We start from the raw sequence: 408,697 nt of genomic DNA on the forward strand, positions 1-408,697 counted from the left end.
GGGCACATAGAGCTTGTCGCCCTTGGCGTATTCGATGGTGAGGAACTCGCCATCCATGCCGCCCACGTCCATCGAGGCCAGGCCCTGGTAGCGGCCCACGCCGTGATCCACGTGCACGATCGGTGCGCCGATGGTGAGCTCGGTGAGGTCGCGGATGATGCTTTCCGGATCGCGCGCGGTGCCACGGCGGCGCTTGCGGTCGCGCTCGCTGCGCACCCGCTCGCCGTAGAGCTCGCGCTCGGTGAGCACGGCGAGCGCGGGCTTGGTCAGCGCAAAGCCCTGTTCCAGCGGCGCGATGGTGATCGCGAACTTGACTCCCTCCCCTGCTTGCAGGGGAGGGTTGGGGAGGAGAAAAGCGCCCCAGCCCTCGATGACTTCGGGTTTCAATCCCGCTGCTGCCAGCGTCTCGATCAGCGCCTCGCGTCGCCCCGCCGAATCTGCGGCGATCAGCACGCGGCCGGGATAGCTGGACAGGAAATGCCGCAGCGACGTGCCGGGCTCCTCGCCCTTGCGATTGAGCGGCAGCTCCGGCGCCGGCTGGGTGCCGGTGTCGACGGCATGCTCGTGGCCGGCCTCGACCACTTCCACCCGCAGCCGCTTGTTGAGCTGTTCGCGCAGCTTTTCCGGCGGCAGGTAGAGCTCGGCCGGTGGCAGCACCGGGCGCTCGATGTCGTGCGCGCGCTGGTCGTAGCGTTCGGCGGTCTGCGTCCAGAACTGCTCGGCCGCTTCGCCGGCGCCTTCGCCCAGCACGAACAGCGCGTCGTCGGCGACGTAGTCGAACAGCGTGGCGGTTTGTTTGAAGAATAAAGGCAGGTAGTACTCGATGCCGCCGGGCGTGACGCCTTCCTTCATGTCCTGGTACAGCGGGCAGCGGCGCACGTCGATCGGGAAGCGTTCGCGCAGGTTGCCCCGAAATTCCTTCGCCGCTTCGTCGGTCAGCGGAAACTCGCGTGCCGGCAGCAGCTCGACCTTGTCCACCTGCTGCTGCGAGCGCTGGGTTTCCGGATCGAAGCTGCGGATCGAATCCACTTCATCGTCGAACAGCTCGATGCGATACGGCTCAGCCGTGCCCATCGGGAAAACGTCGAGCAGGGCGCCGCGCACGGCGAAGTCACCGGGCTCGGCCACCTGGGGCACGTGACGGTAACCGGATGCCTCAAGCCGGCGCTGCTCGGCGGCCAGGTCGAACTTCTGGCCCCTGGACAGCACCAGTCCGGAACCGGTGATGTGCGAGCGCGGCGCAATCCGCTGCATCAGCGTGGCGATCGGCACCACCAGCACGCCGCGTTTCACGCTGGGCAACTGGTACAAGGTGGCGATGCGCTGCGAGACGATTTCCGGATGCGGACTGAACACGTCGTAGGGCAACGTTTCCCAGTCCGGGAAATGCAGCACCGGCAGGCCACCGGCGAAGATCTTCAGCTCCGATTCGAGCGCCTGGGCGCGCTGGGTGTCGCGGGTCACCGCCACCAGCAGGCCTTCGTGCGAACGCGCCGCTTCGGCAATCAGCAGCGCTCGGCCGGAGCCGTGGGGCGGCGTCCAGTAGCGGCGTTGCTTCGGGGTGGTCGGCAGGGGCGGGTGTTTGATCGGGCTGGTCATGGGGACGCGTGTGCAGGGCGCCGCCAGAAGTGCCGCGCCGGGGAAAGCGGGCAAGTGTAACGCGATGTGCCCGAGCGTCCGTGGAGCGGCGCTGATGTCTTGCTCCCCCCTGCAAGCAGGGGAGGGCCGGGATGGGGTATAGCCTTTCAGAGCTTCAGCGTGATCTGCGCCGTGCCCGGTTCGTCCGGCATCATCCGCTGGGTGAAGCCCAGCTCCCGGCACAGCTGCAGCATCGGCCGGTTCTCCAGCAGCACGTAACCCCACAGCTCGGCGAGGCCGCGGCGGCGGCAGTCGTCGACCAGCCGCTGCATCAGCAGGGCGCCCAAGCCGCGGCGGCTCCAGTCCTGTTCCACCAGCACCGAGAACTCGGCGCTGTCGGTGGCTTCGTCGACATAGATCCGCCCCACGCCGCGCATCTCGGCCGGCTGCTCGGATTCGTCCATCAGCACATAGGCGGTTTCGAGCGCGGGGTCGATGCGGCACAGGCGCTGGGCCATCGGTGCGGGCAGCTCGGACATCGCATGCAGGAAGCGGCGGCGAATGTCTTCCGGCGACAGCCGGGTGAAGCAACGCTGCATCGCGGCCACGTCGCCGGCCTCGATCGGGCGCAGCACCAGCTCCCGTCCATCCTGGGTATGCACCTGCTCACCCCGTAGGGACGGCGCCACGCGGGGACGGGCGAAGCGTTCGCTGCTGCGCGGCGGCAGTGCGGCGTAGCGGGTGGGGGCGGCGAAGTCGATGGCAGGGATCATGGCAGCTCCATACTTTTGCGTATTGTGTGCACCGCAGCATGAATTTGCAATGACGGGCGCTGCGGTGGGCTGTCACATGGTTCCGCGCCATGGCATCGACCGGCCTGCGGATGGTGCAGCACGGGAGATGCAGACAGAAACGCCGTGGCCCCGCACAATGCGGGTCGGAATTCCCCGGAGCGATGGCATGGCCCGCAAACCCGTCCGCGGCCTCACGGCGGCCCAGCTGCAAGCGCTCTGCGGCCAGTGGCCAGGGGTCACCCGTGATACCAAATGGGGTGTCGACATGGTGTTCAGCGTGGGTGGCAAGATGTTTGCGGTGATGCCGTCCGATGGCAGCGAGGGCGGGCGGCTGTCGTTCAAGGTGGGCGACGATCGTTTCCTCGCGCTCACCGATCAACCCGGCATCATTCCGGCGCCGTACCTGGCGCGGGCGCACTGGATATCGATCACCGAACCGCAGCGCTTCGCCACCGCCGAGCTGGCCGCGTACATCCTCGACGCGTACACCCTGGTCCGCGCGAAACTCACCAAAAAATTGCAGGCGGAGCTCGGGCCGCTGCCGACACTCAAGGCGGAAAAGGCATGAAACAGCATCTGGGCGCCCTGGCGCTGCTGGTCGCCGATTACGACGAAGCGATTGCCTGGTACACCCGCGCGCTGGGCTTCGAGCTGATCGAGGATACCGACATGGGCGGCGGCAAGCGCTGGGTATTGCTGGCGCCGCCGGGCTCGCACGAAACGCGCCTGCTGCTGGCGAAAGCGAACGGCGACGAACAGGTCTCGCGCATCGGCAACCAGACCGGTGGCCGCGTCTTCCTGCTGCTGCACACCGACGACTTCCAGCGCGACTGGCAGCGTATGCGCGCCGCCGGCGTGCACTTCCGCGAGGAACCGCGCCACGAGGCCTACGGCACGGTGGCGGTGTTTGAGGATCTGTACGGCAACGGCTGGGACCTGCTGCAGCTGGCATGATCATGCTGCCGGCAGGCAGGGAGTGGCGGCGCGGGTTTCCATCGGAGGGAAGGGGATGAGGTCTTGGGTGTTCTGGCCGGCGATCATCGCCGCATGCTTCGTGTCGATCAGCCTGAGCCAGGCCGAGCCGCACAACGTGGCCCAGGTGGCGGGCGCAGCCCTGGCCTGGATCGTTACCGTGAGCCTCGGCTGGACACGCTGGGTCGGCAGGTCCGCGACATGGCTTGGACAACTGGCTGCCGCGGCCGGGGCGCTCATCCTGGTCGCGCTCATCCACGACTGGCTGCCCAGGACCGACGTGTTCGTGATCTACCGGAGGAACTGCCCGCCCCGGATGGGTTCGTTCTGGCCACTGTGCTTCGCCTGGGTCGGCGGGGCCGGACTGCAGACGTTTGCCCTGTGGGGCAGGCGGCTGCCCCTGAGGGGCACGGGGGCTGCTCCGAGGTTGCGCGCCGTGGCGTGGTGGTCGCTGATGATCGCGTGGACGCTTGTCTGTGCCCTGGTGTTTGTACGCAACATCAATGCGGTGGCGCTCGGCGTGTCATTGCGCGGTGCTGCGGAGGTGCTGGGAATACTGTTGGGCGCGGGCGGCATTCTTGCCGGCCTCCTGTGGCTTTCGACGCGCTCCGAAAGCAAGGCGCGAAGGAAAGCCCTGGCCGACTACCAAGCGATCGGCGCGGCGACGCGGGCGGCACTGCTGGCCTTGATCGACAGCCACGCCCGCCGGGGCACGTTCAGGCTGCTGTATCGCATCGCCAGCGAAAAGGGCGATGCTCATTCGCTTGCCCGCGTAGGTGGCGAACCCCTGGCGGGGCCAGACGAGATGTGGCCCCTCGACGACGAGGGACAGCCCGGCAAATTCCTGCTCCAGTTGCCGCTTGCGGGCGTGGCGCACCCGGCCTGGAACGACCGATGGTTGACGATTTATCTGGGGCAGCACGAGTTGCTCGTCAGAAGTTATCCCGGTGCGGCGGACCTGGTTGTCACCGCTGCTCCCAACGGCGTGACGAAACTCGCCGCCCGGGCACTGGAACCGCTGGCCATGCCGATCATGGAATCCCTCGGTGACGACGATGAGCGGGGGCACGGCGCGCTGGATGGCGCATGGCTGCTGGAGACCGTTCCGGGGCTCGGGAAAAGGCTGTCCGCGCTGACCGCGCAGCCGCTGCGCGTGCTGTCGATGCTGCTGGACGGGGACGACGCCATAGCCGACTTCGCGGTGGAAAACGCCATCCTGGTGGGCGGCGAGCCCGAGTTGATCCAGGGGCCACACGAACCGCATTGCGAACTTTGCCAGGCGCCGATGCGGTTTCTTCTGCAGTTCTGCGACGTCACGGACAACGACGAGCTCGGTGACTGCGGCGTCGGCTACGTCTATGGCTGCGATGCCCACCCGGAGCATTGCCGGGCGTTCGTGGATTGCTACTGAGAAAGCCGCGGCGCCGACGGCAACAGCAGGGCTACCAGATCAGGTCGTCCGGCACTTCGAACTGCTTGTAATACTCGTCGTCGGTGTCGTTGCCGGCCGTCGTCTCCGTGCGGCCGTGGTCGAGCACGATCATCGCCGCGTCGCGTTCGCGGACCTTGTCGGCGGCCACGCGGGGCAGCAATTCGTAGCCCTCGCCGTGGCGCACGATCACCAGCGTGCCGGCGGCCAGCTGCGCGCGCAGCGGTTCGTTCACCAGCACGTCCCTGATCCGGTCGCCGTCGGTGAAGCGGTAGGCGATCTCGCCTTCGCGTTTCACCTTGTGCGCCTCGACGATCTGGCGCACCTGGGCGCGTGCCTCGTTGAGGCGCAACTGCGCATTGCGCTCGGCGGCGATGGCCCGGTCGCGCTCGGCCTTTTCCGCCTGCAGGCGCTGCGCCTCGAGCTGTTCGGCGCTGGCGGCTGCGGGCGCCTTGCCCTTGTGCTTCTTTGCCTGTTCGCGCACGACCTGCGCGGCCTTGGTCTTGTTGACCAGGCCGGCCTTGAGCAGTTGTTCCTGCAGCGGATTGCGCATGTTCGGGAGATCCCGGCTGTACTGGGCCGGCCATTGTAGACCGCGCGGACTGCCGCGCGGCCTGGCCGGATTCGGCGGCTGGCCGCGGACGGCGCCGGAGCCTGCTCGTCGCCACGCCGTCCGGCGCCTCGCCGCGCGTCCCGGATGCGCGCTGGCGGACGGCCGTTGCCGGCGGTCGGAACGGAGGCTTTACAGCGCGATATCCGGTGTGCATACTGTGTATATGAAGTATACACAGATCGACCCCGAACTGCTTCTGTCGACCAGCGACAGCACGCCGATGTACCAGCAGATCGTCAACCAGATCACCACCAAGGTGATGGCCGGCGACTGGCCGGCGGGCCAGCCGTTGCCGTCGATCCGCGAGTTGGCCAGCGCCAGCCGGGTCAGCGTGATCACGGTCAAGCGCGCCTACGCGGAACTGGGCCAGGCCGGGGTGATCGTGACGCGGCACGGCATGGGTTCGTTCGTGGCCGACTCGCCAAACCTGTCCCACAGCCTGCTGCAGGCCGAGTTCACCCAGCACTTCGAGGCCATGCGGGCCTGCGCTCGACGGCTGGGCCTGTCTGCCGAAGACATCCGCAAATTGCTTGACGACGAACAGGCCGACTGGTCTGCCGAACCCACCAGGGGATCAACACCATGAGCACCGCCTTCGCCCTGTCCGGGGTGACCAAACGCTACGAGAACTTTGCGCTGCGGGACATCGACCTCAGCATGCCCGAGGGGCAGGTGATGGGGCTGGTGGGCGTCAATGGCGCCGGCAAGACCACCTTGCTGCGCATCCTCGGCGGCCTTGCGCTGGCCGACGCGGGCACGGTCGAAGTGCTTGGCCACGACATGCCGACGCAGCAGGTGGCCGCGAAGGCGGACCTGGGATTCGCCACGGAAGACATGCGCCTGTTCAGGACCCGCACGCTGCGCTGGCACATGGATTTCGTGCGTTCGATCTACCCGGGCTGGGACGAGGTCTACGCGGCCGAGTTGCTGCGCCGTTTCGACCTGCGCGCGGAGCAGAAGCTGGCCGGCTTCTCGCACGGGCAGCGGGTCAAGGCGCTGCTGATGCTCAATTTCGCCCGCCGGCCAAAACTGCTGCTGCTCGACGAGCCCACCACGGGCCTGGACCCGGTCGCCCGCGACGAGGTGCTGGAGGCGCTCGCCGACGTATTGCGCGACGAGGCGCGCAGCGTGCTGTTCTCCTCGCACAACACCAAGGACATCGAGCAGATGGCCGACACCATCACCTTCGTCCACAACGGCACGCTGCTCGCCTCGCGGGACAAGGAATCCTTCCTCGACGACTGGCGCCGTGTCATCTGCCACGGGTCGTGGGTGCCGGACAAGGCCGCGTGGCCGGAGATCGCCGCGGTGCGCCAGAACGGCTCGATCGTGGAACTGAAGGTGCGCCAGTTCAGCGAGGGCCTGCTGCAGCGCATGCAGACGCAAGGCGCGGAAATCCGCAGCGCCGATCCGATGAACCTCGAAGACATCTTCGTTACCACCGTACGCGCCGGAGGTGCGGCATGAATCGTTCCCGACTCAACTGGCCGGTGATCAGGCTGCTGGTGGCCAAGGACTGGCAACTGTTCCAGAAGCAGCTGGCGGCGTGCGTGCTCGGCGGCATCGTGGCGTTGTGCCTGATCGGCATGGCCACCGGCTGGAGTTTCTACCTGGGCTCGCTGCTGCTGATCATCATGCTGGTGTGCACCTCGTGCTTCTCGATTTCGAATTCGCTGCTGGTCGAGCGCAAGGAGCACACGCTGGCCTTCGTGATGAGCCTGCCGGTGACGCCGCTGGATTACTACCTGTCGAAGCTGGTCGGCAACCTGGTCACCTTCCTCGTGCCGTTCCTGGCGATGCTGGCCGGAACCGTGCTGGTGATCCTGTACACGCCGCTGCCGGACGGGTTGGTCGTGCTGTCCTTGCTGATCTTCGGACACGTGTTGCTGGCTTATGCCGTGTCCCTGAGCGTGGCCATGGCGGTGGAGTCCGAGGGCTGGAACATCTTCGCGATGATCGGCAGCATGCTGCTGATCAATCCCCTGATCATGCTGTTGGGGCAGATCCCGGCGATCAATGATCACGTCAAGGCCGACACGATTTATTTCGCTCCCGTCGCGGTGGCGATCCTGCTGGCCCAGGCGACGCTGAGCGTGGTGGTGCTGGCGGCCACCGGCTGGGTGCACTGCCGGAAGAAATCCTTCTACTGAGCTGATCCACCGTTCCCGCTGAACGCAGTCCGCGCAGCGGGCGGAGTCGAAGTGCCTTCGCGTCCCTGGCCGTGCTGGAATCCGGCCAGGGAAAAGGCGGGGCGCAAGGCAAGAACCCTCTCGTGAGTCCGACAGATCCGTTCGGAGGTTTCGCCATGCACGACACCGTGCGTTTTCACTACATGGACAACCTGCGCGCGCTGGCGATGCTGGCCGGGGTGGTCTTCCACGCCGCGCTGGCCTACAGCCCGCTGCTGCACCCGTATTTCCCCACGGCCGACCGCGCGCAGTCGCCGGCCATCGACCTGGTCATCTGGTTGCTGCACCTGTTCCGCATGCCGCTGTTCTTCGTGGTCGCCGGCTTCTTCGCCGCGATGCTGCTGAACAAGCGCGGGATGGGTGGCCTGATTCTCAATCGGCTAAGGCGCATCGGGTTGCCGCTGGTGATCTTCTGCCCGCTGGTGATCGCCGCGATGAGCTACAGCACGCTGCATGCCGCGGCGTACGTGCAGAACCCGTCGCCGGTGCTGCTGATGATCCGGCAGTTCTCGCAGATGGCGAACCCGCCAGCGCTGCCGCCGGGCACCGGGCATCTGTGGTTCCTCTACTACCTGCTGTTTTTCTACGTGCTGACCTGGGTGGCCAGAAGCCTGGAGCTGGGCAAGCCGGGCAACTTCGTGCGCGGCCTGAATCCCGCGTGGCAACTGCTGCTGTTTCCGATGCTGCTGGTGCCGGCGCTGGCTTCGGTGAGCGCGCCGCATCCGGCACCGGAAAGCCTGTTTCCCCAGTTCTGGGCATTCGGCTTCTACGGGCCGTTCTTCGTTTTCGGCTACCTGCTGTCTGGCCACGAGGCGTTGATCGAACGGTTCCGTCGTTTCGCGCCGTGGCTGCTGCTGGCCAGCGTCGCGCTTTACGGTGCGTTCCTGTATCTGCTCAAGCGCCACGTGCCCACCGCCGCGGATCCGTCCGCCAGCCTACCCATCGCGATGATCGAGGCGTGCATCAGCGTCTGGATGACCTGCGTGTGCCTGGTCGCCGGCCGCTCACTGCTGAACCGCAGCAACCGCCTGTTGCGCTACCTGTCCGACGCGTCGTACTGGGTCTACATCGTCCATCTGCCGATCCTGTTCGTGATCCAGTACCGGCTGATGGACATGGCGTGGGGGTGGGGTGCGAAGTTCGCGATCTCCGTCGTTGCGACCTTCACGATCTGCCTGCTCAGCTACCACCTGCTGGTGCGCAAGACCGTGGTCGGCCGACTGCTCGGTGCCCGACTGCCGGTGGCGGGAACGGCCGCGGGGGCGTGACTGACGTCGACGCCGTTCGGGCGCAACCGGTCAATCCGCGTTGTCCGGCTCGAAGAAGCTCCAGCGTATGTCGGTGAATTCCGCCTTCATCGCGGCCTCGACGATGTTGATCGCGGCGATCAGTTCGGGGTTGCCGGCGGTGGGCTGCATACGCGCCTTCACCGCGACCATCACGTCGGGGCCCATCTGCAGGGTGATCAGGTTCAGCACGTCGGCGACTTCGGGGCGGTTTTTCAGAAAGCCCATCAGCTCGTCGCGGCGGCGGGGTTCCATGCCCTGGCCGATCAGCAGGGCCTTCACCTCGATCGCCACCAGCACCGCCACCACGATCAGCAGCAGGCCGATCGCGATGGTGCCGGCGGCGTCGAACATCAGGTTGCCGGTGAGCATGGTGGCGCCGACGGCGAGGGCGGCCAGGCACAGGCCGATGAGGGCGGCCAGGTCTTCGCCGAAGATCACCAGCAGTTCGCTGGAGCGGGTTTCGCGGAACCAGGTCCACAGGTTCTGCTCACCGCGCGCCTTGTTGACTTCCTGCAGACAGCCGCGCATCGAGATGCCTTCGACGACGATGCCGAACAGCAGCACGCCAAGCGCCAGCCACGGCCACTTCAGCGGCTCGGGATTCGTGAGTTTGTGCACGCCTTCGTAGATCGAAAACATGCCGCCCACGCTGAATAGCAGGATCGCGACCAGGAACGACCAGAAATACAGCGCGCGGCCCCAGCCCAGCGGGAATTCGTCCGACGGCGGCCGTTTGGCCTGGCGGATGCCGAGCAGCAGCAGGCCCTGGTTGCTGCAGTCGGCGAGCGAGTGCACGGCCTCGGCCATCATCGCGCCGGAGCCGGTGACGATGGCGGCGACGAGCTTGGCCACGAAGATGGCGAAGTTGGCACCCAGTGCGAGCAGGATGGCTTTGATCGGGTTGGCGTGGCCGGAAGACATGCGGCTTCAATCCATGGAATGAGGCTGCCCAGTTTACCGGTGGCGAAGAATTTTGCGGGGGTGAGTGATGACAGGCGATCAGTGGATGCCCACGCCCACGCCCAGACCGAAGCGGATGTTGTTGCGGCCCTTGTTCATTTCCTCGGCGGTCCAGACGTGCGAGTGCGTCACGCTGACCAGCGGGAACACGTAATCCGCTTCGCCGACCTTGCCGGCACGACTGCCGTTGAGCTTGCCGTCGACCGTCATCATCGCGCCGGCGGGATAGTCCAGCGGCTCCACGTAGCCCGGCATCACCGCGACGAAGCGGCCACTGCCGCTGTCGTTCGCCTTCGGCCTCTGCGAGGAGTCGAGCGGGTAGGCCAGCAGCTCGATCTCGCTGTGGTCGGCGAACACCTTGACCTGCACGATGCGGCCACCCCAGACCACCTCGTTGCCGCTGAACTTCTCGGGCGTCTGGGCCACTTCGAACGGTGCGGCGGTGACGGTGCCGGTGCTGGTCTTGTAGATCGGCGCCGGCGCGCAGGCGGCCAGCATCAGCAGGGCGGCGGGCATGGCGAGGCGGGTCAGCAGGGAAGCAGGACGGATGCGCATGGACGTGCTCCTGGAGGAAGCCGGATGGGTGGATGCACCGAGCTTAGCGGCGGCCCGGCGGCCGCGGTAGTCGCGAGGCGGGCAGCGGGCTGGGGACGTTCAGCTGGCTGCCGGCTTCGTCCAGCAGCCAATCGAGTTTCACTTCGGCCGGACGCTCCTGTGACAGCAGGCTGGCCAGCACGCGCAGTGGTTCGCGCAAGCTGTCGTCGAGGTTCCACGGCGCGTTGAGGATGACCATGCCCGAGCCGTTGAGGCGCAGCGGCGAATCGTCCGGGTGCACCAGCAATTCGGCGCGCAGGATGCGCTTGACGCCGCTGTGCTGCAGCTTGCGCAGGAACGGCTGCACCTGACTGCGCAGCTTGATCGGATACCACACCGCATACACGCCGGTGGGCCAGCGCAGCAGGGCGGTCTTCAACGCCTGCTCGATCAGCTTGTATTCGGCTTCCTGCGCCTCGTAGGGCGGATCGATCAGCACCAGGCCGCGCTTCTCCTTCGGCGGCAGCAGCGCCTTCAGCGCCTCGTAGCCGTCGCGCTGGTGCACGTGCACCTGGGGATTGCCGCGGAACAGGTCGCGCAGCTTGGACGCTTCCTCGGTGTGCAGTTCGCACAACTGGGCGCTGTCGTCCGGGCGCAGCAGGCGGGCGACCTGCAGCGGCGAACCGGGGTACTGCTTCAGTCCCTGCTCGTTGCCTTCGCCACCCAGGATGCTGGCGCGCCAGCGCTGCAGCAGCGCCGGCACCTTCTCGGCCGGATGCAGGCGGGAGATGCCGTCCTTGTGTTCGCCGGTCTTCTTCGCCTCGAAACCGTCCAGCGGATAGTTGCCGCTGCCGGCGTGGGTGTCGATGTAGCAGAACGGCGCGGGCTTGGCCTGCATCGCCTCGATCAGGGCGAACAGCACGGCGTGTTTCAGGACATCGGCGAAATTGCCGGCGTGATAGGCGTGGCGGTAATTCATGGCGGTCACGGCGGGCGGGGTGGCCGAGTATAGAGCGCCCGGCGCGATGTTCCCCGTGATCGACCGGGCAGTCCGGGCGGAGCCTGCTCCAGAGTTGAGCTCGTCCGCAGCAGTCCGTAAGCTGCCGCGATGAGTTTTCCCCGGCGCCAGCTGTCGCATTCCCGTCCCTGCCTTGCACTGGCCTGGCTGGCCTGGCTGCTCCTGCTGGTCAGCCCGCTGCAGGCTGCACCGATGGCGATGGCTGCCGGTGTTGCGCATGGTGGCCATGCGGCGATGGCGCAGCATGGCGAGCTTGCCGCCGATGCCGGGATGGCGGACGGCTGCTGTGCGGCGCAACCGCTTCCGGCGGGTGATGTCGCGCAGCACGCCTGTCACTGCGCCGCATGGTGCGGCAGCGCCTTGCCGGCATGGGCGCTGCCGATGCCCGATCACGTCGCCATGCAGACGCCGCGGGCGAGGCCGCGAAGCCCGTTCATGCCACACGGCGTGCACATGCGATTGCTGCGGCCACCCGCCGCCTGACTTTCCTGCGTGTCCCCAACCCTGGTGACGACTCGAGCTGTCGAGGCGAGCGTGCCGGGCAACCGTGACCGGCGTCGAGCGTCGACGCCGTGATGGAGAGTTCCATGAAACCTCTTTCTTCCCGCCCCGATCTGTCGCGGCGGCGTTTCGTGCAGGGCGTCGCGCTGGGCAGCGTGGCTGCCGGCGCGGGACTGCTGCGGCCTTCCGACGCCTGGGCGCTGAACAGTCCCGGGCAACCGGCGGTGTTGAGCGGCACCGACTTCGCGCTGGACATCGTCGAGCGAACCGTCAACTTCACCGGTGCGGCGCGGCCGGCGATCACCGTCAACGGCGGCGTGCCCGGTCCGCTGCTGCGCATGCGCGAAGGCAGCACGGTGAGCCTGCGCGTGAGCAACCGCCTGCGCGTGCCCACCTCGATCCACTGGCACGGCATCGTGCTGCCGTTCCGGATGGATGGCGTGCCCGGCCTCAGCTTCGACGGCATCGCGCCGGGCGAAACTTTCCTCTACCGCTTCCAGCTCCGTCAGAGCGGCACCTACTGGTATCACTCGCACTCGGGTTTCCAGGAACAGAACGCGCTGTACGGTCCGCTGGTGATCGAGCCGGCCGGCCCCGAGCGCCATCCGACCGACCGCGACTACGTGGTGATGCTCAACGACTGGACCGACGAGGACCCCGCGCGCATCTACGCCAAACTCAAGAAGCAGAGCGACTACTACAACTTCGCCCAGACGACTGCGGCGGATTTTTTCCGCGACGTGCGCGAGAAGGGATTGTCCCGCGCGCTGTCGATGCGCCGGATGTGGAACGAGATGCGCATGAACCCGACCGACCTGGGCGACGTCTCCGGTTACACCTACACCTACCTGATGAACGGAGCGGCCCCCGCGCAGAACTGGACCGGCCTGTTCCGGCCAGGCGAGAAGCTGCGCCTGCGCTTCATCAACGGCTCGGCGTCCACGTTCTTCGACGTGCGCATACCCGGACTGAAGATGACCGTGATCGCCGCCGACGGGCAGGACGTCGAACCCGTGCCGGTCGACGAGTTCCGCATCGCGGTGGCCGAAACCTATGACGTGATCGTCGAGCCCCGGGAGGAGCGCGCATACACGGTGTTTGCCCAGTCGATCGATCGCGGCGGTTACGCGCGCGGCACGCTGGCACCGCGTGTAGGAATGACGGCGGAACTGCCGCCGGTGGACCGGCGCGTGTGGCTGGACATGCGCGACATGATGGGCGCGATGCCGCACGCCGGGCACGGCGGTGGCCATGCCGCGATGCCCGGCATGGACTACGGCAACATGGATCATGGCAGCATGGATCACGCGGGGATGGATCACGGCAGCATGGCCACCGCACCTGCCGTGCACCACGCCCGCAGCGAATACGGCCCCGGCGTGGACATGCGCGTCGACACGCCGCGCAGCAACCTCGACGATCCGGGCATCGGCCTGCGCGACAATGGCCGCCAGGTGCTGACCTACGCCGACCTGCACACCGTCGGCGGTCCGATCGACGCACGCGAGCCCGGTCGCGAGATCGAACTGCACCTGACCGGCAACATGGAGCGCTTCATGTGGTCGTTCGACGGCATCCAGTACCCCGACGCCACACCCATCCATTTCAACACCGGCGAGCGCCTGCGCATCGTGCTGGTCAACGACACCATGATGAACCACCCGATCCACCTGCACGGCATGTGGAGCGAACTGGAAAGTCCCGACGGGCAGTTCCAGGTGCGCAAGCACACCGTCAACGTGCAACCCGCGCAGCGCATCAGCTACGCGGTGACCGCCGATGCGCCGGGCCGCTGGGCCTGGCACTGCCATCTGCTGTACCACATGGAGGCGGGGATGATGCGCGAGGTGGTGGTGTCATGACCATTCATCGTCGCGAACACTGGCTCATTCCATCGCACTCGGCATGGCTGATCGCGCTGTTGCTGGCGCTGCCGCCGGCGGTCGAGGCGCAGAGCGCACCCGCCACGTCGAGCAGCACGGCGCCCATGGCCATGTCGGCGATGCCCGGGATGGATCACGGCGAGATGCCGGGGATGGATCACCCTGCGGTGCCCATCGCTCCGGCGGCACCCGACATGCCGGCGCTGGAGCCGCCGCCGATGCCGGGCATGCCCATGGCGCCGATGCAGGGCGGCCGCCCGCCTGCGGACGCACGCAGCGGCGATTACTCCGACGGCATCGCCGCCAGCCCGATGCACGCGATGCCCGTGCACGGACGCGCAGCGTCCGGCCTGTTGCGGATCGATCAGCTGGAGGCTTTCCACGGTGGCGAAGGCAACGGCCAGCGCTGGGAGATCCGGGGCTGGTACGGCAGCGACAGCGACAAGCTGTGGCTGCGCAGCGAAGGCGTGCGCAGCGAAGGCAAGCTCGAGGACGGCGAACTGGAGCTGCTCTGGAACCACGCCACCAGCAGCTACTGGAGTCGCCAGCTGGGTGTCCGCCACGACATCGGCGACGGTCCGGCACGCAGCTGGATCGCCGTTGGCGTGCAGGGGCTCGCTCCGTACTGGTTCGAGCTGGAGGCCACCGGTTACGCAGGGGCCGGCGGGCGGACGGCCGCGCGCCTGCGCGTGGACTACGAGTTGCTGTTGACCCAGCGGCTGGTGCTGCAGCCGGAGCTGGAGGTGAACCTGTACGGCCGGCGCGATCCGCAGCGCCGCTTGGGTGAGGGCTTGTCCGACATCCAGTTCGGCCTGCGTTTGCGCTACGAGATCCGGCGGGAGTTTGCGCCCTATCTCGGAGTGAACTGGATACGTCGGGTCGGCGCGACCGCCGACTATGCACGCCACGACCAGCGGGCGGTGCGGGAGCGGCAATGGCTGGCCGGGGTACGGTTCTGGTTCTGAGATCGCGTATCGTCAGGGTGAGTCGACCCTTGTGGGCCGGTTGACGTATAACGGCATGGCACGCGTGGCGTGCCCTCGACGAACCCAACGGCAGGCGAGCTTGCAACTGATGCGACGGAGACGGACCTCACCGGGGTGGAGCCAGCGCTGCGTGCTGCTGCTGATGGCCGCGCTGCTGTCGCTGTTCGGCCTGTCCGCGTCGGCCCAGCAGCATTCGCTGACCACCTACGACCGCAAGTCGGGCCTGGAAAGCCAGGCCATCAACGTGCTGCTGCAGGACCGGCGCGGCTTCGTCTGGGCCGGCACCGAGATGGGCCTGTACCGCTTCGACGGCGGCAGCTTCGAGCGCATGGGTGCGGCGCAGGGCTTTGCCCGGGGCGAGTACGTCACCGCGATGGTGCAGAACCCGCGCATCGACCTGTTGTGGGTGGCCACCCAGTCCGGTCTGCGCGTCGGCGACGGCCTGCACTTCAGCAAGGTGGAGCCGGCGGGACAACCGCTGGTGGTCGACGTGGGCCGGCAGATGGTCGCGCTGGATGACGGACGGCTGCTGCTGGTGAAGAACGACCGGCTGATGGTGCTTTCCGGTGGTCGTGGCGGCCACGACTGGCAGTTGCGGCCGATGTTCGACGAGGCGCAGCTCGCCGCCGTGCCGCAGCTGCGCCGGATCACCGTGATCCACGCCACGCCCGGACGCCTGTGGATCGGTTGCGATGGCTCGTTGTGCAGTGTCGATGACGCGGGCAAGGTGACAGTGCACGGAGAGGCCGAGGGCGTGCCCCGCGACAGCTGGACGGGCCTGTTGCTGGACAGCCACGGCAGCCTGTGGCTGCGCGGCGTGCATCACCTGCGCACGCTGCCGGCGGGCGCCACCCGCTTCGTTCCGCGCGACCTGCCGGCGGGGGACATGGGCGTGGTGAGCGACAACGAAATCCTGGTGGAGGATGCGCAAGGGCACGTGCTGACGCCGACCAATCGCGGCCTGGCGCGCTGGGAGGGTGCGGGCTGGACCTTGATGGACAGCACCAACGGCCTGCCCGACATCGAGATCACCGCACTGCTGTTCGACCGCCAGGGCACGCTCTGGCTGGGAACCTACGGGCGCGGCATCTCGCGCTGGAACGGCTACGGACTGGTCGAGGGCTGGGGCCGCAGGCAGGGTTTCGACAGCGTGCCGAACTGGTCGATCCTGCGCTTCGATGCGCAGCACATCTGGTTCGCCAATGAGCTCGGCGGCAGCGTGCTGGCCGACGGCCAGACCCGCCTGCAGCCGTGGCCGATCCGCTTCGATCCGGCGCCGCGACAGATCCTCAGCCTTGCCCGCGCCAATGACGGCGCGATCTGGGCCGGCCTGTACGACCGCCGCGTGCTGCGCTACGACCCGGCCAGCCAACGCACCACGCTGGCGGCCGAACTGCCCGCATTCGTGAAGTTCCTGCATTTCGATCAGCAGGACCGGCTGTGGATCGCCACCGTCAACGGCATCTACCGCATCGATCACGTCGACGCGCCGGCCGTGCGCGTTCCGGCGACGCAGACCACCGACCAGCAGTGCTCGGACATCGCCGAGGCCGCCGACGGAACCTTGTGGTTTGCCTGCAACGCCGGACTGCTGCGCTTTGCCGGCGGGCAGTGGACGCGCATGGACACCGGCAGCACGAGCATCGCCTCGGGCTTCAGCGCGGTGGCGGTGGGCACCGATGGCAGCCTGTGGCTGGGCGCGAACGAGCCCGGGTTGTTCCACGCCGCGGTGAGCGGCAGCCGGCTGTCGCTCACGCGCATCGTCGACACCTGGCTGGACAACACCCTGGTGTACTTCGTGCGCCGCGACCATCGGGGCTGGATCTGGGTGGGCGGCAGCGGCGGCGTGGACGTGTACGACGGCGCGCGCTGGACGCACTTGTCGCAAGCCGATGGCCTGCTGTGGGACGAGACCAGCCAGAACGGATTCTTCGAGGATCGCGATGGCTCGATCTGGATCGCCACGGCGATCGGCGCCAGCCACATCCTGCAGCCGCAGGCCATGCTGGCCTATCAGCCCGGCAAGGTCCTGATCACCTCGGTGATGCAGGGATCGGCGCCGGTGAAGTCCGGCGACAGCATCCGTCTCGGCGGCCGGCACGCCGCGTTGACCGTGCACTACGCGCTGCTGGGGAAATCCTCGGGCGGACAGCCGCGTTATCGGTATCGACTGCAGGATTCGGAGTGGATCGAAACCGGCGCGAACGTGATCAATCTCGCCGGCCTGCCGTCCGGCGACTACCGCCTCGAGATCGAGGCGATCGACGACGACCACCGGACCGTCTCGCCGCCGGCCCAATTCGATTTCGGCGTGCCGCCGCCGTGGTGGCTGAGCTGGTGGGTCGGCCTGCTGGCGGTCTCGCTGCTGGCTTTGCTGATGGCGCTCAGCTGGCGCTGGCGTTCGCGCCGCCTGCGTCGGCACAACCGCCGGCTGGAAGCGATGGTCGCCGATCGCACTGTCGAGCTCACCGAGGAGAAGCGCGAGCTGGAACGGGCCCGCGCCGAGCTGTATCACCAGGCCACCCATGACAGCCTCACCGGCATGCACAACCGGCGGGCAATCCTCGACCAGCTGGCGGCGCTGCTGGAACCGGGCCAGCGTCCGCTGCCCGGGCTCGCCGTGGGGCTGATCGATGCGGATCACTTCAAGCGCATCAACGACACCCTGGGCCACCAGGCTGGCGACGCCGCGTTGCTGGCGATCGCCCGTCACCTGCAGTTGCACGTGCGCGGTGACGACCGGCTGGGACGCTACGGTGGCGAGGAGATCCTGCTGCTGTTGCCCGGCATCGATCGCCCGCATGCCGAGCAGCGCATGCGCGACATCCAGACGGCGGTGAGCGCGGTGCCGCACCACTGGAACGGGCATGCGTTTGCGGTGACGCTCAGCATCGGCATGGTCTGGATCGGCGCCGAGGCGACTTCGGTCGAGGACCTGATCCGGCGCGCCGATGCGGCGCTGTACCAGGCCAAGAGCGGCGGTCGCGATCGCGTCGTGGTCGAGGCAGCGGGTGCCGACTGACGGTCAGTCGATGATGTTGTGGCTTTCGGTGGTACCCAGCAGCTCGGCCTGTTCCGGCATGCGCCGGCGCCGATGCAGCAGCGGGTGCATGAACACCGCGGCCAGGATCACCGCCACGCCGGCGTAGAACCACTGATCCAGCTCGCGCTGCTCGCCCAGCAGCACGATCGCCAGCACGATCGCGTAGACCGGTTCCAGGTTGGTCACCATCTGCGTGCCGAACGCGCTCATGTGGCGCAACGCCACCAGCGCCAGCGCAAACGGCAGCAGGGTGCAGCCGAACGACAGCGCCAGCAACAGCAGCGCGTCATGCAGGCCCGGCAGCACGAAGGCCGGCCCGACGTGCGGCAGCAGTGGCGCCAGCAGGGCGAGGAACACGGTGCCGGTGCCCAGCTCGATGAAGGTCACCGTGAGCGGATCGCCATGTTCGACCAGGCGCTTGTTGAGTGAACCGAAGAACGCCACGAACAGCGCCGACAACACGCCCACGGCGATGCCCAGGCGCATGTCGTGGGGTACGCCGCCCACCACCATCACCACGCCCGGCACCACCGCCACGCCGATCAGCAGTTCGCGGGCATCGAACCTGCGTCGGGCGATCCATGGTTCGATGAAAGCCAGGAACACCGGGCCCAGCGCGATGCAGGTGGCACCGACCGAGGCGTTCGAAAGCTTGATCGCCGCGTAGAAACTCAGCCAGTGCAGCGACACCAGCACGCCGATGCCTGCGTACGCCCAGATCAGCCGCGCAGGCATCACACGCAAGCCGCGCCAGACCCGCGGCACCAGCAGCAGCGCCAGCGTGACCAGGGCCATCCGCCACAGCACCAGCGGCAGGGCCGGCAAGGTGATCAGCTTGCCCAGGATCGCGGTGAAGCCCCACAGCAACACGCAGAAGTGAATCTGCAGACGGGCCTGGCTGACGGGTTGCATGGGTATTCGCAGGGAAGGGCGGTGCGACATTCTAGCGTCCGCATCGGGGCAGGCGGATTCTCACAAGGCGCGTGCAATGACCGGTTTGGCCGGGCCTGTCGCTGCATCGTGGTTTGAGTTTGCCTGCGGCTGTGGCAGATTGCCCGGACTGTCCTGCGCCGGGGGAATCGCATGTCACGTAACCGTTGTGCCTGGATGGCGCTGTTGCTGCTGGGAGTGCTGCAGGTTCTCGCCGGATGCTCGAAGAAGCAGGAAGTCTCGCCGGCACCGATCAGCGGGGCAAAGTCGAAGGCCGGCGCGATGCTGGCGTATGAGCACGTGCTGCGGATCAGGCTGCCCGGCGCCGAGATCGCCGGTCGCCTGGCGGCGGCCCGGCAGGCCTGTGAGACGGCCCGCTTCGGCGCCTGCAATGTGTTGCGCATCGAGCAGGCCGAACACGATGCCGAACTTGTCGTGCGGATCGTTCCGGACGGCGTCGAGCCGATGGCGAAGCTGGCCGCGCAGGGCGGCACGGTCGGATTCCGGCAGACCACGGCGGAGGATCTCGCCGATGCCGTCAACGACAACCAGCGTCAGCGCGAACTGCTCGAGAAGCATGGACAGCACCTGGCGGATCTGGCGGCACGCAAGGACATCGCCGTTGCCGATCTGATTGCGCTCAGCCACGAGCAGGCTTCGGTAGAGAGCCAACTGCAATCGCTGCAGGCGGTGGCCGCCAACCAACAGCGCCGGCTGGATACCAATCGGCTCGAACTGCATTTCCGCGATGCCGGCACCTACTCGCGCAGCGGGCGTATCGGCGATGGTTTTTCCAGCCTGCTCGACGAAGCCACCGAGGGCGTGACCGATGCCCTGGGCTTGCTGGGCTATGGCCTGCCATTCCTGCTGCTGGCCTTCCCGCTGGCGCTGCTGTGGCGTCGGTTGTGGCGGCGGTTTACCCGCCGCGGATCAACGCAGGAGCGTTGACGAGGCGTCGCCTGGCCATTGGCGCCTGGCTGCCGCAGCGCTTACTTCTTCGCCGCCGGCTTGCCCGCTGGCATCATCTTGCCCGAGCTGCGCAACTGCTGCAGCACGGTGCGGCAGGTGTTCTCGCCGTCGTCGTCATGGCTGGGCGCGACCAGCGCGAGCAGGGCGGCAGCCGGCGCCGCGACCACGCTCAACGCCACCGCGCCGGCGCCGCGGGCGATCAGCGGGCCGGGATGCACGCCGACGTTGGGGTTCTTCAGCGTGCCGTTGACGTACAGCGGCGAGCGCAGCGAGAACACGCGGAAGCCCTTGGTGTGGGGCGTCACGTCCAGGTCGAGTTTCTCGCTGGCCAGGTTCACCGTGCCGGTCACGTTGATCACCGCGTCGTCGGTGTCGAACACGAACAGGCGCATGTCGAACAGTCCGTCGCTGGCGGCCATGTCGGTGGCCGCGCAGTTGATCTCCACGGTCTTGTCGCCGAACAGCTTGCCGATGACGATGTTGCCCACGTTGAGGCCGGCGGTTTCCAGCAGGTTCTTGCTGATCGCGCCGTCGTTCATCAGCAGCTTCAGTTCGCCGTCCGCGCTGCCGAGCAGGGCGGCGATGGAATTGCCCTGGGCGCTGAGGTCGGCGTCGCCGTTGATCTCGCCGAAGCTGGTGTGCATCGGCTCGAAGGTGGGAAACAATTGCTTGAGCTTGAGATGGCGCGCGTTGAGTTTCAGCAGGCCGCGCATCGGCGTGCGGCTGCCGTCCAGCGTGATGTTGCTGCGCACCTTGCCGCCGGCCACGCCGAAGCTGAGCGGGTCCAGGTAGAGCGCGCCGTTGTTCATCACCAGGTGGGTGGCCAGCGAGTCGATCGGCAGTGCCTCGCCATGCACGATGCGCTCGCTGCTGAAGCTCACGTCGGCGTCCATCGCCTGCCAGCGTTCGGTGCGGAACGGTGCGACCGGCAGCAGTTTGTCGGCCGGCTGGGCGGGGCGATCATCGGCGGGCGCGGCCTTCGAGCTGCCGCCGATCAGCGGCGCGAGGTCGGCGAACTGCAGCAGTTTCGAGTGCAGCTTGCCGGTGAGTTTGGGGCGCTTGCCGCCGGTGACGAACAACAGGTCGCCAGACAGGTCGCTGCCGCCGACCCGACCGCGGAAATCCTGGTAGTGATAGCGGCTGCCCTTGGAGTGCAACTCTGCACTGAGATGACCCTCGGTCGCGTACGGCGGGGTGTCCGGCAGGGTGACGCTGGTGAGCGGATACAGCTTGGCCATGCTGGAGCCGGAGAACCACAGCTGCACGTCCAGCGCGCCCAAGTGCAGCGGATCGGTCAGGGTGCCGACCAGCGCGATGTGCGTGTCGCCCAGGTTCACGTCGGCCTGCAGGGGGAACGGCCGACCGGCGTCCTGCAGGGCGAGCATGGCGCCGGTCTTGCCGCGGCCCTTCAGCGGATTGCCCTGGTAGCTGCCCTCGGCGGTCCAGCCGAACTGGTAGGTGATCGCGCTGTCTGGCCGGTGTTGCCTGTCGGCGGCTGCGTTGTTTGCGCTGTCCGGCAAAGCCTTGTTCGTGCTCTCGGGCAAAGCCTTGCCCACGGCCTTGCTGGCTTGCTCGCGGGCGTCAGCGGTCTGCTGCGCCACGATCTGGTCGTAGGGAATCGCTCCCTGCAGCGGTTCGATGGTGGCCTTGAGCCGGGTGCGACTCGGCGCGTCGTCCAGGCTCAGCTGGCCTCGGTCGAAGCCGACCGTGCCCACGTCCAGCGTCCAGCTCGACGGTTGGTCGTTCCGGGGAAAACTGAAGTCCCAGCTGGCGCGGCCCTGCTTGTCGCGCTCCAGGTCCACGCTGGGCTTCACGAGTTGCAGCGACGGCACCTCGATGCGATGGGCGATCAGCGGCAGCGGCGAAAGCCTGAAGCGCAGCGCCTGCAGTCGGGCGAACTGCGGTTGCTGTGCCCACGGGGGATTGGCGATGCTGATGTCGCGTGCGGTGAACTCGGGCCACGGCAGCAGCGAGGCCAGCCAGCTGCCGTTGCGGTCGCGCCGCCAGTCGACGGTGAGGTCGCCGTTGATCGCGAATGGCCGTCCGATCGCCTTGCTCACCTTGTCGCTGATGAACGGACGCATCCGGTTCCAGTCGAAGGTGGCGATCACCACGACCAGGATCAGCAGCACCGCCAGCACGACTCCCACGATCCATGCGAGGACTTTGCGGCTGCGCTTCATGCTGGTCTCCTGTCACGGGGTCGCGAAGTCCATGCATAGCCCCCCGCGTGACAAGATTTCGTGGTGAAGTCCCTGCTGGCGTCAGCGGGGATTCATCCCCGCAGCGGCCGCGGATGCGCCCGCCCGGTTCAGTGCACCGGTTTGGCGTCGCGCACCGGCACGGTGAGGCTGCACAGGCCGACCTTGCCCACCGGCTCGGGATAGAACGCATTGTGGCCCTGGCGGCTGGCATCGATCAGGGCCGCGAAGCTGGCGCTGTCGGTGCGCAGCACCTCGATCGCCGGGCGCTCCGGCGCCGGCATGTCGGCGGCCAGGCGCACCGACTCGATGCGGGTACGGCGGGCGGGATCGGCATAGAAGCCCATCGGCTCGGGCCCGCGCGGCAGGCCGGACAGCAGGGGCATGCCTTCCAGCACGCGGCCGGCGACGGCGAGGTTGTGATCCAGTTTGCGCGCCTGGCCGATCACCGCGTATAGCGAGCTGCCGCTGCCGCTGTCCGGCGCCACGTCGCGCGCCACGCCGACCGTGCCATAGCAATGCGCCACCCACTCCTTGCCGCTGGCCGGATCGCGGCCCACCGGGAAGCCCCCGCTGAAACCGACTTCGGGTGCGTAGACATCGCCATCCGGCAGTGGCGTCCACGGCTGCTTCGCAGCGATCGCGCGGCTGAACTCCGGCGGCAGGGTCTTGCTGGCCTTGCCCAGCGAACGGATCTTGTCCTTGTCGCCGTTCTCGTCATCGTTCGGATCGCCCCACTGGGTGACGAAGTTGTCCTGCACGCGGATGATCGCCAGCCCGTCGAAGTAATGCTGGCGCACCAGGGTGCGAATGTTCGCCGCATGCAGCGGGGTGAAATCCTGGGCCAGCTCGATCACCACGCGACCCGTCGGCAGCTGCATCACCAGCAGGTTCTGCGGATCGGGCCTGCGCCATTCGGCCGGCGCGGATTTCGCCAGGATTTCCTTGGTCGTCGGCGTGGGCTTGCCCTGCTCGGCGGCGAGGGCCGGCAACGCGGTCAGACTGCTGGCCAGCGCGAGACCGGCGATGAGATGGCGACGATGCATGGCATTCCCCTTGGGTGACCGATAGGCGAGGGCTGCAACTTAGCAGAGTGCCGCGACCAGTTGATCGCAGGCATGACTTCAGGCCCATGTACTAGTGTCAAGTTAATACTATGATTCACCTCAGTCTAAGCGGCAGTGCGGGTGAGCGGGATGGACGACAGCGTCAGCCAGTTGAAGAAGTTCCAGAAGGAGCTTTCCAGCGGCACCGTGTCGCTGGTGCTGCTGGCCGTGTTGGGGCAGTCGCGCCAGCCGATGTACGGCTACCAGATCGCCAAGCGGCTGGAAGAGGTGGGCGAGGGCGTGCTGGCCGGCAAGCAGAGCGCGCTGTATCCGGTGCTGCGCAATCTCGAAGCCGCCGGCCTGCTGGGCAGCGAAGTCGAGCCGTCCGTCAGCGGGCCGCCGCGCCGCTATTACCGCATCACCAAGCCGGGGCGCGAAGTCCTGCGCGAGTGGATCGCCGCGTGGAACGCCACCCGCGATTCCGTCGATAACGTCTTGCAAGGAGGGGTGTCATGAACGCGCCACGCAGCATCGCCGAGTATCTTGAACAACTGCGCGCCGCCCTGCGTGGCGCGGACCCCGCCCTGATCCAGGATGCGTTGTACGACGCCGAGGAACACCTGCGTTCGGAACTGGCCGAGCAACCCGAACGCGGCGAAGCGGCAATGCTGGAGCACGTGGTGGGCAGCTACGGCGCGCCGGACGAGGTGGCCGAGATCTATCGTGATCAGGAAATCCGCATCCAGCGCGCACTGCGTCCGCCGCCGCTGCCGAAGCGGCGTTCGCTGGCGGGGCGCTTCTTCGGCGTGGCGGCCGATCCGCGCACCTACGGCGCGCTGTTCTACATGCTGCTGTCGCTGGCCACGGGCATCTTCTACTTCACGTGGGCCGTCACCGGACTGTCGCTGTCGGCAGGTCTGTCGGTGCTGATCATCGGCTTGCCGTTCATCGTGCTGTTCTTCGGCAGCGTGCGCGTGCTGTCGCTGGTCGAGGGGCGCATCGTGGAGGCGATGCTGGGCATGCGCATGCCGCGGCGGCCGGTGTACCCCACCCAGGGCATGAGTCTGATGCGGCGCATCGGTCGCATGTTCACCGACGTGCACACCTGGACCACGCTCTGCTACATGTGGCTGATGCTGCCGCTTGGCATCGTGTATTTCACGCTCGCGGTGACCTTGCTCAGCGTATCCGTCGCCTTCATCGGCGCGCCGTTGGCGATGATGTTCCACAACGACTGGATGCCCGGGCTGTACGTGAACCACCAGGTTCTCGTGGACTGGGGCTTCGGCGCGCACGCGCCGGGTTGGGCCGACGCGATCGCGATGTGCGTGATCGGCATCGTGCTGCTGTTCGCCACCCTGCATCTGGCACGCGGCCTGGGCCGGCTGCACGGCTACATCGCCAAGCACATGCTGGTGCCGCGCACGGCCGACTGAACGCGCGAACTTCGCTCAGACCAGTTGCAGGTCGCGCGGCCGTGCCTGCGGGAAGACGCTCTGCAACTGCTTGTTCGACAGCTCCCAGGTTCGCGCCAGCAAGCCGCCGAGGACGTCGCGGTAGTTGTTGAGCACCGGGTAGTCGCGGTTCTGCAGCAGGCCGGCGGCGTTCACCGCCGCCTGTTCGCCGGCGATGCGGCCACCGTTGACCTTGCCGCCCAGCACCCAGTGCACGGTGCCGTGGCCATGGTCGGTGCCCTTGTCGCCATTCTCGCGGAAGGTGCGGCCGAACTCGGACAGCACCACCACGGTGGTGTTGTTCCATTCGTCACCAAGCGCCTCGGCATAGGCGGCCAGGCCTTCGCCCAGGTTGCGCAGGTTGTTGGCCAGGCCGCCGCTGACGCTGCCCTGGTTGACGTGGGTGTCCCAGCCGCCGACGTCGACGAAGCCGAGCCGGTACTGGTCGCGCATCAGGGTGGCGATGCGCCGTGTCTCGGTGGCGAAACTGCGGGCGCTGGGCGCGCCGCCGCTGGCCTTGACCATCTCGTTGCGCAAATCCTCGGAGATCGACGCCGGCAGCGCGAGCCCGTCGGCGGTGGCGGCAGCCAGCGGCGTGCCCTTGTACATGTTGCCGAGGATCGCCGACTGCCGCGCATTGAAGCGGGCCTTCGGACCGGCCTTCATCGAGATGTTGGGGATGTCCTTGCCGGCGCCCTGGAAACTCAGCGGCAGGTTTTTGGTGAAGGCGATCGCTGGCACGCCGCTGAGCTGGCCGGACAATCGCGCCAGGAAGCCCGAACGGAAACTGCCCCGGTGCGCGGTGGGCTGGCCCGACTCGATATTGTTCTGGGTCTCGAAGTGGCTGCGCGACAGGTCGTCGGTGCCGGCGAACGGCACAAAGGCGAGCTGCTTGCGCTGCCACAGCGGCAGCAGCGATTCGCGCAAGACCGGATTCAGTCCCCACTGCGCATCCAGCGCGATCGCGCTGGCGGGATTGGCGGGGTCCGGCCTGGCGATCGCCAGGGTGGGGCGTGATTCGTAATAGAAATCGCTGGCGTACGGCACCAGCAGGTTGTTGCAGTCGTAGCCGCCGCGCAGGAACACCAGCAGGAAACGCGGCGTGTTGGCTGGCGCGGCGAACAGGCTGCCGCTGAAGGACAGGGCGGGCAGGGCCGCCGCGGCGGAGACGGCGGCCAGCAGGAATTGACGACGGTTCATCATGGTTTTGCGGAAACCTCAGCGGTAATTGAAATCCGGCGACGACAGCAGGTAGGTATTCCATTCCGCTGCCGAAGCCGCCTTGCCCAGGGCCGCCCGGGTGGTTTGCGACAGACGCGGTTCGACCACGGCGCGGTAGAGCGGCGAGTCCAGCGCGGGCACGGCCGGGCGTGCCCGCGGCGTGGCCGGGTCCGGCTCGTCGGTGATGAACAGCTTGTTGCGGCCACTGCCGATCGCGCGGGCCACTTCGAATCGGGTCGCCATCTGGCCCGAGCCCGACCAGCTGGCGCTGTCCAGCGGCCAGCCGTCGGGCGTGACCCGGCCGAACACCGGCTCGCCCATCTGGTTGAGCCAGTTGACCAGCGGCTGCGCGTTGCTGATCGGCTGGCCGTCGTAGGCAAGCTTCATCGCGGAAACCAGGAAACGGGTGGGGTCCTTGAACTTCCTCGCCTCGCCGTCGGTCAGCTCCGGCGAATCGAACATCGTGCGCAGTACCGCGGCGATGTCGCCGTCGCTGCGCTGGAAGGTTTTCGCCATCGCTTCGATCAGGGCCGGTGGCGGCTGGTCGGCCACGAAATACTCGGCCAGCTGGCGCGAGACGAAACGGGCGCAGGCCGGCTGCCGGGTGATCAGGTCCACCGCCTGCTCGATCTCGCGATAGCCGCTGCCGCGGATGCGCTGGCCGAGCAGGATCTTGTCGCTGAAGTCGTGCCGGTCCGGATTGAACACGAACAGGCCGTCGCGCACGAAGCCTGGCCGCGTGCGGCCGAAGCGGCCGGCTCGGCGTGGTTCCGCCGGTGCGATGCCCGCGCCGGTAAGGATCAGCGCCAGTTGCTGCACGTCCTGCTGGGTGTAGCCGGAGCCGACGCCCAGAGCGTGCAGCTCCATCAGTTCGCGGGCGTAGTTCTCGTTGGTCTTGCCCTTCACGTTCTTCGCGTTGTCGAGGTATTCCAGCATCGCCGGGCTTTTCAGCGTGGCCAGCAGCAGGTCACGGAACTTGCCCAGTGCATGCGGCCGGATCAGGTGTTCCTCATAGTCGGCCGCGACCAGGCGCACGCGGCCCTTGGCGCCGTACACGCTGAAGTGGTTGAGCCAGAACCATACGACCTGCTCCTTCAACGGGTTGCTGCCGTAGATCGCATGCAGCAGTTCGGCCTGTTGCGCCTGCTGGACCAGTTCGCGAGCCTGCTTTTGCAGGTTCTTCTTCGCGGCGACCCTGGCGTCGCCCTCAGGCATCGACTTCAGCTGGCGCCGCGCTTCGGTCGCCTCGGCCAATAGCTCTTCCGGCGACGTGCTGATTGCGGGGTAGCTGGCGATCAGGTTGGCGATGGCCGGCGGCAGCGTGTCGTTGCGGCCGGCCAGTTGCGCATCGAGCCAGCGCTGGCGGCCGAGCTGGCGGTAGCTGGCCAGGCTGGCCGAGTCGATGCCGAAAGTTGCCCGCTGCAGCCATTGCACGTCGGACGGAGCCAGCGGTCGGCCCGCGGAGTCCGGCGCATGCGCCGAGGCGGCGACAGACAGCAGCAGGGCCGCGGTGAACGGGAGCAGACGGCGATGGAGCCTGCCGTGCCGAGCTTCAAACCGGGCGGTAGAGGGTTGCATGGCGGAACCTTGGCTGGGAGGCGCTGCGCGTCACGGCACCACAGAAGGCTTCAACGCCGCGCCCGCCCAACGGATGACACGGGCGTGGTTCCTGCCGTTCAGAACTCGTCCACGAACTCGATGCCGGCGGCCGCTTCCCCGGCCGCCTCCTCGGCGCGGGCGCGCACGTCGTCCGCGACGTCGTCGTCGGGCGTGTCCACTTCGATGCGATAGATGTGGCCCTCATTGTCGCTGACCGAGTCGCTGGAGCTGGAGTCGTCGCGCATCCCGGAGACCAGGTCGTCGATTTCCTCGACGTGCTCGATGCGGTCGAGGCCGTGCAGGGTCGCGATGACGGCATCGGCGTCGGCGCGGCTGCCGATCAGGCGGAAGCGGACCATGGGCATGGGATTCTCCTCGGGGCGGCGATGGAAGCTGGCGGCGATGCTGGCATCGGCAGCGCATGCAGAAAGTGATGCCGCATCCGGATCGGCGGGTCGGGCGGGATACCATGGACGCTGCCCACGTTTGCCCGGACCTCTGCATGACCAAGACCTACGACCGCGCCTATTTCGACAAGTGGTACCGCGACCCGCGACATTCCGTGGCGTCGGCGGCCGAACTGCGGCGCAAGGTGGCGATGGTGGTGGCGCAGGCCGAGTATTACCTGGGGCGTCCGATCCGCAACGTGCTCGACGTGGGCTGCGGCGAGGCGACCTGGCGCGCGCCGCTGCGCGCGTTGCGGCCGGGGATCACCTACCGCGGCCTGGACGCCAGCGAGTACGTGGTGGCGCGCTACGGCCGCAGCCGCAACATCGGCCTGGCCCGCTTCGGCCAGCTGGAATGCCTGCGCTTCGACGAGCGTTTCGACCTGGTCGTGTGCACCGACGTGCTGCACTACCTGAAGCCGGCGGAAATCCGCGCCGGCCTGCAAGGCATCGGCGAGATGCTCGAAGGCGTGGCCTTCCTCGAAGTGTTCACCAGTCGCGACGACGTGGCCGGCGACCACCAGGGTTTCGTCTCGCGCGCGCCGGCCTGGTACTTGCGGGAGTTCGGCGAAGTCGGCCTGCTGCCATGCGGCTCGCACTGCTATCTGGGGCCGCGGCTGGAACGGCACATCGCGGCGCTGGAGCGGGCGCAGTTGGCGGGGTGACGAGCAGGGAGCGGGGCTCCTCCCTCACTCCACCGTCTTGTCCTTGTACCGACATAAATCCCGAATCACGCAGTGCGGACAATCGGGCTTGCGCGCCTTGCACACGTAGCGGCCATGCAGGATCAGCCAGTGATGGGCGTCCTGCTTGAACTCCGCCGGCACCACTTTCTCCAGCTTGTCCTCGACCGCGCGCACGTCCTTGCCTGGCGCCAGGCCGGTACGGTTGGAGACGCGGAAGATGTGCGTGTCCACCGCGATGGTCGGCACGCCGAAGGCGGTGTTGAGCACCACGTTGGCGGTCTTGCGGCCCACGCCGGGCAGCGCTTCCAGCGCCTCGCGGGTGCGCGGCACCTCGCCGTCATGCTGCTCGATCAGCAGGCGGCACAGCGCAATCACGTTCTTCGCCTTGGCGTTGAACAGGCCGATGGTGCTGATGTAGCGCTTCAGCCCTTCCTCGCCCAGGGCCAGGATGGCTTGCGGCGTGTTCGCCACGGGGTAGAGTTTGCGGGTGGCCTTGTTGACGCCGACGTCGGTGGCCTGCGCCGACAACACCACCGCCACCAGCAGTTCGAACGGCGTGGTGTATGCCAGTTCGGTGGTGGGATGCGGGTCCAGTTCGCGCAACCGCGAGAACAGCTCGATCACCTCGGCGCGCTTCACGGTTTCGACTCCTGTTGCTTCGCCCTGGCACGGGCCAGCGCGGCCTGCACCGGGTTGACCGTTCCGGCCGCCGCTTCCACGGCAAGCTTGCGCGCCGCCAGTTCGGCCTCGCGTTCGGCGCGCTGGTGTTCGAGGCGCGATTCACGGCGCTGGAAGTGTTCGCGCGCCGCATCGGCATGGGCGACATCGATCTGCGCGGGCGGCATCGGTTCGAGCACGATGCAGTCGACCGGGCAGGCTGGCACGCACAGTTCGCAACCGGTGCAGTCGTCCGCCACCACGGTGTGCATCAGCTTCGAGGCGCCGATGATGGCGTCGACCGGGCAAGCCTGGATGCACTTGGTGCAGCCGATGCAGTCGGCCTCGACGATGCGCGCCAGCATGCGCGGATGTTCGATGCCGCAGTCGGAATCGAGTGGCAGTGCGGGGCGATCGAGCAGGGTGGCCAGTTTTTCGATGCCGGCGGTACCGCCTGGCGGGCACCGGTTGATCGGCGCCTGGTTGCGGGCGATCGCCTCCGCATACGGCCAGCAGCCGTGGTAGCCGCATTGCTCGCATTGGGTCTGCGGCAGCACGGCGTCGATGCGGTCGGCGAGAAGGGTGACGGGATCACTCATGCGCGATGGCGGGGCGGGCGATAATCGGCGCCCATTGTCCCGCAATTGCCGCCGGTTGGAGTGTTGCCATGAAATCGTCGTTTCTCGCCTCGTTGTTGCTTACCGCCGTGCTGGGTGCCGGTGGTGCGATCGTACTGACCCATGCCACCCCCGCGCAGGCGGCGTCGTCCGAAGTCCCGGGCGACACGGTGACCGTGTTCGTCGATGCCACCCTGGGTTTCCGCAAGAAGCACATGGCGAACCAGCTCACCAAGTCGCACGCCGACTACGCCGCGCGTGGCTACCGCTACGTGGACATGGCGCCGTACAACGAGAACGGCGACCTGGTCGGATTCTTCGTGACTTACACGAAGCAATAGCGGTTTTGGTCATTCGTTTGTAGGAGCGCACCCTGTGCGCTCCTACAATGGCGTGGTCGTGTCAGCGGACGGTGGCGCCGGGCTTAGCGCCCTGATCGGCGTCGAGCAGGAACAGGTCGCTGCCGCCGTCACCGGCGGACAGGATCATCCCTTCGGACAGGCCGAAGCGCATCTTGCGCGGCGCCAGGTTGGCGATGAACACCACGTTGCGGCCGACCAGCTTTTCCGGCTCGGCGTAGGCCGCGCGGATGCCGGAGAAGATCTGCCGCGTGCCCAGCGGGCCGGCGTCCAGTTCGAAGCGCAGCAGCTTGTCCGAGCCCTCGACGAATTCGCACGCGCTGACCTTGCCGATGCGCAGGTCGAGCCTGGCGAAGTCGTCGATGCCGATGGTGCCGGCGTCGGCGTTCTGCGACGCCGGATTCGGTGCGGCAGGCTTGGTGTCTTCGGTCATGGGCTTCTTCTTCGGGGTTTTGGGGGCTTCGGCAGGGGCGCCGAGTGAATCCTTCGACGATTCGATCATCGCCTCGATGAGCTTGGGATCGATGCGGCCCATCAGCGTCTCGAATGCTTCGATGGTGTGATTGTGCAGGCTGCTGCGGGCGTCGTCGAAGTCGACGATGGGTGCGGCCAGGAATTTCTCGGCAGCGCCGATCGTGGCCGGCAGGATCGGCTTCAGCATGCCGGCCAGCAGCCGGAACGCGCCCAGTGCAAACGAACAGACATGGTGCAGTGCTTCGCGCTGGGCCTCGTCCTTGGCCATCGCCCATGGCGCCTTGGCGGCGATGTGGCCGTTGACGATGTCGGCCATCAGCACGAAGCGGCGGGTGACTTCGGCGAACTCGCCGCTGTCGTAGAGTTCGGCGACGCCGTCGTAGTGCTCCAGCAGGCTGTTCCACAGGGCCGCTTCCTCGGCGCCGAACTGCGCGGCCAGGCGGCCGTCGAAGAACTTGTGGACGAAGCCGGCGGTGCGGCTGGCGATATTCACCCACTTGCCGACCAGGTGCGAATTGACCCGCTCTTCGAAGGCCTTCAGGTCGAGATCCACGTCGACCGGCGTCTCGTTGAGCATGCTGGCGAAGTAGTAGCGCAGGAACTCCGGATGCAGGCCCGAATCGAGATAGGTGCGCGCCTGGATGAAGGTGCCGCGCGACTTGGACATCTTCGCGCCGTTCACCGTCAGGTAGCCGTTCACGTGCAGCGCCGTGGGCGTGCGGAAGTTCGCGCCGTGCAGCATCGCGGGCCAGAACAGGCCGTGGAAGTTGATGATGTCCTTGCCGATGAAGTGATGCATCTCGGCGTTGCTGTCGGCGGCGAGGAAGTCGTCGAACTGCAGGTCGGTCCGGTCGCACAGCGCCTTGAAGCTGGCCAGGTAGCCGACCGGCGCGTCCAGCCACACGTAGAAGAACTTGCCCGGCGCGTCGGGGATCGGAAAGCCGAAATACGGCGCGTCGCGCGAGATGTCCCAGTCCTTCAGGCCGCCGTCCAGCCATTCGCGCAGCTTCGCGGCCACGCCGCTGTTGGCCACCGGTTTGCCGCCGGTGAATGCGCCGGCGAACCAGTCGCGCAGCAGGCCCTCGAACTTGCCCAGTTCGAAGAAGTAGTGCTCCGAGTCGCGCAGCACCGGGGTGGCGCCGGACATCACCGAATAGGGATTGATCAGGTCGGTCGGTGCGTAGGTGGCGCCGCAGTTCTCGCAGTTGTCGCCGTACTGGTCCGGTGTCTTGCAGACCGGGCAGGTGCCCTTGATGTAGCGGTCCGGCAGGAACATCTGCTTTTCCGGGTCGAACAGCTGCTGGATGCTGCGCCTGGCGATGCTGCCGGCGTCGCGCAGGCGCGTGTAGATCAGCGTCGCCAGTTCGCGGTTCTCGTCCGAATGGGTGGTGTGGTAGTGGTCGAACGCCACGCCGAAGGCGGCGAAGTCCGCCTCGTGGCCCTGGCGGATGCCTTCGATGTAGTTCTCCGGCGTCATGCCGGCCTTTTCTGCCGCCAGCATGATCGGCGTGCCGTGGGCGTCGTCGGCGCAGACATAGGCCACTTCGTTGCCGCTCATTCGCTGCGCTCGCACCCAGATGTCGGCCTGGATGTAGCCCAGCAGATGGCCCATGTGCAGCGGGCCATTGGCGTAGGGCAGGGCGTTGGTGACGAGCAGGCGACGACTCATGGTGGGCGGGCACTCCGGGATGACTGCGCATTATGCCATGCAGGTCCATCCCGATCGTGCGCCGACGCACGGGTCGCGGCGGGCCCGCCGTGCTCGTGGCGATGCCGGCGCGCGCCATCCGGTTGCCGGGACACGCATCGGTTGGCTTGCACGTTTTATCCTGTTCTTATACATTTGTGCACGTTTTGAACGCACTGGAAACCATCAGCGTGTCGAGAGAGTCCTTGCAGGCCGGGCAGCAGCGTCTGCCCGGCGCCATCCGCGCCACGCGCCTGATCTTCCTGGTGTCCGGTATCGGCATGGCCAGCTGGGCGCCGATGGTGCCGTACGTGAAGGCGCGGCTGGGGCTGGACGACGCGGCTCTGGGCCTGGTGCTGCTGGCTTTCGGCGGTGGCTCGATGCTGTCGATGCCGCTGGTCGGCGTGCTGACCCATCGTTACGGCAACCGCCGGGTGATCAGCGTGGCCGGGCTGCTGCTGTGCGTGGCGATTCCCGTGCTCGCGATCGTGCCGGATGTGCTGACGCTGGCCGTGACGCTGCTGTACTTCGGCGCGATGCTTGGCGCGGTGGATGTGGCGATGAATGCGCATGCGGTCGAGGTGGAGCGGCGCGACGGCCGCGCGTTGATGTCGGGCTTTCATGGGCTTTTCAGCGTCGGTGGCCTGGTCGGCGCCGCGCTGATGAGCGCCTTGCTGGCGCTCGGCCTGCCGCTGGTGGTCGGTGCCCTGGCGATCGCGCTGCTGCTGGTGCTGATCGTGCTCGGCCAACGCCGCAACCTGCTTGCCCGCGTGGGCGATGTGGCCAGGCAGACGGTGAAGTTCCGGCTGCCGCGCGGACTGGTGCTGCTGCTTGGCGTGTTGTGCTTCGTCAGTTTCCTGGCCGAGGGCGCCATGCTCGACTGGAGCGCGGTGCTGCTGCGTGACTTCCACGGCTTCTCCGCTGCATCCGCCGGCATCGGCTACGCGTGTTTCTCGGTGGCCATGGCTAGCGGTCGGCTGGTCGGCGACCGGGTCATCGCGCGGCTGGGTCCGGTGTGGACGGTGCGCGCCGGTGCCGGCGTGGCGGCGTTCGGGTTTCTTCTGGCTTCGATGGCGAACTGGCCGCCCGCTTCGTTGACCGGCTTCGTGCTGATCGGCTTGGGCGCTTCCAATATCGTGCCGCTGATGTTCAGTGCCGCGGGTCGCCTGTCGGGCCAGCCGCCGGCGATTTCGATCGCCACGGTGACTGCGCTGGGTTATGCCGGCCTGCTCAGCGGCCCGGCCTTGATCGGCTTCATGGCCCATGCCAGCAGTTTGCCGGCCGCGCTGGCCGTGGTCGCCGGCATGTTGATGCTGGTCGCCGCCTCGGCGCGGATCGTGCGGCGTTGAATGACAGCTACGCGAGGATGACGACATGAGCGAGCGCACGACCCGACCTGCCGTGCCGGACACGGTGATCTTCGATCTCGGCGGCGTCCTGATCGACTGGAACCCGCGTTATCTCTATCGCCACCTGTTCGATGACGAGTCATCGATGGAGCAATTCCTGGCCGAGGTTTGCGATGGTCAGTGGAACGAACAGCAGGATGCAGGGCGCAGCTGGGACGAAGCCATCCGGCTGCGGAGTGCGGAGTTTCCCGAACATGCGGCCCTGATCGCCGTCTACCGCACGCGCTGGGACGAGATGCTGCGAGGCCCGATGCACGACAGCGTGGCGATTCTCGAGGAACTGCGCGTGCGTGGCGTGCGCCTGTACGCCTTGACCAACTGGTCGCAGGAGACCTTTCCGCTGGCCTTCGAGCGCTATCCGTTCCTGCAGGCATTCGAGGGCATCGTGGTGTCCGGGCAGGAGCGGATGATCAAGCCCGATCCGGCGATCTTCCAGCTGCTGCTGAATCGTTACGGGATCGATCCGGGCCGTGCCGTGTATGTCGACGATGCCCCGCGCAATGTGGATGCGGCGGCGAAACTCGGCATGCATGCGCTGCAGTTCCGTGATGCCGCGGTGCTGCGTGGGGAACTGCTCGCGCTGGGACTGCTCGATGGCACGGCACCGGAGGTACGCGAGCATGGCTAAGGTGAATCCCGGCGAGATGCTGCCGCAGGAACGCCAGCAATGGATACTCGATCGACTGCGCCAGCGCGGTCGCGTGGTGGCGGTGGAGTTGGCGACGGAATTCGCGGTGTCCGAGGATTCGGTCAGGCGCGACCTGCGCGAACTGGCGACGCTGGGTCTGTGCAAGCGCGTCTACGGTGGTGCGTTGCCCATTTCCGCCACCGTCGCGCCGCTCAAGCAGCGACGACAGGAACATGCCGGCCGCAAGCTGGCGCTCGCCCGCAAGGCGGTGACCCTGGTGCGGCAGGGGCAGGTACTGCTGATCGACGCCGGTTCGACCAACGCAGCTATCGCCACCGCGCTGCCGCCGAATCTGGGGCTGACCGTGGTGACCAATGCACCGGATATCGCGCAGATCCTGCTCGAACGTGAAGGCTTCGACATCCTGCTGATCGGCGGTCGGGTCGATGCACGGATCGGCGCCGCCGTTGGCGCGCAGGCGGTGCAGGAAGTTCAGCGCGTGCGCGCCGACCTGTGTTTCCCCGGCGCCTGCGCGATAGATGCGAGCGGTGGGCTGTGGGGTTTCGACAGCGAGGAAACGTTGCTGAAGCGGGCGATGGTCGAGGCCAGTGGCGAGGTCGTCGTCGTCGCCACCAGCGACAAGCTCGGCACCGTGGCGACGCATCGCGTGGCTGCCATCGACGAGGTGCAGCACCTGGTGGTCGAACACGAGGTCGGTCGTGCGCTGCGCGCGACCTTCAGTGCCCGTGGCCTGACCGTGCATCGGGCCGACGCGCCAGCGTGAAGCAGGCTTGCTCGCCTAAAAGAAAAGCCTCATGCCAGGATCGCTGGCATGAGGCTTGGCGCAGGGCGGAGCGATTGAACTGCGTCAGTTCTGGCGTTCCCAGGTCTGGCTGCGGCCGACCCAGGAGAAGCCGATGTAACCGCGCACGTTGAGCTTCTGCCCGCCGTCGAGCATCGACAACTTCACCTTGTAGACCTTGCCGGATTTCGGGTCGAGGATCTTGCCGCCATCCCAGACGTCGTCGTTGCGGTGCACGCCCCACATGATGTTCATGCCTTCGACCGGCTTGTCCTTGCGTTCGCCGTCGCACTTGCGGCACATCGCCACGGCGCCGTCGCGGGTGATGTCTTCCGGGCTGCGGTTGAGCAGCTTGACGATGTGCGCCTGCAGTTCGCCGTTGTTGTCGGTGATCTCGACGATCGACTTGGCCTGGCCGGATTCGTCGTCGATGGTCTTCCAGGTTCCGACCGGTGTGTCATTGGCTGCCATTACGGTACCGGCGCCAAACAGCAGGCTGGCGGCGATGACCCAACGAAATGCGTGCTTCATGGTGTTCCTCCCGTACGAAAGCGTATGGATAGGAGACTGGCGAGGATGGGGAAGGCCGTCAAGCTGCATTGCGCAAATGCTTGCGGCACCCCGCGGCGCGCCGGCCACGGCCGGTTCGCGCTGATCTGGGTCAGCCGACCGATGCCAACGGGCTGGCATAATGGCGCCCCCGCATTCCCCCGAGCAGACATGACACAGGCGAACGAAGCCCTGGTCCGCCAGATCCTTGGCGACCTTATCGATACCCACACCGGCGCGTCGCTGGGCGAAGCCGTGCGCGCGGTGGGCGTGGACGGCGGCAAGGTCTCGGTGGACCTGCAACTGGGCTATCCGGCGGCTGGCGCCATCGACGTCATCGTCAGCCGGGTGCGCCAGACGCTGGAGGCCGATCCGGCGATCGAATCGGCCACCGTGTCGATCACCAGCCGCGTCCACGTGCACAAGGTGCAAGGCACGCTGGGGCCGCTGCCGAACGTGAAGAACATCATCGTGGTCGCCTCGGGCAAGGGCGGCGTGGGCAAATCGACAGTATCGGCGAACCTGGCGCTGGCGCTGCAGGCCGAGGGCGCCCGGGTCGGCGTGATGGACGCGGACATCTACGGCCCGAGCCAGCCGACCATGCTCGGCGTGCACGGCAAGCCGGCCTCGCCCGACGGCAAGAGCATCCTGCCGATGCAGGCGCATGGCATGCCGGTGATGTCGATCGGCTTCCTGGTGGAAGAGGACACGCCGATGATCTGGCGTGGTCCGATGGTCACCCAGGCGATGATGCAACTGCTCACCGATACGCGCTGGGAGCAGCTCGACTACCTGATCGTCGACCTGCCGCCGGGCACCGGCGATATCCAGCTCACGCTGTCGCAGAAGGTGCCGGTGGCCGGCGCGGTGATCGTCACCACGCCGCAGGACATCGCCCTGCTCGACGCGCGCAAGGCGCTCAAGATGTTCGAGAAGGTCGAGGTGCCGGTGCTGGGCGTGGTGGAGAACATGGCCACCCACGTCTGCTCGCATTGCGGCCACGAGGAAAACATCTTCGGCGAAGGCGGCGGCGAGCGCATGGCCAGCCAGTACGGCGCGGCCTATCTCGGTTCGCTGCCGCTGGACATCCGCATCCGCGAGCAGGCCGACAGCGGCAATCCCACCGTGGCGGCCATGCCCGATTCCGACCTCGCCATGCGCTATCGCGAAATCGCCCGCAACGCGGCGGGCCGCTTGTCGCGCCAGCCGCGCAACAAGTCGCTGGGCCTGGGCAAGATCGTGGTGCAGGGCGCACCCGCCGCATGAGGGTGGCGGCGCAGGTGTTGTGTCTTTCCGGCAGCCTGCGCCGCGTGTCGTCGAACACGGCGGCGCTTGAAGCGGCGTATCGATTGGCGCCATCGACGCTGGAGCTGCTGCTCTACAAGGGGCTCGGTGAACTGCCGCTGTTCAATCCCGATGCGGAGACCGATCCGCTGCCGTCCGCGGTCGCCGAATTGCGCGAAGCGGTGGACTCGGCCGATGCCTTGCTGATCGCCTGTCCCGAGTACGCGCACGGCGTGCCCGGTGCGTTCAAGAACCTGCTGGACTGGCTGGTCGGCAGCCCGGACTTCCCCGGCAAGCCAGTGTTGCTGCTGAACACTGCGGCGCGTGGTTCGTATCACGCGCAGGAGGCGCTGGCCGAGATCCTCACCACCATGTCCGCGCAACTGCTGGCGGCCCGGCCGGTGATGGTGGCCTTGCCTGGCGCCGGTTGCTCGGTGACGCAGGTGCTGGAAAATGCCGATCGCTGCGCCGAATTGCAGGTGGCGCTGCGGCTGTTGGTGGAAGCGTTGGCGGCGCATTGACGGGCTTCGGCTGGCGCCGCGATGCCCTGACCGTGTATTTTTGCCGACTGCGCCCCGGCCGTTCCGGGCTGCCAAGCCAACCAGCGGAGACAGTGTGAGCATCAAACCCGACAAGTGGATCCGCCGCATGGCCGAGAGTCACGGCATGATCGAGCCGTTCGAGCCGGGCCAGGTGAAGCTGCGCGACGGCAGCAAGCTGATTTCCTACGGCACGTCGAGCTATGGCTACGACGTGCGCTGCGCCCGCGAGTTCAAGATCTTCACCAACATCAACTCCACCATCGTCGACCCGAAGTCGTTCGATCCGACCAGCTTCGTCGACGTCGAGGCGGACGTGTGCATCATCCCGCCGAATTCGTTCGCGCTGGCGCGCACGGTGGAATACTTCCGCATCCCGCGCAAGGTGCTGACGATCTGCCTGGGCAAGAGCACGTATGCGCGCTGCGGCATCATCGTCAACGTGACGCCGCTGGAGCCGGAGTGGGAGGGCCACGTGACGCTGGAATTCTCCAACACCACGCCGCTGCCCGCAAAAATCTACGCCAACGAAGGCGTGGCGCAGATGCTGTTCCTCGAATCCGACGAGGAATGCGAAACCAGCTACAAGGACCGCGGCGGCAAGTACCAGGGCCAGCAGGGCGTGACCTTGCCGCGTACCTGAATGCCGTGACCGGACGGGCCCCCTGGGCACGTCAGTCGTCGCAGTCCGCGCTACACTTCCATCGATCCCGTCGTTTGATGGCTTCCATGTCCGATTGCTTCCAGGAGACCCGCATGATCCGTTTTTCCACGATGCTTAAGCGAGCTGCGGCCGCGCTCATGCTGGGCGGCGTGCTGGTGCTCGCCGGTTGCCACTCCGGCAGCACCAAAAGCGACGTCAGCACCGCTTCGATGAAGGGGCAGTTCGACGCCACCATCGAGTCCTACAAGGATGGCCAGTTCCTGCTGGATGGCGCCGTGCTCTCCGCACTCGACATGGGCAGCCACTTTGCCTATCTGAAGGATCAGGGGAAGCTGCCAAAAACCGTTCTGCTGCTGCCCAGCGACGATGCGAAGATCCGCAAGCGGCACCTGGAATACATGGCGCGCATGCAGATGGACTACGGCTTCACCGTGTTCTACGACAACAAGGGCACGCTGACCAAGATCAATCCGGTCGATACCAAGGCTCGTGAGCTGGAAGACCATCATGCACCGTCGGCTCTGCCCGACGAGCAGAAAGGCAAGTCGGCCAGCAGCGGCGGCTTCGATCCGGAGAATCAGCACTGATCGCATGCAGGTCGCCCGTGGCGGACGCGCAGTTGCATTGACGACGGCGAAGTTCGATCTGCGGCATGAACTCCATGAAGAAGGGCCGCAGCGCGCTGCGGCCCTTTCTTTTGACAGGCCGGGTCAGTTGGCGAGTGCGCCCTGCAGCGCGGCAATCAGCTGCTCGCGTTGCGCGGCGGCGTAGGCCATCGCGCTGCCATTTCCCCACACCGGCCCCGGCCAGGCGGCGTCACCGTCGCGACGCCCGACCACGTGCACATGCAGTTGCCGCACGATATTGCCCAGGGCACCCAGGTTGAGCTTGTCGAACGGTGCCGCGGCACGAAGCGCAGCACCAGCGCGGCCCACCTCCTGCCACAGCAGGGTCTGCTCGTGACTGCCGAGGTCGCCGACCTCGACCAGGCCGGTTCGACGTGGCACCAGGATCAGCCACGGATAGCGCGCGTCATTCATCAGCAAAACGTCGCACAAGGACAGTGAGGCCACCGGGCAGGTATCGGCTGCCAGTCGCGGGTCGAGGATGAAGCCCGCCTCGCTCATGCTGCGCCGGCCAGATGCTGGTCGAAGAAGGCCAGCGTGCGCTGCAGTGCGAGCCGGGCGCTGGCCTCGTGGTAGCTCGGGCTGCCATCGCGGTTGAACGCGTGATCGGCGGGGTAGGTGAAGGTGTCCATTTGCGGCAACGCCTCGCGATGTTTCGCCACCGCTTCGGGCGTGATGCTGTGGTCTTTCTCGCCGAAGTGGAACATCACCGGCGCCTTCGGTATTTCGTGCAGGAACGGCAGGTTGCGCGCGCCGTAATAGCTCACGGACGGCAGCCCCAGACGCAGTGCGGCGAGCAGCGCGACGGTGCCGCCCCAGCAATAGCCGACCGTGCCGATCCTGCCGGCCGAGCTGATCGATTCGGCGGCGCTGGCCACGTCCTCGAGCGCGCGCTCGAGCCCCAGTTCCGCCACCAGCTGTTTGCCGCGATTCGCGCCGACCATGTCATAGGGCAATTCGACGCCGCTTTCCAGCCGGTCGAAGAACGCGGGTGCGATCGCGGTATAGCCGTAGTCGGCGAAGCGGTCGGCCAGGTCACGGATGTGCGCGGTGACGCCGAAGATTTCCTGGATCACCACGATGCCGCCCTTCGGCGTGCCCGCCGGTTGGGCCAGGTAGGCGCCGATGCACTGCGTGCCGGAGGTGGGAATGTTGATGGACTGGCCCATGATGCGGCTCCTGCGGGGGAGTGACGATTCTAGGCATTGTGGGGAACGGGAAACAGGGAAACGGGGAACAACAGCAAACGCAAAAGCGGCGCGCTCTGCCGCTCCCCATTCCCCATTCCCGTATAATCGCCTGTTACCCCACAGCTTTTCACGGTAACCCGGCCATGTCCCAGGCTTCGCACAAGATCGGTTTCGTCAGCCTCGGCTGCCCCAAGGCGCTGGTCGATTCCGAGCGCATCCTTACCCAGTTGAAGGTCGAGGGTTACCAGATCGTGCCCAGCTACAACGAGGCCGACGCGGTGGTGGTGAATACCTGCGGCTTCATCGACGCGGCGGTGCAGGAGTCGCTGGATTCGATCGGCACGGCGCTCAACGAAAACGGCAAGGTCATCGTCACCGGTTGCCTGGGCAAGCGCGAGGCGCTGATCCGCGAGGCGTATCCGGACGTGCTGTCGGTCAGCGGCCCGCAGGACTACGCCAGCGTGATGACGGCGGTGCACAAGGCGCTGCCGCCGGTGCGCAACAAATTCATCGACATCGTGCCGGACACGGGCGTGAAGCTGACCCCGAAGCACTATGCCTACCTGAAGATTTCCGAAGGCTGCAATCACCGCTGCAGCTTCTGCATCATTCCCTCGATGCGCGGCAACCTGGTCTCGCGCCCGGTCGACGAGGTGCTGCTGGAGGCCGAGCGCCTGGTCAAGGGCGGCGTGAAGGAGTTGCTGGTGATCTCGCAGGACACCAGTGCCTACGGCGTGGACCTGAAATACGCCGAGCGCGAGTGGCGCGGCAAGGCGTATCGCACGCGCATGACCGAGCTGTGCGAAGGCCTGTCGGAACTTGGCGTCTGGGCACGCCTGCACTACGTCTATCCGTATCCGCACGTGGACGAGGTGATGCCGCTGATGGCCGCCGGCAAGCTGCTGCCGTACCTGGACATCCCGTTCCAGCACGCCAGCCCGCGCATCCTGAAACTGATGAAGCGCCCGGGCAACATCGACCGGACGCTGGAGCGCATCCAGAACTGGCGCAGGCAGGTACCGGACCTGACCATCCGCAGCACCTTCATCGTCGGCTTCCCCGGCGAGACCGAGGCGGAGTTCGAGGAGTTGCTGGACTTCCTGCGCGAGGCAGAGCTCGATCGCGTGGGGGCGTTCGCCTATTCGCCGGTCGATGGCGCGAAGGCGAACGAGCTGCCCGACCCGGTCTCCGAGGAGCTGAAGGAAGACCGGCTGGAACAGTTCATGGCGGTGCAGGCGGAAATCTCCGCGGCGAAACTGCAGCGCAAGATCGGCCGCACGATCAAGGTGCTGGTCGACGAGGCCGGCGCCGATGGTGCGGTGGCGCGTTCGGCCGCCGATGCGCCGGAGATCGACGGCAGCGTGCTGATCGCCGACGGCCAGGCGCTGCGTCCGGGCCAGTTCGTCGAGGTGGTGGTGGAGTCGGCCAGCGAGCACGACCTGCACGCACGGCTGGCCCATCCGCAGCTCAAGGTCGTCTAGTACCGCCATGCGCTACGTCGCGCCGGCTCGCGACTGCGTCGATCCGGCGGTGTTCGCGCGGATGCCACTGGCGGCCTGGCGCGAATGGGCCGATCTGCTCGAAGGCGCATGCTGGCCATCGATCGACGCGCTGAACCGATACTGGCCGCACGACAGCCGCCCGCGATTCGTGGCGCAGACATCCGCCTTGCTGGACGACGGCCTGCATTACGAACAGCGCATCGCCGAGCGTGGCCAGATCGCCACCCGTGAAGGCAACTGGCACGACCTTCTCAACGCGCTGGTCTGGCTTCGCCATGCCGGCCTGAAACAGGCGCTCAACGATCGCCAGGTTGTCGAGATCGCACGGATGGGGCCCAAGCGTCGTTCGCGCGCCCAATATGCGTTGACCCACTTCGACGAGGGCGGCGTCATGGTGGGCACCAGCGATCCCTCGCTGCTGGAGCTGTGGGATGCCCATGACTGGCACGGCCTGTTCTGGCGCAGGCGGCAGGCCTGGCTGGACGGAACGATCCGTCTGGAGTTGTTCGGTCATGCCCTGCTGGAGCTGGCGTTGAACCCGGGCAAGCTGCTGGTGGCCAAGGCGCTGGCGTTTCATGCCGACGCCGGGAGCGATCTGGCGGCGCCGTGCGCCACGGCCATCCGCTCTGGTCAGCTGTTGAATGATCCGCTCGAACTGCGGCCGCTGCCGTTGTCCGGACTGCCGGGCTGGGGTGAGTACAACGCCGATGAGGCCTTCCACCTGAGCACGCCCTGCTATCAGCCGCGTCGCGCGGGGCGCAATTATCCGCCGCCCTTCGTGGCGGGCCAGGCCTGAGCCCACGCCTTGCCCCGCCGGCCGATCACGACTATATACAGTGCATCGGGACACGGCTCGGGGAGTGCACGGCATTGGCCATCGCAAGCGCTTGGTGGTGCCATCGGCGGGGCAGACGCTGGTTCATGTCACTGGTCGTGGCGCTGGGCATGGCGCTGTTCGGCATCGGCCCTGCGGCGGCGGCGAAGGTTCCTGCTCCCGCGGAGACACCGATCCGTTTCGGCATCCTGCCGATCGGCAGCGCAGCCGAGTCCCTCGAGCAATGGCGTCCCCTGCTGGATGACGTCAGCAGGCGACTGCACCGCGAGGTGGTCACGGTCTCGGTGGGCAGTTATGCCAGCCTGTCCAGTGCGATCGCCGGACAGCGGGTCGACGTCGCGTTCCTGTCCGGCCGGCTGGCCGTCGAGGCGGTGACCCGGCAGAACATGCAGGTGTTCGCGCAGTTCCAGCGCAGCGACGGTGCGCGAGGCAACGTGGCCACCCTGGTGGTGCGCGACGACAGCCCGATCCGCAACCTCGGCGACCTGCTTGCCACGCCAGGTCAGGGCTGGCGTTACGCCCGCAGCGAGCACTTGTCGGTGACCGGCTACATCGCGCCCGAGGCCTATGTCTTCGCGCCGAAGGGACTCAACTCGGACACCTTTTTCGCCAGCGTGCGGGTGGGCGATCACCAGAGCAACCTGCTGGCCGTGGTCAACCGCGAGGCGGACGTGACCAGCAGCAACAACCCCGACATGGATCTGTTTCGCCGCAACTTTCCCCGCGAAGCGGCCCAGCTCAGGGTGATCTGGCGTTCGCAGCTGATTCCCTCCGGCGTGCTGGTGATCCGCGACGGCATGTCCCGGCGGTTGCGCCAGAAACTGACCGCGATCCTGCTCGACTACGGCAAGTCTCGCGGCGAGGCGGGCGAGCGGGAGCGCGCCGCGCTGGCGCGCATTCCGGATCTCGGCGGCTTCGTGGCGGTGGACAGTCGTGTGCTGACGCCGTTTGTCGACATGCAGTACACGCTGTTGCGGCAACAGGCCAGCCACGGTCAATGGGTCAGCCCGCAAGCCCTGCAGAATCGACTGGCGAAGATCGAGCAGGAACATCGGCAGGCCTTGCGGCTGCTGTCGCCGCATGGGGATGCAGACGGCAAATAGGCAGGCGGGCCATCCGGCTTGCCGTTCAGGCCCCGTCGTCGGCGTAACTCACGGCGACGATCGCGAACTCCGTGGGGCCACCGGGAAGCTCCGCCACGAATTCGTCCTCGATGCGCCGTTTCAGCACTGCCCGCGCCAGCGGCGAATCGATGCTGATGAAGCCACGCCGTGCATCGGTCTCGTCCGGGCCGACGATGCGGTAGCGGACGATCTCGCCGGTGTCGGTGTTCTCCAGCTCGATGTGCGCGCCAAAGAACACCGCGCGGCGATCGGCCGGTGCGCCTTCGGCCACCTTCAGCGCGGGAATGCGCTTGCTGAGATAGCGCGCCCGGCGATCGATTTCGCCGAGCTGCTTCTTGCGATAGGTGTACTCGGCATTCTCCGAGCGGTCACCCTCGGCTGCCGCCGCGGCCAGCGCCTTGACCACCTCCGGGCGGCGCACGTGCCACAGATGATCGAGTTCGGCCTTGAGCCGCTCGAAGCCCTCGCGGGTGATGATCGCGGTGGAGCCGGGTGAGGGTGGTCGCCAGCGGCTCACGCAGCAACGTTCCTCAACGCTTGCCGCCGAAGATGCCGCCCAGCACGCCGCGCAGGATCTGCCGGCCGAGCTGGCTGCCCGCGGTGCGCACCATCTGCTTGCCCATCGTCTCGATCATGCCCTGGCGGCGCTTGGTACCGAACAGGGCGTCGTGCACGGCGCCGCTCCAGCCGGGCTCCGCATCCTTGGCGGCATCCTTGGGTGCGTCGGCCGCCACGGTGGCAGCATCGGCGGCCTTGTCTTCGGCGCGCTTGGTGAGCATCTCCGCGGCCGATTCGCGATTGACGGTGGTGTCGTATTTCGCGCCCACCGGCGAGCGCTGGCGGATGGTGCCGCGCTCCGCGTCAGTGATCGCGCCGATGCGGCAGCACGGCGTGGTCACCAGCACCTGTTCCACCGGCGTAGGCACGCCGCCATTGGCCAGAGTGGAAGCCAGCGCTTCGCCCACGGCCAGTTTGGTGATGGCCTCGGTAACGTCGAGTTTGGGATTGACGACAAAAGTTTCCGCCGCGGCCTTGACCGCCTTCTGGTCGCGTGGTGTGAATGCGCGCAGGGCGTGCTGGATACGGTTGCCGAGCTGGCCGAGGATCACGCCGGGCACGTCGTCGGGATTCTGCGAGCAGAAGTACACGCCCACGCCCTTGGAGCGGATCAGCCGCACCACCTGTTCGACCCGTTGCAGCAACGCCGGCGAGGCGTCGTCGAACAACAGATGTGCCTCGTCGAAGAAGAACACCATCTTCGGCTGGTCGAGGTCGCCCACTTCGGGCAGCTGCTCGAACAGCTCGGACAGCAGCCACAGCAGGAAGGTCGAGTACAGCCGCGGCTTCATGATCAGCTGGTCGGCGGCCAGCACGTTGATGATGCCGCGGCCGCTCATGTCCTGGCGCATCAGGTCGGCCAGTTCCAGCGCCGGTTCGCCGAAGAACTGGTCGGCACCATCGCTTTCGAGTTTCAGCAGCGCGCGCTGGATCGCCGCGATGCTCTGCGTGCTGATCAGGCCGTACTGGGTGGACAGTGCCTTGGCGTTCTCGGCGGCGTAGCTGAGCAGGGCGCGCAGGTCGGCCAGGTCCAGCAGCAGCCAGCCCTGGTCGTCGGCGGCCTTGAACACCACTTCGAGCACGCCTTCCTGGGTGTCGTTCAATTCCAGCACGCGGCCGAGCAGGGTGGGGCCCATCTCGCTGACCGTGGCGCGCACCGGATGACCGAGCTTGCCGTAGATGTCCCAGAACACCACCGGGTTCGCCTGCGCTTTCCAGTCGGTGAGCTTGAGCCTGGCCAGCCGCGCCTTGAGTTTGTCGCCCGGCTCGCCGGCGGCCATCGCCAGGCCGGCCAGATCACCCTTGGCGTCGGCCAGGAAGCACGGCACGCCGAGACGCGAGAAGCCCTCGGCCAGGACCATCAGCGAGACGGATTTTCCGGTGCCGGTGGCGCCGGCGATCATGCCATGGCGGTTGCCGTAGTGCGGGTCCAGGTTGACGCTGGTGCTGTCGTTGCGGCCGATCAGGATCTCGGTCATGGCGTTCCATCCGGTGGTGTTTGCGTGATTGTAGCCAGAGCGTCGCGTGGCGGCGTGCGTTGAGTCGAGTCCCCGCGCCCGCTATGGTGGGCGTTTTCCGGGGGTGGTGTTTCTGATGTTGTCGTGTTCGGTGATGCGTTCCATCCGCCTGGCGTCGATCGCCGTGGCGGCCAGTCTTCTCGGTGCCTGTGCCAGCGGCCCGGCAAAACCTTCGGCCCAGGTCGGTGCGCTGTATGGCGAACTCGACGTCGCCAGCAAGGGTTACGAAACCGCCTTGCAGCAATCGCGCGAGGGCGACCTGCAGGCCTCGCAGGAGACCCTGACCCGGTCGCTGGATCGCCTGAAGGATGCATCGGCGCGCTGCGGGAATACTGCAGGCTGTGATCCGCAGCGCTTCTTCTCGACCTTTGATCACCTGCTGCGCCTGAAAGACGGCGATTTCGGCGGCGCGCAGGACCTGGACAGCGATGTCGATCCCGCGCAGGCGGCGCAGGCCATTGCCGGCAAGACCGGCGCGACCAGCCTGCCGCAGGCCCAGCGCAGCGTGACCTTGCTGCATGGCCAGAAGCTTTCGCAGCTGATCGCGATGAACGGCCCGGTCAAGGCCGCGCTGGAGATGTGGCTGACCCAGTGGCGGCCGCAATTGATGGACGCGTACGTCAACTATCAATACATGCGCTACCAGATGTGGCCGGCCTACGAGAAGGCGGACCTGCCCGAGGCGCTGCTGTTCGGCATCATGGCCAAGGAATCCGGCGGCAAGGTCCACGCGGTCTCGCGTTCGGGTGCGGCAGGCCCGTTGCAGTTCATGTACGCCACCGGCATGCGCTTCGGCCTGGTCAGCGACGACGGCTTCGACACCCGCTTCGATCCGGCGGCCTCGGCGCGTGCCAATGCCGAGTACATGAACGAGCAGCTGCGGATCTTCAACGACAACCTCGAACTGACCATCGCCGCCTACAACGGCGGCGAAGGCCGCATCCGGCGGCTGGTCGGCGACGACACCTCGGTGAGTTTCTACGATCCGCGGATCTACAACGAGCTGTCGCAGGAGACCCGCGACTACGTGCCCGCGGTGCTGGCCGCGGCCTGGCTGTTCCAGCATCCGGACAGCTATAACCTGCGCTTCCCCCGACTCGACGTCGTGCCCGGCACGATCACCCTGAAGCGGCCTGCGTCGCTGTCGGAGCTGACCGTCTGCCTCGGTTCGGCGGGTGGCATGAGCGACGGCTGGTTCCGCACGCTGCGCAACCTCAATCCCCGGCTCGATCCTCAGGTGAGCCAGCCGGCCGGCACCGTGTTGCAGTTGCCGAAAGTCCTGGAGCGGTCCTACGCCTCGCGTTGCGTCGAGGGTCCGTGGCCGATCCTGGCCAGCGACCTGCACAAGGCGGTCATCCCGGTGGTCGCCACACCGATGGCCAAGGCGCCGGCGAAGAGCCGGGGCACGAAGAACTATCGGGTGCGCCGCGGCGATACGCTGATCAGCATCGTGCGCAAGCTGCAGTGTTCGAGCGTGCAGGAGATTGCCGAGATGAATGGCATCCGCCACCAGCATCTGCGCATCGGTCAGCAGCTGAAGTTGCCGGTCTGTCGCTGAGGGGTTGTGATTTTTTCAACCTCGAAGTCCGGCCAGGGATGGCCGGACGCGGATCGGGCACGCAAGTGCCTGATTCGCGTGAGCGAGTCCGGGCGTGTACCGGACTCGCGATAGAAGAAAACCACAGGATCGTGGTTTTCTTCACAGGCGTTGAGCGGCGCGACCGGCAGCCGTTCAGGCGACGGCGGTCTGCTGCATCCAGCTGTCGACCGTGTTGCCCTGGCTCTGCGCTTCCTTCAGTTCGCGCAGCAGCTGCATCAGCTGGCGGTACTGCGGCTGCAGGCTCGCGTGGGGCGAGTTCTTGGTCTCGTGGTAGGCCACGGCCAGCCACAGCGCGATGCCGCGCATCGCGACTTCGGCATTGCCCGAACGGGCGCGCTCGTAGCCGGCTTCGGTGCCCTGGCCCCAGGGCAGGTAGCGCGCTTCGGGGGCGGTGCCGTGCAGGTGCGGGAAATCGCTGCGTGACGCCTGGCCGATTTCGCGCAGGGTGAGGGTGCTGAGGCGCTCATGGCTGCGCTTGGGCAGCGCCCGGACAATGCGTTCGATGTCGCGGAATTGGCGGCCAAGCTGGCGCGCGCGCATCATCACAAGGAATGGCGTCAATATTTGCATGAGATCCCCTCGGCGCTTGAATTCAACCGTGCCCCCTGCGCACGACTCCGACGCGGAGTGTAGCGGGTCAAACCGGTCAATTGCGCGCAGGACGTCACATACTGACGTGTCGCGTCAGGTCGGCCGGCCGCGCCGGCGACTTTCCGGCGGGGTCGACCCTCCGCCAGCCGGGCTGCTTCAGCCCGGGCGGTGGCCCAGCCGCTGGCCGACCTGCACCGCCTGCTGCGGCGCGAGCGGATCCAGCTCGGCCATGCCTTCGGGTAACAGCATGATCACGGTGGAACCCATGTTGAAGCGCGCCATCTCGGCGAAGCGCTCCAGGGTGATGTTCTGGCCGGCGAAGGACTTGCGCCTGATCGACGAGGCGTAGGGCGGAATCACCAAGCCGTCCCACACGGTGGCCACCGACGAGACCAGGATCGCGCCCACCATCACCACCACGAACGGCCCGTGCTCGCCATCGAAGTGGCAGACCAGCCGCTCGTTGCGGGCGAACAGGCGGGGGATTGCGGCCACCGCGAACGGTGCCACGCTGAAGATCCGGCCAGGCACATGCACGGTTTCGCGCAGCGTGCCCTGCAGCGGCATGTGCACCCGGTGGTAGTCGCGGGGCGACAGGTAGACGGTGACGAAGCGGCCGTTGTGGAAGGGGGCTGCCGCGGCCTCGTCGCCGCCGAGCAGTTCGGCGGCGGTGTATTCCTGCCTCTTGGCCTGGAAGATGCGCCCCTCGACGATGGCGCCGGACTGGCTGATGCGGCCGTCGGCAGGCGAGACCAGGGCGGCCGGATCGGCGTCGGCCCGGCGTGCGTCCGGGCGCAGCTTGCGGGTGAAGAACGCATTGAAGTGCTGGTAGGCCAGCGGATCGGGCTGCGCCGCCTCGGCCATGTTCACCTGGTAATTGCGCACGATGGTGGTGATCAGCCAGTTCTTCCACAGCGCGAAGGTCCAGCGCGTGGCCCAGTAGACCAGGCGCGACAGGAAGCGGTGGGGCAGGGCGTACTGGAGGAATACTTTGAAAGTCATCCGCCCAGTATAGAGGGATACCGGCGCCGTTCACCCCGGGCGCAGGTTTGCAGGTGGAACGATCGGCCACGCGTGGTGATGCCCTCGACTCCGCTGCGCTGCGCTCAGGGCGAGCGCTTGAGGTTGCTGCCGAGCCGAGCGCCAGCCGGCCCTGCTCCTGGCCGTATAATGCCCGGCCCCTCGCCGCACCCATGGATCGCCGTGACCGCCGAACTTGCCACCATCATCGACTTCATCCGTTATGGCGCCAGTCGCTTTTCGGCCGCCGGGCTGACCTTCGGCCACAGCCACGACAACCCGATCGACGAGGCCACCCACCTGGTGCTGGCCAGCCTGCACCTGCCGCCGGACATCCCGCCTGCCTACGGCGCGGGTCGGCTCACGGCCGAGGAGCGGGCGAACGTGCTGGCGCTGATCGAGCGTCGCGTGGGCGAGCGCCTGCCGGTGGCCTACCTGGTCGGCGAAACCTGGTTCGCCGGGCTGAAGTTCAAGAGCGACCGCCGCGCCCTGGTGCCGCGTTCGCCGATCGCCGAACTGATCGAGTCGGGCTTCGCGCCATGGCTGGACGAGCGCCACATCGAGCGGGCCCTGGACCTGTGCACCGGCTCGGGCTGCATCGGCATCGCGATGGCCGAGTACAACCCTGAGTGGCGGGTCGACATCGTCGACATCAGCGACGAGGCGCTGTCGCTGGCGCGCGAGAACATCGTGTTCCAGCACGTCGAGGACCGGGTCGAGGCGATCCGCTCCGACCTGTTCGCGGGCGTGGCGGGGCGTCAATACGACCTGATCGTGTCCAATCCGCCTTATGTCACCGAGGATGAGTACGCCGCGCTGCCGGGCGAATACGCGCACGAGCCGAAGCTGGGCCTCACCTCCGGCATCGACGGCCTGGACCTGTGCCTGCGCATGCTGGACGAGGCGGCCGACTACCTCACCGAGGACGGCCTGCTGATCGTCGAGGTGGGCGAGAGCGAGCACGCGCTGGCCGCGCTGCTGCCCGAAGTGCCGTTCATCTGGATCGAGTTCAAGGTCGGCCAGATGGGCGTGTTCGCGCTGGAGCGGCGCGATCTCGTCGAGCATGCCGACGCGATCAAGGCCGCGGCTGCCGCGCGCCGCCCGGGCTGAACGATGGAGCTGGTCACCGCGCGACTGCGGATCGATGCGCTGCGACCAGCCGACGCGCAAGCCCTGTTTGCCTGCCGCGCCGATCCGCGGGTGGCGCTTTATCAAGGCTGGTGCCCGGCCGATCTCGCCGCGGCCGGCGAGTTCATCGCGGCGCAGCCGGCGTCGCCTGCGCATGGCTGGTTCCAGAGCGCGATCCGCTTGCGCGAAGACGGCGCCCTGGTCGGCGACCTGGGCGTGTGCCTGCCCGAGGATCCGCGGGATTCGGTCGAGTTCGGCGTCAGCCTTGCCCCGGCCTGCCAGGGGCTTGGCTACGCCAGCGAGGCCGTGCGGGCGCTGCTGGCCTTCGTCTTCGGCGAGCTTGGCCGCCATCGCGTCCATGCCTCGGTCGATCCGCGCAATCTGGCCAGCATGGTCATGCTGCGGGCGCTGGGCATGCGCCAGGAGGCGCATCATCGCGAAAGCCTCTGGTTCAGGGGCGAATGGGTCGATGACGTGATTTTCGCCATGCTCGACCACGAGTGGCGCGCGCAGCAGGCAGGCGAGGCCCATCACGGTTAAGCTGTGCCGGTTTCCCTGTGGACGTCCAAACCCCGTGTCCAGCAACGCGTTCGGCAAACTGTTAACCGTCACCACCTTCGGCGAGAGCCACGGGCCGGCGATCGGCTGCGTGATCGACGGCTGCCCGCCGGGGCTGGCGATCGGCGCTGACGAATTTCGCACCGACCTCGATCGCCGCGCCACCGGCCGCAGCCGCTATACCTCGCAGCGGCACGAGGCGGACGAGGTGGAGATTCTTTCCGGCGTGTACCAGGGCAAGACCACCGGCACGCCGATCGCGCTGCTGATTCGCAACACCGACCAGCGCAGCAAGGACTACGGCGAGATCGAACAGACCTTCCGCCCCGGCCATGCCGACTACACCTACTGGCAGAAATACGGCATCCGCGACCCCCGCGGCGGAGGGCGGTCCTCGGCCCGCGAGACCACCATGCGGGTGGCCGCCGCGGTGATCGCCAAGAAGTGGCTGGCCGAGCGTCATGGCGTGCGCGTGCGCGGCCACCTGGCGCAGATCGGCGAGATCCGGCCCGCCGCCTTCGACTGGGATGCGGTGGAGCAGAACCCGTTCTTCTGGCCGGATGCGGCCCAGGTGCCGGCGCTGGAGGATTACATCAACGCGCTGCGCAAGTCCGGCGATTCGGTGGGTGCCCGCGTCGACGTGGTCGCCGATGGCGTGCCGCCGGGCTGGGGCGAACCGATCTACGGCAAGCTCGACGGCGACCTGGCCGGTGCGCTGATGTCGATCAACGCGGTCAAGGGCGTGGAGATCGGCGACGGTTTCGCCGCCGTCGCCCAGCGCGGCAGCGAGCATCGCGACGAGATGCATTTGGACGGCTTTACGTCCAATCATGCCGGCGGTATTCTCGGCGGCATCAGCAGCGGTCAGCCGGTCACCGCCTCGATCGTGCTGAAACCCACCTCCAGCATCCTGATTCCCGGCCACAGCCTGAACCTGGCCGGCGAACCGGTGGACGTGGTCACCAAGGGGCGACACGATCCCTGCGTCGGCATCCGCGCCACGCCCATCGCCGAAGCGATGATGGCGCTGGTGCTGATGGACCACGCGTTGCGCCACCGGGCGCAATGCGGCGACGTGGGTGCGGTCGCGCCGCGCATCGCCTGACCTTCAACCGCAGCATCCGGAATCACGCCGATGACCGACAAGCCGCGCGTCTGGGTTTCCCGGCCCACCTTTCCGGGGATCATTGCCCGGCTGGAGCCGCATTTCCAGGTGACCGTCGAGGCGGAGGAGCGCAAGTTCAGCCAGTCGGAACTGGCGGCTCGGCTGGCCGGCCAGGACGCGGTGATCGTCGGGCTCAAGGATCGCATCGGCGCGGCGGAGATCGGCGCGGCGGAGCGCCTGCGCATCGTGGCTAACCTGGGCGTGGGCTACGACAACATCGACCTGGACGCCATGAGCGCCGCCGGCATCGCGGTGTCGAACACCGCCGACGTGCTCAACGAAAGCGTGGCCGACTACACCTGGGCCTTGCTGTTGGGCGCCGCGCGCCGGATGGGCGCCGCCGAGCGCTGGCTGCGCGCCGGACACTGGCAGGCCACCGAATTCAAGGCCTGGCTTGGCAGCGACGTGCGCGGGCGCACGCTGGGCATCCTGGGCATGGGTCGCATCGGGCAGGCGATCGCGCGGCGCGCACTCGGGTTCGGCATGCCGGTGATCTACCACAACCGCACGCCCCTGCCCGAGGCGGACGAGCGGGGCTGCAACGCGCGTCATGTCGACAAGCAGCAACTGCTGCGCGAATCCGACTTCCTGGTGCTGGCGCTGCCGCTGACCACGCAGACCCGCCATGCCGTGGGCGCCGCCGAACTGGCGCAGATGAAGCCGACCGCGATGCTGATCAATATCGCCCGCGGCGGCATCGTCGACGACGCGGCGCTGGCCACGGCCTTGCGCGAACGCCGCCTGGCCGGTGCGGCGCTGGATGTTTTCGAGGGCGAGCCGAAGGTTCATCCGGGCCTGCTCACGCTCGACAACGTGGTGCTCAGCCCGCATATCGCCAGCGCCACCACCGAAACCCGCCGCGCGATGACCTCGGTGGCGGTGGACAATGTGCTGGCGATGTTCGGCCACGGTCCGCAGGCCGGGCGTCCGCCCAATATCCTCAACCCGAACGTGCTGTGAGCGGCACGGTCTTCCTATTCCGAGAGCAAGCCACCCCATGAGTCAGAAGAGCAGTTACAAGGTCGCCATGGTCGGCGCCACCGGTGCGGTCGGCGAGACCGTGCTGGCGATCCTCGCCGAGCGCGATTTCCCGGTCAGCGAGCTGGTGCCGCTGGCCAGCGAGCGTTCGGCCGGCGGCAAGGTCAGCTTCGCGGGCCGGGACATCACCGTGCAGTTGCTGGACACCTACGATTTCGAAGGCGTCGACATCGCGTTCTTCTCCGCGGGCGGCTCGGTCAGCCGCGAACACGCGCCGCGGGCGGCGGCAGCCGGTGCGGTGGTGATCGACAACACCTCCGAGTTCCGCTATCAGGACGACATCCCGCTGGTGATCAGCGAGGTCAACCCGCATGCGATCGCCCAGTACACCAGCCGCGGCATCATCGCCAACCCGAACTGCTCGACCATGCAGATGCTGGTGGCGCTGGCGCCGATCCATCGCGCGGTGCAGATCGAGCGGATCAACGTGGCCACCTACCAGTCGGTTTCCGGCGCTGGCCGCAGCGGGATGGAGGAGCTGGGGCGGGAAACCGCGGCCCTGTTGAACTTCCAAAGCGTGGAGCCGGGCAAGAAATTCCCGGCCCAGATCGCGTTCAATGTCATCCCGCAGATCGACGACTTCCAGCCCAACGGCTACACCAAGGAGGAAATGAAGCTGGTGTGGGAGACCCGCAAGATCCTGGAGGACGAGTCGATCCAGGTGAATCCGACCGCGGTGCGGGTACCGGTGTTCTATGGCCATTCCGAGGCCGTGCACATCGAGACCAGCGAAAAGATGACTGCCGAGCAGGCCCGCGAACTGCTGCGCCAGGCGCCGGGTGTGGTGCTGGTGGACGAGCGCAAGCCGGGTGGCTATCCGACCCCGGTGGGCGAGGCGGCCGGCGCGGACGGGGTCTTCGTGGGACGGGTGCGCGAAGACATCTCGCACGACCGCGGGCTGGACCTGTGGATCGTGTCGGACAATATCCGCAAGGGCGCGGCGCTCAATGCGGTACAGATCGCCGAGTTGTTGATCGAGGACTATCTCTGAAATGCGTTTGATCCAGGTATTTGCATTGGCTTGTTTTGTGTCGGCAGGGGCAGCCTGGGCGACAGCCCCGGCGCAGGCGCAGCCGGGAGCCGCTGCTGCCGCCCGGGACGGGGCGAGGGCGCAGCGGAAGGTGGCGCGCAGCGAGGCCGAGGTCAAGCGCCTGAAACGCGACGTGCAGCGCCGGGAATCGGACAGCAAACGGGCTGGCGAGCGCCTGCAGGAGCAGGACAAGACGATCGCCGAGCTGCAGAAGCAGCTGCAGGAATTGCAATCCGGCCAGTCCGGCGGGCAGCATTGAAAGGCGATGCCGGGGTGAGAACACACCGCAGCAATGTATCGCAAGTATTCGTCGCGCCTATTGTTGATTGGCCTTCATGTAACTAAAGTGGCACCTCGATTGGGGTCGTGGTCGTCAATCGCGGCAACGCCAACCTAGAGAGTTGCGTCAGGATCGTTCGGGGGAACACGCATGAATCGTTCGTTGAAATTGTCGGTGCTGATCGCGCTGGCGCTGGGCACCAGCCAGGTGATGGCCATGGATCTGGGTCAGATCCAGGTCAAGTCGGCGCTGGGCCAACCGCTGCTGGCTGAGATCCCGCTGCATTCGGACAATCCGGCGGAGCTGCAGAATCTCAGTGTCCAGCTGGCTTCCAGCGAGGAATTCGCACGCGCCGGCATCGTGGGCGGACGCACCTCGATCCCGCTGCACTTCAGCGTGGCCAACGCCGGCGGCGCCCATCCGGTGATCCGCATCACCAGCAGTACGCCGGTGGATGACCCCTTCCTCGACCTGCTGCTTGAGGTGAACGGCAAGGCGGGCAAGAGCGTGCGCGAGTACGCGATCCTGCTCGACCCGCCGAATGCCGCCGCGAAGGCCCCGGTGGCGGCGACTCCCGCGCCCGTCCGCCCTGCGTCGCACCCGAAGGCAGCTGCCGCACCCGTCGCCGCAGCGCCGAAGGCGACCGCGCCGGCCCCCGTGACAAGGCCGGCCGCGCCGGTGGCCAGCAACGGCCAGCTCGGTCCGGTCGAGCGCGGCCAGACCCTGTCCGGCATCGCGCGCAACGTGGCTCCGTCCGGGGTCGACGTGCAGCAGATGATGCTGGCGCTCAAGCAGGCCAACCCTGACGCGTTCTACCGCGACAACATCAATGCATTGAAGAGTGGCGTGGTGCTGCGCGTGCCGACCTCGGCCGAGGCGCAGGCGATGTCCATCGCCGCCGCTGCCGCCGAAGTCCGTCGCCAGAACAGCGACTGGCGCGCCGGCGTGCCGGGCAAGCCCACCATCGTGGCCGATGCCGCCACCAGCGGGTCGACCTCCAGTGCCTCCACCGGCGCTGCCGGCAACGGCGACCGGCTCGCACTGGTGCCGGCCAGGCAGGGCAGTGGTGCCGGAACCCAGGGCGCGGGCTCGAGCGACAAGTCCACCGCCAGCCTCCGCCAGGATCTGCTGCGGAGCCAGGAAAGCCTGGCCAGCCTGCAGCAGCAGAGTACGGACCTGAAGACCCGGCTGAAGGACTTGGGCGACATCAACAGCAAGAACGAACGACTGCTGTCGCTGAAGGACAACGAGATCGCCGAGCTGCAGGCCAAGCTGGCCGCCGCGAGGAAGAGCGCCGGCATGCCGGCGGTTGCCGCCAGTGCGGCCAGGGTGACGGCTGCTCCGGCACCCGCCGTGCCCGCGCCGGTTGCGAAGACCGAGCTTGAGGCGGCCCATGCCAGCACGGCCATGACGCCGGCTGCAACAAACACGCCCGCGCTGGCATCCACCGCGCCCAGTGCCCCGGTTTCCTCCGCCACCACGGTGACCACGCCGCTGGCGGACTCGGCTGCAGTCAAGCCGGTCGAACCGGTCAAGCCGGCAGTGACCAAGCCGGTCGCGCCGGCTCCTGCGCCGGTCGAGGAGCAGCCGTGGTACATGCAGACCTGGGCGTGGGCTGCCGGTGCCGGCGCGATCGTGCTGCTGATCCTGCTGGCGATGCTGGGCCGTCGCCGCAAGCCGGCTGCCGCGGCAGCCAAGTCGTCCACATCGCTGGCCGACCGTTTCGGATCCGTGCCCGGCGCTGCCGACCAGGATCTGCTGGGCGACGACGTCGACCAGGAAGAGTTGCTCGACCAGTTGGCCGAGCATCCGGATGACATCGGCCTGCACCTGGAACTGGTCACGCTGTATTACTCGCGCCGCGACGTCGATCATTTCGAGGCCGCCGCCGAGGCGATGCACGCCCACATCACCGACCCGCAGCAGGACGAGTGGCAGGACGTGCTGCACATGGGCGAGGACCTGGTGCCCGGCCACCCGCTGTTCGACCACCACGAAGCGTCCGCCGCGCCCGACGAGGCCGACGCACGCGGCGAGTTCAACATCGATGACTACGCGGACGCGAGCGACGCGCCCACGGTGGTGTCCTCGATGCCGCCGCTGCCCGGCGCCGGCCCGAAGAAGGTCAGCGAGTACAACTTCAACTTCGATCTGACCCATCCCGCGGCAGCGCCGCCAGCGCGCCCGGAAGCGGCGGCGGAAGACGTCACGGTGGTGGCGCCCCGCACTCCCGCGGCACCGGCGGAGCCGGCATCGGACTGGAATTTCGAGGAGGCCGAGCGCGCCCCGGCGAGCCACGACGATGGCCAGGATCTGGGCGAATTCAACGACGATCCGGTGGACACCAAGCTCGACCTGGCGCGTGCCTATGTCGACATGGGCGACGCCGAAGGCGCCCGCGCCATGTTGGGCGAGGTGATGAAGGAAGGCAGCCAGATGCAGCGTGACGTGGCCAAGCGGCTGCTGGACAGCCTGCACTGAGTTTCCTGCTTCGTCTGGATGATATCGGGCCGGCCTAGCCGGCCCGATGTCGTTTTGGCCTGCTAATCTTCGACGTTTCCCCCTCAGGTTCTGCACGATCCATGCGTATCGCTCTGGGCATCGAGTACGACGGCACCGACTTCTGCGGCTGGCAGCGGCTGAAGCAGGATGTCAGCGTGCAGGGCGCGCTGGAGCGCGCGCTGTCGATGGTGGCCGCGCATCCGGTCGAGGTCAGCTGCGCCGGTCGCACCGATGCGGGCGTGCATGGCCGCTGCCAGGTCGTGCATTTCGATACCGACGCCAGCCGCGACATGCGTGGCTGGGTGCTGGGCAGCTGCTCCAACCTGCCGAACAGCGTGGCCGTGCTGTGGGCGCAGCCGGTGCCGGACAGTTTTCACGCGCGTTACGCCGCGCGCAGCCGGCGCTACCGCTATCACCTGCTGAACCGGCCGGTGCGTGCGGCGCTGGATGCGCGCTATGTCACCTGGGAGCGCCTGCCGCTGGACGCCGAGCGCATGCACGTCGCTGCCCAGGCCCTGCTGGGCGAGCATGATTTCAGCGCATTCCGCGCCTTGTCCTGCCAGGCGGCGCACCCGCGGCGAAGCGTGCTGGCGGTGAGCGTGCGGCGCGAGGGCGAACAGCTGTTCGTTGAGATCGAGGCGAATGCCTTCCTGCATCACATGGTGCGCAACATCGTCGGCTCGCTGCTGCCGATCGGCCGCGGCGAACAGCCGGTCGAGTGGATGGGCGAACTGCTGGCCGGTCGTGACCGCCAGGTGGCCGGTCCCACGGCGCCGGCTTCGGGCTTGACCTTCATCGGTCCACGCTACGAGCGTCACTGGCATCTGCCGGACGAGGTCAGCCAGCCATGACCCGGATCAAGTGCTGCGGCATGACCCGGGTCGACGACGCCGTGCTCGCCGCACGGCTGGGTGTCGATGCGATCGGGCTGGTGTTCACCGCGCGCAGCCGACGCCAGGTCGGCCTGCGTCAGGCCCGCGACATCGTCGAGTCGCTGCCGCCTTTCGTGGCGACCGTGGCCTTGTTCATGGACGACGAGGTGAGCCTGGTGGAACAGGTGCTGGAGCAGGTGCGGCCAGCGCTGCTGCAGTTCCACGGAGAGGAAACCGACCCCTGGTGCGCGCAGTTTGGCCATCCATTCCTGAAGGCGCTGGCGATGGGCGAGGGCGCTGCCGGTCTGTCGCGCCGGCACGATTACCCGCATGCCGCCGGCCTGCTGCTGGATGGCCATGCCCGTGGCGAGGCCGGTGGCAGCGGCAAGACGTTCGACTGGTCGCTGCTGGCGGAAGTGCGCGAGAAGCCGCTGATCGTTGCTGGCGGGCTGGACCCGGGCAACGTGGCGGAGGCCGTGCGCATGGCGCGACCGTGGGCGGTGGACGTGGCCAGTGGCGTGGAATCCGCGCCCGGCATCAAGGACCCGGCGCGGCTGGAAGCCTTCGTTCGCGCGGTGCGCGCGGTCGACGCGGAGTAGGCCGCATGCCGACTGCGATCGAGGAATATGGCCAGCGCGGCCAGCCACTCGAACTGGACGATCTGGTCGGCGGCGAGCGGCCGCGGGTGATCCGCGGACTGTGTCGCGACTGGCCGCTGGTGGGCTGGGCGCGGCAATCGGATACAGCGTTCGCGCAAGGTCTTGCCGCATGGGACAACGGCAGTGACGTCGACGCCTTGCTGATGGCGCCGGCCGAGGGCGGCGTGGTCGGCTACAACAGCGCCTTCGACGGTTTCAACTATCAGCATCACCGGGTCTCGGTCACCCAGGTGCTGCAGCGGCTGGCCGCCTGCAGCCGACTGCCCGACCCGCCCGGTCTGGCCTTGCAGAGTGCCTTGATCGCCGAGTGCTTGCCGGGTTTTCTCGAACACCATGCACTGGCCTTCCTCGACCCGCAGATCCAGCCGCGCCTGTGGATCGGCAATCGCGTCACCACCCCGGCGCATTTCGACGAGTACGCCAACATCGCCTGCGTGGTCGGCGGCAGTCGGCGCTTTACCCTGTTTCCCACCGATCAGGTGCACAACCTCTACATCGGGCCGCTGGATTTCGCGCCCACCGGTGCGGCGATCAGCATGGCCCGGCTGGACCAGGTCGATGATCCGCGTTTCCCGCGCTTGCGCGACGCGCTGACCCATGCGCAGGTGGCCGAACTGCAGCCGGGCGACGCGATCTACATCCCGCCGCTGTGGTGGCATCACGTGGAGTCGTTGCAGCCGCTCAACGCGCTGGTGAATTACTGGTGGATTCCCGGCAGCGGCCGTGGCCGCGCCATGCCGACGGCACTGGATGGCCTGCTTCACGCCATCCTCAGCTTCAAGTCGCTGGACCCGGCCGATCGCGCGGCGTGGCGCACGCTGCTTGAGCATTACGTGTTCGGAGAAGAAGACCCCGCAGCACACATTCCCGCATCGGCGCGCGGCGTGCTGGGGCCGCTGACGCCAGCGCGGGCCGAGCAGCTGAAAGAGATGATCCGCCGCTATTTGTGACGTGTCGCCGCGGCTCAGCCGCCGGCCAGTTCCTGGCGCAGCCACCGGGCCAGTGCGACGGCGCGACGATCGCCGGAGCGCTGCGGCGTGGCCAGGATCCAGTGGCCCGTGGTGGGCTGGAATCCCCACGGCGCCAGCAGGCGCCCGGTCGCCAGATCGTCGGCCACCAGCGGCGCTGGTGCGATCGCCACGCCCAGCCCGGCGATGGCCGCTTCCAGCAGATGGTAGAGGTGCGGAAAACCCGCGCCGCCGGGCGGGCGCGAGGGCGGCAGATCCATGCCACGCAGCCAGTCCGGCCAGGCCTGCGGACGCGAGGTGGTGTGCAATACCGGCTCGTCGAGCAGGCAGCCGGGCGGCTGCCCCTGCAGTCGCGGCCAGCCGCCGTAGCGCGGGCTGACCACCGGGCCGATCCGTTCCGGCGCCAGCGTGTCGACCTGCCAGCCTGCGGGCCAGGGCGGCGCCGACAACAGCAGCAAGGCGTCCAGCCTGCCCAGTTCCGCCGTCGGCGATGACTCCTGTGCCGACAGATGCAGTCGCAACCCGGGCAGGTCGTGCGCCAGCCGATCCAGCCGCGGGATCAGCCAGCGCGCCAGCAGGCTGCTGGCGCAACCGAGCACGAACGGCGCCTGCGCGTTGTGCTCGCGCAGGGCGGCCCAGCTGTCGCGCAATTGCTCGAAGGCGAGGCCGGCGCCGGCGTGCAGTTGTTCGCCCGCAGCGGTCAGCACCAGTCCACGGCCCTGGCGTGAAAACAGCGGTCGGCCCAGCGCTTCGTCGAGCAGGCGCAGTTGCCGGCTGACCGCGCCATGGGTGACGTGCAGTTCCGCCGCGGCCCGGCCCACGCTGTGCAGTCGCGCCACCGCCTCGAAGGCGCGCAAGGCATTCAACGGTGGCAGTTCGCGCCCTGACATGATTGAGTTTTCCTGAGGTATGGAGGCGATCTTATCGCTTTTCCGCGCAGTCACGACTGCGATAATCTGCAGGACATTCCCGATCCGATGATCGGGATCTTCAGTTTTTCGCACAGGAATCCCGCCATGCCCCCGATCCAGGACTACCACCGCTGGCCCGACGAGCACGGTCGCTTCGGCGACTACGGTGGCAGTTATGTCGCCGAGACGCTGATGGCGCCGCTGGCCGAGCTGGCCGAGGCCTACGAGCGCCTGCGCCAGGATGCGGGCTTCCTCGCCGAACTGGACCGCGACCTGCAGCACTACGTGGGGCGGCCCAGTCCGGTCTATCACGCCGAGCGGCTGTCGCAGCATGTCGGGGGCGCACGCATCCTGCTCAAGCGCGAGGACCTGAACCACACCGGCGCGCACAAGATCAACAACACCGTCGGCCAGGCGCTGGTGGCCCGGCACATGGGCAAGCGGCGGATCATCGCCGAGACCGGGGCTGGCCAGCACGGCGTGGCCAGCGCCACCGTGGCCGCGCGCCTGGGCATGCAGTGCGTGGTCTACATGGGCGCGGTGGACATCGAGCGGCAGAAGATCAACGTCTACCGGATGAAGCTCCTTGGCGCCGAGGTGGTGCCGGTGACGTCCGGTTCGAAGACGCTGAAGGACGCTTTGAACGAGGCGATGCGCGACTGGGTCACCAACGTGGCCGACACCTTCTACATCATCGGCACGGTGGCCGGCCCGCATCCGTATCCGAAGATGGTGCGCGACTTCAACGCCATCGTGGGCCGCGAGGCGCGGGCCCAGGTGCTGGCGCAGTACGGCCGCCTGCCTGACGTGCTCACCGCCTGTGTGGGCGGCGGCTCGAATGCGATCGGCCTGTTCCACGCCTTCCTCAACGACGCCGGCGTGCGCATCGTCGGCGCCGAGGCGGCAGGCGAGGGCATCGCCACCGGTCACCACGCCGCTTCGCTGGCTGCGGGTCGCCCCGGCGTGCTGCACGGCAACCGCACCTATGTGCTGTGCGACGACAACGGCCAGATCACCGAGACGCACTCGATCTCGGCCGGACTCGACTATCCGGGCGTTGGCCCGGAGCACGCATTCCTGAAGGACGCCGGGCGCGCCGAGTATGTCGGCGTGACGGACGACGAAGCGATGGAGGCATTCCACCTGCTGGCCCGCACCGAAGGCATCCTGGCAGCGCTGGAATCCAGCCATGCGGTCGCCCAGGCGATGAAGCTGGCGCGCGAGCTGCCGAAGGACGGCATCGTGCTGTGCAACCTCTCCGGTCGTGGCGACAAGGACGTGCACACGATCGCCGCGCGCGAAGGAGTCGAGGTATGAGCCGCATCGATCGCCGCTTCGCCAAACTCAAGGCCGCCGGCCGCACCGGGCTGATCCCGTTCGTCACCGCCGGTGATCCCGCGCCCGGGCACATGGTTGCCCTGATGCATGCGCTGGTCGATGCCGGCGCCGACCTGATCGAACTGGGCGTGCCGTTCTCCGATCCGATGGCCGACGGTCCGGTGATCCAGCACGCCAGCGAGCGGGCGATCGCCCAAGGGGTCGGACTGAAGGAAGTGCTGGGTTGGGTCGGCGAGTTTCGCCGCCGCGATGCCGACACGCCGATCGTGCTGATGGGCTATCTGAATCCGGTCGAGATCCATGGCTACGCGCGCTTCGCGCAGGAGGCCGTGGCGGCCGGCGTCGATGGCGTGCTGCTGGTCGATTGCCCGTTGGAGGAATCGGCCGTGCTGCAGCCGCTGCGCGACGCCGGATTGCAGCAGATCCTGCTGGCCGCGCCCACCACCGCACCCTCGCGTATGGCGCAGCTGTGCGGTTCGGCCGAGGGTTTCCTGTACTATGTCTCGTTCGCCGGCATCACCGGTGCGGCACACTTGAGCACCGGCGATATCGCCGCACGCGTGGCGGACATCCGCACCCGGGCGAAGGCGCCGGTGGCGGTGGGCTTCGGCATCCGCGATGCGGCAAGCGCGAAGGCGATTGCCGGTTTCGCCGATGCGGTGGTGATCGGCAGTGCGCTGGTCGAGCGGTTGTCGGGTGCCACCGGCGCGGGGGAAATCACCGCCCGTGCGCAAGGTTTCCTGCAGCCGATCCGTGCGGCGCTGGATGCACACTGAAACGGTCGCCTGGCCGTTTCGGGTCAGGAACGTTTGAGGTGTTGCGATGAATTGGCTGCAGAAGATCATGAACCCGCGGACCCGTCCGCAGGGAACCAACGGCGGCAAGGGTTCGGTGCCCGAGGGTGTGTGGGAGAAGTGCGGTGGTTGCGGCACCGTGCTGTACAAGCCGGAACTGGAGCGCAACCTGATGGTGTGCCCCAAGTGCGGCCATCACCACTACATCAGCGCGCGGATGCGGCTGGACGCGCTGCTCGACGACGGCTCGGCGCAGGAACTGTGGGCCAGCCTCGAGCCCACCGATCCGCTGAAATTCCGCGACTCCAAGAAGTACCGCGACCGCATCACCTCGACCCAGAAGAAGACCGGCGAGAAGGACGCGATGGTCGCCATGAGCGGCAAGCTCAAGGGCCGGCCGCTGATGGCGGTGGCCTTCGAGTTCGCCTACATGGGTGGCTCGATGGGTTCGGTGGTGGGCGAGAAATTCGCCCGCGCCGCCGAGCGTGCGCTGGCGGACAAGAGCGCCCTGGTGTGCTTCTCCGCCACCGGCGGCGCGCGCATGCAGGAAGCGCTGTTCTCGCTGATGCAGATGGCCAAGACCTCGGCGGCACTGGCGCGCCTGCGCGATGCCGGCGTGCCCTACATCAGCGTGCTGACCAACCCCACCACCGGCGGCGTCTCCGCCAGCCTGGCGATGCTCGGTGACATCAACATCGGCGAGCCGAAGGCGCTGATCGGTTTCGCTGGTCCGCGGGTGATCGAGCAGACCGTGCGCGAGACCCTGCCGGAAGGTTTCCAGCGTTCGGAGTTCCTGCTCGACCACGGCGCGATCGACATGATCATCGACCGCCGCGAGATGCGCGACAAGCTGGCCGACCTGTTCGGCATCCTGACCCGGGCCGATCGCGCCGCCTGAGTCGAGGCATTCGGTTGGTCATGAGCGATGCCGCCTTCGGGCGGCATCGTCGTATCCGCCGCAGGGTTTTCCACAGCGGCTGTGGAAGTGTTGCGGCAAACCCTGTGGACAAGCGCGATTCCCCACTTGCCGATCAGTGACTTGCTACGCGCTGGTCACCCACTGTCCAGATCGCGGTGACCGGTTTCGCGCGTTCGCCGCATGGGTGCGGCGCAAGTTTTCCACAGTTGGTGTGGGTGTCTTCTGTACAAGCCTGTGGACAATCGTCGTTCGCCTTTTGCCGGCAGACACTTGGCTCACTTTGTCGATTTCTTGAGCGGTCGCGCGAAGTTCTCCACAGCGATTGTGGAGCGTGCCGGGTAAAGCCTGTGGACAAGTAGGCTATCTGTCTGAGCACAAAGGAACTCGCTACGGCGTGCGCAGAAGCTGCACAGCGAGCCGGCTCAGATCGTCATCGGCCACAGCCAGATCGATGCGCCACCAACGCCGCCGCCAAGCGCGATGGCGGCGAGCACGTCACTGGGATAGTGCAGCCCCAGGACCACTCGCGAAACTCCCACCAGCGTGGTGAAGCCCAGCAGCAAGGGTGTCAGCAGCGGATACCAGGCGAGTGCGACCACGGTGAAGCCCACGGCCTGCATGGTATGCCCGGAAGGGAAACTGAATTCATCCAGCGGCGGCATGCGGGCGATGACGCCGGGGCAGGCGCGGTAGGGGCGGGGTCGCCGGGTCCAGCGCTTCAGCACGCGGTACAGCAGCAGGGCCGTCAGGCCGGTGAGTGCCATGTGCAAGGCCGCGGACAGGCCGCGCTGACCACCAAGCATGGCCAGTGCAAGCATCAGCGTGTACCAGAACACGCCGTCGCCGAGCCGGCTGACGATGCCGAAGAGCATGCCCACCATGCGCCGTCCGCCCCAGTGGTTGGCGATTACGCAGACGCGGCCATCCAGTGCGAAACGCGGCCCGGGCAGGAGATCAGAAGTGGGCAGTGACCGCGGCGTGCTCATGCAGGTTCTCCTCGGCCATCTCGCGCAGCAGGGTTTCGAAATCGCGAATCACCGCTTCCGGTGAAAGTCCGGCCACGCTGGCGCGGGCAGCGCGGCCCATGTGGCGGATCAGGGCGGGGTTGCCGGCGAGCCGCACCGTGGCATCGATGAAACCCTGCGCATCGCCGGATTCGATGCCATAGCCGTTGATGCCGTGGTCGAGATGTTCGCGCGCCGCGCCTTGCGCATAGGCAACCACCGGCAGGCCGGCGGCGAGAGCCTCGATGATCACGTTGCCGAAGGTTTCGCTGAGGCTGGGGAACGGAAACAGGTCGGCGCTGGCCACGTGACGCGCCAGCGCCTCACCGCGCTGCATCCCGGCGAAGATGAAGTCCGGGTGCGCCGCCTGCAGTGCGGGCCGCGCCGGACCATCGCCGACCCAGACGTAGCGCGCCTGCGGCTGTCGCCGGCGGATCGCGCCGAAGGCCTCGATCGCCAGTTCGAGATTCTTTTCCGCCGCGATGCGTCCCACGTAAAGCACCACGGGTGTGGCGGCGTCGACGCCCCAGCTGGCGCGCAAGGCGTCGTCGCGCCGACCCGGATGGAAGAGCTGCGTGTCCACGGCGCGGCGCAGCACGCGTGCGTTGGTGATGCCCATGGTGCGCAACTCCCGTGCGAGTGTGTCGGTCGGCACCAGCGTGGCGGCGGTGCGCAGGTGAAAGCGGCGCAGGTAGCCGCGCAGCAGCGGCGCGAGCAAGCCCACGCCGTAGTGGCTGGCGTAGTGATCGAAGCGGGTGTGGAAACCACTGCACAGCGGAATATCCAGTTGCCTGGCGGCACGTGCCGCCGACCAGCCGAGCGGACCTTCGGTGGCGACATAGACCACGTCGGGCCGTTGCCATGTCCATTGCCGCTGCAACGCACGTCCGGCCGGCCAGCCGAAGCGCAAGCCCGGATAGCGGGGCAGGGAGGCGCCGCGCAGCTCGATCATGTCGATGCCGGGTTCAGCGCGGGATGGTTGTGGCTGGCGCGGCCGCACCAGCTGGATCTCATGCCCGCGGGCGGCGAGACCGCTGGCGAAGCCATGCACGGTCAGCGCGACACCGTTGATCTCGGGTGGATAGGTCTCACTGACAATCCCGATGCGCATGACCATGTCCGTGCCGGTTTGCCACAGCATCGCCGCGTGGCGTTGCGACGGCATGGCGGACGCATGACGTCGCGCTTACACTGAAGCCTGTTTTCTTCCGCTGGAGACCGACGATGAAACGCATCCTGCTTGCCCTGGCGCTGACGGGACTGACCGCCACCGCGATCGCCGCCGAGGCTCCCGGCCTGCCCACCACGGCCGCGCCGGCCGGTGCCGAGGTCTACATCATCTCGCCCGGCGATGGCGCCACCGTGGGTCAGGAAATCACCGTGCGTTTCGGCCTGAAGGGCATGGGCGTGGCACCGGCCGGCATCGGCAAGGAGCACACCGGCCACCACCATCTGCTGGTCGACGTGAAGGATCTGCCCGCCGCGGGCCAGCCGATCCCGGCCGACGCGAACCACATCCACTTCGGCGGCGGCCAGACCCAGACCACGCTGAAGCTCGCGCCGGGAACGCATACGCTGCAACTGGAGCTGGGCGACCAGCATCACGTGCCGTTCGAGCCGGCGCTGGTGTCGAAAAGGATCACGGTTCACGTGAAATGACCGGTTCTGCCCTCGTCGTTCCGTTCGGAGGTCGCCATGAAACAACTCTTGTTCGTTTTCGCCTTGAGTGCGCCGTGCGTTTCGATGGCTGCGGGTGTTCCGGCACAGACGCCCCCGGCGCAATCCGGGGCTGTCGCCAAGCCGGCCAAGTCGCCCAGCCACCGGCCCTTGATCGACGTGAAGTTCGTGCTGGTACGAGCTCCGCCGGAAGAGAACGACGCTCCGCAGCTTGATTTCGGCAACGACAAACCCGCCATCGTGCCCTTGCCGTCGTCAGGCTGGGACACCGTACCTCTAGGTGCGGATCGCACCAATCCCAATGCTTACTGGTGCCGCAACTGGGGGTGCCGCTCGCATTGAATGATGGGTGTGGTAGCCGACGCCAGCAGTCGTTGCGGTCGTTTACGATAGCCGCAGGATGGATCATGTACAGGGTCATGGCGGCGGATGACGGGTAGCGTGAAAGCGGCCGTCGGCTTGTTCGCGTTGATCGGCTAAAATCTGTCGTTCCGCGCCTTCCGAAGATATCCATGACCGTACGCACCCGCTTCGCCCCCAGCCCCACCGGTTTCCTGCACATCGGCGGTGCGCGCACTGCGCTGTATTGCTGGCTCGAATCGCGCCGTCGCGGCGGTGAATTCATCCTGCGCATCGAGGATACTGATCGCGAGCGGTCCACCGACGAGGCGGTTCAGGCGATTCTCGACGCCATGCACTGGCTGGATCTGGACGCCGACGAGGGCCCGTTCTACCAGACCCGGCGGCTGCAGCGTTACAAGGAAGTTGCCGACCAGCTGCTCGCTGCCGGTCACGCTTACTACGCTTACGAGAGCAAGGCCGAGATCGAGGCAATGCGCGAGGCCGCGATGGCGGCGGGCGAGAAGCCCCGCTACAACGGTCACTATCGCGACCGCAACGAGCCTTTCCGTGAAGATCCCAACCGGGTGATCCGCTTCCGCAATCCGCACGAGGGTTCGGTGGTGTTCGAGGACAAGGTGAAGGGCCGCATCGAGTGGGCCAACACCGAGCTGGACGATCTGGTGATCTTCCGCTCCGACGGCTGGCCGACTTACAACTTCGCCGTGGTGGTCGACGACATCGACATGGGCATCACCGAGGTGATCCGCGGCGACGACCACGTCAACAACACGCCCCGCCAGATCAACATCTACAAGGCGCTGGGCGCGCCGGTGCCGGAGTTCGCGCACCTGCCGATGATCCTGGACAAGGAAGGCAAGAAGCTGTCCAAGCGCACCAGCGCGGTCAGCGTGATGGACTATCGCGCCGACGGCTTCCTGCCGCACGCGATCCTCAACTACCTGGTGCGGCTGGGCTGGTCGCATGGCGACCAGGAAATCTTCTCGCGCGAGGAGATGATCGCGCTGTTCGACATCGGCGACTGCAACAAGGCCGCCTCGCGTTTCGACACCGAGAAACTGGCCTGGCTCAACCAGCATTATCTGAAGACCGACCAGCCGCAGTCGCTGGCAACCGAGTTCGAATGGCACCTGCAGCGCGCCGGCATCGATTTCAGCCAGGGTCCCGCGCCGGTCGACGTTATCGTGGCCTTGCGCGATCGGGTGCACACGCTGAAGGAGATGACAGAGCGCGCGGCGATCTGGTATGGCCCGATCACCGAGTGGGACGACAAGGCCGTCGCCAAGCACCTGAAGAACGACAGCGCGCCGGCCGTGCTGGAAGCGGCGAAGTCGCTGCTGGCCGAATGCGAATGGCAGCCCGGGCCGATCCATCAGGTGATCGAGCAGGTGGCGGCGCAGCTGGAACTGGGCATGGGCAAGATCGCCCAGCCGTTGCGGGTGGCGATCACCGGCACCCAGGTGTCGCCGTCGATCGATCAGACCTTGTACTTGGCCGGTCGCGCCGAAGCACTCAAGCGAATCGACGCCGCCATCGCGATGGCCCGCGGCTGATGCGACTTCCGTCGATGGCGCACTGAGCGCGGCATGGACGAATGGCTGGCCAGGGCCACCCAGGGCGTCGATCCCGACGCACCGGGCGCGTTCTGGCACGTCTTCTTCAACCTGTTGAATATGCTGCCGTGGGCAGCCATGTTCTGGTGGAACCTGTTGTTTGTCGCGGTGGGAGCTTTGCTGGGCTGGTGGCGCGGGCGATTGCTGGAAAGCATCGTCTGGGCCTGGGTGCTGGGGCCGATCGGCTGGATCGTGATCCTGCGCAAGCCCCGCCGGCTGCCACCGGCGAAGCCACCACCGCTGCCACAGGGCCGCCGTCCGGTACCGCGCAGGTAGCGGTGTATGATCCCCACGAGGTGACATCTTGAGCCACGACGCCGCCAGCAACCCGCATCCGCACCACGCGCATCACCACGATGATGCGAAGGGTTTCGTGCGCGCCGTGGAGCATGCCAGCGAAGAACGCGGCCTGCGCCTCACCCCGCTGCGCAAGGAAGTGCTGGAGCTGATCGCCGCCGCGCACAAGCCGGTGAAGGCCTACGACCTGCTCGACCAGTTGCGCGAGAAGCACGGCAATGCGGCGCCGCCCACCGTCTATCGCGCGCTCGACTTCCTGCTCGAGAACGGCTTCATCCACAAGCTGGAATCGATCAATGCCTTCGTTTCCTGCCATCACCCGGCCGAGGCGCACCAGGTACCGTTCCTGATCTGCGACATCTGCTCCAGCGCCCAGGAAGTCTGCGACGAGCGCGTGGCCGAACTGATCGAAGCACAGGCGAAGGCGCTGGGTTTCCGGCCGCAGGCGCAGACCCTGGAAGTGCACGGCACCTGCCGGAACTGCCGCAAGGGCTGAGGTGGGTCCACGGGGCTGGCGGGCCGTAGTGTTATAAAGTAACATGTTGCCACCGGACATGGAGTCGCCCCGTCGGGCGGCGCCGGGTCAATCGATGAATCCCGAGCAGTCGAACAAATCCCGCTGGTGGCACCTGGCTGATCGCGTTGGCGCGATGGCATCGTTCCTGTGCGCGATCCACTGTGCGCTGCTGCCGTTCGTGCTGGCCCTGCTGCCGCTGATCGGCATGGAATTCCTGGCCGACCATCGCTTCGAACGCATCTTCGTGTTGTGCGCCTGCGTGCTGGCATCGCTGGTGCTGGTGCGCGGCTATCGCAGGCACCGGCGCCGCCTGCCGCTGCGCCTGGCCGTGCCGGGACTGTCGCTGCTGCTGCTCGGCATCGCCTTCATCGACCTGGGCTCGCCGATCCTGCACAGCGTGCTGGTGACTTGCGGCGGCATGCTGCTGGCGGCGGCGCACTTCGTCAACCTGCGGCTGGACAGCCATCGTGATGGCGTCCACGTGCACGGTCCGCAGTGCGCGCATTGAGCCGCGGTGATTGTGTAACGGCCATGCCGATTCCTAGCATGCCCGCATGAATACGCCGCACCATCACCACCAGCCTCACGGCTGCGAACATGCCACGGGGCAGGCGCATGACGGCGCCCACGAGCACGTGGCGGGTGGAAGCAGCCGCAAACTGCTGCTGGCGCTGGTTCTGACCGGCATCATGATGATCGTCGAGGTGATCGGCGGCCTGTGGTCCGGTTCGCTGGCCCTGCTGGCCGATGCGGCACACATGATGGTCGACACGCTGGCCCTGTTGCTGGCCGTGGTCGGTGCGTGGATGGCCACCCGCCCGGCCGATGCCAGGCGCAGCTACGGTTATGGCCGGATGGAAGTGCTGGCGGGTTTCGTCAATGCGCTGAGCCAGTTCGTGCTGGTGGCGTGGATCGCGTGGGAGGCGGTGATGCGCCTGCGCCATCCGGGCCTGATCCTTTCCGGCGTGATGCTGGCGGTCGCCGTCGCCGGTCTGCTGGTCAATGCGCTGGTGCTGCGCACCCTGCACGGGCATGCGCATGACGACGTCAACCTCGCCGGCGCCAGCCTGCATGTGCTTGGCGACCTGCTCGGTTCGCTGGCGGCGGTGCTGGCGGCGCTGGCGATCCGCTGGTTCGGCTGGCTGTGGGCCGATCCGCTGCTGTCGCTGCTGGTCTCGCTGCTGATCCTGAACAGTGCGTGGCGCTTGCTGCGGAAGTCCGCGCACATCCTGCTGGAAGGCGTGCCCGACGGCCTGGACACGACCGAGATGGAAAGCTCGTTGCGCACGGCGGCGCCGGGCATCCGCGACATCCATCACCTGCACGTGTGGCAGCTTGCCTCGGGGTCACGCATGGCGACCGTGCATGCCGAACTGGACGAGCAGGCGGACGGCGCCCTGGTGCTGCAGTCGATCAAGCGCCTGCTGCTGGAGCGTTTCGAGGTCCGCCACGTGACCGTGCAGATCGATCCCGGGGCGTGTCCCGACCCGTCCGGGGACTGTGCGGGACATGCTCGTCGCTGACTATCCCGCCATGCCGGGACGCTGCTATGATGGCAGGCCGTTCATCCAATAAATCAAGGAGTTCCCATGGGTAAGGGCGATCGCAAGACCCGTCGCGGCAAGACCTACCGCGGCAGCTACGGCAATACCCGTGCACACGGCGCGCTGCCGGCCGTGGTCGGTGCCAAGCCGACCGTGACCAAGCCGGCTGCGGCCAAGAAGGCGGCGCCGAAGAAGAAGTCGGCCTGAGCCAGCTTCGCCCGGCATTGCTGCAAGAAAACCCCCGCCTTGGCGGGGGTTTTTGCTTTTGGGGAATCGGGAGTCGGTGTGAGACCGGCCGCTGGCTGAACCGCCAGGGCAGGGGTTCGACGAGGGTTTGCTGCATGGCCGCCTGCCATGTATGATGCGCTCCACTGTGTTAACGCGTTAGTACATTATGAAGCGTCGATCGCTCGATCCCGAATCCCCGCCAGGCTCCGCCGAGCAGAGTCTCTGCGAGGCCTTGCTGTCCCTGCGCAACAGCGAGGAGATGGGCGCCTTTCTCAGCGACCTGTGCACGCCGGCGGAACTTGAAGTGCTGGTCGATCGCTGGCGGGTAGTGCCGTACCTGCTCGAAGGCGTGCCTTACCGCGAGATCCACGAGCGCACCGCGGTCAGCATCACCACCATTGGCCGGGTCGCGCGCTACCTCACCCAGGGCAGCGGCGGCTATCTGGCCGCGGCGGCCCGGGCGGCAAGGAAACAGGCTCAGGCGGCAAGGAAGAAGGCATGAAGCCGCGCGATCGCCTGCGCATCGCGATGCAGAAATCCGGCCGGCTGACCGAACCGGCGCTGGACCTGCTGACCCGTTGCGGACTGACCTTCCGGCAAAGCCGCGACAAGCTGTTCTGCTTCGGCGAAGGCGAGCCGGTGGATCTGCTGCTGGTGCGGGATGACGATATCCCGGGGCTGATCGCCCAGGGCGTGTGCGACCTGGGCATCGTCGGGCGCAACGTGCTGGGCGAGTTCCAGCTCACCGCCGGGCGTGACGGCGAGCCGCTCGACGAATTGCGGCCGCTCGGTTTCGGCCGCTGCCGCCTGTCGATCGCGGTACCCCAGGACATGGCTTACGGGGAGCCGAAGGATCTGGCCGGCACCCGCATCGCCACCTCGTACCCCGGCCTGCTCGGCGAATGGCTGCGCAGCCGCGGCATCGATGCGGGCGTGGTGACCCTGGCCGGTTCGGTCGAGATCGCTCCCAAGCTGGGCACCGCCGACGCGATCTGCGACCTGGTGCAGAGCGGCGGCACCCTGGTGGCGAACCAGTTGCGCGAAACCGACGTGTTGCTGGAAAGCGAAGCGGTGCTGGCCGGCCCGCTGACCCTGCCGGTGGACGAACGCGGCGACATGCTGGAGCTGCTGCTGAAGCGGCTGGACGGCGTGATCCAGGTGCGCGAATCGCGCCTGTTGCTGCTGCAGACCTCGCGCCACACGCTGGACGCGGTGACCCGCCTGTTGCCCGGTGGCCCGCAGCCGACCCTGCTACCGGTGGCGGGCCAGCCCGACCAGCTGATGCTGCAGGCGCTGTGCGCCGGCGAGGTGAGCTGGCGGCAGCTGGAAGAGATCAAGAAGGCCGGCGCGCGCGAAATGTTCGTGCTGCCGGTGGAGAAGATGCTGGCATGAAGCGCATGGGCATGAAGAGCGAGCTGACATGAAGCGCCTCGACTGGAACGCACTGGATGAAGTCGCCCGTGGCGAGGCGCTGGCGCGGCCGGCGCAATCGCGTGCGGAAGCCTTGCGTCACGGCGTCGGGCAGATCATCGCTGCCGTGCGCGCGCGTGGCGATGCCGCGTTGCGCGAGTTCAGCGCGCAATACGATCGCTGCGCGCTGGACGCGATCGCCGTGGACGAGGCTGAGTTCGCCGTCGCCGAGGCCGCGCTCAATCCCGCGTTGAAGGCGGCGATTCGCGAGGCGGCCGGGCGCATCGAGCTGTTCCATCGCGCCAGCGCACTCCAGCCGGTGGCCGTCGACACCGCGCCGGGCGTGCGGGTGGAACGGATGCTGCGCCCGGTCGGCCGGGTCGGCCTGTACGTGCCGGCCGGCAGCGCGCCGCTGCCCTCGACCGCGCTGATGCTGGGCGTTCCGGCGCAGATCGCCGGATGTCGCGAGGTGGTGTTGTGTTCGCCGGCACGCGCCGACGGCCGTTGCGACGAGGCGGTGCTGTACGCGGCCCGGCTCACCGGCGTGCACAAGGTATTCAAGCTCGGTGGCGCCCAGGCGATCGCCGCGATGGCCTACGGTACCGACAGCGTGCCCCGATGCGACAAGCTGTTCGGGCCGGGCAATGCGTGGGTGACCGAGGCGAAGTTGCAGGTGTCGATCGATCCCGACGGTGCGGCGATCGACATGCCGGCCGGTCCGTCCGAGGTGCTGGTGATTGCCGACGCGGCGGCCAACCCGGCGTTCGTCGCCGCCGACCTGTTGTCGCAGGCCGAGCACGGGCCGGATTCGCAGGTGATCCTGCTCAGCCCGTCGGCCGATCTGCTGGCCAGGGCGGCGGCGGAAGTCGAGCGGCAATGCGCCGACTTGCCGCGCGCCGACATTGCGCGACAGGCGCTGGCGCAGAGCCGGCTGGTCCTGGTCGAATCGCTGGTGCAGGCGGTCGAGGTCAGCAACCGCTACGCACCCGAACACCTGATCCTGCAGGTCGCCGAGCCGCGCGAACTGCTCGAAGGCGTCGACAGCGCCGGCTCGATCTTCCTCGGCCAGTGGACGCCCGAGTCCGTCGGCGACTACTGCAGCGGCAGCAACCACGTGCTGCCCACGTACGGCCACGCGCGCAGCTACAGCGGCGTGTCGGTGGCCAGTTTCCAGAAGCAGATCAGCGTGCAGGAAGTGTCTGCCGACGGCCTGCGCCAGATCGGCCCGTGCACCGCGACGCTGGCGGCGGCCGAGCAACTGGAGGCGCACCGCCGCGCCGTGACCCTGCGACTGGAGGCCTTGGCATGAGCGTGCTCGAGCTGGCCCGGCCGGAGATCCGCGCGATGCAGCCGTATTCCTCGGCGCGCATGGAGGCCAGCGGCGGACAGGTTTTCCTCAACGCGAATGAATCGGCCTGGCCGCCGCCGGGCGACGATGGCCTGGGCTGCAATCGCTACCCGGAACCGCAGCCGGCGGCGCTGGTCGCGACCCTGGCCGCCCTGTACGGCGTGCGCCACGAGCAACTGCTGGTCGGCCGGGGCAGCGACGAAGCCATCGACCTGCTGATTCGCGGGTTCTGCCGTGCAGGCGAGGACGCGATCCTGATCCAGCCGCCCACTTTCGGCATGTACGGCGTCTGCGCCCGCATCCAGAACGCGGCAGTGATCGAGGTGGCGCTGGCGGATGACTTCACGCTGGACGTGGATGCGGTGCTCGCTGCCGTCACACCCGCGGTGAAGCTGATTTTCGTCTGCACGCCGAACAATCCCAGTGGCCAGTGCGTGCCACGCGAGGATGTCGAGCGTCTGCTGCAGCAGCTCGACGGGCGCGCCTTGCTGGTGGTGGACGAGGCGTACATCGAATTTGCCTTCGAGCGCAGCGTGGCCGATCTCATCGATCGTTACGAAGGCCTCGCCGTGCTGCGCACCTTGTCCAAGGCCTGGGCGCTGGCCGGTGCACGCATCGGCTGCCTGCTGGCCAATCCCGAAGTGATCGCGCTGCTGCGCCGGATCATGCCGCCATACCCGCTGCCGCTGCCGTGCGTGGCTGCCGCGATGGCGGCGCTTTCCGAAGCGGGGCAGGCGCAGGCGCGCGAACACCTGGCCGTGCTGCGCAACGAACACGAACGGGTGCGCGGCACGCTGGCCGCGCTGCCCTGCGTGCGCGGCGTGCTGCCGTCACAGGCGAACTTCCTCGCCGTGCGCTTCGACGACGCCGGCGCGATCTACCAGCGCCTGCTGGCCGCCGGTGTGGTGGTGCGCGACGTGCGGCGCTATCCGAAGCTGGGTGACGCCTTGCGCATCACCATCGGCACGCCGGCCGAGAACGACCGGATGCTCGCCGTCCTGGAGGGTGCGGCGACGCAAGGCCGGGATCTTTCCGGGGGAGCGGCATGAAGCAGACAAAGTTCCTCTTCGTCGACCGTGACGGCTGCCTGATCGAGGAGCCAGCCGACGAGCAGATCGACAGCTACGCGAAGCTGGCCTTGCTGCCGGGCGTGATCGCCGCGTTGCAGCGTTTCGTGGCCGCCGGCTACGAATTGGTGATGGTCACCAACCAGGATGGTCTGGGCACCGACAGTTTCCCCGAAGCCGATTTCAACGGGCCGCATGACTTGCTGCTGGGCATCCTCGCCTCGCAAGGCATCCGCTTCCGCGAGGTGCTGATCGACCGCAGTTTCCCGCACGAAGGCCTGGACACGCGCAAGCCCGGCATCGGCCTGGCCCGGCATTACCTGGCCGATGACAGCTGGAGCCGGGCCGCCTCGGCGATGGTTGGCGATCGCGAGACCGACCTGCAGTTCGCCGCCAATCTCGGCGTGCGCGGTTGTCGCGTGGGGCCGCTCGGAGTGAGCTGGGAAGCGCTGGCCCACGAACTGCTCGACGCGCCGCGTACCGCCACGGTGGTGCGCAACACGAAGGAAACCCGCATCACGGTCAGCGTGGATCTCGATCGCGTGGCCGAACCGAAGGCACATACCGGCCTGGGCTTCTTCGACCACATGCTGGAACAGATCGGCAAGCACGGCGGCTTCGCGCTGGAGCTGGCCTGCGCTGGCGACACCCACATTGACGAACACCACACCATTGAGGACTGCGCACTGGCGCTGGGCCAGGCGCTGAAGCAGGCGCTGGGCGACAAGCGCGGCATCGGCCGTTACGGCTTCACCCTGCCGATGGACGAAGCGCAAGCCAGCGCGGCGCTGGATCTGTCCGGCCGTCCCTATTTCGTGTTTGAAGGCAGTTTCCCCCGCGAGCGCGTGGGCGAGGTGCCGACCGAGCTGGTGCCGCATTTCTTCCGCTCGCTGTGCGAAACGCTGGGCGCAAACCTGCACCTGAGCGTGCGCGGCGACAACGCGCATCACATGGTCGAGGCCTGCTTCAAGGTGGTGGCGCGCAGCTTGCGCCAGGCGCTGCGCCGCGAAGGCAGCGAGCTGCCCAGCACCAAGGGTGCGCTGTAATGAGCGTGGTGCTGGTCGACGCGGGCGGCACCAATATCGGTTCGGTGCGCTATGCGTTGCAGCGGCTCGGCGTGGACGCCGCGCTGACTTCCGACGCGGCGACGATCCGCTCCGCCGACAAGGTGATCCTGCCCGGCGTCGGCGCGGCTGGCCCCGGCATGGCGCGGTTGCGCGAGCTGGGCCTGGTCGAGGTTTTGCGCGGGTTGACCCAGCCGGTGCTCGGCGTGTGCCTGGGCATGCAGTTGCTGTGCGCGCATTCGGAGGAGGGCGATACCGCATGCCTCGGGGTGATTCCCGCGCCGGTTCGACGCTTCGTCGAAGCGCCCGGCCTGCGCGTGCCGCACATGGGCTGGAACGCGTTGTCGATCCGGCGGAAACATCCGCTGCTGGCCGGGCTCGACGACGGCGAGCAGGCCTACTTCGTGCACAGCTACGCCGTGCCGACGGGGGAATGGACGCTGGCCGACAGTGATTACGGCGAGCCGTTCTCCGCAGTGATCGCCCGCGACAATTTCCACGGCATGCAATTCCACCCCGAGCGCTCCGCCGCCGTCGGCGCGAAGCTCCTGCAGAATTTCCTCGACCTATGAGTTTCGACATCATTCCCGCCATCGACCTGCGCGGCGGCCAGGTGGTGCGCCTGAAGCAGGGCGACTATGCGCAGCAGACGACTTACGCGGCCGATCCGCGCGAGCTGGCAAAGCGCTACGCGCAGGCCGGCGCAGCATGGCTGCACCTGGTCGACCTGGACGGTGCGCGCTCGGGCCGGCTCGACAATCTCGCGGTGATCGCGTCGATCGCTGCCGACGGCATGGCGATCCAGGCCGGCGGCGGCGCGCGCGAGGAAGCCGATCTGCAGCGACTGTTCGATGCCGGCGTGCAGCGCGTGGTGCTGGGCAGCGTGGCGATCCGCGATCCCGAACGCGTCGCCGGATGGCTGGCCAAATACGGCACGGAACGCCTGACCCTCGCGCTGGACACGCGCCATGTCGACGGACGCTGGGCGCTGCCCAGCGCGGGCTGGACCGAAGTCGAGGCGCGTACGCTGGACGAACTGGCGCCGTGGTATGCCGCCCGCGGTGCGCGCCACCTGCTGTGCACCGACATCGACCGCGACGGCATGCTGGCCGGTTTCAATCTCGATCTCTATCGCCATCTTGCCGAGTCCGTTCCGTCGCTGGCGGTGCAGGCTTCCGGCGGCGTGCGTTCGCTGGACGACATCCGCGCGGCGCGCGAAGCCGGCGCATGTGGCGTGATTCTCGGCCGCGCGCTGCTGGAAGGACGCTTCACGGTCGAGGAAGCACTCGCATGCTGAGTCGCCGCATCATCCCCTGCCTCGACGTGCGCGATGGCCAGGTGGTCAAGGGCGTGCGCTTCCGCGATCACGTGGTGATGGGTGAGATCGTGGATCTCGCGCTGCGCTATCGCGACGAAGGCGCCGACGAACTGGTGTTCTACGACATCACCGCCAGCCCCGAAGGGCGCAGCGTGGATCGCGGCTGGGTCGAGAAGGTTGCCCGCGTGATCGACATTCCGTTCTGCGTCGCCGGCGGCATCCGCTCGGTCGACGAGGCCCGCGCCGTGCTGCACGCGGGCGCCGACAAGATCTCGGTGAACTCGCCCGCGCTGGAACGCCCCGCGCTGATCGACGAACTGGCTGCCGCGTTCGGCGTGCAGTGTGTGGTGGTCGGCATCGACTCGTTGCGCGACGCCGATGGTGAATGGCGCGTGCGCCAGTACACCGGCGACCCCACGAAAACCCAGGCGCTGGCACGCCGCACGCTGGACTGGATGGTCGAGGCACAGCAGCGCGGTGCGGGCGAGATCGTGCTGAACTGCATGGGCAGCGACGGCGTGCGCGCGGGTTACGACCTCGAACAACTCTCCGTCGCCCGGGCAATCTGCCACGTGCCGCTGATCGCCTCCGGTGGCGCCGGCGCGCCGGAACATTTTCGCGATGCCTTCGTTGATGCCGACGTCGACGGCGCGCTGGCCGCCAGCGTGTTCCACTCCGGCGCCATCGCGATCCCCGCACTCAAGCACTACCTGCACGAATGTGGCGTAGTGGTGCGCCTGTGAGGAAGCAATGATGAGCGATAATACCGATACCAGCCGCCTCGACTGGGCCAAGGGCGATGGCCTGCTGCCGGCGATCGTGCAGCACTGGTTCACCGGCGAAGTGCTGATGCTGGGCTACATGACGGCCGCGGCGCTGGCCGAAACGCAGCGCAGCGGCCACGTCACCTTCCACAGCCGCAGCAAGCAGCGGCTGTGGACCAAGGGCGAAAGCTCGGGTCACGTGCTCGTGCTGAAATCCATCCGCATCGACTGCGACGCCGACACCTTGCTGATCCAGGCCGACCCACGCGGCCCCACCTGCCACACCGGCACCTCCAGCTGCTTCGGCGACAGCGCCGACGTGCGCCCGCCGCTGGGCTTTCTCGCCGAACTCGATGCATTGGTGGCGCAGAGGCACGCCGAGCGCCCCGAAGGCAGCTACACCACCAGGCTATTCGACGGCGGCATTCGCCGCATCGCGCAGAAGGTGGGCGAGGAGGGTGTCGAGACGGCGCTGGCCGCCGTGGCGCAGGGAGATGACGAGTTGCTGGGCGAAGCTGCGGACCTGGTGTTTCATCTCACCGTGGCGTTGCGGGCCCGCGGGTTATCACTGGCGGATATGGCGGACGTGCTTGCCAGGCGGCATCGGCAATCAACGTGATGCTGCGCCGGCCTCCCGGCTGGGTCGATATCGCTGCTGCAATCACCATGCACTCATGACTCGTTGAGTCCATGGATATCCGCAATGATGTCCTGCTTTCACGGTGGCAGGGCGTAGCGAGCATCGACAGGTTTCGTCGATCCGGTAGGATCATGACAGGGCGGCGACGCTGGCGGCCAGGGTCGGCTTGGCACGGTGCACCTCCAGTTCGATGCTGCAGAGGTCTAACGCCCGTATGCTGGTGGTCACGAAGTCGATGAATGCCCGGATCCGCTTGGGCAACTGCTGCCGGCTCAGGTAGCACAGGTAGTGCCCGCGGTCGTCAGGTGCGAGGTGTGCCAGACAGGCCACCAGTGTGCCGTCGCGCAGCGCTTCGCTCGCCTGGTATGCCGGCAGTTGGGCCAAGCCCTGGCCATCAAGCACCGCCCGCATGGCAAGTGACGAGTCATTGACAACGATGGCCCCGTTCGGTGTGATGCTGCGCTGCTGGCCGTCGATCTTGAAATCCCAGCTCTGCAGCCGGCCATTGGCAAGACGCTGGTTGATGCATGAGTGGGAGGCCACCTCATCGATCGAATGCGGCAAACCATGCTGGCGTGCGTACTTGGGCGACGCGCAGACATGCAGTTGCATCGGGATCAGTTGCTTGGCGATGATCTGGCTGTCGTCCAGACGGCCGTCACGGAAGGCGACATCGAAGCCGTCGCTTGCCAGGTCCACCATGCCATCCTCGAGCAGCAACTCAAGCGTCACCGCGGGGTAACGTGTGCGAAATTCGGCCATCAGCGGCGCGACAACCTTGCGGCCAAATCCGTGGGGAGCGCTGACCTTCAACCGTCCGCGCGGAGGGCCATCGCGCAGATCGCGCATCTCTTCGAGTGCCTGCAGGATTCGATCGACCCCGGGACGGCAGTTACGGTAGAACAGCTCGCCTTCGCGAGTGATCGATGTGGCGCGCGTGGTACGGCAGAACAGGCGGGTGCCGATCTGGCCCTCGAGCTTCTGCACGCTACGGCTCACCGCCGATCGGCCAATCCCCAGCCTGTCGGCAGCACGGGAAAAACTGCCTTCGTTGGCTACGGTGAGGAAGGCGATCACGCCGGCATAGCTGGCCGTAAGGCTGGATGCCAGGAGATCCTGGTGGTCGGATTCGGACAGCCACGGTGGCGACGGGATATTGGGCATGGCAAGACTCATTCTGGTCCGTGCGGTTGTGTCAGGCTGGCAGCAATGTCCCTTCTGCGATATCCCATGTCAGGTCAGTCGTCGGCCCCTCGATCCGGGGTGTGGGTCTTGATGTGGATGACTCGACGGCCGTAGCGCCGGGCATCGATCGAGAACGCGCCGGGGCCGATCAGCGCGATCGCCGCACAGCAGCCGACATGCCCGGCAAGGAGCAGTTGCTGAGTTGGACCGACCGCGGTCAGAACGACGGCAACACCCGAGCCGAGAAGCAGGGCGGCCCATGGTGTTGCCAGCCCGAGCAACAGGAGCAGGGCCACCAACGCGGCGGCCAGGTAAAGGATGCTGGTGTCGAGAAGGCCAATTGGCAGCATTGCCGCGATACCAAAAGCGACAAAGGCATAACCCGTGCGTACCAGCAGCAAGGCCAGCCCGGCGGCACCATCAGGGTAACGGCATGCGTAATTGCTCATGCCGCGAAGATATCGCCATATCGGTTGTTCGCGAGGCCCCTGTCGAGGGAGGTGTGATCCCCCCGATCGAGGGTAGGATATCCGTCGCCCATCAGGTGGATGGCAAGGCTGGCTCGCCGGGCGAGGCCGGGGATCGATCGAAGCGATGTGGCTATTCAAAACCTTTTTGTTCGCAGTCTTGGCCACGCTACCCCTGATGACGGCTGCGGAAGAGCCTCGCTCCCTTGCGCACTATTCTCACCAGCGCTGGATCGAGGGAAGCGAGGCGCCGGTACCCGTGCAGGCCATGGCGCAGGGAAGGGACGGCTTCCTTTGGCTTGCAACGGGCGAAGGGCTGTTCCGCTTCGACGGGATCCGCTTCGAACGGATCGAAGCGGAAGGCAGTGACCGGAAGAACGACCTGCCAAGCGCGCTGCTGGTGACGAAAAGCGGCGACGTCTGGACCAATTTCGAAACCTCGTACCGTTTCGGAGTCTATCGACTGGGCACGCTTCACATCCTGGATGGCCCACCTGCCCCGAGCCGGATCGTCGAGATGGTGGAAGGGTTAGATGGCTCGGTATGGGCGCTGACAGCGAATTTCAATGCGGAAGTGCTCCGTTACCGCGACGGGCGATGGAGAACGTTCAACGCGGCCGATGGTCTTCCGCTGAGCAATTCCGCGAACATGCTGGTGGCGGTCGATGGCGCGATCTGGATCGCATGCAGCGATGCAGTCGCGCGACTGGCACCGGGCGCCGAGCGGTTCGAGATCTATCGCCGGACGTCCCCAGCCATGCTGTCGCAGGACCCGGATGGGCGGATCTGGCTCACGGAGGGTGGCAAGAGTTATCCCATTACCGGACCGGGCGGGCAGGGCGCACCGGTATCGTTGCGCGCACCCTATCGCACTGGCGACGGAGATACCCGGGGAGCGCCGCTGTTCGACCGGGAAGGAAATCTCTGGATCGCGACCCGCCATAACGGCGTGCGGCGCTTCGCGGTGCCGGCAGCTACGCCCGGCGGTGGCGGCAATGAGCCCGAATCCTTCACCAGCCGGGACGGCTTGTCCTCGGATGTGACGAACCAGATTCTGGAGGACCGGGAGGGAAATGTATGGGTGGGAACCGAAGGTGGCCTCGACAAGTTCCGCCCCGCCACCCTGGTCGCCGAGCCGTCGCTCGGGTCTCCCGCGGTCTTTGGCGACAAACTGCTTGCTGCGTCCGATGGCAGCGTCTACATCGGCCAGGCGCGCACCGTCTATCGCGTCAAGCCCGGCGGAGTGCCCGAGCCGATCCTGCGCCATGTCGTGGAGCCCGAGAGTCTTTGCGAGGCCCCGGGCGGGGCGATCTGGATTGGTTTTTCGAAGCAGATCGTGGTGTGGGCCGACGGCGCTGTCCGCAAGACGATCGAACGCCCTGATCGGGACGCCAGTCACAACGTCATCTACGATTGTGCCTTTGATGGGAGCGGCGACTTCTGGATCTCCGCGGCCGGGGGAGGCGTGCACCGATACAGCAACGGCACATGGGAGGCAGTGCTGGCGCCAGGCGATCGTGCCGACTTCTATCCGACCTCCATGGTCCGAACGCCACAGGGAGGCGTCGTTGTCCAGACCGGAGACAGGCTGGTCTGGATCGATCATTCCGGCCGACACTTCACGCATCTCGACTTCGGGCTGGGCCCGATCAAGGTCCTCACGCTCTGCTCGAATGCAGACGATGTCCGTGCCGCCGGCGCCTTCGGACTGTCGCGGTTCCGCGCGGGGGAGGTTGAAACGCTCCGGGCGGAGCCGGTGTCGGCGAGGAGCCGCATCAACGGGATGGTGCGAACGGCGGAAGGTGATACCTGGCTCGCCTATCCCAAGTCGCTGGTCCGCTTTCGGTCCGGCGAGCTTGAGCGTGCATTCCGCGACGGGAAATTCCCGACGCCGCAGCTGTCGCTCGGCTTTGGCGACGGTCTGAGAAGCCGCCCGCATTCGCATTCTCAACGTTCCATGGTGCGCGGCGGCGATGGGCGCCTGTGGGTCGCGACGGAGACGGGGACGCTGTGGATGGACCCCGCTCACATTGTCCGCAACGAGCTGCCTCCGGGGGTTGCGATCAAGTCGATCACCGTCGATGGGCACATGCACCGGGATCCCGGAGGGCTGGAATTGCCTGCGGCGGCGGCCAATGTCCAGCTGGATTTCGCAGCGCTGAGCTTCGCCGATCCTGGCCGTGTCAGTGTGCGGTACAAGCTTGAGGGTTTTGACCAGGACTGGGTCGACCCCGATGCGCGACGGCAGGCGTTCTATACCAACCTGCCGCCCGGCAAATACACGTTCCGCGTCATCGCCGCCAACAACAACGGCGTCTGGAACAGGGCTGGCGCATCGCTGGACTTCGAGATACCGCCCACCTTCATCCAGTCGACGTGGTTTCTGTTGTTCTGCTCCGTGCTGGCAGTCTTCGTACTATGGGTCCTGTATCGGCTGCGAGTGGCCCAGATCAGCCGCCGTATCCATGGCACGCTGAATGAGCGGGTCAAGGAGCGCGAGCGCATTGCACGAGAGCTGCATGACACTCTGCTGCAGGGCGTCCAGGGATTGATGCTTCGTTTTCAGGCAACTGCGGACCGGATTGCCGGTGACGAAAAATCGCGGGTGCAACTCGAGATGGCGCTGGCGGCGGCCGACGACGTCGTGGTCGATGCCAGAAACCGCGTGCGGGACCTGCGTGGCGCGGAAGACCCGAGTGACCTATGCATGCTGATCGAGCAGCTTGTCGCTGACGTACCGTTCGATCCGCCCATCCCCGTTCGCATCGTGGTCGAAGGAAAGCCGCGGCTGCTGCATCCACTGGTCGCTGCGGAAATCAAGAGAATAGTGCGCGAGGCGCTTCTCAACATCGCCAATCACGCTGGTGCCTCGTCTGCCGAAGTCGCGATTGGCTTCGAGCGCCGACACCTGGCCATACGCACACGGGATGACGGCATCGGCATCTCCCCCGAGGTACTGGCGCTCGGACACCGCGACGGGCACTTCGGCATGATCGGCATGCGCGAACGCGCCGAGAAGATCGGGGGAGTCATGACGATCAGCAGCAGACGCGGCATGGGCTCCGAGATCACGCTCACCCTCCCGGCAAGACTGGCTTTCGTGAGGCGCAGGCCACACCATCTGGTCTGGCTGCCGTGGCCAAGGCGAAGGAACCCGATCGATGAGTGACCAGAAGATCCGAATTCTCGTTGTCGATGACCATCCCGTCCTGCGGGACGGGGTGGCAGCCATCCTGGAGAACCAGCTCGACATGGAGTTGGCGGGTGAGGCGCGCAACGGGGAAGAGGCGGTCGAGCGTTTTCGCGCGCTGCGCCCGGACGTGACGCTGATGGATCTGCAGATGCCTGGAATGAATGGCGTTGACGCGATCGCCGCGATCCGGGCCGAATGTCCTGGCGCCAGAATCATTGTGCTGACCACCTACAGCGGTGACGCGCAGGCAGTGCGCGCATTGAAGGCGGGTGCGGTCGGGTATCTGCTCAAGAACAGCCTGCGGGTCGAACTGATGGATGCAATTCGTGACGTCCATCGCGGCCAGCGCCGGGTGCAGCGCGACATTGCCGATGAGATTGCGCTGCATGTGGTCGACGAAGCGCTTACCGAACGTGAAACCTCGATCCTGCGGCTGGTGGCGATCGGAAAGGCGAACAAACAGGTGGCGTCGGAGCTTGGCTTGTCCGAAGAGACGATCAAGGGGCACCTGAAGAACATCTTCTCCAAGCTTGATGTCGCGGATCGTACGCATGCGGTCACGGTGGCGGCGCGACGGGGCATCATCGAGCTGTGAACTTCGGCCGCAATAGTCGGGGCATGATCCACCTGTGGCGTGTGAACAGCGTGGTGCTGGAGTACGCCGGGTCAGTCTGCAACCGCGCGCATCACCGTACGACGCGAGGGGACGTCGGCGCAGGGATGGGTGATCCGGCTGTTTCCAGCGCGTGCAGGAAGCCTCTCTGCCATTTGCCCGTGTCGTTCTCCCGCAATCGATTGATCAACACATGCCAGCGTTCCACGCGTTCACCGAGCGGCATGTCCGATGCAGTGACGATGGCATCGGCGACGTCGTCCAGGTCCAGCGGGTTGACGATCAGTGACTCCTTCATTTCGCAGGCGGCTCCTGCAAAGGCCGATAGCACAAGCACCCCGGGATTCTTCCCGTCCTGAGCGGCGACAAATTCCTTCGCCACCAGGTTCATGCCATCACGCAGTGGCGTTACCAGGGCAACGCGTGCCATGCGGTAGAAGCCGGCCAAGGTGTCGTGGGTGAAGTTGCGATTGACGTAACGCAAAGGCGTCCAGTCGGGTTCCGCATGGCTGCCGTTGAGGTGGCCCGCAATCTGTTCCAGCTGGCTGCGCAGTGTCTGGTATTCGGTCACTTCGCAACGCGAGAGGGGAGCTATCTGTAGAAAGGTCAGCTTGCCCTTCCGCGTGGGGTGGCGTTCCAGGTAGCGCTGGAAGCTCTGGAAGCGCTCAGGCAATCCCTTGGAGTAGTCCAGGCGGTCAACGCCGATGGCCAGTTGCCGCGGCATCACGCTCTTGCCGAGGGCGCGTACGACGGGTTTGCGGGTGGCCTCGGCGGCTTGATGGGCGATCAGCTCGGTATCGATGCCGATTGGAAAGGCACCAATGCGAAAGCCGTGGCCATCGGCGGCCCGCAATTCGGTGGGGCCAGCTTCTGCGCACCCGCCAAACAGTAGTGCATAGGTCCGGAAGCGCTCGACATCACCCTGGGTCTGGAAGCCCACCAGATCGCACGCGTGGAGAAGGCAGATCAGCCGGCGGTGATCCGGCAAGGCCTGGACCAGGTCAGCCGACGGCATCGGTACGTGCAAAAAGAAGCCGATCCTGCAGCCGATGCCCAACTCGCGGAGCATCGATGCCAGCGGAATCAGGTGGTAGTCGTGGATCCACAACGTGTCGTTGTCGCGCAGCAACGGTGCCAGCTTCCCGGCGAACATCCGGTTCACGCGCAAATAGCCGTCACGGCTTTTCCGATCGCAATCGACCAGGTCGACACGTGAGTGCAGCAACGGCCACAGCGTGCGATTGGAAAAGCCGTTGTAATAATCGTCATGATCGCGCTGGGAAAGGTTCGTGGTCACGAAGCGGATGTTCCCGGTGCGCTGATGATGGAGTTCACCGTTTGGCTCCGACGTGATCTTTCCGCTCCAGCCGAACCACACGCCACCTCGTGCATGCAGCGCAGCGAGCAGACAGATGGCCATTCCGCCGGCGCGATTCTCGCCGGGAAGGGCCACCCGATTGGAAACCACGACCAGACGGCTCATGAGGTTCTCGCTCGCGTGCAGAGAGGTGGTGGGTACATGGCAGCCCGCCGCGAGCGCGGGTCAGGCCGATTCCCTAAGCGACAAGGCCTGTTCCGGCGATGCTTGTTGACTGGCGATCGACAACTTCAGTGCGAAGTCGGTCCTGTTGCCGATGGCACGGAACGGTTCGCTCAGAAGCTGGCCAGGATCCACCGTCTCCACGCTGGTGTCCTTCAGGAGCCGCCGATAAAGGCCTTGCGGCGTCCAGGCCCAGTACGACCTGCCGAGCAGAAAGGCCATCAGCACCGCGCAGTTCGACCATCCGCGCAGCTGCGTGCCCCGGCCCGGAATTGCCTCCCGTACCTTGAGGACATGACCGGTTGCGCCCCAGCGCAGGAACCTGCCCGCTTCCTCGAACGTGAGGACGTTGACCATCAGGCGGGTCCACCATGGCTCAACCAGCAACCAGCTGTTGTCGTCGAGTTTGCGGATGGCGAACACGTGTTTGTGCTTCTTGTGGGCGAAACGATGCCACCACTGCGGATACAGGCCCGGGACAAAGCAGATCAGCCATTCGGCTGCCGGCAAAGTGACCGGCGAGCCGTTCTCATCGATGTCGATGGTGGGCTGGTTGATCGCATCGGTCACATCGTCGGGATCACGAACGTCGAAAGCTGCGAATGTCGGCCTCAGCGTCATCGCTTTCAAACTGTTGAGCAGTGGGAACATGTTTGGCTCCTTTCTCGATTCCGTGACAGGGCCATTCGACGAACCGGGGATGCAGCCCTGTTGAGATCACTTTAGGGTTGCGGCCGCGGCGTCGGAAGCCATGGACGTGTGTTCGCCGTGTTCCATGCGCGGAACCAATACCCAAGACGTGCATCGTGGCGAAGCTTCGTCATGACTACGGGAAGATGGCGCAGGGCCGATTGACGGACCGCGACAGGGTGCGGAACAATCAGGGCGATCCTCTTCGATGCGCCCTTCATGTCGCGATGAGTTGCCCGATCTCCTGCGCGACAAAGTCCGTGAGTAGCCTGACCCTGGAAGGCGTGAGCTTGCCGAAGGCGTGCAGTGACAGCAGCGGCAGCGAGGTCAGGCGCTGATTGCGCATGAGCTGGATCAGGTCGCCGCGATCGAGATCCGCCTGCACTGTGCACGTCATCAAATGGGCGACGCCCATACCGCTGAGCGCGGCTGCGCGCAATCCGAAACCCGTGTCCAGGCCGATGCGGCCCCGCGGCGTGATCGTGCTGCCGTCCGCGAACGTGAGCGGCAGTGTCCTGCCGGCAAGCAGGTAGCGGACAAATGGCAGTTCGCGCAGTTCCCGGATGGAGCGTGGCATGCCTGTCTTCCGCAGCAATGCCGGAGCTGCCACCAGCGACATCTCCAGCCGGGCGAGCGTCCGCATCTTCAGCTCGCTCTCCACGGTGGTGCCCACGCGGAACACCACGTCGTACCCCTCGCCGATCACGTCGACGTGGCGATCCGACAGTGCCAGGTCCAGTTCCAGCTGCGGATGCAGCGCCATGAACTTCGTGGTGATCGGCTCCATCAGCAGACGCCCGAGCTCGCTGGGCATGCTTACGCGCAGGCGACCATGGACGCCACCCCCGGAACGGATCGCATCGGCCGATTCCTCGATGTCGCGTACCGGTGACGCGACGCGATCAAAGAACGCCTGCCCATCCGGAGTGAGGCCAAGTGTGCGCGTCGATCGACGGAACAGCTGCGCGCCGAGTTCGGCTTCCAGCCGCCGGATCGCCTTCGAGATCGCCGACGGCGTGGTGCCCGTGTTGCGCGCCGCCGCGCTGAAGGAGCCGGCTTCCACCGCCCGCACGAACGCGACGAGGCCGGCCGACTGATTGAGCAGGCTGGACACTATGGCCTCCGTGGCACAGCTGATGTGCCGGATGCGGGACTGGTTGGTGGCGAGGACCGCCGCATATCTTGCCCACCATCAACTACACGGGACACGAGATGAATCGTCTGCAAGGCAAGACCGCCCTGATCACGGGTGGCAACAGCGGGATCGGCTTGGCGACGGCGGAACGGTTCGCCGCCGAAGGCGCACGGGTGATCGTGACCGCACGGCGGCAAAGTGTCCTCGACGCAGCAGTCCGGCGCATCGGGCACGGTGCGATCGGCATCCGCGGCGACGTCGCGGACATCGAACACCATGCCGCCTTGGCCGATGAACTCCGCGAGCGTTTCGGCGCACTCGACATCTACGTGGCGAACGCGGGCGTCAACACGATCACGCCCAGTGCGCAGGTGACGCCGGAGGAGTTCGACGCCCAGTTCAACGTCAATGCGCGCGGCGTGTTCTTCGGTGTCCAGCACGTCGCGCCGATCATCCGCGATGGCGGCAGCATCGTGTTGATCAGCTCGCTTGCCGCCACCAGGGCGCTCGATGGTCATGCCGTCTACGCCGGCTCGAAGGCCGCCATCCGGGCGTTTGCGCGCCATTGGGCGCTCGAGTTCAAGGCCAGGAGGATACGCGTCAACGTGCTCAGCCCGGGGCCGGTCGATACATCGATCCTGGAGAAGATGGGCATCCCCGAAGCCGATCGGCCCGGCTTCGTCAAGGCGATGGCCGGGATGATTCCGGCCGGCCGCTTCGGCGAAGCGGACGAGTTGGCACTGGCCGCCCTTTACCTGGCTTCGGACGAAAGCCGCTTCGTCAACGGCATCGAACTGCTGGTCGACGGCGGCATGTCGCTGAACTGATCCCACCCATCCCGAACACAAGGCAGGAAGAACATGACAACCACGCACAATCCGGAAATTCTCGATTTCATCGAACGACTGGCCGACACCGGAAGCCATTACCGCATGGAGGAAATGGAGCGCCTCTACCTGGACGATCTCGGTTTCCTCGTGCTCACTCCCCAAGGAAGCATCGCGCGTTTCTCGAAGGCGGAAATGCTTGGCGAGTTCAGGAGCCGTCGTGACGCCGGCGAACCGCCGTTGTCGACCGAGAAGCGCGTTCTGCACGTTGAGGAGCAGGGCGACGACGCGACCGCCGTGCTGTATCGGCGGATGAGCGATCAGGCCGACCCGGCCCTGTACGAGCTGCGCCTGCGCAAGGTTGATGGCACGTGGCTGGTCGCCGGGGAGACGGTCATGCCATGGCCGGACCTGGCCACGGCCCGGGGCTTCCTGCCGCCGCGCACGAAATAGGTCGGCAGGCTGGCGAGTGCGGGATCCGTACCTGCGGATTCCGCATTTTCCCGGTTGCCATCCGGCGTGATCCTGCAAGGCTTGGCGAGGTGCCATCTTCAGCCGGCTCAGGGATCGAGCGAAACCACGCAATCGATACCCGCGCGCGCCATCTTGGCGTACGGACAAAGGCGTTCGGTATGGCGCACCAGTTCGGCGGCCACGGTCCGATCGACACCGGGAAGGCGAATGCGGATGTCCGCCGACAGCATGAACATGCCGTCGACCGGGTCCCTGCCGAAGGCAACCCTGGCCACGACTTCGGCATCGGGAATGGCTACCTTGGCCCGTGCTGCAAGCAGGCTCAACGCGCCATGGAAGCAACCGGCGAAGGCCGCTGCGAACAGCTGTTCCGGATTGGTGCCGCCGCCTGAGCCACCCAGTTCTTCAGGCATGCGCAACTGTACGTCGAGCATGCCGTCGTCGGAACGCGCCACGCCCGACGCGCGCGCGTGCCTCGCCTCGCCGCCGTTGACGAAAACGGTACCGATATAGAGCGGCAGGAATTCCGTCCCGAAGTGCTTGTCGAGCAGGGAAACGGGAGGCGGTTGCGGCTTGGTCATGGATAAGGTTCGTCGTGCGTTGGAGATGTGCTGCGGGTGATGTGTCGTGCATGGATGACACGCTGCGCCGAATGGTTCGTCACGGGGAGCCGGCGTTACCGCGTACATGGTTCCGGGCAGTTCGCACCGCGTTGCCGCCGGAATCCTCATTGACGGATGCTCAGCGGGAAACTGCGCGAGCGGTCGCCGGGCCCTCGGCAGTTGCCAGGCGGTCGGCGAATGGCGAGCGGCTGAGCCAATCGTGGAAGTCCAGCACGCCGATGCGCGCTGGATCGGTGGGCAGCAGGGTGTCCGGTTCCAGCCTGGCGCCGAAATACAGGGCGGCGGGATCGGCAATCACATGTCGCGGATCGCCGATGATCGCCAGGAAGCGGCGGACCCATTCAGCCAGCGGCGCCTTGTCCGGCCCGGCGATCTCCACCACGTCGTTGCGTGGTGTGCCGCGTGCATAGTCACTCACCGCATCGGCCACGTCGTCGGAGGCGATCGGCTGCATCAGTCCGGTCGAAAGGTGAACCTCCCGATCGCCGGCGCCTTCATCGGCGATGCCGTTGAGGAACTCGAAGAACTGGGTGGAGCGGACGATGGTGTACGGCACGCCGCCCGCACGCACCAGCGCCTCCTGGGCCATCTTGGCGCGGATGTAGCCGCTGGCCGAGAACGCCGGCCGGTCGGTGCCCACTACCGACAAGGCCACGTGGTGTTGCACGCCGGTTGTCCGTTCCGCGGCGAACAGGTTGCGTCCCGATTTTTCGAAGAAGTCGAGCACGGCCCGATCCTCGAACGATGGTGAGTTGGCGAGATCGATCACCGTGTGCACGCCAGACATGGCTGCGTCGAGGCCTTCGCCGGTCACCGCGTTGACGCCGGACGACGGCGAGGCGGCGAACACTTCATGGCCGAGTTGGCGCAGCCGGTCCACCACCTTGCTTCCGATCAGGCCGGTGCCGCCGATGACGACGATTTTCATGATCCACCTCTTGCTGGTGACGGCGCCATCGGGCGCCTTGACGCCATCCTAGGTGCCGGTGCCGGCGGTCGATAGGTCACGCGCTGGCAGCAGCATGTTGCCCCGAGCGCAACAATCCACCGGATCACGACACCTTGCCGAGCGTCGATTCCGCATTCGTGTCAACAACGGATTTGTCGGTTTATTGGTGCGCCGCAATCAACACGGAGCGTCGGTTTCCGTGGCTACCGACGGGGTTGGTAGGCGCCTAGGCTGAAAGCCGTCACGCCATTGAGCGCGAGCGGGCCCTCAGCCGATCTGGGGACAGCATCACTCAACGAGGAACGCAACCATGACCCAACGTGTCGATTATCAAAAACAGGCGCCCGAGCTTTTCCATGGGCTGGTCGCCCTGAACATGCTGGTGAACAAATCCAGCATCGAGGAATCCATCTGCGACCTGGTCGATATCCGCGCATCGCAGATCAACGGCTGCGGCTTCTGCCTGGACATGCACATCAAGCAGGCCGTGATGCACGGCGAGCGGCCGCTGCGCCTGCATCATCTGGCGATCTGGCGCGAATCCACGCTGTTCTCGCCGCGCGAGCGCGCTGCGCTGGCCTGGACCGAGGCGCTCACCCAGTTGTCGCCGCAGGGCGTTTCCGACGAGGTCTACGAACGCGTGCGCACCCAGCTGTCGGAAAAGGAGATCACCGATCTCAGTTACGCGGTGATGGCCATCAATGCCTGGAACCGCATCAACGTGGCTTTCAGGAGCGTTCCCGGCTCGCTCGACAAGGCATTCGGCCTGGACAAGGCCGGCCTGGCTTGACCGACTCACAACGCGGCGATGATTCGTCCGTCGCCGCGGCCATCCACTGCAAGGAGACAACCATGCGAGCATTCAGGATTCTGGGGCTGTTGAGCCTCTTCGTAGCTGGCGCGGCTCTCGCGCATTCGCCGGCACCGGCGCACGGGCCGGCGCAACCACCAGCCGCCGAAGTCGCGGCATTGATGACCAAGGCGCTCTCCGACTATCCGGGCAAGGAGGCGCTGATGATCAGCGTCACCTATCCGCCGGGCGCGGTCGACCCGGTGCATCGTCACGATGCTCATGCCTTTCTCTATGTTCTTGAAGGCTCGATCGTGATGGGTCTGAAGGGCGGCAAGGAAGTCACCCTGACGCCCGGCCAGACGTTCTATGAAGGACCGAACGACATCCACACCATTGGCCGCAACGCCAGCCTCACCAAGCCGGCGAAGTTCCTGGTGGTGCTGCTGAAAAACCAGGACGAGGACGTGGTGCTGCCGGTCGATTGAGCAGGTCGCCCAGTGTTCATGACCTGCCCGGAGCCTGGCGAGGGCAGGTTTGGCGTGCTGCTGGGCCTGCGTACACGGCCACGCCGGGAGACTCCTGACAGTCTCCCGGCGTGGCCGTGTCGCGGGCGCGGGATGCAGCAGCACTGCGTCCCGCACGGCAACTCAGTTTCCTCCGCTCGCCCCGGGACGGTTCTGCGTATAGCTCAACGGCACGTAGACGTAGCCGCTGCCGTCTTCGGCTCGTGCGACGTGACCGAATGACGGGAATGACAGATGTGCCGCGCCGATCAGGTAGCCCTGTCTTGCCGCATCGGCGAACGCCGCCTCACGCACGCGTTCGGCCTCGCGGTTGTCGCTGTCCCAGACGATGCGCACGGACGGATCGCGGAACTGCATCACCGCCGAATGCACCACGTCGCCCCACAGGACCAGCTTCGCGCCCTTGCTCTCCACTGCGAAAAAACTGTGGCCAGGAGTGTGTCCCGGGCGGGGGATCGCGCGGACGCCGGGGGTGATCTGCGTCTCGCCGTCGAACAGCTGCAGCTTGCCCGCAGCGACATAAGGCTCGAACGTCTTGCGGGCAACGTCGAAGCTGACCCGGACGGCCGCCGACGCCCCGGATTCGTTCGCGTGATTCATCCAATAGTCGTACTCGGCCTTGTCGACGTGCAGGGTTGCGTTTGGAAACGCCCGTTGGCCGTTCTGCAGCAGGCCGCCGATGTGGTCGACGTGCATGTGAGTGATCACGACCTCATCGACCTGCTCGGGCGCATAGCCCGCAGCTCGCAAACCGGCGATGGTGTGTCCCAGGTCGGGACCATAGAACTTGCCGGCGCCCGCATCCACCAGCACCAGCCTGGTGCCGGTGTTGATGAGGAACTGGTTCATCGATGATTCAACCGGAAGCTTCTGAAAAGCCTTCCGGTACTGCGTCCTGATCGTGTCGGGGGAAGCGCCGATCAACAACTGGTCCATCGGGAAATCGATCGTGCCGTCACTCAGTGCAGTCACCTCGAAGTCGCCCAGCATCAGGCGGTAATAACCCGGTGCCTGGGCGCGCACCAGGGGTGCGGCGGATGCGGCGCCGGCGGTGAGCATCGGGCCGATGCCAAGGGCCAGCGCGCTGGCCAGCATGGTGCGGGCGAATCGATAGGTTGGGAACATCATGAATCCTCCGGGAAAGGGCAGTATTGGGTGAGTCGAAACGTTCAACGGACGTCTTTCGGGACGTTCCGGCGATGCGGTTTCGATGTGTTGACAACCGGCGTGCGCACGGCTGTTGCGACGAAGCGGAGAGAGGCAGCAGTTCACCGCGCCGTCTGTGGCGGCGCTCCCGCTTCCGGCGACAGGGACGGGCCGATGTGGAAGACCACGACGGCATCCATCGCAGGCTTTGGTGGCGAGTCCATCGCTGTCTCGAAATGCCTGCCCGGGCGATTTCCGGCAGGGTCTTCCAGGGTGCCGCGCACGGCCAGCCGATAGGTGCCGGCCTGCCATGGGGCGTCCGGGACAAACGTCCATGTGGTCTCGCCATCCTTCAGCGCCGCACGACCGTCCACGATGCGATTGTCGGCGGCGACGATCGTGACGTAGTCCGTGTCGCGGCCATCGATCGGAGCATCCAGCGCGACGACCAGCGGCTGGCGGGTCGCAACGCGGACCGGGGACAGTCGCCACGCCGATACCATCGGGCCGTTTGCGTCCGTCGATCCGACATGCCACCGCCGGACGGGACGTTCATCGAGGGTGAGGAGCACATCATCTCCCGTACTCAGGATCGGTCCCAGCTTTTCCCTCGCGACCAACCCGGTCTTTACCCGCCCCGGATGGAACAGAAGGGTCAGGATCCGGCCGTCCGGGGACCACAGTTCCTGCGGCAGGAACGGCTGCTGCAGCAGCGTTCCGTCGAGATGCGCCAGTCCGATCCTTGGCAGCACCGGCCCTTCGACCGGTGCTGCGAACTCGATCGACAGCCGCAGCAGGTTCGCAGGCACCTCGGCTGCGGACGGCCACACCTGGATGACGCGCGCTTCCGGGACCCCGGCATGGGCCAGCGGCAGTGCGAGCGCCAGCATGGCGACACCAGGCAGCGGGCGCATGGTTCTACTCCGGCGCCTTGATCAGGTCGGGCAGGCCTTCGTCCTTCAGCAGCATGTCCTGCCGCGGCTTGATGTTCCGTTGCTGGAACGTGTTGCCTTTGAAGCTGAAGTCGGGGAACGCGTACTCGGACACGTGGTCGGACATGCGGAAACTGAGGTCCTTGCCGATCGAAACGAGTTGCAGCAGGTCCTGCTGGAGATCGCGGCGGACCACGGCGAACGACTTGTCGTCGAGGTTGTCGATGCGCAACGCGCCGGCGAGCGGCGCTTCCATCACGTCGACGCCGCTGATCTGTCCGAACGGCACCTGGGTCTCGATGCCCGGGCGGACACGTGCCGCCTCCAGCTCCGCGACCGGAATGACGTTCGACACGCGGTTGAAGTTCACCAGCATGAGGAAGTTCTCGGTCTTGCCCCGTACGGTGATGGAATACGGGATCATCCCGGCCGGCGTGTTGCCATAGCCGAGCTCGGCGACCGTCTTGCCGCGCACGTGGGCACCATCCCTCAACGCGTCGAGCGGAATGATCACCAGCGGCGTACACGTATAGGCGGCTACCAGGTAGGGCTTGCCGCCCAACTTGGCGAAGCTCATTGCGCGGATCGGCGCGCGCGTCTCGAGCAGGTTGTGGCCGCCGTGGAAGATCTCCACGGACGTGATCGACTGCTTCGCGTCGAACGGGTAGCGCACCCGTCGCAGGGTGGAGGCGAAGTCCTGGTTCGAGAGGCCGGCGACGAAGAGTTCGCCGTTGCGCCATTTCATGTCGGTCACCGTGAAGCTGCGCTCAGGCGTCTGCTTCCAGAATTTCGCGTTGGAAGTGGGTGCGTCGCGCAGTGCCGCCGATGTTGACGGGGCGGCCTTCAGATCGAAGCGGCGAGCCTTTCCGTCGCTGGTCACCACGAACAGCGCCGGGGTCTTTTCGGCGCCGTAGCTGACGGCGACGTAGACCTCGGCCGTGCCCGGTCGAACTGCCATGTCCTCGACGGACACCCGGACCCCGCCGACCTGCCTCGAGAGCAGCGTCTCGAGGTCGAGGATGTTGAACGCGGTGCCGGCCGGTTGGCGGGGTGCTGGCGGAAGTTCGATCGCATGGACCTTCGCGGCCTTCCAGTCGGCGACGAAGAGAACGTTGTCGGGTCCGGCGGCGAGGCGGGAGATCGATTCGACGTTGGCCGCAAACGCGCTGGCGGGCAGGGCCAGAAGACAGGCGATGGCAATGAGCTGGGGACGCATGATGATTCCTCGATACGGTGGTGACGCGGGCTCGGAAAGCGCGACCGGGATTCACATCCGGACGCGAGCCGGGATCGGCTCTCCCGTAAGGTAGGGTCGGCGACACCGCGCCGCGGCGGTAGCCACGTGAGGCGAATCATCGTGATGATGACGGTGCACCAATGCGGCGCGATGCTGGCACGTCGCCGCAATGCATGGAATGAATGCGCAACTAGTGCCTCGGCGCCTCGCAGCGGAAGTTTTTCGCCTCGTCCGTGCTGCCGCTGCCAACATGGGCGGCTTCCTGCGGATAAGGGCAGACCGGGCGGGTGCGGTCGCTCGCGTTCGGCGGGTTGCTGACGACGATGCGCCGGGGCGCGTTGCCCGTCGCCACCCACTGGTCGATGGTGGCGATGGCATCGAACACGTAAGGGCCGTCGCCACCCCCGCAATGACCCATGCCGGGGATCATGAAAAGGCGGACGTTCGCTGCCTGCTTCGCTTCCAGGCGTGCGTTCACTGCCGTGTAAAAATGGACGCTCGTCATCGGCGGTACCAGCGGGTCCGACCAGCCGTGCGACATCAGCAGCTTGCGTCCGGCCGCGAAATACTCGTCGAGGCCGGTTGGCGAAACGTCGACGACGCGACCGTGCGCGGCAAGCGCGCGGGTGACGTCCCGGTCATAGTCGAAGGAACGAAAGTCCCACTGCGGGTCGTGGAAAACGAGGTCCCGGAAATAGCTGAGCACCGGCGCGATCGGGCCGGTGCCCGAGGCCTGGATCGAAAGCAGGCCTTCGCTGCCGGGCTCGAAGCCCGGAAAGATCGACGCGCCCGTGCGCGGATTGCGCGGACCCTGATAGATCGCGCGCAGGGCGGCGACCTGCGGCTTCGTCAGGCAGCGATCGGTGCCGTTGCCCGTGCGTCCGCATCGCAGCGACGCCAGGTCGAAGCGGCAATGGTCAGGCGCGGCAATGATGCCGTCGCTTACGCCGTCGTTGGCATCGCAGTCCGCCAGCACGGCCTGGTGCACGAAAGCAAACGTCGCGGGAGATATCCGGCTCGCGGCATCCTTCGACGTAGCCGAACTGGTCCACAGCGAACCCACCATGAGCCCGACGGTCGGATTTGCCGGCGCCATCGCCGAGATCCCGTCGTAGTCGTCCGGATAGCGCGAGGCTTCCATCAACGCCTGGCGGCCGCCGGTGGAACAGCTGGCGAACAGCGACCGGTCGACCGGTCTTCCGTAGAACGCCTGGATGATCGACTTGGCGGCAACGGTCATTTCATGGGGCCCGCGGTAACCGAAATCGATGAGCTTTTCCGGATGGCCGGCCGCGAAGCCGGCATCGAGGGAGCTGCCCTGGTGTCCGCTGTCGGTGGCCGCGGTGGCGTAGCCTTTCAGCAGCGGCTCGATCATCGAGGCGTAGGTGATCGAACCCGCCCATGCACCATTGCCGACCCCGACGAACTTGCCGCTCCAGCCGGAGGTCGGCATCCAGACTTCGAAGCGGATGTCGGAGTCGGCAGTGGGATGGCTGCTACCGGCCACGCGGCAGAACGAGGGCAGGTGCGAGTAATCGACAGGCTGTGACGCGGTGATCCCCGGGGCGTAGGCCGGCGGTGCGAACGCGCCGGACGCGACTACGCCGGCGAAGGTGATCCTGGTGTGGGGAATCCCGATGTCCTTGAGGCTGGCGCACTCGGCGGCGCTGGCCTTCGGCACGTGCAGCAGGGCTAATGCAGCAGCCATGACGAATCCGCATGCAAATCGGCGACGGTTCACGTTCGATCTCCTTCGAGGGGCTGGAAACCTTCCGGCAGCGGCTCCCGGTCACGGGAAGGCAGCCGGCTGGACTCGTGGCTGCGCCTGCCGCGCCATCGCTTGATTGGCATGTCCACCAGCTGCAGGCACAACGCCGCCATGGCGAATGAAAATAACGTCGTCGCCGTGAGGGTGATCCACCAGGGTTGCCGGTAGGCGTCGTTGAGCAAGACGGCCACCGGGAAGTGCCAGAGGTAGATGCCATAGGACAGCTTTCCGACGTAGACCATGGGCCTGGAGGCCAGGAATCCGCTGTTGTCATGCTCCGCCAGGTGGCAGATCAGCAGGAAGGCCGAAAGCTCAGCCAGGGTAAGCTCCAGCGTTACTGCCTCGATCGGAAGGTAATGAGGCAGCGACGGCATGATCGGGCAGGCGACGCAGAAGGCGAGCACGGCACAGGCGATCAGGGCTACCGGCCTCGACACGTGCAAGCCGGCCAGGGCGGCCATCGCACCGAGCACGATGCCGCTCATGCGTGTATCGAAGGAGAAATAAGCCTGGAGCCAGCCCCATGACAAGGCCGCGGCGTATCGCCAGGCGGTGATGCAGGCGAATGCCGCCAGCAGCCAGGCGAGCGGTCGTCGGGTTCGCAGCAGGAGTGGCAGCAGCAGCGGCCATAGCAGATAGAACTTCTCCTCGACGCCCAGCGACCAGGTGTGCCCGATCGTCTTTGTCGCCTGCCCCAGGACCAGCGCATAGTCCATGACGTAGAAGCTGGCAAACGCGGCGAGCAGCCAGCGGTGTTCGTTCGGCCACAGCACGGGGGCCACGACCACATAGGCAGCCACCATCAGCAGCAAGGTCGGGTACAACCTGAGCGCGCGCCTGGCGTAGAACGCGCCGGTCCGGATGCCGCCGTTGCGGTGCTCCGCCATGAGCAGCGAGGTGATGAGATAGCCGGACAGGACAAAGAACACGTCCACGCCGAGGTATCCGCCGCGGCCCCACGGCGCTCCGCAATGGAAGGAAACGACGGCAAGGATCGAAAGGGCTCGAACACCGTCGAGCGCGGGGCTGTATCGCATGGATGGATCCCGGCAGGAAGCAGGCGTCTGAGCGGCAAATACGGTAGGTGCTTGCTTTGCGCCAAGGCGGTCGCGAATGCCTTGGCCGGCCTTCTCAATGCCCGGGTGGGAGCCGATCCGGCACCGGCCGGGTCTTCTCGTGGCCGAAACGCGTGTAGAACCACAGGAATGCGAAGAAGCCGAAGTAGCCCAGCACCATCATGCGTCCGAAGGCGTTGTCCCAGGCGGTGACATCCGCGTGCGGGAACCACGCCTGGATGAGTTCGGCAGTCACGCCCGCGCCGCTCAACCCCAGGCCGAGGAACGAACAGACGAGCACAGCCAGGGCCACCCGGAAACCGCGGCCGCGGTAGCGCACGGAGTGAACCTTGCCACGGTCGATCCAAGGCAGCAACGGCAGCAGGATGATGGCGCCGAACATGCCAAGCACGCCCCAGAACGCCGTGCCGAGGAACGAGGGAATCATGCGCAGGATCGCGTAGAAGGGCGTGAAGTACCAGCTGGGCTTGATGTGCGCCGGCGTGGCCAGATTGTTGGCCGGAACGAAGTTGTCGTGTTCGAGAAACCATCCGCCCATGGTCGGCGCGAAGAACACGATGAAGGCCGCGACAATCAGGAAGAAAGACACGCTGAGGATGTCCTCCACCGTGTCGTAGGGGTGGAAGGGGATGGTATCGACCGGCACCTTCGCGCCCCAGCGGTTGCCCTTCGGTCCGTGCTTGACGTCGACGCCTTCCGGGTTGCTCGAACCCACCTCATGCAGCGCGGCGATGTGCAGCACCACCAGCAGCAGCAAAACGATCGGCACCGCGATGACATGCAGGGCGAAGAAGCGGTTGAGCGTGGCATCGCCTGGCAGGAAATCGCCCATGATCCACTGCACCAGCGAGTCGCCGATGTAGGGAACCGTGCCGAACAGCGAGATGATCACCTTGGCGCCCCAGAACGACATGTTGCCCCACGGCAGCACGTAACCCATGAAGGCCTCGGCCATCAACGCCAGGAAGATGATCGAGCCCAGCAGCCAGACCAGCTCGCGCGGCTTCTTGTACGAGCCGTACATGATGCCGCGGAACATGTGCAGGTACACGGTGATGAAGAACAGCGATGCTCCGGTGGAATGCATGTAGCGGATCAGCCAGCCCCATTCCACGTCGCGCATGATGTATTCGACCGAGTCGAACGCATGCGCCACGCTGGGGTTGTAGTTCATGGCCAGGAAGATGCCGGTCACGATCTGGTTGGCCAGCAGCACGATGTTCAACACGCCGAAGTAGTACCAGAGATTCAGGTTCCTCGGCACGTAGTACTCGCTCATGTGCTTGCGGTACAGGGACTGCAGGCCTGGCGCCCGCTCGTCGATCCAGTCGGTAGCACGGGTAATGAGGTTCATGGTGGTGATGCCTCTGTGGATATGGGCGGGTTGCCGGATCGGATGCGCGCGGCAGCGATCAGGCAGGCATCCGGTCCAGTGGCCGCCTGCGGGGAATGTGGTAGCGGGATATCCACGGCCGGGCCAGCTCGAAGGCGGCGCTCGCCGCCAGCACGTCGCCGTCACGGCCACGGCCGCCGATGAGCTGCATGCCGATCGGAACGTCATCCCAGTTCCCGGCGGGCACGAAGGCCACCGGGTGGCCGGTGAAGTTGGTGAGATAGCTCAATGCCCAGCCGATCAGGGGATCGACCGCTTCCGCCTCGACGTCGTCGGGTCCCAGAGTCTGGCCGCGTGCCGCGTTGCGTACTGGAAAGCTGCCGACGGTGGGTGCCAGTACCAGGTCGACGTCCTGAAACGTCGCTTCGAATGTTTGCCGGATGGACGCCCGCATGTCCGACGCGGCATGCATTTCGGCAAGCGACATGTCACGGGCACGTTCGATCCAGCGGCGCACGGGAGCCGGCAGCGGGTTGTCATCGCCGAGAAGATCGATGCCTGTTTGCGCGAGACCTTCGGCCGTTGCGAGCATGCGTGCGCCCATCAGCTGGCACCACATGGATGAAATCTCCTGCTGGGAATGGGGCAGGGCAAAGTCGATCACTTTTACGTGGGCGCCAAGGGTTTCGAAGACGATCGCTGCCTGCTTGACCAGCTCGGCGATTCTCGAGTCGACCGGAAAGATGCCCAGATCCATCGACAGGCCAATCCTCATGCCCGTGACGGGACGCCTCGTCTGCATGAGCCAATCTGTCGACGCGCCGCTTTCCGGTACGCTGGCCTGACCTGCGCGCGTGAGTGCGCCAAGTACCAGGGCGGCATCCTCGACGGTGCGGGCAACCAGGCTCTCATGGGTGTAGGGCGCCAGCTGCCCGGAGCCTTCTGCACCGGCGACGCCAACGATCAGGCCGCGCGACGGCTGAAAGCCATAGACGCCGCACCAGGCGGCTTCGATGCCGGCCGAACCGCCACCATCGTTCGCGCCGGCAACGGGCAGCAGGCCATCGGCAACCGCCGCCGCGCTACCGCCGGACGAACCGCCGCTGTTGAAGTCCGTGTCGAACGGGTTTCGTGTCGGGCCGAACAACTCGTTGTCGCAGGTGCCGCGAAAGCCAAGCGTCGGACTGTTGGTGGTGCCGATCATGATCGCACCGGCATGCTCCATCCGCGCCGGGTAGAGGCTGGTCGCTTCTGCAAGACGATCCCGGAGCATCGGTATGCCGCCGAGCGTGGCGGGCCAGCGAGGGTATTCGCCAAACAGATCCTTCATGGCCGTCGGCACGCCGGCAAGCGTGCCGATGTCCTCGCCGGATGCCATGCGCCGTTCGAGGTCCAGTGCGACCTGCCGCGCGTGCTCGAAATTGGTGTAGACCAGCGCGTTCAGCGAAGGATTGCGCGCCTCGATGCGCGCGATGGCCGCATCAATCACTTCGATCGGGCGCAACTCGCCGCTTCTTACCTGTCGCGCTGTTTCGGAAGCGGACAGCTCTCCCAGGTCGTGCTGATCCATCTCGCTACCCTCTCGCCAGACGTGGCACGACCTGGCCGCTATAAGTCGATATCCCGAAGTGCGAGACCTCGAGCAGAACGTGCGAGTGCGAAGGGTCCGGAGCGTAGTCCCCGGATCGGATCTCAATCGGATCCGGGCTGACGGCATGGAGGGTGGTCGCGGTCATGGGCAGGAGTCGGTAGATCGATGCGGTGTAGCGCAAATCCTGGATGCGATGGGCGAATGCCGCTAGCCTCGTCCGGGTGTCCGCCGTGTTGCCGAGCGGACAACAATCGCCCCGATGCAGCCGCGCCGTGAGTTCAGGTCACGCCTTCCAGCAAATCCCACAAGCCGTCTTCGTCACCCTCGGCCAGCAGGTCGTACGGAATCTTTCCGCCGGTGAGGCGCTGGGGCGCGCACATCCAGTGGGCTGCGCGCTGTCTGCTTCCGATGTATTCCCGGACTTCGCCCGCGAGCACCGGGTGACGCGCCTCAAGTGCCTCGAACGCGCTGGACACCAGGGCCTCGCGTTGCGCCGCCAGCCGGGCGAGTTCGCTGGCGACGTTGTCGAATTTCATGACGGATGAACGCATCGTACTGTTCCATGAGGTGGGCGGGATGGTGGGTGGCCACTTGCGCGCAATCAGTCGCGGCTACCTTCGCGAATCGATTGCAGAAACGCGATGAGTGCGTCGGTGCGGCCCAGCGCCACCAGCTGTTCTGCGGTGAGGTGTCCCAGTTCCGCGATCGGCGTCTGCCGATACCAGGCCATCATGGTGGGCGGGTCCGGTTCGATCCCGGCGGCTATCCGCAGCACGGCCAGTGCCGCCGGTATCAGGTGGAACAGGGTGCTGTAGCTGCAATCGCCTACCGGCGCTATCAGCTGGTCCGCCGGATCGGCGAGGTAGGCCGCATCGATCAGGGAGCTTAACGAAGGGACAGCCTGGCGACGCATCGAAGTGACTTGAGTCATGGTTACGAACTCCTGCAGAGAGCCGGGGGAATCCTGTCTTCGAAATTTTCCGGATGGGCGATCGAGGCGGCATGGCCGCGGCGGACAGCTTGTCGGAGTACCCGTGCCAGCGTTGCTGGCCCAAGTGAGCTTCTCGTTCATGGCGTCGTCGTGTGGCTGATTGGTACTCCGCGGGGACACCGCGCCAACGTGGGTTCGTCCCGTGCACGAACGGGTGGAAAGTGCACGACCCATTACAGCCGCCTCGACGAGCTGACACCCGTCATCTTCGTTGCCATGAAGAAGAAGCCACGCCATTCTCGACCGCGATCGGCAGTGGCGGTAGAGCTGCCAGGGGACGCGCAGTGTTGCCATGGCGGCAACAGGAAGCCGCGGCTTCCATGCCGGCACGCAGTCTTCATTCGAGCTTTCGAGTCGGCTTCGCGGGCCGCGGCGCCTGATCGTCGCAAGGGCGCAAGGGATCTCGGCCACGCGTCGCCCCACCGCGGTCATGCGGCGAAAAAGAAGGGCGTGCAATGCACGCCCTTCGCTGCTGGATTGGCGTGTGCCTCAGCCTTGGAGGCCTTCCTCGGCGAGCAGCGCCGCCTGCGTCCCTTTATCGGCATCCATGCGGGCCTTGAAGCGGGCGAGGCTGTGCAATCCTTCCATGTCCACACCCTTGGCAGCGGCCCAGCGCAGGACCACGAACAGGTAGGGATCGGCGACTGATCTTGTGCCGGTCAGCCAGTCGCGTCCTTCGAGCTGATCGTCCAGCCGCTGGAACAGCGATCGCAGGTGGACACGCGCGGTATCGCCGAGCACGTCCACGAGCGAGCGGTCGTCGATGAAGCGGCGCGGACTGAAGATGGGCTTGAACGCGCCATGCACATCGGAGTTCAGAAAGGCCAGCCAGCGCGAGACCTCGGCGCGGGAACGGGGGCTGCCGTCGCCGAACAGACCCGCCTGGGGATGCAGGTCCGCGAGATAGCCAAGGATCGCCGCGTTCTCGGTGAGCCTTAGATCGCCGTGCTCCAACAGCGGGACCATGCCACCCGGATTGATGGCGAGGTAATCGGCTGACTTGGTGTCGACGTAATCCATCCGCCTCGCCTCGTAGGAGGCGCCGACCCACTCAAGCACGATATGGTCGGCTAGCGAGCAGGCGCCGGGCATGTAATAGAGCTTCATGGTCTCGCTTCCGCTCCGACCAGTCCCGTCCGTTCCAGCCACGCCTGGAAGTTCAGCGTGCCGAGATGGGCGCCGGGACCGGGAAGCAAGGTGTCCTGTTGCAGCTCGGCGCCGAAATAAGGGGTGTGTTCATCCGCCACGACATCGCGCGGATCACCGATGACCTTCAGGAGCTGCTGCACCAGGCCGGAGAGAGGGAACGTTTCGGGGCCGGCAATTTCGACGGTGCCGTTGACCGGTGCGGAGACTGAGAGCTTGGCCACGGCCTTGGCCACGTCGTCGGAGGAGATGGGCTGGATCGAGGCTGTCGACAGATGGATAGACTCGCCAATCGCGCTGGCCTTGACGATGCCGTTGAGGAACTCGAAGAACTGGGTGGAGTGGATGATGGTATAGGGCACGCCGGACTCGCGGATGAGCTTTTCCTGCGCGATCTTGCCCCGAAAATAGCCGCTGGCGGCGAGCCGGTCGGTGCCGACCACCGACAGGGCGACGTGGTGCTTCACGCCAGCCTTGTGTTCGGCCGAGAACAGGTTGCGGCCGGAGGTTTCAAAAAAATCCAGTACGGCCTGATCCTCGAACGAAGGCGAATTGGCCACGTCGATGACGACGTCCGTGCCCGCCATTGCGGCGTCCAGCCCTTCGCCGGTGATCGTGTTGACACCGGTGGCGGGGGAGGCGGCGTTGACCTCGTGGCCGTGTTCGCGCAGGTGGGCGACAGTCTTGCTGCCGATGAGTCCGGTACCGCCGATAACAAGAATTTTCATGGTTGACCTCTGCTTGGTTGAGCTGCACAGCGAACGTTTCCGGTCGATGGCGCCGGCGATATCGCGCGGCAGATCCGAATCCTAGGTTTCGCATGGTTTCGCGGGTAGGTCCGTCGCTGGCCTCACGATGTTGTTTCTGGCGCACCAACGCGAGTGCCGGACCGCACCGGCGTGAGGCGTATCGCATTGGCGGACGCAGGCCTGATCGCCGACGCCGCAACCGCATTGTTGCCCGCCGTAAAACATGGTGGTCTGCCCTGGCCGGCTACCTGGGCGGTGCCGGCGTTCCTACCATGCATGCCGCCGCCCCGGATTCACGCCGTGTGGATCTTCAACGCGAACAAGCGGGCGCTCCTTCAAGGGCATCACTCATGAAAGCACCGACCTTTTCACGCGGGATGCGCAGGGCGTCGCGCGATCGGCTGGCCGCGGTGGCCGGGGTCGCCGCCGCGATCGAAGATCTGGCGATCATCATTGCGGACCGGAACGGCAGCATCATCGTGTGGAATCCCGGCGCCCAGCACCTGCTGGGCTACCACCCGTCGGAAATGATCGGCCGGACGATCGCCGACATCGAGCCGCCGGCAGGTGAGCCGGTCTGCATCGCCGCCGGCTGTTGCGCAATGGATCAGGCCGGGCCGATTGAGACCGAGCGCCGTTATCAGCACAAGAGCGGCCGGTCGATACGTTGTCGAAGCAGGCGCATGCCGCTGGGCGATGATGGTGCGCTGGCCTGGCTGGTGCGTGACGCGAACCCGAAGCACGAGCAGCGTCCGGCACTCGAACAACGTTTGCGCGAGCAGCAGGTGCAGCTGGACGACGCGCTGGCGGCGAACGCGGCACGGGATCGCTGCCTCGCGGTGATGTCGCACGAATTGAAGCAGCCACTCACGGCGCTTCTGTTGAACCTCGATCGACTGCTGGAGAGAACGGCGCGAATGGATGTCCAGGGTGCGCAAAGGGTGGCCCAGGCGATGCGCGATTCGATCCGCCGACAGGCGCGGATCATCGGGGATCTGCTCGATCTCTCGCGGATGCGCACGGGCAAGCTGGGACTGGAGCTTGCGATGGTGGACCTTGACGAGGTCGTCCGGGCGATTACCGCTGATGCAGCCATCGCGGCGCCGGATCGGAAGATCCACATGGAGGTCGATGCGTCGATTGAGCGCTGGTGCCTGGCCGATCCGGTGCGACTGGAACAGATGCTGTCGAACCTGCTGAGCAACGCGGTGAAATTCACTGGCACCGGTGGGCGCATCGGAGTGTGTGTCACCAGTGTCGACGGCTTTGCCAGGGTATCGGTCGCCGATGACGGTTGCGGCATCTCTCCGGAATTCCTGACGGACATCTTCCGGATGTATGGCCAGGAGCGACGCGTGGATACGTTCAACGATCCCGGCATGGGCATCGGTCTGGCGCTGGTGCAGGAACTGGCGGAGGCCCATGGCGGCAGGGTGGAGGCGCGCTCTAAAGGGGCGGGGCGTGGTGCGGACTTCACGATCTGGCTGCCGCTATTGAGTTCCGCGCCCCGGTCGTTGCCGGTCCAGACCGATACCACGACCGCGCCATTGCCCCTGTGCGCGTCTGCGCCGTGAGTGCCCGGGTCGTTTCGTCGTCGCGTTGTCCGCCGCTCGCGCCCGTAACGGCGCGAAAGTCGTGACTCGCATGGACTGATGACATGCGCAGGCGCCGGCCGCGCCGGATCGCAGCGCGGCAGACGCTTGCTGCCCGACGGGCATTTCGGACGAGGGCCGACCTTCAGTCCTGGCGATCCCGCCAGCTGGAGGTCGGCGTGTGCGTGACTCAGCTGCGGATGAAGGTCAGCAGGTCGCGATTGATCACGTCGGGATGAACGGCAAACATGCCATGCGGATAGCCCGGATAGATCTTCAGCGTGGCGTGCCTGAGCAGCTTGGCCGAGAGCGGTGCGGAGTCAGCGATCGGAACCACCTGGTCGTCGTCACCGTGCATCACCAGGGTGGGCACGTCGATTGCCTTGAGGTCGTCGGTGAAGTCGGTTTCGGAAAAGGCCTTGATGCCGTCGTAATGTGCCGTGGCACCACCTATCATGCCCTGGCGCCACCAGTTGTCGACGCAGCCCTGGATCGTCTTGGCGCCCGGACGGTTGAAGCCGTAGAACGGGCCCGAGGCCAGGTCGCGATAGAACTGCGAGCGATTGCTGGCCAGTGCGTCGCGCAGGTCGTCAAAAGCCTTTCGCGGCAGACCGCCAGGGTTGTTCGCCGTCTTCAGCATCAGCGGCGGCACGGCGTTCATCAGCACCAGTTTGGCCACGCGGCCAGCGCCGTGGCGGGCAACATAGCGTGCAGCTTCGCCGCCACCGGTGGAATGACCGATATGGACCGCATCGCGCAGGTCGAGGTGGTCAGCCACCGCGGCAGCGTCTGCCGCGTAGTGATCCATGTCGTGGCCGGTGGCGCCCTGCGACGATCGGCCATGACCGCGGCGGTCATGCGCCACGACGCGATAGCCGTTGTGGAGGAAGAACAGCATCTGCGTGTCCCAGTCGTCGCTGGACAAGGGCCATCCGTGATGAAACACGATGGGCTGGCCCGAGCCCCAGTCCTTGTAGAAGATTTCGGTGCCGTCTTTCGTGATGATCGAATTCATGTTCTGGCTTCTCTGTCGGGTGGGAGTGTGACCTGCCGCGGCCTGGGTGGCCGGCAGGATCGCGGGCAGGGAGGTCGCTGCGGCGGCAATCAGGCCGGCAGCCATCAGCTGTCGACGGCGGGGATCGGCAGGAGTCATGTCGTCTGGGTGATGCATCGGGTTGCTCGCTTTTGATGGAGTCGAAAGGAATCCACCCTCTCCTGGCGCCGTGACGACGCGGTTGCGGGAGGTGCCTTGGCCTGGTCGCATCGAACATCGAACATCGACACGTGCGACCAGACACGCGTCCAGCCTAGGCTTGCCGGCCCGGTGACTGTAGAGACACCCGGGTGCCCACCGTGTTGTCGAGCACACACCAATCCCCGGCGGGGAATTCGCGGAGCCGAGGCGTTGGCGCGCGTCGTCACGTCGACCAAGGGGCGGAGTGCGCCGCGCAGGGGTGCGTCAAGTATGCTGATTGATACGCTGCGTCGCGGCCCCCATCCTTGGGCGCAAGCCGATCCGTGGCATGTGGTCATCACGGAATGGCACCAGGCGAGCCGAAGACTGTCCCACGATGAAGAAGCCCTCCAACAAGCATTCCGGCTCGTCGTCGCCCGCACCCGGGGCGCCACCGGCGTGGACCGAGGTGCGCTGGGGTTTCGGTTCCTTCCTGGTATGGGAGGAACGACGCCATCTCGAATCATTCGGGCAGGCGATCAAGCTGGGGTCGCGTTCGTTCGACCTGCTGGTCCATCTGCTCAAGCGCGCTGGTGAAGTGGTCAGCAAGGACGAGCTCCTTTCTGCCGTCTGGGATACGGTCGTGGTCGACGAAGCCAGCGTGCGCGTCCACATGTCGCAACTTCGCAAGGCACTGGGAGAACCAGGCGAAAGCGACGAATGCAAGGAGTGGATATCCAACATCCCGCTGCGCGGGTACCGGTTCAATGGCCGCGTCCTGCGCGAGCTGATCGACACCTCGTCCGCGGTCATGGCACGGCCGCCGACCGTGTTGACCAAGTTGCCGCTGCGGATGAACGGACTCATCGGTCGCGAGAACGACGTGGCCCGGGTGCTCCAGGCACTGGACACCCATCGGCTGGTGACCCTCGTAGGCGCGGGAGGTATCGGCAAGACCAGCGTCGCAATACGCGTGGCGGAGCGTCGTCAGCAGTCGTGTGCCACGGAAATCGCCTTCGTCGACCTTGCGCCGCTGATCTCGCCGGAGCACGTACTTGGAGCGATGGCTCGGGCTCTGGGTGGCGCTGCCGACTTGCCTGACCCGGTACTGGCCATCACACAGAGCCTGACGGGGCGCAACGTGCTGGTGCTGATCGACAACTGCGAACAGGTGGTGGATTCCCTGGCATTGCCGATTACCCGCCTGCTGTCGGCCTTGCCCGGTTTGCGCATTCTTGCTACCAGTCGGGAGACGCTTCGACTGTCTGGCGAGTATGTCTATCGTCTGCCTCCGCTGGGCGTTCCCGAGTCCGACCATTTCCTGTTGGCGCAGGCCATGCAGTGGCCTTCGGTGGAGCTGTTGGTCGAGCTCTCCCAAGCTGCGGGTGCCGGCGCATTCATGGATTCGGACGGTCCTCTGCTGGCCAAGATTTCGCGACAGCTGGAAGGTGTGCCGCTGGCCATCGAGCTGGTGGCCGCGCGCATGGGCGTCCAGTCGGTCGGTGATCTCGCGCTGCGGCTCGAGGACCACATGCGGCTGCTTTCCATCGACAACCGGGCGGCCGCCACGCGGCATCAGTCGCTTTCGGCCGCGCTCGACTGGAGCATTGCCCTGTTGAGCGATGACGAGTTGAAGGTATTCCGCCGCCTGTCGGTTTTCAGGGGGCGCTTCGGCCTGCAGCCGGCACTTGGTGTCATCGCCGGAGACATGGGCCAGGAGGTCGCGTTCGATGCATTGATTTCGCTGGCGAACAAGTCACTGGTGTTCTTCGACAACAGCAATGCCACCTCGCCTTACCGCCTGCTGGATACGACCAGAAGCTACGCCGGCGCGCTGCTTGCGCAGAGCGACGAGCGCCCCGCATTGTTGCAGCGGCACGCGAAAGTCATGCTGGATCTGATGAATACCGCAACCACCGAACTGCCGGACCTGAGCGAGCAGGACTGGAGTGAGCGCTATGCCCATTACTTGGACGACGTGCGTGTCGCACTTGAGGTCTGCCTGACGGAACCGGCAGATGGGCGGACCGCCACGATGCTGGTGATGGCTTCGGCGGCCTTGTGGTTTCACGTTTCCCAGGTCGCCGAATTCCGCGACCGGATCGCGGCGGCGCTCCAGCTGATCGACCGACAACCCGAGCCGGATACGGAGATGGCCGCCTGGCTGGCGACCGAACTGGTGATCGCGATGCTGCACACGAACGAGCCGGGGGGCGATCTGGATGCGATGTGCGATCGGGCGCTCACCGGGGCGCTGACCGCCGGCGTGCGCGTGCTGGAACTGCAAGCGCGTTGGGGACGCTGTACCCACGACATGTTCAGTGGCGAGTATTCGTCCGCGTTGCGGGATTCCCGCAAGCTGCTTGCAGTGGCGGAAGCCTGGTCCGACCCGGCATCGCTCAATCTTGCCCATCGGGTGAGCGGGATGGCGAACCATTTCAGCGGCATGCTCGACGTTTCGATACGGCATTGCGAAGCATCGCTGCAGATGAGTGCGGAGGCAGGACGCTCACGCGCGAACATGGTCGGCGTGGATCCGACCGTTGCGGCGAAGGCCGTGCTGACCCGAACGTTGTGGATCAGGGGAGAAACGGCAAAGGCATTGGAGACGGCCTGCGATGCCGTCGATCGGGCGGAGTCGGCGGGTCACGCTGCGTCGCTGTGTGCCGCGCTCTATGGGGCTTGTCCCGTGGCCTTGTGGTCGGGCGAATACGAGCTTGCCAGCAAGTGGATCCACACGATGATCGACGTGGCTCGCCGCAAGGGGCTGGTGAGGTGGCTGCGGTACGCCGAGTCCTATCTGCAGGGCTTGCAGTTGGCCGTATCCGGCAATCCCGACATGCAAATTCGCCAGGTGTCTGAGCGACTCGCGACCTATGACGCGCCCAGCAAGGAAATGCTCGCCACCTTCTGCCCCGACTGGATTGATGATGACATGGTCGGGCGACTTGAGCGCGGCGAAGGCCTCTGGTGCGCGGCGGAGATCTGGCGCGGCATGGGTTTGCGCAGCGAACGGCAGGAAAAGATCAGCGAGGCCGAAGGTTTCTACCTGCGCGCGCTGGAAACCTCGCGGGGGCAGGGTGCCCGGGGCTGGGAGCTGCGAGCTGCCACCAGTCTGGCCAGACTGTGGGCTGGCGGTGGGATGTCGCAGCAGGCATTGCAACTGCTCGATGAAACCTCCCGAAGCATCGGCGCTGACGGCAACCCCACGGGAATCGTGCAGGTTCACGAGCTGCACGGGAAGATAGCCCGCGGCCTGCCGCCGCGTGGCGGACGTTGATAACAAGGTTTTACATGCATTAACTGGCTTCGACGAGCGGGGGCGAGCAGGGTGATCGGGTGATCCGTGTCGACAGATACGAAACACAGTCTTCTCTCAGCCGGGAACCGCCGTCATGATCTCTTCGCCACTCGTGGACCCGTCCGCCGACGCGCTGGCCGCCAGCTTCGCAACCACCTATGCCGGCGTCGTGGCCTTCATGGCCGTGGTCGCGGAAGGCAGCTTTGCCCGTGCGGCCGACCGCCTTGGCATCGGGCGTTCCGCGGTCAGTCGCAATGTCCAGAAACTGGAAGGCCAACTCAGTGTCCGGCTGTTCCATCGGACGACGCGCAGCACCACGCTCACCAGCGAAGGCGACAGGTTCCATGCCAGTTGCCATGCGGGGGTCGAGCAGATCGTGCAGGCCATCGAGGAAATGCGTGACCTTCGCCACGGCTCGCCTCGTGGACAGCTTCGCGTGGTGTCGCCCGGGGGCTTCGGTCGCCGGGTGGTGGCGCCACTGCTGGGCAGGTTTCAGGACGCCTGTCCCGAGGTTCTCGTCGATCTGGTCCTGGCGGACAAGCCGGTCGATTTCACGTCGGACCGGGTGGACGTCGCCTTTCGCGACGGGCGCCTGGAGGATGCGCAGATCATCGCCAGGCAGATCATCCCGATGCAGATCATGGTCTGTGCCTCGCCCGAATACCGGGAAATGCACGGCTTGCCCGCCACGCTGGACGAACTTTCAGGTCACCAGGGCATCAATTTGCGCACCGGCCTGGGTCGCATCGCCGAGTGGGAGTTCAAACTGGATGGCAAGGTGCAAAGATTCGTGCCGCAGGCCAGGCTGACGTACAACGACCCCGAACTGGTACTGCAGGCGGTGCTCGACGGCAAGGGCATCGCGCAGATGCCCGGTTACCTGGTCTGTGACTCGCTGGCATCCGGCGCCCTGGTTTCCTGCCTGATGCAGCATGCGCCCGATGACCGGGGCCACTACATCTGCTACCAGAGCCGACAGCACATGCCCACGCGGATGCGTGCGTTCATCGACTTCATGACACGGGAAATCCGGGCGGCTGATCTCCAGTGTGCGACGGAGCTGCCGGCGCGATCGCCTGAGACCGAGCGCGGGCGCCCCGCGCATGCAGGCAGCAGGGTCTCCGTTCTGGCCTGCTAGGCTGTGGGGCGCCATGACATCCGGACGGGAGAGCGAGACCGCCATGCAGAACCTGCTGCTGCAGACCACCATCGAGGGCGATCAGGATGACTGGAACATCGGGCGCTTCGGCCTTCTGAAAGCCTTCCTGGAGAGCGTTCGCGACGAAGCCGGGGCACCGGCGTTCCACGTGACCGCACGCAATCGTGGTCCAAGGGGCGAGCCGGACCCGGTGTTGTCGCGGCTCGACGAGTCGGACTTCCAGCAGTTGTGGCTGTTCGCCGTCGACGTGGGCGATGGCCTCACCGAGGAGGATTGCGCAGGCATTGGCAGGTTCCGCCGCAACGGCGGCGCGCTTCTGGTCACTCGCGATCACATGGATCTGGGTAGTTCCGTGTGCACCCTGGCCGGCGTCGGCGCAGCCCATCACTTTCACACACGCAACCTGGACCCCGATGCGAGCCGGCATTGCATCGACGACGGTGTCACGACCGATATCTCCTGGCCCAATTACCATTCGGGCGCCAACGGCGACTATCAGCAGGTACGTGCGGTGGGCGAGGTGCATCCGATTCTGCTTGATCCGGCCTCGGAAACGGGTGTGATCGGCTACCTGCCGTCCCATCCGCACGAAGGCGCGATCAGCGCGCCGCCGGATGATTCAAGCAGCCGCGTGATCCTGCAAGGTCGCAGCCAGGCCACGGGCCGGGTCTTCAATCTGGCCGTGGCCTTCGAGCGTTCAGTCGACGGCGGGCGGGCGCTTGCCGAGTCCACCTTTCATCACTTCGCCGATTACAACTGGGACATCGCCGCGGGTTGTCCATCGTTCGTATCCGAAGCACCTGGCGACGGGATGCAGCGCTTCCCGGCGGCGCTTCAATCCACCCAGCGATACGTCCGCAACATCGCACTGTGGCTTGCGGGCTGTTGACGACGCCAGGTGATCACATCGGGGTGCCTAGACGGTTCCATTGGTGCATTCGTGGAACCACGGCCGTCAGTGCCGCGGACCTACCGACCTCGGCAAGCGCTGCCTAGTATCGGGATGCACAAGCCGGGGATGCGGATCGCCGGCACACCAACCGGATACGGCAGCATGAGGCAGGCATGAAGATCATCGTCATCGGCGGACGAGGGCTGGTGGGAAGGAACATCGTCGACAGGCTGCAGGCAGCGGGTCACCAGGTATCGCCCGCTTCCCGCTCCACCGGTGTTGACCTGATCACCGGGCAAGGCCTGGTGGAGAGCCTGGCCGGTGCCGAGGTGGTCGTCGACGTCAGCAACTCGCCCACCTTCGACGATCTTGCCTCGTTCGATTTCTTCAAGACGGCCATCTTCAATCTGCTCGCCGCCGAGAAACGTGCGGGAGTGAAGCACCATGTTTCGCTTTCGGTAGTGGGCACCGGTCGCCTCGAGGCAAGCCCCTATCTTCGCGGAAAGGCGCTGCAGGAGCGGGCCGTGGCGGCGTCCGGGATGCCTTTCACCATTGTCCACGCAACCCAGTTCTTCGAGTTCCTGTTCGATATAGTCAATTACGCCATCCGCGGTCAGACCATCCATCTGTCGCCCGCCTTTATCGAGCCGGTGGCGTCGGATGACGTCGCGGCGACGATCGCGCGAGTCGCTGTCGGGCCCCCGCTAAACGGCTCGATCGAGGTTGCGGGCCCGCAACGGGGAAGGATGTCCGAACTGATCCAGCGCCTGATCGTCGACATGGAAGCACCCTACGATGTGCGCACCGACGTGCATGCAGCCTATTTCGGCGCCGTACTCGACGAATACGTCTTGCTTCCCGGCAAGGACGCCGAGCGCGGCGAACTGGATTTCGAGGCCTGGTTCAGGTGCTCGGAATATGCGCGCGCCGATTGGTGACGCCGTCGCGACGTCTGCACGGTGCCTCCGCCTCCTGGCCTCGCCTGTTCAGGGCATGGCACAAGCGACGCCACTGGCGGAGGCGATGGTCTCGCCTGGCTGCAGCGGGGCCAGCCACGCCTGATGCATGCCCTTGCTCCACCATTGCCAGTGATCGTCCACGTAGCGCGCGCCGCTGGCGGACACGGCGATGTGCAGGTGGTGGGTCCGGTCGTCGAAGGTGAGCGTCGCGGTATCGGTGTCGGGATAGACGGCTTGCACGGTGCGTCCGTCATCGCAGGCATAAGCCATCGGCTTGGCCATAGTGGACAAGGGCGCCGCGACGGGCGTGAACGGGCTCAACGCATAGGCGGACGGTTGGCCGCCGGCGCCGCACAGGCGGCCGGTGAACGCGGCGGAAATCCGCTGCTGGCCGAGCGCGAGCGTGAGCCGGGCCGGTGCTTCGCAATGGCCGTTGTCGTAGACGTCGCCCGACACCCAGCGCATGTCGCTGGTGACGACCGCGCCCGGCGCGAGCGTGATCGGGGAATGCGAGGCGGCATCCGGCCCGGTCGGAGTTTGCGCCACGATGTTCAGCGTCTGCCCGCCGGAATCCGCGAAGCTCGGCAGCGGGCGCGCAGGGATCGTGCAGGCGGCCGCGCCGGTGTTGCGCAGGACCAGCATCGTGCCCGAATGCGACATGCCGTTGAAACGCCCGCCAGCGGAATCGAGGGTGAGGGCGAGTTGCGACGGCGCGCAGGCAATGATCCGTGCATTGGCCGCGCCTGGCGGGGCCGCGTCGGCCTGGGTGGCGTCGGTTTGCGGCGGCTGTGAAGTACAGGCCATCAGCGTCAGCGCCAGGGCGGCGATCGGGAACGTACGCAACATCGCCCGGTCCGGCGTGGCTCCTGGCAGACGACGGCCTGCCTCGGCAGGAGTCCTGTTTGCAGTGGGTCTTTTCATTGCCGGGTTCCCTGGAAGACGGTCGACGACGTTAGCACCCGGATCGCGAAGCTCTTGTCAGAGCCTGGCGATCACTGTGTTACTTCCGGCACTCAAGGGACGATCTCGCTGCATCGACACTGCCGAGAGGACGCCGCAAGGCGAGGTGATGGATCGCGGGGGTCACATGACGAACGAAAACCGGCTGGCCCGCTGTGCGGGGCTGGTCTATCTGGTGGTGGTCGTGACCGGCTTCTTCAGCCTGGGCTATGTGCCGGGCAGGCTTGCTGCGCCAGGCGATCCGCTGGCCATGCTGGCCAATATCGTGGCGCACGAAGCCTTGTTCCGCGCGGGTATCGTCTCCTTCATGATCGAACAGGTGGCCTTCCTGCTGCTGCCGTTGTTGCTGTTTCGCCTGCTTCATCGCGTTCACCAGCGCGCGGCCGTCGCGATGGTCGTGCTGGCGGTCACGGCCGTGCCGATCGCCCTGATCGGGGTGATGCATCGACTCGATGCACTGTGGCTGTTGACCGATAGCCATGGCTTGCCGATAGAGACGATGACGCCGCTGGCATTGCTTGCCCTGAGGTCGTATGGCCACGCCATTTTCGTGGCCAGCCTGTTCTGGGGGCTGTGGCTGTTGCCGTTCGGCTATCTCGTGTGCACCAGCGGCATGCTGCCGCGCCTGGCTGGCTTGCTGCTGATGCTGGGCGGTATCGGCTACCTGGTGGACGTGTTTGCCGACTTGCTGCTGCCGGGATATGCAGACACGGCGTTTTCCAACTACGTCCACCTGCCGGCAGCCCTGGGCGAGATCGGCACCTGCCTGTGGCTGCTGCTGATGGGCGTGCGGGCAGGTGGTGCACAAGCTCATCCGAGGAGTGCGACATGAGCGCCACATCCCTGGTCGACATCAAGTTGCACGTGCGCTTCAAGCTGTCGGCGCTGTGGACGGCGCTGATGTTCTGCTACATCTACGGCGACTACTTCGGCCTCTACGTGCCGGGCAAGTTGCAGGGCATGCTGGGCGGGGAAGGGCCGGTCGGTCCGGTGAGCGAGGCGACCCTGGTCGGCACCGCCCTGCTGCTGGCCGTGCCGGGGCTGATGGTGTTCCTGTCGCTGCTGCTGCCGCCCCGGCTGTGCCGCTGGCTCAACATCGGGCTGGGCCTGTTCTATACGGCGATCATGCTGCTGACGATGCCGGGCGCGTGGTGGTTCTACATCGTGCTGGGCGTGATCGAGGTGGCGTTGTCGCTGCTGATCGCCGCCATGGCGTGGCGCTGGCCACGGAGTTGATGCGGCGGGCTAGGGCGTCGGGCGGCTGCCGGCCGCCGCCGGTGCCGCGGGTTCGAACGGTATCGCCGGCCCGGGCGTGATGCCCTTGCGCCACCGCGCCAGCTGATCGCGGATGCCGCTGCCGATATCGATCTGCGGTTCGGACGGGGTGAGGTTGTCCTGTTTTTCCCACGCGGCGATATCGTTGCGGGCCCGGGTGAATGCGTCGGCGAAGTTGTCGCTGTGGTTCAGCGCATCGACCAGCCAGGCCTTGCCGAAATAGGTGATGTCCGAGTCGCTGCCGCAGCCGAACGAGCTGCGATCGCTGCGGGCGGCGGTGAGCACCATCGTGCCGGGGCCGCGCAGTGGCGGCAGGAAGCCGCCGGAATAGCAGGCGTTGATCACCACGACCTTCCACTTGAACGGATGCAGGGCGAGGATGCCGGCGAGGTCGCTGGCGCCGATCGGGTCCAGCGGCAGCGGGTCCATGTCGACCAGCAATTGGTGATCCTCGCTGCCGTGGCTGGTCACGTAGAGCAGCAGGATGTCGTCGGGCTGCATCACCTTGCCCAGTCCGTCGAGCGCCATTTCCAGATTGCTCCAGCTGGCCAGCGGACGGGTGGACAAGGTGGCCGGGTTGTTCTCCAGCACCAGGCTGTGCGTGCCGGGCCCGAAGCGCCGGGTGAACAGCCGGGCGGCGTATTCGGCTTCGTTGCGGAACACGTCCTCGCCGCCGTCGCCGGCGAAGGTCAGCAGGTACAGGTTCGGCCTGCCGGGCGTGCGCGGGCCGAGTTCGGCCAGCGCCTGGCGCATCATCCGTGGTTGCGCGTAGAGCACCTGCTCCGGTGTCGGCGCCTGGTCGGGCCAGCGCTCGCCATCGTCGACCGTCATGTCCGGGTCCGCCACGTCCTGCGGCAGGATGGCCGAAGTAGCGGCTGCGGGAGTGGCGGCCGCATGCGGCGACGCGGCGGGTCGGCCTGACCACCACGCGTTCAGCAGCACGCCGGCGGCGAGTGCGAGCAGGATGGTCAGGGCGTTGCGCATGACAGACGTGCGTGCCCGGTCAGACGGCGATCGTGTCGAAATCGCGATGGACCGGGTGGCGCGGCGTGGCCGGCAGCGCCAGGGGTTCGCGCACCAGCCATGCGGTCTGGAAACATGCCTCGCGGGCGGCGTCGAGTTCCTCGACGATGTCGGACAGGAACAGCAGGTGCTGCGGCTGTTCGCCGACCGCCTCGGCGATGCGCCGGTACGACCCGGCTTCGCGCTTCGGTCCGGTTTCGGTATCGAAGTAGCCGGCGAACAGCGGGCCCAGGTCACCTGCCTCGCTGTACCTGAAGAACAGCTGTTGCGCCGGCACAGAGCCGGAGGAGTAGACGTACAGGCGCAGGCCGTCGGCGCGCCACTGGCGCAGGCGGGCGGCGACTTCCGGGTACATGTGGGCGCGGTAGTCGCCGGCCTCGTAGCCGTCCTTCCAGATCATGCCCTGCAGCGCCTTCAGGGCGGTGGACTTGCGGTCCTGGTCGATCCAGCCCAGCAGCAGTTCGATGATGTCCTGGCGACTGGCCTCGATCAGCCCGGCTTCGCGGGCGGCCTCGTGCAGCCAGTGCTGCACTTCGGGCCGGTCGCCGTGGGTTTCGACGAAGGCCGGCAGGCGTTTGTGCGCGTACGGGAACAGCACGTCGCGGACGAAGTCGATCGAGCTGGTGGTGCCCTCGATGTCGGTGACGATGGCGCGGATTTCGGTCATGGGTTCGGGATTCGGGATACGCGGGAGCAGGGTGTCGTCTGCGTGCGGGCTGGTTACTGTTTCGTCTGCATGCGGGGGAAGCCGGCGGCGATGTCGTCGCCGGTGAAGTTCGCCACCCAGCCTTCCTTGTTGGTGAACAGCCGGATCGCCACGAAGTACGGCGACTCGCTCATGTCGAACCAGTGGCGGGTGCCGTCGGGCACGCCGATCAGGTCGCCCTGTTCGCACAGGATGTCGTAGACCTTGCCGTCGACGTGCAGGGTGAACTGGCCGGAGCCGGCCACGAAGAAACGCACCTCGTCCTCGCTGTGGGTGTGTTCGCTGAGGAATTTCTGGCGCAGCGTGGCGCGGTCGGGGTGGTCGGGGGTGAGGCTGATCACGTCAACCGCCTGGTAGCCCTTCTCGCCCATCAGGCGGTCGATGTCGCCGCGGTAGGCGGCGATCACCTCGTCCTGGCTGGCGCCGGGCACGATCGGCTGGGTGGCGGCCCACTGTTCGAAGCGCACGCCGATCCTGCCCAGTTCGGCGGCGATGGCGGCGTGGTCGTCCAGCACGGTCAGCGGTGAATGCGGGCGGCTCTCGTCGAAGATGCGCAGTCGGCTCATGATGCCCTCAGCTGTTTCAGGTCCAGTTCGCAGGCCAGCAGGAACTCCAGCGCTTCCAGGTGGCGCCGGGTTTCGGCCATGTCGCGGCCCCAGGTGTAGATGCCGTGGCCGTCGATCAGGTAGGCATGCAGGGGCTTGCCTGCATTGAGCCAGGCATCGACCCGGACGACCAGTTCGGGCATGTGCTGGGTGTTGGGGAACACCGGGATTTCCAGCACGCTGTCATGGCTGTGATAGCCGCTGATGGCCTTCTGCAGCTCCCAGCCCTGCAGGCGGATCACGCCGTCATCGGCGTACAGGCGCGAGGCGACGCTCTGCGTGCGCGAATGCGTGTGCAGCACGGCCTGCATCTGCGGCCAGCGCCGGTAGATCTGGGTATGCAGCGCCGTTTCCGCGCTGGGACGCGCATCGGTGCCTACGGCGTCGCCGGCCAGGTCGATCAGCATGATGTCGTCGCGACCGAGCCGGCCCTTGTGCTTGCCCGACACCGTGATCGCCGCGTGTGCGTCATCGACGCGCATCGAGAAATTGCTGCTGGTCGCGGGCGTCCAGCCGAGCTCCGACAGTTCGCGCGCGGCTTCGACGATGGCGTCGGCACGCTGCTCGAACAGGCTGGCAGGTATCGTGGCCGGAAGTGTCTGGATCATGCGTTTTGGACGTCCAAATGGAGGCCGACTATACCACGCGGCCATTTTCGCCCTGGCTGTAATGAGAGCCATTCTCGCAAGTCAGGAAAAATTTGCCCACGGCGCGTAACATCGGCGCGAGTCCGGGGCAGGGTGCGCCGGATAGTTACGACGGAGGCTTGCCCATGTCGAAAGAACAAGATATCGAATCGCGTCGCCGATTCCTCAAGGTTGCCGCCGGGACCGCCGCTGCGGCCGTGGTCGTCGGCGGCCTGCCGCGCCTTGCGCGTGCGGCCGACCTGCCGCCGGTGACCGAGGCGGACCCGACCGCCAAGGCGCTGGGCTATGTCGAGGACGCCAGCAAGTCGACGAACGCGAAGTACAAGGCCGGCGACGACTGCGCCAACTGCCAGTTCTATACCGGTGGCGCGACCGGTCGTGGTCCGTGCCAGCTGTTCCCGGGCAAGTCGGTGAATGCCAAAGGCTGGTGCGTGTCGCACACGCCGAAGAAGGCCTGATCGCGCACATCAGCGGTCGCATCATCGCTCATGAAAAAAGCCGGCGAGAGCCGGCTTTTTTCATGAGCGCCCGCATGGAGCGAAAGCGCGAAGCGGATTCCGGACAAAAGTGCGGCTCGGACACGTCAGGCTGAGGAGCTACCCACCTGACAAGCCGAGCCGCGATCCGGGGCCCACTGCCAAGTGATCAACCCGCGGACTGGCGATGATACTCCCGACTTCGCCGAATGGGCGGCCAGCTCCTCGATTTCTCTTGAAAAGTTATCGTTAAATAAAGCAAAAACAATAAGTTGCAGCTCAACTTCTCAGAAAATTTATGAAACAGGCCTCGTGAGAGCAAGTTTTCCCGTAGTCATCATTTCGACGCAATTGATCGACATTTGGCGACATTTGGCGCCAATCGCCGACGTCAGCTTTCCGTGCTGGCCGCCGCTGCCGCCAGCCGCAAGGCGCTATGCCGGCGGCTGTACAGGAAGTAGATGGCGAAGCCGAGCAGGGTCCAGATCCCCAGGATGGCCCAGTTGAACCAGTCCAGGCTGAACAGCAAGGCGAAGCAGCTGGCCACGCCGGCCAGGCAGGTGAACCAGACCCACGGCACGCGGAACGTGCGCGGCAGATCGGGCAAGGTGTGACGCAGGATCAGCACGCCCGCGCACACCGCGGAGAAGGCGATCAGCGTACCCATCGAGGTGAGGTTGGCCAGCAGGTCCAGCGGGAACACCGCGGCGAGCAGGGCGATCATGGCGCCCGTGATCAGGGTGTTGATGTGCGGCGTGCGGTAGCGCGGATGCACCTTGGCGAACACCTTCGGCAACATGCCGTCGCGGGCCATGATCATGAAGATGCGTGGCTGCGCGATGATCATCACCAGGATCACCGAGGACAGGCCGATCATCGCGCCGATCTCCACCACCAGACGCAGCCAGCCCAGCTGCGGGATGGCGGCCACCGCGGTAACCACCGGCTCGGAGGTATCGAGCAGGGAGTAGGGCACCAGTCCGGTCAGCACCGCGGCCATGGCCAGGTACAGCACGGTGCAGATCACCAGCGAGACCAGGATGCCGAAGGGCAGGTCGCGCTGCGGATTCTTGCATTCCTGGGCCGCGGTCGAGGTTGCCTCGAAACCGATATAGGCGAAGAACACCATGGCTGCGCCGCGCATGATGCCGGACCAGCCGTACTTGCCGTCGCCCTGCGGTTCCGGAATGAACGGATGCCAGTTCTCCGGGTTCACGTAGCGGTAGCCGGCGACCACGACGATGACGATCAGGCCCACCTTGACCAGCACCATCAGCGCGTTGAGGCCCGACGACTCGCGGATGCCGATGTAGCACAGCCAGGTGAGCGCCATCACGATGGCGACCGCGGGCAGGTTGAACAGGTGGCCGGTGACCACCAGGCGCCCGTCGGTGAACGCCAGCGGCGCCTCGGTGAGCGCCACCGGCAGGTGCAAGCCCATGTGATCGAGCAGGCTGGTGAAATAGCCGGTCCAGCTGGCCGCCACGGCCGAGGCGGAGATGCCGTACTCGGCCACCATGTTCCAGCCGATGAACCACGCGGCCAGTTCGCCCAGCGAAGCGTAGGCGTACGAATAGGAGCTGCCGGAGATCGGGATCACCGTGGCGAATTCGGCGTAGCACAGCGCGCTGAAGCCGCTGCAGATCGCCGCGATGATGAAGGAGATCAGCACCGCCGGGCCGGCATGTTCCGCCGCGGCCGTGCCGGTGACCACGAAGATGCCGGTGCCGATGACGGCGCCGATGCCCAGCGCGGTGATGCCCCACGGACCGAGGGTGCGGCGCAGTCCCGGGCCGTGACCGTGGTCGTCATTGCTGAAATCGGTCTTGCGGGCGAGCAACTGCTTGAGCATGGGATTCGTCTTCGAAGGCGGACATCAGGCTCCGTCGACGGAACCCCTCAAACGCAGCGGCCGGCGTGGTGGGCGCCGGCCGCCGGGTGTCACTGCGCGCTCTGGCGCAATTTGCTGTTGCGGTAGCCGTAGAAGGCGTAGACCAGGAAGCCGATGACGATCCAGCCCACCAGCAGCGGCCAGCGTACCTTGAAGGCCTGCCAGAACAGGAACATGCAGGCGAAGGCACCCAGTGGGCAGACCAGCCACGGCAGCGGCACGCGGAACGCGCGCGGCAGTTCCGGACGAGTACGACGCAGCACCAGCACGCCGATGCATACGGTGGCAAAGGCGAGCAGGGTGCCCATGGACACCAGGTCACCGAGCACGTCCACCGGGAACAGGCCGGCCAGGAGGCAGGCGATCACACCCACCAGGATGGTGCCGATATACGGCGTGCGGTGCTTCGAATGCAGCTTGCCCAGCGCCTTGGGCAACAGTCCGTCGCGCGACATCGAATAGAAGATGCGCGGCTGGCCCATCAGCATCACCAGGATCACCGAGCTCAGGCCGGCCAGTGCGGCGAACACCACCAGGACCTTCAGCGAGCCCAGCAGGTAGCTGGAAGCAGAGCCGGGGGCGACATTGCCGAGCACATAGTTGATCGCGGTGGCGACCGGCTCGGGCGTGTTGAGCATGCGGAACGGCGTGGTGCCGGTCATGACTGCAGCCATCGCGATGTACAGCACGGTGCAGATCAGCAGCGAACCGAGGATGCCGATCGGCATGTCGCGCTGTGGATTCTTCGCTTCGCCGGCGGCGGTGGAAACCGCGTCGAAGCCGATGTAGGCAAAGAACACCAAAGTGGCGCCGCGATAGATGCCGCTCCAGCCGAACTTCGAACCGCCCTCGTTCGCCGGGATGAACGGATGCCACAGATCGGCATTGATGTAGTTGAACATCACGATCAGGAACAGCACGATCACGGTGACCTTGATCGCCACGATGATCGCGTTGACCGTGGCCGACTGGGTGATGCCCATGTAGCACAGCCAGCTGATCGCCCCGACGATGAGGATCGCCGGAAGGTTGATCAGCGCGCCAGTGAAAACCAGCTTGTGACCGCCTTCGGCGAAGGTGAGCGGCGCCGACGAGAGCGCTGCGGGCAGGGTGAAATTCACGCCCGTCATCGAGCTGAGCATTCGCAGCATCTCGCCGAAATAACCCGACCAGGCGACCGCCACGGTCGATGCAGCGAACAGGTATTCGAGCACCAGCGCCCAGCCGATGAACCAGGCCACCACTTCGCCGAGGGTCGCGTAGGAATAGGAATAGGCACTGCCGGACACTGGCAGCATCGCGGCGAACTCCGCGTAGCACATGCCGGCCAGACCGCAGGCAAACGCTGCGATCAGAAAGCTGAAAATGAGTGCGGGGCCGGCGAACTGCGCCGCCGCCGTGCCGGTGATGGCGAAGATGCCGGCGCCGATCACCGCGCCGATACCGAGCATCACCAGATGCCGAGCCGTCAGTACGCGCTTGAGAGTGACTTCGCCCTCGGCGCCGCCTTCGACGGGTTCGCCAGCGTCCACGTGAGGCATTGCCTCGATCGTGTGAGTGGCAAATAGACCTTTTATCATCAACTTCCCCTCAGGTGATTTTGCCCGCGTCCGCTCTGCGGCGGATGGATGAAACGGGTGGGCAATGGCGGGCCAACATAGCCCATGCGGCAAAGGTTGTACAAGCTTCACTCATGTTGCGGCGAAACATGCCGCGACCGGCTTTCAGGCAGTCATTCGACTCATCGCAGGACATTCATGCAGCAACCGATCATCATCATGTTCGAAGCTTTCCAGCGCTACCGTGACCAATGGCAGGGGGAGTCCGCGGTCGTCGCGCAGTTCGAAAGTTTTCTGCATGCGCACGCGCATGGATTCGAGCGGAGCAATGTCGCGGGCCACTTCACCGGCTCGGCCTGGCTGGTCAGCGGCGACGGCACACGCGTGCTGCTGATGCATCACCGCAAGCTGGACCGCTGGCTGCAGCCGGGTGGTCATGCCGATGGCGACACGGATCTTGCCCGGGTCGCCCTGCGCGAGGCGGAAGAGGAAACCGGCCTGACCGGTCTTCGCGTCGAAGGCGACATCTTCGACATTGATCGACACCGCATCCCCGCCCGCGCGAACGAGCCGGAACACTGGCATTACGACGTGCGCTACATGGTGCGCGCGGGGACCGACGAATCGTTTGTGGTCAATGCCGAATCGCATGCGCTGGCATGGCGACCGGTGGGCGAGGTGGCCGCTGACGAGACACTCGATGCTTCGCTGCGACGGATGGCGCGCAAGTGGCTGGAGCGGTAGCCCGCCCTACGCGTATTTTTCCGGCGCCGGATGGACCTGGCCGCATTCGCTGCAGGTGCGCGCATCGATCGAGCGATAGAAGCGTTCGAACACCGGCGGGAAATCACTCTCGATGCTGTCGAGGGTGAAATACTCCTCGTACAGCTTGTGGTTGCACTGCTCGCAGAACCACATCAGGCCATCCTTCTCGCCGGTCATGCGGCGACGCTCGATCACCAGCCCGATCGAGCCGGAGGCGCGGTTCGGTGAATGCGGCACGCGCGGGGGCAGGTAGAAGATTTCTCCGGCGCGCAGGGGGATGTCGCGGGCCACGCCGTCGTCCTGAACTTTCAGCGTGATCTCGCCTTCAAGCTGATAGAAGAATTCGGGACCTTCGTCGTAGTGGTAGTCGGTGCGCGCATTCGGGCCGCCCACGATCATGATGATGAAGTCGCCGTCGACGATGCACTTGTTGCCCACCGGCGGTTTCAGCAGGTGGCGGTGTTCGTCGATCCAGCGCTGCAGGTTGAGGGGCGGCAACAGGGCCATGCGCAATGCTCGCGGGGAACCAACTCGCACCATAGCGCCGCCATCGCCACAAAAGAAGCCGCCCGGGCGACCCGGGCGGCTTCTTTTTGTGGCGATCTCAACTTCGCTGTTACGGGATCAGCACCTTGTCGATCACGAAGATCTCGCCGTTGGACTGGGCGACGTCGGCGATCGTGATATTCGCGACATTGCCCTTGGCATCGGTGACGGTCCACTTGCCGTTCTTGCCGGCGACGGTGATCGAGTCGCCCTCGACCGTCTTCAGCATCGCCTTGCCGGCGTGGGCCTTGGCCAGCTTGGCCAGGTCGTGCGCGGTGTATTTGCCCGGCACCACGTGGTAGGTGAGGATATTAGTCAGCGTGGCCTTGTTTTCCGGCTTCAGCAGATTGTCCACGGTACCGGCGGGCAGGGCAGCGAACGCCTCGTTGGTGGGCGCGAACACGGTGAACGGACCCGTGCCTTCGAGCGTCTCGACCAGGCCGGCGGCCTTCACCGCGGCGACCAGGGTGGTGTGATCCTTCGAGTTCACCGCGTTCTCGATGATGTTCTTCGTGGGATACATGGCAGCGCCGCCAACCATCACGGTCTTCTGCATGCTCATCGACTCCATCTGGCCGGCCATCGCCATCGGCACCACGGCAGCGGTGGCCAGAGCCATGGAAAGGCCGATGGCCAGGGCACGCATGCGGGAAAGGGTCTTCATGAATGTTCTCCAGGTTTTCCGCTTCGCGGATTGGAAGCAACTGGAGATACGCAGCTTGCATCGGAACGGATGCACGAGATCCGCCTGGCATCCAGTGCAGGGTAGTCAGGCCAGCGACGCTCGGTTCAGACCTCGAGTGTGGCCAGGTCGCCTTTTTCTTCCAGCCACGCCTTGCGATCGCCAGCGCGTTTCTTGGCCAGCAGCATGTCCATCAGTTTCGACGTGCCGTCGTCGTCGCCGATGGTCAGCTGCACCAGCCGGCGCGTGTCCGGATGGATCGTCGATTCGCGCAGCTGCGGCGGATTCATCTCGCCCAGGCCCTTGAAGCGGGTTGTGCTGACAGCGCCCTTCATCTTCTCGCGCTCGATCCGCTGCAGCATCGCTTCCTTCTCGCCCTCGTCGAGACAGTAGAACACCTGCTTGCCCACGTCGACGCGGAACAGCGGCGGCATCGCCACGAACACGTGGCCTTCGCTGACCAGCCTCGGGAAGTGCCGCAGGAACAGCGCCGACAGCAGGGTGGCGATGTGCAGGCCATCGGAATCCGCGTCGGCCAGGATCACCACCTTGCCGTAGCGCAGGCCGGACAGGTCGTCCTTGCCCGGATCGCAGCCGATCGCCACCGCCAGGTTGTGCACTTCCTCGGACGCCAGTACCGAGGTCGATTCGACTTCCCAGGTGTTGAGGATCTTGCCGCGCAGCGGCAGGATCGCCTGGAACTCCTTGTCGCGCGCCTGCTTGGCGCTGCCGCCGGCCGAGTCGCCCTCGACCAGGAACAGTTCGGTGCGGGTGAGATCGGTGGCGGTGCAGTCGGCCAGCTTGCCGGGCAGTTGCGGGCCCTGGGTGATCTTCTTGCGCACGATCTGCTTGGCGGCTTTCAGTCGTGCGCTGGCTCGCTCGATCGCCAGTTGCGCGATGCGCTCGCCGGTACTCACGTTCTGGTTCAGCCACAGGCTGAAGGCATCGTGGATGACGTTCTCGATCATGCCTGCAGCCTGGCGCGAGGACAGCCGCTCCTTGGTCTGGCCGGCGAACTGCGGGTCCTGCAGCCGGGCGGACAGCACGAAGGCGATGCGCTCCCACACGTCTTCCGGCGCCAGCTTCACGCCGCGCGGCAACAGGTTGCGGATGTCGCAGAACTCGCGGATCGCGGTGGTCAGGCCGGTGCGCAAGCCGTTGACGTGGGTGCCGCCCTGGGCGGTGGGAATCAGGTTGACGTAGCTTTCCTGCACCAATTCGCCTTCGGCCAACCAGGCCAGCGCAACCTCCATGCCCTCGGTATCGCGCGCCATCTGGTGCACGAACAAGTCGTTCGGCAACACCTCGTTGCCGTCGAGTTCGCCACGCAGGTAGTCGCGCAGGCCATCTTCGTAATGCCACTCGATGACTTCACCGCTGGCCTCGTCGGTGAGCTTCATGTTGAGGCCGGCGCACAACACCGCCTTGGCGCGCAGCAAGTGCTTGAGCTTGCCCAGCGAAATCTTCGGTGAGTCGAAATATTTTGCTTCGGGCCAGAAGTGTAGGGTGGTGCCGGTGCGCTTCTTGCCGACCGTGCCGATCACTTCCAGCGGGCTGACCATGTCGCCATGTTCGAACGCCATCGCATACTCGGAGCCGTCGCGACGGATGTTCACTTCGACGCGGTCCGACAGCGCATTGACCACCGACACGCCAACGCCGTGCAGGCCGCCGGAGAAACTGTAGTTCTTGCCGCTGAATTTTCCGCCCGCGTGCAGCCGGGTCATGATCAGCTCGACGCCGGACACGCCTTCCTCCGGATGAATGTCCACCGGCATGCCGCGGCCGTCGTCGCTTACCGACACCGAGCCATCGGCGTGCAGCACCACCTCGATCGCACTGGCGTGGCCGGCCAGCGCCTCGTCCACCGAGTTGTCCACCACCTCCTGCACCAGGTGGTTTGGCCGGGTCGTGTCGGTATACATGCCAGGTCGGCGTTTGACCGGGTCCAGGCCGGACAGGACTTCAATATCGGCGGCGTTGTAGCGGCTGCTCATGCGTGTGTTTCGATTAAGACGAGACGACGAAGCATGGGGCGCGCGGGCGGGCAGGGTCAAGCCGATCGCGCTGAATCAGCGGTAGCCCTGCGCCTGTAGCGAGAACAGATGCGCGTAATGCCCGTCCTCGGCCATCAGCTGCACATGGTTGCCGCGTTCGATGATGCGGCCGTCCTGGATCACGATGATCTGGTCGGCCATGCGCACGGTGGAAAAGCGGTGCGAGATCAGGATCGCGATGCGGCCGCCGGAGAGTTCGCGGAAGTGTTCGAAGATGGTGGCTTCGGCTTGCGCGTCCATCGCGGCAGTGGGTTCGTCCAGCACGAGGATGTCGGCGCGCGAGCGCATGAAGGCGCGGGCCAGGGCGATCTTCTGCCACTGGCCGCCGGACAGCTCGCGGCCGTCGTTGAACCACTTGCCCAGCTGCGTATCGAAACCGGCCGGCAGGCTGTCGATGAAATCGCTGGCCATGCCCTTGTCGCTGGCCTCGCGCCAGCGCGTCTCGTCGTCGAAGTGGGTGACGTCGCCGGCGCCCACGTTCTCGCCCACGCGCATCTGGTAGCGGGCGAAGTCCTGGAAGATCACCCCGATGCGCTGCAGCAGCACGGCTTCGTCCCACTCGCGCAGGTCGGTGCCGTCGAGCAGGATGCGGCCGCTGTCGGGCGTGTACAGGCGCGTGAGCAGCTTGATCAGGGTAGTCTTGCCCGAGCCGTTCTGGCCGACCAGGGCCAGCGATTCGCCAGGGCGGATGTGCAGGTCGATATCGCGCAGCGCCGGCTCGCCGGCGCCGGGATAGGTGAAGCTGACCTGCTCGAAGCGGATGCCGTCGTCGGGCCTGGCACCGCGCTGCGCCATGCCGGTCGCCGGCGGCACCAGGGTTTCCAGGTACTCGTACAGCGTGGAGAGGTAGAGGTTGTCCTCGTACATGCCGCCGATCGCCGACAGCATCGCCGACACGGCCGACTGGCCCTGGCGGAACAGCGCCAGGTACATCGTCATCTGGCCCAGGGTGATGCGCGCCATCACCGTGCTGGCGGCGATCCACGCATAGGCGCCGTACAGCGCCAGCGTGCCCAGCAGGCCCAGCACGAAACCCCAGCTGTCGCGACGCACGGCGAGGTCGCGGTCGGCGCGGTACAGACTGTGGAAGATGTCGCGATAGCGCTGCAGCAGCAACGGGCCGAGGCCGAACAGCTTCACTTCCTTGGCGTGGTCCTCGCGCGCCAGCACCGTTTCCAGGTACAGCTGCATGCGCGTTTCGGGCGAACGCCAGCGGAACAGGCGGAACGCGTCGCCGGAGAACTTGGTCTCGGCGAAGAACGAGGGCAGGCCGGCCAGCAGCAGCACGGCCACCGCCCACGGCGAGAACTGGAACAGCAGGCTGCCGTAGCTGAGCAGCGAGATCGCGTTCTGGCCCAGTCCGAAAGTGCGCGTCACCAGCGACAACGGCCGGCTCGATGCCTCGCGCCGGGCGCGGGTGAGCTTGTCGTAGAACTCCGAATCCTCGAAGTGCGCCAGCTCCAGGGTCAGCGCCTTCTCCAGGATCATCACGTTGACGCGCTGGCCGAGCTGCGCGCGCAGCAGCGACTGGCACAGCGACAAACCGCGTTGCGCGCCGGCCAGCGCGGCCACCAGCAAGCCTTCCAGCGCCACCCATTCGAAGACGGATCGCAGCGGGGCGGTTCCGTGGGCAGCCCACGACGTGCTGGCGCGGACCACGGCGTCCACGATATGCGCACCCACGTAGGCAATGCCGGCCGGCAGCAGGCCGGCGACCAGGGTCAGCGCGGCCAGCGCGATGGTCAGCCCGCGGCTGGTGCTCCAGACCAGTTCCAGCGCGCGCCCGCTATAGCGGAACACGCCCAGAAAGCTGCGGGTGAGTTCCTTCGGTGGAGCAGGAGGGGCGGCATGAGGCGGCACGTGGGGAGGATATCGGAAGCGCGCGATGACGCGCGAAGCTTCCGAGATGGGGGCCGTGCCGCCTCAGGCAACCCGAGGCGGGAAGACATCGGCAATGCAGCGCCAGATCGATTCAATGCAGCTGGACTTCCACCAGATGTTGCGGAGCCTGGTAGAGCTCGGGAAACAGCTGCTGCAGGTGGGCGACCTTGGGCGCATCGTTGAACACGATGTACGGGTTGTTCGGATGCAGGTCGTAGTAGTGCTGGTGGTAAGCCTCGGCCGGATAGAAGGCCTTGAGCGGCACCACCTGGGTGACGATCGGTGCGCTGAACGCCTTGATGGAGGTCAGCTGGGCGATGTAGCCGGTGGCGATCTTCCGCTGCTCGTCGTTGGCGTAAAACACTACCGAGCGGTACTGCGTGCCGCTGTCGGGGCCTTGCCGGTTGAGCTCGGTGGGGTTGAGCGCGACGGAGAAGAACACCTGCAGCAACTGGCCGTAGCTGACCCGGGATGGATCGAATTCCACCTTCACCGATTCGGCGTGGCCGGTGTCGCCGTTGCCGACCTCTTCGTAATGCGCGGTATCGGCGTCGCCACCGGAATAGCCGGCGGTGACCCGCTGCACGCCCTTGATGCGTTCGAACACCGCCTCGATGCCCCAGAAGCAGCCGCCGGCGAACACGGCGACTTCGTTGTGCGCGGTCGAATGGGTGGAGTCGACGGCGGGAGCGGGCAGGCGTGCCAGCTCGCCGGCAACCGCCGTGGGCTGGCAGGCGGCGAGGCCGGTAAGCAGGATGGCGCCGAGAAACGGAAGCAGGCGAAACGCACGATGGCGGAACATGGGCAACCTCGCGGACGATGGGCATGCACAAGCACGGCATGCATGGATGTTTACGCGCAACGGACGGCAACGGATGCCTGCCGTTTCTGCGCGCTCACCTGATGATTCGCCGACCGCTCACCCACGGTTACATGCAGGCACGCGGCGCGCTGGCTACCATGGGCGGGGAATTCACCGGAGAATTGCATGTCCGACGCCATCAACTTGGATGCCTATCTGCGCCGAGTGGGCTGGGCTGGCCCGGTTGCGGCCGACCTTGCCACCCTGCGCGGGCTGGCGATGGTGCACGTGGCGACGATCACCTTCGCCAACCTCCATCCGCTGATGGGCTTGCCGGTGGCACTGGATCTGGTGACGTTGCAGCGCAAGCTGGTGGATGAAGGGCGCGGCGGTTACTGCTTCGAGCAGAACCTGCTGTTCGAGGCGGTGCTGCGCGAGATCGGCTTCGAGGTCAGCGGTCTGATCGCCCGCGTGCTGTGGAGGCATCCGGAGGATGCGGAAACGCCGCAGACCCACATGCTGCTGCACGTCGTGCTGGATGGGGAGGGGTGGCTGGTCGACGTCGGCTTCGGTGGCCATGTGCTCACCGGTGCGCTGCGATTGCAGAGCGATATCGAGCAAGCCACGGGCCACGAGCCGTTCCGGTTGCTGCAGCACGACGCCGAGTGGCGCATGCAGTCGCTGGCTCGTGGCGAGTGGCGCACGTTGTACCGCTTCGATCTGCGGCCGGTGCCGATGGTCGATTACGTGGTAGCCAACCACTACGTGTCGACACATTCCGCTTCACGCTTCGTGAGCAACCTGCTGCTCGGGCGGACCACGGCGGATCGACGGTTGAGCCTGCTCAATTACGAGTTCACCGAGCGGCGGATCGGCCACGAACCAACGCGCCAGCGCCTGCGTGACGTGGCCGAGCTGCGGGAGCTGATGGAGCGTGAATTCCTGCTGCGCATTCCCTCCGACGCGGACTTCAATCGCCGGCTGGAAGGTTTGCCGCGAGACTGATTCAACCGGGGCGGCGGGCCTGCGGACGGCCGTCGTCGTAGCCTTCCGGGTCGGCCAGCACGTGGATCTCCACGTCGTCGATGGTGGCCACCTGGCCTGCGTGGATCTTGCAGGTCTTGCGCAGCTCGACCTTGCCGTCCACCGATACCGCGCCGGTGGCCACGATCGCCTTGCCGGCGCCGCCGCTGTCGCACAGGCCGACCAGCTTGAGCAGCATGTTCAGCTCGACGTAGTCGCCTTCCAGTTCAAATTCGATGGTTTGCATGGTGTTCCGGATTGGTGGAATAGCTACGGTGAAGAATGTTCAAAAGCGCTGTCGGGCAGCGCCAGGAACGCGAACCAGGGACGATCGTGTTCCTCGCCGAAGGTGGCGGCATCGTCGAGCATGCCCAGCAGGATGTCGTAGTCGGCGCCGGCCGCTTCGCGCAATTCGTCGACGTGCTCGAACAGCAGCACGTAGCCCCACGACGGCATCCAGCCCAGGTCGCGCAGGCAGTCGGCCAGTGCGTCCCAGTTGTAGCCGAAGCTGGCGGGCAGCTGCAGCGACACGGCGAGGCGGCGCAGCAGTTCGTCCTTGTCGCGACAGCTGGCCAGGTCGGTGCGGCACACGCACAGGTCGTCGCGGGTGGCGGCGCGATCGAGCCGGTCGATGTCGTCGGCGCCGACGAAGTACACCCCGCTCTGGCTGGGCCGGGTCAGGTCCAGATCGAAACGCTGCGCGCTCATCGCGCCACCTCGAAGCGGCGGAAGCTGCGGTAGTGGTCGTCGGTGTAGTACCACTCCACCGGCGGCGTGCCGCCGGTGACGATGCGTCGTGCGCCGCGGGTGCGCGCGCCCGGCGTCTCCACCGTGTACTCGTGGTAGTAGCCGCGCGGCTGTTTTGGCAGCAGGCCTTCGTAGTTGCCGAACACGGCGCCGTCCTGGCTGTGTTCGAACGGACCGCCCCGGTTGATCCGCTGCACCATCTCGCGCGCCTGCGCCGGCAGCGAGGCGTCGCCAGACTGGGCTTGCGGCGCGCGCGTGGCAACCTCGCCGCCCGCATGGGTCGGGGTGGGTGCGATCGTGCGCGGCGTGCCGACGTGGCGGTTCCACATCGTCACCGCAAGGATGACGATCGCCAGCAGGATCAACGGTTTGAGTTGGCGCATGGGCTCGATGAGCGGCAGAAGGCGCCGCGAGCTTAGCAGGGGCCGGGGCGCTGCCGGCCGTGCCGGCTTCCTTCATCGCAGGAAATTACGCACACTCGGGCTTCCCTGGACGCAGCCTTTGCGCTGTCCGCCCGAATCCTGGAGTCTGGATGAGCACTACCCCCGACCACGCCACGGGCCGTTTGCCGCGGCAGATTGGCTACATCATCGGCAATGAAGGCTGCGAGCGCTTCTCGTTCTACGGGATGCGCAACATCCTCACGCCGTTCCTGATCACCACCTTGCTGCTGTACATGCCCGAGGGGCAGCGCATCCTGGCGGCGAAGGACATCTTCCATACCTTCGTGATCGGCGTGTACTTCTTCCCGTTGCTGGGCGGCTGGCTCAGCGACCGCTTCTTCGGCAAGTACAACACCGTGCTGTGGATGAGCCTGATCTACTGCGCGGGCCACGCCTGCCTGGCGATCTTCGAGCACAACCGGCTGGGCTTCTTCACCGGGCTGGCGCTGATCGCGCTGGGCGCGGGCGGCATCAAGCCGCTGGTAGCGTCGTTCGTGGGCGACCAGTTCGACCAGTCGAACAAGCACCTGGCGAAGATGGTGTTCGACGCGTTCTACTGGATCATCAACTTCGGCTCGTTCTTCGCGTCCTTGCTGATGCCGCTGTTCCTGCGCCACTACGGTGCGGCGGTGGCGTTCGGCATTCCCGGCGGCCTGATGTTCATCGCCACCGTGGTGTTCTGGCTGGGCCGCAGGCAGTACGTGATGGTGCCGCCGGGGCCACCCGACCGGGATGCGTTCTCGCGGGTGGTCCGCACCGCCTTGCTGGCGCAGCGGCCCGGCCAGGCGCGGCCCGGCTTGTGGGTCGCGGCGGCGGCCGTAGCGCTGGCGCTGGCCTCGTTCGCGCTGGTGCCGTCGCTGGGTTTCGTGATCTGCGCATGCATCGCGCTGGTGCTGCTGATCGGCGGCGTGGGCGGCGGCGCGTGGCTGCAGATGGATCGGGCGCGCGGCCTGCATCCGGATCACGCCGTCGATGGCGCACGCAACGTGCTGCGGGTGCTGGTGATCTTCGCGCTGACCACGCCGTTCTTCTCGCTGTTCGACCAGAAAGCCTCGACCTGGGTGGTGCAGGGTGGCGAGATGACCATGCCTTCATGGTTCGTGCCCGCGCAGATGCAGGCGCTGAATCCGCTGCTGGTGATGCTGCTGATCCCGTTCAACAACTTCGTGCTGTATCCGCTGTTGCGCCGGCTCGGTTACGAGCCCACCGCGCTGCGCCGGATGACGGCGGGCATCGCCTTCAGCGGCCTGGCCTGGATCGTGGTGGGCGGCCTGCAGGTGGTGATCGACGGTGGTGATCCGCTCTCCATCGTGTGGCAGGTGTTGCCGTATGCGCTGCTGACCTTCGGCGAGGTGCTGGTGTCGGCGACCGGCCTGGAGTTTGCCTACAGCCAGGCGCCGGCTTCGATGAAGGGCGTGGTGATGAGCTTCTGGAACCTCACCACCACGGTCGGCAACCTGTGGGTACTGCTGGCCAACGCGGCGGTGCGCAACGACACGGTAACCGGGTCGATCGCCACCAGCGGGCTCAGCATCACCGCCTTCCAGATGTTCTTCTTCGCGGCGTTCGCGCTGCTCGCCGCGCTGGCGTTCGGCCTGTATGCGCGGCGTTACTGCGAGGTGGATTACTACCGGCCGGCCTGACCTGCGGATTACGCCGCGGCATCGACGCGCTTTTGCAGCGCCATCGCGGCGGCCGGGTTGCGGTGCTTGGCGGCGCTGATGAAGAACACGAACACGTCGCGCGGCGAGGCCTTTTTCTGCAACGCCGCGACGTGCGGCAGTTCGGCGATGTCGTGGCCGGCGGCCCAGTCGCGCGCATGTCCGGCCCAGCGATCCAGCTCGGCGGGAGCGTAGCCGGCGGGGTGGTCGTCTTCGCTGCGCATCAGCCGGGCGTAGCTGAAATCACCGGTGAGGTCGGCCAGCGACGGGTACTTCGGCGAATCGGTGAACACGGTGGGGATGCGGTGGCTGCGCGCCAGTTCCACGTATGCGGCGTCGAGGAAGCTGGGGTGGCGCACTTCCAGCACGTGGCGCAGCGGCTGGCCGTCCAGTTCGCGGGGCAGGGTGTCGAGGAAGGCGGCCAGGTCGTCGGCGTCGAACGGCCGCGACGGCGACAACTGCCACAGGATCGGCCCCAGCCGATCGCCCATTTCCGCCAGGCCGCCATGGATGAAACCGCTGGCGCCCCTGGTCGCGTCGGCCAGGTGCCGGCTTTCCACCACGTAGCGCGGCGCCTTCAGCGAGAACACGAAACCTTCCGGCGTTTCCTTCGCCCACTTCGCGTAGGTGGCGGGCTTCTGCGCGCCGTAGAAGGTGCCGTTGATCTCGATCGCGCGCAGCTGGCGGCTGGCGTATTCCAGCTCGCGCCGCTGCACCAGCTTCGGCGGATAGAAGTTGTCGCGCCACGGCGCGTAGGTCCAGCCGCCGATGCCCACCCGGATCGCCGGGCCGTGATGAGTCCTGGCGGCAAACAGGTCGTTCATGGCGATGTCTCCGGCAACGGTTGGCGCAGGATTTCGGCGACGACGATGCACACCACCAGCCACGCCGCGCCCGCGGCATAGCCGGCCATCACGTCGCTGAAGTAATGCACCTGCAGCAGGATGCGACTGATCCCGATCATCCCGATCAGCAGCACGGCGGCGGCGATGATCGCGCGGTGGAAACGCGGCGTCAGCCGCAGCAGCACATAGGCCAGCATGCCGTAGAACACCATCGCGCCGAACGCGTGGCCGCTGGGGAAGCTCCAGCCCGGCTCGACGATGAAGCCGTGGTCATGCAGCGGCCGCACCCGCTGGAACACCGCCTTGAGCCCGCCGTTGATCGGCAGGATGCCGAACAGCGCGATGACCCACGCGCCGGCCAGTCGCCGATGCCTGCGCCACAGCAAGAACACGGCGATCACGGCGGACAGCGGCGCCACCCAGAGCAGGTCGCCCAGGTGGGTGAGCATGGCGATCGCGCGCAGCACCGGCGTCGGCAACTGCGCGCGCAGCTGTTCGGCCAGGCCGGTGTCGAAACCGGGCAGCCTGCCGCCGTGTTGTGCGTTGACCGCGAAGGCGATGGCCGTGAAGGCCAGGGCCAGCAGCAGCGCCAGCAGCAGGCCGACATGCCGGCGCAGCACCACCGCCGGCTCGCCCCGATGGCGCGCGCGGCGCTGCCAGCGCGCGTTGTGCTGCCAGGCCAGGTCGCCGGCCAGCAGGGCCAGCAGCAGCAACAGGGCCCACAGCGGCAGCGCGTGGGCCGCGATCCATTCCGGCATGGCATCCATCGTATGTGCGTTTCCGTGTCCGCTTTCGATCGCCCATGATCGGCGGTCACCGGCGCGGCGTCGAGCCGGGCGGGCCCGGCATGACTTCCAGCGCTGGCCTTGCGCCGGATTTGCCGCGATAGTTGGGCGATCACCACCGGCGGAGTCTTCGATGTCCCAGCGACCCCTTTCCCTGCGTCTGGCGCTTTGCTGCGCGCTGCTCGTTTCCGCCACGGCTGCCTCGGCGCAGTCGCCCGCCGCGCAGTCGCCGCCGCCGGTATCCACCGGCGACCGCGTGCGACCGATGCTGCCGGCGCAGCTGCAGGATTTCAGCGCCTACGTCGACAGTGCGCGCAAGACCTTCGACGTGCCCGGCATCGCGGTGGCCATCGTCAAGGACGGCAAGGTGGTGATGGAGCAGGGCTTCGGCCTGCGCGAGATCGGCAAGCCGGACCAGGTCGATGCCCGCACGCTGTTCGCGATCGCCTCCAATACCAAGGCGTTCACCGCGGCAGCGCTGCAGCAGCTGGCGGACGCGGGCAAGCTGAAGATGGACGACCGGGTGATCGATCACCTGCCGTGGTTCCGCATGTCCGATGCCTACGTGACGCACGAGATGCGCATCCGCGACCTGCTGGCGCATCGCAGCGGACTCAGCCTGGGCGCCGGCGACCTGCTGTACTGGCCGCCGACTTCGTACTCGACGAAGGAAGTCGTGCAGCGACTGGCCCACGTGCCAATCAAGAACGGCTTCCGCAGCGGCTACGCCTACGACAACATCCTGTTCGCGGTGGCGACCTTGGTGATCGAGGAAGCCTCCGGCCAGAGCTACGCCGACTACGTGCGCGAGCACCTGTTTCAGCCGGTCGGCATGGACGAGTCGCTGGTCGACATGACCTACCTGAAGCCGGGCATGGACGTGGCGATGGGCCACGCCAAGGCCGACTTCAAGGATCTCAAGCCGGTGCCGCCGATGGCGTGGCTGAACGATCCGGGCGCCGGCGGCATCTATTCCAGCGTGCACGACCTGGCCAAGTGGATGAACGTGCAGCTGGCCGGCGGCGTGTTGCCGGGCACGGGCAGCGACGGCAAGCCGCAGCGCCTGTTCTCCGACAAGGCGCACCAGGAAATGTGGAGCATGCTCACGCCGATCCGGGTCGGCAAGCCCTCGGTGCCCGCAATGGCGGCGCTGACGCCAAACTTCTCCGGCTACGGCGAAAGCTGGTTCCTGTCCGATTACCGGGGCCAGAAACTGGTCTGGCACACCGGCGGCTGGCCGGGCATGGTGTCGCGGGTGACCCTGGTGCCGGGGCAGAATCTGGGCGTGGTGGTGCTGACCAATGCCGAGTCCGGCGCCGCGTTCAACGCGGTGACCTATCGCGTGCTGGATGCGTATCTCAACGCGGACCAGAAGACCGACTGGGTGGCCGTGTACGACAGCGCGGTGAAGAAATCCGAGGCAAAGGCCGACGACAGCCTGGCCAAGCATGAGGCGGCGCGCGACAAGCACAGCAAGCCGTCGCTGGCGCTCGCCAGGTACGCGGGCACCTATCGCGACCCGTGGTATGGCGACGTCATCGTCAGCCGCGAAAACGGCAAGCTGCGACTGCGCTTCTCCAAGACCGCCCAACTGGTTGGCACCATGACGCCGTGGCAGCACGACACCTTCACCGTGCGCTGGGACGACCGCACGCTGAACGCCGATGCCTTCGTCAATTTCGACCTCGATGTGGACGGCCATATCACCGAAATGCGCATGCAGCCGATCTCGCCGCTGACCGATTTCAGCTTCGACTTCCAGGACCTGCGCATGGCGCCGGTCGACGGGAAGTCGGACGCCGACTGATGATGATCTGCGGCCGGGGCAATCGCGCCCCGGCTGATGCTTGGCAACCCGGGGGACATGGAAATGCGTGATTTGCGTGGCGTTGCGGCGATCGTGTTGGGCTGCGGCCTGTTCGCCGGCGTGGCGGTGGCGCGCACCGAGGCGCCGGTGGCGCACAGCCCGTTCCATGTCGAGTTGGGCGAAGCACTGACCCAGCCAGCGTCGGGTCGGTTGCTGTTGTTTGCGGTGGACGCCAAGGCTGCCACGGCAGCGGCCAAGGACGGCAAGGTCGAGCAAGTCGACGCCAGTCCGTTCGGCGCCACCCAGGCTTCGGTGGCCGCGCGCGAGGTCAGCCGGCTGATGCCGGGGCAGGGCGTGGACATCGACGCGGATCGCCTGGCGTTTCCCGCCGGCTGGTCACAGCTGCCGCCGGGCGACTATCTGGTGCAGGCCGTGCTGGACGTTAACCACGACTACAACTACGGCGGACGCGGCGCGGGCGACCTGGTCAGCGACGTGGTGCGCATGCATCTTCCGGCCAGCACCACGCCGACCCTGCAGCTGGCTCGCGTGCTGCCGGCGCATGCGGCGTGGACGCTGTCGCCGTCAACGCCCGAGGCGGTACGCAAGGCGCTGCCCGACGCACGCCGTCATGCCCGGTCGATTGATTTTGTCAGCCCTTCATTGAGCGCTTTCTGGGGCCGGTCGATCCACATGCGCGGCTGGGTCGTCTTGCCGCCGGGTTACGACACCAACGCGGCAGCGCGTTATCCGGTTGTCTACAGCACGCACGGTTTCGGCGGCAACGTCGATCGTTTCACCGGCAGCATAGCGACCGTGTGGCAGAGCATGAGCAGCGGACAGATGCCGCCGATGATCTGGGTGTTCCTGGACGAGTCCAGCGCCACCGGCACCCATGAGTTTGCCGACTCGGTCAACAACGGCCCGTGGGGACAGGCGCTGACCACCGAGCTGATTCCGCAGCTGGAATCGGTCTACCGGATGGACGGCAAGCCGAACGGCCGCTTCCTCAACGGCCACTCCTCCGGTGGCTGGGCCACCTTGTGGCTGCAAACCCGCTACCCGAAAGTTTTTGGCGGCACCTGGTCGACCTCACCTGATTCGAGCGACTTCCACGATTTCACCGGCGTGGATCTTTACGCGCCGAACGCGAACGTCTACCACCGCGCCGACGGCTCGGCCTATCCGCTGGTGCGCGACAAGGGCAAGGTGCTGGCCAGCTTCGAAGCCTTCGCCAAACTCGAACGCGTGCTCGGCGAATATGGCGGCCAGATGGCCTCGTTCGACTGGGTGTTCTCGCCGCGTGGCGCCGACGGCCGGCCGGTGCCGATGTTTGATCGCGACACCGGCGTGGTCGATCCGGCGGTGGTCGCCTACTGGCGCGACCATTACGACATCGCCCATCGGGTTCAGACGAACTGGCCGGCGCTCAAGCCAAATCTGGATGGCAAGATCCATCTGATTGTGGGTACCGCCGACACCTTCTATCTCGACGGTGCCGCGCACAAGCTCAAGGCCGTGCTGGATGGGCTGGGAGCGACATCGGACTTCCGTTTCCTTCCCGGCAAAACCCATTTCGACCTGTACGTCGTGGGCAAGGACCGCGTGGGGCTGCTCAAGCAGATCAGCTGGGAGATGTATGCGGTCGCGCGGCCGGATTCAAAATTGAAACCCGCTGCCGCGGCGCCCTGAAACGACATTGGCACGTCGATTGACCGAAGGTCGGCCAGGTGCCGGCCTTCGGTTTTTCAGGCCGCGGCGTCGAGGAGTGAGCAAGTGAAGGGCCGCGACCACTCACCCCTCTCCGTCGATGCTCTCGTCCAGCGGCGGCAGCGTGCGCACCAGCATGCTTTGCGGGCTGCTCATCGGCAGTTTCTCGCTGCGCAGGCGTTCGAGGATCTCGAACAGCAGATCGCTTTTCACGCCGCCGACCTCGCGCGGGCTGCCCACGTAGGCCACGCAGTTGAAGGTCATCGCGCCGGCGGTGACGTTTTCCAGCTGCACGTACGGCGCCGGCGTGGCCAGCGTACCGTGGTGGGCGCGCAGGATGCCCAGCACCAGTTCGCGCACCTTGCCCGCGTTGGTGTCCAGCGGCATCGGCAGCTTGATCTGCACGCGGCCCAGGGCGTTGGCCTGGGTGACGTTGCGCACGTTCTGGGTGATCAGCTGCGAGTTCGGCACGATCACGGTGGAGCGGTCCCACATCTGGATTTCGGTGGCGCGCACGTTGATGCGGCGGATGTCGCCCTCGACGTCGCTGCTCAGGCTGACCCAGTCGCCCACCTTCACCGGCCGCTCGACCAGCAGGATCAGCCCGGAGATGAAGTTCTGCACGATCGCCTGCAGGCCGAAGCCGATGCCCACCGACAGCGCGCTGACGATCCACGCAATGCTCTTGAGGTCCACCTGCAGCGCGGCCAGGGTCAGCACCACCACCAGCAGCCCGCCGAGATAGCCGAGCAGGGTGATGATGGATTCCTGCATGCCCCGATCCATCGCGGACTTGGGCAGCAACTGTTCGCGTAGCCAGCGCTTGAGCACGCGCAGCACCAGCACGCCGGCCAGCAGCACCAGCACGGCGGTGATGATGCTGGCCGGGTTGATCGCCAGCTCGCCCAGCTTCAGGTTGCCCAGGGTCTGCCGGGCGCTCACCAGCAGGTCGCCCGGACCGGCGCCGAACGGGGTGAGCACGGTGGCCAGCGCCACCAGCACCAGGCCCACGCGCACGATGCCCACCAGCAGCACGTTGGCCTGTTCCAGCTTGTGCGACGGCAGGGTCAGGCTGGCCTGCAACTGCTGGCCGCCCCGCCCGCGTGGCGACAGCAAGGTGTTGATCAGGTCAGTCAGCAGGTGGACCAGCAGGTAGGTGGTGGCAAAGATCAGGCCGACCCAGAGCATCTGCCTGGCCAGGAAGAAGGCCATCGCGATGAAGCCGGTGGCCACGCACAGCCAGCTGACCACCACGCCGAGCGAGGCCGCCGCAACCAGCAGGCTGCCCCACACGGGCCGCTGCGTGGCTTCGCTGTGATCCGTTTCGCCGCGGCTGCGGCGCAGGCGCCACAGTGCCGCGCCGATCAGACCGCTGATGACCAGGGCGAACAGTCCCCGGGTGGCCACGGTGGCGGGCAGGCTGGTGCCGATCGTGCGGGTGGTGCGCTCGACCATTCCGGCCAGCAGCGCTGCGGCGGCAAGCAGCCACGGAAACGGCTGCAGCCATTGCGCGGTGAGGTCCGACAGCGCGGGCAAACGCCAGGAAGGACGCCGTACCGACAGCAGGGCGCGACCCAGCCCGGTGATGAAGGCGGCCAGGCAGACCAGCCGCACCAGAGACGTCATCAGGTTTTGCGTGTCGTCGTCGAGAACGTCGTTCCAGTTCAGTCCCGTGTAGGCCAGCTGGGCGGCGAGCCCGGTCGTCAGCACGGCAGTCAGCGCCACCGCGGTGGCCATCGCGCTGCGCCGCAGGTGTCCGTCCGGCACATGGCGGGCGGCCAGCGCCAGCAGCAGGCGTTCCAGCACCCAGCGACCGCCGGCCAGCAGCAGCACGGCCGCGGCCAGGCACCACAGCAGCGGCTGCCGGTTCGGCGGTTGCCAGGCATCGTTGACTGCCGCGGCGAAGCGCGTGCCCAGGCGCTTCAGGCGCACCAGGTCATCGGGAAAGGTGCGCACGGGGCCGGCCCAGAACGCACGGCTGAATGGCGTGGGCGTGCGCGAGGCCAGCCGCGCCTGGAACTGGTCGTTGCGCAGGCCGGTGATCTGCGCGGCCAGCTGCATCGCGTTCTGGTTGAGCAGTTGCGACTGCTTGATCTGCGCGTCGAGGTCGGCCTGCGCCTTGTCCAGCTTCCGGCGTTGCGCGGCCACTTCCGGCGCTTCGGCCGGCGCTCCCTTCGCCGGCGCCGGACCCAGCACCGCCAGTTGGGCCTGCAAGGCGGTCATCTGCGGCGCGAGACTGGTGGTGAGCTGGCGCGACTGATCCTGCACGGCCAGCGCGGTGCTGCGCAGGTCGGCCAGCGGCGCATCGGGTGTGGGGTTCTTCAGTGCAAGCTTCACTTCGTCGAGCTGGCTGCCCAGCTGGTCCAGCGCCTGTGCCGGCGATACCGCCGCGGTATCGGGCGCGGCACTGTCCTGCGCATGCAGGGTGGCAGCACCGAAGATCAGCAGGAGGGATAAGGCGAGGCGAGGCAGTCTGGACATCCGCGCATGATCGGAGCGCGCCCGCGGGTGGTCAATCGCGGCGAGCCGGCAAGCGCTCGCCGGCGTGGCTGGCGTTCAGATTGGGCTGCACCGGGCTTCGACATTGCCCGCCCGTGAGCACGCCGCCGACTTGCCGCACAATACACACCCGCCAACATCCGGGTTCTCCATGATTTTTCGCTGGTTCGAGTCCCTCATCGACGCGTTCAAGGAACCCGTCGACGGCATGCCACCGCAGTCGGTGTGGCGCTTCTACGCGTTCTACCTGCGCCAGGTGTGGCCGGTGTTCGCCGTGGCGATCGTGCTGGGTTTCGTGGTGGCGATCATCGAGGTGTCGCTGTTCGGCTTCATCGGCAGCATCGTGGACATGGCCAGGGGCGCGCCGCCGGCGGATTTCTTCCGCCTGCACGGCAACGAACTGCTGTGGATGGGTTTCGTGGCGCTGATCGCGCGGCCGCTGGCGATTGGCACGCACGACCTGCTGGTGAACCAGGCCATCGTGCCCAGCCTGACCAACCGCATCCGCTGGCAGAACCACCGCTACGTGATCCGCCAGAGCCTGGGTTTCTTCCAGAACGATTTCGCCGGCCGCATCGCCAACCGCATCATGCAGACCGGCGGTGCGCTGCGCGAATCGGCGGTGCAGATCGTCGATGCGATCTGGTACGTCAGCATCTACACCGGCAGCGCCATCGTACTGTTCGCCCAAGCGGATTTCTGGCTGGCCGCACCGCTGTTCGCCTGGGTGTTCGCCTACGTGGGCCTGCTGGCGTTCTTCGTGCCGCGGCTGAAGCAGCGCTCGTGGAAGGCCTCGGAGGCGCGCTCGAAACTGATGGGGCGGATCGTGGACGGCTACAGCAACGTGCTGACGCTCAAGCTGTTCGCGCATACGCGCCGCGAGGAAGCCTACGTGGCCGAGGCGATGATGGATCAGACCGACAAGCTGCGCCGGATGACCCGCATCACCACCGCGCTGGACGCCAGTATCACCACCCTCAACGGCTTCCTGATCGTGGGCACGTCGGCGCTGGCGTTGTGGCTGTGGAGCGAGGGTCGGGTGACGGTGGGCGCGATTGCGCTGTCGACCGGGCTGGTGATCCGCATCAACAACATGTCCGGCTGGATCATGTGGGTGGTCAACGGCATCTTCGAGGATGTGGGCACGGTACAGGACGGCATCACCACCATCGCCCAGCCGCGCGCGGTGCAGGATCGCGACGACGCGGTGCCGCTGGCGGTGACCGACGGCGTGGTGCGCTTCGAGCAGATCCATTTCCACTACGGCAAGCAGGGCGGGGTCATCGCCGGGCTCGACCTGGACGTGCGCGCGGGCGAGAAGATCGGCGTGGTCGGGCCGTCCGGCGCTGGCAAGTCCACCCTGGTCAACGTGCTGCTGCGGCTGTATGACCTCGAGGCCGGGCGCATCCTGATCGACGGCCAGGACATCGCCCACGTCACCCAGGAAAGCCTGCGTTCGCAGATCGGCGTGGTCACCCAGGACACCTCGCTGCTGCACCGCTCGATCCGCGACAACCTGCTGTATGGACGTCCGGACGCCAGCGAGGCGCAGGTTGCCGAAGCGGTGCGCAAGGCCCGCGCCGACGAGTTCATTCCCACCTTGAGCGACGGCGAGGGCCGCCGCGGCTACGACGCCCTGGTCGGCGAGCGCGGCGTGAAGCTTTCGGGCGGCCAGCGCCAGCGCATCGCGATCGCCCGCGTGCTGCTGAAGGATGCGCCGATCCTGGTGCTGGACGAGGCCACCAGCGCACTCGACTCCGAGGCGGAAGCAGCGATCCAGGAAAGTCTCGACCTGCTGATGCAGGGCAAGACGGTGATCGCCATCGCCCATCGCCTGTCCACCATCGCGCGGATGGACCGGCTGGTGGTGCTGGACAAGGGGCAGGTCGTCGAAACCGGCACGCACGCCGAGCTGATCGCGCGCGAGGGTTTGTACGCGCGGCTGTGGCAGCGGCAGACCGGCGGTTTCGTGGCCGCGGAGGATGCGCCGGCCTAGCCGGTTGCGGCGGGCGTGAGTTGCGGACTCAACATGCTCCGCTGCTGCAGCAAGCGGGTTTGCCCGCCGTCGCCGCGCTTTCCAGTACCTCGGCCGCGGCCGCCAGTGCACGCGCCGCGGCGGCGCCCTTGCGTTCGCTGTAGCGGCTGACCAGGTAGTCGCTGCGCCCGCGCACCAGCAGGGTGAACTTGAACAGCTCCTCCATCACGTCCACCACGCGGTCGTAGAACGGTGACGGCTTCATGCGGCCGTCGGCGTCGAACTCCTGCCAGGCCTTGGCCACCGAGGACTGGTTCGGGATGGTCACCATGCGCATCCAGCGGCCCAGCACGCGCAGCGCATTCACCACGTTGAACGACTGCGATCCGCCGCTGACCTGCATCACCGCGAGCGTGCGCCCCTGCGTGGGCCGCACGCTGCCGTCTTCCAGCGGCAGCCAGTCGATCTGGTTCTTGAATACGCCGGTGATCGTGCCGTGCCGTTCGGGGCTGACCCAGACCTGGCCTTCGGACCACAGCGACAGCGCGCGCAATTCCTGCACCTTGGGGTGGCTGGCCGGCACGCTGTCCAGCATCGGCAATTCGTGCGGGTCGAACACCCGCGTCTCGGCGCCGAACTGGCGCAGGATGCGCTCGGCTTCCAGCGCCAGCTTGCGGCTGAACGATTGCGGGCGCAGCGAGCCGTACAGGATCAGGATGCGCGGCGGGTGGTCGGCATCGGCCGGCAAGGCCAGCTTGGCCAGGCTGGGCGTGTCCAGCGCTTCGGCGGCGATATGGGGCAGATCCTGGATCGGCACGGTGCGGTCCCTGTTGCCTTGGTTTTATGATTCTATCATTATGGAAATATGGAAACCAATCCGGAATCGCCGCCATGCATCCGTGTCGCGTCCTGTTCATCTGCACCGGCAACTCGGCCCGCAGCATCCTGTCCGAGGCCACTCTCAACCACTTGGGTGCGGGACGCTTTGCGGCGTTCAGCGCCGGCAGCCGGCCGACCGGGCGCGTCCATCCCCAGGCGATCGAGGAACTGAAAGCCCGGGGCATCGCCACCGAAGGACTCGCCAGCAAGTCGTGGGATCGCTTCACCGAGGCGGGCGCGCCGCCGCTGGACATCGTGATCACGGTTTGCGACAACGCGGCGAACGAGAGCTGCCCGGTGCTGTTCGGCGACTTCGTGAAGAGCCATTGGGGCCTGCCTGATCCAGCGGCCGCTCGGGAAGCGGACACCGCCGCGGCGTTCCGGCGTGCGCATGCGCTGATCGTGCGGCGGATTACCGCGCTGCTGCAGCTGCCGGTGGAAATGATGGGCCGCGATGAGCTGAAACAGACGCTTGACCGCATCGGCAGCCTCACCGGCGAGGAAGCCGGCGCATGAACCAGCCATCCGCAGCACTCGCTGCCGGCGCGGTTCCTGCGGACGGCGCCCGCATCGGTTTCTTCGAGCGCTGGCTCACGCTATGGGTCTTGCTGTGCATCGTCGCCGGCACGCTGCTGGGCCATCTGCTGCCTGGTAGCTTCGCGGCGCTGGGCGGCATGCAGATGGCCCGGGTGAACCTGCCGGTCGCGGGGCTGATCTGGCTGATGATCATCCCGATGCTGCTGAAGATCGACTTCGGCGCGCTGGGCGGCGTGCGCCGGCAGTGGAAGGGCATCGGCGTCACGCTGTTCGTCAACTGGGCGGTAAAACCCTTTTCGATGGCGCTGCTGGGTTGGATCTTCATCCGCCAACTGTTCGCCGGACAGCTGCCGGCGGCGCAGCTCGACTCCTATATCGCCGGCCTGATCCTGCTGGCCGCCGCGCCGTGCACGGCGATGGTGTTCGTGTGGAGCAACCTGTGCAACGGCGAGCCGGCGTTCACGCTGAGCCAGGTCGCGCTGAACGACGCCATCATGGTGGTGGCCTTCGCGCCGATCGTGGCGCTGCTGCTGGGCATCTCCTCGATCACGGTGCCGTGGAACACGCTGTTGCTGTCGGTGCTGCTGTACATCGTGGTGCCGGTGGCGCTCAGCATGCTGCTGCGGCGTCGGCTGCTGGCGCACGGCGGCAAGACGCGGTTGCAGCAACTGCTGCAGCGGCTGGGGCCGGTGTCGCTGGGCGCGCTGCTGGCCACCCTGGTGCTGCTGTTCGGTTTCCAGGGCCGGCAGATCCTCGCGCAGCCGGCGATCATCGCGCTGCTGGCGGTGCCGATCCTGATCCAGGTGTATTTCAACGCCGGCCTGGCGTACTGGCTCAATCGCCGCTTCGGCGTGCCGCATTGCGTGGCCGGTCCCTCGGCACTGATCGGCGCCAGCAACTTCTTCGAGCTGGCGGTGGCCACCGCGGTGGGCCTGTTCGGCGTGCATTCCGGCGCGGCGCTGGCGACCGTGGTGGGCGTGCTGATCGAGGTGCCGGTGATGCTGTCGGTGGTGCGCATCGTCAATCGCAGCAAACGCTGGTATGAAGCAGCCCGGGAGTAGCGTCATGCAGAACAAACAGGCCATCACCATCCTCGCCGCGCTCGCCCAGGAGTCGCGGCTCGCGGTCTATCGGCTGCTGATCGAACATGCGCCGGAAGGACTGGCGGCCAGCGCGATCGCGGAAAAGCTGGGCCTGCCCAACGCCACGCTGTCCTTCCACCTGAAGGAGCTGTCGCATGCGGGCCTGGTGAGCAGCCGGCAGAGCGGGCGCTTCATTTATTACGCGCCGGTGATCGAGGTGATGAACGACCTGATCGGCTATCTCACCGACCACTGCTGCAGCCAGTCCGGCGGCACGTGTTCCACCGCCGCCAAGTGCGCCCCGGGCAAGCGGCGGGCTGTTGCGGCCAGGCGTCGGCCAAACTCTGCCTGAGCCGCCTGGCACCGCTGCGATCAGTCCATCAGGTCCTGGATCGCCAGCCCCTGTTCGCGGCAGTAGCGTTCGTATTCCGCCAGCTGCGTGCTGGCCGACGCACGTCCGGTCACCACGCCGCCGGGGCCGAGGAATTCGACCGTACCCATCACGATCACCAGCGCCAGCATCGGCTCGTCGCCGACGATCTTCCACCAGTCGGTGTTGCCCGGCGGTTCGTAGACGTAATCGCCGGGACCGATCAGCTCGCCGGTGCACAGCTTGCGGGTGCCGCTGAGGTTGTACGCGTGGATCTCGCCGGTGTGGCGGTGCAGCGGCATCACCGTGCCCGGTTCCATCCGCAGCAGTTCGACGAAGCCGCGGTCGTCGGCGAAGAAGCGCAGCGGGCTGGACGACTTGCCGGGGCTGGAGGAGGGCACCCAATGCCGCGCGGCGGCGGTGCTGAAGCGGGCGGGCAGGTAGTCGTGCAGGCGGGTGGATGGCGTGGTCATGGGCGTGGCTCAGGCGGCGATGGCGGAAAGGTAGATGTCGAACGAGGCATCCACCGCGGCGCGGCCGCCGCCGATGATGTTGCGGCCCCAGGTGAAGCCGTAGACGTCCTCGAACGCGTAGCCGGCCAGGCGCGTCTGCATGCCGCGCACGGCCTCGGGCGGCATCGGCGTGAAGTTCGGATAGCTGTGCATGAACGAGACGTGGCGGCGGTTGCTCACCACGTGCGGCGCGTCGCCGGAGAACAGCGCGCCGCCGGGCCGCGGTCCGTCCTTCCAGTGCAGCACCGTGCTGCCGGGGAAATGGCCGCCGCTGCGGATCAGCGTCACCGCATCGGACAGGCGGTACGCGTCGCCGCGCCAGAGCTGCACGTTGGGCGAGGGCCGGCGTACCCAGTCGCGGTCCGCCTCGTGCAGCAGGATCGGCACGTTGCCGAGCGCCTCGCTCCACTCCAGCATCGAGGCGTAGAAATGCGGATGCGAGATCGCGATCAGGTCCACCCCGCCGCGCGCCTGCAACGCGGCGACGGCTTCGTCGGTAACCAGGCTCAGCGCTTCCCACAGGATGTTGCCCGCGTCGGTGGGCAGGTACAGCGCGCGCTGGTTGATCGCGAAATCCGGCGCCAGGCCGATGCCGAGCACGCCGGCTTCGTCCTGCATGCGCAGTGTGTGGGTGGCTTTCAGCGCCTCGTGCGTCGTCCACGTCTGGCCGTGTGCGCCGACGTACTGGCGCTCGTCCTCGCACACGGCGCAATGCGCGGGGGTGTTCGGGTACTGGGTGCCGCAGGTTTCGCAGATGGCTTTCGTCATGGTCTGGTCTCGCGTGGGGCGGGCGGTGCCCGTACGGTGCAGACTCTAGGCATAATCTGGACCCTTGGTTGATCCATTCGTGAGAGATTCGATGGAACCAGTTTTTCCGTTCACCGTGCTGCTGCCGCGCGGCGCCGGCACGCTCACGCAGGCGCTGCACCAGCAGTTGCGCGCGGCGATCCTCGATGGCCGCCTGCCGCCACACGCTGCACTGCCCGCCACGCGCAAGGTGGCCGAGGCGCTGGGCGTGGCGCGCAATACGGTGGTCGCCGCCTACGACCTGCTGATCGCCGAGGGCTATGTGGTGCCGCGCCAGGGCGCCCGGCCCCAAGTCGCCGAATTCGCGCGGCGCCGGTCGAGGCCAGCGCGTGCGGGCGTGGACGAATCGCGTTTTGCGCCGGCGTGGCGCACGCCGTTCCTGCAGCCGTCGCCCGCACGCAGCCTGCCCGAGCGAAACTTCCGCCTGGGTATTCCGGATCACCGGCATTTCCCGCACGAGGTCTGGCGTCGGCTGCTGGCGCAGACGCTGCGCAGGAGCGCGCGCGAACCGTTTGCCTATGCGCCGTCGCAAGGCATCCCTGCCTTGCGCGAGGCGATCGCGCAGCACGTCGCGTTTGCCCGCGCGGTGGCCTGCAGCGCCGACGACGTGATCGTCACCTCCGGCGCGCAGCAGGCGTTCGACCTGATCGCCCGCCTGCTGGTCACACCGGGACAGACGAAGGTGGCGGTGGAGGAGCCGGGTTACCCGCCGGTGCGCGCCGCGTTCGCCGCGGCCGGCGCGCAGCTGGTGCCGTTGCCGGTGGATGACGAGGGCCTGTGCGTCGAGCGCCTGCCCGAGGACGTGCGCATCATCAGCGTCACCCCGTCGCACCAGTCGCCCACCGGCGTGGCGATGTCGCTGCGCCGTCGCGCGGCCTTGCTCGATTTCGCGCGCCGCCATCACGCCGTCATCGTCGAAGACGACTACGACGGCGAGTTCCGCTTCGGTGGCCGCCCGCTGGATGCCCTGCAGACGCTGGATCGCGACGCGCAGGTGTTCTACGTCGGCACCTTCTCCAAGAGCATGTTCCCCTCGCTGCGCAAGGGTTTCGTGGTGGCGCCGGCGTGGGCGCGCAGCGGGCTGGTCACGGTCAAGCACTGCGTCGACTCGCATTGCGACGGCATCACCCAGGCCGCGCTGGCCGCCTTCATCCGCGACGGCCACCTGGCGCGGCATGTGCGCCACATGCGGCCGATCTACGCCGCGCGGCGCGAGGCTTTGCTCGACGGTCTGCAGCGCGGGCTCGGTGAATGGCTGCAGCCGATCCCCTCCGAAGCGGGTCTGCATCTGGCCGCGCGTCTGCGCGACCCGGCGCGGGCATCGAAGCTCATGCCGGTGGTGTTGCGTGCCGCCGCCGGGGCGGAAGCCACCGCCGACTACGCGATGACACGCGATGTCGAGCCGGCGGTGACCTTCGGCTATGGCGTGATCGACGCGGCGGACATTTCGGCGGCGCTGGCCGGCCTGCGCCGGTCGTTGCGAAAACTCTAGGGCGTCACGCGGTCACGCCCGGATCGGCGTGGCGCCAGCGCCGTCATCGTGCGGACGCAGCGGTCCTTCATCCTCGGGCGAAGGGCTGTGCTGCGCGGGCGGCACGGCAGGATCGGGAAGGTCCGGAGCCGGCCCGCCGCGACTGAGTTCGCCGCGCCAGCGCGGCAACGCGTCGGGATAGTGGGCCTGGATGAAGGCGATCAGGCCTTCGCGCACCAGGCAGCGAAGATCCCAGCCACGGCCGGAATCCGAGGTGCTGACCAGGGCGCGCAGCTGCATGGCGTGTTCGTCGGTGTCGGTCACCTGCAGGATGCAGACGCGGCGATCCCACAGTTCCGACTGGTCGCACAGCCGCGCCAGTTCCTCGCGCAGTGGCGCCAGCGGCGTGCGGTAGTCGAGCTTGAGATACACCGTGCCGATCAGTTGCGCGCTCTGCCGGGTCCAGTTCTGGAACGGGTTCTCGATGAACCAGTTCAGCGGCACCACCAGCCGTCGTTCGTCCCAGATGCGCACCACCACGTAGGTGCCGGTGATCTCCTCGATGCGGCCCCATTCGCCTTCGATGATCACCACGTCGTCGAGCCGGATCGGCTGGGTCAGGGCAATCTGCAGGCCAGCGATCAGGTTGCTCAGCACGGGTTTGGCGGCCAGTCCGATCGCTAGGCCCGCCACGCCGGCCGAGGCGAGCAGGCTGGTGCCGAGCTGGCGCACGCCGGGAATGGTCATCAGGATGATCGCGGCGCCCAGGATGATCACGATGACGTCGGCCGTGCGTCCGAGCACGCGCACCTGGGTCACCACGCGGCGCGCCCGCAGGTTGTCGGCCACGTCCATCGGATGGTTGCGGATCGCGGCATCCTCGAACGCGCCGATGCAGCGCACCACCAGCCACGTACACGCGCCCAGCAACGCGATCAGCGAGAGATGCTGCAGCAGGGTGAACAGCGGCGAGACGCTGGCGGGCCAGGTGCGCAGGCAGATCGCCAGCGCCAGCAGGGGCAGCACCCACTCCATCGGACCGCTGGCGCGGCGCAGGATGTCCGAAAGCACCGGTTGCCGCGTCGCCACGCGGTCCAGCGCGGCATGGGCCACGACGCGCACGAGCAGGGCAAGCACCAGGCCGGCCACCAGCGCCAGGCCAAGGCGTGCCCACGGATCAGCGGCCCAGGTCGAGAGGAAATCGCTCAGCATGGTGTCCAGCCTGCCGCTTTCGATGTGGAAGAAATGTCGGCTGGCGGATGTGCGTGGCGCATGCTCCACGAAGAAGGGCACCCTGCGGTGCCCTTCGTTCGTTGCCGAATCGCGAGTCGGATAGCTGGCACGCTCAGTTGGCGTGGAACGCCTGCTTGATGTCGCGCATCTGGTCATGGCCGTTGCGCACCGAAGTGTAGACATCGGCGATCACCGACAGCGTATGGGGCGAGATCTCGTCGTCCTTCATCGCGTCCTCGAATTTCGACTTGATGTGATCCTCGCCGCGTTCGACCTCGTCGACCACGGCCTTGTTGTCGGCCTTGGTGAGGCTGGTGCGCAGGTTGACGAACATCCGGTGCGCCGAGGCCAGCACGGTGCCGTCGTCCTCGGGTTTGCCGCCCAGCGAGCGCACGCAGTTCTGCAGGGCCGACGCCGCGGTGCGGCGCTCGCCGGAGCGCGCGCGGAACAGCGAGACCAGCGGTTCGCTTTTCGCATCCTTGGCCGCTTCGGCGTAGCCGTCGGCGCTGTCCAGCGTGGTCTCGATCAGGCTGTTGAGGGTCTTGATGTCGTGTTGGTTATTCATGAGTTCTCCTTGCGGATTCCGATGGGAACGATGGTGGCAGGGGAATCGCCGTGGACGAGTACACGGGAACGCAGGTGACGGAAGCGCCACGGCTTTGTTCAGACCCGTGGTTTGCGTTCATCTTGATGCGTCGTTGCGCGGCTGAGTGCGCGCCGGAGAAGGGCGCGTCTCGCTGCTTGACTCTGGACCTTGATCAAGGGTCTAGACTGTGTGCATGAACACAAAACTCACCTCCCTGACCATCGGTGCCGTCGCCAGGCGCGTCGGCGTGGCGATCGACACGATCCGTTATTACGAGCGCGAAGGCCTGCTGCCCGAACCCGAACGGCGTGCTTCCGGCTATCGCAGCTACGGCGAGGCCACGGTGGCGCAGCTGCGCTTCATCCGCCGCGCCAAGGATCTTGGCTTCACGCTGGAGGAGATCCGCGAACTGCTGGCGCTGTCGGCGGATCGCCAGCGCGGGGTGAAGGCGGTGAAACGGCGGGCGGAAAAGCGGCTGGCGGCGATCGAGCAGCGCATCGTCGAACTGCAGCGCGTGCGCGATGGACTGGCGCAACTGGTGGCCTCGTGTCCCGGACACGGCAAGCCGGAGGAGTGTCCGATCCTGCGCGCGCTGAACGACGAAGAGGTGTCGGCATGAACGCGCAGGCGTGCTGCCACGGCAGCGGCAAGGCGACCGACCCGGTCTGCGGCATGACGGTCGATCCGGCCACGTCGAAGCATCAGTCCATGCACGACGGGCAGGCCTTCCACTTCTGCTGCGGCGGCTGCAAGGCGAAGTTCGAGGCGGAGCCGGCGCGTTATCTGGCCGCACCTGCCGCCCACGATCATGACCACGCTGCGCACCGGGTGAAGGACCCGGTCTGCGGCATGAGCGTGGACCCGCACACCGCGAAACAGCGCGCCGAACACGACGGCCACCCGTACTACTTCTGCTCGGCGCGTTGCCGTGAGAAGTTCGTGGCCGACCCGGCCGCGTACCTGGGCGAGCGCCAGCCCGCGCCGGCTGCGCCTGCCGGCACGATCTACACCTGCCCGATGCATCCGGAAGTGCAGCAGGTCGGCCCCGGCGACTGCCCGAAGTGCGGCATGGCGCTGGAACCGATGATGCCTTCGCTGGACGACGACGACGGCGGCGAACTGCGGGCGATGACGCGGCGCTTCGGATGGCTGGTGGCGCTGACCTTGCCGGTGTTTGCGCTGGCGATGGGACCGCACCTGTTCGGCTGGCATCTGCCCGCGCGGTGGGCTGGCGTGGCCGGCTGGGTCGAGGCGGTGCTGGCCAGCGTCGTGGTGTTGTGGGGCGGCGCGCCGTTCTTCGGGCGCGGCTGGCGCTCGCTGAACCCGTGGTCGCCGAACATGTATACGCTGATCGCGCTGGGCACCGGCGTGGCGTGGCTGTACAGCGCGGTGGCGTTCCTGCTGCCCGGCATTTTTCCGGGCGGTTTCCGCGACATCCATGGCCGCGTCGCGGTGTATTTCGAGTCGGCGGCGGTGATCGTCAGCCTGGTCACCCTGGGCGATTTCTTGGACCTGCGCGCGCGGCGGCGCACCGGGGCGGCGCTGAAGGCGTTGCTGGGGCTGGCGCCGAAGACCGCGCGGCGGATCGCCGCCGACGGCAGCGAAAGCGATGTGCCACTCGACGAGGTGCGCGCCGGCGACGTGCTGCGCGTGCGCCCCGGCGAGAAGCTGCCAGTCGACGGCGTGGTGATCGACGGCGAGAGCCACGTCGACGAGTCGATGCTCACCGGCGAGCCGATGCCGGTGATCAAGGCGAAGGATGATCCGGTCACCGGCGGCACTGTGAACCAGGACGGCGCGCTGACCATGCGCGCCCGGAAGGTCGGCGGCGAAACCCTGCTGGCGCAGATCGTGGCGCTGGTGGCGCAGGCACAACGCAGCCGCGCGCCGCTGCAGCGCGTGGCCGACCGGGTCGCGGCGTGGTTCGTGCCCGCGGTGGTGGGGATCGCGTTGCTGGTTTTTGCCGCCTGGGCGATGGCCGGGCCGGAACCGCGCCTGACGCATGCGCTGATTGCCGCGGTGTCGGTGCTGATCATCGCCTGTCCCTGCGCGCTGGGCCTGGCCACGCCGATCTCGATCATGGTCGCCAGCGGTCGCGGCGCGCAGCATGGCGTGCTGTTCAAGGACGCCGGCGCGATCGAATCCCTGCGCGACATCGACACCCTGGTGGTGGACAAGACCGGCACCCTGACCGAAGGCAAGCCGGCGCTGACCGCGCTGGTGATCCTGGGCGAGCAGTCGCGCGAGCAATTGCTGGCGCTGGCTGCCGCACTGGAGCGGCCCAGCGAACATCCGCTGGCGCGGGCGATCGTCACGGCCGCCGATGCCGAAGGCGTGGCGGTGCTGGCGGCGACGGGGTTTCGTTCGTTGATCGGGCGCGGCGTCAGCGCGACGGTGGACGGCAGCACGGTGACGCTGGGCAATGCGAAGCTGATGGCCGAGTCGCGTGCTGCGGTCACCGACGATGCGAGCATCCGTGCCGAGCAACTGCGTGAACACGGCGCCACGGTGATGTTCCTCGCCGTCGACGGCACCCTCGCAGCGCTGCTGGCGGTGGCCGACCGGATCAAGCCGGACACGCCCGCCGCCATCGAGGCGCTGCACGCGGCCGGCCTGCGCATCGTGATGCTCACCGGCGACAACGCCACCACCGCGCAGTCGGTGGCGCGTGCGCTGGGCATCGACGAGGTGCATGCGGATGTCTCGCCGGCGGACAAGGCTGCGGTGGTGAACCGGCTCAAGGCCGAGGGCCGCCGCGTGGCGATGGCCGGTGACGGCATCAACGACGCGCCGGCGCTGGCCGCTTCCGACGTCGGCATCGCGATGGGCGGCGGCACCGACGTGGCGATGGAGAGCGCCTCGGTGACCCTGGTCAAGGGTGAGCTGGGCGCGATCGTGCGGGCGCGCAAGATGTCGCAGGCCACCGTGCGCAATATCCACCGGAACCTGTTTTTCGCCTTCGTCTACAACGCGGTGGGCGTGCCGCTGGCTGCCGGCGTGCTGTATCCGTGGTTCGGCATCACGCTGTCGCCGATGATCGCGGCGCTGGCGATGAGCCTCAGCTCGGTGTCGGTGGTCAGCAATGCCTTGCGGCTGCGGCGTGCGCCGCTGTGAGGCCTGCGTCGTGACGATTGTCACCGACGATGCTTGACGGTGGCGACTATGGCCGGCGGCGCGTCCGTTCGATCATGCTCCCGCACCACGGTGGTGCCGGAGAGCATCCATGAACGTCATTCACGAAACCCACGGCACGCTCGACAAATACCTGCCCCTGCTGCTCGGCCTGATGGCTGCGCTGTTCGTGGGCAGGGCGCTGAGGAAGACCCTGTGGAGCGCGTTCGCCCTGTACATGGCCTTGCACTACAGCGGCATTCATCCGTTTGGCTGAGCGCATGCCCTAGACTTCGTGCCTTCCGTTCGCGCATCGGCGCGGACGCTGCCACTCTCCAGCACAAAGTCACCGCATGAGCCGCACACTCGCCGAATGGCTGGCGTACCAGGAACGCGTCAACGTCCACAGCATCGAGCTGGGCCTCGAACGGGTACGCGAGGTGTGGTCGCGGATGGGCGCACCGGCACCGGCGCGGCAGGTGATCACCGTCGCCGGCACCAATGGCAAGGGCTCCACGGTGGCCTTGCTGGAGGCGATGCTGCGCGCCGCGGGCCACCGCGTGGGGGCATTCACCTCGCCGCACCTGCTGGCCTACAACGAGCGCGTGCGCATCGACGGGGCGGATGCCGACGACGCGGCGCTGATCGCCTCGTTCGAGCGGATCGAGGCTGCGCGCGGCAGCGTCCCGCTGACCTATTTCGAGTTCGGCACGCTGGCCGCGCTGGACCTGTTCGCGCGGGCCGAGCTCGACGTGGCCGTGCTGGAAGTGGGCCTGGGCGGGCGACTGGATGCGGTCAACATCATCGACGCCGACGCAGCGGTCATCACCACGGTCGACCTGGACCACATGGACTGGCTCGGGCCGGATCGCGACAGCATCGGTCGCGAGAAGGCCGGCATCGCGCGGGCCAGGCGACCGGCGATCGTGGGCGAGCTGGACCCGCCAGCGGGCCTGCTCGCCGCGCTGGACGCCTGCGGCGCCCGGGTCGAGCGCGCCGGCATCGATTTCAGCGTCGAGCGCCATGCCGACGGCTGGCGCTGGCGCCACCGCGACGGCAGCGCGATGGAGCTGCCCGATCCGGCCCTGTCCGCGCCGGTGCAGTACGCGAACGCGGCGGCGGCGATCGCCGCGCTGCACGCGCTGGGTGACGAGAGGCTCACGCCCAGCGCGTTCTTTGCCGCGATCAGCGTGGGCCTGCACGAGGTGCGGGTGCCGGCGCGACTGCAGCTGATCAGCGGCGAGATCCCGATCATGGTGGATGTCGGGCACAACCCGCAGGCGGCCCGCGCCCTGGCCGAATGGCTGGACGCGCAACCGGAGACCGCGGTGCGTGCCGTGTACGGTGCGCTGGCCGACAAGGATGCCGCGGGCGTGATCGCGGCGCTCGGCGACCGCGTCGATCATTGGCACCTGGCCGGGCTGGAGCGGGACAGCCCGCGCGGCATGAGCGTCGATGCGCTGGGCATCATCCTGCGGCAGACCCTGCCGCAGGCCTCGTGCACGGCGCACGCCGACGTGGCGGCGGCGTTGCAGGCGGCGCGTGCCGCCGCGAAAGCGGGCGACTGCATTCTCGCGTTTGGCTCGTTTTTCGTGGCCACTGCGGTGCTGGCTGAACACGCGGCCATGGCGGGCGGCGTCGACGCCGGATGACCGTTGCCCGCGGCAGGTATAATCGCCGTGTTGTGCACTGCCTTTGCCGTCCTGGAGCGATAACTTGAAAACACGCCTGCTGGGAGCCGCCGTCCTGATTGCCTTGGCGGTTCTGTTCGTGCCGATGTTCTTTTCCAGTACGCCGCCAGCCCCCGGTGGCGACCAGGCCGTCAACCTGGCGATTCCGCCGGCACCCGATCGCGACCTGCAGACCCGCACCATGAGCCTTGCGCCCGACGCCGCCAGTGCCTCGGGCACGGTGGCGCCACCGGCCGAAACCGTCACGCCCGGATCAGGTGACCGGCTGGCCACGGTGAACATCGGCTCCAGCCGTCCGCGCGACGTGGAGACCGATCCGCAGGCCGGCCAGGCGCCGCCGCCGACCACGGTGACCATCGGTTCGGGCGCGTCGCCCAGCCAGCCGGTGATTCCGCAGCGGGACAAGCCGACGGCAACGACCCCGCCGGTGGCTAGCAAGCCGCCTGCGTCCGTCGAACCGGCCAAGCCGGTGGCGGTCACCCCGAAGCCCGCGCCGACACCTGCCGCGGTCGGTCGTGGCAACTACACGCTCAACCTCAGTGCCTATGCCAGCGCCGCCGGCGCGGCCAGCCTCGAACGTCGCGTGCGCGCCCTGGGCTATCCGGTCAGCGGCCAGACGATCACCCAGGCGGGCAAGCCGCGCACCCTGGTCACCGCCGGCCCGTTCGAAACGCGTGCCGCGGCCGAGGCGGCCCGGCTGAAGATCACCCAGTCGATTCCCGGCGTGCCGGCGCGGCTGGAACAGGACGCCAGCCGCGACAGCGCGCCGGCCAGCGCACCCGTGGCCCACGAGTCCACCAGGGCCGGTGGCTGGGCGGTCCAGCTGGCGGCGGTCAGCGCCCAGGCCGACGCGATCGCGCTGCGCGACAAGCTGCGCGCGAACGGTTTCGACAGCTTCGTCGATTCGGTGCAGGCCAGCGGCAAGCAGTTGTGGCGCGTGCGGGCCGGCCCGCAGACCCAGCGCGGCGACGCGCAGCGCGTGCACGACCAGATCAAGGCGAAGCTGGGCATCGACGGCAACGTCGTCCCGGTGCCCTGAGTTCAGCGGCAAGCTGGCGAACCCATGAACTGGACCGACTACATCATCCTTGGCGTGCTGGCCCTGTCCGTCCTGGTTGGGCTGTGGCGCGGGCTGGTTTCCGAGGTGCTGGCGCTGGTGATCTGGATCGCCGCGTTCTGGGTGGCGTGGAGCTTCGGCCCGGCGGTGGCCCGACATTTCGAGCACGTGATCGAGCTGCCCTCGGCGCGGATCATCGTGGGTTACGGCCTGTGCTTCGTCGCCGTGCTGATCCTGGGCGCGCTGCTGCGTTTCGTGATCAGCCGGCTGGTCGAAAGCACCGGCCTGTCCGGCACCGACCGCCTGCTCGGCATGCTGTTCGGCCTGGTGCGGGGCGTGCTGCTGGTGACCCTGCTGGTATTCCTGATCGGCTTCACCGCGTTCACCCGCGATCCATGGTGGCAGCAGTCCGTGCTGCTGCCCCAGTTCCAGCACGTGGCGGTCTGGCTGGGCCAGCAGGTGCCGCCCGGCCTGCGCGATTACATCCACCCGCCGGCCGTGCTCGATCGCCTGTCCGGCTTGCCCGCGACCCTGCCTGCCTCCATATCCGGCGCGTCCCCCGCGCCAGCGGCGACCTCCATCCATCCGGCATCGCCGGCCGCAGCCAGCTCGGCTGCGCCGCCCCGGAATTTCTGAACACATCTCCCGAAGCAGGCAACAACCATGTGCGGAATCATCGGCATTGTCGGTACCACCGAAGTGGCATCGGCGCTTTATGACGGACTGACGGTGCTGCAACACCGCGGCCAGGACGCCGCCGGCATCGCCACCGTGGACGGCTCGCGGCTGCGCCTGCACAAGGGCAATGGCCTGGTCCGCGACGTGTTCGGCCAGAGCGCGATGGCGGACCTGCGCGGGCGCATCGGCATCGGTCACTGCCGTTACCCCACCGCCGGCTCCGAGGGTTCGGCCGAGGCGCAGCCGTTCTACGTGAATTCGCCCTACGGCATCGCGTTCGCGCACAACGGCAACCTGGTCAACACCGACGCACTGCGCCGCGAAATGTTCGAGGGCGATCGCCGCCACATCAACACCGAATCCGACTCCGAAGTGCTGCTGAACGTGCTGGCGCACGAGCTGCAGATCCAGGACCGCATGGCGTTGACCCCGGACCACATCTTCAAGGCGGTGGCCGGCGTGCATGCGCGGGCCCGCGGCGGCTATGCCTGCATCGCGTTGCTGCTGGGCTACGGCCTGATCGCGTTCCGCGACCCCAACGGCATCCGCCCGCTGGTGCTGGGCGAGCGGATCACCGGCGAAGGCCGTGAATACGCGGTGGCCTCGGAGTCGGTGGCGCTGGACATCCTGGGCTTCAAGCGCATCCGCGACGTGGCGCCGGGCGAGGCGGTGATCATCACCGACGACGGCCAGTTGCACAGTCGCCGCTGCGCCGAGGGCGCGACGCATACGCCATGCATCTTCGAATACGTGTACCTGGCGCGGCCCGACTCGATGATCGAGGACGTCTCGGTGTACAAGGCGCGCCTGCGCATGGGCGAGAAGCTGGCCGAGAAGATCCTGCGCCTGCGCCCGGACCACGGCATCGACGCGGTGATCCCGATCCCCGACACCGCGCGCACCGCCGCCAGCGCGCTGGCCGGCGCGCTGGGCGTGCCGTTCCGCGAGGGCTTCGTCAAGAACCGCTACATCGGCCGCACCTTCATCATGCCGGGGCAGGGCGAGCGGGTGAAATCGGTGCGCCGCAAGCTCAACGCGATCGACCTGGAGTTCCGCAAGAAGAACGTGCTGCTGGTGGACGACTCGATCGTGCGCGGCACCACCTCGAAGCAGATCATCCAGATGGCCCGCGACGCCGGCGCCAAAAACGTCTACTTCGCCTCCGCCGCGCCGCCGGTGCGTTACCCGAACGTCTACGGCATCGACATGCCGTCCACCTCGGAGCTGGTCGCCGCCGGGCATACCGAGCAGGAAGTGGAGCACGTGCTGGGCGCCGACTGGCTGATCTACCAGGACCTGAAGGACCTGATCTGGGCGGTGCAGGACGGCAACGAGAACCTGCAGCAGTTCGACACCTCCTGCTTCTCGGGCGAGTACGTCACCGGACTCGACCAGCGTTACCTGGAGCAGATCGAAATGCTGCGCTCGGACGACGCCAAGGCGGCACGGCGCGTCGTCTGAATCCGTGCCTCGTGACTGATCTCCACGCTGCTGCCAGGCGCTGCCTCGACGCCACCGACCCGGCCGAGAAGCTGCGCCTGACCCACGAAACCTGGCAGGCCTTTCTCGCCGGCGAGTTGCGTGCCGATCCCGACTCGCCGCCACCCGAGCCGATCGGCGCGCCCGGCCGCCCGGCGAAGCCGCGCCTGGTCAATGCACGGCAGGTGCCCCAGCGCGGGCTGGGCAGCGCCGAAGGGCGGGCCGCGCTGGTGCATGCGGTGGCGCACATCGAGTTCAACGCGATCAACCTGGCCTGGGACGCGGTCTACCGCTATCGCGACAAGCCGGCCGACTATTACCGCGACTGGGCCAGTTGCGCCCACGACGAGGCCCGGCACTTCGCCATGCTGTCGGCACGGCTGGCCGAGCTGGGCCATGCCTACGGCGACTTCGACGCGCACGACGGCCTGTGGGCGATGGCCGAGAAGACCGCCGCGCACGACACCGCCCGGATGGCGCTGGTGCCCCGCGTGCTGGAGGCGCGCGGACTGGATGTCACGCCGGGCATGATCGAGCGCCTGCGCAAGCTGGGCGACCAGCGCACGGTGGCGATCCTCGAGGTGATCCTGCGCGAGGAAGTGGCCCACGTCGCCGCCGGCACCCGCTGGTACCGGCACTGCTGCGAGCGCGACGGCGTCGATCCGATCGACACCTTCTTCGTCCTGCTGCGCGACTACATGGGCGCGACCCTGCGCGGCCCGTTCAACCGGCCGGCACGACTGGAGGCGGGCTTCCTGGAAGAGGAACTGGACCGCCTGGCGGCGCTGTCGCCGATGCCGGGCTGAGCGGGCCGGCGGCGAGGCCAAATAAAAAAGCCGGCGCAAGGCCGGCTTTTTTATCGAATTTTGGTCGGGGTGACAGGATTCGAACCTGCGACTTCTACGTCCCGAACGTAGCGCTCTACCAGGCTGAGCTACACCCCGTGGGAAGCCGCGTATCTTAATCGCGGATCGGGAGCTTGGCAACAGGTTTGCGCGATCCGGCTGGCGACGATGCTGGGGAAGGCTGCTGGCGTTCTGTTAATCTTGACGGCTGCCGTCGCGCGCCTTCGCGCGGCGGAATGTCCACCCCGTCAGTAGAGGATTCCATGGCGCTTACCCCGGCCCGCACCATGCCCGGCGTGCTCGAGCTGCTGCCGCTCGACCAGATCGCATTCCAGCGCATGCTCGACGTGATCCGCCGCAATTACGAGCGTTTCGGCTTCCTGGCCATCGAAACGCCGGTCATCGAGTTCTCCGACGTGCTGCTGACCAAGACCGGCGGCGAGACCGAGCGCCAGGTCTATTTCGTGCAGTCCACCGGCGCGCTCAACGCGGCCGGCAAGGTCGACGAAGGCATGCCGGAACTGGCGCTGCGCTTCGACCTCACTGTGCCGTTGGCGCGTTACGTGGCCGAGCACGAGCGTGACCTGAGCTTCCCGTTCCGTCGCTACCAGATGCAGAAGGTGTACCGCGGCGAGCGCGCCCAGCGCGGTCGCTTCCGCGAGTTCTACCAGTGCGACATCGACGTGATCGGCAAGGACTCGCTGTCGGTGCGTTACGACGCCGAGATTCCCGCGGTGATCCACAGCGTGTTCCGCGAGCTGGACATCGGTCCGTTCACCATCCACATGAACAACCGCAAGCTGATGCGTGGCTACTTCGAAAGCCTGGGCGTGCTCGACGCCGAGCAGCAGATGCTGGTGCTACGCGAGGTGGACAAGCTGGACAAGCGCGGCGCCGACTATGTGCGCGACACGCTGACCGGCGCAGCCTTCGGCCTCGCCGCCGAGGTGACGGCGAAGATCCTCGCCTTCGTGCAGGTGCGCTCCACCTCGCTGCAGGACGCGCTGGACAAGCTCGATGCGCTGGGCCCCGGCCCGGAGGCGATGGAGCAGGGCCGCGCCGAGCTGAAGGAAGTGCTGAACCTGATCCACGCGTTCGGCGTGCCCGAAAGCGCGTACGCGCTGAACCTGTCGATCGCCCGCGGCCTCGACTACTACACCGGCACGGTCTACGAAACGACATTGAACGACCACCCGCAGATCGGCTCGATCTGTTCCGGCGGGCGCTACGAGAACCTGGCCGGCCAGTACACCAAGTCGCACCTGCCCGGCGTGGGCATCTCGATCGGCCTGACCCGTTTGTACTGGCAGTTGCGCGACGCCGGCCTGATCGACACGGCCAAGAGCACGGTCGACGTGCTGGTGACCCAGATGGACGAAGCGCAGCTGCCCGCCTACCTGGCGCTGGCCGGCGAACTGCGTGGCGCCGGCATCGCCACCGAGGTGGTGCTGGAAGGCGGCAAGCTGGGCAAGCAGTTCAAGTACGCCGACCGCGCCGGCATCCGCTTCGTGATCGTGCTGGGCGAAGACGAAATCGCCAAGGGCATGGTCACGGTCAAGGACCTGCGCCGCGAGGACCAGTTCGAAGTGGCGCGCAGCGAGCTGATCAAGACGCTGCGCGTGGAGCTGGAGCAGGCCGCGGCGATGGGTTGATGGCGTTGCGGGTTGACTCAAAGCATCATCTTCCACAGCCGTCATTCCCGCGAAAGCGGGAATCCATTTTGACTTTGTCGCAACGCCAAGGTGGATTCCTGCTTTCGCGGGAATGACGGCAAAAGAGAACAAACTTCACGGAGACATGGATGACTCCCAGGCAACCGGCCGTCTACATCATGGCCAGCGGCGAACGCGGCACGCTCTACATCGGCGTGACGGGAAACCTCAGGCTGCGTGTGTGGGAACACCGGGACGGTGTGGTTGAAGGTTTCACCAGGCGTTACGGCGTGAAGCAGCTGGTGTGGTTTGAGTTCCATCCCGACTTTCCGTCGGCGATCACGCGCGAGACGCAGCTCAAGTGGTGGAATCGCGCGTGGAAGCTGGAGTTGGTTGAAGCAGGCAATCCGCAGTGGCGGGATCTCTGGGAAGATTTGCTGTAGCACGGGCGCTCATCGTTATGAGTGTCCGGTAACGGAAAGTATGGATTCCCGCCTTCGCGGGAATGACGCAACAAATGCGGAGCATTTTTCAGTGAGCAAAACGATTCTTCTCGACGGCAGCAGCCTGACGCGTGCGCAGCTGGTGGCGGTGGCGCGGCAGGGGGCCTCGGTGGCGCTGGATCAGGCGCAGCTCGCACGCGTGCAGCGCGCCGCGGATTTCCTTGCCGAAAAGGTCAGCTGCGGGGAGCCGACCTACGGCGTCACCACCGGCTTCGGCAGCAACGCCGACAAGCTGCTGGGCGCGCACCGCGTGCGCGACGAGCTGTCGGCCAGCCACGCCGGCGCGCCCGAGGGCACGCTGATGGAGGAACTGCAGCACAACCTGATCATCACCCACGCGGTATGTGTGGGTAAGCCCTTTGGCGAGGACGTGGTGCGGGCGATGTTGCTGATCCGCATCAACACCTTGATGCGCGGGCACTCGGGCATCCGCGTCAGCACGCTCGAAGCGTTGACCGCGATGCTCAATGCCGGCGTAGTGCCGGTGGTGCCGGAGAAGGGTTCGGTGGGCGCCAGCGGCGACCTGGCGCCGTTGTCGCACCTGGCGATCGTGCTGCTGGGCGGCGGCGAGGCGTTCCATCGCGGCGAGCGGATGAGCGGCGGCGAGGCGCTGAAGCGCGCCGGACTCCAGCCGATCCGCCTGTCGTTCAAGGAAGGCCTGGCGCTGAACAACGGCACCGCGCAGATGCTGGCCACCGGCGCGCTGGCGCTGGACACGCTGGAGGCCTTGCTGGACACGGCCGACGTGGCGGCGGCGATGACCCTCGACGCGTTCGCCGGCCGCAGCGGCGCGCTGCGCCCGGAAGTGCACGCCCTGCGCCCGCATCCGGGCCAGGTGGATGTGGCGGCGCGCGTGCGCGAGCGGCTGGCCGGCTCGACCCTGCTCGACATTCCGTATCACCTGGTGCCGCGCTTCAAGTCGTGGACCGCCGAGGCGTGGAGCGAACCGGACGACCAGGCGCTCAGCTTCGATATCGGCTGGGACTGGGTGCCGGCCAACCAGCGCCACGGTCGCGAGGCGTTCTACAGCCGCTTCCTGCCGTTCAAGGGCGGCAAGAAGCACCAGCCGCAGGATGCCTACAGCCTGCGCTGCATGCCGCAGGTGCATGGCGCGGTGCGCGATGCGTGGGCGCAGGCGTGCCGGGTGTTCGACATCGAGCTGAACTCGGTCACCGACAATCCGCTGATCTTCCCCGACAACGACGACGCGCAGTTCATCGAGGAGCAGGTGATCTCGGCCGGCCACTTCCACGGCATGCCGCTGGCGCTGGCGATGAGCTACGTGAAGGCGGCGATCCCGGTGCTGGCGTCGATCTCCGAACGTCGGCTCAACAAGCTGGTCGACCCGGCCACGAACGATGGTTTGCCGGCCTTCCTCACCGGCAACGAGGATGGCACCGATTCCGGTTTCATGATCGTGCAGTACACCGCGGCGGCGCTGGTCAACGACCTGGCCACCCGGGCGCATCCGGCCAGCGTGTATTCGGTGCCCACCAGCGCGAATGCCGAGGATCACGTCTCGATGGGCGCCAACGAGGCGCGCCACGTGCTGGAGATGATGGAGGACCTCGGCCACGTGCTGGCGCTGGAGCTGTACACCGCGGCGCAGGCGCTGGACTACCGTCAGGAGATGCTCAACGCGGCCCGCCGGCTGGCCACGCGCGGTGGCTGGCAGGCGCTGGCGGCGAAGATCGCCAACGCGCCGCGCGAAGACCAGCCGCACCACCCGCAGTTCGTCGCCGAGGTGCAGCAACTGGCCGGGGCACTGGCCGGCGCGGGCGACTTCCACGCCGGCGTCAGCGTGCGCGAAGCCCACGCGGTGCTGCGCGGGCAGATCGGTTTCATGCATCGCGACCGCGCGATGGACGGCGACATCCGCGCGGTCTGCGCACTCGTGCGGGACGGCGCGTTCCGCGCCGGCCACTGATTCGACTTTCCAGGAAATACATCTCATGAGCCTGATTCAGACCCCGGTGTCCTACGGCGAACTGATCGACAAGATCACCATCCTCGAAATCAAGTCGCGCCGCATTGCCGACGAGGCGAAACTGGCCAACGTGCGCAACGAGCTGGACCTGCTCAATGCCACCTGGGCCAACGATGCCGCCTCGCAAACCGACATCTCGGACGAGCGCGCCCGCCTGCTGGCGGTGAACGAGCTGCTGTGGGACATCGAGGACAGGATCCGCCTGAAGGAGCGAGCCCAGGCGTTCGACCAGGAGTTCATCGAACTGGCGCGCGCGGTGTATTTCCGCAACGACGAGCGGGCCGCGTTCAAGCGCGAGATCAACCTCAAGCTCGGCTCGCAGCTGGTCGAGGAAAAGTCGTACCAGGATTACCGCGCGGTCTGAGTCTCCGGCGTTTCAGCCGAGGCCGAGTTCCCGTGCCGCGGCCTCGTAGCGTTCGACCACGTCGCTGACGCTGATCAGGTCCATCACGCCGGGCTTCTCGATCTTGCTGCCCCAGGGAAGATCGCCGGCCGGCTTGCCCAGGTACTTGCGCGCCGCCTCGTCGTATTTGTTCACGCACCAGCGGCGGTCGGAGTACGGCCCGGAGCGATCCGGATTGCTCGCGGCATGCAGGCCCAGCACCTTCGTGCCCACCGCGTTGGCCATGTGCATCGGGCCGGAGTCGGGAGTCAGCAGCAGCTGCGCCCCGCCCAGCATCGCCAGCAGCTTCTTCAGCGTGTCCTTGCCGGTGAGGTCGAGCGGCTGGCGCCGGCAGGCCGCCAGCACCGCATCGGCCATCGCCCGTTCGCCGGCGGAAGGCCCGCCGATCAGCGCCACGCGCCAGCCCCGCGTGGCGGCATGATCCATGACCGCCGCGTAGCGCTCCGGCCGCCAGTTGCGCAGCGCGTGACTGGAGGTGGGGCTGACCAGCAGGGTAGGCACGTCGCCGGGCAGCTGTTCGGTGGCCCATGCATGCGCCTCGTCCGGAATCGGAATATCCCAGCGCACCCGGGTCTGCTTCAGGCCGAGCGGCTCGCAAAAGCTGCCGATCGCATCGAGCACGTGTTCGCCACTGCGCGCCGGGATGCGTTCGTTGATGACCAGCCCGTGCAGATCCTTCGAACGCGCGCGGTCATAGCCGACGCGGCGATCGGCGCTGATGCCCAGGCTCAGCAGGTTCGAGCGCATCGCCACCTGCATCTGCAGCAAGGCATCGAAGCGCTGTCCGCGCAGCGCCGCGTGCACCGCGCGCATGCCGGCCCAGCCGGCGGCCTTGTCGAAGGTGACGAACTCCACACCGGGCAGATCGCCGACCAGCTTGCGTTCGAGCTTGCCCACGACCCACGTCAGCGACGTGTTCGGCCATGCCTGCTGCAGGGTGCGCAGCAGCGGCACCACGTGGGTGACGTCGCCGATGGCGGAGGTGCGCAACAGGCAGATCGAAGAGGGTGTCGGGTTCGGGGTCATGGGGCCTGGGTTAGAATCGTGGGCATTCACCGGGCATGATGATGCAGGAACGAACCCACAACGATGCCGAAGGCGCGATTCTGTTCGACGCGACGGTGTCGTCACAAGTCGGGCATGAATGGTTCGCCGCGGATTACTGGGGCGAACGCGGTGCGTTGCGGACGCAGTCGGGTGGCCGCGGCGGCGTCGCGATCATCACCACGCCGATCGGCGAATGCGTGCTGCGGCATTATCGTCGCGGTGGCCTGGTGGCGGCGCTGATGGGCGATCGCTACCTGTGGACGGGCGCCGCGCGCACCCGTCCGTTTGCGGAATTCCGCGTGCTGGCCGAGATCGCCCGGCTGGAGTTGCCCGGCCCGGTCGTGGTGGCCGCGCGCTATCGCCGGCATGGCCTGTTCTACAGCGCCGACCTGATCACCCGCCGCATCGCCGACGCGCAGACCCTGGCCGAATGCCTGGCAAGCGGGCGGATGGACGGCGAACTGGCCGAAGAGGTCGGTGCGCTGGTGGCACGCTTTCACCGCGTCGGCGTCTGGCACGCCGATCTCAATGCGCACAATGTGCTGGTGACGCCGGAGCAGCTGTACCTGATCGACTTCGATCGCGGACGCATGCGCATTCCCGCCGAAAGCTGGCGAAAAGCCAATCTGCAACGCCTGCGCCGCTCGCTGCTCAAGCTTGGCGCCGCCGCCGCCGCGGGCGAGGCGGCGTTCGAGGAAACCCTGTGGCAACCCCTGCTGTACCGCTATGGGCGTACGCTCAATCCATGAACTGGCATCTGAACTTTCTCGGCGTCGGCGCGGCGCACGCGGCGGAGCTCGGCTCCTCCGCGGCGGTGCTCGAGCGCGATGGCGTGCCGCTGCTGCTGGTCGATTGCGGCCCCGATACGCTGGACCGCTACATGGCGACCTACGACGCGCTGCCGTCGGCCATCTTCATCACGCACACCCACATGGACCATGTCGCCGGACTGGAGCGACTGTTCATCAAGCTGTGGTTCGACGGGCACCTGCGCGGCACCACCCGCGTCTTCCTGCATGCCGGCCTGATGCCCTGGTTGCAGGCGCGCGTGGCTGACTACCCCGGCGTGCTGGCCGAAGGTGGCGTGAATTTCTGGGAAGCGTTCCGGCTGATCCCGTGCACGCGCGGCTTCTGGCTGGACGGCTTGTGGTTCGACGTGTTCGCCACCCGCCATCACGTGCCGGGAACCTCGTACGGACTCGCCCTGGACGGCTGCTTCGCCTATACCGGCGACACCCGGCCGATCCCCGAGGTGCTGGCGCGCCATGCCGGGGGCACGGGGCTGATCGCCCACGACTGCAGCCTGGTCGGCAACCCCTCGCACACCGGCATCGACGACATCGAACGCGAGTACCCCGCAGCGCTGCGTCGGCAGATGATCCTCTATCACTACGGCAGCGCTGCCGATGGTGAAGCGCTGGCTGCCCGTGGTTATCGTGTGGCTGCCACGGGCGAGCGTGTTGCGCTGGCGCCACCTTCTGCGCCTCGCGCTGATGCTGGCTGAGCGACCTGGTCGCTTGCCTGTATCCGAGCCTGCGGCTATCCTTCCGCTTCTTTGTCGGGCAACGCATGCTTGGCAGAGGCGGTTTCACCCATGCGGAGAGGTGTCCGAGTGGTTGAAGGAGCACGCCTGGAAAGTGTGTATAGGGTAAAACCTATCGCGGGTTCGAATCCCGCTCTCTCCGCCAGTGAGTGAAACCGTACGACGCAGGCTGAGGTTCGACAAATTCGTCTGGAACGAATTTGGACAGCCACAGGCTGGCCCCTCGCGGAGCGAGGGGTGAGGTCCAGGATGGGCCGAGCAATCCCGCTCTCTCCGCCAGAATCCGAGTAGTGCGACAGCCTTGACGGGCTGGCGCAACAGCAAAACAACCAAGCGATATCGCTTGACGTCCATGGTGGCCCCGTCGGTCCCCCCGCGACGATAGTTCGCAAACTCCGCCAGGTCCGGAAGGAAGCAACGGTAGCGAATGATTCGGGTGCCGGGGTGTGGCTGGCGGGGCCGCCGCCATTTCGGGCGTGCCGTTACTGACTTGGCCGCCCCGACTTGGCACAATCGGTCTTTGCCCCAACGTTGGTAGCCATGTCCTATCAAGTACTCGCCCGCAAGTGGCGTCCGCGCAAGTTCGCCGAACTGGTCGGGCAGGAACACGTGGTGCGTGCGCTGACCAACGCGCTTGATACCGGCCGCATGCACCACGCCTACCTGTTCACCGGCACCCGCGGCGTCGGCAAGACCACCATCGCGCGCATCTTCGCCAAGTCGCTGAACTGCGAGCGCGGCCAGTCGGCCGATCCGTGCGGCGAGTGCTCGGTGTGCACGGCGGTGGACGAAGGGCGCTTCGTCGATCTGCTGGAGATCGATGCGGCCAGCAACACCGGCGTGGACGACGTGCGCGAGGTGATCGAGAACGCCCAGTACGCACCGTCGCGCGGCCGCTTCAAGGTGTACCTGGTCGACGAGGTGCACATGCTGTCGAAGAACGCGTTCAACGCGTTGCTGAAGACGCTGGAAGAACCGCCGCCGCACGTGAAGTTCCTGCTTGCCACCACCGACCCGCAGAAGCTGCCGGTGACGGTGCTGTCGCGCTGCCTGAAGTTCAACCTGAAGCGGCTGCTGCCGGAGCAGATCTCCGGCCAGATGCGGCACATCCTGGGCGCCGAGAACATCAGCTACGACGACAGCGCGATCGGCGAGCTGGCACGCGCCGCCGACGGTTCGCTGCGCGATGGCCTGTCGTTGCTGGATCAGGCGATCGCCTATGGCGGCGGTGCGTTGCATGCCGACGACGTGCGCACGATGCTGGGCAGCGTGGCGCGGGGGCAGGTGCTGGGCGTGCTCGATGCGCTGGCCGCCGGCGATGGCGAGCGGCTGCTGGTCGAGTGCCGACAGATCGCGTCGTATTCGCCGGATTTCGGCGGCGTGCTGGACGATATCGCCAGTGTGCTGCATCGCCTGCAGCTGATCCAGCTGATTCCCGGCTATCGCCCCGACGAAGCCAGCGAGGACGACGGTGAGCTGTCGTCGCTGGCCGAACGGATCACGCCCGAAGACGTGCAGCTGTACTACCAGATTGCCACCTCGGGCCGGCGTGATCTCGCACTGGCACCGGATGCGCGCACCGGTTTCGAGATGGCCCTGTTGCGCATGCTGGCGTTTCGTCCCGGCGACGGCGCGCCGTCGGCGCGCGTCGAGCGACCGGCGAGCAATCAAGCCGCCGCACCGCGGCCGCCTGCGCCCGCGCCCGCGCGTGCTCCCGCCGCGTCGGTGCGTGCCGTGGAAGTTTCTGCTCCTCCGGTGGCCGCTGCGTCAGCGCCCGCGCCGGCGCCGGCTGTTCCCGTGACACGCGATGCCGATGGCCTGCCCGACTGGGAATCGCTGATCGAGCGCGCCGGCCTGCGTGGCCCGTTCAGCGTGCTGGCGCAGAACGCCATCCTGCGTGAACGCGACGGCCAGACCCTGGTGCTGGCCCTGCAACCGGCGCACATGAGCATGGCGGTCGAGCCGATGGTCAGCCAGATGGAGGAGCGCATCGGCAACGCGCTGGGCGAGCGCATCAAGCTGCGTTTCGTGAGCCAGAACCAGGCCGCCGGCGCGCAGACCCCCGCGGCTCGCGCCGCGCAGGCACGCAACAGCGCACAGGCCGCTGCCGAGCAGGCGATCGAGGACGATCCGCTGGTGCAGACGCTGAAGCGCGATTTCGGCGCACGCGTGGTGCCGCAATCCATCAAGCCCTTTGACAACGAATCCGGAGCCAGGTGATGAGAGGACAGATCGGTCAGCTGATGCAGCAGGCCCAGCGCATGCAGGAAGACATGAAGCGCGCGCAGGAGGAAATCGCCAAACTGGAAGTCACCGGCAGCGCCGGCGGCGGCCTGGTCAGCGTGGTGATGACCGGCGCCCACGAAGTCCGCCGCGTGCAGATCGACCGGCAGACCTTCGCCGACGATCCCGAGATGGCCGAAGACCTGGTCGCCGCCGCGATCAACGACGCGGTGAACAAGGTGGCCCAGGTCAGCAAGGACCGGCTCGGCGGCGTCACCGCCGGCATGAACCTGCCGGCCGGCTTCAAGATGCCGTTTTGAAGGCAGGAGTGAGTGGAGTGGAGTGAGAAGAGAGAGAAGGCACCAGCACTCGGCTCTTCGCTTTTTCTCTCACTCCTCACCCCTCTCCACTCACTTCTCAATCATCCATGACCTCAGGCTCCCCACTTCTCGCCGAACTGATCGAAGCGCTGCGCTGCCTGCCCGGGGTAGGCGGCAAGAGTGCGCAACGGATGGCCTTCCATCTGCTGGAGCGTGAGCGCGATCGCGGCTTGAAACTCGCGGCAGTGATGGAACAGGCGATGCAGCGCATCGGTCATTGCGAGCGCTGCCGCAATTTCAGCGAAGAGCCGTTGTGCGCGCTGTGCGCCAGCGCCACTCGTGACCGCCAGGTACTTTGCGTGGTGGAGTCGCCGACCGATCTGGCGGCGATCGAGCAGGCCACCGGTTTTCGCGGCCAGTATTTTGTGCTGATGGGTCGCCTGTCGCCGCTCGATGGCCTGGGGCCGGAAGAGCTGGGCCTGCTGCAGCTGAGCCAGCGCCTGGGCGAGGGCGAGGTCGAGGAACTGATCATCGCCACCAACCCCACCGTGGAAGGCGAGGCCACGGCGCATTACCTGGCCCGGCTGGCCCGCGCCGGCGGCGTGCGGCCGACCCGGCTGGCGCATGGCGTGCCGCTGGGCGGCGAACTGGAATACGTCGACCGCAGCACGCTGGCACACGCCTTCGGCGGCCGCCAGCTGCTGGACTGAAGCCTTGATCCGAGGGAGCCCGACATGAGCGACACGATTTTCAGCAAGATCATCCGGCGCGAGATACCGGCGGACATCGTTTACGAGGATGACGAGGTGCTGGCCTTCCGCGACCTCAATCCGCAGGCTGCGGTGCACGTGCTGTTCATTCCGAAGAAGCCGCTGGCCACGCTCAACGATGCGGTGGCGGACGATGCGGAACTGCTCGGCAAGCTGCTGCTGGCGGCGGCGAGCTACGCCAAGTCGGAGGGTTTTGCCGAGCAGGGCTATCGCACCGTGATCAATTGCAACGAGGATGGCGGCCAGACCGTGTTCCACCTGCACGTGCATCTGCTCGCCGGCCGCCGGCTGCACTGGCCGCCGGGCTGAGATGGGAGAAAAAAACGCCGGCTGCGAGCCGGCGTTTTTCTGGATGCTTATTTCTTCGGCGGCGGGGGCGGGCGCACCACGATCACCCGGCGCGGATAGAAACCGCCGTACGGATAACCGCCCCAATACGGACCGAAGCCGGGACCCCAGAACGGGTCATAAAAGCCGGGCGGATAGTTCACCACCACCGGCCGCTTCGGCCACAGGTAGACCACGTCGGCCTCCACCCGCGGGTAGGCGTAGTCGAACTCCCCGACCTTCTGCGACACCGTGCCGTGCAGGGTGCCGGTGACGGTCAGCTCGCGGCCGCGAACAAACACTTCCGGATCGTAGAAGCCATTGCGGCAGGCCACGAAGCGGCCGAGATTCTCGCCGTTGCTGCCGGCCGTGGGGCGCGCCTGGCTGTCGAGCGGGCGGGACAGCAGGTAGAAGCAGGTCTGCTGGGGACCCGGCTCGGTCTTGATGATTTCGCCGCCCCAGCGCACGTGCGTACCGCCGGCGCCGCCTTGCTGTGCGCTTGCGGTGGACACGTCGGCGTAGGTGCCTTCCAGCGGTTTCGGAATCGTCGCGCAGCCTGCCAGCAAGGCCAGGGCTGCGGCGAGCGTCAATGGGCGGTACAGGGACATGGGGATTTCTCCAAACGGGGGGCAGCGATGGCGGCCGTCGATTCGACGGCTATTTGACCACGCGGGCGATACGGAAATCCCGTACCGACCGGATGAAGCGGCGCAATGGTTCAGTTGGTGGTTCGGCATGGGCGTAGCGCAACTCAAGATAACTCCTCATCAGCTCGGCCAGTTCCTCGCGTCGACCAGGCAGCGCATCGGCAGCGCGGCGCAGGTAATCCTTCGGACCCTCGCCGCGCCGGCGCGCGATGCCCTTGCGCGCCAGCTTGCGTTCCAGCTCGCGCATGGCCCCGCGCAACGGGTCACGCGGCTGTCGTCGGCGCAAGGCCCAGACCAGGCCGATCGCGACAAACAGCGTGCTGCTGATCGCCAGCAGCCAGCCCAGTGTCGCGGTATCGACATCGCGAATGCCGAACGGCTGCAACAGGCCGCGCTGGCGCAAGGCGTCGAACCCGATAACGCCCTGATCCCACCAGCGGTTGACAATGTCCCAGCGGTTGCGCAACCCCTGCAGCCAGTCGGTGCGGTACCAGGCCAGCTGGTCGTCGGCCGCGGCGGCGGCACCTTGCGACACGCGTTCCGGGCGCACGGCGGCGGTGGGGTCGACGCGCACCCAGCCGCGACCGGGCAGCCACACTTCGCTCCAGGCGTGGGCGTCGGAATTGCGCACCAGCAGGTAATTGGCGGCCTTGTTCCAGTATCCGCCCTGATAGCCGGTGACCACCCGGGCTGGAATGCCGGCGGCCCGCATCAGCACGGTGAAGGACGAGGCGTAGTGTTCGCAGAAACCTTCGCGGGTGCCGAACAGGAAGTCGTCCATGGCGTTGCGCCCCAGCGGTGCCGGAGCCAGCGTGTAGCGAAAGCCGCCGTCGTGGAACAGCGCGAGCGCGGCGCGCACGATGGCGCCGTCGTCGCCGCCGTGACTCTGTCGCCACTCCCGTCCCAGCGCCAGCGCCCGCGGGTTGAATCCGTCGGGCAATTGCAGCCAGCGACGCCGATGCGGGCCCAGCTTCGGTTCCAGTCGATAACGCGTGGCCGAACTCAGGCTGTAGCGGAGCGTGTCGTTGACCGGCTTGTCGGCGACCACCACCCGGTCGGCCCGCATGCGGGCACCATCCGGCGGGTCGATCGGCACGTCCAGGGTGGGCAGCACGTTCTGGTGGCTGGCGACGAGGCTGACGTGATAGCTCGTGGCGCCGGCGACTTCCAGCTTCGACGGCGCCAGCGCGGCGAGGTCGCGGAACGTCCAGGTGAAGCCGTCGTAGCGGGCCATGACGTAGGCGCGGAAATAGCGCTGGGCGCGGGCCGGCGGGTCGCCATCGAAAGTCACCCGCATGGCTGGGCTGTCGTCCATCATCAGCTCGGCAAACTTGCCCGGCGACATGCTGTCGGCCAGGCCCGTGCTGGCCTGGTCGGGCGTGGGCGCGCCCCACAGCGGCGAGTCGAGTCGGGGAACCAGCAGGAAGGCCAGCAGCGCCAGCGGCAATGCCGCGCCGATCAACCCCAGGCCGGGCAGCAGCGAGCGCGGCAGGCTGTCCGTCGCCTGTGCGGGTTCCAGTGCCCGCAAGGTCGCCAGCGCAGGCAGCAGGCCGAGAGCGACGGCTACGGTGGCGACCATGCCCTGACCCGACAACAGCGCCGCCATCAGGGCGAAGCAGGCGAAGCTGATGCCGACCCGGGCGTCGCGGATGGTTTCGGTCTCCAGCAGCTTCAGCACCAGCAGGCCCACCGCCAGCGCGGTGCCGGGTTCCCGGCCGAAAACATTGCCGTACTGCAGGACCACCGCCAGTGTCAGCAAGGCCAGCATCGGCAGCTTCAGCCAGCGCGGCACGCGACCGGCGCGTTGTCGCCGTTGCCACCAGCGCCAGCCGAGCACCACGGCCAGCACCGCCACGAGCCACCACGGCATGTGCAGGGCATGCAGGCCGAGCACCATTGCCAGGGTCAGGCTGAGCAGGTCGAAAGCGCGGGCGTCGACGGGATGGACGGGCGCGGCGGCTCGCAGGCGGCTCATGGCAATTGCGCCAGCGCGTTCATGCAGCGCGCGTAGTGCAGCGGCCCGTTGCTGCTGGCGATCTCGTCGCCGGGCAGCCACAGGCTGTAGCTGCAGCGCTGCGCCTCCGCCTCGTCCACCCAGCGGGCGAGGCGGGCGATGCGCGCCTCGTTCTCCATGCCGCCAAGCTGGCGCCAGTCGAGCTGCCATTGCGGGCGGCTTTGCGGCTGTTCGAAATCCTTGACCAGCAGATTTTCGTGGCGCGCACTGCTTTTCCAGGCGATGTGGCGGCGCGGGTCGCCGACCCGGTAGTCACGCAAGGCGGCCAGTTCGTCGCCACGGTACAGCCGCATGTGGCGGGCATCACCCGCCGGCGCGCGGGGTGGCGGACCGGCATCCTCCGCGCGCGGCCACACCAGCACGGCCTGCTCCGGTCGCAGCCAGCTCCAGGCGCGGAACATGCCCAGCGGCCAGCTGCTCCATACCCGCATGCGCGGCATCGCCTGCCAGCCACGCTTTTCGGTGGCCAGGGAAAGTTGCACCGCGGTGCCGCTGCGACCATCGAGCGCGAAGGCGATGGTGCCGTCGGCAAGCTCCACGCGAATCGATTGGCGCGCACGGGCGGAGTCGAATTCCAGGGTGAGCGTGAGCGGGTCGCCGGCCACCGCGTGGCCGGGGCGGACATGTGCCAGGCGCAGGCCGTCGAGGTTGCTGAATGCCACCAGCATGCTCGCCGCACTGGCGGCGCCGAGCAGGCAGGTCAGCAGCAGGGCGGCGTTGTTGCTGTAGTTCAGCGCGCCGGCGAGCATCACCAGCAGCAGCACGGAGAAGCCCAGGCCGAAACCGGTCGGCACGATGTAGATGCGGCGCCGGTGCAGTTCGATCGGCAGGCTTTCCGGGCGGCGATAGCGGGTGAGTGCGGGCAGCCGGCCTTCGGCCCAGCGTTGCAGGCGTTGCATCACGCTGCGCATCAATCCACCGCGACCTCGGCCAGCAACTGCCGGGCCAGCGTGTCGCCATGGGCGCCACGTGCCGGCAGCAGGCGGTGGGCGGCCAACGGAACGAACAGCGCCTGCAGGTCTTCCGGCAGCACATGGTTGCGATGGTGGAGCAGGGCCCATGCCCGTGCCGCGCCCAGCAGGGCGAGGCCGGCGCGTGGCGACAGCCCCACCCGAATGTCGGCATGGCGGCGGCTGGCGCTCAGCAGGGCCTGCAGATAATCGAGCAGGGCATTGCTGGCGGTGATCGACTGCGACTGCCGATGCAGCTCGATCAGCGCCGCCGCATCCAGCTTCGGGCGCAACTGCGCCAGCAGGTCGCGCCGGTCGCTGCCGCCGAGCAGGGCCCGTTCGGCGGCGGCGTCGGGGTAGTCCAGCGACAAGCGCAGCATGAAGCGGTCGAGCTGGGAATCGGGCAACGGGAAGGTGCCGTTCAGATCCAGCGGGTTCTGCGTGGCAACCACGAAGAACGGCTGCGCCAGCGCGTGGGTCTGGCCGTCCACGGTGACCTGGCCTTCGGCCATCGCCTCCAGCAGGGCGCTTTGCGTTTTCGGACTGGCGCGGTTGATCTCGTCGGCCAGCAGCAGGCCGGTGAAAATCGGGCCGGGGTGGAAGCGGAACTGCGCCGTCTCGCGTTCGTAGACGCTGACCCCGAGGATGTCCGAAGGCAGCAGGTCGCTGGTGAACTGCACGCGCTGGAAGTCCAGCGCGAAGGTGGCGGCCAGTGCGTGCGCCAGGGTGGTCTTGCCCACGCCGGGCACGTCTTCCAGCAGCAGGTGGCCGCCGGCGATCAGGCAGGCGAAGGCCAGTTTCACCTGCCGCGGCTTGCCGAGCAGCACCAGGTTGACCTGGGCCATTGCGGCATCCAGTTGCTGCTGCAGGGATTCTTCGTGGGGCTGGGTCATGGCGGACATCGTGGCAGGGTTCTTCGCTGGCGTGGCGGGAGCCAGTGTAGCCGCCCCGCAGGGGTGTTCCGGGACGGCCTCAGGGCAGGACCACGCCGGCTTCGCGCAGCAGGCGCGCCAGTGCGATCAGGGGCAGGCCGATCAGTGCGCTGGGGTCGTGGTTGTCGATGGTTTCGAACAGGCTGATGCCGAGGCCTTCGCACTTGAAGCTGCCGGCACAATCCAGGGGTTGTTCGCGTTCCACGTAACGAAGGATTTCGTCGGCCTGCAGCGGGCGGAAGCGCACGCGGGTCAGGTCGACATGGATGTGTTGCCGATGCTGGCGGGTGTCGATCACGCACAGTGCGGTATGGAACACCACCTCGCGCCCCGAGCTGGCGGCAAGCTGCGCGCAGGCATTCTGCGGGTTGCCCGGCTTGTCCAGCAGCCGGTGGTCCAGCGTGGCGACCTGGTCCGAACCGATCACCAGCGAGTCCGGATGGAGCGCAGCCACGGCCTCGGCCTTCGCGATGGCCAGGCGCAAGGCGCGCGCCCTGGGGGCCTCGCCGGGCCAAGCCGCCTCGTCGGTTCCCGGCGCGGCCTGTTCGAACTGCGGCAGCAGCCGGCGCAGCAGTTCGGCACGGTAGCGCGAGGTCGAGGCCAATACGATGCGGGGTGAGGGGCCGGCCTGGATCATGTGTCCGATTCGCGCCGGATATGCTCGCGCATGGCGCTGTCGAGATCGGTCTGCGCCTGGTCGAGGGCCTTCAGCAGTGGTTGCAGGCGGCTGCGTGTATCGCGCATCGAGGTGGCGGCCTCATCCAGTTCCTGCTGGCTGGCATGCGGCGAGCGATCCCTGATCCACAGGCGCTGCTGCAGCAGGGCGCGCAGGCCGGCGTCGACCGCATGTCGGGCCTCCTGCTCGCTGGCGGCGGGCAGGTCCGGGTTCAGCGACATCACCGCATGCGCCTGTTGCAGGCCGGCGCGGCAGGTCTTCAGGTCGGCTTCCAGGCGATCGGCCAGGTCGAGCAGGTTGTTCAGGCTGCTGCCGCGCAGGTTCTGGCGCCGCCGCAGCAGCAGCGCGCTGGCGGCAAGGCCGACCAGCAGCACCAGCAGCGCGACGAGGCCCAGGGTGAGGTAGGAGTTCAAGGGCAGCGGCTCGGGCGACAGGGAGAGCAAGTCTGCCGCATCGGGGGCAAATCAGGCAAAATGCGCCGCCGGCCACCCATTTCGGGGGTCCGGGCGCCGCACCAGTTGACTTCAGGCCGCCTGGAACCTAACATTTCGCGATTATGTCCGTGACACTGCCAGAGTCCGTGGACGCTTGGCGCATGGTCTCGGCGCGGCGTTCGTTCGAGGGAACGCTTCCTGTTGCGTCCATGTCACGCCTGTGCGAGGCGTTGGCCGATACCGATGGATCGGTGCATTTCGAGCTGGATTTCGGGCGCGACGAGCTGGGCATCAGCTATGTCGACGTCCGCGCCACCGGATCGCTGAGCGTGACATGCCAGCGCACGCTGGAGCCGTTCGACTTGCCGGTGACGGTGGACACGCGGCTCGGCCTGATCAGACAGGAGCGCGAAGAGGCGGGATTGCCGCCCGATTGCGAGCCGCTGCTGGTGGCCGAGGATGGCCGGTTGAATCCGGTGGATGTGATAGAAGACGAATTGTTGTTGGCGCTGCCGCTAATTCCGATCAATCCGGACAGCAGCCTGCCCGACGAAGCGATCAGCCAGGAACCGGAGACCTCCGGCGAAGGGCAGTCAGAAAATCCGTTCGCGGTGTTGCGCGAACTGAAGAAGTAAACGCCGACCCGAGTCATCGGGTCATCAAGTCACAGATCATCAAGTTTCCGTTGGAGAACTACCATGGCAGTTGCCAAGAGCCGCCGTACCCCGTCCACCCGCGGCATGCGCCGCTCGCACGATTCGCTGAAGACCGTGCAGCTGTCGACCGATCCGACCAGTGGCGAGGTGCATCTGCGCCATCACGTCACCAAGGACGGTTACTACCGCGGCAAGAAGGTGATCGAGACCAAGGGTGCGGTGTCGGTCGAGGATTGATCTGCTTCGGGAGCCCCTCGGGGTTTCCGGACCTGATTGGCAAAACGGCGCGGTGACGCGCCGTTTTGCGTTGTTGGACAGTCGGATGCCGGGCGCGGCGGTTGCACTGGTGCCGCCCAAGGCGTTCAATCCCAAGTTTACGTTGATGGACAGCTGAATGGCCCAGATCTACTCCCGCATCATTGCCACCGGCAGCGCGCTGCCGGAGCGCGTGGTAACCAACGCCGACCTGGAAAAGATCGTCGAGACGAGTGACGAGTGGATCCGCAGCCGCACCGGCATCCGCCAGCGTCATATCGCTGCCGACGGCGAGACCACCGGCGACTTGGCCTTCCGTGCCGCGCAGCAGGCGCTGGAGGCGGCCGGCGTCAAGGCGTCCGAGCTTGACCTGATCATCCTGGGCACCACCACGCCGGACATCATCTTCCCGTCCACCGCCTGCCTGGTGCAGCATCGCCTGGGCGCCAACGGCTGCGCCGCGTTCGACGTCAATGCCGCGTGCTCGGGCTTCGTCTACGCGCTGGGCATCGCCGACAAGTTCATCAAGAGCGGACAGTCGAAGAAGGTCCTGGTGATCGGCGCGGAAACGCTGACCCGGATGGTCGACTGGACCGAGCGCGAGACCTGCGTGCTGTTCGGCGACGGCGCCGGCGCGGTGGTGCTGGAGGCGTCGAGCGAGCCGGGCATCCATGCCACCTGCCTGCATGCCGATGGCGGCCACAAGGAGCTGCTGTACAACCCGGTGGGTGTCTCCGTCGGTTTCAGGGATGAGCCCAACCACGGCGTGCGCATCCGCATGGCCGGTCGCGAAGTGTTCAAGGTCGCGGTGAAGACGTTGGACTCGCTGGTCGAGGAAACCCTCGCCGCCGCCGGCATGAACGAGTCGCAGATCGACTGGCTGATTCCGCACCAGGCCAACCTGCGCATCATCGAGGCGACCGCCAAGCGCCTCAACATGTCGATGGAGCGCGTCATCGTCACGGTCGACAAGCACGCGAACACGTCATCCGGCTCGGTGCCGCTGGCGCTGGATTACGCGGTGCGCTCGGGCAAGGTGCAGCGTGGCCAGAACCTGCTGCTGGAAGCCTTCGGCGGCGGTTTCACCTGGGCGTCCGCGCTGCTGCGTTACTGATCCGGCAAGCGTTTCCATGCCGGTCACGATGCCGCCCTCGGGCGGCATCGCCTTTTTCGGGTCGGCGGATTCGCGAAATACAGCTGCGTATGGCGGCCCATGCATGGCACCATGTTCGCTTTCGTCGACGGGATTCGCCCATCCATGAGTTCAACCGCTTCCTCGCTCGCTTTCGTCTTTCCCGGCCAGGGGTCGCAGTCGGTCGGCATGCTGGCCGAACTGGCCGCCGCACACGGTGAAGTCCGGGCCGCCTTCGACGAAGCTTCGCAAGGTGCCGGTGTCGATCTGTGGAGCCTGAGCGCCCAGGGTTCGGAAGATCAGCTCAACCGTACCGAGAACACCCAGCCCGCGCTGCTCGCGGCCAGCGTCGCGGTGTGGCGGGTGTGGCAGAAGCTGGGCGGCGCGCAGCCGGCCCGCCTGTCCGGTCACAGCCTGGGCGAGTACAGCGCGCTGGTCTGCGCCGGAGCGATCTCCCTGCATGACGCGGCCGCGCTGGTGGCCGAACGCGGCCGGCTGATGCAGGCCGCGGTGCCGGCGGGCGTCGGCGCGATGGCGGCGATCCTCGGCGGCGACGACGCGCAGATCGCGGCGGTGTGCGACGAGGTGGCGCAGGGCCAGGTGGTGGCGCCGGCGAATTTCAATTCGCCCGGCCAGCTGGTGATCGCCGGCAACGCCGAGGCGGTCGATCGCGCGCTGGCGCGACTGGCCGAGCTGGGCGTGAAGAAGGCGATCAAGCTGGCGGTATCGGTGCCGTCGCATTGCGCACTGATGCGCGGAGCGGCCGACAAGCTGGGCGAGCGGATGGCGACGGTCGACTGGAAGCTGCCCTCGGTGCCGGTCATCCAGAATGCCGAAGCGTGCAGCTACGGCAGCATCGAAGAGATTCGCGGGGCGTTGCAGCGCCAGCTGTACATGCCCGTGCGCTGGACCGAATGCGTGCAGGCGCTGGCTGCCGGTGGCGCCACGCGCATCGTCGAGTGCGGCCCGGGCAAGGTGCTGGCCGGCCTGATCAAGCGCATCGACAAGAGCATCGAGGCGCGTGCGATCGGCGCGCCGGCGGATCTCGATGCTGCACTCACCGAGTGGGCCTGACGGCCCCTCGATCATCGGATTTCCGAAGGAACGTTTTTCATGAGCAAACCACTGCAAGGTGAAATCGCGCTGGTCACCGGCGCCAGTCGCGGCATCGGCGCGGCGATCGCGGACGAGCTGGCGGCGATGGGCGCCACCGTCATCGGCACGGCCACCAGCGACGGCGGTGCCGCCGCCATCGGCGAGCGCATGGCCGCCCACGGCGGTCACGGCCGCAAGCTGGACGTCACCGACGGCGCGGCCGTCGAGGGCCTGGTCGAGGCGATCGCGAAGGAGTTCGGCACGGTCTCGATCCTGGTCAACAACGCGGGCATCACCCGCGACCAGTTGTTGATGCGCATGAAGGAAGAGGACTGGCAGGCGATCATCGACACCAACCTCACCTCGGTCTACCGCACCTCGAAGGCGGTGATGCGCGGCATGATGAAGGCGAAGAAGGGTCGCATCATCTCGATCGCCTCGGTGATCGGCCTCACCGGCAATCCGGGGCAGGCCAATTACGCGGCGGCCAAGGCGGGCATCATCGCGTTCTCCAAGTCGCTGGCCCGCGAGATCGGCAGCCGCGGCATCACCGTCAACGTGGTGGCGCCCGGCTTCATCGATACCGACATGACCCGGGCACTGCCCGAGGACGCCAAACAGGCGATGCTGGGGCAGATCGCGCTGGGGCGGTTGGGCGAGGCGAAGGACATCGCCAGCGCGGTGGGCTTCCTGGCCTCGCCGGCGGCCGCCTACATCACCGGAGAAACACTGCACGTCAACGGCGGCATGTACATGCCGTAGCGTGGGTTGACGCAGTTGTCGCCAGCAGCTTCGTTTTAGGCGACAATTGCGCTTTCGTGCCGGTCAGCGGGGGTCTCTTCCCCGTGATGCCGGCCCATCGTGGCAGCCTTGCGGTTTAGCCACTACAATGCGCCGGCCTTTTGCAGGCTTTGAGCCGGCACAGACAAATCAATTACTCCTTGAGAGGTATGGGCAACATGAGCACCATCGAAGAGCGCGTCAAGAAAATCGTCATCGAGCAGTTGGGCGTGAAGGAAGATGAAGTCACGGCGAACGCTTCGTTCGTTGACGACCTGGGCGCAGATTCGCTGGACACGGTGGAACTGGTGATGGCACTCGAAGAAGAATTCGAGACCGAAATTCCGGATGAAGATGCCGAGAAGATCACCACCGTGCAGCAGGCCGTCGATTACATCAAGGCCCACTCCAAGGATTGATCGGCAGTGAATTGACCGCCGTTGAGCGGATGGGCTCGCCTGGCGCGGGCCGGTTCGTTCACACGGCGGTACCGAAGGCTGCGCCATCTTGGCGCAGTTTTCGTTTCTGCATTTTGTAACGTCCGATCCCGTATGGTCGCCGGGGAATCCGGCGGCCCGGATGAATCGCGGATCGGACGAGTCAGGGCTTTACCTGCGCTGTCGGCAGCGGCAGATCCGCGCAATCACGTAAGGAAATCAGCATGAGCAAGCGACGTGTGGTAGTGACCGGCATGGGCATCATCTCGCCGGTCGGCAACGACATCGCCAGCGCCTGGGATCGCGTCGTCCAGGGCGTCAGCGGGATCGGCCCGGTCACGCATTTCGACACCTCCGCTTATTCCACGCGCATTGCCGGCCAGGTCAGCGGCTTCGATCCGGCTGACTGGATGGCGGCGAAAGACGTCAAGAAGATGGACCCGTTCATCCACTATGGCGTGGCTGCCGGCACCCAGGCCCTGCGCGATTCCGGGCTGGAAGTGACCGAGGCGAATGCGCCGCGCATCGGCGTGGCGGTGGGCGCCGGCATCGGCGGCCTGTACACGATCGAGGCGACCGCACTGGAGCTGGCCGCCAAGGGCCCGCGCCGCGTCTCGCCGTTCTACGTGCCCAGCTCGATCATCAACATGGTCTCGGGCCAGCTGTCGATCATGTTCGGCCTGAAGGGCCCGAACATCGCCTGCGTGACGGCGTGCACCACCGGCACCCACAACATCGGCCTGGCCGCGCGGATGATCCAGTACGGCGATGCCGACGCGATGATCGCCGGCGGCGCCGAGTTCGCCACCACCGGCACCGCGATGGCCGGCTTCTGCTCGGCCAAGGCGATGTCCACCCGCAACGACGAGCCGACCAGGGCCAGCCGTCCGTGGGACAAGGACCGCGACGGCTTCGTGCTGTCCGACGGTTCCGGCGTGCTGATGCTGGAAGAGTACGAACACGCCAAGGCCCGCGGCGCCCGCATCTACGCCGAGCTGGTCGGTTTCGGCATGAGTGGCGACGCGTACCACATGACCGCACCCAGCGAGGGCGGCGAAGGCGCGGCGCGCTGCATGCAGACGGCGCTGGACGATGCACGCCTGAACCCCGCCGAAGTGCAGTACGTCAATGCGCATGGCACCTCCACGCCGCTGGGCGACCTGGGCGAGGTGATGGCGGCGAAGAAGGTGTTCGGCGACCACGCCTACAAGCTGGCGATGAGCTCGACCAAGTCGACCACCGGCCACCTGCTGGGTGCGGCCGGCGGCGTCGAGGCGATCTTCACCATCCTGGCGCTGCGCGACCAGGTGCTGCCGCCCACGATCAACCTGGACAATCCCGGCGAAGGTTGCGATCTCGACTTCGTGCCGAACACCGCGCGCGAGGCGAAGTTCGACGTGGCGATCTCCAACTCGTTCGGCTTTGGCGGCACCAACGGCACGCTGGCCTTCCGTCGCGTCTGACGCGCCACGCGTGACCTGCCATCGCCGCATCCTGGCCGGCCGGCGCGACCTGCTCGCGCCGGCCGCTTCATTTCCCGCGCGCTATCCCTGCCTGCTGGAAAGCGTGGTGCATGGCACCGCGCAGTCGCGCTACGACATCCTGTTCGGATTTCCCGAAGACTCGCTGAGCCTGCACGCGGACGGGAGCCTGCGCGACCACGACGGACGGCCGCGGGAAGGGCGCTTCCTCGACGCGCTGGATGAGGCCTGGCGCGCCGCCCGCCTGCCGCCCGCGGACGACGACCTGCCGTTCCACGGCGGCTGGGTGCTGCTGCTGGCCTATGAACTGGCCGGCGAGATCGAGCCGGGGCTGCGCCTGCGTCCGCCCGCCGAGCTGCCTCTGGCGCTGGCGCTGCGCTGCCCGGCGGCGGTGATCGTCGACCATGCACGTGACTGCACGATCCTGGTCGCCGAGGCGGGGCGGGAGGATATTCTCGACCGGCTCGAAGCGGATCTTTGCGCGGAATCCTCGATCCCGCCGCTGGCCGGGCCGTGCGGTTGGGACGAGGACGCGCCGGAACATTTCCTCGATGGCGTGGCGCGCATCCACGAGCATCTCCATGCCGGCGACATCTTCCAGGTGAACCTGTCGCGCGCGTGGCGTGCCCGTTACGCGCAGCCGCCCACCGCGGCCTCGCTCTACGCGGTATTGCGCCGTGCCAACCCGGCGCCGTTTGCGGGCCTGCTGCAGCAGCCGGGCTGGGCGGTGGTGAGCTCGTCGCCGGAACGGCTGGTCGAAGTGCGCGGCGGCGTGGCGCAGACCCGGCCGATCGCCGGCACCCGTCCACGCGTGCCCGGTGACGACGATGCGGCGCGCATCCGCGAGCTCAGCGCGCATCCGAAGGAGCGCGCCGAACACGTGATGCTGATCGACCTGGAGCGCAACGACCTGGGTCGGGTCTGCGTGCCGGGCACGGTCGCGGTCGACGAGCTGATGGTGGTGGAGAGTTACGTCCACGTTCACCACATCGTCTCCAATGTACGCGGGCGACTGCGCAGCGAGGTGACGCCCGGCGAGGTGATTGCCGCGACCTTCCCGGGCGGCACCATCACCGGTTGTCCCAAGGTGCGCTGCATGGAAATCATCGCGGCGCTGGAAGACGCGCCACGCGGCGCCTATACCGGCGCGCTGGGTTATCTCGATCGCAACGGTGAGCTCGACTTGAACATCCTGATCCGCACGCTGACCCTGCTGGGCAACGAAGTGAGCCTGCGCGCCGGCGCCGGCATCGTGGCCGATTCGGTGGCAGCCAGCGAGCTGGCGGAAACCCGTGCCAAGGCGCGCGGGCTGCTGCGCGCGCTGGGAGTGCCGGACTGATGCCTGCGCGCATCCTGGTCGACGGCGCAGCGGCGCAGCAGGTTTCGGTGCTGGATCGTGGCCTGGCCTACGGTGACGGCCTGTTCGAAAGCATTCGCCTGGTCGGCGGCGTCGCGCCCCTGTGGTCGCGTCACATGCAACGACTGGCCGATGGCTGCGCGCGCCTGCGGATTCCCGCGGCCGACCCGCAGCAACTTTGGCGCGAGGCGTTGCAGGTCAGCGCCGGCATGCCGCAGTCGGTGGTCCGCCTCACGCTCAGCCGCGGCCAGGGTGAGCGCGGCTACGCGCTGCCGGTCCACGTGCAACCCACCCGCGTGGTGGCTGCATTCGCACCACCGCAAGTGGATCGGGACGTGTATGCGCAAGGCGTGCGCATGCGCGTCTGCGCCATCCGCCTGGCGGAACAGCCCCTGCTGGCCGGCATCAAGCATCTGAACCGGCTGGAGCAGGTCATGGCGCGGGCCGAGTGGGATGATCCGGCGATCGCCGAAGGCGTCCTGCTGGATAGCCACGAGCGGGTGATTTCGGCGACCATGGCCAATCTGTTTGCGGTGATCGATGGTCAGTTGCTGACGCCATCGCTGGACCGTTGCGGCGTGGCCGGGGTGGCGCGAGCCGAGGTGCTGGCGTGCTGTCCCGCGGCGCGAGTGGGTGACATGACGCTGGCGATGCTGCACGCGGCGGACGAGTTGTTCCTCAGTTCGAGCGTGCGCGGCGTCGTGCCGGTGCGTTCGCTCGATGGGCGCGACCATCGGCCCGGTGCACTCACGCGCCGGTTGCAGCAGCATTGGCAGGATCTGGGTTTCACGATGGAGCAGGCTGGATGAGTGACAAACGGGTGCGCGGCCGCGCATGGCTCAAGCTGCTGGTGCTCCTGTTGCTGGCGGCGGCCGGCGCCGTGTTCTATCTCGGCAACGCCTATACGCGGTTCAATTCGACGCCGCTGAACGTGGCGGCCGGCGGTGGCAGCATCGAGGTGGCCCGGGGTAGCAGCTTCAGGGACATCGTCGCCGACCTGCGCCGGCAGGGCCTGAGCACGGCCAACCCGCTGTACTGGCGGGCGCTGGCGGCGCAGATGCGAGTGGCCGGCAAGCTGCATGCCGGCGAGTACGCGCTCGAGCCGGGCATCACGCCGCGCCAGCTGCTGGCCAACATGGCGGCAGGCCGGGTGCTGCAGCGCAATTTCACCATCGTCGACGGCTGGACCTTCGCCGAGCTGCGCCAGGCGCTGGCCAGGGCGGAGAAGCTGCAGCACGACAGCGCGAACCTGGATGACGCCGCCCTGATGCAGAAGATCGGTGCGGGCGGCGAGGCGCCGGAAGGGCGTTTCCTGCCCGAGACCTATGCCTATGTGAAGGGCGACAGCGATCTGGACATCCTGCGCCGCGCACACGCCGCGATGGTGAAGACGCTGGATGAATTGTGGCCGGGCCGCGCGCCGGACCTGCCGCTGGCCACGCCGTACGAGGCGCTGATCCTGGCCTCGATCGTGGAGAAGGAAACCGGCCTTCCCGTCGAGCGGGCGCAGATCGCCGGGGTGTTCGTGCGGCGGCTGCAGAACCACATGCTGCTGCAGACCGACCCCAGCGTGATCTACGGCATGGGTGCGAACTACGCCGGCAATATCCGCAAGAGCGACCTGACTACCGACACGCCGTTCAACACCTATACCCGGGCCGGCCTGCCGCCGACGCCGATCGCCTTGCCCGGCAGGCCCGCGCTGGTCGCGGCCCTGCATCCGGCCGCCGGCGATGCGCTGTATTTCGTGGCGCGTGGCGATGGCGGCCATGTGTTTGCGCGCTCGCTGGAAGAACACAATCGCAATGTCGACTGCTACCAGCGGAAGCGTTGCCGATGATCGCGCGAGGGAAGTTCATCAGCCTCGAAGGCGGCGAGGGTGCGGGCAAGAGCACCTTGCTGGCTGGCCTGCGCGAACACCTCGAACGAAACGGCGTGTCGCTGGTGCAGACGCGCGAGCCCGGCGGAACCACCGTGGGCGAGGCCGTGCGTGCCATCGTGCTCGATCCGGCCCAGCGCGGCATGGCCGCGGAAACCGAACTGCTGCTGATGTTCGCCGCGCGTGCGCAACTGGTGCGCGAGGTGATCGAGCCGGCGCTGGCGGCGGGGCGCTGGGTGCTGTGTGACCGCTACGCCGATGCCAGCCATGCCTACCAGGGTGGCGGTCGCGGCCAGCCGACCGAACGCATCGCGGAGCTGGAACGCTGGGCCTGCATGGGCGTGCAGCCGGACCTGACCCTGCTGCTCGACCTGCCGGTGGCCACCGGGCGGGCGCGCGCCGCCGGACGCGGCGACGCCGACCGCATCGAAGTCGAGGCAGATGCCTTCTTCGAACGCGTGCGTGCCCGTTATCGCGAGCGTGCCGCGGCCGAACCCGAACGTTTCCGGACGCTCGACGCCGGCCAGTCGCCGGCCCAGGTGCTGGCTGCCGCCACGATGGCACTGGAAGACCTGCTGGCCGGGGCGCGGCCATGAGCGTGCTGCCCTGGCAGGTTCCGCACTGGGCGCGGCTGCAGGCAAGTCGCCAGCGCGGGGCACTGGCGCATGCGCTGCTGGTCTGTGGTGCTGCCGGGCTGGGCAAGCGCGCGTTCGTCCAGCATTTCATGCAGGGTCTGCTGTGCAGTGAGCCGGTGGACGGCGAGCCCTGCGGCCATTGCCGCAGCTGCCTGCTGATCGCCGCCGGTTCCCACCCGGACCTGGTCACCTTGAGTTTCGGGCTGCGCAAGGACGGCGTGCAGCGCAGCGAGATCGTGGTCGACCAGATCCGCGAACTGTCCGCGCGGCTGGCGATGAACAGCCAGTTCGGCGGCTGGCAGGTGGCGGTCATCGACCCAGCCGACGCGATGAACGCGGCTGCCGCCAATGCGCTGCTGAAGACGCTGGAGGAGCCGGCCGCGCAGACCATGCTGATCCTGCTGGCCGATGCGCCCTGGCGCCTGCCGCAGACGATTCGCAGTCGCTGCCAGCGGGTCGAGTTCCAGCTTCCGGCCGAAGCCGATGCGCTGGCCTGGCTGCAGGACGAAGGCGTGCGCCATCCCGCGGAGGCGCTGGCGGCGGCTGCCGGCAATCCCGGCCTGGCCCGGGCCTGGGCCGGCGAGGGCGCGCTGGAGCGCCGGCAGGAAGTGCGCAAGGACCTGGCGGCGCTGGCCGCCGGCCGGGGACAGCCCATCGAGGTCGTCAAGCGCTGGCTGGACAACGAGCCGGCGCAGCGGCTGTGGTTCGCCGCCCAGGCCACCGCGGACGAGATCCGCGCACGTTCATCAGCCAGCACCACCCCGTTGGCCAGCGCCATGGACGTCGAGGCGCTGGCGCACTGGTATGACGCGGTCAATCGTACCCGCGAGGCCCTGCGCGGACCGCTTCGTGGCGACCTGTTGCTGCTCGAACTGCTCGCGCAGTGGCGATGACCCCGGCTGGCGGCATCTCGCTGACGTCGGCGGCGATGGATGGCCTGCCGGAGTTTTCCGGGCAGACCCGGTTGCTGGTGATCGCGCCGCATCCAGATGACGAAACCATCGCCACCGGCCTGCTGATCCAGCGGGTGCGTGCGGCGGGCGGCGAGGTGCGCATCCTGCTGCTCACGGCCGGCGACAACAATCCCTGGCCGCAGCGCTGGCTGGAGCGACGCATCCGCATTGGCGCCGACGATCGCAAGCGCTGGGGCCAGCGCCGTCGTGGCGAGATGTTGCAGGCGCTGCAGCAGCTTGGCCTGGCTGATTCGAGCCTGCAGTCGCTGGGCTGGCCGGACATGGGACTGACCGAACTGCTGTTGCAGTCGTCCGAGGCCACCGTGGCGACGCTGGCGGCGGCCATCGATGCGTTTCGCCCCAGCCTGGTGCTGGCGCCGGCGCTGTCCGACCATCATCCGGATCATGGCTCGGCGCACGTGCTGGTGCGCCTGGCCCTGGCAGCGCAGGCCGACCCGCCGCCCCTGCTGGGCTATCTGGTGCACGGGGAGCGGGGCGACGAGTCCTTCGAAGTGGCCGGCAGCACCTTGCAGCTCGCCCGCAAGCTCGCTGCGCTGGAGGCGCATCGCAGCCAGATGGCACTCAGCGGCACGCGCATGCGGCATCTGGCTGGCCGGCCGGAGTGCTGGGCCTGGCCAGCCCCGCCACTGGCGGCCTTGCCCTGGCGGCCGCCAGCCTGGTTGAACCCGTGGCTGCGGCTCAGCGTGGTCAGTGCAGCGGGGGTGGAACGCTGGCGCTGGGCACAGGCCCCGCTGCAACGCGACGATGCCGGAAGCTGGCGCCTGTTGCCCTCTGCCGTGGCACGGCAGGCGCCGGTCTTCGCGCGCCTGACCCTGGCCTTGCCCACGCCGTGGATTTTCGATCACTGGGGCTGGTGCGAACTTTCCTGATCGGCTGCCCGTGCAGGACGGCTCTTGCGCGCCCCGGTTGACCGGGCTAGCTTGAGGCAGGGGGAAGATGACGGTGGCCTGGTCCGTCATCACGTCCGGTCACGCAATCCGGTGACGGCAATTCCAGTGGTTCCAGCAGCTGCCTGGAAGGGCAGACGTCATCGCAGCCGGTCCATCCGGCGGACATCCGAATGCACATATCGGAGCAGGACTCGACGCAGGTGGCAGCCGATGCCGCGTCAGGCGAGAGTTTCCATGCCGCGTTGTCCGAGATCGGGCAGCTGCTGGTGCGTGCGCTGGAGCCGGCAGTCCTGTACGAGGCGGTGATCGAGGTCCTGCAGCGCCGGATCGGCGCGCGGCTGGTGATGGTGGGCGAACTGGACCACCGCAGCGGTTGGCTGCAGCGCATCGCGCCCGCCGACGTGGCTGCCGGGATGGCCGACATCTACCCCGAGCGCATCCCGTTTTCGGCGGCGCAGCCCGCGTTCTGGCGCGGCGAGCCGCAACTCGAAGCCGACATCCGCCACAGCGAGGCCCTGCAGATGTTCCGGCCCGCCTACGCAAGGCACGAGGTGGGTGCCGCGCTGGCCGTGCCGGTGCTGAAGTTTGGCGAAGTCTGCGCAGCGCTGATGATACGGGCCGCGCACGCCGACTATTTCTCGCCGCGGATGATCGAGCTGCTGCAGCAGGCGGCGATCAGCATCGGGTTCGGTCTCGAAGCGCACGAGCAACGCACGCGCCTGCTGCTTTCGGTGCAGGACGAGGCGCGGCAGCGGCGTGCGCTGCGCCTGCTCAGTGAGATGATCAAGCTGGTCACCCACAGCGAAAGCGAACCGTCGCTGTTGTCCGGCGCCTGTCGCGTGCTGCGTGCCACCGGTGGTTACAGCGCTGCCTGGATCGGCCTGCTCGAAACCGGTGATCCAGGTCGCCTGCTGCAGCAGGCGCACGAAGGGCTGGACGCCGGCTTGCTGCAGGACCTCCAGTCGAGCCCGCTCGATCGCACGCCTGCGGGCGTCATGGTGGCCAGGGCGCTTGCACTGGGTCAGCCTCAGTCGAGCCATCGAGGCGCGGCGCAGTCCAGGTGTGCAGACGTGCAGTCGCTGCTGGCCTTGCCGCTGCGTGTGGCCGGGGCGATCGCCGGTTGCCTGGTCGTCGGCGCGGCCACTGCGGATGCCTTCGGCGACATCGAGATCCAGGCCTTCGCCGAGATGGCGGTGGAGCTGGGGCTGGGTATCCAGGTGCAGCGCGCCCAAACGGCCAGGCTGGCGGCGGAACAGGAACTGCGCTTCAACCTGCAGTATTTCCGCACGGTGCTGTCCACCCAGCATGCCGGCATCCTGGTGGTGTCCGAGGACGATCGCGTGGGGTTTGCCAACGAGGCCTTCTGCACCCTGTTCGGCCTGCCCGAATCGCCCGCCGAGCTGGAGGGCAGGGCGGCGGACTGGCTCTACGCACGACTGCTTTCAACTTATGCCGATCCGGCATCCGCCGAGCGGCGAATCGGCCAGATCCTGCAGCAGGACCTGCCCGTCAAGGGCGATGAAGTGACCATGGGCGACGGGCGCATCTTCCTGCGCGACTTCACCCCGGTGCGGGTCGGCGAGGTTGCCAGTGGACGCCTCTGGCATCACCGCGACATCACCCGGCAGAAGATGCACGAGGCACGTGTCGAGCGGCTGGCCTTCTATGACGTGGTGACCGGATTGCCGAACCGCCGCCTGCTGTTCGAGCTACTGGAACAGGCTCGTACCCGCGCCGGCACGCAAGGCAGCCTGCTGGCCGTGGGCGTGCTGGACCTGGATCGCTTCAAGAGCGTCAACGACACGATCGGCCATGGTGGCGGCGACCATGTGCTGGCGGAGGCCTCGGCGCGGGTCGTGGGCATGTTGCGCGAGGCGGACGTGCTGGCCCGCTTCGGCGGCGACGAGTTCGCCCTGGTCATCCCGGGGCTGGACAGCCGCGAGCAGCTCGACGTGATCAGCCGCTGCATCCTCCAGGTCCTGCGCGCGCCGTTCAACCTGATGGGCGAGCAACTGTACCTGTCGGCCAGCATCGGCTGGACCCTGTTTCCGCTGGACGAATCGGATGCCGAGGGCTTGGTGCGTCATGCCGACCTGGCGATGTACCAGGCCAAGGACGAGGGCAAGGATCGCGGCATGTTGTACGAGCCGGCGATGGAGCTCGAGCAGGTCCGCCTGCAGGCGATGCGCGAACGGATCGCGCAGGCCCTGCAGCAGGATCAGCTGCTGCTGCTGTTCCAGCCGATCGTCTATATCGACGGCCTGCCGGGCCTGCACGGCGTGGCCGGCATGGAAGCCCTGCTGCGACTGAGTGACAGCGATCCGCTGGTCGAGCCGGGCAATTTCATGCACGTGCTGGACGACCCGCAACTGGCTCGCCCGATCGGCCGCTACGTGCTGGAAGAGGCGCTGCGCTGCTGCCAGTCGTGGATCCGCGCGGGCGTTTCGATCCCGGTGTCGGTCAACATCAGTACCCGCCACCTGCTGCATCCGGCCTTCTTCACCGACATCGACGCCGTGCTGGAGAATTATCCCGACGTGATGGACGTGGGCTTCGGCATCGAGGTGACCGAGACCGGGCCGAGCATGGACCACGCCCGCGCCAAGGAGGTGATCGAGGAATGCCGCCGCCGCGGCATCCGCGTGGGCCTGGACGACTTCGGCACCGGCAGCGCCTCGCTGAGCCACATCCAGAAGCTCGACATCGAACACATCAAGCTGGACCAGAGCTTCGTGCGCGACATCATCAGCAACGACCGGAACATGGCGATCGCCGCGGGGGTGATCACCACGGCGCGCATGCTGGCCAAGGCGGTGATCGCCGAGGGCGTGGAAACCTCCGATCAGGGCGACCTGCTGGCCTCGCTCGGCTGCCATCAGTTGCAGGGCTTCTGGATATCCCGGCCCATGCCGGCCGCGCAGGTGCCGGGCTGGGTTGCCGGCTGGGTTCCGCCGGGGTCCTGGGGCAGCCTGGTGAACGAGCGCCAGTCGCTGCTGGCGAGCCAGCAGGGCATTGCGTGACGACGCCCGGTGGTATGCGCCGCTGACAGCCTCTAAGATCCGTCCCATCGACCGGAGGTGTCACACGTCCGGCAGGAGCCAAGCATGAAACCCATGGGCGCCCGGCAGGGCATCATCTCGCTGAAAATCAAGGATGCGGCGTCGCTGTACAACGCGTACATGCCGTTCCTCAAGCACGGCGGCCTGTTTGCCGCCACCGCGCAGTCCTATTCGCTGGGCGACGAGGTGGTCCTGCTGGTGACCCTGGCGGAGGAAACCGAGCGCATCTCGGTGGTCGGCAAGGTGGTCTGGGTCAGCCCGGTCGGTGCCCAGGGCAATCGCACTGCCGGCATCGGCATCCACTTCAACGAGTCGGGCGATGCGGAAGCCGCCCGCAGCCGGATCGAGAACATCCTGGCCGGCACCCTCAACTCCGAGCGCCCCACGCATACGATGTGATGCGTGGGCGTCGCCGCGTCCGTACTTTGTGACGGGCATGTGTGGTGCGGTTAGTCGGCACGCAATCAGCCGTCAAGGCTTGTTGTACCCCTTCGCACTGATACAATGGCGGGATTCGCGAAATCTTTTCGCGAGACGTCGGACGTCCATGGCAGCAACGCCTGCGGACGGGGCTGGAAAGCCCAGGGTCCCAGCGGCCTGCCGAATCGAAATCGCCGGACCGTGAGTTGCCCGATCACACCCACGGTCACTGATGCGCCCAACGGCGCGGAGGTAAGTTGCATCGTGCTTGCCGAATACTGGCCTGTCCTGTTGTTCATCGGCGTCGCTGCCGGCCTTGGCGTGGTGCTGCTGGCCATTGGCCTGCTGGCAGGCCCGCGTCGTCCCGAGGCGGAGAAGCTGGCGCCGTACGAGTGCGGCTTCGAGGCGTTCGAGGACGCCCGCATGCGCTTCGACGTGCGCTACTACCTGCTTGCCATCTTGTTCATCATCTTCGATCTGGAAATCGCCTTCCTGTTTCCGTGGGCGGTGGTCTTCCAGCAGCTCGGCGTGATCGCGCTGATCGAGATGGGCCTGTTCCTGCTGTTGCTGGTCATCGGTTTCGCCTACGTGTGGAAGAAGGGAGCACTCGAATGGGAGTGATGGATTCCGTCAGCCGGGTGATGCACAACCCGGAGCCGTTGAACCTGGTCGACGACATCCTGCTGCCCGCCGGCGACAATCCGGTGGTGCAGCGTGGCTTCGCCACCACCAGCATCGACGCGCTGATGAACTGGGCGCGCACCGGCTCGATGTGGCCGATGACGTTCGGCCTGGCCTGCTGCGCGGTGGAGATGATGCATGCCGGCATGTCGCGACTGGACCTGGACCGCTACGGCGTGATCTTCCGTCCCAGCCCGCGCCAGTCCGACGTGATGATCGTGGCCGGCACCCTGGTCAACAAGATGGCCCCGGCGCTGCGCAAGGTCTACGACCAGATGCCCGAGCCGAAGTGGGTGATCTCGATGGGCAGCTGCGCCAACGGCGGCGGCTATTACCACTACTCCTATTCCGTGGTGCGTGGTTGCGACCGCATCGTGCCGGTGGACATCTACGTGCCAGGCTGCCCGCCCACGGCCGAAGCGCTGATCCACGGCATCCTGCAGTTGCAGAAGAAGATCCGCCGCACCAGCACCATCGCGCGCTCTTGAGCGGCACATCCGAAGGCGCAGCCATGACCGATACCCCCAAGACCTCGCTGGCCACCCAGCTGATCGCGCGATTCGGCGACACGCTGAGCATCAGCACGGTTCGCAATGAAACCGTCGCCGAACTCGCAGCGGCCGACCTGATCGCCGTGGCCACCGCGCTGCGCGACGAGCCGGCGTTCCGCTTCAGCGAACTGATCGACCTGTGCGGCATCGACTATCTCGGCTACGGCCAGACCGAGTGGGATACTGATACCGTCTCCGGCACCGGCTTTTCCCGCGGTGTGGAAGGCGAAGCCCAGGGTCGCTTCGACTGGGCCGGACGTCCCCGCGGCGGAAGCCAGCCGCGCCGGTTCGCCGCGGTGATCCAGTTGCTCTCGCTCGAACACAACCGGCGCCTGCGACTGCGCGTGTTCTGCGCGGACGACAGCCTGCCGGTGGTGCCTTCGCTGACCCTGGTGTGGCCGGGCGTGAACTGGTTCGAGCGCGAGGCGTTCGACCTGTACGGCATCATCTTCGATGGCCATCCCGACCTGCGCCGCATCCTCACCGACTATGGCTTCGTCGGCCATCCGTTCCGCAAGGACTTCCCGCTGATCGGCAACGTCGAAGTGCGCTACGACCCGCTGCAGAAGCGGGTGATCTACGAGCCGGTGTCGATCGAACCGCGCGTGCTGGTTCCACGCACCATTCGCGACGATGCCGACCTGATGCAGGCCAAGGCCGAAGCCGCCGATCACTGGCGGGAGAATTGAGCATGCAAGAGATCCGCAACTACACGATGAATTTCGGCCCGCAGCATCCGGCCGCCCATGGCGTGCTGCGCCTGATCATGGAGATGGACGGCGAGACCATCGTCCGCGCCGATCCCCACGTGGGCCTGCTGCATCGCGGTACCGAAAAGCTCGCCGAGTCCAAGCCTTTCAACCAGTCGATCGGCTACATGGACCGGCTCGACTACGTGTCGATGATGTGCAACGAGCACGCCTACGTGCGCTCGATCGAGACCCTGCTGGGGATCGCGGCGCCGGAGCGTGCGCAGTACATCCGCACCATGTTCGACGAGATCACCCGCATCCTGAACCACCTGATGTGGATCGGCTCGAACGCGCTCGACCTGGGCGCGATGGCGGTGATCCTGTACGCGTTCCGCGAACGCGAGGAACTGATGGACGTCTACGAGGCGGTGTCGGGCGCGCGCATGCACGCCACGTACTATCGCCCCGGCGGCGTCTACCGCGACCTGCCCGAACAGATGTCGAAGTACCGCGAGTCGCCGTGGCACAAGGGTGCCGACCTGAAGCGCATCAACAGCTGGCGCGAAGGGTCGATGCTCGACTACCTCGAGGCGTTCACTGCCGACTTCCCGTCCAAGGTGGACGAGTACGAGGAACTGCTCACCACCAACCGCATCTGGAAACAGCGCACCGTCGGCATCGGCGTGATCAGCCCGGAACTGGCCCAGCAATGGGGCATGACCGGCGCGATGCTGCGCGGCTCGGGCGTCGAGTGGGACCTGCGCAAGAAGCAGCCGTACGCGAAGTACGCCGAGATGGACTTCGACATCCCGGTCGGCGTCAACGGCGACTGCTACGACCGTTACCTGGTGCGCGTGGAAGAGATGCGCCAGTCGAACCGGATCATCCGGCAGTGCGTGCAGTGGCTGAAGGCCAACCCCGGCCCGGTGATGGTGAAGAACTTCAAGGTCGCCCCGCCGTCGCGGGTCGAGATGAAGGAGGACATGGAAGCCATGATCCATCACTTCAAGCTGTTCACCGAAGGCTATTGCGTGCCGGCCGGCGAGACCTATTGCGCGGTCGAGGCGCCCAAGGGCGAGTTCGGCTGCTACCTGGTTTCCGACGGCGCCAACAAGCCGTTCCGCGTGCACCTGCGCGCACCGGGCTTCGCCCACCTGTCATCCATGGACACCATCGTGCGCGGCCACATGCTCGCCGACGTGGTGGCCATGATCGGTACCTATGACCTCGTGTTCGGCGAAGTGGATCGCTGAGCCGGCACGACGGAGAAACCCATGAAAGCCACCGGACATTTCGAGCAGGTCAGGAACGTCGACCCGTTCGCCGTACTCACCGAACACACCCGCCGGCACATCGATGCCTGGGCGGCCAAGTTCCCGCCGGACCGCAAGCGCTCGGCGCTGATCCAGGCGCTGTTTGGCGCGCAGGAGCAGAACCATGGCTACCTCACCGACGAGCTGATCACCGCGGTGGCCAAGTATCTCGAGCTGCCGGCGATCTGGGCGTACGAGGTGGCTAGCTTCTACTCGATGCTGGAAACCAGGCCGGTCGGCCGCAACAACGTGGCGATCTGCACCAACATCTCGTGCTGGCTCAACGGCGCGGAAGACCTGCTGCGCCACTGCGAGACCAAGCTCGGCATCAAGGCGGGCGAAAGCACGCCCGATGGCCGGATCTATCTGAAACTGGAAGAAGAATGCATCGCGGCGTGCGTCTACGCACCGGCGATGACGGTGAACGGTCATTACCATGAGCGCCTAACCGTCGAGAAGATCGACGCGATCCTCGATGGCCTGAGCATGGATGGCCCTGCGCACGGCCACGACGCCGAGGGGAACCACTGATGGCTGTCGGACCCGCACCCCAGGACCACCAGGTTGTCTACACCACGCTGCATTTCGACAAGCCGTGGTCGATGGAAAGCTACGAGAAGGTCGATGGCTACAAGGCGTGGAAGAAGATCCTCGCCGAGAAGCCCGACCCGGCCTCGCTGGTCGACGAGATCAAGAAGAGCAGCCTGCGCGGCCGTGGCGGCGCGGGCTTCCCGACCGGCCTGAAGTGGTCCTTCATGCCCAAGGGCGACATGCAGAAGTACATCCTGTGCAACTCGGACGAGTCCGAGCCGGGCACGGCGAAGGACCGCGACATCCTGCGTTACAACCCGCATGCGGTGATCGAGGGCCTGGCCATCGCCTGCTATTGCACCGGTTCCACCGTGGCCTACAACTACCTGCGCGGCGAATTCCATCACGAGCCCTACGAGCACATCGAGGAGGCGCTGAAGGAAGCCTACGCCGCCGGCCTGCTCGGCAAGAACGTGCAGGGCAGTGGCATCGACGTGGACATCTACAACGCGCTCGGCGCGGGCGCCTACATCTGCGGCGAAGAAACCGCGCTGATGGAATCGCTGGAAGGCAAGAAGGGCCAGCCGCGCTTCAAGCCGCCGTTCCCGGCCGGTTTCGGCCTGTATGGCAAGCCGACCACGATCAACAACACCGAGACCTATGCCTCGGTGCCGGCGATCCTGCGCAACGGCGCCGACTGGTTCCTCGACCTCGGCAAGCCGAACAATGGCGGCCCGAAGATCTTTTCCGTCTCCGGCCACGTCAACAACCCCGGCAATTTCGAGATCCGCCTGGGCACGCCGTTCTCCGAGCTGCTGGCGATGGCCGGCGGCGTGCGCAACGGCCACAAGCTCAAGGCGGTGATCCCCGGCGGCTCGTCGATGAAGGTGCTGCCGGCCGAGATCATGCTCGACAGCACGATGGACTACGACTGCCTGCAGAAGGCCGGTTCGGGCCTGGGTTCCGGCGCGGTAATCGTGATGGACGAGACCACCTGCATGGTCAGGGTCTGCCACCGCATCTCGCGTTTCTACAAGGCCGAGTCGTGTGGCCAGTGCACGCCGTGCCGCGAGGGCACCGGCTGGATGCACCGTGTGCTGACCCGCATCGTCGAGGGCAGGGGCACCGAGGAAGACCTGCATCGGCTGAAGGCGATCGCCGGCCAGATCGAGGGCCACACCATCTGCGCCTTCGGCGAAGCCGCCGCGTGGCCGGTGCAGGGCTTCCTGGCCCGCTTCTGGAATGAATTCGAATACTTCGTGCAGCACGGTCGCTCGATGGTCGAGGACAAGCTTGCACAAGCCAACTCTGGAGTTGCTGCATGAGTGCGCAGCCGACCGGCACCGCGCCGGACCTGATCAACATCGAGGTCGACGGCAAGCCGACGCAGATCCGCAAGGGCGCGATGATCATCGAGGCGGCCGACGCGATCGGCGTATCGATCCCGCGTTTCTGCTATCACCGCAAGCTGCCGATCGCCGCCAACTGCCGCATGTGCCTGGTCGACGTGGAGATGGGCGGCAAGCTGATGCCCAAGCCGCAGCCGGCGTGCGCCACTCCGGTGGCCGAAGGCATGAAGGTGATGACGCGCTCGGACAAGGCGCTGAAATTCCAGAAAGACGTGATGGAATTCCTGCTGATCAACCATCCGCTGGACTGCCCGGTCTGCGACCAGGGCGGCGAGTGCGAATTGCAGGACGTGGCGCTGGGTTATGGCCGCAGTGTGTCGCGCTACACCGAGCGCAAGCGCGCCGTGGCCGACGAGAACATCGGGCCGCTGGTCGCCACCGAGATGACCCGCTGCATTCACTGCACCCGCTGCGTGCGTTTCACCAGCGAGATCGCCGGCAGCTATGAGCTCGGCGGCATGGGGCGTACCGAAGACCTGCAGATCGGCACCTATATCGGCAAGACGATCGAGACCGAGCTGTCCGGCAACATCATCGATGTCTGCCCGGTCGGCGCGCTGACCAACAAGCCGTTCCAGTTCAAGGCACGTGCCTGGGAGCTGGTCGCCAAGCCGTCCGTCGGCTACCACGATGCACTGGGTTCCAACCTGTGGCTGCACGTGCGCCGTGGCGAGGTGCTGCGCACCGTGCCTCGCGACAACGAGGCGGTCAACGAGTGCTGGCTGTCCGATCGCGACCGCTACAGCCACCAGGGCATGTATGCCGACGACCGCATCGGCAAGCCGGAGATCAAGCGCAACGGCCAGTGGCAGGTGGTTGGCTGGGAAGAGGCGCTGGAATTTGCCGGCGAGGCACTGAAGAAGGCGCCGGGCAGCGAGCTGGGCATGCTGGTTCATCCGGCCAGCTCGAACGAGGAAGGCGATCTGCTGATGCGGCTGGCCCGCGGCCTGGGCAGCGCCCACGTCGATCATCGCCTGCGCCAGCTCGATTTCGCCGACAACGCCGTGGCGCGCCCGTTCGGCTTGCCGGTGGCGGAAGTCGGCCAGGTCCGCGCAGCGCTGCTGGTCGGTTCGGACCTGCGCCACGAGATGCCGCTGCTCAACCACCGCATCCACCAGGCGACCAAGAAGGGCGCCAGGATCTACGCGATCAATCCGGCGCGTTTCGATTTCAATTACAAGCTGGCCGGTGAGGCGATCGTTGCCCCGTCGGCCATGGTCGACGCCCTGATGACGCTGGCCAGGGCGGCAGTCGCCGCGGGCGCTTCGGCGCCGGCGGCGCTGGCCGACGCCATTGCTGCGGTAGCGGGCGACGACGCCGGCAACGACACGATCGCGGCGCTGAAGTCGGGCCCGGCGGTGGTGATCCTGGGCGAGGCCGCGGTAACCCATCCGCAGGCGTCCTGGTTGCGTGCCATCGCCCGTTTCATTGCCGACGCCACGGGCGCCGGCTACGACGAGTTGCCGGTGGGCGCCAATGCGGTGGGCCTGGCCCAGCTCGGCGTGGTGCCGGGCAATGGCGGGCTGGACGCGCAGGCGATGCTGGCGCAGCCGCGCAAGAGCTATGTGTTGTACGGTGTCGAGCCGCCGCACGATTTCGCCGATGGCGCAGCGGCCCTGAACGCCTTGCGCGCGGCCGAGCAGGTGGTGGCGTTCAGCGCCTACGCCAGCCCGGCGCTGCGCGAGGTGGCCGACGTGATCCTGCCGATCGCCTTGCTGCCGGAAAGCGAGGCCACCCTGGTCAACGTCGACGGCCTGGCCCAGGGCGTGGCGGCCGGCGCGAAGGCACCGGGGGAGGCCCGGCCGGGCTGGAAGGTGCTGCGTGCGCTGGGCGGCGCGCTGCAACTGGCCGGTTTCGAGTTCGACGATCTTGCCGGTCTGCGCGAAGGTATCGCCGGGCGGGCGGTCTCCGAACGCCAGGGTCTGGCGGCGCGCGTCACGACGGGCGGCCTGAGCCGTCTGGCGACCTGGCCGATCTATCGCATGGATGCCGTGCTGCGTCGTGCCACGGCGCTGAATGCGCATCCGCTCAATCGTGCCCCGGCGGCGCGCATGAATGCCGCCGAGGCGACCCGCCAGGGTCTTGCCGTCGGCGACACCGTACGTGTGGTCGAGGCCTCGTTGCCGCTGGTGATCGATGCCGCCGTGCCCGATGGCGCGGTCTGGATCGAGGCTGCGCATGACCTCACCGCCACGCTGCCGCCGTATGGCGCGTCCATCACCCTGAGCAAGGCTTAAGCAGATGCTTGATCAACTCATCCATCAGCTCGTCGTGCCGATCCTGTACATCCTGGCGATCGTGTTGCCGCTGGTGCTCGCGGTGGCGATGTTCGTCTACTGGGAGCGCAAGGTTCTCGGCTGGATGCACGTGCGCATGGGACCGAACAAGATCGGCCCGTTCGGCGTGCTGCAGGCCTTCGCCGACGTGGTGAAACTGCTGATCAAGGAAGTGATCCTGCCGACCAAGGCGAACCGCTTCCTCTACTACATGGCACCGATGATCGCGCTGGTGCCCGCGCTGGCGGTGTGGGCGGTGGTGCCGTTCAGCAGCTCGATGGTGCTGTCCAACGCGAACGCCGGCGTGCTGTACCTGCTGGCGATGACCTCGATGGGCGTGTACGGCATCATCATCGCCGGCTGGGCGTCCAACTCGCGCTATGCGTTGCTCGGCGCGATGCGTTCGGCCGCGCAGGTGATCTCCTATGAGCTGGCGATGGGCCTGTGCCTGGTCTGCGTGCTGGTGCTGGCCGGTTCGCTGAACCTCACCGAGATCGTCAACGCGCAGGCCGGCAGCAAGGGCATCTTCGACTGGTTCTGGCTGCCGCTGCTGCCGGTGTTCGTGATCTATTTCATCTCCGGCGTGGCCGAGACCAACCGCGCCCCGTTCGACGTGGCCGAGGGCGAGTCGGAGATCGTGGCCGGCTTCCACGTGGAGTACTCCGGTTCGGCGTTCGCGCTGTTCTTCCTGGCCGAATACGCCAGCATGATCCTGGTCAGCTTCCTGGCCGCGATCCTGTTCATGGGCGGCTGGCTGTCGCCGTTCCCGGCCTCGTGGGGCTTCATCGGACACGGCGGTTTTCCGTGGCTGCTGCTCAAGGCCTTCCTGTTCTCCTTCATGTTCCTGTGGTTCCGCGCCACCTTCCCGCGCTATCGCTATGACCAGATCATGCGGCTGGGCTGGAAGGTGTTCATTCCCATCGCCATCGCGTGGGTTTTCGTGGCGGGCCTGATGAAGTACTACGGCCTGGTCAGTATCGGCACGGGGGCCTGAGGATCCAATGAATCGCATTTCCGCCTATTTCAAGAGCCTGCTGCTGATCGAGCTGCTGCAGGGCATGGCGCTGACCATGCGCTACATGTTCAAGCCCAAGTACACGATGCGCTACCCGATGGAGCACATCCCCAAATCGAACCGCTTCCGCGGCCTGCACGCGCTGCGCCGCTACGCGAACGGCGAGGAACGCTGCATTGCCTGCAAGCTGTGCGAGGCGGTGTGCCCGGCGCTGGCGATCACCATCGACTCGGCGCCCCGCGAGAGCGACGGCCAGCGTCGCACCACCCGCTACGAGATCGACCTGTTCAAGTGCATCTTCTGCGGCTTCTGCGAGGAAAGCTGCCCGGTGGACTCGATCGTCGAGACCTCGATCCACGAGTACCACTTCGAGAACCGCGGCGAGAACGTGGTGGACAAGCAGAAGCTGCTTGCCATCGGCGACCGCTTCGAACAGCAGATCGCCGCCGACCGCGCACAAGACGCGGCGTACCGCTGAGGCCCACGATGAATCCCCAACTGCTTCAACTCATCTGCTTCTACGCCTTCGGCTTCGTCACCGTGGCCGCCGCGCTGTCGGTGATCACGCTGAAGAATTCGGTGCACGCGGTGCTGGCGCTGGTGCTGACCTTCTTCAGCGCCGCCTGCCTGTGGCTGCTGCTGGAGGCCGAGTTCCTCGCCCTGGCGCTGATCGTGGTCTACGTCGGCGCCGTGATGGTGCTGTTCCTGTTCGTGGTGATGATGCTCGACATCGACCAGGAGAAAATGCGCGAGGGCTTCGTGAAGTTCCTGCCGATCGGCCTGTTCGTGGCCGCGATCATGCTGGCGGAAATGCTGGGCCTGATCGGCGTGCGCGCGATGCAGGCGCACGTGATGGGCGCCGATCCGGCGGTGGCCGCCGGTGTGTCCAACACCGCCTGGCTGGGCCGCGCGCTGTACACGAGCTTCCTGCTGCCGTTCGAGATTGCGGCGCTGATCCTCACCGTGGGTATCGTGGCCGCCGTGGCGCTGACCCTGCGCGAGCGTCGTGACGCCCGCTACGAGTCGGCCAGCCAGCAGGTCAGGGCGGACCCGAACCGTCGCGTGCGCATCGTGAAGATGGCCGCTGTCCGTCCCGACGAATCGACCGAATCACAGGAGCCGCAGTCATGATCACGCTTGCGCACTACATCGTGCTGGGCGCGGTGCTGTTCTGCATCGCCGTCGCCGGCCTGTTCATCAACCGCAAGAACGTGATCGTGCTGCTGATGTCGATCGAGTTGATGCTGCTTGCCGTGAACATGAACTTCGTGGCGTTCTCGCGCTTCCTCGGCGACGTGTCGGGGCAGGTGTTCGTGTTCTTCATCCTCACCGTGGCCGCGGCAGAAGCTGCCATCGGCCTGGCGATCCTGGTGCTGCTGTTCCGTACGCGCAGCACGATCAATATCGCCGACATCGACAGCATGAAGGGTTGATCCGATGCAGCTTTCAACATCCATCCTGCTGACGATTGCGCTGGCGCCACTGGTCGGCTGCCTGCTGGCCGGCTTCTTCGCCCGCTTCATCGGCCGTGCCGGTTCGCACAGCGTGACCATCCTGGGTCTGCTGGTGTCCTGCGCACTGTCGTTCTACGTCCTGTACCAGCTCACCCTGGGCGGCGCGGCCGAGTACAACCAGAACCTCTACACCTGGTTCCAGATCGGTCCGTTCAATGCCAGCGTCGGCTTCATGGTCGACCGCCTGACCGCGATGATGCTGGTGGTGGTGAGCTTCGTGTCGCTGCTGGTGCATGTCTATACCATCGGCTACATGCGCGACGATCCGGGCTATACCCGCTTCTTCAGCTACATCTCGCTGTTCACCTTCTCGATGTTCATGCTGGTCATGAGCAACAACTTCATGCAGCTGTTCTTCGGCTGGGAAGCGGTGGGCCTGGTGTCGTACCTGCTGATCGGCTTCTGGTACAAGCGGCCGACCGCGATCTTCGCCAACCTCAAGGCGTTCCTGGTCAACCGCGTGGGCGATTTCGGCTTCCTGCTGGGTATCGCCGCGGTGCTGTATTTCCTGGGCACGCTGGATTACGCCACCGCGTTCAACGCGGCGCCGGGGCTGGTCGGCAAGACCCTGCAGATCACCGCGCACACGCATTGGGATGCGGCCACGGTGATCTGCATCTGCCTGTTCGTCGGCGCGATGGGCAAATCAGCCCAGGTGCCGCTGCACGTGTGGCTGCCCGATTCGATGGAAGGCCCGACCCCGATCTCCGCGCTGATCCATGCGGCGACCATGGTCACCGCCGGTATTTTCATGGTGGCGCGCATGTCGCCGCTGTTCGAGCTGTCGTCGACGGCGCTGAGCTTCGTGCTGGTGATGGGCGCGACCACGGCGCTGTTTACCGGCTTGATCGGCATCGTGCAGAACGACATCAAGCGGGTGATCGCGTACTCCACGCTGTCGCAGCTGGGCTACATGACGGTGGCGCTGGGCGTGTCGATGTATTCGGGCGCGGTGTTCCACCTGATGACCCACGCGTTCTTCAAGGCGCTGCTGTTCCTGGGCGCCGGCTCGGTGATCATCGCGATGCACCACGAGCAGGACATGCGCTACATGGGCGGCCTGCGCAAGTACATGCCGATCACCTGGATCACCATGTGGATCGGTTCGCTGGCGCTGGTGGCGATTCCGTTTACCTCGGGCTTCTACTCCAAGGACGCGATCATCGAGGCGGTCGGCGAGTCGCATCGCTGGGGCGCGCATTACGCCTACTTCTGCGTGATGGCCGCCGCACTGGTGACGGGGCTGTACACGTTCCGCCAGATGTACCTGACCTTCCACGGCAAGGAGCGCTTCACCGTGGCCGACCATCACGGTCATGGCCACGACGGGCATGACGATCATGGCCATCACGAGCCGGGCGTGCTGGCGCATGCGCCGCACGAGTCGCCGTGGGTGGTGACCCTGCCGTTGGTGTTGCTGGCGATTCCGTCGCTGCTGGTGGGCTTCTTCACGGTCGGCCCGATGCTGTTCGGCAACTGGTTCGGCAACGCGATCCACGTGGAGGAGGCCAACAACGTGCTGGCCGAACTCGGTCACGAGTTCCACGGCGCGGCGGCGATGGCCCTGCATGGCTTCACCCAGCTGCCGTTCCTGCTGGTGGTGATCGCGTTCGTGACGTGCACTTACATCTACCTGTTCAATCCCGCGCTGGCCGGCCGGATCAAGTCCGCGCTGAAGCCGCTGTGGACCGTGCTCGACCGCAAGTACTGGGTCGACAACGTGTACTTCGCGCTGTTCGCCCGCGGTGGCGTGATGCTGGGCCGGGTGTTCTGGAAGGCCGGCGAGACGGCAGTGATCGATGGCGCGATGGTCAATGGTTCGGTGGGCCTGGTGCACCGTATCGCTGCCACGACGCGCCGGCTGCAGTCGGGTTACCTCTATCACTACGCGTTCGCGATGATTCTCGGCCTGATCCTGCTGCTTGGCGGGTACTGGTTCATCGGCTCCGTGCCGGTCGGGCAATAAGGGAAACAGATCCATGTTCAATCATTTGCTCAGCCTGTTGATCTGGCTTCCCGTCATCGGCGCCATCCCGGTGCTGCTTGCCGGCTCGGCCCGTCCGAACCTGGCCCGCTGGCTGTCGCTGCTGGTGGCGGTGCTGACCTTCGTGGTCAGCCTGTTCCTGCTGGTGCAGTACGACCCCGCCGGCAATGCCATGCAACTGGTCGAAAGCCATCTGTGGATCGCCTCGTGGGGTGTCCATTACGGACTGGCGGTCGACGGCATCTCGGTGGCGCTGATCGTGATGACCACCTTCGTCGGTATCCTGGTGATCGTGGGCGCCTGGGAAGTCATCCAGGACAAGCCGCACCAGTACATGGCCGCGATGCTGATGCTGGAAGGCCTGCTGATCGGCGTGTTCTGCGCCACCGACGCGCTGCTGTTCTATGCGCTGTTCGAGGCCATCCTGATCCCGATGTTCATCCTGATCGGCATCTGGGGTGGTCCGCGCCGCGTGTACGCCACGCTGAAGTTCTTCATCTACACGTTCTTCGGCTCGGTCTTCATGCTGATCGCGCTGCTGTACCTGTACCAGAAGGCGCACACGTTCGACCTGGCCACGCTCGCGGCGCTGCCACTGACGTTCAATGAGCAGGCCTGGATCTTCTTCGCGTTCCTGATCGCGTTCGCGATCAAGGTACCGATGGTGCCGGTGCACACCTGGTTGCCGGACGCCCACGTCGAGGCGCCCACCGGCGGCTCGGTGGTGCTGGCGGCGGTGATGCTCAAGGTGGGCACGTACGGCATGTTGCGCTTCATCCTGCCGATCGTGCCGGACGCGGGCGCGCATTTCGCGTGGATCATCATCGTGCTGAGCCTGGTCGCGGTGGTCTACATCGGCTATGTCGCGCTGGTGCAGGAAGACATGAAGAAGCTGGTGGCGTATTCGTCCGTGGCGCACATGGGCTTCGTCACGCTGGGCATCTTCATCGCGTTCGCGCTGGTGCGCGAGCAGGGCAATACCGACATGGCGCTGCTCGGCATGCAGGGCGCGATGATCCAGATGATTTCGCACGGCTTCGTCTCCGGCGCCATGTTCACCTGCATCGGCGTGATGTACGACCGCCTGCATACCCGGGCGATCAAGGATTACGGCGGCGTGATCAACGTGATGCCGTGGTTCGGCTTCTTCTACGTGCTGTTTGCCATGGCCAACTGCGGCCTGCCGGGCACCAGCGGTTTCGTCGGCGAGTTCATGGTGATCCTGGCCAGCTTCAGCGCCAATCCGTGGATTGCGCTGTTTGCCGCCTTCACCCTGATCATCGGCGCGGGCTACACGCTGTGGCTGGTCAAGCGCGTGCTGTGGGGCGAGATCACCAACCCGCACGTGGCCGAGATGAAGGAAATCAACGGCCGCGAAACCTTCGTGCTGGCGTCCTTCGCCGCCGCCGTGCTGGCGCTGGGCATCTGGCCGCAGCCGCTGGTCCACCTGATGGATGGCTCGGTGGCGCAGCTGGTGCAGCAACTCGCCATTCACAAGATTTGATCGGGACCGAACATGCCAACACTGAATGACATCCTGATCCTGCTGCCGGAGTTCTACCTGGTCGCAGCGGCGTGCCTGCTGTTGCTGCTGGACGCCTTCATGAAGCCCGCGCAGCGCCCGCTGCTGCACTGGCTGTCGATCGCCGTGCTGCTGGTGGCGATCTACCTGGTGATCGCCGGTCAGCCCACGGAGGCGAGGAGCGCCTTCGGCGGCATGTTCCTGCGCGACGACGTGGCCGAGATCCTCAAGGTCTTCGCGCTGGCCACCACCGCGCTGGTCTTCGTCTACGCCCGCCCGTACCTGATCGACCGCAAGCTGCTGGGCGGCGAGTTCTACACGCTGATGCTTTTCGCGGTGATCGGCATCATGCTGCTGGTCTCGGCCGGCAACCTGGTCACGATCTATCTGGGACTGGAGCTGCTGTCGCTGTCGTCCTACGCGCTGGTGGCGCTGAACCGCGACGCGAAACTGCCGCCGGAGGCGGCGATCAAGTACTTCGTGCTGGGCGCACTGGCCTCGGGCATGCTGTTGTACGGCATGTCGATGGTCTACGGCGCTTCCGGCATGGGCGGCACGCCGTCCCTGGACCTGGCCCAGCTGCACAACGTGATGAGCTACACCACGGCGCCGACCCTGCTGCTGTTCGGCCTGATCTTCATGATCGTCGGCATCGGCTTCAAGCTGGGTGCGGCGCCGTTCCACATGTGGATTCCGGACGTCTACCAGGGCGCGCCCACGCCGGTCACCACCTTCATCGCCTCGGGTTCGAAGCTGGCCGCATTCGGCATGGCCTGGCGCCTGCTCGATGGCGGCATGGGCGACCTGTCGCAGCACTGGCAGCTGATGCTGGCGGTGCTGGCGGTGTTGTCGCTGGCGATCGGCAACCTGGTCGCCATCGTGCAGACCAACCTCAAGCGCATGTTGGCGTATTCGACCATCTCGCACATGGGCTACCTGCTGCTGGGCTTGGCGGCTGCCGGCCCGGAAGGCTATGCGGCGGCGATGTTCTACGCGATCTGCTATGCGCTGATGGGCGTGGCCGCGTTCGGCGTGATGCTGGCGATGAGCCGGGCAGGGTTCGAGTGCGAGGAAATCGCCGACCTGAAGGGCCTCAACCAGAAGTCGTCGTGGATGGCCTTCCTGATGCTGCTGGCGATGTTCTCGCTGGCCGGCGTGCCGCCGCTGTTCGGCTTCTGGGCCAAGGTGCTGGTGCTGGAAGCGGCGATCCACGCGGACATGCTGTGGCTGGCGATCGTCGGCATCGTGTTCGCGATCATCGGCCTCTACTACTACCTGCACGTGGTCAAGGTGATGTACTTCGACAAGCCGGCCGAAGGCAGCCAGTTGCAGGCGCAGGCGGACAAGCCGCTGCGCGTGGTGCTGTCGATCAATGCGCTGTCGCTGCTGGCGCTAGGCCTGTACTGGGGTCCGCTGCTGGGATGGTGCCGTCGTGCATTCGGTCTCTGAATCGCCGATGGATGCCATTGCTGAACGATTGAGGCTTGCAAGAAACCGGCCACCCCGGTAAACTCTTCGGACTCTGATGCGGGGTGGAGCAGTCTGGCAGCTCGTCGGGCTCATAACCCGAAGGTCGCAGGTTCGAATCCTGCCCCCGCTACCAGATCTTTCTTGATGCAAGAAAGCCTCCTCGTGAGGCTTTTTTGTTGGGCGCACGGATGCGTCGTGCCTGACGGCTCCGGCTGTCGAGCGCACCGGAAAGAGCTGCACGAGGAGGAACATCGGCGTGATAAGGAAATGGGCCGTTGGAGCCCATTTTTTGTTTCTGCCGTTCTGACGGAGTGAGTCGGGAAGACGACCATGGATACACAGGCACTGGCACAACGCTTCACCGAGGTACTGGCCGATCTGGGCCTGGAATGCCTTGGCGTGGAGTTCAATCCGTCGCATGGGCAGAGTACCCTTCGCGTCTACCTGGACCTGCTGGACAAGACGACCGGCGACGGCGAACGCCGCGAAGTGGGTATCGAGGATTGCGAATCCGCCAGTCGTGAATTGTCCGCCATGCTCGACGTGGAAGATCCGATTCCGGGCCATTACGTGCTGGAGGTTTCCTCGCCGGGTCTGGATCGTCCGCTGTTCACCGCGGAACAGTTTGCGCGGGTCGACGGACAGGAAGTGAAGTTGCTGCTGAAGGCGCCGCTGGAAGGGCGTCGCCGCTTGCGCGGCAAGCTGGTTTCGGTGGAAGGCGAGCACATCGTGCTGGAAGCCGAAGGCAAGACATTCGAATTCGATCACGCGCTGGTGGAAAGTGCGCGTGTGGTGCCGGACTGGGTGGCGCTCGGTTATGCGCCGCAGCCCAAGCGCGGCGGCAAGAAGCCGGCCGGTTGAGGCCAGTCGGAAACAAATTGAGAGTGCGGCCATGGACGGCCGCTTTTTGATCCTGGCGTTCAGGGATGAGCGCAAAAGTTAACCTTCGGGTGCCGTCGGCATCTATGGAGCAGCTGCAATGAGCAAAGAACTTTTGCTGGTCGTCGACGCGGTCGCCAATGAAAAGGGCGTGCCGGAAGAAGTGATTTTCGAGGCGATGGAGGCCGCGCTGGCCTCGGCCGCGAAGAAGCGCTATCCCGACGAGGAGCCTGATGTTCGGGTGTCGATCAATCACGACACCGGCGAGTACGAGACCTTTCGTCGCTGGGAAGTGATTGCCGACGATGGCGAGATGGAATCGCCGTCCTACCAGCTGCGCCTGATGGATGCGCTGGACGAGCGCGCCGATGCCCAGGTGGGTGAATACATCGAGCAGCAGGTCGAGAACGCCGAATTCGGCCGCATCGCGGCGCAGGCCGCCAAGCAGGTGATCGTGCAGCGCGTGCGCGAGGCCGAGCGCCAGCAGGTGGTCGATGCCTTCGCCGATCGCGTCGGCGAGCTGGTCACCGGCATCGTCAAGCGCGTCGAGCGCGGCAACATCTACCTCGACCTGGGCAGCAACGCCGAGGCGTTCATCCCGCGCGACAAGACGATTCCCCGTGAATCGGCCCGCGTCGGCGATCGCGTGCGCGGCTACCTTTACGAAGTGAAGTCCGAAGCCCGCGGCCCGCAGCTGTTTGTGTCGCGCGCGGCACCGGAATTCATGATCGAGCTGTTCAAGCTGGAAGTGCCGGAAGTCGGCCAGGGCCTGGTGGAGATCAAGGGCTGCGCCCGCGATCCGGGTGACCGCGCCAAGATCGCCGTGCTGGCCCACGACAGCCGCACCGATCCGATCGGCGCCTGCATCGGCATGCGTGGTTCGCGCGTGCAGGCGGTGTCGAACGACCTCAACGGCGAGCGCGTCGACATCATCCTGTGGCACGAGAACCAGGCGCAGTTCGTCATCAACGCGATGGCGCCGGCCGAAGTGCAGTCCATCATCATGGACGAGGAAAAGCACTCGATGGACATCGCGGTGGCCGAGGACAAGCTGTCCCAGGCGATCGGCCGTGGCGGCCAGAACGTGCGCCTGGCCAGCAAGCTGACCGGCTGGCAGCTCAACGTGATGACCCAGGACCAGGTCACCGCCAAGAGCGAATCCGAGCAGGAGGCTGCACGCACCCTGTTCATGGACAAGCTCGAAGTCGACCAGGAAATCGCGGTCATCCTGGTGCAGGAAGGTTTTTCCAGCATCGAGGAAATCGCCTACGTGCCCAGCGCCGAGCTGCTGGCGGTCGAGGGCTTCGACGAGGACATCGTCGAGGAACTGCGCGCCCGCGCCCGCGATGCGCTGCTGACCGAGGCACTGGCGGTGGAGGAGGGCGTGGAAGAGCATCAGCCTTCCGACGAGCTGCTGGCGCTCGACGGCATGGACGAGGCCACCGCTTATGCGCTGGCCGCGCGTGAAGTGGCCACGGTCGACGACCTGGCCGACCTGGCGGTGGATGACCTGATCGATATCGAAGGCATGGACGAGGATCGCGCGGCAGCGCTGATCATGGCTGCCCGGGCACCCATGATTGCGCGACTGGAGAAAGGCGGCTAACCGCGGACGGCAACACCCCGGATGGGTGTGCCGCGAAAGGCTTCTCGCAAGCCTTTCACCACGGATGGAGGTGGCGGTGGCGACAATGCCGCACAGACGATAAGCGCGGGAACGGCGGAGCAAAGAACACGATGTCGGACGTCACGATCAAACAACTCGCCCAGGTACTGGGCATGCCGGTCGACAAGCTGCTGACGCAGCTTGGCGAGGCGGGCATGAAATTCTCCGACCAGGAGCAGGTCATCAGCAGCACCGAGAAGGTGAAGCTGCTTGGCTTCCTGCGCCGCACGCATGGCAAGAGCGAGGCGGTGGCCGAGGTCGACGACAGCGCTCCTCGCCAGATCACCCTCAAGCGACGCACGGTCGGCGAGCTCAAGGTCGCCACGCCCGGCGGGCGCGGCGCCGCCGCCACGGCCAAGACGGTCAACGTCGAAGTGCGCGCCAAGCGCACCTACGTCAAGCGCAGCGTGATCGCCGAGGAAGCCAGCGCCGAGCCCGAGCGCGAGGATGCCGTGCGCAAGCTGCAGGAATCGCAGCAGCAGCGCGAGCAGGAAGAGCGCGAGCGCATCGAGGCCGAACAGCGTCGGCAGGCGGAAGCGCAGCAGCGTGCCCTGGACGATCAGCAGCGCAAGGCCGAACAGGAGCAGCGCGAGGCGGAAGCCGCTGCTCCCGAGGTCGAGCCTGTCACGTCCGGAAAGGTCGAGGCGGCAGCCGAGCCGGAATCCGCCCCCGAGGCGCCGTCCGCGGTGGCTGCGGCCGACGATGCGTCGGCCGTGCAGCGCATCGATCAGCGCGAGCTGGGCATGATCCTGCCGCGCATCCACGAGCCGCGCAAACGCGAAAAGCTGGTCAAGCCGGCCGCGGCACCTGCCGCGCCGGCCGCTGCCGCGGCAACGCCAGCCCGTGCCACGACGGCAGCAACGCCGGCGACGGCGGCCAGCGATGCCGCCCGCGGCAAACCCAAGCACTCGCGCGAGCGCGCCGAACTGCCTGGCAACAAGGAAGATCGCGAGGCGGGCAAGCGTTTTGCCGGTGGCCAGATGCATCTGAGCGAAGCCGACCGTGCCCGCCGTTCTTCCTCCAGCGGCAAGCGTGGCAAGCCTGGCCGCAGCGGCGGCCGCGAGATGTCGCGCAGCAGCGCGCCGAGCGGTCCGCACGGGTTCTCGCGTCCCACCGCACCGGTGGTGCGCGAAGTGGTCATCAGTGACAGCAACGTCGTCGCCGACCTGGCCCAGAAGATGGCGGTCAAGGGTTCCGAGGTGGTCAAGGCGCTGTTCAAGATGGGCGTGATGGCGACCATCAACCAGACCGTAGACCACGACACCGCCGTGCTGGTGGTCGAGGAGCTCGGCCACACGCCGGTCGCCGACAACCAGAACAACGCCGAGGAAACGCTGGCGGCGCACACCCAGAACGTCGAACTGGAAGGCGAGAAGATCACGCGCCCGCCGGTGGTCACGATCATGGGCCACGTCGACCACGGCAAGACCTCGCTGCTCGATTACATCCGCCGCACCAAGGTTGCCTCCGGCGAAGCCGGCGGCATCACCCAGCACATCGGCGCGTACCACGTGGAAACGTCGAAGGGCGTGATCACCTTCCTGGACACCCCCGGCCACGCGGCGTTCACCTCGATGCGTGCCCGTGGCGCGCAGTCGACCGACATCGTGATCCTGGTGGTGGCGGCCGATGACGGCGTGATGCCACAGACGGTGGAAGCGGTGAAGCATGCGCGCGCCGCCAAGGTGCCGCTGATCGTCGCGGTCAACAAGATGGACAAGGACGGCGCCAACCCCGACAACGTCAAGCAGGGCCTGGTGCAGTACGAAGTGGTGCCGGAAGACTGGGGCGGCGACGTCCAGTTCATCCCGGTGTCGGCCAAGACCGGTGCCGGCGTCGAGGATCTGCTCGATGCGATCTCGGTGCAGGCCGAGGTGATGGAATTGAAGGCCGTTGCCGATGGCCGCGCCTCCGGCGTGGTGATCGAGTCCAGCCTGGACCGCGGTCGTGGTCCGGTGGCGACCGTGCTGGTGCAGCAGGGCACGTTGCGCAAGGGCGACTTCGTGGTCTGCGGCGTCGAATACGGCCGCATGCGCGCGCTGATCGACGAAACCGGCAAGCAGGTGACCGAAGCCGGTCCGTCGATTCCGGTGCAGGTGCTGGGTCTGTCCGGCGTGCCGGAGACCGGTGACGATTTCGTCGCCGTCGAGGACGAGCGTCTGGCCCGCGAGGTCGCCGAGGAGCGTCAGCAGAAGCGCCGCGAGACGCGCATGGTCAGCAAGAGCAATCGGCTCGAGGACATCATCGCCAAGATGGGCCAGGGCGTGGAGCAGCAGACGCTCAACATCCTGGTCAAGGGCGACGTGCAGGGCTCGGTCGAAGCCTTGCGCGAGTCGCTGACCCAGATCGGCAACGATCGGGTGCGGGTCAACGTGGTGGCCTCCGGCGTGGGCGGCATCACCGAGTCCGACGCCACCCTGGCGGCCGCGTCCAAGGCGTTGATCATCGGTTTCAACGTCCGCGCCGACGCGTCGGCGCGCAAGGTGATCGAGACCAGCGGCCTGGACGTGCGCTACTTCTCGATCATCTACGACGTGATCGACCAGGTGACCCAGGCAGCCACCGGCCTGCTCGGCATGGAAGTGCGCGAGGACATCATCGGCACCGCCGAAGTCCGTGACGTGTTCCGCAGCTCCAAGTTCGGCGCGGTGGCCGGTTGCATGGTCACCGAAGGCACGGTCAAGCGCAGCAAGCCGATCCGCGTGCTGCGCGACAACGTGGTGATCTTCGAGGGCGAGCTGGAATCGCTGCGCCGCTTCAAGGAACTGGTCGACGAAGTGCGCAACGGCATGGAGTGCGGCATCGCCGTCAAGCAGTACAACGACGTCAAGCCGGGCGACCAGATCGAGTGCTTCGAGCGCACCGAGGTGGCACGCACGCTGTAAAGGCGAGGAGTGGGGGAAGAGGAGTGAGGAGTGAGAGAAAAACTCGGCTCCCATGCTCTTCTCTCGCTTCTCACTCCTCTCGACTCACTACTGGTTTTTCAAATGCCCTCCCGCGACTTCAAACGTACTGACCGCATCGGCGCCGAATTGCGTCGCGAGCTGGGCTTGCTGGTGCACGCGGCCGTGCGCGATCACGGCTTGCCGTCGGTCAGCGTGTCGGACGTGGAAATCACCCGTGACCTGGACTGGGCGACGGTGTGGGTCACCGCGATGCTGCCCGAGCAGGGTCTTCCGGCGGTGAAGGCGCTCAATGCCATCAGCCATGAGATCCGTCATTCGCTGGCACACAGCGGCATGCGCATGCGCCGGGTGCCGGAGCTGAAGTTCAAGTACGACGATTCGGTCGACAAGGGCGAGCGGATCGAGTCGCTGCTGCGCGAGCAGGCCCGCACCATCGCGCCGCCGGACAGCGACGCCAAGGACTGAGCGGTTGCAAGGATCGTCGCTGAATCCATGAGTCGCCAGTCCCGCATCCAGTTCCGTGACCTGCACGGGATCGTCCTGCTCGACAAGCCGCTGGGCCTGAGTTCCAACCAGGCGCTGCAGGCCGTGCGTCGCCTGCTGCGTGCGTCCAAGGGCGGTCACACCGGTGCGCTTGATCCGCTGGCCACCGGACTGTTGCCGCTGTGTTTCGGCGAGGCCACCAAGCTGGCTGGCAGCCTGCTCGGCGCGCGCAAGGCGTATCTGGCCGAATGCCGGCTGGGCATCACCACCGATACGGCTGACAGCGAAGGCGAGATCGTTCGCCAGTTGCCGGTGCCGCCGCTCGACGCTGCGGCGATCGAGACGGCGCTGGCCAGGCTTCGCGGCCGCATCCTGCAGGTGCCGCCGATGTATTCGGCGCTGAAGCACGACGGCGAGCGGCTTTACGCCAAGGCGCGCCGGGGCGAGGTGGTCGACGTGCCTGCGCGCGAAGTGGACGTGCACCGCCTGGAATTGCTCGAGCGTGACGGGGAAACCCTGCGCCTGCTGGTGGAATGCGGTTCGGGCACCTATGTCCGCTCGCTGGCGGTCGATCTGGGCGAGGATCTCGGCTGCGGCGCCCACCTGACCGCATTGCGGCGGATCTGGGTCGAGCCGTTCCGCGAGCCGCAGATGGTGACCCTGGCGCAGCTCGAGCAGGCCGCGGAGCAGGGTGACGAAGCACTGCTGGCATGGCTGCTGCCGGTATCGGCGGGCCTGTCGGATCTGCCGGTCCTGCACCTGGACGAAGCGCAGAGCATGGCGATTTCACGCGGTCAGCAGATCAGCCTGCCGGGGTTGCCGGTAGCCGGCCGCTGCGCGGCCTACGCCAGCGACGGCGCGCTGCTGGCGCTGCTGGAGAGCGATGCGGAAGGACGTGCCCGCGTCATTCGCGGCTTCAACCTGCCGCCGGACTGACCGATTTGCCCGCAAAACGCCTTGCGCACTTGTTGTAACAGCACTCCCATCAGTAGAATAGACAAGTTATTTCAACGCTTTCACTCAACTAGGCGAAGCTTGCGCTTGCGTCATCGCCGATGATGCAAGCGCAAGCTTCGCATCGCCTTATCAAGGAAACGTACTCCATGTCCCTTACCGCAGAACAGACCGGCAAGATCATCGCTGATTTCGGCCGCGTGCCGAACGACACCGGTTCGACCGAAGTCCAGGTGGCGCTGTTGTCCGCCCGCATCGACCACCTCACCGGCCACTTCAAGGAACACAAGCAGGATCACCACTCCCGCCGGGGCCTGCTGAAGCTGGTCAATCAGCGCAAGCGCCTGCTCAGCTATCTGAAGGATCGCGATCTTGCGCGCTATCAGACCCTGATCGAACGCCTCGGCCTGCGCCGGTAATTTCGTGCGTTCCTCCGTGAACGCAAAGATCAAGAGGCGCCCATCCGTGGGCGCACTTCTCAATCAGATCAGGAATTAAGCACGTGGCAAAAGTAACCAAGTCATTCCAGTACGGTAATCACGAAGTCACACTGGAGACGGGCGAAATTGCCCGCCAGGCGTCCGGTGCGGTCATGGCCAGCATGGGCGGCACCGTGGTGCTGGTCACCGCTGTCGCTGCGACCAAGCAGAAGGAAGGCCAGGATTTCTTCCCGCTCACCGTCGACTACGTCGAGAAGTTCTATTCCGCCGGCCGCATCCCCGGCGGCTTCTTCAAGCGCGAAGGCCGTCCGACCGAGAAGGAGACGCTGACCTCGCGCCTGATCGATCGCCCGGTGCGCCCGCTGTTCCCGGAAGACTTCAAGAACGAAGTGCAGGTCATCGCCCAGGTCGTCTCGCTGAACCCGGAAGTGGACGGTGACATCGTGGCCCTGCTCGGCGCCTCCGCCGCGCTGAGCCTGGCCGGCATCCCGTTCAAGGGCCCGATCGGCGCTGCCCGCGTCGGTTATGCCAACGGCAAGTACCTGCTGAACCCGTCGCAGACCGAACTGAAGACCTCCCAGCTGGACCTGGTCGTCGCCGGTACCGCCGGCGCCGTGCTGATGGTGGAATCCGAAGCGCAGCTGCTGTCCGAGGACGTGATGCTCGGCGCGGTGATGTTCGGTCACCAGCAGATGCAGACCGCGATCCGCGCGATCGCCGAACTGGCCACCGAGGCCGGCAAGCCGTCGTGGGACTGGAAGGCTCCGGCCCGCAACGAGTCGCTGGTTGCCGCCGTCAAGGGCGCGGTCGGCGATCAGCTGGCTGCAGCGTTCCAGGTGCGCGACAAGCTGGAGCGTCGCGACGCGATCTCCGCGATCAAGGCCGACGTGCTGGCTGGCCTCAAGGCGCAGGCCGAAGAGAACGGCTGGTCCACCGGCGCGATGGCCAAGGAATTCGAGGAACTCGAATACCACACCATGCGCGACAGCGTGCTGAAGACCAAGGTGCGCATCGACGGCCGCCAGCTGGACGACGTGCGCGCGATCACCGCCCGCGTCGGCGTGCTGCCCCGCACCCACGGTTCGGCGCTGTTCACCCGCGGCGAGACCCAGGCGCTGGTCGTCATCACGCTGGGCACCACGCGTGATGCGCAGATCATCGACGCGCCCGGCGGCGAGTCGAAGGACCCGTTCCTGTTCCACTACAACTTCCCTCCGTTCTCGGTGGGTGAAGCCGGTCGTTTCGGCGCGCCGAAGCGTCGCGAGATCGGTCATGGCCGCCTCGCCAAGCGTGGCGTGCAGGCGGTCAAGCCGAGCATCGAGGAATTCCCGTACGTGGTGCGCGTGGTCTCGGAAATCACCGAGTCCAACGGTTCCTCGTCGATGGCCTCGGTGTGCGGTTCCTCGCTGGCGATGATGGATGCCGGCGTGCCGCTGAAGGCACCGGTCGCCGGTATCGCCATGGGCCTGGTCAAGGAAGGCAACGACTTCGTCGTGCTGTCCGACATCCTGGGCGACGAGGATCACCTCGGCGACATGGACTTCAAGGTGGCCGGCAGTGCCGAAGGCATCTCCGCGCTGCAGATGGACATCAAGATCGACGGCATCACCGAAGAGATCATGAAGGTGGCGCTGGCCCAGGCCAAGCAGGGTCGCCTGCACATCCTCGGCGAAATGGGCAAGGCGCTGACCACCGCCCGCACCGAAATGAGCGAGTTCGCCCCGCGCCTGATCACCATCAAGATCCACCCGGACAAGATCCGCGAAGTGATCGGCAAGGGCGGCGCCACGATCCGCTCGATCACCGAAGAGACCGGCACCACGATCGACATCAGCGACGACGGCACCATCATCGTCGGCTCGGTCAATCGCGAGGCGGGCGAAGCGGCGAAGAAGCGCATCGAGCAGATCACCTCCGACGTCGAGCCGGGCCGCATCTACGAGGGCAAGGTCGCCAAGCTGATGGACTTCGGCGCGTTCGTGACGATCATGCCGGGCAAGGATGGTCTGGTCCACGTGTCGCAGATCTCCGACGAGCGCGTCGAGAAGGTCTCCGACAAGCTGAAGGAAGGCGACATCGTCAAGGTCAAGGTGCTGGAAGTCGACAAGCAGGGCCGCATCCGCCTGTCGATGAAGGCCGTGACGGAAGACGAGCGCGCAGCAAGCGTCTGAGTTTTCGCTTCGTCAGCAGTAACATGAAGAAGGCCCGGCTCACGCCGGGCCTTCTTCGTTGCGGGCCGATGATCCGCTGTCATGACCTTTTGCTAGGATGGCGAGAACCGTTGACGAGGACGCACCGATGGCCGATCCGGCGAATGATTTCATGAAGGACTATCAGGCGCTGGCGCAGCAGTCATGGGACTCCTGGACGAGGCAATTCCAGCAGCCATCCGCGGCCAACCCGTTTGCGCCCCCACCGTCGCAGGCGACGGGCACCGACACGTTGGAACGCACCCTGTCCGGCCTGAAAGGCTATTTCGACTGGATGCAGAATGCTGCCAGCGGAGGCGTGACTCAGCGGCCATCCAGTGACTGGCAGCAGCAATTGCAACAGATGTTCGGGACCGGCAACCCGCCCTTTGCGCAGGCCTTCGGTGGCATCGACAGTGCCGGTGCCGAGAGTTTTGCGCGGCAGTGGCAGTCCTGGTCGCAGGCGGCCCAACGCATGGGCCTGGGCGACATGCCGGGTGCGCATGGTCCGACGCCGGCATTCGGCCTCAATCGCGAACAGCAGATGCAGCAGCAGGAACTGGGCATGGCCTTGCTGGCGTCCTTGCAGGCGTCCGCCAGATACCAGGAGCTGATCCAGAAGGCCAACACGCAAGGCATGCAGCGCCTGCAGGAAAAGTTGACCGCACACGCCGCGCCGGGGCGCCAGGTCGATTCCCTGAAGGGCCTGTACGACTTGTGGGTGGACGCTTCCGAGGAGGCCTACGCCGACATCGCGCTTTCCGTGGAATTCCGCGACGCTTATGGCGAAATGGTCAACACGCAGATGCGCGTGCGCCAGTTGCAGCAGCGACAGACCGAGCAGATGTGCCAGCAGCTCGGCGTGCCGACTCGCAGCGAGGTGTCGAGCCTGGGCCAGCGATTGCAGGCCTTGCGCCGCGAGTTCCGTGCCAGCCAGGCTGGCGCTTCCGGCGGTCGTGCCGACGAGCTCGTCGCCTTGCGCCGCGAAGTGGCTGCATTGAAGCGTCAGCTGGGTGATCGCCCGGCCACGAAGCCCGCGGCGGGAAAGACGGCTGCGGCGAAACCGTCGGCCGCCGTGAAGAACTCTGCAGCGACGAAGAAGCCAGCGGCAAAGGGCACGCGCAAGCCTGCCACCACGTCCACGGCCAGCGCGCGCAAGCGCAAGTAAGGGAGCGTTGTCATGCAGAGTCCATTGCACATCGATCCGACCAAGGCATTGGCCGACATGTCGGCGTTCCAGCGCAAGCTGGCGGCAGGCATGGCCAACCTGCGCAACATGCGCGAACCCGAATACGCGAATACGCCGCGCGAGCTGGTCTACAGCGAGGACAAGCTCAAGGTCTGGCACTTCACCGGCCACGGCAAGGCCACCTCGAAGACTCCACTGTTGATCGTCTACGCCCTGGTCAACACGGTCTGGATGACGGACTTGCAGGCTGACCGCTCGATGGTGCGCAACCTGCTGGAGCAGGGCGAGGACGTCTACCTGATCGACTGGGGTTATCCCGACGGTGCCGACCGCTGGCTGACCCTGGACGACTACATCAACGGCTACCTCGATCGTTGCGTCGACGCGGTGCGTGCGCGCCACGATCTGGACGCGATCAACCTGCTCGGCATCTGCCAGGGCGGCGCGTTCTCGCTGTGCTACACCGCGCTGCACCCGGACAAGGTGAAGAACCTGATCACCATGGTCACGCCGGTGGACTTCCACACGCCGGACAACATGCTGTCCAGCTGGTGCCGCAGCATGGACGTGGACCTGTTCGTCGACACCATGGGCAACATCCCCGCGGGCCTGATGAACTACGTTTACCTCACCCTGAAGCCGGTGCGGCTGAACCAGCAGAAGTACATCGGCATGGTCGACGTCCTCGACAACCCGAACGAGCTGGAGAACTTCCTGCGCATGGAGCGCTGGATCTTCGATTCGCCGGACCAGGCCGGGGAGGCGTTCCGCCAGTTCATCAAGGATTTCTACCAGGGCAACAAGCTGGTCAAGGGCACGCTGGAGATCGGCGGTAAACCCGTAGATCTTGGCATGGTGACGCAGCCGGTGCTGAACATCTTCGCCGAGCAGGATCACCTGGTGCCGCCGGATGCCTCGCGTGCATTGGGCAGGCATGTCGGCACCACCGACTACACCCAGCTCGCGTTCAAGGGTGGCCACATCGGCATCTACGTTTCCGGCCGTGCCCAGCGCGAGGTACCGCCGGCGATCCACCACTGGCTGGCGGAGCGCTCCCGCTGAATTCAGTGCGATAGAGATGGAGGCAGTTTGCCGCTTGTCGCGGGATGGCATGCAGCACCGATCTCATGGGCGATGGCCAGTTCCGCGTTGAAGAGCGATTCCTTTCTTCGCAGGAATCACGAAACCAAGGAACTGGCACAGCTGCCCATCGCTCCACCATCGTCATTCCTGCGAAGGCAGGAACCGCATTTCCGTACGAGGCATCGCCATCGACGGGCGACCCATGGTCGGGCACGCCGGCGGCCACGCTTCGGCACCATCCGGCTGCCAGACATAGAACTCGCCGGAGCGTGGCCCCTTGGTATCGCGCGCGAACAGCAGGGATTTTCCGCTCGGCGAAAATGCCGCGCCGATTTCGCTGCCATTGACGTTCACCGCCGGCCCGAGGCTGCGGCGCTCGCTCCAGCCATCCTGCCGGCGCTCGCTCTGGTACAGGCCGCCATCGGCCATCACGATCAGCCGCCGGCCGTCCGGTGAAGGCAGCGGTTCGTACTCATCGCCCGGCGTATTGATCGCCTTGCCCAGGTTCTCCACCCGCCAGTGGCCCGAGTTGTCTTCGCGGGCACGCCAGATGTCGGTCTTGCCGAAGCCGCCCGGGCGATCGGAACCGAAATACAGCCAGCCGTCTGGCGCCGGGCGCGGGAACCACTCCTGGCCGCGCGAATTGACCGGCGGTGGCAATCGTCGAGGCTCGCCCCAGCCACCCCCATCGCGGCGGTCGACCTCCCAGATGTCGAGGTCCTGGTGTTTCTGGCCGTCCGTCGAACGAGTGGAGATGAAGTACAGGTGCTTCCCGTCCGAGGTGATGAATGGATCGGCCTCCACGCCGTCGCCTGCGAAGCTGGCATCGGCAGGCGTGCCCCAGCCGTCGGCGTTGCAGTGGCTGACCATGATTCGCCAGCCGCGGAAACTCGGCGAGCTGCGCACGAAGTAGAAGTCGCCATGTCCCGGATCGAAGGCGCCGTGCGACTCGAACAACTCCGACGAGATGCGTGGTGGCGCCCACGGTGCGGTGGCCGGTGCCGCGTTCGCACACAGGATCGTGCTTGCGCCGAGCAGGCCAAGGGCGAGCGAAAGATGCCAGCCGGTTGCGCGCTTCGGGTGACGATTGCCGTTCGTCATGCGTGTACTCCCTCGTGTCGTCGGTACGACTATAAGACGGCGGCGGATCGGCCGGGCCCGCCCGGGCGCATGCTACGCTTTCCTTTTCCTTGCATGCGGTCCGAGAGCAATGACGATTTCGCCGACGCCAACCCGCGAACACGATTCCATCCGTGCCGTGCAGTGGCAGGGCGATCATTTGCGCCTGCTCGATCAGCGCCTGCTGCCGGCCGAAGAGCACTGGATCGATTGCCGCGATGCGGAGCAGGTCACCCAGGCGATCCGCGATCTGGTGGTGCGCGGAGCGCCGGCCATCGGCATTGCTGCGGCCTGGGGCGTGGCGATGGCTGCGCTGCAGGGCGCGACGCTGGAGCCGGTATTGGCGACCTTGCGTGCCGCCCGCCCCACGGCGGTGAACCTGATGTGGGCACTGGATCGGATGAAGAAGCGCATCGCCGCCGGTGCCGATGCCGACGCACTGGTGCGCGAGGCGCAGGCGATCCAGGATGAAGACCTGGCCGCCAATCGGCACATGGGCGAGCTGGGGGCATCGCTGATCACGGCTGGTTCGGGTGTGTTGACACATTGCAACACCGGCTCGCTAGCCACCGCCGGTTACGGCACGGCGCTGGGCGTGATCCGCGCCGGCGTCGCGGCGGGGCGGATCGCGCGGGTCTATGCCGGCGAAACCCGGCCATGGCAGCAAGGTGCCAGGTTGACCATGTGGGAACTGATGCGCGACGGCGTCCCGGCCCAGCTGATCGCCGATTCCGCCGCCGCCCACCTGATGAAGTCCGGTGCGGTGCAATGGGTGATCGTGGGTGCCGACCGGATCGCCGCCAACGGCGACACCGCGAACAAGATCGGTACCTACCAGCTGGCCATCGCCGCGAAGTACCACGGCGTGAAGTTCATGGTGGTGGCGCCGTCCTCCACGGTCGACATGGCCACGGGCACGGGCGAGGAAATCGAGATCGAACTGCGTGATGCGGCCGAGTTGCTGAGCACCGCCGGCCGCCGCACGGTGGTCGAGGGCGCACAGGCGTGGAATCCGGTATTCGATGTGGCGCCCGCCGAACTCATCGACGCGATCGTCACCGAGCGCGGCGTGATCGAGCGGCCGAACAGCCTCGCCATGCAGGCGATGTTCGGCTGAAAACTGCCTGGCCGGGTACTTTCCGGGAGGCCCCTGGCCACCTTCTGCCGGACCCGCGTGGCCGCTTGCACGCACCTGTCGCAGCGGCTTCGGCGGCCTTGCTGCTGATCAATATGTAAGCAGTCTGCGGAGCGCTTTGCACAAGCTGTGAAGCTCGGCTGCAAGTTATTGATTTTGAAAGGCTAAATCCTGTCGTTTTAGGGCTGCTTGTGCTAAAATCGACGGGTTGATTTCGGGTCGCTTGCGCATGCGCCGGAGGCGCGGCACCAGCGTCCTTTTTTTGTCATCAAGGAAGCCGATTCATGGCAGAACTCGCCAAAGAAATCATTCGCGTCAACATCGAAGACGAGATGCGCCAGAGCTACCTCGATTACGCCATGAGCGTGATCGTGGGGCGCGCTCTTCCCGATGTGCGCGATGGTCTGAAACCCGTGCATCGCCGCGTGCTGTTCGCGATGAGCGAGCTGGGCAACGTGTGGAACAAGCCGTACAAGAAATCGGCGCGCGTGGTCGGTGACGTGATCGGTAAGTACCATCCGCATGGCGACCAGTCGGTTTACGACGCGATCGTGCGCATGGCGCAACCGTTCTCGCTGCGCTACATGCTGGTCGACGGCCAGGGCAACTTCGGCTCGGTCGACGGCGACAACGCCGCGGCGATGCGATACACCGAAGTGCGCATGTCGCGGCTCACCCACGAGCTGCTGGCCGACATCGACAAGGACACCGTCGACTTCGGGCCGAACTACGACGAGAGCGAGCACGAGCCGCTGGTGCTGCCGTCGCGCGTGCCGACCCTGCTGGTGAACGGTTCGGCCGGCATCGCGGTCGGCATGGCCACCAACATCCCGCCGCACAATCTCAACGAAGTCATTGCCGCGACGATCGCGCTGATCGATGAGCCGGCGCTGTCGATCGACCAGCTGATGCATTACGTGCCGGGTCCGGATTTTCCGACCAGCGGCATCATCAACGGCTCGTCCGGCATCATCGAGGCCTACCGCACCGGCCGCGGCCGCATCCTGGTGCGGGCCAGGGCAGAGATCGAAACCGAGGCCAACGGCCGCGAGACGATCATCATCCACGAGCTGCCCTACCAGGTGAACAAGGCGCGGCTGATCGAGAAGATCGCCGAGCTGGTCAAGGAAAAGAAGCTCGAAGGCATCAGCGAGCTGCGCGACGAGTCCGACAAGGACGGCATGCGCGTCGTCATCGAGATCCGCAAGGACGCGATGGGTGACGTGGTGCTGAACAACCTGTTCCAGCAGACCCAGCTGCAGGTCACCTTCGGCATCAACATGGTGGCCCTGCTGGACGGTCAGCCGAAGCTGCTGAACCTCAAGGACATCCTCGAGGCGTTCATCCGCCACCGTCGCGAAGTGGTCACCCGCCGCACCATTTTCGAGCTGCGCAAGGCACGCGCCCGCGCGCACATCCTCGAAGGCCTTACCGTGGCGCTGGCCAACATCGACGAGATGATCGAACTGATCAAGACCTCGTCGTCGCCGGCCGAAGCACGCGAGCGCATGCTGGCACGCAAGTGGCAGCCGGGCATGGTCGGCGCCTTGCTCTCCGCCGCCGGCGCCGATGCGTCGCGACCGGAGGACATGGACCTGCGCGAAGGCCTGAAGGCCGACGGTTACCAGCTGTCCGAAATCCAGGCCCAGGAAATCCTGGCGATGCGCCTGCATCGCCTGACCGGCCTGGAGCAGGAAAAACTTTCCGACGAATACCGCCAGATCCTCGAGGCGATCCGCGCCCTGATCGAGATTCTGGAAAACCCCGATCGCCTGCTCGAGGTGATCCGCGAGGAACTCGAGGCGATCAAGGCCGAGTTCGGCGATGCCCGTCGCACCGAGATCCAGCATTCGCAGGAAGATCTCAACGTGCTCGACCTGATCGCGCCGGAAGACGTCGTGGTCACGCTGTCGCATACCGGCTACATCAAGCGTCAGCCGGCCAGCACCTACCGCGCGCAGAAACGCGGCGGCAAGGGGCGTTCGGCTTCCGCGCTGAAGGACGAGGATTTCGTCGAGCAGCTGTGGGTGGTCAACACGCACGACACCTTGCTGGCCTTCACCAGCACCGGTCGGGTCTACTGGCAGAAGGTCTACCAGATTCCCGAGTCGGGCCCGGGTGCGCGCGGCAAGCCGATCATCAACCTGCTGCCGCTGGGCGAGGGCGAGAAGGTGCAGGCAGTGCTGCCGATCCGCGAGTATGCGGAAGATCGTTTCGTGTTCTTCGCCACCAGGCACGGCACGGTGAAGAAGACCCCGCTGTCCGAGTTCGCCTTCCAGCTGCAGAAGGGCAAGCTGGCGATCAAGCTGCATGACGACGACGCCCTGGTCAATGTGGAACTGACCGACGGCAACAGCGACATCCTGCTGTTCGCCTCCAACGGCAAGGTCAATCGTTTCGACGAGAACACCGTGCGCTCGATGGGCCGCACCGCTTCCGGCGTGCGTGGCATGAAGCTGGTCGGTGGCGCCGAGGTGGTGTCGCTGATCGTGGCGGCCGAAGGCGACATCCTCACCGCCACCGCGCGCGGCTACGGCAAGCGCACCGAACTGGCCGAGTTCACCAAGAAGGGCCGTGGCACCCAGGGCGTGATCGGCATCCAGTGCTCCGAGCGCAACGGTGCGCTGGTGGGCGCGGTGCAGGTCACCGAGGCGCAAGAGCTGATGCTGATCTCCGACCAGGGCACGCTGGTGCGTACCCGCGTGGCGGAAGTCTCGCAGCTCGGTCGCAATACCCAGGGCGTCACCCTGATCAAGCTGCCGGCCGACGAAACCCTGGTCAGCGTGATGCGGCTGGATGCGGAAGAGGACAACGGCGAGGATGCCGAAGTCGTCGGCGCAGACGTGCCCGGTGGTGGCGACGATGCGGCGACCGAGCCGGCGGCCGGCGAAGAGTAGGCCGCCCTCTTGGCGAAACGAAAAACCCCGGCGTCGCCGGGGTTTTTTTTGAATCCGTGGCGGGCGTGGCGGATTCAGCGCAGGCTGTCGACCGCCGCCAGCATCGCCTCGGCGCTGGAAACGCGCAGTTCACCGGGTGCCTCCACCTGCACCAGGCGCGCCACCCCATCCTCCGCATACAGCGCAAAACGACGCGTGCGCAGGCCCATGCCGAAGGCTGTGCCATCCAGCTCCAGCCCCAGGGCGCGGGTGAAACTGGCGTTGCCGTCGGCGAGCATCAACAGGCCGGCCGGAACCTGCTGCGAGGCGGCCCAGGCCTGCATCACGTAGCCATCGTTCACCGCCAGGCACATCACGTCGATGCCACGCTGCCGGAACTCGGCAAAATGCGCCGAGTAGCCAGGCAGGTGCCGGTTCGAGCAGGTCGGGGTGAACGCGCCGGGTACGCCGAACAGCAGCACCTTGCGTCCAGCGAACAGGGCGGCGGTCTGCGCTGGCTGGATGTCGCCGTCGATGCACTGGACGGCAGTGTCGGGAATCGTGTCGCCGGGCTGGATGCTCATGCGGGTCTCGGGTCGGGGAGGGGATCGCGCCATGCTAAACGTGCCGCGGCGGGCTGTCGCCTTGAATCGTCCGCGGCCGCACCTATTTTCTGTCTCAGGCGGTAATCGACCGCAAACCAATGCAAGGAGACAAACAATGAACCTGGGTCGTCATGGCATCTGGAACGCGGGCAACGGCCTGCCCGAAGAGATCCGTCAGGCGTTCGACCGCTTCCTGCAACCGGAAGACGGCGATGCCTCCAACGTGGTCACCAGCCAGTGGGCGCCACGCGTCGACATTCGCGAGGACGAGCAGCGCTTCGTGATCCTGGCCGACATCCCTGGCGTGGACCCGGCGCAGATCGAGGTGAGCATGGACAAGGGCATCCTCACCATCAAGGGCGAGCGTGATGCCGTCGCCGCGGAAAAGGACGGCAAGTTCACCCGGGTCGAACGTGCGCGTGGCGCCTTCCATCGCCGCTTCGCCCTGCCGGACAGCGCCGATGCCGAGGGTGTGACGGCGACAGGCAAGTTCGGCGTGCTGGAGATCGTGATACCGAAGAAGGCGCAGGCGACGCCGCGGCGCATTACCATCAACGTGAACCACTGAGGATCGGGTGGCTGATCCCGCGGCGGCGTCGACCCGCCGCGGGTTTTGCGTGAGTCGGGGAGCGGTGAGTGGAATTCAAAGACTATTACGAGATCCTGGGTGTGAAGCCCGATGCCAGCGAGGCCGAGATCAAGTCGGCCTATCGCAAGCTCGCGCGCAAGTACCACCCTGACAAGAACAAGGAAGCCGGCGCCGAGGAGAAGTTCAAGGCGGTCAACGAGGCCAACGAGGTACTCAAGGATGCCGAGAAGCGGCGTTCCTACGACCAGTTGCGCGCCGGCGGCTACCGGCAGGGCGAGCAGTTCAGGCCGCCGCCCGGCTGGCAGGGCCAGCACGGCTTCGGTGGCGGTGACGATAGTGACTTCAGCGACTTCTTCGAGAGCCTGTTCGGGCGCGGCGGTGCCGCGGGTGGTGGCCACCGCGGCCAGCCGCGTCCGCGTCGCGGCCAGGATGTGCAGGCTTCGGTGCAGATCGACCTGCAGACGGCGTTCGATGGCGGTCGCACGCGGCTGGCGATGCACGATCCGGCCGGTGGCGAGCGCGTGCTGGAAGTGAAGATTCCCGCGGGCATCCAGCCCGGCCAGGTGATCCGCCTGTCCGGCCAGGGCCAGCCCGGCATGGCCGGTGGGCCGAACGGCGACCTGTTGCTGGAAGTGGGTATCCGTGACGACGCGCGTTTCCGCCTGGACGGCCGCAACGTGGTGCACGTGCTGCCGATCACGCCGTGGGAGGCGGCACTGGGCGCGGCCGTGCCGGTGCCGACCCTGGCCGGAACGGTCGACCTGCGCATCCCGGCGGGTTCGCAATCGGGGCGCAAGCTGCGGCTGAAGGGCCGTGGCATGCCGGGTGCCCATCCCGGCGACCAGCTGGTGGAGCTGTCCATCCGCACGCCACCGGCGGACACCGACGAGCAGCGCGCCGCCTACGATGCGCTGCAGGCGGCGTTCGGCGATTTCACCCCGCGGTAACGTTTGACAGGTGCGCAGACAGAAAAACGGCGCCCTGAGGGCGCCGTTTCTCGTTGTTTCCGGTGATTGCTCAGCCCGGCAGGAATTCTTCCAAGGCCTTGACCAGCTCTTCCTCACGGATCGGCTTGGTCACATAGGCCTTGGCACCCTGGCGCATGCCCCAGACCTTGTCGGTTTCCTGATCCTTGGTGGTGACCAGGATGATCGGGATGTGCGCCGTGTCGGCGTTCTTGCTGATCGTGCGGGTCGCCTGGAAGCCGTTGAGGTTGGGCATGACCACGTCCATCAGGATCAGGTCCGGCTTTTCGGCCTTGGCCACTTCCACGCCGGCGGCACCGTCTTCGGCGGAAAGGGTTTCATGCCCGAGTTTTTCGACGATGCGCTTGATGCCAAGCAGCTGTGAAGGGGAGTCGTCGACGATCAGGATGCGTGCCATAGAAAAATAATCCCCTGCGAGTTTCGTTGATTCTAAGCCGTGGTGATGGTACTTCCAAGCGCAGTTTCTTCAAACCGTGCTGTCGATGCGCACCAGGGTACGTCCGAAGGATTCGCCTGCGAGCATACGCGCAAACACGCCCGGCAGCTCGTCCAGCCCTGCTTCGAGGGTGACGATGCGTTCCAGCTGCCGGGGTTTCCAGTCGCTGGCCAGATGCTGCCAGACGCTGTCGCGCAGGTCGCGGGCGGTGCCCGCCGAGGCGATCCCGAGCAGGCTGGCGCCGCGGATGATGAACGGCATGACGGTGCTGTCGAAGGCGATGCCGCCGGCGTTGCCGCAGATCGCCACGTTGCCGTACGGGCTGATCAGGGGCAGCAGGCCGCCCAGCATCGCGCCGCCGACGTTGTCCAGCGCGCCGCCGAAGCGGGCGGAGTCCATCGGCTTGCCGCTGAAGGCGAGCTGGTGGCGATCGACGCATTCGCGGGCACCGAGCGCGCGCAGCGCATCGAAGTGTTCCGCCTTGCCGCTGATCGCGTGCACTTCGTAGCCGGCACGGCTGAAGATATCGATCGCCAGCTGGCCCACGCCGCCGCTGGCGCCGGTCACCGCGATCGGGCCCAGAGCCGGCGTCTGCCGGTTGTCCTGCATGCGCAACAGCGCGAGCGCCGCGGTGAAGCCGGCGGTGCCGATGATCATGCTTTCGCGCACGCTCAGCGCGGCAGGCAGCGGAATCGTCCAGCGCGCGTCGAGCCGGGCATATTCGCCATAACCGCCGTCGCGTGTCTCGGACAGGCCGCTGCCGGTGCACAACACGGCGTCGCCCTCCCTGAACGCGGGGTCGGTGGAGGCTACCACCCGACCGGCCACGTCGATCCCGCCGTTCAGCGGATAACTGCGCAGGATGCGTCCCTTGCCGGTGCCGGCCAGGGCGTCCTTGTAGTTCACCGACGAGTAGGCGACCTTGATCAGGACTTCACCCGGGGACAGCGCGTCGGGTGTCATGTTCTCGATGCCGGCGCGATGGCCGGCGTCGTCGTGGTAGATGCGGAAAGCGCGGAAACTGTTCATGGCGGTGCCTCCGGTCAGGCGTCGACGCTGCGGGTGTCGATCCACTTCGGCACGTAGCTGCCCTGGTAAGCGGCCATCCAGTCGAACAGCTCCGCCATGCTGTCGCCGAACCAGATGCCATCGCGCTGTTCGGCCCGCACGAAGTTTTCCTGGACCATGTGCTGCATCATCTGGCGCAGGTCGCGATAGTAGCCACGCACGTCGAGGAAGGCGCAAGGGTACCGATGCAGGCCGAGTTGGGCCCAGGTCAGCATCTCGAACATCTCGTCCATGGTGCCAAAGCCGCCGGGCAGGGCGACGAAGGCATCGGACAACTCGTACATGCGCGTCTTGCGCTGATGCATGGTCTCGACCACCACCAGCTCGCTGAGCCCCGGATGGGCCACTTCCAGCTCCACCAGCTGGCGCGGAATCACCCCGATCACCTTGCCGCCACCGGCGAGCACGGCATCGGCCACCACGCCCATCAGGCCGACGTTGCCGCCGCCGTAGACCAGGGCGATGCCGCGGCGTGCCATTTCGGTGCCGAAGGCATGGGCCTGTTCGGCGTACTCGGGATGTCTGCCGGAGCTGGAGCCGCAGTAGACGCAGAGGGCGGTGGGTTGGGACATGTAGAGGGACTCGTCTTCTTTCTCGTCATTCCGGCGCTGAAGGTTCCGGAAATTCAAACGACGCGGCCCGCCCATGTCGCCACGAGCGGGCCGCTTTGTCGTCGTGCCGGGCGATCAATTGCCCTTGTGGATGGCGCGCTTGTCGACCGACAGGGCGGCTTCGTGCACGGCTTCGGACAGCGTCGGATGCGCATGGACGATGCGCGCCAGGTCTTCGGACGAGCCCTTGAATTCCATTGCCACCACGCACTCGGCGATCAGTTCGGAGACGCCCGGGCCGACCATGTGCACGCCCAGGATGCGGTCGGTTTCGGCGTGGGCGATCATCTTCACCTGGCCAATGGCCTCGTTCATCGCCACGGCGCGGCCGATGGCGGCGAACGGGAAGCTGCCAACCTTGTACGGCACGCCGGCGTCCTTCAGTTCCTTCTCGGTCTTGCCGGCCCAGGCCACTTCCGGCTCGGTGTAGATCACGAACGGGATGGTGTCGTAGTTGACGTGGCCGGCCTTGCCGGCGATCCACTCGGCCACCGCCACGCCTTCCTCGGAGCCCTTGTGCGCCAGCATCGGGCCGCGTACCGCGTCGCCGATCGCCCACACGCCGTCCACGCCGGTGTGGCAGTGTTCGTCGACAAGAATGCGGCCGCGCTCGTCCAGCTTCACGCCGGCGTCGTCGGCCAGCAGGTTCTGCGTGTAGGCGCGGCGGCCGACGGCCACCAGCAGCTTGTCGACGACGAGCTGCTGCTCGCCGCTCTTGTCGGTGTAGGTGAGATGCACGCCGTCCTTCTTCACCTCGGCCTTGTTGAGCTTGGCGTCGAGCTTGATGTCCAGGCCCTGCTTGGCGAACTCCTTGGCGGCAACCTTGGCGATGTCGGCGTCGGCCACCGAAAGGAAATCGGGCAGCGCTTCGATGATGGTCACTTCCGCGCCCATGCGGCGCCACACGCTGCCCAGCTCCAGGCCGATCACGCCGGCGCCGATCACGCCCAGGCGCTTCGGTACCTCCGTGAAGTCCAGCGCACCGGCATTGTCGACGATCGCCTTGCCGTCGAACTTGGCGAACGGCAGCTCGATCGGAATGGAACCGGAGGCCAGGATCACGTTGGTCGCGCTGATCGTCTGCTTGCTGCCGTCGGCGGCGGTGATCTCGACCGAGTTGCCCTTCAACAGCTTGCCGGTACCGAAGAACGGGGTGACCTTGTTCGCCTTGAACAGCTGAGCGATGCCACCGGTGAACTGCTTGACGATCTTGTCCTTGCGGCCGATGAACGTGCCCATGTCGACCTTGGCATCGCCCACGCTGATGCCGTGCACCGGCAGGTTGTGCGCGATGTTCCAGAACTGGCGCGAGGAATCGAGCAGCGCCTTGGACGGGATGCAGCCCACGTTGAGGCAGGTGCCGCCCAGCGCGGGTTTGCCGTCCTTGCCGGTGAACGCGTCGACGCAGGCCGTCTTCAGGCCCAGCTGCGCGGCGCGGATCGCGGCCACGTAGCCGGCCGGGCCGGCGCCAATGACGATGACATCGAATTTTTCGCTCATTTTATTCACTCAGGGGAATAGGGAATCGGGAATCGGGAATCGTTGGAGCAGGGCGGGCTTCGCTTTGACGATTCCCGGTTCTCCATTCCCGATTCCCGGCCTTTGATCGCATCGCAATCAAAGGCCCAGCAACATCCTTTGCGGATTCTCCAGCTGGTTCTTGATGTCGACCAGGAACAGCACCGCGTCCTTGCCGTCGATGATGCGGTGGTCGTAGGACAGCGCGATGTACATCATCGGCGCGGCGATGATCTGGCCGTTCTCGACGATGGCGCGCTCCTTGATCGTGTGCATGCCCAGGATCGCGCTCTGCGGCGGGTTGACGATCGGGGTGGACAGCAGCGAGCCGAAGGTGCCGCCATTGGTGATGGTGAACGTGCCGCCCTGCAGGTCGTCCAGCGCCAGCTTGTTGGCGCGCGCCTTGGTGGCGTAGTCAGCGATGCCCTTTTCGACGTCGGCGAAGCTCATGTCCTGCACGTCGCGCAGCACCGGGGTGACCAGGCCCTTGTCGGTGGACACCGCGATCGAGATGTCCTGGTAGCCGTGATAGATCACGTCGTTGCCGTCGACCGAGGCGTTGACGAACGGGTAGCGCTTCAGCGCTTCGGCGGCGGCCTTGACGAAGAAGCTCATGAAGCCGAGCTTGATGCCGTGTTCCTTCTGGAACGCCTCGCCCAGCGTCTTGCGCATCTTCGTCACTTCGCTCAGGTTCACTTCGTTGAACGAGGTGAGCATGGCGATCGAGTTCTTCGACTGCATCAGGCGCTCGGCGATGCGCGCGCGCATGCGGGTCATCGGCACGCGTTCTTCCGGACGCGAACCCGGAGTCGGCTTCGCCGCCGGCGCGGCGGGAGCCGCGGCAGGACGCGAGCCGGCGTTGACCACGTCTTCCTTGATGATGCGGCCGTCGCGGCCGGTGCCGGCGATGGCGGAAGTGTCGACCTTGTTCTCGGTGGCGACGCGCTGCGCGGCGGGCGAAAGCTCGGCGGCGGCCTTCGACGCGGCGGGGGCGGGCGCCGCGGCGGCGGGCGCCGGAGCGGCAGCAGCGGGGGCCGCGGCAGCCGGTGCCGGTGCAGCGGCTGCGGCACCTTCCTCGATGATCGCGATGATCTGCTCGCTGTTCACCGTGTCGCCGACGTCGTGGCGGATTTCCTTCAGCACGCCGTCAACCGGCGAGGGCACTTCCAGCACCACCTTGTCGGTTTCGAGGTCGACCAGGTTCTCGTCGCGCTTTACCGCGTCGCCGGCTTTCTTGTGCCAGGTGGCAATGGTGGCGTCGGAGACCGACTCGGGCAGGACGGGGACTTTGAGTTCGATGGACATGTGAATCCTTGAGTTAGTGCGCTCATCCATGATCGCGAAGATCAAGAAGCGGCCATCCTGGCCGCACTGTTCGGAAAAGCCGCTTATTCTGCAGAGTGATCGGTGCCGACCGGCGCGACCAGCGCCTGTTCGACGAGTGCCGCCTGTTCGGCGACGTGTGTGTTGTGGTGGCCAGCCGCCGGTGCCGGCGAACGGGCGCGACCGGCGTACGACAGGCTGTGCTTGACGCCGGTGCAGGCCTGCAGGTGATGGCGGATCTGGAACCACGCGCCCTGGTTCATCGGCTCTTCCTGGCACCAGATCACTTCCTTGGCGGAAGGGTACTTGTCCAGTTCGGCGGTGACCTCGACGCGCGGGAACGGATACAACTGCTCGACGCGCACGATCGCCACGTCCTTCAGTTCGCGCTTCTCGGCTTCTTCCAGCAGGTCGTAGTAGACCTTGCCCGAGCACAGCACCACGCGCTTGACCTTCTTCGCAGCCAGCTCGCGATGCTCGCCGATCACCAGCTGGAAGCTGCCGTTGGCCAGTTCGTCCAGGGTGGACACCGCCAGCTTGTGGCGCAGCAGCGATTTCGGCGTCATCACGATCAGCGGCTTGCGCACCGGGCGCAGCATCTGCCGGCGGATCATGTGGAAATCCTGCGCCGGCGTGGTCGGCACGCAGACCTGCATGTTGTCGAACGCGCACAGCTGCAGGAAGCGTTCCAGACGCGCGGAGGAATGTTCCGGGCCCTGGCCTTCATAGCCGTGCGGCAGGAACAGCGCCAGGCCGCACAGGCGGTTCCACTTCGCTTCGCCGGAGCTGATGAACTGGTCGATCACCACCTGGGCGCCGTTGGCGAAATCGCCGAACTGGCCTTCCCAGATGTTCAGCGTATCCGGGTCGGTGGTGGAGTGGCCGTACTCGAACGCCATCACCGCTTCTTCGCTGAGCAGCGAGTCGATCACCTCGACGTCGGCGCTGGCGCGCACGTTGGCCAGCGGCATGTAGGTGTGGCCGTCCTTCTGGTCATGCAGCACCGCATGGCGGTGGAAGAAGGTGCCGCGGCCGGAATCCTGGCCGACCAGGCGCATGTCGTAGCCGGCATCGACCAGGGTGGCGTAGGCGAGATTTTCGGCGAAGCCCCAGTCGGCCGGCTGCTCGCCGGCGGCCATCTTGCGGCGGTCGTCGTAGATCTTCGCCACGCGCGCCTGCAGGGTGAGGTCGGCGGGCAGGCTGAGGATCTTGCTGGAGAGCTCCTGCAGCTTCTGCCGGGGCACGCCGGTGTCGACCGGGGTCGACAGCTTGCCGCCGATGAACTTCGCCCAATCGACGTGGCCGTCGCGCACCGGCGACGGGTCGAGGTCGGTCATCGGCGCGCCGGCTTCCAGCCGTGCGCGATAGGCTTCGAACTGCTTCTGAGCTTCGCCGTCGGCCAGCACGCCCTGCTTGACCAACTGCTGCTGGTAGAGGTCGCGCGTGGTCGGGCGCTTGCGGATGATCTGGTACATCACCGGCTGCGTCGCGGCCGGTTCGTCGGCCTCGTTGTGGCCGTGGCGACGGTAGCAAACCAGGTCGATCACCACGTCGCGGCGGAACTGCTTGCGGAAATCGTAGGCGATCCGGGTCACCAGGATCACCGCTTCGGGGTCGTCGCCGTTCACGTGTAGCACCGGCGCGTTGACCATCTTGGCCAGGTCGGTGCAGTACATGGTGGAGCGCGCGTCCTGCGGATTGGAGGTGGTGAAGCCGACCTGGTTGTTGATCACGATGTGCAGGCTGCCGCCGATGCGGAAACCGCGGGCCTGCGACATGTTCAGCAGTTCCATGTTCACGCCCTGGCCGGCGAACGCGGCGTCGCCGTGGATCAGCACGGCCATCGACTGCGTGTGCGCGGTGTCGCGGCGGCGGGTCTGGCGCGCGTGCACCGAACCGGTCACCACCGGGTTGACGATCTCCAGGTGCGACGGGTTGAACGCCAGCGCCACGTGCACGCCGCCCTTCGGCGTCTTGACGTCGGCGGAGAAGCCCATGTGGTACTTCACGTCGCCCGAGTGGGCCGGGTCGTCGGGGTGGTCGAACTTGCCCTCGAACTCGTCGAACAGGGTCTTCGGCGGCTTGCCGAGGATGTTGACCAGCACGTTGAGGCGGCCGCGATGGGCCATGCCGATGACCAGTTCCTTGATGCCGTTGTCGCCGGCTTCGCGCACCACGTCGTCGAGCATCGGGATCAAGCTGTCGCCGCCTTCCAGCGAGAAGCGCTTCTGGCCGACGTACTTGGTGTGGAGGTAGCGCTCCAGGCCCTCGGCGGCGGTGAGGCCATCCAGCACGCGCTGCTGGCCGGCCTTGTCCAGGCCGCTCTGGCCGGCAGCCTGTTCCAGCCGGCTGTAGATCCAGTTGCGCTGCTCGTGGTTGCTGATGTGCATGAACTCGGCGCCGATCGTGCTGGCGTAGGTCTTCTGCAGGCGGGCCAGCAGGTCGCGCAGCTTCAGGCGCAGGCCGCCGCCGGCGTAGTTGCCGGTGTCGAATTCGGTGTCGAGGTCGGCATCAGACAGGCCGTGGAAGGCCAGGCCCAGGTCGGGCGCCGTCATCTTCTCGGTCAGGCCGAGCGGATCGAGGTCGGCGGCAAGATGGCCGCGCGAACGGTAGGCGGTGAGCAGGCGCAGCACGCCGGCCTGCTTGCGCGCGTGTTCATCGCTGACCGGTGCGGCCGTGGCGCCGTTGTGGCGCTGCTTCTGTGCCGCTTCGATGCGGGCGATGGCCGCGGTGTGGGAGACGTCGCCGGACTCGCGACCCTTGAACGATGAGAAATACGTGGCCCATTCGGCGGGAACCGACGAGGCGTCGGCCAGCCAGGCGTCATACAGCGATTCGACGTAATCGGCGTTGCCGCCTGCGAGTTGGGAAGATTCGAAGAACTCGCTGATCAGGTTTGTAGTCACGTCACCACCGGCAGGAAGGGATGCTTGAGCTCATCCGTGTCACGTTGAAGTCGCGGTTACCGGTCGGTTTTCAAGCCCGACGGGCCGCTGATACGGATGACTGGGGAGAATCCCCATGATTATAGCCTTTGGGTGCTGCGACGCGGCAAGCTGCGAACGGCCTGGAACGGCCCGTGCGGGGGCTTCTCAGACCAAGGTCGTAGCCCGTTTCCGGCGCGGCCAGCGGTTTTCATGCGGTTTGCGCCGCGTCGCGGCTGGCCAGGCAGGGCGATCCCGGGCCAGCTGCGGTTCAGTCCGTCTGGCCCAGTCCGATTGAGTCAGTCCGATTGAGCCAGTCCGATTGAGTCAGTCCGCTCAGATATTCAGCGCCTGCAGCTCGCTGGCCCGTTCGGCACGCTCCCACACTTCGTCGAAGTGCTGTTGCAGCGGCGCCTGGCTGGCGCGGTCGTGACGGGCGGCGCGGCCCTGGGGGCGCGCCGCCTCGGGCAGGAACAGATAGCCGCCGGCGTCGTTGAGCAGATAGGACGCGAGGTAGGCCAGGTCGACCTCATCGACCGGCGTGCGGATCTGGATCGCGCTGGGCAGGCGTTGCGCCAGGGCGATCAGTCGATGGTCACCGCGCAGCGCGGCGGCCGGATCGTGCAGCAGGATGCGGATCTGCGCCCCGCGGCCGGAGATCGCGATGCGTCGCAGCTCGGCCAGTTCGTCCGGGCTGGCGTAGGCATCGCTGCCCAGCAGGGGCAGGTGGATGTCCAGCCGATGGCGGGCATCGGCCAGCAGTTGCAGGCGCGTCGCCGCGGTCTCGCCGCGCGTGCCGGCAGCGAGCGTGCCGATGTCGGGCAGTGCTGCCGGCACGTCGTCCGCTGCTGGCAGGGCCAGGCGCATCGCCTGATGGGGCAGGCCGGCGTCCTCGAAGGTCTCACCGAACGCCGCGAAGCCTTCGCGCTCGTAGAAACCCTGGGCGCTGACCTGGGCATCCAGCTTCACCTCCGGCCAGCCCTGGCTGCGGGCCCGGGAAATCATCTCGCGCAACAGCGCCTGGCCGACGCCACGACCGCGCCAGTCGCGCAGCACGGCCATGCGACCGATCTTGTGCTGCGGGGTGAGCCGGCCGCAGCCGATCGGCTGGCCATGCTCGTCGCGCGCCAGCAGGTGCCAGCAGTCCACATCGAGTCCGTCGCGCTCGCGCTGCTCGGGCACGCCCTGTTCGTGGATGAACACGGTTTCGCGCAGGTCGAGCAGGGCGGTTTGCTGGTCGGGGTTCGACCAGTCGGCGATCTCGATGTGGAAGTCCTGCAGTTTCATCGGTGCGTGCTCAGCGACGTTGGCGGGATTTGCGCACGATCAGGTGACCATCGTTGACCAGCGCCAGCAGCAGCTTGCGTTCGGCGACGCCGATCTTCCTGGCGGGGGTATGGCTGCGCTGCTCGCACAATGCCTGCGCCAGCGCCGGCGTGGCCGGGTAGGCGGCGCCGCTGACATACAGCGTGCAGGTCGACTTGTCGCGGTGCCAGGCCAGCCGCGACCACGGGTGACGCAGCAGTTGCGCGCCGCCGTCGAGTTGCTTGAGGAAGGTCTCGATGCTCAATGGCTTGTCCAGCGGCGCCGGGATCTGCGCGTTGCGGTAGCGCGTGATGAAACGGCCGAACCAGTCGTGCAGCAGATCGTCGCGCAGGGCCGCGGCGAACGGCAGCGTGCTCTTCAGGCGCTCCAGCGCGGCGCGGTCTATCTCGCCGGTGGCCCTGGCCGGTTTCAGGTCCGGGTCGGCGTAGCGCAGCTCGTCCGGCAACTGTTCGGCGATGTAGTCGGCCAGGTCGCCGGTCAGCTCCGCCTGCGACGGCGCGCGCATGCCAACCGAAAATGTCATGCACGGACCGCCGAATGCCACGCCGTCGTGCGGTACGCCTGGCGGCAGGTACAGGATGTCGCCGGCGTCGAGCAGCCATTCGTGGGTCGGTTCGAACTGCGCCAGCTGCTTCAGTTCCACGTCGGGGCGGAAGGCCTTCGGCGCCAGCGGATCATCGCTGATCGCCCAGTGGCGCTGGCCCAGGCCCTGGATCAGGAACACGTCGTACTGGTCGACGTGCGCGCCGACGCCGCCGCCCGGTTCGGCGTAGGACACCATCACGTCGTCCATCCGCCAGCTGGGCAGGAAGCTGAAGTGCTGCAGCAGGCCGGCCACGTCCGCGTCCCACTTGTCGACATCCTGCACCAGCAACGTCCAGTTGCTGTCGGGAGTATTCGCGAAATCCGCCTCGCCGAGCGGACCGGGATGGACGTGCCATTGGTCGCGTTTTTCGTCATGCACGATCAACCGGGCCAGAGCGGCAGGCTCGCAAGCCAGGCCGGCCAGATCGTCCGGCTGCAGCGGCGGCTGGAAATCGGGAAACGCCTGGCGGATCAGTAGCGGACGCTTCTGCCAGTAGTCGCGGAGGAAACGGGCGGGCGACATGCCCAGTGGCTGCCGGGCTGAGCCGCGGACTTCGATGGGGAAAACGGTGGGCTTGGTCATGCCGCCATTGTAGCCGCGGGCGAGGGTGGATCAGCGCAGGGCCTGGGCCACGCCATGCAGTCCCAGTCCGAGCACGGCGGTCGCCGCCAGCAGGGTTGCCGCCCGTGGCGGCAGACGCCGGGTGAGCACGGCGCCCAGCGGCGCGGCGACGACGCCGCCCACGATCAGCCCGAGCACCGCGACGCCATGGCTGGCACCGACATGCCACAGGAAGCTGACGCTGGCCGCGGCGCTGACCGCGCACTTGGCCAGGTGCACCGTGCCGATCACCATGCGCGGGGTGGCGCCCCGGGCGACCAGGGCGGTCACCGTGATCGCGCTCCAGCCGCCGCCGGCGACGGCGTCGGCAAAGCCCGCGACCAGGCCCAGCGGTCGCGTCGCCGACGGGATGCGGTCATCGTGCTCGCCCGGTGCTCGCCCGCCGCGCAGCAACAGGCACAGGCCCATGCCGAGCAGGTAGGGCGTCAGCGCCATCCGCATCCATGCTGCCGGCACGTGGCTGAGCACCAGCGCGCCGATCACCGCGCCAGCCACGCCCGGTAGCGCCAGGGCCCAGAACAACCTTCGTCGCACGTTGCCCGCAGCCAGATGGCTGAGGCCCGAAGCGCCACAGGTGAAGGTCTCCGCGTAATGCACGCTGGCGCTGGCCACCACCGGCGGCAGGCCGAGGCCCAGCAGCATGCTTGCCGCCGTGATGCCGTAGGCCATGCCCAGGGCGCCGTCGATCAGCTGGGCCAGCGCGCCCACGGCGGCAAAGGTGATGAATTCGGAGAATGCTGGCATGTGTCCGGGGCGCCTGGCGGGTCGGCGAAGTATTGGCGGTGGCCGTCGGGCGCGGAAATAAGCCGTCGGCATATGTACATGGCAAGGCATCCTTTCACGGTTATGCGATGGAGCAATACTTTGGATGTCCAGACGTATGGACGTCCAAACGAGATGGTCGTGAATTCAGTCGTCGCCAGAAACATCGCCGATGCCGAGCCGCCCGCGGACAGGCTTGCCCTGCTGACCAGAGGGCTGGACGGACTGGGCGCGGCCCAGCTGTACTGGGTGGCCGCCTGGGCGGCCGTGCAGGCAGGGCAGCTCCAGCGCCAAGGGGCGGCGGCGCCCGTCCCGGCGGCGCAGGCGGGCGAGCGGCTGACCATCCTCTACGGCAGCCAGACCGGCAACGCCCGGCGCATCGCCACGGCGCTGGCCAGTCGCAGCGAGGCGCTGGGCCTGCCGGTGCGGCTGCTGCGCGCCGACGCCTACCCGCAGCGGGAACTGGCGCAGGAGCGTCACCTGCTGGTGGTGGTCAGCACCCAGGGCGACGGCGAGCCGCCGGATGACACGCGTGGCCTGTTCGAGTTCATCACCGGCAAGCGGGCGCCGAAATTGCCGGCGCTGCAGTTCGCCGTGCTGGGGCTTGGCGATTCCAGCTATCCGCAGTTCTGCACGATCGGGCGCCAGCTGGACGAGCGGCTGGCGGCGCTGGGCGCCAGCCGCCTGCATCCCTTCGGCGAAGCCGACCTGGAGTTCGAACTGGTCGCCGAACCCTGGTCGGAGCAGGTGGTGGAGCGCACCCGTGATGTGCTCAAGCAGGTCACGGCACCCGGGCGGGTGACGCCGTTGCATGTGGTGCCGCCAGCCAGCACGCATTCCCGCGAACAACCGTTCAGCGCGGTGGTGCTGGCCAACCAGCGCATCGTCAGCCGGGACAGCACCCGCGACATCCGCCACCTGGAGCTGTCGCTGGAAGGCTCCGGCCTGCGCTACCAGCCGGGTGATGCGCTGGGCGTGTGGCCGCGCAATCCGCCGGCGCTGGTGGCGCAATGGCTCGACCTCCTGCAGCTCGATGGCGCCGGCGAAGTGAGCTGGAAGCATCGCCGTCAGCCGTTGCGGCAGTGGCTGGAGCGCGATTGCGAACTCACCCGCCTGCATCGCGGCTTCATCACGGCGCTGGCCGCTACCAGCGGGCACGCCGAACTGGCCGGGCTGCTGCGGCCGGAAAACGCGGCCCGGCTGGCCGCGGTGCTGGCCGACGACCAGCCCATCGACCTGCTGCGCCGCCATCCCGCGACCTGGCAACCCGAAGCCCTGCTGGCGGCTTTGCGGCCGCTGGCGCCGCGGCTGTACTCGATCGCCTCCAGCCCGGCGGCCGTGGGCGAGGAGGTGCACCTGACCGTGGCCGTGGTCGATTACGAAGCCGATGGCCATGCCCACTGGGGCGCAGCCTCCAGCCTGCTGGCCGCCAGCGGCGAGGACGCCCGGCTGGAGGTCTTCATCGAGCCGAACGAGCGCTTCCGGCTGCCGGCCGACGACGCGCGCGACATCATCATGATCGGCCCCGGTACCGGCGTGGCCCCGTTCCGCGCCTTCGTGCAGGAACGCCGCGAGCGCGGGGGCAGTGGCCGCAACTGGCTGTTCTTCGGCAACCGTCATTTCGCCAGCGACTTCCTCTATCAGGTGGAATGGCAGCAGGCGTTGACGGATGGCGCGCTGCACCGGCTCGATCTGGCGTTCTCGCGGGATGACGCTCTTCCTGAAAGTCCGCACAAGGATGTGCGGGGTGTTGCGAGGGATTCGCATAAAACCTACGTGCAGGATCGTCTGCGCCAGCGTGGCGCCGATCTGTACGCCTGGCTCGATGGCGGCGCACATCTCTATGTCTGCGGCGACGCGAAACACATGGCGCGCGACGTGCACGCCGCCCTGATCGAGGTGGCCGTGGCCCACGGCGGTCATTCCGCCGAATCCGCCGAGGCTTGGCTGGGCGAGCTGCTGCAGCAGGGTCGCTACGCCCGTGACGTCTATTAGTTGATGCGCTCGCCCCTGGAAGCTCGAGCCAGGAAACGGCCGGCCATGGCCGCACTCTTCAGAAAAAGAATGTTCCAATGCTTTCCCATCTCGAAAAAATCAAGGCTGAAAGCCGCTTCCTGCGGGGTGGCATCGCCGAGGGCCTGGCCGATCCGGTCACCGGCGCGATCAGCGACGACGACACCAAGCTGCTGAAATTCCACGGCAGCTACCAGCAGGACGACCGCGACCTGCGCGAGGAGCGTCGCCGGCAGAAGCTGGAGCCGGCCTACGCCTTCATGTTGCGCGCGCGCCTGCCCAGCGGCGTGGTGACACCGGCGCAGTGGCTGGTGTTCGATCGCATCGCCCGCGAGTACGCCAGCGACTCGCTGCGCATCACCACGCGGCAGACCTTCCAGTGGCACGGCATCATCAAGCGCCAGCTGAAGCCGACCATCGCCGCGATCCACGCGGCGCTGGCCAGCACCATCGCCGCCTGCGGCGACGTGGTGCGCAACGTGGTCAGCACGGCCAACCCGGTCGAGTCCGCCGCGCACGCCGAGGCGTACGCCTGGGCCACGCGGCTGTCCGCCGAGCTGGCGCCGAAGACGCGGGCGTACCACGAGATATGGCTGGACGGCGAGCAGCTGGCAGGCGCGCCGGAGGTCGAGCCGCTGTACGGCGCGACCTATCTGCCGCGCAAATTCAAGATCGGCCTGGCGATCCCGCCGCTCAACGACATCGACGTGTTCGCCCAGGACCTGGGCCTGATCGCGATCATCGAGCAGGGCGTGTTGCGTGGCTTCAACATCGCCATCGGCGGCGGCATGGGCGCCACCCACGGCGACGCCAGCACCTATCCGCGGCTGGCCAGCGTGATCGGCTTCGTCGCGCCCGAACAGTTGTTCGAGGTCGCCGAGACGGTGATCGGCGTGCAGCGTGACTGGGGCGACCGCGCCGAGCGCAAGCATGCGCGACTGAAATACACGCTGGACCGGCACGGCCTGGACACGTTCACGGCGGAACTGGCATCGCGGCTGGGTTATGCGCTGGCTCCGCCGCGCGAGCACCGCTTCGAGCACAACGGCGACCGCTATGGCTGGGTCGAGGGACACGATGGCCGCTGGCATCTCACCTTGCACATCGAGTCCGGCCGGCTTGCCGACACCGGTGACCGGCGCTGGCTCAGCGGCCTGCGCGAACTGGCAAAGGTGCACGCGGGCGACTTCCGCCTGACCTGCAACCAGAACGTGATCATCGCCAACGTGCCGGCCGCCGAGCGTTCGCGCATCGATGCGATCGTGCACGCGCATGGCCTTGGCGAATACCGCGCGCAGAGCGGCATCCGCCGTCATGCGATCGCCTGCGTGGCCTTGCCCACCTGCGGCCTGGCGATGGCCGAGAGCGAACGCTACCTGCCGGCGCTGCTGCCGAAGCTGGAATTGCTGCTGGCCCGACACGGCCTGGCTGACGCGCCGATCCTGCTGCGCCTGTCCGGCTGCCCCAACGGTTGCTCGCGGCCTTATCTGGGCGAGATCGCCCTGGTCGGGCGCGGGCCGGGTCGCTACGACCTGCGCCTGGCTGCCGACTTCAGCGGCCAGCGCCTGAACCAGGTGTATCGGGAGAACATCGACGAGGCGACGATCCTCGACGCGCTCGATCCGCTGTTTGCGCGCTACGCGAATGAACGGGGCGAGGGCGAGGGTTTCGGCGATTTCCTGCTGCGCGCCGGCATCGTAGCGGCGGTGAAGCCACGGCATATTCCGCTGGCGGTGCTGGCATGAGCGCGGTGCTGGCCGCGGCCGTCTCGGCCGAACCGCAGGCATTGGCGGAACTGAATGCACGGTTCGCCACGCTCGACGCCGAGCAGCGCGTGGCGTGGGTGTTCGAACACATTCCGGGCGAACACGTGCTGTCGTCGAGCTTCGGCGCACAGGCGGCGGTATCGCTGCACCTGCTGACCCGCCAGCGCGCCCGCCTGCCGGTGGTGCTGATCGACACCGGCTACCTGTTTCCCGAAACCTACCGCTTCGTCGACGAATTGACCGAACGGCTCGCGCTGAACCTCAGGGTCTATCGCGCACCGCTCAGTCCGGCCTGGATGGAGGCGCGCCACGGACGGCTGTGGGAGCAGGGCGTGCCCGGGCTGGACCAGTACAACCGCCTGCGCAAGGTCGAGCCGATGCAGCGGGCGCTGGCCGAACTGGGCGCGACCGGCTGGTTTGCCGGCCTGCGCCGGGGACAGTCGCGCAGCCGCCAGGCGATCGACTTCGTCGAGCATCGCCAGGGCCGCTGGAAGTTCCACCCGCTGGCGGACTGGAGCGACCGCGACATCGGCCAGTACCTGGCGCGCCACCAGCTGCCTTACCACCCGTTGTGGCAGCGCGGCTACGTCTCCATTGGCGACACCCACACCAGCCATCGCTGGGAGCCCGGCATGGACGCCGAGGACACCCGCTTCTTCGGACTCAAGCGCGAATGCGGACTGCACGGCATCGCGTAAGCCACTTGCCGTCGCCTCGCGACGGCCTTCTCGCCACCTACTGGAAACTCGCCAACATGAGCCACTCCGCGCTTGCGCCCACTCCTGAAGCCGCTCCCGACGACGCCCTGATCGCCCCCCATGGCGGCGCGCTGAAGGAGCTCTATCTACCGCCAGCCGAAGCCGAAGCGCTGAAGCAGCGCAGCACGCAATTGCCCGGCGTCGACCTGGACACGCGCCAGTTGTGCGATCTCGAATTGCTGCTCAGCGGCGCGTTTTCGCCGCTGGAAGGTTTCCTCGGCCGCCGCGACTACGATCGCGTGGTGGAGGAACTGCGCCTGGAAGACGGCACCTTGTGGCCGATCCCGATCACCCTCGATGTCGGCGAGGAATTCGCGGCCAACCTGGTGGTCGGCGACGAGGTCGCGCTGCGCGACAGCCAGGGCGTGCCGCTGGCGGTGCTGGAGGTGAGCGACATCTACTGGCCCGATCGCCTGCACGAGGCGAAGCAGGTATTCGGCAGCACCGATCGGCTGCATCCGGGCGTCGCCGAACTGCTGGAACGCACTCGGCCGGTCGCACTGGGCGGCCGCCTGCGCGGCATCCAGCGTCCTGCGCACCACGATTTCGGCGAACTGCGCGACACTCCGCGCAGCCTGCGCGCGTGGTTCGCCGAGCATGGCTGGAGCCGCATCGTGGCGTTCCAGACCCGCAACCCGATGCATCGCGCCCACCGCGAACTGACCCTGCGCGCCGCGCGGCAGGTCGGCGCGAAGTTGCTGATCCAGCCCTCGGTCGGCCGCACCAAGCCGGGCGACGTCGATCACTACACCCGCGTGCGCTGCATCCGCGCCTTGCTGCCGCACTACCCGGCCGACAGCGTGAAGTTGTCGCTGCTGCCGCTGGCGATGCGCATGGGTGGCCCGCGCGAGGCGCTGTGGCACGCGATCATCCGCAAGAACTACGGCGCCAGTCATTTCATCGTGGGCCGCGATCATGCCGGTCCCGGCAAGGATTCGAATGGACGTCCGTTCTACGGCCCGTTCGAGGCGCAGCAGTTGCTGGAGCGGCACCAGGAGGAACTGGGCATCCGCATCGTGGCGTTCCCCGCGATGGTCTATGCGGCCAACCGCGATACCTACCTGCCGTCCACCGAAGTCGCCGAAGCCGACGAGGTGCGCGACATCTCCGGCACCGAATTGCGCAGGCACCTGCATGAAGGCAGCGAGATCCCCGCGTGGTTCAGCTTCCCCGAGGTGGTGAAGATCCTGCGCGAACGTCATCCGGTGCACCAGCCGCGCGGCTTCGCGCTGTTCTTCACCGGGCTGTCCGGCGCCGGCAAGTCGACCATCGCCCAGGCGGTGATCGCCCAGTTGCTGGAGCACACCAGTCGCCCGGTCACCGTGCTCGACGGCGACGAAGTGCGCAAGCACCTGTCGCGCGGGCTGGGTTTCTCGCGCGAGGATCGCGCCGCCAACGTCACCCGCATCGGCTACGTGGCCAGCGAGATCGTGCGTCACGGCGGCATCGCGGTATGCGCGCCGATCGCGCCGTATGCCGACGCGCGGGCCGAGTCGCGGGCGCTGGTCGAGGCGCATGGCGACTTCATCGAGATCCACGTCGCCACCGCGCTGGAGGTGTGCGAGGCGCGCGATCGCAAGGGGCTCTACGCCCAGGCACGCGCCGGCAAGATCGCCAGCTTCACCGGCATCAGCGACCCGTATGAGGTGCCCGAGCAGCCGGAGCTGCGCATCGATGGCCAGGCCGCCGAGCCGGCAGCGCTGGCCCGCCAGGTGCTGGCCCTGTTGCGCAACAAGGGCCTGCTCGACGATTGATGACGCCTTGCGGGGCGGGCGTCGCGCGCCGGCCAGGCTCAGGCGGCGAGCGTGGCCTGCCGGCGCTCCCGCCAGTGCGGCACCCCGGTCCATTCGCCGGCGGCGGTGTCGCCGGCCAGTACCCGCGCCACGTCGCGGCGGTCGAGATGCGGCGCGAACTGCGTGACGAACTCCAGCACGTACTCGCGCAGCACGCTCTCGCGACGCAGCACGATCCAGGTCGTGCATTGCGGAAACAGGTGATCGGCCGGCAGCACGGCCAGGTCGGTGTCGGCCGGCAGCATCGCCATCTCGGCCAGCACGCCGATGCCGAGCCCGGTGCGCACGTAGGTCTTGATCAGGTCGGCATCGCCGGCGGTCATCGCGACATGCGGCTGCAGCTGGCGCGCCTCGAACGCGCGGCGCAGCGAGGAGTCGGCCTTGACGGAAGAGTCGTAGCTGACCAGTGGGAGTTTCGCCAGGGCGTCCAGCGAAGGCGGCTGGCCGCTGGTGGCCAGCGGATGCTCCCGCGGCGCAAGGATCACCCGATGCCAGCGATAGGCCGGCAGCGCGATGCCGCTGCCGGGCGGCGCGCCGGCCGTGCTGATCACCGCCAGATCGACCCGGCCCGCTTCCAGTTGCGCCAGCACCTCGCTGTCGCGGCCCGGCTGCAGGTGCACGCTGACTCGCGGATAGCTCTGGCTGAGCATGCCGATCGCGGCGGGCAGGGCGAAGCGGGCCTGGGTGTGGGTGGTGGCGATGCGCAGCTCGCCGTGCGCCTCGTTGCGCAGGTTGGCGGCGATCGAGCGGATGTTGGCCGCTTCGGCCAGAATCGTGCGCGCCCGCTCCAGCACCTGCCGGCCGGCATGGGTCACCGTGTCCAGGCTCTTGCCCTTGCGCACGAACAGCTGGAAACCCAGCTCGTCCTCAAGCTGCCGCAGCTGCTTGCTCAGGCCGGGCTGGGTGGCGTGCACGCGTTCCGCGGCCAGGGTGATGTTCAGGCCGGAGTCGGCGATGGCTACCAGGTAGCGCAGTTGGGTCAGGGTCATGGCGAAGTTCTCGTGTACGGTCGGGATCGTGGAGGCGAGGCGCGAACGAAACACGGATACATCGCGTGGCAGCCGGCGTGGTCAGGGCGGGTACAAGGCCGCGGGCCGCCACCGGGGGCAGGGCGTCAGGGGATGCGTGACCTGGACGTGATTTCATGATCAGACGTCTATACGTCCATTTGATGGATTGGTCAAGTTTTTGGCAACATGCCGTGGCGGCATATGCGCGGTGGCGCAAATCATTTGTCGCCGCCGCTGGCGCCCGGATAGCGTGATCGCATCGTCATACCTGCACCGGACGCATCGCATGAAGTTGTATCCCCTGTTCGCCGATCTGTCCCGCCGCGCCGTGCTGGTGGTCGGTGGTGGCCCGGTGGCCGAACGCAAGGTGGCGGCCCTGCTCGGCGCGCAGGCGCAGGTCACAGTGAACGCGCCCACGCTGACGCCGCAGCTGCGGCGGTGGGTGGCCGATGGCCGCGTGGCCCATCGCCACGAATCGTTCCGCGAGAGCTGGCTGGATCGGGTCTGGCTGGTGGTGGCGGCGACCTCGGACGTCGAGCTGAACCGCCTGATCGCGACCTTTGCCGAGCTGCGGCGGATCTTCGTCAACGTGGTGGACGACGCGGCCCTGTCGAGTTTTCACGTGCCGGCCGTGGTCGACCGGTCGCCGCTGACCATCGCCATCTCCAGCGGCGGCGAGGCGCCGATGCTGGCCCGACTGGTGCGCGAGCGGCTGGAGGGCTTGCTGGATCACTCGCTGGGCGCGCTGGCCACGCTGGCGGCCGGCCTGCGCAAGCGCATCCGGGCACGGCATCCGGACATGGCTGCGCGCCGGCGCTTCTACGAGAACCTGTTCACCGGTCCGGTGGCGGGCCTGCTGCGGCAGGGCCGGCCGGAAGCCGCCCGCCAGGCGGTGGAAGCGACGATGCTGGCGCCGCCGGAGGCCCCGGCCGGTTCGGTGGTGCTGGTGGGCGCCGGTCCCGGCGATCCGGGCCTGCTGACCTTGCGGGCGCTGCGCGCGCTGAACGAGGCGGACGTGATCCTGAACGACCGGCTGGTCAGCGCCGAGGTGCTGGAACTGGCCCGGCGCGACGCCGAACGGATCGAGGTCGGCAAGCAGGCCGGCCGCCATCACATCAGCCAGGACGCCATCCACGACCTGCTGCTGCGGCACGCGCGGGCGGGGCGGCGGGTGGTGCGGCTGAAGGGCGGCGACCCCTTCGTGTTCGGTCGCGGCGGTGAGGAACTGGAATTCCTGCGCGCTCACGCCATTCCCTATGAAGTCGTGCCCGGCATCACCGCCGCTGTGGCCTGCGCGGCTTACGCGGGCGTGCCGCTGACCCACCGCCATCACGCGCAATCGGTGCGCCTGGTCACCGCGCATGGCCAGTCGCCGGACCAGTCGCCGGACTGGGCGCTGCTGGCCCAGGAACGGCAGACCCTGGCGGTGTACATGGGCGTGGCCGAACTGGGCGCGCTGCAGGCGGGCCTGCTCGCCCACGGCCGGGCGCCGACCACGCCGTTCGCGCTGATCGAGAATGGCTCGCGCCCGGAGCAGCGCGTGGTCACCGGCACCCTGGCCAACCTGGTCGAGCGTGCCACGTTCCATGCGGTGCGCTCGCCGGCCTTGCTGATCGTGGGCGAAGTGGCTGCGCTGGCGCCTTCGCTGGCCTGGTTCGGCCAGCCGCCACTGGGAGCCACGGTGCATGCCCTCCGCACGCAGGAGCGCCCGTCGGCGGCGCCCGACGTGCTGGCCGCGCTGCATCGCGCCGGATGAACATTTTTGCCGCGACGGGCGCATGATGCCCGTCGACTTTCCTGCCTTAGGAGTCTTGCCATGATCCACAACAGCATTCTCGACACCATCGGCAACACGCCGATCGTCCGCCTCCACCGACTGGCGCCAAAACACGTCGAACTCTATGTGAAGGTGGAGGCCTTCAATCCGGCCGGTTCGGTCAAGGATCGACTGGCGCTGGCGATCATCCTGGACGCCGAACAGCGCGGCGTGCTGAAGCCGGGGCAGACCGTGGTCGAGGCCACTTCGGGCAATACCGGCGTGGCACTGGCCGCGATCTGCGCGGCCCGTGGCTACCCGTTCGTGGCGGTGATGGCCGAGACGTTCTCGATCGAGCGGCGCAAGCTGATCCGCGCCTACGGCGGCAAGGTCGTGCTGACGCCTGCGGCTGCACGGGGCACCGGCATGGTCGACAAGGCGCTGGAGCTGGCACAGAAGCATGGCTGGTTCTTCACCAACCAGTTCGAGAACCCGGCCAACCCGGCCTACCACCGGCAGACCACGGCGCCGGAAATCCTGCGTGACTTCGCCGGGCGCCGGCTGGACTACTTCGTCAGCGGCTGGGGTACCGGCGGCACGCTGACCGGCGTGGGCGAGGTGCTGAAAGTGGCGCGACCGGACGTGCAGGTGGTCGCCACCGAGCCGACCGTGGCTGCCCTGCTGTCAGGCAAGGAATGGCAGCCGCACAAGATCCAGGGCTGGACCCCGGACTTCGTGCCGGCGGTGCTGAATCCGAAGGTGGTGGATCGCATCGTGCTGATCGACGACGTGCTGGCCCGCGACACCTCCCGCGAGCTGGCCCAGCGCGAAGGCATCTTTGCCGGCATTTCCTCGGGCGCCACGCTGGCCGCTGCGCTGGAAGTGGCGAAGGGTGCGCCGGAAGGTTCGGTGCTGCTGGCGATGCTGCCCGATACCGGCGAACGCTACCTGTCGACCTTCCTGTTCGAAGGCGTCAACGAGGGTTCGGACGAGGTCGGGTGATCGGCGGCCGAATCACCCGGGCAGCAGGTTCCATGGCGCGGTGATGCCGCGTGCGGGGCTGGCCGGCGGTGACCTCGTATCCAGTGGTAACCATGGCGACTAACATGAAGGTTCGTCGCGCGCTCGCTACCCGTGCTGCGCGACGCCCCTCGTGTCCCCCATGGAGAAACCGGATGAAGCTGTATTACATGCCTGGCGCCTGCTCGCTCTCGCCGCACATCGTGGCGCTGGAAGCCGGCCTGCCCTTGCAACTGGTCAGGGTCGACGGCAAGACCAAACGCACCGAGAGCGGCGACGACTTCCTGCAGGTCAACCCGAAAGGCTACGTGCCGACGCTGCAGCTGGACGGCGGCGAAGTGCTGACCGAAGGTCCGGCGATCGTGCAGTATCTGGCCGACCAGAACCCGACCAGCGGGCTAGCGCCGGCCAACGGCACGCTGCCGCGCTACCACCTGCAGGAGATGCTCGGCTACATCAACTCCGAGCTGCACAAGACCTACAGCCCGCTGTTCAACCCGGCCACGCCGGAGCCGACGCGGCAGGAACGCAAGGAGTATCTGCGCAAACGTTACGCAACGCTCGATGCCCTGCTGGCGAAGCAGGAGTGGCTGCTGGGCGGGCAATTCACCGCCGCCGACGCCTATCTGTTCACCGTCACCAACTGGGCGAAGCATGTGGACCTGGACCTGTCGGAATTCAGGTCGCTGACCGCGTTCCAGCAACGCGTGGCGGTGCGGCCGATGGTGCAGGCGGCGATGGAAGCCGAGGGTCTGCTCAAGAAGTCGGCGTAACCGGACCACATCCGCAAGGGCCGGCGCCGCGAGGTGCCGGCCTTTTGCATGCGGCAGGTGTCCATTCGCGGCGAATCCGGCGATCGCCGGGCGCCTGCCGGCGGGTAGCGCCAATTGCCGGCGATGGCTTGTGCTACCGCACGGCGCAACCGTAAAATGGTCCGCTTTCGTATAAGGTAATCATCGACTTAGGCGATCACGCCGGTTGATCTGGGGGCGACGGCGGGCCGCGCAGGCGGCTCGCATTGGCTTTGCATATCAGTTGGTTAGGGTCGTTTGACGAGGGTGGCAAGGCGAGAGTGGCGGAATTGGTAGACGCACCAGATTTAGGTTCTGGCGGTTAACCCCGTGGGGGTTCGAGTCCCCCCTTTCGCACCATGCCCCGTTGATTTCCCTTGATTTCCGGGCGACACAGCCGCCATGGCGCCGGTGCGGGCCCACAACATTCAGGTAGTACCAGGAGACGTCATGCAGGTTTCGGTTGAGAACATCGGCTCGCTCGAGCGCAAGCTCACGGTGAAATTTCCGGCGGAGCGGTTTGAGACGCAGGTCAGCGCACGCATCGCGGAAATGGGTCGCACGGTTCGCCTGAAGGGCTTCCGTCCGGGCAAGGTGCCCACCACGGTGATCAAGCAGCGTTTCGGCGACCAGGTTCGCGGCGAGGTTCTGTCCGACCTGATCGGCAGCACGCTGCGTGAAGCCGTGCAGCAGGAAAAGCTGCAGCCGATCGCGAACCCGTCGATCGACACCACGGGCAAGCCGGAAAACGGCGAGATCGCCTACACCGCCACCTTCGAGATCATGCCGGAGTTCCCCCAGGTCGACGTCGCCGCGCTCGAGATCAAGCGCCCCGTGGCCGAGGTCAGCGACGCGGACATCGACAAGATGCTGGAGACCCTGCGCCAGCAGCGTCGCAGTTTCGACGAAGTCGAGCGCGCCTCGGCCGATGGCGACTTCGTGATGTTCGAATATTCCGCCAGCGCGGACGACTACCGTTTCCCTGCCGAAGGCCAGGAACGCGCCGGCAGCGTGCTCGGTTCGGGCACCCTGTTCAAGGCGCTGGACGAAGCGCTGACCGGCCGCAAGAGCGGTGAAAGCTTCGAGACCGACGTGCTGTTCCCGGAGGATTTCCGCAACGATCAGCTGGCCGGGAAGAATGCGAAGGTCAGCTTCAGCATCATCAAGGTGCAGGAACCGAAGCTGCCCGAGATCGACGCCGAATTCGCCAAGCTGTTCGGCATTGCCGACGGCGATCTGGAAACCTTCCGCAAGGAAGTGCGGGCGAACCTGGAGCGCGAACTGAAGGCCGCACTGATGGGCCGCCTGAAGTCCGAAGTGGCCGAGAAGCTGGCGGTGACCCACGCCGAGCTGGACGTGCCGAAGCTGATGGTGCAGTCCGAGGCGCGCAGCATGGCCGCCGGCAGCGTGCCCCAGGGCCAGCAGCCGCCGCCCCAGCTGATCGAGGCCGCCATGCCGGTGGCTCGCCAGCGGGTGATCGCCGGTCTGCTGATGGGCGAAATCGCCCGCAAGCAGGAGATCAAGATTGATCGCAAGCGCGTGGCCGAGCAGCTGGCCGCGATTGCCTCGACCTATGAAGAACCGGAAAAGGTCATTGAACTGTACAACGGCGACCCCCAGTTGATGTCCGGGCTGCAGAATCGCGTGATGGAAGATCAGGTGGCGGAGTGGGTGGCGGAACACGCCACGACCACCCAGCTGGATCTCACGTTCGACGAGGTGATGCGTCCAGTCAGCGCCTGAGCAACCAGGCTGGAAAACCGGCCCGGGCAACCACCCGGGCTCATCAACGGAGAGCTGCAGACATGGCCATGGATACTATCCAGAACCTCAATTTGGTCCCGATGGTCGTCGAGCAGACCGCTCGCGGCGAGCGCTCCTACGACATCTATTCGCGCCTGCTGAAAGAGCGCGTGATCTTCCTGGTGGGCGAGGTCAACGACCAGGTCGCGAACCTGATCGTGGCGCAGATGCTGTTCCTGGAGTCGGAAAATCCGGACAAGGACATCAATTTCTACATCAACAGCCCGGGCGGTGCCGTCACCGCCGGTCTGGCGATCTACGACACCATGCAGTTCATCAAGCCGAACGTCAGCACGATGTGCATCGGCCAGGCCTGCAGCATGGGCTCGTTCCTGCTGATGGCCGGCGCCAAGGGCAAGCGTTTCGCGCTGCCGAACTCGCGCATCATGATCCATCAGCCCTCCGGCGGCGCGCAGGGGCAGGCCACCGACATCGAGATCCAGGCCCGCGAGATCCTTTACATCCGCGAGCGCCTGAACAAGTTGTACGTTGAACACACCGGCCAGCCGCTCGAGAAGATCGAGCTGGACATGGAGCGCGATCGCTTCATGAACGCGGTGGATGCGAAGGCGTATGGCCTGATCGACGAGGTGCTCGACAAGCGCGCTGGCGAAACGGTGAAATCGGCCTGAGTTCCGGTTTCCACACCACGGTCACGAGAGGGGCTCCGCGTCTGCAGGCAGACGCGGAGCCCTGTGTTATTCTCGCGGCGCATCCAGATTTACCAGCGGGACCGAGAGTATGAGTGACGACCGTCAGGGGCGATCCAGCGACAGCGGCAAGATTCTCTATTGCTCTTTCTGTGGCAAGAGCCAGCATGAAGTGCGCAAGCTGATCGCGGGCCCGTCCGTGTTCATCTGCGACGAATGCGTCGAGCTCTGCAACGACATCATCCGCGAGGAACTGGAGGAGAAGGCCGCTTCGGGCCGGACCCAGTTGCCGAAGCCGCGCGAGATCCGCGAATCGCTGGATCAGTACGTGGTCGGCCAGAGCCGCGCCAAGAAGGCGCTCGCCGTCGCGGTGTACAACCATTACAAGCGGATCGAATCGCGCCAGAAGAGCGACGACATCGAACTGGGCAAGTCCAACATCCTGCTGATCGGGCCGACCGGCTCGGGCAAGACGCTGCTGGCCGAAACGCTGGCGCGCCTGCTCAACGTGCCGTTCACGATCGCCGACGCGACCACGCTGACCGAAGCCGGCTACGTGGGCGAGGATGTCGAGAACATCATCCAGAAGCTGTTGCAGAAGTGCGACTACGACGTCGAGAAGGCGCAGTCGGGCATCGTCTACATCGACGAGATCGACAAGATTTCGCGCAAGAGCGAGAACCCGTCGATCACCCGCGACGTTTCCGGCGAAGGCGTGCAGCAGGCATTGCTGAAGCTGATCGAGGGCACCCTGGCCTCGGTGCCGCCGCAGGGCGGTCGCAAGCATCCGCAGCAGGAATTCCTGCAGGTCGACACCAAGAACATCCTGTTCATCTGCGGTGGCGCGTTCTCCGGCCTGGACAAGGTCATCCAGCAGCGCTCCGAGACCACCGGCATCGGTTTTTCCGCCGAAGTGCGCTCCAAGGAGCGCACCGAGAACCTCGGCAAGGTACTGGCCGAAGTCGAGCCGGCCGATCTGGTGCGCTTCGGCCTGATTCCGGAGTTCGTCGGACGCCTGCCCGTGGTGGCCACGCTGGACGAGCTGGACGAAGCGGCGCTGGTGAAGATCCTCACCGAGCCGAAGAACGCAGTGACCAAGCAGTTCAGGAAGCTGTTCGAGATGGAAGAGGTGGAGCTCGAGTTCCGCCCCGAAGCGTTGCAGGCCATTGCCCGCAAGGCGCTCAAGCGCAAGACCGGCGCCCGCGGCCTGCGCACCATCCTGGAGCAGGTGTTGCTGGACACGATGTACGAGCTGCCGTCGCTGGAACACGTCAGCAAGGTGGTGGTGGACGACGCCGTGATCGAAGGGCAGGCCGAGCCCTACCTGATCTACCGCGGCAACCTGCAGCAGCGCGTGGCGGGCGAGGGCGGCGACGCCGCCTGATTCTTCGCGCCCCTGCATCGACGACGGCTCCGGTGGATCTTCCCGGAGCCGTTTCTTTTTCGGCCGACCGCCGACCTTGACTAGGTTGGCCGTCGCCTCCACTTGACGAGTTGGGATGCCCGGCGCAGTGTCGGGTTGAACGCACAATCGACCGAGGGACCCCTCTTTCATGGCCAAGAACGCCCCCCTTCCTGCTGCGCTGGACGCTCTGCCGGTATTGCCGTTGCGTGATGTCGTGGTTTACCCGCACATGGTGATCCCGCTGTTTGTCGGTCGCGACAAATCCATGCGTGCGCTGGAGCGCGCCATGGAGGGCGAGCGGCAGATCCTGCTGGTTGCGCAGAAGAGCCCGGACATCGACGACCCGGAAATTTCCGACCTGCACCAGATCGGCACGCTGGCCGGCGTGCTGCAACTGCTGAAGCTGCCCGATGGCACGGTGAAGGTGCTGGTCGAAGGCCAGTCGCGCGTGTCGGTCGAGGACTTCAAGGAACGGGACGGCATGCTGACCGCGCGTTCGCGCGTGATCGAGCCGGTCTACAACGCGAAGGAGCGCGAGCTCGACGTGGTTTCGCGCACGCTGATCTCGCTGTTCGAGCAACTGGTCAAGCAAAGCCGCAAGTTGCCGCCGGAAGTGCTGGCCAGCCTGTCCGGCGTCGACGATCCCTCGCGGGTCGCCGATTCCATCGCCGCGCACCTGTCCGTGCGCATGGCGGACAAGCAGAAGGTGCTGGAGACCGCGGATGTCGGTCAGCGGCTGGAACTGCTGATCGGCCTGGTCGACGGCGAGATGGACCTGCAGCAGGTGGAGAAGCGCATCCGCGGCCGCGTGAAGTCGCAGATGGAGAAGAGCCAGCGCGAGTATTACCTCAACGAGCAGATGAAGGCGATCCAGAAGGAGCTGGGCGACAGCGAGGATGGCCCCAACGAAGTCGAGGAACTGCAGAAGAAGATCGAGGGCTCGGGCATGCCCAAGCCGGTGCTGGCCAAGGCGCGACAGGAGTTCAACAAGCTCAAGCAGATGTCGCCGATGTCGGCCGAGGCCACCGTGGTGCGCAACTACCTCGACTGGCTGGTCGGCGTGCCGTGGAAGAAGCGCAGCAAGGTGCGCAAGGACCTGCAGCTGGCCCAGGAAGTGCTGGATGCCGATCACTTCGGCTTGGAGAAGGTCAAGGAACGGATCCTCGAATATCTCGCCGTGCAGCAGCGCGTGTCGGTCATGAAGGGGCCGATCCTGTGCCTGGTCGGACCGCCGGGCGTGGGCAAGACGTCGCTGGGCCAGTCGATCGCCAAGGCCACCAACCGGAAGTTCGTCCGCATGAGCCTGGGCGGCGTGCGTGACGAGGCCGAGATCCGCGGGCACCGGCGCACCTATATCGGCTCGATGCCCGGCCGCATCGTGCAGAACATCAACAAGGTCGGCGCGAAGAACCCGCTGTTCGTGCTGGACGAGATCGACAAGATGTCGATGGATTTCCGTGGCGATCCGTCCTCGGCGCTGCTCGAGGTGCTCGACCCGGAACAGAACCACGCGTTCAACGATCACTATCTCGAAGTGGACCTGGACCTGTCCGAGGTGATGTGGATCGCCACCGCCAATTCGCTGAACATTCCAGGTCCCCTGCTGGATCGCATGGAGGTCATTCGCATTCCCGGTTATACCGAGGACGAGAAGCTCGGCATCGCGCAGAAGTACCTGCTGGCCAAGCAGTTGAAGGCGAACGGCCTGAAGCCCGAGGAACTCAGCGTCACCGAGGAAGCGCTGCGCGACATCGTGCGCTACTACACGCGCGAGTCGGGCGTGCGCAACCTGGAGCGTGAGGTTTCCAAGATCTGCCGCAAGGTGGTCAAGGAACTGACCCTGGGGCAGGTCAGGAAAGCCAAGGGCAAGCCTGCGGCCAAGACCGCCAAGGGCAAGGCTAAGGCTGCTCCGGACAAGGTCAAGGTGACATCGGAAAACCTCGACCACTACCTGGGCGTGCGCCGGTTCGATTTCGGTCGCAAGGAATTGCAGAACGAGGTGGGGCTGGTCACCGGCCTGGCCTGGACCCAGGTCGGTGGCGAGCTGCTCAGCATCGAAGCCTCGGTGGTGGCGGGCAAGGGCCGGCTGGTGCACACCGGCCAGCTCGGTGACGTCATGAAGGAGTCGATCCAGGCCGCCTTGTCCGTGGTGCGCGCTCGCGCCGACCAGCTCGGCATCGACCCGGAGTTCCACCAGAAGCTCGACGTGCACATCCACGTGCCGGAAGGCGCCACGCCGAAGGACGGTCCCAGCGCTGGCATCGCGATGTGCACGGCTTTGGTGTCGGTGTTGACCCGGGTGCCGGTGCGCTCCGAAGTCGCGATGACCGGCGAGATCACCTTGCGTGGTCGGGTGCTGCCGATCGGCGGGCTGAAGGAGAAGCTGCTCGCGGCGCACCGTGGCGGCATCACCACGGTGATCATCCCCGAGGACAACAAGAAGGATCTTGCCGACATGCCGGCCAACATCACCTCGTCCATGCAGATCCATCCGGTGCGCTGGATCGACGAGGTGCTGGACATCGCGCTGGAGCGCCCGTTGCAGCCAAGCACGGCAAAGGCTGATGCTCCCGCAGCCGTTTCCGGCGATTCGACGGAAGCCCATTCGCTGACCCACTAGGTTTCGGCATCGGCCGGGTTGAGGAACGCCACGCTCGCGCGTGGCGTTCTTTTGCGTGTTCGCCACCGTTCGGCGAAGTTCGCCCTAGTCGTTCGGTACTTGTTTTGCAAGCGGATCGACAACGGCCAGATCTGGCGAAAACGTTGCTGTGGCTTGTGTTGCGCCTTCCTGCAACGCACTGGTATAAAGGCGCTACCGCAGTCCCGGCGTTGTTCATCAGCGCAGCGATGCGGGGTTGCGTCATGGCATCCTGCGAGCCAACCATCCATGCCGGCGCTGTCGGGTTCTCCGGAACGACCGCGCCGACGAAATCCGAACGAGGGAGTTTTCTCAATGAATAAAACCGATCTGATCAATGCCATTGCCGAGAAGGCCGAGTTGACCAAGGCCGACGCTGGCCGCGCTCTGGAAGCCTTTTTCGAGACCGTGCAAAAGTCGTTGAAGAAGGGTGAGGACGTTTCGGTTGTCGGCTTTGGCACGTTCACCGTGCGCAAGCGCGCTGCCCGCACCGGCCGCAACCCGCGCACCAACGAAGCGATCAAGATCAAGGCGTCGAAAGTGCCCGCGTTCAAGGCTGGCAAGACCTTGAAGGATGCCCTAAACTAAGCGGCTGACGCTTGGTTTCGGGTGCTTAGCTCAGCGGTAGAGCGTCGCCCTTACAAGGCGGTGGTCGTAGGTTCGATCCCTACAGCACCCACCAGAAAAAATGCGGAGTGGTAGTTCAGTTGGTTAGAATGCTGGCCTGTCACGCCGGAGGTCGCGGGTTCGAGTCCCGTCCACTCCGCCACAGTTCGCAAGGGCGCCCGTGTGGCGCCCTTGTCATTTGAGCGGTTCGTTCGCGTCCGGCAACACCGGGCGGCGCGGGCCGGTTTGCTGACCTGATCCATGCGCGTCATGCGCTTTCACCATCTTGCGGGAAGATTTCGATGCTGCAGGCAATGCGTAACAAGATGCATGGATGGCCGTCCATCATCCTTCTGGGGGTTTGCGTCTTTGCGATGTCGCTGTTCGGCATGGAGAGTTACTTCATGTCGCACGACGAAGCCTACGTGGCCAAGGTCGGCAAGCACGAGATCGACCAGCGCGCGTTCCAGGACCGCGTGAACCAGGTGCGTCAGCAGCAGGTCGCCCAGCAGGGCGAGCAATTCGATTCCAGCTCGTTCGAGAAGCCCGAGACCAAGTTGCGCATCCTCGACGGCATGGTCGACGAACAGCTGTTGCAGCAGGCCAATGAGGATTGGGGGCTGCGGGTATCCGACCTGGCGATGCGCGACTACATCGCTTCCATTCCCGCGTTCCAGGTCAACGGCAAGTTCGACGGAACCAGCTATCAGGCCTGGCTGACCAGCCAGTACAAGACGCCGGAAATGTTCGAGCGGGAAATTCGTTCGTCGCTGGCGATCCAGTTGCTGCCCTCGGCGATCAACGCCAGCACCATCGTCAGCGATGCCCGCCTCGACCAGTTCCTGAAACTGCAGGCCCAGCGACGTGACCTGCGTTACTTCGTGTTGCAGCGCCCGACGCTGGAAAACAGCACGGTGAGCGACGCCGAGATCGAGGCCTGGTACAAGTCGCATCAGGCCGACTACATGAAGCCCGAGACGGTCTCGGTGAAGTACATCGAAGTGGTCGGTGCCGACCTGCCTCTGATCGCGGAGCCCAGCGATGAGGATCTGCGCAAGCGCTATGCCAGCGAGAAGCAGCGTTTCGTGCAGCCGGAACAGCGCCTGGTTTCCCATATCCTGATCAACGTGCCGGCCAACGCCACGCCGGAGCAGCAGAAGGAAGCGCTGGCCAAGGCCGACAAGATCGCCGCGGAGGCGACCCCCGCCGATTTTGCCAAGCTGGCCCAGCAGGATTCGCAGGATCTGGGTTCGCGCCGTCTGGGTGGTGATCTGGGCTGGCTCGAGAAGGGCGTCACCAACGAAGCCTTCGATTCGGCGTTGTTCGCATTGCAGAAGGGGCAGATTTCCAAGCCGGTGCTGTCGACCGACGGTTACCACATCATCTGGTTGCGCGATGTTCGCAGCGGCCAGTCGAAGCCGTTCGAGGAAGTGCGCGACCAGCTGGTCAAGGAAGCGACGGCGGCCGATCGCGACCGCAACTACAACGACGTCGCGGGCAAGATGTCCGACAACACCTACCAGAATCCCTCTTCGCTGGAGCCTGCCTCGGTGGCGCTGAAGCTGCCGATCAAGACCACGGCGCTGTTTTCGCGCCAGGGCGGCGAAGGCGTGACGGCGAATCCGAAGGTGATCGCCGCGGCCTTCAGTGACGACGTGCTGGTGCAGGGAAACAATTCGGCCCTGATCGATCTGGGCAACAACCATTCCCTGGTGTTGCATGTCGACCAGCACGTTCCGGCCGCGGCCAAGCCGCTGGCCGAAGTGCGCGCCGATGTGCAGCAGAAGATTCTCGATGAGCGCATGGCTGCGGTCGAGAAGAAGCAGGCCGACGAGGCCCTGGCGCGCCTGCACAAGGGCGAGGCGATGGATGCGGTGGCCAAGTCGCTTGGCGCGACCGTCACGACGGTGAGCGAGGCGGTTCGGCATGCCCAGGTGCCTGCGCCCCTGCTGACCCGGGCCTTCCTGATGCCGCATCCGGTGGACAACAAGCCGCAATTTGCCGCGGTCGACATGCTGGACGGCAACTATGCCCTGCTGGCGGTGGACAAGGTGCAGGACGGCGATCTGACCAAGCTGCTGCCGGAGCAGCGCGAGTCGCTGCGCCAGCAGATGGCGCAGGCTTATGGTTACGAGGCCGCCCGCGAACTGATTGACCACCTCAAGGCGAAAACCGAGATCAAGATCAACAAGCAGAGGCTGTAGGCACCGGCGGTCCTGCATCGCTTGAAAGAAAAGGACGACCTCGGTCGTCCTTTTCTTGTTCCGGCCGAGGTGGTCCCTGCCCAGGCAGGCCGGTCCGCGATGGCGTCAGTTCGGTGCGCTGATCTGCAGCGTCTGACCGGGCTTCAGCGAGTGCTTGCCGAGATGGTTCCAGCGCTTGAGCTGATCCACGCTGACCGCGTAGGTGCGGGCGATCTGCCACAGGCTGTCGCCGCGCTTGACGGTATGTATCCGGCGCTCGCTTTGGTCGCTGGTGGAGCTGATCGCCGGGGCATCGGCTGCCGTCGCCTGCAGCAGGCCGTTGTCGTCGTTGCTGTCGGCAAGCTCGGGCAGGGCGTCGCTGAACCGGCGGGCGTGTGCCGCGGGCATCATGAGGTATGAGGCGGCTGCGGTGTCGATCGTGTTGCTGCCAAACGCCCCGTTCAGTCGCTTCAGTGCGTCCAGCGTCATGCCGGCGCGATCGGCGGCCTGCGCCATCGACATCGCGTGCGGCACATCGGCCTGTACCAGATGCTGCTCGCCGGGCAAGGTCGGCAAGCTGACGTTGAAACGGTCCGGCTCGCGCACGACGCAGGCGATCGCCAGCAATTTGGTCAGGTGTTCGCGGGTCACCTTGCGCACGGGCAGCGTGGGAATGGTCGGCTGGTCGGGTGGCGCGCCATGCAGCCTGATGGCCTTGCGGATGGCGAACTCGCCCGCGTTGTACGCATAGTCGACCGTCCGCCAGTCACCGAACTGCTTGTGATACTGCTCCAGCAGTTTCATCACGGCATTGGCCGAGGCCCGCACGTCGAGGCGGCCATCGTAGTGGCGGTCCACGCGCAGCCCCAGTGATCCGGCGGTGACCGGCATCAGTTGCCACATGCCGGCGGGCCGATGCTTGCGCGCGGCAATCGGCCGGAAGTGGCTTTCCACCCATGGCAGCAACACGAACTCGCCGGCCACATCATAGTCTTCGGCAACTTTCTGCACGTAGACCAGGCGTGGCAACACCGCTTGCAATTGGCTCTCGAATTGCTTCGGATGGCGCGTGTATCGCCTGGCCCATCCCAGCACGGCCGGGTCGGCGTCGCAGCCCGGCATCGCAAAGCTTCCGCGCAGTCGCATCCAGACATCGCCTGCCGTCTGCGCAGCGGGTGATTCGATGTTCGGCACCGGTGCCACCGGTGCAGGCACGGGGGAGGGGATTTCGACGGGTGCAGTGGTCGGCTGCAGCGGTGCGTTGGCACATGCCGCCAACAATGCGCAGAGGGCCGCCGGCAGGATTCGGATGGCCAGCTTCATGCGCGAAAATCGTCCTTGGCGCGACGCAGGGCGGCGAAACGCGTCACGCGATCTTCCCCGCTGCCTTGCTGCCGTGCCCACTCAACGACATCGGCGGTGTCGACGCGCAGGAAGGGGTTGCAGGCCAGTTCGTTGCGAAGCGGAATCGGCAGGGTGGGACGGGAGCTTTCGCGCAGACTGGCCACGTCCTGCAGTCGTCTTGCCAGGTCCGCGTTGGCGGGCTCGACGGTCGACGCGAATCGCCCGTTCGCCGCGGTGTATTCGTGCCCGGCACAGACCAGCGTGTCGGCGGGCAGTTGCGCCAGGCGATCCAGCGAAGCAAGCATCTGCGCCGGCGTGCCTTCGAACAGGCGGCCGCAGCCCATGCTGAACAGGGTGTCGCCGCAAAACAGCAGGCCGGCTCCCACGAAGGCGATATGGCTGAGGGTATGGCCCGGAACCGCGATGACGTCGAAATGGATGGATGGCGCGGCCAGTTCGATGCGATCGCCATCGACCGCCGGCTGGAAAGGCTGCCCGATATCCGGGTGGACCGGTGCGTGGACAGGCACCTCGTGACGTGCACGCAGGGCGGACATCCCGCCGATGTGGTCGGGGTGATGATGGGTGAGCAAGATGGCGCGCAGCCGCAGCCCTCGCGCCGCCAGCGCCTGTTCCACGACGGCTGCGTCGCCCGGGTCGACGACGACGGCGTTCCCGTCGTCGTCATGCAACAGCCAGATGTAGTTGTCGGCCAAGGCCGGTAACGGAAGGAGATGCACGAAGGGGATCCGCTGCGTTGGGAAAGTCCCCAAGGCGCGGGGACTTGCTGTGGAACGACAGACGCGGCCATCCCGGCGCGCTTGAGGCGGTCGACTATAAATTGACGCTACGGCGAACTCGTTAGGCTGGCGTTAAATGCCCGGTCGACCGTTCAGCTGTGTGCGGCAGTTCCGCTCGATGAGTGACCTGCTGAGTCATGGCAGCAACCGTTACACTGTGAAGAGCAATAGATGCCGGACCGGTTTGCATGCAGCATCGCGATGACGAGGTCTACTCCAGCCCACCCATGCTTCGTTTGCTGGACGAGCAAAGCCAGGCATTGAAGCCCGGGCTGCGGCGTTGTGTCGGCACGCATGGCCTGCTGCTGGATGCATCCCCACGGTATCCCCGACCGGCCTTGCCGTTGCTGGGTTGCTGGACCTCGCTGGCTGTGACCGACGGTGGCTACGATGGCGATCTGCGCGCCAGGGCGGACGAACCGCTGCCCTTCGTCGACGATGCATTCGAGCTGGTGCTGGTGCGGCAGGCGCTGGAACTGGCATCGCATCCCGCCGCGTTGCTCGATGAACTCATTCGGGTGCTGGCGCCCGGCGGCACGCTGGCGTTGACCGGCGTGCATCCGCTGGGTTGCTGGTCGGCATGGCTGCACTGGCGCGCCCGCGGCAGGTCGCTGGCGCTGCAGATGCCGTGGCGCCTGCGCCACCGCCTTGAGCGCGAAGGTCTGCTGGTCGAGCGGGTGCTGCGGATCGGCAGCGCCTGGCCGGGCGCCGCCGTGGCGCGGCGCAGCCCTGTCAGCGTGTTCGGCGGAGGTTACCTGCTGCTGGCGCGAAAGCACCGGCGACCGGTCACGCTGCTGCGCTCGCGCCCGCAACAGGTGCGGGTGCCAGCCAGCGGCCAGCTTTCCCCGGCGGCGCGTCGTGGCGCGTCGCTCCAGATTTTTTCAGGAACTGCAAAAGACGATGAGTGAAGTGGAAGCCTTTACCGATGGTGCTTGTCTGGGCAACCCCGGACCCGGTGGCTGGGCCGCCCTGCTGCGTGCCAAGGGCAGCGAGCGCATGGTTGCCGGCGGCGAGCCGGCCACCACCAACAACCGGATGGAATTGATGGCGGCGATTGGCGCGCTGGAGACCCTGACCCGGCCCTGCCAGGTCATCCTGACCACCGATTCCCGTTACGTGATGCAGGGCATCGAACAATGGATGCCGAAGTGGCGAGCCAATGGCTGGCGCACCGCGGACAGGAAGCCGGTGAAGAACCAGGACCTGTGGCAACGCCTGTCCGATGCCGTCGGCGCCCATCAGGTGCGCTGGAAATGGGTGAAGGGCCACAACGGCCACGCCGAGAACGAACGGGTCGACCAGGCCGCGCGCGAGCAGGCCGAGTCGATGAAGGGCCGGGCATGAGGCAGATCGTCCTCGACACCGAAACGACCGGCCTCGAAGTCCGCCAGGGACACCGGCTGGTGGAAATCGCCTGTGTGGAAATGGTCGAGCGCCGGCTCACCGGCCGGCACTACCAGACCTACCTCAATCCGGATCGGGCCATCGACGAAGGCGCCCGCCTGGTCACCGGCATCGAGGACGAGTTCCTGCTCGACAAGCCGCGTTTCCCCGAGGTGGTGGAGGAGTTCCTGGCCTTCATCGATGGCGCCGAGCTGATCATCCACAACGCCAGTTTCGACATCGGCTTTCTCGATGCCGAACTTGCCCGGCTGGACAACGGCGCCGGCAGGATCGGCGACCGTTGCACGGTGCTGGATACGCTGGCGATGGCCCGCGAGCGCTACCCCGGCCAGCGCAACAGCCTCGATGCGTTGTGCAAGCGCCTGGGCGTCGACAACTCCCGCCGCGACCTCCACGGCGGCCTGATCGACGCCCAGTTGCTGGCCGACGTCTATCTGGCGATGACATCCGGACAGGTGGCGTTCGACCTGGGTTTCGAGGGCGCCGCCGAGCAGCATGACGTGATGGTTGTGGCGCCGGTGGTGTTGCGTTCGCGGCCACAGGTCCTGTACGCATCGGAGGAAGAACTGGCCTTGCACGAGCAGAGGCTGGATGCGCTGGACAAGAGTGCGGGTGGGGTGAGTGTGTGGCGGGGAGCATGATTGGTTGGCGGGGTAAGGGGGGTACCGGTTAACCCGGGTCGATTCTCACTGCCGTGTTACTACCGGAAAAGCAAGGCGCGTGCGAAGGACGATGCGGCGCCGCGCGGGTGGGATTGTTCGGCCCATCCTTGGGCCGAACCCCTTCGCGCTGCGCGCTACGGGGCCAGCCTGCGGCTGTCCAACAAGCTCCTGGCAAATTTGTCGACGACGAAGGCAGGATGCCGTAGTCGAACATCGGCGTAGCCGATGGCCCGCAGGGCGAGGCGCAGGATGCGCCGAGTAACCCGGGTGGGTTCTCACCCAGCCGTCACCGCCAGAAAAGCAAAACGCCCCACGAGGGGGCGTTTTACTTTTCTGGCGGAGAGGGTGGGATTCGAACCCACGGTACGCTTACACGTACGCCTGATTTCGAGTCAGGTACATTCGACCACTCTGCCACCTCTCCGGTGCGTTGCATGGTGGCTCATGCGAGCCGGGAATCATACGCGAGCGAACTTGCCGTGACAACAACCTTGTCTTCCGGCATGCTGCTACGGCTCGCCTCCATTGAATACCCATGATCGAATTCGGACACGGAACGCACGTCGGCCTGCGTCGCACGCGCAATGAAGACACTTATTACGCCGATGCTTCACTGGGCCTGTTCCTGGTGGCCGATGGCATGGGTGGCCATCAGCACGGTGAAGTGGCTTCGGCGCTGGTGCGTGATCAGGTCGTGCAGCAGGTCAGGGAGGGGAGCAGCCTGCTGGAGGCTGTGCGTGGCGCGGCCGGGAGCTTGCTCGAGCACGCCCGCGACAGCTTCGACATCCTGCCCATGGGCACCACCATTGCCGCACTCCGGGTGGATGGTGACAGCCATGAAGTGGCCTGGGTCGGCGACAGCCGGATCTACCAGTGGAAGCAGGGCTTGCGGCAGGTCAGTCATGATCATTCCCTGGTTCAGGCGCTGGTCGAGTCGGGACAGCTGGACCCGGCGCAGGCGGCGGAACATCCGCAGCGCAACGTGCTCACCCAGGCGCTGGGTGTCACCGCCATGGAACAGCTGCACATCGGCATGGCGCGGGGCAAGCTTGAACCCGGCATGAGCTTCCTGCTATGCAGCGACGGCCTGACCGAAGGCGTCAGCGACACGACCATCACACAGAAGATGGCCCGCGCCGACCTCTCGGCGCAGGAGTGCGTCGACCAGCTGCTGCTGTGCGCACTGGACAGTGGCGGCGACGACAACGTCACGATCCTGATCGTGCGTTCGCGCTGAAGCGCGGACTGGTTGCTACAAAAAAAGGGCCGCTTTCGCGGCCCCTTTTTCCTGTTGGGCAACGTGATCAGAAACGATACGTGCCGGTGAGGCTGACGACGTCACCGTGGTCCTTGAACTTGCCGTCCATGGTGCCGTAGCCCAGGGCCGCCTGGTTGGTCTGCTTGACGCGGGCATCGCTGACGAACTGGTGCTGATAGCCGAAGTCCACGGCGAACTTGTCGGTGGCCTGGTAACCGAGGCCGAAGCCCAGCAGGCGACGGGAGCCATCGGGGATGCGCGGATCGCGGCTGATGATGTTGGACGGGCTCTCGTCGTAGCCCACGCCGGCGCGCAGCGTCCACTGCGAATTCAACTTGTAGTCGCCGCCGATCGAGTAGACCCAGACGTCCTTGTAGGCCTGTGGCAGGCTGACCAGGGTCTGGCCGTTGGACTTCAGCGTCAGCTGCTTGAAGTTGGACCAGTCGGTCCACTTCACGCCGGCGGCAACACTGAAGTTGTCGTTGAACGCGTGCAGCCAGTCCAGGCTGGCAAATGCCGGCATGTTGAATTCGGCGCTGGCCTTGTCGCCATTGCCGTTGAGCGCGGGCAGGCCGGCGTTGGGGAAAACCACCGGAGCCAGCGCGATCAGATCCTTGGCGGCCTGGCTGCCGTACATGGCGTAGTCGCCGCTCAGGGTCTGCTTGATCTCGGAGTGATAGCTGAAGCCGATGCTGTCACGCGTGGTCGGCTTGAATTCGAAACCGGCGAAATAGCCGAAGGCGAACTTCTTCTTCACGTCCACGTTGAGCTGAACGTCGTCGCTCTGCGGGGCGCCCAAGATGGGCGCGCCCAGCAGGCCGGCGGCCGAACCGTAGGGATCGAGCATGGTGTTGAGCTGCGCCTTGGTGCGCTGACCGACAATGCCCGCACCGATCGAGAACTGGTCGTTGACCTTGAAGCCGGCCGAGAAGCTCAGCGCGATGGACTGCACGCTGGTCTTGGTGCCGAAGTAGCGGCCCTGCCAGGTCGGGTTGTATTCGCTGACCAGGCCGTAGGGCACGGTGACGCTGGCGCCGAGCGCCAGGCGGTCATTGACCTTGGTGGCAAATGCCATGTTCGGGAACGGAATGAACTTGCCGAAGCCATCCGGGTTGTTGCCGGTGGTCGGGTTGCCCTGCTGGTCCTGGAACGAGCCTTCGAACTTGGCGCTGGGACGAATGCCGGTGCCGGTCAGCTGGACCAGGGTGCCGTCGAAGAACGCCATGGCGGCCGGATTGTTGTAGACCGCCGTCGGGTCGTTCGCGAACAGCGAGCCGCCCGCATTGGCGCGCGCCCAGCCAGCGGCGTTGTCGGTGGGCAGCTGGAAGGAACCGGCCTGCGCGCCCAGCGGCATGGCGAGTGCACCGGCAACGGCCAGGGCGAGGCTGGCCTTGGTGCCGAGACGGGAGAGGTTTTGCAAGGTTTGACGGTCCACGTGGGTTCTCCTGTGACAAAAAGATCCGGGATGGGGTGCATCCGCGGCGATGGTTTCTGGTTTTGTGTGGTGACGATGGGGCAGCACGTATCGGAAGGTGGTGCGGTATCGCTTGGTCAGGACGCAGGCCTCCCGTCCTGGATCCAGAGAGTGGATGGCGGAATGCCCTGGCGCCGTGAATCCGTATCGGCGGCCGGTGGTGTCGTGCGGGTGGCTTCGGCTGTCACTTGGTCCTGTTGCAACACCTGCTCGATCAATTTGATCTGCTCCGTGTTTCCAGACGGGGCGGTGAGAATGGGGGACACCAGCGAGATCAGGCGCGCCAGCAGTTCGGTGTCGTTGATGGCCTCGCCCTTGCTGATGCTGGCGATCAGTTGCTGCATGTCTTCCCCGGCCAGCATGCCGGACAGCGCCTTGAGGGCGAAATGCAGGCGCAGTCCGAGCTCGCCCCGGGGAAGCGAGGGCAGGGCGCGCGCGAACGCCTCGAAGAAGCGCCCGGAAATCGATCGGTAATGCTGTTGCAGAAAATCCTGGATGAACGGCGAGGGGTCGCTGTAGACCCGACCCAGCAGGCGCATGAAGGCCGGCCCCGAGGCGCTGCCGTGGCTGAGCCGGAAAGCCGGCACGAACAGCATGGCCAGCACGGCGCGGGCGTCCAGCCCCTCCGGTCGCTGGCGTTCGCACGCACTCAGCAACTGCAGCCGCTCGCGGTTGAGTCGATCCAGTCGTTGCGACAACAGCTCCTGGACCAGCGCCTCCTTGCTGCCGAAGTGGTAGTTCACCGCGGCCAGGTTCGCGCCAGCCCTGGCGGTGATGTGGCGCAGCGACATCGCTTCGTAGCCGCCCTCGATGAACAGCCACTCGGTGGCCTCAAGCAGCCGCTTGCGGGTGTCACTGGGATTGGTTCGCTGCGTCGGACTCAAGAAGCTTGCCCCGTGATGGCCCAGCCAGGTAGCTGACACCTGCTTCAAATCAAGGATTGAAACACGTGTATGGAAGCTACCGGTGGGCCGCAGGGCGGGCAAGCTGCAGTGCACGATGCCAAAGAGACGGCTGCGGGAAGAGGGAGTTGGAGCTGGCGATCCTTGCGGGCCATGCGCGGGCTTGATCCGGCGTAGCAAATCGGGAGCGCCAGACAGCAAAAGGGCCGGATGAATCCGGCCCTTTTGCTGCACTGCATGGCAAATCACGTCAGCGGATGGCCGACATCGTCCTCAGTCTGCCTTCTTCTTGGCCAGGCGCAGCCAGGTGTCGACGACCGTGTCCGGATTCAGCGACAACGATTCGATGCCCTGTTCCATCAGCCATTCGGCCAGGTCCGGGTGGTCGGACGGGCCCTGACCGCAGATGCCGATGTACTTGCCCTTGGCGCGCGCGGTCTTGATTGCCATGGCCAGCAGCTTCTTCACCGCCGGGTCGCGTTCGTCGAACAGGCTGGCGACGATGGACGAATCGCGGTCCAGACCCAGGGTGAGCTGGGTGAGGTCGTTGGAGCCGATCGAGAAGCCGTCGAAGATGTCGAGGAACTCGTCGGCGAGCAGGGCGTTGGACGGCACTTCGCACATCATGATCACTTTCAGATCGTGCTCACCCTGCTTGAGGCCGTTCTTCGCCAGCACGTCGATGACCTTGCGGCCTTCGCCGAGCGTGCGCACGAACGGGATCATCACCCACACGTTGGCAAGGCCCATCACTTCGCGCACGCGCTTGACCGCCTTGCACTCCAGTCCGAACGCCTCGGAGAAGCTCGGGTCGACGTAGCGGCTGGCGCCACGGAAGCCGATCATCGGGTTCTCTTCGTGCGGCTCGTAGCGCGAGCCGCCGAGCAGGCCGGCGTATTCGTTCGACTTGAAGTCCGACAGGCGCACGATCACCGGCTTCGGATACACCGAGGCGGCGATGGTGGCGATGCCTTCGGCCAGGCGGTCGACGTAGAACTCGACCGGACCGGCATAGCCGGCGATGCGCTCGTCGATCTTCGCCTTGGTCTCGGCGTCCTGTTTGGCGTATTCCAGCAGCGCCTTCGGATGCACGCCGATGTGGCTGGCGATGATCATTTCCAGGCGAGCCAGGCCGATGCCGGCGTTCGGCAACTGGCCGAAGTCGAACGCGCGCTCGGGGTTGGCCACGTTCATCATGATCTTCAGCGGCGCCTCGGGCATGTCGCCCAGGTCGGCGGTGATCCGCTCGAACTTCAGGATGCCTTCGTAGATCGTGCCGGTGTCGCCTTCGGCGCAGGACACGGTGACGTCGGCGCCGTCGGGGATCAGCTCCAGCGCATTGCCGGTGCCGACCACGGCGGGCACGCCCAGCTCGCGGGCGATGATCGCCGCGTGGCAGGTACGGCCGCCGCGGTTGGTCACGATGGCCGAGGCGCGCTTCATCACCGGCTCCCAGTCGGGATCGGTCATGTCGGCGATCAGCACGTCGCCGGCCTGCACCTTGTTCATGTCGGACAGCGAACGGATCACCCGCGCCTTGCCCGCGCCGATCTTCTGGCCGATCGAGCGGCCTTCGGCCAGCACCTTGCCCTTCTCGCTGAGATGGAAGCGCTCGAGCTGGGTGGCGTGCGAACGCGACTTCACCGTTTCCGGGCGGGCCTGCACGATGTAGATCTTGCCGGTGTGGCCGTCCTTCGCCCACTCGATGTCCATCGGCCGGTCGTAATGCTTCTCGATGATCAGCGACTGGCGGGCCAGCTCCTGCACGTCCTCGTCGCTGATGCAGAACTTGTTGCGCAGGTCGGTCGGCGTGTCTTCGGTCTTGACCCGTTCGCCCGGGGCGCTGGAGTAGACCATGCGCAACTGCTTCGCACCGAGGTTGCGGCGCAGCACCGCCGGCTTGCCTTCGCGCAGCGTGGGCTTGAACACGTAGAACTCGTCGGGATTGACCGCGCCCTGCACGACCATCTCGCCGAGGCCATACGAACCCGTGACGAACACCACGTCGCGGAAACCGGACTCGGTGTCCAGCGTGAACAGCACGCCGGAGGCACCCACGTCCGAGCGCACCATCAGCTGCACACCGGCGGAGAGGAACACGTCCTCGTGCTTGAAGCCCTGGTGCACCCGATAGGCGATCGCGCGATCGTTGTACAGCGAGGCGAAGACTTCCTTGACCTTGTGCAGCACGTCGTCGATGCCGACCACGTTGAGGAAAGTTTCCTGCTGTCCTGCGAACGAGGCGTCGGGCAGGTCCTCGGCGGTGGCCGACGAACGCACGGCAACAGCAATATCGTCGGCGCCGGCGTCCTTGCACAGCTTGATGTAGGCCGCGCGGATCGCCTGCTCGAGTTCGGCGGGCAGGGCGGTATCCACGATCCAGCCGCGGATTTCCTTGCCCGCCGCGACCAGGGTGTCGACGTCGTCGACGTCGAGCGGAGCCAGCCGCTCCTGGATGCGTTTGGCCAGACCGCTCTTTTCCAGATACTGCTGGAACGCGTCGGCGGTGGTGGCGAAACCGCCCGGCACGGAGACACCCAGTTTGGCCAGGTTGCCGATCATCTCGCCCAGCGAGGCGTTCTTGCCGCCAACCTTGCCCAGGTCAGTCATGCGCAGTTGGTCGAGCCAAAGCACCAGATCGTTCAAGGGTGTCTCCTTCTGAGGAAGCGTTGCAAAGAGTGGAATGGACGCGACATGCAGGCCCGAAGCGGGTTGCAAAGAACTGGTATTGTCCGCTGCGGATGGTGCGCAGCACAAGAAGACCATTGCGCGCAGATGCCATTCCAACCCGATACCAGTCAGCTGGCGGTAGATTTTGGCGGCCGGGTCGGCGACTGCGATCGGGCCGATGCCGTGCCGATTCGCCGGGTTGCCGACGCCTCAGAATGCACGCCACAACCTGCTAAGGTGCGGCCAGACGCCATCCGCCATCTGCCATCAGGGCCACGCATGCATCGAACCGTATTCTTCATTTCGGACTCCACCGGGATTACCGCGGAGACCATCGGCAACAGCATCCTGGCGCAGTTCGAAGGCGTGCAGTTCGACAAGCACCGCTTGCCCTTCACCGACAACGCGCACAAGGCGGAGGCTGCCGCGCTGCGCATCAAGACCAATTACGCGCAGACCGGCCAGCGCCCGATCGTGGTCAACACCATGGCCGAACGCGCCCTGTGCGAGATCGTCGCCGCCAGCGGTGCGCTGATGCTGGACGTGTTTGCACCGTTCATCGGCCCGCTCGAGGAAGAGCTGTCCACCAAGCGCTCGGGTGCGGTCAACCGGTCGCATGGCATGGTCGATTTCGACAAGTACGAGGCGCGCATCAACGCGACCAACTACGCGCTGTCGCACGACGACGGCATCGACGTGAACTATGCCGAGGCGGACCTGATCCTGGTCGGCGTGTCGCGCTCGGGCAAGACGCCGACCTGTCTCTATATGGCCTTGCATTACGGGGTCAGCGCCGCCAACTATCCGCTGACCGACGACGACCTCGAGAAGCTCGAATTGCCGGCGCGTCTGCGTCCGTACAAGGATCGGCTGTATGGCCTCACCATCGATCCGGTGCGCCTGGCGCAGATCCGCGAACAGCGCCGAGCCGGCAGCCGCTACGCCACCTTGCAGCAATGCCGCTGGGAGCTGGAGCAGGCCGATCGCCTGATGCGCCAGGCCGGCATTCCCAGCCTCAACACCACCCATGTGTCGATCGAGGAGATCGCCAGCAAGATCTTCGATCGCTTCGGCATCGAGCGAACCATGTTCTGAAAACCCTGGCCCGCCCACTGGAGTTCGTACATCCCCGATGAGTGCCGTACTGGACAACCGCCGCAGCCTGCTACCGGGACGATTCGAGTTCCTGATGGGGCTGTACGCCGAGAATTACCATCGCCTGACGCGACTGTTCCAGCCACAGCAGCTGGCGCCGGGGCGTTACGTGTCGAACGTGGACGACGGTCTCGACGTCCATCTGTCCGTGCAGGAGCGTCATCCGTACACCCTGGAACTGGAACTTACCTACGATTTCGTCGACATCGATACCGGCAGGCGTGCGCCGTCGGCACAGTTGCGCATGTATACCGACGCGCATGTGGCCGAGGCGCTGCATTGCCATCCCGGGCGGCACCTGTGGCAGGTGCTGGGTCCGTTTCCGCCGGCGCATTCGGTGTTTCAGCACCGCTTGCGGATGAACGGATTCCTGTCGCGCTGGCTGGAATACCTCGTCGAGCAAGGCCATTCCGTCGGCACCCTGGAGCCGCAGCCGGAGTCGAGCGAGGGCAGTCGGAAATAGGGCTTCATAAACGTGTGCCGCTTCCTGGTTCCTGCACACACGGAGCAGTGCGCAAAATCACCACGCAGCAAAAAGCCCGCGCAAGGCGGGCTTCTTGTTTGAATAGTGGCGGAGTGGACGGGACTCGAACCCGCGACCTCCGGCGTGACAGGCCAGCATTCTAACCAACTGAACTACCACTCCGCATTGTGTTGCTTCTTCCAGCTGTGCGAGCCAACTTGGCGTCCCCACGGGGATTCGAACCCCGGTGTCCACCGTGAAAGGGTGGTGTCCTAGGCCTCTAGACGATGGGGACAATTCAAGTTGGTGGAGCCAGGCGGGATCGAACCGCCGACCTCCTGCATGCCATGCAGGCGCTCTCCCAGCTGAGCTATGGCCCCGCCGCTGGAAGCCGAGAAGAATAGGTGCGCTCCGGAATTCCGTCAAGCTTTTTTTCACACTTTCGATCACGAAGTGCCGGCGTGTCGACGATGCACTCGTGCGCGCAGGCGAGTGCCGCCTTTCCTTCGTTTAAGCTGGAGCGATCCCTCGGGTTCCAGAGAGTTGATGAATGCACGAAATCGGCTTCATTCGTGATCTTGCCATCGTGATGATCGTGGCGGGCGCCACCACGATCGTGTTCCAGCGGATGCGGCAACCGGTGCTGCTGGGCTACATCCTGGCTGGCGTGCTGATCGGGCCGCATACGCCGGGCGTGCTGGTGGGCGATGCCCGCGCCATCGACGACATTTCCAATCTCGGCGTGGTCCTGCTGATGTTCACCCTGGGCCTGGAATTCAGCGTGCGCAAGTTGCGCGAGGTCGGCATCGGCGTGCTGGCCGTGGCGGTCGCGGAAGTGGGGCTGATGTTGTGGATCGGCTATGGCATCGGCGGTCTGTTCGGCTGGTCCGGCACGGACGCGCTGTTTCTCGGCGCGATCATTTCGTTGTCCTCGACGATGGTGGCCACGCGCACGCTGGCCGAGTCGGGGCAGCGCCAGCAGAAGTTCGCGCAACTGGTGACGGGCCTGCTGGTGGCCGAGGACATGCTGACCATCGTGATGCTGACCCTGCTCACGGCGGTGGCGATCGGTGGCTCGGTGCAGGCCGACACGGCGCTGGCCCTGGTGGGTCACCTGGGCCTGTTCGTGATCGTGGGGATGATCCTGGGTCTGCTGCTGCTGCCTCGCCTGGTGGATTACGTGGCGAGCTTCGATCGCGACGAGACCTTGCTGGTCAGCGTGCTGGGCATCTGCTTCGGCGCCAGCCTGTTCGCGGTGTGGATGGGTTTCAGTGTCGCGCTGGGTGCCTTCCTGGCCGGCGCGGTGGTGGCCGAGTCGCGCAGCGTGGGGCGGGTGCTGCATCTGGTGGAGCCGTTGCGCGACATGTTCGCGGCGCTGTTCTTCGTGGCGATCGGCCTGAAGATCGATCCCTCGATGCTGCTGCAGTACGCCTTGCCGGCCCTGCTCATCGCGGCCGTGGTGATCGTCGGCAAGACCCTGGCCTGCAGCCTGGGCATCTTCATCGTGGGCCATGATCCGCGCACGGCGCTGCGCTCGGGCCTGGGCATGGCGCAGATCGGCGAATTCTCGTTCGTCATCGCCACGCTAGGTCTGTCGCTGGGCGTGGTCAGCGATTTCATCTATCCGATCGCGGTGGCCGTGTCGGTGCTGTGCATGGCCGCGTCGCCGTACCTGAACCGGTCCGCCGAGAGCCTGGCCAATGGTTTGCGCCGGGTGACGCCGCGCTCGCTGATCCTGCTGGCCAGCAGCTACAACGGCTGGCTGGAGAACCTCAAGCCGGTCAACGAGAATGCGGCCATCGCGGCCATCTTCCGGCGCCTGCTCTGGCACATCGGCATCAACGTATTGCTGGTGGTGGCGCTGTTCATCGTCGGCGCCTACGTCAATGCGCACAACTGGAGCTGGTTCTCGATGCTCGGCATCGATCGGGAACTGCGCCACACCCTGATATGGGCCTGTGCACTGTTCCTGTCGCTGCCCATGCTGATCGCCGTGTATCGCAAGGCGGAGGCGCTGGGCATGGTGCTGGCGGAACTCGGCATCCGCGAGCGGTTTGCGGGTTCGTACACGCAGGCGATTCGCAACGTGCTGGCGCGGGTCATTCCGCTGGTCACGCTGCTGGCGCTGGCGCTGCTGGTCAGCGGGCTCAGTTCGGCGATCCTGCCGCCGCGCGGGATCGCCTTGTCGCTGGTGGTGCTGGTAGTGGTGGTGGCGGTGGTGCTGTGGCGAGGTCTGGTGAGAATGCATGCGCGGCTGCAGGCCGCCCTGAAGGAAACCCTCGAAAAGCCCGGCCCGTGAGGGCGCGGCAGCTTCCCGCCGGGCCTGGCGAGGGTCCCCGAGCGGGGTGCCGGAATGAACCTTTATCGCGAATGACGGTCTGATCGCCCGATCGTTGCCAAGATCTGACAAGCACCGCACAATGCGAGGCCTGCCTCCATCGGGGGGGCCCGGCCGGCAGTGTCGGCACATCCATACATGAGGGAGTTACGAATGAAGCACTTTCTGCGTCCCACGCTGACGGCGGCCGCGATGGCCGTTGCGCTGGGCATGACGGCCTCCGTTGCCGCCCAGACGACTGGCGCTGCCGGCACCGTCGACAAGGCCAAGGCCAGCTACGTTGTGGGTTGGGAAATTGCTTCCCAGGTTCCGCCGATCATGCGCGACGAACTGGATCCGACCGCCGTGGCCAACGCGGTGAAGGCGGCGCTGTCCGGCCAGAAGCCGACCATGAGCGATACCGAAGCCAAGCAGGTGCACGACGCCTTCATGGCCAAGATCCAGGCCAAGTACCAGGCCGAGATGACCAAGCTGGCGGCCAAGAACAAGGCCGAAGGCGACGCCTTCCTGGCCAAGAACAAGAGCGCGCCGGGCGTGAAGACGACCGCGTCGGGCCTGCAGTACCAGGTGATCAGCCAGGGCACGGGCGCTCGCCCGGGTCCGAACGACACGGTCGAGATCAACTACACCGGTACCTTCATCAACGGCCAGGTGTTCGATGCCTCGGCCAAGCACAACCCGCCGGGCGCAGCCAAGATTCCGCTGGCTGGCGTGATCCCGGGCTTCCGCGAGGGCCTGCAGCTGATGCAGACCGGTGGTCATTACAAGCTGTTCATCCCGTCCTCGCTGGCTTACGGCGCCGAGCCGCAGCCGCCGATGCCGCCGAACGCCACGCTGATCTTCGACGTGACCCTGGTCAAGACGGGTCCGACGCCGGCAGGCGCCGCTCCGGGCGGCAAGTAAGCATCACGAAGCAGTTGCCGGAGGCGACTCCGGCGCAAGTTTCACGAAGGGGCGCGAAGCGATTCGCGCCCCTTCGCGTTTGCGGGAATCGCGGTGACCGGATCGAAGCGGTCGCGGCGGCGGTTAGAATGGACGTCCAACTTTTGCGGGAATCGTCACCACGATGATGAATGTCACTATCTTCGGTACCGGCTATGTCGGCCTGGTCACCGGTGCCTGCCTGGCGGAAATGGGCAACAAGGTGGTTTGCGTGGATATCGATGCGGGCAAGGTCGAGCGCCTGAAGCACGGCGAGATCCCGATCTTCGAACCCGGACTCGAGGCGATCGTGCGCCGCAACCATGCCGGCGGCCGGCTCGATTTCACCACCGACGCGGCGCCGGCGATCGCGCATGCCGAATTGATCTTCATCGCCGTGGGCACGCCGCCGGACGAGGATGGCAGCGCCGACCTGCAATACGTGCAGGCCGTGGCCCGCACCATTGGCCGCCACCTGGATCACTACGCCGTGGTGGTGAACAAGTCGACCGTGCCGGTCGGCACCGCCGATCGGGTGCGCGAGGCGGTGGCTGGTGAATTGAAGGCGCGCAACGCGACGGTGGAATTCGACGTGGTCTCCAACCCGGAGTTCCTCAAGGAAGGCGCCGCGGTGGAAGACTGCCTGCGCCCGGACCGCATCGTGGTGGGCACGTCCAGTGCACGGGCGGTGGCGGTGTTGCGCAAGCTGTACGCGCCGTTCAATCGCAACCACGATCGCATGGTGGTGATGGACGAGCGTTCGGCCGAGCTGACCAAGTACGCCGCCAACGCGATGCTGGCCACCAAGATCAGTTTCATGAACGAGATCGCGAACATCGCCGAGCGGGTGGGCGCCGACGTGGAACTGGTGCGCCAGGGCATCGGCTCGGACCCGCGCATCGGTTACAGCTTCATCTACCCGGGCGCCGGCTACGGCGGTTCGTGTTTTCCCAAGGACGTGCAGGCGCTGGAGCGCACCGCCCATGCCTACGGCTATGACGCCCGGTTGCTGGGCGCGGTCGAGGCGGTCAACCGGCAGCAGAAGGGCAAGCTGTTCGAGCTGATCTCGCGCCACTTCGATGGCCAGTTGGTCGGTCGCACAATCGCGCTGTGGGGCCTGGCGTTCAAACCCAACACCGACGACATGCGCGAGGCGCCCAGCCGGCGGCTGATGGAGCTGCTGTGGGAAGCGGGTGCCAGCGTACGTGCGTTCGATCCGGAAGCGCGCGCGGAAACGCAGCGCCTGTATGGCGATCGCGCGGACCTGGTGTTGTGCGGCGACGCCATGGAAGCCGTGCAGGGTGCCGACGTGCTGGCCGTAGTCACCGAGTGGAAGGCATTCCGCAGCCCGGACTTCGCCGCCGTCCGCGGGGCGCTGGCCGAACCGGCGATCTTCGACGGCCGCAATCTGTACGATCCGGCGGTGGTGGAGGAGGCTGGGCTGGCCTATTACGGCATCGGGCGCGGGCGCAGCCTGCAGTCATCGCCATGAACGACCAGCGTGCGATGTTCGAGCAGCGGCTGGACGAGATGGAGGTCAAGCTGACCTTCATCGACGAAGCCGTCCAGGCATTGACCACGGCGGACGCCGACCAGTCGCAGCGGATCGCTGCGCTGGAGCGCGCGTTGCGCGATCTGCGCGGCGAAATGGCATCGATGCGGGTCGCCCAGGGCAGCGACGCGCACGACGAACCACCGCCGCCGCATTACTGACCGAAAACTTGTATCCAACGATCACGGAATAACCGCATGGCCGATTCCCTGCGCGATCAGCTGCTCAAGAGCGGCATCGTCAAACAGGTTCAACCCGAACGTCCCCGTGAGCCGAAGCGGGCGTCGTCGCCCGGCAAGCCGGCGCGCCACGGCGGCAAGCCCGGTGGCAAGCCTGGCGCCAAGCCGCAGCCGCCTGCGGCCGGCCGCAGCCAGCAGGACATCGACCTGGCCAGGGCTTATGCGTTGCGCGCGCAAACCGAGACGCGGGAGCGCAAGCAGATCGAGCAGGAGGCGGCCGAACAGGCCCGGCTGCGCCGCGAGCGCAAGCAGAAGATCCAGCAGTTGCTGGATGGCAAGGCGCTGAACAAGGCCGATGCCGACCAGCCGCGCAATTTCGAGTACGGCGGCAAGATCCGCCGGGTGCATGTGGATGCCCCGCAGCTTGCCGCGCTGAATGCCGGCGAGCTGGGCGTGGTCCAGCACGGTGGTCGTTATCTGCTGGTGGCGCGCGAGATTGCCGAGCAGGTCCGCGCCATCGACGCGCACCAGCTGGCCTTGCTGGTCGACCCGGCGGCGTCCGGCATCGGTGACGATGGCGTACCGGACGACCTGATGTGGTGATGGCGGCATGAGCTCATGACAGAGAGCCCGGCACGCCGGGCTCTCTGCTGAACGTGACGCGGCATGTCAGGTTCAGTGGCTGGGGGAAGCCGACAGCTCGAAGCCGCCTTGCGCCAGCGTCGGATCGTCCCAGCCTTTCTTCGGCTTGAAGCGGTCGCCATGGCGTTGCGCCAGCTCCTCTAGCCTTGCCTTGAGCTTGTCGGCGCCTTCGCTGCGCGTGTACTGGATCGGGCCGCCCCGGAACGGTGCGAAACCGGTGCCGAAGATCACGCCGGCATCCAGCAGGTCGGCATCATCCACCACGCCATCGGCAAGGCAGGCGATCGCCTCGTTGACCATCGGCAGGATCATCCGGTCGGCCAGGTCGGGTGGGGTCACGTAATCCTGGGGTACTTCGGGTTTCTGCGGCTTGCCGTCCTGCCAGACATACAGGCCTTGGCCATCCTTCTTGCCGCGCTTGCCGGCCTCCAGCTTGTCGTCCAGCCCCGGCGGCAACTCCAGCCCGAGGAACGGCGCCAGTTCGCGGCCGACCGATGCGCATACGTCCAGGCCGACGGTGTCGGCCAGTTCGATCGGCCCCATCGGCATGCCGAACTTCTTCGCCACGCGGTCCAGCACCGGGCCGGGCACGCCTTCGCTGTACAGGCGCAGCGCTTCCAGCAGGTAGGGCATCAGGATGCGGTTGACCAGGAACCCCGGCGTGCCCTTGACCGCCACCGGCAACTTGCCGATGGCCTTGCAGAATGCCAGCGCGCGTTTCTCGATCAGCGGATCGAGCCGGTCATGCCGCACCACTTCCACCAGCGGCATCTGCGCCACCGGATTGAAGAAGTGCAGGCCCAGGAAGCGCTGCGGCGCGGCCAGGTTCTTGCGCAGTTCGTCCAGCGGGATGCTGGAGGTGTTGCTGGCGAGAATCTCGTCCGCCTGGAACTGGGGCTCGATGGTGGCGTACAACGCCTCCTTGGCCTCGGCGTTCTCGTAGATCGCCTCGATGGCCAGGTCGGCCGCCGCCACGCCGCTGCCGTCGACATCGGCGCGCAGGCGCTGCATCGCCGCCTCGACCTTGTCGGCGGACTTCAGCTTCTTCTCGTACAGGGTGCGGGCACGATCCAGCGCCGGCTGGATGAACTTCATCTCGCGATCCTGCAGGGTCACCTCGAAGCCCTTGAACGCAGCCCAGGCGGCAATGTCACCGCCCATCACGCCGGCACCGACCACGTGCACGTGCCTGATCTGCGCGTCGGCGCCGGCGCCCTGGCCCTTCAGGCGTTCCTGCAGGAAGAAGATCCGGATCAGGTTCTGCGCCGTCGGCGTGGTCGCCAGCTTCGCCACCGAGCGTGCCTCGAGTTTCAGCCGCTGGCTGATGCCGGAACCGCCACGCTTCCACACCTCGATCATCGCGAACGGCGCGGGGTAGTGCTCCTTGCGCACCTTGGCCGCAGTCTGCTTCAGCACGATCGGCGCCAGGATCTGCCGGGCCAGCCAGGTATTGGTGGCCCAGGCCCTGGCGCGGCGGGCGAACGGCCGCGTCGCGGGGCGGCGCAGCAGCAGGCGTGCTTCGCTCAGCAACTCGTCCGGGCGTGCCAGCCGGTCGACCACGCCCAGGCCCAGGGCGCGCTTTGCCGACAGGGCCTTGCCGGTCAGCATCACCGGCAGCGCCTCGGTGGCGCCGATCAGGCGCGGCAGGCGCGCGGTGCCGCCCCAGCCCGGGTGGATGCCCAGCATCACTTCGGGCAGGGCGATCCGCGTTTTCTCGTCGTCGACGGCGATGCGCTGGCGGCAGGCCAGGATCAGCTCGGTGCCGCCGCCCATGCAGGCGCCGTGCACCGCAGCCACGGTGGGACAGGGCAGGCGGGCCAATGCCTCGTAGACGCGCTGGCCGTGCTCGATGTTCTCCAGCACCGTGTCGTGTTTCGCGTACTCGACGAATTCCTTGATGTCGGCGCCCACGGCAAACCCCGACGCCTTGGCCGAGTGGATCACCACACCGGCCGGCTTCTCGATGGCCAGGCGCTCGACGATCTGCTCCAGTTCGTCCAGCACCGCGCGGGAAATCGCGTTGACGCTGCTGTTGGCGCGATCCAGGGTCAGCGTGACGATGCCATCCTCGCTTTCGCTGGTCTTCCAGTGGTTGAAGCGCAGTCCTTCGAACATGGGTCGATACGGTGTGGTGGAGGAGGCCTGAACCATACCGTCCCGACGCCATGATTGCGAGATGTGACACATCTGCTTGACCGTGCGCCGGTGCCGGTGTGAAATCGGCCATCATCCGTTGGCACCGAGGTTGCTACGGGCTACGGCAGTGCAGGTCACGGGACGACCGGCGAATGGGCAGGGACAGGGATGATCCGACGCACTCCGGTCAACGTGGCAACCAGCGGGCTCGTTCCCATCATTCATCCAGGCAGTCGCGGGTTGGCTGACTCCATGGCTTCACCGCCGCCGCACGGGGACGCAATGAATTCGACAATCGCCTCCGTTCCCGTGCAAGCCGGCAACGAGATCTTCGAACGCATCCTGGCCGCACCCAGCGGCCTGGTGGTGCTGGACAGCCAGGACGTGCACGCCCTGATCGATCAGTTTCGCGCGATCGCGCGGCATACCGGCCAGGCCGTCTACCTGTGGCAGCCCGATACCGGACTGGGCAGCCTGCGCGACGCCCACGTGCGCGTGCCGGATTGCCAGCGGCTGGGCAATGCGCTGCGCTACATGCAGCAGAGCATGCACTTCGGCGTGTACTTCCTGCTCGGACTCGAGCTGCCGCTGTCGGCGATGGACGGCACCCTGCTGCGCCAGCTGGCGCGCGCCCCCAAGGGACATCTGCGCCGAGTGGTCCTGATCGACGCGCCCGCCGCGCTGACCGAGCACCTGGGCGACCTGGCGACGCACATCGGCAGCCAGGACAGCCAGCCCCGGCGCCTGCGCCTGCGTGACGGCCGCTGGCTGGTCTGAGGCGAGGACACGATGAACTCCGGCATCCTGGTGGTCGCAGCGCAGCGCGAACTGCGGCGCAACCTGTTCGACGCACTCGACCAGGCGGGTTACCCGCAGATCTACAGTGCGCGCGATGTCCCGCACGCGGCGATCCTGCTCGAGGGGCGGCCGCCGTTGCCGCCCCTGCAGTTGCTGGTGATCGTGCTTGCCGGCGACGCGCAGCAGGCACGCCACGCCTGCGAACAACTGCGACACCTGCCCGGTGCGGCCGAAACGCCGTTGATCGTGGTGCTGGCGGACGAGGCGACCTTCGGGCCGGCGGACCTTCCGCCCGGCATCGCCGACTGGCTTTCCGCCTGGAACATCTCCGACGAACTCATTCCCCGCTGGCGGCGTTCGCTGGCGCCGGAAGGCATGCGTGCGCGTGTGCTGCCGCCTGTGCCCGAAGCGATGGTCGAGCCTGATGGCTACCGTTTCACCTTCGAGGAAGGCGAAGGCGAATGGCTGATCGTCGACGCGCAGAGCGGCCGCCTGCTTGAAGTCAGTCCCACCGTGGGCAGGCACAGCCGCATCCACGTCGACCAGTGGCAGGGCCTGCCGCTGGCCCAGGTGTTGCGCTTCGAAGGCATCGCGATCAGCCAGGTGCTGACCGAGGCCAACCGCAACTGGTACCCGTGCCAGCGCAAGTCGGCGCAAGGCGCGGACACCGGCCAGGCCAGCGTGCGGCGCATCCGGCATGCCGGGCGTGACGCGCTGGCGCTGATGTTCCGCAGCGATCGCGCCGACCTCCGGGCCGAGGCGGCGTTGTCATTGCTGTCGCGCATTTTTGCCTCGACCAGCGGCGTCGACGCCCAGAGCGCTGCCGGACGCCTGCTGTTCGACGAGCTGGGGCTGGACTACCTGGCTGTCTGGTCGGCCCGGCACGAAGGGGCGGAAGCGCCCAACCAGATGCTGCAGTTGTGGAGTGGCGAGGATGTGGCCTGGCCGCCGGCGCAATTGCAGAGTTCGCTGCAACTGGTGCTGGCCGGCAAGTCGATCCTGTACCGCACCGATGCCAAGCGCCTGGCGCCGATCGACCCGCTGCTGCAACAGCTCGAACTGGCCGGCTTCGCCGGACTTCCGCTGTACGACGAAAGGCATACCGTGCTGGGCGCGATGCTCGCGGGCACGCGCCGCGGCTTCGGCGAGATGAGCATCATCGAACCGGTGTTGCGCTGCGCGGTCGCGCGCTTCGCCCAGATGCTGGAGCTGGGCCGCACCCGCGAGCAGGGCCGCGCCGAAGGCCTCGTCGACGCCCTGACCGGCCTGCCCAACCGCCTGTTGTTCAACGATCGACTGGAAACGATCATCCGCGAGGCCACCCGCAACGGCGAGTGCTTCGCCGTGCTGTTCGTCGACCTCGATCGCTTCAAGGCGATCAACGACACCTACGGCCACGCGGCCGGCGACCAGGTATTGCGCACGGTCACCCAGCGCCTGTGCGGCAGCATCCGCGCCTCCGATACGGTGGCACGCTACGCCGGCGACGAGTTCACCATCGTGCTGCGGCACATCGTCAAGAACGACGACGTGATGCGGGTGGCCGAGAAAATCGTGCAGGTGATGGAGACGCCGCTGTACCTGGAGGACGGCACCGAGCTGCAGGTGACCGCGTCGATGGGGTTGAGCTTCTTCCCGGACGACGCCGGCGACGCGGCGACCCTGCTCAAGCACGCGGACGAGGCGATGTACGCGGCCAAGCACCAGGGCCGCAACACCTTCCAGATCTACGAGATCAGCCCGGAATATGCCCAGCAGCATGGCATGGCGCTGAAGACCCGCCTGCGCCACGCCGAGGGCAATGGCGAACTGCGCGTGGTCTACCAGCCGCAGGTCAATACCGAGACCGAGGACATCGTGGGGATGGAGGCGCTGGTGCGCTGGGAACATCCCGAACTGGGCATGATCAGCCCGGCGGTGTTCATCCCGCTGGCCGAGGAAACCGGCCTGATCGTCTCGATCGGCGAATGGGTGATGCGCACGGCCTGCCGCCAGGCGAAAGAGTGGGAGCAGCGTTACGGCCTGCGCCTGCGCCTGGGAGTGAACCTGTCGGCGGTGCAGTTGATGGAGCCGCACCTGCTGGACACGGTCGCGGCCGTGCTGCGCGATACCGGGCTGGATCCGACCCTGCTGGAAATGGAAGTCACCGAAAGCATCAGCATCAAGGAAGCGCCCAACCTGGTCGAGAACCTCAACGCGCTGCACCGGCTGGGCTGCCATATCGCGATCGACGATTTCGGCACCGGCGCCGCGTCGCTGGATTACCTGCGCCGGCTGCCCGCCGACCGCATCAAGATCGACCAGAGCTTCGTGCGCAACATCGGGGTGGACCCGGATGACGAGGCGATCGTGCGGGCCACCATCGAGATGGCGCATCGGCTGAACCGGGCGGTGGTGGCCGAGGGCGTGGAGATCGAGCAGCACCTGCAGTTCCTGCGCACGAACGGCTGCGACGAGCTGCAGGGTTACCTGTTCTGCCGCCCGCTGCCGCCGATCAGCTTCGACAAGCTGCTGGCCGAGCGGCAGCGCCTGCTGGAAGGGCGCGCGGCCGAGCTGGCTTGAGTGGACTGCCAGCGCCCCCATTACTGACCGATACCCGTCACGGGTCGGGGTGGCGCATCCGGCATGACAACCAGCCAACGGGCTGTGCGTTAAGGTGGGGCCTGCTACTTCATGTTCCAGGTGAACTAGGGCGCCGGGCCGTGGTCTGAGCGCCGCGTTCAGTTCAAAACAAGCTCCCGCAGCGGATGACGGCATTGACGACGGATACGGCCCGGATGGGCGAAAACGAACTGGATCGCGCGCTGGTCGAGCGTGTCCAGCAGGGAGACAGGCGGGCCTTCGACCTGCTGGTGCGCAAGTACCAGCACAAGGTGATCGGGCTGGTCTCGCGCTACGTGCGCAGCCATGCCGAATGCGAGGACATCGCCCAGGAGTCCTTCATCCGCGCCTGGCGGGCCATCGGCTCGTTCCGGGGCGACAGCGCCTTCTACACCTGGCTGTACAAGATCGCGGTGAACACCGCCAAGAATCACCTGGTGGCGATGGGGCGTCGGCCGCCTTCGGGCGACATCGACGCCGACGACGCCGAGTTCATGGCCGGCGCCGAGCGCATGCACGACAGCGCCACGCCCGAGCGCGAGCTGATGCGCCAGGAAATTGAACAATCCGTGTTTTCCACTGTCCAAGCGTTGCCCGAAGAACTGCGGACCGCCATCACGCTGCGCGAAGTGGATGGTCTCAGCTACGATGAAATCGCCGAAGCGATGGGCTGCCCGATCGGTACGGTGCGTTCGCGCATCTTTCGGGCACGCGAGGCGATCGACGAAAAACTGCGGCCACTTTTGTCGGACCGCGAGGATCAGACATGAATCAGGCAGGCATGAATCAGGACACCCGGGAAAGTCTTTCCGCGGGCATCGATGGCGAGTTGTCGAAGGAGCAGCTGCGGTTCCTGCTGCGCCGTCTCGACCACGATGCTTCCCTGCAGGCCGCCTGGTCTCCCTACCATGTGGCGCGCGACAGCCTGCGCCGGGAATTCCCGGCCGTGGCCAGCGCCGACTTTGCCGACCGCGTGATGCGCGCGATCGAGCAGGAAGCGGCCGCGGTCACCGCGACTCCCGCCCGGCGCCATCACTGGTTGCGCTGGTCCGCGGGTGGCGCGATCGCCGCCAGCGTGGCCGCCGCCGCGTTGATGGTCGGCCAGCCGCGCTCGAGCAGTGAGCTGGAACAAGTCACCGCCTCGGCCAAAACCAGTCAGACCAGCACCGTCACCAGCCTGGCCGCGGCGGCCAAGCCGACCGCGCCTGCGGCCGTGCCACCGTGGCTCAGCGGCAATTCGGCTGGCCTGCTCAGCCAGCAGGCCTCGGCCACGCTGGGCTCGCCGTTCGGGCAGAGCCCGTCGAACTATGCACGGCGGCTGTCGGGCTACCCGTCGATGCCGCGTTACCGCACGCTGGAAAACAACGACGGCAGCTACCTGTTGCTGCTCGATCCGGAGCAGCAGCGGATCTCCGCGCCGGACGACGCGTCGCGCAGGGCATCCGCCGTCGCGCAATAGCTCGGGTCCGCGTGTCGTTCCCGCGGCCCGTTTTCGATGCACGCCACCACCCGGGTTCCGCAAGGGCCGGCCGCTGCCATGCGCGGGACGGCCTGCGGAATGCGCGGGCCTCGGTAGCTTGCCGGGAATCATTTCGGAACCATCCAGTCCATTTCAGGCCGGTCCGGCTTGAGTCAACCTGAGGAGGAGCCATGAATCATTCCATCCTGCGCAGCCTGGCGTGCTGCGCCTTGCTGGGCGTCGCCAGTGTCGGCGTGGTGCAGGCGCAGGCACCGGGCAGCGCGGCGGCCTTGCCGGATTTCACCGGCATCGTGCAGAAGAACGCGCCGGCCGTCGTCCACGTGGAAGCTAAGTACACCGGCGAACAACCCGACAGCTATGGCGGGCGCGGTCCGCGGATGATGCCCGGCCAGGGCGGGCCCGATGATCCGCAAGCCGAGATCCTGCGCCGCTTCTTCGGCATGCCGATGATGCCCTCGCCGCAGCAGCAGAAGCACACCTCGCTGGGTTCGGGCTTCATCATTTCCCGTGACGGCTACATCCTCACCAACAACCACGTGGTCGATCACGCGGACAAGGTCACCGTGCGCCTGCAGGACCGGCGCACGCTGACCGCGAAAGTGATCGGCACCGACCCGACCTACGACATCGCCCTGCTCAAGGTCGATGCCGGTGGCGACCTGCCGGCGGTGGACCTGGGCGATTCGCGCAGCCTGAAGCCGGGCCAGTGGGTGCTGGCGATCGGTTCGCCGTTCGGCTTCGACTACACGGTGACCCAGGGCATCGTCAGCGCCGTGGGGCGCAATCTGGGCCAGCGTGACCAGCCGTATACCTCGTTCATCCAGACCGACGTGCCGATCAACCGGGGCAATTCCGGCGGTCCGCTGTTCGATCTGCAGGGCCGCGTGGTGGGCGTCAACTCGCAGATCTATTCCAACACCGGCGATTACCTCGGCGTGTCGTTCTCGATTCCCATCGATGTGGCGATGAGCGCCGTGCAGCAGCTCAAGTCCAAGGGTTACGTCTCGCGCGGCATGCTGGGCGTGACCATGCAGCCGGTCAATGACGACATCATCAAGGCGTTCAAGCTCGACAATGGCGCGGGTGCCGCGGTGGTCGACGTCAGCCCGGACAGCGGCGCGGCCAAGGCCGGCATCCAGCCTGGCGACATCATCCTGAGCTACAACGGCCAGCCACTGCAGCAGGCCTCGGACCTGCCGCCGCTGGTCGGCATGACCAGGCCGGGCAGCAAGGTGCCGGTGGAAATCCTGCGCAACGGCAAGAAGCAGACGCTCGACGTGACCATCAGCGAGGCCAAGCGTGATCGCAACGCGGTCAACAACCTGGCCTCGGCGACGTCGTCCAGCCAGGCCGGTTCGGCTGCGCTGGGCCTGACCGTGCAATCGATCGACAGCGACACGCGCAGTCAGCTGGGACTGAAGGCGGGGCAGGGCGTGGTGATCGACGACATCACCGGCCCCGTGGCGGCGCAGGCCGGCCTGCGTGCCGGCGACGTGATCACCATGGTCAACCAGCAGAAGGTCGGCAGCGTGGCCGAGTTCGAGGCCGCCACGAAGAGCGTGAAGCCGGGCAGCACGGTGCTGTTGCTGGTGCGCCGGGGCGAGCAGAGCAATTTCGTGGGGCTCACGGTGCCGGCGGATCGTTAGGTGCACCGGTGGCCGGTTCGGCGGGCACGGACCGGCCACCATCGACCGGCGTCATCCCGGGGCGGGGTGACGCTGCTTGCCCGATCGCCTGACGGCGGCGATCCCATGCGATAATGCCGGGTTAGCGTTGCCTCGCGGCAGCGCCGCCACGCCATTGCGTGGTGCCCAGCCCCAGCTCGACCACAGGCCGCCTGCGCTCCATGGAATTGATCCGCAACTTCTCCATCATTGCCCATATCGATCACGGCAAGTCCACCCTGGCCGATCGCATCATCCAGATCTGTGGCGGCCTGGCCGACCGCGAGATGGAAGCGCAGGTGCTGGACAACAATCCGATCGAGCGCGAACGCGGCATCACGATCAAGGCGCAGTCGGTGTCGCTGCCGTACAAGGCGCGCAACGGCAAGACCTATCAGCTGAACTTCATCGACACTCCCGGACACGTGGACTTCTCCTATGAGGTCAGCCGTTCGCTGGCGGCCTGTGAGGGCGCACTGCTGGTGGTGGACGCCGCCCAGGGTGTCGAGGCGCAGTCGGTGGCCAACTGCTACACCGCGGTGGAGATGGGACTGGAAGTGGTGCCGGTGCTGAACAAGATCGACCTGCCGACCGCCGACGTCGAAAAAGTGAAGCTGGAGATCGAGGCGGTGATCGGCGTGGACGCCACCGACGCGGTGGCGATCAGCGCCAAGACCGGGCTGAACGTGGTCGAGGTGCTGGAGGCGATCGTCGCCCGCATCCCGCCGCCGCAGCCGCGCGACACCGACAGGCTGCAGGCGCTGATCATCGACTCCTGGTTCGACAACTACCTGGGCGTGGTGTCGCTGGTGCGCGTGATGCAGGGCGAGATCAAGTCCGGCGACAAGCTGCTGGTGATGTCCACCGGGCGCACCCACGAAGTGGGCGACGTCGGCGTGTTCACCCCCAAGCGCAAGAAGCTGGACAAGCTCGGTGCGGGCGAGGTGGGCTGGATCAACGCCTCGATCAAGGACGTGCACGGCGCGCCGGTCGGCGACACGCTGACCCATGCCGGCAAGCCGGCCGACAAGGCGCTGCCCGGCTTCCAGCACATGCAGCCGCGGGTGTTCGCCGGCCTGTTCCCGGTGTCGTCGGACGACTATCCGGCGATGCGCGAGGCGCTGGACAAGCTGCGCCTCAACGACGCCGCGCTGTTCTTCGAGCCGGAGTCGTCCGAGGCGATGGGCTTCGGCTTCCGCTGTGGCTTCCTCGGCATGCTGCACATGGAGATCGTGCAGGAGCGGCTGGAGCGCGAATACGACCTCGACCTGATCACCACCGCGCCCACCGTGGTCTACGAGATCCTGAAAAGCGACGGCACCACCATGTTGCTGGACAACCCGGCCAAGCTGCCGACCAACACCAGCCTGGTGGCGGAGATCCGCGAGCCGATCATCATCGCCAACATCCTCACGCCGCCGGACTACATCGGCAACGTGATCACCCTGTGCGAGGAAAAGCGTGGCGTGCAGCGCTCGATCCAGTACCTGGCCAGCCAGGTGCAGATCAGCTACGAGATGCCGCTGGCCGAGGTGGTGATGGACTTCTTCGACCGGCTGAAATCCGTCTCGCGCGGCTACGCCTCGATGGACTACCACTTCGACCGCTTCGAGGCCGGCCCGTTCGTGCGCACTGACGTGCTGATCAACGGTGATCGCGTCGACGCGCTGAGCCTGATCGTGCATCGCAGCCATGCCGACCGCCGCGGCCGCGACCTGGTCGAGCGGATGAAGGACCTGATCCCGCGCCAGCAGTTCGACGTGGCCATCCAGGCCGCGATCGGCGCGCAGATCATCGCCCGTTCCACCGTCAAGGCGTTGCGCAAGAACGTCCTGGCCAAGTGCTACGGTGGCGACGTCAGCCGCAAGAAGAAGTTGCTGGAGAAGCAGAAGGAAGGCAAGAAGCGCATGAAACAGGTGGGCCGGGTGGAAATCCCCCAGGAAGCCTTCCTCGCCGTACTCAGAGTGGATAAATGATTTCGGCCGGGAATCGGGAATTCCCGGCTCCATAGGAGCCCCACATGGATTTTGATTTTTCGGCGATTCTGCTTGGCCTGACCGTGCTGTTCGGCGTGGTCTGGGGGCTGGACCGCCTGTTCCTGTACAAGAAGCGCAAGGCGCATCTGGACGCGGCGGGCGAGGAGTACCACGAGCCGGCGGTGGTGGACTGGTCGCGCTCGCTGTTCCCGGTGGTGCTGGTGGTGCTGGTGCTGCGCTCGTTCGTGGCCGAGCCGTTCCGGATTCCGTCCGGCTCGATGATGCCGACCCTCGACGTGGGCGACTTCATCCTGGTCAACAAGTTCGCCTACGGCCTGCGCATGCCGGCGTTCAACGACAAGTTCGTGAGCCTGGGCGAGCCGAAGCGGGGCGACGTGGTGGTGTTCCGCTTTCCGGGCTACCTGTGCCGGGATGGCGGCAAGCTGGTGCGCAGCGGTGACATGAGCTGCGCCGATCCGCATGCCAAGGTGCCGTCGCAGAACTGGATCAAGCGCGTCATCGGCCTGCCCGGCGACAGCATCGAGGTGCATGGCGACGAGCTGCTGGTGAACGGCCAGCGCGTCACGGCGGACGAGATCGGCCCCTACGTGGGCAATCCCCAGCGCACCGTCGACGAGACCATGCTGAACATGGGCGCCACGGTGTGGACCGAGCACTTGGGCAAGCTCAACCACATGATCGCGCGCATGCCCGCCTACAACACGCCCAATTCCATCCCCAACGACCGCGTGCCGTCCAAGGTGCCCGCCGGTTGCTACCTGGTGATGGGCGACAACCGCAACGACAGCCTGGACAGCCGCTGGTGGGGCTGCATGCCGGAGCAGAACCTGGCCGGCAAGGCGTTCCTGATCTGGATGAGCTGGAAGGGCTGGGGCACCGGCGGGGTGGATTTCTCGCGGATCGGCACGGTCATCCATTGATGCGACCGGCCGGCGGAGTCCGGCCGGCCAAAGCGTGACCGGATCGAAGCCCTGCACATGCCATCGTCACCGGCACGCGAATCTGCAGGCATAATCGGCACGCCGGCGCGGGGCGGCCGGACTTCCATCCAGCTCATCACCATCCATTGCAAGGCAAGCCGTTCGAAGCGGCGTAGCGAGGGGACTATGAAATCGAAGCAGACCGGCGTCACCCTGATCGGATTCCTGTTCATTCTGGCCGTGTTCGGTTTCCTGGCCTACATGGCGATGAAACTGGTGCCGTCGTATTCCGAGTACGGTGGCGTGGTCAAGGCGATGGAGCAGCTCGCCAGCGAGGGGACCAACGGCAAGTCGCTGGACGGCATCCGTCGCGACCTGCTGCGCAAGATGGATTTCCAGTACGTCGACGATGCCGTGGTGCGCCCGGAAGACATCACCATCAAGAAGGACGCCGGTGGTGCCAGCCAGCTGCGGGTCGCCTACGACAAGGAGATCCCGTTCATGTACAACATCTCCTTCCTGCTGCACTTCGACAAGAGCATTGCGCTGCAGGGCAATGTGGGCGAGTAACTTTTGGAACTGAACTACCGTTTCCGTGATCCGGCGCTGGCCAGGCTGGCGCTGACCCACCGCAGCATCGGCAAACCGAACAACGAGCGGCTGGAATTTCTCGGCGATGCGCTGCTCGGCGCGATCATCGCCGAGATGCTGTACGAGGCGCACCCCAAGGCCAGCGAGGGCGAGCTGTCGCGTCTTCGCGCCCAACTGGTCAATGGCCAGGCGCTGGCCGTGGTGGCTCGTGAGCTGGAGCTGGGCGAAGGCCTGCAACTGGGTCCGGGCGAGCTGAAGAGCGGTGGTTTCCGCCGTGAATCGATCCTCGCCGATGCGTTCGAGGCGACCATCGCCGCGGTCTACCTCGATGGCGGTTTCGATGCCTGCCGCGACGCCGTGCGTGGCCTGTTCGCCGAACGCATCGCCGCGCTGCGGCGTTCATCGAAAGACGCCAAGACGCGGCTGCAGGAATGGCTGCAGGCCAAGGGCCTGCCGTTGCCGCACTACGAGCTGGTGGCCAGCCACGGCGAGGACCACGCCAAGACCTTCGACGTCAGCTGCGCGATCACCGAGCCGATGGCCTTCGTCGCCGAAGCGCATGGCGGCAACCGCCGCGCCGCCGAACAGGACGCGGCCGAACTGGTGCTGAGCCAGTTGCTGGAGCAGCAGCGCTCCTCCTGAATCCGACGCTTCCGCGGTGCCGGGCACCGGGCACCGCCAGAGTGACCGTCCCGGCCTGCGCCAGTCGCCACGTGCCGGTGGCGGCGAAGCACTACACTTGCCATCCGACTCGCCGAGTACCTCAGTCATGAAACTCCCACTGGACCCCACCGACGGCAGCCTGCCGCACGACGACTTCCGCTGCGGTACGGTGGCGCTGGCCGGGCGTCCCAACGTGGGCAAGTCGACCCTGCTCAACGCACTGATCGGCTTTCGCCTGTCGATCATCAGCCCGCGCCCGCAGACCACCCGCCACCGCATCCTGGGCATCAATACCAGCGAGGCCGGGCAGATCATGTACGTCGACACGCCGGGCCTGCATCGCGGCGCCAAGCGGGCGATGAACCGCAGCCTCAACCGCGCCGCGCGCTCGGCGATCAGCGATGTCGACCTGGTGGTGCAGGTGATCGAGGCCGGCCGCTTCACCGACGAGGACGAGGCGCTCTACGCCGCGCTGGTCGAGCAGTCCTCGCCGCGCCTGCTGGTGATCAACAAGGTCGACCTCAACAAGGACAAGACGGTGATGCTGCCGTTCGTGTCCGAGCTGGTGGCCACCCACAGCTACGACGAGATCCACTACATCAGTGCGCTGAAGAAGCAGGGGCTGAAGGAACTGGAGCAGGCGATCCTCAAGCGCCTGCCGGTGCAGCCACCGGTGTTCGGCGAAGACGAAATTACCGACCGCAGCGAACGCTTCCTGGCCGCCGAAATGGTCCGCGAGCAGCTGATGCTGCGGCTGGACCAGGAGCTGCCCTACGCCACCACGGTGGAGATCGAGCAATTCAGCGACCGTCCCGACGGCATCGCCGAGATCCACGCCATCATCTGGGTCGAGCGCGATGGCCAGAAGGCGATCGTGATTGGCAACGGCGGCGTCCAGCTCAAGGCGATCGGCAGCGCGGCCCGGCGCCACATGGAGCGCATGTTCGAGCGCAAGGTGTTCCTCAAGCTGTGGGTGAAGGTGCGCGAGGGCTGGGTCGACGACGAGAACATGCTGAAGAAATTCGGATATACGGATTGAGAGCAGGGAACGGGGAACAGGGAACGGGGAACATGAGCGTACGCTGTACTCCGGCTCTTCCGTTCCCCGTTCCCCGTTCCCCGTTCCCCGCTTTTGACCCATGCGCATCGAACAGCAACCCGCTTACGTCCTGCATGCGCGGCCTTACCGCGAGACGTCGCTGTTGCTGGAGTGCCTGAGCCGCGAGCATGGCCGGCTGGGCGTGGTGGCGCGCGGGGTGCGCGGCGAGCGTGCGCGGTTGCGCCGGGCCCAGCTGGAGCCGTTCCAGGCGCTGCGCATGGATCTGCTGCTGCGGGGCGAGATGGCCACGCTGACGGCGGTCGAGACGGTGGGCACGCCGACGCGGCTGGGCGGCGACGCCGGGTTGGCCGGGCTGTATCTCAACGAATTGGTGGTGCGCCTCACCGGGCGGCAGGACCCTTCGCCGCCGCTGTTCGATGCCTATGCGCTGACCCTGCAGCGACTCGCCGCCGAGCCGTCGCTGGCGTGGACATTGCGCCGGTTCGAGCGTGACCTGCTGGAAGCGACCGGCTATGGCCTGCAGCTGGCGCACGATGCGGGTACGGGTGAGTTTCTGGAGCCGCAGGCGAGCTATCGCTACGAGGTCGAGCAGGGCGCCGTGCGGTGCGCGGCCAGCAGCCCGCACGCCATCCTCGGCCGCGACCTGCTGGCCCTGGAACAGGACCGCATGCCCGACGCCGCCGGCCTCAAGGCATTGCGCGACATGATCCGCCGGGTGATCCGCTTCCATCTGGGTGGCGCCGAATTGCGCGCCTGGCGGGTGCTGGCGATGGCGGTGTCGCGAAACCGGCCGGATTCCGCGGTGCCTCCTGCCGAACGGCTCGACTAGCCGAGCGCCTGCAGGGTCGCAAGCAAGGTGCGGCGGAAGCGGGTCAGCGCGGCTGCGCTGACGCCCCGTCGCGGCAGCTGTTGCTGCAGCAGCATGGTCTGCCGGGACAAGGCACTGGCACCGCAGAATCCGCACGAAGAGCGCAATCGATGCAGGCGATCGCTGAAGTTGTCGCGGTCGAGGCTCAGCGCGTCCAGTTCCCGCGACAGCAGCGCCAGCTCGTCGCGCAGCAGCAGGCGCAGGGCGTGCATGGTGGTGGCGTCGCCGGTGGTGCTCAGCGCAGCCTGGTCGTCCAGCACGCTGGCGCTGCGGTCGTCCATCGGCATCAGCGCCAGCACCTGGCGCAGTTCGGTCAGCCCGCAGGGTTTCAGCAGCACCTCGCTGAAACCGGCGTCCAGCAGCGACTGGCGATCACCGGGCGCCAGCTCGGCGCTGGTGGCCACCGCGATGCTGTCGGCCGAGCGTGCCTGCACGTCGTCGCGCAGCGTCTGCAGGATCTGCAGTGCGCCGGCGCCGGGCATGCGGCAGTCCAGCAGCAGCAGGTCGAACGACTCGGCAGCGGCCCGCGCCAGCGCTGCCTGGCCATCCATGCAGGCTTCCGCATCGGCGCCCATCGAGGCCAGTCCATCGCACAGGAAGCGGCAACTGCCGGGATCGTCATCGGCCACCAGCACGCGTGGGCGGGGCAGCGGGCGGGACAGATTGGCGGGTTCGCAAACGGTGTCGGCAAGGCGGCTGGGCATGACGAATTCCATATCGTTCATCTTGATTTGGCAGAATGGCCCGACATGCGTCCGACTTCAAGCCATCTGCTGATCTGTTGCTGCCTGCTGCTGGGACTCGGCTGGGCCTTGCCTGCCCAGGCCGACGTGCTGCTGAGCGCGAAGTCGATCACCGCCCCGGGCATCCACCTGCAGACGGTGACGCTGCGCATCGGCGAGGACGCCGACGGCGGCCTGCATCTGCAGCTGGACGCGGCCCAGGCCGACATTCCCGCGATGGGCTGGCGCCGGCTGGGCCTGAGCGTGGACGGCAACCTGCAACGCGACGTCCGCCTGCGCTGGACGCTGGACGGCAAGCTGCGCCTGGCCGGTGCCCCCGGCGGGGCGCTCGGCGACGCACAGTTCAACGTGCAGCTCAGCGAGGCGGCCAACACCTTGCTGGTCGACATCCAGCAGGGCAAGGCGAATGCCAGCGCATGGCTGCCGCTGGACCAGCCCACTCATGCCCAGATCAGCGTGGACAACCTGCCCACCGGCTGGTTGCAGGGCCTGCTCGGCACGGTGTGGTCGGGGCAGCCCACCGCGGGTCGCCTTAAGGCGGAACTGGCGCTGGACCTGCGCGGCCAGGGCCTGCAGTCGTCCGGCGAGTTCACCCTCACCGATACGGGTTTTGACACCCCCGCCGGCACGCTGGCCGGGCAGGGGCTCAATGGCAGTGGCCGCTTCAGCCTGGACACCACCGACGGTCCGGCCAGCATCGATCTGGACGCCAGCCTGCGCGGCGGCGAGCTGCTGCTGGGACCGCTCTACGCGAAGCTGCCGGATCATCCGGTGCAACTGGGTCTGCACGCGGACGCCCAGCGCGGCGGGTTCGAACTGAGCCGGTTGCGGGTGAATGATGCCGACGCGCTGCAGCTCGACGGCGCGCTGGCCTTCGACGCCAGGGGCGAGTTGAAGAGCTTGCGGCTGGATCGCCTGCACGCGAATTTTCCGGCCGCCTACCAGCGTTATGGCCAGGCCTGGCTCGGCACGCTGGGCCTGCGTGACATGCGCATCGATGGGCAGCTGAATGCCAGCCTCGATCTGCGGGCGGACGGCCCGCAGGCGTTTGCCTTCAGCACCGACGGCATCAGCCTTGCCGATGCGGATGGCCGCCTGGCGGTCGATGGCCTGCAGGGCGGGCTGGACTGGGCGCGCGATGGCGAACGCCCGGCCACCACGCTGGCCTGGCGCAGCCTGCAGTTCTACCAGGTGGCCAACGGCGCCGCCCGTTCGCGCTGGCAGAGCAGCGGCGGCACGCTCGCCCTGCAGCAACCACTGCAGATCCCGGTGTTCCACGGGCAGTGGCAGATCGGCCAGCTGGACTGGCGTCCGGCCGCGGCGCAGGGCCAGCGCCTGGCCGCGTCGATGACGGTGACCGGCGTCGACATGGCCGCCTTCAGCCAGGCGATGGGCTGGCCGGCCTTCCCCGGCACGCTGGCCGGCGCGATTCCCTCGCTGCGCTGGGTCGACGACCGTTTCGAGCTGGGGGGCGGCCTGTCGGCCAGCCTGTTCGGCGGCTTCGTCGACATCACCCGCCTGTCGTTGCAGCAGCCGTTCGGCACCACGCCGGTGCTGACCGGCGACATCGCGCTGAAGCAACTGGACCTGGCCGCGATCACCAGCGTGTTCGACTTCGGCAGCATCACCGGCCCGCTGGATGGCTCGATCAACGACCTGCGCCTGGTCAACTGGAGCCCGGTGGCCTTCAACGCCAGCCTGCTGGCCGGCGAAGGCGGCCGGATCAGCCAGCGTGCGGTGAACAACCTCACCTCCGTCGGCGGCGGTGGCATCGCCGCCGGCCTGCAGGGGGCCATGCTGAAACTGTTCAAGACCTTCGGCTACAAGCGCATCGGCCTCAATTGCACGTTGCAGGGCACGGTCTGCCGGATGAGCGGGCTGGAAGCTAACGACGGCGGCTACACTATCGTCGAAGGCAGCGGCCTGCCGCGGCTGCAGGTGATCGGCCACCAGACCCAGGTCGACTGGCCGACCCTGGTGCAGCGGCTGCACGACGCGGTCCACGGGGAAACCCCGCAAATCCGCTGAGCGACATGCTCCGCCGCCTCATCCATCCATCTCACTGCGGGAGTTCCCCATGCGCAAGCGCCTCTACGTCATCCTGACCGCCCTGGCCGTGACGCTGGTCGGCTGCGTCACGATCAACGTCTACTTCCCCGAAGCGGCCGCGCAGAAGGCCGCCGACCAGTTCATCGGCAACGTGCTGGACCAGGCGACGCCTGCGGCGCCCGCGCCGAAGACGCCCAAGCCCGCAGCCGATGGCGCCCAGCCGTCGGCGATGCTGCTGGACCTGCTGATCCCGGCCGCGCAGGCCGCGGACGTGCCCGACATCCGCATCCAGACCAGCGCCACCGAGGCGATCCGCGCCCGCATGCATGCGCGCTTCCAGGGCACCCTGGGTTCGCTGCTCGACAGCGGCGCGGTGGGCTTCACCCGCGACGGCATGGTCGCCATGCGCGATGCCGCCAAGGTGCCGCTGAGCGCCCGCGCCCAGGCCAACGCCACGGTGGCCGACGAGAACCGCGACCGCGCCGCGCTGTATCGGGAAATCGCCAACGCCAACAATCACCCGGAGTGGGAGTCGCAGATCCGCGCCACCTTCGCCAAGAGCTGGATCGAGAAGGCGCGCGCCGGCTGGTATTACCAGGACGCTGCCGGCGCCTGGCAGAAAAAATGAGCCGGGCAGGGCATCGCGGGGCGTGAGGCTGGCTGATCTGGGATAATCGCCGGTCAGCCATCAGCCATGCGATCCCATGTCCCGATCCAACTCCGTTTCTCCCAAGCCTTTCGAAGCCCAGATCACCGACCTCGGCCATGACGGCCGGGGCGTGGCGCGGATCGACGGCAAGACGGTCTTCGTCAGCGGCGGCCTGCTTGGCGAAACGGTGATCGCGAAGCTGCGCAAGCGTCATCGGCATTTCGACGAAGCCGAAGTGGTCGAGGTGATCACCGCCTCGCCGCACCGGGTCGAGCCGCGCTGCCAGCACTTCGCGCTGTGCAGCGGCTGTTCGCTGCAGCACCTCGATGCGTCCTCGCAGATCGCCGCCAAGCAGCGCGTGCTGGCCGAGAATTTCGAGCGCATCGGCAAGGTCACGCCGCAGTCGTGGCTGCCGCCGCTGACCGCCGAGCCGTGGGGCTACCGGCGCAAGGGCCGGTTGTCGGTGCGCAACGTGGCCAAGAAGGGCAGCGTGCTGGTCGGTTTCCGCGAAGAGCAGAACCCGCGCTTCGTCACCCCGATCCAGCGCTGCGAAGTGATGCATCCGTCGCTCGGCCCCAAGGTGGGCCTGCTGGCCGAACTGCTGGGCACGATGGACGCCGTCGACACCATCGCCCAGATCGAGTTCGCCGCCGGCGACGACCTGATGGCGCTGGTGTTCCGTCACCTGCAGCCGCTCAGCGAGCGCGACCTGGCCGCGCTCACCGCCTTCGGCCAGCAGCACGGCTTTGCGATCTACCTGCAGCCCGGCGGCGTCAGCAGCGTGCATCCGCTGTGGCCGGAAAATCCGCGGCTGGCCTTCCGCATCGCCAGCGACGATCCGCGTTTCGCCGACGTGGAGCTGGAATTCCAGCCGCTGGATTTCGTGCAGGTCAACGCCGGCATGAACCAGCTGATGATGGCCCGCGCGATGGAGCTGCTCGATCCGCAACCGACCGATCGCGTGCTCGACCTGTTCTGTGGCCTGGGCAACTTCACCCTGCCGATCGCGCGCCGGGTGGCCGAGGTGGTGGGCGTGGAAGGCGAGCACGGCCTGGTCGAACGCGCCGCGCAGAACGCCGCGCGCAACGGCATCGACAACGCGAAGTTCCACGTGGCCAACCTGTTCGAGGACCAGCGCCACGCCGAGTGGGCGAAGCAGCCGTGGGACAAGCTGCTGCTCGATCCGCCCCGCGCCGGCGCCGACAAGGTGCTGGAGTACCTGCCGCGCAAGCAGACAAATCGCATCGTCTACGTCTCCTGCCATCCCGCCTCGCTGGCGCGCGACGCCGGCATCCTGGTCAACCAGCACGGTTTCCGGCTGGCCTCGGCCGGCGTGATGGACATGTTCCCGCATACCGCGCATGTCGAATCCATAGCGGTATTTGAGCGGTCTTCCTGACCGCGAAAGTCAAACGGGCGGCCATCCATGGCCGCACTCCTCAATAAAAGCCGTTTCATTGCAGGCGTTGTCGCTGGTTGAAATCCGGATTCCATGGCTATCGAGATCGAACGCAAATTCCTGTTGGCCAACGACAGCTGGCGCGAAGGCATCGAGCGCAGCGAGCCGATGGCCCAAGGCTATCTGGTCGGGGCGCAGGCGCTGCGCGAGGGTCATGCCGGCGCCTCGGTGCGCGCCCGCCTCGCCGGCGACACGGCCTGGCTCAACATCAAGGCGGCCACGCCCGGCATCGCGCGGGCCGAGTTCGAGTACCCGATACCGGTGGACGATGCGCGCGCGCTGCTGGCCAGCCTGTGCGACGGCGTGCTGGAGAAGGTTCGCCACCATGTCCGCGTCGATGGCGTACTGTTCGAGATCGATGAATTCCATGGCGACAACGAGGGCCTGGTCGTGGCCGAAGTCGAGCTGCCCGCGGTCGATGCACCGTTCCCGCGGCCGTCGTGGCTGGGGCGCGAGGTCAGCGCGCTGACGCGCTACTACAACGTCAACCTGATCGCGCACCCGTACCGGCAATGGTCGCCGGCCGAGCGCGCTGCCGAGGATGCTGCATGTTGATGATCGGCGTGGCCGCGCTGGAACTGGCCGAACACGAAAAAACCTGGTTGCGCGCGCCATGCGTCGCCGGCGTGCTGCTGTTTGCGCGCAACTACCAGTCGCGCGAACAGCTGATCGCCTTATGCGAATCGATCCGCGAAATCGGTGGCGATCACCTGCTGATCGCGGTCGACCAGGAGGGCGGCCCGGTGCAGCGCTTCCGCGACGGCTTCACCCGCCTGCCGCCGCTGGCGGCGATCGGCGCGGTCTACGAGCGGGATGCCGACGAGGCGATCCGGCTGGCCGAGGAGCACGCCTGGGTGATGGCCAGCGAGCTGCGCGCCAGCGGGGTGGACTTCAGCTTCGCGCCGGTGGTCGACCTGGCCCGCGGCAACGCGGCGATCGGCCTGCGCGCGTTCCACGCCGATCCGGCGATTGCCGGCGAACTGGGCCAGGCCTATGTGCGCGGCATGCACCTGGGCGGCATGGCGGCCGTGCTCAAGCATTTCCCGGGGCACGGTTCGGTCACCGGCGACACCCACAAGGTGGCGGCGATCGATCCACGCAGCCTGGATCAGATCCGCCGCGACGACCTGCGCCCGTTCGCCGAATGCATCGAGGCGCGCGTCGAGGCGGTGATGATGGCCCACGTCACCTACCCGGAAGTGGACGGCCAGCCGGCCGGCTATTCGAAAATCTGGATCGGGCAGATCCTGCGCGGCGAACTGGGTTTCGCCGGCGCGGTGATCAGCGACGACATCAGCATGGCCGCCGCCGGTGCGGCCGGCAGCGTCGGCGAGCGGGTGAGGGCGCATCTCGACGCCGGCTGCGACCTGGTGCTGGCCTGCTTCCCCGACGTGGTCGACGAGGCGATCGCCGCGATTCCCGTACACACCGACGCCATGCCCTCGACACTGGCCGCCTTGCGCGGCGCCATCGGGCCGACCTGGGCCGGCCTCACCGACAACCCGCAGCGCGATCGCTTCGTGGCGCGCATCACGGCACTCCATGCCGATCAAGGAACCGCATGAACACTCCCACTCCCGCCCTGGCCGACGCGCTGGCCAACGCCGACCTCCTGTTCGCCGGTGAGGCACTGGCGCCGGTGATCACCGACATGGGCCGTCGCATCGACGCCGCGCTGGACGGCGAGCGCGCGGTGTTCCTCACCGTGATGAACGGCGCGCTGATCTTCGCCGGCCAGCTGGCGCTGGCGATCCGCACCGACGTGGAATTCGATTACGTGCACGCCACCCGTTACCGCGGCGCCACCTCGGGCAAGGAATTGCACTGGCTGCGCGAGCCGATGGTGTCGCTGCAAGGCCGCGTGGTGCTGCTGGTCGACGACATCCTCGACGAAGGCCACACGCTGAAGGAAGTGCGCGACGACTGCTACCGGCGCGGTGCGAAGAAGGTCTACATCGCCAGTCTCTGCACCAAGCGCCACGACCGCCTGGTCGAAGGCATCAGCTCCGACTTCAACGGCGTCGAACTGCCCGACCGCTACGTGTTCGGCTACGGCATGGACTACTACGAACAAGGCCGCAACCTGCCGGGCATCTACGCGCTGAAAGAGGGGAACGGGGAATAGGGAATCGGGAGCAGCTGCGGACGGAGGGCGAGGCTCTGCTCCTCCCCCTGCTTGCAGGGGGAGGCTGGTGGGCGGTAAGGCTCTTGCCTTTGCTCCTTGCTTGCCGAAGAGCGACCCCACCCCAACCCTCCCCTGCAAGCAGGGGAGGGAGTAGATGCACCCATTCAACTTCAGCCTGCAACGGATCACCACGATGCCTCATCCTGACCACACCCCCATCCACCTCGCCGTCATCGGCGGCAGCGGCCTGTACAACTTCGCCGGCCTGGAAAACGCCACGCGCCACAGCGTGGACACGCCCTACGGCCCGGCCTCCGGCGACGTGGTCACCGGCGACTTTGCCGGCCGGCGCATCGCCTTCCTGGCCCGCCACGGCGAGAGCCACACACTGCCGCCGCACCGGGTGAATTACCGGGCGAACCTGTGGGCGCTGCACAACCTGGGCGCGCGGCGGGTGATCGGGGTGAACGCGGTCGGCGGCATTCGCGGCGACATGGGGCCGCGGGTGATCGTGGTGCCCGACCAGATCATCGACTACACCCACGGCCGCAGCACCAGCTTCTGCGACGTCGAAGGCGCCGAGGTGAAACACATCGACTTCAGCGAGCCGTACACCGAATCGCTGCGCCTGCAATTGCTGGCGGCAGCGCGCGCGGCCAATGTCGAGGTGATCGGCGGCGGCTGTTACGGCGCCACCCAGGGTCCGCGGCTGGAAACCCGCGCCGAGATCGCCCGCATGAAGCGCGACGGCTGCGACCTGGTCGGCATGACCGGCATGCCCGAGGCGGCGCTGGCGCGCGAGCTGGAACTGGAATACGCCTGCCTGGCGCTGGTGGCGAACTTCGCCGCCGGTTGCGGCGACGAAGCGGAAATCAGCATCGAGGAAATCTTCGCCCACCTCGCCGCGGCCACCGCCGAGGTGCCGCGCATCCTGGAAAAAATGCTGCAGGCCTGAATTTGCCGGCGGAGTTTGTGCACCGGCAGGACATATTCGTATTGCAATGGGCCTTCACATCTTGCTATTTTCCTCGCGGTCAGGGCGGCGAACCGGGGGGATGAGTCGCGCGCAACCTGGCGTACTCACTCCATGTATCCAGAGGTTCTCGCAATGAGTTTCGGTACGGTCAAATGGTTCAACGATGCCAAGGGGTTCGGGTTCATCGCACCCGAGGATGGCAGTGCGGATGTGTTCGTCCATTTTTCGGCGATCAATACCAAGGGCTTCCGCAGCCTGCAGGAAGGTCAGCGCGTTCAGTTCGAAGTGACCCAGGGCCCCAAGGGTGCCCAGGCGTCGGCGGTTGAAGCTGCCTGATCTGTCCGGTAAACGTTGCATGGCAAGAATGAAACCCCGCATCCTGTGCGGGGTTTTTGCTTTGGTGAGCCGGAGAAAGTCATGACCGATCGCAGGCGTTTCCTCAAGGGCTCCCTGCTGGGAGTTTCCGCGTCGATGCTGGGATGGGGCGGCAAGCTCGCGGCCGGGCCGATGCCGCGCGGTGCCGCCGACGCCAGCCACGCAGCGAAGGCGTCCGCCGCACGCGTCGTCTCGACCTGGGACTTCGGCGTCGCCGCGAACCAGGCCGCGTGGGCCATCCTCGGCAAGGGCGGCCATGCACTGGACGCGGTGGAAGCCGGCGCGCAGGTGCCGGAGTCCGACCTCAGGAATCACAGCGTGGGCAAGGGCGGCTATCCCGATCGCGACGGCCACGTCACGCTGGACGCCAGCATCATGGATGCCGACGGCAACTGCGGCGCAGTCGCCGCGCTCGAACACATCGAGCATCCCATCTCCGTGGCGCGACGGGTGATGGAACGCACGCCGCACGTGCTGCTGGTGGGCGAGGGCGCGCTGCAGTTCGCGCTGGAGCAGGGCTTCAGGAAACAGGACCTGCTCACCCCCGAGGCCGAACAGGCCTGGCATGAATGGCTGAAGACGGCGAAGTACCAGCCTTCGATCAACAGCGAAGTGCACGACTACGGCCGCACCGGGCTGCCCGGCGGCGCCAGCAACCACGACACCATCGGCATGCTGGCGATCGACGCGCACGGCCGCATGTCCGGTGCCTGCACCACCAGCGGCATGGCCTGGAAAATGCGCGGCCGCGTCGGCGACAGCCCGATCATCGGCGCCGGCCTGTACGTCGACGGCGAAGTCGGCGGCGCCACCTCCACCGGCGTGGGCGAGGAAGTGATCCGCAACGCCGGCAGCTTCCTCGTCGTCGAACTGATGCGCCAGGGCCGCTCGCCCCACGAGGCTTGCAAGGAAGCGGTGATGCGCATCGTCAAGAAGCGCCGCGAGGCATCGAAGACCCTGCAGGTCGGTTTTCTCGCGATGAACCGCAACGGCGAAGTCGGCGCCTACGCGATCCAGCACGGCTTCACCTACGCCGTGTGCGATGCGCAGAAGCAGGACGCGCTGATTCCGTCGCAAAGCGTCTACACCACGAGCTACTCGTGATGCCGGCGACTCATGATGCTTGAAATCGCCGCGAACTCGGTCGCCTCCTCACTCGCCGCGCAGGACGGCGGAGCAGGGCGGGTCGAACTGTGCGGCGCGCTGGAACTGGGCGGCCTCACCCCGTCGCACGCACAGATCGCGCTGGCCCGCGAGCGCCTGCGCATCCCGCTATACGTGCTGATCCGCCCGCGCGCCGGCGACTTCCTCTACAGCGACCTCGAAGCCGAGACGATGCAGCGCGACATCGAAGCCTGCGTGGCGCTCGGTTGCGACGGCGTGGTGCTCGGCATGCTCGACGCCGACGGCCAGGTGGACATGCCCCGCTGCCGCAGCCTGATCACCGCCGCCGGCACGCTGGGCACCACCTTCCACCGCGCCTTCGACCTCAGCCGCGACCCTTCGCGTGCGCTGGAAGACATCATCACCCTCGGCTGCGAACGCGTGCTGACCTCCGGCGCACAACCCAGCGCCGTCGAAGGCGCCACCCTGATCCGCACCCTGGTCACCCAGGCGAACGGCCGTCTCGCCGTGATGCCCGGCGCCGGCATCACCACCCACAACATCGCCGCCCTGGCCGTTGCCACTGGCGCCCGTGAATTCCACGCCTCGGCGAAACACCAGCTGCCCTCGGGCATGCAGCATCGACCACCACGACTGGAAGACATGCAAGCAGGCGAGCTGCGCACTGATGTGGAGCACGTACGCGCGATGGCTCGGGCCCTTGCCCCTCCCCCTGCAAAGCAGGGGGAGGTTGGGAGGGGGTAAGGCTCTTGATCTAAGGCCCTCAAGAGCAACCCCACCCCAACCCTCCCCTGCACGCAGGGGAGGGAGCACGACCGGCAGCACGAAAGCATCCCCCCAACCCGTTCCCCCTGAGCGTAGCCGCGCAGCGGCGAAGTCGAAGGGCCGCCACAAGGCTTCGACTGCACACCTTCGGCGCCACCCTCAGCCCGAGCAAAATCCTGATAGCCCCCGCACTGCACTCCCTACGGCAGCGCACGGCCGCCCCACTTGGTTAAGATGCCGGTTTATGCATTTGCCAGCAGGAGCCGTCGCGTGATCATCAAGCCCAAAGTCCGTGGATTCATCTGTGTCACCGCCCATCCGGTCGGCTGCGAACGTAACGTGCTCGACCAGATCGCGATCACCGAAGCCGCCGGCCACAGCAAGGGCAGCGGTCCCAAGCGCGTGCTGGTGATCGGTGCGTCCACCGGCTACGGCCTCGCCTCGCGCATCACCGCCGCCTTCGGCTACGGCGCCGCCACGCTGGGCGTGTTCTTCGAGAAGCCCAGCAGCGAAGACAAGACCGGCACCGCGGGCTGGTACAACTCCGCCGCCTTCGACAAGGCCGCCAAGCAGGCCGGCCTGTACAGCAAGTCGATCAACGGCGACGCCTTCGCCCACGAAACCCGCGCCAAGGCCATCGAGATCATCAAGAACGAGATGGGCGGCCCGATCGACCTGGTGGTCTACTCGCTGGCCTCGCCCGTGCGCAAGATGCCCGACACCGGCGAAGTCGTGCGCTCGGCGCTGAAGACCATCGGCGAGCCGTTCCACAACACCTCGGTCGACACCAACAAGGACATGGTGATCGAAGCCACCGTCGAGCCGGCCACCGAGCAGGAGATCAAGGACACCGTCACCGTGATGGGCGGCGAGGACTGGGCGCTGTGGATCGACGCGCTGAGCGCCGCTGGCGTGCTCGCCGACCACGCCAAGACCATCGCCTACAGCTACATCGGCACCGAGATCACCTGGCCGATGTACTGGCACGGCACCCTGGGCCAGGCCAAGCAGCACCTCGACAACACCGCCAAGCAATTGCGCAGCCGCCACCCCGGCCTTGAAGCCTACGTCGGCGTGATGAAGTCCGTCGTCACCCAGGCCAGCGCGGCGATCCCGGTGATCCCGCTATACGTGTCCATCGCCTTCAAGATCATGAAGGAGCAGGGCATCCACGAAAACCCGATCGAACAAGCCAACCGCCTGTTCCACGACCGCCTCTACCGTGCCGACGGTGCCGCCCCCGCCACCGACGACGAAGGCCGCGTGCGCCTGGATGACTGGGAGCTGCGCGATGAAGTGCAGGACGCCTGCAAGACCCTCTGGCCCACCGTCACCACCGAAAACCTCCGCGAGATCACCGACTACGCGGGGTACAAGCACGAGTTCTTGAAGTTGTTCGGGTTTGATCGGGGGGATGTGGACTACGACGCGGAGGTGGAGGCGGATCGGCGGTTTGATTGTTTGGAGGGGTGAGGGCATCGATAGTCACAGAAGTCACATGGTTTTAGTGACTACTGATCTCGATCCTATGAACGTGCGCTCTGCCCGGGGGTTTGTTCCTGAAAATTCATTCTCCCTTGATTGAGCTGACAGGGAGCCCCTTTTTGAAGAACTAACCTACGATAGGGAGGGGCGCTGTGAGTCAACGCCTTCCAGGTCAGAACTATCCACTTCGCGTATCAGTTTTGATGCTGCTGCTACTCGGTGGGTTCATTTTCCTCCCGCTATTTTTTTTGGGAGCTTTTGTCGCATGGTCGCTGATCGACGATCTACGCAATCCGACGAAACCGGAAGATCACCCTTTCTTTGATCCGAAGTTCGTGCCCGCCTCGGATACGAGTTGGCTTGATCGCTGGCTCGCTCTCTGCGAATCCCCTGCGGAAACGAAATTTCTCAGGGCTGTGCTGGATGCTTATGGCCTTAGTCCTTCGAAAGGCAAGTTGGTGGGCAACGGACTGTCGCTCGATCTGCAGGTGAAACTTGCGCCTTATCGTGTCGACTTCTTGGCGAATGATCGGCTAGTCGTTGAAGTTGATGGTGCGGCCTATCACTCTTCTCCTGAAGAGGTCGCCCGGGACGCAGAGCGCGACGAAACCCTAAGATCCCGCGGCTATACAGTCTTGCGCATCCCCGCGAGGCTTGTATTCAATTCGCCGGGTAAAGCGGTTGATCGGCTTCGCACTGCCTTAGCCAGCCGCTTGCCCCAATCGGAGCCTGTCGCAACAGTTACCACCAGTGAGCACATCGCCAACCTTCTGGAGGAGACCAGGGCTAAGAGTAGGGGCATGGTGTCCATTAAGACAGACGGATTCTCAAGTGAGATTGAACGAAAAGTAATGGCCGAGATGGCAGAGCAGGAATCCGCACGAAAGCGCGAGCTCGCTGCAAAGCTATCCGTTGATCCAATACTCGCGAAGTTCCATAGCGAAGCCGTGGCGCGAATCAGGGCGGCGCAGCTACTTGACACTGTTCTTGCAGTTCGGGTCGCTGATGAGGTTGCAATGGCCTCAGCTTTGCGAAAGAGATCGTTAGAGGAAAAGCTTGACGAGAATCCGGAGCTTCGGAGGGTGTTCGAAGAGATACACCCCGTGCTCGATAAGGCGGCCCGGAACAGCAAGCAAGTGAGCGCATACTCCCAATCAGTGGCAGAAGCTGCGGTACTCATTCAAGCTCAGAATGATGCAGAGCCACCGTCTGCAGGCGAATTACCAAAAACACCGATCAATTTGGGGCGCCTTGACGCCAATGCAAAGGCACCTCCGGCAGGCAAAGTAGCGAACGTTACGGTAGGTTTCCCTCGCGCTCCAAACCCGTAAACGTCCACCAAGAAGTCAAGGGGCCAAGAACGCCAAGAACCGCAGAACGGGTCAGCTCAGGGACAATTTCTATAGAGCGCCACCGCCTCATGGTGTTCTTACGAGTGCTTTCTGACCAAACGATTTTCTTCGTTGTCATGCTCGGCGTAAGAGATCCAAGCCTGTCCAGTTTCTCCCTTGGACAATCGCACCCTCGTACTGTTAGGTAGTTTCTCTATGAGAAAGTCCGATAGATCTATACCTACCGGAATTTCGCCTAAGGGCTGGCCGAAGATCTCCAAAGATAAAATTGTTGTGCAATAGAAGTTGTTAGCGACACCTTCTAGGGACGCTACTGGATCGAACTCCATGGGGTCGATATCAACGGGGCGACGCTCTCCCTTTAGCAAGGCGAATGCTAGATCGATATCGCCAATGTCCTCAGTAGAGAATTCAAAGTTCTCTGCGAGGGTGAGCGTCGAGCCGAGGGCTTTGGCTACAAGGTGGAGCTTGCTCATCGTGCGAGCCAAGCGCAAGAAGGGATACAGCGTCTCGATGGCTTCGTCTGGCGCGACCCATGATGGACGTACTCCCATGAAAGCTAGCTCAAAAAAAATTGCTCGCTGCGCCATGATTTGTTCGGCCCAAATGGCCAAGGGCCTAAGAGCATCAATATCTCGTATGGGACAGCTTGCGATCGCCGCTACCCTGAACCCAATGTTGATCGTTAATTGGCCCGAAAGCCCATGCTGGACCAGACGAATGTTTAGATCGCAAGCACTGTCCTTTGTTTCATTCGAGATGGCGATCCCTTTTGTACCTCGGAATAGCTCAGCATCAAGTGCGAATTCTTGGGCGGTAACCGAATATTTTTTACCAGGGTAAAGCCTGACGACCCCTCTGTCCGGGAGGCTGGTGCCAATGGTAAGCATGCCTTTTTCCGGGATTCTTTTTCCGAGCTCATCCAGCAAAGGAGATCCCACGAGCTTGAAGTTCTCTACTTCTACAGAGCGAGGTAGTCCGAACTCAAGTACCTCGCGAAGATTTTCCAGGTTCTCTGGCGATGTTCGGGGTATGAATGTGACCTTGCTTTCAAAGTCTTTTGATCTGGCAAAGAGTTCGTGCCTTTTTGCCTTGTTTTGAACGCTCAGGTGAACTCCAAGGCGTGGATCCAAGGAGTTTAGAAAACGACTCTCTTCCGCAAAGTCCGAAAGTATCTCGTTGTCAGCGTTGGCTGCACGGAGCGCTTGTTTTAGGTAGCTTTCAAAAGCTTCCCGGTGGTTCAATTTCTGGCTGGGGTCAAAGCGAACTCCGCTGTTGCCGAAACCAGTCAGCCTGTCCCTGTGGGCGTGTGTCCACGACTGTGCGTGCATCCAGTAAAGGGCGCCATCTGGCGTTGCCCGAACTATGAAAACGGGAAGTCGATCTTCAGCATATTGACGAAGGCGGTTTTTCGATACTGACGCAACTATGGCGCCCTTCTTCATTTTTTGCGTAGTGCCTTTGACTTGCACCAAAAAGCGGGCCCCTTGGTACTGGGTGCGATCAGGCATGACACACAAGTCGTACCCAACGTCGATGCGGTCTTGGCCGACGTTCCAGTTCCAAGAGGTAAACAGCCTTTCGACATCAATTTCCGCAAGCGCACCTGTTTTCTGATGTTCAGGGAAGTTCATCTTAGGGACAAAAGGCCAAGTCTGGATTCTTGAGAAAGATAGCACCTGAGCAGAAAGATTTCGGATCACCACACAGGGGGCTGACCATGGGAAAAAATGGGCCCAGGTTCACTTACAGCCGCTTGAACGTTTGATGTAGCGTCGAGGGTGCAAGCAACCGTGTTGATGGACACCGATGTCATGTACCAGTTCTTGCCCTCTGAAGACACCTTACACTTACTCAAGTCGAAACCGCTTCGCGGCGCGGTTCAACTCAGGCATCAGGTGTTGATGGAAGCTTCAATGGCAACCGAGATATCGATCCGGCCAGCGAAAGTCGGAGATGAAGATGCGCTGGCGCTGGTGGGGCAGGCGACCTTTCTTGAAACGTTCTCCGGCGTGCTGGATGGTGCCGCCATCGTCGAGCACTGTCGCGCGGCCCACTCTTCTGCCCAGTACAGGCAGTGGCTCGAGGATCCGCGTTATAGGGTCTGGGTGGCGGAGGTCATTCCTGGCAACGCCCCCGTGGGTTATCTGGTTCTCGCCCCGCCAGACCTTCCTCTGGCCGATCCATCTCGTGACCTCGAGCTGAAACGCATCTATCTGCTTGGTCGCTACCACGGAGGCGGGACCGGCAAGCGTTTGCTTGGGCAAGCCGTGGAGCAGGCCCGCTCCACGGGCGCGGCTCGTCTTCTGCTTGGTGTCTATGCGGGTAATGACGCTGCCATCGGGTTCTATCGCCGCCAGGGCTTTGGCAACCTCACGGAACGCAAATTCAATGTGGGTGGACGAATCTACGATGACCACGTGTTGAGCTTGTCGCTCAGCACCTGATGGTTCTTGCAGGCCGAAGGCGCTTCGCGGCTCGACTGAAGATCGGGGTCAGATTCACCTGCGGCCGTTGAATTGTCGCGAAAGGTCGGCCCGGGAATCCCGGTGCCGGTCAAATCCATCGGGAGCTTCCATGACCAACCGCCAAGCCACCTGCCGCTGCGGAAACCTCGTCATCCACACGCGTGGCGAGCCGGTCCGCGTCTCCGTCTGCCACTGCCTGGCCTGCCAGAAACGCACGGGCAGCGCGTTCGGGGTGCAGGCGCGGTTTCCTTTGGATGCCGTGACGATCGAGGGGCAGAGCAGGGAGTACGCCCAGGCCGGTGGCAGCGGCGCCGTCGCCCGGTTCCGCTTTTTGTGGCAACTGCGGCGCCACCGTGTGCTGGGAGGCTGACGGGGTGCCGGGATTCGTCACCGTGGCGGTCGGAGCTTTTGCCGATCCCCGGTTCCCCCAGCCGCAGGTATCGGTTTATGAGGAGCGTCAGCACGCCTGGCTGCGCCTGCCGGACGACATCGAGCATTTCGATTGAGTGTGCGTGGATGGTCGTCGGCGTTCGACTCCTTGTCGGCCCAACGCCGTTGATCCGTTTGCGAGGCTGACATATCCCTCCGCAAGGCTCCGACCTCCGGGCGCCACCCCCATGCATTCGCGCACAAGGTTCCGCCCCTTGCATGCAAGCCCGAAGCCCTAGCGCGCAAGGCACGCATCCTTGCAACGGCAAGGCTTGCGGCTTTGCACGCCACGCTTCGAGTCGCGGCCGCGAAGGTCATTCGCTTGCGCGCAAGGGTCGGGCCCTTGCGCGCAAGGTTCGGCACCTTCGCGATGCAAGGGTTGGAGCCTTGCGTTCGGAGGGTCTTCGATGGTGTGCGACAGATCGAACGTTAAGCGCAACGGTTGCAGGCTTGTACGCGCCGGTCGGCGCGGGGCGCGCAAGGTCGGGACGGTTGCGTGCGAAGCGGCATCCGTTGCGGACGGGGCGGGAACACTTGCCTGCGAGCGGATGCGGAACGGCCGACCGCGTTGCGCACCTTGTGTCAGCGTGTGCTGCGCGGCATTTCGGGATGTTCCGACAGGCGAGTGGGATTGATGGCTACGGGTAGGCTGCGTGGGCCGGCGACGGGCCGGCGACGGGCCGGCGTATCGGGGAAGTATCCGCATGACCCGGAATCTGGTCGACATCGATTTGTCCGCCGACGACCTCGCCACCATCGCGCCCTCGGTTCCGTTCCGAATCCGCACCCGCGTTCTGCAGGTGCGGCGGCCGGCTTAGCTGACCGGGCCGACCAGCACCAGCTTGATCCCGTGTTTGGCGCAGAATTTTCTGGCGTTCTGGTGCTGGATCGAGCCGTGTCTGGCGTCGAGTACGACCTCGCTGATGTTGCCGGCGAACGTCAACTCGCTGAACACGTGCCCCTCGAGCAACAGTTTTTCGTCGCTTGTGTCGGGCAGCACGTTGTTGGAGTAGCAGCTCTTGATGATTGCATCGAGCATCACCGGCTTGGCCCATGCCACCAGTGAGCCGAGCACGTGGAAAGCAGCCTGCATCGAGCCATCGGGGATGTAGAAGGTATCGCCCGGGTAGTACAGCGCGTTCACCTTGAATTTCGGATGTAGTACCAGGTGACTGCTGCCGTAGTCGCAGGTCGAGCCATGAAAGCGGCGGCCGTAATTGAGCGCCGCGAACACCTGTTTGCTGTCCGCGTTGAAGCGACTGTTGGTGGAGTCGGCGTACTTCTTGTCCGGCTGGCTCGGCTGGGCGGGGTCAGCGACGGTGCGGGTATTCGGGCCGGCGCGGAACGCCATCTGTTCGCGGACGCGATCCACGCCTTGGCGTCCGGGCATCAGACCACGCTGCGGCACCTGCGGCGCCTTGGCGCCGACGAGATTGTCGAAGGTGACCCTGTCGTCGGCATTCGCACGGATCACCGGCGGGTTCTTCGGATCACCCAGCAGTTGGGCCTGCCCGGCGTGGCGGCCGGAGCGTGAATAGGCCTGCGCGTAGGTGGAGTAGTTGTTCTCGGTGGTGAACCAGCTGTCCGCCGAGAAGTTGATGGTGAGCGAGGCGGCCTGGAGATTGCGGTTGATCGTCTCGTAAACCGGAATCCACTTGTCGCCACCGAGCTTCATGCCGGCTAGCGCCGGCGCGGAAGCCAATGCCTGCGCCACCTGCTTTTCCAGCGACCGGTTGCGCCGATACAGAGCTTCAACCCGTCCTTCGACGTAGTGCTGCTGCACGAGTCCGGCGGACGGCCCGGTCACCTTTTTCCATAACGTCTGACTGGCTGGCATGAATCGATCCTCGATGGTGTGGAAACGAAAAGCGCAATGCTGCTGTGGTTGTCGCTACTACCCGGACACACCCAAGCGTCGGTCCGGCGATGCAGGAATCAGCTCGCCCGGGCTTGATCGGCATGAATGCCGAACGTTGTTCTGTCAGTGGATTCCCCTGGATGCCAGCTGGCGGCGGAAGGCGGGCGAACCAGCCTCGACCACGCGTCGTATGACTCGGCAGTGCCCAGCATGCGCCACGTGACCCGGAAGGGAAAGTACGGGCAGGGAAGCTGCCGTCGCTTGTGAAGAGGAGAAACTCACCGGCGCAGAGGCTTGACGCCGATGATCGCCCGTTGAAATGCGGGTCTAGTCATCACCCAGGCACGCACCGCCGCCGATAGCGTGGCTCGGGAAAGTGCACTCTGACCCTGAGGTTGGTTGGGGTTTGTGGCTCTGGGGCAAACTGAAACGGGCCAGTAAGCTGCGTGGGCCGGCGGCGGGTCGGCTTATCGGGAAGGTATCCGCATGAGCCGGAATTCGGTCGACATCGATTTGTTCGCCGAGGATATTGAAACCCGCTTCGCCTACGGTTCGTGCCTGCCAGTCGCGACTGTCGTCACGTCGAACCTGCAGCGGGCTGATTGCTCTTCGATAGGGTTACGCTGCAAGAAGAGCTCCGCATGATGGGTTCCTCTTCCTATTGAGCAGCGAACCGGAACCAGGATGCAGGCCGCATTCTTGCGCGGCTTGATCAAATAGGCTTCCGTAAAACCATCGTGGCACTAACATCAATGAGAGGCGCCCGTCGCGTCTGCACAATCAAGGAAGGTTGAAATGTTCAGGGCAATTGCACCGCAATGGCTGACCAACGATCTTGGCATCGAGGTCTCGAGCAGGGATCGCAACACCATGCAATACAAGGATGGGGACCACGTACTGTTGCTGTATTGCGACACCATCGTGGATGACCATGGACGTTTCGGGGCCGCCATTCTTCTGCCGCACGATGCCCACTGGCAGCCTCCGTTCGAACAGGAGCGGATCGACAGCTTCGCCCGGGCGAAGATTGAAAATAACCTGCTGGATGCGTGGGCTGCTGTCGACTACTGGGTGACCATCGAGAACTGACCCCATGACATCCCACATGGAAGTGGTACGGCTGGAAGGCGTCATAGCATCCGGAACATTTCCGGTTGCATCCCCGCACGATGGAGCAGTTTTCTACTCGGATGATGCGGGGAAGAACCGCGCGGCGGCGGAAGCTTATACAGAACTTTGCAGTCGGGCAGGAAAGAAAACCACGACGCTGGAAGCGACGCCTTGCGGAAAATGGCTTGAAAGCCGGAACCTCTACACCCCCGCCTCTGGTCTGTCCCGTCAACAAGCTGACCAAGTGTGGGGCAAAGCGTCGGTCAAGTATGCAAGCGAAGCGTCAGGTAGCTGCCGTTGCTTCATCGTCAATGCTCCAAGTGAGCGGGTTTTCCGCAACCACGAACTGGCAGCTCTGCTCAACAATGACAAAGTCACCGACCTCAACAACATCCCGCGTCAGACACTGAAGTCCATCCATGACTTGAGCCCTGATGCGGCTTTCTCAGCAGTGGAACAAGCCGACCTGGCTTTGAGGAATCCCGCGGCTGCTGTGGCCGGCGCAACTTCGGTAACCTCCAGTGCTTCCGGCGGATCGAGCTCGTCATCGGGCGGAGGCGGGGCAGGCTTGCCGGCAGCCAGGATTTCCGATTTCCATGTATGCCCGATGGTCACTGGTGTGGTTCCTCATGTGGGTGGGCCGGTGGCACTGGGTTGTCCGACGGTATTGGTCGGTGGCCTTCCTGCGGCGCGCGCAGGGGACATGGCCGTTTGTGTTGGCCCGCCAGATCTCATCGCCATGGGTTCGACGAAAGTTTTCATCGGCGGAATGCCGGCAGCCCGAATATCCGACACCACGGCGCACGGTGGGAAAATTGTTCTTGGCGCGTTCAAGGTGTTGGTCGGATAAATGACGCCGAAGATCGGGGTCCCGAAGATCGGGGCCACCTCAACCCGACTCCGTTTCTTGATGAAACAGTTACGGTGATCCCAGCCTCCAGACCGCACTGCCATTCAAGGCGTGGCGCCGGGGACGCTCGGAATGCCCTCGGCACCTTTTCCGGACGCCGCGGACTTCAAGTCGGAATCGTGTCATCCGACGGGTGGTTGGTCAGGTTGGCGGGCAGGGCGTGGAAACTCTCGATCACCTTGCGCGCCGTCACCGGTGTTCGTGCCAACCCGTAAAACTTGGCCAACCTGTCGAATTCGCTCAGGAGGGAGGAGTTGCCCATCGTGGCCGCGATGGTTGATCGGTATTTGGCGACGCGAGCGATGGCGTAATCGGCCCAGTCGGCGCGGGTGGACTGCCAGCGTGTGTCATACCACGGCGCCTCGCAGGTACGGTAGCCGTCGTAGAAAAGCACGGACTTGTCCTTGAGGCTGTTCCAGTGGCGGAACATGTAGCGCAGCTCGGAAGTGCAGATCGGCACCTTCTTGCTGCCGGCGGTCTCGTTGGTGAGCATCGTCTTGTTGACGATGGTGCTCATGTCCATCTCGTCAAGGATGTAATGCAACGTCGCGCTCTTGACGTGGGTGAAGTAGAACACGCCGTACTTGCAGGAGCGGCGGATGCAGACGTCGTAGAGGTGGTTGGTGATCCGGCTTGACTCCTTCTTGTTGAACTGCGACTTCTTGAAGTCGATGGTCTGCATTTTTTCGTATTTGCCCAGCGTGCGGATCAATCGCTCCGTGATTGCACCCTCGATGGATTCGGTTCCCAGGTGCTTGCACGCTTTCAGGGCATCAATATAGGACTGCGCGAGAGCCTGTGTGGTGGAGTCGTATGTCGTGGCGACCGGCTTCAGGGCTGCTGGTGCCACAGTTTTCGTCGCCTTGTCGACAGGGAACGACTTCGGGTGGATCGGCTCGTTGTAGCGATTGATTACGTTGTTGCCGTACTTGTCGTGCGCCAAGGACATGTAGGGATCGAACGTTCCCTTCGGCAGATTCATGTTGATGTCTTTTTTGCCGATGGGATTGCTGGTGGGCCAGCCGAAGTAATAGTTGTAGATGTAAATGTGAATCCACAGTCCGGTTCCGTAGATCACATCGGTGTGCTGATTGAAGCTGTCTTTGAAATGCGTCATGACGAGGGTCCTTGTCAGATAGTGGCGATGGGCCGGATGAGAAGCCTTCCGTGCGGAGTATGTGGCAGAGGCTGAAGTTTCCCGAAGGACGTCCTGCTCGATCAAGATGTTGCGCAGAGTGCTCGAAGGGTGAGTACGCCCTTCGCAAGTCATGGAGCCAGGGAGCCACGAGCGAAGTATTGCGGACTTGCGGCAGCGATGGGCCGATGACGACGGAGGCCATCGTCGGAGTTTACTTTCCAGGGCGGGGTTCAAAACAGGGTCGAATTCGAAGCCCGCGGCGTGGACATGTCTTGTGAGCAGCAACGGCAATGTCGCCCCTGATTCCTTGCCAGCGAGCTTGTAGAACGGAGAGCCGACGATCGGCGCCGAGCATCAGCCGATTGCCTTGGATGCCTCCATGCCCGATGCTGCGACGGATGCAGCAGGGGCTGCCGGGGGATTTCGATGACCGATCATGGTGCGGAGGCCGCAGGCCTCGATCCGCCGGCTGCGCGTGTGTTGCCTCGGCGACATGTGGTCGCGGTGGCATTGGGCAATGCGCTGGAGTTCTATGACTTCATCACTTACGCCTTTTTCGCCGCGCAGATCGGCTGCACGTTTTTTCCCTCGGATCGACCGGGGATCAGCCTGCTGGCTTCGCTGGCGACGTTCGGTGCGGGCTTTCTGACCCGTCCGCTGGGCGCGTGGGTGATCGGGCGGATGGGCGATCGGCGCGGGCGCAAGCCAGCGATGTTGCTGTCGTTCGGGTTGATCGGCATAGCGGTGATCGGCTTGCCGTTGACGCCTTCGTATGCGGCCATCGGTCTGTGGGCGCCGGCGCTGGTGGTGGGATTCCGGTTGCTGCAGGGCTTCGCGCTGGGTGGCGAGGTGGGGCCGAGCACGGCCTTCCTGATGGAGGCGGCGCCGCCGATGCGTCGGGGCTTGTACATCTCGATGCAGGCGATGAGCGCGGATGCGGCGGTGTTGATGGCGGGGCTGGTAGGCGTGCTGCTGGCGCACTGGCTCAGCCCGGCGGCGCTGGATGCGTGGGGTTGGCGACTGGCGCTGGGACTGGGCGCGGTGATCGTGCCGTTCGGCTGGTTCATGCGGCGCAACCTGGTGGAAACGCTGGACGCCGCCACCGCGACCCGGCCCGCGGCGCCGCCGTCCGAGCCGTGGATGCCCAGCTATCGGCGGGTGGCGCTGCTGGGTCTGGCGATGCTGGCGGCCGCGACCACCACCAATTACGTACTCGATTACATGACCACATATGCCAACGCCACCCTGGGCATGCCCGAGCGCCTGGCGCTGGGCGCCACGGTGATGGTGGGCCTGTGCGGGCTGGTGTGCGATCCGCTCAGCGGCTGGCTGTCCGACCGGATCGGCCGCAAGCCGGTGATGGTGGTGCCGTGGGTGGTGTTGCTGCTGGTGATTTTTCCGGCGTTCTGGTTGCTGGGGCGCGAGCGTTCCGGCGTGGCGCTGTTCGGCATTACCGCGGTGCTGGCGATCGCCTCGACGCTGTCCACCGGCACGGTGCTGGTGGCGGTGACCGAATCGCTGCCGGCGCATGTGCGCTCCGGCGGGCTGGGGATGATCTATGCGGTGGCGATCTCGGTGTTCGGCGGTTCCACCCAGTTCGTGGTGGCGTGGCTGACGCAGTTGACCGGCAATCCGCTGGCGCCGGCCTGGTACATGATCGGCGCGGTGGTGGTGGGCCTGGTGGCGATCACCCAGGTGCCGGAAACGGCACCGGTGAAACGTGCGCGGCTGGCGCCGATGGCCGAAGCGGGCACGTCATCCGGGCCGATCACGCTCTCGACGCCTTCCTGAGTTGGCGGGAAGGCGGGGTCGGGTCCACTTGCCGCCGCTTGAAGATCCGCGACGGGCTTTCTGATCGGTGGCGCATGCAAAGGGCGATGCGGTCTTTCCACGTGCCGCGCTTGCGAAGACCGCCACCCAAGCCGCCGATTGCATCCGCCGCAGATTGGGTCTAGCTTTCCGTGGCGCAGTGGCTTTGCTCGGGGAGCAAACGATGACCGCGATCGCTTCTGGATACTTTCCTGCGCAGCCTCGCGCGGATCGCCAGGCATTCCTGCTGTTTACCGCCCTTGTGTGGCTGGGGGTGTTGTCGGGTTTCGGCACCGACAGCTTCCGTCACCTGCGCAAGTTCGGATTGGACTATCCCTGGATCGTCCACGTTCACGCGGTGGCCTTCGTGGGCTATCTGGTGCTGTTCACCACGCAGGTGGCGCTGATCCGCAACGGCCGGCCGGACATCCACCGCAAGCTGGGCATCGCGGGCGCAGCCCTCGCCGTGGTGATGCTGGTGCTGGGCCCCGCCGCGGCGATCGTGGTGCACGGCATCCGCTACGCGGCCACGGGCGATACGCCGGAATTCCTGGCCGTCCAGTTGACCGACATGCTGGGCTTCGCCGGGTTGACGGGAGCAGGGCTGCTGCTGCGCAAGACCTCATCGGCCCACAAGCGCCTGATGCTGATGGGGCTGATCTACATCAGCGACGCCGGTTTCGGGCGCTTCCTCAACGGCTTCGCCGCCGCACCCCTCGGCGACGGTCTGGCGGGTACGGCGGTTGCGGTCTATCTGGGTAGCGACTTGCTGATGCTGGGCCTGGGCGCCTACGACTTGCTGACGCGTGGCCGCCTGCATTCCGCGTACATCGCGGGTCTGGCCTGGGTGCTGCTGCTCCAAGCCACCGCGTTGAGCTTGCTGCCCAACGCCGCCTGGAAAGCGCTGACGCTGCACATGATCGGCCACTGAGCCGCAGGCAGGATCTTCCGTCTCGTTAGGAGGGGGCTGCAGCGACGGAAGCCCCGCGTGAGGGGCTTCCTGTAAGGCCGGCGAAGATATCCGGGGAAATTTTGCTACTTCCCGCCCGCGGTGCGTGCTGCCTTCACGTCGTCGGCGGTGACCAGTTTGGCCTTGTTGTCCCAGGAGGTGCGCTCGTGGTTGGCGATGTCGGCGATGTCGGCATCGCTGAGGCTGGGGCCGAAGGGCGGCATGGCGCCGGGCCAGACCACGCCGTCGATCGGCTCGCCGGTCAGGCCGTTGAGAATCACCTGCAGGTGTCTGGTCGGGTTGTCATCCAGCACCACCTTGTTGCCTTTCAACGGCGGGAAGGTCTGCGGCAGGCCCATGCCGCTGGCCTGGTGGCAGGCCGCGCAGTAGGTGGCGTAAGCGGTGGCGCCGCGTTCGGGGCTGTACGCGTAGGGACCGGTCGGCGCCTTCGGGGCGCTGGCCTCGCCGGCGGCTGGCGGCGCCGCCTTGCTGACCGGGGGGGCGGCGGCCGGGGTGCCGGGCGCGCCCTCGATGTCCAGCACGCCGATCGCACCGATCATCGCGTGCGCCATGGAGTGATCCACGAACGGGTAGTGGCCGGGCTCGTCCAGGGTGAGGTCGAACACCGCGCCTTCGCCCGGGCCGACGGTATAGGTCGAAACGCCATCAATGGCCTGCGCCGGATTGCCGCCGGGATAGACCTTGTCGAAGATCGCGCCGATGACATGGAACGCGCTCCACAGGCTGGGCCCGGCGTTCACCATGTAGATGCGCACGCGCTCGCCGGCCCGGCCGGTCAGCGGATGGTCGCGGTACTGGAACGCCTTGCCGTTGAACACCACTTCGTCGGGGCGCATCTCCAGCATCTTGTCGTAGTTGCTGCCCATCAGCTTGCCGGCGATCTGCTGCGTGTACCACTCGCCTTGCACCAGCACGTAGCTCTTGTCCGCCGGCGGCAGCGGGGTAGCCGGGTCCACGATCATCGCGCCGTACATGCCGTTGGCGATGTGCAGCAGGGTGGGCGGCGTGCCGCAGTGGTAGAGGAAGGCACCGGCGACCTTGGCGACGAACGAGAAGGTGACGCTTTCGCCCGGCATGATTTCCACGTAGTGCAGGCTGGGTGGCGTGATCGCCGAGTGGAAGTCGATCGAGTGCTGCATCGTGCCGCGGTTGGTGAACACCAGGTTCACCGTCTGGCCTTCGCGCACGTGGATGGCGGGGCCGGGCACGCTCTTGCCGAAGGTCCACGCCTGGTATTCCACGCCGCTGGCGATCTCCACCTTGTCGTCGGTGGAATCGATATGGACGTCCACGCTGTTGCCGGTGGCCACCGGCGGCAGGGTCGCGTCGCGTGCCCCCTTGATCGGTTCGCTGGAGGCCAGCGACAGCGGCGTCACCGCGGCGGCGGCTGCGGTCGGCGAGGCCGACTTCACGTTGAGCGCGCTCTGCAGGCTGGCCAGCAGCAACGCGGCCAGGATCACGACGCCCGCCAGCGCCGGTGCCTGCACCCGCCAGGGCAGCGGCGTCAGGTCGACTGGCTCGACCGTTTCATGCCACCCCGAAACCTTGTGCCAGGCCGGCCAGCGTTTCTCGATGAGGTAGTCGACGCTGTACGGGCTGAGTCCGACGCGATAGTTGACGATGATCAGCGCGACGAAGATCAGCACGTAGCTGAGCGCCGAGCCGATGTTGGTCACGCCCACCGAGTACGGTCCGCCGAAACCTTCGGCCGTGCTCCAGATCAGCAGGCTGAAGAGGAGGCCGAGAACGCAGGTTACCTTGCGCGCGAAGCCGAAGATCAGGGCAAGCGCCAGCGTGGTTTCGGCGATGCGGGTCAGCCACACGAACAAGCCGACGTGGGGCGTCACCACGCCGATCCACAGGTTGAACCACCACGCCGACCACGCCGGCTGCCCCTCTGCCGCGTTGTGCAAATAGCCCACGTAATGCGCGGCGAAGCTATCCCTCCAGGTGAGCGCGGCGCCCACCAGCCAGATCAGGCCGAACGCCACACGCAGCGCGGTGGCGGCCATGACGGGCCAGGCGGAATGGGAAGGGGTACGACCGTTTGAGTCGATCATTCGAAACCTCACGGGTACGGGCAGGAGTCGGGATAAGCTGCGGGCGATGGATCGCGCCGGGCACAAGCATGATGACGACCATTACCTCGCACTTCGTCCGTCATGGCTGTGTCAAAAACGAAGGCGTGCGGAGGCGCATCGCATCTGCCATCGAACAAGGTACTCCCGTCCAGGTTGATCACGCCAACGCATGAGCCTTCGACGCGGGACGCATCGCATGATCCTGCGACGAGCTGATCACGGATCTGGCTTCGGGACGTCTGTTCTTCAGTGTGGAATCATCATGGCATCGACATCGGCGATGGGTGCCCGACGCGCTCGCATCATCAAGGTGGCCGCGGTCGACTACCGGGTGACCATCGAGAGCTGAGCTCGTGATCCCGCATGAAGTTCTCGCACGATGGAGCGGTTCCCATTCGGACGACGCAGGAAAATCCCGCTGAAGATTTCCAAGCCCACGCTTCACTCGGCCGCTGCGCTCCAGTAGCCGGTGGCGCGAATCCACTCCTTCGGCACCTGCCGGTGTTCGTCCAGCCATTGGCGCATGGCGCGTGCGCGGCGGGACTCGGTGGCGATCCAGTAGAAGCTGTCTCCGGCCGGAATGGCCATCTGTTGCAGTGCCTGCTCCAGCAGCTGGCTGCTCGCGCCGGGGCGACCGTTGCGCTCCAGCCAGCGGACATTCGGCGAGGCCAGCGGTTGGCGGTCGGCGGCTTCGGGAATTTCGATCAGTGTGTGGACGCGCGCCGACGCGGGCATCTCTTCCAGCCATCGGCCGATCGCGGGGAGCGCGGTTTCGTCACCGATCAATACGTAGTGCTCGAAGTCATCGGCGACCACGAACGAACCGCGAGGGCCGCCCGCGCCGAGCTGCTGACCCGCGACCGCTTGTTCCGCCCAGGCGGAGGCAGGGCCATCGCCATGCAGCACGAAGTCGACGGTCAGTTCGTTGCGCTCGGCGTCGAACCGGCGCGGGGTGTAGTCGCGCATCGGCGAGTATTCGCGGCCGGGCGGATAGCTGGGGCCATTGGGACCCATGACCGGCGGCACGATGTCGCCCTGGCTGTTGGGGAAGAACAGCTTCACGTGGTCGTCGGGCGCGGCGCTGACGAAGCCGCGCAATTCTTCGCCGCCGAACGTCACGCGCTGCATGTGCGGGCTCAGTCGCTGCACCTGGGTCACTTGCAGCATGCGTTTGACCAGGTCGTGTCGCAACTTGTGATGGGTATGGGATGACATCGTGGCTGTCTCCGTGGCATCGGTTGGGCGCGCTGGCGATGGCTGGCGCAGGGGAGGAGGTTCTCAGCCGGGCCGGTAGCCGGGTACGCGGCTACCGGCCCGCAGCATCTCGTGCAGGGTCGATGAGTTGTCGCGGCGCGAGTGACCCGGCGCAGAGCCCGATCACTCGCGGAGAGCGCCTGCGGCGATTTCGCGGGCCGCCCGCTCGAGCACGTCCGCGACCCGCTGTGCTTCGGCCTTGTCCCACTCGCTGCGCATCAGTAGTGCATGCTTCAGGGCGTGCATGGCCTTGCGCACCGCCATGGGTGCCGACATTTTCGCCGCCATGCGGGCACTGTGGCGGGTGCGTTCGGTCATCGCCTCGACCGCTTCGCGGTTTTCGTCGAGGAATTCGCGGCCGGCCTCGGTGATGGAGTAGAGCTTGCGATTGCCCTGTTCGAGCGCGACTTCCGCGTGGCCCATGTCCTCGAGCATGTTGAGGGTGGGATAGACGGCGCCGGGACTGGGCGTGTAGTGACCGTGGAACATGTCCTCGATCATGCGGATCATCTCGTAGCCGTGGCGTGGCTGTTGCTCGATCAGCGCCAGCAGCAGCAGCTTCAGGTCGCCATGGCCGAACATGCGGCCACCGCCGCCGCCACGTCGCCCGCCGCCGCGCAGGCCTTCCCAGCCGCCGGGGAAATCCGCGTCGTGGCGTCCGCCGAAGCCGCCACGGCCCGCATGCCATTCGTGCGCATGTTCCCCGTGTGCGACCCCGCATGGATCGAAATGATGATGGTGGTGATGACGCTCCCGCAGGGCGTCCAGCAGTCGATGATGCAGGCGCATGGGCATATTCCGATATATCGAAAGAGTGTCTTACGATACATCTTTAGATATATCTAAATCAATACTTGAGCAAGCGTGCTGGCGGAACCCGGCCATCGACCGGGCCGGATCAGGTGCGCGCGTTACATGTCGGAGCGGGTGACCAGGCGGCCTGCGGCCAATCCTCAATAGCTCTTGCCGCGGGCCGACACCGGCCAGACCACCTCGACCTTGCCGTGGCGTACGCCGACGTACCAGTCGTGCAGGTTGCAGGTCGGGTCGCAATGGCCGGGAACGAGCTTCAGCTTGTCGTTGATGCGCAGGACGTCGTGCACGTCCGCGATCACGCCGTGCTCGTCCGAGGCGCCGAGGTAGCGCACGTCGTCGCGGCCGTGGATGAGGGGCAGGCCGCTGTCCAGCGACATCGACTTGAGGCCGGCATCGCACACGGCCTGGCCGGGCTTGGCGTGGCTCATCACCGAAGTCAGGACGAACAGCGCGTTCTCCCATTCGCCCTGGTCGATGCGCCGGCCGTCGCTGTCGCGGATGCGTCCGTAGTCCGCGTCCATGAAGGCGTAGCTGCCGCATTGGAGTTCGTTGTAGACGCCCGATCCGGACTCGAAAGGATACGACCCCGTGCCGCCGCCGGTAACGAGTCGCGGGGGCAAGCCGGCCGCGTTCAGGCCATCGACGATGATCCTCACCATGGCGATGGCCTCGTCGAGTCTGGCCTTGCGGTCCGCGTAGTTTTCCAGATGCTGCATGGCGCCCTGGTAGGCCTGGATGCCGCCGAAAACCAGGGCCGGCGCTGCGTCGATGGCCCTGGCGATCGCGATCGCCTCGCCAGTGGTGGCCACCCCGCAGCGGCCTGCGCCGCAGTCGATTTCGACCAGGCATTCGAGAGTGCTGCCGTGTGTCTGCGCGGCGGCGGAAAGCTCGGCCACGTTGGCTTCGTCGTCGACGCAGACGATGATGCGCGCGCCGTGATGCGGCAGGCGGGCGAGTCGATCGATCTTGGCCGGGTCGCGCACCTGATTCGACACCAGGATGTCGCGAATGCCACCACGGGCGAAGGCCTCGGCTTCGGACACCTTCTGGCAGCACACGCCCACCGCGCCACCCAGGCTTTCCTGCAGCTTCTGCACGTCGACCGACTTGTGCATCTTGCCGTGGCTGCGGTGGTGCATGCCGTGCGCTTTCGCGTAGTCGCCCATCTTCACGATGTTGCGCTCCAGCGCGTCGAGATCGAGCACCAGACAAGGCGTCTGGATGTCCGCCTCGTCCATGCCGGGCAGGGCGGGGATGTCATAACCGACATCGCCATGGCTGGAATCTGTCCTCGCGTGCACGTGGCTCTCCGCAGCTTTCGGTTGGTGGTGGGGATGGTCATGCGTCCGCGATGAGGATCGACTCGGCCGGCACCTGTCCCGTCCCCGTTCGCGCTGAGCGTAGCCCGCGCGGCGGATGGAGTCGAAGCGCCGCCAGGCAAGGCTCTCAGCCCGGCAGGATGTCCCGGATCCTGCGCCGCAACGCGTCCAGCGAAAACGGTTTGGTCAACACGTGCATGTCCGGTTCGAGGTTGCCGTTGCCGACGATGGAATTCTCGGCGTAGCCGGTCATGAACAGGATCTTCAGTTGCGGGCGGGTGCTGCGTGCGGTGTCGGCCATCTGGCGACCGTTCATGGTGCCGGGCAGGCCCACGTCGGTGATCAGCAGGTCGATCGTCGTGCCGGTCTGCAGGATGTGCAGGCCGGCGCTGCCATCGCCGGCCTGCAGGACGGTGTAGCCGGCATCGGCCAGGACTTCGCAGACCAGTTCGCGGATCGAGGGTTCGTCCTCGACCACCAGGATCGTCTCGCTTTGCGGCGGCGCTTCGGCCAGGCGCGCCGGCTGCGTGGTTTCAGGGTCGACGGCGGGCTCGTGATGGCGGGGCAGGTAGATGCACAGGGTGGAGCCGGTGCCCGGTTCGGAATAGATGCGCGCCTGGCCGCCGGACTGGCGGGCGAAGCCGTAGACCATCGACAGGCCCAGGCCGGTGCCCTGGCCGATCGCCTTGGTGGTGAAGAACGGGTCGAAGGCGCGGGCGATGACCTCGGGTGTCATGCCGCTGCCGTTGTCGGTGACGCTGAGCGAGACGTACTGGCCCGGTTCGAGTTCGCAGGCCGCCGCCGCGTATTCGTCCAGCGAGCGGTTGGCCGTCTCGATGGTGAGGCGACCGCCGTCCGGCATCGCGTCGCGCGCGTTGATGCACAGGTTGAGCAGGGCGCTTTCCAGCTGCGGCGGATCGACCAGGCTGGGCCACAGGCCACCGGCACCGACCACTTCCAGCTGGATCGCCGGGCCGATGGTGCGGCGGATCAGCTCTTCCATGCCGGCCACCAGCCGGTTGATGTCGGTGGAGCGCGGATCGAGGGTCTGCTGACGGGAAAAGGCCAGCAGACGCTGGGTCAGCGAGGCGGCCCGGCGCACTGCCGTTTCGCCGAGCGTGAGGTAGCGCGGCACGTCCTCGATCTTGCCCTGGTCGAGCTTTGCCCGCGCCGCTTCCATCGCGCCCATGATGCCGCCGAGCAGGTTGTTGAAGTCGTGCGCGAGGCCGCCGGTGAGCTTGCCCACGGCTTCCATCTTCTGCGACTGGCGCAAGGCGGCCTCGGTGCGCGCCAGCGATTCGGCGGCTTCCTTGTCGGCCGTGATGTCGCGCGCGCTGCAGTAGACCTTGTCGTCTTCGGGAATGGCCACCCACGACAGCCAGCGGTAGCCGCCATCGGCGTGGCGGTAACGATTCTCGAAGCACAGCGCCGGTTCGCCCAGTTCGATGGCGCGGGCGAACGCCAGCCGGTTGCGGGCCAGGTCGTCGGGATGCAGGAAGTCGAAGAACGGGGTGCGCGCGATGGTCTCCTCCGGCCAGCCCAGCACCGATTGCCAGGCGGGGTTGGACAGCTCGAAGATGCCCTCGGCATTGAGTACGCCCATGAGGTCGGTGCTCAGCTGCCAGGTGCGCGCGCGACCGTGCATGCGTCGGGCGACCTGCAGCTCCAGGTTGGCATTGAGCATACGCAGGCGCGCCTCGCTGGAACGCAGCGCGTTTTCCGCCAGCGCGCGTTCGGTGACGTCGGTGCCTTCGACGAAGATGCCGGTGACTTCGCCCAGCGCATTCCTGATTGGCTGGTAGACGAAGTCCAGGTAGCGCTGGCTGATCGGCGCACCGGGTGCCGGCTGCATCGCGAACGGCGTCGCCGTTGCCACGTAGGGCTCGCCACTGTCATAGACGGTATCGAGCAGGCCCACAAAACCCTGGGCGGCCGCGTCGGGCAGGGCCTCGGCCACCGAACGGCCGAGCACGTTGCGCTCGCCGATCAGGCGGACGTAGCTGGGGTTGGTCAGCTCGAAAATGTGTTCGGGTCCGCGCAGCAAAGCCATGAACGACGGCGTCTGTTCGAACAGTTCGGCCAGGCGCTGGCGCTCCTCCACCGCGCGGCGGGACACCAGCACCTGCTCGGTGGTCTCGGTGCACACCACCAGCACGCCGCCCACGCCGCCGGGCGCGGATTCGTCGTCAATGGGGCTGTAGCTGTAGGTCCAGTAGGTGTCCTCGTCGCGACCATTGCGCTGCAGGACCAGATGCTGGTTCTCGTGCCAGGTGGCGCTGCCGCCGGCCATCACCTGGCTGACCTGGGCGCCGATGTCCGTCCAGATCTCCGGCCATACCTGGCGACCGGGCAGGCCGAGCGAGCAGGGATGGCGCTCGACGGTAAGCGTCTGCGCGTAGGCGTCGTTGTAGAACCAGATTGCCTCGCTGCCCCAGAACATGCCCATCTGGTGGCGCGAATTGAGCATCAGCCGGATGGCGGTACGCAGTGCCTGGGGCCACAGCTGCGGCTTGCCCAGCGGATGCGATGCCCAGTCGTGGGCACGCATCAACGCACCCATTTCGTCGCCGCCCGCCAGAAATGAAGCATCCGCCATGAAGTCAGACCATTCGGGTCAGAAAAGCTGCTGCAGGTGGCAGGCTACCATCGCTGCGGCACGGCTGTGAATGCAATCGGGTTGCTTGGCCCAGGGCTGGTGGGTTCTTCACGACAAAAAAAACCGGCGCGTCGTCACGCGCCGGGACCGGGCCATCTGGACGCCCGGCATCAGTCGCGCGATTTGGCCACCACGCTGCCGTCATCCGGATCGACCAGCAGGTCGACGTCGTGGCCGTGCGAGGTTTCCGCATCGGCGCTCCACAGGCCGTGTTCGTATTCCACGTCGTGGATCTTCTGGTACCCGGCGGCGGCCAGCTTGGCGCTGACTTCGTCCTTGTCCAGTTTCGAGGGCGCGTCATCGACATAGACCTTGCCGTTGACCGGCCCCACCGCCAGCTTCACCCACTGCTTGTTGCCGCCGCGGGCCTTGCCGTGCCAAACGCCGTCCTTGAACTTCAGGCCCTTCACTTCCTTGTAGCCGGCGTCGGCGACCGCGGTCTTGATCGCGTCCTCGCTCAACGCGCCGCTGGGTGGCTGCGTGGTCCAGGTGGAAACCGTGGTGGTGGTCTGCGTGGTCGTGGTCGCCGACTGGCTGGTGGCGGGCATCTCCTGCGCGAAGGCCGCACCGCAAACCGACAATCCGATCAACAGGGGAAGCAGGCGCTTGATCATGGTGAACTCCTTGGGCTGTTGAGTACGAACGGTGTCGTCGGCGCAGTGGGCGAAGGTTCAAGACCTGCAGGTCCGGATCCGATCCGCTGGCCGACTCGACACGCCGAGGGAAGCACCGCGTCGGGAACGGTGGCGTGAAAACAGGCGTGATCTCCGGGTGAAGGCACGGTTGCGGTTCACGTTCGGCCACCCCGCACGCTTGCCGTCAACGCAACCCCATCCAGGCATGGCGCGCAAGCTGGTTCCAGCCATCGTCGGCCCAGTAGAAACTGACCACGCCATGCATCGCGACGATCAGGCCGGCGCCGAGCAGGGTGGCGGGATGGATGCGCCTGAGCGTGAAGAGGTCGAAGCTGACCAGTGGCAACAGCAGCAACACGTAACCGCGCACGCCGGTTTCCCAGAATCCGGGCAGGCCCAGGTCCGGCAGCCAGCGCATGCGATCCAGCGCGGCCTGCACGAGCACGAAGGTGGCCAGGGTCATCAGCCGCTTGTGCCAGCTCGCCTGTCGCCGGGCGAGGACGGCGCCGACGAAGAAGACCGGAAAGACCACCAGTGTCCCGAGCTGGATCAACAGCGGCTTGACCAGGAACGGCGCCTCGTCCGGCGTGTATTGCTGCAGGGCGGCGACGGTGGCGACGCCCATCGATATCCAGACGGCACTGGCCCAGCCGGTCGCCAGCCAGCCCATCTGTCGATGCCGGCGCAGGTTGCCCCGGGTGACCAGGCCAGCCTGCGCGGTGTAGAGCAGCAGCCAGCCCATCATGACGGCGCCGTGGACGTGCACGATCGGCGGAATGCGGAACTCACCCGCGAAGGCCGCCTGGAAGCTCGGCACGAAACCGACGAGGGCAAGCAGGATGCACCAGGCGCCGATGCCGACGAAGAAATGGTGGGCCACGCCCGGATTTGGCGCGGTCGCGAATGCCCTCCGGGGCCGCGGCGCGGGTCCCGCGTCCAGGCTTGTTCCGGTGTTCCAGCCGTCGGCTTGCATGATGCGTCTCCCGATGCGTTTGAACGAACGGTACGACGCTACAATCGAGCCGTAATGGGGGCCTGAGGAACGTCTTAATTTTCGCGCAGGATTGGCGGAGGGCGGCAGTGAGCGAGGTGGCAAGCATCCGGATCGGCGCGTGGACGGCGCACCCCGACCTCAACCTGCTCGAACGCGACGACCGGTCGATCCGCGTCGAGCCGCGCGCCATGGACGTGCTGGTCGTGCTGGCCCGGCAGGACGGGGCGGTCGTCTCGATCGACGAACTGATGGCGCAGGTCTGGAAGGGCGTGGTGGTGGGCGAGGGATCGGTTTACGTCGCCATTCGCCAGTTGCGGCAGGTCCTCGACGATGCTGATGACGGCGCGCGTTACATCGAGACGATTCCCAAGCGTGGTTATCGGCTGACGGTCCCGGTGGAGGTGATTGGAGCCACCCCGCATTCGGTGCCGGCCGTTCGCCCGGCACCGGCGGATGGTGCGAAGACGCACCGCCCGGGGTGGATCACCGCCTTGCTCGGCGTCGCGCTGATCGGCCTTTCGCTGTTGGCGCTGTTCGCGCTGAACTTCCATCGCGACGCACGCAGCGTGGCGGCACCGTCGGTTGCCGTGCTCCCGTTCGAGAACCTTTCCTCCGATCCCGAGCAGGCCTATTTCGCCGACGGGATCACGACGGAGCTGCTGGACGCGTTGTCACGTGTTCGCGGCCTGCGCGTGACCGGGCGCGCGTCGTCGTTCCGGTTCAGGGACAGCAGCGACGACCTGCGCACGATCGGTGCCGCGCTGGGCGTCGACCACATCCTGCGCGGCAGCGTGCGCAAGGTCGGCAATCGAGTGCGCATCAGCGCGCAGCTGAGCGATGCGCGCAGCGGCGACCAGCTGTGGTCACAGACCTACGAGCGCAAACTCGACGACATCTTCGTGATCCAGGACGAGATCGCCCGATCCGCGGCCGATGCGCTGCAGGTCAGGCTCGGCGTGGGTGATCTGTTCGGCGTCGGCAACGTGGGGCGTGTGCCGGGCATGACGCGCAATGTCGCCGCCTATGACGAATACCTGCGCGGCATGGGACTCACCGTGGATTCGACGCCGGAGGCGCAGGCCCAGGCCATCGCGCACATGCAGCGTGCCGTCGCGCTCGATCCGCAGTTCTCGATCGGCTGGGCGGGACTGCACACGGCCTGCATCAATGGCGCCTTCGTCGTCCCCGCGCGCGCCGCCGAATGGCGCCAGCAAGCCGCGATGGCGCTTGAGCGAGCAAGCACACTGACGCCGGACGCGCCGCAGGTGTTGCTGGAAAGCGGCATCGCCGAATCGCGGCGCGGCCACTGGTTGAAGGCCGCGTCCGTGTTTGAACAGCTGCAGGCGGCTTATGCCCGGTACGGGATGGCCAGCCAGGCGCACGCGCCGCGTGGCGTTTTCCTGCTTGAGGTCGGTCGCGTGCATGAAGCCATCCCCGAGCTCGAGCGCGCACGGGCCGAAGACCCGTTCGTTGTCGAGTTTGCGGGCTTCCTGGGTTCGGCCTACCTGGCTGACGGCAACCCCGCCGGCGCGCTTGCCGAGGTCGACCGTGGCCGCAAGCTCAAGGGCTTCGAGTTGTCCCTGCTCAGGGCCGGCCTGATCGCCGCGCTCACCACGCGGAACCGGGCGGAGATCGACAGACGCCTGGCCTCGATACCCGACAGCGCCGCGGACTTTCGCCTGGACCACGCGATGGCGAAGTTCCTCGATGCACCCGCCGGTGCGGCGGACGCGCTTCGCCGCGCTGCTGCTGCTCCCGGTCCCGCCGAAATGCTGATCTGGTGGGCGGCCTATTATCACCAGCCGGAACTGGCACTCGACCTGCTGGCGAAAGCTGCGCCGGAGATGGGCGACACGGCGCCGTTATGGCAACCGTTGCTGCGCGATGTGCGCAAGCTGCCAGGCTTCAGGAAGATCGTGATCGACCTGGGACTGGTCGAATACTGGCGTGTCTACGGCTGGCCCGACTTCTGCCATCCGCTCGGCGCCGATTTCGTCTGCGAATAGAGCTGCGCTGACGACCATCGCGCGGAGTCGGATGCACCGTGCGCAGACGGCGCATCCGACTCTGCGATCGACTCAGCCTTCGCCCATGCCTTCGGCCGGTTCCGGCGCACTGCCGGCGCGCACCTTGTCCTCGATCTGCTGGCCAACGGTGGCGTCAACGTTCTTCCAGTACGCGAAGGCGCGTTCCAGCACCGGGCTGCGCACGCCGCCGAGCAGGCTGCCGGCGACCTGGTCGACGAACTGGGCACGCTGGGCGTCATTCCAGACCTCGCGCACCAGGGTTCCGGCCTGGCCGAAGTCGTCGTCCTTGGCGTGCAATGTATAGGCGCTGCGCACCATGTCGCCGTCGGCTTCCCAGCCGTTCTCGACCGGGCCGGTGGCGTCCGACCACGGGCGGCCGCCGCTGTTGGGTGCGTGCACCGGTGCGTTGCCGCTGTGGTGGTAGGCCATCTGGCCGTCGAACATGTACGTGTTCACCGGTACCTTGGGCTGGTTCACCGGCAGTTGATGGAAGTTGGTGCCGATGCGGTTGCGCTGCGCGTCGGCGTAGGCGAACGCCCGGCCCAGCAGCATCTTGTCCGGCGACAGGCCGATGCCCGGCACGGTGTTGCCCGGCGAGAACGCGGCCTGCTCGATCTGCGCGAAGAAGTTCTCCGGATTGCGGTTCAAGGTCATCGTGCCGACCTTGATCAACGGGTAGTCCTTGTGCGGCCAGACCTTGGTGAGATCGAACGGATTGAAGCGGTAGTTCTTCGCCTCGGCATACGGCATCACCTGCACCGACAGATCCCACACCGGGAAGTCGCCGCGTTTGATTGCGTTGAACAGGTCGGCGCGATGGAAGTCGGCGTTCTCGCCGGCCATCGCGGCGGCTTCGGCGTTGTTGAAGAAGGCCATGCCCTGGCGGGTGTGGAAGTGGTACTTCACCCAGAACTTCTCGCCGGCAGCGTTGATCCACATGTAGGTGTGCGAACCGTAGCCGTTCATGTGCCGCCAGGTGCGCGGCAGGCCGCGCTCGCCCATCACGTAGGTGACCTGATGGGCGGTTTCCGGATTGGACGTCCAGAAGTCCCATTGCATGTGGTTGTCGCGCAGGCCCGAGTCGGGCAGGCGCTTCTGGCTGCGGATGAAGTGCGGGAACTTGATCGGGTCACGCAGGAAGAACACCGGGGTGTTGTTGCCGACCAGGTCGTAGTTGCCTTCGTCGGTGTAGAACTTCAGCGAGAAGCCGCGCACGTCGCGCCAGGTATCCGGGCTGCCCGATTCGCCGGCCACGGTGGAGAAGCGAGCCAGCATGTCGGTCTTCGCGCCCTTCCGGAACAGCGCCGCTTTCGTATAGGCCGAAACGTCTTCGGAAATCTCCAGCACGCCGAATGCGCCGGCGCCCTTGGCGTGCGGCTGGCGCTCGGGCACCTTCTCGCGGTTGAAGTGCGCCATCTGTTCGAGGAAGTGCACGTCGTGCAGCAGGATCGGGCCGTTCGGGCCGATGGTCAGCGAATTGCGGTCGCTGACGGCGGGCGCACCGGAGCCGGTGGTGGAGTCGCCGTCGGGCTTGTTCGGGTCATGGGACATGGGGATTGCCTCCTTCGATGATGGCCAGCCGGGGTAACCCGATCGAGTCTGCCCTCATGCACCCAAACAAGCCATTCGGTTTTTCCGATCGGCACGATAGGCAGGGTCATCCCGGTCCGCGACCCGGCACCGGCTTTCACGGCCGCTGGCCGGAGGGATGGAGAAGAGGGGCGATCAGGAATATCGTGTAGGGCTGGTCGCCTGATTCTCCTGTTCCCCCACGATTCCCCAACCCAAGGAAATGCCATGACTACCAAAGCCTACGGCGCCCATGCTGCCGACAAACCGCTGCAATCCCTCGACATCGAGCGCCGCGCGCCCGGTCCGCAGGACGTGCAGATCGAGATCGCCTACTGCGGCGTCTGCCATTCCGACCTGCATACCGTGCGCTCGGAGTGGGGCGGCACGCTGTACCCCTGCGTGCCCGGCCACGAGATCGTCGGTCACGTCAGCGCCGTGGGCCATGAAGTCACGGGCTTCAAGGTCGGCGACACCGTGGGCGTGGGTTGCCTGGTCGGCAGCTGCCAGCATTGCGCAGCCTGCGGCGAGGGGCTGGAGCAGTATTGCGAGAACGGTTTCGTCGGCACCTACAACGGCCCCACGCCGGACGCGCCGGGACACACCCTGGGCGGCTATTCGCAGCGCATCGTGGTGGACAGGAAGTTCGTGCTGAAGATCCGCCATCCGGAAGACCAGCTGGCGGCGGTCGCGCCGCTGCTGTGCGCCGGCATCACCACCTATTCGCCGCTGCGGCACTGGAAGGTCGGTCCCGGCAGCAAGGTCGGCGTGGTCGGCATCGGCGGTCTGGGTCACATGGGCGTGAAGCTTGCCCACGCGATGGGCGCGCACGTGGTGGCGTTCACCACCTCGGACGGCAAGCGCCAGGCGGCGCTGGACCTGGGCGCGAACGAGGTGGTGGTGTCGCGCAATGCCGACGAGATGAAGGCGCACGCCAACAGCTTCGACTTCATCCTCAATACCGTGGCCGCCAGCCATTCGCTGGATGCCTTCACCAGCCTGCTCAAGCGCGACGGCACCATGGTGCTGGTCGGCGTGCCAGAGCATCCGCATCCGTCACCGAGTGTCGCCAACCTGATCTTCAAGCGCCGCGCGATCGCCGGCTCGCTGATCGGCGGCATCGCCGAAACCCAGGAGATGCTGGATTTCTGCGCCGACAAGGGCATCGTCTCCGACATCGAGATGATCCGCGCCCAGCAGATCGACGAAGCCTACGACCGCATGGTCAAGGGCGACGTGAAGTACCGCTTCGTGATCGACAACAGCTCGCTGACCAGCTGATCCGTTGCGCTCCCTCCCCTGCACGCAGGGGAGGGTTGGGGTGGGGTCGCTCTTGCGGGGTCGTTCTTCTCACCCCCGCCAGTTCGCATGCCGCTCCCAGAACGCCACCGCCCGCCGATACGCCGCGCGGTCCAGCGGCACGCCCGAACCGCCTTCCTCCATGCCCAGCGCATTGCGCAGCATGGTGATCGGCACCATCGGAATCTCTTCCGGCTCGGCGGTGTAGAGGCAGCCCACCACGCCCCAGTCCGCGTCGATCGGCGCGCCTTCCTTCGCCAGCTGCTCGCGGCTGTAGAGGATCGGCAGCAGATAGTTCGCGACCGGCGGATCGATGCCTTCGAACCAGCGCACCAGCACCGGCAGTTCGTCGGTGCTGCGCGCCTCGTAGGCCGAACGCAGCAGGTGGCGATTGGCCTCGGTGATCGGCGTGGCGGTGCAGCGTGTGGACGTCCAGTTTCGGTGCACGTGCAGCTTGCAGAACGGGGCGTAGCCGTCGAGTACGTGCAGCGGCGCTTCGGTGTTGAGGCGCCGCTCGAACGCCTCGGCGCTGCAATCCTGGATCGCGCTGGGTCGCTGGTCGCGCGGGAACAGGCGGGTGCGCGCGAATCGCGTCAGGACGATGGACATGAGGTGTTCCAGCTAGCCCGTTCAGACGCGGCCGGTCACCGGGATCAGCGCACCGGTGATGGCGGAGGACTGTTCGGACAACAGGAACACGATCACGTCGGCGAGTTGCTCCGGTTTGACCCAGCGGGAGAAATCGGCCTTGGGCATGTCGGTGCGATTGGGTGCCGTGTCGATGATGCTGGGCAGCAGCGCGTTGACGGTGATGTCGCGTTCCTTCAGCTCCTCGGCCAGCGCTTCGGTGAAGCGCATCACGCCGGACTTGGAGGCAGTGTAGGCACCGACGCCGGCGCCAGCCTTCACGGCGGACGCCGCGCCGATGTTGATGATGCGGCCACCCGCCTGCAGGTGTTCCAGCGCGGCCTGGCTTGCCGCCACGGCGGTGCGCAGATTGACCCGATACAGCAGGTCCCAGGTATCCACGCTGCCGTCGGCGACGTTTTCGTAGCGGAAGGTGCCGGCGATGTTGACCAGCGCGTCGAGGCCGCCGAGCGCATCGGCCGCTGCGGCCAACGCCTGTTTCGCCGACTGCGGATCAGCCAGGTCGACGCCGCCGAGACAGGTTGCCTGGGCAATGCCGCCAGCCGGCGGATCGGCACGATCGATGGCCACCACCCTGGCGCCGGCGTCGAGCGCCGCGTGCACCGCCGCCAGGCCGAGTGTGCCGAAACCGCCGGTGATTGCGATGCGTCGCTGCTTCAGTTGCATGGTGCTCTCCAGGGATGTCCACCGAACAGGATAGCCGCCCCGCCGGATGCCTGAAAGCGGCGCGGCACCGAGGCATGCATGCCTTGCGTCAGGCCACGAACTGCAACCGCGCCAGCTCGGCGTACAGGCCGCCCTCGGCCAGCAAACTTTCATGCGTGCCCTGCGCCACGATGCGGCCACCGTCGAGCACCACGATGCGGTCGGCGCGTTGCACGGTGGCCAGGCGATGTGCGATCACCAGAGTGGTGCGGCCTTTCTCCAGACGCTCCAGCGCCTGCTGGATGGCCGCTTCGGACTGTGCGTCCAGCGCCGAGGTAGCCTCGTCGAGCAGCAGCAGCGGCGCGTCGCGCAGGATCGCGCGGGCGATCGCGATGCGCTGGCGCTGGCCGCCGGACAGGCGCACGCCGCGTTCGCCCATTTCGGCCTGGTAGCCGTCGTGCAGGGCGCTGATGAAATCGTGCGCCTCGGCGGCGCGGGCGGCCTCGTGCACTTCCTCGTCGCTGGCGCCGTCGCGGCCGAAGCGGATGTTGTCGGCGGCGCTGCCGCTGAAGATCACGGTTTCCTGGGGCACCAGCGCGATCGCGCCGCGCAGGTCGTCCAGCGTCACCGCACGGAGGTCGACGCCGTCGAGGCTGATGCGGCCGGATTGCGGGTCGTAGAAACGCAGCAGCAGCGAGAACACCGTGCTTTTGCCGGCACCGGACGGGCCGACCAGGGCGACGGTTTCGCCGGGGTGCACGTCCAGCGTGAAGTCGTGCAGCGCGGCGGTGTCGGGGCGGGTCGGGTAGTGGAAGCTCACCTGCTCGAAACGCAACGCGCCGCTGATCGGCCGTGGCAGGGCCAGCGGTTGCGCGGGCGCCACGATTTCGGGACGCTCGTCGAGCAGTTCGCCCAGCCGTTCCATCGCGCCGGCGGCACGCAGCACGTCGCCCCACACTTCGGACAGGCCGGCGACCGAGCCGGCGGCGAATACCGCGTACAGCACGAACTGCCCGAGCACGCCGGCATCCAGCGTGCCGGCCAGCACGTGGCGCGCGCCGGCCCACAGCACCAGGGTGATCGCGCCGAACACCAGCACGATCACCGCCATGGTCAGCAGTGCGCGCATGCCGATGCGCCGGCGAGCAGTGGCCAGCGCGCGCAGGATCGCGTTGCTGTAGCGGGTGCTTTCGATGTTCTCGCGGGCGTACGCCTTCACCGCGGTGGAGGCGTTCAGCGTTTCGTTGGCGATCGCCGCGGCGTCGGCGAGGCGGTCCTGGCTGGCGCGCGAGAGCTTCTGCACGCGGCGGCCGAACACGAGGATCGGCAGCATCACCGCGGGAATCACCAGCGCGGTGAGGCCGGCCAGCGACGGCGCGGTCCATACCATCATGGCGCTAGCGCCGACCAGCATCACCACGCTGCGCAGCGCCACCGACACACCCGAGCCGATCAGCGCCTGCACCACCTCGGTGTCGGCGCTGAGCCGCGACAGCAGTTCGCCGACGCGGCTGCGCTCGAAGAAGCCCACGTCGAGCCGGATCACCTGCGCGTACAGCGTCTGCCGCAGCGAGGCCAGCGCCCGCTCGCTGAGCAGGGTGATGCAGAAATAGCGGGCGGCGGTGGCGAACGCGAGCACCAGCGCCACGCCGAACAGCGCGATGAAGGTCTCGTTGATGACTGCGTTGCTGGAGTGGCCGAAACCCTGGTCGATGATGTGGCGGAACGCCAGCGGCAACACCAGCGACGCGCCCGAGGACAGACCGAGGAACAGCAGCCAGCCCAGCGCCAGCACGCGATGGGGTTTCAGGAACGGCCACAGTCCGCGCAGGGCACCGATGCGGCGGGAAGGGCGGGGAGTATCGGTGGTGGCGTCGCTCATGGGTACTCGCAGTTGGGGTCGACAATGACGCGGGCAATGCCATTCAAGGTGGGGCGTGGCACGGTCGATTCAATCGCGGTGACGTCGATCGCCCGGGCCGTCGCCGACCGTGGCGCTCAATCCAGGCGTTTCGCGCTGCTGCGGCCCCGACTGATGTCGCTGATGCGCAGGCAGGCCTCGGCGACACGGCTGTCCGGCAGGCGCAATTCCAGTTCGACGCCGTCGGCGCCGAACGACTCGTGTTCGACCTCGGCCTGCAACTCCTTGAGGCGTGCCTTGAGCAGGGCGAGTTCGGCGAAATCGCAACGCAGGGCCAGCCGTGCCATCGCCACGATCGGGGCGCGTTCGGCGCGGCGCAGGCATTCGGCGGCGGTGCCGCCATAGGCCCGCACCAGCCCGCCGGCGCCGAGCTTGATGCCGCCGTACCAGCGCGTCACCACCACGACCACGCCATCCATCTGCTGGCCCTCGATCGCCTGCAGGATCGGCCGGCCGGCGGTGCCGCCGGGCTCGCCGTCGTCGTTGAAGCGATAGTCCTGACCGATGCGGTAAGCCCAGCAGTTGTGCGTGGCGGTGGGGTCGGCGACTTCGCGCAGGAAGTCCAGCGCCTGCCCGGGCGTCGTCACCGGGGCGGCGTTGGCAAGGAACCGGCTTTTGCGGATTTCTTCCTGATGAGCGCAGCGCTGGACCAGGGTCGACAGCGGCTCGCTCATGGTTCCTGCAGTTGCGCCTGCAGCTCGGCTGGCAAGGGCCACTGCGGATGCGCCTGGCGGAATGCGCGCAGCCGCTGCAGCGCCTCGTCATGCTGCCCTTGCGCGAACAGTTGGCGGATCTTGTCCAGCTCCTGCGCCGGCGTATCGCCGGGCCGGGCGGCGGTGGCCTGGTCGCTGGCTGCAGCGCTGGGTGCAACCGGTTGCGCCGACTTGTCGAATGCGCCGCTGGCTGCCGCATTGGCGGACGCTTCCTGTGACGGTGCGGGCGGCGCCGGTGGCGCGGGTGGTGGAGGCGGTGCGTACTGCACCTGCGGCGCGGGTGCGGCCACTTCGGCGAGCGGTGGGGGCGCAGCCATCGGTTTGGCCGCGGCCGCGCGTCGGGCCGACTGGACCGCGCTGTCCTGCTTCATCTTCTTCGCCGCGGAGGCCTGCAGCGCGGCGCGCTGATCGGCGAGTCGGGGCGCCGGCGGTGCGGCGGGCGCGACCGTGCCCGCCAGCGGCGCGGTCGCTTCCTGCCTGGCCATGTCGGAGACGGTGGGCGCGGTCGCCTCCGGGGCGGCGGCCGGTGCCGATGGCGGCGGGCCGGATTCGCGCAGCTGCCAGGCCAGGCCGGCCACCAGCACCAGGCTGGCGGCGCTGCCCAGGGCGATCAGCCAAGGTGGTGCGCGCCGCCGCCGCGAGGCGCTGTCGATCGAAGGAATCGCCTTTGCCGTGACGGCCGAAACCGGCTTCGGATGAACCCAGTCGCCGGGCTCGCGGGGACCCTTGCGCCGCTCGGTAACGGTGGGATCGCCGGATGGGGCGAGGGCCGCGGCGGCCGCACGCAACACCGCCGCATCCAGCGCGGGCGAAGGCTCGCTGCGCGGCAGCTCGCGATACAGCGCGGCCAGCTCGGCTTCGCCGGGCAGCGGCTCGTCGGCTGAGGGCGGATCGTTCGGGGGCAGGGGCGTGGTCATTCGGACAGCACTTCGCGTAATCGATTCATGGCATAGCGCAGGCGCGACTTCACCGTTTCGCGCCCGGCACCGGTGACCACGGCAATTTCCTCCAGGCTCAGCTCCTGCTCCAGCCGCAGCAGCACCGCGGTGCGCTGTTCGTCCGGCAACTGCTCGATCGCCAGCTGCAGGTTGCGTCGGCGTTCGAAGGCGGACAGCGCGTGGTCGGGCTGCTCGCGTTCGGGCGTGGCCAGGTTGGCCAGTGCCAGCTCGGCTTCGTCGCCATCGGCCATCGGGCGCTGGCGACGGGTGCCGTCGATCATCAGGTTGTGGGCGATCTGCAGCAGCCAGGTACTGAACTTCGCCTGCGGCTGGTAGCGCTCGCGGGCGCCGATCACCCGGCTCCAGGTTTCCTGGAAGAGCTCGTCGGTGCGATGCGGATCGCGCACGCTGCGCAGCAGGAAGCGGTACAGCATGCCGCGATGACGCGCATACAAAGCCTCGAACGCGGCGAGGTCGCCACGGGCGTAGGCCAGCATCAGCAGGGCATCGGGATCGACCGCGGCATCCATGGAGTGCGAGGGTAAGGCAAATCGCCGGGGAGCGGGGAGGTTGTGATGTTTCCCGCGAAAAGCGTCACCCCCTCCCAACTTCCCCCTGCATGCAGGGGGAGGAGAAAGGGCTGGTGGTGCCGCGCTCATCCTGTCCGACAGATTTCGACGCCACGGCCAGGCTGCTCCCTCCCCTGCACGCAGGGGAGGGTTGGGGTGGGGTGCTCTTGCCGGTTCCAGCCCCGCTGCGCGGTGGTGGCCGGGGAAGGGCAGCGGGGAGAGTCTGCCCATGACCGCCACCGCCGCAGCGGGGCCGGAAACCTCAGCGCGCCGCGGTGTCGCTGGCGCCGTCATGACCGCGCGTGACCAGCCCGTTGGCCAGTTTCACCAGTTGCACGAAGCCGGCGCGGTAGCCGTCGGCATCGTCGCCGCGGGCGTCGCTGGCCAGTTTCGCAATCTGCGTGTAGCCGTAGCCGTCCAGGTATTTGCCGCCGCGCAGGGCGTCGGCGAAGGCGGCCACCGCGGCGGCGTAGCGCAGGCGTTCGCTGGCCTGTGCCTCGGCGTGCGCGGCGATCGGCTGTTCGATCAGCTTGCTGTCCGCTTGCCCCGGCAATTTGTAGCGCAGGCGCAGGAAGGCCAGTTCGTTGCCGCTTTCATCCGCGGCCACGTGTTTGCCGTAGCGCAGCGGATCGATGCGCGCGGCGTTCGAGCCTTTCGGGGTGATCTCGTAGATCGCGGTGACGTTGGCGCCTGCACCGATCTCGCCGGCGTCGACCTTGTCGTTGTTGAAGTCCTCGCGCTTGAGCATGCGCTTCTCGTAGCCGATCAGGCGATATTCCTGCACCTGCGCGGGATTGAACTCGACCTGGATCTTCACGTCCCTGGCGATCGTCAGCAAGGTGGCGGACATCTCGTCGACCAGCACGCGACGGCCTTCCTGCAGGCTGTCGATGTAGTGGTGGCTGCCGTTGCCCACGTCGGCCAGCATCACCGCCATCGCATCGTTGTAGTTGCCTTCGCCGAAGCCCAGCGTGGTGAGCGCCACGCCGCTCTTGCGGTGGTCCTCGATGGTGGTCTTCAGCGCTTCCTGGTTCACCGTGCCCACGTTGAAATCGCCGTCGGTGGCCAGGATCACCCGGTTCACGCCGCCCTTGATGAAGCCCTGTTCGGCCTGCGCATAGGCCAGCTCGATGCCGGCGCCGCCGTTGGTGGAGCCGCCCGCCGACAGCCGGTCGATCGCCGCGTCGATGGTGGCGTGCTGGTCGCCCGCGGTGGAGGGCAGCACCACGCCGGCGTAGCCCGCATAGCTGACGATGGCCACGCGGTCCTGCCTGCGCAGCTGGCGCACCAGCTGTTTCAGCGAGGCCTGCAGCAGGGGCAGCTTGTCCGCCTCGTCCATCGAGCCGGAGGTGTCGATCAGGAACACCAGGTTCGAGGCGGGGATCTGCGCGGCCGGCACGCGGTAGCCCTGGATGCCGACCAGCAGCAATTGCCGCTTCGCGTTCCATGGCGCGGGCGCCAGCTCGGTGGTGACGCTGAACGGCTGCTCGCGACTCGCTGGCGGCGTGTAGCCGTAGTCGAAATAGTTGATGAACTCCTCCGCCCGCACCGCGTCGGCCGGCGGCAACTGCCCCGCGCTCAGCATGCGGCGCACGTTGGTGTACGAGCCGGTGTCGACGTCGATGCTGAAGGTGGACACCGGCTGCTCGCTGACCAGCTGCACCGGGTTGGTGTCGCGATGGGTGTAGTTCTCGGTGTTGATGTCTCCCGGCAGCGGCTGCATCAAGGTTGGTGACGGCATGTAGGCCATGCGTTTGGCGCTTTGCGCGTTGTAGGACATCGCGGAGACTTCGGCCAATGCCGGTGGCGCGGGCGGTGCCACGGGCATGGGTGCAGGCTGGCCGACGGTGGATGAAGCGCGATCGGCGGGACTGTCGGCTCGGGGACTGGGTTGCGCCTTGACCTGAGGGCTCGGTTGCCCGACCGGCGGGACGGGTGGCGTGGGTGCGCTGTCGTTCTTGCGCGCGGGGGTGTCGTTGGCGGGCCGCGACACGCTGCAGCCGGTGACGATCACCAGCAAGGCCAGCAGCAGGCTGCGCAACAGGGCTTTCAGTTTCATCGGGCGGTTCTCCTCTCCAGGTGGTGAAAGGTGAAACGCCGTTAACGGGGAAACGGGGTCAAACCGGTTGTGGCGCGGTAGCATGGCGCCCCTGCGCGACATCCACCGGACCGACATGATCAACAACGACGTACTGCGTTCCATCCGCTACATGCTCGACCTCAGCGACGGCAAGGTGGTCGAGCTGATCCACCTGGCCGATGCCGATGCCCCGGTCACGAAGGAAGATGTGCAGGGCTTCCTGAAGAAGGACAACGAGCCGGGCTATCTGGAATGCGGCAACCAGACGCTGGCGCTGTTCCTGGACGGCCTGGTGTTCCACCGCCGCGGCAAGGACGACAGCCGCCCGGCGCGGCCGCCGGAGAAACGCGTCACCAACAACGTGGTGTTGAAGAAGTTGCGCGTGGCCTTCGAGCTGAAGGACGTCGACATGCACGACATCCTCGAAGCCGCCGGCCTGCCGATCTCCAAGCCCGAACTCAGCGCGCTGTTCCGCCAGAGCGACCACAAGAACTTCAAGCTGTGCGGCGACCAGCTGCTGCGCAATTTCCTGAAGGGACTGACCATGCGGGTGCGCGGCAACGGCTGAGCGGGAAATCAGCTCGGTGTGAGGCTCGCCGATGACAGCGACACCGCCGGATAGTGTTCGACATAGGACTCGCCGTTGCAGCCGTAATAGGTCACCTGCCGTTTGAGCAGGTCGACCTCATAGCGCACCACGCCGGCGTTCCAGCTGGCCAACAGGAAGTCCGCAAAGCTGCTTTCCCCGGCCTGGTCGGTGCGCAGCGCGCGGATCAGCGCGGGCTGATCGAAGCCGGGCACATCAGCCATGCCGGACACCAGCGGCGTGCTTTGTTGCAGCACCGCGCCGCGCTCGGTCAGGTACAGACTCTGGCAGGCGGGCAGTTGCCACACATTCCGTGTCACGCCCGCGCGCCTCAGCGTTTCGGCGAGGTACGGGAAGCCGCCCACGCGGGGACGACCGGCCATGGCTTGCGCTTGGGCGGCTTGAAGGTGGGCCATCGCCTCACTCATGGGGTTTCTCCTGGTTCGTGCATGGAAGGTTGAGGTCAGGTTGTCGACGCGTGCTGCCTAATCGACAGGTGCCGCGCTGAACGGGTGGGCATCGGCAAGTTTCTGCAGAAGCCTGCGCAGCTCGCTCCGCTCGTCGGCGGCCAGGACGGAGAAGAAGTGGTTGTCGTTGCCGTTGGCGATGTCGGTGAGCGCGGGCAGCAGGCGCTTTCCTGACCGGGTCAGTGCCAGCAACTGCGCGCGGCTGTCCTGCGGGCTCGGGGTGCGCAGCAACAAGTTCTTGGTCAGCAGCTTGTCCAGCACCTTGGAAACGGCGCCGCGGGTCATGCCCATCGCGTCGGCGAGCGACGCGGCGGTGATGTCGGGATGCATTTCGACATGGTTGAGTGCGACCCATTCGGCGACGGAGAGCTGCCGTTCCTGCAGGGCGCTGGCGAAAGAGCCGGACACCTGGTTGGAGACCAGCCGCAGCCAGTAACCCAGGTGGGCATGCAGCGGATTGGGCGGGACTTTTTCCTTCGATGCGTTCGGCACGTGCGGTTCACCAGAAAGGTTCCATGGAACGCATATTGTTTCCATGGAACCTGTATGTCAAGTGCCGCGCCCGGGCGCCGGTTGCCTCAGGACGCCACCGTCTCGTCGGTTGTCACCGTGGCCTTGCGCTCCTGCTTGCCCCAGCCCACCGACGGGCCCTTGATGGCCGTCCAGACGGAACGCACCACCACGTAGTACATCAGCTGGCGGTAGCCGAAGCGTTGCAAGACCAGCCACCACAGCAGGCTCCACTTTTCCTTCTTCTCCATCGCGAAGGCCAGTGCGCAGGCGGCCAGGTCGATGGCCATGAAGGCGGCGTAGAACACCAGCATGCGCAGCAGGTTGGTGTCGTCGAACTGGCCGCGGTGTTGCAGGTAATCCAGGCTGGTGCTGATGATCTGCCAGACCAGCACCAGGTCGACGAGTGGCGAGACCACGGAAAACAGGATCTGGAACAGCCACACCTGCGGCAGCGCGATGGTGCCCAGGGAACCGTAGCGGGGATTGAAGGTGGCGTCGCGGTGCTTCCACAGGCATTGCAGGGTGCCGTAGGCCCAGCGGAAGCGTTGGCGGGCGAGGCCGCGGGCGCTGTCGGGGGCCTCGGTCCAGGCGATCGCTTCGGCGTCGAACAAGGTCTTGAAGCCGGCTTTCTGCACGGCGATGGTCAGGTCCTGGTCTTCGGCCAGCGTATCGGCGGGAAAACCGCCGAGCTGCTCCAGGGCTTCGCGGCGCCACGCACCCACCGCGCCGGGAACCACGGTGATCGCGCCCAGCGCGGCCAGCGCGCGGCGCTCGAGATTTTGCGCGGTGATGTATTCCAGCGCCTGCCACAAGGTGATCAGGTTGATCCGGTTGCCGACCTTGGCGTTGCCGGCGACGGCGCCGACCTTGGGATCGGCGAACCAGCGCACCAGGCGCGGGATGGTGTCCGGCTCGAACTGGGTGTCGGCGTCGAGCGCCACCACCACCGCACCGTGGGCTTCGCGCAAGGCGGTGTTGACGGCATGCGCCTTGCCGCCGTTGGGGATGGTGAGCAGGCGTACCCGCGGCTCGTCGGCGTAGTGCTGGCGCACCACGGCCGAGGTGGCATCGACCGAACCGTCGTCGACCACGATCACTTCGAGGTTCGCGTAGCGGCTCTTGAGGATCTGGCGGATCGAGCTGGCGATCACCTTTTCCTCGTTGTAGGCAGGAATCAGCACCGAAACCAGGGGCGGCTGTTCGCCCAGCACGGGCGCCACGCGCCGCTTCTCGCGGGCGCGGTTGAGCAGGGCCAGGCCGCCCAGCAGGATCAGTCGCGCCACGCCCAGCGCGATCGCCGTGGTCAGCAGCCAGCGGATGAAGTGGCCGAAGAAGCCCAGCGCCAGGAACACCACGCGGTCGGTCCACTGCGACAGCGAGCCGGGCGCGATCGGCGGCATGGTCTGCGCGCGGGTAAGCCCGGCCAGTTCCGACACGGTGACGAACTGGTAGCCCTGCGCGCGCAGGCTGTCGATGATCCGCGGCAACGCGGCGATCGTCTGCGAGCGTTCGCCGCCGCCGTCGTGCAGCAGCACCACCTGGCCCTTGCGCTCCACGTTTTTGGTGTTGATGGCGTTCAGCACGTTGTCGACGATGGCGTCGACGCCGGGGCGCTGCCAGTCTTCGGCGTCCACATGCAGGCCGACCGACAGGTAGCCCATCTTCTGCGCGATCTCGATCGGCACCAGTTCGTCGGCGGTGGTCGGTTCGGCGTCACCGAAATAGGGCGCGCGGAACAGCCGCATCGAGTGGCCGGTCAGCGCCTCGAACAGCCGCTGGGTCGCGTTGAGTTCCAGCGAGACGATGCCTGGCGGACTGTCGCCCAGGTTGGGGTGGGTGAAGGTGTGGTTGCCCACGTCATGCCCTTCGGCGACTTCGCGCTGCACCAGTTTCGGCGACATCTCGGCGTTCTCGCCGATGATGAAGAAGGTGGCCGGAACGTGCTTCGCCTTGAGGATGTCGAGGATCTGCGGCGTCCACTCGGGGTCCGGACCGTCGTCGAAGGTCAGCGCGATCTTGTGCGGCAGGGTGCCCGCGCGCTGGATCACGTAGGAGCTGGGCAGGGCGGTGTAGCTTTCGTCATCGATGCTGGCGTCGTCCTTGTCCACCTCGATGCTGCGTGCGCCGGCGGAAGGCTGCGAGGCGATTTCCAGCACCTCGCCCTGGCCTTCGATGTCGATGTCCTCGCCGGCACCGATGGTGCGCAACGGGTCGGGCGCGGACGCCCCATACGGACGGCCAAACACCGACCACACAGACGGATCTTCCGAGCCCAGCCGCCACAGGGCGTAGCCATAGGGCTTGTATTCGTCGGCGGCGTGGATCTGGTTGTATGCGGTGACGCCGTCGAGAAACCAGACCTGGTGGGTGCTGCCGTCGTCCTCGTCGTAGGAGAAGTGCGGGTTCTGCGTGTCAGGGTCGAAGGCGATGTCGGCCTGGGCGTCGCTGGCGCGGTCCATCGCGTCCTGGAAGGTCAGCGCCTCGGCATTGTTGCCGTGCGACCAGTCGTAGCCATAGCTGCCGATCGCCACGATGGTCTGCTCCGGGTCCAGCTCCTTCATGCGTTTTTCGAGCGTCTGCTCGAACCATTGCTGGCCGGCGATGCTGCCAGGCGTCTTGCCGGCCCAGTGTTCGTCGTAGGCCATCAGCACCACGAAGTCGACGATGTCCGCGTAACCGGCATAGTCCCAGCTGGCGTCGTCGAACGGCACCGACAGCACGATGCCCCAGCCATGCGGGTCGAACGCGTCGTTGAGTTCGCCGAGGAAGGCTTTCAGATCGGGTTGCGCGGATTCGGGAAGGTCCTCGAAATCGATCGTCACGCCCTGGAAGTGGTTGGCCGCCACGAACGCCACGATCTCCCCGATGCGCGCCTGCCGCCGCGCCGGATCGGCCAGCAGGCGGGCCAGGCCGGGGCCGTCCCAGTTCGCGTCCACCGCGTTCTGCAGCAGCGGCAGGATCGGGGTGGAGGGCTTCTGCTTGCGGATCAGGTTGATCGCCTTCGCATCGACGCTGGTGTGCAGCGCCATGTCCTTGCCGCTCAGGCTCATCCACGACGGAATCACCCAGTCCAGCTGCGGCAGGCTGCGCTTCAGCGAGGAATAGCTGCTGTCGTCCCAGTTGACGTAGAAGCCGATCGCCAGCGGCCGGCCGGCCGGCTTGTCCAGCGAAGGCGGCGGCACGTGGCTGGCGGCCGCCTTGCTCGCATGCGTTTTCGGGGCATGCAACAGCTTCTGCCGCGCACGCACTTCGGCGGCCAGCTTCGCGGCGGGCTTCAACAGTTCCGGGGCAGCCGCCTTTACGTTGGCCAGGGCGTGCCGCGTGCGGGCGTGTTCGCCGATGTGCAGGCCGTCCATGCTCGGGCCCACGAACAGGCTGATCGCGCAGGCCACCACGAACAGGGTGCTGACCACCCCGGCCAGCAGGGCCAGCCGCGAGACACGGCTGGCGCGCCGGCCGGAGGGGTCGAAGAAGATCGGTTTCTTTTGCATGCCAGGGCCGGATCGACAAATACCGCAAGGCGCCAATCCGGTCGGGCCCCGACACGGATCGGGAGCGCGGATGTCGCGAGTGCGCAGTATCGCCGATCCATCATGCGTCGCATCGCATCGGGACCCGGGTCAGTCAGCCAGTGTTGCCCTCGCGCCGAGTAGTCGTGGCCACGGCCGTGCCATCAGGTGATCACGGCGCCGGGCACCGGCCGGCGGAAGTCCTCGGGGCGCAGATCCCGGGTCAACCGGAACACGCCTTCGCGCACCTTGCGCGGCAGCACCACGTCGAGCACGGTGGTCTGGTGTGGCCCGAGGATGGCGAACAGATCGTCGCGCCGGTCGCTTTGCGCCAGCGCGTGATGGACCAGGCCGACCAGGTCCACCGGTTGCACGCTGGCGCCGTACGGACGATGGCTGACGACGGCGGGGCGCAGGGTCTTGCGGCTGTTGCGCGGGTCGGCCACGCGGGCGTCGCCGGCGAGCAGGCTGTAGTCGAGGAACAGCGAGATCGTGGTGCGCTGTTTCGAATTGGCCTGGCGATCGAGCAGGAAGCCTTCCGGCAGCAGGTCGGCGCTGGCCGGCACGCCGGCGGTGAGCAGGAAGCCGGCGCCGGTCAGCGGTTCGCCGGCCTCGTCGGTGAGCCGTACGATCAGCAGGCTGCGCGGGTCGTGGATGTGCACGCGCGGGGCGAACGGGCCGGCCGGTTCCAGCTCCACCTTGTCGACGTCGCGGGCGGCGTTCTCGCGATCGAACGCGTCGCACAGCGTTTCGTAGTCATCCGCGCTGCGCACCTGCAGGCAGCGCAGGATCGCCGCCACGGTGTCGGGCGCCGCGGCGGCCATGATGCCCAGTCGGTCGCCGGAGTGCGCCGCGCCGGCGATCAGCTTGAACGCGCAGCGCGGGCCGCGGCTGAGGTTGAGCGCCAGCGTGTCGATGTCGCCATCCCGGTTGCCTTGCGGCGACAGCACGGCGTGGTGGGCGTTGAGGTTGGCCGCGGCGATGCGCACCACGCCATCGGAGCCGTCCTCGCCGGTGTAGCTGTTGAGGTGGTCGTACAGCGTGCGGTCGGGGCGGTCGCCGGTCAGCACGAACGCGAACTGGCCGCGTTTCACCGGATCGTCGCCGTGGATGTAGTCGAGGTTGAGCGACAGCGACTGCGCGCTGCCAAGCTCCAGCCAGTCGAGTATCCGCTGGCCCGGCTCCACCCCGTCGAACCACGACTTGAGCCGACCGAGCAGGCCCTTGCCCAGTTGCGCCAGGGCCGAGCCGAAGTTCGCCGGTGCCAGCATCACCAGATGGCTGAGCCGGATCGTGCTGTGCGTGGCGGGCCGGTCGCGCTGGGCGCGCAGCCACTCGCGGATCACCGGGCCGCCGGTCGAGTGCGTGATGCAGGCGAAGCTGGCGTCGAGCAGGTGCAGGTCGCGCAAGGCGTGGTCGAAGCCGCGCACCAGGTCGGCCACGGTCACCGCGTCGTCGAAACTCACGTACTCGGAAAGCCAGATGTCGGCGAAGCTCAGCGCGACGCCGGCCGCGGCCGCGTGCCGCTGCAACTGTTGCGGCAACTGGCCATAGGTGGAGGTGTCGGTGACGCTCCAGCCGTGCACGAAGACGAGGGTGGTCATGCGCAGACTCCGATGCGTTGATCCATGCCGGGCGGATTCCCCGTCGCCATGCCTCCGGCATGGCCTGCGATCGCGTCGGCGCGGGGCACCGGCATAATGACATCAGCACCCGCCATCATCCACCGACCTGTCCGGAATCACCGATCCATGACCATGAACGCGTTGCTGATCCTGATCGTGCTGGCCAGCGTCCTGGCATGGCTGCGCTGGCGGCGCAGCAGCCGGGTGCTGTTCGGCCTGGCCGTGCTGCTGTTGCTGGCGACCGGCTGCGGGCCGCTGCCGAGCTGGCTGCTGGCGCATCTGCAAGCGGAAGTCGCGACCGACGTGCCGATCGTCTGGGGCCAGCGCAACGCCATCGTGTTGCTGGGCGCCGGCACGGTGCGCGTGGGTGATGCGGGAGCGGTCGAGGCCAGCCTGTTCGCCTATGGACGAATCAGCAAGGCGGCGATGTTGTACCGCGCCTGCCGGCAGGCGCCACGCGATTGCAAGATCGAGGTCAGCGGCGGCGATGCGCGGGGACTGGGCCAGTCGGAGGCGGCGATCTATGCGCTGGACCTGCAACGGCTTGGCGTCGATCCCGCCGACGTGCTGCTGGAACCGCGCAGCATGAACACCTGGCAGAACGCCCAATTCAGCGGCCCGTTGCTGAAGGCGTATGGCGCCGATCGCGTGCTGCTGGTTTCGTCCGGTTTCCACCTGCGTCGGGGCATGCTGTACTTCAGCCACTTCGGCATCCATGCCACGCCGGTGCGCGCCGACTACGTCAGCGGCGTCGCCTCATGGGAGCCGTTGTCGTACAACTTCGCGATGGCCGACATGGCGCTGCACGAATACGCCGGCATCGCACGTTACCGCTGGTACAACGCGATGGGCTGGAACGTGGAGGCGACCAGGCCCGGCGCGTTGTAGGAGCGCGCTGCTACGCGGACTCGCGCATCACCATCAGGCGGAGCTCGGTCATGTCCTCGATCGCGTAGCGGATGCCTTCGCGGCCCAGGCCGGAAAGCTTGATGCCGCCATACGGCATGTTGTCCACCCGGAAGCTGGGGATGTCGTTGACCACCACGCCGCCTTGCTCCAGCTCGTTCCACGCCCGCATCGCGTGCTCCAGGCTGTCGGTGAAGATGCCGGCCTGCAGGCCGTAGTCGGAGTCGTTGACCATAGCGATCGCCTCGTCGAACTTCCGGTACGAGGCGAGCAGGGCGAACGGGCCGAACGCTTCCTGCCGACTGGCCTTGGCATCTTTCGGAACGCCTTCCATCAGGGTGGCGTCGAGCATGTTGCCGTTGCGCTTGCCGCCGCAAAGGATCTTGCCGCCGGCTTTCTTCGCTTCGAGAATCCAGCCGTGCAGGCGCTCGGCGGCAGCCTCGTCGATCATCGGGCCGAGGAAAACGTTCCTGTCCTTCGGGTCGCCGGCCTTGAGTTTCCTGGTGGCGGCGACCAGCTTGCGCTTCAGCGCATCGTAGATGTCGGCGTGGGCGTAGATGCGCTGCACGCCGATGCAGCTCTGGCCGGACTGGTAGAACGCGCCGAACACCAGGCGCTCGACCACCTTGTCCAGCTTCGGGCCCTGGTCGGCGTCGACGATGCACGCGGCATTGCCGCCCAGTTCCAGCACCACCTTTTTGCGCCCGGCGCGGGCCTTGAGGTCCCAGCCGATCTGGCCGCCGGTGAACGAGAGCAGCTTGAAGCGTTCGTCCTCGACCAGCGGCGCGGCGTGCGCGCCATCCAGGGTCAGGATCGAGAACGCACCCTTCGGCAAGTCGGTCTCGGCCAGCACCTCGCCGATGATCAGCGCGCCGATCGGGGTCTTCTCCGCCGGCTTGAGCACGAACGGACAGCCGGCGGCGATCGCCGGTGCCACCTTGTGCGCGACCAGGTTCAGCGGAAAGTTGAACGGCGTGATGAACGACACCGGGCCCAGCGGCACCCGCTTGGTGTAGCCGTGATAGCCGTCCAGACGGCTGGCCAGTTCCAGGTTGATCGTCTCGCCGTTGATCCGCACGGCTTCCTCGACGGCGATCCGGAACGTCTCGATCAGTCGGGTGACTTCGCCGGCGGCATCCCTGATCGGCTTGCCCGCCTCGATGCACAGGGCCTCGGCCAGTTCGTCGCGGCGTTCGCTGAAACGCGCGACGCAGTGCTGCAACACCGCCTGCCGCGCCCACGGCTTGAACTCGCGCATCGGCGCGGCCGCCTTCACCGCGGCCGCGATCGCCTTCTCGGTGGCCTTCGCATCCGGCACCGCGACGCGAGTGGCCAGCTTGCCGCTGTACTTGTCGCGCACATCCAGCATCGTCTTCGATGTCTGCGGCCGGTTGGCGAGGTAGTAGGGATAGGTCTTGTTCAACATGGCGTTGGCCTGCGCTGGTGATCCGTCAAGCATAGGACGTCGCGGTGTTCAGAGGCTGTGAGGCGGCCTGCGTGGATGCGCCATGTCGCGGCATCGGCAGCACCGTGTCCGCTGCCGGATGCTATGCTCCCGCACCACGGACATGCCGGATTGATGATCGTTGATCATGGGGTTCGTTGAGCGCGTGGTTCGAACGTGGGCACGTGGATGCCTGGTGGATACATGTCATGGAGGACCGATGATTATTTCGTTGAACAAGCGACCGATGCGGACGATTGTCCCGTTTCTGATCTTGATGGCAGCGCCGGCCATCGGCATGGCCACGGCGTCATGCACGGATAACCTGCATGTAGTCACGGTGAGCGATGGCGCGCGCTTTTTCACGGCGACGTCCACTCATGCCGGGCTAAGCGTGCAACAGGCGTTCGACGATGTGCGGAAGATCGCCACCGCCGACGGCTATGTGATCGCCACCGAGCCGGACTACGGCAGCCCGAATCCCAGCATGGGGATCGGCAAGCCGCCGTCTCCCATTCCGACGCTGATCCAGGTTCAGCAACCCTCCGGGATTTCATTCACCTCGATTGTGTCCCCCGGCAACGAGAGCAAAGGCGTGCCGGAGCGGCTGTGCGCGATGGTCGGCAAGTTCGAGGCCGGTCGGCCCGCCTTGCCGGATCAGGTCGAGCCTGCCCGGACGGCGGCGGAAACCATGGAGCAGTCGCGTACCACGATGCCGGTGACCAGGCCTGTCGTGAATATCCTCAAGCCGAACGTGCCGTTTGATCTGGCTGCCGCCAAGGCCGCGCTGGAGCCGGGGCACTCGATCATCAGGGGACAAGTGTGCGGGAGCTGGCGGGGCAATCTCGTACTGGGAAGCCAGCCGGTGCTGCTGTATCCAGCGACGCCCTACCTGCAGCAGATCCTGGCGCTCGGCAAGAAGGCAAAGCCCGGCAGGGACCAGGTGCTGACGGACCCGGACCTGGTCGTGGCCCGGATGGAAGCCAAGCCCAACGAGAACGGCGAGTTCCAGTTCTCCCGGATGAAACTTGGCAGGTATTACCTGGTGACCAGCATTTCGGCGGTGCTGGGTGGCTCTCGCGACGTCTATGCCGGGCATGTGGACACGGACTACGGTTCGGGAAACGTGTACACCAGCCAGAACTTCAGTTACGGGTCGGATGCCGGAATCGAGCGGATCGTGGATGTGAAAAAGGATGGCGATACCGTCAAGGTCACCATGCAACCGCACATCAGCCCGTTCAATCATTCCGGGTTGGGCGGATCGATTCTCGGCTGCAGCAAGTTCGGCATGAAGGTGTCCCACGGCATGTAGTGTCGCGGTCGCCAGGCGCCATCCCGGCATGGCCGCTGAACAGCAGGGCGGGATTCGAGTGACGGCCGAACGATCCCGTCCTCGCCTGCCTGTCCACACCTGCCTGTCCTTGCCTGGTCGAGCCAGATCGTCCCGATCAGGGCATGCGCCGCTGCGCTGCTCAGTCCTCACGCACCCGCAGCGACAGCTCCCCATCCGCCAGTCGCGCGCGCAGCGGCGTGCCGGGCGCGACATTCTTCGTCGAGCGCAGCACGTTGCCGTCGGCGTCGAACACGATCGCGTAGCCGCGTTCCAGCGTGGCCAGCGGGCTGATCGCGTGCAGGGCGTGGCCGGCGTGGCGCAGGGCGGTTCGCCGTCGTTCGAGGATTTGCGCGATGGCGCGGCGCAGGCGCTGACCCTGTTCGGCGATGCGGCGTGCCAGCAGCGGCAGCCGGGCGCCGGGATGTCGCGCCAGCAGTCGGGCCTGCAATCGTTCCAGCCGGGTGCCGCGTTGCTGGCCCTGTTCGCGCAGCACCACCAGCAGGCGGTGGCGCAGGTGGTGCAGGCGTTCCCGGTCGCGCGCCAGGCGCGCTTGCGGGCGCTGGGCCTGCAGCCGCGCGAACAGATGATCGACGCGTTGCGAATGTGCCTGCAGCCGGCGTTGCTGCAGGGTGGCCAGGCGTTGCCGCAACTGCCGCAGGTGGCGGCCAACCGCCACCGCGTCGGGCACCAGCAATTCGGCGGCTGCCGAAGGCGTGGGTGCGCGCAGGTCGGCGACGAAGTCGGCGATGCTGAAATCGATTTCGTGGCCCACGGCGCTCACCACCGGCACCGTGCTGGCGTGGATCGCCCGCGCCACGGCCTCGTCGTTGAACGCCCACAGGTCTTCCAGCGAGCCACCGCCGCGGGTCAGCAGCAGCACGTCGTGGCGTGCGCCATTTGATGCCTTGCGCAGCATGTTGACGATCATCGGCGGCGCCTCGCGCCCCTGCACCGGCACCGGCAGGATCTCCACATCGGCCAGCGGCCAGCGCCGCGCCAGCACGCTGAGCACGTCGCGGATCGCCGCGCCGGTGGCCGAGGTGATCACGCCGATGCGCCGGGCGTAGACGGGCAGGGCACGCTTGCGCGCCGGATCGAACAGACCCTCGGCATCGAGTCGCGCCTTGAGTTGTTCGAACTCGCGTTGCAGCGCGCCTTCGCCGGCAGGTTCCATGTATTCGGCGACCAGCTGGAACTCGCCGCGCGGTTCGTACAGGCCGACCCTGGCGCGCAGCAGCACCTGCATGCCGTCGACCGGACGGAAGCGCAGGGCGCCGGCCTTCATCTTGAACATCGCGCAGCGTACCTGGGCGCCGCTGTCCTTCAGGGTGAAGTACAGGTGCCCGGACGCAGGCTTGGCCACATTGGACAGTTCACCCTCGATCCACACCTGCGGCAGGGCATCGCCCAGCAGGTCGCGCACCAGCCGGTTGAGCGAGCTGGGGGTGAGGATGTGGCGTGTTTCGGTGCGGTCGTACGGCGCTGACATAAGGGCGCGAGCCTAGCACGACGCACGGTATCAAGTTGTTGGAAAACATCTGCTTGACGCGGTAAGCGCAGGAACAGCATCAAGACCGCCCGCCGCTTCAGTCGTCGTCGCCCGCGTCGCGCAGTTCGCGCCAGCGGCGCTTGCGTACGCGCCAGCTGCGGATGGCCAGGTTCAAGGCGAACCAGACGGCGATGACGCCGAGCGGCCAGCCGATCCAGGCGGGCCACAGGAAGGCCACCACCGCCAGCGCCAGCAGCACGCCCGCGCCGATCATCAGCGGGCTGCTGCTGGTGTCGCCCAGCACGCGGCGGTTGGTCAGCGCCGCGCCGACACTGTTGGCGATGCGCAAGGCGCCCGCTGCCGCGCGACCGGAGCTGCCGCCGCCGTGGCGTACCCGTGGCCGTCGCGCCTCGCTGCTGCACACCCGTTCGCTGTCGCCGTTGCCGCCACGGCGCCGGCGCGAGGCCAGCACGATCTCGGTGGCGTTGCCCAGGTCCTTTTCGTATTGCGCGGCCAGCTGGCCGGCGAAGCCGTCATCCTCCACCGCCACGTCGATCTCGTGGTTGCCCAGCCAGCTGGCGATGTTGAGGTTGGAGGAGCCGACCCGGGCCCACTGGTCATCGGCCACCGCGGTCTTGGCGTGCAGCATCGAACCGTTCCACTCGAACACCCGGATGCCGGCCTTCAGCAGCGGCCGGTAACCCGAGCGCGACATGCCCGCCACCACCGGGATGTCGCTGCTGCCGGGCACCAGCAGGCGCACGTCCACGCCATCGCGGGCAGCGGCGATCAGCGCCTGCACGTAGGGGGCGACGCCCACGAAATAGGCATCGGTCAGCCACAGCGTCTTGCGCGCCATCGAGGCGATCAGCTGGTCCAGCCGGTACATGCCGGCGGTAGACGGCTGGGTGGCGATCACCCGCAGCGACACCTCGCCGACCGGACTTTCCGCCACCGGCGCCGCCGGCAGCGGGCGCAGCGCGGCGCCGGTCTCGCCCCAGCTTTGCGCGAAGGCGGCCTCCAGCTCGGCCACGGCCGGCCCCTGCAACGCCATGCCGGTGTCGCGCCACGGCGGCACGTTGCGCCGCTCGTCGCCCAGCCACTTCGCGCTGATGCACACGCCGGACAGGAAACCCTGGACGCCATCCACCACCAGCAGCTTGCGATGGTCGCGACTGATCCAGCCCAGTGGCTGGCCCAGCCGGGGTGGATTGAACACGCGCACTTCGCCACCGGCCGCGTGCAGCGGTGCCCAGAACGAACGGCGCGACTGGCCCAGGCAGCCGACCCAGTCGGTGACCACGGCGACGAACACGCCGGAGCGGGCGCGCTCGACCAGGGCGTCACGGAACGCGCGACCGACCTCGTCGTCGCGCACGATGTAGTTTTCCAGCAGCACCCGATGCTGCGCGCCGCGGATCGCTGCCAGCCAGGCGTCGTAATGGGCGGCTGCATCGATCAGCAACTGCACCGCATTGCCGCTGAGCAGGGGCGCGCCGGCCGCGCGGCTCAAGGCCTGCTCGGCCAGCAGGCGGCTCGGGGTGGAGGGGATCAGGGGTGTGGGCATGGGCCGAGTGTAGGCGATGGCCTGTCGACGCGGCGCCTTCATCGGCCTTCTGGCATCATCGCGCGCATGCCGATCGAGCAACGCTACGCCGACACCGATGCCTGCGCACGCTACCTGATGGACGTGCTGGGGCCGGACCTGCGCATCGCCGCGCCGCTGGGCCTGGGCAAGCCGCACGAACTGCTCAATGCGATCTACCGGGCGATCAGCGCCGACGCCACGCGCTCGATGCGTCTGTATACCGCGCTGTCGCTGACCCGGCCGCAGGCGTCGCCGGGACTGGAGCAGCGCTTCCTGCAACCGTTCCTGGAACGCCACTTCGGCGCCGACGCGGTCGATCCGCAGTACGCGCTGGACCAGGCGCGCGACGCGCTGCCGGCCAACGTCGAGGTGCACGAGTTCTACCTGCAGTCGGGCGCGATGCTGCATTCGGGCAGCGCGCAACGCAGCTACATCAGCCAGAACTACACCCACGTCGCGCGCGACCTGGTGGTGCAGGACATCAACCTGCTGGTGCAACTGGTGGCTCGTCGCGAGGGACCCGACGGCGTGCACTACAGCCTGTCGTGCAACCCGGACCTGACCCTGGATTTCCTGCGACTGACCCAGCTGGCCGGCAAGCCGCGGCCAATGTGCGTGGCGGTGGTGCATCCGGACCTGCCATACCTCGGCGGGGACGCCGAGGTGGCCGAAACCTACTTCGACGTGGAGCTGCGGCCGCCGCATTCGCCGCCGCTGTTCGCGCTGCCCCGCGCGCCGGTGGGCCTGGCCGAGTACGCGCTGGGCCTGCATGCCAGCGCGCTGGTGAAGGATGGCGGCTGCCTGCAGATCGGCATCGGCGCATTGTCCGATGCGCTGGTGAAGGCCTTGCTGCTGCGCCAGCAGAACAACATCCAGTGGCGTCGCGCTTTGGTGGCGCTGGACCCGGCCGGCGTCACCCACGCGCTGGCCGGCTGGCAGGGCGGGCTGGCCCCGTTCGAGGCCGGCCTGTACGGCGCCAGCGAGATGGTGATGGACGGCTTCATGCACCTGCAGCGGGGCGGCATCCTCAAGCGGCGCAGCTGGGACAACCTGGCGCTGGAACGCGCCGCGGCGGCGGGCCGGCTCAATCCGGACACGCCGGGCGGGCACTACCTGCGCGGCGCGTTCTTCCTGGGCTCGCGCGAGTTGTACGCCTGGCTCGACGCCACCGAGGCGGCTGACCCGGACGCGATCGACATGTGCGCGGTGTCCAACGTCAACCAGCTCTACGGCACGCACCAGTCGCTGGCCATGCTGCAGCGGCGCGGCGCCCGCTTCTTCAACACCTGCATGATGGCCACGGCGCTGGGCGCGGTGGTGTCGGACACGCTGGAGGACGGCGGCGTGGTCAGCGGGGTCGGCGGCCAGTACAACTTCGTGGCGATGGCGCACGAACTGCCTGATGCGCGCTCGGTGCTGCTGCTGCGCGCCACCCGCAGCAGCAAGGGCGGCATCGAGAGCAACATCCGCTGGAGCTACGGCCAGACCACCATCCCGCGCCACCTGCGCGACATCATCATCACCGAGTACGGCATTGCCGACCTGCGTGGCAAGAGCGACAGCGAGTGCATCGAGGCGATGCTGGCGATCACCGATGCGCGTTTCCTCGACGCGCTGTGTGCCGAGGCCAAGGCGCATGGCAAGCTGGCCGCGGACTTCGTGATACCCGACAGCTGGCGCCTGCATCGCCCGCTCCACCTGCGCAAGACGCTGGCGCCGTTCCGGCAGCACGGCGTGCTGCCCGAATTTCCATTCGGCAGCGATTTCAGCGAAGTCGAGCAACGCCTGTTGCCGGCGCTGGAGTGGCTGAAACACGCCAGCGCCAGCTGGCGCGGCAAGCTCGGCCTGCTGCTGGCCGCGTGTCGACCGGGCGAAGCGGCGCCGGGTGAGGCCGAGGCCCTGGCGCGGATGGGCCTGGTCGATCCGCTTACGCTGGCCGATCGCCTGCAGCGTCGCCTGTTGCAGGTGGCCCTGCGTCGGCAGGTGCCGACCGATCGGCCGACGCCTCCGCCGGTGGATCAACCGGCAACTCAGCGGGCGTCGGGTCCGTAGCCGGCTCGTCCAGCAGTGGCAGGACCGCCGGGCTGTCCAGGTCGTCGAACTGCTGGTGGTTGACCGCCCAGAAGAACAGCCGCACGGCCACGACCACGATCACCAGGGTCACCGGAATCAGCACCAGCAGGATGTTCATGCGGGCAACTCGCGTGCGCCGGTGGCCGGGCCGGCGCGGTCATCGGCCGTGGCCTCCGGCCGTCCCACGCGCAGCGCGTTCAGCACCACCACCAGCGAGCTGAGCGACATGCCGATGCCGGCCAGCCACGGCGGCACCATGCCGAACGCGGCGAACGGCACCGCGCAGAGGTTGTAGGCCAGCGCCCAGCGGCGGCTCTGCGCGGTGACCTGCTGCAGCTGACGGGCGATCGCGCGTGCGTCGATGAGTCCGTTCAGACGTCCATCCATCAGCAGCAGGTCGGCATGGGCCTGGGCCAGTTCGGTGCCGGAGGCCAGCGCCGCAGACACGTTGGCACCGGCCAGCAGGGGCGCGTCGTTGCTGCCGTCGCCCACCGCCAGCGTGGTGTGGCCCTCGGCATGGGCTGCCTGCAGGCGTTCGAGCTTGTCGGCTGGCGACTGCCGGGCATGCCAGTCGGCGATGCCCAGGCGGGCGGCCATCGTGGCCACGCGGCTGCTTGCGTCGCCGCTGGCCATGCTGGTGGCGATGCCGTCCCCGTGCAGCCGTTCGAGCACGCGCTGCGCATCGGCGCGCGGTTGTTCGTCGAGATGGAAGGCCGCGATGGCGCCGTCCGCGTCGGTCAGCAACAAGGCATCCGCGACACCGGCGGGAGCCGGCTGGCCGCTGGGCGCCAGCGCGTAGTCGGCGCGTCCCAGCCACAGTGCGCGACCGGCCACCTCGCCCGAAATGCCGGCGCCGGCCGCCACCCGCACCGATTGCGCCTGCAGCGGCAAGGCCTGTTGGCGCGCGGTATCGGCCAGGGCGCGGGCCAGCGGATGCGAGCTTTCATGCGCCAGCGCGGCGGCCAGCTGCAGCACCTGCTCGACGCTGTCGCCGCGCAGGGGTTCGACCGCGCGGCGCTGCAGTTGCGGCACGGTCAGCGTGCCGGTCTTGTCGAACAGGGCGTAGTCGACCTCGGCCAGCCGGCCCAGCGCATCGCCGCTGGTCACCAGCACGCCGCGCCCGGCCAGCACGCCGAGCGCCCGGGTCAGCGTGGCCGGGCGGGTCAACGCGAAGGCGCAGGGGCAGGCGACTACCAGCACCGCCACCGCCGCCTCGAACGCACGCGCCGGATCGACCAGTAACCAGCCGATGGCGGTGAGTGCGGTCAGGCCCAGCACTCGCGCCACGAAGCGGCCGACCACGTGATCGCTGGCCGCGATCGTCGAGCGCGCCTGGCGCGCACGGGTGGCCAGTTCGCCCAGTCGCGCCACCGCGGTGGTGTCGCCACTGTGCTCCACGAGCAATTCGGCCGGGCCGGAAACCAGCACGCTGCCGGCGATCAGGAGCTCGCCGCGCACGCGTCGCACCGGTCGCGATTCGCCCGACAGCAGCGCTTCGTCCAGCTCGACGTGGGCGCTCTGCAACACGCCGTCGGCGGGCACGCGGGTGCCTTCGGCGATATGCACGCGGTCGCCGGGCAGCAGGGTCATCGCAGGCACGGTTTCCAGCTCGCCGTCGGCACGGCGGCGCTGCGCCAGCAAGGGTGCGCCGTCGATCACCGCGTCACCCATCGCGCCGCTGCGATGGCGCGAGCGCAGTTCCAGGTAGCGTCCGCCCAGCAGCAGGAACACGAACATGGTCACCGAATCGAAATAGATTTCGCCGCTGCCGCGCAGCGTGTTGAACATGCTGGCCAGGAACACCAGGGCCACCGCCAGCGCCACCGGCAGGTTGATGCCGAGCCGGCGTTCGCGCAGTTCCTGCGCCGCGCCGCGGAAGAACGGCAGCGCCGAATAGAACACCACCGGCACGCTGGTCAGCAGGCCGAGCCAGCGGAACAGGTTGCGCGTGCTGAAGTCGACGAAATCGACCACGCCGATGTAGATCACGAAGGCGTACGTCATCACCTGCATCGAGCACATGCCGGCCACCAGCAGGCGCTTCAGTGCATCGTGCTGTTCCTGCGAGCGGACGTCGTCGATGCTGTCGTGCTGCAGCGGCTGCGCCGGGCAGCCGGCCGCGGCGAAATTCGCCATCAGGGTGGGCAGCGGCGTGCGGCCGGCATCCAGCACCACGCGCACCCGGCGCGCCGGGCGATCGATGGCGACACGTTTTACGCCGGGCAGCGAGTGGATCAGCTGTTCCAGCCGCAGCACCTGCCGCGCATCGGCCAAGGATTCGACCGACAGGGCGACCTCGCTGCTGCCGTCGCGACGGGGGCGCAGCACCTGCGCGGCAAGTTGCGGATGGGCCCACGCCGCGTAGTCGTTCATCGCGGCGGGTCGGTGGTTGGCGGGGGCGGCGCGGCGCTATGCGCGCTGACCGGTACGCCGAACACGGTGTGCGAGGTGTCCAGCGGCGTGTCGGCGTAGCGGGTGCCCACCACGATCAGCCACACGCAACCGGCGATCGATGCCACGAACACGAACGCTCCCAGCCATACGATCGGCTGTCGATACCATGCTGATCCGCGGCCCGATCCGTGCCGGGCGACGGGGTCATTGCCGTTGTTCATCGACCGGGTGCGACAGCTGGTAGACGTAGGCGGCGACCACGCGGATCTGGTCGCCGGACAGGCGCGGGCTCCATGCCGGCATGTGGCCTTGGCGTCCTTCGCCGATGGTCTTCTCGATGTCGGCCACGCTGCCGCCATGCAGCCACACCTGGTCGGTGAGGTTGGGTGCACCCAGCGCGGGGTTGCCCTTGCCGTCGGCGCCGTGGCAGGCCGCGCAAGTGGCGAACATCGGCTGGCCGGCGGCGGCCTTCGCCGCGTCGTGCGGTGCGCCGGACAGGCTCAGCACGTACTGCGCCAGGTTCTTGACGTTGTCCGCGCCCAAGCTGGCCCACGGCGGCATCACGCCGCTGCGGCCGTCGTGGATCGAGGTGGTGATGTCGCTGCCGCTGCCGCCGTACAGCCAGTCGCTGTCGGCGAGGTTCGGCGCGCCCAGCGCCACGTTGCCCTTCGCGCTGCGCTGGTGGCAGGCGGCGCAGTTGTCCTCGAACAGCACCTTGCCCATCTGCAGGGCGGCCGGGTCGCTGGCCAGTTGCTCGACCGGGTAGAGCTTGAAGCGCTCCATCAGCGGCGCCAGCTCGGCTTCGTTGGCGGCCACATTGCGGGCCAGTTCGCCATGCGAAGTCCAGCCGAGCACGCCCTTGAAGCTGCCGAAGCCGGGAAACAGCGCCAGGTAGACGAAGCCGGCCACGAACATCGCCCCGGAGAACACCACCCACCACAGCGGCAGCTTGCGCACGCCTTCGCGCAGCACGCCGTGGGCCCAGACGTGACCGCTGGTGCCGTCGGGCAGGGTGGGGATCTTCGCGCGCGGGCCCCACAGGAACAGGAAGAACGTGATGCCCATGTTCAGCACTACCAGGAACATCACCCACAACGACCATCCCGTGCTCATGGGCGATTCTCCTCGGTGCCGGTTTCGGCTTCGTCTTCCATCGGCAGCCTGGCCATGCGGTTGAACGTGGGCTTGTGGTATCTGCGCCAGGCCCAGAACCAGATGCCGATGAAGGTGAACATCATCAGCAGGATGATGGCGCCGGCAACGTGGCCCCAGGCCGGATTCATCGGCGTCATGGCGCACCTCCCGCGCTGGCCGGAGCCGCTGCCGGGTCAGGCTCGTTCCTGATGCCCAGGCCTTGCAGGTAGGCGACCAGGGCGTCCATCTCGGTCTTGCCTTCCACCGCGGCGGGCGCGCTGGCGATGTCCGCATCGCTGTACGGGTCGCCCAGCTTGCGCAGGACGCGCATGCGCGCCTGCACGTCGGCGGCGTCGAGTTTCTTCCCGGCGAGCCACGGGTAGGCGGGCATGTTCGACTGCGGCACGACCTGGCGCGGGTCCATCAGGTGCATGCGCTGCCAATCATCGGAATACTTGCCGCCCACGCGCGCCAGGTCCGGGCCGGTGCGCTTGGAGCCCCACTGGAACGGGCGGTCGTAGACCGATTCGGCAGCGGTCGAGAAGTGGCCGTAGCGCTCGGTCTCGAAACGCAGTGCGCGGATCATCTGCGAGTGGCACAGGTAGCAGCCCTCGCGCACGTAGACGTCCTTGCCGGCCAGCCGCAGCGGGTCGTACGGATGGACCCCGGGCGGCGCTTCCAGCGTGTGCGCCTCGACGAACAGCGGGGTGATCTCGGCCAGGCCGCCCAGCGAGACCATGATGGCGATGCCGACCGCCAGCAGACCGGCGTGTTTTTCGATTGCTTCGAAATGCTTGTAAGCCATGTCGATATCTTCCTCAGCCGGCCGCGGGCAGTGGCGCGGGTACCTGATGCGGCACCGGTTCGGGGATGGGCACGGGAATCGGCTTGATCAGCCGCGCGCGGGCGTCGGACGCCGTATGCCAGAGGTTCCACGCCATCACCCACATGCCCGACAGGATGAACACGCCCCCCAACCAGCGGATGACGTACATCGGCTTGATCGCGATCAGGCTGTCCAGGAAACCGTAGGTCAGCGCACCGTCGGGGTTGGTGGCGCGCCACATCAGGCCTTCGGTGACGCCGGCGGTCCACATCGAGCCCACGTACAGCAAGGTGCCCATGATGTGCAGCCAGAAGTGCACTTCCATGCCCTTGTGCGAATACATCTCCGGCCGCCCCAGTGCGCGGGGCGCCATCGCGTAGAGCGAGCCGATGGTGATCATCGCGACCCAGCCCAGCGAGCCGGAGTGCACGTGGGCGATGGTCCAGTCGGTATAGTGCGACAGCGAGTTCACCGTCTTGATCGCCATCATCGAGCCTTCGAAGGTCGAGGCGGCGTAGAACACCAGCGATATCACCATGAACTTCGCGGCGGGGTCGGTCTTCAGCCGCCACCACGAACCGTTGAACGTGAGCAGGCCGTTCGCCGCCGAGCCCAGGCTGGGCATCAGCAGCACCAGCGAGAAGGCCATGCCCACCGACTGCACCCAGTCGGGCAGGGCGGTGTACATCAGGTGGTGCGCGCCGGCCCACATGTAGACCGAGATCAGCGCCCAGAAATTGACGATCGAGAAACGGTAGCTCCACAGTGGCTGCTGCGCCTGCCGTGGCACGAAGTAGTACATCATTCCCAGGAAGCCGGCGGTGAGGAAGAACGCCACCGCGTTGTGGCCGTACCACCACTGCACCATCGCGTCGACCACGCCGGAATAGATCGGGTACGACTTGGTCCACGACACCGGCAGGGCCAGGTTGTTGACGATGTGCAACAGGCCCACGGCGATGATGAACGCGCCGTAGTACCAGTTCGCCACGTAGATGTGCTTGATGCGCCGGCGCGCCAGGCTGCCGAAGAACACCACGCCGAAACTCACCCAGACCACCGCGATCAGGATGTCGATGAACCATTCCGGCTCGGCGTATTCCTTGCTCTGGGTCAGCCCCAGCGGCATCGTGGTCATCGCCAGCACGCAGACCAGTTGCCAGCCCCAGAAGGTGAACCCGGCCAGCTTGGTGAACGCCAGGCGGGCATGGCCGGTGCGCTGCACCACGTAGTAGCAGGTACCCATCAGCGCCGAGCCGCCGAAGGCGAAGATCACGCCGAAGGTGTGGTCGGGCCGGATGCGGCTGAAGGTCAGCCACGGGATCTCGAAGTTCAGCGCCGGCCACATCAGTTCGGCGGCGGCGTAGACGCCGACGGACATGCCGATGATGCCCCATACGGCGGCGGCCAGCAGGAACTGGCGCACGACCCTGTCGTTGTAATACTCGGTGTTCGGCATGGGGTTTCCCGGCTGGATAACTGCGCAATTTTAAGAGAAGCATGAGGCGCCGTATTGACTCCGATCAAGCCGCTGCGTCAATTCGTCCATGGGACGAGCCTGCAGAAAGCCCCGGGCCAGCGCGCGCCCGTTCAGCCTGCGCCGATTTGCCACGGAAGGGCAGTCCCGATCGGGTATTCTTGCCGGCATCGCCGCGAACCATCGCGACCTGTTATCCGGTTGAATCCATGAGTGAGATGGCTGTACAGAAAGCGCGCCCGGCCGAGCCGGCGCAACGCCGGCCCAGCGTGGCCGTGCATGTGGGCAAGGTGAAGGTGGGCGGCGGTGCGCCGATCGTGGTGCAGTCGATGACCAACACCGACACCGAAGATCCGGCCAGCACCGCGAAACAGATCGCCGAGCTGGCTCGTGCCGGCTCCGAGATGGTGCGCATCACGGTCAACACGCCGGCCGCGGCGGCCGCGGTGCCGCGCATCGCCGAGCGGCTGGCGATGATGGGCGTGGACGTGCCGATCGTGGGCGACTTCCACTACAACGGCCACCTGCTGCTCGAGCGCGAGCCGGCCTGCGCCGAGGCGCTGGCGAAGTACCGGATCAATCCGGGCAACGTCGGCTTCGGCAAGAAGCACGAAAGCCAGTTCGCCTCGATCATCGAAAAGGCGCTGCGCTATGACAAGCCGGTGCGCATCGGCGCCAACTGGGGCTCGCTGGACCAGGGCATGGTCGCCGCGCTGATGGACGAGAATGCGCAGCGCGCTGACCCGTGGGACGCCTCGCACGTGGCGCGCGAGGCGCTGATCCGCTCGGCGCTGGACTCGGCGGCGCTGGCCGAGAAGCTTGGCCTGCCGCGCGACCGCATCATCCTGTCGTGCAAGGTCTCCGGCGTGCAGGAGCTGATCGCGGTGTATCGCGATCTGGCGATCCGCTGCGATTACGCGCTGCATCTTGGCCTGACCGAGGCCGGCATGGGTTCCAAGGGCATCACTGCCTCGGCCGCGGCGCTGGCCGTGCTGCTGCAGGAAGGCATCGGCGACACCATCCGCATCTCGCTCACGCCCGAACCCGGCGCCTCGCGCACCGGTGAGGTGATCGTGGCGCAGGAACTGCTGCAGACCATGGGCCTGCGCTCGTTCACCCCGCTGGTCACCGCCTGCCCGGGTTGCGGCCGCACCACCAGCGAGTTCTTCCAGGAGCTGGCCAAGACCGTGCAGGAACACGTGCGCGAGCAGATGCCGCTGTGGCGGGTGCAGTACGACGGCGTGGAAAACCTCACCCTGGCGGTGATGGGTTGCATCGTCAACGGCCCGGGCGAATCCAAGCACGCCAACATCGGCATTTCGCTGCCTGGCAACGGCGAAGCACCGGCGGCGCCGGTGTTCATCGACGGCGAGAAGGCGATGACCTTGCGTGGCGACAATATCGCCAACGAATTCGTGGGCATCCTCGACGATTACGTGGCGCGCAAGTACACCGCCCGGGCCGGTTGATCGCGGCTGGAACGGGTTGGCCGGTCAACCGTCCGTGTGGCTTGCCATGCAGGGCTGGAGCAGTTCGGGCGTCAGATCCGCCCAGCTGCCGATCCGTCCGGGCAACCGGCCCAGTCGCGCCACTTGTTGCAGGTAGGTCGTGCGGGGAATCTCGACGGCGCCCAGGCCCAGCGTGTGCGGGTTGCTGACCTGGGTGTCGAGCAGGGGAAAGCCCATCGCGTGCAGCAGTTGAGCGAGGGCGACCAGCGCCAGCTTCGAGCCGCCGCTTTCGGCGCTGAACATCGACTCGCCGCAGAACAGCCGACCGATCGCCACGCCGTAGATGCCGCCGACCAGGCGCTCGCCGTCCCACACTTCAATGCTGTGCGCATGGCCCAGCCGATGCAGTTGCACATAGGCGTCGATCATCGCCGGCACCAGCCAGGTGCCCGAGTCGTCGCGGCGCGGCTGTGCGCAGGCGCGGATCACCTGTTCGAACGCGTGGTCGACGGTGAGGCGCCAGTGCCGGCCACGGAGTTGCCGCCGCAGGCTGCGGTTGAGGTGGACGCTGGCGGTGTCGAAGGTGCAGCGCGGGTCGGGCGACCACCACAGGATCGGCTCGCCCTCGCTGAACCACGGAAAGATGCCCTGGCTGTACGCGGCCAGCAGGCGCTCCGGACCCAGGTCGCCGCCGAAGGCCAGCAGGCCGTTGGGTTCGGTCAGCGCCTCGCCGGGGTCGGGAAAGCGGTCCCATTGATGGGCGTCCAACAGGGGCAGGCGAATCATCGGGGTGCCGCCTCGCGCTGGGCATAGGGACTGTGCGCGGCGAGTTCCGCCGCGTAATCATCGACCGCCGCGGCCTCGTCGGCGAGCGCGTTCGCCACGGCGGCGCGAAAGTCCCGGTTGACCAGGTAATGGCGGGAATGCGTTCGCGCGGGCAGGAATCCCCGCGCCAGTTTGTGTTCGCCTTGCGCGCCCGGTTCGAAACGCTGCAGCCCCTGCGCGATGGCGTAGTCGATGCCGCGGTAGTAGCACAGTTCGAAATGCAGTCCCGGCACGTCCACGCTGGCGCCCCAGTAGCGACCGTACAGCACGTTGCCGCCCTGGACGAACAGCGCCATCGCCACGATGTGGCCGTCGTCGCGTGCCAGCGCCAGCTGGATCGCCGGACCCAGTTCGCCCAGCCGACCGAAGAATGTGGAGGTCAGCGCGGCGTGGTTGCCCTTCATCTCGAATGTCGCTTCGTACAGCTCATGCACGCGCGACCATTCCCCATCGCTCAGGCTGTCGCCAGGGCGCCATTCCACGGCCAGCCCGCTGGCGGCGACCTGGCGGCGTTCGTGCACGATGTTCTTGCGTTTCTTGTGGTTCAGCGCGGCCAGGAAGTCGGCGAAATCGCGATAGCTCCGGTTGTGCCAGTGGAACTGCACGTCCGACCGCGCCAGCCAGTCATCGCCGAATGCGGCCAGTTCGTCCGCTTGCAGGAAGTTAGCGTGCACCGACGACAAGCCAAGCCGGTCGCATTCGGCGCGCATGGCATCCACCAGCGCGCGTTGCAGATCCAGGCGCCCCGTGCCGTTGCCGGCGAGCAAGCGCGGACCGGGCACCGGCGAGTAGGGCACGCCGTTGAGAAGTTTCGGGTAGTAATCGCCACCGGCGCGCTCCCACGCGCTGGCCCAGCTCCAGTCGAACACGAACTCGCCGTGCGAGTTGCCCTTCAGGTACAGCGGCGCGGCGGCAACCAGTCGGCCGTCGTCGTACAGGCCCAAGTGATGTGCCTGCCAGCCCCAGTCGGGGCGGATGCAGCCGCTGCTTTCCAGCGCCTGCAGAAAAGCGTGCGACACGAATGGATTGGCGTCCGCGCGCAACGCATCCCACGCCGCGGCAGGCAGTTCGGCGATCGCGGCGTGGAAGCGGATGTCGTGCATGGGGTGGGTGTGGGTACCTTGATGTCGGGGATTCGGGAATACGGGGATATGGGTGCGATGCTAGGCCGCTCTTTTGGCGTCATTCCCGCGAAAGCGGGAATCCATGTGGCTGTTTCGCCAAGACAGAATGGATTCCCGCTTTCGCGGGAATGACGGCTGTTCAGAAGAGTGCGCTGAACGCGATGCTCTTGCGATTCCCGATTCCCGATTCCCGATTCCCGATTCCGGCCCTCAGACCACCGGCGTCTGCTGGTCGAGCCAGCGCTCGGCGTCCAGCGCGGCCATGCAGCCGAAACCGGCCGAGGTCACGGCCTGGCGATACACGTGGTCGGCGACGTCGCCGGCGGCGAATACGCCCGGCACCGAGGTCATCGTGGCCATGCCGCCCTGGCCGCTGTGGATCCTGATGTAGCCGTCGTGCATGTCGAGCTGGCCTTCGAAGATGCCGGTGTTCGGCGTGTGGCCGATCGCCACGAAGAAGCCGGTGGCCTCGATGTCGCGGGTGACGCCGGAGTTGACGTCCTTCACGCGCACGCCGGTGACGCCGCTGTCGTCGCCGAGCACTTCGTCGATGGTGTGGTTCCAGACCAGCTCGATCTTGCCGGCGGCGGCCTTCTCGAACAGCTTGTCCTGCATGATCTTCTCGGCGCGCAGCTTGTCGCGGCGATGCACCAGGTAGACCTTGCGGCCGATGTTGGCCAGGTACAGCGCTTCCTCGACCGCGGTATTGCCGCCGCCGATCACCACCACGTCCTGGTCGCGGAAGAAGAAGCCGTCACAGGTGGCGCAGGCGGATACGCCCTTGCCCTTGAACTTCTCTTCGCTGGCGATGCCCAGGTACTTGGCGGTGGCGCCGGTGGTGACGATCAGCGCGTCACAGGTGTATTCGCCGGAGTCGCCCTTGAGCCGGAAGGGCTTCTGCTTCAGGTCGACCGTGTGGATGTGGTCGAAGATCATCTCGGTGTGGAAGCGCTCGGCGTGCTCGGCCATGCGCTGCATCAGTGCCGGGCCCTGCAGGCCCTCGACGTCACCCGGCCAGTTGTCCACGTCGGTGGTGGTCATCAGCTGGCCACCCTGCTGCAGGCCGGTGATCATGGTCGGCTTCAGGTTGGCGCGCGCCGCATACACCGCTGCGGTGTAGCCGGCGGGGCCGGAGCCGAGGATCAGCAGGCGGCTGTGCTTGGGGGTGCTCATGGTTATAATCCTTGGGTTTGCTGGTGACTTGAGTGGCTATTCGCTCCAGCCCACGCGGCGGTTTCATCACCATGCGCGGGCTGACAACGACAAAGCGCACGAACCCCGGAAGGATGGGGAATACGCAGCACCGATTCAAGGTGCCGGCAGATCAACGACACCACCGCGGCGGTTGCGCGATGGATTTACAACGTGCTCCCACAGGATTCTTTCTCCATGCGTATCGGTATCCCCTCCGAAACCAAGACCCTTGAAGGTCGTGTTGCCCTCGTTCCCGCCGCCGCCGCCGACCTGGTGCGTCGTGGCCATGAAGTGTTCATCCAGTCCGGCGCCGGACTGAAGAGCGGCTTTGCCGACGAGGCCTATGTCAAGGAAGGCATCAAGATCGTGCCGGACGCCGCGGCGCTGTATGAAGCGGGCGAGCTGATCGTCAAGGTGAAGGAGCCGATCGCCGGCGACCTGGCCCTGCTGAAGAAGCATCACCTGCTGTTCTGCTACCTGCACCTGGCTGCCGAACCGGCGCTGACCAAGAGCCTGCTCGACATCGGCCTGACCGGCGTGGCGTTCGAATCGGTGGAAGAGAACGGCGGCCTGCCGCTGCTGCTGCCGATGTCGGTGATCGCCGGCCGTATCGCCACGCAGATCGGCACCACCCTGCTGCATCGTCCGCAGGGCGGCAAGGGCAAGCTGCTGGGCGGCATGGCCTCGACCTCGCGCGGCAAGGTGGTGGTGCTGGGCGGTGGTGCCGCAGGCAAGGCCGCGGCCTCGCTGGCGGCGGCTGCCGGTGCGCGCGTGGTGGTGTTCGACAAGCGCCAGGATCGCCTGGCCGAAATGATGGAACTGGCCCCCAACGTCACCGCGCTGTACGCCTACGAGTCGTCCGTGGCCGAGGAAGTGCGCGATGCCGACATCGTGGTCGGCGCCGTGCTGGTGCCCAGTGCCAAGGCGCCGCGGGTGGTCACCGAAGAAATGGTCAAGACGATGGAGCCGGGCAGCGTGCTGGTGGACATCGCGATCGACCAGGGCGGCTGCTTCGAGACCTCCAGGCCGACCACCTGGAAGGAGCCGACCTACGACGTGCATGGCGTCACCCACTTCTGCGTGACCAACATGCCCGGCGCCGTGCCGCAGACCTCGTCGCTGGCGATCTCCGCCGCAATCCTGCCCTATGTGCAGCGCCTGGCCGCCGGCAACGAGTGGCGCGAGTTCGAGCCGCTGAAGGTCGGCATCAACGTCGATGGCGGCAAGCTGGTGCATCCGGCGCTGCAAGGTATGCTCTGACCCTTGGCAGTCAGGAAGGGGGCACCCAAGGTGGCGCGAAGCGCAAACGTGAAGCAAAAACCGAGGGAAGGCCTCAGCGAGGAGCTGAAGCGCCGGCTGCGTGAAGCCGGCGCCCTGCTGCTGCTGCCGCTGGCGGTATACCTGCTGGTATGCCTGTTCAGCTACAACCCGCATGACCCCAGCTGGACCAATGCGGGCCAGCTGGAGCATGCGCACAATTTCGGCGGCACCGTCGGCGCGTACATCGCCGACCTGCTGCGCTGGATCTTCGGCCTGGTGGCCTACTGCTTCCCGCTGCTGCTGCTGTTGCTGGGCGTGCAGGTGCTGCGCCAGCGTGCCGACGAACGGGTGGTGCATCCGTGGGAACCGGCGCTGCGGCTGATCGGCTTCGTGTTCTTCTTCATCACCGGGCCGGCGCTGCTCTATCTGAATTTCCATGACGAGCCGGTGCTGCCCCAGGGCGTGGGCGGCATCATCGGCGTGTGGGTCGGCGATGCGCTGCTCAGCGCGTTCGGCGACAAGGGCGCGCCGCTGCTGTTGCTGGCGCTGTTCCTGATCGCCGTGACCCTGGCCACCGGGCTGTCCTGGTTCCGCGTGATGGACTGGACCGGGCAGGGCGTGCTGAGGCTGGCCGGCTGGCTGCGCGGCAAGTTGCGCGAGGCGCCGCAGGCGATGGCCGCGCGGCAGGCGCGCACCGAACGCGAAGTGGTGAAGAAGGCCGACGCGGTGCGCCAGGCCAAGCGCGAGCCGGTGCGCATCGAGGCGCCCCCCGCGCCGGTGACGCGCAGCGAACGGGCCCGGCTGGAAACGCAGATCCCGCTGTTCGTCGGCGCCGCCACGCCGGGCGAGTTGCCGCCGCTGTCGCTGCTGGACGAAGCGCCGCCCCAAGGGCCGGGCTATTCCGAGGAAACCCTCGAAGTGCTCTCGCGCCAGGTCGAGTTCAAGCTGAAAGACTTCAGGATCGACGTGAAGGTGGTCGGCGCCTATCCCGGCCCGGTGATCACCCGTTTCGAGATGGAGCCGGCGCCCGGCATCCGCGGCTCGCAGGTGTCGAGCCTGGACAAGGACATCGCCCGCGGGCTGTCGGTGGTCAGCGTGCGCGTGGTCGACGTGATCCCCGGCAAGAACGTGATCGGCCTGGAGATCCCCAACACGCACAAGCAGATCGTCTACCTCTCCGAGATCCTGCGTTCGGACAAGTACGACCAGCTGAAGTCGCCGCTGGCGCTGGCGCTGGGCAAGGACATCGGCGGGAAACCCATCGTGGTCGACCTCGGCAAGATGCCGCATCTGCTGGTGGCCGGCACCACCGGTTCCGGCAAGTCGGTGGCGGTCAACGCGATGGTGCTGAGCCTGCTGTACAAGGCCAGCCCCAAGGATGTGCGGATGATCATGATCGACCCGAAGATGCTGGAGCTCTCGGTGTACGAGGGCATCCCGCACCTGCTGGCGCCGGTGGTCACCGACATGAAGGAAGCGGCCAACGCATTGCGCTGGTGCGTGGCCGAGATGGAACGCCGCTACAAGCTGATGGCCGCGGTGGGCGTGCGCAACCTGGCCGGCTTCAACAAGAAGGTGAAGGACGCCGAGAACGCCGGCCAGCCGCTGCTGGACCCCTTGTTCCGGCCCAACCCGGAAATGCCGAACCTGGCGGCCGAGCCGCTGGAGCCGCTGCCGTACATCGTGATCATCATCGACGAGTTCGCCGACATGATGATGATCGTCGGCAAGAAGGTGGAGGAGCTGATCGCGCGCCTGGCGCAGAAGGCGCGCGCCGCCGGCGTGCACCTGATCCTGGCCACCCAGCGTCCGTCGGTGGACGTGATCACCGGCCTGATCAAGGCCAACATCCCGACTCGCATCGCGTTCCAGGTGTCCAGCAAGATCGACTCGCGCACGATTCTTGATCAGTCCGGCGCCGAAGCGCTGCTTGGCCACGGCGACATGCTCTACCTGCCGCCGGGCACCGCCACGCCCGAGCGCGTGCACGGCGCCTTCGTCGACGACCACGAGGTGCATGGCGTGGTCAACTGGTTGCGCTCGCAGGGTGCGCCGAACTACATCGAGGGCGTGCTGGAAGAAGTGCAGGCCACCAGCGACGGCAAGTTCATCAACGACTCCGGCCTGCCGCAGGAAGGCGAGGAAGGCGGCGATGCCGACACCCAGCTGTACGACAAGGCGGTGGCCGTGGTCACCCAGACGCGGCGCGCCTCGATCTCCGGCGTGCAGCGGCATCTGCGCATCGGCTACAACCGGGCCGCGCGACTGGTCGAGCAGATGGAGCAGGACGGCGTGGTCAGTGCGCCCCAACACAATGGCAACCGCGAAGTGCTGGCGCCGCCACCGCCGAAGAACTGAAGTCGGCGCACCCTGTGCGCTCCTACGGTTCGGTTAAGCCAGCACTGCCCACAATTCCTTCCATCGTCATTCTCGGGGAATCCGATGAAACGCTTCATGCTCGTCCTGTCCGCTGCCGCGCTGTTGCTGAGTGCCGCGGCGCAGGCCGCCACCGGCCCGGCGCGGGCGCGGCTGGATACCTTTGCCACCGGCCTGCATTCGCTGACCGGCAATTTCAGCCAGACCCTGACCGACATCAACGGCAGCACCAGCAAGAACAGCTCCGGCACGCTGGCCCTGCAGGCGCCGCGGCAGTTCCGCTGGGACACCGTGAAGCCGTACCAGCAGACCATCGTCGCCGATGGCAGCCGGGTGTGGCTGTACGACCCGGAGCTGGAGCAGGTGACGGTGCGCATCCAGAGCAGCGAGGAATCGCACAGCCCGCTCACCGTGCTGACCGACCTCAAGCAGATGGACAAGGACTTCAAGGTCGTCGAGCAGGGCGAGCATGACGGCCTGGTCTGGCTGCGGCTCAGCTCCACCGCGAAGGACCCGCAGTTCGACTACGCCGACCTCGGCTTCGACGCCAATGGCCTGGCCCGCATGACGTTCCGCGACCAGCTCGGTTCCACCACCGACATCCGCTTTTCCAACTGGCAGCGCAACGCACCGATCCCGCCGGCCACCTTCAACTTCGTGCCGCCGCAGGGCGCCGACGTGATCGGCGACCTGCCGGTGATCACCACCCAGCCGCTGAAAGACTGATCCGCCGATGCCCGTCCTGCGTCAATTGCCGGGTTGGGCCTGGGTGGGCGGCGGCGTGCTGGCCTTCATTGCCGGCATCGTCAATGCGGCCGGCTACCTCGGCTTCCGCCACCAGGCGATCACCAACCTGACCGGATCGACGACCCTGCTGGGCGCGTCGCTGGGCACTGCCGATGGACCCGAAATCGTGCATTGGGGATTGTCGGTCGCGGCCTTCGTTTTCGGTGCCGTGCTCAGCGGGATCATCGTGCAGCAGCACACGCTCAAGCTCGGCCGGCGCTACGGACTGGCGCTGGTGCTGGAGTCGCTGCTGCTGTTTGCCGCCGTGCCCCTGATGACCCGCGGCAATCCGGCGGGGATCTACCTGGCATCGATCGCCATCGGCCTGCAGAACGGCATGGCCAGCACGTATAGCGGCATGGTGTTCCGCACCACCCACGTGTCGGGCATGTTCACCGACCTTGGCATTTACATCGGGCAACGCCTGCGCGGCCTGCAGGTCGATACCTTGCGCATCCGCGTCTGCGTGTTGGTGGTCACCGCCTTCACCCTCGGCGGCGCGGCCGGCGCGCTGCTGTTCAAGCTGATGCAGGAGCGCACCTTGCTGGTGCCGGCGGCGCTCACCGGCCTGTGCGGCCTGGGCTACAGCATCTACCGCCAGTACCGGATCAGCATGGAACGGCGCGCCGGCGTCGGTTGATCGAGGCCCGTTTTCAACTGGGCGGGCGCTGATCCTGGCCCGCTTTCAGTCGGGTGGTCGCTGATCCTGGCCAGCTTTCAGCTGGCCAGGGCGCAGCAGTTGCGGCCGTTGCGCTTGGCCTGGTACAGCGCCTTGTCGGTGCGCGACAACCACGATTCGAAGGCTTCATGCGGCTGCCGCTGGGCGATGCCGATGCTGGCCGTCACCATCACCGGCGAGCCGTCGTGGACCAGGATCATGCCGGCCAGTTCGACGCGGATGCGCTCGATGATCTCGTGCGCCTGCTGCAGGTGGGTATCGGGCAGGCACAGCACGAATTCCTCGCCGCCGTAGCGTCCGATCAGGTCGGTGTGCCGGCAATGCCGCGTGATCACCTCGACCGCCTGGCAGATCACCGTGTCGCCGGCCTGGTGGCCGTGCGTGTCGTTGATCAGCTTGAAGCGATCCAGGTCGAACAGGGCCATGCAGGCGACGCCGTCGGGCGATTTCTCGCTGAGCGTGCGCACCAGTTCCAGGAAGCGCCGGCGGTTGAAGACGCCGGTCAGCCCGTCGGTGCTGGCCAGTTCGTCGAGTCGTCGATTGGCGGCCAGCAGCGCCTGCGTATGTTCGTCGATCTCGCGCTGCAGCCGGCGCGCCTGGTGCCGCAGATAGAGCGTGCGCAGGTGCACCAGCAGCACGATCAGCCCCAGCAGCAGGATGGCGGCGGCGATCCGGGTGCGCGTGGTCTCGTACCAGTATGGGCTGACCAGCACCGTCAGTTGCGTTTCGGCCGTGCGCGGCTGCAGGCCCTGAGTGGTCGCCACCAGGCGCAGTCGATAACTGCCGTGGGGCAGGTTGGTGTAGTTGGCGCTGGGCGCGCTGCCCTTGGGGATGTCGGTCCAACTCTGGTCGAAACCTTCCAGGCGGTAGCGATACGTCGTCTCCATCGCGGCCTGGTAGTCGAGCAGGGCGAAGTTCAGGCGCAGGTTGTGGGTGTCGCCATCGAGCCGGATGCTGCCGCCATCGCCGGGCAGCTTGCCGAACGGCACCAGCACCCCGTTGACCTCGGCGCGGGTGATCACCAGCGGAGCCAGCGCACTGGCCGGCGGCTGCCAGTGGGGGCGGATCACGGTCAGTCCGGCCTGGCCGCCGAACAGCAGTTCGCCGGTGGGTGCGCGGGCGGCGGCGATGCTGACGTAGCTGGCGATGTGCAGGCCGTCGCGGGCGCCGAGGTTGGCCACCGCCAGGGTCTGGCTGTCGACCCGCGCCACGCCGTTCGACAGGCTGGCCCAGATCTGTCCGCCGTCATCGGCCAGCACGGTGTTGACATTGTCGCTGGACAGGCCGTCGCCGGTGCCGATGGTCCGCGCGCTCCAGGTGCCGTCGTCCTGCTGGTGCAGCACGCTGAGCCCACCCAGGGTGCTGGCCCACACGCGTCCGTCCGCGGCGGCCATCAGCGAGCTGATGTAGTCCTGCGGCAGGCTGGTGGGGTCGCCGCGACGATGCAGCAGATTGGTGAAGCTGGTGGGCAGGCTGTTGCCGCGGGCGATGCTGATGCCGCGACTGGTGGCGTACCACCACTCGCTGCCCGCGCGCACGATTTCGCGCACCGTGTTGCTGGCCAGGCTGGCCGGATCGCCGGCACGGTGGCCGAGATGTTCCAGCGCATGCGTGCGCGGGTCGTAGCGATAGATGCCGTCGTAAGTGCCGATCACCACGCGGTCGCCATCGGGCTTCAGGCCCAGCACGGGCTTGTCGTGCAGCTCGGGCACGATCGAGTTCTCGATCGCCAGCGTATCGGGATCAATCCTCGCCAGGCCTTGCGTGCCGACCAGGATCGAACCGTCGGCAGCCTCGGTGATGCTGTGCACGCCGCGCTGGATCTGGCTGCCGGCCAGCAGCAGGTGCTTCATGCGCCCGGCCTTCAGGTCGATGATGTCGATGTGCCCCGCGCCCAGTCCCAGCCAGATCCGGGCGCGACTGTCGACGAAGATCGCCCGCACATTGGACGTGCTCAGCGCGTTCGGGTCCAGCGGCGAGGGCAGCAGCGAGAACGCGGTGTGGATGCCCCGGTGCGTACGCGCCACCCCCAGGTCGGTGGCGACCCACAGGTTGCCGGCACGATCGAGCAGCAGCGATCGCACCGAGTCGCCCGGCAGCGATGAATGCACCGCCGGATCGTGGGCGATCGCGTGGGTGGCGGTATTGCCGGGCGTGTATTCGATGACGCCGTTGCCGTCGGTGGCGATCCACACCTTGTCGTCGGCCACCTCCAGCATGTCGCGCACGGTGGGGTGGCGTGCACCGTTGGCGTAGCCGCTGAAACCGGGCACGCCGTGCCAGTCACCATCGGCGTCGCGCCAGGCTGCGCCGGCCTGCACGCTGCCCACCCACAATCGCCCGGCGCGATCCTGCAGGATGCTCCAGATCTGGTCACCCAGCACGGTGCCGGCGTCCTGGTCGACGGACGTTTCGCGAACGAACGCGGCGCTGCCGCGGTGGCGTACGAACAAACCGCTGTTGTTGCCCAGCCAGACGTTGCCGTCGCGATCCTGCAGCACGCTGAAATTGCGCGCCGCCGTCGCCTTGCCGGTGTCGACGCGGCGAATGGCGCCGCTGGCCAGGTCGAGATGGTCAAGCCCGCCCTCGGTGGCGACCCAGACGCCACCGGCGCGATCGCTGCTGATCGCGTAGACCTTGTGATCGGACAGCCCCTGCGGACCGACCGGATACACCTTGAAGCTGTTGTCGCTGGGGTCGAACCGGACCAGGCCGCCCGCGTTGGTGCCGATCAGCAGGCCGCCATCGGGCAACGCGTACAGCGAACGCACATAGTTGTCGGGCAGGCCGGGGCTGTTGTTACTGCGGGTGCCCAGCACCTCGATGCGGTATCCGTCGTAGCGGACCAGCCCGCCGATGGTGCCGATCCAGATCAACCCGCTGCGATCCTGCACCACGGCCGTGGTGGTGGAGTGCGGAATGCCTTCGGCGATGTCCAGCGTGCTGAACCATGGCGCATCGAACGGCGACCAGGGGTCGGGGTCGGTGCCGCTGGCCCGAACCGGCGCGAACGCCGTCAACAGGCACAGCAGCAACCCGACCAGGGTCGCGCAGTGCAGCTGGCGACCCGATCGCGTCACGGATCGAGCAGGCTGCATGGCAGGCATGTGCTGCTCGCGCCCGCCCGCAAGATGGTCCGCTTGAACGATTCCCCCGTACCCGACTTCATCCTGCCCGCGCCCCCCGGCCTGTCCGTGCGGACATGGGCCGCACGGTGCCGCCATTCTAGCGGTATTTTGCGAGCTTTCCGGAGCCCGGTCGGTGGGGGGACGATGCCTTATCATGGCCCGATGCCACGCCCGACTTCCCCCGTCTCCCCAGGCCTGTTCGCCGAACCCGAAGCGCTCAAGCCGCTGGCCGAGCGCATGCGCCCCACCAGCATCGACGAAATCGTGGGCCAGCAGCGCCTGGTCGGCCCGGACAAGGCGCTGCGTCGCGCGCTGGAGGCCGGCAAGATCCACTCGATGGTGCTGTGGGGGCCGCCCGGCTGCGGCAAGACCACGCTGGCGCTGCTGGTGGCGCGCTACGCCGATGCGGATTTCCGCGCGATCTCGGCCGTGCTCTCGGGCCTGCCGGACGTGCGCAAGGCGCTGGCCGAGGCCGAGGTGAACTTCGCCCAGGGCCGGCGCACCGTGCTGTTCGTCGACGAGGTGCACCGCTTCAACAAGACCCAGCAGGATGCGTTCCTGCCGCACATCGAACGCGGCGTGATCATCTTCATCGGCGCCACCACCGAGAACCCCTCGTTCGAACTGAACTCCGCGCTGCTGTCGCGCTGCCGCGTGCACGTGCTGGAGCCGGTCTCCACCGCCGACATCATCGCCGCGCTGAAACGCGCACTGGCCGACAACGAACGCGGCCTCGGCGAGCTGCAGCTGCAGGTGTCGGACGAGTCGCTGGACTCGATTGCCCAGGCCGCCGACGGCGACGTGCGCCGCGCGCTGACCCTGCTGGAAATCGCCGCCGAGCTGGCCCACGAACGCACCATCGACGAAACCACGCTGAGCCAGGTGTTGGCCGACCGCACCCGCCGCTTCGACAAGCAGGGCGAGCAGTTCTACGACCAGATCTCGGCGCTGCACAAATCCGTGCGCTCGTCCGATCCCGACGCCGCGGTGTACTGGCTGTGCCGCATGCTCGATGGCGGCGTCGACCCGCTGTACCTCGCGCGCCGCATGACCCGCATGGCGGTCGAAGACGTGGGCCTGGCCGAACCGCGCGCCTGGCGCATGGCGCTGGACGCGTGGGATACCTACGAGCGCCTGGGCAGCCCCGAGGGCGAGCTGGGCCTGGCCCAGCTGGCGATCTGGCTGGCCATCTCACCCAAGAGCAACGCGGCCTACATGGCCTACAACAAGGCCCGCGACGCGGTGCGCCAGGGCGGCACGCTGGAAGTGCCGATGCACCTCCGCAACGCGCCGACGAAACTGATGAAGGGCATGGGTTACGGCAAGGGCTACCAGTACGACCACGACGCCGAAGGCGGCATCGCGCTGGACCAGCAATGCCTGCCCGACGAACTGGTCGGCAGCGTGTTCTACGAACCGGTCGAACGTGGCCTGGAACTGCAACTGCGCGAAAAACTGCTGGCCCTGCGCGCCGCCCGCGAAAAAGCCCGCGGCGGCTGATTCCGCTGCTGCACGCTCCCTTGCCGTTGCCGCGATGCCCGGCATAGATTCGGCCCGTCAGCCGGGAAGGGGTGAACCATGCGCGTACTCGTGGCGGGTCTGATCGGCGGCATCGTGATCTTCGTATGGGGCGTGCTGGCGCACATGGCGCTGGGACTGGGCAACGTCGGCATCCAGCTGCCGGCCAACGAGAACGTGGTGCTGAACAGCCTGCATGAAGGGCTAGGCAACCAGGCAGGCGTCTACATTCTGCCGTCGCTGGACCCGAAGCAGATGGGCGACGAGGCGGTGATCAAGGCCTACTCGGCCAAGGCTGCGACCTCGCCGTATGCGTGGGTGGTCTACCTGCCGCAAGGCGACGACATGATGCAGATGGGCCCGCAAATCGGACGGCAATGGGCATCGGACACGCTCGCCGCCCTGGCGCTGGCCTGCATCCTCGGACTGGCCGGAATGGGCTTCCGCCGGCGCATCGGCGTGGCGGCCACCGCCGCCGTGTTCGCCTGGCTGAGCACGATGCTGCCGTACTGGAACTGGTACCGCTTCCCGCTCGACTTCACCCTGGCCGCCTTGGTCGAACAACTCGTCGGCTGGCTGCTCGCCGGCGCCGCGATGGCCTGGTGGCTGGGCCGCAGCGAACGCAAACTGGCCACCTAAAAGCCCAGATCCAACTCGCGCAGCCGGTTCTCGCTCCCTCCCTGCGACCGCAGGAAGTCCCCTTGTGGGACGTGCAGCAGGGGAGGGCCGGGGAGGGGTGAAGCCCCCACGAAAACAAGTTCTAGCCAGTGCCGGGTTCAAACAACAGATTCTGGCCCGCGCAGCGAGAGAAACCCCACACCACCCGCACCAACATTGCAGCCACCACCACCCCCCAGCGATAATTCCCGGTTCAAGCCTTCACCCGGACTTCGCTCATGCTGGATCCCTCCCTGCTGCGTTCGCGCCTCGCCGAAACCGCCGCACGCCTCGCCGAAACCCGTGGCTACACGTTGGACGTCACCGCGGTCGAGTCGCTGGAGAACAGCCGCAAGCAACTGGCGATGGAAACGCAGGAGCTCCAGAACCTGCGCAACACCCGCTCCAAGGCGATCGGCCAGGCCAAGGCGAAAGGCGAGGACGTGGCGCCGCTGATGGCGGAAGTCGCCGGCATCGGCGACAAGCTCAAGGCCAACGAACAGGCGCTGGCCGAGGTGCAGGCGAAGCTCGCCGACATCGCGCTGGGCATCCCGAACATCCCGCACGAGTCGGTGCCGATCGGCAAGGACGAACACGGCAACGTCGAAACCAGCCGCTGGGGCACGCCGCGCACGTTCGACTTCGCGGTGAAAGACCACGTCGAGCTGGGCGAAACCCATGGCTGGCTCGACGGCGACGCCGGCGCCAAGCTCTCCGGCGCGCGCTTCACCGTGCTGCGCGGCCAACTGGCCCACCTGCACCGCGCGCTCGGCCAGTTCATGCTCGATCTGCACACCAGCGAGCACGGTTATCTCGAGTGCAACGTGCCGGTGATCGTCAACGCCGACAGCATGCAGGGCACCGGCCAGCTGCCGAAGTTCGAGGAAGACCTGTTCGCCACCGAAGTGGGCGAGACCAAGCGCTACCTGATCCCCACCGCCGAAGTCTCGCTGACCAACCTGGTGCGCGACACCATCCAGGACGCCGACGCGCTGCCGCTGCGCATGACCGCGCACACCCTGTGCTTCCGTGCCGAGGCCGGCAGCTATGGCCGCGACACCCGCGGCATGATCCGCCAGCACCAGTTCGAGAAAGTCGAGATGGTGCACATCGCCCGCGCCGACCAATCACACGCGCAGCTCGAAGAAATGGTCGGCCACGCCGAAACCGTGCTGCAGAAACTCGGCCTGCCGTATCGCAAGATGCTGTTGTGCAGCGGCGACATGGGCTTCACCGCGGTCAAGACCTACGACCTCGAAGTGTGGCTGCCCAGCCAGCAGACCTACCGCGAAATCTCCAGCTGCTCCAACTGCGAAGACTTCCAGGCCCGCCGCCTGCAGGCCCGCGTGCGCAACGCGGAAACCGGCAAGCCCGAACTCGTCCACACCTTGAACGGCTCCGGCCTCGCCATCGGCCGCACCCTGATCGCCGTGATGGAAAACAACCAGAACGCCGACGGCTCGATCACCGTACCCGAAGTGCTGCGCCCGTACATGGCCGGGCTGGATCGCATCGCGTGAACACCGTGGTCACGTCGGCTGGCAAGTGGGACAAGGTCGAGTTCTACACCAGCTACTTCCTGATGCTGGTGCTGCTCTCGGTCCTCGGCATGCGCCTCGGTTTCGATGGCGTATGGCAGATGCCGAAGATCGACCTGGCACTGTCGATCATCGCGCTGCTGCTGGTCATCGGCAGCTTCTGGTTCGCCCGCCACAACCGCCGCCTGCGCCTGTGCATCATCGCCTTCGCCAGCGCCACCCAACTGGTGCCGATGGTCATTCGCGAACCGGTGTTGCTGTTCCCGCTACTGGGGGCGCTGATTCCGGTGGCGATTCTGGTGGGGTGCCTGGTCGCGCTGTCGAAGAAGCGTCCCGGCGGTCATCCGCAGAGTGGTTCCTGATAGCATGGCGACCCTCGCAGAGGATCGCGAACAAGTTTGGAGAGATGGCCGAGTGGTTTAAGGCAGCAGTCTTGACGCGGAGGCAGGAGCCGAAGCGGACAGCGGCGCAGCCGCTGGCCCCGAAGGGGTGGAGGGCAGGATGCCCGGAACAAAACTGCCGTAGTGGCGCGCAACGCGCGCCTTGCTGCAGACAACGAGCTTATGGAGAGATGGCCGAGCGGTTTAAGGCAGCAGTCTTGAAAACTGCCGTAGGTGTAAGCCTACCGTGGGTTCGAATCCCACTCTCTCCGCCACAAACGCAAAGCGCCCCTACGGGGCGTTTTGCGTTTGTGATGGTAACGACTGGGATGAGACCCACCGGTTACTCGGCTCATCCTGTGCCTCGCCCTGCGGGCCATCGGCTGCGCCGATGTTCGACTACGGCATCCTGCCTACGTCGTCGATGAATCCGTCTGGAACGAATTCGAACAGCCCCTGGCTGGCCCCGTAGCGCGCAGCGCCGAGGCTCACGGATGAGCCGAACAATCCCACACTCTCCGCCATCCTCAAGGGGAGGGTGAACCTGTCCCGTTCCTGGTCACGCTCGAAGGCGTCACCGGTGCGCTAGCCTGGCGCCGCGGCTGGCACGGCATCGCGGTCTGTGACTGGTCGGTGCGATACCTGGCATATGGAAGCGGATCCGGATATCTCAGGAAGAGCTCGCGAAAGAGGTGCCTGGCTCGGAGAGCGTGCCGACGTTTCCAGAGGTGCATCATGGTGTGGCTGTATCTGCGCGGCGGGCGACTTGAGCAAAACCCGACACGCGCCAGCGAACCAGCTGATATCCACACCACCGCGATCGGCACAATCTGAGACCACCCCGCGAGTCAGGAAACAAACCGACAGGTGTCCGGCGCTAGCCGACGCTGCAACATCAGGCGGAAGCGGACGAGATGGTCGCTGCGCTTCAGAGCGCAGAAGTGCACGCCAAGCTGCAGCGATGGGTGCCCGACACGGGGGCCGCTGGCGTATTGATTGGAGAGCGGCGCCAGGACTGCGAACTGTTCATGCGTAGTAAGAGGCCACGCGGGAGCCGCGTGGCCTAGGATCGTTACAGCGTCGCGAGCGACGCGACAGCGCCTTTGTTGTCGATCGCTCGTTCCTGCGACTTATCGCGCTTGATCGGTTTCGGGGCGGAAACTGCCACCGGGCAATATCGCAGGCACGTGGCGTAGGTGGTGTCGCAGGTCGTCTTGCCGGATGCAACGCACGCGTAATACGCCGCCATGCAGGTGGGGCAATTGGGCTGCGCAGTGGCTGGCTGAGATGAAAACAGCGACCCTGCTGCGACGGCAGCGAGAGCCAAACAGGTCAGTCGTATATTCATGCTTACGTCTCCCTGACGCTCCGATATTGGAGCCAGTGAATCGTCCGTCCCTCAAGCACGATGAAGTGTGACCAGATAGACGTTTCGATGTAGGAAGAGGCTGATTGTTTTGAACGCCCACGCCTGCCTCCTGCCAAGCCCTCATCGAAATACATGGTCGAGCCTCGCGTTCGACATCAGGTCGGAAACCGGAAACCGGGACGGAGGAAGTTAAGCAGTGCTGACTTCCCTGGCATCCTTGGTCAGACCGACTGAAGTGGATTTTTTCCGCCTCGCGTCACCAACAGTCCTGTCGGGAACCATGCAATCGCTCCGCAACGAAGCGCGGACGAATGCAGTGTCCGCGCTCGCACCTCCCGTTCCGGCGGTCTTGCACTTCACCTGACCACCCGATAATCTCCAAACCCCTTCCACCAACCGAGCCTGGAGGTCGCTGACCATGATTGTTCATTCCACGATTTCCGCCGGGTTGGCGCTGCGCTGATACACGCGCCCCGGATCGCCGTTCGTCGGCCGATCCGCCGTTCTTCCTGATACGCGTCGAACCCGGCGTTTCGTTCAACCACCTGCATGGGTGGTTGCTGCGTTCTGTCTTTATCCGGGGTTCCACGTATGTATTCCCAGACTTTTACGCTGTTCCAGCTCGGCTGGCGGTTGAGCTATTCGCACGATCTGACCCTGCAGGATTTCGAGGCCGGTTATCCGGCCCGGGTCGTGGGAGTGCATCGCAACGCGTTGTCGGTGCTGTCTGCACGTGGTGCGGCCAGCGTCACCCTGTCGGCGGCAGTCGAACCCGCGATCACGGTGGGCGACTGGCTGTTGCTTGAAATGGAGGCGCCGCGAGTGTTGCGGTTACTCGAGCGGCAATCCCTGATCGCCCGCATCGCGGCAGGTTCGGAGCATCGGCTGCAGGCGATCGCCGCCAACCTCGACACGCTCTTCATCGTCACCTCGTGCAACGACGACTTCAACCTGTCGCGGCTGGAGCGCTACCTGGCGGTCGCTTTCGAGGCGGGCGTCGAACCGGTCATCGTGTTGACCAAGGCGGATCTGTGCGATGGCGTCGGAAGCTACCTCGACGCGGTGCGCACGATCGCGCCCGCCGTCGCCAGCGTGCCGATCGACGCGACCTCGGCGGCTTGTGCCGAACCGCTGGCGGGCTGGCTGGGCGGTGGGCAGACGGTGGCCTTTGTTGGTTCGTCCGGCGTCGGCAAGTCGACGCTGGCCAATACCCTCATGGGCAGCGCGGCCCAGGCCACCGGAGGGATTCGTGAGGACGATGCCCGCGGCCGTCACACCACCACGGCGCGCGAGATGTTTGCGTTGCCGTCGGGCGCGTGGGTCATCGACACGCCGGGAATGCGCGAGCTGCGTGTCGGCGCTGTCGAAACGGGCATGAGTGCCGCGTTCGATGACATCGAACGGCTCGCTGCGCAGTGCCGCTTTCACGACTGCCGCCACCAGGGCGACCGCGGATGCGCGGTGGAGCATGCCATCGCCGCCGGCACGCTGGACGGCCGCCGGCTCGCGAACTACCGCAAGCTGCAGCGCGAGGCCGCTCAGGCGGCGCGTTCGACGAAGGAACGTCGCGAGCACGATCGCCACTACGGCGTGTTGAACCGCAATGCGCAACGGCTGCAGCGCGAGAAGAAGGGACGCGACTACTGAGCGTGCGGGGCGAGGCTTTGTCCGAGCCCCTCATGTACGCGCAGGACGGAACCTGGGAACAGGCGCCGGGGACGGCACCTGCTGGAGCATGGTCATTTCCGCGATGTTCGACGGCCGCCCGTTGACCGGGCCGCCCTGGCCCTGGGGTTTCGAGCGCCGGCACTGGCTGCGACATGACGCCAGTAATCGTCGAGCAAGCCCGCGCAACGCGCCTGCAGGAAGGTTTTCAGCTGCGTGATCGTCGGCGTCAGCCGTGAGCGGTCCGCACAGATGAGGTTGAGCGGGGAGGGCTCGCCATGGGCCGGCGGAAAGATCTCGACCAGGCGGCCGGCGCGCAGATCCGGAATGAGGTCGAGGCGCGATTTGTAGACAATCCCTTCGCCAGCCACCGCCCAGCGACGGACGGTGTCCGCGTCGTCGCTGATGCGATTGCCCGATACGCTGACGGTCTTGTTGCCGCCGGGCAGGGTGAACAGCCAGCGTTCGTGGAGTTGTTCGCTCCACACGAAGCGCAGGCAATTGTGCTGCCTGAGATCGTCCACGCTGGCGGGCGTGCCCGCACGCTCCAGGTAGGCAGGTGCCGCGCATAACGCGCGTCGGTTGTTGTTGACGAGCGGTATGGCGACCAGCGACGAGTCCGACAATGCGCCGTAGCGCACGACCGCATCCAGCGGTTCGCGGGTCAGGGCGGCGGCGCGATCGCTCATCCGCACGTGCAGCGACAGCGCGGGATGCAGGCGCTGGAATTCGTCGAGCCAGCCCAGCAGAAGATTCCTTCCGAAGTCCGAAGGCACCGACAGACGAAGGCTGCCGGACAGCGTGTCCTGGCCGCTGGCCAGCGCGCGCTGGCCTTGCGATTGCGCCTCGAGCATGGCACGCGCATGCGGCAGGTACCGCTCGCCCTCGGTCGACAGTTGCATGCTTCGGGTGGAGCGCACGAACAACCGGGTATCCAGCGCCTTTTCCAGTCGCTGCACCGCGGCGCTGGCCAGGCCGGGGGCGATATTGAGCTGGCGAGCCGCCTCGGAAAAGCTCTGCGCTTCGACCGCCTGCACGAAGATCTGGATGTCGTCGAGTCGGATCATTTTCTTTGAAAGTCGGAAAGTGTTACCGACATTAACCCATTTTTCGACAAAGCGAGACTCGCCAGACTGTGCCCCTCACCACACCGGGCGCACGCCATGAAAGCTGTCGGCTTCTACCAGAATCTTCCGATCGATCACCCCGAGGCCTTGCAGGACATCGAGGTCGCCACGCCGGAGTTGCGCGACCACGATCTGCTTGTCGAAGTGAAAGCCGTCTCGGTGAATCCGGTGGACACCAAGATCCGGGCTCATGGCGAGGTTCCGGACGGAGCCGCGCGCATCCCGGGTTGGGATGCCGCCGGGATCGTCCGGGCGACGGGACCGCTGGCCACGCATTTCAAGCCCGGCGATCGCGTCTGGTATGCAGGTGACATCACGCGGCCGGGCAGCAGCAGCGAGCTGCATGCGGTCGACGAGCGCATCGTGGGTCCGATGCCCCGGTCGCTGGATTTAGCCGAAGCGGCTTCGCTGCCGCTGACCGCCATCACCGCGTGGGAACTGCTGTTCGACCGCCTGCGCATCCACGAAGTCGATCCCACCGAGAACACCGTGCTGCTGGTGACGGGTGCGGCCGGCGGCGTGGGTTCCATTCTGACCCAGCTCGCACGCCGGTTGACCGGCGTCACCATCATCGGCACGGCTTCGCGGGCGGAGACGCGCGAGTGGGTGCTGGCGCACGGCGCCCACCACGTCATCAACCATCGCGAGCCGTGGGCGCCGCAGTTGTCGGCGTTGGGCATCGAGGAAGTCGATTTCGTGGTGGGACTCAACGAGAGCGCCGGCTACGTGCCGCAGATCGCCGCGGTGATGCGCCCGGAAGGCAAGTTCGCGCTGATCGACGATCCGAAGATGCTCGACATCGGGCCGTTCAAGAACAAGTCCATTTCGATCCATTGGGAGCTGATGTACACGCGCCCGATTTTCACCACGCGCAGCATCGCCCGCCAGCACGCCTTGCTGCGTCGCATGGCCGAACTGGTCGATCGTGGCGATGTCGTGCACACGCTCACCCGACGCATCGACGGCCTCGATGCCGCCGGCCTGCGCCAGGCCCACGCGCTGGTCGAGGCCGGCAACATGATCGGCAAAGTCGTCGTTGCCGCTCGCTAATCCATCACTCCCGGGAACTGCCATGAATGCATCAACCACCACACTCAGCCTGGAAGCCGCGCAGGCACTGCTCGGCCACGCCCGTTCGGCATGCGCCGAGCGCGGCTTCGCCGCCACCATCGCCATCACCGATGCGGGCGGCCACCTGCGCGCCTTCGAACGCGCGGACAGCGCTCCCTTCCTGACCGCCGAGGTGGCCATGGACAAGGCCTGGACTGCTGCATCGTTCGGCACGTCCACGCATCAGTGGAATCAGTACATGGGCGAGCCGACGGTGGCGCCGTTGGGAGGGCATCCGCGGCTGATGGCGGTGGGCGGCGGCGTGCCGATCATCCTCGACGGCCAGCTTGCCGGTGGCATCGGCATTTCCGGCGGCACGGCTGCGCAGGATCACGAAGCGGCTGAAGCGGCGCTCCGGACGTTGGGGTTGCTGGCCTGAGCCATTGCTGCGCCCCTACCCCTGCTCGTCGCGAATCGCCAGGTTTGGTGCTCATCCGGCGCCGGATCACTCCACCCATTGCACGCGGTTCTTCCCGCTTCCCTTGGCCACATACAAGGCCTCGTCCGCGGCATTCAGGAATTTTTCGCTGTTGGCGTAGCGGGCTGTCGCGGTCGAGGCGAGTCCGGCGCTGATGGTCACCACGTCCTGGGCGCTGCGCGCGTGGCGGATCTGCATCGCCTCCACCCGCCGGCGCAACCGTTCGAGGATGTCCTCCGACGCGGCGGGCGCGTAGCCGACCATCAAGGCCACGAATTCCTCGCCGCCGTAACGGGCGACCATCACGTCCGGTTGCAGGCTCGCCTCGCGATGCAATGCGTGCGCCACGGCGACCAGGCAGTCGTCGCCGGCGAGATGGCCGTAGGTGTCGTTGAACGCCTTGAAGCTGTCGATGTCGATCATCGCCACGCTGAGCGCGCGACCCGTTTTAAGGGCGTCTTCCCATTCACGCCTCATCAGCCGATAGAAACCGCGGCGGTTGGGCAGGGCGGTGAGGTCGTCGCGCACGACGGCCTGCTGCAGGCCGCGCTTGAGTTTGCGCAGGTCGTCCTCGAAGGCCAGGTGTTGTCCGAGCACGATGGCGTTGCGCGCCGCGTAGGACGCGATGGCAAGGATCAGCGTGCTCGTGGCGAGCACGGGGTTCTTGCCCAGCTGGGCGAACGCCAGGCAGCACAAGGCCAGGCTCATCACGAACGGGCTGATGCTTTCGGCAAGGTGGCGAATCCGGCGGCTGGGTCGATAGCTGCGCAACCAGACCTTCCGCCGCCGACCGAGCATAAAACCCAGCACCACGAAGGGCAGGCCGAGCAGCAGCTCGGGCAGGTAGGACTCGCTGTGGAGGATGAAACGGTTGTGGATGCCGGGCACGACCAGTTCGAGCCAGGCGAAAACGCTCAGCACGAAAAAGAAGCGCCGCTCGTCGGAGCGCTTGGTGGAAACCAGGCGCAGCGTGGCGAACACCGCCACGAACAGGCCCATCGCATCGAACATCCACATCACGAACGTGGCCGGCGGCGGTGTTGGCGATGGTGCGTTCAGCACCTGGTGCAGGGTGAAGTAGAACAGTGCCGCGATGGCGCACGCCAGCACCGCATCGACGACGCCCGCCCAGCGGTACAGCGTGGCGACCGGGTTGTAGGCCGCGGCGATGGTCAGCAGCAGGCTGCTCAGGCAGAAGTAGAAGGTCGGGTCGAAGGCGACCAGGGTGCCCAGCGGATTGGACAGCGAATCGGTGAACAGCAGGCCGAACGCGCCGAGCTGCGCGACCAGCGCCAGCAACAGCAGGCTCCACAGCGGACGATTGTGCGGAACGCTCAGGCGAAGCCGCCGCCAGCCTTGCGCCACCGTCAGCACCAGCATCGCCAGCACGGCGGCGTAGCTCCAGGAAAGCAGGTGCGCCGGCGCCCACGCGATCACGCCCAGTTGCGCCAGCAGCAGCGGCACATAGATGCGGGACATTCCGGCGTACATTTTCATCTCGCGATGTCGCGGCGCTGAGGGAGCGGCACGTCGACGCCGACGTTCATCCATCGCGGCGCTTCGCCCAAGCCTGCCACAAAGCCCGTTCCGGCACAGGCTGTGCGGGAACGGTGCCGTGAACTGCCGTCAGTCTGCGCGCCCTCGTGTGGACCGACGGCGGGGCGCAGTGCGGATTACTGCGCGGCCGCCGCTGCGGGTGCGCTTGGCGCGTCGCCCTTCGTCCACAGCTTCGCCTCCACCGGCCCACCCAGCATCTGCTGCCGCACCAGCGGAATCGGCGGGCCGCCGTAGCTCAGGAACTGGTCATGGAACGCCTTCAGCGCGTTCGGGCCGGGATGGGCGGCGATCCAGTCCTGGCGCAGCTGCATGATCATCAGCTTGCCCAGGGTGTAGTTGAGGTAGGCCGGATCGTAGGTGCCGCGGGCGGCCTGCTGGCGGGCGTTGCCCGGGTCCTGGAAGGCCTGCTCGCGGAACATCTGCACGGACTGGGCGATGCTCATGCCGCCGGTGTGCAGGCCGATGGCGGAGAGGAAGCGCACGTCGCGGAGCAGGGCATTGGTGAGCTGGCCGACGTGGGTTTCCGGCGTGCCGCCACCGACGCCGGCATCGAACATCATCTCCTCGGCGTAATGCGCCCAGCCTTCGGCGAAGGCATAACCCACGAACAGCTGGCCGAACTTCCAGTGCGCGCGGTTGGCATGCAGGAACTGCAGGAAGTGGCCGGGCCAGACTTCGTGGGCGGAGACGAACAGCAGCGAGGCCTTGCCCGGCACATAGGCGGCCTGGTCGGCCTTGCTCCAGGTCGGGTCCGGCGGGGCGATGTAATAGACCGAGGGCAGGTTGTTCTCGTACGGGCCGGGGATTTCGATATAGGCGAAGTTCCAGCGGTTGAACGGCGGCGCCTCCTCGGCCCTGGCCTGCTCGGTGCCGGGAATCGTCGCCAGGTCCTTGTCGACGATGAACTGGCGCAGGCTGGCAAGCTGGGCGCGGGCGCCTTCGACGGCGCCGCCGGTGGGTTTGTCGGCGCTTTCCTTCGCCACGCAATCGGTGAGCGACTTGCCCGGCGCGAACTGGGCGCAGGCGCTCTTCAGCGCGGCGAGGTTGCGCGCGAGGTCGGATTCACCGATCGCCTTGAGCTGCTCCAGCGGCAGGTCGACCCGCTCGGTGGCATGGAGCATCTTCGAGAATTTTTCCGCGCCCAGGGCGAAATCCTGGGTGGCGTGCGGCTTCTGCGACTTCAGCCAGTCGGCCAGGTCCTGCGAGGCCTTGATCGCGGCGGCGTTGCTGGCCTTGAAGCGTGCCTGCAGCGCGTCGTCCTTCACCTCGGCGAAGATGCCGGGCACGTCGGTCTTGAAGAAGCTGGCGAAGCCGGCGAAGGAATTGACGCCCACGTCGATGTACGACGCCGGCAGCGGCAGCTTGAGGTTGGCCTTGATCTGGGCCAGCGCCCTGGGCAGCGCCTCCTGGTAGGTGACGAAGGCGGCCATGCGCTGGGCCAGCGGCGCGTACGGCCGGGTCAGGTACATGCTGGGCGACAGGTCGCCGGTGTAGAAGGTCGGGTTCTTGTACGGCGCGCCGGAATCTTCGAGCCAGAACAGCTGGCCATCGATCACCGCCAGCACATAGTCGCGCTGGAAGCGGCCCTGGGCATCGAGCTGGTCGTCGGGGAACGCGGCGAACTGGTCGCGTTGCGCGTGCAGCCAGGCGGCGTTGGCCTGCAATCCTTCCGCACTGAAGTCGGGCAGCTTGCCGTCGAACTCGTGCTTGCCCGCACCGGCGGCAAACACCGGGTAGTGCTCGAAATAGCCGTTGAGGAAAGTGTCGACGGCCGAGGCCAGCGCAGCCTGTCCGTCGGGACGGGCGGCATGCACGCTGGAAGCGGCGGCCGGTGACGCGGCCTGGTCCGTTGACGACGAGGTGCCGGACGAGCAGCCGGCGAGCAGGGTGGCGGCAACGACGGCAGACAGCGTGAGTACGCGCAATGGACGCATGATCGACTTCCCCGGTGTGATCGCAAGCGCCGAGCCTAGGCGCTCCATTGTCCGGGTGCAATCGTCCGCCGTCACGCGCGGGACGATCAGCCGGCGATGGCCGTATTCACCGCTGGCGTCGCCACGTCCATTGCGGCTGCCGGCCTGCCCAGCAGGTAGCCCTGACCCAGCGGGCACCCCATCTCGGCCAGGGCGTTGCACTGCTCGATGGTTTCGATGCCCTCGGCGATGACCTGGATGTCCATCGAACGGGCCAGCGCAATGACGGCGGCGATGATGCAGGCGCTGCCGCGGGTGGCCGGCTTGCCCAGCCCGTCCACGAAGGCGCGGTCGACCTTCAGCATGCGCAACGGCAGGCGCTGCAGGTATTGCAGCGAGGAATAGCCGGTGCCGAAATCATCCAGCGCCGCGCCCACGCCCGCGGCGCGCAGCCGCAGCAGCATCGCCTGCACGTGGTCTGGGTCTTCCAGCAGGACGTCCTCGGTGACTTCCGCGATCACCCGCGAGGCGGGCAGCTTCACGCTGGCCAGCAGGCCGAGCAGGCGCCGGTCGAAATCGTCCGAGCCGAGATGCGCAGCCGACACGTTGAAGGTGAGGAAGGCATCGGCGGGGCCGTGCTGGGCGAACGTGCGGAAGCTGCGCTCGAACATCTGCCAGTCGATCGCCTCCAGCAACCGGCAGCTGTGCGCGACCTTGAGAAAGTCGCCCGGCTCGACCAGGCCGCGGCCGGGCCGGCGCCAGCGGATCAGTGCTTCGTAGCCGGCGATGCCGTTGTCGTGCAGCCGGCGGATCGGCTGGAACCAGGGTTCGAAGCGGTGTTCGCGCAGCGCCTCGCGCAGGTCGGTTTCCAGTGCCAGCCGCTCGACGACCTCGCCGGCCATCGCCGGCTCGAACATCGCGATGCGCGGAACGTCGACGGACGCGGCGCGATGGAGGGCGATGTCCGCATCGCGCAGTACGTGTTCGAGCGTGCGGTAGCCGGCGTCGCACAGCAGCACGCCGAGGCGGGCGGACAGGTGCAGCTCGCGGCCGGCCACGGTGATCGGCTGTCCGATGCAGTCGATCATCCGCTGGGCGATGCGCATGGCCTGGCGTGTCCCGGCCATCTGCGGGATCAGCACGGCAAATTCGTCACCGGCCAGGCGGGCGACCAGACCGGGCCGGTTGCCCAGGCATTCGGTGAGGCGCGTGGCGACCTGTTGCAGCACCTCGTCGCCGGTGAAATGGCCGAGACCCTCGTTGATGCCGGCGAAGCGATCCAGGTTCAACTGCAGCAGCACGGCGGGGCTGGTCGGATCGCGCTGCAACGCGTGGAGCAATCGTTCGATGTGCTCATGCAGGCAGCGCGGATTGGCCAGGCCGGTGAGGGCGTCGTGGGTCTGCTCGTGGGCAAGCTGCTGCTGCACCCGCGCGCGCTCGCCGACTTCCTTGTGCAGGGCACGGCTGCGTTGCGCCACGCGGTCCTGCAGCGCCCGGTTAGCCTCGGCCAGCGCCCGCGTTTGCCGTTGTTCGTCGAGGTTCTGTTCGGCCTCGCGATGCCGCTCGATCACGCAGCGGATATGGGTGGCCACGAATTCCAGCAGCACCAGGTCTTCGTTGGAGTAGCTGCTGTCCGGCTGCCGGCTGCGCACCATCACGGCACCGTGGATCTCGCCCTGGTGCAGCATCGGCACGCCCATCCACTGGGCATCGTCGAGTTCCACCACCAGCGGCCCGGAGACCTGCTTGCCCAGTTGTGCCGGCGTGCCCAGCAGCGCCTTGCCATCGTGGAGCAGATACCACAGCGGCGAGCCGCCGATCGACGCCAGCGACACCTCATGGCCGGATGCCGCCAGCGGCGGCAGGCTGCGCGGGTCGGAGGTATAGACGAAGCGGAGCAGTTCGCGCTGCGGCTGGTGATCCACCACGCAGAAATGTTCGGCGCGGAGCAGGGAGCCCAGTACCGCGTGGATCTCGCGCAGGATGGCGCGGATGTCGCGGCCGCAACCGGCCAGGTCGGCGATGGTGAACAGGGCGCGGTGCAGCCGCTCGGAATACTCCAGCGGAGGCGGCGCACTGTGCTGCTCGATCCAGCCCAGCAGGATGCCCAGTCGACGCCCCGCCAGTTGCAGCAGGGGCTCCAGTTCGGTGATCAGGGCGGTGGCGTCGGCGCCACCGTGCAGGTTGAGCAGGAGCAGGATCGGCCGCGGTCGCTCGCACAGTCGAAAGGCCAGCGCGCCGATGGCCGGCACGCGTTGCGGAATGCCCGATGCGGCCACACCACGCAGCCAGCCCGCGGGTCCGCCGCGGGCGTGATCGAAGCCGCTGCCGAGTTCCCACAGCACGCGGGCGCTGGCGCATTCGGCATAGGCTTCGGCCAGCTCGACAATCATGGCGGCGATGTCCACCGGTCGCGTGGCGGTATCGAGCTGATCCAGCCAGCGCGCCTGCGGCGATTCATTTGCCAGGGTGCAGTTCATCGGACTTTCCATGGTCTGAGAAACACGCTTGAACTCGATGACGGTCGCGGCGGCGGGAATGTCGTCGCGACGTGAAAAAGCGCCGCGTCCCGGCGCGCCGTACGGCCGCCTGCCGCTCCCGGCCGGTCTGGCCCGCATGCCACGGGCACGCGTCATTTCATCTCGCACTGTCATTTCATGTCGCCGGCAAGGTCAGAAACTGCTCAGTTGCGACAGTCGCCCTGGCGCCTGGGTCAGCTCACCGGGACGGTCTCGCGCGGAACCATTCATCCGCCCTGCGCGGGGAGATGGCGCGGTATTCAGGTGGCGATCCGCTCCTTCGGATGTTTGCCGATTTCGTCTGGACGTCCACATGAAGACGCCATGGATGCCACTGTCGCGCGCCAGGATCGATCCGGCGCGTCGCAGAAGAGGGCGGAGGCCCGCTTCGCTGTCAGGGTTCGTGCCGACGCATCGCCCAGGATGCGTCGCCGGCCGGATGGACAGAGTCGGTGCACAGCGCACCGCATCCGGCCGGGGACGCAGACTTGAACGACCGGGATTCCCCGAGGTGCGCAACGCCATCGCGCATCGCCACAGCGGATTCCCACATCTGCATTCTAGGCAGGGCGATATCGATGCACGCGACGTTTCATTCGCGCGCTCGCGACGTTTCGTCTCCAGCTGGCGGCTTTACCTGTCGACCCACTGGACACGTTCCGGCGCCGATGGCATCCATGGCGACGGTGAGGAGGACTTCGCAGGAAGACCGTCTCGCGTGATGGACGCCGTCGCCGTCGGCAGGCATCGCCGCACGACGACGACGCCCATGCGAAGCGCGCTGGCATGGTCTGTGCGTGGCTTCAAGACTTCCCGCAGGGGAGGACTCGACCTCAGGAGGAGTTCGATGGATACGCCCGTTCCAGCGAAGGGCCGGCAAGCCACGCTGCCATGCAGGACCTTCAGCACCGCACTGATCGAGCCGCGCCTGCGCTCGCGGGCGTACGCGCGCTGGATCGCCCCGCTGGCCGAGGTGCAGCCCGATGACGACGAACCGATGGATGCCTCGATCGTCGTGTTCGAGCTGGGCTCGCTGCGGGTGGCGCAGTCGAGCGCGAGCCCGGCAAGGTACCGGCGCGATGCCGCGCTGATCGCCCGCAGTCCGCTGAGCCAGTGCGTGCTGCTGCGCCTGCTGCTGAGCGGTTCGGCGCGGGGCAGCTTCGGCAAGCGCGGCACGGTCGAGTTGCGCATGGGCGACATCTACCTGAACGACCTGGCGCAGCCAGCCGAACTGTGGGAAGCCGGTTGCGCGCACCTCAACCTGCTGCTCAGGCACAAGGCGATCGACCAGGCGCACTCGCCACTGCACGGCCGGGTGCTGCGCAAGGACCACCTGCCGTGCCGGATGCTGACCCAGCACCTGCTGCATCTGCTGGGGACGCTGCCCGGGATCGAGACCAGTCACGCCGGCAAGGCCGCCAGCGCGACCCTGGCGGTGGTGCGCGGCTGCCTGCGCGCCGAATCGCGCCAGCGCGACCGCCCGCAATGGGCGGAGACGCTGCACGTGCGCATCCGCGAGCACATCGAGGCCCAGCTGGGCGACCACGAACTGAGCGCGGCCGTGCTGCAGCGCCGGTTCCACGTGTCACGGGCGCAGCTGTACCGGATGTTCGCCGACAGCGGCGGCGTGCAGCATTACATCCGCGACCGGCGGGTGGAGGCGGTGCACCGGGATCTTCGCGAGCAGCCGGAACGGAACATCTCCGATCTCGCCTTCAGCCACGGCTTCTCCAGCGAGCGGCAGTTCCAGCGCGCCTTCCGCGCCCGCTATGGCCGCACGGCTAGCGAGGTACGCGAACGCCTGCAGCTGTTCTGAGCAGTCCGCTGCCCGCCGACGGGTACGACCTGCTTCAGCGCCGCCGGACTTTGCCCAGCGCCAGGCCGATCGCCGCCAGCAGCTCGGCCGCGCCGAACGGCTTGCGCAGGAACACGCCGCGATCGGGAATGTCGTGCACGTGGACTTCGGTGTCGGCCGTGATCACCACGATGGCCACCTCGTCGTTGTGCCTGATCGCCTCGTGGCAGATGTCGATGCCGGAGACGCTGCCGGCGAGAATCACGTCGGCGACGACCACGTCGACGTGCGCCTGCCGAAGGTGGCTCATCGCGCCGGCAGAGCCCAGCGCGCGGATGCTCTGCAGGCCATCGGCAGCCGACAGCAACAGGTCGATGGATTCCAGCACCATGTTGTCGTCGTCGACGATGAGGACGGTCTTGTTCGTATCCACGCGGTGCTACCCCCGTTTGCTGCCGGCAGCGCCCAGCATAGGCCGACTCCGCTTGTCGTGGGTGGATTGTCCTGGCGGGCCGAGGGTCATCCGGCTGCTTCGCCGGCGTCGCCGCGACGGAGCAGCCAGGCCAGCAGCGGCGGCGTGACCATCGCGGTGAGCAGGGACATCGCCACGATGACGGCGTAGATGCGATCGCTGAACACGCCCGCGGCCAGGCCCAGGCTGGCGATCACCACACCTACCTCGCCGCGCGGCACCATGCCGAAGCCGATGATGGTGGCGCTGCGCCGGCCCAGCGACAGCGAGCCCAGGAAGCCGCCCAGCAACTTCGACACGATCGCGATCGCGGTGGCGACCAGCAGCATCAGCAGCGCATCCACGCTGGCCAGTTCGGCCAGGTTGACCTTGGCGCCGGTGACCACGAAGAAGAACGGCGTGAGGAAGGACAGCAGCGGCAGGGTCTGGTGCTCCAGCTCCTTTCGCTGGCGGGTTTCCGAGGCGATCATGCCGGCTAGGAACGCGCCGATGATCGCGGCCAGGCCGAAGCGCGTGGACAGCCATGCCAGGCCCAGGCAGATCGCCAGCACCACGCTCAATGCCGAGTGCGGACTGATCGGCGCCTCCAGCCAGCCCGAGCGACGCCGCATCACCTGCGAGCCACCCCAGCCGATGATCGCCACGAACCCGATCGCGCCGGCCAGGGTCAGCAGCAGCGAATGCAGGTCCAGCGAGCCGCTGCCCTGCAGCGAGGAAACCACGCCGAGCAGCAGCATGGCCAGGATGTCGTCGATCACCGCCGCGCCGAGGATCACCCGGCTCTCGATGCGCTGGAGCACGCCCAGTTGCTGCAGCACCCGCGCCGTGATGCCGGCCGAAGTGGCGACGAAGGCGGCCGCCACGAACATCGACTTGATCCATTCGAAACCTTCGCCATGCGCCCACAGCGCGCCGGCCACGAAGGGAATGATCACGCCGAGCACGCCGACCAGCAGGGCGCTCTTGCCGACCTTTTTCAGATCATCCAGCCGCGTTTCCAGGCCTACCGAAAACAGCAGCAGCACCACGCCGATCTCGGCCAGCACGTCCAGCGGCGTGCCGGGCAGGATCTGCTCCGGGCTCAGCCAGCCCAGCAGCGACGGTCCGATCACGCAGCCGGCGGCGATCTCGCCGACCACCCCGGGCAGCTTTATCCGCTGGGCGATTTCCGCGCCGATCTGCGCGGCGACGAAGATGACGAACAGGGTCAGCAGGATGTCGGCGGCGTGGTGCATGGATCGTCTTTTCCGTCGGGCAAGCGCTCAATGGTACAGGGCCACCGCCGGCGATGTTTTTGCGCGACGCGCGCTTCGATCAGCCGAACACGAACCGGGTCAGCCACAGGTGCAGGGCGATGCTGGCGGCGTAGCCCAGCGCGATCGCCCAGCTCCAGCGCAGGTGGCTCATGAAGGTGTACTGGCCCCGTGCTGCGCCCATCAGCGCCACGCCGGCCGCCGAGCCGACCGACAGCAGGCTGCCGCCCACGCCGGCGGTCAGCGTGATCAGCAGCCATTGCGAGGCGTCCATCGGCGGGTTCATCTTGATCACCGCGAACATGATCGGGATGTTGTCGACCACCGACGAGAGCACGCCCATCGCGGCGTTCGCCGTGGTCGGTCCGAGGTTGCCATAGAGCTTGGTCGAGGCCAGTTCCAGGTAGCCCAGCGCAGCCAGCCCCCCGACGCAGGCGAACACGCCGTAGAAGAACAGCAGGGTGTCCCACTCGGCGTTGGCGATGATGCGGAAGATCGAATAGCCCTGTTCTTCGGCGCCGTGCGCCAGCGCGTAGTGGCGCTGGCGATAGTCGATGCGGCTGGCCAGCAGGTTCAGCAGGGCCAAGCCGGTGAGCATGCCGTAGGCGGCGGGCATGCCCAGCCACTGGCGGCCGACCACGGTGATCGCGATGGTCAACGCGAACGTGAGGCAGATGCTGATGCCGCCATGCTTGATCCGGCTGCGACTTTCGGTGCTCGCGGGCCGGCCTTTCGGCAGCGCGACAAACATGATCAGCGCCGGCACCAGCCAGTTCACCACGGCCGGGAAGAACAGCCGGAAGAAGTCGAAGAACTGTGCCTTGTTGGCCTGCCACACCATCAGCGTGGTGATGTCGCCGAACGCGCTCCAGGCGCCGCCGGCATTCGCCGCCACCACCAGGTTGATCATCGCCAGCGTGATGAAACGCGTGTTGCCGGCGCCCACGGCCAGAATCACCGCCGACATCACCAGCGCGGTGGTCAGGTTGTCCAGCACCGGCGAGATCAGGAAGGCGAGCAGGCCGGTGATCCAGAACAGGCTGCGATAGCTGAAGCCGTAGCGGATCAGCTGCGAGCGCAAGGCCTCGAACACGCCGCGCTCGCCCATCGCGGTGACGTAGGTCATCGCCACGACCAGGAAGAAGAAGATCTCCGCGTACTCGAGGAACATCGCCTCGAACGCTTCGCGAGTGAGGTTGGCGTCCGTGCCGGTGCCACCGTTCTGCCAGGCGATCATGCCCCAGATCAGCGCAGCGGCCAGCATCACCGGCTTGGACTTGGCGATGTGGATGCGCTCTTCGAGGATCACCGCCACGTAGGCCAGCACGAACAGCGCCAGCGCCACCCAGCCGATCGGGTGCGCCACCAGGTGGAAGTTCACCCCGGCGCCGGTTTCGGCCGCCATCAGCGGCGTGCTGGCGTACAGGAGCGCCAGGGCGGCAAACCATCGCATGGAAGATCCTTGGGCAAGAACGTGATATCGGTTGGCAGGAAGGGTAGCAGCCGCCGGCCGAGGCCGGCGCAACCCGTCGCGGTCAGTCCGACGGCGCGGCGAGGTCGGGCCGCCGCTCCGGGCGCAGCCGGCTGAACACCCGGCTTGCTCCCGCGGTGACCAGCGCCAGCAGCAGCACGGTCCAGCGGAACGCCATCACGTAGTCGTCGTGCGCGTGCCCGGTGAGCATGAATTCCATCAGCAGCGTGGCCAGCGCAATGCCGAAACTCATCGCCAGGTACTGCACGGTGGAGGCCATCGAGGAGGCCATCGACGCATGCCGGATGTCCAGGTCGACATAGATCAGCGTGTTCATCGTGGTGTACTGCAGGCCGGCAAATGCGCCGTAGGCGAAGGTCAGCACGGCGATCAGCCACACCGGCGTGGCGGGGCCGAGCAGCGCGAACGTCGCCAGCAGGGCCGCCACGATCAGCGTGTTGCCGATCAGCAGGCGACGATAGCCGTAGTGCACCAGCGCCCGGTTGACCGACCACTTCGCCATGATCGAACCCAGTGCCTGCGGCACCATCATCAGGCCGGCTGCCAGTGGCGACCAGCCGCAGCCGACCTGCAGGAACAACACCAGCAGCAGGAACATGCCCGAAATGCCCAGCCGGGTGAACAGCCCGCCGGCGATCGCCACCGACACGCTGCGCACGCGCAGCAGTGCCAGGTCGGCCACCGGATGCTCGGTGCGCCGGCTGTGCCACAGATAGATCGCGCCCAGCAGCAGGGCGGCCAGCGTGCACAGGCCCATGCGCGACCACGGCACCGGGGTCGAGCCGGCCAGCTCGGAAGCGGTCAGCAGCAACGCCGAGGCCGCGCCGAACAGCAGGAAGCCGACCAGGTCGAAGCGGTTGGCGTGATCGAGCCGGTACTCCGGCATGTCGCGCCTATTCATCCACACGCCGGCGATCGCCACCGGCACGTTGATCAAAAAGATCAGCCGCCACGAGGTGAACTCCACCAATGCGCCGCCCAGCAGCGGACCGAGCACCGAGCCGAGCAGGCCGAAGGTGGCCACCGTGCTCATCGCCCGCACGAACTCGCCCCGGTCGATGCTGCGCACCAGCACATAACGCCCCACCGGCATCAGCGAGGCGCCACCCACGCCCTGCAGCACGCGGGCCGCCACCAGCTGCGGCAGCGTCTGCGCGATACCGCACAGCAACGAGCCCAGGCCGAACACGATGATCGCCGCACCAAACACGCGGCGGGTGCCAAAGCGGTCGCACAGCCACGGGCTGGCGGGAATCAGGATGGCCAGGGTCAGCACATAGCTGGTCAGCGCCGTGCGCATGCCCAGCGGCGTGACCTTGAGTGCCTCGGCCATCGCCGGCACCGCGGTGTTGACCACGGTGGAATCGAGCGCCTGCATGAAGAACGCTGCGGCAACCAGCCACAGCAGGCCGCGGTAGCGTTCACGCGAGGTCGGCTCGTCGGCCTCGACGGCGCCGGCCAGGGGATCGGGCGCGGAAAGCGGCGCAACGTCAGGGACCACGGGGCTTCGAACAGGCATGGCCGGTCATGATAGCGGCCCCGGTGGCTTGATTTCTGCTGCCACTGTCATCACAGTGAACCTTAGTTTCATCTGCCGGTCATGCCCATACAGGTATCACGGCCTTATCAACCACACGCGCCGGAGCGGCTTCGTTCCGGCGTGTGCTTTTGCGCGGCAGGAGCCGCGAGCATCAGGAAAAGCCATGAGCAAGCCACCGATCACTGTTTCCCGCATCGACATGGAGCGCATCGAAGCGCTGCTGGAGCGTCTGCCGACGGCGGAAGCCGACAAGCTGGACGCGCTGCGCGCGGAGCTGGATCGTGCCGAGGTGGTCGAGCCGTCGGCGATGCCCGACCACGTCGTGACGATGAACTCGACTGTCACCTTCGAGGACGAAAGCAACGGCGAGCAGCTGACCCTGACCCTGGTCTACCCGGCGTCGGCCGGCACGGCCGGCACCGTGTCGATCCTGGCTCCCGTGGGCAGCGCCCTGCTTGGACTGGCGCGCGACCAGCAGATCGACTGGCCCACCCCGGACGGTCGCAAGCGTCGCCTGAAAGTGCTGGAGATCACCTACCAGCCCGAGGCCGCCGGACACTTCCACCGCTGAGGCCGCATCGCGTGCCGGTGTCGTTAAACTGCGGGGTGATCCGAAGGAGACCCGCATGACCGAACGCCCGGTTCCCGCCGACATCGTTACCCGCAGCGTCGCGCTGCGGGCGCAGATCGAGCAGGCCAACTACCGCTACCACGTGCTCGACGACGCGGACATCACCGACGCCGAGTACGACCGCCGGATGCGCGAACTGGAAGCGCTGGAGGCGGAATGGCCCGAACTGGCCACCGCCGATTCGCCGACCCGCAAGGTGGGCGCGCGGGCCAGCGGCGGCTTTGCCGAAGTACGGCATGCCTTGCCGATGCTTTCGCTGGGCAATGCGTTCGAGCAGGAAGGCGAGAACGAGTGCGAGCGCTTCCGCGAAATCGCCGACTTCGAACGACGGATCGAGCACACGCTCGAACGCAGGACTCCGGTGTTCTCGGTGGAGCCGAAGCTCGACGGCCTGGCGATCAGCCTGCGCTACGAGGACGGCGTATTCGTGCAGGGCGCCACCCGCGGCGACGGCGAGACCGGCGAGGATGTCACCGCGAACCTGCGCACCGTGCGTGCGATCCCGCTGAAGCTGCGCGGTTCCGGCTGGCCTGCCGTGCTGGAAGTGCGCGGCGAAGTGATCATGCTGCGCAAGGATTTCGAGGCGTTCAACGACTACGCCCGCAAGCACGACGAAAAGCCGCTGGCCAATCCGCGCAACGGCGCGGCCGGTTCGCTGCGCCAGCTCGATCCGGCGATCACCGCGAAGCGGCGCCTCAGCTTCTTCGCCTACGCGATCGGCGTGGTCGAGGGCGGCGAATTGCCGCCGACCCATTCGGCCACCTTGCAGCAACTGCGTGAGTGGGGCTTTCCGGTCTCGCCGGAAGTGGATGTGGCGCGCGGCTTCGATGGCCTGATCGCCTATTTCCGCCGCATCGGCGCCAAGCGCGACAGCCTGCCGTACGACATCGACGGCGTGGTCTACAAGCTGGACGACTATGCCGGCCAGCGCGAGATGGGCTTCGTCTCGCGCGCGCCGCGCTGGGCCATCGCGCACAAGTTTCCGGCGCAGGAACAGACCACCCGCCTGCTCGACATCGAGATCCAGATCGGCCGCACCGGCGCCGCCACCCCGCGCGCGCGGATGGAGCCGGTGCAGGTGGGCGGTGTCACCGTGACCTACGCCACCTTGCACAACGCCGACCAGGTGGCGCGCCTGGATGCCCGCGTGGGCGACACCGTGATCGTGCGCCGCGCCGGCGACGTGATTCCCGAAGTGGTGCGCGTGGTGGAGGACCTGCGGCCGCAAGGCACGCAGCCCTGGACCATGCCCACGCGCTGCCCGATCTGCGATTCCGCACTGATCCGCGAGGAGGGCGCGGCGGCCTGGCGCTGTTCCGGCGGACTGATCTGCGCCGCGCAACGCAAGGAGGCGCTGATCCATTTCGCCTCGCGTCGCGCGATGGACATCGAAGGCCTGGGCGAGCGCTTTGCCGAGGCGCTGGTGGAGCTCGACCTGGTGCACACGCCAGCCGACCTGTACGGCATGGGCGTGGACGATTTCGTCGACATGAAACGGCGCATCGACGAGCGCGATGGCACCACCCCGGAAACGGTGAAGGCCGGCAAGGTGGCGACGAAGTGGGCGGAGAACCTGGTCGCCGGCATCGAGGCCAGCAAGCACACCACGCTGGCCCGCTTCCTCTACGCGCTGGGCATCATGCACATCGGCGAAAGCACGGCTAAGACCCTGGCCGCGTGGCTGGGTCGGCTCGATTTCGTGCGCAGCACGCCGGCACCGCTGCTGCGGGTGCTGCCGGACATCGGCGAAGAAGTGGCCCGGTCGATCGCCGGCTTCTTCGCGCAGGACGGCAACCAGCAGGTGGTCGACCAGTTGCTGGCCGCCGGCATCAGCTTCAGCGACGAAGCCGCGCCGTCGCCGCTGCTGCGCGAGCGGCTGAATCTTGGCGTGCTGCTGGACATGGCGAAGATCAGCAAGCTCGGCCCCAAGAGCAGCAAGCTGCTCGCCGAACACTTTCCCACCTTGCAGAAACTGCAGGCGGGCGGGGCGGCGCACTGGATCACCGCCGGCGTGCCCCAGGTGGCGGCGAGCGGGCTGGAAGCCTTCCTGGCCGATCCGGCGGCCCATGCCGAACTGCAGGGCGCCGAGGCGTCGATGCAGCGTCTGCTGGAGGCGATGCCCGCCGCCGCCGAAGTGACCCAGGCGCCGCTGGCCGGGCAGACCTTCGTGCTCACCGGCAGCCTGGCGTCGCTCAGTCGCGATCAGGCCAAGGACCGGCTCGAAGCGCTCGGTGCCAAGGTGTCCGGTTCGGTGTCGAAGAAGACCAGCGTGGTCGTCGCCGGCGAGGAAGCGGGCTCCAAGCTCGACAAGGCGAAGGAGCTGGGCGTGCCGGTGTGGGACGAGGCGCAGTTGCTTGCCCTGCTCGACGAGCACGAGCGCGCCTGATGACGATGTCCCCACGCGCCACGCTGGAACTGCGCGCACGGCTGTACACCTTGTTGCGCGCGTTCTTCGCCGAGCGCAACGTGCTGGAGGTGGAAACCCCGATGCTGTCCGCCGCTGGCAATACCGACCCCAACATCGAGAGCTTCGGCAGCATCTTCAGCGGTCATGTCGATGCGGGCGCGCGCGAGCGCTGGCTGCGCACGTCGCCGGAGTATCCACTGAAGCGCTTGCTGGCCGCGGGCATCGGCGATTGCTACGAGCTGGGCCGGGTGTTCCGCAATGGCGAGGCGGGCGGTCGGCACAACCCCGAGTTCACCATGCTGGAGTGGTATCGGGTCGGCTGGGATCACCGGCGGCTGATGAGCGAGACGATCGAGCTGGTGGAAGCGGCGCTGGCGATGCGCGGTCGGCGTGCTGAGGTGGTGGTGACCAGTTACCGGCAGCTGTTCCTCGACGGCCTGGGCATCGATCCCGTGCACGCGTCGATCGACGAACTGCGCGCGCCGCTGGCGGAATTCGGCATCGGTCCGGAGGGGCTGGGGCATGACGACTGGCTCGACCTGCTGATCACCCACAAGCTGCAGCCGATGTTCCCCCGCGATCGCATCACGGTGATCCACGATTACCCGGCGAGCCAGTGCGCGCTGGCGAAGATCCGCCCGGGCGAGCCACCGCTGGCCGAGCGCTTCGAGCTCTACCTGGGCCGCTACGAACTGGCCAACGGCTATCACGAACTGAACGATGCGGCCGAACAGCGCGCGCGTTTCGAGCGCGACAACACCGTGCGTCGCGAACGCGGCCTGCGCGAGATTCCGCTGGATGAAAACCTGCTGGGCGTACTGGATGCGATGCCTGACTGCGCTGGCGTGGCGCTGGGCGTGGAACGGCTGCTGATGTGCCTGGCCGACACGGACGCGATTGCCGACGTGCTGGCCTTTCCGTTTGCCCGGGCGTGAAGCAGGGCGCCCGACCTTGCTGGCCGCGCGCCGTGCCGCTCAGGCGGCGTCGCCCTTGATCGCCGGCTGCTCCAGCCGGTCGCTCCACAGGTAGCGATAGATCACGCCGCCGATGATGCCGCCGATGATCGGCATGACCCAGAAGAACCACAGCTGATCCAGCGCCCAGCCACCCTGGAAAACCGCCACGCCGGTCGAACGCGCCGGGTTCACCGAGGTGTTGGTGACCGGGATGCTGATCAGGTGGATCAGGGTCAGCGCCAGGCCGATCGCGATGCCGGCGAAACCCACCGGCGCACTCTTGTGCGTGGCGCCCATGATGATGAAGATGAAGAAGCCGGTCATCACCATCTCGCACAGCGCCGCGGCGCCCATCGAATAGCCGCCCGGCGAATGCGCGCCGTAGCCGTTGGAGGCGAAGCCGCTTGTGGCGGCGTCGAAGCCGGGCTTGCCCGAGGCGATCGTGTACAGCACCAGCCCGGCGAGCAGGCCGCCGAGCACCTGCGCGACGATGTACGGAATCACGTCTTTCAGCGGGAAGCGACCGCCGGCGGCAAGACCGCAGGTGACCGCCGGATTGATGTGGCAGCCGGAAATGTGGCCAATCGCGTAGCACATGGTCAGCAGGGTGAGGCCGAACGCGAATGCCACCCCGGCAAAACCGATACCCAGTTGCGGAAAGCCGGCGGCCAGCACGGCGCTGCCGCATCCACCCAGAACCAGCCAGAACGTGCCGAAGAACTCGGCAGCCAGACGCTTGCTCATGTTCATCACGTTTACTCCTGCTGCAAGAGGAAGGAGATGGCCGGCGCGCCCATGTGGATGCCGTGGCAGCTCACGGGCGCACCAGGTCAGGCATATTCGCGCACCGTCCGTCGTGCCGTTTCCGCCGCCGTCCCTGGCGACGGAACGGGTCAGTCAGGGCGTGTCGAAGCGCATCGCCACGGCGCGGCGTTCGAGCAATCCGACCGCCGGCTGATCCTGCAGGCGCAGGTCGTGCAGTTCGTACGGTGCGCCGATGCCCTGCAGGCTGTGCGGGTCGTAGTGCAGGGTCAGCTGGCCCTTGCCGGCCGGCAGCCAGTTGGCCGATTGGGCGAACGCCGCCGGCACCATCCGGCCGTCGGTAGCGCGCCCGTACAGCACCGCCGAGACGGCGTAGCGGCTGGCCGAGACGGCATCCACTCCCAGGCTGATGTCGAGGCCGCGATCGGTGGCGACCGCGGTGCTGGCCAGGCCGCTGAGGCGGGCATCGGGCTGGGCGGCGGCGAACACCGTGGTGGTGTCGCGACGGATCTCGTGCCCGGCGCTGTCGGTGCCTTGCGTGAAGCTGTGCACCTCCCACAGGCCCGGCGTGGTCGGGATGCTGTGCGGACGGACATCGACGGTGAAGCTGCCGTCGGCCTGGCGACGGAAGCTGAGCGGCGTGGTGCTGCCATCGGGTGCGCGCAGCAGGCCGCCCACCGAGCTCAGCGGCAAGGCGCGATCGGCGTCACGCAGGACCACCCGCACCTTGATCGCCTCGCCCAGCAGCAGGTCGTCGCGGTTGCCCTGGGCGGTGACGGCGAACGGGCTCTGCGGCTCGAACACATGCACCACGTAGCGGCCGCGGGCGGAGGCGACCTGCAAGGTGGCCACGCCGCTGCCCAGCTCGGGCTTCAGCCGCATCACCATCGAGGCAGCCGGGACGTCCATGCCGGCGGCGTGCAGCTGGGCGGTGCCGGCGACTTGGCTGCTGGCCGCCGCGGCGCTCAGCGATTGCCGGCCCAGTTGCAGCCGCACGCTGGCCGGGTCCAGCTTGCCGACCGCCTGGTCGCCCGGACTCAGGCGGATGATCGCGCCCGGTGCGGTCAGCGGCAGCTTCAGGCCCTGCTGGAGTTCCGTGGCCGACACGTCGCGCCAGTATTCGCGGCTGCTGCGCGAAAACGCTTGCGGCACCGCTTGCAGCGTGGCGTCCTGCGCCAGCGGCCAGCTCACGCTGACCGGCCGGCGCTCGACATGCATGCGCGTCGCGGCGGCAGATGTGGCGGTCAAGCGGGTGCCGGCGCTGCGTGCCTGCAGGCTGGGCGGAACCATGTCATCAGCTTGCGCCGGCAGCAGCGCGTGGGTGCCGGCCATGGCCGGCGCGGCGGCGAAGATCACCAGCCATGCGCTTGCGAGTATCCCTTTCTTCATGGTGATCATCCCCTGATGTCGTTGGCGAGAATGGACGGCAGGCCGAAGCAGGCACGCCGGCTCTGGTTGTGGTTCAGCACGGAGCCACCGGTGCGCTGGGTGTCGCGGAACCACACGGTGCCGGCCGCCGACGCGCTGGAACATTCGATGAAGCCGTCCGAGCAACTGCTCAACCAGTTCTGGGTGATCTCCAGCCCCACGCTCTGGGTGTAGCCGCCGCAGTAGGCTTGGCTGCTGAACAGGCCCGACACCACGTCCGTGCCCACCACGTCGCGGAACGGCACCGGCAGACCCGGTCGGCCGGACGTGCCCAGCAGGTATTGCTGGTTGTAGGTGGCCATCCAGCCGGTTTGCTGCTGGCGCACGGCGTCGGTCTTGTAGCCGAGCAGCCAGCCCAGCGCCGACTCGAACACGTTGCCGGCCATCACCGCATTGGCCAGCGGCGTGCCGGCACTGGAGGGCGCGATCGCGTCGACCTTGACGATGCGGCTGATGATCGCGGGGTAACGCGCGTCCCAGGTCGGGTTGGACAGGATCCAGCGCATCACGTTGCCGCCGTTGGAGTGGGTGATCACCACCAGCCGATCGATGTGGCGGTTCTGGATGAAGCTGGTGAGCTGGGTGGCCAGGCAGCCGGCGGCGCGGTCGTCCCACATGTACTGGTTGAAGTCGCAGTTGACCACCAGCAGGTTGCTGCGGTCGGTCAGGCCGTTGCGCACGCCTTCGACCATGTCGGATTGCCAGTAGTCGTTGTACGCATCGGTCTGGTTGCCGGTGCCGTGGACCAGGGCCACGCCGGTGGTGGCTGCCTGCGCCGTGGCGCAGCTCAGGGCCAGTGCCAACATCAAGGTTGTACGTCGCACGTTGATCTCTCCCCATCAAGGCGGCGGAATGCCGCGGGCGGAGCCAACCGGGTGCAGCCACAGGTACGCCAAACCCCCTGTGTTGCAGGCAGGCCGACTACAGGTGATGTCCAGGACATCGTCAGGACGTGTCGCCAGATCCCCCCAGACCGTGCGGCACGGTATGGACTCTAGCAGCGCCATACGTGCGCGTCTTGACGCAAGTGCACAACCGCCGCAGCGCCGGTGTGCGCTAAGGTTGCGCGCTTTACGCTTGGGATGCCTGCGTGGTCGAGATGCCTGCCGTTGCTGCCTTGCCCGATCGCGACCGCCTCGACAGGCGCGACGTGAAGACCTTGCTGCTGGCCGCCCTGGGCGGTGCGCTGGAGTTCTACGACTTCGTGGTGTTCGTGTTCTTCGCGATCCCGCTGAGCCAGTTGTTCTTTCCCCACGACACGGCGCCGTGGCTGGCCCAGTTGCAGGTGTTCGGCATCTTTGCCGCGGGTTATCTGGCGCGGCCGCTGGGCGGCATCGTGATGGCGCATTACGGCGACAAGCTGGGGCGCAAGCGCATGTTCACGCTCAGCGTGTTCCTGATGGCGGTGCCCACGCTGGGCATCGGCCTGCTGCCGACCCATGCGCAGATCGGCATGCTGGCGCCACTGCTGTTGCTGCTGCTGCGCGTGGTGCAAGGCATCGCGGTGGGCGGCGAGGTGCCGGGCGCCTGGGTGTTCGTGGCCGAGCACGTGCCTGCGCGACGGGTGGGCTTCGCCTGCGCCAGCCTCACCTCGGGCCTGACCGTCGGCATCCTGATCGGCTCGCTGGTGGCGGCGGCGATCAACAGTCGGCTGACGCCCGCAGCGGTGCTGGACTGGGGCTGGCGCCTGCCGTTCCTGGTCGGCGGCCTGTTCGGCTTCTGCGCGGTGTGGCTGCGCCGCTGGCTCAGCGAGACGCCGGTGTTCCAGGCGATGCATGCGCGCAGGGAACTGGCCAGCGGCCTGCCGCTGCGCCAGGTGTTCGAACGGCACCTGCCCGGTGTGCTGCTGTCGATGCTGGTGACGTGGATGCTGACCGCGGCGATCCTGGTGATCATCCTGATGACGCCGTCGATCGTGCAGTCGGCTTTTCATGTCGCCCCCGCGCGGGCGTTCCTGGGCAACAACCTGGCCTCGTTCGCGCTGGCGCTGGGCTGTCTCGGATACGGCTGGCTGGCCGACCGGATCGGTTACGCGCGGGCGCTGCTGCTCGGCGCGATCGGCCTGCTGCTGTGCAGCTATGCGCTCTACCTCGACCTGCAGGCCGGCGCCGGGCATTTCCTCGCGCTCTACGCGTTGACCGGACTGGCGGTCGGCGTGGTGGGTGTCGTTCCCGCGCTGATGGTGGCGGCGTTTCCGCCGGCGGTGCGTTTTTCCGGCCTGTCGTTCTCGTACAACATCGCCTATGCGCTGTTCGGCGGCATCACCCCGCCGCTGATCGGCTGGCTGGTGAAGCAGTTCGGCGTGCTGGCGCCGGCGCACTACGTGGCGTTTGCCGCCGTGATCGGGATGATCGTGGCTGCAGGCAGCCGAGGTGACTCCCGCTAGAACTCCAGCTCCTGCGCCGCACACAGATAGTCGACCAGCGGCGCGACGCGCTTGAACGCGGCCACCGTCCACGGCAGCAGTTCGTCGGAGCAGGCCAGCTCTTCGCCAAGCGGCATGGTGGCGACGAAGTCCTTGCGCTTGAGATCGTCGATCAGCTCGTGCATGGGGTCGTAGCCGCGCGGCGGGCGAACCAGCGATTCGCCGCCCAATTGCAGGTGTTCGCGGAATGCCTTGCCCTGCGTGGCACGTTTCCATGCGGCCGGGTTGTCGACCAGGAATTCGCGGATGTGCTTCAACGCATCCGGCTCCGGATGCCACAGGCCACCGCCGGCGAAACAGTCGCCCGGCTCGATGTGCAGGTAGAAGCCCGGTGCCTGGATCTCGTGGCGTCGCTCATGGGTGAAGCGCGAGCCCTGCCACGATTTGTACGGCAGCTTGTTGTTCGAGTAGCGGGTGTCGCGATAGATGCGGTACAGCGAGCCGCCGCTCTTGCGCGGATCGGCGCGGTAGTGGCTGCTGATCTTCGCCAGCGGCGCCTGCAGGTCGGTGATCAGTTGCAGGAACGGCTCGCGCACATGGCGCTCGTAGTCGTCCTTGTGCGCGTGGAACCATTCGCGGTTGTTGTTGTTTCCAAGCGAGCGCAGGAAACGGAATGTGGCGGGGGTGAAATAGCTTCTGGACATGGGGGTTCGTCGAGAGGGGAGCAGGGCGGGCAATGCCCGCCATCGTGGTGCGGCGGCGATGCCCGCCTTACGGATCGTCGAGGCTGCCGGCAAGCTCTTCGCCCCAGGCCTGCAGCTGGTCGAGCAGCCCCAGCCTGTCCTGTGCCTGCGGATCGCCGCGCAGCTCGGCGAGGCGGGCGAAGTAGTCGTCCAGGGTCAACCCGGTCAGCGGCGTGTGCCGGGTCAGTCGCGCCTGGCGGAAGCGCTCCCAGCGGAGACGTTCCTCGGCATCCAGCGTTTCCGGCCAGTTGCGTGCGCGGTAGCGAAACAGCAGTTCCGGGTAACGCGCGTCGCAAAAAGGAAACGGACGGCTGCCCAGTTCCGCCGGCGGCGTGGCGCGCACCTGGGCGAGCAGGCGCTTGTCCGCATCGGGCAGGAAGCCGCCGCCGTACAGCGCCAGCTCGGGATCTTCGGGCGGCGGCAGTTCGGCGGCGCGCTGGAATACCCGGCGCAGCTTTTCGGGCAGGCCGGCGGCGGCGTGCAGCATGTCACGGTGGGCCTGGCAGCGGGGAAGGTCGAGCTGCAGCCGCGCCAGGTCCACGCCCTGCAGCACCGACAATGGCGCCAGCGCCGGCGCGTGGTTCGCGCGCACGGTGCGCAGCGGAATCCGCTCGACGCCTTCGGGCAGGTCGGCGCGCGGGGTGAAGATGCGGTCGGCGATCTCGTCTTCGTCCAGCGCCAGCCATGCGGCCGGATCGGTCGCCAGGTCGTACACGATCACCTCGCCGGCGCGGCTGGGATGGGCGGCCAGCGGCGCGACCACGGTGAGGCAGTGACGGCTGGCCGGGTAGCGCGAGGACACGTGCACCAGCGGCGTCATGTTCACCACGTCGAGCAGTTCGAACACCTTCTGCTTACGCCGCAGCGCGTAGTGCCAGTCCCACAGCCGCGGCTGGCGCACCCGGATCAGCCGGGCCAGGTCGATCAGCGCGTAGACGTCGGACAGCGCGTCATGGGCACGTTCCTGGTTCAGTCCGTTGGCGCGCGCCAGGTACTCCAGTTTGAAGCTGGGCGAACCGTCCTCGCGCATTGGCCACACAATGCCCTCGGGGCGCAGCGCCTGGCACATGCGCACCAGGTCGATCAGGTCCCAGCGCGAATTGCCGTTCTCCCACTCGCGGCCGTAGGGCTCGTGGAAGTTGCGGTACAGCATCTGGCGGGTGAACTCGTCGTCGAAGCGCAGCGAGTTGTAGCCCACGCCACAGGTGCCCGGCCGGGCCAGCTCTTCATGCACACGGGCCGCGAAGTCGGCCTCGTTGACGCCGTCGAGTTCGGCCTGTTGCGGCGTGATGCCGGTGATCATGCAGGCGTCGGGGTGCGGCGGCATCTCCCGTGGCGGCTTGCCGTAGAACATCACCGGTTCGCCGATGATCTCCAGCGCCATGCTGGTGCGGATGCCGGCGAACTGCAGCGGCCGGTCCCGGCGCGGGTCGGCGCCGGAGGTTTCGTAGTCATGCCAGAAGAAGGTCTGCATCCGGCGATGATCGCATGGCGCCGTGCCTTGCCGGCATGGCGAGGTCGGCAAGGCTGATAAACTCCCCCGCACAAGGAGAACCCATGAGCCAAGCCCACGAAGAAAACCTGATCTGGATCGATCTGGAGATGACCGGCCTCGACACCGACAACGACTCGATTCTGGAGATCGCCACGGTGGTTACCGACAAGGAACTGAACGTGCTGGCCGACGGGCCGGTGTTTGCGATCCGCCACGAGATCGATCAGTTGGAGTCGATGGACAGCTGGAACACCAACCAGCACCACAAGTCCGGCCTGTGGCGGCAGGTGCTGATCTCGGAAACCGACCATGCGATGGCCGAGCAGGCCACCGTGGAATTCCTGCGCGCCTGGGTGCCGCCGGGCAAGTCGCCGATGTGCGGCAACTCGATCTGCCAGGATCGCCGTTTCATGCACCGGCAGATGCCGCGGCTGGAGCGCTACTTCCATTACCGCAACCTGGACGTGTCCACGCTGAAGGAACTGGCGCGGCGCTGGGCGCCGGAGATCGCCAAGGGCGTGGGCAAGGAGTCGGCGCATACGGCGCTGTCCGACATCCGCGATTCCATCGCCGAACTGCGCCATTACCGCCGTTTCATGGGTGAACTGGGCGGCAAGGTCGGTGCCTGAGTGGCACACCGCTGATTGCATCTGACGAGGCCATGAGCATGTCGAACGACTTGTTTGCCACGGTGCTGGACTGTGCCGGACGTCCGCTGCGGCTGGATCGCGCCCGGGTAGTCGGCATCCTCAACGTCACCCCCGATTCGTTCTCCGACGGCGGCCTGCATGACAGCGTGGAGGCTGCCGTGGCGCATGGCGTGCGCATGGCGGAGGAGGGCGCCGACATGCTGGACGTCGGCGGCCAGTCGACCCGCCCGGGCGCAGCCGAGGTTTCGCTGGAAGAGGAACTGCAACGCGTGGTGCCGGTCGTCGAACAACTGGTGGCGCGCACCTCGCTGCCGATCGCCGTCGATACCTCGCGGCCCGAGGTGATGCGTGCCGCGGTCGCCGCCGGCGCCGGCATGATCAACGACGTCTACGCGCTGCGCCGCGATGGCGCGATGGACGCGGTTGCCGAACTGGGCGTGCCGGTGTGCCTGATGCACATGCAGGGCGAGCCGCGCAGCATGCAGGACGAGCCGCATTACGACGACGTGGTCGGCGAGGTGCATCGCTTCCTCACCGACCGGCTGTTCGCCTGCGAGCTGGCCGGCATCGATCGCCGCAAGGTGCTGGTCGATCCCGGTTTCGGCTTCGGCAAGACGTTGGAGCACAACCTGGCCCTGCTGTCGGCGCTGGAACAGTTCGCCAACCTGGGCAGTGGCGTCTACGCCGGCTTGTCGCGCAAGTCGATGATCGGCACGCTGACCGGTCGCAGCGTGCCGGGCGAGCGCCAGGCGGGCTCCGTGGCGGCCGCGCTGATCGCCGTTCAGCGCGGAGCACGCATGGTTCGCGTACATGACGTGGCGGCGACCGTGGACGCGCTGGCGGTATGGCGGGGCGTGCATGCGGTGGACGCCGTACCCCGGCGCAGTGCGCCGCCGGCGGCGCCGCGCTGGCCCGACGACGATTGAATGACGCGCCGGCCAGCCGGCTGCGTTCCCGCTAGACACCCGAGATATCCACAACGATGAATCAACGCAAATACTTCGGCACCGATGGCATTCGTGGCCTGGTCGGACAATGGCCGATCAGCGCCGACTTCATGCTGCAGCTGGGCCGCGCCGTCGGCAGCGTGCTGGCGCGTGAGCGGAAGGATCGTCCCAAGGTGCTGATCGGCAAGGACACCCGCATCTCGGGCTACATGTTCGAATCGGCGCTGGAAGCCGGACTGGTGGCGGCTGGTGCCGACGTGGGCCTGCTCGGTCCGATGCCGACACCGGCGGTGGCCTATCTGACCCGCTCGATGCGTGCCCAGGCCGGCATCGTGATCAGCGCCTCGCACAACCCGCACCACGACAACGGCATCAAGTTCTTTTCGGCCAATGGCGAGAAGCTGTCCGACGAAGTCGAGCTGGCGATCGAGCAGGAAGTCGATGCGGCGTTCGTCACGGTGGCCTCCGAGCGGCTCGGCAAGGCCCGCCGCATCGACGACGCGGTGTCCCGCTACGCCGAATACTGCAAGACCACGGTGGCGGAGGACTTCAGCCTGCACGGGCTGAAACTGGTGCTCGACTGTGCCCACGGCGCGACCTACCAGGTGGCGCCCAAGGTGTTCGCCGAACTGGGCGCCGAGGTGATCGCCATCGGCGACAAGCCGGACGGCTTCAACATCAATCGTGATGTCGGTTCGACCCATCCGCAGGCCTTGCAGCAGGCGGTGCTGGCTCATGGCGCCGATCTCGGCATCGCCTTCGATGGCGACGGCGACCGGGTGCAGCTGGTCGACCGCCACGGCGCACTCGCCGATGGCGACGACATCCTCTACGTGCTGGCGCGCAGCTGGCACGCGCATGGTGCGCTGAACGGCCCGGTGGTCGGCACCCTGATGAGCAACTACGGCCTGCAGCTGGCGCTGGCAGAACTCGACGTGCCGCTGATTCGGGCCAACGTCGGCGATCGCTACGTGATGCAGCAGTTGCGCCAGCACGAAGGCGTGCTTGGCGGCGAGACCTCGGGCCACATCCTGTGCCTGGATCGTGCCACCACCGGCGACGGCATCGTCGCCGCACTGGCCGTGCTGGAAGCGCTGGCGCGTTCGGGCGAGGACTTCGCCGTGGCGCGGCAGGGGCTGCAGAAAATGCCCCAGGTGATGCTGAACGTGCGCGCCGTGGGTGCCCGTCGTTCGCTCGCCAGCGACGAGGTCAAGCAGGCTCTGGCCGAAGTGGAGCGGGTGCTGCACGGCCGCGGCCGCGTGGTGCTGCGCGCCTCGGGCACCGAGCCGCTGGTGCGGGTCACCGTGGAAGGCGCCGACGCAGCGGAAGTGCAACAGCTGGCAGAGAAGCTCGCGGCAACGGTAAAATCCGCAGCCGAACGCTCGTGAACCTGTAGCAGCACCGGGTCGCCATGGATTGGCCCGACGTGCCCCGCCCCTGCGGTGGCGGATCATCCGACCGCACGCCCAACCTGGTGACTACAGCCATGAAGAATGTTCCAACCCTCGACATCCGCCGTTACGACACGGAGCGCGATGCCTTCGTCGCCGAGCTCGGCGCGGCCTATCGCGAATTCGGTTTCTGCTGCATCAGCGGCCACGGCATTCCGCGCGAACTGATCGACGGCTCGTACGACGTGTTCCAGCGCTTCTTCGCGTTGCCCACCGAAACCAAGATGAAGTACCACCTCGCCGGCAGCGGCGGCGCGCGCGGCTACACGCCGTTCAAGGTGGAGACGGCCAAGGACAGCCAGTACGCCGACTTGAAGGAGTTCTGGCATGTCGGCCGCGAGATTCCGCGCGACTCGAAATTCGCCGACGTGATGCCGCCCAACGTGTGGCCCAGCGAAGTGCCGGACTTCAAGCAGTACGGCTATGGCCTGTACGAGGCGCTGGACCAGCTGGGCACGCGCGTGTTGCGTGCGCTGGCCCTGCACATCGGCGAGGCGGAAAACTTCTTCGAGGACAAGACCGACGTCGGCAACTCGATCCTGCGGCCGATCCACTATCCACCGATCACCCAGGACAACATTCCCAACGTGCGCGCCGGTGCGCACGAGGACATCAACTTCATCACCCTGCTGGTCGGCGCCAGCGCCGAGGGCCTGGAAGTGCTGAGCCACGGCGAGTGGCTGCCGATCACCACCGAGGGCGACGCGATCGTGGTGAACATCGGCGACATGCTGCAGCGCCTGAGCAACCACGTGTATCCGTCGACCTCGCACCGGGTGGTCAACCCGCAGAACGAGAACGCGCGCAAGCCGCGTTATTCGGTGCCGTTCTTCCTGCACCCGAACCCGGACGTGGTGCTGGACCCGCTGGACTCCTGCATCACGCCGGACAACCCGCGCCGCTACGACACCTCCATCACCTCGCACGAATACCTGCTGCAGCGGCTGCGCGAGATCAAGCTGATCTGATCAGCTTGTTTCCTCCCGCGCGCGAACGCGTGCCCCCGGTTTCCTTCCCCCGCCCGCGGGGGAAGGTGGCCGCAGGCCGGATGGGGGTGCTGCTCCTCACGCCATCCAGAAGAACACCGCCGTCATCCGCTTGGCCGCCAGCTCCTGCCCCCAGTACGCACTCGCGCTGTGGATCAGATTGGCCTTGTAGACCAGCAGCCGGTTGCAGCGATGATCCACCCGCACGTCCTCGACAAAGGCGTTCGGCTGGACGAAGCGATTGCCCAGGGCCTCGGCCAGATTCCGATGCGGCGGCATCACGATGTTCCCGCCCAGCTGGCCCCCGGGCATGCGCTGGCGAAAGAAGCTCGTGCCGCAGTGTGCCGGCACGTCGGGATTCAGATAGAGCACCGCCGCGTAGCGGCACAGATTCGTCGAGTCGGTGTGCGGCTTGACCGAGCCCTCGACCGAGCCGACCACCTGCACGCAGTTGTGGTTGAGCCGCAGGCCGGCCTCGGTCTGCTCGACCCAGAGTTTCTTCGCTCCGGTCAGCTCGCATACCCGCTTGTCCAGCGCGGCCAGTTCGTCGTCCAGCAAGGCGGGAATCGCCCGCATTCCCGGCCATACCTCGCCGGTGTACGGATAGCCCATTTCCCAATCGGTCTTGGCCAGGCAGCGCGCGCGCACCTCGTCGGCATTCGGCAGCACGTCGTCGACCACCCAGTAATCGCGGCCTTCGACGGGCTTGCGGTAGGGCAACGGTCGCATCTGGGTGGGAAGCAGTGACATGGTGAGAAGCCGATGGCGAGCGTGGGCTCAACAATAAGGGACGGAGCGGAGCGTGCCTGCGTATCGGTCTACACCTGGGTATTCCGGTAACGCTTCGACTCCCGTGCCGAGAGCCACATGGCCAGTCGATCCGGCATCAGCTGGACGACCCGCTTGATCGTGCGGTTTACCCGACCGGGGATGTACACGGCATCACCGCGCTCGACGGCAGCGATGCCCTGGCGCACCACTTCCCCGGCGGTGAGCCACATGAAGCCGGGCAGCTTGTTCATCTTGTCGCGGGTGCCGGTGACGTCGTGGAATTCGGACCAGGTGAAGCCGGGGCACAAGGCGCTGACGTGCACGCCGGCAGCCTGGTTCTCCAGGCAAAGCGATTGCGAGAACTTGATGAGATAGGCCTTGCTGGCCGCGTACAAGGTGTGTCCCGCCGGACCCGGAACATGGCCGGCCAGGGAGGCGACGTTGATGATGCGGCCGTGGCCGCGCTCGCGCATGCCGGGCAGCACCCGCCAGGCCAGTTCGGTGGGTGCAGTCATCAGCACCTGAAGAAAGTCGGCGTGGGTCTTCCAGTCGTTGGCAACGAAGGTGCCCGGCACGCCGTAGCCGGCATTGTTGATCAGCCAGTTCACCTGCAGGCCGCGTTGCTCCAGCCCTTCGCACAACCGCTGTGGCGTCGATGGATCGGTAAGGTCGAAGGGCAGCACGGTGATGTCGACGGCGTGGGCTGCGCGCAGTTCGACGGCGAGCGCTTCCATCCGTTCGGTGCGGCGGGCGGTGAGCACCAGGTCGTGACCCAGGGCCGCGAGCTGGCGGGCGAACTCGGCGCCAATGCCGGAAGAAGCGCCGGTGATCAGGCTGAGCGGGCGACGGGTCATCGTGCGTGGTTCCTGCGGAGGGATCGTCATTCTTGACTGCACGGGTCGGGCGACGCCAGTGGCAGGTGTGTTTGCCGTTCCTCCGACCCCTCGGTAAGCTTGCGGTTTGATCGCAGCAGAAGCAGACCATGCGCAAGAAATTCGTCGCCGGCAACTGGAAGATGCATGGCAGTCGCTCGATGGCCAAGGCTCTCGTGGCGGACATCGCCGCCGACATGCCGGGCGATATCGATGTCGCCGTGTTTCCGCCGTTCCCGTACGTGGCCGAGCTGGCCACGCAGCAGGCCGACTCCGGCTTGCGGGTGGGTGCGCAGGACGTCAGCGCACACGAGGGGCAGGGCGCGTATACCGGCGAAGTGTCGGCCGCGATGCTGTCCGACATCGGCGCGCGATGGGTACTGGTCGGCCATTCGGAACGTCGCCAGTACCACCATGAAAGCGACGAGCTGGTGGCGCAGAAATTTGCCGCGGCCCGTGCCGGCGGCCTGACCCCGATCCTCTGCGTGGGTGAAACGCTGGAACAGCGCGAAGCGGGCGAGACCGAAGCGGTGATCGCACGCCAGCTGCATGCGGTGCTCGCGCTCAATGGCGTGGCCAGTTTCGACACCGCGGTCATCGCCTATGAACCGGTCTGGGCGATCGGCACCGGCCGGACCGCGAGCCCGGAGCAGGCGCAGCAGGTGCACGCCTTCATCCGTAGCCAACTGGAAAAAGAAGATGTTATGATTGCCCGTCTGACCCGACTGCTTTACGGCGGCAGCGTCAAGGCGGCCAACGCCGCTGAATTGTTCGCGCAGGCGGACGTGGATGGGGGTCTGATCGGTGGGGCCTCCCTGACTGCATCCGACTTCCTTGGAATCTGCGCCGCGGCGCATCAGGCGTCACAGGCTCAATAGAAACCTTATGTTCGTCATTTTCAGCGTGTTCTACATTCTGATCGCAGCGGCGATGATCGTGCTGATCCTGCTGCAGAACGGAGCGGGCGCCGACGCCGGTTCCGGTTTCGGCGGCGGTGCCTCGGCCACGGTTTTCGGCGCGCGCGGTTCGTCCACGTTCCTGACCCGTGCCACGGGCGTGCTTGCAGGTCTGTTCTTCCTGCTCAGCCTGGCCATGGGCGTGTATCTGAATGACAACGGCGCACCCAAGGCCAAGGCACAGGATCTTGGCGTGATGTCGTCGCTGTCCGAGCAGCCGGCAGCCACCAACGCGGCCCCGGCCAAGCCTGCCGCGGGCTCGGAAGTCCCGGCAGCCGTACCTGCTTCAACCAGCAACGCCGTACCGGCATCTCCGCCGGCGGCAACCCCCGCTCCGACCCAGGGTCAGGGCGAGGTGCCGGCAGCCACCGAGCCGCCGGTCAAGCACTAAGCAACACACCTGCCCAGGTGGCGGAACTGGTAGACGCACTACCTTGAGGTGGTAGCGACGCAAGTCGTAGGGGTTCGAGTCCCCTCTTGGGCACCATTACACCGTTTCAGGACGTCCCATAGAGTCCGAAAAACACAACGAAACCCGCTACTTGGCGGGTTTTTTTGTGCCTGAGCGTCCGATAGCGTCCTATACAGACCCATTGCATCCTGCGAGTAACGTGAGTAACTTTGTGAGTAACAAGGCCGAACGGCCGGTTACTCACGGCGGGGTTACTCACATGCTTACCGAGATCAAGCTGCGCTCCCTGCGCCCGCGCGGCGCGCTGTACCGGGTGGCCGACGGCAATGGGCTGGCGGTCGAGGTGCCGATCTCCGGGGCGCTGCGCTGGCGCTACCGCTACCGGTTCGACGGCAAGGCCAAGATGCTGAGCCTGGGCACCTACCCGAGCGTGACGCTGGCGCAAGCCCGGCTGAGCCGCGACGCGGCCCGGGCACAAGTCGCCCAAGGCGTCGACCCCAGTGCCGAACGGCTGGCCAGCAAGGAGGCGAGGGTGGAAGCCGCGGCTCCCGTTCAGACCTTCCGCCTGGTGGGCGAGCAGTGGATGGCGCGGCAGGACGTGGCCGAGATCACCGCGGCGAAGTCCCGCTGGGTCCTGGAATCGTTCCTGTACCCGGATCTCGGCAGCCGGCCGATCGGCGAGATCACCTCGCGCGAGCTGCTGGACACCCTGCGCAAGGTCGAGGCCACCGGCAAGCTGGAAACCGCCAAGCGGGCCAAGGTCAAGGCGGGACAGGTGTTCCGGTACGCCATCCTTGAAGGAATCACCGACAACGACCCGACCAGCAGCCTGCGCGGCGCACTGAAGTCACCCAAGGTGAAGCACCATGCCGCCCTCGTCGACCCGGCCAAGGTCGGCGAGCTGCTGCGCGCGATCGACGGCTTCACCGGCCAGTACGTCACCCTCTGCGCCTTGAAGCTGGCCCCGTTGCTGTTCGTGCGGCCGGGCGAGCTGCGACAGGCCGAATGGGTCGAGTTCGATCTGGACGAAGCGATGTGGCGCATCCCCGGCGCGCGCATGAAGATGAAAGCCGCGCACCTGGTGCCGCTGTCTACTCAGGCGGTGACGATTCTGCGCGAGCTGCAGACCTTCACTGGCGATGGCCGCTACGTGTTCCCGGGCCTGCGCACCGCGAGCCGCCCCATGAGCGAGAACACCATCAACGCCGCGCTGCGTCGGCTGGGTTACTCCGGCGAGGAAATGACCGGTCACGGCTTCCGCGGCATGGCAGCGACGCGGCTCAACGAAATGGGCTGGAAGCCGGACGCGATCGAGCGCCAGCTGGCCCATGCCGAATCGAACAAAGTGCGCGAGGCCTACACGCACGCGGCGCAGTACCTGGACGAGCGCACCCGCATGATGCAGGCGTGGGCGGATTATCTGGATGGATTGAAGGCAGGCGGCAAGGTCGTCGCCATCAACCGCAAGGCTGGCTGAGTTGCACGTAATGCGACGCCGGCAGACAGAATCGGGCCTAGCCCGGTAAGCGGCGCGACCGGGTGTTAGAGGCACCCGGCCACGCCTTCCACAACCGTTCAACTGGAGAACGATCATGGCAA

The 408,697-nt window shown here is 66.6% G+C and carries 368 protein-coding genes, 12 tRNA genes, 1 other RNA gene and 2 pseudogenes (1 of these 383 running past the window's edge); 233 read left to right on the forward strand and 150 right to left on the reverse strand.

Annotated features, from left to right (window positions below; genetic code table 11):
- Positions 1 to 1,599, reverse strand: partial view of a transcription-repair coupling factor gene (gene mfd / locus ASD82_RS15345; RefSeq protein ID WP_056718678.1) — the start only. 1,881 nt of this gene lie to the left of the window's left edge; the window shows 1,599 of its 3,480 coding nt (coding positions 1–1,599); its start codon is at positions 1,597 to 1,599; its stop codon lies beyond the left edge, outside the window.
- Between the two features lie 146 nt (positions 1,600 to 1,745).
- The gene (locus tag ASD82_RS15350) at positions 1,746 to 2,351 is read right to left on the reverse strand and encodes a GNAT family N-acetyltransferase (RefSeq protein ID WP_056718679.1); all 606 of its coding nucleotides are present in this window, start codon (positions 2,349 to 2,351) and stop codon (positions 1,746 to 1,748) included.
- A gap of 187 nt (positions 2,352 to 2,538) precedes the next feature.
- Between ASD82_RS15350 and ASD82_RS15355 the strand changes: the two genes are divergently transcribed.
- The 3 genes from ASD82_RS15355 to ASD82_RS15365 all read left to right on the forward strand — a co-directional run bounded on the left by ASD82_RS15355 (position 2,539) and on the right by ASD82_RS15365 (position 4,755).
- Positions 2,539 to 2,940, forward strand: coding sequence for an MmcQ/YjbR family DNA-binding protein (locus tag ASD82_RS15355; RefSeq protein WP_056718680.1), 402 nt, complete (start codon positions 2,539 to 2,541; stop codon positions 2,938 to 2,940).
- Positions 2,937 to 3,326 carry a VOC family protein gene (locus tag ASD82_RS15360; protein WP_056718681.1) on the forward strand — a complete coding sequence of 130 codons (390 nt, stop codon included), beginning with the start codon at positions 2,937 to 2,939 and terminating at the stop codon, positions 3,324 to 3,326. Before ASD82_RS15355 ends, ASD82_RS15360 begins: the two co-directional genes overlap by 4 nt.
- Before the next feature lie 67 nt (positions 3,327 to 3,393).
- Positions 3,394 to 4,755: a hypothetical protein gene (locus ASD82_RS15365; protein WP_157599300.1), complete on the forward strand. Its 1,362-nt coding sequence runs from the start codon at positions 3,394 to 3,396 to the stop codon at positions 4,753 to 4,755.
- A gap of 31 nt (positions 4,756 to 4,786) precedes the next feature.
- Here ASD82_RS15365 and ASD82_RS15370 read toward each other — a convergent pair whose 3' ends face one another.
- Entirely contained in the window at positions 4,787 to 5,326 is a 540-nt protein-coding gene (locus ASD82_RS15370) for a DUF2058 domain-containing protein (RefSeq protein ID WP_056718683.1), read from the reverse strand.
- A 223-nt stretch (positions 5,327 to 5,549) separates the two neighbouring features.
- On the opposite strand from ASD82_RS15370, the gene ASD82_RS15375 reads away from it, so the two are divergent.
- From ASD82_RS15375 to ASD82_RS15390, 4 genes are all read left to right on the forward strand, one after another.
- Complete coding sequence (locus tag ASD82_RS15375; RefSeq protein ID WP_056718684.1) at positions 5,550 to 5,972, forward strand: GntR family transcriptional regulator; 423 nt, start codon at positions 5,550 to 5,552, stop codon at positions 5,970 to 5,972.
- On the forward strand, positions 5,969 to 6,853 hold the full coding sequence (locus ASD82_RS15380) for an ABC transporter ATP-binding protein (RefSeq protein ID WP_056718685.1): 885 nt from the start codon (positions 5,969 to 5,971) through the stop codon (positions 6,851 to 6,853). The genes ASD82_RS15375 and ASD82_RS15380 overlap by 4 nt, the downstream gene beginning before the upstream one ends.
- Entirely contained in the window at positions 6,850 to 7,536 is a 687-nt protein-coding gene (locus ASD82_RS15385) for an ABC-2 transporter permease (protein WP_056718686.1), read from the forward strand. Before ASD82_RS15380 ends, ASD82_RS15385 begins: the two co-directional genes overlap by 4 nt.
- Positions 7,537 to 7,691: 155 nt before the next feature.
- Positions 7,692 to 8,843 carry an acyltransferase family protein gene (locus ASD82_RS15390; RefSeq protein ID WP_056718687.1) on the forward strand — a complete coding sequence of 384 codons (1,152 nt, stop codon included), beginning with the start codon at positions 7,692 to 7,694 and terminating at the stop codon, positions 8,841 to 8,843.
- 30 nt (positions 8,844 to 8,873) lie between these two features.
- Here the strand turns inward: ASD82_RS15390 and ASD82_RS15395 are convergent, their stop codons facing one another.
- From ASD82_RS15395 to rlmJ, 3 genes are all read right to left on the reverse strand, one after another.
- The gene (locus tag ASD82_RS15395; protein WP_056718688.1) at positions 8,874 to 9,785 is read right to left on the reverse strand and encodes a cation transporter; all 912 of its coding nucleotides are present in this window, start codon (positions 9,783 to 9,785) and stop codon (positions 8,874 to 8,876) included.
- Positions 9,786 to 9,863: 78 nt separating this feature from the next.
- The gene (locus ASD82_RS15400; RefSeq protein ID WP_056718689.1) at positions 9,864 to 10,379 is read right to left on the reverse strand and encodes a Slp family lipoprotein; all 516 of its coding nucleotides are present in this window, start codon (positions 10,377 to 10,379) and stop codon (positions 9,864 to 9,866) included.
- Positions 10,380 to 10,422: 43 nt separating this feature from the next.
- Positions 10,423 to 11,337, reverse strand: coding sequence for a 23S rRNA (adenine(2030)-N(6))-methyltransferase RlmJ (gene rlmJ / locus ASD82_RS15405; RefSeq protein ID WP_056719125.1), 915 nt, complete (start codon positions 11,335 to 11,337; stop codon positions 10,423 to 10,425).
- A 129-nt stretch (positions 11,338 to 11,466) separates the two neighbouring features.
- Here rlmJ and ASD82_RS15410 point away from each other — a divergent pair, with 129 nt between their 5' ends.
- From ASD82_RS15410 to ASD82_RS15425, 4 genes are all read left to right on the forward strand, one after another.
- Positions 11,467 to 11,859, forward strand: a complete 393-nt coding sequence (locus ASD82_RS15410; RefSeq protein WP_056718690.1) for a hypothetical protein — start codon at positions 11,467 to 11,469, stop codon at positions 11,857 to 11,859.
- Between the two features lie 104 nt (positions 11,860 to 11,963).
- Complete coding sequence (locus ASD82_RS15415; RefSeq protein ID WP_056718691.1) at positions 11,964 to 13,739, forward strand: copper resistance system multicopper oxidase; 1,776 nt, start codon at positions 11,964 to 11,966, stop codon at positions 13,737 to 13,739.
- Positions 13,736 to 14,725, forward strand: a complete 990-nt coding sequence (locus tag ASD82_RS15420; RefSeq protein ID WP_082585388.1) for a copper resistance protein B — start codon at positions 13,736 to 13,738, stop codon at positions 14,723 to 14,725. Before ASD82_RS15415 ends, ASD82_RS15420 begins: the two co-directional genes overlap by 4 nt.
- 109 nt (positions 14,726 to 14,834) lie before the next feature.
- On the forward strand, positions 14,835 to 17,768 hold the full coding sequence (locus ASD82_RS15425) for a diguanylate cyclase (RefSeq protein ID WP_235580739.1): 2,934 nt from the start codon (positions 14,835 to 14,837) through the stop codon (positions 17,766 to 17,768).
- 3 nt (positions 17,769 to 17,771) lie between these two features.
- Here ASD82_RS15425 and ASD82_RS15430 read toward each other — a convergent pair whose 3' ends face one another.
- Positions 17,772 to 18,701, reverse strand: a complete 930-nt coding sequence (locus ASD82_RS15430) for a DMT family transporter (RefSeq protein ID WP_056718692.1) — start codon at positions 18,699 to 18,701, stop codon at positions 17,772 to 17,774.
- A 171-nt stretch (positions 18,702 to 18,872) separates the two neighbouring features.
- Here ASD82_RS15430 and ASD82_RS15435 point away from each other — a divergent pair, with 171 nt between their 5' ends.
- Positions 18,873 to 19,667, forward strand: a complete 795-nt coding sequence (locus tag ASD82_RS15435) for a DUF4349 domain-containing protein (RefSeq protein ID WP_056718693.1) — start codon at positions 18,873 to 18,875, stop codon at positions 19,665 to 19,667.
- 41 nt (positions 19,668 to 19,708) lie between these two features.
- Here the strand turns inward: ASD82_RS15435 and ASD82_RS15440 are convergent, their stop codons facing one another.
- Together ASD82_RS15440 and ASD82_RS15445 are read right to left on the reverse strand one after the other, a co-directional pair.
- Positions 19,709 to 21,871 (reverse strand): AsmA family protein, encoded by a 2,163-nt coding sequence (locus tag ASD82_RS15440; protein WP_056718694.1) that lies wholly within the window; start codon positions 21,869 to 21,871, stop codon positions 19,709 to 19,711.
- 128 nt (positions 21,872 to 21,999) lie between these two features.
- Positions 22,000 to 22,935 (reverse strand): peptidylprolyl isomerase, encoded by a 936-nt coding sequence (locus ASD82_RS15445; protein WP_056718695.1) that lies wholly within the window; start codon positions 22,933 to 22,935, stop codon positions 22,000 to 22,002.
- A gap of 150 nt (positions 22,936 to 23,085) precedes the next feature.
- On the opposite strand from ASD82_RS15445, the gene ASD82_RS15450 reads away from it, so the two are divergent.
- A complete protein-coding gene (locus tag ASD82_RS15450; RefSeq protein WP_056718696.1) occupies positions 23,086 to 23,451 on the forward strand; it encodes a PadR family transcriptional regulator in 366 nt (121 codons plus the stop codon).
- Positions 23,448 to 24,371: a sensor domain-containing protein gene (locus ASD82_RS15455; protein ID WP_056718697.1), complete on the forward strand. Its 924-nt coding sequence runs from the start codon at positions 23,448 to 23,450 to the stop codon at positions 24,369 to 24,371. Before ASD82_RS15450 ends, ASD82_RS15455 begins: the two co-directional genes overlap by 4 nt.
- Positions 24,372 to 24,386: 15 nt before the next feature.
- Here ASD82_RS15455 and ASD82_RS15460 read toward each other — a convergent pair whose 3' ends face one another.
- From ASD82_RS15460 to ASD82_RS15470, 3 genes are all read right to left on the reverse strand, one after another.
- A complete protein-coding gene (locus ASD82_RS15460) occupies positions 24,387 to 25,589 on the reverse strand; it encodes a DUF1501 domain-containing protein (RefSeq protein ID WP_056719131.1) in 1,203 nt (400 codons plus the stop codon).
- 18 nt (positions 25,590 to 25,607) lie between these two features.
- Positions 25,608 to 27,188 (reverse strand): DUF1800 domain-containing protein, encoded by a 1,581-nt coding sequence (locus ASD82_RS15465; protein ID WP_082585390.1) that lies wholly within the window; start codon positions 27,186 to 27,188, stop codon positions 25,608 to 25,610.
- 98 nt (positions 27,189 to 27,286) lie between these two features.
- Positions 27,287 to 27,574, reverse strand: a complete 288-nt coding sequence (locus ASD82_RS15470; RefSeq protein ID WP_056718698.1) for a hypothetical protein — start codon at positions 27,572 to 27,574, stop codon at positions 27,287 to 27,289.
- A 137-nt stretch (positions 27,575 to 27,711) separates the two neighbouring features.
- On the opposite strand from ASD82_RS15470, the gene ASD82_RS15475 reads away from it, so the two are divergent.
- A complete protein-coding gene (locus ASD82_RS15475) occupies positions 27,712 to 28,320 on the forward strand; it encodes a class I SAM-dependent methyltransferase (protein WP_056718699.1) in 609 nt (202 codons plus the stop codon).
- 24 nt (positions 28,321 to 28,344) lie between these two features.
- Here ASD82_RS15475 and nth read toward each other — a convergent pair whose 3' ends face one another.
- Both nth and ASD82_RS15485 read right to left on the reverse strand, forming a co-directional pair.
- Entirely contained in the window at positions 28,345 to 28,980 is a 636-nt protein-coding gene (gene nth / locus ASD82_RS15480; protein WP_056718700.1) for an endonuclease III, read from the reverse strand.
- Positions 28,977 to 29,597: an RnfABCDGE type electron transport complex subunit B gene (locus ASD82_RS15485; protein WP_056718701.1), complete on the reverse strand. Its 621-nt coding sequence runs from the start codon at positions 29,595 to 29,597 to the stop codon at positions 28,977 to 28,979. The genes nth and ASD82_RS15485 overlap by 4 nt, the downstream gene beginning before the upstream one ends.
- A gap of 68 nt (positions 29,598 to 29,665) precedes the next feature.
- On the opposite strand from ASD82_RS15485, the gene ASD82_RS15490 reads away from it, so the two are divergent.
- Entirely contained in the window at positions 29,666 to 29,956 is a 291-nt protein-coding gene (locus ASD82_RS15490; protein WP_056718702.1) for a hypothetical protein, read from the forward strand.
- Positions 29,957 to 30,017: 61 nt separating this feature from the next.
- On the opposite strand, the gene metG is transcribed toward ASD82_RS15490, so the two are convergent.
- Positions 30,018 to 32,117: a methionine--tRNA ligase gene (metG, locus tag ASD82_RS15495; RefSeq protein WP_056718703.1), complete on the reverse strand. Its 2,100-nt coding sequence runs from the start codon at positions 32,115 to 32,117 to the stop codon at positions 30,018 to 30,020.
- A 209-nt stretch (positions 32,118 to 32,326) separates the two neighbouring features.
- On the opposite strand from metG, the gene ASD82_RS15500 reads away from it, so the two are divergent.
- The 3 genes from ASD82_RS15500 to ASD82_RS15510 are packed head-to-tail and all read left to right on the forward strand — an operon-like array spanning position 32,327 to position 34,956.
- A complete protein-coding gene (locus ASD82_RS15500; RefSeq protein WP_235580740.1) occupies positions 32,327 to 33,484 on the forward strand; it encodes an MFS transporter in 1,158 nt (385 codons plus the stop codon).
- Between the two features lie 25 nt (positions 33,485 to 33,509).
- Complete coding sequence (locus tag ASD82_RS15505; protein ID WP_056718704.1) at positions 33,510 to 34,172, forward strand: HAD family phosphatase; 663 nt, start codon at positions 33,510 to 33,512, stop codon at positions 34,170 to 34,172.
- The gene (locus tag ASD82_RS15510) at positions 34,165 to 34,956 is read left to right on the forward strand and encodes a DeoR/GlpR family DNA-binding transcription regulator (RefSeq protein ID WP_082585391.1); all 792 of its coding nucleotides are present in this window, start codon (positions 34,165 to 34,167) and stop codon (positions 34,954 to 34,956) included. The genes ASD82_RS15505 and ASD82_RS15510 overlap by 8 nt, the downstream gene beginning before the upstream one ends.
- A gap of 84 nt (positions 34,957 to 35,040) precedes the next feature.
- Here ASD82_RS15510 and ASD82_RS15515 read toward each other — a convergent pair whose 3' ends face one another.
- The gene (locus ASD82_RS15515) at positions 35,041 to 35,505 is read right to left on the reverse strand and encodes a DUF2147 domain-containing protein (protein ID WP_056718706.1); all 465 of its coding nucleotides are present in this window, start codon (positions 35,503 to 35,505) and stop codon (positions 35,041 to 35,043) included.
- 189 nt (positions 35,506 to 35,694) lie between these two features.
- Between ASD82_RS15515 and apbC the strand changes: the two genes are divergently transcribed.
- The 4 genes from apbC to ASD82_RS15535 all read left to right on the forward strand — a co-directional run bounded on the left by apbC (position 35,695) and on the right by ASD82_RS15535 (position 38,597).
- A complete protein-coding gene (gene apbC / locus ASD82_RS15520) occupies positions 35,695 to 36,789 on the forward strand; it encodes an iron-sulfur cluster carrier protein ApbC (RefSeq protein WP_056718707.1) in 1,095 nt (364 codons plus the stop codon).
- On the forward strand, positions 36,786 to 37,328 hold the full coding sequence (locus tag ASD82_RS15525; RefSeq protein WP_056718708.1) for an NADPH-dependent FMN reductase: 543 nt from the start codon (positions 36,786 to 36,788) through the stop codon (positions 37,326 to 37,328). Before apbC ends, ASD82_RS15525 begins: the two co-directional genes overlap by 4 nt.
- Before the next feature lie 94 nt (positions 37,329 to 37,422).
- Positions 37,423 to 37,989, forward strand: a complete 567-nt coding sequence (dcd, locus tag ASD82_RS15530) for a dCTP deaminase (protein WP_056718709.1) — start codon at positions 37,423 to 37,425, stop codon at positions 37,987 to 37,989.
- A gap of 113 nt (positions 37,990 to 38,102) precedes the next feature.
- The gene (locus ASD82_RS15535) at positions 38,103 to 38,597 is read left to right on the forward strand and encodes a hypothetical protein (RefSeq protein ID WP_056719135.1); all 495 of its coding nucleotides are present in this window, start codon (positions 38,103 to 38,105) and stop codon (positions 38,595 to 38,597) included.
- 123 nt (positions 38,598 to 38,720) lie between these two features.
- Here the strand turns inward: ASD82_RS15535 and ASD82_RS15540 are convergent, their stop codons facing one another.
- Positions 38,721 to 39,137, reverse strand: coding sequence for an HIT family protein (locus ASD82_RS15540; RefSeq protein ID WP_056718710.1), 417 nt, complete (start codon positions 39,135 to 39,137; stop codon positions 38,721 to 38,723).
- Positions 39,134 to 39,805: a dienelactone hydrolase family protein gene (locus ASD82_RS15545; protein ID WP_056718711.1), complete on the reverse strand. Its 672-nt coding sequence runs from the start codon at positions 39,803 to 39,805 to the stop codon at positions 39,134 to 39,136. Before ASD82_RS15545 ends, ASD82_RS15540 begins: the two co-directional genes overlap by 4 nt.
- 164 nt (positions 39,806 to 39,969) lie before the next feature.
- Here ASD82_RS15545 and rimO point away from each other — a divergent pair, with 164 nt between their 5' ends.
- From rimO to ASD82_RS15560, 3 genes are all read left to right on the forward strand, one after another.
- Positions 39,970 to 41,307: a 30S ribosomal protein S12 methylthiotransferase RimO gene (rimO, locus tag ASD82_RS15550; RefSeq protein ID WP_056718712.1), complete on the forward strand. Its 1,338-nt coding sequence runs from the start codon at positions 39,970 to 39,972 to the stop codon at positions 41,305 to 41,307.
- Positions 41,308 to 41,314: 7 nt separating this feature from the next.
- The gene (locus ASD82_RS15555; RefSeq protein ID WP_056718713.1) at positions 41,315 to 42,124 is read left to right on the forward strand and encodes a DUF3025 domain-containing protein; all 810 of its coding nucleotides are present in this window, start codon (positions 41,315 to 41,317) and stop codon (positions 42,122 to 42,124) included.
- 125 nt (positions 42,125 to 42,249) lie between these two features.
- Complete coding sequence (locus ASD82_RS15560; protein ID WP_056718714.1) at positions 42,250 to 43,266, forward strand: phosphate/phosphite/phosphonate ABC transporter substrate-binding protein; 1,017 nt, start codon at positions 42,250 to 42,252, stop codon at positions 43,264 to 43,266.
- Between the two features lie 25 nt (positions 43,267 to 43,291).
- On the opposite strand, the gene greB is transcribed toward ASD82_RS15560, so the two are convergent.
- On the reverse strand, positions 43,292 to 43,804 hold the full coding sequence (gene greB, locus ASD82_RS15565; protein ID WP_056718715.1) for a transcription elongation factor GreB: 513 nt from the start codon (positions 43,802 to 43,804) through the stop codon (positions 43,292 to 43,294).
- Between the two features lie 13 nt (positions 43,805 to 43,817).
- A complete protein-coding gene (locus ASD82_RS15570) occupies positions 43,818 to 45,323 on the reverse strand; it encodes a helicase HerA-like domain-containing protein (protein WP_056718716.1) in 1,506 nt (501 codons plus the stop codon).
- A gap of 115 nt (positions 45,324 to 45,438) precedes the next feature.
- Here ASD82_RS15570 and ASD82_RS15575 point away from each other — a divergent pair, with 115 nt between their 5' ends.
- Complete coding sequence (locus ASD82_RS15575) at positions 45,439 to 46,920, forward strand: lytic transglycosylase domain-containing protein (protein ID WP_056718717.1); 1,482 nt, start codon at positions 45,439 to 45,441, stop codon at positions 46,918 to 46,920.
- Positions 46,921 to 47,094: 174 nt separating this feature from the next.
- Here the strand turns inward: ASD82_RS15575 and ASD82_RS15580 are convergent, their stop codons facing one another.
- Both ASD82_RS15580 and asd read right to left on the reverse strand, forming a co-directional pair.
- Positions 47,095 to 47,532, reverse strand: a complete 438-nt coding sequence (locus tag ASD82_RS15580; protein WP_056718718.1) for a hypothetical protein — start codon at positions 47,530 to 47,532, stop codon at positions 47,095 to 47,097.
- 177 nt (positions 47,533 to 47,709) lie between these two features.
- Positions 47,710 to 48,555, reverse strand: coding sequence for an archaetidylserine decarboxylase (gene asd, locus ASD82_RS15585; RefSeq protein WP_056718719.1), 846 nt, complete (start codon positions 48,553 to 48,555; stop codon positions 47,710 to 47,712).
- 201 nt (positions 48,556 to 48,756) lie between these two features.
- Here asd and prmB point away from each other — a divergent pair, with 201 nt between their 5' ends.
- From prmB to ASD82_RS15635, 10 genes are all read left to right on the forward strand, one after another.
- Positions 48,757 to 49,683, forward strand: coding sequence for a 50S ribosomal protein L3 N(5)-glutamine methyltransferase (gene prmB / locus ASD82_RS15590; RefSeq protein ID WP_056718720.1), 927 nt, complete (start codon positions 48,757 to 48,759; stop codon positions 49,681 to 49,683).
- A 3-nt stretch (positions 49,684 to 49,686) separates the two neighbouring features.
- Positions 49,687 to 50,241, forward strand: a complete 555-nt coding sequence (locus ASD82_RS15595) for a GNAT family protein (RefSeq protein ID WP_056718721.1) — start codon at positions 49,687 to 49,689, stop codon at positions 50,239 to 50,241.
- A gap of 34 nt (positions 50,242 to 50,275) precedes the next feature.
- Positions 50,276 to 51,364, forward strand: coding sequence for a chorismate synthase (gene aroC, locus ASD82_RS15600; protein WP_056718722.1), 1,089 nt, complete (start codon positions 50,276 to 50,278; stop codon positions 51,362 to 51,364).
- Positions 51,365 to 51,394: 30 nt separating this feature from the next.
- On the forward strand, positions 51,395 to 52,384 hold the full coding sequence (locus ASD82_RS15605; protein WP_056718723.1) for a D-glycerate dehydrogenase: 990 nt from the start codon (positions 51,395 to 51,397) through the stop codon (positions 52,382 to 52,384).
- A gap of 37 nt (positions 52,385 to 52,421) precedes the next feature.
- The gene (locus tag ASD82_RS15610) at positions 52,422 to 53,453 is read left to right on the forward strand and encodes an aspartate-semialdehyde dehydrogenase (protein ID WP_056718724.1); all 1,032 of its coding nucleotides are present in this window, start codon (positions 52,422 to 52,424) and stop codon (positions 53,451 to 53,453) included.
- 1 nt (position 53,454) lies between these two features.
- Positions 53,455 to 53,751 carry a hypothetical protein gene (locus tag ASD82_RS15615; RefSeq protein ID WP_056718725.1) on the forward strand — a complete coding sequence of 99 codons (297 nt, stop codon included), beginning with the start codon at positions 53,455 to 53,457 and terminating at the stop codon, positions 53,749 to 53,751.
- 171 nt (positions 53,752 to 53,922) lie between these two features.
- A complete protein-coding gene (locus ASD82_RS15620) occupies positions 53,923 to 56,253 on the forward strand; it encodes a FimV/HubP family polar landmark protein (protein ID WP_056718726.1) in 2,331 nt (776 codons plus the stop codon).
- Positions 56,254 to 56,354: 101 nt separating this feature from the next.
- Positions 56,355 to 57,125: a tRNA pseudouridine(38-40) synthase TruA gene (truA, locus tag ASD82_RS15625; RefSeq protein ID WP_056718727.1), complete on the forward strand. Its 771-nt coding sequence runs from the start codon at positions 56,355 to 56,357 to the stop codon at positions 57,123 to 57,125.
- A complete protein-coding gene (locus ASD82_RS15630; protein WP_056718728.1) occupies positions 57,122 to 57,745 on the forward strand; it encodes a phosphoribosylanthranilate isomerase in 624 nt (207 codons plus the stop codon). Before truA ends, ASD82_RS15630 begins: the two co-directional genes overlap by 4 nt.
- 5 nt (positions 57,746 to 57,750) lie before the next feature.
- Entirely contained in the window at positions 57,751 to 58,755 is a 1,005-nt protein-coding gene (locus ASD82_RS15635) for a cupin-like domain-containing protein (RefSeq protein ID WP_056718729.1), read from the forward strand.
- Positions 58,756 to 58,769: 14 nt separating this feature from the next.
- Here ASD82_RS15635 and ASD82_RS15640 read toward each other — a convergent pair whose 3' ends face one another.
- Positions 58,770 to 59,663: a LysR family transcriptional regulator gene (locus ASD82_RS15640; protein WP_056718730.1), complete on the reverse strand. Its 894-nt coding sequence runs from the start codon at positions 59,661 to 59,663 to the stop codon at positions 58,770 to 58,772.
- A gap of 126 nt (positions 59,664 to 59,789) precedes the next feature.
- Between ASD82_RS15640 and trpB the strand changes: the two genes are divergently transcribed.
- The 3 genes from trpB to accD are packed head-to-tail and all read left to right on the forward strand — an operon-like array spanning position 59,790 to position 62,714.
- The gene (gene trpB / locus ASD82_RS15645) at positions 59,790 to 61,001 is read left to right on the forward strand and encodes a tryptophan synthase subunit beta (protein ID WP_056719136.1); all 1,212 of its coding nucleotides are present in this window, start codon (positions 59,790 to 59,792) and stop codon (positions 60,999 to 61,001) included.
- Positions 60,998 to 61,798, forward strand: coding sequence for a tryptophan synthase subunit alpha (gene trpA / locus ASD82_RS15650; protein WP_056718731.1), 801 nt, complete (start codon positions 60,998 to 61,000; stop codon positions 61,796 to 61,798). The genes trpB and trpA overlap by 4 nt, the downstream gene beginning before the upstream one ends.
- 46 nt (positions 61,799 to 61,844) lie before the next feature.
- On the forward strand, positions 61,845 to 62,714 hold the full coding sequence (accD, locus tag ASD82_RS15655) for an acetyl-CoA carboxylase, carboxyltransferase subunit beta (RefSeq protein ID WP_056718732.1): 870 nt from the start codon (positions 61,845 to 61,847) through the stop codon (positions 62,712 to 62,714).
- A gap of 443 nt (positions 62,715 to 63,157) precedes the next feature.
- Here accD and ASD82_RS15660 read toward each other — a convergent pair whose 3' ends face one another.
- Positions 63,158 to 63,721: a phosphatase PAP2 family protein gene (locus tag ASD82_RS15660; RefSeq protein WP_056718733.1), complete on the reverse strand. Its 564-nt coding sequence runs from the start codon at positions 63,719 to 63,721 to the stop codon at positions 63,158 to 63,160.
- A complete protein-coding gene (locus tag ASD82_RS15665; protein WP_056719138.1) occupies positions 63,690 to 64,850 on the reverse strand; it encodes a glycosyltransferase family 1 protein in 1,161 nt (386 codons plus the stop codon). The genes ASD82_RS15660 and ASD82_RS15665 overlap by 32 nt, the downstream gene beginning before the upstream one ends.
- Positions 64,851 to 64,963: 113 nt before the next feature.
- On the opposite strand from ASD82_RS15665, the gene ASD82_RS15670 reads away from it, so the two are divergent.
- From ASD82_RS15670 to hisIE, 17 genes are all read left to right on the forward strand, one after another.
- Positions 64,964 to 65,398 (forward strand): DUF4399 domain-containing protein, encoded by a 435-nt coding sequence (locus tag ASD82_RS15670; protein WP_056718734.1) that lies wholly within the window; start codon positions 64,964 to 64,966, stop codon positions 65,396 to 65,398.
- A gap of 36 nt (positions 65,399 to 65,434) precedes the next feature.
- Positions 65,435 to 65,758, forward strand: a complete 324-nt coding sequence (locus tag ASD82_RS17850) for a hypothetical protein (protein WP_157598943.1) — start codon at positions 65,435 to 65,437, stop codon at positions 65,756 to 65,758.
- Positions 65,759 to 65,928: 170 nt separating this feature from the next.
- The gene (gltX, locus tag ASD82_RS15675) at positions 65,929 to 67,329 is read left to right on the forward strand and encodes a glutamate--tRNA ligase (protein WP_056718735.1); all 1,401 of its coding nucleotides are present in this window, start codon (positions 65,929 to 65,931) and stop codon (positions 67,327 to 67,329) included.
- A 33-nt stretch (positions 67,330 to 67,362) separates the two neighbouring features.
- Positions 67,363 to 67,665, forward strand: coding sequence for a hypothetical protein (locus ASD82_RS15680; RefSeq protein WP_056718736.1), 303 nt, complete (start codon positions 67,363 to 67,365; stop codon positions 67,663 to 67,665).
- A 28-nt stretch (positions 67,666 to 67,693) separates the two neighbouring features.
- Positions 67,694 to 68,182, forward strand: coding sequence for a transcriptional repressor (locus ASD82_RS15685; RefSeq protein ID WP_056718737.1), 489 nt, complete (start codon positions 67,694 to 67,696; stop codon positions 68,180 to 68,182).
- 94 nt (positions 68,183 to 68,276) lie between these two features.
- Positions 68,277 to 68,711, forward strand: a complete 435-nt coding sequence (locus ASD82_RS15690) for a MerC domain-containing protein (RefSeq protein WP_056718738.1) — start codon at positions 68,277 to 68,279, stop codon at positions 68,709 to 68,711.
- Between the two features lie 46 nt (positions 68,712 to 68,757).
- Positions 68,758 to 69,726, forward strand: a complete 969-nt coding sequence (locus ASD82_RS15695) for a cation diffusion facilitator family transporter (RefSeq protein WP_056718739.1) — start codon at positions 68,758 to 68,760, stop codon at positions 69,724 to 69,726.
- Between the two features lie 66 nt (positions 69,727 to 69,792).
- Positions 69,793 to 69,954, forward strand: a complete 162-nt coding sequence (locus ASD82_RS17480) for a 30S ribosomal protein THX (RefSeq protein ID WP_007805033.1) — start codon at positions 69,793 to 69,795, stop codon at positions 69,952 to 69,954.
- 187 nt (positions 69,955 to 70,141) lie between these two features.
- Positions 70,142 to 70,477: a YerC/YecD family TrpR-related protein gene (locus tag ASD82_RS15700; RefSeq protein WP_056718740.1), complete on the forward strand. Its 336-nt coding sequence runs from the start codon at positions 70,142 to 70,144 to the stop codon at positions 70,475 to 70,477.
- Positions 70,474 to 71,367 carry an ATP phosphoribosyltransferase gene (gene hisG / locus ASD82_RS15705; RefSeq protein ID WP_056718741.1) on the forward strand — a complete coding sequence of 298 codons (894 nt, stop codon included), beginning with the start codon at positions 70,474 to 70,476 and terminating at the stop codon, positions 71,365 to 71,367. Before ASD82_RS15700 ends, hisG begins: the two co-directional genes overlap by 4 nt.
- 28 nt (positions 71,368 to 71,395) lie before the next feature.
- Positions 71,396 to 72,694 (forward strand): histidinol dehydrogenase, encoded by a 1,299-nt coding sequence (hisD, locus tag ASD82_RS15710; RefSeq protein ID WP_056718742.1) that lies wholly within the window; start codon positions 71,396 to 71,398, stop codon positions 72,692 to 72,694.
- On the forward strand, positions 72,691 to 73,782 hold the full coding sequence (gene hisC, locus ASD82_RS15715) for a histidinol-phosphate transaminase (RefSeq protein ID WP_056718743.1): 1,092 nt from the start codon (positions 72,691 to 72,693) through the stop codon (positions 73,780 to 73,782). The genes hisD and hisC overlap by 4 nt, the downstream gene beginning before the upstream one ends.
- Positions 73,779 to 74,846 carry a bifunctional histidinol-phosphatase/imidazoleglycerol-phosphate dehydratase HisB gene (gene hisB, locus ASD82_RS15720; RefSeq protein WP_056718744.1) on the forward strand — a complete coding sequence of 356 codons (1,068 nt, stop codon included), beginning with the start codon at positions 73,779 to 73,781 and terminating at the stop codon, positions 74,844 to 74,846. The genes hisC and hisB overlap by 4 nt, the downstream gene beginning before the upstream one ends.
- Positions 74,846 to 75,436 carry an imidazole glycerol phosphate synthase subunit HisH gene (gene hisH, locus ASD82_RS15725; RefSeq protein WP_056718745.1) on the forward strand — a complete coding sequence of 197 codons (591 nt, stop codon included), beginning with the start codon at positions 74,846 to 74,848 and terminating at the stop codon, positions 75,434 to 75,436. Before hisB ends, hisH begins: the two co-directional genes overlap by 1 nt.
- Positions 75,433 to 76,161 (forward strand): 1-(5-phosphoribosyl)-5-[(5-phosphoribosylamino)methylideneamino]imidazole-4-carboxamide isomerase, encoded by a 729-nt coding sequence (gene hisA / locus ASD82_RS15730; protein ID WP_056718746.1) that lies wholly within the window; start codon positions 75,433 to 75,435, stop codon positions 76,159 to 76,161. Before hisH ends, hisA begins: the two co-directional genes overlap by 4 nt.
- Positions 76,155 to 76,925: an imidazole glycerol phosphate synthase subunit HisF gene (hisF, locus tag ASD82_RS15735; RefSeq protein WP_056718747.1), complete on the forward strand. Its 771-nt coding sequence runs from the start codon at positions 76,155 to 76,157 to the stop codon at positions 76,923 to 76,925. Before hisA ends, hisF begins: the two co-directional genes overlap by 7 nt.
- Positions 76,926 to 76,935: 10 nt before the next feature.
- On the forward strand, positions 76,936 to 77,565 hold the full coding sequence (gene hisIE, locus ASD82_RS15740; RefSeq protein ID WP_082542745.1) for a bifunctional phosphoribosyl-AMP cyclohydrolase/phosphoribosyl-ATP diphosphatase HisIE: 630 nt from the start codon (positions 76,936 to 76,938) through the stop codon (positions 77,563 to 77,565).
- Between the two features lie 150 nt (positions 77,566 to 77,715).
- Here hisIE and ASD82_RS15745 read toward each other — a convergent pair whose 3' ends face one another.
- Together ASD82_RS15745 and ASD82_RS15750 are read right to left on the reverse strand one after the other, a co-directional pair.
- Positions 77,716 to 78,750 (reverse strand): LysR family transcriptional regulator, encoded by a 1,035-nt coding sequence (locus ASD82_RS15745; protein ID WP_056719140.1) that lies wholly within the window; start codon positions 78,748 to 78,750, stop codon positions 77,716 to 77,718.
- A 74-nt stretch (positions 78,751 to 78,824) separates the two neighbouring features.
- Positions 78,825 to 79,220: a hypothetical protein gene (locus ASD82_RS15750; RefSeq protein ID WP_056718749.1), complete on the reverse strand. Its 396-nt coding sequence runs from the start codon at positions 79,218 to 79,220 to the stop codon at positions 78,825 to 78,827.
- Positions 79,221 to 79,365: 145 nt separating this feature from the next.
- On the opposite strand from ASD82_RS15750, the gene ASD82_RS15755 reads away from it, so the two are divergent.
- Positions 79,366 to 82,407, forward strand: coding sequence for a sensor histidine kinase (locus tag ASD82_RS15755; RefSeq protein ID WP_056718750.1), 3,042 nt, complete (start codon positions 79,366 to 79,368; stop codon positions 82,405 to 82,407).
- A complete protein-coding gene (locus ASD82_RS15760; RefSeq protein ID WP_056718751.1) occupies positions 82,400 to 83,026 on the forward strand; it encodes a response regulator transcription factor in 627 nt (208 codons plus the stop codon). The genes ASD82_RS15755 and ASD82_RS15760 overlap by 8 nt, the downstream gene beginning before the upstream one ends.
- Before the next feature lie 91 nt (positions 83,027 to 83,117).
- On the opposite strand, the gene ASD82_RS15765 is transcribed toward ASD82_RS15760, so the two are convergent.
- The 3 genes from ASD82_RS15765 to ASD82_RS15775 form a co-directional block, all read right to left on the reverse strand.
- Positions 83,118 to 84,527, reverse strand: coding sequence for a trehalose-6-phosphate synthase (locus ASD82_RS15765; RefSeq protein WP_056718752.1), 1,410 nt, complete (start codon positions 84,525 to 84,527; stop codon positions 83,118 to 83,120).
- Positions 84,528 to 84,587: 60 nt separating this feature from the next.
- Positions 84,588 to 85,235 carry a hypothetical protein gene (locus ASD82_RS15770; protein ID WP_056718753.1) on the reverse strand — a complete coding sequence of 216 codons (648 nt, stop codon included), beginning with the start codon at positions 85,233 to 85,235 and terminating at the stop codon, positions 84,588 to 84,590.
- A gap of 256 nt (positions 85,236 to 85,491) precedes the next feature.
- Positions 85,492 to 86,388, reverse strand: a complete 897-nt coding sequence (locus tag ASD82_RS15775; RefSeq protein ID WP_056718754.1) for a LysR family transcriptional regulator — start codon at positions 86,386 to 86,388, stop codon at positions 85,492 to 85,494.
- Positions 86,389 to 86,486: 98 nt separating this feature from the next.
- On the opposite strand from ASD82_RS15775, the gene ASD82_RS15780 reads away from it, so the two are divergent.
- Complete coding sequence (locus ASD82_RS15780; RefSeq protein WP_056718755.1) at positions 86,487 to 87,236, forward strand: glucose 1-dehydrogenase; 750 nt, start codon at positions 86,487 to 86,489, stop codon at positions 87,234 to 87,236.
- Between the two features lie 33 nt (positions 87,237 to 87,269).
- Positions 87,270 to 87,689 carry a hypothetical protein gene (locus tag ASD82_RS15785; protein WP_056718756.1) on the forward strand — a complete coding sequence of 140 codons (420 nt, stop codon included), beginning with the start codon at positions 87,270 to 87,272 and terminating at the stop codon, positions 87,687 to 87,689.
- A 107-nt stretch (positions 87,690 to 87,796) separates the two neighbouring features.
- Here ASD82_RS15785 and ASD82_RS15790 read toward each other — a convergent pair whose 3' ends face one another.
- Positions 87,797 to 88,291: an Ohr family peroxiredoxin gene (locus ASD82_RS15790; RefSeq protein WP_056718757.1), complete on the reverse strand. Its 495-nt coding sequence runs from the start codon at positions 88,289 to 88,291 to the stop codon at positions 87,797 to 87,799.
- A 160-nt stretch (positions 88,292 to 88,451) separates the two neighbouring features.
- Positions 88,452 to 89,261, reverse strand: coding sequence for an SDR family oxidoreductase (locus tag ASD82_RS15795; protein WP_056718758.1), 810 nt, complete (start codon positions 89,259 to 89,261; stop codon positions 88,452 to 88,454).
- A 331-nt stretch (positions 89,262 to 89,592) separates the two neighbouring features.
- Here ASD82_RS15795 and ASD82_RS15800 point away from each other — a divergent pair, with 331 nt between their 5' ends.
- Positions 89,593 to 90,072 (forward strand): carboxymuconolactone decarboxylase family protein, encoded by a 480-nt coding sequence (locus ASD82_RS15800; protein WP_056718759.1) that lies wholly within the window; start codon positions 89,593 to 89,595, stop codon positions 90,070 to 90,072.
- Entirely contained in the window at positions 90,069 to 90,560 is a 492-nt protein-coding gene (locus tag ASD82_RS15805) for a cupin domain-containing protein (RefSeq protein WP_235577775.1), read from the forward strand. The genes ASD82_RS15800 and ASD82_RS15805 overlap by 4 nt, the downstream gene beginning before the upstream one ends.
- Positions 90,561 to 90,722: 162 nt before the next feature.
- On the opposite strand, the gene ASD82_RS15810 is transcribed toward ASD82_RS15805, so the two are convergent.
- The 11 genes from ASD82_RS15810 to ASD82_RS15865 all read right to left on the reverse strand — a co-directional run bounded on the left by ASD82_RS15810 (position 90,723) and on the right by ASD82_RS15865 (position 102,547).
- Entirely contained in the window at positions 90,723 to 91,694 is a 972-nt protein-coding gene (locus ASD82_RS15810) for an MBL fold metallo-hydrolase (RefSeq protein WP_200950333.1), read from the reverse strand.
- A gap of 173 nt (positions 91,695 to 91,867) precedes the next feature.
- Positions 91,868 to 92,659 (reverse strand): hypothetical protein, encoded by a 792-nt coding sequence (locus ASD82_RS15815; RefSeq protein WP_056718760.1) that lies wholly within the window; start codon positions 92,657 to 92,659, stop codon positions 91,868 to 91,870.
- Between the two features lie 4 nt (positions 92,660 to 92,663).
- Entirely contained in the window at positions 92,664 to 93,893 is a 1,230-nt protein-coding gene (locus tag ASD82_RS15820; RefSeq protein WP_157598947.1) for a hypothetical protein, read from the reverse strand.
- 211 nt (positions 93,894 to 94,104) lie between these two features.
- Positions 94,105 to 95,655, reverse strand: a complete 1,551-nt coding sequence (locus tag ASD82_RS15825) for a tannase/feruloyl esterase family alpha/beta hydrolase (RefSeq protein ID WP_157599301.1) — start codon at positions 95,653 to 95,655, stop codon at positions 94,105 to 94,107.
- Positions 95,652 to 96,719, reverse strand: a complete 1,068-nt coding sequence (locus ASD82_RS15830) for an acyltransferase (protein ID WP_056718763.1) — start codon at positions 96,717 to 96,719, stop codon at positions 95,652 to 95,654. The genes ASD82_RS15825 and ASD82_RS15830 overlap by 4 nt, the downstream gene beginning before the upstream one ends.
- Before the next feature lie 94 nt (positions 96,720 to 96,813).
- Positions 96,814 to 98,112 carry a cytochrome bc complex cytochrome b subunit gene (locus tag ASD82_RS15835; RefSeq protein ID WP_056718764.1) on the reverse strand — a complete coding sequence of 433 codons (1,299 nt, stop codon included), beginning with the start codon at positions 98,110 to 98,112 and terminating at the stop codon, positions 96,814 to 96,816.
- Positions 98,113 to 98,170: 58 nt separating this feature from the next.
- Complete coding sequence (locus ASD82_RS15840) at positions 98,171 to 99,661, reverse strand: amidase (protein ID WP_056718765.1); 1,491 nt, start codon at positions 99,659 to 99,661, stop codon at positions 98,171 to 98,173.
- Positions 99,662 to 99,960: 299 nt separating this feature from the next.
- On the reverse strand, positions 99,961 to 100,233 hold the full coding sequence (locus tag ASD82_RS15850; protein ID WP_056718767.1) for an antitoxin Xre/MbcA/ParS toxin-binding domain-containing protein: 273 nt from the start codon (positions 100,231 to 100,233) through the stop codon (positions 99,961 to 99,963).
- Positions 100,234 to 100,283: 50 nt separating this feature from the next.
- Positions 100,284 to 100,613, reverse strand: a complete 330-nt coding sequence (locus ASD82_RS15855; RefSeq protein WP_056718768.1) for a hypothetical protein — start codon at positions 100,611 to 100,613, stop codon at positions 100,284 to 100,286.
- A 549-nt stretch (positions 100,614 to 101,162) separates the two neighbouring features.
- A complete protein-coding gene (locus ASD82_RS15860; protein ID WP_056718769.1) occupies positions 101,163 to 101,780 on the reverse strand; it encodes a glutathione S-transferase N-terminal domain-containing protein in 618 nt (205 codons plus the stop codon).
- Entirely contained in the window at positions 101,777 to 102,547 is a 771-nt protein-coding gene (locus ASD82_RS15865; RefSeq protein WP_056718770.1) for an SDR family oxidoreductase, read from the reverse strand. Before ASD82_RS15865 ends, ASD82_RS15860 begins: the two co-directional genes overlap by 4 nt.
- A gap of 371 nt (positions 102,548 to 102,918) precedes the next feature.
- On the opposite strand from ASD82_RS15865, the gene ASD82_RS15870 reads away from it, so the two are divergent.
- Positions 102,919 to 104,142, forward strand: a complete 1,224-nt coding sequence (locus ASD82_RS15870; RefSeq protein ID WP_162253835.1) for a PAS domain-containing sensor histidine kinase — start codon at positions 102,919 to 102,921, stop codon at positions 104,140 to 104,142.
- Between the two features lie 208 nt (positions 104,143 to 104,350).
- Here the strand turns inward: ASD82_RS15870 and ASD82_RS15875 are convergent, their stop codons facing one another.
- On the reverse strand, positions 104,351 to 105,175 hold the full coding sequence (locus tag ASD82_RS15875) for an alpha/beta hydrolase (RefSeq protein WP_200950334.1): 825 nt from the start codon (positions 105,173 to 105,175) through the stop codon (positions 104,351 to 104,353).
- Positions 105,176 to 105,731: 556 nt separating this feature from the next.
- On the opposite strand from ASD82_RS15875, the gene ASD82_RS15880 reads away from it, so the two are divergent.
- From ASD82_RS15880 to ASD82_RS15895, 4 genes are all read left to right on the forward strand, one after another.
- Positions 105,732 to 108,614, forward strand: a complete 2,883-nt coding sequence (locus ASD82_RS15880; protein WP_082585395.1) for a winged helix-turn-helix domain-containing protein — start codon at positions 105,732 to 105,734, stop codon at positions 108,612 to 108,614.
- A 199-nt stretch (positions 108,615 to 108,813) separates the two neighbouring features.
- The gene (locus ASD82_RS15885; protein ID WP_235580748.1) at positions 108,814 to 109,773 is read left to right on the forward strand and encodes a LysR family transcriptional regulator; all 960 of its coding nucleotides are present in this window, start codon (positions 108,814 to 108,816) and stop codon (positions 109,771 to 109,773) included.
- Between the two features lie 43 nt (positions 109,774 to 109,816).
- On the forward strand, positions 109,817 to 110,683 hold the full coding sequence (locus tag ASD82_RS15890; RefSeq protein ID WP_056718774.1) for a hypothetical protein: 867 nt from the start codon (positions 109,817 to 109,819) through the stop codon (positions 110,681 to 110,683).
- 176 nt (positions 110,684 to 110,859) lie between these two features.
- The gene (locus ASD82_RS15895) at positions 110,860 to 111,624 is read left to right on the forward strand and encodes an SDR family oxidoreductase (RefSeq protein ID WP_056718775.1); all 765 of its coding nucleotides are present in this window, start codon (positions 110,860 to 110,862) and stop codon (positions 111,622 to 111,624) included.
- A 48-nt stretch (positions 111,625 to 111,672) separates the two neighbouring features.
- On the opposite strand, the gene ASD82_RS15900 is transcribed toward ASD82_RS15895, so the two are convergent.
- Positions 111,673 to 112,491: an MliC family protein gene (locus tag ASD82_RS15900; RefSeq protein ID WP_056718776.1), complete on the reverse strand. Its 819-nt coding sequence runs from the start codon at positions 112,489 to 112,491 to the stop codon at positions 111,673 to 111,675.
- A 241-nt stretch (positions 112,492 to 112,732) separates the two neighbouring features.
- Between ASD82_RS15900 and ASD82_RS15905 the strand changes: the two genes are divergently transcribed.
- Both ASD82_RS15905 and ASD82_RS15910 read left to right on the forward strand, forming a co-directional pair.
- Positions 112,733 to 113,437 carry a DUF4386 domain-containing protein gene (locus ASD82_RS15905; RefSeq protein ID WP_056718777.1) on the forward strand — a complete coding sequence of 235 codons (705 nt, stop codon included), beginning with the start codon at positions 112,733 to 112,735 and terminating at the stop codon, positions 113,435 to 113,437.
- A complete protein-coding gene (locus ASD82_RS15910) occupies positions 113,434 to 113,841 on the forward strand; it encodes a DUF6326 family protein (RefSeq protein ID WP_056718778.1) in 408 nt (135 codons plus the stop codon). Before ASD82_RS15905 ends, ASD82_RS15910 begins: the two co-directional genes overlap by 4 nt.
- 9 nt (positions 113,842 to 113,850) lie before the next feature.
- Here ASD82_RS15910 and ASD82_RS15915 read toward each other — a convergent pair whose 3' ends face one another.
- From ASD82_RS15915 to ASD82_RS15930, 4 genes are read right to left on the reverse strand one after another with little or no spacing between them, the layout of a single operon-like run.
- Positions 113,851 to 114,864, reverse strand: a complete 1,014-nt coding sequence (locus ASD82_RS15915) for a C13 family peptidase (RefSeq protein WP_056718779.1) — start codon at positions 114,862 to 114,864, stop codon at positions 113,851 to 113,853.
- Between the two features lie 19 nt (positions 114,865 to 114,883).
- Entirely contained in the window at positions 114,884 to 115,570 is a 687-nt protein-coding gene (mtnC, locus tag ASD82_RS15920) for an acireductone synthase (protein ID WP_056718780.1), read from the reverse strand.
- A gap of 53 nt (positions 115,571 to 115,623) precedes the next feature.
- Complete coding sequence (locus ASD82_RS15925) at positions 115,624 to 116,175, reverse strand: acireductone dioxygenase (protein ID WP_056718781.1); 552 nt, start codon at positions 116,173 to 116,175, stop codon at positions 115,624 to 115,626.
- Positions 116,172 to 116,822 carry a methylthioribulose 1-phosphate dehydratase gene (locus tag ASD82_RS15930; RefSeq protein WP_056718782.1) on the reverse strand — a complete coding sequence of 217 codons (651 nt, stop codon included), beginning with the start codon at positions 116,820 to 116,822 and terminating at the stop codon, positions 116,172 to 116,174. The genes ASD82_RS15925 and ASD82_RS15930 overlap by 4 nt, the downstream gene beginning before the upstream one ends.
- Positions 116,823 to 116,986: 164 nt before the next feature.
- Between ASD82_RS15930 and ASD82_RS15935 the strand changes: the two genes are divergently transcribed.
- Complete coding sequence (locus ASD82_RS15935) at positions 116,987 to 117,319, forward strand: high-potential iron-sulfur protein (protein ID WP_056718783.1); 333 nt, start codon at positions 116,987 to 116,989, stop codon at positions 117,317 to 117,319.
- Positions 117,320 to 117,728: 409 nt separating this feature from the next.
- On the opposite strand, the gene ASD82_RS15940 is transcribed toward ASD82_RS15935, so the two are convergent.
- Together ASD82_RS15940 and ASD82_RS15945 are read right to left on the reverse strand one after the other, a co-directional pair.
- Positions 117,729 to 119,189 carry an amino acid permease gene (locus ASD82_RS15940; protein ID WP_056718784.1) on the reverse strand — a complete coding sequence of 487 codons (1,461 nt, stop codon included), beginning with the start codon at positions 119,187 to 119,189 and terminating at the stop codon, positions 117,729 to 117,731.
- Positions 119,190 to 119,278: 89 nt separating this feature from the next.
- Entirely contained in the window at positions 119,279 to 120,808 is a 1,530-nt protein-coding gene (locus tag ASD82_RS15945) for an amino acid permease (RefSeq protein ID WP_056718785.1), read from the reverse strand.
- A 177-nt stretch (positions 120,809 to 120,985) separates the two neighbouring features.
- On the opposite strand from ASD82_RS15945, the gene ASD82_RS15950 reads away from it, so the two are divergent.
- Positions 120,986 to 121,531 (forward strand): NUDIX hydrolase, encoded by a 546-nt coding sequence (locus tag ASD82_RS15950; protein WP_056718786.1) that lies wholly within the window; start codon positions 120,986 to 120,988, stop codon positions 121,529 to 121,531.
- A gap of 6 nt (positions 121,532 to 121,537) precedes the next feature.
- Here the strand turns inward: ASD82_RS15950 and ASD82_RS15955 are convergent, their stop codons facing one another.
- From ASD82_RS15955 to msrA, 5 genes are all read right to left on the reverse strand, one after another.
- Positions 121,538 to 122,059, reverse strand: a complete 522-nt coding sequence (locus tag ASD82_RS15955; protein WP_056718787.1) for a 3-hydroxyanthranilate 3,4-dioxygenase — start codon at positions 122,057 to 122,059, stop codon at positions 121,538 to 121,540.
- A gap of 109 nt (positions 122,060 to 122,168) precedes the next feature.
- Positions 122,169 to 122,687, reverse strand: a complete 519-nt coding sequence (locus ASD82_RS15960; RefSeq protein ID WP_343123470.1) for a fasciclin domain-containing protein — start codon at positions 122,685 to 122,687, stop codon at positions 122,169 to 122,171.
- Between the two features lie 200 nt (positions 122,688 to 122,887).
- A complete protein-coding gene (gene parE, locus ASD82_RS15965) occupies positions 122,888 to 124,777 on the reverse strand; it encodes a DNA topoisomerase IV subunit B (protein WP_056718788.1) in 1,890 nt (629 codons plus the stop codon).
- 75 nt (positions 124,778 to 124,852) lie between these two features.
- Positions 124,853 to 126,697 (reverse strand): ABC transporter ATP-binding protein, encoded by a 1,845-nt coding sequence (locus tag ASD82_RS15970; RefSeq protein ID WP_235580741.1) that lies wholly within the window; start codon positions 126,695 to 126,697, stop codon positions 124,853 to 124,855.
- 112 nt (positions 126,698 to 126,809) lie between these two features.
- On the reverse strand, positions 126,810 to 127,520 hold the full coding sequence (gene msrA, locus ASD82_RS15975; protein WP_056718790.1) for a peptide-methionine (S)-S-oxide reductase MsrA: 711 nt from the start codon (positions 127,518 to 127,520) through the stop codon (positions 126,810 to 126,812).
- Positions 127,521 to 127,706: 186 nt separating this feature from the next.
- On the opposite strand from msrA, the gene ASD82_RS15980 reads away from it, so the two are divergent.
- The gene (locus tag ASD82_RS15980) at positions 127,707 to 128,525 is read left to right on the forward strand and encodes an arylamine N-acetyltransferase (protein WP_056718791.1); all 819 of its coding nucleotides are present in this window, start codon (positions 127,707 to 127,709) and stop codon (positions 128,523 to 128,525) included.
- A gap of 1 nt (position 128,526) precedes the next feature.
- Here ASD82_RS15980 and ASD82_RS15985 read toward each other — a convergent pair whose 3' ends face one another.
- From ASD82_RS15985 to ASD82_RS15995, 3 genes are read right to left on the reverse strand one after another with little or no spacing between them, the layout of a single operon-like run.
- Entirely contained in the window at positions 128,527 to 128,790 is a 264-nt protein-coding gene (locus ASD82_RS15985) for an RNA-binding S4 domain-containing protein (RefSeq protein ID WP_056718792.1), read from the reverse strand.
- Between the two features lie 23 nt (positions 128,791 to 128,813).
- Positions 128,814 to 129,251, reverse strand: a complete 438-nt coding sequence (locus ASD82_RS15990; RefSeq protein WP_056718793.1) for a barstar family protein — start codon at positions 129,249 to 129,251, stop codon at positions 128,814 to 128,816.
- Positions 129,248 to 129,673 (reverse strand): ribonuclease domain-containing protein, encoded by a 426-nt coding sequence (locus tag ASD82_RS15995; RefSeq protein ID WP_056718794.1) that lies wholly within the window; start codon positions 129,671 to 129,673, stop codon positions 129,248 to 129,250. The genes ASD82_RS15990 and ASD82_RS15995 overlap by 4 nt, the downstream gene beginning before the upstream one ends.
- A 149-nt stretch (positions 129,674 to 129,822) precedes the next feature.
- Here ASD82_RS15995 and ASD82_RS16000 point away from each other — a divergent pair, with 149 nt between their 5' ends.
- Positions 129,823 to 131,376, forward strand: a complete 1,554-nt coding sequence (locus tag ASD82_RS16000) for an oligopeptide:H+ symporter (protein ID WP_056718795.1) — start codon at positions 129,823 to 129,825, stop codon at positions 131,374 to 131,376.
- 8 nt (positions 131,377 to 131,384) lie between these two features.
- Here ASD82_RS16000 and ASD82_RS16005 read toward each other — a convergent pair whose 3' ends face one another.
- Positions 131,385 to 132,218: a DUF72 domain-containing protein gene (locus ASD82_RS16005; protein WP_056718796.1), complete on the reverse strand. Its 834-nt coding sequence runs from the start codon at positions 132,216 to 132,218 to the stop codon at positions 131,385 to 131,387.
- Positions 132,215 to 132,997: a phosphatase PAP2 family protein gene (locus tag ASD82_RS16010; protein ID WP_235580742.1), complete on the reverse strand. Its 783-nt coding sequence runs from the start codon at positions 132,995 to 132,997 to the stop codon at positions 132,215 to 132,217. The genes ASD82_RS16005 and ASD82_RS16010 overlap by 4 nt, the downstream gene beginning before the upstream one ends.
- A gap of 160 nt (positions 132,998 to 133,157) precedes the next feature.
- Here ASD82_RS16010 and ASD82_RS16015 point away from each other — a divergent pair, with 160 nt between their 5' ends.
- Together ASD82_RS16015 and ASD82_RS16020 are read left to right on the forward strand one after the other, a co-directional pair.
- Positions 133,158 to 134,831 (forward strand): serine hydrolase, encoded by a 1,674-nt coding sequence (locus ASD82_RS16015; RefSeq protein WP_056718798.1) that lies wholly within the window; start codon positions 133,158 to 133,160, stop codon positions 134,829 to 134,831.
- Positions 134,832 to 134,894: 63 nt separating this feature from the next.
- Positions 134,895 to 136,523 carry an alpha/beta hydrolase-fold protein gene (locus ASD82_RS16020; RefSeq protein WP_056719148.1) on the forward strand — a complete coding sequence of 543 codons (1,629 nt, stop codon included), beginning with the start codon at positions 134,895 to 134,897 and terminating at the stop codon, positions 136,521 to 136,523.
- A 102-nt stretch (positions 136,524 to 136,625) separates the two neighbouring features.
- Here ASD82_RS16020 and ASD82_RS16025 read toward each other — a convergent pair whose 3' ends face one another.
- Positions 136,626 to 139,022, reverse strand: a complete 2,397-nt coding sequence (locus ASD82_RS16025) for a DUF3772 domain-containing protein (protein WP_056718799.1) — start codon at positions 139,020 to 139,022, stop codon at positions 136,626 to 136,628.
- Between the two features lie 172 nt (positions 139,023 to 139,194).
- Here ASD82_RS16025 and ASD82_RS16030 point away from each other — a divergent pair, with 172 nt between their 5' ends.
- The gene (locus ASD82_RS16030; protein ID WP_056719150.1) at positions 139,195 to 141,036 is read left to right on the forward strand and encodes an ABC transporter ATP-binding protein; all 1,842 of its coding nucleotides are present in this window, start codon (positions 139,195 to 139,197) and stop codon (positions 141,034 to 141,036) included.
- A 28-nt stretch (positions 141,037 to 141,064) separates the two neighbouring features.
- Here the strand turns inward: ASD82_RS16030 and arsH are convergent, their stop codons facing one another.
- The gene (gene arsH, locus ASD82_RS16035; RefSeq protein WP_200950336.1) at positions 141,065 to 141,832 is read right to left on the reverse strand and encodes an arsenical resistance protein ArsH; all 768 of its coding nucleotides are present in this window, start codon (positions 141,830 to 141,832) and stop codon (positions 141,065 to 141,067) included.
- A gap of 74 nt (positions 141,833 to 141,906) precedes the next feature.
- Between arsH and ASD82_RS16040 the strand changes: the two genes are divergently transcribed.
- Genes ASD82_RS16040 through ASD82_RS16050 form a run of 3 tightly spaced genes read left to right on the forward strand, consistent with a single transcriptional unit; the run spans position 141,907 to position 143,865 of the window.
- The gene (locus tag ASD82_RS16040; RefSeq protein ID WP_056718800.1) at positions 141,907 to 142,410 is read left to right on the forward strand and encodes an arsenate reductase ArsC; all 504 of its coding nucleotides are present in this window, start codon (positions 141,907 to 141,909) and stop codon (positions 142,408 to 142,410) included.
- The gene (arsB, locus tag ASD82_RS16045; RefSeq protein ID WP_056718801.1) at positions 142,407 to 143,492 is read left to right on the forward strand and encodes an ACR3 family arsenite efflux transporter; all 1,086 of its coding nucleotides are present in this window, start codon (positions 142,407 to 142,409) and stop codon (positions 143,490 to 143,492) included. The genes ASD82_RS16040 and arsB overlap by 4 nt, the downstream gene beginning before the upstream one ends.
- A 4-nt stretch (positions 143,493 to 143,496) precedes the next feature.
- Positions 143,497 to 143,865, forward strand: a complete 369-nt coding sequence (locus ASD82_RS16050; RefSeq protein WP_056718802.1) for a metalloregulator ArsR/SmtB family transcription factor — start codon at positions 143,497 to 143,499, stop codon at positions 143,863 to 143,865.
- A 20-nt stretch (positions 143,866 to 143,885) separates the two neighbouring features.
- Here the strand turns inward: ASD82_RS16050 and ASD82_RS16055 are convergent, their stop codons facing one another.
- Entirely contained in the window at positions 143,886 to 144,356 is a 471-nt protein-coding gene (locus tag ASD82_RS16055; RefSeq protein ID WP_056718803.1) for a cupin domain-containing protein, read from the reverse strand.
- A 9-nt stretch (positions 144,357 to 144,365) separates the two neighbouring features.
- A complete protein-coding gene (locus ASD82_RS16060) occupies positions 144,366 to 145,163 on the reverse strand; it encodes a hypothetical protein (RefSeq protein ID WP_056718804.1) in 798 nt (265 codons plus the stop codon).
- Between the two features lie 91 nt (positions 145,164 to 145,254).
- On the opposite strand from ASD82_RS16060, the gene ASD82_RS16065 reads away from it, so the two are divergent.
- Positions 145,255 to 146,694 (forward strand): PLP-dependent aminotransferase family protein, encoded by a 1,440-nt coding sequence (locus tag ASD82_RS16065; protein WP_056718805.1) that lies wholly within the window; start codon positions 145,255 to 145,257, stop codon positions 146,692 to 146,694.
- 12 nt (positions 146,695 to 146,706) lie between these two features.
- Here the strand turns inward: ASD82_RS16065 and ASD82_RS16070 are convergent, their stop codons facing one another.
- Positions 146,707 to 147,966 carry a mechanosensitive ion channel domain-containing protein gene (locus ASD82_RS16070; protein WP_235580743.1) on the reverse strand — a complete coding sequence of 420 codons (1,260 nt, stop codon included), beginning with the start codon at positions 147,964 to 147,966 and terminating at the stop codon, positions 146,707 to 146,709.
- 52 nt (positions 147,967 to 148,018) lie between these two features.
- Entirely contained in the window at positions 148,019 to 148,471 is a 453-nt protein-coding gene (locus tag ASD82_RS16075) for a PA2169 family four-helix-bundle protein (RefSeq protein WP_056718806.1), read from the reverse strand.
- Between the two features lie 214 nt (positions 148,472 to 148,685).
- Between ASD82_RS16075 and ASD82_RS16080 the strand changes: the two genes are divergently transcribed.
- The 8 genes from ASD82_RS16080 to ASD82_RS16110 all read left to right on the forward strand — a co-directional run bounded on the left by ASD82_RS16080 (position 148,686) and on the right by ASD82_RS16110 (position 157,314).
- Complete coding sequence (locus ASD82_RS16080) at positions 148,686 to 149,111, forward strand: heavy metal-responsive transcriptional regulator (protein WP_056718807.1); 426 nt, start codon at positions 148,686 to 148,688, stop codon at positions 149,109 to 149,111.
- The gene (locus tag ASD82_RS16085; protein WP_056718808.1) at positions 149,108 to 151,606 is read left to right on the forward strand and encodes a heavy metal translocating P-type ATPase; all 2,499 of its coding nucleotides are present in this window, start codon (positions 149,108 to 149,110) and stop codon (positions 151,604 to 151,606) included. The genes ASD82_RS16080 and ASD82_RS16085 overlap by 4 nt, the downstream gene beginning before the upstream one ends.
- Positions 151,607 to 151,715: 109 nt before the next feature.
- On the forward strand, positions 151,716 to 151,880 hold the full coding sequence (locus ASD82_RS17965; RefSeq protein WP_200950338.1) for a hypothetical protein: 165 nt from the start codon (positions 151,716 to 151,718) through the stop codon (positions 151,878 to 151,880).
- Between the two features lie 76 nt (positions 151,881 to 151,956).
- The gene (gene folC / locus ASD82_RS16090) at positions 151,957 to 153,255 is read left to right on the forward strand and encodes a bifunctional tetrahydrofolate synthase/dihydrofolate synthase (RefSeq protein WP_056718809.1); all 1,299 of its coding nucleotides are present in this window, start codon (positions 151,957 to 151,959) and stop codon (positions 153,253 to 153,255) included.
- A gap of 64 nt (positions 153,256 to 153,319) precedes the next feature.
- Positions 153,320 to 154,333, forward strand: a complete 1,014-nt coding sequence (locus ASD82_RS16095) for an SPOR domain-containing protein (protein ID WP_056718810.1) — start codon at positions 153,320 to 153,322, stop codon at positions 154,331 to 154,333.
- 24 nt (positions 154,334 to 154,357) lie between these two features.
- Positions 154,358 to 154,987, forward strand: coding sequence for a CvpA family protein (locus ASD82_RS16100; protein WP_056718811.1), 630 nt, complete (start codon positions 154,358 to 154,360; stop codon positions 154,985 to 154,987).
- Positions 154,988 to 155,014: 27 nt separating this feature from the next.
- Positions 155,015 to 156,490: an amidophosphoribosyltransferase gene (gene purF / locus ASD82_RS16105; protein WP_056718812.1), complete on the forward strand. Its 1,476-nt coding sequence runs from the start codon at positions 155,015 to 155,017 to the stop codon at positions 156,488 to 156,490.
- An 11-nt stretch (positions 156,491 to 156,501) separates the two neighbouring features.
- A complete protein-coding gene (locus ASD82_RS16110; RefSeq protein WP_056718813.1) occupies positions 156,502 to 157,314 on the forward strand; it encodes a ferritin-like domain-containing protein in 813 nt (270 codons plus the stop codon).
- Positions 157,315 to 157,375: 61 nt separating this feature from the next.
- Here the strand turns inward: ASD82_RS16110 and ASD82_RS16115 are convergent.
- Positions 157,376 to 157,452: transfer RNA gene (locus ASD82_RS16115), tRNA-Pro, on the reverse strand.
- Positions 157,453 to 157,616: 164 nt separating this feature from the next.
- On the opposite strand from ASD82_RS16115, the gene hisS reads away from it, so the two are divergent.
- From hisS to ASD82_RS16135, 4 genes are all read left to right on the forward strand, one after another.
- Positions 157,617 to 159,005 (forward strand): histidine--tRNA ligase, encoded by a 1,389-nt coding sequence (gene hisS, locus ASD82_RS16120; protein WP_056718814.1) that lies wholly within the window; start codon positions 157,617 to 157,619, stop codon positions 159,003 to 159,005.
- A 149-nt stretch (positions 159,006 to 159,154) separates the two neighbouring features.
- Positions 159,155 to 159,448: a GIY-YIG nuclease family protein gene (locus tag ASD82_RS16125; protein ID WP_056718815.1), complete on the forward strand. Its 294-nt coding sequence runs from the start codon at positions 159,155 to 159,157 to the stop codon at positions 159,446 to 159,448.
- A 40-nt stretch (positions 159,449 to 159,488) separates the two neighbouring features.
- Positions 159,489 to 161,435: an aromatic amino acid lyase gene (locus tag ASD82_RS16130; protein ID WP_056718816.1), complete on the forward strand. Its 1,947-nt coding sequence runs from the start codon at positions 159,489 to 159,491 to the stop codon at positions 161,433 to 161,435.
- Positions 161,436 to 161,460: 25 nt separating this feature from the next.
- Complete coding sequence (locus ASD82_RS16135) at positions 161,461 to 161,859, forward strand: DUF6165 family protein (RefSeq protein WP_007805148.1); 399 nt, start codon at positions 161,461 to 161,463, stop codon at positions 161,857 to 161,859.
- 12 nt (positions 161,860 to 161,871) lie between these two features.
- Here ASD82_RS16135 and ASD82_RS16140 read toward each other — a convergent pair whose 3' ends face one another.
- The gene (locus ASD82_RS16140; RefSeq protein ID WP_056718817.1) at positions 161,872 to 162,924 is read right to left on the reverse strand and encodes a glycosyltransferase family 9 protein; all 1,053 of its coding nucleotides are present in this window, start codon (positions 162,922 to 162,924) and stop codon (positions 161,872 to 161,874) included.
- A 35-nt stretch (positions 162,925 to 162,959) separates the two neighbouring features.
- Here ASD82_RS16140 and ASD82_RS16145 point away from each other — a divergent pair, with 35 nt between their 5' ends.
- The 8 genes from ASD82_RS16145 to ASD82_RS16175 all read left to right on the forward strand — a co-directional run bounded on the left by ASD82_RS16145 (position 162,960) and on the right by ASD82_RS16175 (position 168,110).
- On the forward strand, positions 162,960 to 163,694 hold the full coding sequence (locus ASD82_RS16145) for a 3-deoxy-D-manno-octulosonic acid kinase (protein ID WP_056718818.1): 735 nt from the start codon (positions 162,960 to 162,962) through the stop codon (positions 163,692 to 163,694).
- A complete protein-coding gene (locus tag ASD82_RS16150; protein ID WP_056718819.1) occupies positions 163,691 to 164,449 on the forward strand; it encodes an MBL fold metallo-hydrolase in 759 nt (252 codons plus the stop codon). Before ASD82_RS16145 ends, ASD82_RS16150 begins: the two co-directional genes overlap by 4 nt.
- A gap of 94 nt (positions 164,450 to 164,543) precedes the next feature.
- Positions 164,544 to 164,633, forward strand: a tRNA-Ser gene (locus ASD82_RS16155).
- Between the two features lie 217 nt (positions 164,634 to 164,850).
- An RNA gene (ffs, locus tag ASD82_RS17485) (signal recognition particle sRNA small type) lies at positions 164,851 to 164,947 on the forward strand.
- Between the two features lie 81 nt (positions 164,948 to 165,028).
- Positions 165,029 to 166,708: a DNA polymerase III subunit gamma/tau gene (gene dnaX / locus ASD82_RS16160; RefSeq protein ID WP_056718820.1), complete on the forward strand. Its 1,680-nt coding sequence runs from the start codon at positions 165,029 to 165,031 to the stop codon at positions 166,706 to 166,708.
- Entirely contained in the window at positions 166,708 to 167,031 is a 324-nt protein-coding gene (locus ASD82_RS16165) for a YbaB/EbfC family nucleoid-associated protein (protein WP_040672683.1), read from the forward strand. The genes dnaX and ASD82_RS16165 overlap by 1 nt, the downstream gene beginning before the upstream one ends.
- A gap of 107 nt (positions 167,032 to 167,138) precedes the next feature.
- Positions 167,139 to 167,741 carry a recombination mediator RecR gene (gene recR / locus ASD82_RS16170; protein WP_056718821.1) on the forward strand — a complete coding sequence of 201 codons (603 nt, stop codon included), beginning with the start codon at positions 167,139 to 167,141 and terminating at the stop codon, positions 167,739 to 167,741.
- Positions 167,742 to 167,765: 24 nt separating this feature from the next.
- Positions 167,766 to 168,110 carry a histidine triad nucleotide-binding protein gene (locus ASD82_RS16175; RefSeq protein ID WP_056718822.1) on the forward strand — a complete coding sequence of 115 codons (345 nt, stop codon included), beginning with the start codon at positions 167,766 to 167,768 and terminating at the stop codon, positions 168,108 to 168,110.
- Between the two features lie 47 nt (positions 168,111 to 168,157).
- Here ASD82_RS16175 and ASD82_RS16180 read toward each other — a convergent pair whose 3' ends face one another.
- The 6 genes from ASD82_RS16180 to ASD82_RS16205 all read right to left on the reverse strand — a co-directional run bounded on the left by ASD82_RS16180 (position 168,158) and on the right by ASD82_RS16205 (position 173,760).
- Positions 168,158 to 168,736, reverse strand: coding sequence for a Slp family lipoprotein (locus ASD82_RS16180; RefSeq protein ID WP_056718823.1), 579 nt, complete (start codon positions 168,734 to 168,736; stop codon positions 168,158 to 168,160).
- Between the two features lie 49 nt (positions 168,737 to 168,785).
- Entirely contained in the window at positions 168,786 to 170,750 is a 1,965-nt protein-coding gene (locus ASD82_RS16185) for a DUF3488 and transglutaminase-like domain-containing protein (RefSeq protein WP_056718824.1), read from the reverse strand.
- A complete protein-coding gene (locus ASD82_RS16190; protein WP_056718825.1) occupies positions 170,747 to 171,700 on the reverse strand; it encodes a DUF58 domain-containing protein in 954 nt (317 codons plus the stop codon). The genes ASD82_RS16185 and ASD82_RS16190 overlap by 4 nt, the downstream gene beginning before the upstream one ends.
- Complete coding sequence (locus ASD82_RS16195; RefSeq protein ID WP_056718826.1) at positions 171,700 to 172,641, reverse strand: MoxR family ATPase; 942 nt, start codon at positions 172,639 to 172,641, stop codon at positions 171,700 to 171,702. The genes ASD82_RS16190 and ASD82_RS16195 overlap by 1 nt, the downstream gene beginning before the upstream one ends.
- 70 nt (positions 172,642 to 172,711) lie before the next feature.
- Positions 172,712 to 173,308, reverse strand: coding sequence for a Maf family nucleotide pyrophosphatase (locus tag ASD82_RS16200; protein WP_056718827.1), 597 nt, complete (start codon positions 173,306 to 173,308; stop codon positions 172,712 to 172,714).
- A complete protein-coding gene (locus tag ASD82_RS16205) occupies positions 173,305 to 173,760 on the reverse strand; it encodes a hypothetical protein (RefSeq protein WP_056719157.1) in 456 nt (151 codons plus the stop codon). Before ASD82_RS16205 ends, ASD82_RS16200 begins: the two co-directional genes overlap by 4 nt.
- 143 nt (positions 173,761 to 173,903) lie before the next feature.
- Here ASD82_RS16205 and ASD82_RS16210 point away from each other — a divergent pair, with 143 nt between their 5' ends.
- The 39 genes from ASD82_RS16210 to ASD82_RS16400 all read left to right on the forward strand — a co-directional run bounded on the left by ASD82_RS16210 (position 173,904) and on the right by ASD82_RS16400 (position 215,557).
- Entirely contained in the window at positions 173,904 to 174,416 is a 513-nt protein-coding gene (locus ASD82_RS16210) for a YceD family protein (protein WP_082542741.1), read from the forward strand.
- Positions 174,417 to 174,479: 63 nt separating this feature from the next.
- Positions 174,480 to 174,674 (forward strand): 50S ribosomal protein L32, encoded by a 195-nt coding sequence (gene rpmF, locus ASD82_RS16215; protein ID WP_007081784.1) that lies wholly within the window; start codon positions 174,480 to 174,482, stop codon positions 174,672 to 174,674.
- 157 nt (positions 174,675 to 174,831) lie between these two features.
- Positions 174,832 to 175,806 (forward strand): beta-ketoacyl-ACP synthase III, encoded by a 975-nt coding sequence (locus tag ASD82_RS16220; protein WP_056718829.1) that lies wholly within the window; start codon positions 174,832 to 174,834, stop codon positions 175,804 to 175,806.
- A 144-nt stretch (positions 175,807 to 175,950) separates the two neighbouring features.
- Positions 175,951 to 176,898, forward strand: coding sequence for an ACP S-malonyltransferase (fabD, locus tag ASD82_RS16225; RefSeq protein WP_056719160.1), 948 nt, complete (start codon positions 175,951 to 175,953; stop codon positions 176,896 to 176,898).
- A 39-nt stretch (positions 176,899 to 176,937) separates the two neighbouring features.
- Complete coding sequence (gene fabG, locus ASD82_RS16230) at positions 176,938 to 177,681, forward strand: 3-oxoacyl-ACP reductase FabG (protein ID WP_056718830.1); 744 nt, start codon at positions 176,938 to 176,940, stop codon at positions 177,679 to 177,681.
- Between the two features lie 197 nt (positions 177,682 to 177,878).
- Positions 177,879 to 178,118 (forward strand): acyl carrier protein, encoded by a 240-nt coding sequence (acpP, locus tag ASD82_RS16235; RefSeq protein ID WP_007805185.1) that lies wholly within the window; start codon positions 177,879 to 177,881, stop codon positions 178,116 to 178,118.
- Positions 178,119 to 178,360: 242 nt separating this feature from the next.
- On the forward strand, positions 178,361 to 179,599 hold the full coding sequence (fabF, locus tag ASD82_RS16240) for a beta-ketoacyl-ACP synthase II (protein WP_007805186.1): 1,239 nt from the start codon (positions 178,361 to 178,363) through the stop codon (positions 179,597 to 179,599).
- Between the two features lie 10 nt (positions 179,600 to 179,609).
- Positions 179,610 to 180,956, forward strand: coding sequence for an aminodeoxychorismate synthase component I (locus tag ASD82_RS16245; protein WP_056718831.1), 1,347 nt, complete (start codon positions 179,610 to 179,612; stop codon positions 180,954 to 180,956).
- A complete protein-coding gene (gene pabC / locus ASD82_RS16250) occupies positions 180,956 to 181,783 on the forward strand; it encodes an aminodeoxychorismate lyase (protein WP_056718832.1) in 828 nt (275 codons plus the stop codon). Before ASD82_RS16245 ends, pabC begins: the two co-directional genes overlap by 1 nt.
- On the forward strand, positions 181,780 to 182,814 hold the full coding sequence (mltG, locus tag ASD82_RS16255; RefSeq protein ID WP_056718833.1) for an endolytic transglycosylase MltG: 1,035 nt from the start codon (positions 181,780 to 181,782) through the stop codon (positions 182,812 to 182,814). Before pabC ends, mltG begins: the two co-directional genes overlap by 4 nt.
- Complete coding sequence (gene tmk, locus ASD82_RS16260; RefSeq protein WP_056718834.1) at positions 182,811 to 183,449, forward strand: dTMP kinase; 639 nt, start codon at positions 182,811 to 182,813, stop codon at positions 183,447 to 183,449. Before mltG ends, tmk begins: the two co-directional genes overlap by 4 nt.
- Positions 183,446 to 184,381 carry a DNA polymerase III subunit delta' gene (holB, locus tag ASD82_RS16265; RefSeq protein ID WP_056718835.1) on the forward strand — a complete coding sequence of 312 codons (936 nt, stop codon included), beginning with the start codon at positions 183,446 to 183,448 and terminating at the stop codon, positions 184,379 to 184,381. Before tmk ends, holB begins: the two co-directional genes overlap by 4 nt.
- On the forward strand, positions 184,378 to 185,331 hold the full coding sequence (locus tag ASD82_RS16270; RefSeq protein ID WP_056718836.1) for a PIG-L family deacetylase: 954 nt from the start codon (positions 184,378 to 184,380) through the stop codon (positions 185,329 to 185,331). Before holB ends, ASD82_RS16270 begins: the two co-directional genes overlap by 4 nt.
- Positions 185,332 to 185,522: 191 nt before the next feature.
- A complete protein-coding gene (locus tag ASD82_RS16275; protein WP_056718837.1) occupies positions 185,523 to 188,372 on the forward strand; it encodes an EAL domain-containing protein in 2,850 nt (949 codons plus the stop codon).
- A gap of 84 nt (positions 188,373 to 188,456) precedes the next feature.
- Positions 188,457 to 188,810 carry a PilZ domain-containing protein gene (locus ASD82_RS16280; RefSeq protein WP_007805201.1) on the forward strand — a complete coding sequence of 118 codons (354 nt, stop codon included), beginning with the start codon at positions 188,457 to 188,459 and terminating at the stop codon, positions 188,808 to 188,810.
- A gap of 285 nt (positions 188,811 to 189,095) precedes the next feature.
- The gene (locus ASD82_RS16285; RefSeq protein WP_007805203.1) at positions 189,096 to 189,452 is read left to right on the forward strand and encodes an NADH-quinone oxidoreductase subunit A; all 357 of its coding nucleotides are present in this window, start codon (positions 189,096 to 189,098) and stop codon (positions 189,450 to 189,452) included.
- Positions 189,443 to 190,000: an NADH-quinone oxidoreductase subunit B gene (locus ASD82_RS16290; RefSeq protein WP_007805204.1), complete on the forward strand. Its 558-nt coding sequence runs from the start codon at positions 189,443 to 189,445 to the stop codon at positions 189,998 to 190,000. The genes ASD82_RS16285 and ASD82_RS16290 overlap by 10 nt, the downstream gene beginning before the upstream one ends.
- A 23-nt stretch (positions 190,001 to 190,023) precedes the next feature.
- Positions 190,024 to 190,752 (forward strand): NADH-quinone oxidoreductase subunit C, encoded by a 729-nt coding sequence (locus tag ASD82_RS16295; RefSeq protein WP_056718838.1) that lies wholly within the window; start codon positions 190,024 to 190,026, stop codon positions 190,750 to 190,752.
- A 2-nt stretch (positions 190,753 to 190,754) separates the two neighbouring features.
- Positions 190,755 to 192,008 carry an NADH-quinone oxidoreductase subunit D gene (locus ASD82_RS16300; RefSeq protein ID WP_056718839.1) on the forward strand — a complete coding sequence of 418 codons (1,254 nt, stop codon included), beginning with the start codon at positions 190,755 to 190,757 and terminating at the stop codon, positions 192,006 to 192,008.
- A 21-nt stretch (positions 192,009 to 192,029) separates the two neighbouring features.
- On the forward strand, positions 192,030 to 192,599 hold the full coding sequence (gene nuoE, locus ASD82_RS16305) for an NADH-quinone oxidoreductase subunit NuoE (RefSeq protein ID WP_007805207.1): 570 nt from the start codon (positions 192,030 to 192,032) through the stop codon (positions 192,597 to 192,599).
- A complete protein-coding gene (gene nuoF, locus ASD82_RS16310; RefSeq protein ID WP_056718840.1) occupies positions 192,599 to 193,924 on the forward strand; it encodes an NADH-quinone oxidoreductase subunit NuoF in 1,326 nt (441 codons plus the stop codon). Before nuoE ends, nuoF begins: the two co-directional genes overlap by 1 nt.
- Positions 193,921 to 196,245, forward strand: a complete 2,325-nt coding sequence (nuoG, locus tag ASD82_RS16315; RefSeq protein WP_056718841.1) for an NADH-quinone oxidoreductase subunit NuoG — start codon at positions 193,921 to 193,923, stop codon at positions 196,243 to 196,245. Before nuoF ends, nuoG begins: the two co-directional genes overlap by 4 nt.
- 4 nt (positions 196,246 to 196,249) lie before the next feature.
- Complete coding sequence (nuoH, locus tag ASD82_RS16320) at positions 196,250 to 197,278, forward strand: NADH-quinone oxidoreductase subunit NuoH (RefSeq protein WP_056718842.1); 1,029 nt, start codon at positions 196,250 to 196,252, stop codon at positions 197,276 to 197,278.
- Between the two features lie 7 nt (positions 197,279 to 197,285).
- Positions 197,286 to 197,777, forward strand: a complete 492-nt coding sequence (gene nuoI / locus ASD82_RS16325; RefSeq protein WP_007805211.1) for an NADH-quinone oxidoreductase subunit NuoI — start codon at positions 197,286 to 197,288, stop codon at positions 197,775 to 197,777.
- An 8-nt stretch (positions 197,778 to 197,785) separates the two neighbouring features.
- Positions 197,786 to 198,430, forward strand: coding sequence for an NADH-quinone oxidoreductase subunit J (locus tag ASD82_RS16330; RefSeq protein WP_056718843.1), 645 nt, complete (start codon positions 197,786 to 197,788; stop codon positions 198,428 to 198,430).
- Complete coding sequence (gene nuoK, locus ASD82_RS16335) at positions 198,427 to 198,732, forward strand: NADH-quinone oxidoreductase subunit NuoK (protein ID WP_007805214.1); 306 nt, start codon at positions 198,427 to 198,429, stop codon at positions 198,730 to 198,732. Before ASD82_RS16330 ends, nuoK begins: the two co-directional genes overlap by 4 nt.
- 4 nt (positions 198,733 to 198,736) lie before the next feature.
- Positions 198,737 to 200,779, forward strand: coding sequence for an NADH-quinone oxidoreductase subunit L (gene nuoL / locus ASD82_RS16340; protein WP_056718844.1), 2,043 nt, complete (start codon positions 198,737 to 198,739; stop codon positions 200,777 to 200,779).
- Positions 200,780 to 200,792: 13 nt separating this feature from the next.
- A complete protein-coding gene (locus ASD82_RS16345) occupies positions 200,793 to 202,301 on the forward strand; it encodes an NADH-quinone oxidoreductase subunit M (RefSeq protein WP_056718845.1) in 1,509 nt (502 codons plus the stop codon).
- Positions 202,302 to 202,313: 12 nt separating this feature from the next.
- Positions 202,314 to 203,768 carry an NADH-quinone oxidoreductase subunit NuoN gene (gene nuoN, locus ASD82_RS16350; protein WP_056718846.1) on the forward strand — a complete coding sequence of 485 codons (1,455 nt, stop codon included), beginning with the start codon at positions 202,314 to 202,316 and terminating at the stop codon, positions 203,766 to 203,768.
- Positions 203,769 to 203,845: 77 nt separating this feature from the next.
- Positions 203,846 to 203,922 (forward strand) — tRNA-Met (locus ASD82_RS16355).
- A gap of 197 nt (positions 203,923 to 204,119) precedes the next feature.
- On the forward strand, positions 204,120 to 204,650 hold the full coding sequence (rimP, locus tag ASD82_RS16360) for a ribosome maturation factor RimP (RefSeq protein ID WP_056718847.1): 531 nt from the start codon (positions 204,120 to 204,122) through the stop codon (positions 204,648 to 204,650).
- 118 nt (positions 204,651 to 204,768) lie between these two features.
- Entirely contained in the window at positions 204,769 to 206,274 is a 1,506-nt protein-coding gene (gene nusA, locus ASD82_RS16365; RefSeq protein WP_007805223.1) for a transcription termination factor NusA, read from the forward strand.
- Between the two features lie 131 nt (positions 206,275 to 206,405).
- Positions 206,406 to 209,219: a translation initiation factor IF-2 gene (gene infB / locus ASD82_RS16370; RefSeq protein WP_056718848.1), complete on the forward strand. Its 2,814-nt coding sequence runs from the start codon at positions 206,406 to 206,408 to the stop codon at positions 209,217 to 209,219.
- A 102-nt stretch (positions 209,220 to 209,321) separates the two neighbouring features.
- A complete protein-coding gene (gene rbfA, locus ASD82_RS16375; RefSeq protein ID WP_056718849.1) occupies positions 209,322 to 209,705 on the forward strand; it encodes a 30S ribosome-binding factor RbfA in 384 nt (127 codons plus the stop codon).
- A gap of 27 nt (positions 209,706 to 209,732) precedes the next feature.
- Complete coding sequence (gene truB, locus ASD82_RS16380; RefSeq protein WP_056718850.1) at positions 209,733 to 210,659, forward strand: tRNA pseudouridine(55) synthase TruB; 927 nt, start codon at positions 209,733 to 209,735, stop codon at positions 210,657 to 210,659.
- Between the two features lie 167 nt (positions 210,660 to 210,826).
- On the forward strand, positions 210,827 to 211,096 hold the full coding sequence (rpsO, locus tag ASD82_RS16385; protein ID WP_007513234.1) for a 30S ribosomal protein S15: 270 nt from the start codon (positions 210,827 to 210,829) through the stop codon (positions 211,094 to 211,096).
- Between the two features lie 83 nt (positions 211,097 to 211,179).
- Entirely contained in the window at positions 211,180 to 213,288 is a 2,109-nt protein-coding gene (gene pnp, locus ASD82_RS16390; RefSeq protein WP_056718851.1) for a polyribonucleotide nucleotidyltransferase, read from the forward strand.
- Positions 213,289 to 213,385: 97 nt separating this feature from the next.
- Positions 213,386 to 214,474: a poly(R)-hydroxyalkanoic acid synthase subunit PhaE gene (locus ASD82_RS16395; protein ID WP_235577780.1), complete on the forward strand. Its 1,089-nt coding sequence runs from the start codon at positions 213,386 to 213,388 to the stop codon at positions 214,472 to 214,474.
- A 12-nt stretch (positions 214,475 to 214,486) separates the two neighbouring features.
- On the forward strand, positions 214,487 to 215,557 hold the full coding sequence (locus ASD82_RS16400; RefSeq protein WP_056718853.1) for a class III poly(R)-hydroxyalkanoic acid synthase subunit PhaC: 1,071 nt from the start codon (positions 214,487 to 214,489) through the stop codon (positions 215,555 to 215,557).
- A 162-nt stretch (positions 215,558 to 215,719) separates the two neighbouring features.
- On the opposite strand, the gene ASD82_RS16405 is transcribed toward ASD82_RS16400, so the two are convergent.
- Positions 215,720 to 216,679 carry a PD40 domain-containing protein gene (locus ASD82_RS16405; protein WP_082542742.1) on the reverse strand — a complete coding sequence of 320 codons (960 nt, stop codon included), beginning with the start codon at positions 216,677 to 216,679 and terminating at the stop codon, positions 215,720 to 215,722.
- 109 nt (positions 216,680 to 216,788) lie between these two features.
- Between ASD82_RS16405 and mtnA the strand changes: the two genes are divergently transcribed.
- Both mtnA and gyrA read left to right on the forward strand, forming a co-directional pair.
- Entirely contained in the window at positions 216,789 to 217,814 is a 1,026-nt protein-coding gene (gene mtnA, locus ASD82_RS16410; protein ID WP_056718854.1) for an S-methyl-5-thioribose-1-phosphate isomerase, read from the forward strand.
- 302 nt (positions 217,815 to 218,116) lie between these two features.
- Positions 218,117 to 220,729 (forward strand): DNA gyrase subunit A, encoded by a 2,613-nt coding sequence (gene gyrA / locus ASD82_RS16415; RefSeq protein WP_056718855.1) that lies wholly within the window; start codon positions 218,117 to 218,119, stop codon positions 220,727 to 220,729.
- Between the two features lie 74 nt (positions 220,730 to 220,803).
- Here gyrA and ASD82_RS16420 read toward each other — a convergent pair whose 3' ends face one another.
- Positions 220,804 to 221,292, reverse strand: a complete 489-nt coding sequence (locus tag ASD82_RS16420; RefSeq protein ID WP_056718856.1) for a peroxiredoxin — start codon at positions 221,290 to 221,292, stop codon at positions 220,804 to 220,806.
- Between the two features lie 136 nt (positions 221,293 to 221,428).
- On the opposite strand from ASD82_RS16420, the gene ASD82_RS16425 reads away from it, so the two are divergent.
- Both ASD82_RS16425 and ASD82_RS16430 read left to right on the forward strand, forming a co-directional pair.
- Entirely contained in the window at positions 221,429 to 221,881 is a 453-nt protein-coding gene (locus tag ASD82_RS16425) for an Hsp20/alpha crystallin family protein (protein ID WP_056718857.1), read from the forward strand.
- Positions 221,882 to 221,949: 68 nt separating this feature from the next.
- On the forward strand, positions 221,950 to 222,849 hold the full coding sequence (locus tag ASD82_RS16430; RefSeq protein ID WP_056718858.1) for a J domain-containing protein: 900 nt from the start codon (positions 221,950 to 221,952) through the stop codon (positions 222,847 to 222,849).
- Between the two features lie 70 nt (positions 222,850 to 222,919).
- On the opposite strand, the gene pilH is transcribed toward ASD82_RS16430, so the two are convergent.
- The 9 genes from pilH to ASD82_RS16475 form a co-directional block, all read right to left on the reverse strand.
- Entirely contained in the window at positions 222,920 to 223,285 is a 366-nt protein-coding gene (pilH, locus tag ASD82_RS16435; RefSeq protein WP_056718859.1) for a twitching motility response regulator PilH, read from the reverse strand.
- 69 nt (positions 223,286 to 223,354) lie between these two features.
- A complete protein-coding gene (locus tag ASD82_RS16440) occupies positions 223,355 to 224,353 on the reverse strand; it encodes a YhdH/YhfP family quinone oxidoreductase (protein WP_056719163.1) in 999 nt (332 codons plus the stop codon).
- A 14-nt stretch (positions 224,354 to 224,367) separates the two neighbouring features.
- A complete protein-coding gene (locus ASD82_RS16445) occupies positions 224,368 to 224,964 on the reverse strand; it encodes a TIGR00730 family Rossman fold protein (RefSeq protein ID WP_056718860.1) in 597 nt (198 codons plus the stop codon).
- A 114-nt stretch (positions 224,965 to 225,078) separates the two neighbouring features.
- The gene (lpdA, locus tag ASD82_RS16450; RefSeq protein WP_056718861.1) at positions 225,079 to 226,503 is read right to left on the reverse strand and encodes a dihydrolipoyl dehydrogenase; all 1,425 of its coding nucleotides are present in this window, start codon (positions 226,501 to 226,503) and stop codon (positions 225,079 to 225,081) included.
- A gap of 117 nt (positions 226,504 to 226,620) precedes the next feature.
- On the reverse strand, positions 226,621 to 227,826 hold the full coding sequence (gene odhB / locus ASD82_RS16455; protein WP_056718862.1) for a 2-oxoglutarate dehydrogenase complex dihydrolipoyllysine-residue succinyltransferase: 1,206 nt from the start codon (positions 227,824 to 227,826) through the stop codon (positions 226,621 to 226,623).
- Positions 227,827 to 227,909: 83 nt separating this feature from the next.
- Positions 227,910 to 230,750: a 2-oxoglutarate dehydrogenase E1 component gene (locus ASD82_RS16460; RefSeq protein WP_056718863.1), complete on the reverse strand. Its 2,841-nt coding sequence runs from the start codon at positions 230,748 to 230,750 to the stop codon at positions 227,910 to 227,912.
- A 354-nt stretch (positions 230,751 to 231,104) separates the two neighbouring features.
- Positions 231,105 to 232,055, reverse strand: coding sequence for a GNAT family N-acetyltransferase (locus ASD82_RS16465; RefSeq protein WP_056718864.1), 951 nt, complete (start codon positions 232,053 to 232,055; stop codon positions 231,105 to 231,107).
- Positions 232,056 to 232,065: 10 nt separating this feature from the next.
- A complete protein-coding gene (locus ASD82_RS16470; RefSeq protein ID WP_056718865.1) occupies positions 232,066 to 233,262 on the reverse strand; it encodes a cupin domain-containing protein in 1,197 nt (398 codons plus the stop codon).
- Between the two features lie 30 nt (positions 233,263 to 233,292).
- Entirely contained in the window at positions 233,293 to 234,045 is a 753-nt protein-coding gene (locus ASD82_RS16475; RefSeq protein ID WP_056718866.1) for a sulfite exporter TauE/SafE family protein, read from the reverse strand.
- Between the two features lie 153 nt (positions 234,046 to 234,198).
- On the opposite strand from ASD82_RS16475, the gene ASD82_RS16480 reads away from it, so the two are divergent.
- The 4 genes and pseudogenes from ASD82_RS16480 to ASD82_RS16495 all read left to right on the forward strand — a co-directional run bounded on the left by ASD82_RS16480 (position 234,199) and on the right by ASD82_RS16495 (position 240,354).
- The gene (locus ASD82_RS16480; RefSeq protein ID WP_056718867.1) at positions 234,199 to 236,058 is read left to right on the forward strand and encodes an assimilatory sulfite reductase (NADPH) flavoprotein subunit; all 1,860 of its coding nucleotides are present in this window, start codon (positions 234,199 to 234,201) and stop codon (positions 236,056 to 236,058) included.
- 74 nt (positions 236,059 to 236,132) lie between these two features.
- Positions 236,133 to 237,821 (forward strand): annotated as a pseudogene (gene cysI / locus ASD82_RS16485) (assimilatory sulfite reductase (NADPH) hemoprotein subunit); the annotation flags it as partial.
- The gene (locus ASD82_RS16490; RefSeq protein WP_056718869.1) at positions 237,818 to 238,540 is read left to right on the forward strand and encodes a phosphoadenylyl-sulfate reductase; all 723 of its coding nucleotides are present in this window, start codon (positions 237,818 to 237,820) and stop codon (positions 238,538 to 238,540) included. The pseudogene cysI and the gene ASD82_RS16490, both read left to right, overlap by 4 nt.
- A 56-nt stretch (positions 238,541 to 238,596) precedes the next feature.
- Entirely contained in the window at positions 238,597 to 240,354 is a 1,758-nt protein-coding gene (locus tag ASD82_RS16495; protein WP_056719164.1) for a bifunctional sulfate adenylyltransferase/adenylylsulfate kinase, read from the forward strand.
- A gap of 38 nt (positions 240,355 to 240,392) precedes the next feature.
- Here ASD82_RS16495 and ASD82_RS16500 read toward each other — a convergent pair whose 3' ends face one another.
- On the reverse strand, positions 240,393 to 241,382 hold the full coding sequence (locus ASD82_RS16500; protein ID WP_056718870.1) for a LysR substrate-binding domain-containing protein: 990 nt from the start codon (positions 241,380 to 241,382) through the stop codon (positions 240,393 to 240,395).
- Positions 241,383 to 241,689: 307 nt separating this feature from the next.
- Between ASD82_RS16500 and cysG the strand changes: the two genes are divergently transcribed.
- The 12 genes from cysG to ASD82_RS16560 all read left to right on the forward strand — a co-directional run bounded on the left by cysG (position 241,690) and on the right by ASD82_RS16560 (position 254,276).
- A complete protein-coding gene (cysG, locus tag ASD82_RS16505) occupies positions 241,690 to 243,159 on the forward strand; it encodes a siroheme synthase CysG (protein ID WP_056718871.1) in 1,470 nt (489 codons plus the stop codon).
- A 60-nt stretch (positions 243,160 to 243,219) separates the two neighbouring features.
- Positions 243,220 to 244,161: a cysteine synthase A gene (cysK, locus tag ASD82_RS16510; RefSeq protein ID WP_056718873.1), complete on the forward strand. Its 942-nt coding sequence runs from the start codon at positions 243,220 to 243,222 to the stop codon at positions 244,159 to 244,161.
- Positions 244,162 to 244,334: 173 nt separating this feature from the next.
- Positions 244,335 to 244,952, forward strand: a complete 618-nt coding sequence (gstA, locus tag ASD82_RS16515; RefSeq protein ID WP_056718875.1) for a glutathione transferase GstA — start codon at positions 244,335 to 244,337, stop codon at positions 244,950 to 244,952.
- A 293-nt stretch (positions 244,953 to 245,245) separates the two neighbouring features.
- Positions 245,246 to 245,330, forward strand: a tRNA-Leu gene (locus tag ASD82_RS16520).
- Positions 245,331 to 245,420: 90 nt separating this feature from the next.
- Complete coding sequence (gene tig / locus ASD82_RS16525) at positions 245,421 to 246,713, forward strand: trigger factor (protein WP_056718877.1); 1,293 nt, start codon at positions 245,421 to 245,423, stop codon at positions 246,711 to 246,713.
- A gap of 68 nt (positions 246,714 to 246,781) precedes the next feature.
- Positions 246,782 to 247,405 carry an ATP-dependent Clp endopeptidase proteolytic subunit ClpP gene (gene clpP / locus ASD82_RS16530; RefSeq protein ID WP_200950346.1) on the forward strand — a complete coding sequence of 208 codons (624 nt, stop codon included), beginning with the start codon at positions 246,782 to 246,784 and terminating at the stop codon, positions 247,403 to 247,405.
- 109 nt (positions 247,406 to 247,514) lie between these two features.
- Entirely contained in the window at positions 247,515 to 248,807 is a 1,293-nt protein-coding gene (gene clpX / locus ASD82_RS16535) for an ATP-dependent Clp protease ATP-binding subunit ClpX (protein WP_007805279.1), read from the forward strand.
- Positions 248,808 to 248,976: 169 nt separating this feature from the next.
- Positions 248,977 to 251,448: an endopeptidase La gene (gene lon, locus ASD82_RS16540; protein WP_056718879.1), complete on the forward strand. Its 2,472-nt coding sequence runs from the start codon at positions 248,977 to 248,979 to the stop codon at positions 251,446 to 251,448.
- A gap of 333 nt (positions 251,449 to 251,781) precedes the next feature.
- On the forward strand, positions 251,782 to 252,054 hold the full coding sequence (locus ASD82_RS16545; protein WP_007511239.1) for an HU family DNA-binding protein: 273 nt from the start codon (positions 251,782 to 251,784) through the stop codon (positions 252,052 to 252,054).
- Between the two features lie 19 nt (positions 252,055 to 252,073).
- A tRNA-Val gene (locus ASD82_RS16550) sits at positions 252,074 to 252,148 on the forward strand.
- 10 nt (positions 252,149 to 252,158) lie between these two features.
- Positions 252,159 to 252,235, forward strand: a tRNA-Asp gene (locus ASD82_RS16555).
- A gap of 139 nt (positions 252,236 to 252,374) precedes the next feature.
- Positions 252,375 to 254,276 carry a SurA N-terminal domain-containing protein gene (locus ASD82_RS16560; RefSeq protein ID WP_056718881.1) on the forward strand — a complete coding sequence of 634 codons (1,902 nt, stop codon included), beginning with the start codon at positions 252,375 to 252,377 and terminating at the stop codon, positions 254,274 to 254,276.
- Positions 254,277 to 254,381: 105 nt separating this feature from the next.
- Here the strand turns inward: ASD82_RS16560 and ASD82_RS16565 are convergent, their stop codons facing one another.
- Together ASD82_RS16565 and gloB are read right to left on the reverse strand one after the other, a co-directional pair.
- Positions 254,382 to 255,401 carry a transglycosylase SLT domain-containing protein gene (locus tag ASD82_RS16565; RefSeq protein ID WP_343123468.1) on the reverse strand — a complete coding sequence of 340 codons (1,020 nt, stop codon included), beginning with the start codon at positions 255,399 to 255,401 and terminating at the stop codon, positions 254,382 to 254,384.
- Positions 255,402 to 255,574: 173 nt separating this feature from the next.
- Positions 255,575 to 256,339, reverse strand: a complete 765-nt coding sequence (gene gloB, locus ASD82_RS16570; protein ID WP_056718883.1) for a hydroxyacylglutathione hydrolase — start codon at positions 256,337 to 256,339, stop codon at positions 255,575 to 255,577.
- Positions 256,340 to 256,587: 248 nt separating this feature from the next.
- Here gloB and ASD82_RS16575 point away from each other — a divergent pair, with 248 nt between their 5' ends.
- From ASD82_RS16575 to dnaQ, 3 genes are read left to right on the forward strand one after another with little or no spacing between them, the layout of a single operon-like run.
- Positions 256,588 to 257,307, forward strand: a complete 720-nt coding sequence (locus ASD82_RS16575) for a methyltransferase domain-containing protein (RefSeq protein WP_056718885.1) — start codon at positions 256,588 to 256,590, stop codon at positions 257,305 to 257,307.
- Positions 257,300 to 257,743, forward strand: a complete 444-nt coding sequence (rnhA, locus tag ASD82_RS16580; RefSeq protein WP_056718888.1) for a ribonuclease HI — start codon at positions 257,300 to 257,302, stop codon at positions 257,741 to 257,743. Before ASD82_RS16575 ends, rnhA begins: the two co-directional genes overlap by 8 nt.
- The gene (gene dnaQ, locus ASD82_RS16585; RefSeq protein WP_056718890.1) at positions 257,740 to 258,444 is read left to right on the forward strand and encodes a DNA polymerase III subunit epsilon; all 705 of its coding nucleotides are present in this window, start codon (positions 257,740 to 257,742) and stop codon (positions 258,442 to 258,444) included. The genes rnhA and dnaQ overlap by 4 nt, the downstream gene beginning before the upstream one ends.
- Before the next feature lie 355 nt (positions 258,445 to 258,799).
- Here dnaQ and ASD82_RS16590 read toward each other — a convergent pair.
- A tRNA-Ser gene (locus ASD82_RS16590) sits at positions 258,800 to 258,889 on the reverse strand.
- A gap of 111 nt (positions 258,890 to 259,000) precedes the next feature.
- On the opposite strand from ASD82_RS16590, the gene ASD82_RS16595 reads away from it, so the two are divergent.
- Positions 259,001 to 259,702, forward strand: coding sequence for a protein phosphatase 2C domain-containing protein (locus tag ASD82_RS16595; protein ID WP_056718893.1), 702 nt, complete (start codon positions 259,001 to 259,003; stop codon positions 259,700 to 259,702).
- 67 nt (positions 259,703 to 259,769) lie between these two features.
- Here the strand turns inward: ASD82_RS16595 and ASD82_RS16600 are convergent, their stop codons facing one another.
- The 3 genes from ASD82_RS16600 to ppsA form a co-directional block, all read right to left on the reverse strand.
- The gene (locus ASD82_RS16600) at positions 259,770 to 261,158 is read right to left on the reverse strand and encodes an outer membrane protein transport protein (RefSeq protein ID WP_056718895.1); all 1,389 of its coding nucleotides are present in this window, start codon (positions 261,156 to 261,158) and stop codon (positions 259,770 to 259,772) included.
- 116 nt (positions 261,159 to 261,274) lie between these two features.
- Complete coding sequence (locus tag ASD82_RS16605; protein ID WP_056718897.1) at positions 261,275 to 262,081, reverse strand: TetR/AcrR family transcriptional regulator; 807 nt, start codon at positions 262,079 to 262,081, stop codon at positions 261,275 to 261,277.
- A gap of 291 nt (positions 262,082 to 262,372) precedes the next feature.
- A complete protein-coding gene (gene ppsA, locus ASD82_RS16610) occupies positions 262,373 to 264,745 on the reverse strand; it encodes a phosphoenolpyruvate synthase (RefSeq protein ID WP_056718899.1) in 2,373 nt (790 codons plus the stop codon).
- 303 nt (positions 264,746 to 265,048) lie between these two features.
- Here ppsA and ASD82_RS16615 point away from each other — a divergent pair, with 303 nt between their 5' ends.
- Together ASD82_RS16615 and ASD82_RS16620 are read left to right on the forward strand one after the other, a co-directional pair.
- Positions 265,049 to 265,864: a pyruvate, water dikinase regulatory protein gene (locus ASD82_RS16615; RefSeq protein ID WP_007805301.1), complete on the forward strand. Its 816-nt coding sequence runs from the start codon at positions 265,049 to 265,051 to the stop codon at positions 265,862 to 265,864.
- Between the two features lie 37 nt (positions 265,865 to 265,901).
- Positions 265,902 to 266,387: a DUF1249 domain-containing protein gene (locus tag ASD82_RS16620; protein ID WP_056718901.1), complete on the forward strand. Its 486-nt coding sequence runs from the start codon at positions 265,902 to 265,904 to the stop codon at positions 266,385 to 266,387.
- Between the two features lie 106 nt (positions 266,388 to 266,493).
- Here ASD82_RS16620 and ASD82_RS16625 read toward each other — a convergent pair.
- From ASD82_RS16625 to ASD82_RS16635, 3 genes are all read right to left on the reverse strand, one after another.
- Positions 266,494 to 266,570, reverse strand: a tRNA-Asp gene (locus tag ASD82_RS16625).
- Positions 266,571 to 266,606: 36 nt separating this feature from the next.
- A tRNA-Glu gene (locus ASD82_RS16630) sits at positions 266,607 to 266,682 on the reverse strand.
- A 9-nt stretch (positions 266,683 to 266,691) separates the two neighbouring features.
- Positions 266,692 to 266,767, reverse strand: a tRNA-Ala gene (locus ASD82_RS16635).
- A gap of 170 nt (positions 266,768 to 266,937) precedes the next feature.
- Here ASD82_RS16635 and ASD82_RS16640 point away from each other — a divergent pair.
- From ASD82_RS16640 to ASD82_RS16660, 5 genes are all read left to right on the forward strand, one after another.
- On the forward strand, positions 266,938 to 268,686 hold the full coding sequence (locus tag ASD82_RS16640; RefSeq protein ID WP_056718903.1) for a cation:proton antiporter: 1,749 nt from the start codon (positions 266,938 to 266,940) through the stop codon (positions 268,684 to 268,686).
- Positions 268,687 to 268,878: 192 nt separating this feature from the next.
- A complete protein-coding gene (locus ASD82_RS16645) occupies positions 268,879 to 269,628 on the forward strand; it encodes an FKBP-type peptidyl-prolyl cis-trans isomerase (protein WP_056718905.1) in 750 nt (249 codons plus the stop codon).
- Positions 269,629 to 269,794: 166 nt separating this feature from the next.
- On the forward strand, positions 269,795 to 271,138 hold the full coding sequence (locus tag ASD82_RS16650; protein WP_056719173.1) for a UDP-glucose/GDP-mannose dehydrogenase family protein: 1,344 nt from the start codon (positions 269,795 to 269,797) through the stop codon (positions 271,136 to 271,138).
- Positions 271,135 to 271,359 (forward strand): SlyX family protein, encoded by a 225-nt coding sequence (locus tag ASD82_RS16655; RefSeq protein WP_007805312.1) that lies wholly within the window; start codon positions 271,135 to 271,137, stop codon positions 271,357 to 271,359. The genes ASD82_RS16650 and ASD82_RS16655 overlap by 4 nt, the downstream gene beginning before the upstream one ends.
- Positions 271,360 to 271,395: 36 nt before the next feature.
- Positions 271,396 to 271,980 carry a DUF2058 family protein gene (locus ASD82_RS16660; RefSeq protein WP_056718907.1) on the forward strand — a complete coding sequence of 195 codons (585 nt, stop codon included), beginning with the start codon at positions 271,396 to 271,398 and terminating at the stop codon, positions 271,978 to 271,980.
- A gap of 72 nt (positions 271,981 to 272,052) precedes the next feature.
- Here ASD82_RS16660 and ASD82_RS16665 read toward each other — a convergent pair whose 3' ends face one another.
- Positions 272,053 to 274,134, reverse strand: a complete 2,082-nt coding sequence (locus ASD82_RS16665; RefSeq protein WP_056718909.1) for a 3-hydroxyacyl-CoA dehydrogenase NAD-binding domain-containing protein — start codon at positions 274,132 to 274,134, stop codon at positions 272,053 to 272,055.
- Between the two features lie 303 nt (positions 274,135 to 274,437).
- Between ASD82_RS16665 and ASD82_RS16670 the strand changes: the two genes are divergently transcribed.
- The 11 genes from ASD82_RS16670 (at position 274,438) to recO (ending at position 286,758) form a co-directional block, all read left to right on the forward strand.
- Complete coding sequence (locus ASD82_RS16670; RefSeq protein WP_056718912.1) at positions 274,438 to 274,932, forward strand: hypothetical protein; 495 nt, start codon at positions 274,438 to 274,440, stop codon at positions 274,930 to 274,932.
- Between the two features lie 12 nt (positions 274,933 to 274,944).
- Positions 274,945 to 277,515, forward strand: coding sequence for a bifunctional diguanylate cyclase/phosphodiesterase (locus ASD82_RS16675; protein ID WP_056718915.1), 2,571 nt, complete (start codon positions 274,945 to 274,947; stop codon positions 277,513 to 277,515).
- Positions 277,516 to 277,730: 215 nt separating this feature from the next.
- Entirely contained in the window at positions 277,731 to 278,324 is a 594-nt protein-coding gene (rpoE, locus tag ASD82_RS16680) for an RNA polymerase sigma factor RpoE (RefSeq protein WP_007805322.1), read from the forward strand.
- Positions 278,321 to 279,013 carry a sigma-E factor negative regulatory protein gene (locus tag ASD82_RS16685; RefSeq protein WP_056718916.1) on the forward strand — a complete coding sequence of 231 codons (693 nt, stop codon included), beginning with the start codon at positions 278,321 to 278,323 and terminating at the stop codon, positions 279,011 to 279,013. The genes rpoE and ASD82_RS16685 overlap by 4 nt, the downstream gene beginning before the upstream one ends.
- Before the next feature lie 191 nt (positions 279,014 to 279,204).
- Positions 279,205 to 280,680, forward strand: a complete 1,476-nt coding sequence (locus ASD82_RS16690) for a Do family serine endopeptidase (RefSeq protein WP_056718919.1) — start codon at positions 279,205 to 279,207, stop codon at positions 280,678 to 280,680.
- Between the two features lie 200 nt (positions 280,681 to 280,880).
- Positions 280,881 to 282,674, forward strand: a complete 1,794-nt coding sequence (lepA, locus tag ASD82_RS16695; RefSeq protein ID WP_056719174.1) for a translation elongation factor 4 — start codon at positions 280,881 to 280,883, stop codon at positions 282,672 to 282,674.
- A 44-nt stretch (positions 282,675 to 282,718) separates the two neighbouring features.
- Complete coding sequence (lepB, locus tag ASD82_RS16700; protein WP_056718921.1) at positions 282,719 to 283,615, forward strand: signal peptidase I; 897 nt, start codon at positions 282,719 to 282,721, stop codon at positions 283,613 to 283,615.
- Positions 283,616 to 283,801: 186 nt separating this feature from the next.
- Entirely contained in the window at positions 283,802 to 284,185 is a 384-nt protein-coding gene (locus tag ASD82_RS16705; protein WP_056718923.1) for a DUF4845 domain-containing protein, read from the forward strand.
- 3 nt (positions 284,186 to 284,188) lie between these two features.
- Positions 284,189 to 284,848, forward strand: a complete 660-nt coding sequence (gene rnc, locus ASD82_RS16710; protein WP_056718925.1) for a ribonuclease III — start codon at positions 284,189 to 284,191, stop codon at positions 284,846 to 284,848.
- Between the two features lie 127 nt (positions 284,849 to 284,975).
- Positions 284,976 to 285,908, forward strand: a complete 933-nt coding sequence (era, locus tag ASD82_RS16715) for a GTPase Era (RefSeq protein WP_056718927.1) — start codon at positions 284,976 to 284,978, stop codon at positions 285,906 to 285,908.
- Between the two features lie 100 nt (positions 285,909 to 286,008).
- Entirely contained in the window at positions 286,009 to 286,758 is a 750-nt protein-coding gene (gene recO, locus ASD82_RS16720) for a DNA repair protein RecO (protein ID WP_056718929.1), read from the forward strand.
- Here the strand turns inward: recO and ASD82_RS16725 are convergent.
- Positions 286,755 to 287,501, reverse strand: a complete 747-nt coding sequence (locus tag ASD82_RS16725) for a response regulator (protein ID WP_343123469.1) — start codon at positions 287,499 to 287,501, stop codon at positions 286,755 to 286,757. The two genes, recO and ASD82_RS16725, sit on opposite strands and share 4 nt — an antisense overlap.
- 45 nt (positions 287,502 to 287,546) lie before the next feature.
- Here ASD82_RS16725 and ASD82_RS16730 point away from each other — a divergent pair, with 45 nt between their 5' ends.
- The 12 genes from ASD82_RS16730 to ASD82_RS17490 all read left to right on the forward strand — a co-directional run bounded on the left by ASD82_RS16730 (position 287,547) and on the right by ASD82_RS17490 (position 299,879).
- The gene (locus tag ASD82_RS16730; RefSeq protein WP_056718931.1) at positions 287,547 to 289,568 is read left to right on the forward strand and encodes a hypothetical protein; all 2,022 of its coding nucleotides are present in this window, start codon (positions 287,547 to 287,549) and stop codon (positions 289,566 to 289,568) included.
- A 49-nt stretch (positions 289,569 to 289,617) separates the two neighbouring features.
- Positions 289,618 to 290,217 (forward strand): YdbL family protein, encoded by a 600-nt coding sequence (locus ASD82_RS16735; RefSeq protein WP_056718934.1) that lies wholly within the window; start codon positions 289,618 to 289,620, stop codon positions 290,215 to 290,217.
- A gap of 76 nt (positions 290,218 to 290,293) precedes the next feature.
- Entirely contained in the window at positions 290,294 to 291,637 is a 1,344-nt protein-coding gene (gene rlmD / locus ASD82_RS16740; protein WP_056718936.1) for a 23S rRNA (uracil(1939)-C(5))-methyltransferase RlmD, read from the forward strand.
- Positions 291,638 to 291,730: 93 nt separating this feature from the next.
- The gene (locus tag ASD82_RS16745; protein WP_056718937.1) at positions 291,731 to 292,252 is read left to right on the forward strand and encodes a CYTH domain-containing protein; all 522 of its coding nucleotides are present in this window, start codon (positions 291,731 to 291,733) and stop codon (positions 292,250 to 292,252) included.
- On the forward strand, positions 292,246 to 293,262 hold the full coding sequence (gene nagZ / locus ASD82_RS16750; protein ID WP_056718939.1) for a beta-N-acetylhexosaminidase: 1,017 nt from the start codon (positions 292,246 to 292,248) through the stop codon (positions 293,260 to 293,262). The genes ASD82_RS16745 and nagZ overlap by 7 nt, the downstream gene beginning before the upstream one ends.
- Positions 293,259 to 293,822 (forward strand): hypoxanthine-guanine phosphoribosyltransferase, encoded by a 564-nt coding sequence (locus tag ASD82_RS16755; RefSeq protein ID WP_056718940.1) that lies wholly within the window; start codon positions 293,259 to 293,261, stop codon positions 293,820 to 293,822. Before nagZ ends, ASD82_RS16755 begins: the two co-directional genes overlap by 4 nt.
- A gap of 193 nt (positions 293,823 to 294,015) precedes the next feature.
- Positions 294,016 to 294,777, forward strand: a complete 762-nt coding sequence (locus ASD82_RS16760) for an S-methyl-5'-thioinosine phosphorylase (protein WP_056719179.1) — start codon at positions 294,016 to 294,018, stop codon at positions 294,775 to 294,777.
- Positions 294,778 to 294,930: 153 nt separating this feature from the next.
- Positions 294,931 to 295,134, forward strand: coding sequence for a cold-shock protein (locus tag ASD82_RS16765; RefSeq protein ID WP_007805352.1), 204 nt, complete (start codon positions 294,931 to 294,933; stop codon positions 295,132 to 295,134).
- A gap of 81 nt (positions 295,135 to 295,215) precedes the next feature.
- Positions 295,216 to 296,277: a N(4)-(beta-N-acetylglucosaminyl)-L-asparaginase gene (locus tag ASD82_RS16770; RefSeq protein ID WP_056718942.1), complete on the forward strand. Its 1,062-nt coding sequence runs from the start codon at positions 295,216 to 295,218 to the stop codon at positions 296,275 to 296,277.
- Positions 296,278 to 296,289: 12 nt separating this feature from the next.
- Positions 296,290 to 297,042: a copper homeostasis protein CutC gene (locus ASD82_RS16775; RefSeq protein WP_056718944.1), complete on the forward strand. Its 753-nt coding sequence runs from the start codon at positions 296,290 to 296,292 to the stop codon at positions 297,040 to 297,042.
- A 291-nt stretch (positions 297,043 to 297,333) separates the two neighbouring features.
- On the forward strand, positions 297,334 to 298,536 hold the full coding sequence (gene fabV, locus ASD82_RS16780) for an enoyl-ACP reductase FabV (RefSeq protein ID WP_056718945.1): 1,203 nt from the start codon (positions 297,334 to 297,336) through the stop codon (positions 298,534 to 298,536).
- A 215-nt stretch (positions 298,537 to 298,751) separates the two neighbouring features.
- A complete protein-coding gene (locus ASD82_RS17490) occupies positions 298,752 to 299,879 on the forward strand; it encodes a DUF559 domain-containing protein (protein WP_082585397.1) in 1,128 nt (375 codons plus the stop codon).
- Positions 299,880 to 299,977: 98 nt separating this feature from the next.
- Here ASD82_RS17490 and ASD82_RS17495 read toward each other — a convergent pair whose 3' ends face one another.
- The gene (locus tag ASD82_RS17495; RefSeq protein WP_082585398.1) at positions 299,978 to 301,534 is read right to left on the reverse strand and encodes a DUF4365 domain-containing protein; all 1,557 of its coding nucleotides are present in this window, start codon (positions 301,532 to 301,534) and stop codon (positions 299,978 to 299,980) included.
- A gap of 165 nt (positions 301,535 to 301,699) precedes the next feature.
- On the opposite strand from ASD82_RS17495, the gene ASD82_RS16790 reads away from it, so the two are divergent.
- From ASD82_RS16790 to ASD82_RS18170, 3 genes are all read left to right on the forward strand, one after another.
- The gene (locus ASD82_RS16790) at positions 301,700 to 302,347 is read left to right on the forward strand and encodes a GNAT family N-acetyltransferase (RefSeq protein ID WP_235580744.1); all 648 of its coding nucleotides are present in this window, start codon (positions 301,700 to 301,702) and stop codon (positions 302,345 to 302,347) included.
- 130 nt (positions 302,348 to 302,477) lie between these two features.
- Positions 302,478 to 302,738: a GFA family protein gene (locus tag ASD82_RS16795; RefSeq protein WP_255358017.1), complete on the forward strand. Its 261-nt coding sequence runs from the start codon at positions 302,478 to 302,480 to the stop codon at positions 302,736 to 302,738.
- 4 nt (positions 302,739 to 302,742) lie between these two features.
- Entirely contained in the window at positions 302,743 to 302,874 is a 132-nt protein-coding gene (locus tag ASD82_RS18170) for a hypothetical protein (RefSeq protein ID WP_255358018.1), read from the forward strand.
- Positions 302,875 to 303,611: 737 nt separating this feature from the next.
- Here ASD82_RS18170 and ASD82_RS16800 read toward each other — a convergent pair.
- Complete coding sequence (locus ASD82_RS16800) at positions 303,612 to 304,634, reverse strand: hypothetical protein (protein ID WP_157599302.1); 1,023 nt, start codon at positions 304,632 to 304,634, stop codon at positions 303,612 to 303,614.
- 816 nt (positions 304,635 to 305,450) lie between these two features.
- On the opposite strand from ASD82_RS16800, the gene ASD82_RS16805 reads away from it, so the two are divergent.
- Entirely contained in the window at positions 305,451 to 305,744 is a 294-nt protein-coding gene (locus ASD82_RS16805) for a hypothetical protein (protein ID WP_056718953.1), read from the forward strand.
- Between the two features lie 628 nt (positions 305,745 to 306,372).
- Positions 306,373 to 306,615, forward strand: coding sequence for a PAAR domain-containing protein (locus ASD82_RS17500; RefSeq protein WP_082542706.1), 243 nt, complete (start codon positions 306,373 to 306,375; stop codon positions 306,613 to 306,615).
- Between the two features lie 166 nt (positions 306,616 to 306,781).
- On the opposite strand, the gene ASD82_RS16810 is transcribed toward ASD82_RS17500, so the two are convergent.
- On the reverse strand, positions 306,782 to 307,792 hold the full coding sequence (locus tag ASD82_RS16810; RefSeq protein WP_056718954.1) for a hypothetical protein: 1,011 nt from the start codon (positions 307,790 to 307,792) through the stop codon (positions 306,782 to 306,784).
- 447 nt (positions 307,793 to 308,239) lie between these two features.
- Between ASD82_RS16810 and ASD82_RS16815 the strand changes: the two genes are divergently transcribed.
- Positions 308,240 to 309,604, forward strand: a complete 1,365-nt coding sequence (locus tag ASD82_RS16815; protein ID WP_056718956.1) for an MFS transporter — start codon at positions 308,240 to 308,242, stop codon at positions 309,602 to 309,604.
- Positions 309,605 to 309,671: 67 nt separating this feature from the next.
- The gene (locus ASD82_RS16820; RefSeq protein ID WP_157599303.1) at positions 309,672 to 310,553 is read left to right on the forward strand and encodes a hypothetical protein; all 882 of its coding nucleotides are present in this window, start codon (positions 309,672 to 309,674) and stop codon (positions 310,551 to 310,553) included.
- Between the two features lie 104 nt (positions 310,554 to 310,657).
- Here ASD82_RS16820 and ASD82_RS16825 read toward each other — a convergent pair whose 3' ends face one another.
- The 7 genes from ASD82_RS16825 to ASD82_RS16855 form a co-directional block, all read right to left on the reverse strand.
- Positions 310,658 to 312,604 (reverse strand): multicopper oxidase domain-containing protein, encoded by a 1,947-nt coding sequence (locus ASD82_RS16825; protein ID WP_235580745.1) that lies wholly within the window; start codon positions 312,602 to 312,604, stop codon positions 310,658 to 310,660.
- A gap of 510 nt (positions 312,605 to 313,114) precedes the next feature.
- A complete protein-coding gene (locus ASD82_RS16830; protein ID WP_056718962.1) occupies positions 313,115 to 313,888 on the reverse strand; it encodes a siderophore-interacting protein in 774 nt (257 codons plus the stop codon).
- Between the two features lie 162 nt (positions 313,889 to 314,050).
- A complete protein-coding gene (locus ASD82_RS16835) occupies positions 314,051 to 314,716 on the reverse strand; it encodes a PadR family transcriptional regulator (RefSeq protein ID WP_056718964.1) in 666 nt (221 codons plus the stop codon).
- Positions 314,717 to 314,880: 164 nt separating this feature from the next.
- The gene (bhcC, locus tag ASD82_RS16840; protein WP_056718966.1) at positions 314,881 to 316,044 is read right to left on the reverse strand and encodes a 3-hydroxy-D-aspartate aldolase BhcC; all 1,164 of its coding nucleotides are present in this window, start codon (positions 316,042 to 316,044) and stop codon (positions 314,881 to 314,883) included.
- A gap of 145 nt (positions 316,045 to 316,189) precedes the next feature.
- The gene (locus ASD82_RS16845; protein WP_056718969.1) at positions 316,190 to 318,658 is read right to left on the reverse strand and encodes a hybrid sensor histidine kinase/response regulator; all 2,469 of its coding nucleotides are present in this window, start codon (positions 318,656 to 318,658) and stop codon (positions 316,190 to 316,192) included.
- A 170-nt stretch (positions 318,659 to 318,828) separates the two neighbouring features.
- Positions 318,829 to 319,332 (reverse strand): PepSY domain-containing protein, encoded by a 504-nt coding sequence (locus ASD82_RS16850; protein WP_056718970.1) that lies wholly within the window; start codon positions 319,330 to 319,332, stop codon positions 318,829 to 318,831.
- 205 nt (positions 319,333 to 319,537) lie between these two features.
- Positions 319,538 to 320,233, reverse strand: coding sequence for a hypothetical protein (locus ASD82_RS16855; protein WP_056718972.1), 696 nt, complete (start codon positions 320,231 to 320,233; stop codon positions 319,538 to 319,540).
- A gap of 200 nt (positions 320,234 to 320,433) precedes the next feature.
- Between ASD82_RS16855 and ASD82_RS16860 the strand changes: the two genes are divergently transcribed.
- Positions 320,434 to 322,353, forward strand: coding sequence for a winged helix-turn-helix domain-containing protein (locus tag ASD82_RS16860; protein WP_056718974.1), 1,920 nt, complete (start codon positions 320,434 to 320,436; stop codon positions 322,351 to 322,353).
- Positions 322,354 to 322,425: 72 nt separating this feature from the next.
- On the opposite strand, the gene ASD82_RS16865 is transcribed toward ASD82_RS16860, so the two are convergent.
- Positions 322,426 to 323,925 carry a catalase gene (locus ASD82_RS16865; RefSeq protein WP_056718976.1) on the reverse strand — a complete coding sequence of 500 codons (1,500 nt, stop codon included), beginning with the start codon at positions 323,923 to 323,925 and terminating at the stop codon, positions 322,426 to 322,428.
- A 246-nt stretch (positions 323,926 to 324,171) separates the two neighbouring features.
- Here ASD82_RS16865 and ASD82_RS16870 point away from each other — a divergent pair, with 246 nt between their 5' ends.
- Positions 324,172 to 325,224 carry an NAD(P)-dependent alcohol dehydrogenase gene (locus ASD82_RS16870; RefSeq protein ID WP_056718978.1) on the forward strand — a complete coding sequence of 351 codons (1,053 nt, stop codon included), beginning with the start codon at positions 324,172 to 324,174 and terminating at the stop codon, positions 325,222 to 325,224.
- A gap of 69 nt (positions 325,225 to 325,293) precedes the next feature.
- Here the strand turns inward: ASD82_RS16870 and ASD82_RS16875 are convergent, their stop codons facing one another.
- The 7 genes from ASD82_RS16875 to ASD82_RS16905 form a co-directional block, all read right to left on the reverse strand.
- Entirely contained in the window at positions 325,294 to 325,851 is a 558-nt protein-coding gene (locus ASD82_RS16875; RefSeq protein WP_056718980.1) for a DUF3228 family protein, read from the reverse strand.
- A 21-nt stretch (positions 325,852 to 325,872) separates the two neighbouring features.
- Positions 325,873 to 326,556: an SDR family NAD(P)-dependent oxidoreductase gene (locus ASD82_RS16880; RefSeq protein WP_056718982.1), complete on the reverse strand. Its 684-nt coding sequence runs from the start codon at positions 326,554 to 326,556 to the stop codon at positions 325,873 to 325,875.
- An 88-nt stretch (positions 326,557 to 326,644) separates the two neighbouring features.
- On the reverse strand, positions 326,645 to 328,417 hold the full coding sequence (locus ASD82_RS16885; RefSeq protein WP_056718984.1) for an ABC transporter transmembrane domain-containing protein: 1,773 nt from the start codon (positions 328,415 to 328,417) through the stop codon (positions 326,645 to 326,647).
- Between the two features lie 116 nt (positions 328,418 to 328,533).
- The gene (locus ASD82_RS16890; RefSeq protein WP_056718986.1) at positions 328,534 to 329,130 is read right to left on the reverse strand and encodes a YigZ family protein; all 597 of its coding nucleotides are present in this window, start codon (positions 329,128 to 329,130) and stop codon (positions 328,534 to 328,536) included.
- Positions 329,127 to 330,086, reverse strand: a complete 960-nt coding sequence (locus ASD82_RS16895; protein WP_056718988.1) for a hypothetical protein — start codon at positions 330,084 to 330,086, stop codon at positions 329,127 to 329,129. The genes ASD82_RS16890 and ASD82_RS16895 overlap by 4 nt, the downstream gene beginning before the upstream one ends.
- Positions 330,083 to 330,637, reverse strand: coding sequence for an RNA polymerase sigma factor (locus ASD82_RS16900; RefSeq protein ID WP_056718990.1), 555 nt, complete (start codon positions 330,635 to 330,637; stop codon positions 330,083 to 330,085). Before ASD82_RS16900 ends, ASD82_RS16895 begins: the two co-directional genes overlap by 4 nt.
- A gap of 301 nt (positions 330,638 to 330,938) precedes the next feature.
- Positions 330,939 to 332,735 (reverse strand): VWA domain-containing protein, encoded by a 1,797-nt coding sequence (locus tag ASD82_RS16905; RefSeq protein ID WP_056718992.1) that lies wholly within the window; start codon positions 332,733 to 332,735, stop codon positions 330,939 to 330,941.
- A 115-nt stretch (positions 332,736 to 332,850) separates the two neighbouring features.
- Here ASD82_RS16905 and ASD82_RS16910 point away from each other — a divergent pair, with 115 nt between their 5' ends.
- Positions 332,851 to 333,324 (forward strand): DUF1456 family protein, encoded by a 474-nt coding sequence (locus ASD82_RS16910; RefSeq protein WP_056718994.1) that lies wholly within the window; start codon positions 332,851 to 332,853, stop codon positions 333,322 to 333,324.
- 8 nt (positions 333,325 to 333,332) lie between these two features.
- On the opposite strand, the gene ASD82_RS16915 is transcribed toward ASD82_RS16910, so the two are convergent.
- The 4 genes from ASD82_RS16915 to ASD82_RS16930 all read right to left on the reverse strand — a co-directional run bounded on the left by ASD82_RS16915 (position 333,333) and on the right by ASD82_RS16930 (position 339,435).
- Positions 333,333 to 333,770 carry a DUF1398 family protein gene (locus tag ASD82_RS16915; RefSeq protein ID WP_056718996.1) on the reverse strand — a complete coding sequence of 146 codons (438 nt, stop codon included), beginning with the start codon at positions 333,768 to 333,770 and terminating at the stop codon, positions 333,333 to 333,335.
- Between the two features lie 57 nt (positions 333,771 to 333,827).
- On the reverse strand, positions 333,828 to 334,301 hold the full coding sequence (locus ASD82_RS16920) for a MarR family winged helix-turn-helix transcriptional regulator (RefSeq protein ID WP_056718998.1): 474 nt from the start codon (positions 334,299 to 334,301) through the stop codon (positions 333,828 to 333,830).
- A gap of 86 nt (positions 334,302 to 334,387) precedes the next feature.
- On the reverse strand, positions 334,388 to 337,813 hold the full coding sequence (locus tag ASD82_RS16925; RefSeq protein ID WP_056719000.1) for a glycosyltransferase: 3,426 nt from the start codon (positions 337,811 to 337,813) through the stop codon (positions 334,388 to 334,390).
- Between the two features lie 182 nt (positions 337,814 to 337,995).
- Positions 337,996 to 339,435 (reverse strand): hypothetical protein, encoded by a 1,440-nt coding sequence (locus ASD82_RS16930; RefSeq protein WP_056719002.1) that lies wholly within the window; start codon positions 339,433 to 339,435, stop codon positions 337,996 to 337,998.
- Between the two features lie 153 nt (positions 339,436 to 339,588).
- Between ASD82_RS16930 and ASD82_RS16935 the strand changes: the two genes are divergently transcribed.
- Positions 339,589 to 340,344, forward strand: a complete 756-nt coding sequence (locus tag ASD82_RS16935) for a YdcF family protein (protein WP_235580750.1) — start codon at positions 339,589 to 339,591, stop codon at positions 340,342 to 340,344.
- Positions 340,345 to 340,354: 10 nt separating this feature from the next.
- Here ASD82_RS16935 and ASD82_RS16940 read toward each other — a convergent pair whose 3' ends face one another.
- Positions 340,355 to 341,788, reverse strand: a complete 1,434-nt coding sequence (locus tag ASD82_RS16940; protein ID WP_056719006.1) for an aldehyde dehydrogenase family protein — start codon at positions 341,786 to 341,788, stop codon at positions 340,355 to 340,357.
- A 238-nt stretch (positions 341,789 to 342,026) separates the two neighbouring features.
- Between ASD82_RS16940 and ASD82_RS16945 the strand changes: the two genes are divergently transcribed.
- On the forward strand, positions 342,027 to 343,121 hold the full coding sequence (locus tag ASD82_RS16945) for a hypothetical protein (protein ID WP_157599304.1): 1,095 nt from the start codon (positions 342,027 to 342,029) through the stop codon (positions 343,119 to 343,121).
- Between the two features lie 160 nt (positions 343,122 to 343,281).
- Here the strand turns inward: ASD82_RS16945 and xseA are convergent, their stop codons facing one another.
- Positions 343,282 to 344,631, reverse strand: coding sequence for an exodeoxyribonuclease VII large subunit (gene xseA, locus ASD82_RS16950; protein ID WP_056719009.1), 1,350 nt, complete (start codon positions 344,629 to 344,631; stop codon positions 343,282 to 343,284).
- A 97-nt stretch (positions 344,632 to 344,728) separates the two neighbouring features.
- Positions 344,729 to 346,198, reverse strand: coding sequence for a phospholipase D-like domain-containing protein (locus ASD82_RS16955; protein ID WP_056719183.1), 1,470 nt, complete (start codon positions 346,196 to 346,198; stop codon positions 344,729 to 344,731).
- Positions 346,199 to 346,264: 66 nt separating this feature from the next.
- On the opposite strand from ASD82_RS16955, the gene ASD82_RS16960 reads away from it, so the two are divergent.
- Complete coding sequence (locus tag ASD82_RS16960) at positions 346,265 to 348,271, forward strand: acetyl-CoA hydrolase/transferase C-terminal domain-containing protein (RefSeq protein ID WP_056719011.1); 2,007 nt, start codon at positions 346,265 to 346,267, stop codon at positions 348,269 to 348,271.
- Between the two features lie 16 nt (positions 348,272 to 348,287).
- On the opposite strand, the pseudogene ccoS reads toward ASD82_RS16960, so the two are convergent.
- The 7 genes and pseudogenes from ccoS to ccoN all read right to left on the reverse strand — a co-directional run.
- Positions 348,288 to 348,410: pseudogene (ccoS, locus tag ASD82_RS18175) on the reverse strand (cbb3-type cytochrome oxidase assembly protein CcoS); the annotation flags it as partial.
- Positions 348,407 to 350,665, reverse strand: a complete 2,259-nt coding sequence (locus ASD82_RS16965) for a cation-translocating P-type ATPase (RefSeq protein ID WP_056719013.1) — start codon at positions 350,663 to 350,665, stop codon at positions 348,407 to 348,409. The gene ASD82_RS16965 and the pseudogene ccoS, both read right to left, overlap by 4 nt.
- Positions 350,662 to 350,817: a hypothetical protein gene (locus ASD82_RS18145; RefSeq protein WP_235580746.1), complete on the reverse strand. Its 156-nt coding sequence runs from the start codon at positions 350,815 to 350,817 to the stop codon at positions 350,662 to 350,664. The genes ASD82_RS16965 and ASD82_RS18145 overlap by 4 nt, the downstream gene beginning before the upstream one ends.
- A 73-nt stretch (positions 350,818 to 350,890) precedes the next feature.
- Positions 350,891 to 351,799, reverse strand: a complete 909-nt coding sequence (gene ccoP / locus ASD82_RS16975; protein ID WP_056719018.1) for a cytochrome-c oxidase, cbb3-type subunit III — start codon at positions 351,797 to 351,799, stop codon at positions 350,891 to 350,893.
- Complete coding sequence (locus ASD82_RS16980) at positions 351,796 to 351,978, reverse strand: cbb3-type cytochrome c oxidase subunit 3 (RefSeq protein WP_056719020.1); 183 nt, start codon at positions 351,976 to 351,978, stop codon at positions 351,796 to 351,798. Before ASD82_RS16980 ends, ccoP begins: the two co-directional genes overlap by 4 nt.
- Complete coding sequence (gene ccoO / locus ASD82_RS16985) at positions 351,975 to 352,625, reverse strand: cytochrome-c oxidase, cbb3-type subunit II (RefSeq protein ID WP_056719022.1); 651 nt, start codon at positions 352,623 to 352,625, stop codon at positions 351,975 to 351,977. The genes ASD82_RS16980 and ccoO overlap by 4 nt, the downstream gene beginning before the upstream one ends.
- 13 nt (positions 352,626 to 352,638) lie before the next feature.
- Positions 352,639 to 354,105, reverse strand: coding sequence for a cytochrome-c oxidase, cbb3-type subunit I (gene ccoN, locus ASD82_RS16990; RefSeq protein ID WP_056719023.1), 1,467 nt, complete (start codon positions 354,103 to 354,105; stop codon positions 352,639 to 352,641).
- Between the two features lie 227 nt (positions 354,106 to 354,332).
- Between ccoN and ispG the strand changes: the two genes are divergently transcribed.
- The gene (ispG, locus tag ASD82_RS16995) at positions 354,333 to 355,592 is read left to right on the forward strand and encodes a flavodoxin-dependent (E)-4-hydroxy-3-methylbut-2-enyl-diphosphate synthase (RefSeq protein WP_056719024.1); all 1,260 of its coding nucleotides are present in this window, start codon (positions 354,333 to 354,335) and stop codon (positions 355,590 to 355,592) included.
- 24 nt (positions 355,593 to 355,616) lie between these two features.
- On the opposite strand, the gene aat is transcribed toward ispG, so the two are convergent.
- The 3 genes from aat to trxB form a co-directional block, all read right to left on the reverse strand.
- The gene (gene aat / locus ASD82_RS17000; protein WP_056719033.1) at positions 355,617 to 356,357 is read right to left on the reverse strand and encodes a leucyl/phenylalanyl-tRNA--protein transferase; all 741 of its coding nucleotides are present in this window, start codon (positions 356,355 to 356,357) and stop codon (positions 355,617 to 355,619) included.
- Entirely contained in the window at positions 356,354 to 357,499 is a 1,146-nt protein-coding gene (locus ASD82_RS17005) for a GNAT family N-acetyltransferase (RefSeq protein ID WP_056719036.1), read from the reverse strand. The genes aat and ASD82_RS17005 overlap by 4 nt, the downstream gene beginning before the upstream one ends.
- Before the next feature lie 231 nt (positions 357,500 to 357,730).
- Complete coding sequence (trxB, locus tag ASD82_RS17010; RefSeq protein ID WP_056719038.1) at positions 357,731 to 358,693, reverse strand: thioredoxin-disulfide reductase; 963 nt, start codon at positions 358,691 to 358,693, stop codon at positions 357,731 to 357,733.
- Positions 358,694 to 358,909: 216 nt separating this feature from the next.
- On the opposite strand from trxB, the gene ald reads away from it, so the two are divergent.
- The 4 genes from ald to ASD82_RS17030 all read left to right on the forward strand — a co-directional run bounded on the left by ald (position 358,910) and on the right by ASD82_RS17030 (position 363,776).
- Positions 358,910 to 359,974 carry an alanine dehydrogenase gene (ald, locus tag ASD82_RS17015; RefSeq protein ID WP_056719040.1) on the forward strand — a complete coding sequence of 355 codons (1,065 nt, stop codon included), beginning with the start codon at positions 358,910 to 358,912 and terminating at the stop codon, positions 359,972 to 359,974.
- 30 nt (positions 359,975 to 360,004) lie between these two features.
- Complete coding sequence (locus ASD82_RS17020; RefSeq protein WP_056719042.1) at positions 360,005 to 362,332, forward strand: DNA translocase FtsK; 2,328 nt, start codon at positions 360,005 to 360,007, stop codon at positions 362,330 to 362,332.
- A gap of 84 nt (positions 362,333 to 362,416) precedes the next feature.
- Positions 362,417 to 363,076 carry an outer membrane lipoprotein chaperone LolA gene (lolA, locus tag ASD82_RS17025; RefSeq protein WP_056719044.1) on the forward strand — a complete coding sequence of 220 codons (660 nt, stop codon included), beginning with the start codon at positions 362,417 to 362,419 and terminating at the stop codon, positions 363,074 to 363,076.
- A gap of 7 nt (positions 363,077 to 363,083) precedes the next feature.
- Positions 363,084 to 363,776 carry a YoaK family protein gene (locus tag ASD82_RS17030; protein ID WP_056719047.1) on the forward strand — a complete coding sequence of 231 codons (693 nt, stop codon included), beginning with the start codon at positions 363,084 to 363,086 and terminating at the stop codon, positions 363,774 to 363,776.
- Positions 363,777 to 363,853: 77 nt separating this feature from the next.
- Here ASD82_RS17030 and ASD82_RS17035 read toward each other — a convergent pair whose 3' ends face one another.
- A complete protein-coding gene (locus ASD82_RS17035) occupies positions 363,854 to 366,895 on the reverse strand; it encodes a ligand-binding sensor domain-containing diguanylate cyclase (protein ID WP_235580747.1) in 3,042 nt (1,013 codons plus the stop codon).
- A gap of 210 nt (positions 366,896 to 367,105) precedes the next feature.
- Between ASD82_RS17035 and ASD82_RS17040 the strand changes: the two genes are divergently transcribed.
- The 5 genes from ASD82_RS17040 (at position 367,106) to ASD82_RS17060 (ending at position 371,311) form a co-directional block, all read left to right on the forward strand.
- Positions 367,106 to 368,443, forward strand: a complete 1,338-nt coding sequence (locus ASD82_RS17040; RefSeq protein ID WP_056719049.1) for a replication-associated recombination protein A — start codon at positions 367,106 to 367,108, stop codon at positions 368,441 to 368,443.
- Between the two features lie 78 nt (positions 368,444 to 368,521).
- Positions 368,522 to 369,100, forward strand: coding sequence for a hypothetical protein (locus ASD82_RS17045; RefSeq protein WP_056719051.1), 579 nt, complete (start codon positions 368,522 to 368,524; stop codon positions 369,098 to 369,100).
- A gap of 257 nt (positions 369,101 to 369,357) precedes the next feature.
- Positions 369,358 to 370,638: a serine--tRNA ligase gene (gene serS, locus ASD82_RS17050; RefSeq protein WP_056719053.1), complete on the forward strand. Its 1,281-nt coding sequence runs from the start codon at positions 369,358 to 369,360 to the stop codon at positions 370,636 to 370,638.
- Positions 370,635 to 371,018, forward strand: a complete 384-nt coding sequence (locus ASD82_RS17055) for a hypothetical protein (RefSeq protein ID WP_056719054.1) — start codon at positions 370,635 to 370,637, stop codon at positions 371,016 to 371,018. Before serS ends, ASD82_RS17055 begins: the two co-directional genes overlap by 4 nt.
- Before the next feature lie 203 nt (positions 371,019 to 371,221).
- Positions 371,222 to 371,311 (forward strand) — tRNA-Ser (locus tag ASD82_RS17060).
- Positions 371,312 to 372,108: 797 nt separating this feature from the next.
- Here ASD82_RS17060 and ASD82_RS17860 read toward each other — a convergent pair.
- On the reverse strand, positions 372,109 to 372,384 hold the full coding sequence (locus ASD82_RS17860) for a hypothetical protein (protein ID WP_157598924.1): 276 nt from the start codon (positions 372,382 to 372,384) through the stop codon (positions 372,109 to 372,111).
- Between the two features lie 612 nt (positions 372,385 to 372,996).
- Between ASD82_RS17860 and rsgA the strand changes: the two genes are divergently transcribed.
- Positions 372,997 to 374,052: a ribosome small subunit-dependent GTPase A gene (gene rsgA / locus ASD82_RS17065; protein WP_056719056.1), complete on the forward strand. Its 1,056-nt coding sequence runs from the start codon at positions 372,997 to 372,999 to the stop codon at positions 374,050 to 374,052.
- A 92-nt stretch (positions 374,053 to 374,144) separates the two neighbouring features.
- Here the strand turns inward: rsgA and ASD82_RS17070 are convergent, their stop codons facing one another.
- Positions 374,145 to 375,137, reverse strand: a complete 993-nt coding sequence (locus tag ASD82_RS17070; RefSeq protein ID WP_056719058.1) for a LysR family transcriptional regulator — start codon at positions 375,135 to 375,137, stop codon at positions 374,145 to 374,147.
- A gap of 96 nt (positions 375,138 to 375,233) precedes the next feature.
- On the opposite strand from ASD82_RS17070, the gene ASD82_RS17075 reads away from it, so the two are divergent.
- A complete protein-coding gene (locus tag ASD82_RS17075; RefSeq protein ID WP_056719060.1) occupies positions 375,234 to 376,247 on the forward strand; it encodes a zinc-binding alcohol dehydrogenase family protein in 1,014 nt (337 codons plus the stop codon).
- 22 nt (positions 376,248 to 376,269) lie between these two features.
- Positions 376,270 to 376,686, forward strand: a complete 417-nt coding sequence (locus ASD82_RS17080) for a heme-binding protein (RefSeq protein WP_056719062.1) — start codon at positions 376,270 to 376,272, stop codon at positions 376,684 to 376,686.
- A gap of 66 nt (positions 376,687 to 376,752) precedes the next feature.
- Here the strand turns inward: ASD82_RS17080 and ASD82_RS17085 are convergent, their stop codons facing one another.
- The 3 genes from ASD82_RS17085 to ASD82_RS17095 all read right to left on the reverse strand — a co-directional run bounded on the left by ASD82_RS17085 (position 376,753) and on the right by ASD82_RS17095 (position 382,675).
- Entirely contained in the window at positions 376,753 to 378,204 is a 1,452-nt protein-coding gene (locus tag ASD82_RS17085) for a GGDEF domain-containing protein (protein WP_056719064.1), read from the reverse strand.
- A 194-nt stretch (positions 378,205 to 378,398) separates the two neighbouring features.
- Positions 378,399 to 380,216, reverse strand: a complete 1,818-nt coding sequence (locus tag ASD82_RS17090; protein WP_056719066.1) for a DUF885 domain-containing protein — start codon at positions 380,214 to 380,216, stop codon at positions 378,399 to 378,401.
- 86 nt (positions 380,217 to 380,302) lie between these two features.
- Positions 380,303 to 382,675 carry a GGDEF domain-containing protein gene (locus ASD82_RS17095; protein WP_162253836.1) on the reverse strand — a complete coding sequence of 791 codons (2,373 nt, stop codon included), beginning with the start codon at positions 382,673 to 382,675 and terminating at the stop codon, positions 380,303 to 380,305.
- A gap of 886 nt (positions 382,676 to 383,561) precedes the next feature.
- On the opposite strand from ASD82_RS17095, the gene ASD82_RS17920 reads away from it, so the two are divergent.
- A complete protein-coding gene (locus ASD82_RS17920) occupies positions 383,562 to 384,530 on the forward strand; it encodes a helix-turn-helix domain-containing protein (protein ID WP_056719069.1) in 969 nt (322 codons plus the stop codon).
- Positions 384,531 to 384,564: 34 nt separating this feature from the next.
- On the opposite strand, the gene ASD82_RS17105 is transcribed toward ASD82_RS17920, so the two are convergent.
- The 4 genes from ASD82_RS17105 to ASD82_RS17120 form a co-directional block, all read right to left on the reverse strand.
- Positions 384,565 to 384,942 carry a response regulator gene (locus ASD82_RS17105; protein WP_056719070.1) on the reverse strand — a complete coding sequence of 126 codons (378 nt, stop codon included), beginning with the start codon at positions 384,940 to 384,942 and terminating at the stop codon, positions 384,565 to 384,567.
- A gap of 86 nt (positions 384,943 to 385,028) precedes the next feature.
- Positions 385,029 to 386,216: a cation:proton antiporter gene (locus tag ASD82_RS17110; RefSeq protein WP_056719071.1), complete on the reverse strand. Its 1,188-nt coding sequence runs from the start codon at positions 386,214 to 386,216 to the stop codon at positions 385,029 to 385,031.
- Positions 386,217 to 386,295: 79 nt separating this feature from the next.
- A complete protein-coding gene (gene nhaD / locus ASD82_RS17115; protein ID WP_056719072.1) occupies positions 386,296 to 387,687 on the reverse strand; it encodes a sodium:proton antiporter NhaD in 1,392 nt (463 codons plus the stop codon).
- A gap of 82 nt (positions 387,688 to 387,769) precedes the next feature.
- Complete coding sequence (locus ASD82_RS17120) at positions 387,770 to 389,227, reverse strand: MFS transporter (RefSeq protein ID WP_082585401.1); 1,458 nt, start codon at positions 389,225 to 389,227, stop codon at positions 387,770 to 387,772.
- A gap of 202 nt (positions 389,228 to 389,429) precedes the next feature.
- On the opposite strand from ASD82_RS17120, the gene rnk reads away from it, so the two are divergent.
- Genes rnk through epmA form a run of 3 tightly spaced genes read left to right on the forward strand, consistent with a single transcriptional unit; the run spans position 389,430 to position 393,239 of the window.
- The gene (gene rnk, locus ASD82_RS17125) at positions 389,430 to 389,837 is read left to right on the forward strand and encodes a nucleoside diphosphate kinase regulator (protein WP_007808798.1); all 408 of its coding nucleotides are present in this window, start codon (positions 389,430 to 389,432) and stop codon (positions 389,835 to 389,837) included.
- A 55-nt stretch (positions 389,838 to 389,892) separates the two neighbouring features.
- Entirely contained in the window at positions 389,893 to 392,283 is a 2,391-nt protein-coding gene (gene ligA / locus ASD82_RS17130; protein WP_056719076.1) for an NAD-dependent DNA ligase LigA, read from the forward strand.
- Positions 392,283 to 393,239, forward strand: coding sequence for an EF-P lysine aminoacylase EpmA (gene epmA / locus ASD82_RS17135; RefSeq protein ID WP_157599307.1), 957 nt, complete (start codon positions 392,283 to 392,285; stop codon positions 393,237 to 393,239). Before ligA ends, epmA begins: the two co-directional genes overlap by 1 nt.
- Before the next feature lie 39 nt (positions 393,240 to 393,278).
- On the opposite strand, the gene aqpZ is transcribed toward epmA, so the two are convergent.
- The 3 genes from aqpZ to ASD82_RS17150 all read right to left on the reverse strand — a co-directional run bounded on the left by aqpZ (position 393,279) and on the right by ASD82_RS17150 (position 396,256).
- Positions 393,279 to 394,010, reverse strand: a complete 732-nt coding sequence (aqpZ, locus tag ASD82_RS17140; RefSeq protein ID WP_056719084.1) for an aquaporin Z — start codon at positions 394,008 to 394,010, stop codon at positions 393,279 to 393,281.
- A gap of 147 nt (positions 394,011 to 394,157) precedes the next feature.
- Positions 394,158 to 395,411: a DUF4785 domain-containing protein gene (locus tag ASD82_RS17145; protein WP_235577760.1), complete on the reverse strand. Its 1,254-nt coding sequence runs from the start codon at positions 395,409 to 395,411 to the stop codon at positions 394,158 to 394,160.
- A gap of 5 nt (positions 395,412 to 395,416) precedes the next feature.
- Positions 395,417 to 396,256, reverse strand: a complete 840-nt coding sequence (locus ASD82_RS17150; protein WP_082542697.1) for a hypothetical protein — start codon at positions 396,254 to 396,256, stop codon at positions 395,417 to 395,419.
- A 293-nt stretch (positions 396,257 to 396,549) separates the two neighbouring features.
- On the opposite strand from ASD82_RS17150, the gene ASD82_RS17155 reads away from it, so the two are divergent.
- Entirely contained in the window at positions 396,550 to 397,836 is a 1,287-nt protein-coding gene (locus ASD82_RS17155; RefSeq protein WP_056719091.1) for an MFS transporter, read from the forward strand.
- Here ASD82_RS17155 and ASD82_RS17160 read toward each other — a convergent pair.
- The gene (locus tag ASD82_RS17160; protein WP_056719093.1) at positions 397,833 to 398,519 is read right to left on the reverse strand and encodes a DUF2461 domain-containing protein; all 687 of its coding nucleotides are present in this window, start codon (positions 398,517 to 398,519) and stop codon (positions 397,833 to 397,835) included. The two genes, ASD82_RS17155 and ASD82_RS17160, sit on opposite strands and share 4 nt — an antisense overlap.
- Positions 398,520 to 398,586: 67 nt before the next feature.
- Positions 398,587 to 400,032, reverse strand: coding sequence for an exodeoxyribonuclease I (gene sbcB, locus ASD82_RS17165; protein ID WP_056719095.1), 1,446 nt, complete (start codon positions 400,030 to 400,032; stop codon positions 398,587 to 398,589).
- 83 nt (positions 400,033 to 400,115) lie between these two features.
- Here sbcB and orn point away from each other — a divergent pair, with 83 nt between their 5' ends.
- The 4 genes from orn (at position 400,116) to ASD82_RS17185 (ending at position 404,069) form a co-directional block, all read left to right on the forward strand.
- Positions 400,116 to 400,682, forward strand: coding sequence for an oligoribonuclease (gene orn, locus ASD82_RS17170; protein WP_056719097.1), 567 nt, complete (start codon positions 400,116 to 400,118; stop codon positions 400,680 to 400,682).
- 32 nt (positions 400,683 to 400,714) lie between these two features.
- Positions 400,715 to 401,629: a dihydropteroate synthase gene (gene folP, locus ASD82_RS17175; protein ID WP_056719099.1), complete on the forward strand. Its 915-nt coding sequence runs from the start codon at positions 400,715 to 400,717 to the stop codon at positions 401,627 to 401,629.
- A gap of 56 nt (positions 401,630 to 401,685) precedes the next feature.
- On the forward strand, positions 401,686 to 403,038 hold the full coding sequence (gene glmM, locus ASD82_RS17180) for a phosphoglucosamine mutase (protein ID WP_056719101.1): 1,353 nt from the start codon (positions 401,686 to 401,688) through the stop codon (positions 403,036 to 403,038).
- 98 nt (positions 403,039 to 403,136) lie between these two features.
- Positions 403,137 to 404,069: a 2-oxoglutarate and iron-dependent oxygenase domain-containing protein gene (locus ASD82_RS17185; protein WP_056719103.1), complete on the forward strand. Its 933-nt coding sequence runs from the start codon at positions 403,137 to 403,139 to the stop codon at positions 404,067 to 404,069.
- Positions 404,070 to 404,165: 96 nt separating this feature from the next.
- Here ASD82_RS17185 and ASD82_RS17190 read toward each other — a convergent pair whose 3' ends face one another.
- On the reverse strand, positions 404,166 to 404,837 hold the full coding sequence (locus ASD82_RS17190; RefSeq protein ID WP_056719105.1) for a DUF6445 family protein: 672 nt from the start codon (positions 404,835 to 404,837) through the stop codon (positions 404,166 to 404,168).
- A 68-nt stretch (positions 404,838 to 404,905) separates the two neighbouring features.
- On the reverse strand, positions 404,906 to 405,712 hold the full coding sequence (locus tag ASD82_RS17195) for an SDR family oxidoreductase (protein ID WP_056719107.1): 807 nt from the start codon (positions 405,710 to 405,712) through the stop codon (positions 404,906 to 404,908).
- Between the two features lie 128 nt (positions 405,713 to 405,840).
- Here ASD82_RS17195 and tpiA point away from each other — a divergent pair, with 128 nt between their 5' ends.
- The 4 genes from tpiA to ASD82_RS17215 all read left to right on the forward strand — a co-directional run bounded on the left by tpiA (position 405,841) and on the right by ASD82_RS17215 (position 408,575).
- Complete coding sequence (gene tpiA, locus ASD82_RS17200) at positions 405,841 to 406,608, forward strand: triose-phosphate isomerase (protein ID WP_056719109.1); 768 nt, start codon at positions 405,841 to 405,843, stop codon at positions 406,606 to 406,608.
- A gap of 7 nt (positions 406,609 to 406,615) precedes the next feature.
- Positions 406,616 to 407,077, forward strand: coding sequence for a preprotein translocase subunit SecG (secG, locus tag ASD82_RS17205; protein WP_056719115.1), 462 nt, complete (start codon positions 406,616 to 406,618; stop codon positions 407,075 to 407,077).
- An 11-nt stretch (positions 407,078 to 407,088) separates the two neighbouring features.
- Positions 407,089 to 407,173: transfer RNA gene (locus ASD82_RS17210), tRNA-Leu, on the forward strand.
- A gap of 184 nt (positions 407,174 to 407,357) precedes the next feature.
- On the forward strand, positions 407,358 to 408,575 hold the full coding sequence (locus ASD82_RS17215; protein ID WP_056719116.1) for a tyrosine-type recombinase/integrase: 1,218 nt from the start codon (positions 407,358 to 407,360) through the stop codon (positions 408,573 to 408,575).
- The last annotated feature ends 122 nt before the right edge of the window (positions 408,576 to 408,697 follow it).

The organism is Rhodanobacter sp. Root179, assembly GCF_001428465.1.
GTDB lineage: Bacteria > Pseudomonadota > Gammaproteobacteria > Xanthomonadales > Rhodanobacteraceae > Rhodanobacter.

What these genes read in the sequence shown, in the direction of transcription:
- ASD82_RS16730 (WP_056718931.1), top strand. Translation starts at nt 287,547, where the DNA reads ATGCGTCCGACTTCAAGCCATCTGCTGATCTGTTGCTGCCTGCTGCTG.
- ASD82_RS16405 (WP_082542742.1), bottom strand. Translation starts at nt 216,679, where the DNA reads ATGACGAACGGCAATCGTCACCCGAAGCGCGCAACCGGCTGGCATCTT.
- ASD82_RS15410 (WP_056718690.1), top strand. Translation starts at nt 11,467, where the DNA reads ATGAGTTTTCCCCGGCGCCAGCTGTCGCATTCCCGTCCCTGCCTTGCA.
- mtnC (WP_056718780.1), bottom strand. Translation starts at nt 115,570, where the DNA reads ATGACCGAAATCCGCGCCATCGTCACCGACATCGAGGGCACCACCAGC.
- ASD82_RS15375 (WP_056718684.1), top strand. Translation starts at nt 5,550, where the DNA reads ATGAAGTATACACAGATCGACCCCGAACTGCTTCTGTCGACCAGCGAC.
- ASD82_RS16880 (WP_056718982.1), bottom strand. Translation starts at nt 326,556, where the DNA reads ATGCAACTGAAGCAGCGACGCATCGCAATCACCGGCGGTTTCGGCACA.
- infB (WP_056718848.1), top strand. Translation starts at nt 206,406, where the DNA reads ATGTCGGACGTCACGATCAAACAACTCGCCCAGGTACTGGGCATGCCG.
- ASD82_RS16220 (WP_056718829.1), top strand. Translation starts at nt 174,832, where the DNA reads ATGGCCCAGATCTACTCCCGCATCATTGCCACCGGCAGCGCGCTGCCG.
- ccoP (WP_056719018.1), bottom strand. Translation starts at nt 351,799, where the DNA reads ATGAGCACGGGATGGTCGTTGTGGGTGATGTTCCTGGTAGTGCTGAAC.
- ASD82_RS16575 (WP_056718885.1), top strand. Translation starts at nt 256,588, where the DNA reads ATGCAGCATCGCGATGACGAGGTCTACTCCAGCCCACCCATGCTTCGT.
- ASD82_RS15660 (WP_056718733.1), bottom strand. Translation starts at nt 63,721, where the DNA reads ATGAGCACGCCGCGGTCACTGCCCACTTCTGATCTCCTGCCCGGGCCG.
- ASD82_RS17150 (WP_082542697.1), bottom strand. Translation starts at nt 396,256, where the DNA reads ATGTTGGCACTGGCCCTGAGCTGCGCCACGGCGCAGGCAGCCACCACC.
- ASD82_RS16755 (WP_056718940.1), top strand. Translation starts at nt 293,259, where the DNA reads ATGAACACTCCCACTCCCGCCCTGGCCGACGCGCTGGCCAACGCCGAC.
- ASD82_RS16060 (WP_056718804.1), bottom strand. Translation starts at nt 145,163, where the DNA reads ATGACGAAAGCCATCTGCGAAACCTGCGGCACCCAGTACCCGAACACC.
- ASD82_RS15790 (WP_056718757.1), bottom strand. Translation starts at nt 88,291, where the DNA reads ATGACCAAGCCGCAACCGCCTCCCGTTTCCCTGCTCGACAAGCACTTC.
- rlmJ (WP_056719125.1), bottom strand. Translation starts at nt 11,337, where the DNA reads ATGAATTACCGCCACGCCTATCACGCCGGCAATTTCGCCGATGTCCTG.
- ASD82_RS15545 (WP_056718711.1), bottom strand. Translation starts at nt 39,805, where the DNA reads ATGGGCCAGTCCATCAACATTCCCACCTCCGGCACGCAGTGCATCGGC.
- ASD82_RS16900 (WP_056718990.1), bottom strand. Translation starts at nt 330,637, where the DNA reads ATGGATGCCGCGGTCGATCCCGATGCCCTGCTGATGCTGGCCTACGCC.
- ASD82_RS15760 (WP_056718751.1), top strand. Translation starts at nt 82,400, where the DNA reads ATGAGTGACCAGAAGATCCGAATTCTCGTTGTCGATGACCATCCCGTC.
- ASD82_RS15490 (WP_056718702.1), top strand. Translation starts at nt 29,666, where the DNA reads ATGAAATCGTCGTTTCTCGCCTCGTTGTTGCTTACCGCCGTGCTGGGT.
- ASD82_RS15860 (WP_056718769.1), bottom strand. Translation starts at nt 101,780, where the DNA reads ATGAAGCTCTATTACATGCCCGGCGCCTGCTCGCTAGCCGACCATATC.
- ASD82_RS16850 (WP_056718970.1), bottom strand. Translation starts at nt 319,332, where the DNA reads ATGATCAAGCGCCTGCTTCCCCTGTTGATCGGATTGTCGGTTTGCGGT.
- ASD82_RS16145 (WP_056718818.1), top strand. Translation starts at nt 162,960, where the DNA reads ATGATGATGCAGGAACGAACCCACAACGATGCCGAAGGCGCGATTCTG.
- ASD82_RS16195 (WP_056718826.1), bottom strand. Translation starts at nt 172,641, where the DNA reads ATGTCCGCCATGACCCAGCCCCACGAAGAATCCCTGCAGCAGCAACTG.
- ASD82_RS17850 (WP_157598943.1), top strand. Translation starts at nt 65,435, where the DNA reads ATGAAACAACTCTTGTTCGTTTTCGCCTTGAGTGCGCCGTGCGTTTCG.
- nuoG (WP_056718841.1), top strand. Translation starts at nt 193,921, where the DNA reads ATGAGTGCGCAGCCGACCGGCACCGCGCCGGACCTGATCAACATCGAG.
- ASD82_RS15525 (WP_056718708.1), top strand. Translation starts at nt 36,786, where the DNA reads ATGAGGGTGGCGGCGCAGGTGTTGTGTCTTTCCGGCAGCCTGCGCCGC.
- ASD82_RS15935 (WP_056718783.1), top strand. Translation starts at nt 116,987, where the DNA reads ATGTCGAAAGAACAAGATATCGAATCGCGTCGCCGATTCCTCAAGGTT.
- ASD82_RS16935 (WP_235580750.1), top strand. Translation starts at nt 339,589, where the DNA reads ATGAACGCGTTGCTGATCCTGATCGTGCTGGCCAGCGTCCTGGCATGG.
- ASD82_RS15745 (WP_056719140.1), bottom strand. Translation starts at nt 78,750, where the DNA reads ATGCCCAATATCCCGTCGCCACCGTGGCTGTCCGAATCCGACCACCAG.
- era (WP_056718927.1), top strand. Translation starts at nt 284,976, where the DNA reads ATGAAACTCCCACTGGACCCCACCGACGGCAGCCTGCCGCACGACGAC.
- ASD82_RS15615 (WP_056718725.1), top strand. Translation starts at nt 53,455, where the DNA reads ATGCGTTTGATCCAGGTATTTGCATTGGCTTGTTTTGTGTCGGCAGGG.
- nuoK (WP_007805214.1), top strand. Translation starts at nt 198,427, where the DNA reads ATGATCACGCTTGCGCACTACATCGTGCTGGGCGCGGTGCTGTTCTGC.
- ASD82_RS15960 (WP_343123470.1), bottom strand. Translation starts at nt 122,687, where the DNA reads ATGGCGATGGCCGGCCAGATGGAGTCGATGAGCATGCAGAAGACCGTG.
- ASD82_RS15415 (WP_056718691.1), top strand. Translation starts at nt 11,964, where the DNA reads ATGAAACCTCTTTCTTCCCGCCCCGATCTGTCGCGGCGGCGTTTCGTG.
- ASD82_RS16200 (WP_056718827.1), bottom strand. Translation starts at nt 173,308, where the DNA reads ATGATCCAGGCCGGCCCCTCACCCCGCATCGTATTGGCCTCGACCTCG.
- ASD82_RS15770 (WP_056718753.1), bottom strand. Translation starts at nt 85,235, where the DNA reads ATGTTCCCACTGCTCAACAGTTTGAAAGCGATGACGCTGAGGCCGACA.
- ASD82_RS16395 (WP_235577780.1), top strand. Translation starts at nt 213,386, where the DNA reads ATGGCGAGAACCGTTGACGAGGACGCACCGATGGCCGATCCGGCGAAT.
- serS (WP_056719053.1), top strand. Translation starts at nt 369,358, where the DNA reads ATGCTGGATCCCTCCCTGCTGCGTTCGCGCCTCGCCGAAACCGCCGCA.
- lpdA (WP_056718861.1), bottom strand. Translation starts at nt 226,503, where the DNA reads ATGAGCGAAAAATTCGATGTCATCGTCATTGGCGCCGGCCCGGCCGGC.
- ASD82_RS16735 (WP_056718934.1), top strand. Translation starts at nt 289,618, where the DNA reads ATGCGCAAGCGCCTCTACGTCATCCTGACCGCCCTGGCCGTGACGCTG.
- ASD82_RS15885 (WP_235580748.1), top strand. Translation starts at nt 108,814, where the DNA reads ATGGCCGTGGTCGCGGAAGGCAGCTTTGCCCGTGCGGCCGACCGCCTT.
- ASD82_RS15700 (WP_056718740.1), top strand. Translation starts at nt 70,142, where the DNA reads ATGAAGCGTCGATCGCTCGATCCCGAATCCCCGCCAGGCTCCGCCGAG.
- ASD82_RS15895 (WP_056718775.1), top strand. Translation starts at nt 110,860, where the DNA reads ATGAAGATCATCGTCATCGGCGGACGAGGGCTGGTGGGAAGGAACATC.
- ASD82_RS16130 (WP_056718816.1), top strand. Translation starts at nt 159,489, where the DNA reads ATGGATTCCCGCCTTCGCGGGAATGACGCAACAAATGCGGAGCATTTT.
- ASD82_RS16660 (WP_056718907.1), top strand. Translation starts at nt 271,396, where the DNA reads ATGGCCGATTCCCTGCGCGATCAGCTGCTCAAGAGCGGCATCGTCAAA.
- ASD82_RS15380 (WP_056718685.1), top strand. Translation starts at nt 5,969, where the DNA reads ATGAGCACCGCCTTCGCCCTGTCCGGGGTGACCAAACGCTACGAGAAC.
- ald (WP_056719040.1), top strand. Translation starts at nt 358,910, where the DNA reads ATGCGTATCGGTATCCCCTCCGAAACCAAGACCCTTGAAGGTCGTGTT.
- ASD82_RS16890 (WP_056718986.1), bottom strand. Translation starts at nt 329,130, where the DNA reads ATGAGCGAGCCGCTGTCGACCCTGGTCCAGCGCTGCGCTCATCAGGAA.
- pabC (WP_056718832.1), top strand. Translation starts at nt 180,956, where the DNA reads ATGCCTGCGCGCATCCTGGTCGACGGCGCAGCGGCGCAGCAGGTTTCG.
- ASD82_RS17040 (WP_056719049.1), top strand. Translation starts at nt 367,106, where the DNA reads ATGCCACGCCCGACTTCCCCCGTCTCCCCAGGCCTGTTCGCCGAACCC.
- ASD82_RS15570 (WP_056718716.1), bottom strand. Translation starts at nt 45,323, where the DNA reads ATGACCGAGATCCTGATCGGCCGCAACGACAGCACCAGCGTCAACCTG.
- ASD82_RS15400 (WP_056718689.1), bottom strand. Translation starts at nt 10,379, where the DNA reads ATGCGCATCCGTCCTGCTTCCCTGCTGACCCGCCTCGCCATGCCCGCC.
- ASD82_RS16885 (WP_056718984.1), bottom strand. Translation starts at nt 328,417, where the DNA reads ATGAGCGACGCCACCACCGATACTCCCCGCCCTTCCCGCCGCATCGGT.
- ASD82_RS16125 (WP_056718815.1), top strand. Translation starts at nt 159,155, where the DNA reads ATGACTCCCAGGCAACCGGCCGTCTACATCATGGCCAGCGGCGAACGC.
- ASD82_RS17030 (WP_056719047.1), top strand. Translation starts at nt 363,084, where the DNA reads ATGCCCGTCCTGCGTCAATTGCCGGGTTGGGCCTGGGTGGGCGGCGGC.
- lepB (WP_056718921.1), top strand. Translation starts at nt 282,719, where the DNA reads ATGGATTTTGATTTTTCGGCGATTCTGCTTGGCCTGACCGTGCTGTTC.
- odhB (WP_056718862.1), bottom strand. Translation starts at nt 227,826, where the DNA reads ATGTCCATCGAACTCAAAGTCCCCGTCCTGCCCGAGTCGGTCTCCGAC.
- ASD82_RS16500 (WP_056718870.1), bottom strand. Translation starts at nt 241,382, where the DNA reads ATGACCCTGACCCAACTGCGCTACCTGGTAGCCATCGCCGACTCCGGC.
- ASD82_RS16425 (WP_056718857.1), top strand. Translation starts at nt 221,429, where the DNA reads ATGAACCTGGGTCGTCATGGCATCTGGAACGCGGGCAACGGCCTGCCC.
- ASD82_RS15830 (WP_056718763.1), bottom strand. Translation starts at nt 96,719, where the DNA reads ATGCGATACAGCCCCGCGCTCGACGGTGTTCGAGCCCTTTCGATCCTT.
- ASD82_RS17965 (WP_200950338.1), top strand. Translation starts at nt 151,716, where the DNA reads ATGAACGTCATTCACGAAACCCACGGCACGCTCGACAAATACCTGCCC.
- ASD82_RS16135 (WP_007805148.1), top strand. Translation starts at nt 161,461, where the DNA reads ATGAGCCTGATTCAGACCCCGGTGTCCTACGGCGAACTGATCGACAAG.
- ASD82_RS15930 (WP_056718782.1), bottom strand. Translation starts at nt 116,822, where the DNA reads ATGATCCAGACACTTCCGGCCACGATACCTGCCAGCCTGTTCGAGCAG.
- ASD82_RS17155 (WP_056719091.1), top strand. Translation starts at nt 396,550, where the DNA reads ATGCCTGCCGTTGCTGCCTTGCCCGATCGCGACCGCCTCGACAGGCGC.
- xseA (WP_056719009.1), bottom strand. Translation starts at nt 344,631, where the DNA reads ATGTCAGCGCCGTACGACCGCACCGAAACACGCCACATCCTCACCCCC.
- ASD82_RS17070 (WP_056719058.1), bottom strand. Translation starts at nt 375,137, where the DNA reads ATGATCCGACTCGACGACATCCAGATCTTCGTGCAGGCGGTCGAAGCG.
- ASD82_RS15455 (WP_056718697.1), top strand. Translation starts at nt 23,448, where the DNA reads ATGAACGCGCCACGCAGCATCGCCGAGTATCTTGAACAACTGCGCGCC.
- ASD82_RS16910 (WP_056718994.1), top strand. Translation starts at nt 332,851, where the DNA reads ATGATCAACAACGACGTACTGCGTTCCATCCGCTACATGCTCGACCTC.
- ASD82_RS15690 (WP_056718738.1), top strand. Translation starts at nt 68,277, where the DNA reads ATGAATCCCGAGCAGTCGAACAAATCCCGCTGGTGGCACCTGGCTGAT.
- ASD82_RS15925 (WP_056718781.1), bottom strand. Translation starts at nt 116,175, where the DNA reads ATGAGCCGACTGCGCATCTTCGACGAGAGCCGCCCGCATTCACCGCTG.
- fabF (WP_007805186.1), top strand. Translation starts at nt 178,361, where the DNA reads ATGAGCAAGCGACGTGTGGTAGTGACCGGCATGGGCATCATCTCGCCG.
- ASD82_RS17080 (WP_056719062.1), top strand. Translation starts at nt 376,270, where the DNA reads ATGAATGCATCAACCACCACACTCAGCCTGGAAGCCGCGCAGGCACTG.
- ASD82_RS16775 (WP_056718944.1), top strand. Translation starts at nt 296,290, where the DNA reads ATGATGCTTGAAATCGCCGCGAACTCGGTCGCCTCCTCACTCGCCGCG.
- ASD82_RS15355 (WP_056718680.1), top strand. Translation starts at nt 2,539, where the DNA reads ATGGCCCGCAAACCCGTCCGCGGCCTCACGGCGGCCCAGCTGCAAGCG.
- accD (WP_056718732.1), top strand. Translation starts at nt 61,845, where the DNA reads ATGAATTGGCTGCAGAAGATCATGAACCCGCGGACCCGTCCGCAGGGA.
- nuoI (WP_007805211.1), top strand. Translation starts at nt 197,286, where the DNA reads ATGAATCGCATTTCCGCCTATTTCAAGAGCCTGCTGCTGATCGAGCTG.
- ASD82_RS15630 (WP_056718728.1), top strand. Translation starts at nt 57,122, where the DNA reads ATGACCCGGATCAAGTGCTGCGGCATGACCCGGGTCGACGACGCCGTG.
- trxB (WP_056719038.1), bottom strand. Translation starts at nt 358,693, where the DNA reads ATGAGCACCCCCAAGCACAGCCGCCTGCTGATCCTCGGCTCCGGCCCC.
- ASD82_RS15430 (WP_056718692.1), bottom strand. Translation starts at nt 18,701, where the DNA reads ATGCAACCCGTCAGCCAGGCCCGTCTGCAGATTCACTTCTGCGTGTTG.
- ASD82_RS15985 (WP_056718792.1), bottom strand. Translation starts at nt 128,790, where the DNA reads ATGCAAACCATCGAATTTGAACTGGAAGGCGACTACGTCGAGCTGAAC.
- ASD82_RS15555 (WP_056718713.1), top strand. Translation starts at nt 41,315, where the DNA reads ATGCGCTACGTCGCGCCGGCTCGCGACTGCGTCGATCCGGCGGTGTTC.
- nuoE (WP_007805207.1), top strand. Translation starts at nt 192,030, where the DNA reads ATGAAAGCCACCGGACATTTCGAGCAGGTCAGGAACGTCGACCCGTTC.
- ASD82_RS15750 (WP_056718749.1), bottom strand. Translation starts at nt 79,220, where the DNA reads ATGAGCAATTACGCATGCCGTTACCCTGATGGTGCCGCCGGGCTGGCC.
- folC (WP_056718809.1), top strand. Translation starts at nt 151,957, where the DNA reads ATGAGCCGCACACTCGCCGAATGGCTGGCGTACCAGGAACGCGTCAAC.
- metG (WP_056718703.1), bottom strand. Translation starts at nt 32,117, where the DNA reads ATGAGTCGTCGCCTGCTCGTCACCAACGCCCTGCCCTACGCCAATGGC.
- ASD82_RS16670 (WP_056718912.1), top strand. Translation starts at nt 274,438, where the DNA reads ATGAATTCGACAATCGCCTCCGTTCCCGTGCAAGCCGGCAACGAGATC.
- mtnA (WP_056718854.1), top strand. Translation starts at nt 216,789, where the DNA reads ATGACGATTTCGCCGACGCCAACCCGCGAACACGATTCCATCCGTGCC.
- ASD82_RS17005 (WP_056719036.1), bottom strand. Translation starts at nt 357,499, where the DNA reads ATGCACGACATCCGCTTCCACGCCGCGATCGCCGAACTGCCTGCCGCG.
- folP (WP_056719099.1), top strand. Translation starts at nt 400,715, where the DNA reads ATGAGCATGTCGAACGACTTGTTTGCCACGGTGCTGGACTGTGCCGGA.
- truA (WP_056718727.1), top strand. Translation starts at nt 56,355, where the DNA reads ATGCGTATCGCTCTGGGCATCGAGTACGACGGCACCGACTTCTGCGGC.
- ASD82_RS16190 (WP_056718825.1), bottom strand. Translation starts at nt 171,700, where the DNA reads ATGCGCAGCGTGATGCAACGCCTGCAACGCTGGGCCGAAGGCCGGCTG.
- ASD82_RS16495 (WP_056719164.1), top strand. Translation starts at nt 238,597, where the DNA reads ATGAGCCACTCCGCGCTTGCGCCCACTCCTGAAGCCGCTCCCGACGAC.
- ASD82_RS15810 (WP_200950333.1), bottom strand. Translation starts at nt 91,694, where the DNA reads ATGCTGGCCAGCGCGCTGGCCCTTGGCATCGGCCCGATGCTCACCGCC.
- ASD82_RS15610 (WP_056718724.1), top strand. Translation starts at nt 52,422, where the DNA reads ATGAGTCAGAAGAGCAGTTACAAGGTCGCCATGGTCGGCGCCACCGGT.
- ASD82_RS15900 (WP_056718776.1), bottom strand. Translation starts at nt 112,491, where the DNA reads ATGTTGCGTACGTTCCCGATCGCCGCCCTGGCGCTGACGCTGATGGCC.
- ASD82_RS16280 (WP_007805201.1), top strand. Translation starts at nt 188,457, where the DNA reads ATGAAACCCATGGGCGCCCGGCAGGGCATCATCTCGCTGAAAATCAAG.
- ASD82_RS15450 (WP_056718696.1), top strand. Translation starts at nt 23,086, where the DNA reads ATGGACGACAGCGTCAGCCAGTTGAAGAAGTTCCAGAAGGAGCTTTCC.
- ASD82_RS16830 (WP_056718962.1), bottom strand. Translation starts at nt 313,888, where the DNA reads ATGTCATCCCATACCCATCACAAGTTGCGACACGACCTGGTCAAACGC.
- ASD82_RS15620 (WP_056718726.1), top strand. Translation starts at nt 53,923, where the DNA reads ATGAATCGTTCGTTGAAATTGTCGGTGCTGATCGCGCTGGCGCTGGGC.
- ASD82_RS16165 (WP_040672683.1), top strand. Translation starts at nt 166,708, where the DNA reads ATGAGAGGACAGATCGGTCAGCTGATGCAGCAGGCCCAGCGCATGCAG.
- ASD82_RS16805 (WP_056718953.1), top strand. Translation starts at nt 305,451, where the DNA reads ATGTTCAGGGCAATTGCACCGCAATGGCTGACCAACGATCTTGGCATC.
- ASD82_RS16800 (WP_157599302.1), bottom strand. Translation starts at nt 304,634, where the DNA reads ATGCCAGCCAGTCAGACGTTATGGAAAAAGGTGACCGGGCCGTCCGCC.
- ASD82_RS16025 (WP_056718799.1), bottom strand. Translation starts at nt 139,022, where the DNA reads ATGTCCAGACTGCCTCGCCTCGCCTTATCCCTCCTGCTGATCTTCGGT.
- ASD82_RS16210 (WP_082542741.1), top strand. Translation starts at nt 173,904, where the DNA reads ATGTCCGTGACACTGCCAGAGTCCGTGGACGCTTGGCGCATGGTCTCG.
- ASD82_RS16075 (WP_056718806.1), bottom strand. Translation starts at nt 148,471, where the DNA reads ATGAATAACCAACACGACATCAAGACCCTCAACAGCCTGATCGAGACC.
- ASD82_RS16290 (WP_007805204.1), top strand. Translation starts at nt 189,443, where the DNA reads ATGGGAGTGATGGATTCCGTCAGCCGGGTGATGCACAACCCGGAGCCG.
- ASD82_RS15865 (WP_056718770.1), bottom strand. Translation starts at nt 102,547, where the DNA reads ATGAAAATTCTTGTTATCGGCGGTACCGGACTCATCGGCAGCAAGACT.
- mltG (WP_056718833.1), top strand. Translation starts at nt 181,780, where the DNA reads ATGAGTGACAAACGGGTGCGCGGCCGCGCATGGCTCAAGCTGCTGGTG.
- nuoN (WP_056718846.1), top strand. Translation starts at nt 202,314, where the DNA reads ATGCCAACACTGAATGACATCCTGATCCTGCTGCCGGAGTTCTACCTG.
- ASD82_RS15435 (WP_056718693.1), top strand. Translation starts at nt 18,873, where the DNA reads ATGTCACGTAACCGTTGTGCCTGGATGGCGCTGTTGCTGCTGGGAGTG.
- ASD82_RS17500 (WP_082542706.1), top strand. Translation starts at nt 306,373, where the DNA reads ATGGTCACTGGTGTGGTTCCTCATGTGGGTGGGCCGGTGGCACTGGGT.
- glmM (WP_056719101.1), top strand. Translation starts at nt 401,686, where the DNA reads ATGAATCAACGCAAATACTTCGGCACCGATGGCATTCGTGGCCTGGTC.
- ASD82_RS15945 (WP_056718785.1), bottom strand. Translation starts at nt 120,808, where the DNA reads ATGATAAAAGGTCTATTTGCCACTCACACGATCGAGGCAATGCCTCAC.
- ASD82_RS17490 (WP_082585397.1), top strand. Translation starts at nt 298,752, where the DNA reads ATGCTGCTGCTACTCGGTGGGTTCATTTTCCTCCCGCTATTTTTTTTG.
- ASD82_RS17195 (WP_056719107.1), bottom strand. Translation starts at nt 405,712, where the DNA reads ATGACCCGTCGCCCGCTCAGCCTGATCACCGGCGCTTCTTCCGGCATT.
- ASD82_RS15875 (WP_200950334.1), bottom strand. Translation starts at nt 105,175, where the DNA reads ATGAATTCGATCATCACGAAAGACGGCACCGAAATCTTCTACAAGGAC.
- ASD82_RS15890 (WP_056718774.1), top strand. Translation starts at nt 109,817, where the DNA reads ATGCAGAACCTGCTGCTGCAGACCACCATCGAGGGCGATCAGGATGAC.
- ASD82_RS16650 (WP_056719173.1), top strand. Translation starts at nt 269,795, where the DNA reads ATGAATGTCACTATCTTCGGTACCGGCTATGTCGGCCTGGTCACCGGT.
- ASD82_RS16010 (WP_235580742.1), bottom strand. Translation starts at nt 132,997, where the DNA reads ATGCCGGAATGGATCGCGGCCCACGCGCTGCCGCTGTGGGCCCTGTTG.
- tmk (WP_056718834.1), top strand. Translation starts at nt 182,811, where the DNA reads ATGATCGCGCGAGGGAAGTTCATCAGCCTCGAAGGCGGCGAGGGTGCG.
- ASD82_RS16980 (WP_056719020.1), bottom strand. Translation starts at nt 351,978, where the DNA reads ATGACGCCGATGAATCCGGCCTGGGGCCACGTTGCCGGCGCCATCATC.
- gltX (WP_056718735.1), top strand. Translation starts at nt 65,929, where the DNA reads ATGACCGTACGCACCCGCTTCGCCCCCAGCCCCACCGGTTTCCTGCAC.
- ASD82_RS16560 (WP_056718881.1), top strand. Translation starts at nt 252,375, where the DNA reads ATGCTGCAGGCAATGCGTAACAAGATGCATGGATGGCCGTCCATCATC.
- ASD82_RS15780 (WP_056718755.1), top strand. Translation starts at nt 86,487, where the DNA reads ATGAATCGTCTGCAAGGCAAGACCGCCCTGATCACGGGTGGCAACAGC.
- hisIE (WP_082542745.1), top strand. Translation starts at nt 76,936, where the DNA reads ATGAGCGATAATACCGATACCAGCCGCCTCGACTGGGCCAAGGGCGAT.
- ASD82_RS16810 (WP_056718954.1), bottom strand. Translation starts at nt 307,792, where the DNA reads ATGACGCATTTCAAAGACAGCTTCAATCAGCACACCGATGTGATCTAC.
- ASD82_RS15510 (WP_082585391.1), top strand. Translation starts at nt 34,165, where the DNA reads ATGGCTAAGGTGAATCCCGGCGAGATGCTGCCGCAGGAACGCCAGCAA.
- ASD82_RS16565 (WP_343123468.1), bottom strand. Translation starts at nt 255,401, where the DNA reads ATGCGACTGCGCGGAAGCTTTGCGATGCCGGGCTGCGACGCCGACCCG.
- ASD82_RS15580 (WP_056718718.1), bottom strand. Translation starts at nt 47,532, where the DNA reads ATGCAAATATTGACGCCATTCCTTGTGATGATGCGCGCGCGCCAGCTT.
- ASD82_RS17095 (WP_162253836.1), bottom strand. Translation starts at nt 382,675, where the DNA reads ATGAACTGCACCCTGGCAAATGAATCGCCGCAGGCGCGCTGGCTGGAT.
- fabG (WP_056718830.1), top strand. Translation starts at nt 176,938, where the DNA reads ATGAGCAAACCACTGCAAGGTGAAATCGCGCTGGTCACCGGCGCCAGT.
- ASD82_RS15350 (WP_056718679.1), bottom strand. Translation starts at nt 2,351, where the DNA reads ATGATCCCTGCCATCGACTTCGCCGCCCCCACCCGCTACGCCGCACTG.
- ASD82_RS17215 (WP_056719116.1), top strand. Translation starts at nt 407,358, where the DNA reads ATGCTTACCGAGATCAAGCTGCGCTCCCTGCGCCCGCGCGGCGCGCTG.
- ASD82_RS16015 (WP_056718798.1), top strand. Translation starts at nt 133,158, where the DNA reads ATGTCCCAGCGACCCCTTTCCCTGCGTCTGGCGCTTTGCTGCGCGCTG.
- dnaX (WP_056718820.1), top strand. Translation starts at nt 165,029, where the DNA reads ATGTCCTATCAAGTACTCGCCCGCAAGTGGCGTCCGCGCAAGTTCGCC.
- ASD82_RS16005 (WP_056718796.1), bottom strand. Translation starts at nt 132,218, where the DNA reads ATGAACGACCTGTTTGCCGCCAGGACTCATCACGGCCCGGCGATCCGG.
- clpP (WP_200950346.1), top strand. Translation starts at nt 246,782, where the DNA reads ATGGATACTATCCAGAACCTCAATTTGGTCCCGATGGTCGTCGAGCAG.
- ASD82_RS16690 (WP_056718919.1), top strand. Translation starts at nt 279,205, where the DNA reads ATGAATCATTCCATCCTGCGCAGCCTGGCGTGCTGCGCCTTGCTGGGC.
- trpB (WP_056719136.1), top strand. Translation starts at nt 59,790, where the DNA reads ATGCCCCCGATCCAGGACTACCACCGCTGGCCCGACGAGCACGGTCGC.
- ASD82_RS16795 (WP_255358017.1), top strand. Translation starts at nt 302,478, where the DNA reads ATGACCAACCGCCAAGCCACCTGCCGCTGCGGAAACCTCGTCATCCAC.
- aqpZ (WP_056719084.1), bottom strand. Translation starts at nt 394,010, where the DNA reads ATGAACATGAGCAAGCGTCTGGCTGCCGAGTTCTTCGGCACGTTCTGG.
- ASD82_RS15395 (WP_056718688.1), bottom strand. Translation starts at nt 9,785, where the DNA reads ATGTCTTCCGGCCACGCCAACCCGATCAAAGCCATCCTGCTCGCACTG.
- ASD82_RS16615 (WP_007805301.1), top strand. Translation starts at nt 265,049, where the DNA reads ATGCATCGAACCGTATTCTTCATTTCGGACTCCACCGGGATTACCGCG.
- rimP (WP_056718847.1), top strand. Translation starts at nt 204,120, where the DNA reads ATGGATACACAGGCACTGGCACAACGCTTCACCGAGGTACTGGCCGAT.
- ASD82_RS15640 (WP_056718730.1), bottom strand. Translation starts at nt 59,663, where the DNA reads ATGTCAGGGCGCGAACTGCCACCGTTGAATGCCTTGCGCGCCTTCGAG.
- ASD82_RS17045 (WP_056719051.1), top strand. Translation starts at nt 368,522, where the DNA reads ATGCGCGTACTCGTGGCGGGTCTGATCGGCGGCATCGTGATCTTCGTA.
- ASD82_RS15390 (WP_056718687.1), top strand. Translation starts at nt 7,692, where the DNA reads ATGCACGACACCGTGCGTTTTCACTACATGGACAACCTGCGCGCGCTG.
- nhaD (WP_056719072.1), bottom strand. Translation starts at nt 387,687, where the DNA reads ATGCGATGGTTTGCCGCCCTGGCGCTCCTGTACGCCAGCACGCCGCTG.
- ASD82_RS16620 (WP_056718901.1), top strand. Translation starts at nt 265,902, where the DNA reads ATGAGTGCCGTACTGGACAACCGCCGCAGCCTGCTACCGGGACGATTC.
- ASD82_RS16770 (WP_056718942.1), top strand. Translation starts at nt 295,216, where the DNA reads ATGACCGATCGCAGGCGTTTCCTCAAGGGCTCCCTGCTGGGAGTTTCC.
- ASD82_RS16275 (WP_056718837.1), top strand. Translation starts at nt 185,523, where the DNA reads ATGCACATATCGGAGCAGGACTCGACGCAGGTGGCAGCCGATGCCGCG.
- rlmD (WP_056718936.1), top strand. Translation starts at nt 290,294, where the DNA reads ATGTCCCGATCCAACTCCGTTTCTCCCAAGCCTTTCGAAGCCCAGATC.
- ASD82_RS16440 (WP_056719163.1), bottom strand. Translation starts at nt 224,353, where the DNA reads ATGAACAGTTTCCGCGCTTTCCGCATCTACCACGACGACGCCGGCCAT.
- ASD82_RS15695 (WP_056718739.1), top strand. Translation starts at nt 68,758, where the DNA reads ATGAATACGCCGCACCATCACCACCAGCCTCACGGCTGCGAACATGCC.
- ASD82_RS16465 (WP_056718864.1), bottom strand. Translation starts at nt 232,055, where the DNA reads ATGAAACTGCAGGACTTCCACATCGAGATCGCCGACTGGTCGAACCCC.
- ASD82_RS16875 (WP_056718980.1), bottom strand. Translation starts at nt 325,851, where the DNA reads ATGTCCATCGTCCTGACGCGATTCGCGCGCACCCGCCTGTTCCCGCGC.
- ASD82_RS16945 (WP_157599304.1), top strand. Translation starts at nt 342,027, where the DNA reads ATGATTATTTCGTTGAACAAGCGACCGATGCGGACGATTGTCCCGTTT.
- ASD82_RS16595 (WP_056718893.1), top strand. Translation starts at nt 259,001, where the DNA reads ATGATCGAATTCGGACACGGAACGCACGTCGGCCTGCGTCGCACGCGC.
- ASD82_RS15505 (WP_056718704.1), top strand. Translation starts at nt 33,510, where the DNA reads ATGAGCGAGCGCACGACCCGACCTGCCGTGCCGGACACGGTGATCTTC.
- ASD82_RS16940 (WP_056719006.1), bottom strand. Translation starts at nt 341,788, where the DNA reads ATGTTGAACAAGACCTATCCCTACTACCTCGCCAACCGGCCGCAGACA.
- hisA (WP_056718746.1), top strand. Translation starts at nt 75,433, where the DNA reads ATGAGTTTCGACATCATTCCCGCCATCGACCTGCGCGGCGGCCAGGTG.
- ASD82_RS16445 (WP_056718860.1), bottom strand. Translation starts at nt 224,964, where the DNA reads ATGTCCCAACCCACCGCCCTCTGCGTCTACTGCGGCTCCAGCTCCGGC.
- ASD82_RS17185 (WP_056719103.1), top strand. Translation starts at nt 403,137, where the DNA reads ATGAAGAATGTTCCAACCCTCGACATCCGCCGTTACGACACGGAGCGC.
- ASD82_RS16705 (WP_056718923.1), top strand. Translation starts at nt 283,802, where the DNA reads ATGAAATCGAAGCAGACCGGCGTCACCCTGATCGGATTCCTGTTCATT.
- apbC (WP_056718707.1), top strand. Translation starts at nt 35,695, where the DNA reads ATGACACAGGCGAACGAAGCCCTGGTCCGCCAGATCCTTGGCGACCTT.
- ASD82_RS16765 (WP_007805352.1), top strand. Translation starts at nt 294,931, where the DNA reads ATGAGTTTCGGTACGGTCAAATGGTTCAACGATGCCAAGGGGTTCGGG.
- ASD82_RS16725 (WP_343123469.1), bottom strand. Translation starts at nt 287,501, where the DNA reads ATGCCCAGCCGCCTTGCCGACACCGTTTGCGAACCCGCCAATCTGTCC.
- cysG (WP_056718871.1), top strand. Translation starts at nt 241,690, where the DNA reads ATGAAGTTGTATCCCCTGTTCGCCGATCTGTCCCGCCGCGCCGTGCTG.
- ASD82_RS15815 (WP_056718760.1), bottom strand. Translation starts at nt 92,659, where the DNA reads ATGCGCCCGCTGCCTGGTGTCGCCATGCTGGCGCTCGCACTGCCGCTG.
- hisD (WP_056718742.1), top strand. Translation starts at nt 71,396, where the DNA reads ATGAAGCGCCTCGACTGGAACGCACTGGATGAAGTCGCCCGTGGCGAG.
- ASD82_RS16655 (WP_007805312.1), top strand. Translation starts at nt 271,135, where the DNA reads ATGAACGACCAGCGTGCGATGTTCGAGCAGCGGCTGGACGAGATGGAG.
- ASD82_RS16645 (WP_056718905.1), top strand. Translation starts at nt 268,879, where the DNA reads ATGAAGCACTTTCTGCGTCCCACGCTGACGGCGGCCGCGATGGCCGTT.
- ASD82_RS15665 (WP_056719138.1), bottom strand. Translation starts at nt 64,850, where the DNA reads ATGCGCATCGGGATTGTCAGTGAGACCTATCCACCCGAGATCAACGGT.
- ASD82_RS15800 (WP_056718759.1), top strand. Translation starts at nt 89,593, where the DNA reads ATGACCCAACGTGTCGATTATCAAAAACAGGCGCCCGAGCTTTTCCAT.
- ASD82_RS16345 (WP_056718845.1), top strand. Translation starts at nt 200,793, where the DNA reads ATGTTCAATCATTTGCTCAGCCTGTTGATCTGGCTTCCCGTCATCGGC.
- ASD82_RS16835 (WP_056718964.1), bottom strand. Translation starts at nt 314,716, where the DNA reads ATGCGCCTGCATCATCGACTGCTGGACGCCCTGCGGGAGCGTCATCAC.
- sbcB (WP_056719095.1), bottom strand. Translation starts at nt 400,032, where the DNA reads ATGCAGACCTTCTTCTGGCATGACTACGAAACCTCCGGCGCCGACCCG.
- ASD82_RS16270 (WP_056718836.1), top strand. Translation starts at nt 184,378, where the DNA reads ATGACCCCGGCTGGCGGCATCTCGCTGACGTCGGCGGCGATGGATGGC.
- ASD82_RS15870 (WP_162253835.1), top strand. Translation starts at nt 102,919, where the DNA reads ATGAAAGCACCGACCTTTTCACGCGGGATGCGCAGGGCGTCGCGCGAT.
- ASD82_RS15840 (WP_056718765.1), bottom strand. Translation starts at nt 99,661, where the DNA reads ATGGATCAGCACGACCTGGGAGAGCTGTCCGCTTCCGAAACAGCGCGA.
- hisG (WP_056718741.1), top strand. Translation starts at nt 70,474, where the DNA reads ATGAAGCCGCGCGATCGCCTGCGCATCGCGATGCAGAAATCCGGCCGG.
- hisF (WP_056718747.1), top strand. Translation starts at nt 76,155, where the DNA reads ATGCTGAGTCGCCGCATCATCCCCTGCCTCGACGTGCGCGATGGCCAG.
- epmA (WP_157599307.1), top strand. Translation starts at nt 392,283, where the DNA reads ATGACGATGTCCCCACGCGCCACGCTGGAACTGCGCGCACGGCTGTAC.
- ASD82_RS17160 (WP_056719093.1), bottom strand. Translation starts at nt 398,519, where the DNA reads ATGTCCAGAAGCTATTTCACCCCCGCCACATTCCGTTTCCTGCGCTCG.
- ASD82_RS16760 (WP_056719179.1), top strand. Translation starts at nt 294,016, where the DNA reads ATGCCTCATCCTGACCACACCCCCATCCACCTCGCCGTCATCGGCGGC.
- ASD82_RS16480 (WP_056718867.1), top strand. Translation starts at nt 234,199, where the DNA reads ATGGTCGTGAATTCAGTCGTCGCCAGAAACATCGCCGATGCCGAGCCG.
- ASD82_RS15980 (WP_056718791.1), top strand. Translation starts at nt 127,707, where the DNA reads ATGTCCGACGCCATCAACTTGGATGCCTATCTGCGCCGAGTGGGCTGG.
- ASD82_RS16930 (WP_056719002.1), bottom strand. Translation starts at nt 339,435, where the DNA reads ATGACCACCCTCGTCTTCGTGCACGGCTGGAGCGTCACCGACACCTCC.
- rpmF (WP_007081784.1), top strand. Translation starts at nt 174,480, where the DNA reads ATGGCAGTTGCCAAGAGCCGCCGTACCCCGTCCACCCGCGGCATGCGC.
- lolA (WP_056719044.1), top strand. Translation starts at nt 362,417, where the DNA reads ATGAAACGCTTCATGCTCGTCCTGTCCGCTGCCGCGCTGTTGCTGAGT.
- nuoH (WP_056718842.1), top strand. Translation starts at nt 196,250, where the DNA reads ATGCTTGATCAACTCATCCATCAGCTCGTCGTGCCGATCCTGTACATC.
- gstA (WP_056718875.1), top strand. Translation starts at nt 244,335, where the DNA reads ATGAAGCTGTATTACATGCCTGGCGCCTGCTCGCTCTCGCCGCACATC.
- hisC (WP_056718743.1), top strand. Translation starts at nt 72,691, where the DNA reads ATGAGCGTGCTCGAGCTGGCCCGGCCGGAGATCCGCGCGATGCAGCCG.
- ASD82_RS15420 (WP_082585388.1), top strand. Translation starts at nt 13,736, where the DNA reads ATGACCATTCATCGTCGCGAACACTGGCTCATTCCATCGCACTCGGCA.
- ASD82_RS15855 (WP_056718768.1), bottom strand. Translation starts at nt 100,613, where the DNA reads ATGACTCAAGTCACTTCGATGCGTCGCCAGGCTGTCCCTTCGTTAAGC.
- ASD82_RS15440 (WP_056718694.1), bottom strand. Translation starts at nt 21,871, where the DNA reads ATGAAGCGCAGCCGCAAAGTCCTCGCATGGATCGTGGGAGTCGTGCTG.
- ASD82_RS15425 (WP_235580739.1), top strand. Translation starts at nt 14,835, where the DNA reads ATGCGACGGAGACGGACCTCACCGGGGTGGAGCCAGCGCTGCGTGCTG.
- lon (WP_056718879.1), top strand. Translation starts at nt 248,977, where the DNA reads ATGGCCAAGAACGCCCCCCTTCCTGCTGCGCTGGACGCTCTGCCGGTA.
- ASD82_RS15515 (WP_056718706.1), bottom strand. Translation starts at nt 35,505, where the DNA reads ATGAAGCACGCATTTCGTTGGGTCATCGCCGCCAGCCTGCTGTTTGGC.
- ASD82_RS16490 (WP_056718869.1), top strand. Translation starts at nt 237,818, where the DNA reads ATGAGCGCGGTGCTGGCCGCGGCCGTCTCGGCCGAACCGCAGGCATTG.
- ASD82_RS16790 (WP_235580744.1), top strand. Translation starts at nt 301,700, where the DNA reads ATGGACACCGATGTCATGTACCAGTTCTTGCCCTCTGAAGACACCTTA.
- ASD82_RS15905 (WP_056718777.1), top strand. Translation starts at nt 112,733, where the DNA reads ATGACGAACGAAAACCGGCTGGCCCGCTGTGCGGGGCTGGTCTATCTG.
- hisS (WP_056718814.1), top strand. Translation starts at nt 157,617, where the DNA reads ATGGCGCTTACCCCGGCCCGCACCATGCCCGGCGTGCTCGAGCTGCTG.
- ASD82_RS15950 (WP_056718786.1), top strand. Translation starts at nt 120,986, where the DNA reads ATGCAGCAACCGATCATCATCATGTTCGAAGCTTTCCAGCGCTACCGT.
- ASD82_RS15670 (WP_056718734.1), top strand. Translation starts at nt 64,964, where the DNA reads ATGAAACGCATCCTGCTTGCCCTGGCGCTGACGGGACTGACCGCCACC.
- pilH (WP_056718859.1), bottom strand. Translation starts at nt 223,285, where the DNA reads ATGGCACGCATCCTGATCGTCGACGACTCCCCTTCACAGCTGCTTGGC.
- trpA (WP_056718731.1), top strand. Translation starts at nt 60,998, where the DNA reads ATGAGCCGCATCGATCGCCGCTTCGCCAAACTCAAGGCCGCCGGCCGC.
- ASD82_RS15470 (WP_056718698.1), bottom strand. Translation starts at nt 27,574, where the DNA reads ATGCCCATGGTCCGCTTCCGCCTGATCGGCAGCCGCGCCGACGCCGAT.
- ASD82_RS17090 (WP_056719066.1), bottom strand. Translation starts at nt 380,216, where the DNA reads ATGCGTCCATTGCGCGTACTCACGCTGTCTGCCGTCGTTGCCGCCACC.
- holB (WP_056718835.1), top strand. Translation starts at nt 183,446, where the DNA reads ATGAGCGTGCTGCCCTGGCAGGTTCCGCACTGGGCGCGGCTGCAGGCA.
- ASD82_RS16080 (WP_056718807.1), top strand. Translation starts at nt 148,686, where the DNA reads ATGAACACAAAACTCACCTCCCTGACCATCGGTGCCGTCGCCAGGCGC.
- ASD82_RS16420 (WP_056718856.1), bottom strand. Translation starts at nt 221,292, where the DNA reads ATGAGCATCCAGCCCGGCGACACGATTCCCGACACTGCCGTCCAGTGC.
- rpoE (WP_007805322.1), top strand. Translation starts at nt 277,731, where the DNA reads ATGGGCGAAAACGAACTGGATCGCGCGCTGGTCGAGCGTGTCCAGCAG.
- ASD82_RS15465 (WP_082585390.1), bottom strand. Translation starts at nt 27,188, where the DNA reads ATGCAACCCTCTACCGCCCGGTTTGAAGCTCGGCACGGCAGGCTCCAT.
- ASD82_RS15635 (WP_056718729.1), top strand. Translation starts at nt 57,751, where the DNA reads ATGCCGACTGCGATCGAGGAATATGGCCAGCGCGGCCAGCCACTCGAA.
- ASD82_RS17920 (WP_056719069.1), top strand. Translation starts at nt 383,562, where the DNA reads ATGGATACGCCCGTTCCAGCGAAGGGCCGGCAAGCCACGCTGCCATGC.
- arsB (WP_056718801.1), top strand. Translation starts at nt 142,407, where the DNA reads ATGAACCAGCCATCCGCAGCACTCGCTGCCGGCGCGGTTCCTGCGGAC.
- clpX (WP_007805279.1), top strand. Translation starts at nt 247,515, where the DNA reads ATGAGTGACGACCGTCAGGGGCGATCCAGCGACAGCGGCAAGATTCTC.
- ASD82_RS15795 (WP_056718758.1), bottom strand. Translation starts at nt 89,261, where the DNA reads ATGAAAATCGTCGTCATCGGCGGCACCGGCCTGATCGGAAGCAAGGTG.
- ASD82_RS15940 (WP_056718784.1), bottom strand. Translation starts at nt 119,189, where the DNA reads ATGCTCAAGCAGTTGCTCGCCCGCAAGACCGATTTCAGCAATGACGAC.
- ASD82_RS15915 (WP_056718779.1), bottom strand. Translation starts at nt 114,864, where the DNA reads ATGCGCAACGCCCTGACCATCCTGCTCGCACTCGCCGCCGGCGTGCTG.
- ASD82_RS15385 (WP_056718686.1), top strand. Translation starts at nt 6,850, where the DNA reads ATGAATCGTTCCCGACTCAACTGGCCGGTGATCAGGCTGCTGGTGGCC.
- ASD82_RS15820 (WP_157598947.1), bottom strand. Translation starts at nt 93,893, where the DNA reads ATGCGTCCCCAGCTCATTGCCATCGCCTGTCTTCTGGCCCTGCCCGCC.
- ASD82_RS16400 (WP_056718853.1), top strand. Translation starts at nt 214,487, where the DNA reads ATGCAGAGTCCATTGCACATCGATCCGACCAAGGCATTGGCCGACATG.
- ASD82_RS16685 (WP_056718916.1), top strand. Translation starts at nt 278,321, where the DNA reads ATGAATCAGGCAGGCATGAATCAGGACACCCGGGAAAGTCTTTCCGCG.
- parE (WP_056718788.1), bottom strand. Translation starts at nt 124,777, where the DNA reads ATGAGCAGCCGCTACAACGCCGCCGATATTGAAGTCCTGTCCGGCCTG.
- ASD82_RS16960 (WP_056719011.1), top strand. Translation starts at nt 346,265, where the DNA reads ATGCCGATCGAGCAACGCTACGCCGACACCGATGCCTGCGCACGCTAC.
- ASD82_RS16865 (WP_056718976.1), bottom strand. Translation starts at nt 323,925, where the DNA reads ATGTCCCATGACCCGAACAAGCCCGACGGCGACTCCACCACCGGCTCC.
- ASD82_RS15990 (WP_056718793.1), bottom strand. Translation starts at nt 129,251, where the DNA reads ATGAGCGCGCAGCGTTTCGATCTGGACCTGACCCGGCCCAGCCAGAGC.
- msrA (WP_056718790.1), bottom strand. Translation starts at nt 127,520, where the DNA reads ATGTTCCGCCATCGTGCGTTTCGCCTGCTTCCGTTTCTCGGCGCCATC.
- ASD82_RS15680 (WP_056718736.1), top strand. Translation starts at nt 67,363, where the DNA reads ATGGACGAATGGCTGGCCAGGGCCACCCAGGGCGTCGATCCCGACGCA.
- ASD82_RS15575 (WP_056718717.1), top strand. Translation starts at nt 45,439, where the DNA reads ATGTTGTCGTGTTCGGTGATGCGTTCCATCCGCCTGGCGTCGATCGCC.
- asd (WP_056718719.1), bottom strand. Translation starts at nt 48,555, where the DNA reads ATGACTTTCAAAGTATTCCTCCAGTACGCCCTGCCCCACCGCTTCCTG.
- ASD82_RS16055 (WP_056718803.1), bottom strand. Translation starts at nt 144,356, where the DNA reads ATGACCACGCCATCCACCCGCCTGCACGACTACCTGCCCGCCCGCTTC.
- ASD82_RS16845 (WP_056718969.1), bottom strand. Translation starts at nt 318,658, where the DNA reads ATGGCGGATGCTTCATTTCTGGCGGGCGGCGACGAAATGGGTGCGTTG.
- ASD82_RS16815 (WP_056718956.1), top strand. Translation starts at nt 308,240, where the DNA reads ATGACCGATCATGGTGCGGAGGCCGCAGGCCTCGATCCGCCGGCTGCG.
- ASD82_RS15835 (WP_056718764.1), bottom strand. Translation starts at nt 98,112, where the DNA reads ATGAACCTCATTACCCGTGCTACCGACTGGATCGACGAGCGGGCGCCA.
- nuoL (WP_056718844.1), top strand. Translation starts at nt 198,737, where the DNA reads ATGCAGCTTTCAACATCCATCCTGCTGACGATTGCGCTGGCGCCACTG.
- orn (WP_056719097.1), top strand. Translation starts at nt 400,116, where the DNA reads ATGAGCCAAGCCCACGAAGAAAACCTGATCTGGATCGATCTGGAGATG.
- hisH (WP_056718745.1), top strand. Translation starts at nt 74,846, where the DNA reads ATGAGCGTGGTGCTGGTCGACGCGGGCGGCACCAATATCGGTTCGGTG.
- rpsO (WP_007513234.1), top strand. Translation starts at nt 210,827, where the DNA reads ATGTCCCTTACCGCAGAACAGACCGGCAAGATCATCGCTGATTTCGGC.
- ASD82_RS17495 (WP_082585398.1), bottom strand. Translation starts at nt 301,534, where the DNA reads ATGAACTTCCCTGAACATCAGAAAACAGGTGCGCTTGCGGAAATTGAT.
- ASD82_RS17110 (WP_056719071.1), bottom strand. Translation starts at nt 386,216, where the DNA reads ATGCACCACGCCGCCGACATCCTGCTGACCCTGTTCGTCATCTTCGTC.
- ASD82_RS16100 (WP_056718811.1), top strand. Translation starts at nt 154,358, where the DNA reads ATGAACTGGACCGACTACATCATCCTTGGCGTGCTGGCCCTGTCCGTC.
- acpP (WP_007805185.1), top strand. Translation starts at nt 177,879, where the DNA reads ATGAGCACCATCGAAGAGCGCGTCAAGAAAATCGTCATCGAGCAGTTG.
- ASD82_RS15475 (WP_056718699.1), top strand. Translation starts at nt 27,712, where the DNA reads ATGACCAAGACCTACGACCGCGCCTATTTCGACAAGTGGTACCGCGAC.
- ASD82_RS15755 (WP_056718750.1), top strand. Translation starts at nt 79,366, where the DNA reads ATGTGGCTATTCAAAACCTTTTTGTTCGCAGTCTTGGCCACGCTACCC.
- rbfA (WP_056718849.1), top strand. Translation starts at nt 209,322, where the DNA reads ATGCCCTCCCGCGACTTCAAACGTACTGACCGCATCGGCGCCGAATTG.
- ASD82_RS16175 (WP_056718822.1), top strand. Translation starts at nt 167,766, where the DNA reads ATGAGCGACACGATTTTCAGCAAGATCATCCGGCGCGAGATACCGGCG.
- ASD82_RS16330 (WP_056718843.1), top strand. Translation starts at nt 197,786, where the DNA reads ATGAATCCCCAACTGCTTCAACTCATCTGCTTCTACGCCTTCGGCTTC.
- tpiA (WP_056719109.1), top strand. Translation starts at nt 405,841, where the DNA reads ATGCGCAAGAAATTCGTCGCCGGCAACTGGAAGATGCATGGCAGTCGC.
- ASD82_RS16905 (WP_056718992.1), bottom strand. Translation starts at nt 332,735, where the DNA reads ATGAAACTGAAAGCCCTGTTGCGCAGCCTGCTGCTGGCCTTGCTGGTG.
- nusA (WP_007805223.1), top strand. Translation starts at nt 204,769, where the DNA reads ATGAGCAAAGAACTTTTGCTGGTCGTCGACGCGGTCGCCAATGAAAAG.
- ASD82_RS15560 (WP_056718714.1), top strand. Translation starts at nt 42,250, where the DNA reads ATGTCACTGGTCGTGGCGCTGGGCATGGCGCTGTTCGGCATCGGCCCT.
- ASD82_RS16915 (WP_056718996.1), bottom strand. Translation starts at nt 333,770, where the DNA reads ATGAGTGAGGCGATGGCCCACCTTCAAGCCGCCCAAGCGCAAGCCATG.
- ASD82_RS16470 (WP_056718865.1), bottom strand. Translation starts at nt 233,262, where the DNA reads ATGACCAAGCCCACCGTTTTCCCCATCGAAGTCCGCGGCTCAGCCCGG.
- ASD82_RS15595 (WP_056718721.1), top strand. Translation starts at nt 49,687, where the DNA reads ATGGAGCTGGTCACCGCGCGACTGCGGATCGATGCGCTGCGACCAGCC.
- ASD82_RS16185 (WP_056718824.1), bottom strand. Translation starts at nt 170,750, where the DNA reads ATGAGCCGCCTGCGAGCCGCCGCGCCCGTCCATCCCGTCGACGCCCGC.
- ASD82_RS16665 (WP_056718909.1), bottom strand. Translation starts at nt 274,134, where the DNA reads ATGTTCGAAGGACTGCGCTTCAACCACTGGAAGACCAGCGAAAGCGAG.
- truB (WP_056718850.1), top strand. Translation starts at nt 209,733, where the DNA reads ATGAGTCGCCAGTCCCGCATCCAGTTCCGTGACCTGCACGGGATCGTC.
- ASD82_RS17190 (WP_056719105.1), bottom strand. Translation starts at nt 404,837, where the DNA reads ATGTCACTGCTTCCCACCCAGATGCGACCGTTGCCCTACCGCAAGCCC.
- ASD82_RS16020 (WP_056719148.1), top strand. Translation starts at nt 134,895, where the DNA reads ATGCGTGATTTGCGTGGCGTTGCGGCGATCGTGTTGGGCTGCGGCCTG.
- ASD82_RS15540 (WP_056718710.1), bottom strand. Translation starts at nt 39,137, where the DNA reads ATGAGCGAGGCGGGCTTCATCCTCGACCCGCGACTGGCAGCCGATACC.
- ASD82_RS16065 (WP_056718805.1), top strand. Translation starts at nt 145,255, where the DNA reads ATGGAACCAGTTTTTCCGTTCACCGTGCTGCTGCCGCGCGGCGCCGGC.
- ASD82_RS15485 (WP_056718701.1), bottom strand. Translation starts at nt 29,597, where the DNA reads ATGAGTGATCCCGTCACCCTTCTCGCCGACCGCATCGACGCCGTGCTG.
- ASD82_RS15605 (WP_056718723.1), top strand. Translation starts at nt 51,395, where the DNA reads ATGACCGACAAGCCGCGCGTCTGGGTTTCCCGGCCCACCTTTCCGGGG.
- aat (WP_056719033.1), bottom strand. Translation starts at nt 356,357, where the DNA reads ATGATTCGCCTGCCCCTGTTGGACGCCCATCAATGGGACCGCTTTCCC.
- ASD82_RS16825 (WP_235580745.1), bottom strand. Translation starts at nt 312,604, where the DNA reads ATGGCCGCCACCGCGCTGCGTGTGGCGTTCGGCCTGATCTGGCTGGTG.
- ASD82_RS16150 (WP_056718819.1), top strand. Translation starts at nt 163,691, where the DNA reads ATGAACTGGCATCTGAACTTTCTCGGCGTCGGCGCGGCGCACGCGGCG.
- rimO (WP_056718712.1), top strand. Translation starts at nt 39,970, where the DNA reads ATGTCCCAGGCTTCGCACAAGATCGGTTTCGTCAGCCTCGGCTGCCCC.
- ASD82_RS15535 (WP_056719135.1), top strand. Translation starts at nt 38,103, where the DNA reads ATGATCCGTTTTTCCACGATGCTTAAGCGAGCTGCGGCCGCGCTCATG.
- ASD82_RS16955 (WP_056719183.1), bottom strand. Translation starts at nt 346,198, where the DNA reads ATGCCCACACCCCTGATCCCCTCCACCCCGAGCCGCCTGCTGGCCGAG.
- ASD82_RS16180 (WP_056718823.1), bottom strand. Translation starts at nt 168,736, where the DNA reads ATGTCCCTGTACCGCCCATTGACGCTCGCCGCAGCCCTGGCCTTGCTG.
- ASD82_RS17075 (WP_056719060.1), top strand. Translation starts at nt 375,234, where the DNA reads ATGAAAGCTGTCGGCTTCTACCAGAATCTTCCGATCGATCACCCCGAG.
- recO (WP_056718929.1), top strand. Translation starts at nt 286,009, where the DNA reads ATGCGCATCGAACAGCAACCCGCTTACGTCCTGCATGCGCGGCCTTAC.
- ccoN (WP_056719023.1), bottom strand. Translation starts at nt 354,105, where the DNA reads ATGCCGAACACCGAGTATTACAACGACAGGGTCGTGCGCCAGTTCCTG.
- ASD82_RS16545 (WP_007511239.1), top strand. Translation starts at nt 251,782, where the DNA reads ATGAATAAAACCGATCTGATCAATGCCATTGCCGAGAAGGCCGAGTTG.
- ASD82_RS16475 (WP_056718866.1), bottom strand. Translation starts at nt 234,045, where the DNA reads ATGCCAGCATTCTCCGAATTCATCACCTTTGCCGCCGTGGGCGCGCTG.
- rsgA (WP_056719056.1), top strand. Translation starts at nt 372,997, where the DNA reads ATGTATTCCCAGACTTTTACGCTGTTCCAGCTCGGCTGGCGGTTGAGC.
- ASD82_RS16085 (WP_056718808.1), top strand. Translation starts at nt 149,108, where the DNA reads ATGAACGCGCAGGCGTGCTGCCACGGCAGCGGCAAGGCGACCGACCCG.
- ASD82_RS16640 (WP_056718903.1), top strand. Translation starts at nt 266,938, where the DNA reads ATGCACGAAATCGGCTTCATTCGTGATCTTGCCATCGTGATGATCGTG.
- ASD82_RS16300 (WP_056718839.1), top strand. Translation starts at nt 190,755, where the DNA reads ATGCAAGAGATCCGCAACTACACGATGAATTTCGGCCCGCAGCATCCG.
- ASD82_RS16965 (WP_056719013.1), bottom strand. Translation starts at nt 350,665, where the DNA reads ATGAACGACTACGCGGCGTGGGCCCATCCGCAACTTGCCGCGCAGGTG.
- purF (WP_056718812.1), top strand. Translation starts at nt 155,015, where the DNA reads ATGTGCGGAATCATCGGCATTGTCGGTACCACCGAAGTGGCATCGGCG.
- fabD (WP_056719160.1), top strand. Translation starts at nt 175,951, where the DNA reads ATGAGTTCAACCGCTTCCTCGCTCGCTTTCGTCTTTCCCGGCCAGGGG.
- ASD82_RS15880 (WP_082585395.1), top strand. Translation starts at nt 105,732, where the DNA reads ATGAAGAAGCCCTCCAACAAGCATTCCGGCTCGTCGTCGCCCGCACCC.
- ASD82_RS16050 (WP_056718802.1), top strand. Translation starts at nt 143,497, where the DNA reads ATGCAGAACAAACAGGCCATCACCATCCTCGCCGCGCTCGCCCAGGAG.
- nuoF (WP_056718840.1), top strand. Translation starts at nt 192,599, where the DNA reads ATGGCTGTCGGACCCGCACCCCAGGACCACCAGGTTGTCTACACCACG.
- ASD82_RS15765 (WP_056718752.1), bottom strand. Translation starts at nt 84,527, where the DNA reads ATGAGCCGTCTGGTCGTGGTTTCCAATCGGGTGGCCCTTCCCGGCGAG.
- ASD82_RS17860 (WP_157598924.1), bottom strand. Translation starts at nt 372,384, where the DNA reads ATGAATATACGACTGACCTGTTTGGCTCTCGCTGCCGTCGCAGCAGGG.
- nagZ (WP_056718939.1), top strand. Translation starts at nt 292,246, where the DNA reads ATGTTGATGATCGGCGTGGCCGCGCTGGAACTGGCCGAACACGAAAAA.
- ASD82_RS15910 (WP_056718778.1), top strand. Translation starts at nt 113,434, where the DNA reads ATGAGCGCCACATCCCTGGTCGACATCAAGTTGCACGTGCGCTTCAAG.
- ASD82_RS16895 (WP_056718988.1), bottom strand. Translation starts at nt 330,086, where the DNA reads ATGACCACGCCCCTGCCCCCGAACGATCCGCCCTCAGCCGACGAGCCG.
- recR (WP_056718821.1), top strand. Translation starts at nt 167,139, where the DNA reads ATGACCTCAGGCTCCCCACTTCTCGCCGAACTGATCGAAGCGCTGCGC.
- ASD82_RS15445 (WP_056718695.1), bottom strand. Translation starts at nt 22,935, where the DNA reads ATGCATCGTCGCCATCTCATCGCCGGTCTCGCGCTGGCCAGCAGTCTG.
- ASD82_RS15785 (WP_056718756.1), top strand. Translation starts at nt 87,270, where the DNA reads ATGACAACCACGCACAATCCGGAAATTCTCGATTTCATCGAACGACTG.
- ASD82_RS15360 (WP_056718681.1), top strand. Translation starts at nt 2,937, where the DNA reads ATGAAACAGCATCTGGGCGCCCTGGCGCTGCTGGTCGCCGATTACGAC.
- ASD82_RS15460 (WP_056719131.1), bottom strand. Translation starts at nt 25,589, where the DNA reads ATGAACCGTCGTCAATTCCTGCTGGCCGCCGTCTCCGCCGCGGCGGCC.
- cysK (WP_056718873.1), top strand. Translation starts at nt 243,220, where the DNA reads ATGATCCACAACAGCATTCTCGACACCATCGGCAACACGCCGATCGTC.
- secG (WP_056719115.1), top strand. Translation starts at nt 406,616, where the DNA reads ATGTTCGTCATTTTCAGCGTGTTCTACATTCTGATCGCAGCGGCGATG.
- ASD82_RS16140 (WP_056718817.1), bottom strand. Translation starts at nt 162,924, where the DNA reads ATGACCCCGAACCCGACACCCTCTTCGATCTGCCTGTTGCGCACCTCC.
- ASD82_RS16000 (WP_056718795.1), top strand. Translation starts at nt 129,823, where the DNA reads ATGAGCACTACCCCCGACCACGCCACGGGCCGTTTGCCGCGGCAGATT.
- hisB (WP_056718744.1), top strand. Translation starts at nt 73,779, where the DNA reads ATGAAGCAGACAAAGTTCCTCTTCGTCGACCGTGACGGCTGCCTGATC.
- ASD82_RS17480 (WP_007805033.1), top strand. Translation starts at nt 69,793, where the DNA reads ATGGGTAAGGGCGATCGCAAGACCCGTCGCGGCAAGACCTACCGCGGC.
- rnhA (WP_056718888.1), top strand. Translation starts at nt 257,300, where the DNA reads ATGAGTGAAGTGGAAGCCTTTACCGATGGTGCTTGTCTGGGCAACCCC.
- dnaQ (WP_056718890.1), top strand. Translation starts at nt 257,740, where the DNA reads ATGAGGCAGATCGTCCTCGACACCGAAACGACCGGCCTCGAAGTCCGC.
- ASD82_RS15995 (WP_056718794.1), bottom strand. Translation starts at nt 129,673, where the DNA reads ATGCGCCAACTCAAACCGTTGATCCTGCTGGCGATCGTCATCCTTGCG.
- ASD82_RS16745 (WP_056718937.1), top strand. Translation starts at nt 291,731, where the DNA reads ATGGCTATCGAGATCGAACGCAAATTCCTGTTGGCCAACGACAGCTGG.
- ASD82_RS15370 (WP_056718683.1), bottom strand. Translation starts at nt 5,326, where the DNA reads ATGCGCAATCCGCTGCAGGAACAACTGCTCAAGGCCGGCCTGGTCAAC.
- ASD82_RS16295 (WP_056718838.1), top strand. Translation starts at nt 190,024, where the DNA reads ATGACCGATACCCCCAAGACCTCGCTGGCCACCCAGCTGATCGCGCGA.
- ligA (WP_056719076.1), top strand. Translation starts at nt 389,893, where the DNA reads ATGACCGAACGCCCGGTTCCCGCCGACATCGTTACCCGCAGCGTCGCG.
- gyrA (WP_056718855.1), top strand. Translation starts at nt 218,117, where the DNA reads ATGGCAGAACTCGCCAAAGAAATCATTCGCGTCAACATCGAAGACGAG.
- ispG (WP_056719024.1), top strand. Translation starts at nt 354,333, where the DNA reads ATGAGTGAGATGGCTGTACAGAAAGCGCGCCCGGCCGAGCCGGCGCAA.
- lepA (WP_056719174.1), top strand. Translation starts at nt 280,881, where the DNA reads ATGGAATTGATCCGCAACTTCTCCATCATTGCCCATATCGATCACGGC.
- rnk (WP_007808798.1), top strand. Translation starts at nt 389,430, where the DNA reads ATGAGCAAGCCACCGATCACTGTTTCCCGCATCGACATGGAGCGCATC.
- ASD82_RS15850 (WP_056718767.1), bottom strand. Translation starts at nt 100,233, where the DNA reads ATGCGTTCATCCGTCATGAAATTCGACAACGTCGCCAGCGAACTCGCC.
- ASD82_RS15955 (WP_056718787.1), bottom strand. Translation starts at nt 122,059, where the DNA reads ATGGCCCTGTTGCCGCCCCTCAACCTGCAGCGCTGGATCGACGAACAC.
- ASD82_RS16040 (WP_056718800.1), top strand. Translation starts at nt 141,907, where the DNA reads ATGCATCCGTGTCGCGTCCTGTTCATCTGCACCGGCAACTCGGCCCGC.
- ASD82_RS16870 (WP_056718978.1), top strand. Translation starts at nt 324,172, where the DNA reads ATGACTACCAAAGCCTACGGCGCCCATGCTGCCGACAAACCGCTGCAA.
- ASD82_RS16925 (WP_056719000.1), bottom strand. Translation starts at nt 337,813, where the DNA reads ATGCAAAAGAAACCGATCTTCTTCGACCCCTCCGGCCGGCGCGCCAGC.
- ASD82_RS17145 (WP_235577760.1), bottom strand. Translation starts at nt 395,411, where the DNA reads ATGAAGAAAGGGATACTCGCAAGCGCATGGCTGGTGATCTTCGCCGCC.
- ccoO (WP_056719022.1), bottom strand. Translation starts at nt 352,625, where the DNA reads ATGGCTTACAAGCATTTCGAAGCAATCGAAAAACACGCCGGTCTGCTG.
- ASD82_RS17085 (WP_056719064.1), bottom strand. Translation starts at nt 378,204, where the DNA reads ATGTCCCGCATCTATGTGCCGCTGCTGCTGGCGCAACTGGGCGTGATC.
- tig (WP_056718877.1), top strand. Translation starts at nt 245,421, where the DNA reads ATGCAGGTTTCGGTTGAGAACATCGGCTCGCTCGAGCGCAAGCTCACG.
- ASD82_RS16675 (WP_056718915.1), top strand. Translation starts at nt 274,945, where the DNA reads ATGAACTCCGGCATCCTGGTGGTCGCAGCGCAGCGCGAACTGCGGCGC.